At 63.1% G+C, this 324,171-nt stretch carries 318 protein-coding genes, 2 tRNA genes, 1 other RNA gene, 3 pseudogenes and 2 riboswitches (2 of these 326 only partly in view); of the genes and pseudogenes, 145 read left to right on the top strand and 179 right to left on the bottom strand.

The genetic code is table 11. The features are described from left to right. Positions 1–1,104 carry the 3' portion of a M23 family metallopeptidase gene (locus RBH77_RS08445; RefSeq protein WP_311031685.1) on the top strand. It extends 843 nt beyond the left edge of the window, so the window shows 1,104 of its 1,947 coding nt (coding positions 844–1,947); the start codon falls outside the window, past its left edge; it ends in the stop codon at positions 1,102–1,104. Between the two features lie 292 nt (positions 1,105–1,396). Here the strand turns inward: RBH77_RS08445 and RBH77_RS08440 are convergent, their stop codons facing one another. From RBH77_RS08440 to RBH77_RS08395, 10 genes are all read right to left on the bottom strand, one after another. After that, positions 1,397–2,911, bottom strand: coding sequence for a L,D-transpeptidase family protein (locus RBH77_RS08440; RefSeq protein ID WP_311031684.1), 1,515 nt, complete (start codon positions 2,909–2,911; stop codon positions 1,397–1,399). A gap of 191 nt (positions 2,912–3,102) precedes the next feature. After that, a complete protein-coding gene (gene clpB, locus RBH77_RS08435; RefSeq protein WP_311031683.1) occupies positions 3,103–5,733 on the bottom strand; it encodes an ATP-dependent chaperone ClpB in 2,631 nt (876 codons plus the stop codon). 304 nt (positions 5,734–6,037) lie between these two features. Further along, positions 6,038–6,751, bottom strand: a complete 714-nt coding sequence (locus RBH77_RS08430; protein WP_311032472.1) for a DUF4167 domain-containing protein — start codon at positions 6,749–6,751, stop codon at positions 6,038–6,040. A gap of 339 nt (positions 6,752–7,090) precedes the next feature. Beyond that, positions 7,091–7,948 carry a peptide chain release factor N(5)-glutamine methyltransferase gene (gene prmC / locus RBH77_RS08425; RefSeq protein ID WP_311031682.1) on the bottom strand — a complete coding sequence of 286 codons (858 nt, stop codon included), beginning with the start codon at positions 7,946–7,948 and terminating at the stop codon, positions 7,091–7,093. Positions 7,949–7,982: 34 nt separating this feature from the next. Beyond that, entirely contained in the window at positions 7,983–9,059 is a 1,077-nt protein-coding gene (gene prfA, locus RBH77_RS08420; protein WP_311031681.1) for a peptide chain release factor 1, read from the bottom strand. Beyond that, positions 9,056–11,326 (bottom strand): phosphoenolpyruvate--protein phosphotransferase, encoded by a 2,271-nt coding sequence (ptsP, locus tag RBH77_RS08415; protein WP_311032471.1) that lies wholly within the window; start codon positions 11,324–11,326, stop codon positions 9,056–9,058. The genes prfA and ptsP overlap by 4 nt, the downstream gene beginning before the upstream one ends. Before the next feature lie 194 nt (positions 11,327–11,520). After that, positions 11,521–12,795: an aspartate kinase gene (locus RBH77_RS08410; protein ID WP_311031680.1), complete on the bottom strand. Its 1,275-nt coding sequence runs from the start codon at positions 12,793–12,795 to the stop codon at positions 11,521–11,523. 152 nt (positions 12,796–12,947) lie between these two features. Further along, positions 12,948–14,051: an ABC transporter ATP-binding protein gene (locus tag RBH77_RS08405; protein WP_311031679.1), complete on the bottom strand. Its 1,104-nt coding sequence runs from the start codon at positions 14,049–14,051 to the stop codon at positions 12,948–12,950. A gap of 16 nt (positions 14,052–14,067) precedes the next feature. Next, complete coding sequence (locus RBH77_RS08400) at positions 14,068–16,275, bottom strand: ABC transporter permease (RefSeq protein ID WP_311031678.1); 2,208 nt, start codon at positions 16,273–16,275, stop codon at positions 14,068–14,070. A gap of 292 nt (positions 16,276–16,567) precedes the next feature. Further along, positions 16,568–17,623, bottom strand: coding sequence for an ABC transporter substrate-binding protein (locus tag RBH77_RS08395; protein WP_503623913.1), 1,056 nt, complete (start codon positions 17,621–17,623; stop codon positions 16,568–16,570). A gap of 211 nt (positions 17,624–17,834) precedes the next feature. Here RBH77_RS08395 and RBH77_RS08390 point away from each other — a divergent pair, with 211 nt between their 5' ends. The 4 genes from RBH77_RS08390 (at position 17,835) to ubiG (ending at position 21,437) form a co-directional block, all read left to right on the top strand. Beyond that, on the top strand, positions 17,835–18,701 hold the full coding sequence (locus RBH77_RS08390) for an ABC transporter ATP-binding protein (protein ID WP_311031676.1): 867 nt from the start codon (positions 17,835–17,837) through the stop codon (positions 18,699–18,701). Further along, positions 18,698–19,486, top strand: coding sequence for an ABC transporter permease (locus tag RBH77_RS08385; RefSeq protein ID WP_311031675.1), 789 nt, complete (start codon positions 18,698–18,700; stop codon positions 19,484–19,486). Before RBH77_RS08390 ends, RBH77_RS08385 begins: the two co-directional genes overlap by 4 nt. A 28-nt stretch (positions 19,487–19,514) precedes the next feature. Next, the gene (locus RBH77_RS08380; RefSeq protein ID WP_311031674.1) at positions 19,515–20,528 is read left to right on the top strand and encodes an ABC transporter substrate-binding protein; all 1,014 of its coding nucleotides are present in this window, start codon (positions 19,515–19,517) and stop codon (positions 20,526–20,528) included. 156 nt (positions 20,529–20,684) lie between these two features. Continuing rightward, positions 20,685–21,437 (top strand): bifunctional 2-polyprenyl-6-hydroxyphenol methylase/3-demethylubiquinol 3-O-methyltransferase UbiG, encoded by a 753-nt coding sequence (gene ubiG / locus RBH77_RS08375; protein WP_311031673.1) that lies wholly within the window; start codon positions 20,685–20,687, stop codon positions 21,435–21,437. Positions 21,438–21,439: 2 nt separating this feature from the next. On the opposite strand, the gene RBH77_RS08370 is transcribed toward ubiG, so the two are convergent. Genes RBH77_RS08370 through RBH77_RS08360 form a run of 3 tightly spaced genes read right to left on the bottom strand, consistent with a single transcriptional unit; the run spans position 21,440 to position 23,042 of the window. Next, positions 21,440–21,835, bottom strand: coding sequence for a type II toxin-antitoxin system VapC family toxin (locus RBH77_RS08370; protein ID WP_311031672.1), 396 nt, complete (start codon positions 21,833–21,835; stop codon positions 21,440–21,442). Further along, positions 21,835–22,143 carry a type II toxin-antitoxin system VapB family antitoxin gene (locus tag RBH77_RS08365; RefSeq protein WP_311031671.1) on the bottom strand — a complete coding sequence of 103 codons (309 nt, stop codon included), beginning with the start codon at positions 22,141–22,143 and terminating at the stop codon, positions 21,835–21,837. Before RBH77_RS08365 ends, RBH77_RS08370 begins: the two co-directional genes overlap by 1 nt. A gap of 8 nt (positions 22,144–22,151) precedes the next feature. Then, positions 22,152–23,042, bottom strand: a complete 891-nt coding sequence (locus tag RBH77_RS08360; RefSeq protein WP_311031670.1) for a DMT family transporter — start codon at positions 23,040–23,042, stop codon at positions 22,152–22,154. Between the two features lie 133 nt (positions 23,043–23,175). Between RBH77_RS08360 and RBH77_RS08355 the strand changes: the two genes are divergently transcribed. Continuing rightward, positions 23,176–23,661, top strand: coding sequence for a MarR family winged helix-turn-helix transcriptional regulator (locus RBH77_RS08355; protein ID WP_311031669.1), 486 nt, complete (start codon positions 23,176–23,178; stop codon positions 23,659–23,661). Between the two features lie 23 nt (positions 23,662–23,684). Here RBH77_RS08355 and RBH77_RS08350 read toward each other — a convergent pair whose 3' ends face one another. Further along, positions 23,685–24,485 carry a class I SAM-dependent methyltransferase gene (locus RBH77_RS08350; RefSeq protein WP_311031668.1) on the bottom strand — a complete coding sequence of 267 codons (801 nt, stop codon included), beginning with the start codon at positions 24,483–24,485 and terminating at the stop codon, positions 23,685–23,687. 121 nt (positions 24,486–24,606) lie between these two features. Between RBH77_RS08350 and RBH77_RS08345 the strand changes: the two genes are divergently transcribed. Further along, on the top strand, positions 24,607–25,524 hold the full coding sequence (locus RBH77_RS08345) for an NAD(P)-dependent oxidoreductase (RefSeq protein ID WP_311031667.1): 918 nt from the start codon (positions 24,607–24,609) through the stop codon (positions 25,522–25,524). Positions 25,525–25,552: 28 nt separating this feature from the next. Here RBH77_RS08345 and RBH77_RS08340 read toward each other — a convergent pair whose 3' ends face one another. From RBH77_RS08340 to RBH77_RS08325, 4 genes are read right to left on the bottom strand one after another with little or no spacing between them, the layout of a single operon-like run. Further along, positions 25,553–25,978, bottom strand: a complete 426-nt coding sequence (locus RBH77_RS08340; RefSeq protein WP_311031666.1) for a DUF1178 family protein — start codon at positions 25,976–25,978, stop codon at positions 25,553–25,555. Next, a complete protein-coding gene (locus RBH77_RS08335; RefSeq protein ID WP_311031665.1) occupies positions 25,975–26,838 on the bottom strand; it encodes a carbon-nitrogen hydrolase family protein in 864 nt (287 codons plus the stop codon). The genes RBH77_RS08340 and RBH77_RS08335 overlap by 4 nt, the downstream gene beginning before the upstream one ends. A 23-nt stretch (positions 26,839–26,861) precedes the next feature. After that, positions 26,862–27,128 (bottom strand): glutaredoxin 3, encoded by a 267-nt coding sequence (gene grxC / locus RBH77_RS08330; protein WP_311031664.1) that lies wholly within the window; start codon positions 27,126–27,128, stop codon positions 26,862–26,864. A 55-nt stretch (positions 27,129–27,183) separates the two neighbouring features. Then, the gene (locus RBH77_RS08325; RefSeq protein ID WP_311031663.1) at positions 27,184–27,978 is read right to left on the bottom strand and encodes a ComF family protein; all 795 of its coding nucleotides are present in this window, start codon (positions 27,976–27,978) and stop codon (positions 27,184–27,186) included. A 54-nt stretch (positions 27,979–28,032) separates the two neighbouring features. Here RBH77_RS08325 and RBH77_RS08320 point away from each other — a divergent pair, with 54 nt between their 5' ends. Beyond that, positions 28,033–28,911: a class I SAM-dependent methyltransferase gene (locus RBH77_RS08320; protein ID WP_311031662.1), complete on the top strand. Its 879-nt coding sequence runs from the start codon at positions 28,033–28,035 to the stop codon at positions 28,909–28,911. Positions 28,912–28,921: 10 nt separating this feature from the next. Here the strand turns inward: RBH77_RS08320 and RBH77_RS08315 are convergent, their stop codons facing one another. From RBH77_RS08315 to RBH77_RS08290, 6 genes are all read right to left on the bottom strand, one after another. Further along, positions 28,922–29,095: a Flp family type IVb pilin gene (locus tag RBH77_RS08315; RefSeq protein WP_311031661.1), complete on the bottom strand. Its 174-nt coding sequence runs from the start codon at positions 29,093–29,095 to the stop codon at positions 28,922–28,924. Positions 29,096–29,233: 138 nt separating this feature from the next. Continuing rightward, entirely contained in the window at positions 29,234–29,542 is a 309-nt protein-coding gene (locus RBH77_RS08310; protein WP_311031660.1) for a hypothetical protein, read from the bottom strand. 148 nt (positions 29,543–29,690) lie between these two features. After that, positions 29,691–30,104 carry an 8-oxo-dGTP diphosphatase MutT gene (mutT, locus tag RBH77_RS08305; protein WP_311031659.1) on the bottom strand — a complete coding sequence of 138 codons (414 nt, stop codon included), beginning with the start codon at positions 30,102–30,104 and terminating at the stop codon, positions 29,691–29,693. A gap of 3 nt (positions 30,105–30,107) precedes the next feature. Further along, positions 30,108–30,884 (bottom strand): GNAT family N-acetyltransferase, encoded by a 777-nt coding sequence (locus RBH77_RS08300; RefSeq protein WP_311031658.1) that lies wholly within the window; start codon positions 30,882–30,884, stop codon positions 30,108–30,110. A gap of 17 nt (positions 30,885–30,901) precedes the next feature. Beyond that, a complete protein-coding gene (argJ, locus tag RBH77_RS08295; RefSeq protein ID WP_311031657.1) occupies positions 30,902–32,143 on the bottom strand; it encodes a bifunctional glutamate N-acetyltransferase/amino-acid acetyltransferase ArgJ in 1,242 nt (413 codons plus the stop codon). A 99-nt stretch (positions 32,144–32,242) separates the two neighbouring features. Next, positions 32,243–32,680, bottom strand: a complete 438-nt coding sequence (locus RBH77_RS08290) for a MarR family winged helix-turn-helix transcriptional regulator (protein WP_311031656.1) — start codon at positions 32,678–32,680, stop codon at positions 32,243–32,245. A 188-nt stretch (positions 32,681–32,868) separates the two neighbouring features. On the opposite strand from RBH77_RS08290, the gene RBH77_RS08285 reads away from it, so the two are divergent. After that, positions 32,869–34,653 carry a chloride channel protein gene (locus tag RBH77_RS08285; protein WP_311032469.1) on the top strand — a complete coding sequence of 595 codons (1,785 nt, stop codon included), beginning with the start codon at positions 32,869–32,871 and terminating at the stop codon, positions 34,651–34,653. A 116-nt stretch (positions 34,654–34,769) separates the two neighbouring features. On the opposite strand, the gene RBH77_RS08280 is transcribed toward RBH77_RS08285, so the two are convergent. Beyond that, complete coding sequence (locus tag RBH77_RS08280) at positions 34,770–35,711, bottom strand: peptidylprolyl isomerase (RefSeq protein WP_311031655.1); 942 nt, start codon at positions 35,709–35,711, stop codon at positions 34,770–34,772. Between the two features lie 264 nt (positions 35,712–35,975). On the opposite strand from RBH77_RS08280, the gene secA reads away from it, so the two are divergent. Together secA and RBH77_RS08270 are read left to right on the top strand one after the other, a co-directional pair. Next, positions 35,976–38,705: a preprotein translocase subunit SecA gene (gene secA, locus RBH77_RS08275; RefSeq protein WP_311031654.1), complete on the top strand. Its 2,730-nt coding sequence runs from the start codon at positions 35,976–35,978 to the stop codon at positions 38,703–38,705. A 118-nt stretch (positions 38,706–38,823) separates the two neighbouring features. Beyond that, complete coding sequence (locus RBH77_RS08270; protein ID WP_311031653.1) at positions 38,824–39,105, top strand: hypothetical protein; 282 nt, start codon at positions 38,824–38,826, stop codon at positions 39,103–39,105. Positions 39,106–39,122: 17 nt separating this feature from the next. On the opposite strand, the gene RBH77_RS08265 is transcribed toward RBH77_RS08270, so the two are convergent. Then, positions 39,123–39,347 (bottom strand): cysteine rich repeat-containing protein, encoded by a 225-nt coding sequence (locus RBH77_RS08265; RefSeq protein WP_311031652.1) that lies wholly within the window; start codon positions 39,345–39,347, stop codon positions 39,123–39,125. A 183-nt stretch (positions 39,348–39,530) separates the two neighbouring features. Here RBH77_RS08265 and RBH77_RS08260 point away from each other — a divergent pair, with 183 nt between their 5' ends. After that, complete coding sequence (locus tag RBH77_RS08260) at positions 39,531–40,808, top strand: hypothetical protein (RefSeq protein WP_311031651.1); 1,278 nt, start codon at positions 39,531–39,533, stop codon at positions 40,806–40,808. Here the strand turns inward: RBH77_RS08260 and RBH77_RS08255 are convergent, their stop codons facing one another. Genes RBH77_RS08255 through RBH77_RS08245 form a run of 3 tightly spaced genes read right to left on the bottom strand, consistent with a single transcriptional unit; the run spans position 40,809 to position 42,562 of the window. Next, complete coding sequence (locus RBH77_RS08255) at positions 40,809–41,396, bottom strand: hypothetical protein (RefSeq protein ID WP_311031650.1); 588 nt, start codon at positions 41,394–41,396, stop codon at positions 40,809–40,811. 9 nt (positions 41,397–41,405) lie between these two features. Then, entirely contained in the window at positions 41,406–41,984 is a 579-nt protein-coding gene (locus tag RBH77_RS08250; RefSeq protein WP_311031649.1) for a hypothetical protein, read from the bottom strand. Beyond that, positions 41,981–42,562, bottom strand: a complete 582-nt coding sequence (locus RBH77_RS08245; RefSeq protein WP_311031648.1) for a hypothetical protein — start codon at positions 42,560–42,562, stop codon at positions 41,981–41,983. Before RBH77_RS08245 ends, RBH77_RS08250 begins: the two co-directional genes overlap by 4 nt. A 546-nt stretch (positions 42,563–43,108) precedes the next feature. Here RBH77_RS08245 and RBH77_RS08240 point away from each other — a divergent pair. Then, positions 43,109–43,468 carry a hypothetical protein gene (locus RBH77_RS08240; RefSeq protein WP_311031647.1) on the top strand — a complete coding sequence of 120 codons (360 nt, stop codon included), beginning with the start codon at positions 43,109–43,111 and terminating at the stop codon, positions 43,466–43,468. On the opposite strand, the gene RBH77_RS08235 is transcribed toward RBH77_RS08240, so the two are convergent. Beyond that, complete coding sequence (locus RBH77_RS08235; RefSeq protein WP_311031646.1) at positions 43,431–44,054, bottom strand: queuosine precursor transporter; 624 nt, start codon at positions 44,052–44,054, stop codon at positions 43,431–43,433. The two genes, RBH77_RS08240 and RBH77_RS08235, sit on opposite strands and share 38 nt — an antisense overlap. A gap of 61 nt (positions 44,055–44,115) precedes the next feature. Then, positions 44,116–44,415: a 50S ribosomal protein L28 gene (gene rpmB / locus RBH77_RS08230; protein WP_311031645.1), complete on the bottom strand. Its 300-nt coding sequence runs from the start codon at positions 44,413–44,415 to the stop codon at positions 44,116–44,118. A gap of 269 nt (positions 44,416–44,684) precedes the next feature. Here rpmB and RBH77_RS08225 point away from each other — a divergent pair, with 269 nt between their 5' ends. After that, entirely contained in the window at positions 44,685–45,497 is an 813-nt protein-coding gene (locus tag RBH77_RS08225) for a DUF3108 domain-containing protein (protein WP_311031644.1), read from the top strand. A gap of 69 nt (positions 45,498–45,566) precedes the next feature. After that, positions 45,567–46,445 (top strand): aromatic amino acid exporter YddG, encoded by an 879-nt coding sequence (gene yddG, locus RBH77_RS08220; protein ID WP_311031643.1) that lies wholly within the window; start codon positions 45,567–45,569, stop codon positions 46,443–46,445. Positions 46,446–46,455: 10 nt separating this feature from the next. Here yddG and gloB read toward each other — a convergent pair whose 3' ends face one another. Next, the gene (gene gloB, locus RBH77_RS08215) at positions 46,456–47,223 is read right to left on the bottom strand and encodes a hydroxyacylglutathione hydrolase (protein ID WP_311031642.1); all 768 of its coding nucleotides are present in this window, start codon (positions 47,221–47,223) and stop codon (positions 46,456–46,458) included. A gap of 116 nt (positions 47,224–47,339) precedes the next feature. Between gloB and RBH77_RS08210 the strand changes: the two genes are divergently transcribed. From RBH77_RS08210 to RBH77_RS08200, 3 genes are all read left to right on the top strand, one after another. Then, positions 47,340–48,098, top strand: coding sequence for a class I SAM-dependent methyltransferase (locus tag RBH77_RS08210; protein ID WP_311032468.1), 759 nt, complete (start codon positions 47,340–47,342; stop codon positions 48,096–48,098). Between the two features lie 109 nt (positions 48,099–48,207). Then, the gene (locus tag RBH77_RS08205; protein WP_311031641.1) at positions 48,208–50,037 is read left to right on the top strand and encodes an ABC transporter ATP-binding protein/permease; all 1,830 of its coding nucleotides are present in this window, start codon (positions 48,208–48,210) and stop codon (positions 50,035–50,037) included. Positions 50,038–50,181: 144 nt separating this feature from the next. Next, a complete protein-coding gene (locus RBH77_RS08200; protein ID WP_311031640.1) occupies positions 50,182–50,451 on the top strand; it encodes a hypothetical protein in 270 nt (89 codons plus the stop codon). A 61-nt stretch (positions 50,452–50,512) separates the two neighbouring features. On the opposite strand, the gene metA is transcribed toward RBH77_RS08200, so the two are convergent. Beyond that, complete coding sequence (metA, locus tag RBH77_RS08195) at positions 50,513–51,451, bottom strand: homoserine O-acetyltransferase MetA (RefSeq protein ID WP_311031639.1); 939 nt, start codon at positions 51,449–51,451, stop codon at positions 50,513–50,515. 53 nt (positions 51,452–51,504) lie between these two features. Next, a riboswitch (SAM riboswitch) is annotated at positions 51,505–51,582 on the bottom strand. Between the two features lie 76 nt (positions 51,583–51,658). On the opposite strand from metA, the gene hisC reads away from it, so the two are divergent. Beyond that, the gene (hisC, locus tag RBH77_RS08190) at positions 51,659–52,756 is read left to right on the top strand and encodes a histidinol-phosphate transaminase (RefSeq protein WP_311031638.1); all 1,098 of its coding nucleotides are present in this window, start codon (positions 51,659–51,661) and stop codon (positions 52,754–52,756) included. A 2-nt stretch (positions 52,757–52,758) separates the two neighbouring features. After that, the gene (locus tag RBH77_RS08185; protein ID WP_311031637.1) at positions 52,759–53,709 is read left to right on the top strand and encodes a prephenate/arogenate dehydrogenase family protein; all 951 of its coding nucleotides are present in this window, start codon (positions 52,759–52,761) and stop codon (positions 53,707–53,709) included. 8 nt (positions 53,710–53,717) lie between these two features. Here RBH77_RS08185 and RBH77_RS08180 read toward each other — a convergent pair whose 3' ends face one another. Then, the gene (locus RBH77_RS08180; protein WP_311031636.1) at positions 53,718–54,707 is read right to left on the bottom strand and encodes a DUF2125 domain-containing protein; all 990 of its coding nucleotides are present in this window, start codon (positions 54,705–54,707) and stop codon (positions 53,718–53,720) included. 56 nt (positions 54,708–54,763) lie between these two features. On the opposite strand from RBH77_RS08180, the gene RBH77_RS08175 reads away from it, so the two are divergent. Next, positions 54,764–55,285, top strand: coding sequence for a gamma-glutamylcyclotransferase (locus RBH77_RS08175; RefSeq protein WP_311031635.1), 522 nt, complete (start codon positions 54,764–54,766; stop codon positions 55,283–55,285). Here RBH77_RS08175 and RBH77_RS08170 read toward each other — a convergent pair. The 4 genes from RBH77_RS08170 to ftsE form a co-directional block, all read right to left on the bottom strand. Next, on the bottom strand, positions 55,282–56,088 hold the full coding sequence (locus RBH77_RS08170; RefSeq protein WP_311031634.1) for a lysophospholipid acyltransferase family protein: 807 nt from the start codon (positions 56,086–56,088) through the stop codon (positions 55,282–55,284). The genes RBH77_RS08175 and RBH77_RS08170 overlap by 4 nt on opposite strands. Positions 56,089–56,161: 73 nt before the next feature. Beyond that, entirely contained in the window at positions 56,162–56,878 is a 717-nt protein-coding gene (locus RBH77_RS08165) for a YdcF family protein (RefSeq protein WP_311031633.1), read from the bottom strand. Between the two features lie 106 nt (positions 56,879–56,984). Beyond that, positions 56,985–58,004: a cell division protein FtsX gene (locus tag RBH77_RS08160; RefSeq protein WP_311031632.1), complete on the bottom strand. Its 1,020-nt coding sequence runs from the start codon at positions 58,002–58,004 to the stop codon at positions 56,985–56,987. Then, positions 57,997–58,656 (bottom strand): cell division ATP-binding protein FtsE, encoded by a 660-nt coding sequence (ftsE, locus tag RBH77_RS08155; protein WP_311032467.1) that lies wholly within the window; start codon positions 58,654–58,656, stop codon positions 57,997–57,999. Before ftsE ends, RBH77_RS08160 begins: the two co-directional genes overlap by 8 nt. A gap of 182 nt (positions 58,657–58,838) precedes the next feature. Between ftsE and RBH77_RS08150 the strand changes: the two genes are divergently transcribed. The 5 genes from RBH77_RS08150 to RBH77_RS08130 are packed head-to-tail and all read left to right on the top strand — an operon-like array spanning position 58,839 to position 62,062. After that, positions 58,839–59,489 (top strand): hypothetical protein, encoded by a 651-nt coding sequence (locus RBH77_RS08150; RefSeq protein ID WP_311031631.1) that lies wholly within the window; start codon positions 58,839–58,841, stop codon positions 59,487–59,489. Between the two features lie 5 nt (positions 59,490–59,494). Beyond that, entirely contained in the window at positions 59,495–60,037 is a 543-nt protein-coding gene (hpt, locus tag RBH77_RS08145; RefSeq protein WP_311031630.1) for a hypoxanthine phosphoribosyltransferase, read from the top strand. Positions 60,038–60,073: 36 nt separating this feature from the next. After that, complete coding sequence (locus tag RBH77_RS08140; protein ID WP_371832850.1) at positions 60,074–60,808, top strand: SDR family oxidoreductase; 735 nt, start codon at positions 60,074–60,076, stop codon at positions 60,806–60,808. Between the two features lie 7 nt (positions 60,809–60,815). Beyond that, positions 60,816–61,424 (top strand): 2-hydroxychromene-2-carboxylate isomerase, encoded by a 609-nt coding sequence (locus tag RBH77_RS08135; protein ID WP_311031629.1) that lies wholly within the window; start codon positions 60,816–60,818, stop codon positions 61,422–61,424. Further along, entirely contained in the window at positions 61,421–62,062 is a 642-nt protein-coding gene (locus tag RBH77_RS08130) for a glutathione S-transferase family protein (protein ID WP_311031628.1), read from the top strand. The genes RBH77_RS08135 and RBH77_RS08130 overlap by 4 nt, the downstream gene beginning before the upstream one ends. Positions 62,063–62,097: 35 nt before the next feature. Here the strand turns inward: RBH77_RS08130 and RBH77_RS08125 are convergent, their stop codons facing one another. The 5 genes from RBH77_RS08125 to argH all read right to left on the bottom strand — a co-directional run bounded on the left by RBH77_RS08125 (position 62,098) and on the right by argH (position 68,896). Beyond that, positions 62,098–62,472, bottom strand: coding sequence for a glyoxalase superfamily protein (locus RBH77_RS08125; RefSeq protein ID WP_311031627.1), 375 nt, complete (start codon positions 62,470–62,472; stop codon positions 62,098–62,100). A 31-nt stretch (positions 62,473–62,503) separates the two neighbouring features. After that, the gene (locus tag RBH77_RS08120; protein WP_311031626.1) at positions 62,504–65,170 is read right to left on the bottom strand and encodes a TIGR02302 family protein; all 2,667 of its coding nucleotides are present in this window, start codon (positions 65,168–65,170) and stop codon (positions 62,504–62,506) included. A gap of 743 nt (positions 65,171–65,913) precedes the next feature. Then, a complete protein-coding gene (gene lysA, locus RBH77_RS08115) occupies positions 65,914–67,179 on the bottom strand; it encodes a diaminopimelate decarboxylase (RefSeq protein WP_311031625.1) in 1,266 nt (421 codons plus the stop codon). Between the two features lie 43 nt (positions 67,180–67,222). Then, complete coding sequence (locus RBH77_RS08110; protein WP_311031624.1) at positions 67,223–67,423, bottom strand: hypothetical protein; 201 nt, start codon at positions 67,421–67,423, stop codon at positions 67,223–67,225. A gap of 51 nt (positions 67,424–67,474) precedes the next feature. Continuing rightward, positions 67,475–68,896: an argininosuccinate lyase gene (gene argH, locus RBH77_RS08105; protein WP_311031623.1), complete on the bottom strand. Its 1,422-nt coding sequence runs from the start codon at positions 68,894–68,896 to the stop codon at positions 67,475–67,477. A 29-nt stretch (positions 68,897–68,925) separates the two neighbouring features. Between argH and tlpA the strand changes: the two genes are divergently transcribed. Beyond that, positions 68,926–69,603, top strand: a complete 678-nt coding sequence (gene tlpA, locus RBH77_RS08100) for a thiol:disulfide interchange protein TlpA (RefSeq protein WP_311031622.1) — start codon at positions 68,926–68,928, stop codon at positions 69,601–69,603. 19 nt (positions 69,604–69,622) lie between these two features. Here tlpA and RBH77_RS08095 read toward each other — a convergent pair. From RBH77_RS08095 to RBH77_RS08065, 7 genes and pseudogenes are all read right to left on the bottom strand, one after another. Next, a pseudogene (locus RBH77_RS08095) lies at positions 69,623–70,083 on the bottom strand (DUF1801 domain-containing protein). Between the two features lie 45 nt (positions 70,084–70,128). Next, positions 70,129–71,010 carry a 3-hydroxybutyryl-CoA dehydrogenase gene (locus tag RBH77_RS08090; protein WP_311031621.1) on the bottom strand — a complete coding sequence of 294 codons (882 nt, stop codon included), beginning with the start codon at positions 71,008–71,010 and terminating at the stop codon, positions 70,129–70,131. 113 nt (positions 71,011–71,123) lie between these two features. Beyond that, positions 71,124–72,053 carry an electron transfer flavoprotein subunit alpha/FixB family protein gene (locus RBH77_RS08085; RefSeq protein WP_311031620.1) on the bottom strand — a complete coding sequence of 310 codons (930 nt, stop codon included), beginning with the start codon at positions 72,051–72,053 and terminating at the stop codon, positions 71,124–71,126. A gap of 247 nt (positions 72,054–72,300) precedes the next feature. Continuing rightward, on the bottom strand, positions 72,301–73,050 hold the full coding sequence (locus tag RBH77_RS08080; RefSeq protein WP_311031619.1) for an electron transfer flavoprotein subunit beta/FixA family protein: 750 nt from the start codon (positions 73,048–73,050) through the stop codon (positions 72,301–72,303). Positions 73,051–73,203: 153 nt separating this feature from the next. Next, a complete protein-coding gene (locus tag RBH77_RS08075) occupies positions 73,204–73,779 on the bottom strand; it encodes a cob(I)yrinic acid a,c-diamide adenosyltransferase (RefSeq protein WP_311031618.1) in 576 nt (191 codons plus the stop codon). A 10-nt stretch (positions 73,780–73,789) separates the two neighbouring features. Continuing rightward, a complete protein-coding gene (locus RBH77_RS08070; RefSeq protein ID WP_311031617.1) occupies positions 73,790–73,978 on the bottom strand; it encodes a twin transmembrane helix small protein in 189 nt (62 codons plus the stop codon). A gap of 31 nt (positions 73,979–74,009) precedes the next feature. Beyond that, positions 74,010–74,843, bottom strand: coding sequence for an SDR family oxidoreductase (locus tag RBH77_RS08065; RefSeq protein WP_311031616.1), 834 nt, complete (start codon positions 74,841–74,843; stop codon positions 74,010–74,012). Between the two features lie 142 nt (positions 74,844–74,985). Here RBH77_RS08065 and RBH77_RS08060 point away from each other — a divergent pair, with 142 nt between their 5' ends. Further along, positions 74,986–75,861 (top strand): YihY/virulence factor BrkB family protein, encoded by an 876-nt coding sequence (locus tag RBH77_RS08060; protein ID WP_311031615.1) that lies wholly within the window; start codon positions 74,986–74,988, stop codon positions 75,859–75,861. Here the strand turns inward: RBH77_RS08060 and RBH77_RS08055 are convergent. Beyond that, the gene (locus RBH77_RS08055) at positions 75,828–76,730 is read right to left on the bottom strand and encodes a DMT family transporter (protein WP_311031614.1); all 903 of its coding nucleotides are present in this window, start codon (positions 76,728–76,730) and stop codon (positions 75,828–75,830) included. The two genes, RBH77_RS08060 and RBH77_RS08055, sit on opposite strands and share 34 nt — an antisense overlap. A 147-nt stretch (positions 76,731–76,877) precedes the next feature. On the opposite strand from RBH77_RS08055, the gene RBH77_RS08050 reads away from it, so the two are divergent. Then, positions 76,878–77,165, top strand: coding sequence for a hypothetical protein (locus RBH77_RS08050; protein WP_311031613.1), 288 nt, complete (start codon positions 76,878–76,880; stop codon positions 77,163–77,165). On the opposite strand, the gene gluQRS is transcribed toward RBH77_RS08050, so the two are convergent. Further along, entirely contained in the window at positions 77,162–78,040 is an 879-nt protein-coding gene (gene gluQRS, locus RBH77_RS08045; RefSeq protein ID WP_311031612.1) for a tRNA glutamyl-Q(34) synthetase GluQRS, read from the bottom strand. The two genes, RBH77_RS08050 and gluQRS, sit on opposite strands and share 4 nt — an antisense overlap. A gap of 87 nt (positions 78,041–78,127) precedes the next feature. Between gluQRS and RBH77_RS08040 the strand changes: the two genes are divergently transcribed. Together RBH77_RS08040 and RBH77_RS08035 are read left to right on the top strand one after the other, a co-directional pair. Further along, a complete protein-coding gene (locus RBH77_RS08040; protein WP_311032465.1) occupies positions 78,128–78,793 on the top strand; it encodes a DNA-3-methyladenine glycosylase family protein in 666 nt (221 codons plus the stop codon). A 122-nt stretch (positions 78,794–78,915) separates the two neighbouring features. After that, a complete protein-coding gene (locus tag RBH77_RS08035; protein WP_311031611.1) occupies positions 78,916–79,473 on the top strand; it encodes an HNH endonuclease in 558 nt (185 codons plus the stop codon). A gap of 19 nt (positions 79,474–79,492) precedes the next feature. Here the strand turns inward: RBH77_RS08035 and RBH77_RS08030 are convergent, their stop codons facing one another. Further along, positions 79,493–80,011 carry a disulfide bond formation protein B gene (locus RBH77_RS08030; protein ID WP_311031610.1) on the bottom strand — a complete coding sequence of 173 codons (519 nt, stop codon included), beginning with the start codon at positions 80,009–80,011 and terminating at the stop codon, positions 79,493–79,495. Between the two features lie 28 nt (positions 80,012–80,039). Further along, positions 80,040–80,627, bottom strand: coding sequence for a YqaA family protein (locus RBH77_RS08025; RefSeq protein ID WP_311031609.1), 588 nt, complete (start codon positions 80,625–80,627; stop codon positions 80,040–80,042). Between the two features lie 182 nt (positions 80,628–80,809). Between RBH77_RS08025 and RBH77_RS08020 the strand changes: the two genes are divergently transcribed. The 3 genes from RBH77_RS08020 (at position 80,810) to RBH77_RS08010 (ending at position 82,439) form a co-directional block, all read left to right on the top strand. Continuing rightward, a tRNA-Leu gene (locus RBH77_RS08020) sits at positions 80,810–80,896 on the top strand. 200 nt (positions 80,897–81,096) lie between these two features. Further along, positions 81,097–81,441: a twin-arginine translocation signal domain-containing protein gene (locus tag RBH77_RS08015; protein WP_311031608.1), complete on the top strand. Its 345-nt coding sequence runs from the start codon at positions 81,097–81,099 to the stop codon at positions 81,439–81,441. A gap of 110 nt (positions 81,442–81,551) precedes the next feature. Continuing rightward, on the top strand, positions 81,552–82,439 hold the full coding sequence (locus RBH77_RS08010) for a DMT family transporter (RefSeq protein ID WP_311031607.1): 888 nt from the start codon (positions 81,552–81,554) through the stop codon (positions 82,437–82,439). 96 nt (positions 82,440–82,535) lie between these two features. On the opposite strand, the gene RBH77_RS08005 is transcribed toward RBH77_RS08010, so the two are convergent. The 7 genes from RBH77_RS08005 to RBH77_RS07975 form a co-directional block, all read right to left on the bottom strand. Continuing rightward, positions 82,536–83,819, bottom strand: a complete 1,284-nt coding sequence (locus RBH77_RS08005) for a GNAT family N-acetyltransferase (RefSeq protein WP_311031606.1) — start codon at positions 83,817–83,819, stop codon at positions 82,536–82,538. A gap of 2 nt (positions 83,820–83,821) precedes the next feature. Next, positions 83,822–85,237: a lipopolysaccharide biosynthesis protein gene (locus RBH77_RS08000; protein WP_311031605.1), complete on the bottom strand. Its 1,416-nt coding sequence runs from the start codon at positions 85,235–85,237 to the stop codon at positions 83,822–83,824. Positions 85,238–85,339: 102 nt separating this feature from the next. After that, positions 85,340–86,314, bottom strand: coding sequence for an esterase-like activity of phytase family protein (locus RBH77_RS07995; RefSeq protein ID WP_311032464.1), 975 nt, complete (start codon positions 86,312–86,314; stop codon positions 85,340–85,342). 65 nt (positions 86,315–86,379) lie between these two features. Then, complete coding sequence (cobT, locus tag RBH77_RS07990) at positions 86,380–88,278, bottom strand: cobaltochelatase subunit CobT (protein ID WP_311031604.1); 1,899 nt, start codon at positions 88,276–88,278, stop codon at positions 86,380–86,382. A 15-nt stretch (positions 88,279–88,293) separates the two neighbouring features. Next, positions 88,294–88,641, bottom strand: coding sequence for a GFA family protein (locus RBH77_RS07985; protein WP_311031603.1), 348 nt, complete (start codon positions 88,639–88,641; stop codon positions 88,294–88,296). A gap of 10 nt (positions 88,642–88,651) precedes the next feature. Beyond that, complete coding sequence (gene cobS, locus RBH77_RS07980) at positions 88,652–89,638, bottom strand: cobaltochelatase subunit CobS (RefSeq protein WP_311031602.1); 987 nt, start codon at positions 89,636–89,638, stop codon at positions 88,652–88,654. A 104-nt stretch (positions 89,639–89,742) separates the two neighbouring features. Beyond that, a complete protein-coding gene (locus tag RBH77_RS07975) occupies positions 89,743–90,357 on the bottom strand; it encodes a J domain-containing protein (protein WP_311032463.1) in 615 nt (204 codons plus the stop codon). Between the two features lie 144 nt (positions 90,358–90,501). Between RBH77_RS07975 and RBH77_RS07970 the strand changes: the two genes are divergently transcribed. Beyond that, complete coding sequence (locus tag RBH77_RS07970) at positions 90,502–90,804, top strand: BolA family protein (protein ID WP_311031601.1); 303 nt, start codon at positions 90,502–90,504, stop codon at positions 90,802–90,804. Between the two features lie 7 nt (positions 90,805–90,811). Here the strand turns inward: RBH77_RS07970 and RBH77_RS07965 are convergent, their stop codons facing one another. Together RBH77_RS07965 and RBH77_RS07960 are read right to left on the bottom strand one after the other, a co-directional pair. Further along, on the bottom strand, positions 90,812–91,543 hold the full coding sequence (locus tag RBH77_RS07965) for an aspartate/glutamate racemase family protein (protein WP_311031600.1): 732 nt from the start codon (positions 91,541–91,543) through the stop codon (positions 90,812–90,814). Between the two features lie 7 nt (positions 91,544–91,550). Beyond that, entirely contained in the window at positions 91,551–92,456 is a 906-nt protein-coding gene (locus tag RBH77_RS07960; RefSeq protein ID WP_311031599.1) for a polysaccharide deacetylase family protein, read from the bottom strand. Between the two features lie 152 nt (positions 92,457–92,608). On the opposite strand from RBH77_RS07960, the gene RBH77_RS07955 reads away from it, so the two are divergent. Continuing rightward, complete coding sequence (locus RBH77_RS07955; protein WP_311031598.1) at positions 92,609–93,676, top strand: FCD domain-containing protein; 1,068 nt, start codon at positions 92,609–92,611, stop codon at positions 93,674–93,676. Between the two features lie 43 nt (positions 93,677–93,719). Here the strand turns inward: RBH77_RS07955 and RBH77_RS07950 are convergent, their stop codons facing one another. Next, entirely contained in the window at positions 93,720–95,048 is a 1,329-nt protein-coding gene (locus RBH77_RS07950; RefSeq protein WP_311031597.1) for an MFS transporter, read from the bottom strand. A gap of 453 nt (positions 95,049–95,501) precedes the next feature. Here RBH77_RS07950 and RBH77_RS07945 point away from each other — a divergent pair, with 453 nt between their 5' ends. Beyond that, on the top strand, positions 95,502–95,642 hold the full coding sequence (locus RBH77_RS07945; RefSeq protein ID WP_311031596.1) for a DUF1127 domain-containing protein: 141 nt from the start codon (positions 95,502–95,504) through the stop codon (positions 95,640–95,642). Between the two features lie 130 nt (positions 95,643–95,772). Here the strand turns inward: RBH77_RS07945 and RBH77_RS07940 are convergent, their stop codons facing one another. The 5 genes from RBH77_RS07940 to RBH77_RS07920 form a co-directional block, all read right to left on the bottom strand. After that, positions 95,773–96,861 (bottom strand): ABC transporter ATP-binding protein, encoded by a 1,089-nt coding sequence (locus tag RBH77_RS07940; RefSeq protein WP_311031595.1) that lies wholly within the window; start codon positions 96,859–96,861, stop codon positions 95,773–95,775. After that, complete coding sequence (locus RBH77_RS07935; protein ID WP_311031594.1) at positions 96,858–98,561, bottom strand: ABC transporter permease; 1,704 nt, start codon at positions 98,559–98,561, stop codon at positions 96,858–96,860. The genes RBH77_RS07940 and RBH77_RS07935 overlap by 4 nt, the downstream gene beginning before the upstream one ends. 3 nt (positions 98,562–98,564) lie before the next feature. After that, the gene (locus RBH77_RS07930; RefSeq protein ID WP_311031593.1) at positions 98,565–99,632 is read right to left on the bottom strand and encodes an ABC transporter substrate-binding protein; all 1,068 of its coding nucleotides are present in this window, start codon (positions 99,630–99,632) and stop codon (positions 98,565–98,567) included. Between the two features lie 121 nt (positions 99,633–99,753). Further along, on the bottom strand, positions 99,754–100,845 hold the full coding sequence (locus tag RBH77_RS07925; RefSeq protein ID WP_311031592.1) for an ROK family transcriptional regulator: 1,092 nt from the start codon (positions 100,843–100,845) through the stop codon (positions 99,754–99,756). A gap of 69 nt (positions 100,846–100,914) precedes the next feature. Then, the gene (locus RBH77_RS07920) at positions 100,915–101,556 is read right to left on the bottom strand and encodes an SGNH/GDSL hydrolase family protein (RefSeq protein ID WP_311031591.1); all 642 of its coding nucleotides are present in this window, start codon (positions 101,554–101,556) and stop codon (positions 100,915–100,917) included. Positions 101,557–101,927: 371 nt separating this feature from the next. On the opposite strand from RBH77_RS07920, the gene RBH77_RS07915 reads away from it, so the two are divergent. The 11 genes from RBH77_RS07915 (at position 101,928) to RBH77_RS07865 (ending at position 115,616) form a co-directional block, all read left to right on the top strand. Further along, positions 101,928–103,019 carry an ABC transporter substrate-binding protein gene (locus tag RBH77_RS07915; RefSeq protein ID WP_311031590.1) on the top strand — a complete coding sequence of 364 codons (1,092 nt, stop codon included), beginning with the start codon at positions 101,928–101,930 and terminating at the stop codon, positions 103,017–103,019. 84 nt (positions 103,020–103,103) lie between these two features. Next, positions 103,104–104,597, top strand: coding sequence for a sugar ABC transporter ATP-binding protein (locus RBH77_RS07910; RefSeq protein ID WP_311031589.1), 1,494 nt, complete (start codon positions 103,104–103,106; stop codon positions 104,595–104,597). 26 nt (positions 104,598–104,623) lie between these two features. Further along, on the top strand, positions 104,624–105,586 hold the full coding sequence (locus RBH77_RS07905; protein ID WP_311031588.1) for an ABC transporter permease: 963 nt from the start codon (positions 104,624–104,626) through the stop codon (positions 105,584–105,586). A 110-nt stretch (positions 105,587–105,696) separates the two neighbouring features. Then, complete coding sequence (locus tag RBH77_RS07900) at positions 105,697–106,545, top strand: ABC transporter permease (protein ID WP_311031587.1); 849 nt, start codon at positions 105,697–105,699, stop codon at positions 106,543–106,545. Positions 106,546–106,574: 29 nt separating this feature from the next. After that, positions 106,575–107,255 (top strand): SGNH/GDSL hydrolase family protein, encoded by a 681-nt coding sequence (locus RBH77_RS07895; RefSeq protein WP_311031586.1) that lies wholly within the window; start codon positions 106,575–106,577, stop codon positions 107,253–107,255. 378 nt (positions 107,256–107,633) lie between these two features. Beyond that, the gene (gene kdpF / locus RBH77_RS07890) at positions 107,634–107,723 is read left to right on the top strand and encodes a K(+)-transporting ATPase subunit F (RefSeq protein WP_311031585.1); all 90 of its coding nucleotides are present in this window, start codon (positions 107,634–107,636) and stop codon (positions 107,721–107,723) included. A 64-nt stretch (positions 107,724–107,787) separates the two neighbouring features. Continuing rightward, positions 107,788–109,491: a potassium-transporting ATPase subunit KdpA gene (kdpA, locus tag RBH77_RS07885; RefSeq protein WP_311031583.1), complete on the top strand. Its 1,704-nt coding sequence runs from the start codon at positions 107,788–107,790 to the stop codon at positions 109,489–109,491. Between the two features lie 10 nt (positions 109,492–109,501). Beyond that, complete coding sequence (gene kdpB / locus RBH77_RS07880) at positions 109,502–111,556, top strand: potassium-transporting ATPase subunit KdpB (RefSeq protein ID WP_311031582.1); 2,055 nt, start codon at positions 109,502–109,504, stop codon at positions 111,554–111,556. A 13-nt stretch (positions 111,557–111,569) separates the two neighbouring features. Next, on the top strand, positions 111,570–112,139 hold the full coding sequence (gene kdpC / locus RBH77_RS07875) for a potassium-transporting ATPase subunit KdpC (protein WP_311031581.1): 570 nt from the start codon (positions 111,570–111,572) through the stop codon (positions 112,137–112,139). 91 nt (positions 112,140–112,230) lie between these two features. Further along, positions 112,231–114,930, top strand: coding sequence for a DUF4118 domain-containing protein (locus RBH77_RS07870; RefSeq protein WP_311032462.1), 2,700 nt, complete (start codon positions 112,231–112,233; stop codon positions 114,928–114,930). Further along, on the top strand, positions 114,927–115,616 hold the full coding sequence (locus RBH77_RS07865; protein ID WP_311031580.1) for a response regulator: 690 nt from the start codon (positions 114,927–114,929) through the stop codon (positions 115,614–115,616). Before RBH77_RS07870 ends, RBH77_RS07865 begins: the two co-directional genes overlap by 4 nt. 77 nt (positions 115,617–115,693) lie before the next feature. Here the strand turns inward: RBH77_RS07865 and RBH77_RS07860 are convergent. Further along, positions 115,694–115,770, bottom strand: a tRNA-Arg gene (locus tag RBH77_RS07860). Positions 115,771–115,816: 46 nt separating this feature from the next. Next, positions 115,817–116,983, bottom strand: a complete 1,167-nt coding sequence (locus RBH77_RS07855; protein WP_311031579.1) for a M20 aminoacylase family protein — start codon at positions 116,981–116,983, stop codon at positions 115,817–115,819. 172 nt (positions 116,984–117,155) lie between these two features. On the opposite strand from RBH77_RS07855, the gene RBH77_RS07850 reads away from it, so the two are divergent. Next, the gene (locus tag RBH77_RS07850) at positions 117,156–118,310 is read left to right on the top strand and encodes a D-alanyl-D-alanine carboxypeptidase family protein (RefSeq protein ID WP_311031578.1); all 1,155 of its coding nucleotides are present in this window, start codon (positions 117,156–117,158) and stop codon (positions 118,308–118,310) included. Positions 118,311–118,318: 8 nt separating this feature from the next. After that, positions 118,319–119,410: a CobW family GTP-binding protein gene (locus tag RBH77_RS07845; RefSeq protein WP_311031577.1), complete on the top strand. Its 1,092-nt coding sequence runs from the start codon at positions 118,319–118,321 to the stop codon at positions 119,408–119,410. Between the two features lie 3 nt (positions 119,411–119,413). Here the strand turns inward: RBH77_RS07845 and RBH77_RS07840 are convergent, their stop codons facing one another. The 5 genes from RBH77_RS07840 to RBH77_RS07820 form a co-directional block, all read right to left on the bottom strand. Next, complete coding sequence (locus RBH77_RS07840; protein WP_311031576.1) at positions 119,414–119,647, bottom strand: sulfurtransferase TusA family protein; 234 nt, start codon at positions 119,645–119,647, stop codon at positions 119,414–119,416. After that, positions 119,644–120,954, bottom strand: a complete 1,311-nt coding sequence (locus RBH77_RS07835; RefSeq protein WP_311031575.1) for a murein L,D-transpeptidase family protein — start codon at positions 120,952–120,954, stop codon at positions 119,644–119,646. The genes RBH77_RS07840 and RBH77_RS07835 overlap by 4 nt, the downstream gene beginning before the upstream one ends. A gap of 217 nt (positions 120,955–121,171) precedes the next feature. Continuing rightward, a complete protein-coding gene (locus RBH77_RS07830) occupies positions 121,172–122,116 on the bottom strand; it encodes an acetyl-CoA carboxylase carboxyltransferase subunit alpha (RefSeq protein WP_311031574.1) in 945 nt (314 codons plus the stop codon). Positions 122,117–122,201: 85 nt separating this feature from the next. Continuing rightward, positions 122,202–123,137, bottom strand: a complete 936-nt coding sequence (xerD, locus tag RBH77_RS07825; protein WP_311031573.1) for a site-specific tyrosine recombinase XerD — start codon at positions 123,135–123,137, stop codon at positions 122,202–122,204. Continuing rightward, a complete protein-coding gene (locus RBH77_RS07820) occupies positions 123,134–123,313 on the bottom strand; it encodes a histidine kinase (protein WP_311031572.1) in 180 nt (59 codons plus the stop codon). The genes xerD and RBH77_RS07820 overlap by 4 nt, the downstream gene beginning before the upstream one ends. 408 nt (positions 123,314–123,721) lie before the next feature. Between RBH77_RS07820 and RBH77_RS07815 the strand changes: the two genes are divergently transcribed. The 4 genes from RBH77_RS07815 (at position 123,722) to RBH77_RS07800 (ending at position 128,079) form a co-directional block, all read left to right on the top strand. Then, positions 123,722–124,984 (top strand): FAD-dependent oxidoreductase, encoded by a 1,263-nt coding sequence (locus RBH77_RS07815; RefSeq protein ID WP_311031571.1) that lies wholly within the window; start codon positions 123,722–123,724, stop codon positions 124,982–124,984. A gap of 85 nt (positions 124,985–125,069) precedes the next feature. Then, positions 125,070–125,675 carry a shikimate kinase gene (locus tag RBH77_RS07810; RefSeq protein WP_311031570.1) on the top strand — a complete coding sequence of 202 codons (606 nt, stop codon included), beginning with the start codon at positions 125,070–125,072 and terminating at the stop codon, positions 125,673–125,675. Beyond that, positions 125,672–126,790, top strand: a complete 1,119-nt coding sequence (gene aroB / locus RBH77_RS07805; RefSeq protein WP_311031569.1) for a 3-dehydroquinate synthase — start codon at positions 125,672–125,674, stop codon at positions 126,788–126,790. Before RBH77_RS07810 ends, aroB begins: the two co-directional genes overlap by 4 nt. Next, on the top strand, positions 126,787–128,079 hold the full coding sequence (locus RBH77_RS07800; protein WP_311031568.1) for an HlyC/CorC family transporter: 1,293 nt from the start codon (positions 126,787–126,789) through the stop codon (positions 128,077–128,079). Before aroB ends, RBH77_RS07800 begins: the two co-directional genes overlap by 4 nt. Before the next feature lie 63 nt (positions 128,080–128,142). Here the strand turns inward: RBH77_RS07800 and RBH77_RS07795 are convergent, their stop codons facing one another. From RBH77_RS07795 to RBH77_RS07785, 3 genes are all read right to left on the bottom strand, one after another. Beyond that, positions 128,143–128,622: an SRPBCC family protein gene (locus RBH77_RS07795; protein WP_311031567.1), complete on the bottom strand. Its 480-nt coding sequence runs from the start codon at positions 128,620–128,622 to the stop codon at positions 128,143–128,145. A 7-nt stretch (positions 128,623–128,629) separates the two neighbouring features. Next, positions 128,630–128,962, bottom strand: a complete 333-nt coding sequence (locus tag RBH77_RS07790) for an ArsR/SmtB family transcription factor (protein WP_311031566.1) — start codon at positions 128,960–128,962, stop codon at positions 128,630–128,632. A 212-nt stretch (positions 128,963–129,174) separates the two neighbouring features. Beyond that, on the bottom strand, positions 129,175–130,191 hold the full coding sequence (locus tag RBH77_RS07785; protein ID WP_311031565.1) for an isopenicillin N synthase family dioxygenase: 1,017 nt from the start codon (positions 130,189–130,191) through the stop codon (positions 129,175–129,177). A gap of 190 nt (positions 130,192–130,381) precedes the next feature. On the opposite strand from RBH77_RS07785, the gene RBH77_RS07780 reads away from it, so the two are divergent. Then, the gene (locus RBH77_RS07780) at positions 130,382–131,860 is read left to right on the top strand and encodes an amidase (protein ID WP_311031564.1); all 1,479 of its coding nucleotides are present in this window, start codon (positions 130,382–130,384) and stop codon (positions 131,858–131,860) included. A gap of 251 nt (positions 131,861–132,111) precedes the next feature. Here the strand turns inward: RBH77_RS07780 and ftsH are convergent, their stop codons facing one another. The 18 genes from ftsH to RBH77_RS07690 all read right to left on the bottom strand — a co-directional run bounded on the left by ftsH (position 132,112) and on the right by RBH77_RS07690 (position 148,325). Then, the gene (gene ftsH, locus RBH77_RS07775) at positions 132,112–134,049 is read right to left on the bottom strand and encodes an ATP-dependent zinc metalloprotease FtsH (protein WP_311031563.1); all 1,938 of its coding nucleotides are present in this window, start codon (positions 134,047–134,049) and stop codon (positions 132,112–132,114) included. 123 nt (positions 134,050–134,172) lie between these two features. Further along, positions 134,173–135,504: a tRNA lysidine(34) synthetase TilS gene (gene tilS, locus RBH77_RS07770; protein WP_311031562.1), complete on the bottom strand. Its 1,332-nt coding sequence runs from the start codon at positions 135,502–135,504 to the stop codon at positions 134,173–134,175. Next, positions 135,498–136,538 (bottom strand): tol-pal system protein YbgF, encoded by a 1,041-nt coding sequence (ybgF, locus tag RBH77_RS07765; RefSeq protein WP_311031561.1) that lies wholly within the window; start codon positions 136,536–136,538, stop codon positions 135,498–135,500. Before ybgF ends, tilS begins: the two co-directional genes overlap by 7 nt. A 167-nt stretch (positions 136,539–136,705) precedes the next feature. After that, complete coding sequence (gene pal, locus RBH77_RS07760) at positions 136,706–137,206, bottom strand: peptidoglycan-associated lipoprotein Pal (RefSeq protein ID WP_311031560.1); 501 nt, start codon at positions 137,204–137,206, stop codon at positions 136,706–136,708. A 226-nt stretch (positions 137,207–137,432) separates the two neighbouring features. Beyond that, positions 137,433–138,755, bottom strand: a complete 1,323-nt coding sequence (gene tolB / locus RBH77_RS07755) for a Tol-Pal system beta propeller repeat protein TolB (RefSeq protein ID WP_311031559.1) — start codon at positions 138,753–138,755, stop codon at positions 137,433–137,435. 34 nt (positions 138,756–138,789) lie between these two features. Next, entirely contained in the window at positions 138,790–139,845 is a 1,056-nt protein-coding gene (tolA, locus tag RBH77_RS07750) for a cell envelope integrity protein TolA (protein WP_311031558.1), read from the bottom strand. 12 nt (positions 139,846–139,857) lie between these two features. Further along, positions 139,858–140,310 carry a protein TolR gene (gene tolR, locus RBH77_RS07745; RefSeq protein WP_311031557.1) on the bottom strand — a complete coding sequence of 151 codons (453 nt, stop codon included), beginning with the start codon at positions 140,308–140,310 and terminating at the stop codon, positions 139,858–139,860. Between the two features lie 38 nt (positions 140,311–140,348). After that, positions 140,349–141,065 carry a protein TolQ gene (gene tolQ / locus RBH77_RS07740; protein ID WP_311031556.1) on the bottom strand — a complete coding sequence of 239 codons (717 nt, stop codon included), beginning with the start codon at positions 141,063–141,065 and terminating at the stop codon, positions 140,349–140,351. 237 nt (positions 141,066–141,302) lie between these two features. Beyond that, positions 141,303–141,773 carry a tol-pal system-associated acyl-CoA thioesterase gene (ybgC, locus tag RBH77_RS07735; RefSeq protein WP_311031555.1) on the bottom strand — a complete coding sequence of 157 codons (471 nt, stop codon included), beginning with the start codon at positions 141,771–141,773 and terminating at the stop codon, positions 141,303–141,305. Between the two features lie 285 nt (positions 141,774–142,058). Next, complete coding sequence (ruvB, locus tag RBH77_RS07730; protein WP_311031554.1) at positions 142,059–143,099, bottom strand: Holliday junction branch migration DNA helicase RuvB; 1,041 nt, start codon at positions 143,097–143,099, stop codon at positions 142,059–142,061. Next, positions 143,096–143,488, bottom strand: coding sequence for a type II toxin-antitoxin system VapC family toxin (locus RBH77_RS07725; RefSeq protein ID WP_311031553.1), 393 nt, complete (start codon positions 143,486–143,488; stop codon positions 143,096–143,098). Before RBH77_RS07725 ends, ruvB begins: the two co-directional genes overlap by 4 nt. Then, positions 143,485–143,778, bottom strand: a complete 294-nt coding sequence (locus RBH77_RS07720; protein WP_311031552.1) for an AbrB/MazE/SpoVT family DNA-binding domain-containing protein — start codon at positions 143,776–143,778, stop codon at positions 143,485–143,487. Before RBH77_RS07720 ends, RBH77_RS07725 begins: the two co-directional genes overlap by 4 nt. A gap of 62 nt (positions 143,779–143,840) precedes the next feature. Further along, entirely contained in the window at positions 143,841–144,461 is a 621-nt protein-coding gene (gene ruvA, locus RBH77_RS07715) for a Holliday junction branch migration protein RuvA (protein WP_311031551.1), read from the bottom strand. A 13-nt stretch (positions 144,462–144,474) separates the two neighbouring features. Beyond that, positions 144,475–144,888, bottom strand: a complete 414-nt coding sequence (locus tag RBH77_RS07710; RefSeq protein ID WP_311031550.1) for a type II toxin-antitoxin system VapC family toxin — start codon at positions 144,886–144,888, stop codon at positions 144,475–144,477. A 1-nt stretch (position 144,889) separates the two neighbouring features. After that, positions 144,890–145,141 (bottom strand): AbrB/MazE/SpoVT family DNA-binding domain-containing protein, encoded by a 252-nt coding sequence (locus RBH77_RS07705; protein ID WP_311031549.1) that lies wholly within the window; start codon positions 145,139–145,141, stop codon positions 144,890–144,892. Positions 145,142–145,212: 71 nt separating this feature from the next. Continuing rightward, on the bottom strand, positions 145,213–145,725 hold the full coding sequence (gene ruvC / locus RBH77_RS07700) for a crossover junction endodeoxyribonuclease RuvC (RefSeq protein WP_311031548.1): 513 nt from the start codon (positions 145,723–145,725) through the stop codon (positions 145,213–145,215). 59 nt (positions 145,726–145,784) lie between these two features. Continuing rightward, on the bottom strand, positions 145,785–146,312 hold the full coding sequence (rcdA, locus tag RBH77_RS07695; protein ID WP_311031547.1) for a protease adaptor protein RcdA: 528 nt from the start codon (positions 146,310–146,312) through the stop codon (positions 145,785–145,787). 369 nt (positions 146,313–146,681) lie between these two features. Continuing rightward, entirely contained in the window at positions 146,682–148,325 is a 1,644-nt protein-coding gene (locus RBH77_RS07690; RefSeq protein ID WP_311031546.1) for an acyl-CoA synthetase, read from the bottom strand. A gap of 186 nt (positions 148,326–148,511) precedes the next feature. Here RBH77_RS07690 and RBH77_RS07685 point away from each other — a divergent pair, with 186 nt between their 5' ends. Beyond that, positions 148,512–149,402 carry an alpha/beta fold hydrolase gene (locus tag RBH77_RS07685; protein WP_311031545.1) on the top strand — a complete coding sequence of 297 codons (891 nt, stop codon included), beginning with the start codon at positions 148,512–148,514 and terminating at the stop codon, positions 149,400–149,402. 22 nt (positions 149,403–149,424) lie between these two features. Here RBH77_RS07685 and RBH77_RS07680 read toward each other — a convergent pair whose 3' ends face one another. Continuing rightward, on the bottom strand, positions 149,425–150,195 hold the full coding sequence (locus RBH77_RS07680; protein ID WP_311032461.1) for a sulfite exporter TauE/SafE family protein: 771 nt from the start codon (positions 150,193–150,195) through the stop codon (positions 149,425–149,427). 158 nt (positions 150,196–150,353) lie between these two features. Here RBH77_RS07680 and RBH77_RS07675 point away from each other — a divergent pair, with 158 nt between their 5' ends. The 4 genes from RBH77_RS07675 (at position 150,354) to RBH77_RS07660 (ending at position 153,574) form a co-directional block, all read left to right on the top strand. Next, positions 150,354–151,019 carry a thiamine phosphate synthase gene (locus tag RBH77_RS07675; protein ID WP_311031544.1) on the top strand — a complete coding sequence of 222 codons (666 nt, stop codon included), beginning with the start codon at positions 150,354–150,356 and terminating at the stop codon, positions 151,017–151,019. Further along, positions 151,016–151,984, top strand: a complete 969-nt coding sequence (locus RBH77_RS07670; protein ID WP_311031543.1) for a tetratricopeptide repeat protein — start codon at positions 151,016–151,018, stop codon at positions 151,982–151,984. Before RBH77_RS07675 ends, RBH77_RS07670 begins: the two co-directional genes overlap by 4 nt. 102 nt (positions 151,985–152,086) lie before the next feature. Next, a complete protein-coding gene (gene efp / locus RBH77_RS07665; RefSeq protein WP_311031542.1) occupies positions 152,087–152,653 on the top strand; it encodes an elongation factor P in 567 nt (188 codons plus the stop codon). A gap of 117 nt (positions 152,654–152,770) precedes the next feature. Beyond that, entirely contained in the window at positions 152,771–153,574 is an 804-nt protein-coding gene (locus RBH77_RS07660; RefSeq protein WP_311031541.1) for an inositol monophosphatase family protein, read from the top strand. A gap of 17 nt (positions 153,575–153,591) precedes the next feature. Here RBH77_RS07660 and RBH77_RS07655 read toward each other — a convergent pair whose 3' ends face one another. Further along, complete coding sequence (locus tag RBH77_RS07655) at positions 153,592–154,929, bottom strand: alpha/beta hydrolase (RefSeq protein WP_311031540.1); 1,338 nt, start codon at positions 154,927–154,929, stop codon at positions 153,592–153,594. Positions 154,930–155,301: 372 nt separating this feature from the next. On the opposite strand from RBH77_RS07655, the gene RBH77_RS07650 reads away from it, so the two are divergent. The 6 genes from RBH77_RS07650 (at position 155,302) to RBH77_RS07625 (ending at position 160,728) form a co-directional block, all read left to right on the top strand. Continuing rightward, positions 155,302–156,102 carry a transporter substrate-binding domain-containing protein gene (locus RBH77_RS07650; RefSeq protein ID WP_311031539.1) on the top strand — a complete coding sequence of 267 codons (801 nt, stop codon included), beginning with the start codon at positions 155,302–155,304 and terminating at the stop codon, positions 156,100–156,102. Between the two features lie 110 nt (positions 156,103–156,212). After that, a complete protein-coding gene (locus RBH77_RS07645) occupies positions 156,213–156,959 on the top strand; it encodes an amino acid ABC transporter permease (RefSeq protein WP_311032459.1) in 747 nt (248 codons plus the stop codon). Beyond that, on the top strand, positions 156,956–157,801 hold the full coding sequence (locus RBH77_RS07640) for an amino acid ABC transporter permease (RefSeq protein WP_311031538.1): 846 nt from the start codon (positions 156,956–156,958) through the stop codon (positions 157,799–157,801). Before RBH77_RS07645 ends, RBH77_RS07640 begins: the two co-directional genes overlap by 4 nt. 7 nt (positions 157,802–157,808) lie before the next feature. Next, positions 157,809–158,558 (top strand): amino acid ABC transporter ATP-binding protein, encoded by a 750-nt coding sequence (locus RBH77_RS07635; protein ID WP_311031537.1) that lies wholly within the window; start codon positions 157,809–157,811, stop codon positions 158,556–158,558. A 133-nt stretch (positions 158,559–158,691) separates the two neighbouring features. Beyond that, positions 158,692–159,699: a MotA/TolQ/ExbB proton channel family protein gene (locus RBH77_RS07630; protein WP_311031536.1), complete on the top strand. Its 1,008-nt coding sequence runs from the start codon at positions 158,692–158,694 to the stop codon at positions 159,697–159,699. Beyond that, positions 159,700–160,728, top strand: coding sequence for a peptidoglycan -binding protein (locus tag RBH77_RS07625; protein WP_311031535.1), 1,029 nt, complete (start codon positions 159,700–159,702; stop codon positions 160,726–160,728). Here the strand turns inward: RBH77_RS07625 and RBH77_RS07620 are convergent. From RBH77_RS07620 to RBH77_RS07600, 5 genes are all read right to left on the bottom strand, one after another. Next, positions 160,709–161,059 carry a DUF167 family protein gene (locus RBH77_RS07620; protein ID WP_311031534.1) on the bottom strand — a complete coding sequence of 117 codons (351 nt, stop codon included), beginning with the start codon at positions 161,057–161,059 and terminating at the stop codon, positions 160,709–160,711. The two genes, RBH77_RS07625 and RBH77_RS07620, sit on opposite strands and share 20 nt — an antisense overlap. Then, positions 161,056–161,409: a DUF1304 domain-containing protein gene (locus tag RBH77_RS07615; RefSeq protein ID WP_311031533.1), complete on the bottom strand. Its 354-nt coding sequence runs from the start codon at positions 161,407–161,409 to the stop codon at positions 161,056–161,058. The genes RBH77_RS07620 and RBH77_RS07615 overlap by 4 nt, the downstream gene beginning before the upstream one ends. A gap of 153 nt (positions 161,410–161,562) precedes the next feature. Next, positions 161,563–161,970, bottom strand: a complete 408-nt coding sequence (locus RBH77_RS07610) for a PIN domain-containing protein (protein WP_311031532.1) — start codon at positions 161,968–161,970, stop codon at positions 161,563–161,565. Then, positions 161,967–162,197 (bottom strand): AbrB/MazE/SpoVT family DNA-binding domain-containing protein, encoded by a 231-nt coding sequence (locus tag RBH77_RS07605; RefSeq protein ID WP_311031531.1) that lies wholly within the window; start codon positions 162,195–162,197, stop codon positions 161,967–161,969. The genes RBH77_RS07610 and RBH77_RS07605 overlap by 4 nt, the downstream gene beginning before the upstream one ends. Before the next feature lie 83 nt (positions 162,198–162,280). Beyond that, complete coding sequence (locus RBH77_RS07600; RefSeq protein ID WP_311031530.1) at positions 162,281–164,110, bottom strand: ABC transporter transmembrane domain-containing protein; 1,830 nt, start codon at positions 164,108–164,110, stop codon at positions 162,281–162,283. Positions 164,111–164,290: 180 nt separating this feature from the next. Here RBH77_RS07600 and rpmE point away from each other — a divergent pair, with 180 nt between their 5' ends. Together rpmE and RBH77_RS07590 are read left to right on the top strand one after the other, a co-directional pair. Beyond that, a complete protein-coding gene (gene rpmE / locus RBH77_RS07595; RefSeq protein WP_311031529.1) occupies positions 164,291–164,512 on the top strand; it encodes a 50S ribosomal protein L31 in 222 nt (73 codons plus the stop codon). 131 nt (positions 164,513–164,643) lie between these two features. After that, the gene (locus RBH77_RS07590) at positions 164,644–164,982 is read left to right on the top strand and encodes a hypothetical protein (RefSeq protein WP_311031528.1); all 339 of its coding nucleotides are present in this window, start codon (positions 164,644–164,646) and stop codon (positions 164,980–164,982) included. A gap of 228 nt (positions 164,983–165,210) precedes the next feature. Here the strand turns inward: RBH77_RS07590 and RBH77_RS07585 are convergent, their stop codons facing one another. The 5 genes from RBH77_RS07585 to ssrS all read right to left on the bottom strand — a co-directional run bounded on the left by RBH77_RS07585 (position 165,211) and on the right by ssrS (position 168,712). Further along, the gene (locus RBH77_RS07585) at positions 165,211–165,960 is read right to left on the bottom strand and encodes a YebC/PmpR family DNA-binding transcriptional regulator (protein ID WP_311031527.1); all 750 of its coding nucleotides are present in this window, start codon (positions 165,958–165,960) and stop codon (positions 165,211–165,213) included. A 152-nt stretch (positions 165,961–166,112) separates the two neighbouring features. Then, a complete protein-coding gene (locus tag RBH77_RS07580) occupies positions 166,113–166,868 on the bottom strand; it encodes a TerC family protein (protein ID WP_371832849.1) in 756 nt (251 codons plus the stop codon). Positions 166,869–166,979: 111 nt separating this feature from the next. Next, a complete protein-coding gene (locus RBH77_RS07575) occupies positions 166,980–167,804 on the bottom strand; it encodes a TIGR00282 family metallophosphoesterase (protein WP_311031526.1) in 825 nt (274 codons plus the stop codon). A 70-nt stretch (positions 167,805–167,874) separates the two neighbouring features. Next, positions 167,875–168,456 carry a 5-formyltetrahydrofolate cyclo-ligase gene (locus tag RBH77_RS07570; RefSeq protein WP_311031525.1) on the bottom strand — a complete coding sequence of 194 codons (582 nt, stop codon included), beginning with the start codon at positions 168,454–168,456 and terminating at the stop codon, positions 167,875–167,877. 100 nt (positions 168,457–168,556) lie between these two features. Then, positions 168,557–168,712, bottom strand: a non-coding RNA gene (gene ssrS / locus RBH77_RS07565) — 6S RNA. Between the two features lie 286 nt (positions 168,713–168,998). Here ssrS and RBH77_RS07560 point away from each other — a divergent pair. The 3 genes from RBH77_RS07560 to RBH77_RS07550 all read left to right on the top strand — a co-directional run bounded on the left by RBH77_RS07560 (position 168,999) and on the right by RBH77_RS07550 (position 171,038). Beyond that, a complete protein-coding gene (locus tag RBH77_RS07560) occupies positions 168,999–169,286 on the top strand; it encodes a hypothetical protein (RefSeq protein WP_311031524.1) in 288 nt (95 codons plus the stop codon). Positions 169,287–169,468: 182 nt separating this feature from the next. After that, entirely contained in the window at positions 169,469–170,308 is an 840-nt protein-coding gene (locus RBH77_RS07555; RefSeq protein WP_311031523.1) for an AAA family ATPase, read from the top strand. A 283-nt stretch (positions 170,309–170,591) separates the two neighbouring features. After that, positions 170,592–171,038, top strand: coding sequence for a GNAT family N-acetyltransferase (locus RBH77_RS07550; protein WP_311031522.1), 447 nt, complete (start codon positions 170,592–170,594; stop codon positions 171,036–171,038). A 411-nt stretch (positions 171,039–171,449) separates the two neighbouring features. Here the strand turns inward: RBH77_RS07550 and RBH77_RS07545 are convergent, their stop codons facing one another. The 5 genes from RBH77_RS07545 to RBH77_RS07525 all read right to left on the bottom strand — a co-directional run bounded on the left by RBH77_RS07545 (position 171,450) and on the right by RBH77_RS07525 (position 176,209). Further along, positions 171,450–172,418, bottom strand: coding sequence for a branched-chain amino acid ABC transporter permease (locus RBH77_RS07545; protein WP_311031521.1), 969 nt, complete (start codon positions 172,416–172,418; stop codon positions 171,450–171,452). Then, positions 172,418–173,311, bottom strand: a complete 894-nt coding sequence (locus tag RBH77_RS07540; protein ID WP_311032456.1) for a branched-chain amino acid ABC transporter permease — start codon at positions 173,309–173,311, stop codon at positions 172,418–172,420. Before RBH77_RS07540 ends, RBH77_RS07545 begins: the two co-directional genes overlap by 1 nt. 87 nt (positions 173,312–173,398) lie before the next feature. Next, positions 173,399–174,139: an ABC transporter ATP-binding protein gene (locus RBH77_RS07535; protein ID WP_311031520.1), complete on the bottom strand. Its 741-nt coding sequence runs from the start codon at positions 174,137–174,139 to the stop codon at positions 173,399–173,401. Beyond that, positions 174,132–174,896, bottom strand: a complete 765-nt coding sequence (locus RBH77_RS07530; RefSeq protein WP_311031519.1) for an ABC transporter ATP-binding protein — start codon at positions 174,894–174,896, stop codon at positions 174,132–174,134. Before RBH77_RS07530 ends, RBH77_RS07535 begins: the two co-directional genes overlap by 8 nt. A gap of 98 nt (positions 174,897–174,994) precedes the next feature. Further along, the gene (locus tag RBH77_RS07525) at positions 174,995–176,209 is read right to left on the bottom strand and encodes an ABC transporter substrate-binding protein (protein WP_311031518.1); all 1,215 of its coding nucleotides are present in this window, start codon (positions 176,207–176,209) and stop codon (positions 174,995–174,997) included. Between the two features lie 226 nt (positions 176,210–176,435). On the opposite strand from RBH77_RS07525, the gene RBH77_RS07520 reads away from it, so the two are divergent. The 6 genes from RBH77_RS07520 to RBH77_RS07495 all read left to right on the top strand — a co-directional run bounded on the left by RBH77_RS07520 (position 176,436) and on the right by RBH77_RS07495 (position 182,938). After that, complete coding sequence (locus tag RBH77_RS07520) at positions 176,436–177,626, top strand: vWA domain-containing protein (RefSeq protein ID WP_311032455.1); 1,191 nt, start codon at positions 176,436–176,438, stop codon at positions 177,624–177,626. 87 nt (positions 177,627–177,713) lie between these two features. Continuing rightward, positions 177,714–179,144, top strand: coding sequence for a sodium:proton antiporter (locus RBH77_RS07515; protein ID WP_311031517.1), 1,431 nt, complete (start codon positions 177,714–177,716; stop codon positions 179,142–179,144). A 119-nt stretch (positions 179,145–179,263) separates the two neighbouring features. Beyond that, positions 179,264–179,665 (top strand): peptide-methionine (R)-S-oxide reductase MsrB, encoded by a 402-nt coding sequence (gene msrB / locus RBH77_RS07510; protein WP_311031516.1) that lies wholly within the window; start codon positions 179,264–179,266, stop codon positions 179,663–179,665. 132 nt (positions 179,666–179,797) lie between these two features. Continuing rightward, the gene (locus RBH77_RS07505) at positions 179,798–180,775 is read left to right on the top strand and encodes a Bug family tripartite tricarboxylate transporter substrate binding protein (protein ID WP_311031515.1); all 978 of its coding nucleotides are present in this window, start codon (positions 179,798–179,800) and stop codon (positions 180,773–180,775) included. A 188-nt stretch (positions 180,776–180,963) separates the two neighbouring features. Beyond that, positions 180,964–181,431, top strand: a complete 468-nt coding sequence (locus RBH77_RS07500; protein ID WP_311031514.1) for a tripartite tricarboxylate transporter TctB family protein — start codon at positions 180,964–180,966, stop codon at positions 181,429–181,431. A gap of 1 nt (position 181,432) precedes the next feature. Then, positions 181,433–182,938 (top strand): tripartite tricarboxylate transporter permease, encoded by a 1,506-nt coding sequence (locus RBH77_RS07495; protein WP_311031513.1) that lies wholly within the window; start codon positions 181,433–181,435, stop codon positions 182,936–182,938. Between the two features lie 20 nt (positions 182,939–182,958). Here RBH77_RS07495 and RBH77_RS07490 read toward each other — a convergent pair whose 3' ends face one another. From RBH77_RS07490 to RBH77_RS07465, 6 genes and pseudogenes are all read right to left on the bottom strand, one after another. Beyond that, positions 182,959–184,038 carry a sulfate/molybdate ABC transporter ATP-binding protein gene (locus tag RBH77_RS07490; protein ID WP_311031512.1) on the bottom strand — a complete coding sequence of 360 codons (1,080 nt, stop codon included), beginning with the start codon at positions 184,036–184,038 and terminating at the stop codon, positions 182,959–182,961. A 66-nt stretch (positions 184,039–184,104) separates the two neighbouring features. Continuing rightward, a complete protein-coding gene (cysW, locus tag RBH77_RS07485; RefSeq protein WP_311032454.1) occupies positions 184,105–184,965 on the bottom strand; it encodes a sulfate ABC transporter permease subunit CysW in 861 nt (286 codons plus the stop codon). 16 nt (positions 184,966–184,981) lie between these two features. Next, on the bottom strand, positions 184,982–185,842 hold the full coding sequence (gene cysT / locus RBH77_RS07480; RefSeq protein WP_311031511.1) for a sulfate ABC transporter permease subunit CysT: 861 nt from the start codon (positions 185,840–185,842) through the stop codon (positions 184,982–184,984). Position 185,843: 1 nt separating this feature from the next. After that, the gene (locus RBH77_RS07475; RefSeq protein WP_311032453.1) at positions 185,844–186,818 is read right to left on the bottom strand and encodes a sulfate ABC transporter substrate-binding protein; all 975 of its coding nucleotides are present in this window, start codon (positions 186,816–186,818) and stop codon (positions 185,844–185,846) included. Between the two features lie 148 nt (positions 186,819–186,966). Continuing rightward, positions 186,967–187,413, bottom strand: a complete 447-nt coding sequence (locus tag RBH77_RS07470; protein ID WP_311031510.1) for an RrF2 family transcriptional regulator — start codon at positions 187,411–187,413, stop codon at positions 186,967–186,969. 148 nt (positions 187,414–187,561) lie between these two features. After that, a pseudogene (locus RBH77_RS07465) lies at positions 187,562–187,678 on the bottom strand (DUF2312 domain-containing protein); the annotation flags it as partial. Positions 187,679–188,000: 322 nt separating this feature from the next. Here RBH77_RS07465 and RBH77_RS07460 point away from each other — a divergent pair. After that, positions 188,001–190,382 carry a hypothetical protein gene (locus RBH77_RS07460; RefSeq protein WP_311031509.1) on the top strand — a complete coding sequence of 794 codons (2,382 nt, stop codon included), beginning with the start codon at positions 188,001–188,003 and terminating at the stop codon, positions 190,380–190,382. Positions 190,383–190,668: 286 nt separating this feature from the next. Here the strand turns inward: RBH77_RS07460 and RBH77_RS07455 are convergent, their stop codons facing one another. Beyond that, a complete protein-coding gene (locus tag RBH77_RS07455) occupies positions 190,669–190,950 on the bottom strand; it encodes a helix-turn-helix domain-containing protein (RefSeq protein ID WP_311031508.1) in 282 nt (93 codons plus the stop codon). Between the two features lie 506 nt (positions 190,951–191,456). Between RBH77_RS07455 and RBH77_RS07450 the strand changes: the two genes are divergently transcribed. Further along, positions 191,457–191,942, top strand: coding sequence for a hypothetical protein (locus RBH77_RS07450; RefSeq protein ID WP_311031507.1), 486 nt, complete (start codon positions 191,457–191,459; stop codon positions 191,940–191,942). Between the two features lie 73 nt (positions 191,943–192,015). Here the strand turns inward: RBH77_RS07450 and RBH77_RS23995 are convergent. Then, a pseudogene (locus RBH77_RS23995) lies at positions 192,016–192,291 on the bottom strand (hypothetical protein); the annotation flags it as partial. A 1,093-nt stretch (positions 192,292–193,384) separates the two neighbouring features. On the opposite strand from RBH77_RS23995, the gene RBH77_RS07440 reads away from it, so the two are divergent. The 3 genes from RBH77_RS07440 to RBH77_RS07430 are packed head-to-tail and all read left to right on the top strand — an operon-like array spanning position 193,385 to position 199,115. Then, positions 193,385–194,923: a hypothetical protein gene (locus RBH77_RS07440; protein WP_311031505.1), complete on the top strand. Its 1,539-nt coding sequence runs from the start codon at positions 193,385–193,387 to the stop codon at positions 194,921–194,923. Further along, entirely contained in the window at positions 194,917–198,348 is a 3,432-nt protein-coding gene (locus RBH77_RS07435; RefSeq protein WP_311031504.1) for a VPA1269 family protein, read from the top strand. The genes RBH77_RS07440 and RBH77_RS07435 overlap by 7 nt, the downstream gene beginning before the upstream one ends. Continuing rightward, on the top strand, positions 198,345–199,115 hold the full coding sequence (locus RBH77_RS07430; protein ID WP_311031503.1) for a hypothetical protein: 771 nt from the start codon (positions 198,345–198,347) through the stop codon (positions 199,113–199,115). The genes RBH77_RS07435 and RBH77_RS07430 overlap by 4 nt, the downstream gene beginning before the upstream one ends. An 81-nt stretch (positions 199,116–199,196) precedes the next feature. Here the strand turns inward: RBH77_RS07430 and RBH77_RS07425 are convergent, their stop codons facing one another. From RBH77_RS07425 to RBH77_RS07410, 4 genes are all read right to left on the bottom strand, one after another. Next, positions 199,197–199,457: a DUF2312 domain-containing protein gene (locus tag RBH77_RS07425; RefSeq protein ID WP_311031502.1), complete on the bottom strand. Its 261-nt coding sequence runs from the start codon at positions 199,455–199,457 to the stop codon at positions 199,197–199,199. 100 nt (positions 199,458–199,557) lie between these two features. After that, a complete protein-coding gene (locus tag RBH77_RS07420; RefSeq protein WP_371832848.1) occupies positions 199,558–199,710 on the bottom strand; it encodes a GapR family DNA-binding domain-containing protein in 153 nt (50 codons plus the stop codon). A 126-nt stretch (positions 199,711–199,836) separates the two neighbouring features. After that, positions 199,837–200,142 (bottom strand): DUF1244 domain-containing protein, encoded by a 306-nt coding sequence (locus RBH77_RS07415; RefSeq protein ID WP_311031501.1) that lies wholly within the window; start codon positions 200,140–200,142, stop codon positions 199,837–199,839. A 13-nt stretch (positions 200,143–200,155) separates the two neighbouring features. Beyond that, entirely contained in the window at positions 200,156–200,953 is a 798-nt protein-coding gene (locus RBH77_RS07410) for an N-formylglutamate amidohydrolase (protein ID WP_311031500.1), read from the bottom strand. 210 nt (positions 200,954–201,163) lie between these two features. Between RBH77_RS07410 and RBH77_RS07405 the strand changes: the two genes are divergently transcribed. Further along, positions 201,164–201,673, top strand: a complete 510-nt coding sequence (locus RBH77_RS07405; RefSeq protein WP_311031499.1) for a DUF1036 domain-containing protein — start codon at positions 201,164–201,166, stop codon at positions 201,671–201,673. Beyond that, on the top strand, positions 201,670–203,106 hold the full coding sequence (pyk, locus tag RBH77_RS07400) for a pyruvate kinase (protein WP_311031498.1): 1,437 nt from the start codon (positions 201,670–201,672) through the stop codon (positions 203,104–203,106). Before RBH77_RS07405 ends, pyk begins: the two co-directional genes overlap by 4 nt. Positions 203,107–203,169: 63 nt before the next feature. Here pyk and RBH77_RS07395 read toward each other — a convergent pair whose 3' ends face one another. The 6 genes from RBH77_RS07395 to RBH77_RS07370 form a co-directional block, all read right to left on the bottom strand. Further along, positions 203,170–203,805, bottom strand: coding sequence for a tetratricopeptide repeat protein (locus tag RBH77_RS07395; RefSeq protein ID WP_311031497.1), 636 nt, complete (start codon positions 203,803–203,805; stop codon positions 203,170–203,172). 70 nt (positions 203,806–203,875) lie between these two features. After that, positions 203,876–204,001, bottom strand: a complete 126-nt coding sequence (ykgO, locus tag RBH77_RS07390; protein WP_311031496.1) for a type B 50S ribosomal protein L36 — start codon at positions 203,999–204,001, stop codon at positions 203,876–203,878. Between the two features lie 131 nt (positions 204,002–204,132). Next, on the bottom strand, positions 204,133–205,215 hold the full coding sequence (locus RBH77_RS07385) for a 5-(carboxyamino)imidazole ribonucleotide synthase (protein WP_311031495.1): 1,083 nt from the start codon (positions 205,213–205,215) through the stop codon (positions 204,133–204,135). Continuing rightward, a complete protein-coding gene (gene purE / locus RBH77_RS07380) occupies positions 205,212–205,718 on the bottom strand; it encodes a 5-(carboxyamino)imidazole ribonucleotide mutase (RefSeq protein WP_311031494.1) in 507 nt (168 codons plus the stop codon). Before purE ends, RBH77_RS07385 begins: the two co-directional genes overlap by 4 nt. A 127-nt stretch (positions 205,719–205,845) precedes the next feature. Then, entirely contained in the window at positions 205,846–206,394 is a 549-nt protein-coding gene (locus tag RBH77_RS07375; protein WP_311032452.1) for an ATP-binding protein, read from the bottom strand. 105 nt (positions 206,395–206,499) lie between these two features. Continuing rightward, positions 206,500–206,703 (bottom strand): YdcH family protein, encoded by a 204-nt coding sequence (locus RBH77_RS07370; RefSeq protein ID WP_311032451.1) that lies wholly within the window; start codon positions 206,701–206,703, stop codon positions 206,500–206,502. 219 nt (positions 206,704–206,922) lie between these two features. Between RBH77_RS07370 and RBH77_RS07365 the strand changes: the two genes are divergently transcribed. Continuing rightward, positions 206,923–207,093, top strand: coding sequence for a YdcH family protein (locus tag RBH77_RS07365; RefSeq protein ID WP_311031493.1), 171 nt, complete (start codon positions 206,923–206,925; stop codon positions 207,091–207,093). A gap of 189 nt (positions 207,094–207,282) precedes the next feature. Here RBH77_RS07365 and RBH77_RS07360 read toward each other — a convergent pair whose 3' ends face one another. Then, entirely contained in the window at positions 207,283–207,546 is a 264-nt protein-coding gene (locus RBH77_RS07360; RefSeq protein WP_311031492.1) for an ArsR/SmtB family transcription factor, read from the bottom strand. Between the two features lie 144 nt (positions 207,547–207,690). On the opposite strand from RBH77_RS07360, the gene RBH77_RS07355 reads away from it, so the two are divergent. From RBH77_RS07355 to RBH77_RS07300, 12 genes are all read left to right on the top strand, one after another. Then, positions 207,691–208,602, top strand: a complete 912-nt coding sequence (locus tag RBH77_RS07355; RefSeq protein WP_311031491.1) for a dihydrodipicolinate synthase family protein — start codon at positions 207,691–207,693, stop codon at positions 208,600–208,602. 29 nt (positions 208,603–208,631) lie between these two features. Next, the gene (locus RBH77_RS07350; protein ID WP_311031490.1) at positions 208,632–209,879 is read left to right on the top strand and encodes an NAD(P)/FAD-dependent oxidoreductase; all 1,248 of its coding nucleotides are present in this window, start codon (positions 208,632–208,634) and stop codon (positions 209,877–209,879) included. A gap of 9 nt (positions 209,880–209,888) precedes the next feature. After that, on the top strand, positions 209,889–210,890 hold the full coding sequence (locus RBH77_RS07345) for a 4-hydroxyproline epimerase (RefSeq protein WP_311031489.1): 1,002 nt from the start codon (positions 209,889–209,891) through the stop codon (positions 210,888–210,890). A 330-nt stretch (positions 210,891–211,220) separates the two neighbouring features. Beyond that, positions 211,221–212,147 (top strand): ABC transporter permease subunit, encoded by a 927-nt coding sequence (locus RBH77_RS07340; protein ID WP_311031488.1) that lies wholly within the window; start codon positions 211,221–211,223, stop codon positions 212,145–212,147. Then, positions 212,147–213,604 carry a high-affinity branched-chain amino acid ABC transporter permease LivM gene (gene livM / locus RBH77_RS07335; RefSeq protein WP_311031487.1) on the top strand — a complete coding sequence of 486 codons (1,458 nt, stop codon included), beginning with the start codon at positions 212,147–212,149 and terminating at the stop codon, positions 213,602–213,604. The genes RBH77_RS07340 and livM overlap by 1 nt, the downstream gene beginning before the upstream one ends. Further along, positions 213,601–214,632, top strand: coding sequence for an ABC transporter ATP-binding protein (locus RBH77_RS07330; RefSeq protein ID WP_311031486.1), 1,032 nt, complete (start codon positions 213,601–213,603; stop codon positions 214,630–214,632). The genes livM and RBH77_RS07330 overlap by 4 nt, the downstream gene beginning before the upstream one ends. After that, positions 214,629–215,354, top strand: a complete 726-nt coding sequence (locus tag RBH77_RS07325; protein ID WP_311031485.1) for an ABC transporter ATP-binding protein — start codon at positions 214,629–214,631, stop codon at positions 215,352–215,354. The genes RBH77_RS07330 and RBH77_RS07325 overlap by 4 nt, the downstream gene beginning before the upstream one ends. Before the next feature lie 9 nt (positions 215,355–215,363). Next, positions 215,364–215,717: a DUF6867 family protein gene (locus RBH77_RS07320; RefSeq protein ID WP_311031484.1), complete on the top strand. Its 354-nt coding sequence runs from the start codon at positions 215,364–215,366 to the stop codon at positions 215,715–215,717. Between the two features lie 159 nt (positions 215,718–215,876). Continuing rightward, entirely contained in the window at positions 215,877–216,980 is a 1,104-nt protein-coding gene (locus RBH77_RS07315; protein ID WP_311031483.1) for a branched-chain amino acid ABC transporter substrate-binding protein, read from the top strand. Positions 216,981–217,163: 183 nt separating this feature from the next. Beyond that, complete coding sequence (gene pyc, locus RBH77_RS07310) at positions 217,164–220,622, top strand: pyruvate carboxylase (protein WP_311031482.1); 3,459 nt, start codon at positions 217,164–217,166, stop codon at positions 220,620–220,622. Positions 220,623–221,351: 729 nt separating this feature from the next. Next, positions 221,352–222,530, top strand: coding sequence for a M24 family metallopeptidase (locus RBH77_RS07305; protein WP_311031481.1), 1,179 nt, complete (start codon positions 221,352–221,354; stop codon positions 222,528–222,530). Between the two features lie 152 nt (positions 222,531–222,682). Next, positions 222,683–223,855 carry an MFS transporter gene (locus RBH77_RS07300; protein ID WP_311031480.1) on the top strand — a complete coding sequence of 391 codons (1,173 nt, stop codon included), beginning with the start codon at positions 222,683–222,685 and terminating at the stop codon, positions 223,853–223,855. Positions 223,856–224,068: 213 nt separating this feature from the next. Here RBH77_RS07300 and RBH77_RS07295 read toward each other — a convergent pair whose 3' ends face one another. Then, positions 224,069–224,959, bottom strand: coding sequence for a LysR family transcriptional regulator (locus tag RBH77_RS07295; RefSeq protein WP_311032450.1), 891 nt, complete (start codon positions 224,957–224,959; stop codon positions 224,069–224,071). A gap of 97 nt (positions 224,960–225,056) precedes the next feature. On the opposite strand from RBH77_RS07295, the gene RBH77_RS07290 reads away from it, so the two are divergent. Beyond that, complete coding sequence (locus tag RBH77_RS07290) at positions 225,057–226,013, top strand: NAD-dependent epimerase/dehydratase family protein (RefSeq protein WP_311031479.1); 957 nt, start codon at positions 225,057–225,059, stop codon at positions 226,011–226,013. A 72-nt stretch (positions 226,014–226,085) separates the two neighbouring features. On the opposite strand, the gene RBH77_RS07285 is transcribed toward RBH77_RS07290, so the two are convergent. From RBH77_RS07285 to RBH77_RS07275, 3 genes are all read right to left on the bottom strand, one after another. Next, positions 226,086–226,244, bottom strand: coding sequence for a DUF3309 family protein (locus RBH77_RS07285; protein WP_311031478.1), 159 nt, complete (start codon positions 226,242–226,244; stop codon positions 226,086–226,088). Positions 226,245–226,545: 301 nt separating this feature from the next. Beyond that, on the bottom strand, positions 226,546–229,722 hold the full coding sequence (locus tag RBH77_RS07280; protein ID WP_311031477.1) for an efflux RND transporter permease subunit: 3,177 nt from the start codon (positions 229,720–229,722) through the stop codon (positions 226,546–226,548). Between the two features lie 3 nt (positions 229,723–229,725). Then, positions 229,726–230,856, bottom strand: a complete 1,131-nt coding sequence (locus RBH77_RS07275) for an efflux RND transporter periplasmic adaptor subunit (protein WP_311031476.1) — start codon at positions 230,854–230,856, stop codon at positions 229,726–229,728. 385 nt (positions 230,857–231,241) lie between these two features. On the opposite strand from RBH77_RS07275, the gene RBH77_RS07270 reads away from it, so the two are divergent. Then, a complete protein-coding gene (locus RBH77_RS07270) occupies positions 231,242–231,838 on the top strand; it encodes a TetR/AcrR family transcriptional regulator (RefSeq protein WP_311031475.1) in 597 nt (198 codons plus the stop codon). Between the two features lie 13 nt (positions 231,839–231,851). Here the strand turns inward: RBH77_RS07270 and RBH77_RS07265 are convergent, their stop codons facing one another. Beyond that, on the bottom strand, positions 231,852–232,637 hold the full coding sequence (locus RBH77_RS07265; RefSeq protein WP_311031473.1) for a 3-hydroxybutyrate dehydrogenase: 786 nt from the start codon (positions 232,635–232,637) through the stop codon (positions 231,852–231,854). Positions 232,638–232,834: 197 nt separating this feature from the next. Here RBH77_RS07265 and ispG point away from each other — a divergent pair, with 197 nt between their 5' ends. Continuing rightward, entirely contained in the window at positions 232,835–234,088 is a 1,254-nt protein-coding gene (gene ispG / locus RBH77_RS07260; RefSeq protein ID WP_311031472.1) for a flavodoxin-dependent (E)-4-hydroxy-3-methylbut-2-enyl-diphosphate synthase, read from the top strand. Further along, positions 234,063–234,950: a lytic transglycosylase domain-containing protein gene (locus RBH77_RS07255; RefSeq protein WP_371832847.1), complete on the top strand. Its 888-nt coding sequence runs from the start codon at positions 234,063–234,065 to the stop codon at positions 234,948–234,950. Before ispG ends, RBH77_RS07255 begins: the two co-directional genes overlap by 26 nt. Positions 234,951–234,958: 8 nt before the next feature. Here RBH77_RS07255 and RBH77_RS07250 read toward each other — a convergent pair whose 3' ends face one another. After that, complete coding sequence (locus RBH77_RS07250) at positions 234,959–235,876, bottom strand: polyprenyl synthetase family protein (RefSeq protein ID WP_311031470.1); 918 nt, start codon at positions 235,874–235,876, stop codon at positions 234,959–234,961. Between the two features lie 144 nt (positions 235,877–236,020). Between RBH77_RS07250 and mtgA the strand changes: the two genes are divergently transcribed. The 4 genes from mtgA (at position 236,021) to RBH77_RS07230 (ending at position 239,243) form a co-directional block, all read left to right on the top strand. Next, entirely contained in the window at positions 236,021–236,761 is a 741-nt protein-coding gene (gene mtgA, locus RBH77_RS07245; RefSeq protein ID WP_311031469.1) for a monofunctional biosynthetic peptidoglycan transglycosylase, read from the top strand. Between the two features lie 150 nt (positions 236,762–236,911). Beyond that, positions 236,912–237,094: a 50S ribosomal protein L32 gene (gene rpmF / locus RBH77_RS07240; RefSeq protein WP_006203806.1), complete on the top strand. Its 183-nt coding sequence runs from the start codon at positions 236,912–236,914 to the stop codon at positions 237,092–237,094. A gap of 132 nt (positions 237,095–237,226) precedes the next feature. Beyond that, positions 237,227–237,628: a hypothetical protein gene (locus tag RBH77_RS07235; protein WP_311031466.1), complete on the top strand. Its 402-nt coding sequence runs from the start codon at positions 237,227–237,229 to the stop codon at positions 237,626–237,628. A gap of 31 nt (positions 237,629–237,659) precedes the next feature. Continuing rightward, on the top strand, positions 237,660–239,243 hold the full coding sequence (locus tag RBH77_RS07230; protein WP_311031465.1) for a gamma-glutamyltransferase family protein: 1,584 nt from the start codon (positions 237,660–237,662) through the stop codon (positions 239,241–239,243). 31 nt (positions 239,244–239,274) lie between these two features. Here the strand turns inward: RBH77_RS07230 and phaR are convergent, their stop codons facing one another. Then, positions 239,275–239,880: a polyhydroxyalkanoate synthesis repressor PhaR gene (phaR, locus tag RBH77_RS07225; protein WP_311031464.1), complete on the bottom strand. Its 606-nt coding sequence runs from the start codon at positions 239,878–239,880 to the stop codon at positions 239,275–239,277. Between the two features lie 275 nt (positions 239,881–240,155). Between phaR and RBH77_RS07220 the strand changes: the two genes are divergently transcribed. The 7 genes from RBH77_RS07220 to RBH77_RS07190 all read left to right on the top strand — a co-directional run bounded on the left by RBH77_RS07220 (position 240,156) and on the right by RBH77_RS07190 (position 249,286). Further along, a complete protein-coding gene (locus tag RBH77_RS07220; RefSeq protein WP_311031463.1) occupies positions 240,156–241,343 on the top strand; it encodes an acetyl-CoA C-acetyltransferase in 1,188 nt (395 codons plus the stop codon). A 101-nt stretch (positions 241,344–241,444) separates the two neighbouring features. Then, positions 241,445–242,167, top strand: a complete 723-nt coding sequence (locus RBH77_RS07215; protein WP_311031462.1) for a beta-ketoacyl-ACP reductase — start codon at positions 241,445–241,447, stop codon at positions 242,165–242,167. Positions 242,168–243,042: 875 nt separating this feature from the next. Further along, positions 243,043–246,354, top strand: coding sequence for a helicase-related protein (locus RBH77_RS07210; protein WP_371832846.1), 3,312 nt, complete (start codon positions 243,043–243,045; stop codon positions 246,352–246,354). A gap of 18 nt (positions 246,355–246,372) precedes the next feature. After that, positions 246,373–246,747 (top strand): RNA-binding S4 domain-containing protein, encoded by a 375-nt coding sequence (locus tag RBH77_RS07205; protein WP_311031460.1) that lies wholly within the window; start codon positions 246,373–246,375, stop codon positions 246,745–246,747. Positions 246,748–246,860: 113 nt separating this feature from the next. Next, positions 246,861–247,199 carry a ferredoxin FdxA gene (fdxA, locus tag RBH77_RS07200; protein WP_311031459.1) on the top strand — a complete coding sequence of 113 codons (339 nt, stop codon included), beginning with the start codon at positions 246,861–246,863 and terminating at the stop codon, positions 247,197–247,199. 357 nt (positions 247,200–247,556) lie between these two features. Beyond that, entirely contained in the window at positions 247,557–248,129 is a 573-nt protein-coding gene (locus tag RBH77_RS07195; protein ID WP_311031458.1) for a CarD family transcriptional regulator, read from the top strand. A gap of 296 nt (positions 248,130–248,425) precedes the next feature. After that, on the top strand, positions 248,426–249,286 hold the full coding sequence (locus RBH77_RS07190; RefSeq protein WP_311031457.1) for an RNA polymerase factor sigma-32: 861 nt from the start codon (positions 248,426–248,428) through the stop codon (positions 249,284–249,286). A 15-nt stretch (positions 249,287–249,301) separates the two neighbouring features. On the opposite strand, the gene RBH77_RS07185 is transcribed toward RBH77_RS07190, so the two are convergent. The 4 genes from RBH77_RS07185 to thiB form a co-directional block, all read right to left on the bottom strand. Further along, positions 249,302–250,690, bottom strand: a complete 1,389-nt coding sequence (locus tag RBH77_RS07185) for a M48 family metalloprotease (protein ID WP_311031456.1) — start codon at positions 250,688–250,690, stop codon at positions 249,302–249,304. A gap of 236 nt (positions 250,691–250,926) precedes the next feature. After that, the gene (thiQ, locus tag RBH77_RS07180; protein WP_311031455.1) at positions 250,927–251,682 is read right to left on the bottom strand and encodes a thiamine ABC transporter ATP-binding protein; all 756 of its coding nucleotides are present in this window, start codon (positions 251,680–251,682) and stop codon (positions 250,927–250,929) included. Next, positions 251,679–253,313: a thiamine/thiamine pyrophosphate ABC transporter permease gene (gene thiP, locus RBH77_RS07175; protein ID WP_311031454.1), complete on the bottom strand. Its 1,635-nt coding sequence runs from the start codon at positions 253,311–253,313 to the stop codon at positions 251,679–251,681. Before thiP ends, thiQ begins: the two co-directional genes overlap by 4 nt. Beyond that, positions 253,289–254,293 carry a thiamine ABC transporter substrate binding subunit gene (gene thiB / locus RBH77_RS07170; protein ID WP_311031453.1) on the bottom strand — a complete coding sequence of 335 codons (1,005 nt, stop codon included), beginning with the start codon at positions 254,291–254,293 and terminating at the stop codon, positions 253,289–253,291. The genes thiP and thiB overlap by 25 nt, the downstream gene beginning before the upstream one ends. Before the next feature lie 33 nt (positions 254,294–254,326). After that, positions 254,327–254,443, bottom strand: a riboswitch (TPP riboswitch). A 93-nt stretch (positions 254,444–254,536) separates the two neighbouring features. Between thiB and RBH77_RS07165 the strand changes: the two genes are divergently transcribed. Both RBH77_RS07165 and RBH77_RS07160 read left to right on the top strand, forming a co-directional pair. Beyond that, positions 254,537–255,172 (top strand): thiamine diphosphokinase, encoded by a 636-nt coding sequence (locus tag RBH77_RS07165; protein ID WP_311031452.1) that lies wholly within the window; start codon positions 254,537–254,539, stop codon positions 255,170–255,172. Between the two features lie 38 nt (positions 255,173–255,210). Further along, positions 255,211–257,025, top strand: a complete 1,815-nt coding sequence (locus RBH77_RS07160) for an ABC-F family ATP-binding cassette domain-containing protein (RefSeq protein ID WP_311031451.1) — start codon at positions 255,211–255,213, stop codon at positions 257,023–257,025. A gap of 207 nt (positions 257,026–257,232) precedes the next feature. Here RBH77_RS07160 and leuC read toward each other — a convergent pair whose 3' ends face one another. From leuC to rplS, 5 genes are all read right to left on the bottom strand, one after another. Beyond that, entirely contained in the window at positions 257,233–258,642 is a 1,410-nt protein-coding gene (gene leuC, locus RBH77_RS07155; protein ID WP_311031449.1) for a 3-isopropylmalate dehydratase large subunit, read from the bottom strand. 72 nt (positions 258,643–258,714) lie between these two features. Beyond that, the gene (locus tag RBH77_RS07150) at positions 258,715–258,843 is read right to left on the bottom strand and encodes a hypothetical protein (RefSeq protein WP_311032723.1); all 129 of its coding nucleotides are present in this window, start codon (positions 258,841–258,843) and stop codon (positions 258,715–258,717) included. 159 nt (positions 258,844–259,002) lie between these two features. Continuing rightward, the gene (locus tag RBH77_RS07145; protein WP_311031448.1) at positions 259,003–259,443 is read right to left on the bottom strand and encodes a lipid-binding SYLF domain-containing protein; all 441 of its coding nucleotides are present in this window, start codon (positions 259,441–259,443) and stop codon (positions 259,003–259,005) included. Between the two features lie 147 nt (positions 259,444–259,590). Further along, positions 259,591–260,241 carry a class I SAM-dependent DNA methyltransferase gene (locus RBH77_RS07140; protein ID WP_311031447.1) on the bottom strand — a complete coding sequence of 217 codons (651 nt, stop codon included), beginning with the start codon at positions 260,239–260,241 and terminating at the stop codon, positions 259,591–259,593. A gap of 145 nt (positions 260,242–260,386) precedes the next feature. Beyond that, a complete protein-coding gene (gene rplS, locus RBH77_RS07135; RefSeq protein ID WP_311031446.1) occupies positions 260,387–260,908 on the bottom strand; it encodes a 50S ribosomal protein L19 in 522 nt (173 codons plus the stop codon). Positions 260,909–261,193: 285 nt separating this feature from the next. Between rplS and RBH77_RS07130 the strand changes: the two genes are divergently transcribed. Further along, a complete protein-coding gene (locus RBH77_RS07130; protein ID WP_311031445.1) occupies positions 261,194–261,931 on the top strand; it encodes a sulfite exporter TauE/SafE family protein in 738 nt (245 codons plus the stop codon). A gap of 26 nt (positions 261,932–261,957) precedes the next feature. On the opposite strand, the gene trmD is transcribed toward RBH77_RS07130, so the two are convergent. Together trmD and rimM are read right to left on the bottom strand one after the other, a co-directional pair. Continuing rightward, positions 261,958–262,668: a tRNA (guanosine(37)-N1)-methyltransferase TrmD gene (gene trmD / locus RBH77_RS07125; protein ID WP_311031444.1), complete on the bottom strand. Its 711-nt coding sequence runs from the start codon at positions 262,666–262,668 to the stop codon at positions 261,958–261,960. Then, a complete protein-coding gene (gene rimM, locus RBH77_RS07120) occupies positions 262,665–263,237 on the bottom strand; it encodes a ribosome maturation factor RimM (RefSeq protein WP_311032449.1) in 573 nt (190 codons plus the stop codon). Before rimM ends, trmD begins: the two co-directional genes overlap by 4 nt. A 102-nt stretch (positions 263,238–263,339) precedes the next feature. On the opposite strand from rimM, the gene RBH77_RS07115 reads away from it, so the two are divergent. Continuing rightward, complete coding sequence (locus RBH77_RS07115; protein ID WP_311031443.1) at positions 263,340–264,278, top strand: tyrosine recombinase XerC; 939 nt, start codon at positions 263,340–263,342, stop codon at positions 264,276–264,278. 289 nt (positions 264,279–264,567) lie between these two features. Next, on the top strand, positions 264,568–264,801 hold the full coding sequence (locus RBH77_RS07110) for a hypothetical protein (RefSeq protein ID WP_311031442.1): 234 nt from the start codon (positions 264,568–264,570) through the stop codon (positions 264,799–264,801). A gap of 232 nt (positions 264,802–265,033) precedes the next feature. Here the strand turns inward: RBH77_RS07110 and lpdA are convergent, their stop codons facing one another. Continuing rightward, positions 265,034–266,440 carry a dihydrolipoyl dehydrogenase gene (gene lpdA, locus RBH77_RS07105; RefSeq protein ID WP_311031441.1) on the bottom strand — a complete coding sequence of 469 codons (1,407 nt, stop codon included), beginning with the start codon at positions 266,438–266,440 and terminating at the stop codon, positions 265,034–265,036. 211 nt (positions 266,441–266,651) lie between these two features. On the opposite strand from lpdA, the gene RBH77_RS07100 reads away from it, so the two are divergent. From RBH77_RS07100 to RBH77_RS07080, 5 genes are all read left to right on the top strand, one after another. Continuing rightward, a complete protein-coding gene (locus RBH77_RS07100; RefSeq protein WP_311031440.1) occupies positions 266,652–267,368 on the top strand; it encodes a hypothetical protein in 717 nt (238 codons plus the stop codon). A 93-nt stretch (positions 267,369–267,461) separates the two neighbouring features. Then, positions 267,462–267,869 carry a cytidine deaminase gene (locus RBH77_RS07095; protein ID WP_311031439.1) on the top strand — a complete coding sequence of 136 codons (408 nt, stop codon included), beginning with the start codon at positions 267,462–267,464 and terminating at the stop codon, positions 267,867–267,869. A 152-nt stretch (positions 267,870–268,021) separates the two neighbouring features. Further along, a complete protein-coding gene (locus RBH77_RS07090) occupies positions 268,022–268,966 on the top strand; it encodes an aldo/keto reductase (RefSeq protein WP_311031438.1) in 945 nt (314 codons plus the stop codon). Between the two features lie 354 nt (positions 268,967–269,320). Continuing rightward, entirely contained in the window at positions 269,321–270,100 is a 780-nt protein-coding gene (locus tag RBH77_RS07085) for a WecB/TagA/CpsF family glycosyltransferase (protein WP_311031437.1), read from the top strand. Next, complete coding sequence (locus RBH77_RS07080; protein WP_311031436.1) at positions 270,097–271,311, top strand: FAD-dependent oxidoreductase; 1,215 nt, start codon at positions 270,097–270,099, stop codon at positions 271,309–271,311. The genes RBH77_RS07085 and RBH77_RS07080 overlap by 4 nt, the downstream gene beginning before the upstream one ends. A 52-nt stretch (positions 271,312–271,363) precedes the next feature. On the opposite strand, the gene RBH77_RS07075 is transcribed toward RBH77_RS07080, so the two are convergent. Further along, the gene (locus RBH77_RS07075; protein ID WP_311031434.1) at positions 271,364–272,524 is read right to left on the bottom strand and encodes a GNAT family N-acetyltransferase; all 1,161 of its coding nucleotides are present in this window, start codon (positions 272,522–272,524) and stop codon (positions 271,364–271,366) included. Positions 272,525–272,734: 210 nt separating this feature from the next. On the opposite strand from RBH77_RS07075, the gene RBH77_RS07070 reads away from it, so the two are divergent. Further along, positions 272,735–274,222, top strand: coding sequence for a glucosamine inositolphosphorylceramide transferase family protein (locus RBH77_RS07070; protein ID WP_311031433.1), 1,488 nt, complete (start codon positions 272,735–272,737; stop codon positions 274,220–274,222). 12 nt (positions 274,223–274,234) lie between these two features. Here RBH77_RS07070 and RBH77_RS07065 read toward each other — a convergent pair whose 3' ends face one another. The 11 genes from RBH77_RS07065 to RBH77_RS07015 all read right to left on the bottom strand — a co-directional run bounded on the left by RBH77_RS07065 (position 274,235) and on the right by RBH77_RS07015 (position 285,095). Continuing rightward, positions 274,235–275,335, bottom strand: a complete 1,101-nt coding sequence (locus RBH77_RS07065; RefSeq protein ID WP_311031431.1) for a glycosyltransferase family 4 protein — start codon at positions 275,333–275,335, stop codon at positions 274,235–274,237. Positions 275,336–275,345: 10 nt separating this feature from the next. Then, positions 275,346–276,746 carry a lipopolysaccharide biosynthesis protein gene (locus tag RBH77_RS07060; protein ID WP_311031430.1) on the bottom strand — a complete coding sequence of 467 codons (1,401 nt, stop codon included), beginning with the start codon at positions 276,744–276,746 and terminating at the stop codon, positions 275,346–275,348. 188 nt (positions 276,747–276,934) lie between these two features. After that, complete coding sequence (locus RBH77_RS07055; RefSeq protein ID WP_311031429.1) at positions 276,935–277,261, bottom strand: hypothetical protein; 327 nt, start codon at positions 277,259–277,261, stop codon at positions 276,935–276,937. A gap of 21 nt (positions 277,262–277,282) precedes the next feature. Then, positions 277,283–277,975, bottom strand: coding sequence for an orotate phosphoribosyltransferase (locus tag RBH77_RS07050; protein ID WP_311031428.1), 693 nt, complete (start codon positions 277,973–277,975; stop codon positions 277,283–277,285). A 63-nt stretch (positions 277,976–278,038) separates the two neighbouring features. Continuing rightward, complete coding sequence (gene pyrC / locus RBH77_RS07045) at positions 278,039–279,088, bottom strand: dihydroorotase (RefSeq protein ID WP_311031427.1); 1,050 nt, start codon at positions 279,086–279,088, stop codon at positions 278,039–278,041. After that, complete coding sequence (locus tag RBH77_RS07040; RefSeq protein WP_311031426.1) at positions 279,085–280,386, bottom strand: Zn-dependent hydrolase; 1,302 nt, start codon at positions 280,384–280,386, stop codon at positions 279,085–279,087. The genes pyrC and RBH77_RS07040 overlap by 4 nt, the downstream gene beginning before the upstream one ends. Beyond that, the gene (locus tag RBH77_RS07035) at positions 280,383–281,327 is read right to left on the bottom strand and encodes a dihydroorotate dehydrogenase (protein WP_311031425.1); all 945 of its coding nucleotides are present in this window, start codon (positions 281,325–281,327) and stop codon (positions 280,383–280,385) included. Before RBH77_RS07035 ends, RBH77_RS07040 begins: the two co-directional genes overlap by 4 nt. Next, the gene (locus RBH77_RS07030) at positions 281,321–282,139 is read right to left on the bottom strand and encodes a dihydroorotate dehydrogenase electron transfer subunit (protein WP_311031424.1); all 819 of its coding nucleotides are present in this window, start codon (positions 282,137–282,139) and stop codon (positions 281,321–281,323) included. Before RBH77_RS07030 ends, RBH77_RS07035 begins: the two co-directional genes overlap by 7 nt. Before the next feature lie 38 nt (positions 282,140–282,177). Continuing rightward, complete coding sequence (locus tag RBH77_RS07025; RefSeq protein ID WP_311031423.1) at positions 282,178–283,464, bottom strand: TRAP transporter large permease; 1,287 nt, start codon at positions 283,462–283,464, stop codon at positions 282,178–282,180. Next, positions 283,464–283,964 (bottom strand): TRAP transporter small permease, encoded by a 501-nt coding sequence (locus RBH77_RS07020; protein ID WP_311031422.1) that lies wholly within the window; start codon positions 283,962–283,964, stop codon positions 283,464–283,466. The genes RBH77_RS07025 and RBH77_RS07020 overlap by 1 nt, the downstream gene beginning before the upstream one ends. A 111-nt stretch (positions 283,965–284,075) precedes the next feature. Then, positions 284,076–285,095, bottom strand: a complete 1,020-nt coding sequence (locus RBH77_RS07015) for a TRAP transporter substrate-binding protein (RefSeq protein ID WP_311031421.1) — start codon at positions 285,093–285,095, stop codon at positions 284,076–284,078. A 191-nt stretch (positions 285,096–285,286) separates the two neighbouring features. Here RBH77_RS07015 and RBH77_RS07010 point away from each other — a divergent pair, with 191 nt between their 5' ends. Together RBH77_RS07010 and RBH77_RS07005 are read left to right on the top strand one after the other, a co-directional pair. Then, on the top strand, positions 285,287–286,183 hold the full coding sequence (locus RBH77_RS07010) for a helix-turn-helix domain-containing protein (protein ID WP_311031420.1): 897 nt from the start codon (positions 285,287–285,289) through the stop codon (positions 286,181–286,183). Between the two features lie 306 nt (positions 286,184–286,489). Then, positions 286,490–287,341, top strand: coding sequence for a glycosyltransferase family 2 protein (locus RBH77_RS07005; protein ID WP_311031419.1), 852 nt, complete (start codon positions 286,490–286,492; stop codon positions 287,339–287,341). A gap of 234 nt (positions 287,342–287,575) precedes the next feature. Here RBH77_RS07005 and RBH77_RS07000 read toward each other — a convergent pair whose 3' ends face one another. Then, positions 287,576–288,118, bottom strand: a complete 543-nt coding sequence (locus RBH77_RS07000) for a phosphatase PAP2 family protein (RefSeq protein ID WP_311031418.1) — start codon at positions 288,116–288,118, stop codon at positions 287,576–287,578. 46 nt (positions 288,119–288,164) lie between these two features. On the opposite strand from RBH77_RS07000, the gene RBH77_RS06995 reads away from it, so the two are divergent. After that, positions 288,165–288,635 carry a DUF2127 domain-containing protein gene (locus RBH77_RS06995; RefSeq protein ID WP_311031417.1) on the top strand — a complete coding sequence of 157 codons (471 nt, stop codon included), beginning with the start codon at positions 288,165–288,167 and terminating at the stop codon, positions 288,633–288,635. A gap of 124 nt (positions 288,636–288,759) precedes the next feature. On the opposite strand, the gene RBH77_RS06990 is transcribed toward RBH77_RS06995, so the two are convergent. After that, on the bottom strand, positions 288,760–289,560 hold the full coding sequence (locus RBH77_RS06990) for a COG4705 family protein (RefSeq protein WP_311031416.1): 801 nt from the start codon (positions 289,558–289,560) through the stop codon (positions 288,760–288,762). A 223-nt stretch (positions 289,561–289,783) separates the two neighbouring features. Further along, a complete protein-coding gene (locus RBH77_RS06985; RefSeq protein ID WP_311031415.1) occupies positions 289,784–290,182 on the bottom strand; it encodes a hypothetical protein in 399 nt (132 codons plus the stop codon). A gap of 173 nt (positions 290,183–290,355) precedes the next feature. Between RBH77_RS06985 and RBH77_RS06980 the strand changes: the two genes are divergently transcribed. Then, positions 290,356–291,033: a winged helix-turn-helix domain-containing protein gene (locus RBH77_RS06980; protein ID WP_311031414.1), complete on the top strand. Its 678-nt coding sequence runs from the start codon at positions 290,356–290,358 to the stop codon at positions 291,031–291,033. Further along, complete coding sequence (locus RBH77_RS06975) at positions 291,020–292,372, top strand: sensor histidine kinase (protein ID WP_311031413.1); 1,353 nt, start codon at positions 291,020–291,022, stop codon at positions 292,370–292,372. Before RBH77_RS06980 ends, RBH77_RS06975 begins: the two co-directional genes overlap by 14 nt. A 59-nt stretch (positions 292,373–292,431) precedes the next feature. On the opposite strand, the gene RBH77_RS06970 is transcribed toward RBH77_RS06975, so the two are convergent. Continuing rightward, positions 292,432–293,637: a PHP domain-containing protein gene (locus RBH77_RS06970; protein ID WP_311031412.1), complete on the bottom strand. Its 1,206-nt coding sequence runs from the start codon at positions 293,635–293,637 to the stop codon at positions 292,432–292,434. 152 nt (positions 293,638–293,789) lie between these two features. After that, entirely contained in the window at positions 293,790–294,800 is a 1,011-nt protein-coding gene (locus RBH77_RS06965; protein ID WP_311031411.1) for a LacI family DNA-binding transcriptional regulator, read from the bottom strand. A gap of 166 nt (positions 294,801–294,966) precedes the next feature. Between RBH77_RS06965 and RBH77_RS06960 the strand changes: the two genes are divergently transcribed. Genes RBH77_RS06960 through RBH77_RS06930 form a run of 7 tightly spaced genes read left to right on the top strand, consistent with a single transcriptional unit; the run spans position 294,967 to position 302,667 of the window. Next, positions 294,967–295,725, top strand: coding sequence for an ABC transporter ATP-binding protein (locus tag RBH77_RS06960; RefSeq protein WP_311031410.1), 759 nt, complete (start codon positions 294,967–294,969; stop codon positions 295,723–295,725). Further along, the gene (locus RBH77_RS06955; protein ID WP_311031409.1) at positions 295,722–296,549 is read left to right on the top strand and encodes an ABC transporter permease; all 828 of its coding nucleotides are present in this window, start codon (positions 295,722–295,724) and stop codon (positions 296,547–296,549) included. Before RBH77_RS06960 ends, RBH77_RS06955 begins: the two co-directional genes overlap by 4 nt. A gap of 37 nt (positions 296,550–296,586) precedes the next feature. Beyond that, the gene (locus RBH77_RS06950; protein WP_311031408.1) at positions 296,587–297,579 is read left to right on the top strand and encodes an ABC transporter substrate-binding protein; all 993 of its coding nucleotides are present in this window, start codon (positions 296,587–296,589) and stop codon (positions 297,577–297,579) included. Continuing rightward, complete coding sequence (locus RBH77_RS06945; protein WP_311031407.1) at positions 297,576–299,225, top strand: phytoene desaturase family protein; 1,650 nt, start codon at positions 297,576–297,578, stop codon at positions 299,223–299,225. Before RBH77_RS06950 ends, RBH77_RS06945 begins: the two co-directional genes overlap by 4 nt. Before the next feature lie 41 nt (positions 299,226–299,266). Further along, positions 299,267–300,235: a dipeptidase gene (locus RBH77_RS06940; protein WP_311031406.1), complete on the top strand. Its 969-nt coding sequence runs from the start codon at positions 299,267–299,269 to the stop codon at positions 300,233–300,235. Between the two features lie 35 nt (positions 300,236–300,270). Continuing rightward, a complete protein-coding gene (locus RBH77_RS06935; RefSeq protein WP_311031404.1) occupies positions 300,271–301,698 on the top strand; it encodes an aldehyde dehydrogenase family protein in 1,428 nt (475 codons plus the stop codon). Between the two features lie 3 nt (positions 301,699–301,701). Continuing rightward, positions 301,702–302,667, top strand: coding sequence for an amidohydrolase family protein (locus RBH77_RS06930; protein WP_311031403.1), 966 nt, complete (start codon positions 301,702–301,704; stop codon positions 302,665–302,667). A gap of 109 nt (positions 302,668–302,776) precedes the next feature. Here the strand turns inward: RBH77_RS06930 and RBH77_RS06925 are convergent, their stop codons facing one another. From RBH77_RS06925 to RBH77_RS06885, 9 genes are read right to left on the bottom strand one after another with little or no spacing between them, the layout of a single operon-like run. Beyond that, a complete protein-coding gene (locus RBH77_RS06925; RefSeq protein ID WP_311031402.1) occupies positions 302,777–303,979 on the bottom strand; it encodes a CaiB/BaiF CoA transferase family protein in 1,203 nt (400 codons plus the stop codon). Next, positions 303,976–305,193, bottom strand: a complete 1,218-nt coding sequence (locus RBH77_RS06920) for a CaiB/BaiF CoA transferase family protein (RefSeq protein WP_311031401.1) — start codon at positions 305,191–305,193, stop codon at positions 303,976–303,978. Before RBH77_RS06920 ends, RBH77_RS06925 begins: the two co-directional genes overlap by 4 nt. A gap of 11 nt (positions 305,194–305,204) precedes the next feature. Continuing rightward, positions 305,205–306,371, bottom strand: coding sequence for an acyl-CoA dehydrogenase family protein (locus RBH77_RS06915; RefSeq protein WP_311031400.1), 1,167 nt, complete (start codon positions 306,369–306,371; stop codon positions 305,205–305,207). A 12-nt stretch (positions 306,372–306,383) separates the two neighbouring features. Next, positions 306,384–307,079 carry an ABC transporter ATP-binding protein gene (locus tag RBH77_RS06910; RefSeq protein ID WP_311031399.1) on the bottom strand — a complete coding sequence of 232 codons (696 nt, stop codon included), beginning with the start codon at positions 307,077–307,079 and terminating at the stop codon, positions 306,384–306,386. After that, the gene (locus RBH77_RS06905; protein ID WP_311031398.1) at positions 307,080–307,799 is read right to left on the bottom strand and encodes an ABC transporter ATP-binding protein; all 720 of its coding nucleotides are present in this window, start codon (positions 307,797–307,799) and stop codon (positions 307,080–307,082) included. Then, the gene (locus RBH77_RS06900; RefSeq protein WP_311031397.1) at positions 307,796–308,767 is read right to left on the bottom strand and encodes a branched-chain amino acid ABC transporter permease; all 972 of its coding nucleotides are present in this window, start codon (positions 308,765–308,767) and stop codon (positions 307,796–307,798) included. Before RBH77_RS06900 ends, RBH77_RS06905 begins: the two co-directional genes overlap by 4 nt. Continuing rightward, positions 308,767–309,648, bottom strand: coding sequence for a branched-chain amino acid ABC transporter permease (locus RBH77_RS06895; RefSeq protein WP_311031396.1), 882 nt, complete (start codon positions 309,646–309,648; stop codon positions 308,767–308,769). Before RBH77_RS06895 ends, RBH77_RS06900 begins: the two co-directional genes overlap by 1 nt. A 22-nt stretch (positions 309,649–309,670) precedes the next feature. Continuing rightward, positions 309,671–310,849, bottom strand: coding sequence for an ABC transporter substrate-binding protein (locus tag RBH77_RS06890; protein WP_311031394.1), 1,179 nt, complete (start codon positions 310,847–310,849; stop codon positions 309,671–309,673). Between the two features lie 50 nt (positions 310,850–310,899). Beyond that, entirely contained in the window at positions 310,900–311,787 is an 888-nt protein-coding gene (locus RBH77_RS06885) for an IclR family transcriptional regulator (RefSeq protein WP_311031393.1), read from the bottom strand. Positions 311,788–311,881: 94 nt separating this feature from the next. Between RBH77_RS06885 and RBH77_RS06880 the strand changes: the two genes are divergently transcribed. Further along, on the top strand, positions 311,882–313,444 hold the full coding sequence (locus RBH77_RS06880) for an acetate--CoA ligase (RefSeq protein ID WP_311031392.1): 1,563 nt from the start codon (positions 311,882–311,884) through the stop codon (positions 313,442–313,444). Positions 313,445–313,461: 17 nt separating this feature from the next. After that, positions 313,462–314,598, top strand: coding sequence for an FAS1-like dehydratase domain-containing protein (locus RBH77_RS06875; RefSeq protein WP_311031391.1), 1,137 nt, complete (start codon positions 313,462–313,464; stop codon positions 314,596–314,598). A gap of 80 nt (positions 314,599–314,678) precedes the next feature. Here the strand turns inward: RBH77_RS06875 and RBH77_RS06870 are convergent, their stop codons facing one another. After that, positions 314,679–315,512, bottom strand: a complete 834-nt coding sequence (locus tag RBH77_RS06870) for a MurR/RpiR family transcriptional regulator (RefSeq protein WP_311031390.1) — start codon at positions 315,510–315,512, stop codon at positions 314,679–314,681. Positions 315,513–315,660: 148 nt separating this feature from the next. On the opposite strand from RBH77_RS06870, the gene RBH77_RS06865 reads away from it, so the two are divergent. From RBH77_RS06865 to RBH77_RS06830, 8 genes are all read left to right on the top strand, one after another. Beyond that, positions 315,661–316,485 carry an N-formylglutamate amidohydrolase gene (locus RBH77_RS06865; protein ID WP_311031389.1) on the top strand — a complete coding sequence of 275 codons (825 nt, stop codon included), beginning with the start codon at positions 315,661–315,663 and terminating at the stop codon, positions 316,483–316,485. A 13-nt stretch (positions 316,486–316,498) separates the two neighbouring features. Continuing rightward, the gene (locus RBH77_RS06860; protein ID WP_311031388.1) at positions 316,499–317,869 is read left to right on the top strand and encodes a glutamine synthetase family protein; all 1,371 of its coding nucleotides are present in this window, start codon (positions 316,499–316,501) and stop codon (positions 317,867–317,869) included. A gap of 28 nt (positions 317,870–317,897) precedes the next feature. Continuing rightward, positions 317,898–319,286, top strand: coding sequence for an aldehyde dehydrogenase family protein (locus RBH77_RS06855; RefSeq protein ID WP_311031387.1), 1,389 nt, complete (start codon positions 317,898–317,900; stop codon positions 319,284–319,286). Between the two features lie 19 nt (positions 319,287–319,305). Further along, positions 319,306–320,478 carry an iron-containing alcohol dehydrogenase gene (locus RBH77_RS06850; protein WP_311031385.1) on the top strand — a complete coding sequence of 391 codons (1,173 nt, stop codon included), beginning with the start codon at positions 319,306–319,308 and terminating at the stop codon, positions 320,476–320,478. Between the two features lie 217 nt (positions 320,479–320,695). Continuing rightward, on the top strand, positions 320,696–321,811 hold the full coding sequence (locus RBH77_RS06845; protein WP_311031384.1) for an ABC transporter substrate-binding protein: 1,116 nt from the start codon (positions 320,696–320,698) through the stop codon (positions 321,809–321,811). 270 nt (positions 321,812–322,081) lie between these two features. Further along, on the top strand, positions 322,082–322,978 hold the full coding sequence (locus RBH77_RS06840) for an ABC transporter permease (RefSeq protein WP_371832845.1): 897 nt from the start codon (positions 322,082–322,084) through the stop codon (positions 322,976–322,978). Further along, the gene (locus tag RBH77_RS06835) at positions 322,975–323,763 is read left to right on the top strand and encodes an ABC transporter permease (RefSeq protein WP_311031382.1); all 789 of its coding nucleotides are present in this window, start codon (positions 322,975–322,977) and stop codon (positions 323,761–323,763) included. The genes RBH77_RS06840 and RBH77_RS06835 overlap by 4 nt, the downstream gene beginning before the upstream one ends. Further along, positions 323,764–324,171 carry the 5' end (the start) of an ABC transporter ATP-binding protein gene (locus tag RBH77_RS06830; RefSeq protein WP_311031381.1) on the top strand. The gene runs 669 nt beyond the window's last position, so the window shows 408 of its 1,077 coding nt (coding positions 1–408); the start codon lies at positions 323,764–323,766; its stop codon lies beyond the right edge, outside the window.

The following is a 324,171-nucleotide window of genomic DNA, read 5'->3' as shown; positions in this document are numbered from 1 at the left end:
CAGGCATTCGCCGATTCCGGCTATGCGGAAGAGGATGCAAGAGGCATGGCCGACGCCATCGCCAAGCTGCTCGACACTTCGACGCTTAAGGCCGGCAGCGTACTGCGCGTCGGCGTCGAAACCAAAGACGGCAGGAGCCGCATCGTCCGCACCAGCGTCTACGATCACACGCGGCATCTCCTGACGATAGCGCTCGACGACCGCCAGCAATATGTGCCGGCCGACGAACCGGAGCCCGACCCGGATATCGCCACCGCCTTCGACACATCGCCTCCCGTCAGCGTAAGGGGCGACCTTCCGACGATCTATGACGGCATCTACCGATCCGCCTACTCCTACGGCATGTCGGAAAGGATGACCAAGCAACTCATCAAGATCCTGGCGTCCGACGTCGACTTCCAGTCGCGGCTGTCGCCCGCCGACCGGATCACCGTGCTGTTCTCGCAACCGGATGAGGACGGCAAGGCTTCGGACGAATCCGAATTGCTCTACGCCAACGCCACCTTCGGCGGCACGGCTCACACCTATTATCGCTTCCAGATGAAGAACGGCTCGATCGACTATTTCGATCAGGACGGCAAGAGCGCCCGGCAGTTCCTGTTCAGGAACCCTGCTCCGGGCGCCCGCATTAGCCGCGGCTTCGGCATGGAGCGCCACCCGATCCTCGGCATCATGCGCATGCATACCGGCGTCGACTACGCCACCCGGCGCGGTACGCCGATCCTTGCCGCCGGTAACGGCGTTGTGGAGAAGGTCGGCTGGGCATCCGGCTACGGCAAGGAGACCGTCATCCGCCATGCCAACGGCTACGAGACGCTCTACGCACACCAGAGCGCCTTCGCTTCAGGGATCGAACCGGGTGACCATGTCCGCCAGGGTCAGGTGATCGGCTATGTCGGCTCGACCGGCCTGTCGACCGGCCCGCACGTCCACTTCGAGATCAGGATCAACGACCGCCCGGTCGATCCGCTTCGCGTGCGCCTGCCGGTCGGCCACTCGTTGAAGGAGAAGGAACTCGTTGCGTTCAAGAAGGAGCGCGACCGCATCGACGCGCTCCTGAAGGAAGAGGACAAGGGCACCATGAAGGTGGCAAGCCAGTCCTAAGCGCCCCGCTCGAGCGAATGCGTCGATCCGGCCAAGCAGGACTCGAACAAGAGAGCACCCCACTCCTTTCTCCCCACAGGCGACGGCCTACCGCCTACGGCAAAATGCCCCCACTCCGTCCCGCTACGCGGGCCACCTCTCCCCCACTTTCGTGGGGTAGAGGAAGGGCGCCAAGCGTTGCGTCCGGCGCTTCCTCTACCCCGTCGAACGAGGGAGAGGTAGTCGGCGCAGCCGATCGGAGTGGAGGTCGAACTTCGTATGCGGTTGGCCCTGGTCGACCACCCGGACAAGCTCAGTCGATAAACTGCACCCACACGCCGGGGCTCACCATTTTCGCCAGTTCCTGGGCATCCCAATTGGTCAGCCTGACGCAGCCATGCGAACTGGTCTTGCCGATCTTGTCGGGCTCGGGCGTACCGTGGATGCCGTATGTCGGCTTCGAGAGCGCGATCCACACCGAACCGACCGGCCCGTTCGGTCCCGGCGGAATGGTGAGGACCTTGTCGTTGTTGCCCTGCTTGAAGTTGATCTTCGGATTGTAGGTATAGGTCGGGTCGAGCGTGACACTCACGACCTTCACCGTGCCGGAGGGCGACGGCGTATCCGTTGAGCCGATCGTGGCGGGATAGGTTGCGATCAGCTTGCCGTCCTCGTCATAGGCGAAGACCTCTTCCAGCTTCTTGTTGGCGACGATGCGGGCGACCTTGCCGATCTTCGGCGCGCCAATATTCGCTACGCGGATCACCGTTCCGGGCCGGTTGAAATTGGCCGTCGGGTTGAGCTGCTTCAGATAATTCTCGTCCATGTGGAAACGCTCGGCGAGCATCTCCGACACCGATGCATAGCCCAGCCGGTCGAGCTTCGCCTTGGCGCTGTAATCCGACGGGACCGAAGCGATATAGGGGCCCGCCGCGTCCGCGTTGGTGATGGTGTAGTTCTGGAAGGCCGGTCCGCCGCTCGCGTCCAGCGCCTTCTTGATCGCCTGGCCATCCGCCGTATCAAGCTCGTGCCCCGTGATTTCCTTGTAGGCGGCGAGCGCCTTCCGCAAATTACCACCGAAGCGCCCGTCAATCACGCCCGGCGAAGCGCCGGCCCGATCGAGCACGATCTGGACGCGGGCGATCGATTCGGCCGAGATGATGGGGCTGAGCGCCGGAGCCTGCTGCACGAAAGGCTCATGGTTAGCCGGCGGCTGTGCCAAAGGCGGCGGCAGATCGCCGAAGCCGCGCCCGGTCGCGTTCGGATTGCCTTCCGGCGGCTCCTGCGACGCCATGCGCGAATCGGAACCGGTGCCTTCGTCCGGAGGCAGTGGTTCCGCATCGTTTCGACGCGAAGGCGCCAACTCATAGAGGCCCGGCCGGGTTTCCTCGAAGCGCGGCGCCGGGCGCGACGCCTCGATCGGCGGTGCCGGCTGCCTCCTTATCGGACGGTCATAGTCGGGCTGGGGCAATTGCCGCGGCGCATCGTCATAATAGCCGTCGTCATAGAAACCGTCGTCTTCATGCGCATAGACCCCGCGGTCGCCATAGCGACGCACGTCGCCTTCCACGATGGAGCGGCCATAACCGGCGCGTGGTCGCTGTCGTTCGGGCGGCAGCACGTCGATTACCTGCCCCGTATAGGCATCCACGACCACGCGACGCCCGGAATCGTCGGTATAGACATCGACCTCACGCGCCTGTGCCAATTGCACGCCGCTCGCCGGCCGCACCGTAACAGGAGCAGTGCTTCCGGCTTCACTGGACGCAAAGGCCGGGCCGGCGGCACCCGCCAGCACGAAAAGGCACAGGGCAAGAACAGGCTTCATCCGCTAAAAACTCCCAAGCCGACATCCGGTTGCACGACCGCTTCGCCGTGCCTCCGCCCGAACTACTACCTGCGCGATGAACCGGGCATGAAAATGACCGCGATGTGGCGGGATCCATGGGATCTCTTCAAAAGAAAACGCCCCTCGCGCGATATGCGGAGGGGCGTTCGATGGTGGAGGAGAGCGAACGCTTACGCTGCTTCTTCGGTCTCGACCGTTTCGGCTTTCTTGCCGGCGGGCGTCGCCTTCGCGCGGAAGTTCAGCCGATCGGAGCCCGCCGTGATAACCACGGTCGAACCGTCCTTGATCTCGCCGCCGAGGATCTTTTCAGCGAGCGGATCCTGCAGTTCCTTCTGCATGACACGTTTCAACGGCCGCGCGCCATAGGCCGGATCATAGCCCTTGTCGGCCAGCCACTTGATCGCCGTCTCGTCGAGATCGAGGGTGATCTTGCGGTCTACCAGGAGCTTCTCCAGCCGCTTGAGCTGGATCTCGACGATCTGGCCCATATCCTGCCGGCGCAACCGATGGAACAGGATAACCTCGTCCACACGGTTCAGGAACTCCGGCCGGAACGATGCCCGCACCACGGCCATCACTTCGTCGCGTACCTTGTCGACATCCTCGTTCTCGCCGAGATTGACGAGATATTCGGCGCCTAGGTTCGACGTCATGATGATCAGCGTATTGCGGAAGTCGACCGTGCGACCCTGCCCGTCTGTCAGGCGGCCGTCATCGAGCACCTGCAGGAGCACGTTGAACACATCCGGATGCGCCTTCTCGATCTCGTCGAAGAGCACGACCTGATAGGGCCGACGGCGGACGGCCTCGGTGAGCGCTCCGCCTTCCTCGTAGCCGACATAGCCGGGAGGCGCGCCGATCAGCCGCGCGACCGAATGCTTCTCCATGAACTCCGACATGTCGATGCGCACCATGGCGCTCTCGTCATCGAAGAGAAAGCTTGCCAGCGCCTTGGTGAGTTCGGTCTTGCCGACGCCGGTAGGGCCGAGGAACATGAATGAGCCGATCGGCCGGTTGGGGTCCTGCAAGCCTGCGCGGGCGCGCCGGACGGCTTTCGACACCGCCTGAACCGCTTCGCCCTGGCCGACGACGCGCCTGGCGATCTCGTCCTCCATGCGAAGCAGCTTCTCACGCTCGCCTTCCAGCATCTTGTCGACCGGAATACCGGTCCAGCGCGACACTATATGCGCGACGTGGTCGGGCGTCACGGTCTCTTCGACCATGGAACCCTTCTCGCCGTCATGCGCCTCGGCGTCCTGAAGCTTCTTTTCCAGTTCCGGGATCCTGCCATAGGCAAGTTCGCCGGCACGCTGGAATTCGCCCTTGCGCTGCGCGATGGCGAGTTCGTTCCTCGCCGCGTCCAGCTCCTTTTTCAGGTCCGCCGCTTCGCCGAGCTTGGCCTTTTCGGCCTGCCATTTGGCGGTCAGCGCATCGGACTCTTCCTCGAGGCCCGCGAGTTCCTTTTCGAGCCGCCCCAGCCGGTCCCTCGAAGCATCGTCCTTCTCGACCTTCAGCGCCTCGCGCTCAATCTTGAGCTGCATGATGCGCCGGTCGATCTCGTCCAGCGCCTCCGGCTTGGAATCGACCTGCATCCTGAGCCGCGACGCGGCTTCATCCACCAGGTCGATCGCCTTGTCCGGCAGGAAGCGGTCGGTGATGTAGCGATTGCCGAGCGTCGCCGCCGAGACGAGTGCCGAATCGGAGATGCGCACCTTGTGGTGCTGTTCGTATTTCTCCTTCAGCCCGCGCAGGATGGAGATCGTGTCCTCGACCGTCGGCTCGTCGACGAAGACCGGCTGGAAACGGCGGGCGAGCGCGGCGTCCTTCTCGATATATTTGCGGTATTCGTCGAGCGTGGTCGCGCCGACGCAGTGAAGCTCGCCGCGCGCCAGCGCCGGCTTCAGGAGGTTGGACGCATCCATCGCGCCGTCGGCCTTGCCCGCGCCGACCAGCGTGTGCATCTCGTCGATGAACAGGATGATCTCGCCATTGGCCGATGTGACCTCGTTGAGCACGGCCTTCAGCCGCTCCTCGAATTCGCCGCGATATTTCGCGCCCGCGATCAGCGCGCCCATGTCGAGCGCCATCAATTGCTTGTCTTTCAGGCTCTCGGGCACGTCGCCATTGACGATCCTGAGCGCCAGGCCTTCCGCGATCGCGGTCTTGCCGACGCCGGGCTCGCCGATCAGGACGGGATTGTTCTTGGTGCGCCGGGAAAGCACCTGGATCGTGCGGCGGATTTCGTCGTCGCGGCCGATGACCGGATCGAGCTTGCCCGCACGGGCATCCGCCGTCAGGTCGCGCGCATATTTCTTCAGCGCGTCATAGGCCTGTTCGGCCGAGGCCGAATCGGCGGTGCGCCCCTTGCGGATTTCATTGATGGCCTGGTTGAGGCCCTGCGGCGTCACGCCTGCCTTGGCGAGGATGTCGGCGGTCTTTGCCGACTTCTCCATGGCGAGCGCCTGCAAGAGCCGTTCGACTGTGACGAAACTGTCGCCGGCCTTCTTCGCCAGTTCCTCGGCGGTGGAAAAGACCTTGGCGAGCGGCTGCGCCATATAAAGCTGGCCGTTGCCGCCCTCGACCTTAGGCATCGCGTCAAGAGCGGCATCGACGCCCATTTCGACGTCGCGCGGCCGTCCGCCGGCGCGCTCGATCAGCGATGCCGCAAGGCCTTCGTCGTCGTCGATGAGAGCTTTGAGGACATGCTCGGGCGTGAATTGCTGGTGATCGCGATTGAGTGCGTATTGCTGCGCGGACTGGATGAACCCCCGGACGCGCTCGGAGTATTTCTCAATATTCATTCCTGTCTCCATTCCCCGAACGGCCCGCTTTGCGGCACCGACCGGTTTCCAGATGACGGACTCCCCCGTGCGATGAATCAAATGTCAAAGGATCGCGGGCTTTCAGGCTCCCGATCGAGGCAAGTCCATTATAGCGCAGATATGGGAAGGGAACGCCTACCCCTCAAGATAGGGCTGAGAGAAAACGCAGGCACGAGTTGGACCTGATCCACGGTTCCGCGCTTCCGTCCACAAGGCGGCCGATAGACAGAAACGGCGACCGATGGCCGCCGCTCCGTGAAATCCATTGCGAGAAGAGAAAATCCTATTCCGCCTGCTCTATCGCTCCACCGCTTTCGCCGGAGGGCTGCTCCGCCGAGCCGGCGGCTTCGGCTTCAGTGGGCTGGGCGCCATTGGTCCGGCCTTCCTCTTCGCCGCGGCCGTTGGTCCTGCGGCGCGGCCGGCGGGCACGGCGCGGAGCGCTTTCCTCTTCCGCCGGCGCGGCCTCGGCATGGCTGCTGCCGTTTATCCGCTCGCCCCGCGCATGGCCGTTGTCGGCGCCATTCGCGGCAGGCTGCGGCTGATCGCCCGCGCCGTTCTGGTGATTGTAGGCAATTTCGGCCGGGGTGCCCTCGATGACCGGCTGTGGGCCGCTGCCGTCATTGGCATAGTGCTGGCGATGCTCGCGCGAGCCGTTGGCGCCCACGCTGTCCCCACGCTGTCCATCGCCATGCTGATCGTCTTCGCCATCCTCGTCCGTCTCGTCGCGGATGTCGCGAGCCTGCTGGATAGCCAACTGCGCCTGCGCCGCCGCGATGATGCGGTTGTAATGCTCGGCGTGCTGCAGATAGTTCTCGGCCATGACCCGGTCGCCCGAACTCTGTGCGTCGCGGGCAAGGGTGGCGTATTTCTCGGCGATCTGCTGGGCGGAGCCGCGGATCTTCACATCGGGTCCGTTACTCTCGTAGCTGCGCGTGAGGGGATTGGGTCCCCTGCGGTTATTATTATTGTTATTATTATTGTTGTTGCGCCCACGCATGCGCCTGTTCTGCTGTCCTGGCCTCATACCATTCTCTTTTTTGAAAACTGTCCGGGCATCGGAGAACGCGGATCTCTTACCGTCCGTATCGCGTTGCGTTGTCGGCTTTCAACTGCGCCCAAAAGGCAGCCGCCACGTGCCAAATCCAAAAGTCGTTTCATGTCACTTTGCCGGACGATCCCCGCACGACGACAAGGCGTCTTTCACGCAAGAAGGCAGCTTGTTTCAACGGGAACCGAATCGCCTAGAGCACTGCCTGCTTCGTCTCATCCGGTTGCCGGAACCTAGCCGCATTCGCCATGAATGCCAAGCCTTTTTTCGCAGCCGCAAAAACCTCGATCAAAGCCGTGCGAACATCAGCGCCCGTTCGTTTCCGCCGAGATCCTTCGCACTTCCTTTCAGCGCAAATCCTCCGGCCTCGAAAATCCCGATCACGTCCTGCCGCTGATCGAAACCGATCTCGACCGCCACGCGGCCAGCCTCTTCCAGATGTCTCCCGGCTCCGGCCGCGATGCTGCGATAGGCATCGAGCCCATCCAATCCGCCATCGAGTGCCATCACCGGATCATGGTACCGGACTTCCGAAGCCAGCATTCCGATATCCCTCGTCGGGATATAGGGCGGATTCGACACGATGAGCGTAAAATTGCCGTCAACGGCCTCGAACCAGTTCGACACGATACCGCCGAAACGGCCCTTCATGCCGTTGATATCGGCATTGGATAGCGCCGTTTCAAGCGCTTCGGCCGAGATATCCGTGCAGAGTGCCGTCGTTTGAGGGATTTGCGAAAGAAACGCGAGCGCGATGGCGCCTGTACCCGTACCGAGATCGAGGATGCGACTAACACCACCGGCAGCCGCCCGTTCTCTCAGGAAAGGCAGGCAGAGATCGACCAGCGTTTCCGTATCGGGGCGGGGCTCCAGCGTTGCCGGAGAAAGCTTCAGATCGAGGCCGTAGAATTCCCGCCGGCCTAGGATGCGGTGGACCGGCTCACGCGCGATACGGCGGCGAAGCGCGTCGCGAACGGCAGTGGCAATTCCGGGATCGAGCGTTCGATCCGGAGCCCGGATCGCATCGACGCGCCGTGTAGCGGTGAAATGCTCGACAATCAGACGCGCGTCGAGCGCGGCGTTCTCGATGCCGGCTTCGGCGAGTCGATCCCTCGCTTCACGATGAAGGGCGCTAAGTGTGGTCATCGAAGCACCCTGAAGGGAACGCGGCGGAACAGGGTCACCCCTCCGATTCGGCCGCCATCAGCTTCGACTGGTGGTCGGCGATGAGCGCGTCGATGATCTCGTCGAGATCGCCTTCCAAGACCCGATCGAGCTTGTAGAGGGTAAGATTGATGCGATGGTCGGTCACTCGGCCCTGCGGGAAATTATAGGTACGGATGCGCTCCGAGCGGTCGCCCGAACCCACCTGCAACCGGCGCGCCTCCGAGCGTTCGTCATCCGCCTTCATGCGTTCCATGTCGTAGAGCCGTGCGCGCAGGATCTGCATGGCGCGTGCCCGGTTCTGGTGCTGCGACTTCTCCGCCTGCACCACCATGATGCCGGTCGGCAGATGTGTGATGCGTACGGCCGAATCTGTCGTGTTGACATGCTGGCCGCCCGAGCCCGAAGCCCGCATCGTGTCGATGCGGATTTCCTCTGGGCGTATCTCGATATCGACTTCCTCCGCCTCCGGCAGTACCGCCACCGTCGCCGCAGAGGTGTGGATGCGTCCACCCGCTTCCGTCTCAGGAACGCGCTGCACGCGATGCGCGCCCGATTCGAACTTCAGCCGCGCGAACACGCCCTTGCCGGAGACCGTAGCTATGATTTCCTTATAGCCGCCGACCTCGCTTTCGCTCGCCGACACGATCTCGATCCGCCAGCCATGGCCAGCGGCATAGCGTTCATACATGCGAAACAGATCGCCGGCGAAAAGCGCCGCTTCGTCGCCGCCCGTTCCGGCGCGTATCTCCAGGATGGCGTTCTTGTCGTCGGCGGCATCCCTGGGCAGCAGCAGGATGCGGATATCGCCCTTCAATCGCTCGATCTTCTCCTTGACCTCGTCGATCTCGGATGCCGCAAGCGCGCGCATCTCCCCATCCGATCCCTTGTCGTCGCGCATGGTTTCGAGGTCGGCAAGTTCTTTCTCGGCGGCGCGCAATTCGCGGATCTTCGTCGCCAATTCCTGAAGCTCGGCATATTCGGAGGCGAGTTTGACATAGGTCTCCGGATCGGAGCCGGCCGACATCCTCGCCTCGATCAGGTCGAAGCGTTTCAGCACCTGGTCCATCCGTTCGGCAGGTAGATCGATCATAGTGGAATGTCGTGTTTCCCTGCGAACTCTTCGAGCAGGCCGCGCACATTCGTTCCGCCATCCGGCCGGGCAAGGAGATCGGTCAGCATCGCCGCCAATTCCTCGGCAGGCAGTTCGGCCAGCATTGCCTTCACCGGCCCGATCGCCGCCGGCGACATGGAGATCGAGCGATAGCCGAGCCCGACCAGCGCCATCGCCGAAATCGGGCGGCCGGCAAGCTCGCCGCACAGCGTCACCGGCGTCTCGGATTTTCTTCCCGCATCGGCGATCCCTTTCAGGACTCTCAGGAACGGTACCGAAAGCGGATCGAAGCGGTCGGAAAGAAGGGTGTTGCCGCGGTCGGTGGCCATCACGAACTGGAAGAGATCGTTTGAGCCGACCGAGACGAAATCCACCGCCTTCATCAATTCGTCGAGTTGCCACATCAGCGCCGGCACTTCCAGCATCGCGCCGAGCTTCAGGCTTGTCGGAAGGTGATGGGCGAAGCGCGACAGATAGCGCACCTCGCGGTCGATCAGTTCGCGCGCCTGCCGGATTTCGCCGATCTCGGTCACCATCGGGAACATCACCTTGAGTTCCCGGCCGCCCGCCGCCTTCAACAGCGCACGGATCTGTGTCCTCAAGAGCGCCGGCCGGTCAAGCGTCAGCCGGATCGCGCGCCAGCCGAGCGCCGGATTCTCCTCCGGCTTGGCGCTCTTGAAATAGGGCAGCACCTTGTCGCCGCCAATGTCGATGGTGCGGAACGTCACCGGCTTGTCGCGCGCCACGTCCAGCACGTGCCGGTAAAGCTCCTCCTGCTGTTCGGCGCGCGGGAAGGTCGCCGCGACCATGAACTGGAGTTCCGTGCGGTAGAGCCCGATTCCCGCGGCACCCGATTCGGCCAGTTGCGGCAGGTCGACGGCAAGCCCGGCATTCATCATCAGGTCGACATGGACGCCGTCCCTGGTCACGGAAGGCCTGCCGCGCAATTCGCGATAAAGCTCCTGCCGCTTGGCGCGGAAGCGAACCTTTTCCGCGTAGGCGGCCTCGACATCCGATTGCGGCCTCAGATGCACACGCCCCGCGTCACCGTCGACGATAATCGCGTCGCCGTTTTCCGCCATGGAGACGGCGCCTGTCACCTGGCCGGCGACCGGTATCCCCACCGCGCGCGCCACGATGACGATGTGGCTGGTGATGGCGCCATCCTCAAGCACCAGCCCGCGCAGCCGCTCGCGCGGATAGTCGAGCAGTTCAGCCGCGCCCATGGAGCGCGCGACGATGATCGCATCCTTCGGCAATTGCTCGGCGAGCGCCTCGGGTCCGCGCCCCATCAGCTGCCGCAAAAGCCGATTGGCGAGATCGTCGAAATCGCTCATGCGCTCGCGCATGTAGGGGTCGGTCATGTGCATCATGCGCGCGCGCATGTCCGACTGCACCTTCTCGACCGCCGCTTCCGCCGTGAGGCCGTTGCGCACCGCCTCCTCGATGCGCCGGACCCAGCCCTGGTCGTGCGCGAACATCCGGTAGGCTTCGAGCACGGCGCGGTGCTCGCCCTCCGATGCCACTTCGCGGCGCGACAGCATGTCGTCGATGGAAAGCCTGAGCGAGCCGAGCGCGCTTTCCAGCCGTCTCACCTCCTCCTCGCTGTCCTCGTTGAAGAGGTTGGTTACAACGATGCGCGGTTCGTGCAGCACGACATGACCGAGTCCGATGCCCTCGTTGAAGGCGAGGCCGGTGAAGGCGACCGGCCGACTGAGGTCGAGATCGAGGCCGGGCCTGGACAGCCGCGCCAGATCGCCGGTGGCGATCATCTCGGCGATCACCATGGCCGTCGTCTCGAGCGCTTCCAGCTCGTCCTCGCGATAGTTGCGCTTGGTGCGGTTCTGGACCGTCAGCACGCCGAGCGTGCGGCCCGCGCGCAGAACCGGCACGCCGAGGAAGGAATTGTAGATCTCCTCTCCCGTCTCCGGCAGGTAGGCGAAGGCCGGATGCTTCTGCGCGTCGGTCAGGTTGAGGGAGCGGGCACTTGCGGCAATCGTGCCGACGAGGCCCTGCCCGATCTGCAATTGCGCCCGGTGGACGGCGGTCGGGTTCAAGCCTTCCGTCGCATAGAGTTCGAGGACCGAATCGGCGCGCAGCACATAGAGCGAGCAGACTTCCGCCACCATGTTTGAGGCGATTTCACGCACGATGCGGTCGAGCCGTTCCTGCGGCTCCAGCGGCTCCGCCATCAATTCGCGCAGCCGCCGCAAGAGCACGCGGGGACCGCCGCCAACCTCTCGCATCATGCATTTTCTCCAACGGGTCCGGAGCGGCGCCAGCTTGCCGCGGACACCGCCGGAATCGAAACGAATGGTTCGCCTGTTCTAGAGCAATTCCAGGAAAAGTGGGAACCGGTTTTCCGTCCGGAATTGCGTAAAACAAAACGATAGGGCGTTTCCGCGATTCGAAGAAAAGCGGAAATACTCTAGACGATGGATTAATGCTTATCGAGCCCGTAAACGGAATGCAAAGTGCGAACCGCAAGTTCCGTGTAGGGCCCGTCGATCAGGATGGATATCTTGATCTCGGACGTGGTGATGGCGCGGATGTTGATCGCCTTCTCGGCCAAGGCCTTGAAGGCGGTCGCCGCGACACCCGCATGGCTCCTCATGCCGATGCCGATGACCGACACTTTCGACATGCCGTCATCGTGCTGGACGGCATCGAAGCCGACCTTGTCGCGCACCGTTTCGAGCACGGCAAGCGCGCGGCCGACATCGGCCGAGGGAACGGTGAACGTCATGTCCGTGCGCGAACCGTCCTCGGAGATGTTCTGCACGATCATGTCGACATTGATGCCGGCATCGGCCAGCGGCCCGAATATGCCCGCCGAGACGCCGGGGCGGTCGGCGACGCGCCTCAGAGAAATCTGCGCTTCGTCCTTGGCGTAGGCGATACCGGTGACGACTTGCTGTTCCACGATTTCATCCTCATCGCAAATGAGCGTTCCGGGCGGGTTTACGGGGTCGCCCATTCCAGGCGCGTCCGGATCGTCGAAAGACGAACGCACGAAGGTCCGCACGCCATGCACCATGGCAAGCTCGACCGAGCGGACCTGCAATACCTTGGCCCCGAGCGAGGCCATTTCCAACATTTCCTCGAAGGAAATCTTCGAAAGGCGCCGCGCCTTGGGCTCGATGCGCGGGTCGGTGGTGTAGACTCCGTCCACATCCGTATAGATGTCGCAGCGGTCGGCCTTGACCGCCGCCGCGATCGCCACCGCGCTGGTATCGGAACCGCCGCGGCCGAGCGTCGAGATGCGGTTGTCAGGCGCCAGCCCCTGGAAGCCGGCGACCACCGCGACCTGCCCCTCACCGAAACGCTTGATCAGGAAGGAACCGTCGATCTCCTTGATTCGCGCGGCGCCATGTGCGTTGTCGGTCCGGATCGGGATCTGCCAGCCCTGCCAGGAACGCGCATGGACACCCATCGACTGCAACGCGATGGCGAGCAGGCCGGACGTGACCTGTTCGCCCGAGGCAACGATCGCGTCGTATTCGCGCGCGTCGAAAAAGGGGCTGTTCGCGCCGGTTGCCTTCGGCATGCCCTTGACCCAGCCGACGAGTTCGTTGGTCTTGCCCGACATGGCCGACACCACGACCGCCACGTCATGGCCGGCATCCACCTCGCGTTTGACATGCCGCGCCACATTATGGATGCGGTCAAGGTCGGCGACGGATGTCCCGCCGAACTTCATCACGATGCGCGCCATGGACGGAAGAACGCTTTCTTGGCAGCCTGCTTGGGCTTTTCTGGAGATTCGAAGGAAAGCACCCCGGCTCACCGAGGCGCGAAATTCGCCGGTTCCATAGCCAAATCGTCCGCGCTTCGCAAGCAATCCTGGCGTTGGTCAGCCAATCGATGTCAATCGTTCGCTACGAGCACCACGCTTTCCGGATCGAGATGCACGGACACGGTAGAACCGGTCGCGTGCGGCCTGTTCACGTCGGCGTCAGTGGCGAAAAGCTCCGCCTCGGGCGAAACGGTGGTGACGGTATATTCCATGTGGTCGCCGAGATAGGCGGCCTTGGTGACGCGCCCTTCGATCCCGCCCTTGTCCACCGGCCCTGCCGCCAGCCGCACCGAATGCGGGCGGACGGCGAGCGCCGCCGCGCCTGGGCCGATGCCGCGATGCGGAAGGTCGAGCGAAAGCGGCCCTACCTTCACCTCGGCCGCTCCGCCATGATGCTCGCCCACCATCGCTTCGAGCAGGTTGGCGTCGCCCATGAAATCGGCGACGAAGCGGCTGGCCGGCGCGTTGTAGAGTTCGCGCGGCGTACCGTCCTGGGCGACGCGCGCCGAGCGCATGACGATGATGCGGTCCGACACCGCCAGCGCCTCCTCCTGGTCGTGCGTGACATAGACCACGGTAAGCGCCAGATCCTGCTGCAACCCTCGGATCTCGTCGCGCACGTGGCGGCGGAGCTTGGCGTCGAGATTGGAAAGCGGCTCGTCGAAGAGCAGCACCTTCGGCTCCAGCACGATGGCGCGCGCCACGGCGACGCGCTGCTGCTGGCCGCCGGAAAGCTCGCTCGGCTGGCGTTTCTCGTAGCCGGAGAGGCCGACCAGCGACAACTTCTCCGCTGCGCGCGCCTCGGCCTCGGCCTTCTTCAGCCCCATGGCGCGCAGGCCATAGGAGACGTTCTCCATGACGTCCATGTGTGGAAAAAGCGCGTAGGACTGGAACACCATGGAGACGTCGCGTTCCGCCGCCGACAGCGCCGTCACGTCGGTACCGTCGATCAGGATGCGGCCGTCGGAGGCCTGTTCGAGCCCGGCGATCAGACGAAGGGTGGTCGTCTTGCCACAGCCGGAAGGCCCGAGCAGCGTCACCAGCGTGCCGGGCGCGATATCGAAGCCGACCTGATCGACGGCTACCACCTGGCCATAGCGCTTGGTCACGGCTTCGAACCGGACCGCCGGATGCGCGGCCGTCGCGCCAATCGATGCTGTGGAGCTGTGATTCATCCCGTCTCTCTCATCTTCAGGCCGCAATCGGCAGCGCTTCGGAGCCGGCTCGCCGCCGCCCGAGGCTGCGTTCGCCGACAAGCAACTGGATGCCGACCAGAATAACCATCATCAGGACGATCATAACGGCGGCATAGACGATCGCGATACCGTATTCGCCGACATCGGCGCGGCCGACGATATAGACGGTCGAGAGATTGAAACGGCCCGTCGCAAGGAAGATCACCGCGCTCACCGCCGTCATGGCGCGCACGAAGCTGTAGATCATCGCGGTTACGATCGCCGGCTTCATCAAGGGCAGCATGACGCGCCTCAGCGTGGCGAAGGAGCGCGCGCCCAGCGTCAGCGAAGCCTCGTCGAGGCTCCTGTCGATCTGGCCCAGATTGGCGAGCCCCGCGCGGATCGCGACCGGCATGTTTCGGAAGACGAACGAGATGATGATGATCAGCCCCGTGCCAGTCATCTGGATAGGCGGCACGTTGAAGGAGAGGATATAGCTGATGCCGACCACCGTGCCTGGGATGGCAAAGCTCATCATCGCCAGGAACTCGAACAGCGTGCGCCCGGCGAAGCGCTGCCGGTCGAGCAGGTAGGCGGTCAAAAGGCCGATCGCGGCGGTGAAGGGCATCGCGATCAGCGCCAAGGTCAGCGTCATCGTCAGCGACGGCCACGCCGAGCCCGAGAGGAACCAGCCGCCGACACCTTTCTCGATGGAAAAAGCGGTCAGGAAATATTCAAGTGTCGGCGTGTTGTCGCGTCCGATCTGATGAACGAAGCCGCCGACGAGGATGATGGCGTAGACGACGACGGTCAGCACCAGCCACGGTACCGCGATGCCGTAGGCGCCGAGCCTCAAGCCTCCAGGCAGCGGTGCCGGCATTCCACCATCACCCTTGCCGCCGACGGTGACATAGCTGCGCTTACCGATCCATTGCCGCTGGATGAGGAAGGCAGCGAGTGTGAAAACCAGTAGGACGATCGCCAGCACGGCCGCGCGGCCCTGGTCGTGCGCCGCTCCGACGACAGCGAAGAAGATATCCGTCGACAAGACGTTGAAATTACCGCCGATGACAAGCGGATTGGCGAAATCCGCCATACTCTCGATGAAGGAGATCAAGAACGCGCTGGCGAGCCCCGGCCGGATCAGCGGCCAGGTCACGGTGCGGAAGGTACGCCAGCGGCTGGCGCGCAAGGTCTGCGAGGCCTCCTCCATGCTCGGGCTGACGCCTTGCAACACCCCCACGAGAACGAGGAAGGCGATAGGGGTGAAGGCGAGCACCTGGGCGATGGTGATGCCGGCGACGCCGTAGATCCAGCGGCTGCGCGGGATGCCGAAATGGTGCGACAGGAATTCGGTCACGATGCCGGCGCGGCCGAATAGCAGGATCAGCGCGAGTCCGATGACGAAAGGCGGCGTGATGATGGGCAGGATGGAGAGCCCGCGCAGGAGCCATTTGGCGCGAATCTGGGTTCTAAGCGCGATCAGCGCTAAGGCTAGCCCGAGCACGGTCGAGAGCAGCCCGACCAGCACCGCCACGAAAAGCGTGTTCCATGCCACCCCGCAATTGCGTCCCCCCGCGAGACAGTCGAGGCTCCAGATATTGCCGTCGAAGAGCTTCTGGCGGAACATCGCCGGTGCGAAATTGCCGGAATTGTCACGGACGGCCGAAGACAGAATGGAAAGGAGCGGATAGGCGACGAAGATGACGAGCGTCGCGATGACGATGAGCAGCGAGCCGACGACGAAGCGGTCGCCTTTGCACCAGCCGCGACCGGCGAAATCCGCTGCGACCAGCATGAGCATGGAAAGGGCATAAACCACCGCTCCCCAGCCCAGACCCGCCTGCACCGGGCCTTTCGTCCCGGCAAGCTGGGCGAGCCAGGAAAAGCCCCAGCCCGAATGAACGATCGCAAGCCCCTCTATCGCCATCCAGGTGAGCGCAAGGCCGCCTGCTAGGGCAAGCCCCCGCGTCCGCCGCCGCCCCCACAGCCATGTGGCGGCGAGAAGCGGTAAGACGAGCGGCAGGAGCCACGGCGCGCCGTCCACTCCTTGCAGGACCGCCGGGCCGTGGGTCGCGAAATCCGCCAGCCATCCGAAGGAGAAGAAACCGCCCTCGACCAGGTACCAGGGCAGGATCAGGAACCCCACCCATGCGAGAAGCAGCCAGGCGCCGACATTGCGGGCCGGGAACGTGCTTTCGGGATGCGGTGTCGGCCGCGTCATACCGCGCCTGTTTGAAGGCGTTGCTTTGGGCGCAGCGCGATTGCGCATGAACGTCGTGCGTAATCGGGAAAGCTGATACCCCCACTCCTAACTCCTCCCCACAAGGGGGAGGGAGGCGCCGACATCGCCTCATCGGACATGAACGTCAGGTTTCGACGCCAAGCGTCGCCGCAGAATCCCCCTCCCCCTTGTGGGGAGGGGTTGGGGGTGGGGGTAAACCTCATACGCGATCGCCCTGCCGACAAGCGGGAAAGCACCACCGGCCACAAACGCGACCGGCGGATACGCTGGATCAGCCGCCGTTGCGGACTTCGTCGGTGAAGCGCTTCAGAAGCTTGGTGCGCACTTCCGAGGAGCCGTATTTGGCGAAATCATAGTCGATCAGCTTGATCTTATCGAGATCCGGCGCTTCGGGCGGGACCGGCGTCGCCTTGTTCGACGGGATCTGATAGCTGCCGTTCGGCGCGGCGAGTTTCTGTGCCGCCGGCGTCAGCGCCCAGTCGTAGAACTTCTTCGCCTCGTCGGGGTGCTTGGCGCCCTTGACGATGCTCATCGAACCGATCTCGAAGCCGGTGCCCTCGCAGGGCGATACGACCTTCACGGCCGGGTTCTGCTTGGCGGCGAAGATGATGTCGTGCTGGAAGGCGATGCCGACCATGGTCTCGCCCTTGGCGATCGCCTGTGCCGGCGCCGCGCCCGCCTTGGTGTATTCGGCCATGTTCTTGTCGAGTTGCTTGAAATAGTCGAAGGCCTTGTCCTCGCCCATCAACTGCACGATGGTGGCGAGCGCTGTCCACGCCGTGCCCGACGAATTCGGATCGGCCATCTCCACCTCACCCTGGAATTCAGGCTTGACGAGGTCGGCCCAGCATTCCGGCGCCTTGAGGTTGCGCTGCTTCAGATCCTCGGAATTGTAGCCGAAGCCGAGCGCGCCGAGATAGATGCCGACGGTGCGATACTTGGCGCGTTCCGCCTGCTTCTGCGCCCAATCGTAGAGTTGCGGCAATTCGGCCGACTTGTATTCCTCCGTCAAGCCTTCCTCGGCAGCCTGCAGATGCGGATCGCCCGTACCGCCCCACCATATGTCGGCCTGTGGATTGGCTTTTTCCGCGCGCAGTCTCGCATAGATCTCGCCGGCGCTCATGCGCGTCATGTCGACGTTGACGCCGGTCTCCTTCTGATAAGTGGTCGCCATTGCGCGGCACCAGGCCTCGTCCACCCCGCAATACATGGTGAGCTGGCGGTCGGCGGCGTGTGCGCTGGCGCAGAATCCGACGGCAGCCAGCACGGCGGTGAGCGCCAATCCCGGCAGATGGCGAAGGCCGGAGCGGCGCGGATCAGAGGGCATTTTGGTGATCATCAAGATTTCCTCCCTTGAAAAGAAGTGGCGGAGGCCATTGAAATAGCAAGCGCCGCCGTCGATTCCGATGGTTGCACACGCGTGCACCGTATTCAAGCCGGCTAACAAGCTAACAAGAAGTGGAATTGACCGTAACTGCACCTTGGCCTTACCAGCGCGACTGGCAAGGAAAGAGATCGCATAGGAACTCGGAGGAGCTATGTCGCAGAAAGCGGCAAACGAAGGGAAAGCGGCCGGATCGCGGCAGGCGGACGAGGCTCGCCCCGCTGTCCGCCTCGATCATGTGACGATCGAGTTCGATATTTCGGGCGGCCAACGGTTTCGCGCCGTCGAAAAGGCGGATATCGCCGTCGGCGCACGCGAATTCGTCGCCATCATCGGACCTACCGGCTGCGGCAAGTCGACTCTTCTCAATGCGTCGGCGGGATTGCTTACTCCGGCTGATGGCGGCGTGGAGATATTCGGCGATCCGCTTTCAGGTATCAACCGCAAGGCCGGCTATCTCTTCCAGCAGGATGCGCTGATGCCGTGGAAGACGGCGGTGGAAAATGTCGCGATCGGGTTGGAGGTCGCCGGCACGGCAAGAAGCGAGGCGAGGGAGCGCGCCCGCTCATGGCTGACGCGCGTCGGCCTCGCTTCCTTCGGTGAACGCTATCCGCACATGCTTTCCGGCGGCCAGCGCAAGCGCGTGGCGTTGGCGCAGGTCCTGATCCGCGATCCCGAGATCATCCTGATGGACGAGCCCTTCGGCCCTCTCGACGCACAGACGCGCCTGATCATGGGCGACCTGCTCCTGAAATTGTGGTCGGACGACCGCAAGGCGGTGCTGTTCGTGACCCACGACCTCGAAGAGGCGATCGCGCTTGCCGACCGTGTGGTCGTCATGTCGGCCGGCCCCTCGGCGCGCATCATCGGCGATTTTCCGATCACGCTGCCGAGGCCGCGCGACATTTCCGAGATCAAGGTGGAGCCCGCCTTCCAGGCGCTCCACCGCGACATATGGCACATGCTCAAAGGCGAAGTGCTGAAGGCCTACGGCACAAATGAGACGGGAAGCAAAACATGAGCAGGACCGGCCTTTTAGCCGCGCAGGTCGCCGTTGCCGCAATCATCGTCGTCGCGTGGCAGATCGCCTCGACCACGCATATCGTCGGCGATCCCAACAACATCTCCTTCTTCTTCTCGACGCCGTCTGCCGTCGTCAGCCAGATCTGGCTCTGGGTCGTCGGCGGTTCGATCTGGTATCATCTGTGGATCACGCTGCTCGAATCCATGCTCGCCTTCGTCATCGGCTCGGTGGCGGCGATCCTCATCGGCTTCTGGTTCGCTCGCAAGCCAACGCTGGCCGCAATCTTCGACCCTTATGTGAAGGCCGCCAATGCGCTGCCGCGCGTCGTGCTGGCACCGATCTTCACGCTCTGGTTCGGGCTCGGCATCTGGTCCAAGGTCGCGCTCGGCGTGACGCTGGTATTCTTCATCGTTTTCTTCAACGTCTACCAGGGTGTGAGGGAGGTGAACACGACGGTGCTGTCGAATGCCAGAATGCTCGGCATGAGCGAGCGGCAATTGCTGCGCCATGTCTACTGGCCGTCGGCGTTGTCGTGGATGTTCTCCTCACTGCACACTTCCGTTGGCTTCGCCGTGGTCGGTGCGGTCGTTGGTGAATATCTCGGCGCCGCCGCCGGCCTCGGCTATCTCATCCAGCAGGCCGAAGGCGTGTTCGATGTGGGCGGCGTCTTCGCCGGCATGTTCGTACTCGCCGCCTTCGTGCTCCTGATCGACTGGGCCGTGACGCTGGTGGAGCGGCGTCTCCTCGTCTGGCGCCCCGAGAACGCGAAAACCGGAAGATAGAAATCCAAGAATCATCAAGGAGGAAGAAATGAGAATTATCTCGAAACTAATCGCCGCCGGAGCGGCGCTTTTGATGACGGCCGGCGGCGCCATGGCCGCCGGCAAGGTGACGCTCGCCATCGGCGGCGCATCCTGCCTCTGCTACCTGCCGACCGTGCTCGCCAAGCAACTCGGCGAGTATGAGAAGGCCGGCGTCAACGTCGATCTGGTCGACTTCAAGGGCGGCTCGCAGTCGCTGACCGCCGTGCTCGGCGGCAGTGCCGATGTCGTCTCCGGCTATTTCGACCATACCGTCGAGCTCGCCGCCAAGAAGCAGCACCTGCAGGCTTTCGTCATTTATGACCAGTATCCAGGCCTCGTGCTCGTGGTGTCGCCAAAGCAGACCGGCAAGATCAAATCGGTCAAGGATCTCGACGGCAAGAAGGTCGGCGTCAGTGCACCCGGCTCCTCGACCGACTTCTTCCTCAAGTACCAGCTGGTCAAGGCCGGCCTGAAGAAGGATTCGGCGGCCGTGATCGGCGTCGGCCTCGGCGCCACCGCCGTCGCCGCCATGGAACAAGGCCAGATCGACGCGGCCGTGATGCTCGACCCCGCCGTCACCGTGCTGCAGACGAAATACAAGGATCTGACGATCCTTTCCGACACGCGCACGCAAAAGGACACCGAGGCGGTGTTCGGCGGTGACTATCCCGGCGGCGCCTTCTACACCCGTCCGGAATGGATGAAGGCGCATCCTCAGGAGACGCAGGCCATGACCAACGCCATGGTGGCGACGCTGAAATGGATCCACAGCCACAGCGCCGAGGAAATCGCGGCCAAGATGCCGGAAAACCTCGTCGGCCCGCACAAGGACGCCTATCTGGCGGCCCTCAAGAACACGATCCCGATGTATTCCACGACCGGCCTGATGGACCCGAAGGGCGCCGAGGCCGTGCTGGAGGTCTTCAAGATCGGCTCGCCGGACGTGGCCGGCGCCAATATCGACATCACGAAGACCTATACGAACGAATTCGTCGAGAAGGCGGATGCGACCGTCAAATAGGGAATGAAGGACCTGTTCCTCTCTGCCCGTCTTGCAGGCAGAGAGGAACGACGGATTCGAGTCCGGATCGGCGGCCGATCTTTTGGCTCCCGTATTGACATTCGCCCGCAGTCAACCGACTTCCTTGCGTTCGACGCGTCAGAGGAGCCGATCCCAATGGCCGAAGCCCGACGAACGACCATAGATCCCGGCGAGGTGGAGCGCTTTTCCGCGCTTTCCGCCGAATGGTGGAACCCGAACGGAAAATTCCGCCCGTTGCACAAATTCAATCCGGTGCGGCTTGCCTATATCCGCGACAATGTCGCCGCCCGTTTCGGCCGCGACCCGCGCGCCGCGCATCCCCTCAAGGGCCTCCGCTTTCTGGATATAGGCTGTGGCGGCGGGCTTCTGTGCGAGCCGATGGCGAGACTGGGCGCCGAAGTCGTCGGCGCCGACGCCTCCTCCACCAATATCGAAGTGGCGCGCCTGCACGCAGCCGAAAGCGGCGTCGAAATCGACTATCGCGCGACCACCGCAGAGGCGCTGGCCGAAGCCGGCGAGAAATTCGACGTCATCCTCAACATGGAAGTGGTCGAGCATGTAGCCGATATCGGGCTCTTCGTCGGCAAATGCGCCGAGATGGTAAAGCCGGACGGCATCATGTTCGTCGCCACCATCAACCGAACGCTGAAAGCGCTCGGGCTCGCCATCATCGGCGCGGAATACGTACTTCGCTGGCTCCCACGCGGCACGCACCAGTTCGGCAAGCTGGTACGCCCCGACGAACTGGAGCGCGCTCTTGCCGAGGCCGGCTTGCGCATCGCCGACCGCACCGGCGTCGTCTACAACCCGCTCGCCGACCGCTGGCAGAAATCCCGCGACATGGACGTCAACTACATGGTGCTGACGGAGCGCGTGCCGACGGTGTAGGTTCAGGCGGGCTCGATATCCGTCAGTGGGAAATCGCTTCCCTTGAAGAGAAGCGGCTCGCCAAGGTGCCGCGCGCAGGCATAGGCAAAACAGTCGCCCATATTGAGGCGCGCCGGATGCCGGCCCTTGCCGAACCGCTCGAATGCCTCAAGTGCGATCGCGGCTGCCTCTGGCGGCACGGCCGCGACGTGGATTTCAGCCTGATGGAGGTAGTCGACAACGACTTGCCTCGCGGCTGCTATCCGCACGCCACGTATACGAGCAACGGCAACCACCGTCTCCCAGGCGACAATTGGCGATATTGTGAGCGAACGGCCACGCTGCATCCGCCCGGCCAACTGCGAAGCATCCGCTTCGTCAGCAAGGATGGCCGTCAATGCCGAGGCATCGATGAACATCAGTCTTCGTACAAACTATCGATAAAGGCCTTGTCTGCCGGCATAGCCTTGGCTGGATCGCCCATCTCCCGCAGCTTCCGGGCAAATACGGCGCTGATCTCGACAAGCGAGGGCTTTCCTTGCTCGCGCTCCAGTTCGTTCTGAAGAGCGTCGTGAACGGCTTCGGTCAAGCCGACCTTCTTCAAAGCCGCGATCTTTCGCGCCAGCGCGTCCGTTTCAGGGTTCTTGATATGAAAGGCCATAACCGCCTCGGCTATCCGTACTGGTGTATCCGTATACATAAGAAAGAATACACCACGTACAAGCAACCGACAATCTACTGCCGCGCCTGCGCCTTGGTCGTCATGGCGACGCCGGCCATGATGATCGCAGCGCCCGCCCATGTCGCGAGTTGATAGCGCTCGCCAAGGAAGGCCGTGCCTGCAACCAGTCCGAGCGCCGCCGCCACATAGCCGATCTGGCTGAGATAGACCGGCCCGCCGACCGCCTGCAGGCGAAAGAAGAAGGCGAACATGGTGGCCGAGGCCGCTGCCTGCGCCAGCGTCATGAGCGGCACGGTCGCGAGCGGGCCGAACGGCACACCGCCGTTCAGTGCGAGGGAGATAATCACCAACATCGCCGCGGAGGCGAGATGGCTGCCGGCGGCAAGCTCGATCGGCCCGGCATTTTTCGGCCAGTCGAGCGTGCGGTAGATATTACCGCAGGCGAGGCTGAAGGGGATGGCAAGCCCGATGATGACCCAGATCGCTTCGGCCGGCCTTCCCGCCTCGCCGCGCGTGAGCGACACGATCAGCGCACCCGCGAACCCGACCACGATGCCCGCAATGCCGAGCGCGCTCGGCCGCTTCATGCCGAGCAGGACCGACAGCGTCAGCGTGATGATCGGCGAGAGCGTGAACATGATGCCGGTAAAGCCGGCGCCCAGATGCGGGATCGCCGACATGATGAGGAGGTTGGGGAAAGCGTAGGAGATCGCCGCGGTAACAGTAAAATAGCGCAACCGCGCAAGGTCCGGCCGCCGCGCCTCGCCTCGCATCAACAGCGCGGCGAGAAGCACGGCGCCGGCACCGAAGGAAATGACAAAGGCCCATATGACCGGCGCCACGCCCGCCGCCGCCGAAAGTTTGCCGAAGGGAAGCGAAAGACCGAGCAGCGTACCGGTGATGAAAAGCAGCCAGACGGCGGAATTCCAGATCGACGATCCCATTGCTTTTCCCGATCCTCGATCCCCATGGCCCCTGCTTGAACACCGGAGATCCGGCTTCCAAAGCCGTACATTCAATGTTAGTAGTAAGATATCAATAAGAATCTTTATGTCAAGATACTTTTCGGTGAGATAGATGGGGCGAGCATCGCGAGCGGTCGAACAATGGCGGAAGGAACGCCCGGACCTTGACGTCCGGCCGATGGCCGTGATCGGCCGGCTAAGCGAAGCTTCACAGGCGATCTCGCGCGACAGGCTTGTACCGCTCTTCGCCAGCTTCGGCCTGCAGCGGGGCGAGTTCGACGTGCTGGCGACCTTGCGCCGCTCCGGCGCACCCTATGCACTGACCCCGACCGCGCTCTACGAGGCGACGATGGTGACGTCGGGCGCCATGACCGCCAGGCTCGATCGGCTGGAGAAGGCCGGCCTCATCGCCCGCGCCCCGCATCCGGAAGACCGGCGTGGCGTGCTGGTGCGGCTGACCGACAAGGGCCGCGAACTGATCGACGAGGCGGTAACGGCGCATGTCGAGAATGAGCGCCGCATCCTCGCCGGTCTGACGGAAAAGGAGCAGGAGGTGTTGATCGAACTCCTGGAAAAGCTGATCATCGCTGCGAAGTGAGGAAGCAATGGATCAGTCGCGGGTCAGGGGACGACACCTCGGCATGCCCAGGCGACATTCGCGAAAGATCTCGGGCCGTCGGACCGTCCGGCTTCATAGGCGTCACGCACGGCGGCGCTGACGCGCTCCCTCTCCGCTTCGTCCAGCGTCGCCATATATTTGCCGAGCGGCCCCTCGCCCGCCGCGATCGGCGCCCAGTAGTCGTCGAAATCCCGATAGTTCATGCGGATCATCAACTCGGTTTCGGTAACCGCATCGAGCCCCCGCTCGACGAAGGTCCGCTTCATTTCACCGGGCTGCATCATCGGCTGGAAGCAATAGCGGCCGCGCAATTGGCGCCCTCCTTCGCTGAGCGCCGCCACCGTGTCGACCATCATACGCATGCCGGGCATGCCGCCAAGATGATCCCACACGACGGCTGCGACTATGCCGCCGGGCCGTACGACGCGGCGCATTTCCGATACGGCCTTGCCGGCATCCGGCACGAAGTGGAGTACGAGCAGCGCCAGTGCGCGATCGAATGCGCCGTCCTCGAATGGCAAGGCGCACGCATCCCCCTGCCGGATCGTGATGCGGGGGTTCGTATTGCGCCGCGCCGCCGCTTCTACGAAGACAGGCGAATAGTCGATGCCGGTGATCTCGCTAGGATCGGCGGCCTTGGCCAGCGCGAAAGTCAGGCTGCCCGTGCCGCAGCCGACATCGAGTATCCTTTCGCCATTGGCAATCCCCGCGAAGTCGATGAACAGGGGCGCGAGCTTTTGGCTCCAGCGACCCATGAGTTGCTCATAGCCGGCCGCGTCGTGCACGTTGAAGCTTGATGTCATCGAAGCCTCCATACGCTCCGCCGATGCTAGGCCACGATGGAATTGTTGCCAAGACGTGCGGCCCTACACCGTTGTTGGTATGGTACCGACAACGAGCAGACACGCACGGGAGAGGATTGCATTGCGCGCCGTATTTGTTGACGCCACCGAAACTTTGGCCGCCATCGCCGGGCAGCAATTGAAAGCAGGCGACCCGGCCGTCACGATAAACCGCCAGCCGGCGATTACGCCGCCCGAACTGCCCGGCGTTCTTGGCGATGCCGAGATCGCGATTATCGACCATACCCATCTGCCGATGGATATCGCGCTAGCCTGCAAGGCCTTGAAGCATGTCGTGTTTCTGGGAACAGGACCGCGCAGCTACATGGATGTCGACGCGCTCGCAGAGAGCGGCGTCACCGTCCATATCGTCAAGGGCTACGGCGATACGGCCGTCGCCGAATGCGCCTTCTCGCTGATGTGGGCCTCTGCCAAGAGCCTGGCAAAGATGGACCGCGCCATGCGCGCAGGAGAGTGGCAGCGCACCGACGGCATTCAGTTGACCGGCAAGACGCTCGGACTGATCGGCTTTGGCGGCATCGCCGCCGAGCTTGCTCGCATGGCGCTGGGATGCGGCATGAAGGTGATCGCCTGGAACCGCTCGCCGAAAAGCCGGCCGGGCGTGGAATTTGACGATCTCGATAGCGTTCTCGCGCATTCCGATGTCCTGTCGCTCCATCTCCTCCTTACCGACGAGACACGCGGGATGATCTCACGCCAGAAGATCGCGAAGATGAAGCCGGGCGTCATTCTGGTCAACACTGCGCGTGGAGCGTTGGTGAACGAGCACGCGATGGTCGAGGCCCTGCGGTCGGGACACATCCGGCATGCCGGCCTGGATGTCTACGCGGTTGAACCGCTACCCAAAGGCCATCTGCTGACAACGCTTGAAAACGTGACGCTTTCCGCACACTCGGCATTCCGCACGCCCGAAGCCAGCGAGAACCTGATCCGCAGCGCGCTCGGCCATTGCCGCCGCATCGCGGCGACCGGCCAGTAGAGACGACGGGTGAAATCGCCCGCCAGCCTCAGTTCCTGTCGTCCGGGAAAACCGGGATCGGCATGAACTCGACGCCATCTTCGGCGAGGCTTTTCGCTTCCTCCGGCGTCGCTTCGCCATAAATGCCGCGTGGATCCGTTTCGCCGAAATGTATCTTGCGCGCTTCCTCGGCAAATTTGTCGCCGACATAGTCGGCGTTCTCGCGCAGCTTTTCGGAAAGCGCTTTCAGTTGCGCCATCGCCTTCTTCTGCTCCGCGTTCATCGCCAGCGCCATCTTTTCGCGCTTGCGTCCGGTGGATACGGAGGGCGCCATCAGCGCCTTGCCCACTTTGTTCGAGCCACAATTCGGGCAGGCGATCAGCCCGCGCTTCTTCTGCTTCTCGAAATCCTCGGAATTGCGGAACCAGCCATCGAAGGAATGGTCATTCTGGCAGCCAAGCGAAAACCGGATCATGATGCCTTCCGCTGCTCGACCGGAACGGATCCGGCCGTGCGCACGGTGAATTCCCGCGCGTTCCTGAGATTCGGTATCTTCGCGCGCGCCTTGGCCGAAGCCGAAACGTCGATGTCGGCTACGATCACGCCGGGCTCGTCATGATCGGCTTCCGCGACGATACGTCCCCACGGATCGACCACCATCGAATGGCCGTACGTCTCGCGCCCGTCCTCGTGCCGCCCCCCTTGCGCGGCCGACACCAGCCAGGCGCCGTTTTCGATGGCGCGCGCGCGCAGCAACACATGCCAGTGCGCCTCGCCGGTCTGCCTTGTGAATGCCGCCGGCGCGGTCAGCACCTCGGCGCCGGCAAGCGCCTGAGCCCGGAAGAGCTGCGGGAACCGCAGGTCGTAGCAGACCGCGAGCCCCAGCCGCGCCTCCGGCAACTCCGCGATCACCGTTTCGCGACCCGGCTCGTAGGTATTCGATTCCCGCCAGCTCTCACCATTGTCGAGATCGACGTCGAACATGTGGATCTTGTCATAGGTGGTAACGAGATTACCCGCCGGGTCGAAGAGGAAGGCGCGGTTGGCCACCTTGCCATCCTCGCGCGCGATCGCGGTCGACCCGACATGGACATAGATGCCAAGCTCGCGCGCAAGCTTCTCCGCCGCGCCGACCACTATGTCACTCGCCTGCGGCCTGAGCGATGCGAAGAGCGATTTGCGGTCGCGTTGCAGCGCGCCCGTCATCTCCGGCGACTGCACATAGCGAGCGCCCTTCCCTGCCGCCTCGCGCACCAGTGCCTCGAAATCGGCGGCGTTCCTCGCCGTGTCTGTTCCCGAGCGCATCTGCAGCGCCGCTACCCTGAAGCCAGCCATCGCTCACTCCTTCCGTTCGGAATCTACGCCGCTTCGCCGGCAAGCATCGCGTCCAGCCTCCCGGCGGCGTCGAGCTCGTGCAACTCGTCCGAGCCCCCGACGGGGCGGCCGTCGATAAAAATCTGCGGGAAGGTCCTGCGGCCACCCGACCGCTCGACCATCTCCTGACGCAGTTCGGACGAAAAACTGGCGTCGTGCTCGGTATAGGCCACGCCCTTCTTGTCGAGCAGGCGCTTCGCGGCCATGCAGTAGCCGCACATCGCCCTGGTGTAGATCGTCACTTCGGCCATCGCCGTCCTTCAAACCCCGTTGGCAAACCCGTTGGCGCCTATCTCATTGTCCAGTCTATATAGTCGCTGGTTCATCCCGCCGGAAGTCCCCAGGGAGGATGCGCGCAAAGGTAAGCACGTCGACTGCCGCCGCCCCGCCGTGCTTCAACGCGCGCGCCGCCGCCGAGACGGTGGCGCCGGTCGTATAGACGTCGTCGACCAGGAGCACGCGCCGCCCGCGCACCTTGATGTCGGCCTCTGGCGGCACGCGGAAAGCACCGCTCACATTGTCGTGACGCTCGCTGACGCCGAGGCCGACCTGCTGGCGCGTCACCTTCACGCGGGCAAGCGCCGTCGGCTCGAACGGTTTGCCTGCACGGCGCGCCAGGGAACGCGCCAGTTCCGCCGACTGGTTGAAGCGCCGCCAAAGAAAACGCCTCCGGTGGAGCGGCACCGGCACGATCACCTCGGCATCGGCGAGCAGTTCCGCGCCAGCGCGCGCCATCCACCCGGCCATCCACGGCGCCAGATCGGTGCGGTCGCTGTATTTCAGCCCCTGCACCATGCGCCGCGCCACACCGTCATAGGAGACGGCGGCGCGCGCACGGGCGAAAGGCGGTGGATTGGCGATCGCCTCGGCTGAAAGGAAACCCTCGCCCATGTCATGGGAGAAAGGCGTTCCCATCACCTCGCACCACGGCCGTTCGAGGAAACGGATGTTGGGCCAGCATTCCCCGCATAGCGTGCCCGGTTCGGCGACGATACGGCGGCAGCCGGCGCAAAGCGGAGGGAAGAGCATGCGCACGCCGAAACCGCTCGCTTTCGTTGCGACCCCCTTGATATCCGTGATGCGATCCGTAAGTGCATTCATCGGACCGCACATAGCAGAATTTTCATCTCTTATCGATGCGGGCAGGCACCGCTTATGGAACAGGTCTTCGATACCGGCCTTCTGGTCGAGCGCAAGAAGCGCGCGCTTCGCGCAGGCACTGCCGACGCCGATTTCCTCATGCGTCGCGTGGCGGAGGACCTTGGCGAGCGGCTGTCGACGGTCGGCCGTGATTTCCCGGAGGCGGCGGCACTTTTCTGCCAGACGGCGACTGCCGGCGATGTGCTGAGGCAAAGCGGCAAGGTCGGCAACGTCCACCGTATCGAGGCGGATGCAGCCCTGCTCGGCGACAGGCAAGGGATGATCGCCACGCCCGAGACGGTTCCCCTGCCTGCGGAAAGCCTGGATCTCGCGGTTTCGCTCCTTTCGCTCCATTCGATGAACGACATTCCCGGCATGCTGATCCAGATCCGGCGCGCTCTGAGGCCCGACGGGCTCTTCCTCGGCGCACTCGCCGGGTCGGGCACGCTCGCCGAACTGCGGGAATCGCTCCTGCTTGCCGAGACGGAGCTTTCCGGCGGCGCCAGTCCGCGTGTCGCCCCTTTCGTGGACGTGCGCGACGCCGGCGGCCTGTTGCAGCGCGCCGGTTTCGCGCTTCCCGTCGCCGATACGGAGACGATCCGCGTGCGCTACCCCTCGATGTTCGAACTGATGCGCGATCTGCGCGCCATGGGCGAGACCAGCATTCTGACGGCACGCCCCCGCCGGCCCGTACCGCTTCGCTTGTTCACACGGGCGGCGGAGATATATGCGGAACGGCATGCCGAGGCGGATGGCCGTATCCCCGCGACATTCCAGATCGTGTGGCTGTCGGGCTGGGCGCCGCATGCCTCACAGCAACAGCCGCTCAGGCCCGGCAGCGCAACGGCGCGGCTGGCGGACGTTCTGGCATCGGGCGGCAAGAACGGAGGATAGAAGAGCGCCGTTAATTGGTGTTAAGCGCGTTGGCGAGCAGGCTGTGATCGTTGCCGAAGAGGTTCTGGAGGGCATTGGCCGCCGTCCCCACACCTGCGATGATCGCCAGCGACAGGACCGCGACGATCAGACCATACTCGATAAGCGTGGCGCCGTTTTCGTCTTCTACGAATCGCCGAAGCATTCCAGGCCTCGCTTCTTCCCTCATAGCGGTAAGCATAGGCCCCTCGCGTTAAAAAAGGTTAACGCGACTGGCTTAACCCGGATTTAACGGGAGCAAGCGATTTGCCGTCGCATTTCTCCGACCATGGCCTTCGTCGCTTCAGCAATCGCCCGTGCGCGCGCCATTGAAATGAATGACGCATACGGCGTTAGGCGAACTCTGCAGCACGCTGCGATGCAGCGTGTAGACGCCCTGGGTGGCAATCGAACCCGTGACGGTGCGGTCGATGCCGAGCGCATTTATACGCGCCACGCGTGTTTCCCTGTCGAGCACCGGCGTCAGGAGCAGAGCGATCGCGACCGCGACGGACCCGAACAGGAGCGCGATGCGGAGCGCACCGCTCTGCACCACCTCCAAGAGCGGACCCCGTTCCGAGAGGAATTTTTCCCATTCGCCATTGCCGAACATCGCTTGCCCCGTCCGTGCGACGCCAGTCCGCGCACCGTTTTCTAAACTTTTCATACCGGGCTAAAGGATTGATTAATGCTCGCCCCGACGCGAGCACCGGAGCGCAGTCGGGCGCCGTTGCAGGCCGGTGGGTTTCTCAAACGGTCTCTCAGAGCAGGTCCATGAGATGCGCGATAAGCGGCTCGTCGGCCGGCGGCATGGGATAGTTGCGCATGTCGTGCGGGCGCACCCATTTCAGCTTCTGCCCTTCGCGCGGCATGGGCGTGCCCCAGAAGCGGCGGCAGACATAAAGCGGCATCAGGAGATGAAACGTCTCGTAGGTGTGGCTGGCGAAAGTCAGCGGTGCGAGGCAGGCGATCTTCGTTTCGATCCCGAGTTCTTCTTCGAGTTCCCGTACCAGCGCTTGTTCCGGGGTCTCGCCCGGATCGACCTTGCCGCCGGGAAATTCCCACAGCCCTGCCAGCGTCTTGCCCTCCGGTCGCTGCGAAAGAAGCACGCGCCTATCCGTATCGACCAGCGCGCAAGCGACGACGAGGACGAGCGGCAGGGAAGTCGACCCCAAAATCTACTCCTCCGGCGGACGGCGGTAGTGATAGCGATAGGCTTCCCTGAAGCCGAGCGAGTGGTAGAGGCCGAGCGCGGCCGCATTGTCCGCCTCGACTTGCATCCACGCCTCGCGAGCACCGTGCGAGCGCGCCCATTTGAGCGCCGAGAGGATGGTACGCCGGCCATGTCCCTTGCCGCGCTCCGCCGCCGCCGTGGCGATCTTGAACAGGCCGGCGAGATCGCCATCCTGCACGCAGATGGCCGTGGTCACCGGTTTCCCGCCTTGCTCCAGCACGAACAGGCCGGTGCGGGGCTCGATCGAGCCGATGATCTCCGACAGGCCCGGTCTCAGCGTCGGATCGAGGTCCTCGGTGCGGATTGCCGCATTGATGAAGCGCGCCACGTCCTTCAGCGGGATCTGGTCGAGTGCGCGATCGATGGCGGCGCCGGCAAGCGGCATGCGCATGATGAGCGACTCGTCGAAGCGCGACCAGCCTTCTTCGTCGAGATAGCGCGAGAGGACAGCGCCGGAAAGCGGCGACATGCGGAAAGTCAGCGGCCTTCCATAAGCCTCGAAGCGCCGGGCGGCACGGGCGATACGATCGCGCAGGCTCCCGACATCGGACGGATCGAGCGGATTGATCGAATTGAGACGCTTGGCCGGGCTGCCCGCCGTCAGCCGGATCAGCCAGGTGCCGTCATAGTGCACGGAAGCCGCAGGCCATGACCGGAAGCCTGCCGCCTCGTAACGGCGAACGGTTGCCAGTTCGGATGGGGCGGGGCGTTCGGAATCCATCGGGACCGGACGCTCCATCAACTCCGGTAGTCGCCGTTGATGGCGACATATTCCTTGGTCAGGTCGCAGGTCCACACCGTCGCCCTGCCGGAACCCAGGCCGAGATCGACGCGGATGCGGACGGCGTCGCGTTTCATGTAGTCGGAAGCCTCCTGCTCCGAATAATCGGGGTCGCGCTCGCCTTCGTGCGCCACGCGGATATCCCCGAAGAAAACGGAAAGCCGGTCGCGGTCGGCAGGCTCGCCGGCCTTGCCCACGGCCATTACCACGCGGCCCCAATTGGCGTCCTCGCCGGCGACCGCGGTCTTCACCAGCGGTGAATTGGCGATGGCCAGCGCGATGCGCTTCGCCGAGCGCGACGATTTCGCGCCGGTGACGGAAACCTCGATTTCCTTGCGCGCCCCCTCGCCATCGCGCACGACCTGCAAGGCGAGGTTCCTGAGCAACCGATTCAGCGCACGCCGGAACGAAGCGAGCCGCGGATCGCGCGGATCGTCGATCTGCGGAGCGCCGCGCCCGGCGGCAGCGCCCGTGGCGAAGAGAAGAAGCGTGTCGCTGGTGGAAGTGTCGCTGTCGACGGTCACCGCATTGAAGCTCTTGCCGACGCCCTTGCGCAGCATTTCCTGCAGGACCGGGGCTGCGATCGCTGCATCGGTCGCCACGAAGGAGAGCATCGTCGCCATGTCGGGCGCGATCATGCCCGCGCCCTTGGCGATGCCGTTGATCGTCACTTCCGTATCGCCGAGCACCACCGTGGCGGTAGCATATTTCGGGTAGGTGTCGGTGGTCATGATCGCCTTGCCGGCCTCCACCCAGCCGCCGGCCTCCGCCTTCTCCACCAACCCGCCAAGAAGATGGGCGAAGCGGCCGGCATCGAGCGGCTCGCCGATGACGCCGGTCGAGGCGAGGAACACTTCTCCCGCCCCGCAGCCGGTGGCCTTCGCTGCCGCCTCGCCGGTAAGCCGCGTGGTCTCGCGGCCCTTCATGCCGGTGAAGGCATTGGCGTTGCCGGAATTCACGACCAACGCGCGCGCCGAACCGCCACCGAGGTTCTGACGGCAGAAATCGACCGGTGCGGACGGGCATTTCGAACGCGTGAACACGCCCGCTACCGTCGTGCCGGGATCGAAAGCCATCACCATCAGATCGGTGCGGCCCTTGTATTTTATGCCGGCCTCGGCCGTGGCGATGCGTACGCCGGCGATAGCCGGCATCTTGGGGAACCGTTTGGGAGCGAGAGGAGAGATGGTGGCGGACATGAGGCGACGACCTGCGGCGTGGAGAAGATTGGCTTCGTTTGCCCGAGAGTAGCCCGATGCGCAAGGCTCATTCGCTAAGGCCGGGGGCAGGATCCGAACCTATCCCTGCGGCTTGGTTTTCATCCCGCCGTGCTCTTCCACGAAGAACTGGCTAAGCAGCGGACCGATGCGCGAAAGCTCGTCGAGATGAGCACCGGAAAGTTCCTCGAGGCATTCGTTGGCGCGCTCGGTCATGCCGAGCAGCACGCGCCGCTGATCGTTCTCGTCTTGCAGGCGCACGACAAGCCCGCTTTCGACAAGCCGGTTCGTCAGTTCCACGGCGCTATGATGATGAATGATAAGGCGCTCGGCAAGGTCGCCGATCGAGATCGGATCGCCGCCGCGATATCCCTTGATGACAAGCAGCGCCTGATGCTGGCGGGGCGTCAAACCGGCCTTGCGAGCCGCCTTTTCGCTAAAATCGAGAAAGCGGCGCAGCACGTAGCGGAACTCGGCAAGCGCCGAATAATCGGACTGGGTCGGTCGGGACCGTGGCATGGCAACAAACTCCGCCCTCTTATTGCCCTTTGGCCATTCTCTTGCCTGTTGGAAAGACAGTCGTCCAGCCTGAAACAGCGCTTGAATTTTTATATCGTATTACGATAGAAGGCGGCGATTCTCGGCGCAACGTCCATAACGTCGCGCATGTTCCCGTCCGGAAAGAAACCATCGTGTCAAAGTCGATCATGCCGGAGCATCGCCGCCTCGGCGATTTCACCACGGATAGCCGTGTCCTTTTCATTGCCGCCGTGGCGGTCGTCGTGGCAACGGCGGGCGTGGCCGTAGGCTTCGTGCTTCTGAAGCTGATCTATCTGTGCACCAACATCGCCTATTTCGGCGAATTCAGCCTCGCCCACTTGCATATCGAAGATCACAAACTCGGCCTGTGGGCGGTGCTGGTCCCGGTCGCCGGCTCGCTTGTCGTCGGCCTGATGGCGCGCTTCGGCAGCGACAAGATCCGCGGACACGGCATTCCCGAAGCTATCGAGGCCATCCTGCTCGGTCGCTCGAAGCTCAGCCTGAAGGTCGCGATCCTGAAGCCGCTCTCTTCGGCGATCGCCATCGGTACCGGCGGCCCCTTCGGTGCGGAGGGACCGATCATCATGACCGGCGGCGCGGTCGGCTCGCTCCTTGCCCAGATCCTGCCGGTCACTGACAACGAGCGCAAGACGCTGCTGGTCGCGGGTGCCGCCGCCGGTATGACCACGGTCTTCGGAACGCCGATCGCAGCCATCATGCTGGCCGTGGAACTACTCCTGTTCGAATGGTCGCCACGAAGCTTCATTCCCGTCGCCGTCGCCGCGATCGTCGCAGATGTCGAGCGCACCGCGCTCGGCATGCCGTCGCCGCTTTTCCCGTTCGACGGCGCGGTCGACATAACCCTCACCGGCCTCGGTTGCTGGGTATTGATCGGCCTGGCCGGCGGCCTCCTGTCGGGACTGCTCACCCTTTTCGTCTATGCCTGCGAGGACGGCTTCGAGAAGCTGCCGATCCACTGGATGTGGTGGCCGATGCTCGGCGGCCTCGTCGTCGGCCTTGGCGGCCTGATCGAGCCAAGCGCGCTCGGCGTCGGCTACGACAACATCTCGCGCCTTTTGACCGGCCACACGATTGCGACCGCCGCGCTCCTGCTGCTCGCCGTCAAGGCGGTGATCTGGGCGGTGGCGCTGGGCTCCGGCACCTCCGGCGGCGTGCTCGCACCGCTGCTCATCATGGGCGGGGCGCTCGGTGCCGCGTTTTCCGGCTATCTGCCGGCCGCCGATGGCGGCTTCTGGCCCCTGCTCGCCATGGCCGCGACCATGGGCGGCACCATGCGCTCGCCGCTGACCGCCACGTTCTTCGCCGTGGAACTGACCGGCAACACGCATGTCCTCGTGCCGCTGATCACCGCCTGCTCCGCCGCGCATTTGATGACGGTGCTCCTGATGAAGCGCTCCGTCCTGACCGAGAAAATCGCCCGCCATGGCCACCACATCACCCGCGAATACCGCGTCGACCCGTTCCAGTTGACGCGCGTCGGCGAAGTCATGACGCGCGAGGTGGAATCCGTGCCGGCCTCCATGACCCTGTACCGGGCGGCGGCCTTCCTTACCTTGCCGACCACGCGGCATCCGAGCTTTCCCGTCGTGGACGAAGCGAGCCATGTGCTCGGCATTATCGATCCTCCCTCGGTGATCGCATGGCGGCGTGCCGGCCGTCACCGCAACACCACGCTCGGCGAACTGCTTGCCGGCTCGAAGATCACGCTCGCCTATCCGGACGAGTATCTGGAGGTTCTGGCGGAGAAGCTGATGAAGGCGAATGTGGCCCATCTGCCGGTCGTCTCCCGCGACGAGGAGAAGCTGACGGGTTATGTGGGCTGGAAGGACCTGATGCGCGTCAGGCTGAAGCAGCGCGCCGAGGAACGCGACCGCTCTTCTTCCCTGGAAGGCGCCTTTCGCAAGAAGGCAAAGGCGGAGACGAAGGCCTGATCCCCTCGTTGCACCGTCGCCACGACAGAAAGAACAAGGGCGCGCCCGGTACTGCCGGTCGCGCCCTTTTCCGTCGATCCCATGGCCTTGGAGGCCGTTTGAACTCCGCCGGTCTCTTACTGCGCGTTGTCCATCGCATCGATTTCCTTTTTCAGGTCCGGATCGCTGACATCGACCTTGGCGGCCGCGCGGATTTCCTTGACCATCGCGAAATATTTGTCACGCAGCACGACCTGGCGAAGCTGGCTCTTCACCTGATCGAAGGAAGGCGGCTGCTTGGTGCGCTTGTCCTCAACCTTGATCACGTGCCAGCCGAACTGCGTCTTTACCGGCTGCTCGGTATATTTGCCGACGGGGAGCGCAAATGCTGCCTTGGAGAATTCAGGCACCATCTGGTCCTCCGTGAAATAGCCCAGATCGCCTCCCTGCGGCGCGGCGCCGTCGGTCGACTTCTCCTTGGCGATTTTCTCGAAATCGCCGCCCGCGTCGAGTTCCTTGATGATCGCCTCGGCCTCCTCCTTGGTCTTCACCAGGATGTGGCGTGCATGGATTTCGTTCACCGGCGGCTGCTTGGCCATCTCTTCGTCGTAGCGTTTCTTGAGATCTGCGTCCGTGATCGCGCCGGCGACCTCCTTGTCGACCAGAGCGCTATGCAGCGCCCGCTCATGCAGGAGTTCCATGCGACGCTTGAACTCGGGGTCCTTGTCGATCCCGTCGGCGACGGCCTTGTCGGCCATCACCCGGATTTCGATCAGCGCCGAAAGTGCTGCCGCGCGCCGCTGCTCGGGCGGCAGCTTGGCGAATTGCGGGTCGAGATCCGTCTCGGCGAGTTCGACATCGGCCTCGGTGATCGCCTTGCCGTTGACGTGGGCGAGCACCGTGTCGGGAGACGGCGTCGGCTTCGCCGCCTCGGCGGCGGGTGCCTGAGTTGCGGGTGTCTGAGTTGCAGGCGCCGGCTGCGCGGCATCCTCCGCTGCGGCAGGGCCGGCAACGAAAAGCAGGGTTCCGACCGCCAGCCCGGCGGAAGCAAGCAGGGAGCGGCGTAGCGTGATCGGCATCAAGGGTCTCCAGCGACGGGTTATGGGATGATGGGTTGTCGGGTTGACGATGCACCCGTAAACCGGCCCGAATGTGGCGGAATTCCGCTTGCCGGAGAGCCTGGATGCAGCGTTGACATCGCTTGTGGCCCCTCTTATCTGTCCTTCATCTTTGCGTCCAGAAGCGATTTCCGGACGCCTTTCGGATTGTTCTCCGCTTTCAAGCCTCGGCAGCGGATCCCGTCGGCCCGAAGCCGGCGTCATCAGGATTGAAAGGCCTACTGGATGGTCAGAGTCGGCGTATTGGCCAAGAAGATATTCGGCTCGTCCAATGAAAGGCGGGTGAAGTCGCTCCGGCCCAGGGTCGAGGCGGTCAATGCCATGGAAAACGAGATGCGGGCGCTTTCCGACGAGGAACTGCGCGCCCGTACCGACCAGTTCCGCGCCGATCTGGCGAACGGCGCCAAGCTGGACGATATTCTGGTGCCCGCCTTCGCCACCGCGCGCGAGGCTTCCCGGCGCGTGCTCGGCATGCGGCCCTTCGACGTCCAGTTGATCGGCGGCATGGTCCTGAACCAGGGCGCCATCGCCGAAATGCGCACCGGCGAGGGCAAGACGCTGGTCGCCACGCTTCCCGTCTACCTGAACGCGCTCCTCGGCAAGGGCGTGCATGTCGTCACCGTCAACGACTATCTCGCCACCCGCGACGCCGAGTGGATGGGCCGCATCTACAAATTCCTCGGTCTCACCGTCGGCGTCATCGTCCATGGCCTCGACGACGACGAGCGCCGCGCCGCCTATGCCTGCGACGTCACTTACGGCACCAACAACGAACTCGGCTTCGACTATCTGCGCGACAATATGAAATACGACCGCGCGCAGATGGTCCAGCGCCCCCACCACTACGCCATCGTCGATGAGGTCGATTCGATCCTGATCGACGAGGCGCGTACGCCTCTCATCATCTCCGGTCCGCTCGAGGATCGCTCGGAGATGTACAATACCGTCGACACCTTCATGCTCGACCTCAAGCCGGAAGACTACGAGCTTGACGAGAAGCAACGTACCTCGACCTTCACCGAGGAAGGTACGGAGAAGATCGAGAACCGGCTCGAGGAAGCGGGGCTGCTCAAGGGCGAATCGCTCTACGACATCGAAAATGTCGGGATGGTCCACCACGTGAACAACGCGCTGAAGGCGCATCTCCTGTTCACGAAGGACAAGGACTACATCGTCAGGAACAACGAGATCGTCATCATCGACGAATTCACCGGCCGCATGATGCCCGGCCGCCGCTATTCGGAAGGCCTGCACCAGGCGCTGGAGGCAAAGGAGCATGTCACCATCCAGCCGGAGAACCAGACGCTCGCTTCCATCACCTTCCAGAACTATTTCCGCATGTACGAGAAGCTGGCCGGCATGACCGGCACCGCCGCGACCGAGGCGGAGGAATTCGGCAACATCTACGGTCTCGACGTGATCGAGATCCCGACCAACCTTCCCGTCGTCCGCAAGGACGAGGACGACGAGGTCTACCGTACGGTCGAGGAGAAATACCGCGCCATTGTCGACGAGATCCGCGCGGCGAACGAGAAGGGCCAGCCGATCCTCGTCGGCACCGCCTCCATCGAGAAGTCGGAATATCTCGCCGACCGCCTGCGCAAGGAGGGCTTCAAGGACTTCGAGGTGCTGAACGCCCGCCACCACGAGCGCGAGGCCTCCATCGTCGCGCAGGCCGGCAGGCCGGGTGCCGTCACCATCGCCACCAACATGGCCGGTCGCGGCACCGACATCCAGCTCGGCGGCAATGCCGACATGCGCATCGCCGAGGAACTGGCCGACATGCCCGAAGGGCCCGAGCGCGAAGCGGCGGAAGAGGCGATCCGTGCGGACATCGCGCGACTGAAGGAAAAGGCGCTCGCTTCCGGCGGCCTTTACGTTCTCGCCACCGAGCGTCACGAATCGCGGCGTATCGACAACCAGCTCAGAGGTCGTTCCGGCCGCCAGGGCGACCCCGGCCGCTCGAAATTCTACCTGTCGCTGCAGGACGATCTGATGCGCATCTTCGGCTCGGAGCGCATGGACGGGATGCTGAAGAAGCTCGGCCTCAAGGAGGGCGAGGCCATCATCCATCCCTGGATCAACAAGGCGCTGGAGAAGGCGCAGACCAAGGTCGAGGCGCGCAACTTCGATATCCGCAAGAACCTCCTGAAATATGACGACGTGATGAACGACCAGCGCAAGGTCGTTTTCGGCCAGCGGCTCGAACTGATGGACGGTGTCAATCTCGACGAGACCGTCACCGAAATGCGGCAGGAGGTGATCGAGGACCTCGTCGCCCGCCATATCCCCGAGCGCGCCTATGCCGAGCAATGGGACGCCACCGGCCTCAAGGAAGGCGTGCAGCAGTTCCTCAACCTCGATCTGCCGGTCGACGAATGGGTCAAGGAAGAGGGCATCGCCGAGGAGGAGATCAGGGAGCGCATCACCCACGCGGCCGACGAGGCGGCGGCCGCGCGCGCCGAGCGCTTCGGCCCCGACATCATGACCTATGTGCAGAAATCGGTGGTGCTGCAGACGCTCGACGCACTTTGGCGCGAGCATCTGGTCAATCTAGACCATCTGCGCTCGGTCATCGGATTCCGCGGCTACGGCCAGCGCGACCCGCTGAACGAATACAAATCCGAGACTTTCGAGCTTTTCCAGGCATTGCTCGGCAATCTTCGCCAGGCGGTGACGGGGCAATTGATGCGCGTCGAACTGGTGCAGGAACAGCCGCCCGAGGCCGAACCGGAACTGCCTCAGATGGTGGCCCGCCATCTGGACGCCACGACCGGCGAGGATGATTTCGCCGACGGCGATGTCATGACGCTCGCCCGCGAGACCCAGCGCGTCGTGCCGGCGGAAAAGCGCGACCCGAAAAACCCCGCGAGCTGGGGCAAGGTCGGCCGCAACGAGCCCTGCCCCTGCGGGTCGGGCAAGAAATACAAGCACTGCCACGGCGCGTTTGCCTGATCGAAGAGCGAAATGGTGGCCGTGCCATCACTCGCTTTCGTTCAATTTCGCTTGTTCGGCTGGCCGGACGGCGTCCGGCACCTTATCTTGATGGGATGAAGGACACGGAGCCGGACCCATGCCCCATAGTGGATTTGTCAGGTCGATCCTTGCCGGCGCGCTGGTCGCGACGGCGCTCGTGGTGCCGCAAGCCAATGCCGAGCAGAAGCGGGTCATCGTCGTGACGCCGCCGGCTCAACTGCAGATCGAGCGCGACCGTGCCCAGGCCCGGCAGTTCCAGTTGCGCCAGCAACTCGATCGGGAACAGGACCGGCGCATGAACTCACAGCCGCAGCCTACCCCGAACGTCCCGATGATGCGATCGACCTGCACGCCGACCAACGGAGTTCCCTGCAACTGAGCGCTTCGGGCGACCGCTTATTTCTTGTGAGCCGCGATCACCTTGGCACAGGACGGCGAAAGCTTGTCCTTGTGTTCGGCAAGGCAGGCGAACGGACGCCCGTCGCCCGGCTTGACGCCGGGGCAGAGCTTCTGGAAGTCGGCCTTGCACGCCAGCTTTTCGGCCATGGTCTGCGCCATCGCCGTCCCCGATCCGCAAAGCAGCAACGCGGAAATTAACACAGCACCCGTCGCCCATCGCATGGCGGTCCCCCCTCCGTTGATACGATGATGCCAATTGGCAGTTCCCGCTTCCCCCGTCAATCGCCCCGTCTGGCCGGCACGGACTGAAAACATCGGGCATCCACACGCAATCGGGCGTTCGGGGGAGACATTCTCTGAAGATTTGCTAAAAAGCGCGGCGTGGGGGCGTCGCAGGGGACAGGAATGTTCGCAGACGCCATACGCCCAGTCGGGCTGACCTTTTCTCTTCTCTTCCGCTTCTGGCCGCAGCTTGTCGCCCTCGTCCTCATCGGCATCTTCGCGGGTGACCTGCTGATGCAGCTTGCCGCGCAGGTCAGCATCCACAACCACTTCGCAGGGCTGGCGCTGTTGACTCTCGTGGCGCTCGCGCAGCTTATCGTCACGGTGGCGATGTTCCAGGTCCTGCGCCCCGGCCTGCCATCCATCCGCGCCGCTCAGGCATCCGCGGAAAGCGACGGACCCGCCGAAGCGGGGGCAGGTTCAGGCTTCGCCCGCATGGTCACCATCGCGCTCCTGCCCTTCTTCGCCTATTACGCGGCATGGGGATTCCTCGGCGATATCGTGCGCCAATATTCCCGCCTGTCGCTTGAACTCACGCCCTTCGGCGTAAGCAACAACGTTCTGGATGTGCTCGATTCGCGCTGGCTGCTGCTGTCGGTGGCGATCTCATGGGTTATCCGCCGATTCGCCAAGACCATGCAGAAACGGTCGGCCACTTCCTTGTGGGAGATCGTGGTGGTCGTCTGCGAGACGAACTGGATCTTCGTCGGCCTCTACGTCATCAGCCGCTGGAAGGACAGCGCCCTGCATTGGATCATGAGCAGGAACATATGGTCTTTCCTTCAGACGGCGGCCGATACGATAGCCGGGCCGGTCACGTCCGCTGCCGCCGCCACGCCACCGCCCGTGGAAATGACCTCGGTCAATACCACGACCACCGCGATCAACCTTTTCTTCTACATGCTACTGCCGATCATCTGGCTGGTCATGGCGGCGCTTATTTACGGCTACGACGTACGCGACGACCGCGAGTTGATCGGCGCCCACCGGCGCATCGGGCAGATCGGCGAACGTTACGCGCGCGTGCCGAAATTCCTGCGCGACTTCGTCGGGCATTTCATCAAGGGCTATCGCTCTCGCTATCTCCCGATCGCCAATGGCGTGCGCATCACGCTGAGTTCCGGCCTGCTCCTGATCGTGGTGCTGATCGTCGGCTACCGGCTGATCGACTGGGGCTCGGCCTGGCTCTGGCTCGGCGCGACGCGGCTGATCGGCGCTCACGATCTCGACACCTGGCAGGTCATCGCCCAGGGAGTCACCCTGCTGTTCGGCAGTCCCTTCCAGGATTCCTCGACCGGCATTCTGGTCGAGCCGTTGCGCATTTGCTTCCTCGCCGCAATCCTGGAAACCGCATTCGCGCTGCCGCGTCGCACCGCAACGGCGGTCGGGGCGGCCGCCTGATCAGGATTCCGGCCGCCGGAAGCGGAGATAATAGGGCCGCTCGCTCCCCACTCCGACGGCCGCCTGGATGGTCGCTATAGCATCCTTCGGCACCAGGAACGTCTCACGGACCTTCAGCTTGTCGCCTCTCTTTGCGCCGGAAAAAGCCGCCGACGCGCAGATCATGACATCGGCCGGCGCCCTCAACGAGATGGCCGCGGTCGGCGTCCATTGCCGCCCCGCCGCGTCGGTCAGGAATATCTTGCAGCCAACCCACAATTTCTGCATGTCGGGATCGCCGACCGTTACGGTGAAATCCGCGAGCACCGGAACGGCGTTGGCCGGCAGTCCCTCCATTCCGAGCGCCGTGCGCAGATCCGTCAGTTGCCAGTCGCTGCCGCCGAAATGCGCCGCGCTCCCCCAGGCGACGTCTCGGGCGATCAGATCCTTGTCCCCGAGGAATGTGCGCACGCTTCCATAGCTTGTCTCGACAATCACCGCGGGCAGCAGCACGACAAGCGCCCAGAGCGCCCGCCGCCGCCATTTCCGTTCCGTCCCGGAGTGGCCCTCCGCTATTCGACCGCGGCTCATCGTATCGACAGCTTGCATGCGGCCTCCTCAGATCGGCTGGTCCAGATCGAAAGTTTCGATCACGCCGGCCGGCAGGCTGTCCGCGCCCGTTTCCACGGTGCCGAGCGCAACGCGCGCCTCGGAATCGAGCGCCGAAAACCGCGCGCTCGACACCAGGAGCGTCGCATTCGCCGCCTGATCGGCGGGTATCTCGAAGACGAACCGGACCTTCCTCGGCAAGCCCGGCTCAAGAAAAAAGGGCGGTGCGCTCCGCACTACGCCGAGCCTCTCGGTCGTGTGGTAGCGCAAGCCTCCCGGCCCTCTCCACATGCCGCCCCATACCGATACCGATGCGTCCTTCGCCGCAAGCTCCGCCGTCACGATGGCCCAAAGGCCGCCGGTGGTCAGCATCTTCTCCTTGCCGAACGCATTGAGTTTGAGCGTGCGCGCGAATCCGATCTTCGCGACCTTGAGGGAGAAGCTGCGCGCTTCGATCGTATCCCCTATCCCCCCACGGACAGGTATCGGTCCGGTCAGTTGGGCATAATGCGGCGTTGAAGTCCGCATGCCGTAACAGAGCACCACCGCGACTACGAGAAGGACAACGTTCGCGACGCGGCGGATCACGCGCTACCCCCTTTGGCCTGCAAGGGAAGCGAGACCGTTCCGGCGGGATGCTTGTTGAACCAACCCGGCGTCCCGTAGAGATTATCGCGTGCCTTGTAGATTTGCGTATTGACGATGAAGGAAAGTGAGGCCGGAAGCGCACGGTCCTTCGGCAGTGTCCAGATATAGGCCATCCGTTCGGGCAGGCCCGGCTGAAGCTCCGGCGACATCGTCTGGTCGCGTGTCAGGACAATCAGCGGGCTTTCGGTGGTATCGGCGAAAGGCTCGGCGGGCTGGATGGCCGTGAAATAGTCCTTTGTGGATTCGGCCGTGCGATTGGTCAGTTCGACCTCGAGGATGACGGCCTTCTCGTCGGGTTTGACAGGAAGGCCGTAGACGCGCTCCTCCCCGACATGGAGGCGGAGCGGCTTGATCAGCCATTGCCCGGTCTCGATCGTGGTATCGGGAGCGAAGTGCTGCATCTCGGGCTTGGGAAGAGCGCCGAACGCGCCAAGAAGCCCAGCCACCAATATCGCCGCGATGGTTCCGGCGCCGGCGGTGATCCATGTCTTCAGCTTGCCGCCGAGGGTGCCGAACATACTTCAGATTCCGATTCGGCCGCCCGCCTCGTCGCAAGTTAGGAAAAAAGCCGCCCGGATGGAACCCTGCCCGGCGCCGACCGGCCATCGTACGCCGATGAAAAGGTGGCCGAGCGAAGCTCGGTCGGATGAGGGGTCCCGGCCGAACCGGACGTGGATAAACTTGCGCCTGTTTAGCTCCCAAACCCTTCACATTCCTGCATCGCCGAATTTTCTTCGCCTTTCTTTCTCCACGCCCTTCGGGACTCCCCCATAATCGCCGTCACCGCCCTCACGGGAACACGGGTCATGAACCGGATGAGCGTGGGGGGCGGCGGCGCCGGGCCGGTGGCGTTACGGTAACGCCGCTGGGTGATGAACCCCCAGGCCCGGGCCTCGATCCGGTCGGCGGCGGGAATGCCGCCCATGGATGAGGCAAGAACGCCGGCGGATGCAGGTTACCGCGCCGCACACAAAACATTGAGAAGGCGCGGTTCCTGCGTCCGCTTCCCGGCCTTGCGGGGTGCGGACAGGTTTCCGCACGCCTGCCGTTCGGAGGACATGCCGATGCAAGACAAAGCTTACTCGCCCGCCTCCTCGTCACCGGACCCTTCAGAGGACTTCGCCGGCGAGATGGCACGCATACCCGCCCTGAGGGATCTGATGGTCAAGGCCATGCGGTTCGCCGCCGATGTCGAGGGAATGCCGCAGCGCTGCCGCCGCAAGGATTGCCGGCGCGCCCGCTCTTGCCAGTTCGTCTTCGACCGAGAAGGCGGCGGCCATTGTGGTGCCGGTATCGACAGCCGGACGATCGATCGCGCCGCGTTGATGCTCGCCTTCCTTATCCGGCTGATACGGCGCCAGGCCCCTGTCGAAGTCGCCGATGGCGCTATCGCGCCAGCGCCGGCACGGGCTTCAGCACGTTGAGCAGCGCGCCGTATGGCACCAGCATCAGGAGACCCATGATGATTTTCACGGAAAGGTCGCCGAGCGCCAGCGTCATCCACAGCGGAGCCTGCCCGCCGAAGAGTTCGGACGGGAACGCGAGCGAGCCGTCGGCCAGCCCGAAGCCCGTGTCGAGGAAGGCGAAGGGTGCGGCAAAGGCGAGCGAAAAGAAGATCGCGGTATCGATGAGCGAGCCGCACATGGTCGCGGCAAGCGGTGCCCGCCACCACGCCTGCCTTCTCAGCCGGCCGAACACCGTGATGTCGAGAAGTTGGCCGATGAGGAACGCCGTGCCTGAGGCGATGGCGATGCGTGGCGTGGCGAGCCACACCGAGAAAAGCGCGCCGACGATGAAACCGGCCAGCACGACGCGACGCGCCGCAGGCTTGCCATAGCGCCGATTGGTCAGGTCGTTGACCAGAAAGGCGACAGGATAGGAGAAGGCGCCCCAGGTGAGGATTTCGCCGAGGCCCAAATGATCGAACGGATATTGGACGAGGATATTCGACGCCGTGACGACGGCGGCCATCGCCAGGGCGAAAGGCAGAAGTTCTCTGCGCAAGGTCATTTTTTTATCCTGGGTGATGGAACCAGTGACGCTGCGGGCAGCGAATTGCCGCCGCAAGCGGTCAGGCCGCGGCGGCCTCGCCGGCGATCTTCTTGGCGATCTGCTTCTTCAGGAGCCGCGCGCGCTGGGAAAGATCGTCGTTGCCGGCCTTCAGGAGAAAAGCGTCGAGCCCACCGCGATGCTCGACCGAACGAAGCGCGTTCGCCGAGATGCGCAGCCGGAAGCTCTGGTTCAGCGCCTCGGAGATCAGGGTGACGCTGACGAGGTTCGGCAGGAAGCGGCGCCGCGTCCTGTTGTTCGCATGGCTGACATTGTTGCCACTCATGACGGACTTGCCGGTCAGTTCACAGGTACGGGACATTTCGTTCGACCTTCGGTTATTCTGGGCCATGGACCAGTGCCGCACCGTTTGGCTTGGCGCGCGGGCAGGGTCAGGCGGCCGCATGGAAAAAGTTGGCGTTCCCATAGTGGCATTTAGCCGAACCGTCAAGCCGGAGAGCAGCGATCTTCAAGCACGATCTTCGCGACGGCCCGCGCGAAACCCGAAGCAGCGGCGCCATCCACAACTTCGCCGGAATCTCCACTATAAACCGGGCACGAGGGACACGCTTCGCAACTGGATCGCGCATAATGGCTGACCATCCGTCGCCGGCTACCTCCCTCTCGGTTGTTTCCGCCATGGCGGCCCTTATTGCGGTGATTTTCGCGGCAGCGCCACAGGCGGCTGTGGCTGCACCGAAAAAGTTCACAGCCGATTATACGGTCTCCATCTACGGCCTTACCCTCGCCCGTACCAGTTTCACCAGTATGCTCGACGGCGATGCGATCCGGATCGACGGCACCATCGCCACGGCCGGCCTCGCCCGCGTGATCGACGATACCAAGGGCACGACGAGCGTGCGCGGACACCTGTCGGGGGACGGCGTGGCGCCGGATTCCTTTGTGATCGCCTATAAATCCGGAAAGAAGAACAAGCGTACCGAGATCGATTACGCGGACGGCGCGGTCTCCCGCACGCTGAACATCCCACCTCTGAAGAAACGCAAGAAATGGGTGGCGCTCTCCGCCGCGGACCTCAAGGCGGCCACCGATCCCCTTTCGGGCATCATGGTGCGCGCCGAAAAGCCGGCCGACGTGTGCACGAAGACGTTCCGTTACTATGACGGCGAGCTTCGTGCCGACATACGCTTCAGCTACGCTGGCAAAAAGCCGTTCACGATCCCCGGCTATTCCGGCGAGGCGACCATATGTACGGCCCGCTTCACGCCGGTCGGCGGCTACAAGCCCGGCAGTTCCACCATCGAATATCTGAAAAAGACCGCTATGACCGTTGCCTTCGCGCCGATGGGCGCGACCGGCATGTTCGTGCCTGTCTCCGCCTCCGTGGGCACCAAGATCGGTACCGTCACCGTCCGGGCCGACAAGTTGGAGGCATCGCAATAGCTTCATGGCCCTTGCATCTCCCCTCCGCCCGTGCCAGCCCTCCGCAACCGGGCAAGATGGGAAACGGATATGGCGCGGGCGACGCTGATCGGCTTTTCGGCCGTGGTGATGTGGGCGCTCCTGGCGCTCCTCACCGCTGCCTCGGGCAGTGTGCCGCCCTTTCAGCTTGCGGCGATGGCCTTTGCGATCGGCACCGCCCTCGGCCTCGCCGCGCGTTTCCTTTCGCCTCCCGCCCAGAGGAAACCCATTCCGGCAAAAGTCTGGGTGATCGGCATCGCCGGCCTGTTCGGCTACCACTTCTTCTACTTCACCGCACTGCGCAACGCGCCTGCCGTGGAGGCAAGCCTGATTGCCTATCTGTGGCCGCTTCTGATCGTCGTCGGATCGGCGCTCCTGCCAGGCGAGCGGCTGCGCTGGCACCATCTGGCGGGCGCGATGCTTGGGCTCGCCGGCGCCTTTCTCATCGTGACGAAGGGCGGCCGTCTCGATTTCGACAGCCGCTATGCGACAGGCTACGCCGCGGCGGTCGTCTGCGCGCTTGTCTGGTCGAGCTATTCGCTTCTGTCGCGGCGCTTCCCCGCCGTGCCGACCGGCGTTGTCACCTGGTTCTGCGCGGCGACGGCGGTGCTTTCGCTGATCTGCCACATGCTTCTGGAACAGACCGTCTGGCCGGAAGGCTGGGGCCAGTGGCTCGCCGTCGCCGGGCTTGGCCTGATGCCGGTAGGCGCCGCCTTCTATGCCTGGGACCACGGCGTCAAGCACGGCAACATCCAGGTGCTCGGCGCGGCAAGCTACGCGGCCCCGCTTCTCTCGACGCTGGTGCTGATCGCGGCGGGTGCCGCGGAAGCGACGCCGCGTATCCTCACTGCCTGCGCCCTCATCACGGTCGGCGCCGTTCTGGCCGCGAAATCGATGCTCTTCCGCCGGGCGCGTTCCGTCGAAGCCTGACGAGTTTCGTTCAAAAGTTGTCCTTGCGCTTCCTTATCTCCGCAAACACCTCCGCGTCCGAGGCTTGCTGCATGCCGAGCGTATTGCGCACGCTCGCGTCGTGCCAGCGCAGGAACGGGTTGGTATCGAGTTCGCGCTCGATCGTGGTCGGCAGTGTCGGCTTGCCTTCCGCCCGAAGCTTGCGGATTTCCTCCGCGCGGGCGACGAGCGCGCTGTTCTCGGGATCGACCGTCAGCGCGAAGCGGACATTCGCCTCGGTATATTCGTGACCGCAATAAACTCGCGTCGTAACCGGAAGAACCGCGAGTTTCTTGAGCGAGGCGAACATCGTCTCCGGCGGACATTCGAAAAGGCGCCCGCAGCCGAGCGCGAAAAGCGTATCGGCGGTGAAGACGACGCCGCTTTGCGGGAAATGGTAGCTCACGTGGCCGGCCGTATGGCCGGGCGTCTCGATCACATGAACGGGCTCGCCGCCGAAATGCAGAATATCGCCCTCGGCGACCGTCTCGTCGATGCCCGGTATCTTCGAGGCTTCCGCCTTCGGCCCGACGATCTTCAGCCCGAACTTTTCCTTCAGCGCCAGATTGGCCTGCACATGGTCCGTATGGTGATGCGTAATGAAGATCGTAGAGGGCTTCCATCCGGTCTTCTCGATCGCCTTGAGGATCGGCCCTTCTTCGGGCGCATCGATAAGCGCGCTCTCTCCGCTTTCCCGGTCGTGGATCAGCACGCCGAAATTGTCGCTCAGGCACATGAACTGCTCGATCTCGATGGCCATTGATGTCTCCTTTCGTTGCCGCAGAGATAGAGAGCATCGGGCGCCCTGTCACCCCGGCGACTGTCGGCAGGACGCCAATCTTGCCGTTGTCCGCCGGCGCGGCTACCGTCCCGGCCATGCACAGCGATATCGTCGATCTGCGCTCCTTCTACGCCTCGACGCTGGGCCGGCTGGCCGAGCGTTCGATAGCGATGGCGCTTGCTTCGATCTGGGCGACGCTCGGCAATGAGCGGCTGGTCGGCCTCGGCTACGCCGTGCCCTGGCTGGAGCGCTTCGGCACGGAAGCCGAGCGCGTCTTCGCCTTCATGCCAGCGGCGCAGGGAGCGGTGAACTGGCCGCCGACCGGCCCGTCTTCGACGGCGCTCGTTTTCGACGAGGATCTGCCCCTGGTCGATTCCTCGATAGACCGCGTGCTGATGGTCCATTCGCTCGAACACGCCGAGAATCCGCGCGAGACGCTGATGGAGGTCTGGCGGGTGCTGGCGCCGGGCGGCCGCCTCGTCATCGTCGTGCCGAACCGCCGCGGCGTGTGGGCGCGCTTCGAGCACACGCCCTTCGGCACCGGCCGACCCTATTCGCGCGGCCAGTTGACCGCGCTTCTTCGCGAGACCAATTTCACACCCGGCGCCTATGCCGAGGCACTTTTCTTTCCGCCGAGCGTCCACCGTGCCACCCTTCGCCTCCACCAGCTCTTCGAACGCGCGGGGCGGCGCTTGGGCCCGATGTTCGCCGGCGTCCTCGTGGTGGAGGCGCAGAAGCGCCTCTATCAAGGCCTGCCGGTCGCGGCGCGCGCCTCGCGCCGCGTCTTCGTGCCGGTGCTGACGCCTCAGGGCGCGGGACGGCTGCGGCCCGTCGCACGCAGCAGGAAACCATGATGGGCTGACGTCGCCGTTTTTCGTACCATATCCGGTCTCGGAATGATGCCGGGCGGAAGCGAGAGCCGCCGCCCGATTCATACCCCGCCGCCACAGGAAGATTTTTCCCATGCCTGACAAGAAGCCGGAACCCGAAAAGGCATCGCCACCGCCGCAACAAGCCGACTATAGCCTGCGCGAGCAAATGGCGATGATGACGCGCGCCTTCATGGCATCACCGCTACGCAATACGATCTTCTGGCTTTCGGGCGGCATGTTCACCATGATCCTAGCGAATGCCGGCGGCCAGATCATCCTCAACCGTTGGTACCGCCCTTTCTACGACGCCATCGAACGCCGCGACGTTCCCGACTTCTTCCATCAGCTTGTGATCTTCTTCCTGATCGCCGGCGGACTGCTCGTCCTCGGCGTCTTCCAGACATGGCTGAGCCAGATGCTCAAGCTCAGGCTGCGCGAAGGCCTCACCCTCGACCTGATTGGCGAATGGCTGAAGGGAAGGCGCGCCTTCCGGCTGGCGAACGCGGGCGCGATTGGCGTCAACCCCGACCAGCGCATGCACGAGGATTCCGGTCATCTGACCGACCTCTCCACATCGCTGGCGATCGGGCTCGTGCAGTCGACGGTGCTGCTCGTCTCCTTCGTCGGTGTACTCTGGTCGCTTTCGTCGGGTTTCACCTTCCACGTATCGGGCCACAGCTTCCAGATACCCGGCTACATGGTCTGGGCGGCGATCATCTACGCCGCCTCGGCCTCATGGCTGAGCTGGCTGGTCGGGCGGCCCCTGATCGGCCTGACCGGCGAACGCTACGCCCGCGAGGCAGATTTGCGTTACTCACTGGTGCGCGTAAACGAGCATGTCGATGCCGTCACGCTCGCCGGCGGCCAGGCGGACGAGCAGCGCCGGCTGGAGCGCGACCTTGGCACCTTGGTCGGTGTCCTGCGTCGCCTTGTCACCGCGAACGTTCGCCTCGACTGGGTCACCGACGCCTATGGATGGGTGACGATCGTGGCTCCGATCATCATAGCAGCGCCCGTCTATTTCGCCGGCGATATGAGTTTCGGTGGGCTGATGATGGCTGTCGGCGCCTTCAACCACGTCCACTCCTCGCTGCGCTGGTTCGTGGCCAATATCAACACGATCACCGATTGGCGCGCGACGCTCTTGCGTATCGCCGCCTTCCGCTTTGCGCTGACCCGTACGGACGAGTTGCACGCTGTGGAGAAGCAGATCGATTTCCAGCACACGAGCGGGGACGGGATAACCTTGCGGGATGTCGAGATCGCCTCGCCGAGCGGCTGTACGAGGCTCAAGGAAAAGCGCGTCACCATCGCCACCGGCAAGAAGGTGCTGGTCACCGGCGATCCCGGAACCGGCAAGACGCTGTTCTTCCGGGCACTCGCCGGGTTATGGCCATGGGGCAGCGGTCATATCGGCATGCCGGAAAACGAGGCGATCACCTTCGTCCCGCGCACGCCCTATTTCCCGCCGGGCGCGCTGCGACAGGCCATGTCCTATCCTTTGGGAGAGGATTCTTTCGAGGAGAGCGAATTCGCTGGCGCTCTCAAGCGGGCCGGTCTCGAGCGCCTCGTCGCCTCTCTCGACCGAAACTCGCGCTGGGAGCGCGAGCTGAGCGACGAGGAGCAGCATCAACTCGCCTTTGCCCGGCTCGACCTGCACCGGCCGGACTGGGTCATCATCGACGAGGCGCTGGATATGCTGGAGGGCGACGCGCGCAAGCGGGCGGCCGCAGTGCTGACGAAGAGGCTGAAGGACGCGACGATCCTCTATATCGGCCGTGCCGGATTTGCCGACAAGATATTCTCGCGCACGCTCCATCTCGAAAAGGACCCGGGCGGCCGATCACTCAAGCCGATGCACGTGCCTTCGCCACCGGAAAAGGAAAAGCCGCCAGCCGAAGCGGGGCAGGAGACGAACTGAAAATTTACCTTTGTCGCGATAGCGCGCGCGAAAATGTCATCGGAACGTTCCACTTTCGTCGTACGGGTGACATGATTCTTCCCTAACGTCATGGCCACGAACAAAGGCGGACTACACGCCTGACCGGACGGAAAGGAACGCAAGATGAAGTCGATCCATGTCGTATTCGGCGCGGCCGAAACGGAGACGATGATCCGCGCGCACAACCTTGCCGTCAGCGAGCGCGACGCGTTCGTTCACGAGCTCGAGACGAGCGAGGATATCCGCCTGGTGATGGCCAGCCAGTATGACCGTTGCATTGCCACACTCCGCGCGGCGAGCGAGGAGATGGCTCGCGACCGGATACTGGAAATGGTGACCGCCTCTCAGGCCCGGCCTTGCGATATGACCTTCGAGGCGGCGGCACGGCGATAGACCCGGTACATTTTTCCGGCACGTCGATAGACAGCCTGCCGTGGCGGTGTCCTGCGCACCGTCACGCCACGAGCGGCTGCGGTTTCTTGCCGATATTCCCGATGTCGTAGGCCGTGGTTTGGTAGACCTGGTTGATCCAGTTGCCGAACAACAGGTGCGCGTGCGAGCGCCAGCGGTTGAGCGGCTGGCGCGTCGGATCGTCATCCGGATAATATCCGTGCGGCACCCCGATCGAGGTCCCGGCAGCCACGTCCCGATCGTATTCCTCCTTGAGAGAAGTGGAATCGTACTCGATGTGGTTGAACATGTAGAGCCGGTTGCCAGCCGTCTCGGTGGCGAGACAAGGGCCGGTCGCATCCGATTCCACCAGCAGTTCAAGCGGCGCGCCGGCGTGGATATCGTCTGCGCGCACCTCCGTCCAGCGTGAGACCGGAATGGAGAAATCGTCGGAAAATCCCGCCAGATAGGGCGAGGCCGGCGAATTGTTGCGGTGGCGGAAAACGCCGAAGGCCTTCTTCTCCAACGTATGCTTCTGAATGCCATGGAAGTGCCAGGCGGCGGCCATCGCCCCCCAGCAGATGAAGAAGGAGGAATGGACGTTGGTCGTCGTCCAGTCGAGGATGCGCTTCAACTCCTCCCAATAGGTCACCTCCTCGAAAGGCAGCAACTCGATGGGCGCGCCGGTGATGATGAAACCGTCGAACTTGCGCGCCTTTACCTCCGCCCATGTCTGGTAGAAGGCGATGAGATGCTCCTCGGGCGTATTCTTGGCCTTGTGGTTGCCGATGCGTACCAGCGTCAGTTCCACCTGAAGCGGCGTCGTGCCCATCAGCCGCGCGAACTGCGTCTCCGTGCGGATCTTGTTCGGCATCAGGTTCAGGAGCCCGATCTGCAGCGGGCGGATGTCCTGGCGCAGCGCCGTCCTCTCGTCCATGATGGCGACGCCCTCGCGTGCGAGTATCTCGCGGGCGGGAAGTTGGTCGGGGATCTTGATCGGCATCGGATATGCTCCAGACAAAAAAGCCGGCGGCGAAATCGCGACCGGCCCATCGGATTTTGTCCTGAACGGTCCTTTAGCGACTTCTTTAACGTGGCTGCAAGCCGACCGGCCAAATCACCACGGAATGTGAGGGTTTTAGGACCGGCCGGCCTTTGCGTCAACGGAAAAGCTTTGCTAGAGCAAACCGCCCTTCGACTGGAACCTCCCATGAACGAGATAAAGCGCCCTCTCCCGCGGCCCGGCATAATGGATATTGCCGCCTATGTTCCCGGCGGCGGCCATGCGCCGGGAGCGGCGAAGGTGCACAAGCTTTCCGCCAACGAGACGCCGCTCGGAGCCAGCCCGGCGGCCATGGAAGCGCTGCGCGAGGTCGGCAACCATCTCGAACTCTATCCGGACGGTCAAGCTGTCGCGCTGCGCCAGGCGATCGCGGAGGTGCATGGTCTCAATCCGGCGAACATCGTCTGCGGCAATGGCTCCGACGATCTCCTGGCGCTGCTCACCCGTGCCTATCTCGGCCCCGGCGACGAGGGTATTTTCAGCGAGCACGGCTTCCTCGTCTACAGGATACAGATCCTGTCGGTTGGCGCCGTTCCCGTCTCCGCGCCGGAGAAGGACGAGCGCGCCGATGTCGACGCCATCCTCGCCGCCGTCACGTCGAAGACCCGCATGGTCTTCCTCGCCAACCCCAACAACCCGACCGGCACCTACATTCCCTTCGAGGAGGTACGACGGCTGCACGCGGGCCTTCCGGCCAACGTGCTCCTCGTGCTCGATGCGGCCTATGCCGAATATGTGCGCCGCAACGACTACGAGGCCGGCATCGAGCTTGTCTCGTCGGCCCGCAACGTCGTCATGACGCGCACCTTCTCCAAGATCTATGGTCTCGCCGGGCTGCGCATCGGCTGGATGTACGCGCCTTCCGAAGTGGTCGATGTCGTCAACCGCATCCGCGATCCCTTCAATGTCAGCGCTGCGGCGATCGCAGCCGGCGCCGCCGCCATGCGCGACCGCGCCCATGTCGCCCAGGCGGCGGAGCACAACGAGGTCTGGCGCGACTGGCTGACGAAGGAACTGGCGGCGCTCGGCCTGCGCGTCACGCCAAGCGTCGGCAATTTCATCCTCGTCCATCTTCCAGGGGGCAAGCGCACCGCCGAGGCGGCGGACGCGTTCCTGGTCAAGCACGGCTTCATCCTGCGCCGCGTATCGGCCTACGGCTTTCCGAACGCGCTTCGCATGAGCATAGGCTCGGAGGAAGCCAATCGTGGCGTCGTGTCGGCGCTTGCCGAATTTCTTAGGTCGTGACCATGTCCGAACCGCTTTTCGACAAAATCGCTCTCATCGGCATCGGCCTGATCGGCTCTTCGCTGGCGCGCGTCATCCGCCGCAAGGGCCTCGCCGGCCATGTCTCGATCTCCACCCGCAGTGCCGTCACGCTGGCGCGCGCCGAGGAACTCGGCCTCGGCGATTCCTATTCGGCCGATCCCGCAATTGCCGTGGCCGATGCCGACCTCGTCGTCGTCTCGGTGCCGGTCGGCGCTTCCGGTGAGGTCGCGGAGGCGATCGCACCGGCGCTGAAACCCGGCGCCATCGTCACCGACGTCGGCTCGACCAAAGGCTCTGTGATCGCGCAGATGCGCCCGAAATTGCCGGAGAGTGTCCATTTCATTCCCGGCCACCCGCTCGCCGGCACCGAGAAATCCGGCCCGGACGCCGGCTTCGCGGAACTGTTCGAGAACCGCTGGTGCGTGTTCACGCCGCTGCCCGGAACCGATCCCGTCGCACTGGAGAAACTGTCGGAATTCTGGCGCCGCTGCGGCTCCAACGTCGACACGATGGATCCCGACCATCACGACATGGTGCTCGCCATTGTCTCGCACCTGCCGCACATCATCGCCTACAACATCGTCGGCACGGCGGACGATCTGCAGACCGTGACCAAGTCGGAAGTCATCAAATATTCCGCCTCGGGCTTTCGTGACTTCACCCGCCTGGCCGCTTCCGACCCGACCATGTGGCGCGACGTCTGCCTGCACAACAAGGACGCGATCCTGGAGATGCTGGCACGCTTCTCGGAGGACCTCGCTTCGCTGCAGCGGGCTATCCGCTGGGGCGACGGGGAGAAGCTCTTCGATCTTTTCACCCGCACCCGCGCCATCCGCCGCTCGATCATCGAGGCCGGGCAGGAAGTGGACGTGCCGGATTTCGGCCGCCAGGTGGCCGCGCACCCGGAGAAGGGCGCCGCCTCGAAGACCTGACCAGTCGGCTATCGCAGCGGCGGGATACGGCCGAGCGGAATAAAGCCGACGGTCACCTTGCCCTTGTGGATGGTGACCGGCACCAGAGGATCGCTGCCCAGCACGGCCACCATGGCGGCGGCGTTGTCGATCTCCCTGGCGGCTTCGGGAAAAGCGAGCTTGAGCGCCGCCGCCAATTCATCCGGATTACGCAGCCGAACCTTGAGGTCGGCGTCGAGCCGTCCCTCATCGTCCACCGAAGCGCGGCCTTTCACGGTAATGCTGGCGTCGTCGCTCGGCGAAAGCGTCAGTTCCCTGATTGTCGCCGAATGCCCGCGAAAGCTCCGCGCATCCGCAAAGGCGAGCGCGGCGCCATCGGCGACGGTCACGTCGGCTTTCCCCGAAAGAGGCGGCAAGGCGCCGAGATCGGGCCATGAAGGCCCGAATTCCAGCCCTTCGAAACGCGCGTCGAGATAAGCATCCTTGTCAATCGCTCGCGCGGTGCCGTTCATCGAAGCAATGGTCAGCATTGGCTCGGCTTGCGCACGCTCGGCGACCAGCGCCTCGCCTTCGACCGATATCGCCGCATCGCCACCGAGCGGCGGAAAGAGTTCTCCATCCATCTTGCGCCAGTGGACCACGAGTTGGCCGACGGCGGGCGCCTTGACAAGCGCCGGCTGGGCAATCCGGATACGGATGCGCCGCGGATCGAAGATATCGGCCGAGGCACGCATAGACGCCGTCGAGACCTCTGACAGGCCAGCCGGGTCGGCATAGCGGATCGATTCACACTCGAGGATGAAGTGCAGCGGGAAGCCGCGGACCTCATGATTGGCGCAGTCGGCGGTCGCACCCGTCGCGCGCAGGGCCGTAAGCGTCCCCTCCACGCGCGAACGCACTACGTCCGCCAGACGCATCCAGGCGAATGTGTAGACGACCCCGATCAGGACCAAGAGCGCCACAAACCAAAGGAGAAGCACGGAACGCCGGCGGCGTTGCGGCAGGTTACTTGACGTCATGCTGTCGGTCTCGTTAGGCCCAGCGAACGAATCGGCAGGAGATCGAGGCAGGCCATATGGGCGATTTTTGGGTTTTCGGCTACGGCTCGCTGATCTGGCGGCCGGGTTTTGCTCATGTCGAGGCGCGCCGCGCCCATCTGCATGGTTTCCGCCGGTCGCTCTGCATCTATTCCTGGGTGCATCGAGGGACGGAAACGCGCCCCGGCCTCGTGCTTGGGCTCGACCGTGGCGGCTCCTGCGTCGGGCTTGCCTTCCGCGTGCCAGGCGCGCTCAGGGATGAAGTGACGGCATATCTCCGCGAGCGCGAGCTTGTGACCAACGTCTACCTGGAACGTCTCCTGACGGTGCGCCTCGAAGGCGGCGATACCGTCGAGGCGCTGTCCTTCGTCGTCGACCGTACGCACCGCCAGTATGCCGGCAGCCTCGACATCGAACGCGCCGTCTCCGTCGTCCGCGGCGCCACCGGGCAGTCGGGCCGCAACGAGGATTATGTCTTCAATACCGTTCATCATCTCGAAGCGCTCGGCATACATGATCATTGGCTTGAAAGCGTCGCCGCCAGACTGCCGCGCGACTAGGCCTCGATGGCGTTCTCGGAGACTGGCACTCCGAGTTGTTTGAGCCGTTCGACCGCCGTCGGTGGCAGCGGCGGTGGATTTTCGGACTGTGCGGCCTCGATCAGCAACGCGTCACAGGCCTTCTCGGTTGCCTCGATCAGCCGCGCCATGAACTCGGTGCGGGAAAGGCCGGGTGGGATCGGCGGCAGGAATCGCGCTCTGATGACGCCCGGATAGCGCAGGAAGCGACGGCGCGGCCAATAGAGCCCCGCCACATGTGCCACAGGCACCACCGGGATGCCGAGCCTCGAATAAATCTCCGCGATGCCGTGCTTGTAGGCCGGCTCCGCCCCCGGCGGCCGCCGCGTCCCCTCGGGGTAGATGATGATCTGGCGGCCCTGCTCGGCGCGTTTCCGTGCCTCGACCACGACCTTCCTGAGCGCCTTGGCCGGGCTGCCGCGATCGATCGGGATCATGTTCATCTTGCCCAGATACCAGCCGAAGACCGGGATCCACATCAGCTCGCGCTTGAGGATATAGACGGCGTCCGGAATATGCGGCACCAGCGCGAACGTATCCCAGAAGGACTGGTGCTTGGGCGCCAGTATGAAGGCGCCTTCGGGAAGGTTCTCCTGCCCCGTGACCTCGCTTTTGGTGCCGGCCAGTACCTTTTGCAGCCACAAATTGGAGCGCGCCCAGAATTTCGGCGCCCACCACGCCTTCTTGCGCTCTGCCAGGAAATAGAACGGCGTGAAGACGATCATCTCGACGATCGTGATGACGTAGAGCGCCAGATTGAACGCCAGCGATCGCAGGAAGATCATGAAATGTCCCAGAGGCCGTGATGTCCGCGGAAGCTGTTCGATACAGGCGACCGTGGGAAAAGGCAACGAACCGCTATTCGATCGCAGCGCTGACGATTGCCGGCTGTTCGGCGGGCACGTTTGTCGGCAGGACGCTGCGCGCAAGTGCGGCCAGATATTTCACATATTCCGTGGCGAGCACACGAAGCGCGTCGGGTTTCGTCAGCCAGCTTCCGTCGTCAAGCTTCGAATTGACCACCGGATAGGGCTCGACGCTCGCCTGCGGCAGCAACCTGTGCATCTCCAGCAGGCTGCGCGGCATATGGTAGTTGTTGGTGACCAGGATGACGCGTCCGTAATCGTGCGCGGCAACCCATTTGGCACTCTGTTCGGCATTCCCCACCGTATCGAGCGCGACATGATCGATGTCGACGCAACAGGTGAAGAGCTGCTTGTCGCTACCCGTGACCTCGCGCAGTGCCCGGCGGCCTGCATGGGGGTTGACGCCGCTGATGAGCAGCCGCTTCCCCTTTCCCGCCTTCAGCAGATCGAGCGCGGCGCTCAAGCGCGACTGCCCGCCGGTGAGCACGATGATGCCGTCGGCAGTGCGCATCTCTGTCGGTTGCGTCAAAAGGCTGATATGCTCGGCGAAAGCCCCGAAGCCGACCGCCAGCGCGACAACAAGACCCGCCCCGCCCCATAAGGCGATGCGCACGCGCTGCCAAATGCGGCTCGGCGATGAAACGTGCGTGGACTTCTCCCCGTCCCAACCGCCGACCTGCTGCCGCTCCGTCGATTCCCGAGCGTCCATTTTATCAGCAATAACCGTCAATTACGGCGCTTGAAAGCCGAAAGGTAACCATGCTCCCACAATGTATTTCGTGACGTTTCAAAACGTGACCAAGAGGCATGACCGCTCACTGCTCCGGCTGGCGCGTTTCGATATCGGCAAGATAGCGCACTACCGTGAAATGCGAGGTTGCGGCGGTGAGGCCGGCGATCAGAAGCACGATCAGGCCGACGCCGGCATAGCCGCTCGCATCGATGGCGAAATTGCCAAAGAGCGCCGCCGCCTGGTCGGCCTGGGGGGTTGCCATGTTGCGGGCCGAGATCCAGGCGAAAACAAGAAAGACGATGATCGCGCCGATGCCGCCCGCTGCCGCCCCCTTGAGCCCCATCAAAAGGAAATGACCCCGGAATTCCGCAGCGATAAAGCGGGCATCCGCTCCGACGAAATGCAGGACCTCGATGATGTGGCCGTTGCCGGCCATGGCCCCACGCGTGGCGAAGACGATGGAAAGCACCGTCGCCGAAAGCATCAGCACCAGAACGGCAACGCCGATGGTGACCGTCATACGCGCCATGGCGATCAGCCGGTCGACCCAACTGCGGTGATCGTCAAGGCTGGCGCTCGGGATTTCCGACTTCACGAGGTCGCGCATGGAAGCGAAGTCCGGCGGATGCGCGGTGTCGATGGTGACGACAACGAGACGCGGGACCGGCAGTTCGTCGATATCCAGCCCCTTGCCGAGCCATGGTTCGAGCAGCCGTGCCGTCGCTTCGCGGCCGACGATCGAGGCGCCGGTGACGCCCTTGAACCGCGCGGCGATCGCTTGTGCCTTTTCAAGTGCCGCCTCCATGTCGAGCCCGTCGACCGGCTTGATCTGGATGGTGGCCTCGCGCGAAATCTGCCCCTCCCACGTGGAGGCAGCGCCGCGCACCAGCGTCACCGCGCCGAGCGTCAGGCAGGAGAGGAATGTCATGATGGCGATGACGAAGATCAGCGCTCGCCCGGCGATGTTCTGGCTGGGCACGATCGGCGCCATCGGGCGCTGTGCCTGCCGCGGGCGCGCGACATCCGGCGCGTAGGTCGCCGTTCCCTCGTCGGGCGATACGCCGGTTTCGGCGAAGGTGTCGCTGCCCGCCGGTTCAGTCATAGATATCCAGCCTTCCGCTGGAGAGGATCATGCGCCGCGCGTCGACCTGTTCCATCAGCGTCACGTCATGCGTGGCGATGACGACCGCCGTCCCAAGCCGGTTGAGTTCGATAAAGAGCCTGAGCAGGCGGCGCGCCAGCGGGGGATCGACATTGCCGGTCGGCTCGTCGGCGAGCAGGATTTCCGGCTGCTCGATCAGCGCCCGGGCGATCGCCGCACGCTGCTTCTCGCCGCCCGAAAGGACGGGCGGCAGGACGTGCATCCGCTCGCCGAGACCGACCCATTTCAATAGCTCGATCACGTCGCCGCGATAGCTCGCCTCCTCGCGTCCGCGCACGCGCAGCGGCAGCGCCACGTTCTCATAGGTCGTCATGTGGTCGAGCAAGCGGAAATCCTGGAAGACCACACCTATGCGCCGGCGCAGCATCGGCAGTTCACGCCGCATGATGCGCGAGCGATCCTTGCCGAAAACGGTGATGAGCCCGCGCGTGGGTTTGAGCGAGAGGAAAAGCAGGCGCAAAAGCGTCGTCTTGCCCGCGCCCGACGGGCCGCTCAGAAACTGGAACGAACGCGCGGGTATGTGGAGCGAGATATCCCGCAGGATCTCCGGCCCCATCCCGTAGCGCAGCCCGACATTTTCGAAGCGGAACACCTTGACGCTGCCCTCGTAACCCTCCCGTCTCACCGGGGAACACCTCCCCGACCATGGTTTTCGTATGGTTAACAGCCGGTTAAATCACGGCGTTCCGGCGATCACATTCGGACCCCGGTGGCGAAGCATTAACCATTTTTGGTCTACCGATCGTCCAAACGCGCAAAGAACGGCCGGCCCGCATGAACGAGGCTTCGAAAGCGCGCCCGGTTTCGGGCGAAATCATGACGGACGCGGCGGCTCCGGGCGCCGGCGTTTCCGGGCGCCCGGCGGGCGATGTCATCGATGCCGAGTTCGAGACGGTTGTGCTTGGCGCAGCCGCCTCTCCGGCTCCCGAACGTCTCTCGGCACGCTTCTCTACCCAGGCACCCGAGATAGCCGGACTGGACGTGCTGAAACGCGCGGAAGCACCGCCGCGACGGCCGCGCGGCCAGCCCGGCGGGTCGGCCTTCTGGCTTTTCGGGATTTGCCTTGCCGCTCTCGCTTTCTGGGTTTCAGGCGGCCATGCGCTGCTCCCATCGATCCACCTGCCGGCTTTCCTCGCAGGCGCTCCGACGCTCAAGATCGCTTCCGTCCACACGCGTATCGAGAAAATCGACGGCCATTCCATCCTCTTCGTCGACGGCAGCGCCGCCAACGAGACGGGATGGGCGATCGAGGTGCCGCCGCTTGCCATCAGCGTCGAAGGCGAAGACGGCAGGACCACCCGCTTTTTCCTGGGGACAAGGGATCGCGAGGTCGCCGCAGGCGAGATCTTCGCCTTTTCCAGCCGCCTTGAGGTGCCTAAAGACGGAGTGAAATCCGTATCGGTGTCCTTCGACAGACAGGATTGAGCCTCATGCCCGTCGTCCGTGGCAAGGACATAGAAATCCTCTTCAGCGCCTCCGCGATCGCGCGCCGCAACCTCGAACTCGCCAAGGAGATCGCCGGGCGCGATTACAACGACCTTCTGGTGATCTCGATCCTGAAAGGCTCCTTCATCTTCGCCGCCGACCTGATCCGCGCCATGTACGACGCAGGCATTTCGCCGGAGGTAGAGTTCATCTTCATATCGAGCTACGGTGCAGGCACAACGGCAGGCGAGATCAGGGTGCTGCGCGATATCGACAACGACGTGACCGGCCGCGACATCCTCCTGATCGACGACATACTGGAATCGGGCAATACGCTGAAATACACGCGCGACCTGATGCTCTCGCGCGGCGCAAGGAATGTCGACATCGCGGTGCTGCTCGACAAGCGCATGCGCCGCAAGGCCGATATCGACCCCGACTTCGTCGGCTTCGACTGCCCCGACCATTTCGTCGTCGGCTACGGCATGGACGTAGCGCACGCCTTCCGCGAACTGCCTTTTGTGGGTATCGTCAAGGGCGACGCCTGAGGATCGGATCCCGGGCAAGAGGCCCGGGAGATTTCGATGTCCGATGCTGGTGTGTGCGTGGTCATCGGTGCCGGCGCCGATACCGGCGCCGCGATCGCCAGGGCCTTCGCGCGCGAAGGGCTTGTCGCCTGTATCGTCCGTCGGCCACGTCATCTCGACAAGTTGGAAGCGCTCGCCGCTGAGATTCGCGCCGAGGGTCACGCTGCCCACGCCTTCGGCGTCGATGCACGCGACGAGAGCGCCATGGTGTCGCTCTTCGAATCCATCGAGGACGAGATCGGTCCGATCGAAGTAGCGGTCTTCAACATCGGCGCCAATGTCCGCTTTCCCATCGTCGAGACGACCGCCCGCGTCTATCGCAAGGTGTGGGAAATGGCGGCCTTCGCCGGCTTCCTGACCGGCCGCGAGGCCGCCCGCCACATGCTGCCGCGCGAGCGCGGCACGATCCTCTTCACCGGTGCGACGGCGAGCGTTCGCGGCGGCAACGGTTTTTCCGCCTTCGCCGGGGCCAAGCATGCGCTGCGTGCGCTGGCACAATCGATGGCGCGCGAACTCGGTCCGAAGAACATCCACGTCGCGCATGTCGTCATCGACGGCGCCATCGACGCCAACTTCATCCGCGGCATGCGGCCGGACGCGGACGAAATGCGCGAGAGGGACGCCATCCTGTCGCCAGACGCTATAGCCGCCGCCTATGTCATGCTGCATCGCCAGCACCGCAGCGCCTGGACGCACGAGATGGATCTGCGTCCATGGGTCGAAAAATGGTGAGAAGCGCATGAAAACCGTAGAGTTCATCTTCGATTTCGGCAGCCCGAACGCTTACCTGGCACACCGGATCATTCCGGAGATCGAGGCACGAACCGGCGCGACATTCGTCTATAATCCCTGCCTGCTCGGCGGCATCTTCAAGGCGGCGGGCAACCGATCGCCCTTCGAGCAGTTCGCCGGCGTCAGGGGCAAGCTCGACTACGAGCGGCTGGAGATCAAACGCTTCGTCGAACGTCACCATGTCGACGCCTTCCGCATGAATCCGCATTTCCCGGTGAACACGCTTCTCATGATGCGCGGCGCCGTTGTTGCGGAAGACGAAGGAAAACTCGCACCCTTTGCGGAGACATGTTTTCGCGCCGTGTGGGAAGACGGGGAGAAAATGGACGACCCGGCCGTGGTAGGTGCGGTCCTCGATGCCGCCGGTTTCGACGGACGCGCCATCCTCGAACGCACCCGGGAACAGGCGGTCAAGGACAGGCTGATCGCCAATACTGAAGGTGCGGTCGTTCGCGGCGTCTTCGGCATGCCGACCTTCTTCGTCGGCAAGGAGATGTTCTTCGGCAAGGACCGTCTGGGCCAGGTCGAAGAAGAAATCATGCGCGCCAACGCATGAGCATAACCCTCCACGGTTACCGCTACAGCGTCTATCTGCGCATCGCGCGCATGGCGTTCTTCGAAAAGGGCGTGTCCGTCGGCCATGCCGAAATCGACCCGTTCGCGGATGACGTTCCGGCGAGCTATCTGGAAATGAACCCGTTCGGCCGCGTGCCGACCCTGGTCCATGACGGCTTCGTTCTCTACGAGACGATCGCCATCACGCGCTATGCCGATGAGGCCTTCGACGGGCCTCCGCTCCAACCCGACGACCCTCGCCGGCGCGCGAGGATGAATCAGATCGTCGCCATCCTCGACAGCTACGGTTACCAGCCGATGGTGCGGCAGGTGTTTTCGCAGCGTGTGTTCAACGCGCGTCTCGGCCGATTGCCGGACGAAGCCGTCGTCGAACGCGGAATGGTCGCATCCAATCTCGTCCTGCGGGCCTTGGAGAAGCTTTGCGTGGATAGCGGTGATCTGTTGGACGGGAATATCACTCTTGCCGATCTGCATCTTGCCGGAATGATGGCGTATTTCACGGCAGCTAAAGAAGGCGCCGCCGCACTTTCACATTATACCGGCCTTTCGTGGTGGTGGGATAAAATCCAGGAGCGCGACGTACTGGCGGCGACCGACCCCGGCCTTCCTGTGGCGTAAGCCTTGCTTAACTCCCTGCCTCCGCAGATGAGCGTCTACCCGGCTTCTATTTCCTCATGGAAGTGCAGCCTATTCCCGAAGGGATCGATGACCGAAACCTCGCGCGTTCCCCATGGCTTTTCCTGAAGTCCCGGTTTGGCACGGCGATAATCCTTTGCCATCAATTCCGTATGGAAATCGGCAATATCGGCGACATGGATGCGCAACGCGCTGCCCGGGATGGCGTCGCCATGGTGCTCGGAGAGATGCAGCACGCATTCGCCCCGCGCGATTTCCATGTAGAGCGGGAAATTATCGCCGTAGCGGTGCTCCCATCGCACCTCGAAGCCGAGAAACCCTTCATAGAATTCACGCGCCTTGGCGATGTCGAAGATGCGCAGGATGGGGATGATCCGGCCGAGGGCAGGCATACGGCGATCCTTTATCGGGTAAGGGTGTTGCCTACTTGAACTGTAGCAGCCGCTCGAGATAGCTGCGCTCGACCTCGGGGCTGAGCGCGTTTCCGAGACGCTTGCGGATGGCATCGAGGATGCGCCGCGCCCGCTGCACGTCGATCTCGTCCGGCACCTTCACCGAATCGCCGAAATCCGGACCGGTGGTGGCACGCGGTCGGCCGAGCGGATCGCGGTCGGCGTTCTGCTGACGGCCCCCCGTCTGCGTCCCTCCGTCCTCGCCCTGCTGGGCCTGCTGCATCTGTTGCATCATGTCGCGGGCCCCGCGCCTTAGCGCCTCCAGCGCCTGGCTCTCCTGGCCGAGCGCCTGTTCGCCCTCGCCCTTGCCGAGCGATTCGCCAGCCTCACCCATCGATTTGTCGGCATCGCCAAACCCCTCGCCGGGCTTGATGCCGAGTTCGTCGAGCTTCTTGGTCAGGTCGCCCAGATCGCCACGGAGCTTCCCCTGCCCCTGTTGCAATTGCTTCAGGGCTTGCGCCAGCTCGTCCGGCGTCATTCCGCCGGAGCCGTCCTGTTCGCCTTGCTGCCGCCCCTGACCTTGCTGGCTCTCCTGGCCTTGCTGGCCCAGACCTTGTTCGCCAAACGGGTCCTGGCCCTCGCCCATCTCGCCCTGCTCACCCTCGCCGCGCTGGCCCTGCTGCCCCTGCTGGAAGCGGAAGGTCTTGTTCATCAGTTCCTGCTGGCGCCGCATCAGCTCGCCGAGCTTGTCCATCTGCTGGCGCATCTCTCCCTGCTGCTGGCCGCCCTGCTGACCGGGCCGGCCGGCCTGGAGGTTGTTCATCATGTTCTGGAGCTGCGAGAGCATTTCCTGTGCCTTGTCGCGCGCGCCCGATTTGGCGAGGTTCTCGATCTGGTCGAGCATGCGCTGCAAATCGCTCTGTCTGATCTCGCGGCCGTTCTGCGGCGCCTGCTGGGCGAGGTTCGGATTCTTCTGCATGCGCTCGGCAAACTCGCGCAGATAGTCCTGCATCGCCTGCCGAAGCTCCTTCATCAGCTTCTCGATCTCCTGGTCGGATGCGCCGTTCTTCAACGCCTGCTGAAGTGCCTGTTCGGCCTGGCGCAGCCGCTTCTCTGCGGCGGAAAGGTTGCCTTCTTCGATGCCGAGCGCGATCGCCCAGAGATAGGCGACGACGTCACGCAACTGGTCGTCGGTCCTCGCCATACGAAGCCGCGTCTCCGCGCTCGTGATCGCGAGGTAATGTCCCATATTCGTGAACGTGTCCTCGGGCCTCAGCGTGATCGCGTCCATCATGTCGAGCACGCGGCGCTTCTGGTTGGCGTCGAGCGCAAGGATACGCCGCTGTTCAACCAGCGCACGCGCCAGCGGATTGGTGAACGGCCGCTCGGGCAGTTCCAGGAGCTTCGCCTCGCTCGACGCCTCGTGTCCGGCGTCGTCGCTTGCCTTCAGCGTCAACCGAACCGTCGTGCCGGCCCAGGGATGATCGGTCAGATCCTTTGTCGTCCTGGCGGCATGGTTTTTCGCATCGCCGCGCGGCAGGGTCAGCGGCATGTCCGGCGCCGAATAAAGCGGATGCGCGCCCGGCGCCGGCTTGTCGGCCGGTTCGAAAACGGCCTTGGCGGAAGCCGGACCGTAATCGTCCTCGATGGAATAGGAAAGTTCCAGCGCACCGTTGACCGCATGCCTCGGCTCGGCCGTGAAATGGATCACGGGCGGATGATCGGGAATGACGTCGAACGTCCAGCGGCGCATCTCGTCGCCGTCCGATTTCAGGCTTACGGAACCGTTCTTCGTCAGCGCCACGGCGAACCTGGAGATCTTCGCGGCCGGCGCGCCCGACGTATCGGACCGGGCGGCCTTCTCCTCGCCTTCCGCCTTCTCGGCAGGAACGGCACGCGCATTGCCTTCGGCATCGATGAGATCGAGCGTCTCCTCGCCGCTGCCGCCGGTGACGCGAAGCGCAAGCTGGCTGTTTTCAGGCACCTGGAGACGCTTTACTCCATCCTCGTTCCCGTCGGCTCCATTCGGGCCAGCCTCGTTGCCGCCGGTCAGGAAGATCGGCGCACGACCGGTATAGGTGGGCGGCGTCACCCAGGCATCGATCCTGGGTGGCACCGTCTGGCGCATGGCGGCCGTGCGGAACGCGTCGGTGACGCTGCCGCTGTAAGGGCTTGCGGTGAAGGCAAGCGCCACCACGAAGACCAGCGCCACGGCCGCGCGGACAGCCCAGGGGTCACGCTCGGGGATATTGGGGCGCGGCGCATCGGCCGACACGCCGGCAAGCTTCTCGGCCATGCGGCGCTGGTGCTCGCGCCATAGCGCATCGGAGAAATCGTCCGGATTGCCGCCGGGCCGGTCGGTCTGCACGAGGACAGGCGTATGCTGGAGCCCGTTCGCCGCTTCGATCCGACGGTCGATCTCCGCATCCGAAGGGACGCGGAAGAGCCGCAAGGGCAGGAGCGCACCGAGCGCCGCCAGCGCGAACAGCCCCGCCAGCCCAAGCCGCAGCCAATCGGGCACGATACGGAACAGACCGAACCAGGAAAGGCTGAGGAACAGTCCGACGACGAGCAGGATCGGCAGGACAAGCGGCCACGCACGCTCCACGACCATGACGGCGCGCGTCATGAAGCGCGTGCGGGCAAGCCGCGAAATGATGCCGGTATCGAAGCCGGCGTCGGCGGGCGTTTCGGCCATCGATCCTTTCCAGGGTGTCATCAGGCCATGTCGAGCCTGTCACCTGTTGCGATAATCGCAACATCTCAAGGATAGCAGCAATCTCGGCAAAGGCGAGGCAGCGGCACGAAAACGTGAAAGCGGCCGGGCATCATGAGCACGACGCCCAGTCGGGCTTTTGGGATGTGCCTTTGCTTGGGTCGTCGTTCCTGTGGGCATATTTCATCCTTCGCCACGCTGCCTGTCGGCCCTGGCCATTGTTCAGTCGGGAAGCGGGGCGCGAGGCCGTGCCTTCCGAATTGACATAGGTGGCACGAACCTCGCGCCCCGCCGGCGATTTCTGTTCCCGCCTGTTCCGCTGCTCCCCGAGCCTCACCCTGAACCTGCCGAAGGGTAGTCACTCCAAACAGGTTCAGCGTTCGTCCCGGGGTCTGTGTGCCTTCTACCGGCACGCAGGGGTCATAGTGCCCCCAGGGGAACCTCCAGACGGGACCTCCCCGGCCATGATGCCACGTCAGCATCACGGCGGAGGCGCCGGCTCCTCCCCACGCAATCACCGTCATGATCGGTGTTCCCGATGGGAGGGACTGACAGGGAGTATGGAGGAAGAAGAAAGGGCGTGGAGAAAGGGAGGATAATAAAAATGCGAAGGGCCGCTGGTTCAGAGAGTTACGAGAGCTGCCTGCACGATCCTGTCCACGTTTTCGCCGGCCAACCTAACGCGCGCGATGGTGGCTGCCCCATTCGCCCTTCGGCCACTCCCCTCACAACCACTCGGGCAACGAATCCAGCCCGATCAGTTCCTCATAGCTGCCGCGCGGCCTGACCACATGGTAGCGGTCTCCATCGACCAGCACTTCGGGCACGAGAAGCCGCGTGTTGTAGGTGCCGGCCTGTACCGCGCCATAGGCGCCGGCGGTTCCGACTGCGATCAGGTCGCCCGATTCCAGTGCCGGCAGGTCGCGCTCGAGCGCCAGGTAATCGCCCGTCTCGCAGACCGGCCCGACCACGTCGACCACTCCGTGCACGGCGTCCGGCGCCGGCTCGACGACGGAGCGGATGTCATGCCACGCATCATAAAGCGTCGGACGCACGAGGTCGTTCATGGCCGCGTCGACAATCAGGAAATCCTTGCCGTCGCCATGCTTCATGTAGATGACTTCCGAGACCAGTATCCCCGCATTGCCGACGATCAGCCGCCCCGGTTCGAACATCACCTTCAGCCCGAGCGGCGCGATGTTCCTGCGCACGATAGCCGCATAGGCGTCGGGCAGCGGTGGCGGATCGTTGTCTATCCGGTAGGGGATGCCGAGCCCGCCGCCGACATCGACATGGCGGATATCGTGCCCATCGGCTTTCAACGCCGTGGCGAGTTCCGCCAGAAGCCTGAAAGCGTCGTCGAAGGGCTGCAATTCGGTGATCTGGCTGCCGATATGCATGTCGACGCCGGCCACTTCGATGCCCGGCAGCGCTGCGGCGCGCCGATAGATGTCCCGTGCCCGCCGCAAGGGGATACCGAACTTGTTTTCGGCCTTGCCAGTGGCGATCTTGCGGTGCGTGCGCGCATCGACATCGGGATTGATGCGGAGCGATATGGGCGCGGTCCTGCCCATCGCGACGGCACGCGCCGACAGAAGGTCGAGTTCCGGCTCCGATTCCACGTTGAAGCAATGGATGCCGACGGAGAGCGCGAAATCCATTTCGCGCGCAGTCTTGCCGACGCCTGAGAAGAGTATTTTTTCAGGTGGTACGGAGGCGGCCAGTGCGCGGCGCAATTCGCCTTCCGAGACGACATCGGCGCCGGCGCCGAGCTTCGCCAGCGTCTTGATCACCGCCTGGTTGGAATTCGCCTTGAGCGCGTAGCAGACGAGTGTGTCCAGGCCGGCGAAAGCACCGGCGAAAACCGTGTAATGCCGCGTGAGCGTCGCGGTGGAATAGCAATAAAACGGCGTGCCCACGGCAGCCGCGATCGCGGGCACCGGCACATCCTCGGCGTGGAGCACGCCGTCGCGGTAGTGGAAATGATTCACGAAAGCCCCCATGGCGGAATTAGCGGGGTAATTTGTGGGGAAGTCAGTCGATCAAACCGTCGAGGAAGAAGCGCTTGTCCTTCTCCGGTTTCTTCGGCTCGGGCGGCAGCGGCACCTTCTTTTGGTCTTTCGCCTCCTTGCGCGCGTCCACGGCCGCCTCGTAGGGCGTGTCGAGTTCGGTCGGCCGCCTGCCGCAGGCGGTCGCCAGGAGCGCGGTGGCGCCGAAAAGTGCGAAAGAAGCCATCAGCCTGCGCCGGTTCATGGGCCTGTCCGTTTGCGAATTCGTTGAAGCTGTTTAGCGGACTTTGCCCGGGCGCGCACCCTGTTTCAACCGCTTGCGCCAATAGCGGATCTGCCGGCGTACCTCGCTCGGCGCGGTGCCGCCGAACGAGGTGCGGCTCCTGACCGAATTCCGCACCGAGAGCACCGAATAGACGTCATCCGTGATGGCCGGGTGGATCGCCTGCAGCTCCGCCAGCGGCAGCTTCTCCAGCCCGCATCTTTTGTCCTCGGCAAGCGCCACAGCGCGGCCGGTGACATGGTGCGCCTCGCGGAAGGGCAGCCCCGCCTCGCGCACCAGCCAATCGGCAAGGTCGGTCGCGGTGGAATAGCCGGCACCCGCCGCCTTCTTCATGGCGGCTTCGTTGACGACGAGGTCGCCGATCATGCCGGTCATCGCGGCCAGCATCAGGTCGAGCGTCTCGGCCGCGTCGAAGACCGCCTCCTTGTCTTCTTGCATGTCCTTGGAATAGGCGAGCGGCAGCCCCTTCATCACCGTCAGCAGCGCGACCAGATGGCCGTTCAGCCGGCCGGTCTTGGCGCGCACCAGTTCGGCGGCGTCCGGGTTCTTCTTCTGCGGCATGATCGAGGAGCCGGTGGAGAAAGAGTCGGACAGACGGACGAAGCCGAATTGCGGCGTCGACCAGATGACGATCTCCTCCGCCATGCGCGACAGATGCACGCCGGCGATCGAAGCGAGCGCCAGGAATTCCAGCGCGAAATCGCGGTCGGAGACCGAATCGATGGAGTTGCGCGTCGGTTCGCGGAAGCCGAGTTCCTTCGCCGTCATGTGCCGGTCGATCGGGAAGCCCGTGCCGGCGAGCGCGGCGGCTCCGAGCGGGCTCTCGTCCATGCGCTCGATCGCATCGCGTACCCGCCAGAGGTCGCGACCGAACATCTCCACATAGGCCATCAGATGATGGCCGAAGGTGACGGGCTGCGCGGATTGCAGATGGGTGAAGCCGGGCATGACGGTCTGGGCATGTTCCTCGGCACGGTCGAGCAGCACGGCGATGAGCGCTTGCAAGGCCGCCGCCACCCGCTGCGTCTCCTCCTTGACCCAAAGCCGGAAATCGACCGCGACCTGGTCGTTGCGCGAGCGCGCCGTGTGCAGCCGCCCGGCCGCCGGTCCGATCAGTTCGGCAAGCGCGGCCTCGATGTTCATGTGTATGTCCTCGAGCCGCTTCGAGAACTCGAACCTGCCTTCGTCCATCTTTGACGAAATCGTGTTGAGCCCGCGCGCGATCTTCTCGCTATCCTCGGCCGACAGGATGCCGGTCTTCGCCAGCATCGCCGCATGCGCCAGCGAGCCGCGAATGTCCTCGGCGTAGAGCTTCCTGTCGAAACCGATCGAGGCATTGATCGCCTCCATGACCGCCGAAGGACCCGAGGCAAATCGTCCGCCCCACATCTGATTGCTGGCCTTTTTTTCACTCATCATGTTTACCGGTCGGAAGGAGATTGGAAATGTCGGACGGAACGAAATCCTGGCCGGCGGCGCGCATCGTGGCGACCCTGATCGCCCTTTGCATCGTCGTGGCCGGATTTGCCCTATACGTGACGGAACGGCCCTCTGGCAACAATCCGGCCGAGACCGTGAGCACTAAAGCTTCGGCTCCGGACGGCTGCGCGGTGAAGGCGGACAAAGCGAAGAAACTCGCTGCCGCCGCAACCGGCAGCGTGGCGGCGATGTCCGCGTCGGGCCCGCCGGTGAGCCTCGCCGGGCTCTCCTTCAACGGCCCCGACGGCAAGCCGCTCAAACTCGCCGATTTCAAGGGCAAGACCGTGCTCATGAACCTCTGGGCGACATGGTGTGCGCCCTGCCGCGCCGAGATGCCCGAACTTGACGCTCTGCAGAAGGAAAAGGGCGGGTCCGGCTTCCAGGTGGTCGCGGTCAATGCCGACACCGGCGGCGACGACAAGCCGAAGAAATTCCTGGCCGAGACCGGCGCCACCACGCTCGCCTATTACAGCGACCACACGATGGCGCTCTTCAACGAACTGAAGGATCGCGGCCTGGCACTCGGCCTGCCGGTGACACTCCTGATCGACAAGGATGGCTGTCTCATGACCCACATGAACGGGCCGGCCGCATGGGCGAGCACCGAGGCGAAAAGCTTCATCGACACCGCCGCGGGCGGCTGAGGGCAAGGCAGCGACCGGCTTACATCCGCTCACCGGGAAGTTCGCTGGCCTGCTTCACCCAGTCAGCGAACCGCGCCTCGTCGAATTCCGCGTCCTCGCTTATATCGAAATGGCGCACATCCTTCATTTTGGAGGTTCCAGGCGGAAGCGGATCGAGCATCGCGCCACGAAAGAACGTCACCTTGATGTATTTCGTGAAGCAGTGAAGGCTCAGGAACCAGCCCTGGTCTTCCATCCCGTAGAAAGGCGAGTTCCATTTGACGCCTTCTGCACGCCGGGAACGGTGCGCTCGATCAGCGCGTCCAAGCGGCGGCCGACCGCGCTTTTCCAGCCGGGCATGGCCGCGATATAGGCTTGCACCGGGCCATCGCCGTAACCCTTCGCGATCTGGGGATTGCCGCCCGAGAGAAGGACCGGCACCGCAGGCCCGTCCTGTTTGGAAGCGGCTTTCGTCGATCTGGCGGTTTTTTCGTTGGCCATGGCATTCGCTCCATATGCCGACGCGGATACGATCGTTCGGCGGCCCTACCTTGTGGGGACCGGATGCTCGCCGCGATAGTCGTAGAAGCCGCGATCCGTCTTGCGGCCGAGCCAGCCGGCCTCGACATATTTCACCAGAAGCGGACAGGGCCGGTATTTGGAATCCGACAGCCCCTCATGCAGCACCTGCATGATCGAAAGGCAGGTGTCGAGGCCGATGAAATCGGCAAGCTGCAGCGGTCCCATCGGATGGTTGGCGCCGAGCCGCATGGCCGTGTCGATCGCCTCGACCGAGCCGACTCCCTCGTAAAGCGTATAGATCGCCTCGTTGATCATCGGCAGCAAGATGCGGTTGACGATAAAGGCGGGGAAGTCCTCGGCGACCGTCACGGTCTTGTCGAGGCTTTGCACGAAGCCCCTGGCCGCCTCGAATGTCTGGTCGGCGGTTGCGATGCCGCGCACCAGTTCCACCAGTTTCATCAGCGGCACCGGGTTCATGAAATGGATGCCGATGAAGCGCTCCGGCCGGTCGGTCTGGGAGGCGAGGCGCGTGATCGAGATGGAGGAGGTGTTGGTGGCGAGGATCGCCTCGGGATTGAGCAGCGGGCAAAGCTGGGCGTAGATCTTGCGTTTGACCGTTTCGTCCTCGGTCGCCGCCTCCACGACGAGGTCGGCGCTGCCGAGTTTGTCCATCTGGGACGTGGCCACTATACGGCTGATGGCCTTCTGCCGGACCTTTTCCTCGAGTTTGCCGGAGTGGACCTGACGCGCCATGTTGCCGTTGATGGTGGCGATGCCGTGCTCGATCCGCTCGGCCGACACATCGTGCAGCAATACGTCATAACCGGCGAGCGCGGCGACATGCGCGATGCCGCTCCCCATCTGGCCAGCACCAACAATACCTACCGTCGCGATCTTGCCGCTCATTACACCGATCCTGCCCTGGGCAGTCCGCCCGATTTTTGTGCAGCGCAAACTAAAAGGGCGGGGTGACTTCGTCTACCCCGCCCTTCGTATTTAATACTGAACGCCGAGACCCGTCAAAGCGCCTTCTGCAATTCGGGCAGGATGACGAAGAGATCGCCGACAAGGCCGTAATCGGCGACCTGGAAGATCGGCGCCTCCTCGTCCTTGTTGATAGCGACGATGACCTTCGAGTCCTTCATGCCGGCGAGATGCTGGATGGCCCCGGAGATACCGCAGGCGATGTAGAGATCGGGGGCGACCACCTTGCCGGTCTGTCCGACCTGCCAGTCGTTGGGCGCATAGCCTGCATCGACCGCCGCGCGGGAGGCGCCGACCGCCGCGCCGAGCTTGTCGGCGACCGGCAGGATCACCTCCTGGAACTTCTCCGCCGAGCCGAGCGCGCGTCCGCCCGAGATGATGATCTTCGCCGAGGTGAGTTCCGGCCGGTCGTTCTCCGACAGCCGGTTCTCAATGAAGGTGGAAAGACCGGGGTTTGCAGCCGGCTGAACCGTCTCGACGGAAGCGGAACCGCCCTCTCCTGCCGCCTGGAAGGCTGCGGTGCGCACGGTGATCACCTTCTTGGCGTCGCTCGTCTGCACCGTCTGGATGGCGTTGCCGGCATAGATCGGCCGCTTGAACGTATCGGGCGACACCACCTCGATGATCTCCGACACCTGCATCACGTCGAGCAGCGCGGCGACGCGCGGCATCACGTTCTTGCCCGTGGTGGTGGCCGGCGCGACGATCGTGTCATAGCCGCCGGCCAGCGAGACGATCAGCGCAGCCAGCGGTTCGGCGAGACGCTCGGCGAGTTCGTCCGCCTCGGCCAGCAGCACTTTGCGCACGCCCTTCAGCTTGGCGGCGGCGTCGGCGGCCGCCTTGGCACCCTTGCCGGCAACCAGCACGTCGACGTCCGAACCGATCTTCAGCGCCGCCGAGAGCGCCTTCGCGGTCTGGTCGGAGAGGTGGTCGTTGCCGTGTTCGGCGATCAAAAGAATGGCCATTTCCGCTTCCTTCTCTGGTGCCTTGGTGCGTCCTTCGAGGCTCGCCCGCCAAGGCTATATTCCTTAACTTCCAGTTCCTGCGGGCTCGCACCTCAGGATGAGGGAGGTGGGTGCCATTCCGGCTGCCATGCCCTGAACCGCTGTCAGGGCATCCTGCGGTCCTCATCCTGAGGTGCGAGCCCGCAGGGCAGTGCCCGAAGCGGCGCATCCTTCAAAGGGCGAGCCTCGAAGGACGCACCTGAAACTCCTACAATACTCCAGCTTCGTTCTTGAGCTTGTCGACCAGTTCCGCCACGTCCTTGACCTTGACGCCCGCCTTGCGGCCGCCCGGTTCCTCGGTCTTCAGGACCTTCAGCCTCGGCGCGACGTCGGCGCCGTAATCGGCGGCCGATTTCTCGTCGAGCGGCTTCTTCTTGGCCTTCATGATGTTGGGAAGCGAGGCGTAGCGCGGCTGGTTCAGCCTGAGGTCGGTCGTCACGATCGCCGGCATCTTCAGTTCGACCGTCTGCAAGCCGCCATCGACCTCGCGCGTCACCTTGGCCTTGCCGCCGTCGATCTCGACCTTGGAAGCGAAGGTACCCTGCGACCAACCGAGCAGGGCCGCCAGCATCTGTCCGGTCTGGCTGGCGTCGTCGTCGATCGCCTGCTTGCCGAGAATGACCAGTTCCGGTTTCTCGCTCTCGACCACGCCCTTCAGGATCTTGGCGACAGCCAACGGCTCCACCGGCCCGTCGACCTTGACCAGGATGCCGCGGTCCGCACCCATGGCAAGCGCGGTACGGATCGTCTCCGCCGCCTGCGCCGGGCCGATCGAAACCACGATGATCTCTTCCGCCTTGCCCGCTTCCTTCAGCCGGATCGCCTCTTCGACGCCGATCTCGTCGAACGGATTCATCGACATCTTGACGTTGGCGAGTTCGACGCCCGTGCCGTCCGACCTCACCCTGATCTTGACGTTGTAGTCGACAACCCGCTTCACCGGGACCAGAACTTTCATCCGCTTCAACCTCTCAGAAATCCTAGAACCTGTCGCCGCGCCGATAACACGGGTTTTCCGCCGTCGCTAGTCCGAGGCCGACATTCAATCGATAAAACGGCGTCACCGAAGCACAGCGGAGCGCCGTTTGCAGCCCGACCTCACCGGTTTTTCTCAGCGGTTTTTGCCGGGCACCCACAGTACATCGGCCTTGCCATCGTCATTGGCGATGCGGGCGGCGACGAAAAGGAAATCCGACACGCGATTGATATATTGCAGCGCCTCCTTGCTCACCGTTTCGCCGGGCTTGCCGGCGAGTTCGACGATGAGCCGTTCGGCGCGCCGCGCCACGGTGCGCGCAAGGTGCAGAGCGGCGGAGGCCGGCGAGCCGCCGGAGAGAACGAAGCTGCGCAGGCGGTCGAGCCTCTTGTTCAGCGTGTCGATGTCGGCCTCTACCCGCTTGACCTGAGAGGCGACGATCCTGAGCGGCTCGAAATCGAGCTTCTCGCCCGTATCCGGCCGTGCCAGATCGGCGCCAAGATCGAAGAGGTCGTTCTGCACACGGCCGAGCATCGGATCGAGTTCGGTGCCGGCCGTATGCACCCTGGCGGCACCGATGCAGGCATTGGCCTCGTCCACCGTGCCATAGGCCTCGACGCGCAGGTCGAATTTCGGCCGTCGTTCGCCGCTGCCCAGCGCGGTGGTGCCATCGTCGCCGGTCCGGGTATAGATCCTGTTGAGAACGACCATGATGTCTCCCTCAGCGCGTGAACCAGACCGCCAGAAGAACCAGCACGATGGCGATGAACTGCAGCAGCACGCGCATCTGCATCAGCTTGTTCGATTTCGAGGGAGGACCGCCCTGTGCCATGTTGAAGAGGCCGCGCACCAGGACGATCACGACGGCAGCGATGACGATGATGGCAAGAAACTTGAAGGCGGTGGACATATCCGGGTTAACTACCTTTTCTCGGCCGAAATCAACCCTGTCCCGCGACCATGCGATAGAATATCGCCGAGGGCAGGATACGCTTCAGAAAGAATCCGGCCCTTGCCGGCAGCGTGACCGGATAGTGCGGTTTGGGCCGCTCCGCCTCCAGTGCATGACGAAGCGCCCGGTAGACGGCATCGGGACCCAGTTTCAGCCTCGACCTGCCCTTGCCGGCCCGAAGGCGCTCGATCTGCGCCCGGTAGGCGTCGCGATGCACGGAAGCTTCGATATCGATGTGACCCTCGAAGATAGTCGCACCGGCGAGCGCGATCTTCGATTCGATCGGCCCGGGCTCGATCAGCGAAACATGGATGCCCGAGCCGGCAAGGTCCGCCCTGAGGCAGAGCATCAGCCCTTCCAGAGCATATTTCGACGCGCAATAGGCGCCGCGATAACGCAGCGGAACATGCCCTAGGATGGACGAGCAGTTCACAACACGGCCATGCCCCTGCGCCCGCATGACGGGAACGATACGGCGCGTCAGGTCGTGCCAGCCGAAGAAATTCGCCTCGAACTGGTCGCGCAGTGCCTCGACCGGAATATCCTCCACGGCCCCGGCAAGCGCGTAACCGCCATTGTTGAAGAGCGCATCGAGCCGGCCGCCGGTCCTTTCGAGCACCGCCGCGACAAGCTTCTCGATCGAGGATGGATCGCGGTAGTCGAGGTAAAAACCTTCCAGCCCGTCGCGGTCGAGCGCAGTGATGTCTTCCGGCCGCCGCGCGGTCGCCATCACCCGCCATCCCTCGCGGGCAAGCTGCCGGGCGCAGTAGGCGCCGATGCCGGAAGACGCGCCGGTGACGAGGATGATTCGCTTTTCTTCCATCCGGTTCTTTGGACTAGCGGGGCTTCGGCATGGCGGGAGGCACAACCTCGCAGATCGAGGCGTTTGCCCTAATCTATGCTATCGAAGTCCAATCCTTCCCATATTCGCGGCGGAGTAACAATCGAACGATGGCTTTTATGGAATGAGACGCCCCGGCGTGGAGATCCTGCGGCGGGTGGCCGCCCTGAAGCGCATTCTGGGCGACGCGCTCGGCCATTTCAACAATGATGACGGCTGGTCGATGGCGAGCCATCTCGCCATTACGGCACTGATGGCGCTTTTCCCCTTCCTGATCTTCGCCACCGCTCTGGCGAGCTTTCTGGGAGCGCATGCCTTTTCCGATACCGCCGTCCATATCGTCTTCGATACCTGGCCCGAACAGATCGCCGAGCCGATCTCGCGCCAGGTGCAGCGGGTGCTCACCGTGCAGCGCGGCGACTTCCTGACCTATGGCGTGCTCGCCGCCGCCTTCTTCGCATCGAACGGTATCGAGGCGCTGCGCGTGGCGCTGAACCGCGCCTACCGTGTCACCGAAACCCGCAGCTTTCTCTACCGCCGCACCCAGAGCCTCGTCTTCGTGCTGATCGCTACGCTCGGCTTTTTCGCCATCAGCGTTCTTCTGGTCGCCACGCCGATCGCGGTGCATATCGCCGCGCGCCGCCTCGACTGGATCGAACCCTATCTTGGCACGATCACGCTCTGGCGCTTCGTCATCGCGTCGATCGTCATCGTGCTCGGCCTGATCGCCGTGCATTTCTGGCTGCCCGCCGGCCGGCGTCGTTTCGTCGATATCGTGCCGGGCATATTGTTGACGCTGGTCGGTTGGGTCGCAGGCTCAACGATCTTCGCCGCCTATCTGGAACGCTTCTCATCCTATGTGGCGACCTATGCGGGTCTTGCCTCCATCATGATCGCCGTGGTTTTCCTCTATATCGTGTCGGCGATCTTCATCATGGGCGGCGAACTCAACGCCGCGATCCGCCGCTATCTGGAGGCGCGCGCCCGCGTGCCCGACTGAAGGGCCGTCCGGGCGCCGGTGGCGAGCGCCACGCCGAGGCAGGTGACGACCATTCCGCCGATCTGGAGCGGCGTCAGCCGCTCGTCGAAAAGCGCCCAGGTCATGATCGCGGTCACGGCCGGGACGAGGTAGAAAAGCGAGGCGACCTTGGCCACCTCGCCCTCGCGGATCATCAGCATCAAGAGCAGGATCGCGCCGACCGAGAGCACGAGCACGAGCCAGGCGAGCGCGAAGACGAACTCGCCGTTCACGACGACATGCCGGTCCTCGAACAAAAGCGCACCGGCGATCATCGGCACCAATCCGCCGAGATATTGCCAGGTCGTTCCGGTGATCAGGTCGCTCCCGCCATGGCGCTTCTGCCAGATCGTGCCGGCGCTCATGGCGATGACGGCGATCACGGAGGCGAGCAGCGTGGCTGCCGTCACGCCGCCCACCCCGCCTTGAAGGCTCGGCAGCACCACGATCACCACGCCGGCGAAGCCGATGGCGATGCCGGCCCAGTGCCGCGCGAGGATGCGGTCGCCAAGAAGAACACCGGCTAGGATCGCCGTGATGAGCGGCTGCAGCCCGGCGATCAGCGCGACGAGGCCCGCCGGCATGCCGCGATGGATCGCCCAGAACACACCGCCGAGATAGACACCCTGCATCAGGAAGCCCGCGATCATCGCGTTGAGGGCGTCGCGCCCGCCCTGCCATTTGGCGCCTAGCGCGAAGGCCAGGGCGACGAACAGAAGGAAGGCGAATGAAAAGCGCAGCGCCAGGAAGGTGAACGGCTCTGCCCACGGCATGGCGTAGCGCGCGCCAACGAAGCCGGTGGCCCAAAGGATGACGAAGAGGCCGGGTGCAAGTCTGGAGAGGACATTCATGCCGACACTTCAGGTTGGAATCGGGGAAACAGACGGAGCACGTGCCTCTAATGCCGATCATTCCGATAATCAAAACGAAACGATTGGGCCATATTCTTACCGGGAAGCGCGGAATGGGTGCGCCGGCGGTTCCCGAGAGGACGAACCATGCTGATGAACCTTGACCCCACCTGGCTGATGATGGCCTTCACGGTCGTCGCCATCCTTTCCTTCATTTTCGGCATGGCCCTCGACGGCCTGCTCGGCGCCGAGGGATTCGGGCCGATCGGCAACACAATCGTCGTGACGGCCGGCTTCTTCCTCGGCATTTTCGTGGCCAATCTCTACGGCATCCACTTCTACGATTTGAAGATGGCGGTCGCCACCGGGCTTGTCGGCGCCTTCGCCAGCCTCGGCATTCTTGCCGCGATCAAGGCCGGTCTGGCGCGGCTTTAGAGCCCAACCATCCGACGTACCTCCGCCGGTGTCCGGCCCTCCGCCCTGAGCGCGGCAAGCGCCGTGTTTCCTCGGCTTTTGGACAGCTTGCGCCCATCCTCGCCAAGAACGAGATCGTGGTGGAAGTAGCGCGGTCGAGGGAGGTCGAGCAATTCCTGCAACAGCCGGTGAATGGCGGTGGCGTGGAAAAGATCCCGGCCGCGCACCACATCGGTCACCCCTTGCAAGGCATCGTCCGTTACCACCGAAAGATGGTAACTGGTCGGCATCTCGCGGCGCGCCAGGATCACGTCGCCCCAGATGGCTGGGTCGGCAGGCACGGCGCCTGTCTCTCCCGTGGGCCCGCGCCCGCCCTCCTGCCATGAGAACGGCTTCGCGACATGCTGAAGCGCGCGCGCCATGTCGAGCCGCCACGCGAAGGGCGCGCCGCTTTCGATGCGCCGTTTCCGTTCGCGCGCCGACAAGAGGCGGTCCACGCCAGGATAGAGCGGCGCTCCATCCGGATCGGTCGGCCATGGCGCGCCGGAAGCCTGCGTGTCCGCGATATGAGCGCGGATGTCGCCGCGGCTCATGAAGGCCGGATAGACGAATTCCCCTGCGATCAGCCGGTCGAGATGGACGCGGTAGGCGTCCATATGTTCGGATTGCCGGCGCACCGGCTCTTCCCACCCGATCCCCAGCCAGGCGAGATCCTCGTATATGCCGCGCTCGAATTCCGCGGCGGATCGCACCTGGTCGATATCCTCGATCCGGAGGAGCAGCCATCCGTCGGCTTCATCCGCCAGCTTCCGGTTGAGAAGCGCGGAATAGGCATGTCCCAGATGCAGCCGCCCGTTCGGGCTGGGGGCAAAGCGGAAGACGCGCGGGCTGCTCATTTCATGCTGACAAAGCGGGTTGGACGGGTCACCAGCCGATTGCTACTTTGCCGCCCGGTCGAGGACAAGCAGATCGTAAACCCGCGAATGCAGCGCATCGAAACACTGGAACACGTATATCAGGGGCTGGATGCGCTCTGCGCAGCCGACGCACGGCTCGTCCGCGTGCGCGAGATGGCCGGCGAGGTGCCGCTCAGGCTCTCCGAGCCGGGCTTCCGCAGCCTCGCCTCCATCATCGTCTCGCAGCAGGTCTCGCGTGCCAGCGCCGACGCCATCTTCGGCCGGCTCATACGCCTCGTCGATCCGCTCGACGCTGAAGGCGTGCTTGCCGCCGGCGAGGATATCTTCCGCGAGGCCGGCCTGTCGCGGCCGAAGCAGCGCACGCTTCTGGCCGTGGCGGACGCGGTCGCGCATGAAGAACTCGACCTCCACCATCTTTGCCGCCTCGATCCCGCCGAAGCCATGCAGGCTCTCACCGCCGTCCATGGCATCGGCGCCTGGACGGCGGAGGTCTATCTGCTTTTCGCCGCCGGCCATCCCGACATCTTCCCCGCGCGCGATGTCGCGCTCCAGACCGCCGTGGGCCATGCGCTGGCCATCGATCCGCGGCCCGGTGAAAAGCCGCTCATCAAGCTCGCCGAATCATGGTCGCCCTGGCGCGGCGTCGCCGCGCGGCTCTTCTGGGCCTATTATCGCGAGACAAGGGGACGGGACGCCGCCCCGGTGACGGGGCTCCCGGCTAACCCTGCATAGATCAAGAGAAATCGCGCCGAATTGTACTTTCCGTGCGGCGTTTTCCTGCTTCACAAGACTGTCATCCCGGGCTTACATTATCCGCGCCGATCGGTTCGGGAATGATTCCAGGAGGTGAGTTTGTGACGATCGCCGTCTCTCCCGATGGCATGCCTGCTCTGGTGCTGAACGCGGATTACCGCCCGCTCAGCTACTACCCGTTGTCGCTCTGGTCCTGGCAGGACGCGATCAAGGCGGTGTTCCTGGAGCGCGTCAACATCGTCGCCGAATACGAACACTCCGTCTCCTCGCCCTCGTTTTCGATGAAGATACCGAGCGTGGTGAGCCTGAAGAGCTACGTGAAGCCGAGCCGGCACCCCGCCTTTACCCGATTCAACGTCTTCCTGCGCGATAGATTCCAGTGCCAGTATTGCGGGAGGCATGAAGACCTCACCTTCGACCACGTGATCCCACGTCGTTGCGGCGGCGCGACGACGTGGGAGAACGTGGTTGCCGCCTGCTCGCCCTGCAATCTGAAGAAGGGCGGCCACATGCCGGCGCAGGCAAAGATGTGGCCGAGGCAGAAGCCCTATCAGCCGACGGTACACGACCTGCACAACAACGGCCGGCTCTTCCCCCCGAACTACCTGCACGAAAGCTGGATGGACTATCTCTACTGGGATGTCGAGCTGGAAGCCTGACCCGGCTCCCACCCGATCCTCAATCGCATTTGCGCCGGAAGGCGCTCCACCACGCGACGCCCGCCAGGATCAGGCTGGCAACCGCGTTCCACCCCGCAAAGGAGAGGCCGAGGAAGCGGCCGGCCGCCTCGTCGCAGGCCGGCGGAACGAAGGTGTTGAGCGAATCGAGAATTCCCTTGCCGCCGGTCGAGGGCGCTTCCACCGCGCCGCAATCGGTCGGCCCCGGCCACCACTTCCATTCGACGCCGGAATGATAGACGGCCATATAGAGACTCCACACCATCAGCGCCCCACCGATGGCGAGCAGCACGCGCGTTACGACAGGTGGCCAGCGCAGCCCGGCCGAAATCGCCGCCAGCACCATGACCGGCACGCCGACATAATAGGGGATACGCTCTTCCAGGCAGAGCTTGCAGGGGATGAAGCCGCCCAGATACTGGAAGCCGAGCGCGCCCCCGACCGTCGCCGCCATGGCGAGCGCGAGAAAGATAGCGGCGCGGATCTGCGTCCGGTCAGTAGGAGCGGTGAGCGAAGCCATTTCGATTTTCCGTGGGCTGGTCGAAGGATCAGTGCAGATATTTGTAGAGGATATAAAGCAGAATAACGACAGCCGCCGCCACCCCCGCGATCATACCAAGGCGTTTCTCGATGAAATGGCGGATCGGCTCGCCATAGCGGCGAAGCAGCCAGGCGAGAAAATAGAAGCGCGCGCCGCGCGTCACCAGCGCCGCCACGATGAACAGCCAGATGTTCACATGCATGGCGCCCGACAGGATCGTCACCACCTTGATCGGCGGCAGATGCGCGAGCCCCGAAGTGATAAGCAAAAGCAGAATGGTCGAAGCGTCGGCCGAATCGCGCATCGCCTCGAAGGCATTGAGCTTGCCGTAGAATTCGAGGATTGGGCGGGCGACCGCCTCGAAAGCGAAATAGCCGAGATACCAGCCGGCGATACCACCGAGCACCGACGTAGCCGTTGCCACGAAGGCGTAGCGCCAGGCCCGCTCCGGCCGCGACAACGTCATCGGAATGAAGAGGATGTCGGCCGGGATGAAGAAGATCGAGCTTTCGACGAATGAGATCAGCGCCAACCAGGCCTCGGCGGCAGGCCGCGCGGCGAGCGACATGGTCCAGTCGTAAAGTCTGCGCAGCATGGGGCTCCCCGCAAAGGCAAGCTTGTCTAGAAAGATTTGACCGTGGACGCAATCGCGCGCGGGAGGGCATATCATCGCGGCAACGCCTCGCGGCCGGATCCGGAAAGCAGTGGAAACGGTTGACGGCGAACCGCTTCACCGTATAGTCCGCGTCCGTCCCGGGCGCTCGGCCCGGTCTCGACGCGGGTGTGGCGGAACTGGTAGACGCGCCGGACTCAAAATCCGGTTCTGGTGACAGAGTGTCGGTTCGATTCCGACCACCCGCACCATTTCTTCGATCTCACGCCGTTTCGCTCCGCTCACGGCTCCGATGGGCGGCCTGACCAGCCGGCGGGCAGCCGCCCTTGCGAACCCTGTGGGTTCGAGGTCCCGGAAACATGCCGATTTGCTCTCCCGGAGCCTGTTCAGGAACCGTTCAGCCATTGTCGCGATGATGACCCCGAGGGGCGCTTTTGGACTGGAGGTTTCGATGGATCGAAGAACATTCCTTACCGGCGTTCTGGGTCTTGCCGGCGCCGCCGTGGTTACGACGGTTGTTCGGCCGGTCGATGCCGTTGCCGGCGTGCCCAACACGGGCGGCATTCTGAATGATTTGGAAGCCTCGGCGACCGATGTCGCGGACGATGGCGGCGAGGCGAAGGTCGAACTGGTCGACCACCGCAGGCGCCACCACCGCCGCCACGACCGGCATCATCATCACCGTAGGCGGCACAGAAAGCGTGTCTGGCGACGTGTATGCCGCCGCTACCGGCGCCACGGCCGCTGGCACACACGCTGCTACCGCGAACGGGCCTGGGTCTGGTACTATCGGTAGTTCAAGTTGAGAGCCTCGGTGAAAGCCGGGGTTCTCATTTTCAGGTTCCCGATACGAATGGCCGCCGCCACGCTTGCCGAATGGCGTAGCGATGTGGTTTCGTCCCAGCCATGAAAGTCGTGATCCTGGTATCGGTCGCAATGCTTGCCTTCGCGGCCAATTCCATCCTGGCCAGGCTCGCGCTCTCCGAAAGCGACATCGATCCGCTCGCCTATACGGGCATCCGGCTCGTCGCGGGGGCAGTCGTACTGGCCGCGATCGCCCTTTTCCGTGCCGCTCCGCCGAAGACCATGCGCTCGGCGATAAAGGGAAGCTGGTCAGGCGCCATATGCCTGCTGCTTTATGCCCTGGCGTTCTCGGTCGCCTATGTCATGGTCGGCGCCGGGCCAGGCGCCCTCATCCTCTTCGCCAGCGTGCAGATCGGCATGCTCGCCTGGGCGATCGTCAAGGGAGACCGACCCGCGCCGCTCGAATGGCTGGGGATGGGCGTGGCGTTTGCCGCCCTCGTCTACCTCGTTTCCCCCGGCCTGGTGGCGCCGCCGCTGAAAGGAGCCCTGCTGATGGTCGTCGCTGGCTTGGCATGGGGTGCCTATTCGCTGATCGGCAGGGGATCACGCGCGCCGGTGGCCGACACTGCCGGGAACTTCGCCCGTTGCGCGCCGGTGGGGTTGCTGCTGATCGCAATCGGCGTGGCTTCCGTCCGGCCGAATGCGGAAGGGCTGGCCTATGCTGTCGCTTCCGGCGCGCTTGCCTCCGGCCTCGGCTACATCGTCTGGTATGGCGTGCTGCCGAGCCTTTCGCGGACCCAGGCCGCCTTCGTGCAACTGTCGGTTCCCGCCATCGCCGCCGCCGGAGGCATCGCCATCATCGGCGAACCGCTGACGGCGCGGCTTCTGATCGCAACCGCAGGGATTGTCGGTGGCATTGCGCTGGCACTCCTTGCAGCCGAGCGGCGAAGGCGGATGCCCAACGCCGGAGCATCTCGGCGCTCCGCCTGATCCCTTAGAGCGCACGGTCGAATTGTCGGCGCCAAAGCGATCCCAGCGAAGCGGGAACCGGTTTTGCGTGAATATTCCCAGAAAAACGGAAATGATCTAGCGCCGGCCGACGAGTTGCCTGACCCGCTCGCGCAGGAGGCGGGCCATGTTGCGCGTCTCCCGGTAGAGATGAAGCTGCTTGGCCGCCTGCCGCGCGGCGCGATCCGCCTGCGGCGTGATGCCGAGCACTAGCGTCCCCATCCGCCGCCGCTCGCTCCACAACCGGTCCATGACGATATGGTCGGGCGCGGCGCAGGAATCGGTCGCCTGTATGTTCGGATCGTCAAGATGCGTTTTCGTCGCCTCGATCATCAGGAGCGTACCGGGCGACCAGGCCGAATAGCTTTCGTCGTAGGCGGTCTTCCAGGTATAGGCGACGCCCTGCTCGATGAAGACGATCAGCGCCGCGATAATCCTTCCGTCGAGCGAAAGCGTATGGACCCGGCTCATGTCCCGTTCTGAAAGCAGATGTACCGCTTCGCGCGCGAACGCCGCCCGGTAACGGTCGCTCACCATCGCGGTACGCTCGCGTCCCTTCCAGCCGGCGGCCTCGAGTGTCAGGAACGCCTCGACGCCGCGGCGGATTTCCTCGGGCTGGCGCGCGATGCTGTATTCGAGCGCGCCCTTTTCACCCAGACGCCGTTTCAGCCGGCGGAACTCTCGATAATGATGTGTCCTGAGCGACGCCTTCAGATAGGCCTCACCGTCCAGTTCGCTTTCAAGGAATGCGCGCTCGACTTCCTCCGTGGCAACCAGAGTCAGGTCGCGGCTGGCGGCGAAGGATCGCAGCACGCCCGCGACGACGCCATCGAGATGCATGTCGGGCAGGACTAGCACTTTCGGCATCCTCAGATGCGGCCGCGCGATCATGGCAAGGAAGTCGTCCATCACCTGTCCGGGATTGTCGCTGTCGATCAGCGGCGTACCGAGCGGGCCGAAGGGATGCGACCAGCTCCGCATGACCGAAACGCCGAGCGGTATGGCCGGCCGTTCTATGGAGAACGGCAGGAGCAGCCTCAGCCGGCTCTTGTATTCGCTGCCGTCGCGGATGACAGCGAGGCGCACTTCCCGATCCTCCAGCCTTGGCATGGCCGGCGCCAGGAAGCGCGGGTTGAAGAAGACATTCGGCTCGAGCGCCCGCGCCGCCAGATGGTCGAGTTCATCGATGAGGTCGAAGCCGGCCGACGCCGGATATACGGCGAGCCTGCGTTCCGCGCGGCGGCCCGTCAGGAACTCGATGCGAGCGCGCTCCATCGGCCCTTCCGCCAGACCTGCAAGTTCGGAGATCATGGCGCCCGCCGGGCCGCCGGCCATCTCCTCCAGTACCGGAACCGCAGCCATCGTTACTCGACTACTCTTTCTAATTGCGCCGGCGGCAGGAAGATCGCCATGACGATGCCGAGCTTGCGCCGCACGGTGAGCGACAACGCGGCCGCTTCGAACACCATCGCCGCCGCGGTCGCGATCGCCGCCCCCCATAATCCCATGGCGGGAATGAACAGGACGTTGAGCCCGACATTTACCGCCAGCGTCAAGGCATAGACGGCGGCACAGATATTCTGGTGGCCGCTCATAGTGAGAAGACTTTCCGCCGGCCCGACCGCCGCCCGCGCCACGACCCCGATGACGAGCACGAACAGGAGCGGATAGCCGGCGCTGAATCCGGGGCCGAAAAGCGACAGCATCGGCTCGCCGATGGCGAGCACGAACAGTGCCATCGCCAGCGAAGGCCAGAAGGTCCAGGACACGGTCTCCCGCGCAAAGGCAGCGAGTTCGGCATGGCTGCCGCCATGGGTGAATTTGGAATAGCGCTGGGCGACGCCGGCCTTGACGGCGAAATAGACGAAATGGACGAGCGCCAGCGTCTTCACGGTGGCGAAATAGATAGCCACGTCGTCCGGCCGCATGAAATGGCCGACCATCAGCACGTCGGCATTGGTGAGGAGGAAGAAGAAACTTTCCACCAGGAAGATCGGCAGCGAGACGGTGAACCAGTGGCCAAAAAGGATGGTGCGCGGCCCCTTCGGCAACTTCGCATCCAGTCGGCGGGTGACGCCGACGAATTGCATGATCGTCGTTGTGTATGTGGCGGCAAGCGCCGCCAGGACCGCGATCGAAGCCGAGGCCGGGTATCCGGCCAGGAGCGCCGCCGCCATGAAGACCAGAATGAGGATAGGCCGCGTGATATAGATCGGCAGCAGCGCCGAGAAGACCCATGAATTCGCGCGTGCCGCCCCTTGCAGCGTATCGGACAGCGCAATCATCGGCAGGCACAACAGGCCGAGCAGGAAGGGCTGGAAATACACGCCTTCCATCTTGCCCGAGAACAGCCAAAGTCCGGCAATCCCAAGGGCAGTGAAGAAGGAGGCGGCGACGAGGACGAAGAGCCGGCTGGCGAGCAGTATGCCGCGCAGTTCGGCAAGCCGGCCGTTTGCGCGGTATTCGGGCACAAAGCGGACGACCGAGGTGTCGAAGCCGAGACAGGCGAGATTGCCGGCGATCACCATCGCCACCCAGACGAGCACGAAGATGCCGTATTCGAAACTGCCCATCCAGCGCGCCATCAGCACCTGGCTGAAAAAGGCGATGACGGCGCTGACGATGCGGATCGAGAAGGCCGCGAGCGACATGCGTCCCGCCTGCCCGCGCTCGCCGGTATCGAAAAGCACGGCGTCCACGCGCGCAAGCGACGGGCGCACCGCAAGCGCGAGGCGCTCCGGCAACAGCCGTTCGGCCGTCATAGCCGCGGAAAAGCGCACTCGATCACACTCCAGATGTCTTCTGCGCCAGCCGTCTTAAGGCAGGAGTCTTTAAGAAACGGTTGGGTGCGCCCGGTAAAGTAGCGTCGTTCCGGCGAAGCGCTACTCGTCGAGCTTGAATTCGAGGTAGAGATTACGCTGCAAAAGCGACTGGTTGTCGTCCGAGACAATGGACACTATCAGGGCCCCGTCGTCCCGCCGCCAGACGTCCAGCCCCTCCATATTGTCGATCTGGTAGCTCATGTCGGCCTGGAACAGCACCGGCCCGTCGGCGAGTTTTCCCTTGGCGATTGTCTTGCCGTCGATGCGGCGCAACTGCATGGCGACCCCGTCGGCGTAAGAAAAGGATCGCTCCAGCAACAGGAGATCGCCGTTCGGCAGGAAGGCGCCGTCGGTGATGTCGAACTTGCCGCTGCGCTTGACACTGAAGACGCCTTTCTCCGGCCCCTCGAGGATGGCGGCGAACTGATTGCCGTTTTCGTCCAGGCTCTTCTCGGAGACGATGACGCGCGCACCCTCGAGCGGGCCGTCCTCCGGCGCATAGGCGATCGTCTCGAAGCCTTTGTTCATGCGCAGCTCCTTGCGCGGAACCAGGAAATCGAGGTCACGGATCGGCGCCTTCATATCGGCCGGATCGATGCGGAACTCGGAGATGCGATGGCTGCGCTCGAAACCGGCGGTGGCGATGTCGCCCCTGATTCCCAGCCCCTCGGCGTCGGTCAGCCATTTCCTGCCGATGATATTGCCGTCCACATCGACCATGGCCTGCATGGTGAAGCGGCTGACGCCGGAAGGCCGGCCCGCCGCATCGTGCTCGATCCGTCCGAAGTACCAATAGCCGGTGTCGGCAACGCCGATGAAATCCGAGCCTGGCTTCCGGAAGCGGAAGGCCGACATGCTGCCGAAATCGCGAGCATCCGACGTCATCTCAAGCCCACCGACGAAGGTCAGCGGTCCGAAACGCGTTTCGTCGTGCCCGATATGGAACTGTGTGATAGGCCTCGCGGACACCTCCATCCGCTCCGGCGGCGCGGCCACGGCCGATGCCGGAATGAGCAGGCTGGCGGCGGCCAGCATGACGACGGCAAACCGGCCAAAGGCGGAAAATCTGTTCAAGGAGGGCTACCCGAGCAAGGCCGCCATCATCCCGCGCGCCTGAGCCCGCTGCCCGCACGTCGCGTCTCGCGCGTGCTCTCCTCGGCGAAGAGCGCGGCAAGCTGCTCGGTCATGGCGCCGGCGAGTTCCTCCGCATCGACGATTGTGACGGCGCGACGGTAGTAGCGCGTCACGTCGTGGCCGATCCCGATTGCCAGAAGTTCGACGGGCGAGCGCGTCTCGATCAGGTCGATCACCGCGCGCAGGTGCCGCTCCAGATAATTGCCTGGATTGACCGACAGCGTGGAATCGTCGACCGGTGCACCGTCCGAAATCATCATCAGAATCTTGCGCTGCTCGCGGCGCGCGATCAGTCGGCTATGCGCCCACAAAAGCGCCTCGCCGTCGATATTTTCCTTGAGCAGCCCCTCGCGCATCATCAGGCCGAGATTGCGCCGCGCCCGCCGCCACGGCGCGTCCGCCGATTTGTAGATGATGTGGCGAAGGTCGTTCAGCCGGCCGGGATTGGCGGGCTTCCCGTCCTTGAGCCATTTCTCGCGCGCCTGCCCGCCCTTCCACGCACGGGTGGTAAAGCCCAGAATTTCCACCGACACACCACAGCGCTCCAGAGTGCGCGCCAGAATGTCGGCGCAGGTGGCCGCGACCGTGATCGGCCGGCCGCGCATCGAGCCGGAATTGTCGAGAAGCAGCGTTACCACCGTGTCGCGGAACTTGGTGTCGCGTTCCTGCTTGAAGGAAAGCGGCTGCATCGGGTCGATGACGACGCGAACCAGGCGCGCCGGATCGAGCGTCCCTTCCTCCAGATCGAAATCCCAGGACCGGTTCTGCTGCGCCATCAGCCGGCGCTGCAGCCGGTTGGCGAGACGCCCGACGACGCCCGAAAGATTGGCGAGCTGCTTGTCGAGGAAGGCGCGCAGCCGGTCGAGTTCCTCTTCCTCGCAAAGCTCCTCCGCCCCGACCGTCTCATCGAAGGTGGTGGTGAAGACCTTGTAGTCGATCTCGCGCGGCAGGTTGGCGAAGGGATCGTCCCTGCGCCTGGTCTCGCCGGGTGTCTCGGCGTCGGCGTCCTCATCCTCGGAAACGTCGTCGGACGAAGCGTCGCTCGCCTCGGTCTCGCCCTGCTCCTGCTCTTCTGCGGAGGCCTCCGAATCCTGCGCCTCGGACTGGTCGGCGCCGGAATCATCCTCCTCGCCCTCTTCGCCCTGCTCCTCGCCTTCGGGCTGCTGGTCGTCGTCCTCGGCCTCCGACTGGTCCTCGTCGCCAAGCTCTTCGGCCATCTCCATCGAGGCCAGCATGTCGCGCACGACGCGTGCGAAGGCCTGCTGGTCGTCGAGTTTGTCGGCCAGCGCCTCGATGTCGCCACCCGCCTTGTCCTCGATCCAGTCGCGCCAGAGCTCGACCATCTTGCGGCCGCTTTTCGGCGCCGGCCGCCCGGTCAGCTTCTCGCGCACGACTAGCGCCACCGCTTCCTCGATCGGCGCTTCCGCCTTCTCGGAGACCTGGGCAAGGTTCGCCTTGGCGTATTTGTCCTCCAGCATCAGCGCGATATTGTCGGCGACGCCGCGCATGGCGCGCGATCCGATCGCTTCCACCCGCGCCTGCTCGACCGCATCATAGACGGCGCGCGCCTGCTTGCCCTCCGGCGCCAGCCTGGCATGGACGCGCGGATCGTGCCGCGCCCGCCTGAGCGCCATGGAATCGCCAAGGCCGCGGGTGATGCCGATATCGTTGCGCGTCGGCTTCTTCGGCAGATCGGGCAGCCGCGCATGCGTGCCGGCCAGAGCCGGCTTGTCCTTGGCGAAGGAGACCTCAAGGTCGTGGTCGCCGGCGATCGCACGCATGCAGACGCCGACGGCGCGCTTCAGCACGTCCGTCTCGCCGCCCGCCTTGGGCTTGGTGCGTATGTTGTCGCCTGCCGAGGCCATGGGGTCACATCACGATCAGCGCGATCTACCGTCGAACCTGGTGGGCTCGAGCGAATACGGATCGACGCCTTCCAGGCAGCGCACATTGATAGCAACCATCGGCGTCCCGTCCGGACCCTTCGCACGGGCAAAGGATTCCATTCCGCACACGGAGCAGAAGAGATGCTGAATATTCTTCGTGTTGAAGCGGTACTCGGTCAACTTGCCTTCGCCGCTCTGCAGCGAGAAGCTGGAGGCGGGCGCAAATGCCAGGATGCTGCCCCGACGCTGGCAGTAGGAACAATTGCAGGTGATCGGGTGCGCAAGGTCGACATCGACCTCGAAGCGCACTTCCTGGCAATGGCAGCTTCCCTGATAGCTCAAACCGTCTCTCCTACCCCAGCACCACGTTCACCGCACTCTCCGGCAATTCCTCGCCGAAGGCGCGCTGGTAGAACTCGGCCACGAGAGCGCGTTCCAGTTCGTCGCATTTGTTGAGGAAGGTGAGCCGGAACGCCATGCCGATCGAGCCGAAGATCTCGGCATTCTCCGCCCAGGTGATGACCGTGCGCGGGCTCATCACCGTCGAAAGGTCGCCGTTGACGAAGGCCGAACGCGTCATGTCGGCGACGCGCACCATCTTGTTGACGATCTCGCGGCCCTTGTCGTTGCGGTAATGCTTGGCCTTGGCCAGCACGATGGCGACCTCGTTGTCGTGCGGCAAATAGTTCAGCGTCGTGACGATCGACCAGCGGTCCATCTGCGCCTGGTTGATCTGCTGCGTGCCGTGGTAGAGGCCCGTCGTGTCGCCGAGGCCCACCGTGTTGGCGGTGGCGAAGAGGCGGAAGGCCGGGTGCGGCCGGATCACCCTCGACTGGTCGAGCAGCGTCAGCCGGCCGGAACTCTCCAGCACGCGCTGGATGACGAACATGACGTCCGGCCGGCCGGCGTCGTACTCGTCGAAGCAGAGCGCGACATTGTGCTGGTAGGCCCAGGGCAGGATGCCGTCGCGGAACTCGGTGACCTGCTTGCCTTCCTTCAGCACGATCGCGTCCTTGCCGACAAGGTCGATACGGCTGACATGACTGTCGAGGTTGACGCGCACGCAAGGCCAGTTGAGCCTTGCCGCCACCTGCTCGATATGGGTCGATTTACCCGTGCCATGATAACCGGAAACCATCACGCGCCGGTTGAAGGCGAAGCCCGAAAGGATAGCGAGCGTCGTCTGCTCGTCGAACAGATAGTCGGGATCGAAATCGGGCACATGCTCGTTGGTGGCCGAATAGGCCGGCACGACCATGCTGGATTCGAAGCCGAACGTTTCCTTCACCGACACGGTCGTGTCGGGCAGATTCGCGATATCGCGGTCGATCTTGTTCATCATGCCTCCAGCACGGAACCTCTCCCGCGCCGCTTTGTTTCCAATTTTCAGGGGGCCGTCTTAAGGCTTTTTCCTGTCGGATAGAAGCCGCTGAAACGAAGCGCTCAGCACAAGCCTGCCTGTCTGAGCAGCCGGTAGGCCTGGATCACCTCGCGGAACCGGTCTTCCGAACCCCTGTTGCCGCCATTCGCGTCGGGATGGTGGCGTTTCACCAGTTCCTTATAGCGCGCCTTGATGTCGGCGCCAGTCGCCTTTACGTCAAGTCCAAGCGTTTCCAGCGCCTTGGCCTCAAGCGGCCGCGCCTTGCGCTCCTGAGGAGGACGGTTGGCCTGCGCACCGAACAGGTTGAACGGATCGCGCGTGCGCCGGAAATAGCCGGCACCGCCGGAGCGCACCTGCGAGAAGTCGGCCGCCGCCTGCGGCCCCGGCGCCGCTCCCATCTTCCAGGTCGGCCGGTGGCCTGTCAGCGCCTCCTTCTGGAAGCGCGCGATCTCGGTATCGGCAAGTCCGGAAAAGTAATTGTAGCGCTTGTTGTATTCCCTCACATGCTCGAAGCAGAAATGGAAATACTCGCCTTCGCGCATGCGTCCGACCGGCGCCCTGTGGGTGCCGGCTTCCGTGCACCCGTCCCATTGGCAGCGCTGCGGATGCGTCTTCAGTTCCGCGCCGGGATCGGGCCGGATGCGGATGCGCTCGAAATATTTCGAATAAGGCTTCATGCTGCCGTCGATTATGGGCGCTTCGTCCGACGATACAAGAATTGACATTTCGGGGATGATCGGCCTACCGGCTGAATCGTCGGTTTACAAGACGATGGAGACGGTTCGCGACCTGCTCCGCCTATATGGTAAGGAACGACGGCAATGTCCATTCAATCCGATATGGAAGCGAAATTGAAAACCGCACTTTCGCCCGAAAGGCTGGAAGTCATAAACGAGAGCCACCTCCACGCCGGCCATCATCATCTCGAATCCGGCCACGAGGCCGTCTTCGACGGCGCTGGCGAGACGCATTTCCGTGTCCGCATCGTCGCGCCGTCCTTTGCCGGCATGAGCCGCGTCGAGCGCCACCGCGCCGTCAACGCCCTGCTGGCAGGCGAACTGAAAGCGGGCGTCCATGCCCTAGCGATCGAGCCTGCCGCGCCGGGCGAGAAGACGCGCTGGTAGCAGATGACTAGGCCGATCTCGCCAGGCCATCGATGACCGCAGCAAGGGGCGCCGACAGGCCCTTCGACCCCGCTGTCTGCCTCACTGCTGTTCCAGCGTGTGGCGCATCTGCCGCAAGGGCAGCAATTACCGCGGCCTCGATGCAGTCGATATACCGCGCTGGCGTATGGAGACGATGCTTCAAGCCTGCCAGCGCCCCTCCGCCCAGGATCAACGTGCAGGCACCGGCCGCGACGGCTTGTTCGGCCAAACCGTCGAGAGCACCCAGCACCGTCTCCGGCGAACGGACATAATCGAATCCGGCCCCGTCCACGGCAAAGACGCCTGCAAAGCCGCTTGCCGGCCTTGCCGCGGCCACGCATTCCTCGAGCATGCCGATCCATGGCAAGCCAACCGTTATGATCGCGAAGGTATCGGCGAACCGGTCCGCCGCTCGGATCGACGCCTCCGCCAGCCCCACCACCGGGCACGGAGCGAGTTCGCGCAGGGCCTCCAGTCCCGGGTCCCCGAAGCAGGACAACAGGACCACGTCGGGATCCGACTCGCGACGTGCATAGGCATCGAGGGCCGCATGGCTGGCCACCGCATAGGCAACGCGCGTCGCGACGCCCGGAAAGCCGAAGCTTCCCGTTACCGTCGTCAATTCCGCTTCCGGCGGCAGATGGGTGGCCGCCTGCGCCCGCATCGCCGCCGTCATGGCCTTGTTGGTGTTGGGATTGAGAAGGAGGATTCGTCGCATCGTTTCTTCAGCCCGCCTTGTCGAGTGCCAGCCAATGGCGGGCAATCTCGTCGCGCCGCGCGATCCATGCCCCGCCACGCTGCCGGATATGGCCGAGGATCGTCTCGAGCCCGCCGATCCGCGCGGGGCGGCCGATGACGCGGAGATGCAACCCGACAGACATCATACGCGGGCGGTCTGCGCCCTCCTGCCATAGGCGATCATAAGCCGCGATCGCGTAGTCGGCGAAGTCGCGGCCGCTGACGAAACGCTGATTGCCGAAGAAATTCATATCGTTGGTGTCGAAACTGTAGGGCAGCACGAGATGGCGCTTTCCTCCGACCGGCACGAAAAAGGGCAGGTCGTCGCAATAAGCGTCGCTGTCGTAGAGGAAACCGCCATGTTCGAGCAGCAGCCGCCGCGTATTGGCGGATGATGCGGAACGCGTGTGCCAGCCGACCGGTGTCACGCCGGACGCGGCGCGTATGGCGAGAACGGTACGTGCGATGGCCTTGCGCTCGGTCACCTCGTCCATGCCGGCGTGGCGCTCCCAGCGCCAGCCGTGACAGGAAATCTCATGGCCGCGCTCCACCGCGTCCCTGGCGATCCAGGGCGACCGCTCGATCGCCCGACCGCATGCGTTGAGCGTCACCGCCACGCCCGCGGCGGAAAGCGTTTCGATGATCCGCCAGTAGCCGGCCCTCGTCCCATACTCATAATGTGAATCCTGGCACGGGTCGACGGCGCCGTGGATTTCCTCGACCGCTTCGTAGACCCCCTCGTTCCGCTCGTCTCCGTCACGGATGGAAAGCTCCGCACCCTCCTCGATGTTGAGGACGAACGAAACGGCGACACGCGCCTTTCCCGGCCAGTTCGCGTTGGGCAAATTGGCGCCATATCCGATGAAGTCCCGGCCGGCTGGCATGTCAGTCATGGACGTTCCTCCCGACAATGGCAGGCGCGGTCGACCACCTCGAAATCGATATGAGGGTGGCAAATTGACCAAAATACCTCCGGCATGCCGGAGCAGTTGAACGGTACCCGGCAGTTGAATAAATGTGTACGTGCGGCATAAGGGTTCCTGGGATGGACAGAAATGAAAAGTTACTCTGGATCGAGGCCTATCGATTGAGCGGAAATGCCGGGAGGGTGTGTGCCGAGTTCGGTATTTCCCGCCCGACCTTGCGGAAATGGCTGCATCGCTACGATGAGTTCGGCGTCGCAGGGCTGGAACCGCAGAGCCGCAGGCCGACGCATTCGCCGAACCGCAAGGTCTTCGAGCGCGAGGAAGCCCTGATCCTCGATCTGCGCAGGACGCAAGGGCTGGGCATCCACAGGCTTCGGCAGGAATTGAAGGAATCTCACGGCATCGATCTTTCCTCCGACACGATACTGAAAGTGCTCCGGCGAGCGGGTGAGCTCACGGGAAATCCCGGGAAAGACCGGAAGCCGACCGATTCGTACGCGTCCACCGACGTCCTTGCAGATGTGCCTGGAAACGCCTTCCATGGCATCGCGTCGGACGACTACATCGCCAACGCCATTGCCAGCCTTATCACCCACGGACGCTACCGCCCGGGGCAGAAGCTCAGCGAACAGGCCCTCGCCGACCGCCTCGGCGTCGGCAGGACGCTCGTCAGGGAGGCGCTGCGCAGGCTCTCGGCGGGCGGGCTGGTCGTTCTGGAACGTAACCGCGGAGCATTCGTCGCCGATCCGTCGTTGACCGAGGTGCGCGAGGCATATGCGGCGCGGCGGCTCATCGAGGGTGCCATCGTCGCCGATGTCTGCCGCCATTGCACCGCCCACGACATCCGACTCCTTCGACGCCATCTCGAGCGGCAGATCAAGGCGAAGCAATCGGGCGACAGAGGCCGTTTCGTCCGCTTGCTCACGGAATTCCATATGCTCATCGCTTCCCTGGGCGACAACCGCATCCTCGAGGGCTTCGTCCAGAACCTTGCCGCCAAGACTTCTCTTGCCGTGCTCCTCTACGACAGCGGCGGCCCGCCGACTTGCGGCGTCGAGGAACACGCCCGCCTCATAGACCTCCTGGCCGCCGGGGACATAGAAGGAGCGACGGCGCTGATGCAGCGCCATCTTTCCGACAACCAGCACAGGCTGCCGGGATCGTCCGTACTCGACCATACCGGCTGAGCCGTTCGCTCCCGACATGCCCTGCGCCCTTCGTCGCCAGACCTCAATGCGATACGGACGCCAATTCCTGGCCCGGTCGGATCGGCCGTGCCGCGAGCAGGCAGGCCGCGGCGATCAGCGCGGCTACGGCACCCGAAGCGGCAGCGACGGTCGGGCTGGCGCCGGCCTGCTGCAGACTGCCGTAGATCAACGGCCCGAAAATGCCGCCGACGGGCCCCGCGACGTTGATATAGGCCGCTCCCGAGCCACGGATGCGTGTCGGATACGACTCGCCCACATAGGCGAAGAACGGCGCGGCGGCACCCTGTGCGAAGAACAGCACCAATGAGTAGAAAACCACTACTATCGCGAAGCCCTGCGCAACGAAAAGGAGGAGCGCCGTGCACACCGCAGCTAGCGTCTGCGCGATGATGACGGTCCCCCTTCGCCCGATGCGGTCTCCGAGCCAGCCGAAGAAAAGATAACCGATCAGCGCAACGGCATTGCCGATGAATACCGTCCATAAGGCGCCGGTAAGTTCGATCCCCTTCGCCTGCGACAGCACCGAAGTAGCCAGAACCGTCAATTGCGAATCGGCGATGATCTTGAAGAAGAACATGGCACCGAGCGCAATCGAATGGCGGCGGAGTGCCGGTGTGAACAGCTCCGCGTAGGTGTTGAGCCGGTCGCCCGTCATGTCGAGTTGCCACTTCCGGCCGAGCGCTTCGGCCTCAGCGGCGTTGCCCTTCCGCCGCAACTCGCGCAGTCGCTTCACCTTCAGGAAATAGGGAGATTCCTTGAGCCCGAAACGGCAGACGAGGATCACCGCCAGCGGAAAGGTAGCTATGACGAAAACACCGCGCCAGCCGACCGTCGGCGTCAATACGGCTGCGAGGCCCGCCGACAGCATGACACCAAGCGGCCAGCCGGCCTGGACGATGCCATAAAGGAAACCTTTCGCACGCGCGCCGAACACCTCATTGAGATAGGCTGAGTTGACCGCCTGCTCGGACATGCCGAAACCGGCGAGCGACCGCACGAGGATGAGCGAGACGGGGCCGACGGCAAGAGCAGCCAGTCCCGAACTGATGGCCGCGCCCCCCGTCGTCACCACCAGCGCGAAGCGACGGCCGACGAAATCGATCAGCGGCCCTACGGTAAGCGCGATAACCAGGGAGCCGAGACCGACGAAGGTCGCGACATAGGAGGCGGTCGCATTGCTCCATCCGAAGTCGGCCTGGATCAGCGGCAGGAGGTTGCCAAACGTGATCAGGTCGTAGACCGCGAAAGTCCACGCAAGCAGAGCCACAATCGCCGTGTAGCCGACCTGACCACGGGTCAGCGGCGGGAATTCGTCAGCGCCTTCCGCCAGGCGCGGCGCTTTGTCCGTCATACCAATAGTCATATTCCTACCCTCTCCCTTAGCGCAGATCGCGACGTCCCGTATCGCATGGCGCGCCTTATTGTATGATGTGAAAATATGTTGTCGTCAATATTTGATATTGTGGACAATATGGAATGCGCCTGCAGATTCTTTCGCTTTCCTTTCGCGGACTCTATGATTTGGCCGGCTTTGGAAATTATGTATACGTACTACCGCATGAGCCTGCTCGTCCGCTTGGACAGTCTGGCGGTGAGCGTATCCACAGGCCGAAACCCGACGCGGATGGGTTCGGGACCAGCGCGCCTCGAAGCGGACGCCGATCGCGAATTTCCGTCCTTGTGCGTCACTTTGCTGCAATGCACAAAATGCACCCCAGCCATGCATGGCCGTGCATTCAAATCAGGCCGATTGCCCATTATCTGAGCGGCATCGAACAACACCGCTTCAAGCGAGGGCAAGGAAATGAACGTGATCCGCAATTACCGCAACTGGCGCCGCTTCCGTAAGACCGTAAACGAGCTTAGCCGTCTGACCGACCGCGAGCTGGACGATATGGGCCTGCGCCGCGGCGACATCTACTCGGTCGCCAAGACGGCCATCTGACGAACAGCATACGGCGGGGTGCCTCCTCCCTCCCCGTCGAAAAGACCGGCGTCCCTCCCATTCGCCGGTCACCCAACGCAAAGCCCGCCGATCCTCCCCGGCGGGCTTTGTCGTATCCGGCGGTCGCCGTTCAGCCCCGCGCTGGCAGAAGCTGTACGCCTTCCCGGGGGAAGCGGATGCGCACTTCCCCTCCCACTTCGAACCTCTCCGCCTCGGGCGGATCGAAACGAACGATCTTGAGCGCGTCTTCGCCGACGACCACCGAATATTCGATCTTGTCGCCGAGATAGGTGCTGCTTGCGACCGTCGCGACCATTCCCTCGCCGGCCTTGCCGATGGAAATCGATTCGGGGCGCAGCACCGCGCATAGCCGGTCGCCCTTCGCCGCTTGCGCGGTGCTGCGGAAAGCGCTCCGCTGGCCGGCTGTCTCGAGCGTTATCGTATCCGTGGAACGGGCGACCACCGTGCCGGTCAGAAGATTTGCCCGGCCGATGAACTGGGCGATGAACGCCGATGCCGGACGCCGGTAAAGGTCCTCGGCCGTGCCGATCTGGCTGATCCGTCCGTCTTCCATGACGGCGATGCGGTCGGAGATCGCCATCGCCTCGTCCTGGTCATGCGTCACGTAGGCGGCAGTCGTGCCGAGCATCTTCTGCAGCTTGCGGATCTCGTCGCGCATCTGCAGCCGGAGCTTGGCGTCCAGATTGGAGAGCGGCTCGTCGAAAAGCAGCACGCGCGGCCGGATGACGATGGCGCGGGCGAGCGCGACCCTCTGCTGCTGGCCGCCCGAAAGCTCGCTGGGCAACCGCCCGCCGAAGCCGTCGAGGCCCACCATCGCCAGCACCTGCTCGACCGCCGGCGTCACCTCCGCCTGTTTCATCCTGCGCACGCGCAACCCATACGCGACGTTCTCGAACACGGACAGATGCGGGAACAGCGCGTAATTCTGGAAGACGAAGCCGATGTCGCGCCGGTTGGCGGCGACGCGGGTGACATCCTTGTCTCCGATATGGATGGTTCCCTCGCTTGGCTCCTGGAAGCCCGCGATCATCCTGAGCGTCGTCGTCTTGCCGCAGCCGGACGGTCCGAGCAGCGTCAGGAGTTCGCCCGGCCGGACATCGAGATCGATCTCGCGGACCGCCGTGACGAGGCCCCGATCGGGATGACGGAACGCCGCTGAAATCTTGTCGAGGCGGATGCCGACGGATGGATGGGTCATGCTGAATAGCCCGAAAGCGAACGGCGGAGTTCCGGAGAGGTCATCTGCCTGAGGATGAAGTTCAGGATGCCGGTCACGACCAGGACGGTGGCGATGACGAAAACCGAGAAGGCGGCGGCGATGCCGAGCGACAATTCGGTCATGTTTTCCAGGATGCGCACCGTCACCAGCGTCCAGTTGATCGAGATCAGGAAGATCGTGGCGCTGATCGCCGTCATAGAGCGGATGAACACCACGCCGAGCCCAGCGAAGAAGGCCGGCAGGATGAGCGGCAGCATCACGCGGCGGAAGGTGGTGAAACTTCCCGCACCGAGGCTGAAGGACGCCTCCTCGATGCTGCGGTCGATCTGCTGCAGGAGCGCGACCGTCGTGCGGATGCCGGACGGGCTGTAGCGGAAAATATAGCAGGCGATGATGATGAGCGCCGTGCCGGTGATCGCGAAAGGCTGTTTGTTGAAGGCGATCAGGTAGCCTATGCCGACGATGGTGCCTGGCAGCGCATAGTTGATCATGCTGACGATCTCCATCGCCTGCCGGCTCAGGAATTTGGTGCGGCAGACGAGATATCCGACGACCACCGCGTAAAGACCGCCGATCGGCATGCCGATCAGGGCGATGATGAGCGTGTCCTTGATGGCGGGCATGCCGTCCGTGAAGATGGCGCGATAGCTGGCCAGCGTGAACGTATCGTTCGCGCCGAAGGCGACCACGAAGGAGGCGTAGACGAGAAGCCCGTAGAGATAGACGATGAACAGGCAGGTGGATGCGCAACCCAGGATGAGCAGCGCGCGGGCGATCGGCGGAAGTGCCTGATGCCGGGTCTGCCCGCCCCCCTTGCCGGTGACGGTCACATAGCTCCTGCCGACGACGAGCCGTCGCTGCGCGAAATAGACGAGCGCCGCCGGAACGAGCAGCATCAGAGACAATATCGCGCCGGCGTTCAGGTCGAACATGCCGGTGATCTGGAGATAGGCCTCGGTCGGCAGCACCGGCAGGTCGTTGCCCGCAAGGATGAGCGGCGTGGCGAAATCGGCGAGCGATGCGGCGAAAAGCAGGAGGAACGCGTTGGCCAGACCGGGCACGGTCAGCGGCAAGGTGACGGTGCGGAAGACATGCCAGCGCGAACTTCCTAGGCTGAACGCCATCTCCTCGAGATTGCCGCCGATCGAGGCGATGATCGGCCGCAAGGCGAGATAGGCAAGCGGGAAATAGGTCAGCGCCTCGGCGACCAGCGTGCTGCGCAAGCCGTAGACATTCGCGTTCTGCATCCCGAGAATATCGTGGCTGATCAAGCCTTGCGGGCCGAAGGAAAAGACGAACGCGATCGACGTGGTGAACGGCGGCGAGATCAGCGGAAGAAGCGTGACGAGATCGAATATCTTCCGCCCGGTACGGCCCAGACCGGCGCGTTCGACCGTGTAGGCGAAAAGGAAGCCGGCCGCCGTGCCGAGGAGACCGACGAGAAACGCCAGGACGAGGCTGTTGCGGAATGCCTTGAGGTAATGGGCGTTGCCGAGCGCGGAAATCAGCGGCCCCAGCGAATAGCCCTCGCCACCGCTGAAGGCCGTGCCGAGCAGTTCGATCAAAGGATAGATGACGAAAAGCGCAAGCAGCAGCCACAGGACAATGATGACTGTCGCTTGCACCGGATCCTGCGCCGGCCGCCCGGATCGGCGGCGCGGCATGGCGGTCGCACTCATGGCCTAGCCGGCATTGAGCACTTCGGCGACCCATTTGTTGACAATGCGCTTGCGGTTCTCGCCCGCCCACTTATCGTCGATCTCGATGATGTTGGCGCCCTTGAGGACTTCGGCGAGCGCCGGATCGGTCTTTACTTTCGGGTTGGCGGGAATGAAGTTGATCTTGTTGGGCGCGAGCAGCGACTGCATGTCGGCACTCGTCGCCCAGTCGATCAGTTTCTTGCCGGCGTCGGGGTTCTTCGCACCCTTGATGAGCGCAATGCACTCGGCCGCCCCGCCGATCCCTTCCTTCGGAAAGCTGATCTGGACATCGTAGCCCTTCTGCCGGGTGAATAGCGCGTCGACGATGAAGAAGATGCCGCCACCGGCCTGTCCGAGTCCGGTGGGTAGCGTACCGCCGCCACCGCTCTTGGTATAGACCTGCACATTCTGGCGCAGTTTCTTCATATAGGCGAACGCCTCGTCCTCGTTGCGGTTGTGCACCTGCAGGATCGAGAAGATGCGCGTGACCGCCGTGCCGGAAGTGCGTGCATCAGCCATCTGAAGCATGCCCTTGTAGGCGGGGTTCAGAAAATCGTCCCAGGAAGCCGGCGCCTTGAGATTGTTCTTCTTGAGGAACTCCGTATTGGTCATGAAAACGAGCGGATCGTCGGCGATCGCGGTCCACATGCCGTTCGGATCCTTGAACCGGGCAGGCAGGTCGGCCGCCGCCGGTGGCGCATAGGCTTCGAACACGCCCTGGCCCTGGCCGGCCGTGAACGTCTCCACCGGGCCGCCGAAGAGGACGTCGATCTGTGGATTGTTCTTCTCGGCGGTCACCCTGGCAAGGGCCTCGCCGGACGAGAAGCGGACGAACTTGACCGGAATTCCGGACGCCTTCGTGAAGGCGTCCATCATCGGCTTGGCGTAATTTTCCGGCCAGATGGAATAGGCGTTGATGCCGTCGGCCGCGTAGGCCCTCCTGAGCACGAACGGCGTCGCGACCGCGGCCGTCAGAAAGCTGCGCCGGCTAAGGGACGACAGCGCGTTCCCCTTGGATTTCCGGCTTTCTCCAAATGTTGAGTGGTCCATTTTCCTCCCCTCGAATAAATGGACTTCCACTTAAGATGCACAGCTTTGCAAGAGTCAAGGAGTGACTTGGCCCGAACGAAAGACCAGCACGGGGGTAAATATTGAGGCAGATATTCCAGTGTCATTCGATCATGAACCTGGAACTCAAGGGCAGGCTTGCCGCACCTACGGCCTTGGGAGAAGGCCTCAGGTTTCCGTTGATCACGGCCAGGCCCGGCGCGGAGGATTCGAGCTTCCGGCAAATTCCTCGGCAGATGCTTTGCGGAACGTAAGAGGATAGGACCACCGCTTCGATCTCGACAAACTGCCTCACGCCGGCGAGCGATTGCCTCAACTGTTCGACCAGGCGATCTTCCCAGGCCTCGATCAGGTCCTGATAGACGGACCAGTCTCCCGAACGGTCCCATAGCGGCTCCAGGGATTTGCCGTACGCGGCCAGTTCCACTTCCAGCGCATCGATGCCTACGTCGAAGCTCAGGTCCGAATTCCCCTTGTATATCTGATGGTTCAAGACGAGCCGGCCATGCAGCTTCGCGTCGAGATAAAAGAACATGTAGTCTGTCAGCGGCTTGGCAACGCCGAACAGGCTTTCTCCGCTCGCCGCGGCCGTTACGTCGTTCTGGATAAAAAGAGAAATTCCGAGTTGCGCCTCGATCTCCTCCTGAAGGGCGCGGAAATACGCTTCCTCGTCCGGGCCGCCGGCTTCGCTGTGCGCCAATGCCAGCCCTACGCCCGCCAGCCGCTCGCGTGCGTTTTTGGGCAGCATCGCAATCGCGCCGCGGATCGTTTCCAGAAACTCCGAGTGATTGCTGTCCGGATCCATCCTGGGGTGGGCAAGGGTCGTGTGGAAGCGAACCTCGCCGACGAAATCGATCAGGACGAGATCGGTATGACGCCTGCCAACACTGATGCCAACCGAGAAGGCGCCCTCGGGATTGAGCAGGATGGGAACGGTCGGCGGGCCAATCCGCCCGCGTTGAGCCGGGCCCTTGGCCACGAGCCCTTCTTGCTCCAGCGACCGGACGAGCACGGACACGGTCTGGGCCGAGAGCCCCGTGCGCTCCCCGATCTCCAGGCGCGTCGTCGCCTCCTTCTGCAGCAGCAGAGAAAGGACCAGACGTTCGTTGTGGCTGCGCACGCTCACCGCGTTGAGGCCGGTGGCGCGGTCCGCTATGCGCAGCGGGTTGGGCGGCGCGAAACGCATGTCAGGCATGACCACCACTCCCGCGCGATGAATTGCCCGACACCGGCAAGGTGGAATATGGCCCGCTCGGAAGCACGATCATTTCCAGCCTATCGCTTCCACTTCGCGGGCCAGCGCCACACCAAGTTTTTCATGGGCCTCCGCATTGATATGAAAACCGTCGGACTGGTCGCATTGGACGACCAGGCCTGCGTCGAAGAAGTGGATTTCAAGAGAATCGGCGATTACCTCGAACTGCAGCGCGAGTTCCCGTGACTTCGGCTGCGCGTTCTTGAAGATCTGCTCCCATTCCTTGATGTCGTCGAGCATGGGCGGTGGTGCGACCACCATGATTTCTGGGGCGAGGCCGCCGGGGCCGGGCGCCAGTTCCCTGATATCGTGAACGAGGCACCCGATGCCCATCGCAACCTCGGATGCCGGCTGGTTGAAGCGGGCCTTCAGATCGTTCGTCCCCAACATGATTATGATGAGGTCGAGCGGCGCATGGCTCATGACGCAGGGGCGTAGATACGTCCGGCCGTTCTTGGCAGCGCCTTCGATAGGATCGTCGCGGACGGTCGTCCTGCCGCTAAGGCCCTCTTCGATGACATGCCATTTCGGACCCAGTTCTCGTTGAAGAACCCCCGGCCAACGCTGATCGTAACTATAGCGGTCGAGCGGAGAGCCGCCCGGCATCTGGCCATGGGTATTAGAGTCGCCGAAGCACAGCACGGCATGCATATGGTGCGCTCCCTCCCGTGAATGGCACATGGAAGCAGCCACTTAGCGGAATAGCTCGTTCAGGAATCGGGTAAGCATACATGGCATCGCTCTACCGCCAAAACAAGCGCATGAGATAATCATTCAATCTGAATAACTATTGACATGCAAGCCGGATCGTGGTTCTGGATGGATAAGGGAGGAGGTTCCCCGCCAATCCTGCGTGCGCCGTTTTACGAACCCAATGGTCCGTAAAGGAAACCGTTTTGCTTTCGGCTCGCCACAGGTCGGCGGCCATGCTTGGCCCGTACTCCATCGATGATTGCAGGGACCGTGTGCCTTGCCGGGATGGACGGGCGTCTATTCGAGCCTAAACCAAGGGAGGAAACTCAATGATTGCGAAAATACCCCTGGCCGTCGCAGGCTTGCTGACCGCGATGCTACTTGCGCCCGTCGCCTCGTCCTACGCCGCCGACGCAGTCGCAGGCAGCGACATCAAGCCCGGACTGACAGCCAGGACAGGGGACAATCCGGTAACCGAGGCGGGCAAATTCAAGAAGCCCTGCGGCTGGGTCATCGGCATGAGCGATTTCGGCGTGAACGCCAACACCTGGACAGTTCAGGTGGCGCATGAAGCGAAGGCCGCAGCGGACAGGGAGAAGTGCATCAAGAAGTTCGTCCTGCTCGATGCCAATCTCGACCAGAACAAGCAGGTGTCGGACATCGACGATCTGATCGCGCAGCATGTCGACGCGATCATCGTGCAGCCGGTCACGCCGACATCCGCGGACGCCGCGATGGAAAGAGCGGTTGCCGCGGGGATTCCGGTGATCCTGCACACCGGTCGCGTAAAGACGGACGCCTATACGACCGAGATCCAGGGCGGCGCCGAACATTTCGGCAAGGTCATGGGCGATTTCATCGTCAAGACGCTTGGCGGCAAGGGTAATATCTGGGTGCTGCGCGGCTATCCGGGACATCCCGAGGACATCAACCGTTACAACGGCCTCGTGCAGGCCCTCAAGGGCAGCGATATCAAGATCGCCGCCGAGGAATACGGCTATTGGCAATACGACAAGGCCAAGAAGGTTTGCGAGACGCTCTATCTGAGCAATCCCAACGTCGACGCCATATGGTCGTCCGGCGCGGACATGACCAGGGCATGCGTGGACGTGTTCAAGCAATTCGGCACGCCGATCCCGCCGATTTCAGGTGAGGGCAATAACGGATTCTTCGGACTGTGGATCAAGGAGGGGTTCAAGTCGATCGCACCTGAATATGGTCCCGATCAGGGCGCAGCCGGTATTGTCGCGGCCGTGGACCTCCTCGAGGGCAAGTCGCTCTACAAGCACTACGACTACAACCCGGACGGCTGGGATCTCGACAAGGCCAAGAAATACTATCGCGACGATCTGTCGGCGAATGTCTGGTGGCCCTCGCAGCTTTCCGAAGAGCAGCTGAAGCAGTTCTACGGCAAGAAGTAAGCGCCTCCCAAGGTCTACCCCGGTCGCCGGCTATTGTCCGGCGACCGGCATGAGGCTGGAATCGACCTGAACGGGCAGTTGGCGATGGCCGCTCTGATTGAACTATCGGATATCTCCAAATCATTCGGCGGCAGCCTCGCGCTGGATCGCGTTTCACTGGAGCTTCGCCCCGGCTCGGTCCACGCGCTGATGGGCGAGAACGGCGCGGGCAAATCGACGCTGATGAAGATACTGGCGGGCGTGCATCAGCCCGACGGCGGAGAAATCTACCAGAACGGCCGCAATATTTCCTTTGCCAATCCCAGGGAAGCGCTCGAAGCCGGCATCTCCACCGTATTCCAGGAACTTTCGCTGCTCCCGAACCTGACAATCGCGGAAAACCTGTTCCTGGGCCGGGAACCCCGTCGCCGCTTCGGCTCCATCGACTACCGCCGCATGAATGCTGAGACGAAAGGCGCGTTGGTTGACCTGGGCCTAAGCCTGGCGCCTGAAACGCTGGTCTCCGAACTCTCCATCGCCGAGCGGCAATTCGTGGAAATCGCCCATGGCATCAAGGCCGACGCCTCCGTCTTCATCCTCGATGAGCCCACCGCCGCCCTGAACGCCGCCGATGTCGAAATCCTGAACAAGCACATTCGACGCCTGCGCGATGCCGGCAAGGCCATCGTCTACATCTCGCACAGAATGAACGAGATATTCGAGATCTGCGATACGGTGACCGTACTCAAGGACGGGAAACTCGTCGGCACGCGGCCGTTGTCGGGAATGACCCCCGCCTCGCTCATCGCCATGATGGTCGGCCGTGAACTCCAGGACCTGTTTCCCGACCGCGCGCAGGCAACGGGAGATGCTCTTGTCGAGATCACGGACTTCAGGATCGGAGCAACGACGAAACCGTTCTCGCTGACGGTCCACAGAGGTGAGATCATCGGCATGGCGGGACTTGAAGGCCAGGGTCAACAGAAATTTGTCCGCTCCCTCTTCGGGCACTTCCAACCCTTCGGCGCCACCGTGACCATCAAGGGGAAAAAGCTGCCGCTGCCGGTGCCGCCTTCCTCGGGAATTCGTAAGCTCAGGTCCCTGGGCGTCGGGTTCGTGCCCGAGGATCGCAAGGAAGAAGGGCTGTTTCTGGCCCTGCCCATTTCCTACAACATCGCGATCGGGCTGGACGCCCAATGCAACGAATTCTCGGCCGCCAAGCTCTATCGCAGGATCATCGCCGAGACGATGACCAGGCTGAATGTTCGCGCGTCGGGCGCCTCGATGACCGTCAATTCGCTGTCGGGCGGCAATCAGCAGAAGGTGCTCCTTGGCAGGTATCTTGCCGCGGATCTGGAAATGCTGATCGTCGAGGAGCCGACGCGAGGTGTCGACGTTGGAGCCAAATCCGAAATCTACAAGCTCCTGCGTGATTTCGCCGCCCGCGGCGGCGCCGTCCTCGTCCTGTCGAGAGACACGGTGGAGATGATCGGCCTCTGCGATCGACTGTACGTCGTGCACGAGAATACGATCGTGGCGGAAATGCCGGCCGGCAGCGCCACCGAGCACAACATCCTAGACGCAGCCTTGAGCGCCTGAGGCTTGCCGATGTCGATGGCGCACCCATGAAGCAGGCTCTTTTCAACATCATGACAGGCCCTCAGAGCCGTCAGGGGCTCTGGGCCCTGCCGCTACTAATGGCATTGGCCATCATCCTCTTCCTGACCATCCGCACCGACCACATGCTGAGGCCGGACAATCTGTTCAATCTCCTGGCGCAGGCGATGCCTCTGATCATCACGGCGGTCGGGCAGATGTTTGTGGTGCTGGTCGGAGGGCTGGATCTGTCGGTCGGCTCGGTGATCAGCTTTACGACCGCGATCCTCGCGCTCGGCGGCCCCGCCTACATCCTGATCCCGGCCGTGTTCCTGCTCGCCGCATTGATCGGGTTCACGAACGGGATCGCGGTAGCACGCCTGAATGTGCATCCCATCATTGCCACGCTCGCCATGCAGTACATCATCCTCGGCGTCACGCTCGTCCTGAGGCCCGTGGCGGGCGGCTCCGTTCCTCGCATCGTCATCGATTCGGTAAGCGGAACCTTCCTGGGCGTCCCCATGCAGGTCTGTTGGGTTGTCGTCACTATCCTGATCGCCTGGAAACTCCTCTACAGATCCCGCTACGGCCTGCATCTGTTCGCCATCGGCGGCGGTGTCGCCTCCGGGATGGAAGACGCGGCGCGCAATGTGGGCATAAGGGTCAGGCGCAACGTGATCCTGGCCTACGTTGCCTCGGCGTGCTTCGCCGCGGCCGCGGGCATATTCCTGGCCGGCCGGATCGTCTCGGGCGATCCCGCGGTGGGCAACGGGTACGAACTCAATGCGATCACCGCGGTCGCCATTGGGGGAACCCAATTATCGGGTGGCATCGGCAGCCTGCATGGCACGGTGATCGGCGCATTCGTTCTGGCTCTTCTGTCGAACGGAATGACGCTTCTGAACGTGAGTCCGTTCGTCCAAACCGCGATCCAGGGCGGCATCCTGCTCCTCGTCGTCGCGGTGCAGACCCGCAGGAAGATGGGGCTGTAAGGATGACGGGCATCCTCAAATCCGGGGCCGTTCAGCGAGTTCTCAAGATACCGCCGTCTTACGTCGTGTTCGCGTTGCTGCTCATCATCTTGTGGTCCGCGCGACCAAACATGCTCAATGTCAACGTGATGGGGATATTCATCCGGCAGGTCGTCCCGCTGGGAATCCTCGTTCTCGGCCAGCTTCTCGTCATGAAGGTACGGAGCATCGACCTTTCGGGCGGCGGCGTTATCCTGCTGGTCAACTACTTCATTTCCTCCAGTACCTTTCCCGGCGCACATCTATCGTTCTTCGTGGTGCTGGCGATCGTGATCGGGACGCTGGTCGGTCTCTTCAATGGCTGGATGGTTGCCAAGCGACGCGTTTCGGCGGTGATCGTGACGCTTGCGGTCAGCATTATACTGATCGGCGTCGTGCAGTTCTTTGCCGGCGGCAGTCCGCCCGGCGACGTGCCGGCCTATTTCGGCGAAATCTACAACACGCGGTTAGGATCCGTCCCGACGCCGGTCGTCTTCTGGTTCGGCATAGCCCTGCTCATGTGGCTGTTTCTTTCCCGCGCGGTCTTCGGTCGCTTCGTGACCGCAGTCGGAGAGAATGCCGAGGCGGCCTATTTCTCCGGGGTCCCGGTCCAGCGTACCGTTATCCTGGCGCATACGATCGCAGGTCTGATCGCCGGCATTGCCGCGCTGGTCCAGACCGCTTCGATCTCGGTCGGCAGCGTTCGCGTGGGCCTCGATCTGCCGATCCTCGCCGTGGCAGCGACCATTCTTGGCGGGGTTACTTTCGGCCGAGGCGACGGGGGCGTGTGGGGACCGATATTCGGCGTCCTGTCCTTTGCGCTTCTTTTCGTGGTGATGACGGTCTTCGGAATTCCCGAACCGGGAAAGCAGATCGCGCAGGGTGTGATCATCCTGCTTGCGGCAGTCCTTTATGGCGTCAGGACGGCCAAGGCCGTCTGACCAATCGTATGATAGTCGAGGAGGAATCCATGTCGAAGCAAAAGTCCATTCTGTGTTACGGCGACTCGCTGACCTGGGGATGGATTCCCGTCAAGGAGGGGTCACCGACCCTTCGCTATCCTTTCGAACAGCGCTGGACAGGCGCCATGGCCGCCGTGCTGGGTGAAGGATACATTGTCGTTGAGGAGGGGCTGAGCGCCCGGACCACGAGCGCCGACGACCCCAACGATCCCCGCCTGAACGGTAGCCACTACCTACCCTCCGCGATCGCCAGCCATTTGCCGCTCGATCTGGTCATCATCATGCTGGGTACGAACGACACGAAACCCTATTACAACCGCACGCCCTATGACATCGCCTACGGAATGGCGAAGCTCGTGGGTCAGGTGCTGACCAGCGCCGGTGGTGTTGGCACGCCATATCCCGCGCCCGGATGCCTTGTTGTGGCTCCGCCGCCGCTTTCGCCGATGCCACATCCATATTTCCAGGGCATGTTCGGAGGGGGGCACGAAAAGTCGAAAGAGCTTGGCCGCCAATATCGCGACATGGCGGATTTTCTGAAGGTCGACTTCCTCGATGCCGGCGATTTCATCACGACGGACGGCTGCGACGGCATCCACTTCACGGGTGAGAACAATCTCGACCTGGGCCGGGCGATAGCCACCAAGGTCGAGGAGATTTTTGCCCGCGAAGAGGCTGCGGCAGCCTAACTCTGTAGGACAAGACCAAAGAAGCCTATCTCGGCTTCGCCGCGCCGGTCTCGAGGCGGGGCTACATTGCCGTAGGCCAGCTTACGGCTTTCCGGGTTTGAGGAGCCATTTCGGCAGCCTCATCCCGCCGACCCCGCGCCACTTCATATATGAGAAAACTATGATCGAGAGCCAAGCCTGCTCTCGAAAACCTATTCCATCCGGCCGAAATCTACCTCCTGAACACGGCCCGCGCCGCCAGCCATCATCGGCACGGCGTGCCGGGACCGATGGAGGACGGCTCAATGCTCGACATTCTCATGCTGGCGATCGGCCTCGGCGTCTTCGTCCTTCTGGCCCTCTACGGCATCGCCAGCGAACGCCTCTGAGGAGACAGCGATGATCCTCGATTACATGCTGGGCGGTTTCGCGGCCACGCTCATCCTTGTCTATCTCGTCTACGCGCTCCTGCGCCCCGAAAGGTTCTAAGCATGTCTCCCGAAAATGAAGGCCGGTTTCGGGGCAAAGACATGCGAAAAAAGAAAGATAAACCATGACCGTGGACGGCTGGCTCCAGATCGCGCTGTTCTGCGCTATCGTCATCGCGTTGGTGAAACCGCTAGGCTGGTACATGACGCGCGTCATGGCGGGCGAGCGCACATTCCTCTCGCCCGTCCTGCGCCCCGTCGAACGGCTGCTCTATGCCGGCGCCGGCATCGACGAGCGGCAGGAACAGCATTGGCTCACCTATATGGTGGCGATGCTGGCCTTCAACGCGGCCGGCTTCGTGCTTTTGTTCGGCCTGCAGCGCCTGCAAGGCCTTCTGCCGCTCAACCCGATGCACATGGCGGCGGTTTCGCCCGATTCAGCCTTCAACACCGCCGTCAGCTTCATAACCAACACCAACTGGCAGGGCTATGGCGGCGAAAGCACCATGGGCAATCTGGTCCAGATGGCCGGACTGACGGTACAGAACTTCGTCTCGGCCGCCACCGGCATCGCGATCGCCATGGCGCTGATCCGCGGCTTCTCGCGTGCCTCGGCGAAATCGGTCGGCAATTTCTGGACCGACCTGACACGCTCGACGCTCTATATATTGCTGCCGCTCTCGGTCCTCTGCGCGCTGTTCTATGTCAGCCAGGGCGTCACCCAGACGCTCGGCGCCTATGTCGACGCGACGACGCTGGAAGGCGCGAAGCAGACCATTGCCGTCGGCCCGACCGCCTCGCAACTGGCGATCAAGATGCTCGGCACCAATGGCGGCGGCTTCTTCAACGCCAACTCGGCGCATCCCTTCGAGAACCCGACAGCGCTGACAAATCTGGTCGAGATGGTGTCGATCTTCGCCATCGGCGCGGCGCTCACCAACGTCTTCGGCCGCATGGTCGGCGACGAGCGCCAGGGCTGGGCTCTCTTCGCAGCCATGGGCATTCTCTTCATCGCCGGCGTCGCCGTGACTTACTGGGCTGAAGCCAACGGCAATCCCGCCTTCGCCGCGCTCGGCATCGACGGCGGCAACATGGAAGGCAAGGAGGTGCGTTTCGGCATCGCCGCCTCCGCCCTGTTCGCGGTGGTGACGACGGCCGCCTCCTGCGGCGCGATCAACGCCATGCTGGACAGCTTCATGCCGCTCGGCGGCCTGATCCCGCTCATAAACATGCAGCTCGGTGAGGTCATCATCGGAGGCGTCGGGGCCGGCCTCTACGGCATCCTGCTCTTCGTCATCCTGGCGATCTTCATCGCCGGCCTTATGGTCGGCCGCACGCCCGAATATCTCGGCAAGAAGATCGAGGCGAAGGAGGTCAAGATGGCCATGCTCGCGGTTCTGTCGCTGCCGCTCGCCATCCTCGGCTTCACCGCTATCGCCGTTGTGCTGCCGGCCGGGCTTGCCTCGCTCGCCAATGCCGGGCCGCACGGCTATTCGGAAATCCTCTACGCCTACACCTCCGGCACCGCCAACAATGGCAGCGCGTTTGCCGGACTTTCCGCCAACACGCCCTGGTACAACCTCACCATTGGTTTTGCCATGCTGATGGGCCGCTTCCTCGTCATCGTGCCGGTGCTCGCCATCGCCGGTTCGCTGGCCGCCAAGAAGACCGTGCCGGCATCGGCAGGCACGTTCCCCACACATGACGCCTTGTTCGTTGGCTTGCTGGTCGGCGTGATTCTGATCGTCGGCGGTCTCACCTATTTCCCTGCACTCGCCGTCGGCCCGATCGTCGAGCATTTCGCCATGCTCGCCGGGCAGACTTTCTGAGGAACGTGTCATGAGCAAATTCGCCGAAATCAGCGTGTTCGATCCCGCCATCGTGGGACCGGCGGTCGGCTCGTCCTTCGCCAAGCTCGATCCGCGCGTGCAAATCCGCAACCCGGTGATGTTCGTGGTCGAGATTGTCGCGATCCTCACCACCCTGATCTTCGCCCGCGACCTCGCTTTCGGCGGAAGCCGGCTCGGCTTCTCCTTTCAGGTCATTCTCTGGCTGTGGTTCACGCTGCTGTTCGCCAATTTCGCCGAAGCGGTCGCCGAGGGGCGCGGCAAGGCGCAGGCCGACGCGCTGCGCCGGACGCGCACGCAGACGGATGCCAAGCGCCTCGCGGTCGATGGGTCGACCTACGAGGTCATGTCCGCGACCGAGCTGAAGGTCGGAGATGTCGTGGTCGTCGAAGCGGGCGAGATCATACCCTCCGATGGCGAGGTGATCGAAGGTATCGCCTCGGTCAACGAAGCGGCGATTACCGGCGAATCCGCGCCCGTCATCCGCGAATCCGGCGGCGACCGCTCGGCCGTCACCGGCGGCACGCAGGTGCTGTCCGACCAGATCAAGGTCAGGATCACCGCGGCCGCCGGCTCGACCTTCCTCGACCGCATGATTTCGCTGGTTGAGGGCGCGCAGCGCCAGAAGACGCCGAACGAGATCGCGCTCAACATCCTGCTCGCCGGCATGACTCTGATCTTCGTGTTCGCCGTCGTCACCATTCCAAGCTTCGCCGCCTATGCCGGCGGCGCGATCCCCGTTATCGCGCTGGTCGCCCTGTTCGTGACCCTGATCCCAACCACCATCGGCGCGCTGCTGTCGGCCATCGGCATTGCCGGCATGGATCGGCTTGTGCGGTTCAACGTGCTGGCCATGTCAGGCCGCGCAGTGGAGGCCGCCGGCGACGTCGACACGCTACTGCTCGACAAGACCGGCACCATCACGCTCGGCAACCGTCAAGCGACGGAGTTCTTGCCACTCTCGGGCGTCGGCGAACGTGAACTGGCCGACGCCGCGCAGCTTTCCTCGCTGGCCGACGAGACTCCGGAAGGCCGCTCCATCGTCGTGCTCGCCAAGGAAAAATACGGCATTCGCGGCCGCGAGATGGAAAAGCTGCACGCCCACTTCGTGCCCTTCACCGCGCAAACGCGCATGAGCGGCATCGACATGGACGGTAGCAGCATCCGCAAGGGGGCGGTCGATGCAATGCTCGCGAATGTCGAGGCCGGCCGTTCCGGTGGCGCAACGGAAGCCGCGCGTGAGTTACGGCAGGTTGCGGAGCAGGTGGCGAAGTCGGGTGGTACACCGCTTGCGGTCGCGCGCGACCGCAGGTTGCTCGGCGTCGTGCACCTGAAGGACATCGTCAAGGGCGGTATCCGCGAGCGCTTCGCGGCCTTGCGCCAGATGGGCATCCGCACCGTCATGATCACCGGCGACAACCCGATGACGGCGGCGGCCATAGCGGCCGAAGCCGGCGTCGACGATTTCCTCGCCCAGGCAACGCCGGAGAACAAGCTCGAGTTGATCCGCGCCGAGCAGGCCAAGGGCAAGCTCGTCGCCATGTGCGGTGACGGCACCAACGACGCACCGGCGCTGGCGCAGGCCGATGTCGGCGTGGCCATGAACACCGGCACGGTGGCCGCGCGCGAGGCCGGCAACATGGTGGATTTGGATTCCGACCCGACCAAGCTGATCGAGGTGGTCGAGATCGGCAAGCAGCTTTTGATGACGCGCGGTTCGCTGACAACTTTCTCCATCGCCAACGACGTGGCCAAATATTTCGCCATCATCCCGGCTATGTTCGTGGCCTTCTATCCACAGCTTCAGGCGCTCAACATCATGCGGCTCTCTTCGCCGGAAAGCGCCATCCTGTCGGCCATCATCTTCAACGCGCTCGTCATCATCGCGCTGATCCCGCTCGCCTTGAAAGGCGTGAAGTATCGCGCCATCGGAGCCGGCGCGCTGCTCAGGCGCAACCTCCTGATCTACGGCCTCGGCGGCGTGATCGTGCCGTTCCTCGGCATCAAGGCGATCGATGTCGTCATCACCGCAGCCGGCCTTGCCTGAAGGATATCCGAAAATGTACGCCCAGATCCGCCCGGCCCTGTTCATGATCGTGGCGCTCACCGCCCTCACCGGCCTTGTTTATCCTCTGGCTATCACCGGCATTGCGCAGGCGGTGTTTCCGTTGCAAGCCAATGGCAGCCTCATCGCGCGCGACGGCCATGTCGTCGGATCGGCTCTGATCGGCCAAGCCTTCACCGGCGACCGCTACTTCCATCCGCGCCCCTCCGCCGCCGGCAATGGCTATGACGCTTCCGCTTCAGGAGGTTCCAATCTCGGTCCGACCAGTAAAAAGCTGATCGCGCGCGTAACGTCGGACGCCGGGACGCTGGCGAAGCAGAATCCGGGCACACCGGTGCCGGTCGATCTCGTCACTACCTCGGGCAGCGGCCTCGACCCCGATATTTCGCCCGAAAGCGCCTATTTCCAGGTGCCGCGCATCGCCAAGGCGCGCAGGCTTTCGCAGGATGCAGTGCGCGCCATCGTTTCCTCTCATGTCGAGGGCCGCACCGGAGGCCTGCTGGGCGAACCGAGAGTGAACGTGCTCGAACTCAATCTGGCACTTGATGAGGCCAAATCGCAATGAGATGGGGCGGCTCTTGCGGAATTGCCGGTCGACGACGATGCTCCAGCGCCGCCGACGGCATGACTGAAAGGGCGGCTTGAGCACACGACCGATGCCGGACCAGAATGGTGACCCCAAGCGCCCCGACCCCGAGGCCCTTCTTCGCGAAGCGTCGACGGAGACGCGCGGCCACCTGAAAGTGTTCCTCGGTGCCGCTCCTGGCGTCGGCAAGACCTATGAGATGCTGTTGAGCGCAGCTGCTCAGCGCCGCGCCGGTATCGACGTCGTCATCGGCCTGATCGAGACGCACGGACGCGCCGAGACCGAGGCCCTCGTTCAGGGCTTCGAGATCGTCCCGCTCAGGCATGTCGACTACAACGGCCGGCATCTGCAGGAGATGGACCTCGACGCCATACTGGTGGCGCGCAAGCCGGCGCTCGTGCTGGTCGACGAGCTGGCGCACTCCAATGCGCCGGGAAGCCGTCATCCGAAGCGCTATCAGGATGTCGAGGACCTGCTGGCCGCCGGTATCGATGTCTACACCGCCGTCAACATCCAGCATCTGGAAAGCCTCAACGACATCGTCCAGCAGATCACCCGCATCCGCGTGCGGGAAACCGTGCCGGACGCCTTCCTCGATCGGGCGGATGAGATCGAGGTGATCGACCTCACCCCGGCCGACCTGATCCGACGGTTGAAGGAGGGCAAGGTCTATGTTCCAAAGACGGCCGAGCGCGCGCTGTCCCACTATTTCTCGCCGGGCAATTTGACGGCCCTGCGGGAGCTTGCACTGCGTCGCACGGCTCAACGCGTCGATCAGCAATTGCTCACCCACATGCAGGCGCATGCTATCTCCGGTCCATGGTCGGCCGGCGACCGCATACTCGTCGTCGTCAACGAACATCCCAAGGCAGCGGCGCTGGTGCGCTATGCGCGGCGCATGGCAGAAAGGCTGCGTGCACCCTGGACCGCGCTCTATGTCGAAACGCCACGCTCGCTCAGGCTCGGCGAGACAGCGCGCGACCGGATCGCCGAGGCATTGCGACGGGCCGAGCGGCTGGGCGGCGAGGCGGTGACGGTTCCCGGCCGTGAGCTTGCCGGGGAAATCCTCGACTATGCGGCAAAGAACAATTTCAGTCACATCGTCATCGGCCGCAGCGAACGCTCGCGACTCCATGAGTTGCTTTTCGGCTCGATAACCTACGAGATCGTAAAGCGTGCCGGAAACGTCGCCGTACATGTCGTGACCGGCGACGACCGGACCACACCTGCCGCAAGGGTTATCGTTACACGTCCAGCAACGGCGCCGTTCGACGTCAAGCCCTATCTGATGAGCATTGCGCTGGTCGCAATCGCGTTGGGTTGCGGCGAGGTCCTCGCCCGCTTCCTCAACGTGCAGAACGTCGCGCTCGTCTTCCTTACCGCCGTGCTGGTCAGTGCCGTAGCCTTTGGTTTGGGCGCCGCGCTGTTTACGAGCCTGCTCAGCGTGCTGGCCTTCAACCTGTTTTTCCTGCCGCCCTACTTCAGCATCACCATTGCCGACCCCGAGAATGTGGTGGCGCTGTTCTTCTTCCTGGTGGTGGCGCTGGTTGCCTCCAATCTGACGGCCAATGTGCGCGCGCAGGCCATGATGGCACGCAAGCGTGCCCGGACCACCGAAGACCTCTATCTGTTCAGCCGCAAGCTGGCCGGCATCGCCTCCCTGGACGACCTCCTATGGGCGATCTCCTCGCAGGTCGCCTCCATGCTGAAGGTCAGGGTCGTGCTCTTCCTTCCCGAGAACGGATCGCTCCAGCTCAAGACCGCCTGGCCCCCGGAGGACGTTGCCGAGGAGGCCGATCTGGCGGCAGCGAACTGGTCGTGGGAAAGCAACAGGCCGGCCGGTCGCGGTGCCGACACGCTGCCGGGTGCAAAGCGCCTGTTCCTGCCGATGCGAACGGGGCGCGGGCCGGTCGCGGTGATCGGCATCGACAGCGACAAGCAAGGCCCGATCCTGACGCCGGACGAACAGCGCCTGCTCGATGCGCTGTCGGATCAGGCGGCACTCGCGATCGAGCGCATCAACCTGTCGGAGGAATTCGACAAGGCACAGCGCGCGGTCGAGCGCGACCGGCTTCAGGCGGCGCTGCTCACCTCCATATCGCACGATCTGAGGACGCCGCTCGCCTCCATCCTTGGGGCCGCGGACGGGCTGGCGGGGCTGCCGGACCTGACGGCGGACGACCGCAAGGCGCTTCTTTCCACTATCCGGGACGAGGCGGAGCGGCTGAACCGCTTCATCGCCAATCTGCTCGACATGACCAAGCTGGAATCGGGCGCGCTGGTGCCCAATCTGGACTTCGTGGATATCGGCGAAGTGGTCGGCAGCACGTTGCGGCGAGCGAGGAAAATCCTGGACTGCCATCATGTTGAGACGGCGCTGGTATCGGACCTCCCCATGGTGAGGCTCGATCCCGTCCTGTTCGAACAGGTTCTGTTCAACCTTCTGGATAATGCAGCGAAATACGCTCCGGCCGGAACGGCGATCTCGATAGAGGGCCGGCGCGACGGCAACTCGGTCAGCCTCCGGGTGCTGGACGAAGGCCCAGGTATCCCACAGTCGGAACTGGAGCGCATCTTCGACAAGTTCTATCGTGTGCGCAAAGCCGACAGCCAGCGCGCCGGCACCGGCCTTGGCCTTGCCATTTGCCGTGGCTTCGTCGAAGCTATGGGCGGAACGATCGAAGCCGGCAACCGAGCGGGTGGGCGCGGCGCCGTCTTCACCATCACATTGCCGGTGCCGGACACCGCCAGACCGGAGGCCGCGCCGTGAATGCGAATGCCGCCACGATCCTGATCGTCGACGACGAACCGCCGATCCGGCGGCTGTTGCGCACCAGCCTGAACTCGCAAGGCTTTCAGGTAAGCGAAGCCGTCGACGGGCGTGGCGCGCTCGCCGAAATCGACCGATCCCGCCCCGATCTTGTCATTCTGGATCTCGGTCTGCCCGACATGGACGGGGCGGACGTGATCCGCACCTTGCGGGATGGCGGCAACGCCGTGCCGATCCTTGTCCTGTCGAGCCGCGTTGACGAGAAGGGCAAAGTCGAAGCACTCGACCTCGGCGCCGACGACTACGTGACAAAGCCGTTCGGCACGGCCGAACTTTTCGCCCGGATCCGCGCGGCGCTCAGGCACAGATTGCAGCAGCAGGGCGAGCAGCCGGTTTTCCGCAGCGGCGATCTGGAGGTCGATCTGATGCGCCGTATCGTGCGCGTGCGCGGCGGGGAAGTGAAGCTGACGCCCAAGGAGTACGACATATTGCGCATGCTGGTCGCCCATGCCGGCAAGGTGCTCACCCATCGCATGCTGATGAGCGAGGTCTGGGGCGGCGAGACGGATGTGCAGTATCTGCGCATCTATGTCCGCCAGCTTCGACAAAAGATCGAGGCCGATCCCGAGCGGCCGCAATACATACTGACGGAGACAGGTGTCGGCTACCGGCTCATGATGGAGTAGTCGATGAACTCAGGCCATGGCGATCATTCTTGCCTGCATCTCCGGTTCAGATACAGACCGCATCCGCTGGAACAAAATGGTGATCCCGACAGGATTCGAACCTGTGACCCTCAGATTAGGAATCTGATGCTCTATCCTGCTGAGCTACGGGACCACGCGAGGCTTACATAAACGCTTCGCGCGCCTTCGCCAACCCGGCTTCACCGTGCCGGCAGCGCGCTCTCCGCCAGCTTCACCCAATAGCTGACGCCGTGAGGAATGATCTCGTCGTTGAAATCATAGGCGGGGTGATGGAGGTTCGCCGAATCGCCGTTGCCGAGGAAGATGAAGGCCCCCGGTCGCGCCTCCAGCATGTAGGAAAAGTCCTCGCCGCCCATCAAGGGTGCTACCTCGCCCTCGACTTTCTGCTCGCCGGCGACCCCGCGCGCCACATCGGCGGCAAAGACGGTCTCGTCGGCATTGTTGACGGTCACCGGATAGTTCGGATCGTAGTCGAGTTCGACCTTCGCCCCGAAAGTCGTCGCCATGCCCTCGCAGATGGCGCGCATGCGCTCCTCGGCCTTCGCGGCGACGGCCTTGTCGAGCGTGCGGATCGTTCCGGCAAGTTCGGCCGTCTCCGGAATGATGTTGTAGGCGTCGCCCGCATGGAATTTGGTGACTGATACCACCACCGACTTCACCGGATCGACGGTACGCGAGGCGATGCTCTGGATGGCGCCGACCAACTGGCTGCCGATCACGACGGGGTCGATCGTGGTGTGGGGCATCGCCGCATGGCCGCCCTTGCCGGTGATCTTGATGGTGAACTCCGCCGTCGCCGCCATGATCGGACCGGGCCGGATGGCAAATTCGCCGACGGGGATGCCCGGCATATTGTGCATGCCGAAGACTTTGGCGATGCCGAAGCGTTCCATCATGCCGTCCTTCACCATCGCGTTGCCGCCGCCGCCCCCCTCCTCCGCCGGCTGGAAGATGACCGCGACGTTACCGGAGAAGTTGCGCGTTTCGGCAAGGTATTTCGCGGCGCCCAGCAGCATCGCGGTATGGCCGTCATGGCCGCAGGCGTGCATCTTGTTCGGAACGGTGGAGGCGTAGGGCTTGCCGGTGATTTCCTGGATCGGCAGCGCATCCATGTCGGCCCTGAGCCCGATTGTCGCGCCGGCGCCGAGCCGGCCCTTGATGACACCGACCACGCCGGTGCGGCCGATGCCGGTGACGATCTCGTCGACGCCGAATTCCTTCAGTCTCTCCGCCACGAAGGCCGCCGTTTTGTGGACATCGTACCCGAGTTCCGGCTCGCTGTGGATATGGCGGCGCCAACCGGCGATCTCGTCCTGCATTTCGGCGGCGCGGTTCAATATCGGCATGAGTAAGGCTTTCCTTCAAGAGTCGGATCGTAAAGTGGTCCCGGCGACTTTGCCATTTTGGCGACACATGCGCTAGATAGCAGGATACGCGCATCGGCGCGGGTCCGCTTCCTGGACGGCCGGCCGACGCTTAATCCCTGGCACACGGCATCAAGGCTCTCTCGAATTGACCATGCGGCGGCATCTTTCTTTCATATTCTCGCTCACCCTTCTGGCTGCGGCGACCCCGTCTCTCGCCGTCGCCGGGCCCTCCCTGCTTTTCGACGTGAACAACGGCCGGGTGCTGGAACACCGGGACGCTTTCGCGCGCTGGTACCCGGCCTCGCTCACCAAGCTCATGACCGCCTATGTCGCCTTCAGGGCGCTCGACAAAGGCGAAGTCACGCTCCTGTCGCCGGTTCGGATGACGAAGAATTCATCCTCGCAGCCTCCGTCGAAGATGGGCTTCAAACCCGGCTCCGTAATGACGCTCGACAACGCGTTGAAGATGATGATCACCCATTCGGCCAACGACATCGCCATGGCGGTCGGCGAGAATATCGGCGGCTCCCAGGAGGCCTTTGTCGATCGCATGAACGCGGAAGCGCTCCGACTCGGCATGAGCGGCACGCACTACGCCAACCCGAACGGACTGTTTTCGCCCGACAATTATACGACCGCGCGCGACCAGGCGCTCCTGGTGACGGCGATCCGCAAGGAATATCCGCAATATCTCAGCTATTTCGAAATCGAGGCGATCGGCGTCGGCAAGAAGGTGATCCCCAACATCAACGCGCTGATCGGCCGTTTCGACGGGGCGGACGGCATGAAGACCGGCTTCATCTGTGAATCCGGTTTCAATTTTATCGGCAGCGCGACCCGGCAGGGACGCACGCTTGCGGCCATCGTGCTCGGCGCGGATTCGATCACCGACCGCGCGGCGCAGACCGCCGCGTTGCTCACCCAGGGTTTCGCGGGGGACGAGCCGGCCGGTCCGACGCTGGCCGCGATGCCGGTCGAGGGCAGCGGCGTCGGCGAGGCTACCAACATGCGCGAGGCGCTCTGTTCCAAGGAGGCCCGTAAAAGGAAGAAGCAGAAGCTCGCGGACGCCGGCGGCGAGGACGATACCGGCCAGGCGCCGCTTGTGATGGGTTCGCCCTATCTCCACAAGCTCGACCATCCGCGCAATGTCGTCATGGTCAGCCTCGGCGGCGCGACGGGACCGGGCGGCTTGCCGGAGCCGGTGGAATATGCCGACGTGCCGATCCCGACGCCCAGACCGGACTACACCCCTCCCGCGAAGACGGCGAAGCCGGTCGCCAAGGCGCAATCGGCTACAATGCAATAGGCGGCGCTATGGCCGTGCCCGTTCCCGTCAGCCTGCTGACCGGCTTTCTCGGTTCCGGCAAGACGACGCTGCTCAACCGGCTTCTGAAGGAACCGGCGCTCGCCGACACCGCCGTCGTCATCAACGAATTCGGCGAGGTCGCCATCGATCATCTGCTGGTCGAGCGTGCCAGCGACGGTGTGATCGAACTCTCCGACGGGTGCGTCTGCTGCACTGTGCGCGGAGAGCTTGTCGATACGCTTCTCGACCTGGCCCGGCGCATGCCCGCTTTGAAACGCGTCATCGTCGAGACGACCGGTCTTGCCGATCCGGCGCCTGTGTTGCAGTCGCTGATGGCGCATCCGGGGTTGCTCGACCTCTTCCGCCTCGACGGGGTCATCGCCACCGTCGATGCGGTCAACGGCGACGCGACGCTCGACCGGCACGAGGAAGCCGTGCGGCAGGTTGCGATGGCCGATCGCATCGTTCTCACCAAATCCGATATCACCAAAGTGGACGGTTCGATCGAATCGTTACGCGGTAGGCTGAGGCAGCTCAATCCTGGCGCGCCCATTCTGGAAAGCGGCCCCGACCGCCCGCCAGCTTCGGAATTGCTGGATTGCGGGCTCTATGACCCGACAAGGAAAATTCCCGACGTCGAACGCTGGCTTCGCGCCGAGGCGGCGCCCGATCACCACAATCACCATCACGGCCATGCGCATCATGACCATGAAGGCCATCATCACGATAGCCGCATAAGGACGGTCTCCCTCATCCACGACCGACCGATCCCGTTCGGCGCGATCGAGGCGTTCCTCGACATCCTGCGCTCGGCGAACGGCGAACGCCTTCTGCGCATGAAGGGGATCGTGGAACTCGCCGAGGACCCGGAGCGGCCGCTCGTCCTGCACGGTGTCCAGAAGGTTCTGCATCCGCCCGCCCGCCTGCCGGCCTGGCCGGACAGCACGCGCGGCACGCGACTGGTCCTCATCACCATGGATATGGACGAGGATTATGTCCGCCGCCTCTTCGCCGCGATGACCGGCATGCCGGCCGCCGACATGCCGGATCGCGCCGCGATCGAGGACAACCCGCTCGCCATCGCCGGGGTAAAGCTGTAGCTTCTATTCCCCGCGCTCGACCAGGAAGCGGTGGCCCCCGTCGATGCCGATGCTTTCGATCAGGCGATGGCCGTTGTCCTTGCAGAAGGCGGGAATGTCGATCACGGCCAGCGGATCGGTGGTTTCGAGCCACAGGCGTGCTCCCGGCCGCATGCCTGCCAGCCGCTTGCGCGCCTTCAATACCGGCAATGGACAGTTGAGGCCCTTGAGGTCGTAGGTTTCGGCGTCGGCGCTCAACTGCCGAACATCTTGTTCCACATGCGTGTCAGCATGCGCGGACGTTTCGGCTCCGCCGCCAGCGCACTCGCTTCCGGCGCGGCGGCCGCATCCTCGTCCTGCTTTGACGCCTGGGCCACAGCCTTTTGCTTGGCCGCTTTGGCTTCGGCGATCTGCGCCTCCTTCGCGGCCTTGGCTTGCGCGATCTCGGCTTCTTTCGCCGCCTTGGCGGCCGCGATGGCTTGAGCCTTCTCCTGCGCGGCCTTTTCCTTGGCTGCCTTCTCCGCATCGAGCGCGGCCATCTTGCGGCCGACAGCCGAATCGATACGGCCCATTTCGGCGGTCTGGGTCACTTTACCCTTGCCATCGAGCGCCGGCGGCTGAAGCGACACGCGCTCGCCGCGTCCGCGCCTGCGCGACCAGTCAGCCACCAGGCTCGCTTCCTTCATGCCGTCGATCGTGGCGCTCGGCGGGGCGGCCTTCGTGCGCACCGCATCCGCGAAAGCGGCGTCGTATTTCTTGTCGTAGGCCGTCGTCGCCGCCGCCATTGCCGGAGAGCGCGCCATGGCCGGGCAGGCTCCATTCGGCGATGCCGGGAAGCTTTGGCCCTCGGCGGCAATCTCGTTGAAGACGTAGCGGCCTTCGCACACGTCCACCTTCGGCGGCAGATGCGCGACCTCGAACTGGTCGTAGCCTTGTTTCAGCATCTTCCAGAATTCGTAGTTCGGGTCGTTACGGTAGCGCGCCATGTTGGCCGCCGTCATTCGGAACGGAAACGCCTCGAGCTGGAACGCCTCCTGGCCGCCACGGAAGGCGTCGCGCGCGAAGGCGTAGATCTGCGACACCTGCGCGTCGTTCATCGAATAACAGCCCGACGAGGAGCAGGCGCCGTGCACCATCAAATTGGCCCCGGTCCGGTTGTGCGCGCGGTCATAGGCGTTCGGAAAGCCGATGTTGAAGGAGAGGTAGTATTTCGACTGCGGATTCATCTGGCTCGGGCGGACCGTGTAGAACCCTTCCGGCGCCTGGCGATCACCCTCGGTGAATTTCGGGCCGAGCTGTCCCGACCATTTGCAGATCGGATAGGTCGCGATCAGGCCGTAGCCGCCGTCGCCCTTCTGCTTCCAGACCTCGAACTGCCCCTCTTCCTTGAAGAGGCGCACCATGATCGGCGAGGAGGTCGACATGCCCTTCGATTTCATCGAATCGATGAGCTTCTGTGGCAATTCTTTGTTGGCCTTGGGCGCAATATCGTCGATCGAACCGTTGCAGCCTGCCAGAAGCAGGGCGGCAACCAGGAAACCAGCGCTTTTGATACGGGAACTCATCCGAATACTGTCTCGTTCGCAAAAGCCGGATCGCGGCCGGCCGAGATTCAAGCATGAGGCTACGCCGGTTAACCTTGAGAAATCATTACCATGGGATGTCCCGACATTCCCCTCATAGTTGCCCATTGAAGGCAGCGGAGCGGCGATTTTAAGGCATCGCGGCGATTCCACTAGCTTTCGCGCCCGATGAGGACCCACCTCGGACGCGAGGATGGTGCTATCTCCCGATAGACAGATATTTCTGGCGGCGGTGCTCACGATAGTCCCCGTTCACCGCCTTGAGCTCGTCGAAGGCGGCCGCGATCTGCCTGCCCGTCGCCTCTATCGCCCCCTTCGGCTCGCGATGCGCGCCTCCGACGGGCTCCGCGATGATACCGTCGATCACCTTGAGACCGAGAAGATCCTGCGCGGTGATCTTCATATTCGTGGCCGCGTCCCGCGCGCGTGTCGAATCGCGCCAGAGGATCGACGCAGCCCCCTCCGGCGAGATGACCGAATAGATGGAATGCTCCAGCATGTAGACGCGGTTCGCCGTGGCGAGCGCGATCGCACCGCCCGATCCGCCTTCGCCGATGACCACCGAAACCATCGGCACCTTGATGGACAGGCATTTTTCCGTCGAGCGGGCGATCGCCTCGGCCTGGCCGCGCTCCTCCGCGTCGATGCCCGGATAGGCGCCCGCCGTATCGACCAAGGTCACCACCGGCAGGTCGAAGCGGTCGGCAAGGTCCATCAGACGGATCGCCTTGCGGTAGCCTTCCGGCCGGGCCATGCCGAAATTGTGCCTCAGCCGGCTCTTGGTGTCGTTGCCCTTCTCCTGGCCGATCACCGCGACCGGCTCGCCCCGGAAGCGGGCGAAGCCGCCGACGATCGCCTCGTCGTCGCCGAAGGAGCGGTCACCGGCAAGGGCTGTGAAATCGGTGAACAGGCCCTGCACGTAGTCGAGGCAGTGCGGGCGGTCGGGATGGCGCGCGACCTGGGCTTTCTGCCAGGGGTTGAGCGCCTTGTAGGCGTCGCGCAAGGCGTCTCGCGAGCGCTTCTCCAGCCTGGCGATCTCGTCGGCGACATCGACGGCTTCGCCGGTCTCGCTGAGCTTCTTCAACTCGAGGATCTTGCCGTCGAGGTCGCGAACGGGGCCTTCGAAATCGAGATAATTATACATGACTCGCCGGAAACTGGGCCAAACTAGGGGTGTGATGGTCGGCGGGCGGCGTCGACGCCGCCGGAAATCTGCGCCTCAAATAACGTTACGAGCCCGGATCGGCAAGCGGATGATGCCGGCTCACCAGCTCGACCAGCCGCTTTTCGAGCACATGCGTATAGATTTGCGTCGTCGAGATGTCCGAATGGCCGAGCAATTGCTGCACCACGCGCAGATCGGCGCCGTTCTGCAACAGATGGCTGGCGAAGGCATGACGCAGCACATGCGGCGATATCTTCGCCGCCGAGATCCCGGCACGCGCGGCAAGCCCCTTCAGGTCGCGGGCGAAGACCTGGCGCGGCATGAAACCGCCTTCCGAAGCGGCCGGGAAAAGCCATGGGCTTTCGGCCATCGAAGGGTGTTCCTCCCGCTCCTGGAGCCAGGCCTTGAGCGCCTCGCGCGCCTTGCCGGAAAGAGGCACCATCCGTTCCTTGCCGCCCTTGCCGCGCACGATGAAGAAGCGCTCGTCTCGGCGCGCAACGGCGACGGGCAAGGAAACGAGTTCGGATACGCGCAGGCCCGTAGCGTAAAGCAGTTCGATCATCGCCTGCATGCGGATGGCGGAAAGGTGCGGTACCTTGCCAAGGCTTTCGTCGGCGGCCTCGCCGGCCGCACGCTCCAGAAGGCGGCTCACCTCTTCCTCGCCGAGCACCTTGGGCAGCGACTGGTCCTTGCGCGGATTGTCCACCGTCCCGCTCGGATCGTCGGGCCTCAGACCTTCCGAATAGAGGAAGCGATAGAACTGCCGAAGCGCGGAGAGGCGGCGCGCCTGCGAAGAGGCCGCGAAGCCGCGCCTGGCGATATCGTCCATATAGGCACGAAGATCAGCGGACGCGGCACCATCCAGCCCCTGCCCGTTCGCCGCCAGAAACTCCGCCGCGTCTTCGAGATCGCGACGATAGGAGAGAAGCGTATTCTCGGCAGCGCCGCGCTCCGCGCTCATCATTTCAAGGAAAGCCTCGATGCGGGCGCCACCCTTCATTGGCTGGCCTCGCTGGCGGTATCCGGCCCGCGCTTCAGATTGATCTTCTCGACCGGGATGCGGACGGTGATCTCGCCCTCGTTCGGCTTCACGTACCAGACAAGCGCGAACATCCCCGCGTAGAAAAGACCGACGAGAACGGCGATGACGGTGAGGAATCTGAAAAGGGTGGGCATAAACCGGTATCGCCTCCGCCGCTGAGGTCTAGAGCCGGGCCCGAATCCATCGCCTACGCCCTGTCCCCTTATGGGACGGCCGCCGGGCCAATTCAAGGCATCGAGCATAGCGCGAAGCGAAGCCGGTTGAAGGCTTTGCGGTTTGATGGACGTCACCCTTATGAACATGCTTCCCTGCCCTCCGCCCTTCGCACCCCCCTCTGTCCTGCCGGACAGAGGGGCGAAGACAAATGCGGAAAGCGCTGAAATCAGCGGTTTCCGGAGGCCGGCAGGCGCCAGTGTATCCACCTTTTTCCGGCCTTGGATGGTGACTTGAACCCTGCTTAGCGCTTTTTTCGTAGCCTCCGGGTTGTGTCGGCCTCGCTTTCAGCCGAAACCGACCCCGGATCATCAGGAAGGCTGCGGCAGGTGAAAAAGCGCACCGAGAAATACGATGTCGTGGTCGTCGGCGGCGGGGCCGGCGGGCTTGCGGCGGCGGTAGGCGCCGCGCGGAGCGGATGCCGCACACTGCTGGTCGAGCGCTACGGCTTCATGGGCGGCGCGGCAACGAACGCGCAGGTTCTTGCCTATTGCGGTTTCTTCCTTGCCGGACCGGCGCCCGTCCGAAGCGTCGCCGGCGTCGGGCAAGAGGTGCTGCAGGAACTCGGAACCATCGGCATGGACATTGCGCCGATCGTCTCGAAGAGCGGCTACTGGGTCGTGACGCTGGATCCCGAGGCGGTGAAACTGGCCTTCGATCGCGTGGCGCTTCGCTCCGGCGCCGACATCCGTCTCCACACCAGGCTCGTTTCGACGACCGTCGAGGCGGACCGGATCGTCTCGGTCGATCTCCTGGATCATGCAGGCATGACGACGGTCGAGGCATCGGCCTTCGTCGATGCCAGCGGCGAAGCGACACTTTCGGCAGCAGCGGGTGCGGCGCTCAGCCAGGAAGGCGGAGCGGAGGCACATCTCCAGCCGGCCTCCCTGCCGGTTCGCGTCGGCAGTGTCGCGGCCGACGCGACCTTCGACCGGGCTCTGATGGCGGAGATCATCCGCGAGCACAACGCCGCCACCGACAAGCCGATCCTCCGGGAAGACGGCGGCGTCATGGTGCGGCTCTCCGGGACGGAATACTGGTGGACGGCGATCGATCTTTCGACCGACGGCATCACCGGGGAAAGCCTGACCGAAGCCGAGATGTCCGCGCGCGAACTCGCGTGGCGGAATCTCGAGGTGCTGCGCCGCCATCCGGGGTTCGAGAAGGCCCATATCGTGGCTACGGGGCCGCAGATCGGCATTCGCGAGACACGCCGGCCTTTCTCCCGCCGCGACGTCACGGGGGAGGACGTGCTGGCCGGCCGCAGGCGCGACGACGCAATCGCACGGGCGAGTTGGCCGATGGAGGTGCATGAAGCGCCGGGCCGCGCGCGCTTCGTCAATGTCGGTGGAGAAGGCTTCTTCGACGTCCCGAACGGGGCGATCGAAGCGCGCGACATCGCCAATCTGCGCCTCGCCGGCAGGGTGGTCGGCAGTGACCGCCAGGCCTATGGATCCATTCGTGTCATGGGCACGGCCTTCGCGACCGGCCATGCGGCTGGAATATCCGCGGCGCTCGCTTGCGAGGGGGGAGCGGAAACCGAGATTCACCGCCTGCGCAAACTGCTGCTGGAACAGGAAGCGATCCTTTAGCCGAGCCGGGCGCGCTTGACGCAACAGTGCTTTTCATGTCGTTACGCGCCCGAAGGATAGTTAGCGCGCAGCCACGAAGACGACGATGACCGCCACCGCGACAACGGCACATGAGGATGCCGCCATGCTGCTTGACCGCCTTGGCGACCGGTCGATCGTTTTCGTCGGGCTGATGGGCGCGGGAAAGACCGCCATCGGCCGCAAGCTCTCGCAGATGCTCGGCCTGCCTTTCGTCGACAGCGACCATGAGATCGAGGCGGTCTCCCGCATGACGATCGCGGAACTCTTCGAGCAATACGGAGAGGCCGAATTCCGTGCGCTCGAGCAGCGGGTCATCGAGCGCCTCCTGAAGGGTGGTCCGCAGATATTCTCGACCGGCGGCGGCGCCTTCATGAACGAGCAGACCAGACTGGGCATCGCCGCGCGCGGCGTTTCCGTCTGGCTGAAGGCCGATCTCGACCTCCTGATGCAGCGGGTCGCCAAGAAGCCGAGCCGGCCGCTGCTACAGAACCCCGACCCACGCGCGGTGATGGCACGGCTGATGGAACAGCGTTATCCGGTCTATGCCGCCGCCGACATCACGATAAAGACCCGCGACGAGCGCCGGGAAGTGATCGCCGCCGAGGTCGTCGAAGCCTTGAAGGCGAAGCTCATCGCGTCTGAATATGCGTCGGAACGGAACCTTAGATGACGGAAATCACCAAGGTCGAGGTCGGGCTCGGCGAACGTGCCTATGACATCCTGATCGGTCCCGGCCTGGCGGGCCGCGCCGGCGCGGAGATCGCGGCAAGATTGCCCGGCATCCGCGCGGCCGTCGTCACCGACGCGAACGTGGCAGCCCATCACCTCGATACCTTCCTGTCGAGCCTCGGCGCCGCCGGTATCGAGGCCGTCGCGATCACGCTTCCGGCCGGCGAGAAGACCAAGAATTTCGATCATCTGCAGGAAGTCGTGGATTTCATCCTCGCCGCGCGGCTGGAGCGCGGCGACGCGGTGATCGCGCTCGGCGGCGGGGTCATCGGCGACCTTGCCGGCTTTGCTGCCGGTATCGCGCGGCGCGGCATGCGCTTCGTGCAGGTGCCGACCTCGCTTCTGGCGCAGGTGGACTCGTCCGTAGGCGGCAAGACCGGCATCAATACAGGCCGCGGCAAGAACCTCGTCGGCGTCTTCCACCAGCCAAGACTGGTGCTTGCCGATACCGGAATGCTCGATACGCTCCCGGAACGGGAGTTCCGCGCCGGCTATGCCGAGGTCGCCAAATACGGGCTCATCGACCGCCCCGATTTCTTCGCATGGCTCGAAAAGAACTGGCGCGAGGTCTTTTCCGGCGGACCGGCTCGCACCGAGGCCATCGCCGAATCCTGCCGTGCCAAGGCCGAAATGGTGGCCCGCGACGAGTTGGAGAGCGGCGACCGCGCGCTCCTCAATCTCGGCCACACTTTTGGCCACGCGCTGGAGGCCGCCACCGGCTATGACGGCGCCCGCCTCGTCCATGGCGAGGGCGTGGCGATCGGCACAGCGCTCGCGCACCGCTTCTCCACCCGGCTGAACCAGGCGAGCCCCGATGACGCTGCCCGCGTCGAAGCGCATCTGAAAGCGGTCGGCCTGCCGACCCGCATCGCCGACATCCCCGGCTCCCTTCCTGACGCGGCCGGGCTTTTCGACTATATAAAACAGGACAAGAAGGTGAGCCGTGGTGCGCTGACCTTCATCCTGACGCATGGCGTCGGCCAGGCCTTCATCGCACGCGACGTGCCGGCGTCGGAGGTCATGGCCTTTCTGGAGGAGGAAAACCGTCCCGGATGACGACCGCCTTCTGGATCATATGCGGGGCGATCCTGCTCTGCATCGTCATTTCGGGGTTTTTCGCCGGCTCGGAGACGGCGCTGACCGCCGCCTCGCGGGCGCGCATGCATTCGCTGGAGCAGAACGGTTCGGCGAAAGCGCGCATGGTCAACGCCCTTATCGATCATCGCGACCGGCTGATCGGCGCGCTCCTGATCGGCAACAATCTCGCCAACATCCTCGCTTCCTCGCTCGCCACTTCCATCTTCCTCGATCTTTTCGGCGCGCGCGGCGTCGCCTATTCGACGGCGGCGATGACGGTGCTGCTGGTCGTCTTCGCCGAGGTGTTGCCGAAATCCTGGGCGATCTCCGGTCCCGACCGCTTCGCGCTGGCCGTGGCGCCCCTCGTACGCGCCTTCGTTTTCGTCGTCGGCCCGCTCGCGACGCTGGTCAACCGCATCGTCCGCATCGTGCTGCGACTCTTCCGGATCGGCTTGAAGGAGCATCAATCGCTTCTGACGGCGCACGAGGAACTGCGCGGCACGGCGGAAGTGCTGCTGCGCGAGGGCGGCTTCATCAAGCAGGAGCGCGACCGGCTCGGCGGGCTGCTCGATCTCGTCGATCTCGAAGTCTCCGACGTGATGGTCCATCGCACGCGCATGCTGTCGGTCAACGCCGACGAGCCGCCCGACGCGATCGTGCGCGGTATCCTGCAAAGCCCCTATACCCGCGTGCCGATCTGGAAAGGCTCGATCGACAACATCGTCGGCGTCGTTCACGCCAAGGACATGCTCCGCGCGTTGAACGACGCCGGCAACGATCCGGAAAAGATCGACATATTGAAGGTCGCAAGCAGGCCGTGGTTCGTGCCCGACACGACTTCGCTTCAGGACCAGCTCAACGCCTTCCTGCGCCGCAAGTCGCATTTCGCCATCGTCGTCGACGAATATGGCGAGGTGGAAGGCATGGTGACGCTGGAGGACATCATCGAGGAGATCGTCGGCGAGATCGCCGACGAGCACGACATCGAGATGCAAGGCGTCAAGCAGGAAGCCGACGGCTCGGTCGTCGTCGAGGGTTCCGTTCCGATCCGCGACCTCAACCGCGCGCTCGACTGGCACCTGCCCGACGAGGAGGCGACGACCATCGCCGGGCTCGTCATCCACGAGACGCAGACCATCCCCGAGGAGAAGCAGGCCTTCACCTTCCACAACATGCGCTTCATCGTCATGAAGCGCGACAAGAACCGCATCACCAGGCTGAGGATCAAGCCGCTGGTAGAGGCGGCCGCGTCCGGACCCTTGAATTGAACTTGCGCCAGAGCAGTTCGCACCGTTGCCGACTGGCGCAACTGCCATTGACCGACCAAACGCTCAACTGTCCAGCCAGGCAGCGAGGCCATCCAGCGTCTGCAGCCCGTACGCCACAGCGCCGAAGCCGATGACCGCTTGACGCCGCTCGGGGCTGGGGTGGAGTTGGCGCATGGTCAGCACCGTCTTGCCGTCAGCCTGCTCATCGAAGGTCACCGTGACGCGGAAACGGTCGGGGTCGTTGGGGTCGGGCGTTCCATAGTCCATCACGATCCGCTCATTCGGCACGATCTCCAAAAAGCGGATGAGGTTCGGGAAGCGCTGCTCCCGGCCCTCGAATACGCCCACCATGTCGAAGCGCCACACTCCGCCCTCGCGGATATCGGCCTCGTGGTTCTCGATGCCAAGGCCGGCCGGGCCGTACCACTGGGTCAGTGCCTCAGGATCCATCCAGGCGGCAAAAACCTTGTCGCGTGGGTGGTCCAGGAGCTTGACCAGAACGATTTCGCGGTCGAGCGACCAGGTCTCAAACAGGTTCGCCATGTTCTTCCTAATCCTCTTCAATTTTGTCCAGGTAAACTTCCAGCCGATCCAACCGCTCGGCCCAGCGACGGCGCTCCGTTTCCATCCAGTCCGCCGCCTCGACGAAGCGCGCCCGAACCAGTCGGCACCAGCGGCTGCGTCCACGCCTCTCGCTGACGATCAGTCCGCAATCCTCCAGCACCTTGAGATGCTGGGCGAAGGAGGGCAACGCCATGTCGAAAGGCTCGGCCAGCACGCTGACGGGCACCTCGCCCTCAGCCAGCCGCGATACTACCGCGCGGCGGGTCGGATCGCTGAGAGCGTGAAAGGCGAGGTCGAGGGGTGCAGAATGGTAAGGCATATGCCTTACTATAACAAGCGTGGCCGCAGGTCAACAATACTAAGGCACGTACCTTTGTTTTAAGGCCGGTCAATGAGTCGGAAAGCCGGTTGCTCCCCAAAAGCACAAAGCCCCGCAGGCCTCCTTTGGGGTCGAAAAAATGTCCTGCTCGATGATCGGAACGGTCGGCGCGGACGTGTCGATGTATCAGTTCACGACCGGGCGGAAACCCGTCACGAAGCGACCCGCCGGCGCGGTTGCCGGAGATGCTTGACGCCGCGCAGTTCGACGAAATTGGTCGATACTTCCCAGACATGGTCGCCATAGAGGAACGGCTCGAACGGCGCCGCGCCCTCGATCGGCAGCGGCGCGATCTCGGCTTCCGCCGCAGGTTCGTAGAAGAACGGTATGGAGAACCTCTCCCGACCCGGCGAAACGACCCGGTGCAGCGTGGCCCGCACCTGTCCCCCTGTCCAGCGCTCCAGAAGCTTGCCGAAATTGACCGCAAGCGTCCCTTCGACCGGAGGCACGTCGATCCACTCGCCCGAATGTGCCTGCGCCTGCAATCCCTCGACGCCGTCCTGCGCCAGAAGCGTGACGAAGCCTGAATCGACATGCGCCCCGCCGACCAGCGCCCGGCGCTTGCCGGCATGGACGACGAAATGCTCCTCCGGACGCTCTGCCTCCACCTCCGGCAGGAAGGGATAGCGCGCGAGCCTGAGCGTCGAGACGCCACTCTTGAAAGCGGCGTCGAAAACGGTCTCCTTCAAGCCCAGCCCTCGCGCCAGCGAGCGCATGACGGCCGCCCCCGTCTCTTCCATGGCGCGATAATAGGCGGCTGCCAGGTCGCGCCAGCCGGGCACGGCTTCCTCCGGCGGCAGCGGTGTTTCCTCGGAAAGCGGATCGTCGGTGCGAATGCGCGCCGGCCCGTGCGCGAGGTCGGGGCCCATGTCGATGCCTTCCTTCTGCGACAGCGTCCCCTTCTGCAGGGGATACCATCCGCGATAGACGTTCGGCCGCGAATGGTCGAAATTCCAGCGCCACAATCTGTGCTTTTCCTCTTCCGGCAATGAGAAGATGGCGAGCAGCCGACGCCGGTTCTCCGGCGCCAGCATATCCGCCCCGCGAAAGCCGGTGATGGTCATGAAGCCGCTGGTCGAAGCGGCATCCATGACCGCGCGGTCGGCGGCATCCCGTGCGGCCGTCGGCGAGCCGAAGAGTGGAGCGATGTCAATACGCGGTATGATCATTTCCGGGATCCTCGTTCGCCTGATCCTGCATCCGTCCCGGCTTCCCGTGAAGGGCACAGAACCGCCGAGCCTGCGGGCCACGCACCGCGGCGTCGACATTCGGCGTTGACGCGACCGTCGTGGGAATGGTTTCTCTGACGGAAGAAAGATGGCTTGTCCGCAACAGCCGGGCCGCAAGGGAGACGACAGGATGGACCAGAACAGCGACGCGGCGATTTCGGCTACCTACAGCGGCCCGGAGCTTTGTCGTCTGGAGGCGCACGAGGCCGTGGCGCTCCTGAAAAAGGGCGAGGTGTCGCCGGAAGAATTGCTCGACGCAGCCTTCGCCCGCATCGCCGAGGTCGAGCCTACAATCAACGCCATGCCGACGCTCTGCGAGGAACACGCCCGCGCGGCGGTAAAGGAAGTGGCGGCAAACCGCAGCAGGAACGGAAACGAACCAGGCTGGCTCGGCGGCCTGCCGATCGGCATCAAGGATCTGACGCCGGTGAAGGGCGTGCGCACGACTTTCGGTACGCTCGGCTACAAGGATTTTATCCCCGACGCGAGCGACCCGCTGGTGGAAAAACTCGAAGCGCGCGGCGGCATCGTCGTCGGCAAGACCAACACGCCGGAGATGGGCGCCGGCGCCAACACCTTCAACGCCGTCTTCGGCATGACCCGCAACCCATGGGATAACAGCAAAAGCGTCGGCGGCTCGTCCGGCGGCGCGGCAGCGGCGCTTGCAATCGGCGAGACGTGGCTCAGCCACGGCTCCGACCTCGGCGGCTCGCTGCGCACGCCGGCTGCCTATTGCGGCATCGTCGGCCTGCGACCGACGCCGGGCCGCGCCGGCGGCGGCAGCCCGACCAACGCTTTCTCCATGGAAAGCGTGCAGGGACCGATGGCGCGCACGGTGATGGATGTGGCACTTTTCCTCGACGCCATGGCGGGCTTCGATCCGCGCCAGATGCTTTCATTGGAGGCGCCGCGCGAGCCCTTCCAGGAAGCGGTTCGCCGCGCCACGCCCAAGATACGTATCGCCTATGCGCCCGATCAGGGGGGCCTTGCCCCGGTCGAAAAGGAGATCGATGCGGTCATGCGCTCGGCGCTGGTAAAGGCCGGGAAGAACGGGGCTACGGTCGAGGAAGCATGTCCTGACCTTTCCGGCCTCTACGAAACCTATGTGACGCTGCGCGCCATGGTGTGGGGCGCCGGGACGGGCCGCTCGCCCGAACATGTGCGCAAGCATTTCAAGCGCACGCTCGCCGAGAATATCGGCCTCGGTGAGACGCTGACGCCGTCGCGCATCTACGACGCGCAGATCCACCGCTCGGTACTCTACGACAGGATGCGGGCCTTCCTCGAAACCTACGACGTACTCGCCTGCGCCGTCGTCGGACTGGAGCCGACGCTTGTCGAGCAGGAATATCCGAGCGAGGTCGCCGGAAAGCCGGTCGCGGACTATGTCGACTGGCTGCGCTTTTCCTTCCTCGCCACCACGACCGCGCTGCCGGCGCTGTCGCTGCCTGCCGGCTTCACCCGCTCCGGCATGCCGGTCGGGATCCAGTTGATCGGCCCGCCGCGCGGCGAGGCGAAGCTTCTCGCGGTGGCGAAGGCGATCGAGGATGCAGTGGGCTTCCGAGGCAGGGTGCCGATCGATCCGAAGCCGGCGGGGCAGCGCGGATGAGCACAGATGTGCTTCCTTCGATAGCAGGGCAACAGCGCACGCGAGGTTCGACCCCCACTCCGTCCGCTTCGCGGCCACCTCTCCCCCGCTCGACGGGGTAGAGGAAGCGCCGGCCGCACAGCTTGGCTCCTTTCCTCTACCCATGAATATGGGGGAGAGGTGGCCGCGGAGCGGACGGAGTGGGGGAACATCTAGTCAAACAAAAACGCCGCCGAAAATCCTCGGCGGCGCTTTTCGTACGATAAGGAAAATCACCCCTGCGGCTGCGGCTCCATGCCGGGTTCCTCGCCGCCCTTCTTCTTGGACTCCCGGCGGGCGCCGGCCTTGGGAACCGCCGAGCCGCGCGAGGTCGGCGTATCGTCGCCCTGGTCGCGCGAGGGCTTCTGGCCGGCGAGCAATTGCTTGATCTCCTCGCCCGAAAGCGTCTCGTATTCGAGCAGCCCCTCGGCGAGCGCGATCCAGTCCTTCTTCTTCTTCGTCAGGATGGAGCGGGCAGTCTGGTATGCTTCCTCGATCAGCCGACGCACTTCCGCATCGATGATTTCGGCGGTCTCTTCCGAGATGTTCTGCGTGCGCGCCACCGAATGGCCGAGGAACACCTCGTCCTGGTTTTCGCCGTAAGCCACCTGGCCAAGCTTGTCGGAGAAACCCCAGCGAGTCACCATCGCGCGCGCCAGCTTGGTCGCCTGGTCGATGTCGGAGGCGGCGCCCGACGTGATGTTCTCCTTGCCGAACTTGATCTCCTCGGCAACGCGCCCGCCCATCATGATCGCAAGCCGCGAGATCATGTATTTGTAGCTCATCGAGTAGCGGTCGCCCTCAGGCAACTGCATGACCATGCCGAGCGCGCGGCCGCGCGGGATGATGGTCGCCTTGTGCAGCGGGTCCGCCGACGGCACGTTGAGCGCCAGGATGGCGTGGCCGGCCTCGTGATAGGCGGTCAGTTCCTTCTCGGCCTGCGTCATGGCGGTGGAGCGGCGCTCCGCGCCCATCATGACCTTGTCCTTGGCGTCCTCGAACTCGGCCATGGTGACGAGACGCTTGTTGCGCCGCGCAGCCATCAGCGCCGCCTCGTTGACGAGGTTGGCGAGATCGGCGCCGGAGAAACCCGGCGTGCCGCGCGCGATGACCTTGAGATCGACATTCGGCGCCAGCGGCACGTTGCGCACATGCACCTTCAGGATCTTCTCGCGGCCGATGATGTCCGGATTGGGCACCACGACCTGACGGTCGAAGCGGCCGGGACGCAAGAGCGCCGGATCGAGCACGTCGGGCCGGTTGGTCGCGGCGATCAGGATGATGCCCTCGTTCGCCTCGAAGCCGTCCATCTCCACCAGCAACTGGTTCAGCGTCTGCTCGCGCTCGTCATTGCCACCGCCCAAGCCGGCGCCGCGATGGCGGCCGACCGCGTCGATCTCGTCGATGAAGATGATGCAGGGCGCATTCTTCTTCGCCTGGTCGAACATGTCGCGCACGCGGCTTGCGCCGACGCCCACGAACATCTCGACGAAGTCCGAGCCGGAAATGGTGAAGAAGGGCACATTCGCCTCGCCCGCCACCGAGCGCGCGAGAAGCGTCTTGCCGGTGCCGGGAGGGCCGACGAGCAGCACGCCGCGCGGGATCTTGCCGCCGAGCCGCTGGAATTTCTGCGGATCGCGCAGGAACTCGACGATTTCCTCAAGGTCCTCCTTGGCTTCGTCGACGCCCGCGACGTCCTGGAAAGTGATGCGGCCATGCGCCTCGGTGAGCAGCTTGGCCTTGGACTTGCCGAAGCCCATGGCGCGGCCGGAGCCGGACTGCATCTGGCGCATGAAGAATATCCATACGCCCAGGATGAGGATCATCGGCAGCCAGGAGAGCAGGATGGAGAAGAGCGAGGACGAACCGTCGGATTCGGGGCGCGCATGGATGGTGACGCCCTTGTCTTCCAGTTTCTGCACCAGGGCCGAATCGCCCGGAGGTGCGTAGGTCTGGAAGGTCTGGCTGTTATCGGCATAGGTGCCGCTGATGCGCTGGCCGGCGATGGTCACCGACTTGACGTGACCGCCTGAAACGTCGTGCAGGAAGTCCGAATAGGCAACCTGGTTCGACGCGCCGCGCTGCTGCGGCGTCTGGAAGAGGTTGAAGAGCGCGATAAGAAGGACGGCGATGATCGCCCAAAGCGCCAGGTTACGATAGTTCGGATTCATATTGGGTCCCGTGGGTGTCTTGGGAGGAAGCACCCATCCATCCAGAGTGTGCCTCTAACATAGGGATATGGCGATACAATGCCAAGCACATCCCTTCGTTCCCGTTAAGGCTTTCAGTACTCCTCATTGGGCCAGTTCCGAAGTCACCGGCACGGCCGGAAGCGGGGCGCCGCCGGTGAGTTCCGCCACCGCGATGGCAGGGGCCAGATCGAAGCAGGGAAGAAATCGCGCCCAAGGCCCCGCGACCGGCGTTGCCGGTGCATGGCCGAGGCATTCGGCTCCGTGCAACAGGGCCGGTTCGGCGGCAAGCGCGGCGCGAAAAAGAGCGGGCTTGTCGCCATCGTCCGAAGGAGCCCACGCCTCGGCGGCTTCCTTGCCGAAGGGGGCGATCTCGACGTCCTGCGCCATCCCGGCCCCGATACGGTAACGGCCGTCCCAGATTTCGCCGGACCTTGCCACGCCGGCAGGCGGGAGGCCGCGCAATTCACGACGCAGGTAGAGCCCGTCCTCCCGCGCTTCGATGACGCTGCGCGACAAAGTGGCGCGCGCGTTCGGCGTCGAGAGAAGCTGGAGGAGGGCTGCCGTACGCGGCGCATCCGGCAATTGCGGCCGTCCGCCGACGACGGCCAGCAGGATGCGCAGCGCATAGACGGCGGCATCCCTTTCCCCGACGTCTGCGAATCCACGATCCAGCCGATAGAGGCCGGACGAAACCCTCCGCGCATGCAGCCGGATCAACGCCGCCGCGTCCATCCCCACCCTGATGCGCTCCGCCGCCGCATGACGGATTTCATCGATCGATCTTTCATGGGCGCCGGGATTGGACCGATCGGCGAGAAGCGAGCGCACACGAGCCCGCTCGTATTTCGGATCCTTGTTCGAGGGATCCTCGTGCCAGGCAACGCCTCTCGCCCGCAGAAAGGAGCGCAATTCCTCCCGCCGCACGTCGAGCAGGGGACGCGCGATCCACAAGCGGCCGTCATAGAGCGTCGCCGGCGCAATACCGGCAAGGCCGCGGCCGTCGCCACGCCGTTTGCGCATGGCAAATGTTTCGAGTTGATCGTCCAGCGTGTGGCCGGTGAGGATAAGGCCGGCCCCGGCTTCCCTTGCGGCCTCCGCCAGGAGCGCGTAGCGCGCTTCGCGCGCCGCTTGCTGCATCCCGGCCGTGGGCTTTTCCCCCTCCCAGCGCATTGTCCGATGGGAAACGCCGATATCCCCGCAAAGTGCAGCAACCGCGCACGCCTCCGCCGCCGCCTCGGGCCGGATGCCGTGATCGACCGTCACCGCGACAGGCTCGATCCCCGGTTCGTGCCGGGCGAGATGTTCCTTGAGCAGAAACAGAAGCGCAAGCGAGTCGCCTCCGCCGGAAACGGCGGCAACTACCGTACGGCAACCGGAAAAATCGATCCTCGAGAACGAGGCCGCGCGAGCCGCCCTGCCCGGACTGTCTAGCACCCCGCGAGCGCCTCTTCCTGCTTGACGCGGTCCTTGAGCGCTGCCGAAGCGCGCGGATAACGCTCTCCGATCGAGTGATAGGTGCCGCAGGCGACCTCGCGCTGGTTCATCGCGGAAAGCGAAACGCCGAGCTTGAGCAGCATGTCGGGTGCCTTCTTGGATTTCGGGTAGGCCTTGTTGGCGTCGAGGAACACCTGCGCGGCGTCACGATACCTGTCCTGTCCAAGCAACGCCTCGCCAAGCCAGAAATGCGCGTCGGCCGCCCTCTGGTCGTTGGGATAGCGCTTGATGTGCTCGCGGAAGCCTGTTTCCGCCGCCTTGTAGTCTCCCGAAAGGATCAACTGATAGGAGTTGCGATAGAGTTCCTCGGGATCGTCGGTAGCGGGAAGCGCGGCCACCACCGTGCCGTCCCGGCTAGCGCTGCCGGGCGAGGCCGCGCCCGGCGCGATCGTCTCGCCTACGGGATTGCCCTTGGCGTCGAACTTGATCGTGCCGAAATTCCTGGGCGGCGCACCGAGCTTTTCATCATCCGGATTGCCGCTCGCCACGGAACCGCCGGATGTGTCGCCGGACGCATCGATGATGCTTTTGACGTCCCCGCTGGAAGACCCAGCGTCCCGCCCGACGCGGCCGGCATTGGCGCCCGTATCGGAACGGGCGACATCGGTGCCGGCATCCGCGCCGGCGTCCGTGCGCTTCTTCTCGAGCTGCTCGAAGCGGAACTCGTTGTCCTGCTGCTGCTTGCGCATCTGGTCCTGCATCTGGATGATCTGGAAGTTGAGTTCCTCGACCTTCCCGTTCAACTTCCTGACCTGCTCCTGCAGATCGTTGACCTGGGGCTCCACCGCCTGTGCCAGCGTAACGGTGTTTCGTGGGGCCGCGCGCCGAGCCGTCTCCAGTCCCGGAACGTTGAACGCCAGAAGCGTTGACGGCATCTCGGCCGCCGTCCGGCCGGCATTTTCCTGGGCAAGAAGGGGGCTGGCATAGGTCAGCGGCACCAGCACCGCGCAGCCGATTATTGTCTTAAGGTGCATCTGTCTCTCATTGCGCTGTTGCGCGGACGTTCCCCCGCCCGCCATAGGCCCTTATCATGGCCTCCAGTTCGGCCAAAATTTGATAATGCCCGGCCAAACGGAAAAAAGCGGCGCATGGCCGCTTTTTCCCTCGACGAGTGTGGCTTTTTTGCCTCGGATGGGGCGAATCAGCTTCCGGCGCCGTTCAGCACCGTCACCGCGCGGCGATTCTGGTTCCAGCAGGACGGCGCGTCACAGGTCGCGACCGGCCGCTCCTTGCCGTAGGAGATCGTCTTGATGCGGTTGGCACCGACACCGCGCGCTATGAGGAAGTCGCGCGTAGCGGCGGCGCGACGGGCGCCGAGCGCCAGATTGTACTCACGCGTGCCGCGCTCGTCGGCATGGCCCTCGACCGTGATGGCATAGTTGCCGTAGCGGTTCAGCCATTGGGCCTGCTTGGTGAGCGTCGCCTGGGCATCGGCGCGGATCGAGGATGAATCCGTATCGAAGAAGATGCGGTCGCCGACATTCACGGTGAAGTCCTGGCTCGATCCCGGAGTAGCGTTGCCGGCAAGGCCGAGGTCGGCGGCGCTGTTCGGCACCTTCTTGGACGCGCAACCGGCAACCAACAGCGTGGCCACCAGCGCGATTGCGATCGGGTTGAGAATCTGGGCTGCGATACGGCGCATGACCGCCACTCCTTCGCATTTGCGGGGTTTCATTGAGCAATCAGTAACCAAATCGCGGTTAACCGGCGTTCAAGAAACAGGGTTAATCTTTCGTTTCGACCAGATTTTTCAGGCAAGAAGGTTTTTCGGGCACGACCGTCCCGCTGCCGGTCTGGCTGCAACCTATGCGAAAATGCGGCGGAAACGCGGCCATGCATGGATCGTACCCGAAATCCTTCCATCCCTTCTATTCGAGGAGCGGCGACCAGGCGGGGTCCGACGCGAAGTTCGGCGTGGGGACCTCCTGCTCGTTGCGACCCGTCAGGTCGATCGTGTGCAGTTTGGGGCCGGCTGCGCCTGCCGCCGCGCTGAAGAACATCAGGACACGTCCGTTCGGCGCCCAGGTCGGTCCCTCCTCCTGGAAGGCGGAGGACAGGATACGCTCGCCCGAGCCGTCCGCTCGCATGACGCCGATCTGGAATTCGCCGCCGGTCTGCTTGGTGAAGGCGATCAAATCCCCGCGCGGCGACCACACCGGCGTTGAATAGCTGCCGTTACCGAAGGAAATGCGATGCTGGTTGGAGCCGTCGGCGCCCATGACGTAGATCTGCGAGTGCCCCGTGCCGCCGCCACGATCCGAGGTGAAGGTGATCTGGGTTCCGTCGGGCGAATAGGAGGGCGACGTATCGATCGCATCCGCCGTGGTCAGCCGCGTCGTGTTGCGGCTCCTCAGATCCAGGGTGAAGATGTTGGAATTGCCGTCGTCGCGCAACAGGCTCATGATGACTTTCTGGCCGTCGGGCGAGAAGCGCGGGGCGAATGTCATGCCGGGGAAATTGCCGACGAGTTCGCGCTGGCCGGTCTCGATCTGCAGGAGATAGACCCTCGGCTGCCCGCTTTCGTAGGACATGTAGGTGATTTCCTGGCGGTTCGGCGAGAAGCGGGGCGTGATCGCCAGCGCCTTGCCGCTCGACAGGTAGCGCTGGTTGGCGCCGTCCTGGTCCATGATCGCCAGCCGCTTGACGCGATTGTTCTTGGGTCCGGATTCGTCGATATAGACGATGCGCGTATCGAAATAGCCCTTCTCGCCGGTGAGGCGCTCATAGATGGCGTCGGCGATGATGTGGGCGACGCGCCGGACATTGCCCTTGTTGGCGAAATATTGCTGGCCGACGAGTTGCTGCCCGGCGAACACGTCCCAGAGCCGGAACTCGGCCTTCACCCTTCCGTCGACCTCCTGCGTGACCCGGCCCGTCACCAGCGCCTGGGCATTGATGACCTTCCAGTCCTCGAAGCGCGGCGCGGCGTCGGGATTGGAGACCTTCTCGATGAAGGCGGAATGATCGATCGGCGCGAACAGGCCAGAACGCTGCAGATCGGCAGAGACGATATCCGATATCTGCTTGCCCATCGCGTCACCCGACAGGAAGTCGGTGATCGCGATCGGCAGAGGCGCGACATTGCCTTTGTTGACGTCGATCTCGACCAGCGCCCACGCCGGTACCGTTGCCCCGGCAAGGCCGGTTGCGAACGCGATGGCGAGCAGGATGGTCTTGAGAAGATGCTTCATGGATTTCGCCTCTTTGATCTCGATGGCGGAAGGGTCAGAACATATCGCTGGGATCGAAGTGAACGACGACGTTTGCCCAGGTCTGGTATTTGTCGGAAGGCAGGTTGAAACCGCGCTGGTTGCAGATATTGACGGCTCTCAGCGCGCTTTCGTCGGCCTGCCGGCTGCCGGCGCTCTGGACGACCCGCGGCGCGCCTTCCAGATGTCCGTCCGGCGACAGGCTGAACTCGACCGTTACCTTGAGCTGATCGGCGTCCTCGACGCCGGCCGGAATGGTCCAGCATCCGGCGAGTTGGCTGCGCAACGCATCCATCTCGCTTTGAGAAAGCTTATCGCCGCCGGTCGTATGGTCCGCGCCGAGGGAGGCTTCGTCGGTCGAGCGCTTGGCGCCGCCGCCCGACGCCTTTTCCTTGTTGAGCAGCGCCGCCACCTTGTCGAGGCTGAAATCCTTGTCCTCGGACTTCTGGCGCGACGCTTCCTTGACCGCCGGCTTGTCGGAGACCTTGCGGTCCGGCGCCTTGGCCGTCTGCGCCTGCGGCGGTTGCGGGCGCGCCTCGGGAGAGGGCGCCGTTTCCGGCAGTTTCATGGCTTCGGCGTCCGGGTTCTCCGCCACGATCGCCTGCTGCACAGGATCGGGCTTTACCTCCTGCTTCGGCTGCGCTTGGGGCGTGCGCTCGGTCGCCGGCACAGGCTCGGGCTTGGCCTCTGCCTGTTTCGGCGGCTGCTCGACCGGCTTCTCTGCCGGCTTGACCACCGGTTCGGGCGCCGGCGGCGGCTCAGCCGTCTTTTCGACGGGCTTGGGCTTCACCTCAGGCGTCGGCGGATTCTTCATGTCCTGGTTGTTCTCGCCGACCTTCTGGGCATCCTTGACGGGCTCGGGCCGGATGGTCGGCTTCGGCGCGGATTTCTCTTTCTTCGGCGCCTTCTTGTCGCCTTCCTGCACCTGCGTGATCGACTGCACCGGCACGATGTCGACCGGCAGCGCCTCGACATCGCCGACCTCATAGGGCTTCGGCGCCGACAGGGTGAAAAGCCCGAAGGTCAGCACCGCGGCGTGGAGAATGACCGATGTGGTTATCCCCGTCTTCATCGCTTGAGGCCGCTACTTGTCCTGTTCCTGCAGCGTCACCAGCCCGAGATTGCGGTAGCCAGCGGAGGAAATGCGCGCCATGACCTTCATGACCGTGCCGTAGTCTGCATCCTTGTCGCCACGCACATAGATGCGCTCGTCATAACCGGTCTTGGAGATCGCCTCGAGTTTCGCCACGATCTCGTCGACGGGGATTTCGGTCTCCTGCAGGAAAACCTGTCCCTTGTTGTTGATGGAAACGGTGATCGGCTGCGTCTCGGAGTTGAGCGCCTTGGCCTGCGTTTCCGGCAGGTCGATCGGCACGCCGACCGTCAAGAGCGGCGCAGCGACCATGAAGATGATGAGCAGCACCAGCATCACGTCCACAAAGGGAGTGACGTTGATCTCCGCGATCAGGCCGTGATGCCTGCCGCGCCGCCGGTGGCCGCGCCCGCCGCGTCCCTGTGTACCGACTGCCATTCCCATCGATCGATCCTTTGTCGTGCGCCCACGGGGTCTGTTGCCTAGGCGGCGCGCTGGTGCGCCACCTTCTCATCGATCTGTCGCGAGAGTATGGCGGAGAACTCGTCGGAGAAGCCTTCCATGCGCACGCCGAGCTTGGCGGCATCGGAGGAAAGTTTGTTGTAGGCGATGACAGCCGGGATGGCGGCGAGCAGGCCGAACGCCGTCGCGAGCAGCGCCTCGGCGATGCCCGGCGCGACGACCGCGAGGTTGGTGGATTTCGATCCGGCGATCGCCTGGAACGACGTCATGATGCCGACCACCGTGCCGAACAGCCCGATAAAGGGCGCCGAAGAGCCGATCGTGGCGAGGAAGCCGAGCCGGCCTTCCAGATGCTCCATCTCGCGCGTCAGCGCCAGATCCATCGCCTTGTCGATGCGCGATTGCAGCGCGAGCGGCGACTTGGCGCCCTTCTCGAAGCTCTTTTTCCATTCACGCATCGCTGCGATGAAGATCGCGCCCATGCCTGTGGTCTTGCGTTCCGAAAGCGTGCGGTAGAGGTCTTCCAGCGATTGACCCGACCAGAAGATCTGCTCGAAGCGGTTCAGAGAGGCGCGCAGCCGCGTATAGGTGATGACCTTGTCGACGATGATCGCCCAGGTCCAGATCGAGGCGCATAGGAGCCCGATCATGACCAGCTTGACGACCCATCCGGCATGCCAGAACAGGGCCCAGACCGAAACCTCCGTTACGGGCGCGGCAAGCGTAAGGGTGTCCATGTGCAACTCGTCCTTAACGATCGTTCGGCGACACCCTCTCCCATGCGCCGCCCCGAAACAGTTCGCGTCTCGAAAGAATAATGGCGCCTATCCCCGGTCAGCGCCGTGCAACGCCTTCTCCTGGGCAAATTTGGTCAAAGGAAGGCGAGCCGATTCCTTCGTATTTTAACCATACTGTTCATGAAGGCTTATGGTTAAGGATGCGTTAGGACTGAAGCGCAAAGCGTATCCGCGTCTTCAGGACGCAGGCCCTTGCGGCATGAAGGCGTCCACCCATTCCTTGGGGAAGCGGCGCGGCCGGCCGCTCTCGCCGATGATGGCGGCCTCGACCTTGGCGTCGACCAGCGCCGTCTCGCCGCGTCTTATGCGCTGTTCCATGAAGATGCGCGCACCGGAAACATTCGCGGTCTTGGTGTCGATAGTGAGGATGTCGTCGATCCGCGCCGGGGCGTGGAAGACGAGTTCCATCCGCCGCACCACCCAGACCATCTTCTCGCCATGCTTGCCGTCGGCAAGTTCGGTGTGATGGACACCGGCAAGCCGCAGGAAATCCGAGCGCCCCCGTTCGAAGAATTCGAGATAGCGGGCGTGATAGACGACGCCGGAGAAATCCGTGTCGGCGAAATAGACCCGCGCGAGCAGCCGATGGCCGGTCGGCGTCAGTTCGCCCGTGAGGCCGGCGGCCAGCGCTTCGTCCTCATCGGCCATGATCGTTCCTTTCCGCATTCCATTCTGCACCGAACTCGGAGAACACCCCCACTCCGTCCCGCTTCGCGGGCCACCTCTCCCCCTCAAAAGGGGAGAGGAAGGGAACCGGGCCTTGCGGCCGGCGCTTCCTCTCCCCCGTCGATCGGGGGAGAGGTGGCCCGCGAAGCGGGACGGAGTGGGGGCAACGCTATCGCATTATCCTGAGTCGAAATCCCGCTCGGCACGCCCAGGGCTTGCCACCATTGCCGGCGATGTTCAAGAACATGGTAATCCGTGCGCGCCGGATCAGTTCTCTTCCTGGAACAGGTTGATCTGCTGCTGGGCAAGATCCCGCGGCGCCTCCAGCCCCAGATGCCGCCAGGCGTTGCCGGTGAGCATCCGTCCGCGCGGCGTGCGCTGGATAAAGCCCTGCTGGATGAGATAGGGCTCGATGATGTCCTCGATCGCATCCCGGGGTTCGGAAAGCCCGGCGGCGATGGTCTCGACACCTACCGGGCCGCCGCCATAGTTGCGTGCGATCATGGAAAGATAGCGCCGGTCTAGCTGGTCGAGACCCTGCGCGTCGACCTCGAGCCGCGACAGCGCCTCATCGGCAACCGTGCGCGTCACCTGGCTGGCCTCGGCGACAGCGGCGAAATCGCGCACGCGCCGCAAGAGCCGGCCGGCAATGCGCGGTGTACCCCGCGCCCGCCTTGCGATCTCCAGCGCTCCGTCCTCGGCAAGCGGCAGGCCGAGGATGCGTGCGCCTCGGCGTACGATCTCGTTGAGTTCGTCGATCGTATAGAAGTTCAGCCGGATCGGGATGCCGAAACGGTCGCGCAGCGGATTGGTGATAAGCCCCGCGCGCGTCGTTGCGGCGACCAGCGTGAAGGGCGCGAGATCGATCTTGACCGAGCGCGCCGCCGGCCCCTCGCCGATGATGAGGTCGAGCTGGTAGTCCTCCATCGCCGGATAGAGAATTTCCTCGACCGCAGGGTTGAGCCGGTGGATCTCGTCGATGAAGAGCACGTCGCGCTCTTCCAGATTGGTGAGCAGCGCCGCAAGATCGCCCGCCTTAGCGATGACAGGGCCGGAAGTGGAGCGGAAATTGACGCCCATCTCGCGCGCCATGATCTGCGCCAGCGTCGTCTTGCCGAGGCCGGGCGGCCCGACGAAAAGCACGTGGTCGAGCGCCTCGCCCCTGCCCTTCGCCGCCTCAACGAAGACCTTGAGATTGGCGCGCGCCGCCGTCTGGCCGATGAACTCGTCGAGCGTCTGCGGCCGCAGCGAGGCTTCCGCATCCTCACCGCGCTTGTCGGCCGATACGAGACGGGGGGCGAGGGTCAACTGAGAAGTTCCATGGAGGGGATGCTGCTCGCCGCGACCTTGTCGAAAGTGACAGTCGAGGAACACCCGGCCCTTGTAGCACAATGCGCAATCAGATGGCCCGCGATATCCCCTTTCGGGAAACTCGCCAGCAAAGCAGAGAGATATTCCTCGTCCTCAAAGACCACTTCGGCGGCTTCCATCAGAGCCATTATCGCTGTCCGGATGTCTTCGCGTGGATAGCGATATTGCCGGCGCAGCACCCAGATCAATTCCACGGCGACAATCAGGCTGACAAACACCGGATCCGCGGCTGTCCGCGCGCCAAGAAACATCGCGGCTGTATCGAATTGCCGCTGATCGTCGCGAACGATATAACGCAGCAGCACATTCGTATCGACGGCCTTCATTTGCGCTTCCCGCGCATCTCGTTCCATTCTCGAACGATCCGTTCGTCTTCTTCCGCAACGGCTCTGCCGATTGCCTCGTCGAAATCCTCAAGCGTGGCACCTGCCCCTGCGGGCGGCTTGCCCAGCAATCCGGCAAGATCGGCGAGACGTTTGTTTTTCGGCATCGCCACGACTTCGCCGTCGCGAACAGTGACGTAGAAGCGAGTTCCTGCCGCCAGTCCGAGTTGCTCACGGACATCCTTGGGAATCGTCAACTGGCCTTTCGAGGTCATCTTCGTGAAGGCGCCCATTTCCTACCGCGCTCCAGATTTCTTACGATCCTAGGATAGTAAGAAAGCCGTCTGCAAACAACTCACCGCGCCAGTTCCTTCAGCCCTAGCCGGATGAGCTTGGCCGAATCCGCTCCCTCGCCGGCAGCCTTCAACGCCGCCGCCACCGCATTCGCCGCGACGTCGCGCGAATAGCCGAGATTGGCGAGTGCCGAGACGGCGTCGGCTATCGGCGCAGGCGCGACGCCCTCTCCCAGTTCCTGCTTCAGACCGATCGTGCCCGACGCGGCGCCCGCATAGGCCGGCGCCTTGTTCTTCAATTCGGTGACGATGCGCTCGGCGACCTTCTTGCCGACACCAGGCGCGCGGGAGACCGTCGCCACATCGCGCAGCGCAATCGCGTTGGCGAGGTCCGCCGGTGACAGCGTCGAGAGCACGGCCAGCGCCACCTTGGCGCCGACGCCTTGAACGTTGTTCATCAAGAGGCGGAACCATTCGCGCTCCAGCGCCGAGCCGAAGCCGTAGAGCCGGATCACATCCTCGCGCACATAGGTCTCGATGAAGAGTTCCACCGCCTCACCCGCGCCGGACAAGGCGGACAAGGTCCGCAAGGGGCAAAAGGCGACATAGCCGACGCCATGCACGTCGATGACGCAATGATCCTCGCCGATCTCGTCGACGACCCCCTTCAGCTTGCCGATCATCCCGGGAACCCGTTCATGGATGCGTATCCGGCGCGATGAGGGGAACCGTAGGAAAATAGCGCCGGTAACCCGACGGATCCCTGGTCAACAATGCATAGCCCCTGATCGCGGCATGCGCGCCTATGAGAAAATCGGGCAGAACCTTCTCGCGTTTCCCGCCGGCGCGCCGATAAAGGGAAAAGGCACGTGACGCGGCAAACGCTGCGGCCCAAGGAAGGCCCTCCCGGCGAAACTCATCGGCGGGAATAAGCTGGTCCACCTCCTCCGGCGCCTCATAACGGACGGCGAATTCCGAATAAATGATCTGATTGATCAGCATGACGCCCGTGCGACGCGCCCGTTCCAGTTCCCGCCGCGACCACGCAAGCCAGTCAGGATCACGTACGGCCACGTCGATGAGGACATTGGTATCGATCAGGGTCGCCACCTCAGCGATCCCGCGTCATCGCCATGACCGCATCGGCATCGAGCGATGGATCACCCGTGCCTTCAAGTCGATCGAGCACCGAAAGAAACCGCTTCAGGCGCATTTCGTCCGCGGCGGCCCGGCGGCCATCTTTCGGCATGATCGTGACCTTGCCATCCTCGATCCCGAACAGCACCTCGCTGTTTGGCTCGATCCCCGCGATCTCGCGCAAGTCGCGCGGAATGGTAACCTGACCCTTGCTGCTGACCCGCATGATGTGAACTCCTATGGGAAGTAAAGAATATCCCTACATGCGGAACAAGTCAAGAACAAGCGCTGCAACAGCTATCGTCCCGCCATCGCCAGCCTGGCCGCCGCGCTCTGCCGGTGATGCGCGTGGCAGATGGCGATGGCGAGCGCGTCCGCCGCGTCGTCGGTATCGAAACTGGCGCGCGGCATGAGCACCTTCACCATCACGTGGATCTGCTTCTTGTCGCCGTGTCCGACACCGATCACCGTTTTCTTCACGGCGTTCGGCGCATATTCCGCCACCCCGAGCCCGGCCAGCGCCGGCACCAGCATGGCTACGCCGCGCGCCTGCCCGAGTTTCAAGGTCGCCACGGCGTCCTTGTTGACGAAGGTCGCCTCGACCGCCGCCTCGTGCGGCACATGTTCATGGAGCACCGCGACGAGCCCGTCATGCAATTGCTTCAGCCGTACCGCGAGCGCTGCCTTGTCGTCGGAGCGCACCGTACCGGACGCCACGAAGCGCAACGAATTGCCGAGCGTCTCCACGACGCCCCAACCGGTGCGGCGAAGCCCGGGATCGATGCCGATGATGCGAATCGCTGCCGCCATGACGCCACTTTAGCGCCATCCGCGCCGCATGCGACCGGTAACGTTGGGAGCGATACGGCTCAGCCGCGGGCGAACACTGTGTTGAGAAGCGTAATCTGGGCCGAAACGGGGTTACCCACCGCGCGTCGGCTAGGCTCCGCCTCTCCGCCGCCGTAGATTTCGTCGTCCATGCGCCGCACGACCGCCTGCAGGCTGAGCGAGCGGGAGACGATGTCCTTGAAGGCGTCCGGCAATTCCGGCCAGCCCGGCGCGTTCTCGTGGGCGGACGCGGTATCGAGCCTGACCTTCGCCTTTTCGGCGGCGACCTGCTCACGGGTCATCTCGCCGGAATTGGCGGCGCGCTGCAGCAGCAGCCAGGAAGCGACCTGCATCAGCCGTGTGGTAAGGCGCATCGATTCGGCGGCATAGAGGGTGGCGGCTACGCGCGACATCTTCTTCGCCTCCGCGCGGCCTTCCCTGTCGAGATATTCGGCGGCGCGCTCGACGAGGCCCATGCCCTCGTCGTAGAGCGGCTTGAAGCGCTGCGAGAATACGCGTCGCTCGGCGAGATTGATCGTCTTGGCGCTTTCCTTTTCAGGTTCGCCCATTTCATGCCGTCCTTCGCCTGATTCCCTGTCGCGGACCGGCGCCGAATGCCGCCCGATTCCGATTGCCCCAGCATGCTGCCCAGGGCCCGCCAACGCAAGACCATGTTTAACAAAGGGTTAATATGCCGCCGGGCCCAGCGGAGTCGGGCCGAAAGGGGCAAAAAAAGAGCCGCGGATGAGCGGCTCTCAGGAGTTTAACAGGGAGGCGTCAAACAAAGTGGCTCCAACCACTCGGTAAGAATCCAGATCACTGGATGGCGAGAGTAAACGCCCGTAAAGCTTAATGAAGGGTTAACGAACCATCGGGTTCTTACCGAAAATTGAAATTTTTCATGCCTTGCGGCCAGTTAACGCTGCAACGCCTGCGCTTCATCCACCCCTTGCCATCTCTCTCAGCCGGAATTTCTGGATCTTGCCGGTCGAGGTCTTGGGGATCTCGGTAAAGACGATCGTCTTCGGACACTTGAAGCGCGCGAGGAGCGCACGGCAATGAGCGATGAGTTCCGCCTCGGTAGCCGATCTGCCAGGCTTCAGTTCGACATAGGCCACCGGCGTCTCGCCCCATTTCTCGTCCGGCTGCCCGACGACGCCGCAGGCTGCCACGGCGGGATGCTTGTAGAGCGCCTCCTCCACCTCGATCGAGGAGATGTTCTCGCCGCCGGAGATGATGATGTCCTTTGAGCGGTCCTTGAGCTGGATGTAGCCGTCGGCGTGCATCACGCCCAGATCGCCGGAATGGAACCAGCCTCCGGCGAACGCCTCGTCCGACGCCGCCTTGTTCTTCAGATAGCCCTTCATGACGATGTTGCCGCGAAACATCACCTCGCCGATCGTCTCTCCATCCGGCGGCGTCTTCTCCATCGTCTTCGGGTCCATCACCGTCAGATCCTCGAGCGCCGAATAGCGCACGCCCTGCCGCGCCTTGCGCCCGGCCCGGCCAGCCTTGTCGAGCCCGTCCCATTCCGTATGCCACTCATTGACGACCGCCGGACCGTAGGTCTCGGTCAATCCGTAGAGATGGGTCACCGCGAAACCGGCGTCGGCCATGCCGGCCAGCACGGACTCCGGTGGCGGCGCGGCGGCGGTGTTGAAGGTAACCGTCTGCGGGAAATCACGTTTGTCGCCGTCGGCGGCGTTGATCAGCGTCGCCATGACGATCGGCGCGCCGCAGAGATGCGTGACGCCATGGTCGGCGATCGCATCGTACATCGCCCTCGCACGGACCCAGCGCAGACAGACATGCGTTCCCGCCTGCACGGCGAGCGTCCACGGGAAGCACCAGCCGTTGCAATGGAACATCGGCAGCGTCCACAGATAGACGCAATGCTTGCCCATGCCGGCGTGGACCGTGTTGGCATAGGCCATCAGCGCCGCGCCGCGATGATGATAGACGACGCCTTTCGGATTGCCGGTCGTGCCGGATGTGTAGTTCAGCGATATGGCGTCCCACTCGTCGTCCGGCATCGACCAGGCGAAACCCGGGTCGCCCTCGGCAAGAAACGCCTCATAGTCGAGCGAGCCGATGCGTGCGCCCTTCGGATAGGGGGCGTCGGCGGCGTATTGCGGATCGTCGAAATCGACCACCAGCGGCTTGACCTTCGCCAGCTTCAGCGCCTCGGCCATAACGCCGGAGAATTCCGTGTCGACGATCACGATCTTCGATCCGGCATGGTCGAGTTGGAAGGCGATGACCGCTGCATCCAGCCTCGTATTCAGCGAATGCAGCACCGCCTTCGTCATCGGTACGCCGAAATGCGCTTCGAGCATGGGCGGGGTATTGGCAAGCATGACGGTGACGGTGTCACCCTTGCCGATGCCTCGTTTGGAAAGCGCCGAAGCGAGCCGCCGCGAACGCGCATAGAAATCGCGATAGCTGGTCCGCAAATTGCCATGAACGATGGCTGTTACGTCCGGATAGACCTTGGCGGCGCGTTCCAGGAAGGAAAGCGGCGTCAGCGGCTGGTAGTTGGCGGCATTCTTGTCGAGGTCGTTCTCGTAGGGGTTGGCGGACATGAACATTCTCTCCGGGCGTTGCCGCCTTTAAGCACAGCCGCAAGGCGCCGTCATTGGAAGAATGGCGAACTATTCTGCTCATTCCTTGTCAGGAGCGATGCTGGCCGCTCTTTGCACCTGATCCTCCTCAAGCTTATGGTTCGGAAAACCGCCACCCTGCTAAATTACAAGTTACGGAAGATCGGCATGACCTTGACCATCCACGCCGGCGTCCTGAATGTGGCGTATGAGCAGTATGGTCCCGCGGACGGCTGGCCGTGCATCATGGGGCACGGCTTCCCCTATGACGCACACGCTTATGCCGAAACGGCGCCGTTGCTTGCTGAAGCCGGCGCGAGGGTCGTCGTCCCCTATCTGAGGGGCTACGGACCGACCCGCTTTCTCTCCGGCGAGACGCTGCGCTCCGGCGAGCAGGCGGCCCTCGGTGCCGATCTGAAAGCGCTGATGGATGCGCTCGGGTTCGAACGTGCCGTGCTCGGCGGCTATGATTGGGGCGGCCGCGCCGCCTGCGTCGTCGCCGCGCTCTGGCCGGAACGCGTCGAGGCGTTGGTCTCGGCCAATTCCTACAACATCCAGGACATCGCCCACTCCTTGGAGCCCGCATCGGCCGCCGAGGAAGCGACGTTCTGGTATCAGTATTATTTCCACTCAGAGCGCGGCCGGCGTGGCCTCGCCCGCGACAGGCGCGGCGTCGCGCGCCAACTCTGGCGCATGTGGTCGCCGAATTGGGCATTTGACGACCCGACATTCGAACGCACGGCCGCGGCCTTCGACAATCCGGATTTCGTCGAGGTCGTGATCCATTCCTATCGGCACCGCTTCGGGCTTGTATCGGGAGATCCGGCCTATGCGCTCATCGAAACCCGGTTGAGCGCGCAGCCGTCGATCGACGTTCCGACAATCACGATAGATGGCGATGCGGACGGGGTGAATTCCGGTACCTCGCACCATGCCGGGAAGTTCGGCGGTATGCATGAGCACAGGGTATTTCGCGCGGCCGGTCATAATCTGCCGCAGGAGCGGCCCGAGGATTGGGCGCGCGCCGTCCTCGATGCCAGGACGATTGCAAACGGCTGACCGCCGCTTTACGTGGCGGGCCTTACCAGACCGCCAGCGCTCCATCCCAGATCAGCTTCAGCGACAGCAGGAATATCAGTGCGTAGACGATCGGATAGAAGACTTCCGCCCGCATGCGCTTGATCATGGCGGCGCCGGCGACCGTAGCGACGGCGGCAACCGGCATCAGGATCGCGGCGGCGGTCAGGTTGCTCGTGTCGAGTTCGCCGAGCGCGAAATAGGGAACCAGTTTCACCGCATTCACCACGGCAAAGAAGACAACACTCGTCGCGGTGTAAAGCTTTGGATCCTGGCGGAGCGGCAGCGTATAGACTTGGTAGGGCGGTCCGCCGGCATGGGCGACGAAGCTGGTGAAGCCCGAAACCACGCCCCAAAATGAGCCGACGAGAACATTGTGGTCTCGCGGATGATCGCTTCCCGCATGTCTCTGCCAGAACCATCGGACCACGAAGCCGAAGGCGATGAGGCCGACGATGAGCTTGACCGCCGCCTCGGTGACCACGGCCGCCGTCAGCCAGCCGATACCGATGCCGACGATGGCGCCGGGAATAAGGATGCGGAAGGTCCGCCAGTCGCGGCTGACGCCGCGCCATGCCCACAAGGCCGCAATATCCATCAAGATGAGTATCGGAAGCAGGATCGCCGCCGCCTGCACGGGCGGCATGGCCAGCGCCATCAGGGGCACGCCGACGACACCGAGCGCCCCGCCGAAGCCGCCTTTCGACAGGCCGATGAGCACGACCGCCGGCACGGCCACGGCATAGAAGAGTGGATTTTGCAGGAGGTCGGTCATCGGCGGGCACGGTTGATCGCGAAACGCATAACGGCTTCCGGCTCGTTTGGCGAGGCCGATCGGTCTGTTCAAGACGCTCGTCCATGTTGTATGCCGCATTGCGACCAAGATCGCTTCGCATAGGCCAGGGTCAGCATCGAGGCTCGAAAAAGGGCGCCATGACGGCAACAGAAGAATTGAACCGCTGCCGCATCGTCCTGATCGCGCCGCGGATCGACGATCCGGCAAAGCTGAAATCTCTCGTCGCCGCCGCGACCGAGGGCGGCGACGTGGCCTCACTTATCCTGCCGGCCTATGGCGATGGTGAAGCGGTGTTCCAGCGCCGCGCCGAAGCCCTCGTTCCGATAGCGCAGGCGCACGGCATCGCCGTCATGATCGAGGGTGACACGCGCGTTGCGGGCCGCGTTGGGGCCGACGGCATCCATTTCGAGGGACGCAAGGACGGATTGGCGGAACTGATCGAAAAATTCCAGGACCGCATGATGATCGGCGCGGGCGGCGCGAAGAGCCGCGACGATGCGCTCGAACTCGGCGAGGCCCGACCCGATTACATGTTTTTCGGCCGCTTCGGCTACGACAATACGCCGGCGCCGCATCCCCGCAATCTTTCGCTCGGAGGCTGGTGGGCCGAGATGATCGAACTGCCCTGCATCGTCATGGCCGGCAACGAGGTCGCGTCGGTCGAGGCCGTGGCGGCGACGGGCGCCGAGTTCGTGGCGGTTTCAAGCGCCGTTTTCGGCGAGGAGGCGGACCCTGCCGGGCAAGTGACCGCCGCCAATGCCCTGCTCGATGAGCGCGCGCCGCGTTTCGAGGCCGGCAAATGAAGCGCGCCGCCGAGATCGCCGGTGCAGCCATGCTGCTCTTGACGCTCGTGCCGGGGAATGCCGCCGCCACCGACGACAGCCGCGGCGGCCGGGTGGTCAACCCGACCACGGACGTCAACCCGAAGCGCTACGGCTCGCAGCCGGCGGACCCGGCTTTCGGCGCGTATCAGCGCGGTCTTTACATAACCGCTCTCGACCTCGCCTTGCCGCGCGCCGAGAAAGGCGACGCCGCCGCGCAGACCCTGGCCGCCGAGATATACGCGCGCGGCCTCGGCGTGCAGCGCGACGAGAAGAAGGCGGCGGAGCTTTACGGCAAGGCGGCCGCGCAGGGCGTGGCGGCCGCTGAGTTCCAGTACGCGCTCTATCTGATGGAGGGCAGTGTCGTCCCGAAGGACGAAAAGCGCGCCGCCGAACTGATGAAGGCGGCGGCCGACGCCGGCAATCGTCTCGCCGCCTTCAACTACGCGCAGATGCTCGTCGAGAAGGATGACAGCGTCGACGGCATGGAAAAGGCCTACGACTATTACGAGAAGGCAGCCGCCGCCGGCCTCGCCGACGCCCAATATGCGATGTCGCAGGCCTTCGCGAACGGCATCGGCGGCAAGGTCAGGAACGACGAGGAAGCGCGCCGCTGGCTCTTGCTCGCCGCACACCAGAACTACGATACGGCGGAACTCGAGCTCGGCACATGGCTGGTGGAGGGGCGCGGCGGTCCCGCCGACCTCGAAGGCGGCTTCCGCTGGCTGAAGCGGGCGGCCGACGGCGGGAACGTCGCCGCCGAGAACCGCCTAGCCAAGCTTTATCTCAACGGCATCGGCATCAAGGCCGACAAGGTGGAGGCCGGCGCCTGGTACGTGCTTGCCCGTCGCGCCGGCCTGAGCGATCCGCAGATGGACATGTTCTTCTCCAGCCTTTCCACCGACGAGCAGAAGCGAGCGATCGAACGCGCCAACAAGCTGCGCTAGCGAACGCCCGCTCTTGCCTCTTTTCGCGTTTTATGGTCTTGGACGTGCCGAAAATCGCCCCTCGCGGCGATCCGGGATCAAACCTCATCCGAAAGCACCGACATGGCCAAGATCAACGGCAATGAAATCCGTCCGGGTAACGTCATCGAGCACAATGGCGGCCTGTGGGTCGCCGTGAAGACGAACGCCGTCAAGCCCGGCAAGGGCGGCGCCTACAACCAGGTCGAATTGAAGAATTTGATCGATGGCACCAAGCTCAACGAGCGCTTCCGCTCCGCCGAAACGGTGGAGAAAGTGCGGCTCGAGCAGAAGGATTTCACTTTTCTCTACGAGCAGGACCAAGCGCTTGTCTTCATGGACTCCGAGAGCTACGAGCAGCTTGAACTGCAGAAGGATTTCGTCGGCGACCGTGCCGCTTTCCTGCAAGACGGCATGACGGTAACCGTCGAACTCTACGAGGAAAAGCCGATCGGCATCTCGCTTCCCGATCAGGTAACGCTGGAGATCACCGAGGCAGACCCGGTCGTCAAAGGCCAGACTGCGGCGTCTTCCTACAAGCCCGCAGTGCTTGAAAACGGGGTGCGCGTTCTGGTGCCGCCCTTCATCTCGGCCGGCGAAAGGATCGTGGTCGACACGAACGAGATCACCTATCTGCGCCGGGCGGATTGATAAGGAAAGCGGCAGTCGGGAAGACCCGTTCCAGCGACACCGGACCGACTTCCTACTGCCGCCTGTCGACTGCGGCTATACGATCGCCGACGGCCAACTGACGAAAGACGCTCCCCCATGCCCCGTTCCGCGCTGCTCAACGTCATGGTCCAGGCGGCCACAAAGGCCGGTCGCTCCCTGGCGCGTGATTTCGGCGAGGTGCAGAACCTTCAGGTTTCGATGAAGGGGCCTGGCGACTATGTCAGCCAGGCCGACCGCAAGGCGGAAGAAATCATCTATAACGAACTGTCGAAGGCGCGGCCCGGCTATTCCTTCCTTATGGAGGAAAGCGGCACGGTCAAAGGCTCCGACGACCAGCACCGCTGGATCATCGACCCGCTCGACGGCACCACGAACTTTCTTCATGGCATTCCGATCTTTGCCGTCTCGATCGCGCTGGAGCGTCAGGGCGTGCTCGTCGCCGGGCTGATCTACAACCCGGCCATGGACGAGCTCTACACCGCCGAGCGCGGCGGCGGCGCCTTCCTCAACGACCGGCGCCTGCGGGTCGCGGCACGCCGCAATCTGAACGACGCGGTGATCGGCACCGGCATCCCGCATCTCGGCCGCGGCGACCACGGCCGCTATCTGGTCGAGCAGCGCAACGTTATGGGTGAAGTCTCCGGCATCCGCCGCATGGGTGCGGCCGCTCTCGACCTTGCCTATGTCGCGGCGGGCAGGCTCGACGGCTTCTGGGAAGATGCGTTGCATCCGTGGGACATGGCTGCCGGCATGCTCATCATCCGCGAGGCAGGCGGCTTCGTTACCGACAAGGCGGGCGGGCAGGACATCTTCGATACCGGCGGCATCGTCGCCGGCAACGAGGCGATCCACGCAGCACTCCTCAAGACGCTTAAGAAGCCGATCAAGGCCGCCGGCTGAGCAGGCTCACGCCTCGCCTATCTTGCATCCTTCGCCTTCATGGTTGGATCGGCGTCGGAGGATTCCCGGGATCTGCCGTTGAGTCCGGTTGCCGCATCGAGTTGTCCGGCAAAATCGTCAGCCTGGCTACCGAGATTGCGGCGCGTCGTCGGATCGATCACCGAAAGGGGCGTGCTGACCAGAAGGCCCGCTCCCGTCCCAACCGCCTTGGCCGTGCCGGCGGCAAGGATGGTGATGCTGTCGCCAAGCCCGATCTGTGATTCCGAAAGCGACTGCCCGTTGACCAGCCTTGTGCCGATGGCGCGAACGATCAGCGGGCTGGCGGCGAATTTGTCGTGATTCAGGTCGGCGCCGGGTGCTTTCAGCCGGGTGAGGTCGATGAAGGTGATGCCGTCTTTCTGCGCTTCCGAACGGTAGGGTTCGGCCTCGGGATCGATCTGTCCGAGCCGGTTCACATTACCCGCGACGAATCGCGACACGGCCAGCGCCCGATCGTCCTGCGAAACGAAGACGGTGAACTTCGGGTGGCGGCTGCCAAGATCGTGGAACTGGCGCCCGAAAACATCCACGTCGATATCGGGCGACGCCAGAATGACGTTCGCGATCTTCGGCGCGACATGACCGTCGCGGATCGCCATCTGTCGAAGGGATTCCATGGTGAGCCATGTGCCCATCGAATGGGCAAGCACGGTGACCTCGGAGACCTGCGGATCCTCCGCGAGAAGCCGCAACACGGTCTCCAGCCCGTCGCGCGAGTAGATGGTGCTTTCCCGGTCGTAATTGTAGTCGAACAGCTTGCCGGCCGAAGGCCAGGTGAAAAGGATAGGCGCGGCATCGGCATTCGAATCGTGTACGATCTGCGCGAAACGGTAGACGGCATCCTCGTAGCGGTTGTTGAAGCCGTGGACGAAGACGAGGACCTTCCGGTTCTTCGGCAAATTGCGACGCAGCCAGGCCCTGCCGGCGGCGGCTTCCGGCGGCAGTCGCTTCACCGCCACCGTCGTGAAATCCTTCTCGGGATTGGGCGGCAGACGGCGCGGCCATTGCACCTCGCCGACTTTTCGGGCCGAATCCGGCGGTATTGAAACGGAAATCTCGTCGACGGAATAGTTCTTGTCTCGCAGCCCCGTATAGAGAAGGCCGGGGTCCTTCGACGGCGAGCGCGTCGTTACGACAAGCATGTCCACCCGCGACGTACCAGGCGCGGTAACCGGTACAGGCTTCAAGACGCCCACCACATGACCACAGCCGGCCAAACCCAGAAACAGAAATCCGACGATCAAGGCAACGGCCGATCGTTTCGTGGAAAAAGGCGCCGATCCACCGGGCAGTTGGGCATCCTTGCGGCGTAGCATCCTGGTGGTCCCCTCGACCGAAATGAATGCCGTGCGCCCTAACGGCGACACGCTGCCCTCTGCGCTGCCCCGATACCCATAGCGGGCGCGGGGACCGCCGCCAAGCCACTCCGATGACCCGACAAGGGTTCTCACGCGTCCGATGCCTGAAGCGTGCGCTCGCAAGGAGCCGTCCAGCGGTCCACGGCCCGCCTCAGAAATCGGAAGATTCGGGCGTCCAGGCGCCGTCGCGGTTGGTTGACAGCAAGACAGCGCCTGCACTAGCTTCGCAGCTTTCCCGGGTATCATACCCGCTGCCGCGATCCAGATCGCCGGCCTTTCGATCATTGCAGGCGGTCCGCATCATGCGGCACCCATGGAGGAGAATAGAATATGCTGAAAACTGCTTTGCTGGCCTTGTGCGCCATCACCTTGGCTGCGGGGCCCGCTTCCGCCGGCGACCTCAAGGATGTCAAGAGCCGCGGTACACTGATCGTGGGCTCCAAGGCGGACTACAAACCGTTCGGCTTCCGTGATCCGTCCGGCGCGATCGTCGGCATCGAGCCGGATCTTGCGGCGGACATCGCCAAGCAGCTCGGCGTGAAGTTGGAAATTGTTCCGGTGGTCGCGGCCAACCGCATGGAATTCCTGAAGCAGGGCAAGATCGATCTCCTGATCGCCACCATGTCCGACAAACCCGAGCGTCGCAAAGTGGTTGAGGCGATCGATCCGCCCTACTATTCGGACTCGGTCAACGTGCTGATGTCGAACCGCGCCAAGGTGACATCCTGGGAAGAGCTGAAGGACAAACCGGTCTGCGCCACGATCGGCTCCTTCTACAACAAGTCCGTCGCCGAGAAGTATGGCGCCAAGATTGTCGGCTTCGATGGCTCCGACAAGCCGCTTTTCGCGCTCAAACAGGGCAATTGCATCGGCTATCTCTACGATCAGACCTTCATCCAGGGCAAACTGCTCGATCCGGCCTGGAGCAAGGAATATTCGATGCCGCTGAAAGGCATCATGGAAACGCCGTGGATCATGGCGGTCGCTCCCGGTGACGACGCGCTCAGGGATTTCGTATCCAAGGCGACCATCCAGTGGATGAAGGACGGCACCATCATCAAGGAAGAGACGAAGTGGGGCATCAAGCCTACCGACTACTCGCAGCGCATGCACGACAAGTATAAGGGCTGACCCTGGACGGACCGAGAAATGCGGCCGCCGAAGGGACCGGCCGTCGATTTGGACGCGGTGCGGAGTTGATCCGCGCCGCGAGCCGTATCTGATAGGGGACGGGCCGCTTGCTGCAATGGATCGCCGAATGGTTCCGTAACCTCTACGAGACCACAGGGCTCAACTTCACTATCTTCTACGATGCCTACGATGCGCAGCAATTCATCGCGGGCATCGGCATGACGATCTACCTGAGCGTCGTATCGATCCTGATCAGCATTGTCATCGGCGTCATCGGCGCCTGGTTTCAGATGTCGCGGTTCAAGCTTATACGCGGCGTCATCGAGGTGTTCGTCGTCATCTTCCGCAACACGCCTCCGCTGGTCCAGATCTTCTTCTTTTATTTCGGGCTGGGCGCGCTGCTGCCCTCGTCCTACAACGACATTGGCCTGCGCGAACCTTTCCTCACCAATGTGCAGTGGGCGATCGTTTCGCTTTCGCTGTTCGCCGGCGCCTTCAACATCGAGATTTTCCGCTCCGGTATCCAGGCCGTGCCGCGCACCACTATCGAGGCGGCCGAGGCGCTCGGCTATACCCAGCTTGGCACCTATCGCTACGTCGTCCTGCCGCTTGCGCTGCGCGTCTGCCTTCCGGCGCTGAACAACAACCTTGTCAATCTCCTGAAGACCACGACGCTCGCTTACGCCATCGCCGTGCCGGAGACGCTTTACGCCTCCGCGCAGATCTGGGCGCAATCGCAGAACGTCACGGAGATGATGTGCGTACTGTTGGCCGTGTTCGTTCTCCTCGTCGGTGTGCTCGTCTGGATCATGCACCGATGGGAGCGCGCGCTGCGCATTCCCGGGTTCGGCCGATGAAGACGGGTACGCCGGGAAAGACGACGGACCTGCCGGTCCTGCTCGATATCGTGCCGACGGCACCGGTCTTGCGGCTGCGCCTGTGGCACGGCGTTGCGCTTTTCGGCGCCGTCCTCCTGTTTTCGTCCATAGCCGGCGCACAGACGGGTTCCACTGAAGCCTCTCCGATCGCCGTGATCATCAAATGGATGCCGCTGCTCCTGAGCGGCTTTCTGTTCAACCTCCTGCTGTCGGTGCTTTCGATGGCGCTTGGCACCCTCCTGGGCCTGCCGCTCGGCCTGATGCAGCTTAGCCATCTACGCCCGCTGCGCGCCTGTGCCTGGGCTTTCACCCAGTTCTTCCGGAACGCGCCATGGCTGGTCCTGCTTTTCTTCGCCATGTACCTCGTTCCCTACCAGTTCCAATTTGGCGAGATGACGATTCCGTTCCCGGATTGGATCAAGGCCGTGATCGGCTTCGCGCTGCCGGTCATGGCGAATGTCGCCGAGATCGTGCGCGGCGCGGTGCAGTCACTGCCCGGCGGACAGTGGGAAGCGGCCGAATCGCTCGCCTTCACCAGGCGCCAGACCATGTGGATGATCATCCTGCCGCAATGTCTGCAGCGAATGCTGCCCCCATGGATGAACGTCTACTCGATCATCACCATGTCGACCGTGCTCGCCTCGATCGTCGGCATCAACGAGATGCTGACTCTCACCGCGCAGGTGCATAACGCCGAAGGCGGGAGGCCGGATCTTCTTGCGCCGCTCTACGGCTTCGCGCTTCTGTGCTTCTTCATCTACTGTTACCCGATCAATCTGTGGACCGTGCGTCTCGAAAGACGCTTCCACGTCAAGAGCTGAGGTCGTCATGCCCGCATGGACCCCCGACCAGCCAATGGTGCGCCTGTCGGACGTGCACAAATCCTTCGGCGAGTTCGAAGTGCTGAAGGGCGTGAGCTTCGATGTGAGGAAGGGCGAGGTGATCTGCATCATCGGCCCTTCCGGTTCGGGCAAATCGACCCTGATCCGCTGCATCAATGCCCTCGTGCCGATCAATTCGGGCTCGATCCTGGTCGAAGGCCTGGAGGTCAACGATCCGGCGCTGGACAAGCTGGCGCTTCGCCGCAAGGTCGGCATGGTCTTCCAGCAGTATAATCTGTTTCCACACAAGAACGCGCTGCAGAACATCATGATGGCGCCGCTGCACGTCCTCAAGCAGGATCGCGGCGAGGTCGAGGCCCGGGCGCATACGCTGCTCAAGAAGGTACGGCTGGAAGGTAAGGCGGACGCCTATCCCGGCGAGCTTTCCGGCGGCCAGCAGCAGCGCGTCGCGATCGCGCGTTCGCTCGCCATGCGGCCCGACCTGATGCTGTTCGACGAGGTGACGGCGGCGCTCGACCCCGAAACGGTCAAGGAAGTGCTGGTTACGATACGCGAGCTGGCGCAGGAGGGCATGACCTGCATCCTGGTCACCCACGAGATGGGCTTCGCGCGCGAGATCGCCGACCATATCTACTTCACCGATCACGGCATCATCGTCGAGCACGGACCGCCGGCCGAGCTTCTGGACAATCCACGCGAGGAGCGCACTCGCGCCTTCCTCGAGCAGGTGCTCTGACGAAGCGCGGCAGACAGCGGCCGACGGACGCGAGGCACTCTGTTCATCCGATCGCGCTCCCACCTTTCATTTTGGTCACAATTCCGATTAGAGTCTCGGCCACTTTTCGGCGGCGGTTTTCGAGGCAAGGCGCATGGCATTTTTCGGCAAAGCAGGCGAGGACGACGAATACGACCCCTACAGGCTTTCGAGCCCGCAGGTCTTCGTGCTCACCATGCTGATTTTCCTGGCGATCTCGGGATTTGTCGCCGCGATCCTCTATCGCCAGGTGTCTCATGCCTTCAACGCCAATCCCGGCCTGAACGGCCTGATCGTCGGCGTGCTGGCAGTCGGCGTCCTGCTCGCCTTCGCGCAGGTGGTCCGCCTCTTCCGCGAGGTGCGCTGGGTGAACTCCTTCCGCGCCGGCTCCGAGGCGGGTAATCCGGTGCTGCTGGCGCCGATGAAGGCGCTTCTGTCGCGCTCCTCCTCGATGGCGCTTTCAACCTCTTCGCTTCGCTCCATCCTCGATTCGCTTGCCACCCGCCTCGACGAGAGCCGCGACATCGCCCGCTACCTGATCGGCCTGCTCGTTTTCCTCGGACTGCTCGGCACCTTCTGGGGCCTATTGCAGACCATCGCCTCGATCGGCACCACCATCCAGTCGCTCGATCCCAGTTCCGGTAACACGAACGACGTGCTGGAAGCGCTCAAGGCCGGGCTGTCCGCGCCGCTTTCGGGCATGGGCACGGCCTTCTCCTCCTCGCTGCTCGGCCTTTCAGGCTCGCTCATCCTCGGCTTCCTCGACCTGCAGGCGAGCCGCGCCCAGAACCGCTTCTATACCGAGCTCGAGAACTGGCTCTCCTCGGTCACCGATCTCGGTTCGGACCTCGCCGTCGCCCATGCCGGCAAGAGCGGATCGGCCGAGGAGATCCGCGCCCTTTCCGAGCGCCTGCGTGCGGTGCAGGAGACGGGCGGTTCCAATCAGCGGGTCGCCGCGGCGATGGCCAATCTAGCCGACGGCATCTCCGGACTGGTCAAGAACATGCGCTCCGAGCAGCAGATGATGCGCGATTGGGTGGAGGCGCAGTCCGACGAGCAGAAGGAAGTGCGCGCGACGCTGGAAAAGCTCGCCGAGGCCATCCGCAAGCGGGAGATCGGCTAGATGGCGCTGGCGCGCGGACGCACGACCCGCACGATCGACTATTGGCCGGGCTTCGTCGATGCGCTGTCGACGCTGCTTCTGGCCATCATGTTCCTGCTCACCGTCTTCGTGCTGGCGCAGTTCCTCCTGAGCCGCGAGATCAGCGGCAAGGACGAGGCGCTCAACCGTCTGAACTCGCAGATCAACGAGTTGACGCAGTTGCTGGCGCTGGAGAAATCCAACACCCAGGACGCCCAGGACCAGATCAGCAATCTGCAGGCGTCCCTTTCCGCCGCCCAGGCCGATAAGTCACGTCTCGAACAATTGCTGGCGCGCGGCTCCGGCTCGGCGGACGCCGCCAATGCGAAGATCGGCAACCTGTCCAACGAACTCGACAATCAAAAACAGCTCAGCCAGCGCGCCATGTCGCAGGTGGAATTGCTCAACCAGCAGATCGCAGCACTCAGAACGCAGATCGCCGCGCTGGAAGACGCGCTCGATGCCTCGGAAAAGAAGGACCAGGAATCGAACACCAAGATCGCCGATCTCGGCCGCAGGCTGAACGTCGCGCTCGCCCGTCGGGTACAGGAACTGAACCGCTACCGCTCCGACTTCTTCGGAAGGCTGCGTGAGATCCTCGCCGACCGCAAGAACATCCGTATCGTCGGCGACCGCTTCGTTTTCCAATCGGAAGTGTTGTTCCCCTCGGGCTCCGACCAGATCAATGAGGCCGGGCAGGGAGAGATGAAGAAGCTCGCCGACGCGATCATCGAATTGCAGAAGGAGATCCCGCCGGAGATCAACTGGGTGCTGCGCGTCGACGGCCATACCGACGACGTGCCGCTTTCCGGCAGCGGTCGCTTCCACGACAATTGGGAACTATCGAGCGCGCGCGCCATCGCGGTGGTCAAGTTCCTGATCGCCAACGGCGTGCCGGCCGATCGCCTCGTCGCCGCCGGCTTCGGCCAATTCCAGCCGCTTGACCCGCAGGACACGGATGAGGCGCGCGCCAAGAACCGCCGCATCGAGCTCAAGCTGACGGAGCGCTGACCAGAAGGCCACGCAGCTTTTCCGCCAGTTCCTTCGCATCCCCGCACACGAGCACGATCTTGCCGCGTGAAGTCGCGCCGGAAAGGATGGAAACATCCCGGCGCGGCACGCCGATCCATTTGGCCAAGAGCCTGGTAAGCGCCTCATTGGCTGCGCCTTCGGACGGCAGCGCACGGACACGGGCCTTCACATGGGACCGGCCGTCCGCCCCAACCTCGATGCACTCGATCGCATCCCGGCTCGATTTCGGCGTCAGCCGAACGGCAAGCGTCACGCCTTGCGGATGCGCCGCGAACGGCTCGCCGGCGACTGTTTGGGCGCTGTTGTTCAAACTCTGAACCAGGTCGCGGCAAGCGCCAGAAGCCCCGGCAGACCTTGAATGAGGAAGATACGTCCGTTCACCGTCAGCCCGCCGAATATCCCGGCGATAGAAACGAAGCCGAGAAAGATCAAACGCGTCAACTCGCCGACCGGGCCGAAGCTCAGCCCCCACAGCAGTCCGATCACGATGAAGAGGTTGTAGAGGCCTTGACTGGCGGCAAACGCCCGCGTCTGCCTCGCGAATTCCTCGGATATACCGAACGCCCGGCGACCGGCGGCGGTGTTCCACAAGAACATCTCCAGGACCACGATATAGACGTGGATCAGGATGACCAGCACCACCAGTATCTTCGCGATCATGAACCCGCCTCGCTATGCGCCTCTGAAAACTATGTCGTGCTTGGTAACCGAATTGTGCAAGCGGATGAACCGGGCGGCCCTCGCGCGCTTGTCACCTTTGGTTGATGGGTGCGAGTTTCAGAAACAATAGACTGCCAGAAGGATGCCGGGCCCTTACCGAAACGGATTCCGTATCCGGAGCTTTCCTTCAATCACCAATCCGTCCTGCATGTCTTCCGACCAAAGCACCCCACAGCCGGCCGTAAGGCCCACGGCAACCATGAGCGCATCGAAGAAGGAAAGCCGGTATCGTTCCGCAATCGCGATTGCTTTCGCATGCGCTTCGACTTCAAGCGGGATCACCGGCCTGCAAAGCGTCTGGATGATGCTTACGGCCTCGCGTATCTCACCCCACGGCATTCCCATTTTCCGACGCGCGACATTCGTGAATTCGTTCAACGCCTGAACGCTTATCACGCACCCTTTCCTGAGCAGCCCATCGGCTGTGTCGGCGCGAGGGTCTGTGCTGAACGCATAGATCAGCACATTGCTGTCCAGCATTTCCAGCGCGGAAGCGCTCATCGCGAATTGGCTTCGTCGCGATCGAACTTCCATCCAATAGGCAGTGGTCTGCGCATCGACCGTATCCGCTCAAGAGCCCGCTCCCGCGTCCGATCCCGTTCAATATCGAACGCCCGTTCGCCTGCGACACGAATGTCGATCTCGTCCCCTTCTTTCAGGTCGAGCGCCTCGACGACCGCCGCAGGCAGCCGGATGGCAAGACTGTTACCCCACTTGGAGATCTGCATGTCCGATCCTCATAGATATACATTATGAATGTATATCTATGCCGTCGGTTCGTCAAACCAACGTTTTGCAGGATGCTGTAGATCTACTCCGCTGCGCGTCGAAAGGCGTCGATACCGCTGTCGAATTGCAGCCTGGCGAGGCGCGCATAGATGCCGCCCTTGCGCACGAGGCTCTGGTGCGTGCCTTCCTCGACGATCCGGCCCTGATCCATCACGAGGATGCGGTCGGCCTTCAGCACCGTCGCTAGTCGGTGCGCGATGACCAGCGTCGTGCGGCCCTGCATGAGACGCTCCAGCGCCGTCTGCACCAGCGTCTCGCTTTCCGCGTCGAGCGCCGAGGTCGCTTCATCAAGGAGCAGGATCGGCGCGTTGCGCAGGATGGCCCGCGCGATGGCGATACGCTGCCGCTGCCCACCGGACAGCGTCACGCCGCGCTCGCCCGCCATCGTGTCGTAACCCTTTTCCATGCGACGGATGAATTCGTCTGCGAGCGCGTCTTTCGCCGCCCGCTCGATTTCCACTTCCGACGCGTCTGGGCGGCCGAAGGCGATATTGTCGCGGATGCTTGCCGCGAAGACGGTCACTTCCTGTGGTACGATGGCGACACGCGAACGGGCCTCGCGAGGATCGGCGTCGCGAAGGTCGACGCCATCGATGCGCACGACGCCGGTATCCGGATCGTAGAAGCGCAGGATCAGCGAGAAAAGCGTGCTCTTGCCAGCGCCGGACGGACCGACGATCGCGACTGTCTCGCCGGGCCTCGTCGTAAACGATATGCCGGAGATCGCCGCCTGCGCCGTGCGCGTCGGATAGGTGAAGGAGACGTCCGCGAATTCCACCACGCCGGAGGCATTGGCCGGCATCGGAGCGGGCTTCGCGGGGGCTGAGATGGAAGGCGTCTCGGCAAGAAGTTCCGACAACCTTTCCGCCGCGCCTGCGGCGATCGAGAGGTCCCCCCACGCTTCCGAAAGCGAGCCGAGCGCGCTTGCCGCGAGCACGGAATAGATGAGGAACTGGCTGAGCGTGCCGGCGGTCATCGCGCCTGAAAGCACGTCGGCCGACCCGAACCAGAGCACCGCCACGACCGAAGAGAAGATCATGAAGATGGCGAGGAAGGTGAGGAAGGCGCGCGCGAAGATGGAGGATTGCGCGGCGCGGAAGGCGGCTTCCACCGCCTTGCCGAAGCGGCCCGCCGCTATTTGCTCGTTGGTGAAGGCCTGAAGCGTACGCATCGCGCCGATCTGCTCGCTCGCGAAGGCCGTCGCCCCGGCAAGCGTGTCCTGCGCGAGCCTAGACTTGCGCCGTACCGAGCGGCCGAAGGCGATCAGCGGCACCACGATGACGGGGATGGCGGCGATCACCAGACCGGAGAGCTTGGGGCTCGTATAGATCATCATCGCAAGCGCGCCGAGGCTGAGGATGATGTTGCGCAGCGCCACAGACGCGGTCGGGCCGACGGCCGCCTTGATCTGCGTGGTGTCCGCCGTCAGCCGCGAGACGATCTCACCCGATTGCGCCTGGTCGAAGAAGGATGCCGAAAGCCGCGTCACATGGGCGAAAACGTCGCGCCTCAGGTCGGCGACCACGCGCTCGCCGAGCGTGATGACGAAATAGTACCGACCCGCCGAGGCCAGCGCGAGCAGCGCCGCGATTGCGATAAGCGCGGCAAAATAGTCGGCGATAAAGGTCGAGTCCGCATGCGTGAAGCCCTGGTCGATCATGCGACGAACGGCAATCGGCAGGGAAAGCGTCGTCACCGCCGCAAGCACCAGGAAGAACAGAGCGCCGGCGACCTTGCCCCTGTAGTGGGCGAGATAGGGTGCCAGCCGTGCCAACGGCTTCAGCGATTTGCGGCGGCGTTCCTGAGCGTCGGCTTGTGCATCGGCCAGCAAACCGGATTTAGGGTTCGCCATATCTCTTTCGGCTCCCGTCTTTGCGTCCTAAACGTGCGGGGCGCTTGTGCCTGGAGGCCGGCTGATGTATAGGCGGCGCCGACCGTCATAAAGCCGTAGCCTCCAATGGGCGCGGCTTCAAGTTTCGACAGTGGGCGACATCGCCGCAGGCATGCCGCCCCTATAGCCCGGACAGACACGATGAAAGCCGATACCCATCCCGATTATCACACGATCAAGGTCGTCATGACCGACGGCACAGAATACGAGACCCGTTCGACCTGGGGCGCCGAAGGCGACACGCTGCGCCTCGACATCGACCCGACCACGCATCCGGCCTGGACCGGCGGGCAGCAGACGCTGCTCGATCGCGGCGGTCGCCTGTCGAAGTTCAAGAAGCGCTACGAGGGCCTCGGCATCTGAGCCGTTTTCCTTATTTCGCAAAGAACCCGCCCGTGTGGCGGGTTTTTTGTTGGCCGCACCAGCTCGCGGAACCAAAACCGGACTGGACCATTGGCCTGCCGAAGGGAGCAAGCTGCGAAGGAGACGCTCCTATGAGGCTCAATACCATTTCCACGCTGGCCGGCTTTACCGGCGCCTTGGCTGTGGTCTCGGCACTAGCTGTCGCTCCGGCATCGGCGGCGGGCCCGGCAGACCCTTCCGGCGGTGGACAGGCTCAGGACCAGTCGTCGCGGGAGAACTGCCAGGCCAAGCCGGACACCAAAAAGGACGATCGGGCCGGATCGGCTACCAGGAAACTCGGCAAATGCGGCGGCGTGCTGCAGCCGCCCGAAATCAACGATCCGGGGCTGGTCAAGCCGGCGCCCGATGCAGGCGAGATGCCGGTCATCAAGCCGGGCGAGGTGCCCGAACAGGCGCCGAAGCAGAAATAGAGCCTGCTGTTGCCGGGATGCGTCCTTCGAGGCTCGTTCCGCTCGCACCTCAGGATGAGGACGGTTTGTGCCTGCCTGCCAGTACTAAATTCTGAAGGGCCAAAGGCGTGATAGGCAGGCGACGGTCACAGCCCTCCCTCATCCTGAGGTGCGAGCGGAACGAGCCTCGAAGGACGCGCGCGGAGCAATCGCTTGGCACAGCGTGCAGCAGGAAGGCACCATGCCTGCTTAAGCAGCGCTGAGCTTCGCCAGCGTTTCGTCGTCGACCTCGAAATTGGCGTAGACGTTCTGCACGTCGTCGTCGTCTTCTAGCACGGAGACGAGCCTGAGGAGCGACTGCGCGCGCTCCTCGTCGACGGGAACGTTGTTCTGCGGTTTCCAGATGGTCTTGACCGATTCCGCCTCGCCAAGCGTCGCTTCGAGTGCCTTGGAGACGTCGCCGATATTCTCGAAGGCGCAGAGGATGGTATGCCCCTCCTCGTCCGACTGGACATCGTCGGCGCCGGCCTCGATGGCGGCGTCCATCACCTTCTCCGCGTCGCCCGCGCTCGCCGGGTAGACGATCTCGCCGACCCGGTCCCACATGAAGGAGACCGAATTGGTCTCGCCGAGCGCACCGCCGGCCTTGGTGAAGGCGGCGCGCACGTTGGAGGCCGTGCGGTTGCGATTGTCGGTCAGCGCCTCCACGATGACGGCGACGCCGCCCGGCCCGTAGCCCTCGTAGCGGACCTCGTCATAGTTCTCGGTATCGCCGCCGGCAGCCTTGTTGATGGCGCGCTGGATGTTGTCCTTGGGCATGGATTGCGCCTTGGCGGCAAGAACGGCGAGCCTGAGCCTCGGGTTCATGTCCACGTCTGGGGTGCCCATCTTCGCCGCGACGGTGATTTCGCGCGCCAGCTTGGAAAACATCTTCGCCTTGACCGCGTCCTGACGGCCCTTGCGGTGCATGATGTTCTTGAATTGTGAATGGCCGGCCATGGAGCCCCTTGTCTGCCTGCTGATATGGAATGGAACGGCGCGCCTTATAGCGGGCCGAGCGGAAATCGGCAATCCGGCAATAAGCAATCGGCAATAGGGGACGATAATCCGGATTCAGTGCAAGCGGGAGCCTTCGGAATCTATTCGACTGCCTACTGCCGCCTCCTTTTCCTTGCCAGCATGTTCAGCGCCTCGACCAGCGCCGAGAAGGCCATGGCCGCGTAGATGTAGCCCTTCGGCACGTGATAGCCGAAGCCGTCGGCGATCAGCGTCATGCCGATCATCAACAGGAAGCCGAGCGCCAGCATGACGATGGTGGGATTGGCCGCGATGAATTTGGACAGCGGCTCGGCCGCGATGAGCATCGCCACCACGGCGCAGATCACCGCAATGAACATGATGGCGATATGGTCGGTCATGCCGACGGCGGTGATGATGGAATCGATCGAAAAGACGATGTCCAGCAGCAGGATCTGGAAGATCGCCGCGCCCATCGTCATCGACACCTTGCCGGTGATATCGCTGCCTTTCGCTTCGGGAGCGTCGAGATCAACGGCATGATGAATCTCGCGCGTGGCCTTCCAGACGAGGAAAAGGCCGCCGGCAATGAGGATGATGTCACGCCAGGAGAAGCCGTGTCCGAACGCCGTGAAAATCGGCGTGGTGAGTTGGACGATGATGGAGATGGTGAAAAGCAGCGCCAGCCGCAGGATCAGCGCCAGGCTGATGCCGAGCCGCCTGGCTCGCTTCTGGTGCTCGGCGGGCAGCTTGTTGGTCAGGATGGAGATGAAGATGAGGTTGTCGATCCCCAGCACGATCTCCATGACCACCAGCGTGGCCAGAGCCGCCCAAGCGCTCGGATCGGAGATGAAGGAGAGATGGGGCGTAAGCTGGTCCAACAGGGCCATGGGCCGGCAGGTCTCCGCAATATGACCGGGCACAGGTAGGGAGGCGCGGACGCGGCGTCAACCGTGAAAAGGCAGTCGGGGTTGCGACCGCCGATTGCCGACTGCCCGTTTCTACTTCCAGAATGCAGGCACCGTCTCTTCCAGCCTCGGCCCGAGCCTGAGCGGTGCAATCTTTTCGGCGAGCCCGGTGCGATCGGATATCTCGATGCCGAGGCCGCAGATGGTGGCCGGTCCGGCCGCCGCCTCGAAGCGGCCCTTCGGCACTTTGGAGAGGAAACGGTTGAGCGGCTCGTCCCAGACCATGCCGATCGAGGAATCGTAGTCGCCGCACATGCCGGAATCCGACATGAAGCCGGTACCGCCGGTCAGGATCTGGTGATCCGCCGTCGGCTGGTGCGTATGCGTGCCGACAACCAGGCTGGCCCGGCCGTCGACGAAATGGGCGAAGCACAGTTTTTCAGAAGTGGCCTCCGCATGGAAGTCGATGACGACCGCGTCCGCCTGTACCCCAAGCGGGCAGGCCTCGAGTTCCGTCTCGGCGGCCTGGAACGGATCGTCGAGGTCCGGCTGCATGAAGAGCCGCCCCATGATGTTCGAGACCATCACGCGCGCGCCATTCTTCGCCATATAGACGCCGGAGCCGCGGCCTGGCGTGCCCTTCGGGAAATTGACCGGCCTCAGGAAGCGTTCCTCGCGCGGCGCGAACTCAAGCGCCTCGCGCTGGTTCCAGACATGGTTTCCGGTCGTCACTACATCGGCGCCCGCGTCCAGCGTCGCCCGGAACATTTCCTCGGTGATGCCGAAGCCCCCGGCGGCGTTCTCGCCATTGACAATGACGAAGTCGAGATTGAGGTCGGAGCGCAGACCGGGAAGCTGTTCATAGACCGCGGTACGGCCCGCCCTGCCAACCATATCGCCGAGAAAGAGAAGTCGCATTTGTCCTGCCGGGGAAGGAGAATGGCCGGGGCGCGAGAGCGCTACGGACCGGAATGGATATCCTTCTCTATCAGCCGGCTTCGAAACGGCGCAAGCCGCTTTCCGTGAGGATGGCGTCCAGCCTCACATCATGCTCCTCGTTCGGCACCGCCGGCACTTCCTGGCAATCGAAGGCGATGCCGACGAGGCGCGGCCGCATCCCCTTGTCGTGCAGGCGTGAGATTGCGCGGTCGTAATGGCCGGCGCCGTAGCCGATACGATGCCCGCGCGCGTCGAAAGCGGCGAGCGGCATCAGCATCAGCGCCGGATCGAGGACTTCCGCCTCTTCCCCCGGACCGGCCGTGCCGAAACCCATCTGGACAAGCGGTGCGCCGCGAACGAGTTCGCGGAAGACGATGGTCTCGCGGTCGAGGATCGCCGGCAGCGCCAGCCGCGCTCCCTGGTCACGTAGCGCGAACATGATCGGCCTGACATCGACTTCCGAGCGGATCGGCCAGAAGCCGGAGACAATGCCGCCCGGCTCGATGTCGATCTCGTCCGCATGCTGGGCCATACCGAGCGCGGCCTCGATGCGCCACGCCACCGCAAGCGCGTCGCGCCGGTCGAGCGCCTCGGTGCGCAGATGTTTCTTCAGTTCTTTCAAAGAAGTCATGCGCGGCAGATTAGACGCGAGGGGTGGGAACGAAGCCGCGAAAGCGACATTGCCGGACAAATCCGGCGCAGCGGATTCCTGAATATGCACTTATAAAACGTGGCGATCCGCGACGTCCGGTGGAGAGGTCGATCCCGGGTGCCTACAATGTAGGTGGGCGCCGTGTGTCCGAACCCACGGGTCCGGCCAGGGACAGCTCCCTTGGGATCAATAAGGCCCCGGGGAATGTTACTCCTGTCGAGAAGCGCAGAACGCCGTCGGCAGATATAGTGCCGATTGCCGAATTTGACTACTGCCCTGCCGCCATCTCTGCAACGCATCGAACAATCGCCAAAACCGGGCTTGGAAACCCGATCTTCCGGTCGTGTCCTCACAAACCCGGGATCGAGTGGTGAACGCCAGTCGCATCGAGTTGTTTTGAAGGAACCCGGCTCAACTCCATGTCCTTCTATGCCGCTCGACAGGACGATGGGCTGTCTGGCGGTGATTTCAAGCCGGACCTGTCTCCCCGGGAGGAGTTCCGGTCGAAGAGGACAAAGACCATGAGACACCTACTCATCGCCTCCGTGGCACTGCTCGGACTAGCGGGAGCCGCTTTCGCTCAGAGTGCGACGCCCACCGTGAAACATGTCGATCCGGCCACCACCGCATCGACACAGTCCAACTACTGTTCGGCAAGCGCCGATTTCAGCGACAATTGCACTAATGAGCCCGATCAGGCCAATGCTGGCATGCATTCCCGATCGGTTGTCAACCACCGGGCGCCATCGACGACGGAGATGCCGTCTAACGGCTGCGCTGCGACTGCTGATTTCAGCGACAACTGCTAGCAATCCGCACCCATACAGGTACCTGCAATCCAGACTAAGGAGGCAGAAAAGATCGATCCCGATCCTGCCTCCCTTTTTGCGGCGGCATGTCATCAGGCCCATCCCGGTTTCGGCGATCACGCTTGCGCATTCGGCGCCCTCTCCTTAGTAGCATCCAGGCGAACGAATGAAGGTGCCTGCTGATGCGTTTTGAAGGAACCTCGGCCTATATCGCCGACAAGGACCTGATGGTGGCCGTCAACGCCGCGATCGCGCTGGAGCGTCCGCTGCTGGTCAAGGGCGAGCCCGGCACCGGCAAGACAGAGCTTGCCCGGCAGGTCGCCGCCGCGCTCGGCCTCGACCTCATCGAATGGCACATAAAGTCCACCACCAAGGCGCAGCAGGGTCTTTACGAATACGACGCCGTCTCGCGCCTCCGCGACAGCCAACTCGGCGACGACCGCTTCAACGAGATCAGGAACTACATCAAGCGCGGCAAGCTTTGGGACGCCTTCTCCGCCGACCGCAAGGTCGTGCTCCTGATCGACGAGATCGACAAGGCCGACATCGAGTTCCCGAACGATCTGTTGCAGGAACTCGACCGCATGGAGTTCTTCGTCTACGAGACCGGCGAGACGATCCGCGCCGCGCACCGGCCGATCGTCATCATCACTTCCAACAATGAAAAGGAACTGCCGGACGCCTTCCTGCGCCGCTGCTTCTTCCACTATATCCGCTTCCCGGATGTGGAAACGCTGCACAGGATCGTCGATGTGCACTATCCGGGCATCAAGCAGAACCTCGTCCGCGCCGCGCTGACGCAATTCTACGAAATCCGCGACGTGCCCGGCCTGAAGAAGAAGCCCTCGACCTCCGAGGCCCTCGACTGGATAAGGCTGCTGGTCTCCGATGACATTTCGCCGGAGGATCTGCGCGGCGATCCGAAGAACGCATTGCCCAGGCTCCACGGCGCGCTCCTCAAGAACGAGCAGGACGTGCACCTCTTCGAGCGCCTGGCGTTTATGGCGCGACGGCAGGGATAAGCTGTCTTCCTCGCCTCCACGAGTGCGGCGATCATCGCATATGGAATTTGCGGCCCTTTACCCCCACCCCTGTCCCCTCCCAACAAGGGGGAGGGAGACGCCGTCACCGCGTCCCAGCTAAAATCATTGAAATTTGCGCCCAAGAAGCTGGGCCGAGATTCCCCTCCCCCTTGTGGGGAGGGGTTAGGGGTGGGGGGTATCGCGGCCAACGGAACTCCCGTTTCTGTCCCATCGCGCCATGGCTCGATCCCCGTTATGGCTGGCGGATCAAGGAGGAGCCGCTATGTCCGCCGTCACGATCCGTCCGCTGCAGCAATCCGACCACGCCGAATGGCGCCGGCTGTGGACGGCCTATCTCGCCTTCTACAAGACGTCCGTGCCGGAAGAGGTCTACGCCACGACCTGGAAACGGCTCTTCACGGAAGGCGAGTACGAGCCGAACGGCTTCATCGCGTTGATCGACGGCAAGCCGGTCGGCCTCGTCCATTACATGTACCACCGCACGTGCTGGACAGTGGCGAACAATTGCTATCTGCAAGATCTGTTCGCCGATCCGGATGTGCGCGGCAAGGGCGTCGGGCGACAGCTGATCGAAGCGGTCAGGCAGGCAGCGGCGAAGGACGGCGTCACCAACGTCTATTGGCTGACGCAAGAAACCAACGCAACGGCACGCCGGCTCTACGACCGCGTGGCGAAGTTCATGGGTTTCATCAAGTACAGCCTGCAATAGCCGATACGGCGACGGTCCGATGCGGCGAAAGCGTGGACAGGACTGCAGGCATTACCCTCGTAACCTGCTGACTTGATTGTGCTTCTTAACTTTTTTGCCCCTCTTTCTCCACGCCCCTTTTCCTTGATCCATAATCCCCGTCAGTTCCTTCCATCGGGAACACCGATCATGACGGTGGTTTGGTGGGGAGGAACCGGTGCCTCCGGCGGTGGGTTGACGTGACCCGGGCTCAGAGGGAGGCGGCTGCCGTCCTTCTCGATAAGAAGGCGGCACTCGAAAAGAGAGCCGGCGGGCGCGGTATGTTGCCGTGCCAGTCAAATAACATTGAGAGGCATGGCCTCGCGCCCGCTTCCCAGTTCTTTGACAATGGCCAGGGCCGAAGGGCAGCGTGGTGAGAATGAAGCGCGCCGATTACATGGACGACGTCTTCAGGAGCCTCGCCAGTTCGCCGATGACGCCGCGGCGGAACACGAGCACGCAGACGATGAAAATCAGCCCTATCACCACCTGAACCCATGAGCCGAGCGAACTCAGTTCGTGCTGGAGCGAAACGACTGTCACCGCGCCGACGACCGGCCCGAAGATCGTGCCGAGCCCGCCGAGCAGTGTCATCAGGATGACCTCGCCGGAAGTCTGCCAGTGCAGGTCGGTGAGCGAGGCGAACTGGAAAACCACCGATTTGGTGGCGCCGGCAAGCCCCGAAAGCGCCGCCGAGATGATGAAGGCAATCAGCTTGAAGCGGTTGACGTTGTAACCGAGCGAGAGCGCCCTCGGCTCGTTCTCGCGGATAGATTTCAGCACCTGCCCGAAGGGCGAATGGATGGTGCGGTAGATGATGAAGAAGCCGACCAGGAAGACCGCGGCGACGAAATAATACATCACCAGCGGGCTGTTGAGATCGAGGAAGCCGAAGAGGTGGCCGCGCGGGATGCCCTGCAACCCGTTCTCCCCGCCGGTGAAGGGCAATTGCAACCCAAGGAAATAGATGATCTGCGCCAGGGCCAGCGTGATCATGGCGAAATAGATGCCCTGACGGCGGATCGCCAGCCAGCCGATCACATAGCCGAGCACCGCCGCGACCGCCGTACCGAAAAGAATGCCCGCAAGCGGCGGCAGGCCCCAGATCTTGATGGCGTGGCCGGCGAGATAGGCGCCGGCTCCGAAGAAGGCCGCATGGCCGAAGGAAAGCAGGCCGGTGAAGCCGAGCAGCAGGTTGAAGGCGCAGGCGAAAAGCGCGAAGCACAGAAGCTGCATGGCGAAGACGGTGTAGATGTAGGCCGGCGCCGTAAGCACGAACAGGATCAGGATCGCCCACAGGACGAGATTGATGCCGTTTCCGCGCGTGTCGGGCCGGCCGATGGTCTGGTCGCTCGTCGCCATCAGTTCTGCCGCCCGAAAAGGCCCGCCGGCCGGATCAGGAGCACAACCACCATCAGGAAGAAGATGACCGTGTTGGCCGCGGGTGCGTAGAAGACCTTGGTGATGCCCTCGATCAGGCCGAGAGCAAGGCCGGCCGTGATGGCGCCGAGGATGGAGCCCATCCCGCCGATCACCACCACGGCGAAGACGATGATGATGATGTCGGCGCCCATCAGCGGGCTGACCGAATAGATCGGGGCGGCGAGCACGCCGGCGAGCCCGGCAAGCCCCGTGCCGAAGCCGAAGGTCAGCGTGATCATGCGCGGCACGTTGATGCCGAAGGCCTGCACCAGTTCAGGGTTCTCGACGCCGGCGCGCAGCGTCGCCCCCAGCCGTGTCCGCTCGATGACGTACCAGGTGAGGAAGCAGACCACGATGGAGAACAGGATGGCGAAGAGCCGGTATTTCGGGAACACCATGAAGCCGAGATGGATGACGCCGCGCAGCGATTCCGGTTGCGCCGGATAGGGCGTGCCGGCGCTGTTGAAGTAATTGGAGAACAGCCCCTGCAGTACCAGCGCGATGCCGAAGGTGAGAAGCAGCCCGTAAATCGGGTCGAACTTGTAAAGCCAGCGCAACATGGTTCGCTCGATCAGCATCCCAAAGCAGCCGACCACGATCGGCGTGATGATGAGCGCCGGCCAGAAGCCGATGTGAAGCGCGTCGAGTCCGATCCATGGTCCGAGATAGGACGACAGGATCAGCGCCACGAAGGCGCCGAGCATATAGAGTGCGCCATGCGCGAAATTGACGACGTTGAGCATGCCGAAGATGACGGCGAGCCCGAGGCTGAGCATGGCGTAGAAGACGCCGTTGTTGAGGCCGAGCATGCCTTGGGCCAGGATCAGCCGCATCATCACATCCATGGCCGTGTCCTTCCGGCGGCTGCCGCCGTCCTTTGCCCGCTACTCATTCCTGCCGGTCCCTCACAGTCCGCTTCCTCATACGCTGAGATAGCGGTTCAGCCGCTCCATGTTCTTTTCCAGATCCGCGCCGTCAATGCGGTCGATCACCTTGCCGTGCTCAATGACATAGTGCCGGTCGGCGAGCCGCGAGGCGAAGCGGAAATTCTGCTCTACCAGGATGATGGTGAAGCCGCGCTGCTTGAGGTCGCCGATCATCCGCCCGAGCGTCTTGACGATCACCGGCGCAAGGCCCTCGGTGATCTCATCGAGAAGCAGCAGCCGTGCGCCCGTGCGCAGGATGCGTGCAATCGCCAGCATCTGCTGTTCGCCGCCGGAGATGCGCATGCCCGTGCGACGGCGGACTTCCTCCAGGTTTGGGAACATCCGGTAGATTTCTTCGACGCTCATGCCGCCCTCGCCGAGCGTCGGCGGCAGCATCAGGTTTTCCTCGACGCTGAGCGAGGCGAAGATGCCGCGCTCCTCCGGGCAGTAGCCGAGAAGCCCGAGATGGGCGATGCGGTGGGTCGGCAGGTTGATGATCTCATGCCCCCTCACCTTGACCGAGCCGCTGCGCCGATCGACCAGCCCGAGCATAGCCCGCAACGTCGTCGTCCGCCCGGCGCCGTTGCGGCCAAGCAGCGTCACCACTTCGCCTTCGCGAAGATCGAAATCGATGCCGTGAAGCACGTGCGACTCGCCATAGAAGGCGTTCAACCCGCGCACGCTCAGAAGCGGTTCGCTCGTTTTTGCGCTCGTCGCCGCCGCGGGCTCAGCCATCGCTCTCCTCCGCGCTGATGCCCATATAGGCTTCCATTACCTGCGGATCGCGCGACACCGTCTCGTACGGGCCTTCAGCCAGGATGCGCCCGCGGTTGAGCACGGTGATCGTGTCGGCCAGCCGCGACACCACGCCAAGATTGTGTTCGACCATCAGGATGGTGCGGCCCGCCGAGACTTCCTTGATGAGGTCGGTGACGCGCCCGACATCCTCCGCGCCCATGCCCTGCGTCGGTTCGTCGAGCAGCATCAGCGTCGGATCGAGCGCCAGCGTCGTGGCGATCTCCAGCGCCCGCTTGCGCCCATAGGAAAGGAGTACGGCCGGCTGGTCGGCGAAATCCGCAAGCCCGACAGAGGCGAGCTTTTCCATCGCCTCGTGATGCAGTCCGTCCAGCACATGCTTGGAGCGCCAGAATTGATAGGACATGCCGAGCCGCCGCTGCAGCGCGACACGGACATTCTCGAGAGCGGTCATGTGTGGAAACACCGCCGAAATCTGGAACGAGCGGACGATACCGAGATTGGCGATATCGGCCGGCTTCAGGCTGGTGATGTCGCGCCCCTCGAACACGATATCGCCCCGCGTCGGCGGCAGGAATTTGGTGAGCAGGTTGAAGACGGTCGTCTTGCCCGCGCCGTTCGGTCCGATCAGGGCATGGATCGTACCACGCCGAATCGACAGATCGACGTCGCGCACGGCGGCAAAGCCCCCGAACTCCTTCACAAGGCCCCGCGCCTCAAGGATGAGATCGCTCATTTCACAATCCAGCTCGGCGGACGCGCTGATGACCGGAGGGGGCCGGCCTTGCAGCCGACCCCCATGGACGAAATGCGCTCACGCCTGTCAGCGCACAGTCACTTGGCGTCAAGCGAGCAGCCCGAATCGGCCTCGGCGACATAGGCGTCCTTGCCGGGGATCGTCGCCGTGACGTTGGCCACGTCCCACTTGCTCTCGCCGCCCTGTTTGACCGTCAAGAGATACATATCGTGGATGAGCAGCCCGTCCTTGCGGATCTGGCCGCCCTTGGCGAAGAAATCGTCGATCTTCATCTTGCCGAGCTCTTCGCGCACCGCGTCGGCGTTGTCCGTACCGGCAGCCTTGATGGCGTTCAGATAGGCGATGGTCAGCGAATAGTCCGCCGCGCGAACGAAGGTCGGGGCGGCGTTGTCGGAGACTTCGGCATAACGCTTCGCCCATTCCTTCGACTTGTCATCGGTGTTCCAGTACCAGCCGCTGGTGAAGCTCAGCCCCTTGGCGACGTCGGTGCCGATGCTCTGGACATCGGAGATCGTCACCAGCAGGCCCGCGAGTTGCTGGCCGCCGTCGGTGATGCCGAACTCATGCGCCTGCTTGATCGAGTTCACGGTATCGCCGCCGGCATTGGCGAGGCCAATGACCTTGGCGCCGGAATTCTGCGCCTGCAGCAGATAGGAGGAGAAATCCGCCGTCGCGGTCGGCGCCATGGAGTTGCCGAGCACCTTGCCGCCCAGTTTCTCGACGACATCGGAAGTATCCTTCAAGAGCGCATGGCCGAACGCGTAGTCGGCTGTGATGAAATACCAGCTTGTACCGCCGGCCTTCACGACCGCGGTGCCAGTGCCGACGGCCAGCGCATGGGTGTCGTAGCCATAGTGGATGCCGTATTTCGTGCAGGCCTTGCCGGTGAGATCGGAAGTGCCCGGCCCGGTCGCCATGGTGATGGTGTGCTTGTCGGAGGCGAGCTTCTGCACTGCCAGCGCCACGGCCGAATTGGTCAGGTCGGTGATCATGTCGACCTTCTGCTCGTCGATCCATTGACGCGCCGTCGCCGAAGCGATGTCGGGTTTGTTCTGGTGATCGGCGGAGATCACTTCGATCGGCTTGCCGAGAACGGTCCCGCCGAAATCCTTCACCGCCATCTTGACGGCAGCGATGGCCCCATCGCCGCTGAAGCTCGACTTGTAGACGCCGGACATGTCGCCCAGCACGCCGATCTTCACCACGCCGTCGGAGATGCCGTCGGCCGAAGCCGCGCTTGCGCCGAGCAGAAGTGCGGCCGCGCAAACGCCGGCCAGATGAATGCCTTTCATTTTGTAGTCTCCCATAAGGTCGTTTTCTATTGTGATCGCCGGCTCGACCATGCCGGTTGAACGAATGGCCGGCAATGTACCATGGCTTCTTCTTCCGGCAAGCGGCCTCGCCCCGTTCCGGGCAGGCATACGACCAATTGTTTAGAAATGCACGTTGCTCGGATTCCGACTGGTGGCCGACAGTATGAGCCTTGCAAGCGCCGCGCTCCACGTCCACAAGGAGACCATGTTCGTTCCCTTCTTCCTTGAACTGAAGGCCGCCGGCGTGCCGGTCTCGCTGCGCGAGTATCTCGGGCTGCTGGAGGGCATGGACGCGCATCTCGTCGATTACGACGTAGAGGCCTTCTACTATCTCGCCCGCTCCGCGTTGGTGAAGGACGAGCGCTTCATCGATCGCTTCGACCAGGTCTTCGGCCATGTCTTCAAGGGACTGGAAGCGCTTTCAGGAGCGGACGGCATCGAGGTCGCGAACCTGCCCGAGGAATGGCTACGGCGGCTCGCCGAAAAGCATCTGACGGACGAAGAGAAGAAGCTTGTCGAAGCGCTCGGCGGCTTCGACAAGTTGATGGAGACGCTGAAGAAGCGGCTGGAAGAGCAGAAGGGCCGGCATGAGGGCGGCTCGAAATGGATCGGCACCGCCGGCACCTCGCCCTTCGGCGCCTATGGCTACAATCCCGAAGGCATCCGGATCGGCCAGCACGAGAGCCGACACCGGCGCGCCGTAAAGGTGTGGGACAAGCGCGAGTTCCGCAATTTCGACGACGGCGTCGAACTCGGCACCCGCAACATCAAGATCGCACTGAAGCGCCTGCGCCGCTGGGTGCGCGAAGGGGCGGCAGAGGAATTCGACCTGCCGGGCACCATTCACGCCACCGCCGAGCACGGCTATCTCGACGTCAGGGTACGCCCCGAACGGCGCAACGCGGTCAAGCTCTTGATGTTCTTCGACGTCGGCGGCTCGATGGACGACCATATCCGCGTCGTCGAGGAGCTTTTCTCGGCGGCGCGCGCCGAATTCCGCCAACTCGAATTCTTCTATTTCCACAACTGCCTCTATGAGAGCGTATGGAAGGACAATCGCCGCCGCCATTCCGAGACAATGCCGACCTGGGATGTGCTCAACAAATACGGCCACGACTACAAGGTGATCTTCGTCGGCGACGCGGCGATGAGCCCCTACGAGATCGCCCATCCCGGCGGCTCGGTCGAGCACTGGAACGAGGAAGCCGGCATCGTCTGGCTGAAACGCGCGCTCGACCAATGGCCGAACGCCACATGGATCAACCCGATCAAGGAGAAGCACTGGAGCTATACGCACTCCATCGGCATGATCCGCGATATCTTCTCCGAACGCATGTATCCGCTGACGCTCTCCGGACTGGAAACCGCGACCCGCGAGCTTTCGCGAAGGCATTGAGTGATCCGTCTCGCTGCGGCGACGGACCGCTCTTTTCCTGAAGGAAACATCATGGTCTAAGGGTGCCCCGATAATGGGGGACGATCGATGCGGTTTTCACGATACGGCGCCTCGTGCGCCGCACTTGTCTTTCTCTGCGCGGGCGTCTCGCCGTCCTTCGCCTCTCCTGCCGGCGAACTGCCGGGCGAAAGTATGTCGCTATTGTGGGCGCTGCCGTTTGCCGGCCTGCTGCTTTCGATCGCCACCGGCCCAGTCCTCTACCCGCATTTCTGGGAGCATCACTACGGCAAGTTCTCCGCCTTCTGGGGAGCGCTTGCCATAGTCCCGCTTTTTTTCTGGGCAGGCCCGTCGCTCGCGACCACGGCGGCGCTGCACACGATCATCCTCGAATACATCCCCTTCATCATCCTGATCTTCGCGCTCTTCACCATTGCCGGCGGCATGCTGGTTGCCGGCAATATCCACGGCACGCCCCTGATGAACGCCGCGCTTCTCGTGATCGGCGCGATCCTCGCCTCCTTCGTCGGCACTACCGGCGCCTCCATGATCATGATCCGGCCGCTTATCCGCGCCAACGACAACCGGCCCTTCAACGCCCATGTCGTCATCTTCTTCATCTTCCTCGTCTCCAATATCGGCGGTTCGCTGACGCCGCTCGGCGATCCGCCGCTTTTCGTCGGCTTCCTGCGCGGGGTCGATTTCTTCTGGACGACGCAGCACTTGCTGGAGGAGACGGCAGTCGTTCTTGCCATCGTGCTCGCCGTCTTCTTCGCCATCGACTGGTATTTCCACGTCCGCGAGGAAGGCATGCCGAAGATCAAGGACCCGACGCCGGACAAGAAAGTCCGCTTGCGCGGTCTCGTAAACCTGCCGCTGCTCGCCGGCGTCATCGGTGCCATCCTGCTCTCGGCATGGTGGCATCCCGGCATCTCGTTCTCGCTGCACGGTGTCGAGATCGAGCTTCAGGACCTGGCGCGCGACGTCATCATGGTCGCCATGGCGCTGCTGTCGCTGGCGCTCAGCCGCAAGGAGTATCGCCGCGCCAACGATTTCGCCTGGGGGCCGATCGTCGAGGTGGCGAAGCTCTTCGCCGCCATCTTCGTCTGCCTCATTCCGGTAACGGCCATGCTGCATGCCGGCTCGCAAGGCGCGCTTGCGCCGCTGGTGGCATTTGTGACCAATGCTGACGGCAGCGCCAATCCGCTCGCTTATTTCTGGCTGACCGGCGTGCTTTCCTCCTTCCTCGATAACGCGCCGACCTATCTGGTCTTCTTCGATCTCGCCGGCGGCGACCCGCATACGCTGATGACGGAGGGCGCGGCCGTCCTCGCCGCGATCTCGTCTGGCGCGGTCTTCATGGGCGCCAATTCCTATATCGGCAACGCTCCGAACTTCATGGTCTATGCCATCGCCCGGCACCAGGGCGTGCGCATGCCGCATTTCTTCGCCTACATGTTGTGGTCCGGATGCGTTTTGATTCCGACTTTCCTCTTCGCCGGCTGGCTGTTCTTCACATGACACGGATGTGAGCAACGGACAGGGCACCGGCCCTTTCGCTCGGGCACGCGCGGGCCTACATTAAGGAGGAATTGGCCTGCTCCTTGGGGCACCCTTTGGGCGGGCCGGAAGGAGCGGATATGGACCAGCAGAGCTTTCCCTTCACCCTGACCGACGCCGAATGGCGCGCGCGGCTCACGCCGGAGCAATATCACATCATGCGCGAGCACGGGACGGAACGCCCCGGGAGTTGCGCGCTGCTCCACGAGAAGCGCGCCGGCGCCTTCACCTGCGCCGCCTGTGGCCAGAAACTGTTCGAATCGACACTGAAGTTCGAGAGCGGCACCGGCTGGCCAAGCTTCAACGATCCGATTGAGGGCTCGGTCGGGACCTCGACCGACCGAAGCTGGGGCATGACGCGCACCGAGGTTCATTGTGCCAATTGCGGTAGCCATCTGGGCCACGTCTTCGAGGACGGGCCACCGCCGACCGGCCTGCGCTATTGCGTCAACGGCGTAGCGCTCGACTTCTACGCCGCCTGAGCGCCGAACCCACAGAATAGATCGATCCCCCTCGCGGCTAATTCCGCCCCGCGCGCAATTGACGCATCTCCGTGCATCTGCCTACTCTAGGTTGGGGACGGAAGATTTATTGCGAAGTGGAGGAGAGGATTGATGAATTTTGGACGCATTCTGCGCGGGCTCGCCGCGGGCGCTATCGCTGTGCTCGTTCTGCCGGTCACTATGGCCATGGCGGATTATCCCGACCGGCCGATCACCCTGATCGTACCATGGGGCGCTGGTGGTGGAACGGACGCGACAGCGCGTATCATCGCCTCGATCCTTCAGGAGAATCTCGGCCAGCCGGTGAATGTGGTGAACCGCACCGGTGGCTCGGGCGTCGTCGGCCACAGCGCCATCGCAGAGGCCGACCCTGACGGCTACACGATCGGCATGGCCACCGTCGAGATCGGCATGATGCACTGGCAGGGCCTCACCAAGCTCGATTATTCCGCCTATACGCCCCTTGCGCTGGTGAACGAGGACCCGGGCGCCGTTCAGGTCAGCGCGGATTCGCCATGGAAGGACCTGCCCTCGCTGATCGAGGCCATCAAGGCCGATCCCGGCAAGTACAAGGCTTCCGGCACAGGCCAGGGGGGCATCTGGCATCTCGCCATAGCAGGTCTGCTTTCCAAGCTCGACATCGACCCGTCTTCGGTGCCATGGGTACCGAGCAACGGCGCGGCGCCGGGCCTGCAGGATCTGGTCGCCGGCGGCGTCTCCATCGTTCCCTGCTCCATCCCCGAGGCACGCTCGCTGCTCGAAGCCGGGCGCGTACGCTCGCTGGCCGTCATGTCCGAAACGCGCAACCAGGCCTTCCCGGACGTGCCGACGACGAAGGAAGCGGTCGGCGTGAGCTGGACGATCGGCGCCTGGCGAGGCATCGTCGCACCGAAGGGCATCTCGGAAGAACAGGCCAAGACGCTGATCGCGGCGCTCAAGAAGGCCTATGACAGCGACGAATACAAAACCTTCATGTCGAAGCAGGGCTTCGGTGTACGCTGGGCGTCGGGAGCGGATTTCGGCGCCTTCATGAAGGAGAGCAACGAGACGCTCGGCGAGGTCATGAAGAAGGTCGGCCTGACCAAGTGACCCGTTCCGGCTCCTGCCGATAGAGCAATTCCAGGAAAAGTGGAAACCGGTTTTCCGTCCGGGATTGCGTAAAAACAAGACGATAGAGCGTTTCTGCGATTCGAAGAAAAGCAGAAACGCTCTAGCAGAAAGGCCGCCCGCCAACGCAGCGGCGGGCGGCAACCCCGACACCGAACCGGAGGGAAACGATGCGCTTCAACGACGCGGTGCTCGGAGGCGCCCTGCTCGTCTTTTCGATTGTGATCGGGCTCTGGTCGCAAAGTTTTCCGGCGATCCCCGGCCAGCAATACGGCGCGGCCGTCTTCCCTACCACGGTTGCAATCGGCATGGGTCTCTGCTCGCTCGTGCTCATTGTCTCGGGTCTTCGACAGAAAGGCGCGGTGCTTGCCCTTGGGGACTGGGCACAGGACCGGCGTGGCTTCGTCCGCATCCTCGTCGTGATCCTCTCCGTCGTCTTCTATATCGTCGCGGCCAAGCCGCTTGGCTTCATCCCGACTATGACGCTTGTCCTGCTCGTCAACCTGAAGCAGCTCAGCGTCGGTTGGCTGCAGGCGATCATCGTTGCGATCGCCATTTCGCTTCTCATCCAATGGTCTTTCGGCGACCTGCTTCATGTCCCGCTGCCCTGGGGCGTTCTTTCGGCATACAGGTTCTGACATGAGCACGCTTGAAGCCGCTTTCGGACTCATCCTCCACTGGGACGTCATGACGACGATCACCATCGCGGCGATCTTTGGTCTTTTCGTCGGCGCCATCCCCGGCCTGACTGCAACCATGGCGATCGCACTGCTCGTGCCGACAACCTTCTTCATGGACCCCGTGCCGGCGATCGGGGCCATGATCACCTGCTCGGCCATGGCGATCTTCGCCGGCGACATCCCCGGCACGATGCTGCGCATTCCCGGCACCCCGGCCTCGGCCGCCTATGCGGACGAGGCATTCCGCATGACGCAGAAGGGCGAGGCGGAAACCGCGCTCGGCGCAAACCTGCTTTTCTCCGCCGTGGGCGGGCTCTTCGGCACAGCCGTCCTGATGCTCACGGCGCCGTGGCTGGCCGAGGTCGCGCTCAAATTCTCTTCATTCGAATATTTCTGGATGGCCCTTCTTGGGCTGACCTGCGCCACCTTCATCGGCACCGGCTCCCCGATCAAGGGACTGATCAGCCTCTTTATCGGCCTCCTCGTAGCGACCGTCGGGTTGAACAATCCTGCCGGGGTGCCGCGCTTCACCTTCGGCGACGTCAATCTGATGGGCGGCATCGACTTCATCTCTGCGATGATCGGCCTGTTCGCCGTATCGGAGGTGCTGAGGGTGGCGGCAAGTGGCGCGCGCAACCTGCCGACGCCGCAGACGTCCGTCGGCAATCTCTTCAAGGGCTGGGGCAGGCTTTTCGTGCGCTACTGGCCGCAGCAATTGCGCGGCAACATTCTCGGTACGGCAATCGGTGCTCTGCCCGGGTCAGGCGCCGACATCGCCGCCTGGGTCTCCTATGCGGTCAGCAAGAAATTCTCCCGTACGCCGGAGAAATTCGGTACCGGACATCTCGAAGGCATCGTCGAATCGACCTCGGCCAACAATGCCGCGCTCGGCGGCGCCTGGGTGCCGGCGCTCGTCTTCGGCATTCCCGGAGACTCCATCACCGCGATTGTCATCGGCGTTCTCTACGTCAAAGGCGTCAATCCCGGCCCGACGCTGTTCCTCACCAATCCGCAGACGATCTACGCGATCTTCCTCATCTTCATTCTCGCCAATCTGGTCATGATTCCGTTCGGCTGGGGCGCGATCAAGCTTGCCAAGCAGATATTGCGCGTGCCGCCCAAAATCCTGATGCCGGTCATTCTCTCGTTCTGCATCGTCGGCGCCTACGCCACCAACAACGCTTCCTTCGACGTTTCCGTCATGCTGGTTTTCGGCGTGCTCGGCTTTATCATGGAGGAGAACGGCGTCCCGATCGCCCCATGCATCCTGGGCATCGTGCTCGGACCGTTATTGGAACAGAGCTTCGTCACCTCCATGATCAAGGCCGACGGCAGCTTCCTGGCCTTCTTCGAGCGACCCATCGCCGCCGGGCTCGGCCTGTTCACGCTGTTCGTCTGGGGCGCGTCTTTCGTGTCGTCCTATCTTGCCCAGCGCCGCGCGGCGGCCGATCCCTCGCCCACCTGAGCGAATGGCCTGGCGTCTGCCTATGCCGCGCGGGCAACCGTTCCCGAAGGGGCCGCCTCGCCCGAAGGGCTGAACAGCCGCCATTTCTCCGGACGAAAGGCGATGCGTGATTTGGCGGCGGCCGGATGGCTGGCCGGCACCTCGATCTCGAGACGTTCCCTGTGGCCGCCGACCTCCAGTTCGAGGCGACGCGTACCTGCGACGCGACGGCTGGCGGCCACGGTTCCCGCGATACAGCCGCCGCAACCATCGAGCAGTTTTACCTCCTGCGGCCGGAAATAGAGGAGCGCCGGCCCATCCGCCGCATCGCCGGCGGGAACGCCGATCGGCCGATCCTCGAACCATAGCTGACCGGCTTCTACACGGACCGGAAGGCTGCTCGATTCGCCGATGAAACCGAAGACGAAGGGCGAATTCGGCTCGTCATAGACCTCGTCCGCCGTGCCGACCTGCTCGATCCTGCCCTGGCTCATCACCACAACGCGGTCGGCGAGTTCGAGCGCCTCGTCCTGGTCGTGGGTGACGAACAGGGTCGTGTGCCCGGTCGCGTCGTGGATTTCGCGCAGCCAGCTTCTGAGGTCGCGGCGCACCTTGGCGTCGAGCGCGCCGAAGGGCTCGTCGAGCAGGAGGACGCTCGGTTCGATCGCCATGGCGCGGGCAAGCGCCACGCGCTGACGCTGACCGCCCGAAAGCTGATGCGGGTAGCGCCGTTCGAGGCCGGAAAGCTGGACGAGGTCGAGAAGTTCCTTCGCGCGGCGCGCGATCTCGGCCTTGGCGATCCGTTTGGCACCTCGCCGCACACTCAGCCCGAAGCCGATATTGTCGAGCACGTTCATGTGGCGGAACAGTGCATAGCTCTGGAAGACGAAGCCGATATTGCGCTCCTGCACCGTCTTCAGCGAGGCATCCTCGCCGCCGAAGAGGATATTGCCTTCGGTCGGATGGTCGAGGCCGGCGATCAGCCTGAGCAGCGTCGTCTTGCCGGAACCGGACGGCCCGAGAAGCGCGATCAGTTCGCCGGAACGGATGTCGAGCGAGACATCCTCCAACGCAGCGAAACGGTCGAACTCCTTGCGGACGTTGCGGATCGAGAGGTCCATGGTTCTATCTCTTTATTTAAGCATGATCTTTTCGGAAAACCGGCATCCACTTTTCCGGATCATGCACTAATGTCCTGTCGAGCCGGAAAGGGCGTCGCCGTACCGGAATTCCAATATGGTCTTGATGATCAGCGTTACCAGGGCAAGCAGCGCGAGAAGCGAGGCCACGGCGAAAGCGCCGGCGAAATTATACTCGTTGTAGAGGATCTCGACCTGCAGCGGCATCGTGTTGGTCAGCCCGCGTATATGGCCAGAAACGACCGACACGGCGCCGAACTCGCCCATGGCGCGGGCGTTGCAGAGAAGGACGCCGTAGAGCAGGCCCCATTTGACGTTGGGCAGGGTCACGCGCCGGAAGGTCTGCCAACCGGTTGCGCCAAGCGACAGCGCTGCCTCCTCGTCCGCTGTGCCCTGGTCCTCCATCAGCGGGATCAGTTCGCGCGCGACGAATGGGAAAGTGACGAAGACGGTGGCGAGCACGATGCCCGGCACCGCGAACAATATCTGGACGCCATGCGCCGTCAGCCAGGGTCCGAGCAGGCTCTGCGAACCGAAGAGCAGCACGTAAACCAGCCCCGAGATCACCGGCGACACGGAAAAGGGCAGGTCGATCAATGTGGTCAGAAACGCCTTGCCCTTGAATTCGAACTTGGCGACTGCCCAGGCCGCGGCAACGCCGAAGACGAGGTTGAGCGGCACCGCGATCGCAGCGACAAGCAGGGTGAGCCGGATCGCGGCCAGTGCATCCGGCTCCCGAAGCGCGGCGAAATAGGCACCGACGCCATTGGTGAAGGCCTGCAGGAAGACGATGACCAGCGGCAACACAAGAAAGACCGCAAGGAAGAGAAGAGCAATCATCGTCAGGGCGACTCGGGTGGCATGCCTTTCGGTCACGGCCGAATGTGGCGCCAGCGCCCGTGCCGCCATAGCGGGTACAAGCTGGTCAACTGCCATATCCGTACCTCCTGCGGCCCCAAGCCTGGATCAGGTTGATGACGAAGAGCATGGCAAACGAGATCGCGAGCATCACAGCGGCAATGGCGGTGGCGGCTGCATAATTATACTCCTCCAGCCTTATGACGATAAGCAGCGGCGCGATCTCCGAGACGTACGGGATGTTGCCGGCAATGAAGATCACCGAGCCGTATTCTCCGACCGCCCGCGCAAAGGCGAGCGCGAAGCCGGTCAGGATGGCAGGCGCCAACCCGGGCAGGATGACCCGCCGCACGGTCTGGGCCCGTCTTGCGCCAAGCGTGGCGGCTACTTCCTCCACCTCGCGGTCGATCTCTTCCATGACCGGCTGGACGGTGCGCACGACGAAAGGCAAGCCGATGAAGACCATCGCCACGATAATGCCGAGCGGCGTATAGGATACCTTGATGCCGAGCGGCGCCAAAAGTCCGCCGATCCATCCGTTCGGCGCATAGAGTGTCGTCAGCGCGATGCCGGCGACCGCCGTCGGTAGCGCGAAGGGCAGGTCCACCATCGCGTCCACGATACGTTTTCCCGGGAAACGGTAGCGGACCAGAACCCAGGCGATCAGCGTGCCGAAGACGGTGTTGACCGCTGCTGCGGCAAGCGCCCCGCCGAAGCTCATCTTCAGCGCGCCGAGCGCGCGCGGATCGCTGGCGATGCGCCAGAATTCCGGCCAGCCGAGCGAGGCGGAGCGCCATACCACGCCGGCAAGCGGGATCAGCACGATCAGCGACAGGTAGACGATCGAGAAGCCGAACGTCAGCCCGAAGCCCGGAATGACGCTCGGCCGCCTGAACCGCCACCCCGCATGCGCAAGGGCGGTCGCCATATCATTGCCCCGGCTTGTAGATCTGATCGAAGATGCCGCCGTCGCCGAAATAGGCCGGCTGCGCCTTCTTCCAGCCGCCGAACGCATCGATCGTGACCAGCTTTACATCGGGAAAGCGCTTCAAATCCGCAGGGTCGGCAGCCTCCGGCTTGTAGGGTCGGTAATAGTGCTTGGCAGCGATCTTCTGGCCGATATCGGAATAGAGATATTCGAGATAGGCCTCGGCCACCTTGCGCGTTCCCTTGGCGTCGACATTGCCGTCGACCAACGCCACCGGCGGCTCGGCCTTGATCGAGATCGACGGCATGACGATGTCGAACTTGTCCGGGCCGAGTTCGTCGAGCGCGAGGAAAGCCTCATTCTCCCAGGCAAGCAGGACATCGCCGATATCGCGTTGCACGAAGGTCGTGGTGGCGCCGCGGGCACCGGTGTCGAGCACCGGAACGTGCTTGTAGAGTTGGGCCACGAAATCCCCGGCCTTCTTGTCGTCGCCGCCATATTGGCTGCGCGCCCAGGCCCAGGCGGCCAGGAAGTTCCAGCGCGCCCCGCCGGAAGTCTTCGGGTTGGGCGTGATCACCTGGACGCCGTCCTTGACGAGATCACCCCAGTCCTTGATGCCCTTCGGATTGCCCTTGCGCACGAGGAACACGATCGTGGACGTATAGGGCGCATTGTTGTTGGGCAGCTTGCCGCGCCAGTCGGCCGGGATCTTGCCGGTCTTTTCGGCGATAGCGTCGATGTCGGCCTCAAGCGCGAGTGTCACCACGTCGGCGGGCAACCCGTCGATGACGGAACGCGCCTGCGCGCCCGACCCGCCGTGCGAGGTCCTGATCGTGACGGTTTCGCCAGTCTCCTTCTTCCAATTGGCGGCGAATGCTGAATCGAACTCCTTGTAGAGTTCGCGGGTCGGATCATAGGACACGTTGAGAAGGGTGGTATCGGCGAAGGCGAAGGCCAGTCCGCCGAATTGTACCATTGCCGCCAGCGCGGCCGTGAAGAGTAGCGACTTTCCGTTGCGAGTCATTGCTGCCTCCTATGTTGGCAGTTAAAACTCTATCGGTTTGGTCGTGTATAGAAATTCCCGGAATAACCTTTCGGAGGCCTTATACGGAAAGATTTTGTCCTTATTCGGCCGGCTCGGGCAAAGCCATTGCTTGTTCCGCCGCAGCGAGGCTATCGGCGAGCGTGGTACGGTCGAGCACGGCACGGCTGGCCTCGGCGACGCGCGCGAACACCCGTCGCACTTCGCAGTTTTCTTCCCCGTTGCAATCGGCGCAGCGCTGATAAGCGCTCCGGCTAAGGCAGGGCAGCGGCGCGATCGGGCCATCCACCAGCCGCAGGATTTCTCCATAAGTGACCTGTTCCGGCCGCCGGACCAGCATGTAGCCTCCTATTTTGCCACGGCGGCTGGCAAGAATGCCTTCATGCTTCAATTCGAGGAGGATCTGTTCCAGGAACTTCTTGGGGATACGCTGGCGCCGGGCGATCTCGGAAATCACAAGGCTGCCCCCTTCGGCCTGCGCAAGAGCGACAAGGGCGCGTAAGGCATATTTGGCTTTGCGGGATATCATCGCGGCGCAGGCACTCGGACTTCGGATGTAGAGGCAGAAGAGATTGCGGTGAAGGCCGTAAAGGTCTGAGCCGACAACAACTTAAGCCGATCCGCCATTCTGTCGGCCAGCGCGCCCGATTTCAAGGCCGCCATTCGCCTTCGAGGCGTTATGCCATCCCGAGCGCGGCCTTGTAGAGATCGAGCATCGCTTCCTCTTCCTGCCGCTCGGCCTGATCCTTCTTGCGCAGGCGTACGATCGTGCGCACCGCCTTTGTATCGAAGCCTAATCTCCATGCCCGAAATCATTACCCATAGACGACCTGTCGTACAGCGAGCACCGCCAGCTGTCGGGGGCGGCGCGCCCTCAACAGCGCTGTAGCCGTCCCCGACAGCGACTAGGTGGCAGGACGCTGATTGGCTAGCGGGTACCGTCTATGCAAAGCGCCCGGACCCTGGCCGCAGGCCAGGCCTTGAGAGCGGCCGTTCGGCGGCAGCTTTTCCACAGGCACATCCGTCGTCCATTTTAGCCGGTGACGCCAAGGTCATTGCCGGCTAGGGATGCTGGCCGGCAGCGGCACAGGGTCGTTGTTTCCAGACGAGATAACAATGACCAAGAGTGCCGGGCGGGCATCGTTTCCCCGCATGATCGATCAGTTTCTCCGCCAGCGGGTCGCCGAGACGCTTCCCCCGCGGGAACTCGAACGACTTCGGATATATCTCCACTCGCTGATCGCCGACCGCCAGTCACCTCCGAAGTGCGGTAGTCGGCCGGACTGGTCGGAAATCGGACAGGAATGCCGCATTCCCGTTGAGACCCTGGAGCGTGTGGATGGCGTTCTTTCACCTGCTATCGATGCGATAACCCGCTTCGTTGGACCTCAAACCGCAAAACGCAAGCAAAGCCGCTGGCGAGGTAACGAGCGGAACCATAAGACGAAGCTGAACCCGGGACGACATCGTTCAGTGTCTGGACAATCAAGGTTGTCAGCGACACCTGAGATTCTTTCAGCGCACGCAGCCAAGCCAACGGATACGGCTGCCGACCCGGCCAGCGCTGTGCCGCGTCGCAAGCGGGGCATGACGCCGAAACCGATCATCGAATTTCCGGAGCCGCTCTGGACCATATGGGAGGAACCGGAAAGCTTCACGGATGCGCTGAAGCTCCATATGGAGCGTCATGGCGACACATGCTGGCATCTGTATCGAGCGGTCGCTCGCTCTGACGAGAATTTCGACCGCAGGACTTTACTCACCTGGCTCCAGGGGACGAAAGGCCCGCGGTCCGTTTCCAGCTTCGAGATTCTTGGCCGCATAGAGAGTAGGTATCGGCTGCCAGAAGGCTACTTCAAGGCGAAGTTAGCTCACCCTGCGCGGGCCACCACCGGACACCAACCGACTGACATAACGCCTTCGCAGCGCCGCCGCTTCGCCTGGCATCTACCCGATGACTTCGACCGCCGCCCTCCCAAGGAACGTGAAGAAATCCTGGAATGGGTCCAGCGTATCATTATATCTGGCGGGACGGATTACCGCCGTTTCCAAGCGTTGGCGCTCCGAAACCGTTATGCCGTTCGCTTCCCCGGAATTTTGGATGGATCGAGTTTCCAGGAGATCACTCGGTTCCATGAAGTCATCGATGTCTATGAAGACGACTTCGTCGGCGCGACCAATACCGCTATCGATGCACCGGAACGGCTGTGGAAAGAGATGGCCCAGCTTCTCGATTTCAAGACCGCGACGCTGACCACCTTCGGATACCAACGTGTCGGGGTCTGGGGAGAGGAAACCGCCGCCCAGAAGGTCGAACACTTCGGTCTCCTCTTTGGTGCGCTCGCGGCTCCGCCGAAGAGCGCGATCGGAGGCCTCGGAATACCAGTAACTTCGCTCACCTTCGCCATGCTGGTGTTTCCGTCGGTGTGGGACTGGTATCTGCTGTGGCGCGAGAGGCGTCGCGGGTTCTACACCGCTTGGGAAGTAGACATGCTGCGAATCGCGTTGGCGTTGACCCGCGTGGAAACAGGTTGGCTCCGGCAGCACCCGGAGCTCGCCGAACACCTCGCCCCGGTTCCCGGCCTTGTTTCTGAGGATCAGATTGCCGCGGCCCGGACCAACTGGAACGAAGCCTGCGATATCTGTCACAAACATTGCACGGGTCGTGTGAAAGAAATCCAGCGGGTGGTCAAGGTGCATCGCGACCCGTTCGAGCCGATCATGCCCATCCTTGAGGCGGAAAGCCCGGTCGGCGAATACCGGAAGATCGCCGATGAGATCATTCGAACGATGCCGGACGAACGACGCTATTCCTCGGCAGCGGCCGAAGCCGTACGTTCATTCCTCCTCATCCGGTTCGGTCTCCACACCGGGCTGCGACAGAAGAATCTGAGGCAACTGCTCATTTGTCCGCGAGGGAAGCTGCCAACCTCCGAGCGGCAGTTGGCGGACATGAAGGTAGGGGAGCTACGGTGGAGCGAACGCGATCACGGTTGGGAGGTTTTCATACCATCGGTCGCCTTCAAGAACGCGAACTCCTCCTATTTCGGCGACAAGCCGTTCCGGCTGGTGTTGCCTAATGTCGGCGACCTCTACCGATATATCGATGCATACGTGGAACACCACCGCGCCAGGCTGCTCAAGGGTACCCCCGATCCAGGGACCTTCTTCGTCAAGACCGTAAAAGTCACCAGCACTTCGGCAGCCTACTGCCAGAACACGTTCTTCGAGGCTTGGCGACTGATTATCCAGCGCTATGGCATCTACAATCCCTACACCGGACGCGGGGTCATCGAAGGCCTTCTGCCACATGGACCGCACAATATCCGCGACGTGCTGGCCACCCATATCCTGAAGAAGACCGGTTCCTACGAGCAGGCTAGCTATGCAATCCAGGACACACCGGAAATGGTCGCCAAGCACTACGGTCGGTTCCTGCCGCAGGACAAGGCGGCCCTGGCGGCACGGATTCTCAATCAGGTTTGGGAGGCAGCTTGAACCTTCTCTTGTGCAGCCGCCTACCCTGCGAGGCAGCCAGTAAACAGGTGCTCCCGCCAATAACAGCAGCTGAACAATGGCCGGCGCAAAGCTTACTCAGCTTTAGAAGGGAATTTTCTCTTTCCTTTCCGCAGAGCAATCGCAGGCCCATGGGTAGCTGTTGCCGGAAAGAATTCGACGCCTTCTCTTTCCCGTGTGTTTTAGTTCTTCTCGATAGCCTCGAACGGAATTCCTGCGGCTGCATTCATAGGCGCGACCATCACTGAACTCGGTCGTTTGGCGAGTTCTAGAAGCGCAAATCGTCCCGCTTGATTTGCTCTAAAGGAATCCGAAGCCCTGGTCCGTGACCAGATTCACTCGCGAGAAATTCGACACCTTGGCCTTCCAAAGCCGCACGCAATCGTTGGAGCGTCCGGATAGCGACACGCTCATTGCGTTCCACCCGCAGGATCGTTCTCTCTCCGACTCCCGACAACTCAGCGAGTTCAGCTTGGCTCATGCCCAACGCCGACCGTGCTGCCCGCAAGATTTCGTTGGGAACGATCACCGCCGCTTCCTTGGATTGCATGGCAATCCACCACAGAATTGTTGACATAACAAACTGGCGGTTTTACAGCCAGTAATTGGCGTGCTATACGCCAAAATGATTACATCATATGAGTCGCTCATGGATTCGTACGAATCACCAATGGATCGAATCCTTGAGGGTAATGGAGATGGTGGCGATGATCTTGTTCAGCCAAAACGGAGGGGTGGAAGAGTTGCTCACCACAGAGGCGCGACGGATTAGATCGCTCCTTGCGGATATAGAACGAATCCTTGGCGGACATCCACCTGAGACGATCGCGAATGATGACGCGCCAATTCTCGATCATTGGAATCTTATTAATCGCCCCGCTCCGTGTCTTGTTGGATTCTCGACCGGGCATCCGAAGCTTCCTGGGGCAAACCGCGAGATCGTCACCTCGGACGTCTGGCTGATGTACGATATAACTTGGGCGAGGACACTTTCCCGGTGGTATCGCCTAGGTCGCCCCGCCTTCAAACCCGCAGACGCGTGAAACGGTGAGCGACATGTCCTTGAAGGATTCGCGCTCCCGTAGAGACCGACACTTCGAACGTCGCCTGGAAGCGGCAAAAGCTGGACGGCATTTGCCAACTGAAATCGAATTGTTGCGCGGAATGCCTTTCCTGTCGGATGACATGGCGGCCGATCTCCGCGAATTCGCTGAACGGCTATCACGACGCTTGCGACACAATCCCAAATTTGAATCCGCGCTGTTGATCGCCACGTTGGACGATCTCGCGGTCGACCAAAGCCAGGAAGCGATCCATTGTGTCGATGCGGCTTTGGATGAGACTCCAGCATTCAACAATGACGCCGCTCGGGCCGCAAGGCTGCGCATCCAGTACTATCTCGCTTCGTGTGGCGATCCGGCAGCGGCCGAGGTAGTCGCCGGGGAAGACATTGCGGCTTTCCGTGCAGGGCTGACGCCGGCAACGGAGAAAAGAAGGTCGGGATTTCCGAAGCAAGCTCGGGAAGGTCGATTGCGAAAGTGAGAACTTCCTTCCTTGTCCGGCAAGGCCGACGGATGATGTTTTCGCGGACTGAGCGATAAAGGTTGTCCGCATTCTTCCCGACCCGCGACAGAGCGGTTCTCAGTCTGTCATGGAAGACGTCTTCCATGATCGATCCCTCACCGCCGATTTCAGCGAGATCGATGCACTCGGCGGTCGGCGTGCCGTAACCTTCATCCACAAGGACGGCGTTCCGTTCATCGCATTGCGCGAAGGATGACGGTCCCCATTCGCGGACAGGCTTCGTTGCCAGCTCCGTGAAATCGTTTACCTGGCTTGCGATGTCTGAAGGATAGCCGTCCCGCAATGCTAATGCTGAAACGAGAGCCATGCCGCGGCGCAGCACGAGAGACATTTCCGGACCCTGGGAGAGAACGGAGCCGCTGGTCAGCGACGCATGATGCGTGTCGACTAATCCTCTTGCGGTTAAGCGAACCGCTACACTTGCCTCTGTCATTCCCCGATCACCGAATCGATGACGCCACCCCTTTTTAGACTCGCGGCTAAACCCACCAAGTCAACAGATCATCGTCGCACGTGGCAATGATGAACTGAAACGGCGCTACAGAATCCGGCGCAGACCGAAAAATGCACGGTATTCGAACGTTCACCGAAGCGTGTGCTCTCTTCCCATCATTAGCTCTCCGATTTCAGTTCTGGTCCGAACAAACCAATCTGCGAGCGATCGGCAGCTATCAGCATCGGCGGCCGACTGAGCGAGACAGCACCATCACGCGCACCGGCCGCAGGCCACTGGTACATGGACCGCTTCAGACGGAAGCGTTCGAGTTCCTTTTTGGCTGGCTTATGTCGGAAGGGATGCAGATCGAAATTGGTTGTGAGGAAACGCGTCGTTTCTCACTCTTGATACCGTCACTGGTTTGAGATCGGCAGGCACGGCAAGGCTAATCCTTGACGGATGCCCATATTCTAATTCGAATCCTTCCTAGAAGAACTCGATAACTCGTCATGAGACGAAATCCTTCGGACGGTTGAAAAACTCAACGGTTAACTAGGCTAAACTAGCGGCAGCTCCAAATCAGAGTCTTCCGGAATTGCTTCAATTGAGGTCGAGAAAGGATTCCGTCTCCGCCCCCCTCTGTAGCCTTCCGCACTCAGTCCTTTGCAAATTAGAGAGACGCGATTTTTTTTAAAATCCCTCAGGCTAAAGGCTTCGTTTCGAGAATAAATGAGAAATTAGAATAATTTTCTAAATCGAATCCTTGTAGTGAACCAAAGTATAAAACAGATAAAAATCTAAATCTTGTAAACAGAAATTTTTACTACAAGTCTTAAATGAACAAATATAACATAGCTTTGATTCGAAATCACATATACAGAAAATCAACCTAGAAATATTGCTAATTTGCCAGACTACACGAATCTGCTCTGATCTCACGAGCGTTCACGAGTGAGAGGGCTAAATGTCAGACCGTTCAGACCCTGCTGACCTGATGGGCAGGCTTCGTGACGGCAACCCCGACGAAGGCCTCCCAGATGCAATATTGAAACTGACGCCAGGGGGCGACGCGGGCGCATTCTGCGTCCTTTCTATTCCTCTCATTTATTCATCCCCCCGCCTAGCCCGCCGGCCACCGCACGACACTCGGCGAAGGTACCAAACGGAGTGTCGGCAGACGCCGATACTCCTACTTCGCGCCCAAGAGGACCTTTTCGTTCCACCGGAGACCATCGAGTGGGCCATCTCCCTCCAGCGTACTCAATACATTGAACTGGCCAAGGCAATCAGAGCGATCGGGCTTTTATATCAATATGGGGTTCGCGTCTTCGGTGAGATCTCCGGTCAAGATGACTTCGAACTGCTCCTCTGGAATTTTCTGGCCTATCGGATGAAAGTCGAACCGGTAATCAAGGCGGAAGCAGAGGCATTACCCGCTTGGAGGCGTGTATCACTGGCCGCCGCGCATTTCGATTTCACTGCAATACGAGAGTTCGGCATCTTCTGCGCAAAAAGGGGAAAAAATCTACCATGGATGGGCTTTGGCTTCGGAAAGGCCGGGCTCTTTAACCAGAGAAATCGGCGCATTCTCAGATCGAGAGAGACGTTACTCGACCATCTTCTCCCCTATCGCGACGCCTTTCTGGATCTTGTCGACGACAGAGTGCAATTCCCACGAAGCCTCGCGCGATCTGCCAGCTACTCGACTCCGTATAAACCAGATCTTCTGACGCGCGACTGGATCGCCCGGCTGATCAGATACGAGCCGAACCTCACTTACAAGGCATTGTGGATATTGCTCGCGTTCGGGGGCTGTCGACTCTCGGAAGCGCTAAATATCTGGGCAACCGACGTGCGCTCCGGCTACGAGAGCACTGCCTTTGGCTGCTACGACATGACTGGCATGCCGTTCGTCCTTCTGGCTCATCCGTCGAGATCGCGTTTCATCGACAGCCCAAGGATAAATCTAAACATAGCCATCACCCGCGAGGAATATCTCCTGAGTAGATACGGATCAGCGGCGCGAAACCTGCTCCCCAAATCAGACAAAATGCGAGCTGGATGGAAAGGCGTTCAACCGGCGAACGGTTTGCTGGACCTAGCTTGGATCTACTGGATTGACCCAGCAATGTCGGTCGCCTTCGGAGAACTCGCAGGCGAACTACGATGGTTCCGCCAACGTTCTGGTGCGGTTGACCGATCACCTTACCTTTTCGTCAATACAGCGTCGATGCAGTATCTTGGCAACCCAACTCGGATCGCCTCGGTCGAGCAAGCATTGAAGCGCGCATCAGACAGAATTGGCGGGCTAGAGTCGGGGCGTACGCCCACACCACACTGGTTGAGATACTTTTATAAAAACACGGCTAGGGCCGAGCTGAAGCTCGGTCCGCAACAGATTCAATTAATGATGCATCATGCGAGCATAGAAAGCCAAGAGGATTACACGAAAGTAATCGCGGGTATCCGAGACGCAATGCAGGAACGATATTCAAAATGTTGACACTACGCTTCATCGACAATTGTGACGATGCGCTTTTGATAAGCGCAGCCGGAATAATGGCGAACACAAGCGATGAGATCGTAGTTGTAACGACTATGCCCACAACCGCTGAGCTTCGAGCGGCCGTCGAGAAATTTGAAGTCGAGATTCGTTCTGAATTTCGGCGTTTGTTTGAAAGAGAGTACTCCGATATCAAGAAAAGCTTTGGCTCTCTACGGCTTCTTGAGAAAAATTCTTCGGGGAGGGAAGGAGAATTATATGGATTAACCCTTCAAAACAAAAGGAACCCACCGCGGTTCTCTCATCTTACAAATAAATCTGTCCTTCAAGGGTTAATTCGCTTGGGTATCTTGAGTGAACATAGCTCAAAAGGGCAACCCCGCACCCGATTAGACAGGGGTTCTGGTCATATTGCTGATCTGGTCGGCGCTCTTTCGCAGGAAATGAAGTTGCGTCTGATCACAGAAGTATTGAGCGGAGATCTTGACGAAGCCCTGTTGGTAGACCAGTCCGCTGAGGTCGGGTTTGAAAAGCTGAAGCAGATAGTTCGCGGAAGCGATGATCCAGTCGAGATACTTGAACATCTCTTGCGGGCTGCAAGTGATTTCTTCCTTGAGCAGAAATTGCGAACGGCGGGCACGCCGGCCGGAAAGGGTACCGGCCGCGTATACGCGCCTGCCTGGTTTGCTCAGTATCTAGCCAAGATCGGCGTTTGGCTCTGGCCCTTCAGGCTTGAATCCAGCCTCTTCGGATTCTATCCAACTCGATGGCTACCGATAGCCTTCCGGCTCTCGGTGCCATCAAGTATGAGATCGTTCGCTGAGCATTGTCTCTCCGCTGCAGCGCCCAACGTCACCCGCGGAACTTCCAAGGAGAGAATCGGATGGGTCTTCCTAGCATCCGCTCTCGCGTCCAATACGTGGCATGGCGGCTCACTGGCAACTGACGCGCTCGTACGATTTAAGGAGCAGTGTCAGACTGAGGGCAGGCTATTAGCCTCCTCATCGCTAAACCACCTGCTATTTGAGGCAGCGCGCCACTTCGACGTGCGCATCCCGGAACTTGATAATTTCGAGGCATTCACCAAGAACAAGCGACTGGCGCAAGGCAGTCTGTTTCGGTTCCGCTGGTGCGAAAAGCCGTCCCCCACAAACACGAGGCTTGTCTCTCGTATTCTCGGCCGTGAGATCACCACAGTGCCAGATTTCGTGCGGGATTGGGCCGCTGACCTTGCGCGCGCAATTGAGTTGATGACCTGCGACGTCGGCACCGCAGAAGCCGTGCTCAACTGCTGGCTCGCCTACATACTACATCTCGGGCAGAGCGCACCAAGATCATTCCGGGAGGTCAAACGCTTAATCCACGTCAACGACTCTGAGGGAACAGAACAAGCTTCTGAATCCTGCTTCGTCGGTTTCATGAAGGCGAGATTGCACTTGATCGGCAGGGCCAATGCCCCCCGTGCAATATCCATGCTTGTTACCGCATGGCATAAACTGCGCGCCGCCCAGCGGTGGTCGGAGCCCACATCCTGCCCATTTGATCTGAAACTCGATCGGATTGCGAAGTTTCCTCAAAAGAAAACGAGAACCTCAAGAAATGCGATCGATGAGGCAGTACTTGAGATCATAAGTTTGGAGAACAGAAGAGACGACTTTATATTTGCACGAAACTACGGAAAAGCAAGTTTTATGTACAATCTCCGTAATGTATATACTGATAAGTATGAGGACGTATTTTGGCCGGCCGTTCCTATCTGTGTCGAGATAATTATCAACTCGGGCGCGCGCAATTCTGCGGCTCGTTGGGCCGATAGCGGTGAAGGTGACGAATTTGTGTTTGAGCAGATCAGTGGAAAGAAGCTACCAAATGATCTCCCGACCATGCAAAAATGTAGACGTGAATCTTTTCTGCAAAAATTATTTGTACCGAGTGACGATACACACGCATCCACGATGCATTTCTGCGTCGACAAGATCAAGAACGAACACGATATACCTTGGTGCCCTCCTCACATAGAAGATCTGTACTGGAGAATGTGTGGGCTTCAAAAAAAATTCAACCCGATCAGAGCTCCGATACCAGCTATCGATTCAAATTCGAAAAAACGACGCAAGAATGATACCGTGAAACACGTCTTCCCGTTATTCCGGATGCCGGACGTCGCTGTTGCCCTTCCCTTCGCGGACTATACCCTGCTCCAGTATTGGTATGCACTTCTAGTCCACTGCCAGCCGATCGTCGACGAGCGGCTAGGCTATCACTACCCACTGTTGGACGCGTCCGGAAAGCCGATTTACGACATCCATTCCTTGCGGGTAACGTTGGCGACGCATCTAAGCAATCAGGGCGCGACGCTGGGTACGATGCGCGATATCCTCGGACACTCCAGCATAGCAATGGCTGCCCACTACGATGCCTCTGGGCCAGAAACGATCGGGAGTCAGCTTCGCCATCTTTATGCTATCCGGCAGGACGCAGCCCGGAAGGCAATAGCGCGTGATCCTGAGATGCTGGCGGTACTGGCGCGGGAAGCCGTTCGACCTAGTTGGGTCGAGGATCACGTTGGCATTGAACTTCTCTTAGAGCATAAGAGCTCAAGATCTGCATCTTTCGACGCATTTTTTCACGGGATATGTCCCGGTGGTCGATGCAAAGAGGGCGGAAAGCGCATCTCGCCAGGTAAATATGAGCCCGTTTGGCGGGATAGAGCTTGCGGCGAATGTCGCTTCCGCGTCATCGGGCCACGATTCCTACCTGGCATGCGCGATCGTGCGGACCTCTTAATGATCGAATTCAAGATGTCACAGGAAGGAGAGAACTCGCTGAACCTCTTGCAAGAAAAGGAAAATGATCAGCTGGCTAAACATCAACGTCAGGCCGAAATTCGTGAAGAGCAGATTCTGCAAACAAACCTTTACCGTGAGTGGCAGACGGAAAATTCTATGATTCAGCTCTGCCGCACCGTGAATAGCGTCGGTAACCAACCGAATGAGGTGAAAAACGACCTTTTGATTTCCAGATCGTCAGTATCTCCTGAGAAATTTAGGTTTATTCCAACTGAAACCCACAGTCTTGTCGCCGTGCAGCGGATTATCAAGCAATCACGGGAAGATCCGGCGCTCGCATTTCAACTACCCGTCGGAACTGAGGAATATCGCAACAAGATGCTTCGTAAGTTTATGGTTGCTACTGACATATCCAGCTTATTTTATCGCATCCCTGAATCTGAACAACAAAATGCGATGGATGCCATTGGAGATATGGTCGTTAATGCAGCGGCCGATTCAAACGATCTACAGGAAATTCTGGAGGGCGATTACCAAGAAAAAAGAGAATTGTTGGTAGCAGAAATATCTTCTGTGTTGGCGAAGATTGGACTGGTAAACTTGACAAATGAGCTTACTCATAAGAGTAACTCGTGACCTTAGTTGTACCCCAATCGAAAATCATTATTGATCGAATGCGTATGGAGGCAGGAGCGAAAGGCCGATACGCAAGCGTCCGCTTGGGCACCATTGGCAGACTGGAGCGAGCCTGTAACGACATCCTATCGGGCAAGGCCTACCAAATGGCCGAGTCACAGGGATATGCGCGAAACGATTTTCCCAACGCCCGTCCAAAGCTAACCTATAGCCTGATCGACAGATACGTGAAGCTGCGTCAGCGATCAGCTTCCCCTGATTGTGCGGAATGGACGGGACCGACGGCGGCAGTGATCAGTCGCGACAAGGATTTGAAAGCGTATGTCGATGCGCGAAGAGTTGAGGCCTTCGCAACACAAAACCGACGAGCACGAAGCAATACGGCAAGAACGCTTGAGGAGATAATTGCAAAGCTTCCTATCGATGATCGTTACATCATTCGTGCCGAAATCGAAAAAGGACGATCTTGGAAGAATGAACTTGATTTAGCTCGCGAATTCTCCAAGCGTATGCAGCCCGTCCGACTTGACGACTTAAACCCACTGCCAAATGTAGGCCAAAGAGCGTCTTCATCGGAGATGTTCGGTTCAGACGAAGCCGAGCTTTTGCGGCGGCTGCTCGTCCGGCTGAAGAATGTTCAATACTTGGAGCCGTTTGGGCTCAACTATTCAAACGGATCACTCAAGATGAGCTTCTCTCCCGGCCGAATATTGATTGCTGGCGACGAGTTAGCCGTAATAGCCGGTCTGGCGGGAGTGCCGCTTTAGGAACACGAAATCCGCGCCGGCTTAAGGGAGGTTCCGATCATGTGGGACCGACAAGGGTAGCAGAGCGCTGCGCTATCTTTCCTATTCCATTCCGAGCGCGGCCTTGTACAGGTCAAGAATTGCCTCTTCCTCTTGCCTTTCGGCTGCATCTTTTTTGCGCAGACGCACCAATGTACGGACGGCCTTCGGCTCGAAGCCGGTCCCCTTAAGTTCTGCGTACACTTCGCGGATGTCTTCCGATATCGTCTTCTTCTCTTCCTCGAGACGCTCGATGCGTTCGATGAAAGCACGAAGTTGGCCCGCCGCGACCGTCTGAGCGGAATCTGAATTTTCAACGTCCATGTAATTGTCCTCGATCATGTGAAGGGCTAGTTTCAATCAGGTGCGCTTCAACCTATCCAAGTAGCTGATCTAGCTTATAGATCATCTAAATTGCGGGGGATTAGAACCCGGTGCCCTTCATTTCGGCATAGACGTCTTTGATATCGTCGGCCAGCGACTGCTTCTCCTCTTCGAGGCGCTCGATGCGTTCGATGAACGCCCTCAACTGGCCGGCGGCGACGGTTTGTGAGGAATCGGTGACTTCGTCGGCCATGAGCATCTCCAAGGAAATTGCGCCGCGACTCAGAAACACCTTCGCGGCAAGGAAAACGGCGGCTTCGATGCCCGACCCCGTCGGAGGGGTCAAGGAGAAAACGGCCCAATGCGAATTGAGGAAAGCCTATTCCTTCGGGCGGCTGGCTTCGAACGCGACCTTCTTGGCCTCGCTCGCCTCAGCCTGGTGTTTAGCCCGCCATTCGTCATAGGACATACCGTAGATGATCTCGCGCGATTCTTCCTTCGTGAGTGCGACCCCCGCGGCCTCGGCCGCCTCGCGATACCAGTTCGACAAACAGTTGCGGCAGAAGCCGGCGAGGTTCATCAGATCGATATTCTGGACATCGGAACGCTCCCGCAGGTGATCGACGAGGGTGCGGAAGGCTGCCGCCTCGAAATCGCGCTTTTGTTCCTTGCTGAGTTCGGTCATGGCTGGCGTCCTTTTAGAGCGGTCCCGTACGCGAACCGAACTGCTTCACCTCATGGATATCGGGTCGGGCATCGATCGCTTCAAGCAACGGCGCCAGCCGCTCCGCCCATTGCCGCTGCCCGTCCTCCTCGCGGATCAGATCCTGACGGATTTCGATCAGGGCATGGGCGAAACCGTTGACAATGGCGTGCTTGAACATCGTGTCGCCGCGCAGCGCGCCGTCATATGGTTCGTTGTCGCCCACGACGAGGCCCTTCTCGACCCTTAATGCGGCGAGCATCGGATCGACCGCGCGATTGTCGCTGTCCCACAATATGCCGACATGCCAAGGCCGCTCGAAGCCCTGCATACGAGGAGTGAAGGAATGGACGGAAAAAATGAACGGCGCCCTGCCCGATTCCTCGGCCACCGAGGCGACAAGCGCGGCGACGGCGTCGTGGTAGGGCCGGTAGAAGCGGTCGAGCCGACGTTCCCGCTCTTCCGTCGACATCGGATAGTTTCCCGGAACCACCGTACCGTCATAGAGCTGCCGGATCAGCGTCGGGTCGTCCTCTCCCCTGTTCGGGTCGATGAGGAGCCGCGAGAAGCGCGCCATCACCGCCGGCGCGCCGGTCAGCGCCGCAAGCCGCCGCGTCACTCCCTCTACGCCGATATCATAGGCAATGTGGCGATCGAATTCGGTCTCGGGCAAGCCGAGGCTGCCATATTCGTCCGGCAGGTCGCGTCCGGCATGGTCGGCGAGAATGAGCATGCCGTCGCTCCGGTCGCCGTCGATGAACTCAAAGGGGGAGAATTGGGACAGACGCGTCATTCACCTGGCCGTGGGCTTCGCAAGCTGGCCCGGTCATTTCACGAAGCCGACCCAGGCGCAATGCCGTTGTTTCGACAATCTTTCCGCCGAACCCGTGTGAGCGGAAATAGGCGGGGACCGTTTGACGAACGGCCTCCGGCGCGTTGACACGGACCGGGCTATCTTCGAAAAGGGGCATCTTGGAAAATGGGGCTGTTACAGGCAAGCGGCATGGAATCGGTTTGCGCAACGGCAAGGCGGAGGGGTCGCAAGGCGGCTCTTGCCGGTGCTGCCGTGGTCTGCGCCGGCGCGGCGGGGTTGTTTTCAACGCCTGCCCTCGCTGATTTCCGCGTCTGCAACGCGACCCAGAATCTGGTCGGCGTCGCCATCGGCTACCGCGCCAAGGCGGGCTGGGTAACGGAAGGCTGGTGGCACATCGAAGGATCGACCTGCAAGACCCTCATCGAAGGCCCTCTCTCCTCGCGCTATTATTATCTTTACGCGGAAGATGCCGATCATGGCGGGCGCTGGGACGGGCCGGTCAACATGTGCGTCGCCGATAAGGAATTCAAGATCGCCGGCGTCAACGATTGCTTCGCGCGCGGTTTCCAGCGCGCCGGCTTCAAGGAATACGATACGGGCAAGCAATCGAATTGGATGGTGCAATTGACCGATCAGCCCGCGATGAACGGTGCCGCCGCTGTTACCGGATCGGGTAATCCCGGATCGGACAGTCAATGAGACGCAGCCGCAAGGTCAAGATCCTCGCCACCCTCGGCCCTGCCTCCTCCGACGAGGCGATGATCCAGAAACTCTTCGAGGCCGGCGCGGACGCTTTCCGCATCAATATGAGCCATACCGACCATGAGACGATGCGCACACTCGTCGCGCGCATCCGCGCCGTCGAGGGAAAGGTCGGCCGGCCAATCGGCATCCTGGCCGACCTGCAGGGGCCGAAGCTCAGGGTCGGCACGTTCGCCAACGGCAAGGCGGAACTGAAGCCCGGCCAGAGTTTCACGCTCGACGACAATCCCGAACCGGGCGACACCACCCGCGTCTTTCTCCCACACCCTGAAATCCTGCAATCCATCCAGCCTGGCGACCGCCTGCTGATCGACGACGGCCGACTGACGCTGGTGGCGGAGGAAACGAATAGCCGTTCGGTCCGCTGCCGCGTCGTCTCCGGCACCGCGATCTCCGACCGGAAGGGCGTCAGCGTCCCCGACACGACGCTTCCGGTGGGCGCGTTGACCGACAAGGATCGCAAGGATCTGGACGCCGTGCTGACAACCGGCGTGGACTGGGTCGCGCTCTCCTTCATCCAGAGGCCGGAGGATTTGGCCGAAGTGCGCAAGGTGGCGCGCGGCCGCGCCGCGCTGCTGTCCAAGATCGAGAAGCCACAGGCCGTGGCGCGGCTTGCCGAGATCATCGAGCTTTCCGATGCGCTGATGGTCGCGCGCGGCGATCTCGGCGTCGAGATGCCGGTCGAATCCGTTCCGGGCATCCAGAAGCAGATCACCCGCGCCGCCCGGCGCGCCGGCAAACCGGTGGTGGTGGCCACCCAAATGCTGGAATCGATGATCGCCGCACCCGTACCGACCCGCGCCGAGGTCTCCGACGTCGCCACGGCCGTCTACGAGGGCGCCGACGCCATCATGCTGTCGGCCGAATCCGCCGCCGGAAAATACCCGGTCGAGGCAGTTTCGATGATGAACGCGATTTCCGTCGAGGTGGAGCGCGACCCGACCTATCCCGGCATCATCAATGCCCAGCGCTCGCCGCCGGAGGCGACCGGCGCCGACGCGATTTCAGCCGCGGCGAGGCAGATCGCCGAGACGCTCAACCTGTCGGCCATCATCACCTATACGGCCTCCGGAACCACCGGCCTGCGCGCCGCGCGCGAGCGCCCGCAGGTGCCGATCATCGCGCTGTCACCCGTCGTGGCGACGGCGCGGCGCCTCTCGCTCGTATGGGGCACGCATTGCGTGGTGACCGAGGACGCGACCGACCTCGACGACATGGTCGACCGGGCCTGCCGCATCACCTTCGAGGAGCATTTCGGCCGGCCTGGCGACCGGGTGATCGTCACCGCCGGCGTACCGCTCAGGACGCCCGGCGCCACCAACATGCTTCGCATCGCCTATATCGGCTCGGACGGATTGGGCGGCATATAACTCGAGCGCCGGAGCACAGCGAGGCACCGGTTGCGGCACGGCCTCGGGTCCCTCGGGAATCGGTCAGATATCCTGGCCGGCCAGATCCTGGGTAAGTGTTTCAACCGCGCTCTGGGCGCTGCGCATCATCGGATAGACCTGAAGCGCCCGCTCATAGGCCTTGAGCGCCAGCTCCTTGCGGCCGGTATCCTTGAGGATCTCCGCCATGCCTGCGAGCGCCCCGAAGTGACGCGGTTCGAGTTGCAGCGTCTTGTCGATGTCGGCCATCGACATGGTGTAGTCGCCCATCATGTAGTGGACGGTCGCACGCCGGTTCCAGCCTTCCGCGTAAGAGGGATCGAGCGCGATGATCTGGTCGAGGAAATCGAGAGCGACAGGATATTTCTTCGTCTGGATGGCGTCGTTCGCCCATTGCATCAGAAGATCGACCGTGGCGCTGCCGGAATCGAGCCATTGTTGCCAGATCTGCCGCGAGATGCGATCCGCCACATGCTCGTTACGCTCCCGCTTCAATTCGGAGAAGAGCTTGTCGAGCCGCTTGGCGTGCGCCGATTCGAGCGGGTTGCCTGCCTTCGGAGCAGCGACGGGCGTTGTCGGCAGTTGTTTCACTGAAGGTGTCGGCTCGGTAACCGCATTGTCGGCGGCCACGGCCGGGGCCGCGAATAGCGTCAGGGAGAGTAAAACAAAGAGACCGCGCATGCCGGAAATCTAATCCCGCGCGGCCCAATATCAAATCAAAAAGACGGATCAGAAAAGGCTGGCGTCACGCTCAGCCCTGGCGCGCCTTGAAGCGCGGCGCGGTCTTGTTGATTACATAGATACGGCCCTTGCGACGGACCAGGCGGTTATCGCGGTGGCGGGCTTTCAGTGCCTTGAGCGAGTTCTTGATCTTCATTTTCCGAGCCGTTCAGCTTGGCCCGTTGGGCCTGAAATCAAAGACGCGCCAGAAGGCGCGCCGCAATCGGCCTGCTCATAAACGACGAGCGGCGCGTCTGTCAACCTCGCGTCCACGCGCCGGCAGGCTGGCTATACTCCCGAAGACAGCCGCGTGAAATGCCCCATCTTGCGGCCGGGGCGGGTTTCCGCCTTGCCATAGAGATGCAGCAGCAGGTTTGGCTCGGCAAGCAGCGCCGGCACGCGATCCATATCATCGCCGATCAGATTTTCCATGACGCAGTCGGAATGCCGGCCGGGCTCCCCGAGCGGCAGGCCGGCGATGGCCCTTATGTGCTGCTCGAACTGGGAGACGACGCAGGCCGCCTCGGTCCAGTGGCCGGAATTGTGGACGCGCGGCGCGAACTCGTTGGCAAGCACGCGGCCGTCGGCCGCTACGAAGAATTCGACGCCGATGACGCCCACATAGTCGAGCGCTTCGAGCAGCCTGAAGCTCGCCCGCCGCGCCTCCCCCGCGATCTCCTCCGGAACACCGGCCGGCACGGTCGAGCTGCGCAATATGCCTTCACGGTGGACATTACGGGCGGGATCGAATGCTGCGACCGAGCCGTCGCTGCCGCGCGCGGCGATCATCGATATCTCGCATTCAAAGGATACAAGTTCTTCGATAATCAGCGGGACGTTGCCCATTGCCACGAACGTACCTTCGAGGCTCCTCACCTCGCCTGAGCGGAGGACCCTCTGACCCTTGCCGTCATAGCCGAGCCGGCGCGTCTTGAGCACGCCGCTGCCGTCGAACGCGTCGAGCGCAGCCGCGATATCCCCGTCATTATCCACCGCCCGGAACGCGGCTGTGGATATTCCGTTAGCGTTGAGAAATGTCTTTTCGGCCAGGCGATCCTGCGACACTTCGAGCGCACGCGGCGGCGGAAAGACCGGCACGCTGAGCGCCAGGCGGTTCGCCGCTTCCACCGGAACGTTCTCGAATTCATAGGTGACGACCGAGGCTTGCCGGGCAAGCGCGTCGAGTGCTGCCGGATCGTCATAGGCGGAGACGATCTGATGGTTGGCAAGCTGGGCCGCGGGACAATCGGCCTGCGGCTCCAGCACGACCGTGCGGTAGCCGAGCCGGGCAGCAGCCATCGCCAGCATGCGGCCGAGCTGGCCGCCGCCGATGATGCCAATCGCGGCGCCCGGCGCGAGCGGCTTGCTCATGCGTCGCCCCTTGGTTCCTCATCCCCCGGGATATCAGCCACCGCCTCGGTCTGCCGGGCGCGGTAGGCGTCGAGCCGCCCGGCAAGCGCGGGGTCGGAAAGCGCCAGCACGGCAGCGGCCAAGAGCGCCGCGTTAACGGCGCCGGAGCGTCCGATCGCCAGCGTTCCGACTGGGATGCCTGCCGGCATCTGCACGATCGACAACAGGGAATCCTGGCCCGAAAGCGCTTTCGACTCGACGGGAACACCGAGCACCGGAAGTGGCGTCAGCGCCGCCGCCATGCCGGGCAGGTGCGCCGCACCGCCCGCACCGGCAATGATGACCTTGAAGCCGGCATCCCTGGCGCCGCGCGCGAATTCGTAGAGCCGTTCCGGCGTGCGGTGCGCCGAGACGATACGCTTCTCGAAGCCGACGCCGAGCGCGGCTAGCGTCTCGGCGGCATGGCGCATGGTCGGCCAGTCCGACTGGCTGCCCATGATGATGGCGACATCGGCGCGCGACATGTCTTGCCCCTTCATGTTTCGAGACCGCCGCATAGAGGAAACGGTCGGGCGCCGCAAGAAATTGACTGCGCTGGTTCCAATTCCAGCCATGACCTGAAAGGCGGTATCCGGCCTCTTCGGGCACCGGTCACCGGCGCGGTGGTTTTGTCAGCAGAAACGCGCCGCCGCGCACGGCATCGGATACCGCACCTACCGTTTCCTCGCGCGTCTGACCCTCGGTCAGCAAGACGTGCCGCTCAAGCGGACCGAGCGAACCGAATTGCTGATGAAGCGCGGTTATGGGCGCCGGATCGGTCAGCGTATCGCCGCCGCGTTCCCGGCAGCGCCGGATAGCCACATCGAGCGGCGGCCGCAGGACGACATAGTGGATCGGCGCCGCAACTTGCCCGAACGCCTGCAGGAACCATGGCCCAAGAATGCCGTCGAGGACGACGAAATAGCCGCCCCTGGCATAGCCGGCCGCAACCCCTGCCAGAACGTCGATGACTATGGCGTTCTGCCTATGGGCTTCGGGCAGATAGGGCGGGATCGCTCCATTCTTGATAAAATGCCAGAACTCATCCGAATGAAGATGCACTTTCGCGGAGCCTGGTTGTTTGGCGAGCATCCGCGCCGCCGTGGTTTTCCCCGAGCCCGGCGCCCCGGTCAGAATCAGAATTTCCCCGGCATGGTCCATCATGCTGATTAACATGAAACCGCGCCCGCGAGCGACGACTCGACGCTGTCATCTTCCCCCGCCAGCGTCTTCTTCGCCAGATCGATCCTCGGGCGCGAATCGCACTCAGGCGATGATATCGGGGATAACCTTGTCCTCGAGGTCCTTGAGCCGGTCCTTGATGGCCAGCTTCTTCTTTTTCATCCGTTGAATCTGCAGGGCGTCGCAACCCATGGCGATCATGGCGTTGATGGCTGCGTCGAAATCGGCATGCTCCTGCTTCAGGCGCGCGAATTCGAGACGAATTCCGGCCTGTTCCTGTTCCGACATGAATCCAGATTCCCCGGCGCCTTCCCGGCGGAAGCCGGCCACGCAATGCGCTGCAGTATTGATTCATAGCACATTACGACAACACCGGAAATGCTACTACCGCGCATTCGACTTCGCCATATTCCGGTGGCACACTGTCATCCGGCCGTCACATGCAATGTCCGGCGACAGATGTCCATGTACCGGCCTGACGAGGAAAACGGAACAGGAGAAGAAATCATGGCTCTCGCTTCCCATCTTGAGGAATTGCAGAGAAAGCATGGCGACATAGAGCGCGAGATTGACGAAGCCCTGACCCATCCCTCAACCGACGAACTCGAAATAACCGCCCTTAAGAGACGAAAACTGGCACTTAAAGACGAAATCGAAAAGCTGAAGACAAGGCACTAAGGCGCGCCGCGACCCTTTAGGTTCGCTGTATACGCTTCAGGTTCCTGATTTTTCGCATGCCTTTATCCCGAAACCGGTGTCCGCTTTCGGGAAGGGTGTTTTTAGGCTCCATCGCTCCGGGGCGGCAATGACAAGGAGCCTGTCGATGGCGGACCTGACCATCGGCCTATAGGGTTTTGGCGTAGTCCTTCAGCCTTTCCAGAACTGGTCGAGCCAGATGTTGAGGCGGATGAACCCCGCATCGTTCGTCGCGTAGATGCGTTTCGTGCCAGACACCTCCACGGTGACGAGCCTTGCATCGAGCAGGATTTTCAGGTGCTGGGAAACGGCGGGACGCGAAATCGGCAGCCCCGCAGCGAGAGCGTTGACGGTGCTGGGGTTCCGTCTCAGTTCTTCCAGAATGTGACGCCGCGTGGCATCGCTGATCGCGTGGAACGGGTCGGATGCGGTCATCACACCTGAGTAAGCCATTGCTTACGTAAAAGCAAGTTTATGAGAAAATCAGCGGCGCACCGCCGTTTCCGCATAGAGCGGAATTCGCTTGACAAGCGCCCGCGATAGCAAATATATCACAGATATATCAGAGGAGATAAGGCCATGTGGTCAGGTGTCATGCCCGCCGTTACGACGAAGTTCACGGACGGCGACGAGTTGGATCATGCGGAAATGGAGCGCTGCTTCGCGCTTTTGATGGATGCCGGCTGCGACGGGCTGATCGCTTGCGGTTCGCTCGGCGAAGGCCCGATGCTCTCGCATGACGAAAAACTTGAGGTTTTCAACACGATGAAGGGCGTGGCGGGACGCAAGCCTGCGCTCCTCACCATCAACGAAGCGGCGACACGCGACGCGGTCTCGCTGGCCAAACGCGCCGCAAAGGCAGGCGCCGACGGGCTGATGATCGTGCCGAGCCCGATCTACCACACCAATCCCAGTGAGACGGTCACCACGCTGAAGGCCGTCGCGGCTGCCGGCGGCCTGCCGGTGATGATCTATTCCAACCGCATCGCCTATCGGGTCGACGTCACGCTCGACATCATGGCGGAACTGGCGAACGACGATCATTTCGTCGCCATCAAGGAATCCTCGGACGAGATCCGCCGCTCGATCGACATCGTCAACCGGTTCGGCGACCGCTTCGACCTGTTCACCGGCGTCGACAATCTGGCCTTCGAGGCGCTTTCGGTCGGCGCGGTAGGCTGGATCGCCGGCCTTGTGACCGCCTTCCCTGCCGAAACCGTCGCGGTCTACCAGCTCATGAAGGCCGGCCGCACGGCGGAAGCGCTTACGATCTACCGCTGGTTCCGTCCGCTGCTCGATCTCGACGTCTCGACCAATCTGGTCCAGAACATCAAGCTCGCGGAGGTTCACGCGATCGGCTCGAACGAGAGGGTACGCATGCCACGCCAGCCGCTTGCAGGTGCCGAGCGCGTGCGCGTCGAGAAGATCATCAAGGATGCGCTGGCAACACGGCCGGTCCTGCCGAAGCTTTCGATCGACAAGGCTGCCTGATATCCGGGCACAAGGCGCGGAGGGTGCCGATGCACGGCGATAGCAGATCGGATATCGCCGTCATCGGTGCCGGCATCGTCGGTATCTGCGCCGCCGCATATCTTGCCGAGGCAGGCTGCGCGGTGACGGTCATCGACCGCACCGGCATCTGCGAGGAAACGAGTTCCGGCAACGCCGCCGCCTTCGCCTTCTCAGACGTGCTGCCGCTTGCGCAGAAGGGTATGCTGCGCAATCTGCCGCGCTGGCTGCTCGACCCGCTCGGGCCGCTCGCCATCCCGCCTTCCTATCTGCCGCATCTCCTCCCCTGGCTCTATCGCTTCTGGCGCGCCGGCCATGGCGGTTATGAAGGCGCGCTAACTGCGCAGGCTTCTTTGATGCGGCTTACCCAATCCGAATGGATGGCGCTGATGGAGCGCTCCGGCACACGCTCCATGCTGCGCGAGGACGGCTCGCTGGAACTCTATGAATCCGAGGTCGAGTTCAACGCCTCGCTGCCCGGTTGGGCGGCGCGCGAACGCCACGGCATCGCCTTCCGGCATGTCGCCGGCGCGGAAATCGGCGAACTGCAGCCTGGCCTTTCGCCTCAATTCGTCAAAGGCGCCTTCGTTCCCGGCTGGAAAACCGTCTCCGACCCGATGCTGCTTGGCAAGGCCATCTGGAAATATGCGGAGAGCAAGAGCGCGGTTTTCCTCAAAGGCCGTGTCGTCGAAGCGGCGCTGGGCGACGACGGAACGTCGATCCGCCTCGAAGACGGTCGCACACTCAGATCGGATAAGCTGATCGTCGCCGCCGGGGCTTGGTCGCATCTGTGGGCCCGCCGCTTCGGCGACACCATCCCGCTCGAAACCGAGCGCGGCTACAACACGACGCTTCCCGTCCATGCCTTCGACCTGAAGCGGCAATTGATCTTCTCCGGCCATGGCTTCGTCGTTACGCCGTTGGAAACCGGGCTTCGCGTCGGCGGCGCCGTCGAACTCGCCGGGCTCGACCGGCCGCCCAATTTCGCCCGCTCGAAAGCAATGCTGGAGAAAGCTCGTCTTTTCCTCCCGGGATTGAGGACGGAGGGGGGCCGCGAATGGATGGGCTTCCGCCCCTCGCTTCCAGATTCGCTCCCTATCATCGGCCACTCCCGTTCCGCCGCGAACGTCCATTATGCCTTCGGGCACGGTCATCTCGGCCTGACCCAAGCCGCGGCGACGGGACGCTTGATCCGCGACCTCGTTTCGGGCGAGGCTCCTCCGATCGACCTTTCTCCTTTCCGCCCAACGCGTTTCTAGAGGCATATCGTGGCACGCCACTCCTTCTTCTGCATCGACGGTCACACCTGCGGCAATCCGGTCCGGCTCGTCGCCGGCGGCGGTCCGCAACTCCAGGGCTCCACCATGCTGGAGCGGCGCGCGCATTTCCTCGCCGAATATGACTGGATCCGCACCGGCCTCATGTTCGAACCGCGCGGCCACGACATCATGTCGGGCTCGATCCTCTATCCGCCGACGCGCGAGGATTGCGACATCGCGATCCTCTTCATCGAGACCTCCGGCTGCCTGCCGATGTGCGGCCACGGCACTATCGGCACGGTAACGATGGCGATCGAGAACGGACTGGTGAAGCCGAAGACACCTGGCGTGTTGCGACTCGACACTCCGGCGGGCCTGGTGGTCGCCGAATACCGCCAGGAAAGCCAATATGTGGAGGAAGTGCGCATCACCAACGTGCCGGCCTTCCTCTACGCCGAACAGCTTGCGGTGGAGTGTCCGGTCCTCGGGCCGCTGAAGGTCGACGTCGCCTATGGCGGCAATTTCTACGCCATCATCGAGCCGCAGGAGAACTACCGCGACATGGCCGATCATTCGGCGGGCGACCTCATCGCCTGGAGCCCGGTGCTGCGCCAGCGGCTGAACGAGAGCTACAGCTTCGCCCATCCGGAGCACCCGGAGATCAACAGGCTCTCGCACATATTATGGACAGGAAAACCGACAAACAGCGAGGCCGATGCGCGCAACGCCGTGTTCTACGGAGACAAGGCGATCGACCGCTCGCCCTGCGGCACCGGCACGTCGGCGCGCATGGCGCAGCTTCACGCCAAGGGCAGGCTGAAGGCCGGCGACAGCTTCGTCCATGAATCGATCATCGGCTCGCTCTTCAAGGGCCGCGTCGAGGCCGAGACCACGGTGGCGAACAAGCCTGCCATCGTCCCTTCGATCGGCGGCTGGGCCCGCATGACGGGACTGAATACCATCTTCATCGACGATCGCGATCCGTTCGCGCATGGCTTCGTCGTCACCTGATCCGCCGGGCACGGATTGGGACGCCGTTTCCAGATTTTTCCGACACGCAAGGAAACACTAAAAATTGATAGCATGGCCGAATTGGCTTCGGTGAAAGCTGTGAGAAACCGGATTCGACGCAAGGACATTGCGCTATGCCAATGCTAGCTTCCGGCTGGTCCAGAGGACGGACGGGACAAAGATAAATGATCGCCGACTCTGAACCGGCATCGTAAAAATGCGGCTGGGGGTGCGAAAAAGCCGGTTGCAATCCGGAAGCGAGAAGCTACGACTAGGGGAACGACAAAAGGAGCGCGCCGCCATGCGACGCTCCAGGGGAGCCGATAACATATGCACTATTTCGTCCAGCAGCTTATCAACGGGCTGACACTGGGATCGATCTACGGGCTGATCGCGATCGGCTATACGATGGTCTATGGCATCATCGGCATGATCAACTTCGCCCATGGCGACATCTTCATGGTCGGTTCGTTCGTAGCACTTGCCACTTTCCTGATCCTGACCACCGTATTCGGCTTCGCCTTCTTGCCCGTGGTGCTCCTGATCGTCGTGATCGTGGCGATGCTTTTCACCGCCGCATGGGGCTGGACGGTTGAGCGCCTCGCCTACCGACCGTTGCGTGGCTCCTTCCGGCTGGCGCCGTTGATCACCGCGATCGGCATGTCGATCACGTTGCAGAACTTCGTGCAGGTCACGCAGGGCGCCCGCGTCAAGCCGCTGCCGCCTCAGATCACGGGCGGCATCAAGATATTCAGCGCCAGCCCGACCGACGGCATCAATGTGCAATTGTCCTACATGCAGATCATCATCGTCGGGACAACTCTTATCCTTATGGGTGTGTTCACGCTGTTCATCATCAAGACGCCGCTGGGACGCGCGCAGCGCGCCTGCGAGCAGGATACCAAGATGGCGGCGCTGCTGGGCGTCAATGTCGACAGGACGATCTCCCTTACCTTCGTGCTGGGCGCCGCGCTTGCCGCGGTGGCGGGTCTGATGTTCCTGCTTCTCTACGGCGTCATCGACTTCTATATCGGCTTCCTCGCCGGCGTTAAGGCGTTCACGGCAGCCGTGCTCGGCGGTATCGGTTCGCTGCCCGGCGCCATGCTAGGCGGCTTGGCGATCGGTTTGATCGAAGTGTTCTGGTCCGCCTATTTCACCGTCGAATACAAGGACGTGGCGGCGTTTTCGATCCTCGCCATCGTCCTCATCTTCCTGCCGTCCGGCTTGCTCGGCCGACCCGAGGTGGAGAAGGTCTGATGGCTCCCGGCAACCAGGACATGCCCGCCTCGGAAATCAATCCGGAGGGCGCGCAAGCGCTCGGCGAAGATCGGGCCAGCGCCTTCCAGGCTCCGCCACCGGAACATGCGGCAAGCTTCTACGATTCGCTCAAGGATGCGGGGCTGACAGCGCTACTTGCCGGCGTGCTCGGCTTCTTCTTCATTGGCCTGCGCACCGAATTGGCGCCAGGCGGCCTCGACATAACGACACGCTGGCGCACCTGGATCATCTCGATCCTGATCGTGTTTGGCGCCAGGCTCCTTCTCAATATCTTCTTCTTCAAGGCCAACCGGCCAGCGAAACGAAAGGCTCGCGCCGAGCCAGGCAAGATTGCAGCACTCCTCCCGACAATAGGCAAAGCAGCAACCTGGATACTTTTCGCCTTCGCGGTCGTCCTGCCCTTCTTCTTCACCACCTTCATGCCGCAGCGCGAGCGGCAGTTCATCGACATGGCCATCCTGATCATGACCTACATCATGCTCGGATGGGGCTTGAACATCGTGGTCGGCCTCGCCGGCCTACTCGATCTCGGCTACGTCGCCTTCTACGCGGTCGGCGCCTACTCCTTCGCGCTTCTGGCGCACTATTTCCATTTCGGCTTCTGGATGGCCTTGCCGCTCGCCGGCATTCTCGCTGCGACCTGGGGCATCATCCTCGGCTTCCCGGTGTTGCGCCTGCGCGGAGACTATCTGGCGATCGTCACGCTTGCCTTCGGCGAAATCGTCCGCGTGGTGCTCCTCAACTGGTACAGTTTCACCAACGGCCCGGACGGCATCTCGGGCATTCCCAAGCCGACCGTCTTCGGTTTGGAACTCGGCCGCGGCGACGATACGATCAACGCAGTTCTCGGCATTCCCTACGAGCCGATCCAGCGCTTTATCTTCCTCTATTACATCATCTTCGTTCTAGCGCTGATCACCAATTTCATCACGATACGACTGCGCAGGCTGCCGATCGGCCGCGCATGGGAGGCGCTGCGCGAAGACGAGATCGCCTGCCGTTCGCTTGGCATCAACACCCGCAACACGAAGCTCACCGCCTTCGCCATCGGCGCCATGTTCGGCGGCTTCGCCGGTTCCTTCTTCGCCACTCGGCAAGGGTTCGTGTCGCCCGAAAGTTTTACCTTCCTTGAATCGGCGATCATCCTGTCGATCGTCGTCCTCGGCGGCCTCGGCTCCCAGCTCGGTGTGGTTCTTGCCGCGATCGTCATGATCGGCGGCACCGAGATGCTGCGCAATCTCGACTTCCTCAAGTCCATCTTCGGAGACGGGTTTGATCCGGTCCAGTACCGCATGCTGATCTTCGGCCTCGCCATGGTCATCATCATGGTCTGGAAGCCGCGCGGGCTGATCGCGACAAGGACGCCGTCCGCCATCTACAAGGAGAAAAAGAAGATCAACGCCGATCTGGTCGCACAAGGCGAGGGGCACGGATGACCGCCGCGCAAGACATTTCCGGCGTGCCTTCCGCGCGCCGATGGGAGAGCGACCCGATTCTGACCGTCGAGCACCTGTCGATGCGTTTCGGCGGGCTCGTGGCCGTCGGCGACCTCTCCTTCAATGTGGGACGCGGTGACATCACCGCCCTCATCGGCCCGAACGGCGCCGGCAAGACGACCGTCTTCAACTGCGTCACCGGCTTTTACAAGCCGACCGAGGGCCGTATCGCCATGCGCCACGGCGAAGGCCGGCTAGAGAAAGAAGTCGAGGAGCTGACGGCGAGCAGCGCGCGCTTCAAGGAGATGGCCGGCAATTCCGTCTTTCTCCTGGAGCGCATGCCCGACCACGAAATTTCCGCCAAGGCGAAGGTGGCGCGCACCTTCCAGAACATCCGTCTCTTCAGCGGCATGACGGTTCTCGAAAACCTGCTCGTCGCGCAGCACAATCCGCTGATGCTCGCATCGGGCTACTCGATCGGCGGCATTTTCGGCCTGCCCGCCTACAGGAGAGCGCAGGCGGCTTCGATGGAAAGGGCCATTTACTGGCTCGACCAGATCGGCCTTGTCGACCGCGCCGACGATCCGGCCGGCGACCTCCCTTACGGCGCCCAGCGGCGCCTCGAAATCGTTCGCGCCATGTGCACCGGGCCGAAACTCCTGTGCTTCGACGAGCCGGCGGCGGGGCTCAATCCGCGTGAATCGGCGGAACTCAACCAACTCTTGAAATTCATCCGTGACGAGCACGACACGTCGATCCTTCTCATCGAGCACGACATGGGCGTGGTCATGGAGATTTCCGACCATATCGTCGTGCTCGACTATGGCGTGAAGATTTCGGACGGCGACCCCGCCTTCGTGCGAACCGACCCGAATGTCATCGCTGCGTATCTGGGCGTTGACGACGAGGAGGAGATCGACATCGCGGAAGTCAAGCAGGATGTCGCCGCGGAAGCGAAGGGAGCTATCGGTTCGATGCCTGACGCACCGGTCGCTTCCGGCTCCGACAACGGAGCAGGCAAGCCATGAGCGAAAACCTTCTTTCGGTACGTGGCGTCAAAACCTACTACGGTCAGATCATGGCGCTGCGCGGCGTCGATGTCGATGTCAATCGTGGCGAGATCGTCACCATGATCGGGGCCAACGGCGCCGGCAAATCGACCTTGATGATGACGATCTGCGGCGATCCCCGTGCCCGTTTCGGTCAGATCACCTTTGACGGACAAGACATCACCGATATGCCGACGCACGAGATCATGCGGCTCGGCATCGCCCAGTCGCCCGAGGGGCGGCGGATATTCTCGCGCATGACCGTGATGGAGAACCTCCAGATGGGCGCCACATTTGTGCCGCCGGAGAATCTCGATGAGGATCTGCGGCGCGTTTTCACGCTGTTCCCGCGCCTGAAGGAACGCGCCAGCCAGCGCGGCGGCACGCTTTCGGGCGGGGAGCAGCAGATGCTCGCCATCGGCCGCGCCTTGATGAGCCGGCCCAAGCTGCTTCTCCTGGATGAACCCTCGCTCGGGCTTGCGCCACTGGTGGTGAAGCAGATTTTCGAGGCGATCCGCGAACTCAACCAGCAGGAAGGGCTCACCGTTTTCCTCGTCGAGCAGAATGCATTTCATGCGCTCAAGCTTGCGCATCGGGGCCACGTCATGGTGAACGGCACCATCACCATGAGCGGCACCGGCAAGGAGCTTCTGAAGCGCGAGGAAGTCCGCGCTGCCTATCTTGAAGGCGGCAGGCACTGAGAGGACGGAATGGTCAAGGAAAATGCCCTGCTGTGGGAAGTGACGTTCTGGGAGTTCTTCTGGATCACCATCGTGCTGGCGGGCGGCGCGGCCTATCTCACAGGCCGCGCGGTGGCGCGTTCCTGGAGTAGCGGCATCCAATTGGCGGTCTACATGATCATGCTGACGGCTGCGTGCCGGTTCATCCACTTCGCCCTGTTTCACGGCACGCTTCTTTCGATTCAATACTATATCGTCGATCTGATTGTTCTTCTCATCTTCGCTTTCATCGGTCGCCAGGTGACGCGTGCAAAGCAGATGACCACGCAATACAGCTTTGATTACCAGCGCAGCGGAGCTGCCGGCTGGGCGCGCAAAACCTGAACCATTCACTATTAATCGGTGTGGAGCCTTTATTTCGGTGCTGAATTGGGCTTTCATGCCGGTCAAGCGGGACGAAAGACCCGCGCCAGCCGACCGGAAACACCGGACACCTTTTCCGGGCGGCGCTAGGAACCTCTGGGGTGTTACAAGGGAGTCAACATGAAAAAGGTACTTTTTGCGGGCGTCGCCCTCACCTTTGCGATGATGAGCGGCTCGGCCTGGGCCGACATCACCATCGCGACGGCGGGACCGATGACCGGCCAGTATGCCGCCTTCGGCGCGCAGATGAAGGGCGGCGCTGAACAGGCCGTCGACGACATCAACAAGAAGGGTGGCGTTCTCGGCCAGAAGCTCAAGCTCGAGGTCGGCGACGATGCGTGCGACCCGAAGCAGGCTGTCGCGGTCGCCAACCAGTTCGCCGGTGAAGGCGTCGTCTTCGTCGCCGGGCACTTCTGCTCCGGCTCGTCGATCCCCGCTTCGGCGGTCTATGCGGATGAGAACATCATCCAGATTTCGCCGGCTTCGACCAACCCGAAATTCACCGATGAGCGTCCGGGACCGGGCATCTTCCGCGTCTGCGGCCGTGACGACCAGCAGGGCGTTGTCGCCGCGAAGTTCCTGATGGATCACTTCAAGGACAAGAAGATCGCCTTCATCAACGACAAGACCGCCTACGGCAAGGGTCTCGCCGACGCCACCCAGCAGAACTACGAGAAGCTCGGCGGCAAGCCCGCGCTCGTCGAATCCTACACGGCAGGTGAGAAGGACTACACCGCGCTCGTCTCCAAGCTGAAGCAGAACAACGTCGACGTTCTGTATGTCGGCGGCTATCACACCGAAGCCGGCCTTATCAAACGCCAGATGGTTCAGCAGGGCATGAAGACGGTTCTGGTATCCGGCGACGCGCTCGTGACCGACGAGTATTGGGCGATCACCGGCGATGCCGGCGAAGGCACGCTGATGACCTTCTCGCCCGATCCGCGCAAGAACCCGGAAGCGAAGCCCGTCGTGGACGAGTTGCTGGCTGCCGGCAAGAGCACGGAAGGTTATGCGCTCTACACGTATGCCGCGATCCAGATCTGGGCGCAGGCGGTCAATACGGCCGGCAAGACGGATTTCGATCCGGTCGTGAAGGCGCTCAACAGCGGCGATTTCAAGACCGTGCTCGGCGAGCTGAAATTCAACGATCACGGCGACGTCACCCTGCCGGGCTATGTCATGTACAAGTGGCATGACGGCAAGTACGACTACTACACCGACTGATCGGTCTGTTGGTCGACGCGCAGTCGGCTGATCGATCGTCTTCGCGGCCCGGTATGTTCGCATACCGGGCCGTTTTCTTTGCAGATGGGCAAGCCGGCATTGTTGCGCTGCAATATCGCACGCGCTAACCATTGTCCCAGCCCATGACGACCGCCCAATGATGACCACTGGGGAGCCCGCCTCGTGCCGATCGCCAAAATCCTCGTCGCCAACCGCTCCGAGATCGCCATCCGCGTGTTTCGGGCGGCCAACGAACTCGGCCTGAAGACGGTCGCGATCTGGGCGGAGGAGGACAAATATTCGCTGCATCGCTTCAAGGCCGACGAGAGCTACCAGGTTGGGCGCGGGCCGCATCTGACAGCCGATCTCGGGCCCATCGAAAGCTATCTGTCGATCCCCGAAATCATGCGCGTGGCGAAACTGTCGAGTGCGGACGCCGTCCATCCCGGCTACGGGCTCCTTTCGGAAAGCCCCGAATTCGCCGAGGCCTGCGCCGAAAACGGTCTCGTCTTCATCGGTCCGAAGCCCCAGACCATGCGACGCCTCGGCAACAAGGTCGCTGCGCGCAACCTGGCAATGGAGGTCGGCGTCCCGGTGATACCGGCGACCGAGCCCCTGCCGGACGACCCTTCGGAAATCGCGCGGATGGCCGAAGCGATCGGCTATCCCATGATGCTGAAGGCCTCCTGGGGCGGCGGCGGGCGCGGCATGCGCGTCATCCGGTCCGAAGCCGATCTTTCCCGCGAGGTCATGGAAGGCAAGCGCGAGGCGAAGGCTGCCTTCGGCAAGGACGAGGTCTATCTGGAAAAGCTGGTCGAGCGCGCCCGCCATGTCGAGGTCCAGATCCTCGGCGACACGCACGGTAACATCGTCCATCTCTTCGAGCGCGACTGCTCCATCCAGCGCCGCAACCAGAAGGTCGTCGAGCGCGCGCCGGCGCCCTACCTGAACGACGCCGAGCGCCAGGAACTCTCCGGCCACGCGCTGAAGATCGCCGGGGCGACGAGCTATATCGGCGCCGGCACGGTCGAGTTCCTCATGGATGCCGACACCGGCAAGTGCTATTTCATCGAGGTCAATCCGCGCATCCAGGTCGAGCACACGGTGACCGAGGAAGTGACCGGTATCGACATCGTCAAGGCGCAGATCCGCATCCTCGACGGCTTCGCCATCGGCACGCCCGAATCCGGCGTGCCGCCGCAGGGCGAGATCAGGTTGAACGGCAACGCGTTGCAGTGCCGTATCACGACCGAGGACCCGGAGCAGAACTTCATCCCCGATTACGGCCGCATCACCGCTTACCGCGGCGCGACCGGCTTCGGCATAAGGCTTGACGGCGGCACCGCCTATTCGGGCGCCGTCATCACGCGCTACTATGACCCGCTGCTCGAAAAGGTGACCGCATGGGCGCCGACCGCGCGCGAGGCGATCTCGCGTATGCACCGGGCGCTCCGCGAGTTCCGCATCCGCGGCGTCGCCACCAACCTGACCTTCCTCGAAGCGATCATCACCCACCCGAAATTCCGCGCGAACGACTATACGACGCGCTTCATCGACGAGACGCCGGAACTTTTCACGCGGGTGAAGCGGCAGGACCGCGCCACCAAGCTGTTGAATTATCTCGCCGACGTGACCGTGAACGGCCATCCCGAGACGCGCGGTCGCCCCAAGCCCAAGGCGGACGCCGCGCCACCAATCATCCCCTGGTTCACCGGACCAATCCCGGACGGCACGAAGCAGAAGCTCGACGCGCTCGGCCCTGAAAAATTCGCCGCCTGGCTGCGCGAGCAGAAGCAGGCTCTGGTCACCGACACCACCATGCGCGACGGCCACCAGTCGCTTCTGGCGACGAGGGTGCGCACCTACGACATAGCCCGCATCGCCGGCACCTATGCCCGCGCCCTGCCCGAGCTCCTGTCGCTCGAATGCTGGGGAGGCGCCACCTTCGACGTCGCCATGCGCTTCCTGACCGAAGACCCGTGGGAACGGCTGGCGCTGATCCGCGAGAAGGCGCCCAACATCCTGCTGCAGATGCTTTTGCGCGGGGCCAATGGCGTCGGCTACACCAACTATCCCGACAATGTCGTGAAGCATTTCGTGCAGCAGGCGGCTGCCGGCGGCATCGATCTCTTCCGCGTCTTCGACTGCCTGAACTGGGTCGAGAACATGCGCGTCGCCATGGACGCCGTCGGCGCCGAGGGCAAGTTGATCGAGGCGGCGATGTGCTACACCGGCGACATCCTCGATCCGGAGCGCGCCAAATATGATCTGAAATACTATGTCGGGCTGACCAAGGAACTGGAGGCCGCCGGCGCCCACATCATCGCGGTGAAGGACATGGCAGGGCTGTTGAAGCCTGCGGCCGCGCGCGTCCTTTTCAAGGCGCTGCGCGAGGAAACCGATCTTCCCATCCACTTCCATACACATGACACGTCCGGCATCGCCGGCGCTACCGTGCTCGCGGCGGTAGAGGCGGGCGTCGACGCGATCGATGCCGCGATGGATGCGCTCTCGGGCAATACCTCCCAGCCCTGCCTCGGCTCGATCGTCGAGGCGCTGAAGGGGAGCGAACGCGACCCCGGCCTTGATATGAACTGGGTGCGCCGCATCTCCTTCTACTGGGAGGCCGTGCGCAACCAATACGCCGCCTTCGAGAACGACCTGAAGGGGCCGGCCTCGGAAGTCTATCTGCACGAGATGCCCGGCGGCCAGTTCACCAATCTGAAGGAGCAGGCGCGCGCGCTCGGCCTGGAGACGCGCTGGCACGAGGTCGCAAAGGCGTATCAGGACGTGAACCTTATGTTCGGCGACATCGTCAAGGTGACGCCCTCCTCCAAGGTCGTGGGCGACATGGCGCTGATGATGGTGAGCCAGGATCTGACCGTCGCCGATGTCGAGAACCCGGAGCGCGACATCGCCTTCCCGGATTCGGTCGTCGCCATGCTGCGCGGCGATCTCGGCCAGCCGCCCGGCGGGTGGCCGAAGGCACTGCAGAAGAAGGTCCTGAAGGGTGCCGAACCGAATACCGCGCGCCCCGGCTCGCTTCTTGCCGAAGCCGACCTTTCCGCCAAGCGCACCGAGGCGGAGGAGAAGGTCGGCCGCGAGCTCAGCGAAGCCGAGTTCGCCTCCTGGCTGATGTACCCGAAGGTCTTCTCCGATTTCGCCGCCGCGATAGCGGAATACGGTCCGGTCTCCGTGCTGCCCACGCCCGTCTATTTCTACGGCATGGCGCCGGAGGACGAGATCTTCGTCGATATCGAGAGGGGCAAGACGCTGGTCATCCGCTGCCTCGCGCTCGGCGACGTCGACGACAAGGGCATGGGCACCGTCTTCTTCGAGTTGAACGGCCAGCCCCGCCGCGTCAAGGTGCCGGACCGCATCCGTGGCGCGTCCGCCGCGCGCGAGCGGCGCAAGGCCGAACCCGGCAACGAAACGCATGTCGGCGCGCCGATGCCGGGCGTCGTCTCCGCGCTCGCCGTGGTCGCCGGGCAGAAGGTGGCGGCCGGCGACGTGCTGCTCTCCATCGAAGCCATGAAGATGGAAACCGCCCTCCACGCCGAGCGCGACGGCGCGATCGCCGAAGTGTTGGTCAAGTCTGGCGACCAGATCGACGCCAAGGATCTGCTGATCGTCTACGGGTGAATACGCGGAGCCATGCCGGTCGTTACCACGCCCGCCGAAACGCCTGGTCATTGTCAAAGAACCGGGAAGCGGGACGCGAGGCCGTGCCTTCCGAATATAAATACGTGGCGCGACAATCGCGCCCCGCCGGCGATTTCTGTTCCCGCCTGTTCCGCTGCTCCCCGAGCCTCACCCTGAACCTGCCGGAGGGTAGTCACTCCAAACAGATTCAGCGCTCGTCCCGGGGTCTGTGTGCCTCTTTCCGATACGCAGGGGTCATAGTGCCCCCAGGGGAACCTCCAGACGGGACCTCCCCGGCCATGATGCCACGTCAGCATCACAGCGGAGGCGCCGGCTCCTCCCCACGCAATCACCGTCATGATCGGTGTTCCCGATGGGAGGAACTGACAGGGAGTATGGAGGAAGCGCGGAAGGCGTGGATAAAAGGAGAGAAGAAAAATGCGGAAAGCGCGGAGATCAGCGGCTTCCGCAGGCTGACGGGTGCCAGTCTATCCACGTTTAGCGACCAGGCCCGCCCCCCTTCCTCCGATATGGATTCCAGGGTCTCCGCGACGGCCTTCGGCCTGCTCCGCTCTGGAATGACGAGAGTGGAGAGGGCCGCTTCGCTCCTGCCCCGCTCGTGGACAACGAAGGCAAGCACATATCTTTTCCGATTCTTGGCATCTATCTTCCGCCGGCAGCACGCAATACGCATCATCACGCCCGTCGACAGAACAGGACTAGCCTAGCATGATCCCATTGCCCTTCGAACGCGGTGAGTACCGCCGCAGGCTTCAGGCCATCCGCGAAGAGATGGCGCGTCGTGGTCTCGACCTCCTGATCGTCAACGACGTCGCCAACCAGCATTACATTACCGGCTACGACGGATGGTCCTTCTATACGCCGCAGATGGCCCTGGTGCCGCTTGCCGACGAGGAGCCCGTCTGGATAGGCCGCGCCATGGACGCCGCCGGCGGGGTGCTGACGGCATGGATGAAACCGGAAAACGTCGTCGGCTTCCCGGAAGACCATGTCCAGCAACCCGACCGACATCCGATGGACTGGATCGCCGGCTGGATCGGGAAGAAAGGCTGGGGGCGCGGCAATATCGGCATCGAGATGGAAGCCTATTACTATTCGGCGAAGGCCCATGAGCGACTGACGGCCGGCCTGCCCAACGCCACTTTCCACGACGCCAGCCTCATCGTGAACTGGGTTCGCGCCGTCAAGTCGGATGCCGAGATCGCCTATCTGCGCAAGGCCGCGCGGCTCGCCGAGGGGGCTGTCAGCGCCGCCTACGAGATAATCGAGCCGGGCGTGCGCGAATGCGACGCCATCGCGGGCATACAGGCGGCGCAGATCGCCGGCTCGCCGGATTTCGCCGGCGACATCACCGCCCTGCCGCCGACCATACTTGGCGGCGAGAACGCATCCGCGCCGCACATCATGTGGAGCGACCGCCGCTTCGGCGCGAACGAGACCGTCGCGCTGGAACTGGCCGGCGCCGTACGCCGATACACGGCGGGCCTCGCGCGCACGCTTCAGCTCGGCCCCACGCCGGCAAAGGTCGCGGAGACGGGCAAGGCGGTTATCGAAGGAATGGACGCCGTGCTCGGGACCATCCGGCCGGGTGCAGCGGCGGAGGAGGTCGAGGCCGCGTGGCGCAAGGTCATCCAGCGCTACGGCCTGAAAAAGGAATCGCGCATCGGCTACTCGATCGGCGTCGCCTATCCCCCGGACTGGGGCGAGCACACGATCAGCCTGCGGCCGGGCGACAGGACGATCCTCGAGTCGGGCAACGTCCTGCATTCCATCCTCGGCATGTGGATGGATGGCTGGGGGATCGAAGTGAGCGAGACGATCCTCGTCACCGCCGACGGATGTGAAACGCTGACCAAATTCCCGCGCAAGATCCATGTCAAATCCTGACGCCGCCATTGGCGGATGGACACCGAACCGGAGCGTCGGAGGGCGTTTGCGTCATGGCGTCACTTTGGTCCAACACGAAATTGCCCTTTGCCCTTGATCCGGGATTAAACCGATTTAGATTGCCGTTGAAAATCAATTCAGCGGAACATTGAATGGATGCTCCCAACTCGACCGCCCTGGCTGTCCGTGGCCGCTGGTCAGTCGCCGCGGTCTTTCTGGTCAACGGCTTTTTGGTCGGGAGCTGGGCGCCCCAGATTCCGGGGTTCCTCGCGCGTCTCCAGATCACCGAATTCACGCTCGGCCTTCTGATCCTCCTGTTCGGGCTCGGAGCGCTCACCGCCATGCCCTGGTGCGGCACGCTGATCGGCCGTTTCGGCTCGCGCCGCGTCATCGAGATATTCGGCGCGGTCGCCGTCTTCGGCCTGCTTCTGATTGTGCTCGCACCGGACGTTCCGCTTGCTGCGCCGGCGCTCTTCCTCTTCGGGGCGACGGTCGGCGGCATGGATGTCGCCATGAACGCCAACGCCGTCGAGGTCGAGCGGAGGTTGCGGCGCGCGGTAATGTCGTCCTCGCACGGTTTCTGGAGCCTCGGCGGCTTTGCCGGCGGCGGGCTGGGCGGCCTTCTCATCAAGGATGGCGGCGCGCTGCCGCACGCCATCATCGTCACGGTTCTTGCGATTATCGTGTTCATCTTCGCCACACGCGGCCTTGTCACGGAAACGAAGCCCACCATCCGCCAGAGATTCCGCTTTTCCCCGCCCAAAAACCCCGCCGTCTATCTCATCGGCATCATGGCGCTCTTCTCCATGATCCCGGAGGGTGCGGTGCTCGACTGGGCAGCACTCTACCTGAAGCAGGAACTCGGCGCCGGCATAGCGACCGCCGGCCTCGCCTTTGCCGCCTTCTCCGGCACGATGGCGCTGATGCGTTTCGCGGGGGACGCAGTACGCAACCGCTTCGGCGCGGTGGCGACCTTGCGTGTCTCGGCGCTGATCGCGGCGACCGGCATGCTCGTCGGCGGCTTCGCGCCTAGCGCGTGGGTCGCCGTGTTTGCCTTTGCCTTCTCCGGCTTCGGCATCGCCAATATGGTGCCGATCGCCTTTTCAGCGGCCGGCAACCAGCCCGGCCTGTCGCCCGGCGTGGGGCTCAGCACGGTTACCGTGATGGGCTATTCCGGCATCCTGCTCGCGCCGTCGATCATCGGCTTCATCGGCCAGCATGTCGGCTTCTCGCCGGCCTTCATCGGCGTCTCGGTGCTGCTGATCGTCGTCTTCCTCATGGCCGGGCTTGCCCGCGCCGCCGATATGCCGGCGGTGTCGGTCTGAGCGGTTTTTATGGTGCGTCCTTCGAGGCTCGCTACGCTCGCACCTCAGGATGAGGGAGGTGAGTGCCAACCTCGCGATATCAAGTTCTGAAAGGTTTGAAAGTTGTGAGACGCTGCAGCACATCAGGATTTTGGGATGGCGACCACAAACCTCCCTCATCCTGAGGTGCTCCGCGAAGCGGAGCCTCGAAGGACGCACGGACGTATAGCGGCTTCAAATATCCGTGTAGCGCTTCAGTTCGGCGAAAAGGAAATCCACGACACGCCTTATGCGCGCGGATGTTCGCACATCCCGATGCATGGCGAGCCAGACCGGCAGGGCCGGCAAAGACATGTCGGGCAGGATCACCTCCACTTGCGGGTCCCTCACGGCAAGCGGAAGCTGGCCGAAGCCGATGCCGTTGCCGGCGCGCACCGCCTCCCAGCCGACGATCTGGTTGTCGGCGCGGAAACGGAAGGCGTGCCGGTCGAGCCTGATGCCGAGCGCGCCGAACGCGTCGATGACGATGGAACTGCGATCGAAGCCGATCAGATCGTACGAGGGCAGTTCCTCGACGGATCTCGGCCGGCCGCGCCGATCAAGATAGGAAATCGCCGCGCAGGCGCAAAGCGGAATGTCCGTCACCCTGCGTGCAATTAGGTCCTGCTGCGCCGGCTCGACCATGCGGATGGCGATATCGGCATCGCGGCGGAGCAGGTTCTCGACCTGGTTGCTGGCGACGATCTCGATCTCGATCGACGGTTCCGCCTCGCCGAGCCGCGCGATCATCGGCGGCAGCACATAGGCGGAAACCACCTCGCTCGCCGCGATACGCACCGTGCCGGATACCGCTTCCGTCGAGGCGCCGAGCGCCGTCCGCATGAAAGCGTTCGCCCGGTCCGACACCTCTTCCGCCCGCGCCAGCAGCGCCAGCCCGTCATCGGTCAGTTCGTAGCCCGCGCGGCCGCGCCGGAAGAGCTTGAGCCCGGTCGCCCGCTCCAGTTCCGCGACGTGACGTCCAAGCGTCGGCTGGCTTCCGCCCAATTGCCGTGCGGCCGCCGACAGGCTGCCGGTCTGCGCGACGGCGACAAAGCTTCGGATTAGGTTCCAGTCGAGTTCCTGCATATTCAAGAATGAATATCAGGCCATCGTGTATAGTCAATTTCCAGACATTTATGGATGGGCGATATTCCATGCATCAACACGAGCACGGAGATATCCAATGACCAAGATCGCTGTTCTAGGTGCACGCGGCCGGATCGGCCGGGCCGTCGCCAAGGCCTTCATCGATGCCGGCTACGAAGTCCGCGGCGTTACGCGCGACGGAAAATTGCCGGAAGAACTCGCCGGCGCCATCGGCGTCGCCGCCGACGCGCTCGATCGCAATTCGCTCATCGCGGCCACCGAAGGCGTCGACATCGTCTTCAACGGGCTCTCCCCGGTATATTCGGACTGGAGCACCTGCCTGCCCATGGCGGAAAACGTCATGGGCGCCTGTGCGGAGAACGGTGCGCTGCATCTTTTTCCAGGCACGGTCTATAATTTCGGCTCGCCGATCCCGGCGATCATCACGGAAGACACGCCCCAGAACCCGACGACCGAAAAGGGCCGTATCCGTGTCGCCATGGAGGAACTGTTCCGCCGTGAGGCCGAGGCCGACCGCGTCCACACCGCTATCCTCCGCGCCGGAGATTTCTTCGGCGGCAAGGGCACCGGCGCGTGGTTCGACCTGGTTGTGGCGTCGAAGTTCGGGAAGGGCGTCTATACCGCGCCCGGTAAGGTAGACCTCGTCCATGAATGGGCCTATCTCCCCGATCTCGCCGCCGCCTTCGTCGCGCTCGCCGACAATCGCGACAAACTCGGCGCGTTCGAGTGCTTCAATTTCGCCGATCATGCCGTGACCGACCTTGCGATGAAGGCGGCGGCGCAGAGTGCGCTCGGCGAATGTCTCGAACTGGCCTCGATGCCCTGGTGGGTTCTGAGGCTCGGCAGCCCCTTCAATCCGATGTGGAAGGCTATCGTCTCGATGTCCTATCTGCGCTTCGAGCCGCACCGGCTCGCGCCGGGAAGGCTCGCCGATATCGTCGGCCACGTCCCGCACACCTCGCTTGAAAAGGCGGTTGCGGGAGCGATAGCCGATCTGGGGATCGTCCCTGAAAAGAGAAGGCTCGCCGCCTGAACGGCGACGAACCGCTTCAAGCATGAACTTCGCCGCCCCCGAGTTTCACGGACCTGGGGCGGCGAGGCCGCGTCATATCCTGCCGAGCAGGACCAGGATGATGAGAATGACCAGGATGATGCCGACGATACCCGACGGCCCGTAGCCCCAGCCGCGGGAATAAGGCCAGCTCGGCACCGCGCCGAGCAGGATGAGGATAAGGATGATGATCAGTATTGTGCCGAGTGTCATCGGGAATCCCCTTTTGAAAACAAGCTCACGGCACAACAATGCGCGACAGCCCGTCGCAGTTCCCAAACCTTCAGCGCGACGTCCAACGAGGCACGGGGAATACGCCCACCCCTAACCCCTCCCCACAAGGGGAAGGGAGACGCTGGCATATCGTCCCGGCCTAACATCATCGAAGTTTGCGCTAGGCAACTCCGGGCAAAGTTCCCTCCCCCTTGCGGGAAAGGGTTAGGGGTGGGGGTGAGCAGCCGTTCAAGCCTGAATTCTGATGGAACAACGGCTCCCGTCAGGCTCCGGCAGTCCTCTACTCCGCCGCCTTCGGGAAGGCCGTCACGTGGTCGTCGCCGGTGACCGGCACCGGGTTGGCGTCGGGCGTGGCTTCCGCCTTTCCGCGCCGGAAGAGCCGCGCGAACAGGCCGCGACGCCCCTTCTCGCGCGGTTTGCCGCGGGTGAAGACCATTAGCGCCGACGGCGTGACGATCAGGGTCAGCACCGTGGAGAAGGCGAGGCCGAAAACGATGGCGCTCGACAGCGATATCCACCATTGCGTGGAAGGCGCGCCAAAGGTCGTCTCGTGGTTCAGAAGCTCCAGATTGACGCCAAACGCGATCGGCAAGACGCCGAGGATGGCGGTCACGGCCGTGAGCACCACCGGCCGCGCGCGCTCGCGGCAGGTCTGCAGCACCGCGTCAAGCTTCTCCCAGCCTTCGAGCCGCAGCCGGTCATAGGTGTCGATGAGAACGATATTGTTGTTCACCACCACCCCGGCGAGCGCAATGACGCCGATACCCGTCATCACCACGCCGAAGGGCTGACCCATGATGATGAGGCCGAGGAACACCCCGATCGTGGACATCACCACAGCCGACAACACCAGCCACACGCTGGTGAAATTGTTGAACTGGGCGAGCAGCACGATGAAGATCAGGAACATCGCCGCGCCGAAGGCCTTGCTCAGGAAGGCGCTCGCTTTGTCGCGCTCCTCGTCGGAGCCGGCCAGCTTCCAGTGCGTGTTGCCGAGATCCATCTTCGCCAGGTTCTGCGTCACCTTCTGCTGGATCTCGGCGACCTGAACACCCTCGCGCACATTGGCCTGCACGGTCACCGTCCGCTGCCCGTCGATCCGGTTCAGGATGCCGATCTTCCGTGCGGCGTCACGCGTGACGAAGTTCGAGATCGGCACCGAACCTTCGGCCGTCTGGATGCGCAATTCGTCGAGCGTGGCGAGCGTACGCCGGTTCTCCGGCAGCCTCAGCCTGATATCGACGGAATCGTCCGCGTCCGCCGGCCGGTATTCGGAAAGCTTGAGACCGTCGGTGACGAGTTGCACCACGCTGCCGACCGTCGCCGGGCTGACGCCGTACTGTGCCGCCTTGCCGCGGTCGACATTGATCTCCCAGTCGATGCCGGGCGGCGACAGGCCGTTGTCGATATCGACCACGTCGGGGATGGTCGCAAGCATGGCCGCGACCTTCTTCGCCTGGTCATTGAGTCCGGCGGGATCCTGCGCGGAGAGCCTGACCTGGATCGCCTTGCCGGTCGGCGGACCGGCTTGCGGGACCTGCACCTCGACTTCGGCACCCGGAATGCCCTTCATCGCGGTGCGCAGATCGGCGAGGATATCGTTGGCCGGTTTGCGCTCGCGCCAGTCGATGAACTCGTACTGGATGACGCCGATCACGTCCTCGGCTACGTCGCTGGCGCTGCCGGTTGCCTTGCCGACGCGCGTATAGACCGTCTTGATGCCCGGCCAGCCGAGGATGCGCTTTTCCGCCTTGGTGACGATCGCGTCCTTCTCGGCGAGCGATAGATTGCCTCGCGCATGAACGTAGAGCAGGCCGTAATCGGGCTCGACATTCGGGAAGAACTCGACGCCCTTGCCCTCGCGGAAATATGCGACCGGCACCGCGATCAGCAGCGCCAGGCCAAGCGCCAGCACGGTTTTCGGATGCTTAACCGCGCGCCTGACCAGCGCCATGTACCAGCCGTCGCCCTGATGCCCGCTTTCAGGATGCGGTTTGCCGAACATGGCGCCCAGCGTCGGCGTGAAGACGAGTGCGTAGAGCATCGAGGCGCCGAGTGTGACGATCAGCGTGATCGGCATGTATTTCATGAACTCGCCGACGATGCCCGGCCAGAAAAGGAGCGGTGAGAAGGCCGCGATGCGCGTCATTGTCGCCGCGATCACCGGCCCGGCCATGCGCTTGGCGGCGAGCGCATAGGCATCTTCCTTGTTCATGCCTTCCGCCATGCGCCTCTCGGCGAACTCGGTGACGATGATGGCATCGTCCACCAGCATGCCGACAGCGAGGATCAGACTGAACAGCACGACGATGTTGACCGTCAGCCCGAACAGCGAAAGCAGCAATATGCCGAGCAGGAAGGAAGACGGGATCGCCATGCCGATCAACAGCGAGGCACGGCCCGACAATGCGTATAAGATGACGATGAAGACCAGCACCACCGCCGTCAGCACGCTGTTCTGCAGGTCGCTCAGCAACTGGCGGATGGTGGTCGACTTGTCCTGGCTGAACGAGACCACCGCACCCTTGGGCAGCGATTGGCCGAACTCGTTCGCAACCTTCTTCACCGCGTCGATCGTCTCGATCAGATTGGCGCCGGTACGCTTGGAGACCTCGACGGCGATGGCCGGCTTGCCGTTCAGCCGCGTGATGGTCTCGGCGTCCTTGTAGGTCGAGCGGATCGTGGCGAGGTCCCGCGCCTTGACGATGGCGTTCGGCCCGGCGACGACCGGCAGGTTCGCCACATCCTCGGCCGTCTCGATCAGCGAAGGCACCTTGACGGCATAGCTGCCCTCGTCGCCGGAGAGCGCTCCCGCCGCGACTAGGCTGTTGCTGGAATGGACCGCCGAAATCAACTGGTCGAGGCGGATATCGTAGGAAGCGAGCTTGACCGGATCGACGATGACCTCGACGAGGTCGTCGCGCGCGCCCTGAAGGTTCGCATCGAGCACGCCCGGCACATTTTCCTTGATCCGGTCACGCAATTCGCGCGCCGCCGCCGTCATCACGCGCTCGGGGATGTCGCCCGAAAGCGTCACCACCAGCACAGGGAATTCCGACAGGTTCACCTCGGAGATGATCGGCTCGTCGGCATCTTGCGGAATGTCGGCCTTGGCGTTCTGCACCTTGGCGCGCACATCTTCGAGCGAGATCGAGATATCGGTTCCCGGCTGGAATTCGGCGAGCACATAGCCGCCGCCCTGATAGGCCGACGCGCGCAGTTCCTTGAGGTTCTTCAGGTTCTTCATCTGCGTCTCGAGCGGACGCAGGATCAGCCGTTCGGCGTCTTCCGGCGAAATCCCCTGATAGGGGACGTTCACATAGATGATCGGAATCTGGACGTCGGGCTCCGCCTCCTTCGGGATCGACTGGTAGGCGAGCGCGCCAGCCACGATGAAGAAGAACAGGATGGAAAGCGTCAGTCGCGCATTCCGTATGGCTATGCCTACGATATCCATGCGCTACTCGGTCCCGACGGCCTGGGCTGTGAGGTTCTTTATGGTCGCTTCATCCGCCTCGACGGCATGGACCTTCTCGCCTTCCTTCACCAGGTCCTGGCCGGCGACGATGACACGCGCGTCCTTCGGAATGCCGCCGAGCGCCAGCGCATGCGCCATGTCATCGACGATGTCGATCGGGTAAAAAGCGACGATGCCGTCCGGACCGACCGCGCGGATGCCTAGATCGCCCTTGGCGCTCAGCGTCACGACCGAACGCGGCAGGATGGTCGCGCTGACCGGCTCCCCACGCAGCGTGACCTCGGCCGTCATGCCGGCCGGAATCTTGAAATCGGGATTGGAAATGGCGACCTCGACGCGGAAAGTGCGCGTGGCGGTGGCTGCCTCGCGGCTGATATAGCGGATCGTACCCTTCACCGAACGGCCATCGATCAGCCTGATATCCGCCTCGTCGCCGAGCCTTATATGATCGAGATCGCGTTCGCTCACCTCGCCGGCGGCGATGACGGGATCGAGCGCGAGGATCGTCGCCACCTCGGCCCCGACCTGCACCGAACTGCCCTTCTCGACCGGCACCTTGTCGATGAGCCCGTCGAAAGGCGCACGCACTTCGGTCTTGTCTTCCTCCGCCTTCGCCGCTTCGAGCTGCGAGCGTGCGGTCGAGAGTGCCGAGCGGGCGCTGTCGAGCGTCAGCTTGGCCATGTTGCCCGTCTTGGCCAGCCTTTCGGCCGCCGCCATCTCCGCTTCCCGCTGCGCAACGACCTGCCTGGCCATATCGACGGCGGCGATCTTGTCGGCGTTGTCGAGCGAGAGGATCAGATCGCCCTCTTTCACCCGCTGCCCTTCCTTGACGGGAAGCTTCGTGATGACACCGATGGCACGCGTGCCGAGCACCGCGCGCTTGTCCGCCTCGGTGTGGCCGGCGATGCGGATGGCGCGCGCATGCATTTCCCTCGGCGCGTCGATGACGCCGACCGTGCGAACGGGAGCCGGCTTTTCCGCCGTCGTCTCCGACGTCTTCGCCGCTTCTTGCGAGGCGCTGCCGACCGAGGCCATCTCTCCGGTCAGCACCCATGCCGCGGCGATCGCGAACACGACGAAGGCCGCCAGCTTGTGGAAGGGTATCTTTGGCATGAATGGTTTCCGTGTGCCGATCCGTCCCGATCGTTCCGCTACACGCGGCAGGCGGCGGATATGGGTGGCCCGGGCAGGGCGTTCAATGCTCTCAGCGCTCAAATCGCCGGGGCAAGCCTCATACTCCAAAGCCTGGTTTCAAAAAAGCCGCCGGCATGACACTCCTGCCAGTTACCGTCAGCCCTGCTTCGCGCTCTGTCGGCGAATCATCCGCTTCTTTCGGACGACCCTCCAGACCTGCAACACAACGACACTGGCTGCATCCTCGCCAATGCGTGGAGCTGCCTCGTGCCGAACATGTCGGCTACCCTTACGGCATCCGACCTTCGGACAGATTGACAAATTCTGTCATTTTGTCAACTCTACCAAAAAGCGGGATTGAAAATTGAACGAAATTCTGGAGCTCGTTGCCGATCGCAAGCGCGCCCGCATCATGGAGGCGGCGCTGAAGCTGGCGCTCGCCTACGGTTATTCACGCACGACGATGGACGACATCGCGCGTGCCGCCGAGATGTCCCGTCCGGCGCTCTACCTGCTTTTCAGGAACAAGACCGAAATCTATCGCGAGATCGCCGCGCTCACCATGCAAGGCTGTATCGAAACCACGCGAAGGGCGCTGATGGCGGGCGGAAGCTTTCGCGAGAAGCTCGAACGGGCGATCAACGAGGCGATGTTCGAATGCCTGCGTCCCTTTACCGAATCTCCGCACGGCGTCGAACTCCTCGACCTCAAGAACAGCCTGGCGGCGGATCTTGTCGAGAACTTTCGTTGCAAAACCTGCGCCCTCTTCGCGCAAACCGTACGCGAGGAGGCTGACGCAAACCGGGTCGACCTCGCAGCATGCGATCTTTCGCCGGAGAAGATCGCCGCCATGCTGATGGACGCCCTGGAGGGTATGCGGCTGCGGCTGCCCGACGTCGCCGGAAGGCAGGAAGCGGCCACCGCGCTGGTCAAAATCATCTCGCGCGCCTTGCGGGCCTAGAGAACCGCGGCGTCTACGCCGCCGTCCAGCCGCCGTCGACCGAGATGGTCGTGCCGGTCACCTGCGCCGCCGCATCCGAGCAGAGATAAAGCACCGCACCGGCGATCTGTTCCACCGTGGCGAACTGTTTGGACGGCTGCTTTTCCAGGATGATGTCGCGCACCACCGCCTCGCGATCCATGCCCGGATGTTCCTTCATCCGGTCCTTGATCTGGATCTCCACTAGCGGCGTATGCACAAAGCCGGGGCAGACCGCGTTCGAGGTGACGCCGCTGCCCGCCATCTCCAGCGCCACCGTCTTGGTGAACCCGACGACGCCGTGCTTGGCCGCCACATAGGCGCTCTTGTTGGGCGAAGCGCGCAGCCCGTGCGCCGAGGCGATATTGACGATCCGCCCCCAGCCCGCCTTCTTCATCAGCGGCACCGCGACCGCCGTGGTGTGGAAAGCGGAAGAAAGATTGATCGCGATGATCGCGTCCCATTTGTCGATCGGGAAACTCTCCACAGGCGAGACATGCTGGATACCGGCATTGTTGACGAGAATATCGACCGAGCCGAACTTCGCTACGGCCTGCGCGACCAGGTCGCGGCATTCCGCCGGCTTCGCCATGTCGGCCTTGATGTAGGCGCATTCCACCGAATGCTTTTTCGCCAGATCGGCCGCGAGCTTGTGATCTACCTCGCTGTCTGTGAAGGAATTGAGCACGACGTTGCAGCCGCTGCCGGCCAGCGCCTCGGCGATCGCCAGCCCGATACCGGAATTGGAGCCGGTGACGATGGCGGTCTTTCTGGAACTCATGGCGCGATCCTCCGTGGCACGAAATTTTGCATTGCAGCAAAGATGGAATAGGCCCGCCGTCACCGCGCCGTCAACATGGCGCTCAATCGGGGTGCGACGCCGCGAGAGTTGACAGAAAGCCCGCCCTGCGTCACGTCAAGGCCGGCTGCAGCATTGTGAAGGCATTCCGAAGGGGTGCCGGAAACCTGGAACCCGAAATGACAGCCTATCTCGCTTCTCCCCTTGCGCGCAGGGCGTCGGTCGCCGTCGATGTCGGCGGCGTCAAGGTCGGCGGCGACGCACCCGTCGTCGTCCAGTCGATGACCAATACCGACACGGCCGATGTCGATTCCACCGTCGCGCAGGTGGCGGCACTCCACCGCGCCGGTTCGGAACTGGTGCGCATCACGGTCGATCGTCCCGAGAGTGCCGACGCCGTGCCGCGCATCCGCGACCGGCTGGCGAGGCTCGGCATAAACGTTCCGCTCATCGGCGACTTCCACTATATCGGCCACAAGCTTCTCGCCGACTATCCGGCCTGTGCCGAAGCGCTTGCCAAATACCGCATCAATCCGGGAAATGTCGGCTTCCGCGAAAAGCGCGACCGCCAGTTCGGCGCCATCGTCGAAACGGCGATCCGCTACGGCAAGCCGGTCAGGATCGGCGTCAATTGGGGCTCGCTCGACCAGGAACTCCTGACCCGCCTGATGGACGAGAACCAGAAGAAGGGCTCGCCCATGACAGCGCAGGAAGTGACGCGCGAGGCGATCGTACAGTCCGCGCTGCTTTCGGCCGAGCTTGCCGAGGAGATAGGGCTTCCTCGCAATCGCATCATCCTCTCGGCCAAGGTCAGCCAGGTGCAGGACCTCATCGCGGTCTATGCCGAGCTTGCCCGCCGCTCGAACCACGCGCTGCATCTTGGCCTCACCGAAGCCGGCATGGGCTCGAAGGGCATCGTCGCCTCTTCCGCGGCGATGGGCATTCTCCTGCAGCAAGGCATAGGCGACACGATCCGCATTTCACTGACGCCGGAGCCTGGCGGCGACCGCACGCGCGAGGTGCAGGTGGCGCAGGAGCTTCTCCAGACCATGGGCTTTCGACAGTTCGTGCCGGTCGTCGCGGCCTGCCCCGGCTGCGGACGCACCACCTCGACCGTCTTCCAGGAACTGGCGAAGAAGATCGAGGACGATTTGCGCATCAACATGCCGGTATGGCGTGAGCGCTATCCGGGCGTAGAGGAACTGAAGGTCGCGGTGATGGGCTGCATCGTCAACGGACCCGGCGAATCCAAGCATGCCGATATCGGCATCTCGCTTCCCGGCACCGGCGAGACGCCCTCCGCACCCGTCTTCATCGACGGCCGCAAGGCCGCGACGCTGCGCGGCCCCGGCATTGCCGAGGAATTCCAGAAAATGGTGGCCGACTATGTCGAACAGCGGTTCGGACATGGCCGCACCGAGGCAGCGGAGTAGGCCCCGTCCTACCGCCGGGATTACAGCCTGCGCGCTTGCCCTGCTGGCATTGGTGAGCGTTGCACGGGCGGGACCGGAAACGCCGAAGAAACCGGCGGACAACGGCATCGATCGCGTCTGCGCGCTGATCGCGACACAGGCGGACGTACATGCCCTGCCGCGCGACTTCCTGGCGCGGCTGATCTGGAAGGAAAGCCGCTTCAATGCGGACGCCGTCAGCCCCGCCGGCGCGGAGGGCATCGCCCAGTTCATGCCCGGCACCGCCAAGCTGCGCGGCCTCGAAGACTCCTTCGATATCGGCCAGGCAATCCCCGCATCCGCCGCCTACCTGGCCGACCTCAGACGCGCCTACGGCAATCTCGGCCTCGCGGCAGCCGCCTATAATGCCGGCGAAAACCGTGTTTCGCGCTGGCTTGCCTCGGGCGGTTTCCTGCCGATCGAGACGGAGGACTACGTCATCGATATTCTGGGCGAGCCGGTCGACAATTTCACGGACCGCTCCCATCAGGCGACGAACCGGCCGCTCGAACCGGGGAAAGACTTCGAACAGGCCTGCCGCGACCTGCCCGTCATCCTGCGCACGACCGTGCCGATGTCGTCGGTCAATTTGAAGCCGTGGGGCATCCAGGTCGCCGGTAATTTCCGTCGCTCCGCCGCCATAAGGCATTGGCAGCGCGTCCGCGACCGCTTCCCGAAGCTCCTCGCCGGCTACGACATCGTCGTCAGCCGCGTCCGCACCCCCATCGGAAGGCGCGGCATCTACGCCGTCCGCATCGGCGCGGACGATCGCAGGACGGCGAACGAAATCTGCACGAAATTGCGCAGTGTCGGTGGCGCCTGCGTGGTTCTGAGAAACCGGTAGGAAGCTCCTCAGCTCTGACGTTCCGCGACGAACCGTGCGGCGGCGCGCAACGTCTCCGCCGCCTCGCCATAGGGTTCGAGAAGATCGTTCGCCTGGGCGACCAATCCCGCAAGCTGCCGGCGTGTCCATTCCTCGCCGTGGAGCGCTGCAAGCGTCGCCTTGCCCCGGCCCTCGTCCTTGCCTGTCGCCTTGCCCATCGTTTCCGCATCCGAGGTCAGGTCGAGCAGATCGTCCGCAAGCTGGAAGGCGAGCCCGATCGCCGAACCGAAACTTGAAAGCCGCTCGCGGTCGTCGGCCGAGGCGCCGGCGATGATCGCGCCCGATTCCGCCGCGAAGCGGATCAGCGCGCCGGTCTTCATCGCCTGCAGCGTGACGATGCCCTCTTCGTCCGGCGCATCGCACTCGGCTTCGAGGTCGAGCGCCTGCCCGCCCGCCATTCCGCCTGCTCCGGCGGCGGCGGCAAGGGCCGCGACCAGCGCGATTTTGCGTTCGGGCGGCAGATCCGTCTCCACATCCGCGAGGATGGCAAAGGCTTCGGTCAGGAGACTGTCGCCGGCGAGGATGGCAGTGGCCTCGTCGAACGCCTTGTGGACGGTCGGCAGACCGCGCCTCAGATCGTCGTCGTCCATCGCCGGCAGATCGTCATGGATCAGCGAATAGCAATGGACGCATTCGAGCGCCGCGGCGACACGGAGCGCCGCCTCCCCGTCTACCGAGAAAAGCGCCGCGCTTTCCATGACCAGAAATGGCCTGAGCCTCTTGCCGCCGCTGAGCGCACCATGCCGGATCGCCTGCATGAGGCGCCGCGGCCGCGCGATCTCGCCGTTGCGTGTCCGCCCGTCCAGGAGCCGCTCCATGAGCGTCTCGACCTCGGCGGCGCGCGCCGCCAGCACCATCTCGAACGGGATTCTGGAATTCGTCTTCATGGGACGAGCGATGGCGGCAATTGTCGGCGCGGTCAAGTAAGAGCCGACGGCCAGCCGTTGCGCGTCCCGCGATTGGCCTTTATGTCGGATGCGGGAGCACCGGGAATTCCACCGAGCCAATCGAAGCGGGAAGCGAAGCCGGGCATGGCAGCCTATCGGATAGGAACGCGCCGCCGGCGGGGGCAGGCCTTAGGGGGGCGAGCATCGAGCGGCCTGCGGAAATGGCTGCGGCGGCTCGTCATCGCGGTCGTCGTCATCGCGGCAATCCCCGCCTGCCTGACATTCGTCTATGCCATTCCCGGCGTGCACCCCATCTCGACGCTGATGCTGAAGGATCTGGTGACGGGCAAGGGCTACGACCGGCGCTGGGTGTCGCTCGACGCCATCTCGCCGCATCTTGCCTATGCGGTCATCATGTCGGAGGACGGGCAGTTCTGCCGGCATGACGGCATCGACTGGGGCGAACTGAACGCCGTGATCGACGACGCACTCGCCGGCGAGGAGACGCGCGGCGCCTCCACCATCACGATGCAATCGGTGAAGAACCTCTTCCTGTGGCAGGGACGGTCCTTCATCCGCAAGGCCCTTGAGGCGCCGCTGGCGCTCTATTTCGACGCCATCCTCTCCAAGCGGCGCATCATGGAAATCTATCTCAACATCGTCGAATGGGGGCCGGGCATCTATGGCGCGGAGGCGGCGGCGCAATATCATTTCAAGCGTTCGGCCCTCAGCCTGACCCCGCGGCAAGGGGCGCTGTTGGCCGTTACGCTTCCCAATCCGCTCCACCGGCATCCCGCTCATCCCGATCTCGGGCTGCGTCGTCTGGCTTCCCTCATCCTGAGGCGGACCACCCGCTCCGGCGACTATGTCAAGTGCCTGCAGTGAACCGACGGCGGCGGACCACTTTTTTTGCCCCGGATACTGGCCAAAACGACGGAGGCCGTGTATAGGCACGCGACTTTCATTTTAAGGCCACGCTTCCAGCGCCCTTCGGCAAGGGCGCGGGCGGGGCTTTTACGATAAGCGGAGAGCATTATGGCCGTACCGAAACGAAAGACTTCCCCGTCGAAGCGCGGCATGCGCCGCTCGGCGGACGCGCTCAAGGCGCCGACCTATGTCGAGGACAAGAATTCGGGCGAAATGCGTCGCCCGCACCATATCGACCTCAAGACCGGCATGTATCGCGGCCGGCAGGTGCTGGAGCCCAAGGAAAGCTGATCGATCCTCGATCGGTCCCCGCGATGATTGAAAGGCCGGCCTCGCGCCGGTCTTTTTGTTTTCGGCGTCAAAATACTTGACGCCGATAGCCATTGGTTTTCTACAGGTCCTGACCATTGGCCGGAGGCCGCCGTGTTGCGACAGATACCCCTCCTGATCGTTCCCTTCATCCTCTACAACCTCGCGCTGATCGGGGTGTTCGGCAGCGCCGGCGATCCGTGGCGCGATGAGATCTTCTCCGCCACGATGCTGTCCGGCGGCGTCTGGACCATGACGCTCGGCGACATTCTGGTCGTCATCGCGCTGGCCTTGCTTTTCGTCGAGATCGTCAAATCGACCGGCACCTCCAGCGCATCGATCGTCGATCACATCCTCTCCACCGCGCTCTTCGTCGCGTTCCTGATCGAATTCCTTCTCGTTCCCGGCGCCGAGCACTCCGTCTTCTTCACCATCATGGTGATTGCGCTGGTCGATGTGCTGGCTGGCTTCACCGTCTCGATCCGTTCCGCCGGCCGCGACGTCAATCTGCATTAGGCCCATAGGGTCTGGCATCTGGAGAAAAGCCGTGCGCGCATTCGATCTGCCCGGCCGCTCGCCGGTCTATGCCGAGAACGGCATGGCGGCGACATCGCATCCGCTGGCTACGATGACGGCCCTTTCCGTCCTGAAGGAAGGCGGCAACGCCGTCGATGCGGCGATAGCGGCTTCCGCAACGCTTTGCGTGGTCGAGCCACACATGACCGGCATCGGCGGAGACTGCTTCGTCATCCTCGCCGAGCCGGACGGCTCGCTCCATGGCCTGAACGGCTCTGGCCGGGCGCCCGCGGCCGTGACCGGCGAATGGTATCGCGCCCGTTTCAAGAAAGTCCCCCTGACGGGCGTGCATTCAGTCACCACACCCGGCGCGATCCGGGCATGGGAGACCCTTCTGGAACGTTTCGGCACGTTCGGCTTCGGCCGCCTCTTCGCCGATGCGATCCGCTATGCGGAAGATGGCTTCGCCATCCATCCGCGCGTGGCGCACGACTGGGCGCTCTATGCCGCCGAACTGGCCAAGGACGAAGGCGCAAGCCTGCATTGCCTGGTCGACGGCAAGGCGCCGCTCGTCGGGACGCGGCATCGCTCGCCCGCGCTCGGAGCAACGCTGCGGAAACTTGCCGATGGCGGCGCAAAAGCCTTCTACGAAGGCGAGATTGCGCACGAGATCGCGGATACGGTGCAGGCGAAGGGCGGCTTCCTTTCCGAGGAAGACCTTGCCGCCGTGACGGCGGACTGGATCAAGCCCATTTCGACCAGCTATGCCGGCCACGAAGTCTTCGAACTGCCACCGAACGGTCAGGGCGTGACCGCGCTGATCCTGCTCAACCTTCTTTCCGAACTGGACTTCGCCTCACTGCCGCCCGACAGCCCCGAGCGCTGGCACATGGAGGTCGAAGCCGGCCGGCTCGCCTATGCCGTGCGTGACCGCTACGTCGCCGATCCGGCGCTGAAGGCGGTCGAGATCGAGCGGCTCCTCTCACCGCAATTCACGCGTTCCCTGGCGAGACAAGTCGATCGCGCCCATCGCAATCCCGCCGTGACGCTCCCGGAAACGGCCGACGCCGACACCGTCTATCTCACCGTGGTCGATCGCGACCGGCGCGCCGTCTCCTTCATCAACTCCCTCTATCACGCCTTCGGATCGAAGGTGGTGACGCCGCATTCGGGCATCGCGCTGCAAAATCGTGGCGCCTGCTTCACGCTGGAGGAAGGCCACCCTAACGAAATCGGCCCTTCCAAGCGTCCTCTTCACACGATCATCCCGGCCATGGCCTACAGGGACGGCATGCCATCGGTTTCCTTCGGGGTCATGGGTGGCGCCTACCAGCCGCTCGGCCACGCCCACGTCTTCTCCAACCTTGTCGATCACGGCATGGACCCGCAGGCCGCGATCGACGACGCACGCCTGTTCTGGGGTGCCGACGGCACGGTTGAGGTGGAAGCCGGGATCGACGCCGCCTCGCGCGAGGCGCTGCGAGCAAGAGGCCATTCCGTGCGGCCGGTCGCCCTGCCGCTCGGCGGCGGCCAGATGATCGTCATCGACCGGAAGACGGGATTCCTCGTCGGGGGCTCCGATCCGCGCAAGGACGGGCTTGCGCTGGGATGGTAGCTTAAGCCCCGGAACAGTAAGGAGAAAGGACCTAGTCGCCGATCTGATCGAGCTTCTTCTGCATGGCGGCGATCTGCTCTTTTAATTCCTTCAGATCCTTGTCCTTGTCGGACTTTTCCTTCTTCGCCTCGGAACCACCTGACGCCGCGCCCGACGTAACCGGGAACGGTGTGAACATGCGCATGGCATTCTGGAACATCTCGACGTTCCGCCGCGTCTGCTCCTCGAAGGCCTTCATCGTCGAAGGCATCTTCATCATGTCCATCGGCGACTGGCCGAGCGTCGACTTCATCTGCTCGCGGAAGCGTTCCTGCTCCTTCGCGAAGGCGGCCATCGACTGCTCGAGGAAGCTCGGCACGATCATCTGCATCTGGTCGCCGTAGAACGAGATGAGCTGGCGCAGGAAGGAAACGGGCAGCATGTTCTGCCCGTCCTTGTTCTCCAGTTCGAAGATGATCTGCGTCAGGACGGGATGGGTGATGTCCTCACCGGTCTTGGCGTCCTGGACGGCGAACTCCTCGCCGCGTTTCACCATTTCGGCCAGATCTTCGAGCGTCACATAGGTGCTGGTGCCCGTGTTGTAGAGCCGCCGGTTCGCGTATTTCTTGATGACTACCGGTTCGTCCTTTGCGGGCATCCCGCTCCTCCCTGCCGATCACGCTTGGTAAGCGTCGAGTTACAATGGCCTCCGGCTAGAGGATATGCGCAAATGCTGCGCGAAAGAAAGCTTTTTGTGCAGTGCAGAAGGCAAGGTCGGCGTGAAATCCGCTCCATGGCCCTCAAATCCATCCCGAAGACGCGCCCTCACGATCCTCCATCATACTTGTTTCTCGTTTGACTCAGCCGTTGGAAACGGCAAGATCGACGGCAATCGGATAAATTGAATCCTGAAAAACTGCCCGGAGACGAATAATGAGTGCTTCCCCCTCCATCGTCGTCGCGAGTGCCGCCCGCACCCCCGTCGGTTCCTTCAACGGCGCTTTCGCCAATATCCTCGCGCATGAACTGGGCGCGACCGTCATCAAGGGCGCGCTGGAGCGCGCCGGCGTCGAGGCGGGCGAAGTGGACGAAGTGATCTTCGGCCAGGTGCTGACCGCGGGCGAGGGCCAGAATCCGGCGCGCCAGGCGTCGATCGCGGCCGGCCTGCCCAAGGAGACCACCGCCTGGGTGTTGAACCAGGTCTGCGGTTCGGGGCTGAGGACGATCGCGGTCGGCATGCAGCAGATCGCCACCGGTGATGCCAAGATCATCGTCGCCGGCGGTCAGGAATCCATGTCCATGTCGCCGCATTGTGCGCATCTGCGCCAGGGCGTGAAGATGGGCGACTACAAGATGATCGACACCATGATCAAGGACGGGCTGTGGGACGCCTTCAACGGCTACCATATGGGCATCACGGCCGAGAACGTAGCGCGCCAGTTCCAGATCACCCGCGACGACCAGGACCAGTTCGCGCTCGCCTCGCAGAACAAGGCGGAGGCCGCGCAGAAGGCGGGCAGGTTCAAGGACGAGATCGTCCCGGTCACGGTGAAATCGCGCAAGGGCGACATCGTCGTCGACCAGGACGAATATATCCGCCACGGCGCGACGATAGAGGCCATGCAAAAGCTGCGCCCCGCCTTCGACAAGGAAGGCACGGTGACGGCCGCCAACGCTTCCGGCATCAACGACGGCGCCGCCGCAGTCGTGCTGATGAGCGAGGAAGAGGCGAAGCGCCGCGGCGTCACCCCGCTCGTGCGCATCGTTTCCTGGGCGACCGCCGGCGTCGACCCGAAGATCATGGGCACCGGCCCCATCCCCTCCTCGCGCAAGGCGTTGGAGAAGGCCGGATGGAAGGCTGACGATCTTGATCTGGTCGAGGCCAACGAGGCTTTCGCCGCCCAGGCCTGCGCGGTCAACAAGGACCTCGGCTGGAACACCGACATCGTCAACGTCAACGGCGGCGCCATCGCCATCGGTCACCCGATCGGCGCGTCGGGCGCGCGCATCTTCAACACGCTCGTCTTCGAAATGCGCCGTCGCGGCGCCAAGAAGGGCCTCGCCACGCTTTGCATCGGCGGCGGCATGGGCGTGGCCATGTGCGTGGAAGCGATGAACTAAGGCAGTAGGGCAATAGGCAGGTAGGGCAATAAAAAGAGCGGACTACATACCGCCTGATTGTCCTAATGCCTTACTGCCCTGAACCAGGGAGGAGGAACCAAATGGCAAGGACAGCACTCGTCACCGGTGGCTCGCGCGGCATCGGCGCGGCGATCGCCCTCGCACTGAAAGACGCCGGCTATAAAGTCGCCGCCAACTATGCCGGCAATGACGAGGCGGCCCAGAAATTCAAATCCGAGACCGGCATCCCGGTCTATAAATGGTCGGTCGCCGACTACGACGCCTGCGCGGCGGGCATCGGCAAGGTCGAGGCCGATCTCGGCCCGGTCGACGTGCTCGTCAACAATGCCGGCATCACCCGCGATGCGCCCTTCCACAAGATGACGCGCGAGCAGTGGAACGAGGTGATCGGCACCAACCTGAACGGCGTCTTCAACATGACGCATCCGGTGTGGAACGGCATGCGCGAGCGCAAGTTCGGCCGTGTCATCACCATTTCCTCGATCAACGGCCAGAAAGGCCAGTTCGCCCAGGCCAACTACTCGGCCTCCAAGGCCGGCGACCTCGGTTTCACCAAAGCCCTGGCCCAGGAGGGCGCTCGCGCGGGCATCACCGTCAACGCCATCTGTCCCGGCTACATCGCTACCGACATGGTCATGGCGGTGCCCGAGAAGGTGCGCGAATCCATCATCGCGCAGATCCCGGCCGGCCGGCTGGGCGAAGCGGCCGAGATCGCGCGCTGCGTGGTCTTCCTCGCCTCCGACGAGGCAGGCTTCATCACCGGATCCACCATCACGGCCAATGGCGGGCAGTATTTCTGCTGACCGCATGACCGCCGCCTGAAGGCAAGCCCGGATCGAGGGATAGGGCCTTGGGATAGGCCGAATCCCCCCATTCCGTCGCGCTTCGCGCGCCACCTCTCCCCCACCTTCGTGGGGGCGAGGAAAGGAGACCAAGCCTTGCGGCCGGCGCTTCCCCTCCCCCGTCGGTCGGGGGAGAGGTGGTTTGCGAAGCAAATCGGAGTGGGGGTCGAGTCAGACGTGATCGGTCTGCGCCGATGTGCCGAACCTTTCCGCCATTCAATCTCGCCAGCCGACCTGTCCCGCCACGACACGCAAAGGTTAACGGCTTGCGCGCGCGTGTGGACAAGCCTGTGAATATCCTGTGGATGATTGGTGGGCTGGCGGTGGAAGACACAACATCTAGCCGTGAACATAACAGAAACATGTCGCCATCAGTGATTCGTCGCCGCTTTGTTCCGCCTATGGCCCGTTCGTTAACGCGATTTCGCCCTCGGGCATGTGCTGCGGTAGGAATTCGTCAATTTTCATGAAGAAATTCTTGCACTTGGCCCGAAAGAGCCCGTGCGGAAGACAGCGCGAATCCGCGCCGTTAACCTTTGCAGCGGAGTCGGCCCGGAGTTCAAAACCCGCCGATTCAGCATATGCCCGTTAAAGGCCCCCGCCACGCTAGATATAGGGGTGAACAAACACCGAATTGACGTGAGTCACTGATTCGTCGCCGATTCGTTCCAGACTCGTTCCAGTCGTTAATTCGCGCGTTTGCCGTTTTGCACCGGCGGCGATTTCCTATATGTGGATAGCATGCCCGGAAGGCCTTCCACCGGGGATAGCATTGCAACTTCCGCAGCGAAGGCGCTGCCAGGGGAAGGCCATTTCCCAGAGCTTTCAAAGTCGAGATGAATCTCCAGACCATGCCTGACATCCAGTCCGTGCCCTCGGGGCGCGACGTGACCGCCATACTTGGCCCGACCAATACCGGCAAGACGCATCTCGCCATCGAGAGGATGGTGGCGCATGAGAGCGGAGTGATCGGGCTGCCGCTCCGCCTGCTCGCGCGCGAGGTCTATGGGCGCGTGGTCGAAAAGGTTGGTGCCGCCAACGTCGCGCTGCACACGGGTGAGGAGAAGATCATGCCGCCCGGCGCGCGCTTCTCCGTCTGCACGGTAGAGGCGATGCCGCGCGAGACGGATGCGGCCTTCGTCGCGATCGACGAGGTCCAGCTTGCCGGTGACCTCGAACGCGGCCACATCTTCACCGACCGCATCCTCAATCTGCGCGGCCGGCAGGAAACGCTGCTGCTCGGCGCCGCCACCATGCGCGGCATTCTCGAGCGGCTCTTGAAGGGCGTCTCCACCGTCACGCGGCCGCGCATGTCGCACCTCGCCTATGCCGGCCAGAAGAAGATCACGCGGCTGCCGCGCCGCTCCGCGATCGTCGCCTTCTCGGCGGACGAGGTCTATGCGATCGGTGAATTGATCCGCCGCCAGCGCGGCGGCGTGGCCGTGGTCATGGGCGCGCTCAGCCCGCGCACGCGCAACGCGCAGGTGGCGCTCTACCAGTCCGGCGACGTCGATTATCTCGTCGCCACCGACGCCATCGGCATGGGCCTCAACCTCGACGTCGACCATGTCGCCTTCGCCCAGAACCGCAAGTTCGACGGCTTCCAGTATCGCGACCTGACGGCGGCCGAACTCGGCCAGATCGCCGGGCGCGCCGGCCGGCATCTTCGCGACGGCACCTTCGGCGTCACCGGTCAGGTCGATCCGCTCGCCGACGACCTCATCGAGAAGATCGAGGGCCACGATTTCGAGCCCGTGAAGGTGCTGCAATGGCGCACCGCCTCCTTCGATTTCTCCAGTCTCGACGCGCTGAAGCGCTCGATCGAGACGACGCCCGGCTTCGAAGGCCTGACCAAGGCGCTGCCGGCGGTGGACCAGCGCGCGCTGGAGCATCTGTCGAAGGAGCCCGGCATCCGTGACCTCGCCGCCTCCCGCGAGCGCGTCACGACGCTGTGGGATGCCTGCGCCCTTCCCGACTATCGAAAGATCGCTCCCGCACAGCACGCCGACCTGATCGCCTCGATCTATCTCGACCTCGTGCGCAAGGGCCAGGTGGACGAAGACTATCTCGCCAATCAGGTCGAGCGCTCCTCCTCGACCGAAGGCGATATCGATACGCTTTCCGCCCGCATCGCCCAGATCAGGACCTGGACCTTCGTGTCCAACCGTCCGGGCTGGCTTGCTGATCCGACACACTGGCAGGAGAAAACGCGCGAGATCGAGGATCGCCTGTCCGATGCGCTGCATGAGCGATTGACGAAACGCTTCGTAGACCGCAGGACTTCCGTCCTCATGAAGCGCCTGCGGGAAAACAGCATGCCGGAAGCAGAGATAGGTTCGTCGGGCGCCGTCCTGGTGGAAGGCCACCATGTCGGCGAATTGCAGGGTTTTCGCTTCACGGCCGATCAGAGCGCCGAGGGCGAGGACGCGAAGGCAGTCAAGGCCGCGGCGCAGAAAGCGTTGGCCCAGGAATTCGAGGAACGCGCCGAGCGCTTTTCCGCCTGCGCCAATGGCGACCTGGCGCTGGCCTCGGATGGCACCGTGCGCTGGATCGGCGCGCCGGTGGCAACGCTGACTGCCAGCGACGACGCGTTGAAGCCGCGCGTCATCCTGCTGGCCGACGAGCAGCTCACCGGCCCCGCACGCGATAAGGTCGCCGCCCGTGCCGAGCGCTTCGTCAACTATCAGGTCGAGAGCCTGCTGAAGCCGCTGAACGATCTTTCCACCGCCGAGCAGCTTTCCGGCATGGCGCGCGGCATCGCCTTCCGCCTTGTCGAGAATTTCGGCCTCCTGAACCGTCGCGACGTCGCTGCCGACGTGAAGGCGCTCGACCAGGACGCGCGCGCTGCACTGCGCCGTCTCGGCGTTCGTTTCGGCGCCTACCACATCTTCGTGCCGGCACTGGTCAAGCCGGGTCCCGCCGGCCTCCTGACCCTGCTCTGGGCCTTGAAGAACGACGCCAAGGACAGGCCGGGCTTCGGCGATGTCGTGCAGCTGCTCGCCGCCGGCCGCACCTCGGTCGTTACCGATCCGGCATTCGATCCGGCATTCTACCGGCTGGCCGGCTTCCGCGTGCTCGGCCGACGGGCCGTGCGCGTCGATATCCTCGAACGTCTTGCCGACCTTATCCGTCCCGCACTTGCCTGGAAGGCCGGAACCGGCGTGCGGCCGGAGGGCGCCTTCGACGGCAACGCCTTCACCGTCACGCCGGCAATGATGTCGATCCTCGGCGCCAAGGCCGAGGACATGGAGGAAATTCTGAAGGGCCTCGGCTATCGCGCCGAGGCGAAGCCTGCTGCCGAGGTGACGGCGCGGCTGGAAGCACTCGACTGCGCAGCTCAAGAGGCAGCGGAAGCCGCGGCAGCGGCAAAAGCGGCAGCCGAAGCCGCGCAGTCGACTGCACCCGTTGTTGAAGCGGAAGTGCAAGTCGCGATGGAAGGAACCCAGCCGGAGACGTCCGGGAGTAGCGAAGCGGCAGCCTCCAGCCCTACCGCCGAAGCCGAGCCGGTTACCGGCGCCGAGCCCACCGAAAGCCAGCAAGTGGTGGAAGCCGCCCCACCGCACACCGGCGAGGCCGCGCAACCGGTGACCGACGAAACGGGCGCGCAAGGCGTCGATGCCCCTGCCTCTCCCGAACCCGAGGAGGCCCCGGCGCAAGCCGAGGCGAACGACGCCTCCGAGGCGGCAGCACCGGCTACCGAAAAGGCTGGAGACGACATTCGCCCGAGCGAAGAAGGCGCGCCAACCATTGCCGCCGCGACGGAGCCCGCCGCGACTGAAGAGGGCGTGGAGGCCGAGGCGCCGAAGCCGATCCTTCTGTGGCGGCCGGCGCGGTTCGAGCGCGGCCCGCGACACGAACATCAGCGGGGTCATGGCAAGGGCAGGCATCAGGGCGGTGGGGCGAATGCCAACGTCCGTCGCGACGAACGCGATGCCGGCCACCGCCGCGCGGGGCAGCAGGAAAAGCCCGGCCGGCCCGATGGCGACGGCAAGGGCCGCAACCGCCATCGCAAGGGAGCGCCTGGAGAGGCCCGCAACGGCAATGGCAAGCCCGCTTTCCAGAAGCCGCGCGAAGAGCGGCCCGCCCGCTTCGATCCGGACTCGCCCTTCGCCAAGCTCGCCGCGCTCCGCGACCAGTTGAAGAAATAGGGTGCACGCATCCGTCTGATGGCCATCGGGGAACGCCAGCGCATCGACAAATGGCTGTTCTTCGCCCGCGTGGCGAAATCGCGCTCTCTTGCCGCGAAGCTCGTCCTCGCCGGCCGTATTCGCGTCAATCGCGAGAAGGTGGAGCAGACATCGTATCCGGTGAAGCCCGGCGACGTCCTCACGATCACGCTCGACCGGAAGGTTCTGGTCTACAGGATTCTCTCATCTGGCGTCAGGCGTGGCCCGGCCACCGAGGCGCGAACGCTCTATGAGGACCTCACGCCTCCGGCGGAACAAGCGCCTGCCGCTTCGCCTGCCCGCGAGCCCGGCGCCGGCAGGCCGACCAAGAAGGAGCGCCGCGCGATCGACCGCCTGAATGGAGACTCCGGCTAGGATCGGCAGTTCCGACGGCAGCCCACGGCACAAAAAAGCCGCCCTTGCAAGCGCCCGTCAAAGCGGATACCTCACCGGCGAAAACGCCTGACATCGGAGGCCGGAGCCGCCAGATGACCTATGTCGTCACCGACAATTGCATCAAGTGCAAATACATGGACTGCGTGGAAGTCTGTCCGGTCGATTGCTTCTACGAAGGCGATAACATGCTGGTCATCCATCCCGACGAATGCATCGATTGCGGCGTGTGCGAGCCCGAATGCCCCGCCGACGCCATCAAGCCGGATACGGAGCCGGGCCTGGAGAAATGGCTCGAAGTGAACAGTGAATATGCCGACAAATGGCCGAACATCACGGCCAAGAAAGAGCCGCCTTCCGACGCCAAGGAATTCGACGGCATGGAAGGCAAATTCGAGAAGTATTTCTCCTCCGAGCCGGGCGAAGGTGACTGACCGCGCGCAGTCCTTGCCGGTTAGCCGGCTTTTCCGCTACTTTCGTCTAAATTTGTATACATTCCGCACTGCATTCGCTTCGCGCTTGCGGCAAATTGTTGATTCTTTCACATTTTTATGTTACATATGAGAAAAGATGCCGGGTGCCGCCCGGTTGCGATGTTGATCCAAGGCGAAGCCGCAGCAATCATCGACAGATGAATGACGATATCCGGGTCAGGGCAATCTGGGCCGGTTATTCCATGCTGTATTTGGTCATCGGCTGGTCCGTGGCCAAACGACCCCGCCCTCTCCGACAACATCGCGATAATCCGGAACGGCCCAGGCAGCCGGCCGCAGGACAGGAGTAGCAGGCGTATGGCAACCCAGCAGAAGAAATCCGCGCAGCGTCATGGTTTCAAGACCGGCGAATACATCGTCTATCCGGCGCACGGCGTCGGCCAGATTTCGTCGATCGACGAGCAGGAGGTTGCCGGGCACAAGCTGGAGCTTTTCGTGATCGATTTCCAGAAGGACAAGATGCGGCTCAAGGTGCCGGTCGCGAAGGCGACCTCCATCGGCATGCGCAAGCTGTCCGAAACCGACTATGTCGACCGCGCGCTGAAGGTCGTTCAGGGCCGGGCGCGCGTCAAGCGCACCATGTGGTCGCGCCGGGCCCAGGAATACGATGCGAAGATCAATTCGGGCGATCTGATCTCGATCTCGGAGGTCGTGCGCGACCTCTACCGTGCCGAGAACCAGCCGGAGCAGTCCTATTCCGAGCGGCAGCTCTACGAGGCGGCGCTCGACCGCATGGCCCGCGAGATCGCGGCCGTGAACCGCATGTCGGAGACCGAGGCCGTCCGCCTCATCGAGGTCAACCTCAACAAGGGCCCGCGCCGCGGCGCCAAGGCCGATAACGAGGAAACCGAGCAGGAGGAAGCGGCCTGATCCGCTTCCGGCCAAGCTCGGCCGAATAGACTTGATAGAACGAAAAACCCGGCCAAGCGCCGGGTTTTTGTTGCCCCGGAAGCGCCCTCACACCTTTGTCGTGCGCAGGGGTACCGCGCTCTCGACCATCATAAACTTTTTGTAATGGAACGACTCGCGCGCCGGCGCGTTGGGTCCACTGTCCCTTGCCCGGTGACGCGCTCGCGCGCCGGCGTATCACCGCAGGGAACACCGGCCACTCTTGCCGGCTTGTCGATGTACCTATGGCGCGCGACGACAAGGTCAAGGAGCGCGCGATGAACGAAGACTCGGCCAGGCGAAGCATGATCCAGGCAGCAATGCGGGCTCCTTACCTCGAGCGGGGCGAGGAGCACGATCTTGCCGTACGCTGGAAGGAGGAGCACGACCAGGAAGCGCTCCACCGCATCACCACCGCGCACATGCGGCTGGTCATCTCCATGGCATCCAAATTCCGCCATTTCGGCCTGTCGATGAGCGATCTCATCCAGGAAGGGCATGTCGGCCTGCTCGAAGCCGCTGCGCGTTTCGAACCGGAGCGCGACGTGCGCTTCTCCACCTATGCGACGTGGTGGATCCGCGCCTCGATCCAGGACTATATCCTGCGCAACTGGTCGATCGTCCGTGGCGGCACGAGCTCCGCCCAGAAGGCGCTTTTTTTCAATCTGCGCCGCCTGAGGGCGCGCCTCGCCCAGGGGTCGGAGACGCTTTCCAGCGCCGAGGTATACAGGGAAATCGCCGCCGCGCTCGGCGTCCCCGTGGCGGACGTCGCCATGATGGATTCGCGCCTGTCCGGCCCCGACGCCTCGCTCAACGCGCCGCTGGCAGATGAAGGCGGCAACACTTCCGACCGGCAGGACTTCCTCGTTTCGGACGCGCCGCTTCCCGACGAGGTCGTCGGCGAAACCATCGATCTCGAGCGCCGCTCGGGCTGGCTCAACACCGCGCTCGGTGCGCTCAACGAGCGCGAATTGAGGATCATCCGCGAGCGCCGCCTGCGTGAGGAAGGCGCGACGCTCGAGGCCCTCGGCGAACGCCTCGGCATCTCCAAGGAGCGTGTACGCCAGATCGAAAACCGCGCCCTGGAAAAGCTCCGCACCGCACTTGTCAGGGAAAACCCCGAACTCGCTTCACTGTGAAGATGTTCAACCGGCCTATTTGTCGGTGACGATCTTGACCTTGTCGCCGACGGAGACGTCGGCGCCGGGGCCCATTCCGTTCAGCACGCGGAAAAGCTCGAGTTTCCGGTCCACGCCGCGCATCATCGCCGCCATGCTTGCGATATTCTGCCCGGCCTCCACCGTGGCGATCGCTATCTTCAGCGGCTTGAGCGCATCCTTCTCCGCCGGTGTCAGCAGGCGGAAGCTTCCCGAGACCCCTCGCGCCACCTTTTCGAGGTCGTGGCTGGCGAGCGGCGCGGCCGTCAAGAGCCGATAGACCTGGCCGCCGGCGCGGATCACCGTCACGTCGAACTGCCAACCCTCCGACGCGGCGCGTGCGATGGCCGCCTCGTTCCCATTGATCGTCGCCGGATGGACCGAGGATGGATCGAGCCCCGTCACCCAGCCGCTGCGGATATAGTCATCGAGACGCGTGTTCCGGTTGACCGATACGCCGTCGAAGCGGATCGCTATATCTCCTGGTCCCGCCGCCGTCACCGCCTGGGCCGAATTGTCGATCACGAAGCCCTGCGGCACGGTGAAGGTGATGCCGAGCTTCGGGTGCAGGAAAGTATTGCCGCGAACATAGCCTTCGTCCGGCTTGTCGCCGAACAGCATGCCGTCGATGCCGTTCAGGTAAGCGTCGCGGTCACGCTCTCCCGTTCCCGGCGGGCCGAAAGCCCTTGCCTTCTCGACCGCCAGCGCGACACGTTGCGGCGTATTGGGATGCGTAGCAAGGAAATCGAGGCTGGTGTCATTGGCGCCCGAGACGCTGCGGAAATCGGTATAGGCCTGCATGGCGCGCAGGAAACGTGCCGCGGCATAAGGGTCGAACCCGGCCTTGCCGACCGAATTGATACCGATCGCATCCGCCGCCAGTTCCTGGTTGCGCGAAAACTGTGCCAGCTTGAGCTTGCCGCGGATGAGCGCGGTCTTGGCCTCCCTGTCATTCCCGAGCAGGTCGGCGACGACATTCGAGGTCAGCGCCTCCTCCGCTTCAAGTTGCTGGCGCTGCAGGCCGTGATTGGCCGTCACATGGCCCATCTCGTGGGCGATGACGGCGGCCAGTTCCGCCGAATCGCTGGCCAGAGCCAGCAGCCCGCGCGTGATGTAGAGATAGCCGCCCGGCAGCGCGAAAGCGTTGACGCTCGGCGAATTGAGGATGGTGATGCGGTAGATCTGGCTCGGATTGTCCGAGACCAGCGTCAGGCGGCCGACGACCTTGGCGACCATCCGCTCCAGCTTCGGATTTGAATACTCACCGCCATAGGTGTGGAGAATGCGTGGATGCTGCTGGCGCGCAAGCTGCACCAGCTTGTTGTCGCGCGTCACGTTGGCGGCTGTGACCGGATCCGATGACGGCTTCAGTGCATCGTCGTACATGCCACCATTGAGGCTCTGGCAGGCCGAAAGCAAAAGCGCGAGCGCAAGTGTCGCCCCGGCCTTCCCGATCGGGATTCTCCTTTTTTGCCTCGCGGCCTCGGTTCTTGTGGCGCGGCTATCCAGAACAACTTCCTTCCAGGGAAAATCGATAATTCGCCGGAATCGGGGAACACTGTTACGCGTCGCCGCCGCCATGGCAAAGCGGCATTTGGTCGGGACGCGCATTTGCTTGCCAATTATGACGACTTGCGGGCAACCGAACCATATTTCTCGCCATCTTTTCCATTTGTTGGCCGGTCCGGAAAAGCGCCGCCGCGCGGCATGTCTTCCACCCTGCCGAAAGCGGCGACATGGCCGTCCTCGATCCGCAGAACCCGATCCCCGATCCGCCTCGCATCCTCCGCGTCATGAGTGACCATCAGGATCGTCATATGGGTACGGGAATGGAGTTCACCCACCAGCCCGGTCATTTCCCGGCGAAGCGAAGCATCGAGAGAAGCGAAAGGCTCGTCGAGTAGGAGCACGGGACGGTCCCGCACGAGAACGCGCGCCAGCGCCACACGCTGGCGCTCGCCTCCGGAAAGTTCGGACGGCAGCCGCCTTTCCTTGCCGGAGAGCCCGGTGCGGACGAGCGCATCCGCCACCGCCGTGCGATCCTCATCGGAAAGCTTCAACGACGGAGATCGCCCGAGGCCGACATTCGCCGCGACGTCGAGATGCGAGAACAGATTGTTTTCCTGGAAGACCATGGAGACAGGACGGGCGGACGGCGGCAACCTCGTCACATCTTCGTCGCCGATCAGGATACGGCCGCCGGCGGGCATCTCGAAGCCGGCGACGAGATCGAGCAGCGTCGATTTTCCCGCCCCGCTCGGCCCCATGATCGCCGTGACCGACGCGGCCGGAAAGGAAAGGTCGAAGCCCATCTCCATCTCCGCGTAGCGGAACGCGATTTTGTCCAGAGCGATTTCGAGGCCGCCGCGCCCGGTCATGCCGCATTCCTTCCAAGACGATCGGAAATCATCATCAGCCCGAGGCAAAGAGCGCCGAGCAGAAGCGCTATGCCCGCCGCATCCTCCGTGCGGTAGCTGCCCATGCGCTGCATCAGGAGGTAGGGCAGCGTCTGGACACGGTCGCTGCCGAAGAGCGCGATGACGCCGAGATCGCCGAGCGACAGCGCCATGGCGAAGGCGAACGCGGTACCGAGTGGGCGGCTGAGTACCGGCCCGTCGATCAGGCGCAAACGGTTCCAGCCGGCAATGCCGAGCGCGCCGCAGAGCCTTTCGTTACGCGCGCTCGCCGCGTCATAGGCGGGCTGCACGACGCGCACGGCGAACGGGATCGCCATAAGCGCATTCACCGCGATCACCATCGCCGGCGCGGCGGCATAGACGTCGCCGAGACGAAGCAGGATGATGAACCATCCGGCGCCGATGACGGTCGGCGGCAGCACAAGGATAAGACTCGCACCGCTGCCGGACGCCCATTCCAGCCATGACGCGCGCCGCTGCCTCCGCCCGTATTCGAGCGCGCGGCGGCAGGCGACCAGCGCCAGCGACAGGCCGGCGGAAAGGAACGCCGCCGGTGCCGCGAGAGCGAGACTGGTGAAACAGGCACACCGCACCGCCTCATCCGCCGCAAGCCTGCCGAGATCTGCGCCAAGGCCGGCGATCACGACAGCCGCCATCGGACCCGCCACGAAAAGGGTGGCGACGGCGATAACGAGCAGGTCGAAAGACTTCTCCCCTTTCCCGTCCATTGCGTAGCGGCGCCTCGTCACCGACAGGTTCGCCATCGCCGTATAATTTCCGCCAAGGCGCGTGATGGCGATGAAGATCACCAGCGCCAAGACGATCTGCATCACCGTCAGCGCCACCGCCCGCGCCGGATCAAAATCGAAGCGCAGCGCCTGATAGATCGCGACCTCCAGCGTCGTCGCGCGCGGCCCGCCGCCGAGCATCAGGACAATGGTGAAGGAGGTTACGCAGAGCATGAAGACGAGCCCGGCGATGCCCGGCAGGCTCGCCCGCATCGCCGGCCATTCGAGGAAACGGAAGGCCGGGCGCGCGCCCATGCCGAGTTGCGCGGCAAGCCGCCATTGATCGTCCGGTACTGTGTCGAGCGCCTGCAAAAAAAGCCTTGTCGCCAGCGGCAGGTTGAAGAAGACGTGTGCGATCAGGATGCCGGAGAGCCCGTAGACGCCCGACCAGTCGCCGCCGGCGAGCTTCGCAAGCGCGCCGGAGAAGATACCCGCCCTGCCATAAAGGGCCAGCACGCCGAGCGCCGCGACGATCGCCGGCAATGCCAGCGGCACGGCGAACAGCCTGAGCATCAGCGCACGGCCCGGAAACTTCGGATGTCTGGAAAAGGCCCGGGCCACGACCACCGCCGGCGCCACCGAGAGCACAGTCGAGAGCACAGCCTGGAAAAGCGTGAACCGCGCCACGCGCAAAAGATAGAGGTCGAAAGCCGCGAACGCGCCGCTCCAATCGCTGCCCGCCTGAAAGACGAGCCCGGCAAGCGCACCGCCGGCGACAAGCGCCACCGCCGCCAGCGCCACTGCGCCGGCGGCTACTCGACCGTCCAGTGGAGCCACGCCTATCTGCTCATCACCGAGAGCCATTCGTCGACCCAGGCCTTGCGGTTCTTGGCAACTTCGTCGCTTGAATAGATCAGGGATTTCGCCGGTTTGACCAGCTGGCCGAAGGCCGGATCGAGCGGCTTGTCGGTCCGACCAGCCGGATACATCCAGTTCGTCTCCGGAATCGCATCCTGGAATTTCGAGCCGGTCATGAAATCGAGGAATTTTCCGGCGAGCGGATTTTCCGCGCCTTTCTTCGTCATGCCCGCGACCTCGATCTGCATGTAATGCCCCTCCGCGAAGGAAGCCGCTTTATACCGGTCGGTCTTCTCCTCGATCATGTGATAGGCGGGCGAGGTCGTGTAGGAAAGCACCATCGGCGCCTCGCCCTTGGTCAGAAGTCCGTAGGCCTCGCTCCATCCCGGCGTGACTGTGAGCACACGGCCTTTCAGCTTCGCCCAGGCATCGGTGGCCTTGTCGCCGTAGATTTTCCTGATCCAGAGTACGAGACCAAGTCCGGGGGTGGAGGTGCGCGGGTCCTCGATCGCGATCTTTTCACTTGGATCGCCGTCCACCAATTCGGCCATGCTCTTCGGCGGATCCTTCAGCTTCTCGCTGTCATAGACCACGGCGAAATAGCCGTAATCATAGGGCACGAAAATATCGTCGCTCCACCCACCGGGAACATCGACCTCGTTCGTGAGATCGCCGTGCGGCGTGAAAAGACCAGTCGCCTTGGCATCGGTCGTCAGGTTGGTGTCCAGGCCGAGCACGATATCGGCCTTGGTCGATTGGCCTTCTAACTTTAGCCGGTTGAGCAGCGCAACGCCGTCGGTGACGGAAACAAAGCGGACGTTGCACGAGCACTCCGCCTCGAATGCCTTCTGGACGATCGGACCCGGCCCCCAGTCGGCGGTGAAGCTCTCATAGGTGTAGATCGTAAGCGAACCTTCGGCCACAGCCGCGCCAGCGGAAAACGGCGCGAACAGCGCTGCCAGGAGGAGGGAGATCGTTCCGCGCATCGGTCTCTCCTTTTATGCGGGGAGGGAGGCGCCGGAACCGAAGCGTCTAATCCCTCCGCCGGTACGAGCCGGATCAGGTTCGACGGGTTGGCCGATCGCCGGCCTCTCAGCCGGTCCGCATGACACGTCCCGGCACCCCGTTAGAGCGACAGGAGACATAGAGCGGCGGATGATGCGTTGCAAGCCGGCGCCATACGGGTCCAGGCGCTTCCTGTGCGCCAAAGGGCGTGATATGGCGCGGCCATGAGCCGTTTCACCATCCTTCTCGGTGGCGATTTGACCGTCACGCCCCGTCTCCTTGGACAGATCGCGGACACCCATGTCGTCGCGGCGGATTCGGGGTTGCTCCATGCCGATCCGCTGAAGATCGTTCCGGAATTGTGGGTGGGCGATTTCGATTCGACCGAACCCGATTGGCTGGATGCCTATGACGGCATCGAGCGCATGGTCTACTCCCCCGATAAGGATCACACGGATGGCGAGATCGCCGTCGGCGAGGCGCTTTCGCGCGGTGCCACCTCGCTGGTGCTGGCCGGTGCCTTCGGGGGCCCGCGTGCCGATCATGCCTTCCTGCATATGGCGCTCGGCGTCCAGCTTGCCGAACGCGGCGTATCCGTGCTTTTGACCAGCGGAGCGCAGGAAGGAAGCGTACTGCCTCACGCCCGGGCGGGCTACGACTATCCCCCAGGGACGATGTTCAGCATCCTCGGCTTCTCCGAGCTTCGCGGGCTGACGGTCGAAGGCGCGAAATGGCCGCTCGACGATGTCGTCGTACCGTTCGGCTCGTCCCTGACGATCTCCAATGTCGTCAAGGACGGGCTTGTCGTCCGGCTTCGGGAGGGGCGGGCCTTGCTTGTCGCCACTCTGGCAGCCACATGACGGCCTGACCGCACCGCCCTCTCGCTCCCCAAGAGTTCATGGCCCCTCCGCTCCTTCATCTCGACGGCATAAGGCTGACCTTCGGCGGTACGCCGCTGCTCGACGGCGCCTCGCTCTCGGCGATGCCCGGCGAACGCATCGCGCTCGTCGGCCGCAACGGCTCCGGCAAATCGACACTGCTGAAGATCGCCGCCGGCTTCATCGAGCCCCAGGACGGGGAGGTCTTCCGCCAGCCGTCGGCGACCATACGCTACCTGCCGCAGACGCCGGACATGGAAGGCTTCGACACGGTACGCGCCTATGTCGAGGCCGGTCTCGGCCCCGCCGACGATCCGCACCGCGTCACCTACCTGCTCGATCATCTGGGGCTAACCGGCGAGGAACATCCGTCGAGCCTTTCGGGTGGCGAAGCCCGGCGTGCCTCGCTGGCGCGCGTGCTGGCGCCCCGGCCCGACATCCTGCTCCTCGACGAACCGACCAACCATCTCGATCTCTCCACCATCGAGTGGCTGGAGGAAGAGCTTGCCCGCTCGCCTTCGGCCATCGTGCTCATCTCGCACGACCGCCGTTTTCTGGAACGCGTCAGCCGCGCCACGGTGTGGCTCGACCGTGGCCGCACGCTTCGCCTCGACAAGGGGTTCGCGCATTTCGAGGAATGGCGCGACCAGGTGCTCGAGGAGGAGGAGCGCGAGCAGCACAAACTTGGCCGCCAGATCGTGCGCGAGGAACACTGGCTGCGTTACGGCGTGACCGCGAGGCGCAAGCGCAACATGCGCCGGCTCGGCGAATTGCAGGCCATGCGGCAGGATTTTCGCACGCACCGCCGCGCCGAGGGCCTCGCCAACATGGCGGCCAGCGACGCCGCCGAATCCGGCAAGTTGGTTATCGAGGCGAAGGATATCGCCAAATCCTACGGCGAGCGGCCGATCGTCCGCAGCTTCTCCACCCGCATCAACCGCGGCGACCGCATCGGCCTCGTCGGGGCGAACGGCGCCGGCAAGACGACGCTCCTGAAGCTTCTGACCGGCGAACTTGCGCCCGACACCGGCACGGTGCGGCTCGGCGTCAATCTGGAGATCGCCACACTCGACCAGAAGCGCGAGGCGGTCGATCCGCGCGAGACGCTGGCGCACTACCTTACCGACGGGCGCGGCGAGACGGTCATCGTCAATGGCGAGGAGAAGCACGTCGTCTCCTGGATGAAGGATTTTCTGTTCAAGGCCGAGCAGGCGCGCACGCCGGTGCGCGAGCTTTCGGGCGGCGAGCGCGCAAGGCTGATCCTCGCTCGGGTGCTCTCCCGCCCGTCCAACCTCCTGGTGCTGGACGAGCCGACCAACGACCTCGATATGGAGACGCTCGACCTGTTGCAGGAGCTTGTCGCGAGCTTCGCCGGCACGGTGATCCTGGTCAGCCACGACCGCGATTTCCTCGACCGCACGGTGACCAGCACCGTCGCACCGAACGGCGACGGCACCTGGACCGAATATGCCGGCGGCTACACCGACATGCTGGCGCAGCGCGGCGGCAGGAAGCTCGACGATCGCCGGGCGGCGGCGCGCACCGCGCCGGCGGCTAAGTCCGTCGCGGAGCCGAGGGGCCAGCCCCGGCAGCCCGCAAGAAAACTTTCCTACAAGCAGAAATTCGCGTTGGAAACGCTGCCGAAGCGCATGGAGGAAGCTGTCGCCCGGATCGGCGTCGTCGAGCAGCAACTCGCCGATCCCGGTCTCTACCGCCGTGATCCGAACGCGTTCGCCGATGCTACCGCCTTACTCGACAAGGCACGCGCCGAACTCGCCGCCATGGAGGACGAATGGCTGGAACTCGAAATGCTGAGGGAGGAAGTGGAGGGATAGCAAGGGCGTCGCATGTAAAAATTGCATGGGCTCACCTGGCCGGTTACCCCCACCCCTAACCCCTTCCCATAAGGGGGACCTTGTAGCAGCACCAGAAGGAGCCAATTTCAGCACGGAAGGTGGTGACGGCGTTTCCCTCCCCCCTTGTGGGGAGGGATTAAAGGTGGGGGTAGTCCCGCCACGCCATTCGCGGCGGCAGGAAGCGACTTATCGCCACTCCCTGATATCGACGAAATGCCCGGCGATCGCCGCCGCGGCCGCCATGGCCGGTGACACGAGGTGCGTGCGGCCGCGGTAACCCTGCCTGCCCTCGAAATTCCGGTTCGAGGTCGAGGCGCAACGCTCCTCCGGCCGTAGCCGGTCCTCGTTCATGGCGAGGCACATCGAGCAGCCCGGTTCGCGCCAGTCGAAGCCGGCGGCGCGGAAGATACTGTCGAGCCCTTCGGCCTCCGCCTGTTCCTTCACCAGCCCCGAGCCCGGCACGATCATGGCGTTGACGCGGCTTGCGACCTTGCGGCCCTCCACCACCTTCGCCACCTGCCGCAGATCCTCTATGCGGCCGTTCGTGCACGAACCGATGAAGACGCGATCGAGCGCGATGTCGGTGATCTTCGTGCCTGCCGTCAGCCCCATATATTCGAGCGCCCGCTTCTTCGAGGCGCGCTTGTTCTCGTCCTCGATCGTATCGGGGTCCGGCACGAAACCGGTGACGGAGGCGACGTCCTCCGGCGAGGAACCCCAGGTGACGATCGGCGGCAGGTTGGCGCCGTCGAGCTTCACCACGCGGTCGAAATGCGCGCCCTCGTCCGAGCGAAGCGTCTTCCAATAGGCGAGCGCCTGGTCCCAGGCCGCGCCCTTCGGCGCGCGCGGCTTGTCCTTCACATAGGCGAACGTCGTCTCGTCGGGCGCGATCAGGCCAGCGCGCGCGCCGCCTTCGATCGACATGTTGCAGACCGTCATGCGCCCTTCCATGGAGAGCGAACGGATCGCCTCGCCGGCATATTCGATGACATAGCCGGTGCCGCCTGCCGTGCCGATCTCGCCGATGATCGAGAGGATGATGTCCTTGGCGGTGACGCCGGGCGGAAGCTGGCCGTCCACCTGGACGAGCATGTTCTTCGCCTTCTTCTGGATCAGAGTCTGCGTGGCGAGTACATGCTCGACCTCCGACGTGCCGATGCCATGCGCGAGCGCGCCGAAAGCTCCGTGGGTGGAGGTGTGGCTGTCGCCGCAGACGATCGTCATGCCCGGCAGCGTGAAGCCCTGTTCGGGGCCGATGATGTGGACGATGCCCTGGCGCCGGTCGACCTCGTTGAAATATTCGATGCCGAAATCCCTGGCGTTCTTCGCCAGCGCCTCGACCTGGATACGGCTTTCCTCGTTCTTGATGCCGTTCTTGCGGTCGGGCGAGGTAGAGACGTTATGGTCGACGACGGCGAGCGTCTTCTCGGGATGGCGCACCTTGCGGCCGCCCATCCTCAGCCCCTCGAAGGCCTGCGGGCTGGTCACCTCATGCACGAGGTGGCGATCGATATAGAGCAGGCAGGTGCCGTCGTCCTGACGGTCGACCACATGGTCTTCGAATATCTTGTCGTAGAGGGTGCGCGCTGCGCTCATGGTCCTATTCCGTAACTGAGTGGAAGATCTGGCCGATCCGGCTGTCGTGCCGGCCGCTCGCGGTAGTCGATCTCAGGCTAGGCGCGTCGTAAGCGCACCGGAAATCCGCGCGGCAAAGCGGCTCGGCAGGCGCTTATGGTCCTGCAGAACGAAGCCCTTATAAGCCGGATCGCCGAAAAGCTCTTCCATGCTCCGGCTCATACCAACCTTTTCCCTTTTGGGCAATTGAAAGGGAGGGGGTCTGTTTTCGCTCACGCCCGAACGCCGCTTGCGCGGCTGGTCTCCGAAGCGAAGCCGAACCGTTGGGCGAACTTGGTGGGGGTAACCACCGAGGATGACGAGACGGATCGGCCGCCGCCCTTACTTCACCGTGATGCTCAGCCCGCTCAGATCGGCGTTGATCTGCAGGCCCCTTTGGTCGCCGGTGAGTTCCAGGACGGCGCCTTTTTCGTTCTGCATGACGATCGCCTGAGCACCCCTGCCGATCGCGCCGCCGCCGCCGGCTGCGCCATAGATGCCGGTGACATCGCTGGCGCGGCGGATATGGCGAACGGTGCCGCGGTAATAGGTCTTCGACGCTCCGAAGACGAGGCCGGCCGAAACGCCGCCGATCGAGACGCGATACTTGCGGCCGCGGAAAGTCAACGTGCCCTCGCCGCCGCTACCACCAACGAAGAAGCCGGCCTTGTAGACCGCGAAGCGGATGGTGCCGCTGTCGGCGTGGGCGGCGGAAACAAAACCCAGGCTGGCAAGAGCCATAAGCGCGATGGCGATTGAACGAAAGCGAGGCAGGATCTGCATGACGGAAGGCTCCTCCGATATCGCCGCTTAGCCAGCCGGCCGGGCACGACTCAAGGTCGTTCGGGATTTATAGCCGAAGAGGTTTCGCGCCGCATCAGTTCACGCGGCCGCGCATGCTGTCCCAGACTGGCGGGTTTGAGCGACCTTCTACAGCACCTCGAATACGAAGGCCTGCACCTGCACTTCGGGCTCGCCGACGGTGAAGGCGCGGAAGGGCGGGCTTTCCTCGATCGGGCGCCAGCGGCGCGCCTTCTCCAGACGGTCGAACATGGCGCGGAAGCCGCCCGTTTCCAGCACCGTGTCGCGCACGGTGAAGATGGCGTGGCCGCCCTTCCTCGTGATGCGGGTGAGCTCTTCCAGGCTGGAGGCCGGCGCATGGCCTTCGGTGAATACCCCGGTCGACAGGAAGGCGCTGAAATGCCCGTCCGCCCAGGGCAATCGACCGCCGAGCCCGGCTTCTTTCAACGCTTCGTAGACGTTGCGGGCCGCAGCGATCCTCAGCATGTCGGCCGACATGTCGAGCCCTTCGATATGATCGTAGCCGAGCGCCTTGAGATAGGGCCCTGAAAGGCCTGTGCCGCAGCCGGCGTCGAGGATCGGCCCATTTCCGCGCGTCACATAGCGCGCCACCCAGGCGCCGATCAGGAAGGGCAGCCCATAGCCGAGTACCGCCGTCTCGCGGTCGTATTCGTTCGCCCAGGCAGAATAGGCGTCGCTGAGCTCACCTGGCGTCCGGGCGGAATAGACGAGATCCAGCGCCCGGCGCTTTTCCGGCGTCATGCGTATCGTTCCGGGCATGTCCCACCTGCCTCCGTTCTTTACAGGGGAACCCTACCACCGAACCCTTAAACGATCGTGGAAAACATGGCAGATAGCCGCGGGCGGAAACAAAAAAGGCGCGGAAGCGAGCCGCGCCTTTCGATGACCCGTGTTGGACGACGGCCTATTCCGCCGCGGCGTTCTCGGCCTGCGCGGCCTTTTCCTTGGCTTCCTCGGCAGCCTTTTCGACAGCGAGCGCCTCGGCGGCGGCGACCTTCTCGGCCTCGATCCGCGCGCGCTCGGCGTTCAGCGCGTCGCGCTCGGCATCGTTGAGCTTGCGGGCGCGCACGCCGGTGTTCTCGGAAATACGCGCCGACTTCCCGCGGCGGTCGCGCAGGTAATAGAGCTTGGCGCGGCGCACCTTGCCGCGGCGAACGATCTCGACCGCCTCGACCAGCGGCGAATAGACCGGGAAGACACGCTCCACGCCCTCGCCGTAGGAAATCTTGCGGACGGTGAAATTCTCCTGGAAGCCCGAGCCGGAGCGGGCGATGCAGACGCCTTCATAAGCCTGCACGCGGGTGCGCGAACCTTCGGTGACACGCACCTGCACGCGGACGGTATCGCCCGCCTGGAATTCCGGAAGCGTGCGCTTCTCGGCGATCTTCTGTGCCTGCTCGGCCTCGAGCTGACGAATGATATCCATAGTTACAGCCTCAATTTGTTTCATGCCGGACACGCCGGTCATGGCCGCCTAGACGGTCAGGTTATTCTGAGGAAATCGCGGGCGACATACACAAAATGCACGGCCGTGTCGAGGCTTCGCCGGCAACTTTTTCGTGCAGGCCGTACCGGTGGATCGAGGCGCGATCGTTTCCGTCGACCGGAAAAGCATTTCCCCTTTGCGCCGCTCTACGCTACACGGATCGGGTAACGCCCGCCAGACCACTTTCTTCTCCCCTTGGCTTCCCCCTTTTGGCTTCTCCCTGAAATGACGCTTCTTTCAGCCCTCATGCTTTTCGTGTCCGGCTTCGTCGCCGGTTCCATTAACGCGGTCGCCGGCGGCGGCACCTTCATCACTTTCGGCGCGATGACGCTGATCGGCATACCGCCGATCTCGGCGAACGCGACCTCCTCCATCTCCCAGTTCCCCGGCTACATCACCTCGACACTCGCCTACTGGACCGACATAAAGCGCATGTGGCGCGGCGGGCTCCTGCTCGCTTTCGTCTCCATCGTCGGCGCGCTCGCCGGCTCGCTGATCCTGCTGGCACTCGACAATCCCTCGTTCCGCGCCATCGTGCCGTGGCTTCTGCTCGGCGCTACCGCGCTGTTCGCCGTCGGGCCCTGGCTGAAGCCGAAGGGAGAGGCCCACAGGGAACGGCCTCTCGTCGGCGCCGTCATCCAGTTCATCACCGCCGTCTATGGCGGCTTCTTCGGCGCAGGCATGGGCATCATGATGCTGGCCACCCTCGGCCTCACCGAGACCGGCGACTACCACAAGCTGAACGCGCTGAAGAACATGCTCTCCATCGTCGTGGCCGCAGTCGCCATCATCGTCTTCGCCTCCGGCGGCGTCGTGACGTGGCTGGCGGCCGTCATCATGGTGCCGGCGGTGGCGCTCGGCGGTTATTTCGGCGTATGGAGCGCAAAACGCGTGCCGCAGCTTGCCGTACGCATCTTCGTCATCGCCGTCGGCCTGTTCCTCACGGTCTATTATTTCTTCTGAAAGAGGCCGGGTCCGGCTCGTTTCCTTCAGCGCTTGCCCTGTCCATCCTCCGGACGTTCCTCCAGCAGATCGGGCCGCCGTGCGGCGGTAAGCCTTTCCGCTTCCTCGCGCCGCCATGCCGCGATTTTCGCATGATTGCCGGAGAGGAGCACGTTGGGGATGGGCCGGCCCTCCCATTCCTGCGGCCGTGTATAGTGCGGATGCTCGAGCATCCCCTTCTCGAAGCTTTCCTCCTCGCCGGATGCCTCGTTGCCCATGACGCCGGGCAGAAGCCGAACGACGGCGTCGAGAAGCGCGATCGCCGCCGGCTCGCCGCCGGAGAGAATGTAGTCGCCGAGCGACACTTCCTCCATCCCGCGCGCCTCGATGACCCGCTGGTCCACCCCTTCGAAGCGGCCGCATACGATGAGAGCGCCCGGCCCGCCGGCAAGCTGCCGGACGCGCTTCTGGGTGAGCGGCATGCCGCGCGGGCTCATGAGCAGGCGCGGCCTTGAGTCGTCCGCCGGCGAAGCATGATCGATGGCACGAGCCAGCACGTCGGCCCGCATAACCATGCCGGCCCCACCGCCGGCCGGCGTGTCGTCCACCGTGTGGTGCCGGTCGGTGGCGAAATCGCGGATCTGCACAGTCTGAAGCGACCAGGCCCCGGCGCCGAGCGCCTTGCCGGCAAGCGAGACACCGAGCGGGCCGGGGAACATCTCCGGATAGAGGGTCAGGACGGTGGCGCGGAAGCTCATCGCCGTTCCATCCTGTCCCTGCCCCGCGCACCGGCATTTTCACGCCGCTCTTCTTCCTCCACCAGACCCGCCGCCAGACTGTCGATGCCGACGAAGCCTTTCGCGGGCGCGACTTCGGGCACGGCGGCGCGGGTGAAGGGGATCATCGCCGATGGTCCATTCTTCCGCGCGACTTCGAGAATGTCGCCGGCACCGAAATCGTGGATACCGGCGACCGTGCCGATTTCCGTGCCCTTCTCGTCACGGACGGCGAGGCCGATCAGGTCGGAGTGATAGAACTCCTCCTCTTCCAGATCGGCCGGCAACGCCGAGCGGTCGACGAAAAGCACGGTGCCGTTCAGCGCCTCGGCTGCCTCGCGCGTTGCAATGTCCTTGAAGCGGACGATGGAAACCTCCTTTGCCGGCCGCACGGAGACCACCTCGAAAGCCCGGCCGGCCTCGTCCTGAAGCGGGCCGTAATCGCCGAGTGCTGCCGGATTGCCTGTAAAGCTCCTGACCCGCACCTCGCCCTTTATGCCGTGCGCGGCGCCGATCACGGCCATCTGGACGGGTTTCTCGAGCTTCGTCACCTTGCCTCTCGTCATGCCCATTCACCCGCCGCTAACCGGCCGGGCGCATTGTTCCCCGATCTAGAAGAGGATCGCCAATCTAGAAAAGGATTACTTGGCGGAATGCAAGAATTCCTGATTGCCGCAAAGCCCGATTTGCAGGAGGCGCGCGAGGCGTGGCTGAAATCGCTTGCCCGCGAACGCCGGCTTTCCGCGCTGACCGTCGAGGCCTATGAGCGCGACACGCGGCAGTTCCTGCACTTCCTGACCGGCCATCTCGGCGGCGCGCCCGGCCTTGCCGATGTGAAGGCGCTGAGGCCGGCCGATCTGCGCGCCTTCCTCGCCTATCGCCGTACTGGCGGAGCGGGCGCACGCACGCTCGGCCGCGGGCTCGCCGGCGTGCGCTCACTGCTGCGCCATCTCGAACGGAACGGGCTGGCAAGTGCAGCCGGCGCCACGGCCCTTCGCGCGCCGAAGCAGCCCAAATCACTGCCGAAGCCACTCACCGCCGCCGATGCAAGGCGCGTGGTCGATGTGGGCGAGCAACTTGCCGAGAAGCCATGGATCGCGGCACGCAACGCCGCGGTGCTGGCACTCCTCTACGGTTCGGGCCTGCGCATCTCCGAGGCGCTTGGCCTCATCGGAGCAAACCTCGTAGCCACCTCAGACTCGGCTCTGCGCGTCACCGGCAAGGGCGGCAAGACGCGGCTCGTGCCTGTGCTGCCTGTCGTGGTCGAGGCCATTACCGAATATAAGCGGCTCTGCCCCTACCATCTCGACGCCGAGGGTCCGCTTTTCCGCGGCGCCAAGGGCGGGCCGCTCAACCCCGCGATCATCCAGCGCGAGATGCGGAGGCTGCGCTCTGCGCTGAACTTGCCGGATACGGCGACGCCGCATGCGCTGCGTCACTCCTTCGCCACGCATCTTCTGGGGCGGGGCGGCGATCTCAGGACCATCCAGGAACTGCTCGGCCACGCCAGTCTGTCGACGACGCAAATCTATACCGGCGTCGATACGGCGCGCCTGCTCGAAGTCTACGAGGCCGCGCACCCACGCGCCTGAAGCGGAGGGTAGCGCGAATCTTCGTGGTGCCGTTAACGGTTTCGCTGCTTTTTGCGCCTAGCCTCGGCTGCATGGAAAAAGCCGTCGCCATAGCCGATCGCACCAGCGCCATCGCCCTCCATGCGATGATCGCCGCCAACGCGCTGTTCCTGCTGTCGTTTCTCGCCGTCGCGATCTACAGCGCCGTATAAGTCGGGCGCCTGCTCCGCCTGCTTCACAAAAAGCGTGATTTGGCCGCACCTGGCCGCTCTGCTATCCTTCACCTCTCTCAAGAACGAGGACGGAGCGCATGAGAACCCTTCTTATCGTCGCCGCAAGCCTTGGTTTCTCGATTGTGGCAGCCAGCGCCTGCGATTTCCACAACACGTCAACCTCGGCGAAGGCAGACACGCCTGACCCGATGACGGTCGCGAGCATCAATTCGCCCGCGCCAATGTCGAAGGCGACCGGCGAGGCCGCGAAAAAGCTCGCCAATCCGGACGGCAAGGCGCCGGCCACCAAGCCCGCCGAAGCCACCGAATAAATCCCACCCGCTCCAGAGGAAAAGGCCCGGCGTTACGTCTGGCCTTTTGTTTTTGGGGATGCAAAGCGCATTCGGGCCTAGCCTCCACCTCCTCTCCGTCGCGCTGCGCCCGCCACCTCTCCCCTAAAGGTGGGAGGAAAAGGGCGCCGCAAGCTTGGCTCCCTTCCTCGCCCCCACGAAGTAGGAGAGAAGTGCCGAGCGAAGCGAGGCGGAGAGGGGGACTGACTTGCCGCTAGATATGGATCGGCTTGAAGAAAGTGGCGAGCGCCGCTTCCTTCACTGCTTCCGACATGGTCGGATGCGCGTGGCAGGTGCGCGCAAGATCCTCCGATGCGCCGCCAAATTCCATCAGCACGGCTGCCTCGTGGATCATCTCGCCGGCGCCGAAACCGACGATATGGACGCCGAGCACGCGGTCCGTCGCCTTGTCGGCAAGGATCTTCACGAAGCCGTCCGTATGCAGCATGGCGCGCGCGCGGCCGTTTGCGGTGAAGGGGAACTTGCCGACCTTGTAATCGACGCCGGCCTTCTTCAGTTCCTCCTCGGTCTTGCCGACGGAGGCCACTTCCGGGCTCGTATAGACGACACTCGGGATGACGTCGTAGTTCACATGCCCCGCCTGCCCGGCCAGCATCTCGGCGAGCGCCACGCCTTCGTCCTCGCCCTTGTGCGCCAGCATCGGCCCGGCGATCACGTCGCCGATGGCGTAGATGCCCGGCACGTTCGTCTGGTAATGCTTGTCGACCGCGACGCGTCCGCGCTCGTCGAGCGCCACGCCGGCTTCCTTCAGCCCGAGGCGATCGGAATAGGCGCGGCGGCCCGTCGCGACCAGCACGACATCGGCGTCGATCGTTTCCGCGTTGCCGCCCTTCACCGGCTCGAAGGTGACGCTCGCGCCCTTTTTCACCTTGTTCACGGCCGTGACCTTGGCGCCGAGTCTGAACTCCAGTCCCTGCTTGGCGAGCATGCGCTGGAACTGCCGCGCCACCTCGCCGTCCATGCCGCCGAGGATCGTGTCGAGGAATTCGACCACTGTCACCTTGGCGCCAAGCCGCGCCCAGACCGAGCCGAGTTCGAGCCCGATGACGCCGCCGCCGACCACGACCATCGTCGCCGGCACCTTGGAGAAACTCAGCGCGCCGGTGGACGATACGATCACCTTCTCATCGAACTTGACCTCGACGCCGGGAATGCCGGCGACATCCGAGCCGGTGGCGATGACAATCGACTTCGCCTCGACCTCGGTCTCCTTGCCGTCTTCGCCCGTCACGGCCACCTTGCCGGCCGAAACGATACGGCCGGTGCCGCGGAACGTGTCGATCTTGTTCTTCTTGAAGAGGAATTCGACGCCCTTGACGTTGGCGTCCACGGTCGTGTCCTTGTGCGCCATCATCGCCTTCAGATCGAGCTTGGGCTTGCCGACATTGACACCGAGCGCCGGTAGCGCGTGCTCCGCCTCGGCGAACATCTCGGAGGCGTAAAGCAGCGCCTTGGAAGGAATGCAGCCGATATTGAGGCAGGTACCGCCGAACGTCTCCTCCTTCTCGACGACCGCTGTCTTGAGGCCGAGTTGGGCGCATTTGATGGCGCACACATAGCCCGCCGGTCCGGTTCCGATGATGACGACGTCATAGCTCATGGAGAAATCCCGCCGGCAGGAAGCGCCGGTTCCCTTTTGAAGTCAGATAGGTTCACGCGCAGCGCCCTTCCATCGCCAATGCTGAGCAACATGGCAAGTCTGCAATGCAAAAAGATAAGGGAAGCGGGGGCTTCCGATGCCTCAGGCGAACTGGATCGGCCGACGGAATTGCGTTACCCCTATGGTGGGGCACGCGCGGCGGAGAGGCCATTTGCGCAACATCGACTTCAGTTCGTGGCACAGCCTGCTGGCGACCCTGATCGGGCTGGCGCTCTTCACCCTCATCAGCATCGGCATCCGGCTCCTGATGATGGTCACCATCCAGCAGCGCCGCGAACGCGCCAACCGGCAGATCAACGAGCGCCTGCGCACCCTGATCGCGGCCTACAAGACGCTGGGCGGCTCCTTTACCGGCGATCTGGCGGTCGATCCGGCGCATCTGCGCGACCTGCGCCGGCCGGTTCCGCCGACTGAAGGCGAGGCGGCCGCGGCGGTGGACCTGACGTCCCGGTCCGGGGAAGGATCGGACCGTCGCCGCCGCATCCGCGATGCGGTCGAAGCGGCACTGTCGGACATCATCCTCCTCGGCACCGAGGAGCAGGTGCGGCTGGCCGAACGCGCCGTGCGCGAACTGATCGCCGGACGCCCCGTCCATATGCATGAACTCGTCGTCTCGCTCCGCAATTTCATCCGCGGCGCGCTCGACCTCGCACCGATCCCGCCCGATATCGACATCCCGATGCAAGGCCCGGCACGACCCTCCGGATCGCGCAGCGGCGGCAAGGGCGGACAGGAAGGCGCAGGACGCGGCGGAAGAGGCGGAGGTGGCGGAATGGGTGGCGGCGGAATGGGAATGGGCGGTATGGGCGCTGGCCTCGGGGCAGCCGGCAATGCCGACGATCCGTCTTCTTCCGGCCATTCGACATAGACGTTGCCGGTTTCACGACATGGATCGAACGCAAGAACGGAAAGCTTTCGTCCCACTTTCTCGGTGCGCTCGCCTGGCGCATAGTGTTGCGCCATGCTGAGTGATTCTGACGAAGAACTGATCGAAGCCGCCCGCGCCGTGCTGAAGGCGCGCTTCAAACCGGGCCGGCATGCCGTCGGCAGCGCCGTTCGCACGCGTTCGGGCCGTATCCATGTGGGTCTCAATGTAGAATGCTACGTCACCCGCATCTCCGTCTGTGCGGAAGCGGTCGCCATCGGACGGGTGTCTGTAGAGGGCGAAGCCGACGAGATCGAGACCGTCGTCGCCGTCCGCCAGGCCTCGGCGGACGACCCGAAGGCGAGGGTCGTGTCGCCCTGCGGCATGTGCCGCGAGATGATCAGCGACTACGCGCCCGGCGCCCGCGTGATCGTCCCGGAGGGGAGCGACTCGGAGGTCGTGCCGATTTCCAGCCTGCTCCCCAATAAATATGTGCGTCCCTGAAAAGGACCGACTGGGACATTGATGGCCGGCGACACCGGCCGACCGATGACAAGTCGCGACCTCCTGGCCCGAAACTTTTTCGGAAACGGCTGTTTATTAGCCGCCGCCTCTCCCCTAGCTTTGTCCCTGACCTGAAAATCACGGAGAAGACAATGGCCAACCGCCGCCTCGGCCGCACCGATATCGAGATCGCGCCGCTCGTGCTTGGAACCAATGTCGTCGGCTGGACCGCCGACGAGAAGACCTCCTTCGAAGTGCTGGACGCCTTCGTCGCCGAAGGGTTCACGGCCATCGATACGGCCGATTCCTATTCGCGCTGGGTGCCCGGCAACGACAGCGAGAGTGAGAAGATCATCGGACGCTGGATGAAGGCGCGCGGCAACCGCTCGAAGGTGCACATCTTCACCAAGGTCGGCTCCGACATGGGCCAGGGCAAGAAGGACCTCTCGGCGAAATGGATACTGGAAGAGGTGGAGGCGTCGTTGAAGCGCCTCCAGACCGACTATATCGACCTCTACCAGAGCCACTGGCCGGACCCGACGGTCAAACAGGAAGAAACGCTGTCGGCCTATGACAAGCTCATCAGCGAAGGCAAGGTCCGCCATATCGGCGCCTCGAACTACGACGCCCCCTTGCTCGCCGAAGCGTTGAAGCTCTCGCAAGAGAAAGGCCTGCCGCGCTACCAGACGCTGCAGAACGAATTCAATCTCTACACACGCGACAAATATGAAGGCGCGGTGCAGGATCTCGTCGTGAAGGAAGGGCTGAGCTGCATCTGCTATTATTCGCTTGCCGCCGGCTTCCTCACCGGCAAGTACCGTTCGGAAAAGGATCTCGGCAAGAGCCCGCGCGGCAAGGGCGCGGCGAAATATCTCGACGAGAAAGGCAAGCGTATCCTTGCCGCGCTCGACAAGGTCGCCGGGAGCACCGGCGCCGCCCATGCCGAGATCGCGCTTGCATGGATCAACGCGCAGCCGGGCATCGCCGCGCCGATTGCTTCGGCAACCTCCGTCAGGCAGTTGAAGAGCCTGGTGCGCGGCGCAAGGCTGACCTTGAGCGAAGAAGACGAGAAGCTCCTGACCGACGCCGGCCGCTGACGGCTCCGACGCTCCCGCGAGGACCGCACACGACCTCCGCGAAGGCGGTATTGCGCTGCTTTCGCAGGTTAAGCAAAGTGTTTATGGTAATATTTTAATAAATATTTATCAGTTAACTAATGTTTAAGAATACCTCTTAGCCCGGCACTCGAATCCCGCTAGATATGCTTGGCAGAAGCGGGGTGGAGTACACCGGACGGGCGGCGGCAAGCCGTCCGGGATCGGCGCGCCGAAGCGCCGACGAATATCGGTCCTTCCCGCGATGCATGGCGCCTTTCCGGCGCCTTACAGGATCATTTTTCGCCGCGCCCCCACAGGTCGCAGCGACCCTGGGGTTTGTTGCGCCAAATGCTGATGGATCGCTCATTCGGGAATCTTTTGAACGAGGCTCCGACCGTCCGCGTCGGCGGCATGCCGATCAGCGTGCTGGACCGTCCTGGCGCCGCGGAACTGATGGTCCGCGTGGCGATGACACGCAAGCGCGGCGGCCGGCCGCTCTATTTCACCTCCGTCAACGGCGAGGCGATCGCGCGCGCGAGCCGCGATCCGAAACTCGCCGCCCTCTTCCTCGCCGCCGATCAGATCCTGGCCGACGGGCAGCCACTGGTGATCGCTTCCCGCTTTCTGTGCCGCATCCCGCTACCCGAGCGCGTCGCGACGACCGACCTCGTTCACGACGTGGCCCGGATCGCCGAACGAACCGGCGCGACTTTCTATCTCCTGGGCTCGGAAGAGGAAGAGAATGCGCGTGCGGCCGCGGCGCTCCGCGAGGCCTATCCCGACCTGCGAATCGTCGGCCGCTGCCACGGTTTCCTGAAAGGCGAGGCGCTCATGGCCAAGCTCAAAGAGATTGATGACCTGGCGCCCGACATCATATGGCTCGGGCTCGGCGTGCCGATCGAGCAGCAATTCGTGCTCGATTATGCGCATCTCCTACCGAATGTCGGGGTCATCAAGACATCGGGTGGGCTCTTCAACCACATTTCGGGCAGGAACCCGCGCGCGCCGCTTTGGATGCAGCGCTTGGGCTTCGAATGGCTGTGGCGCACGATGATGGAGCCGCGCCGGCTTTTCTGGCGCTATCTGACCACCAATCCCCTCGCCGTCTATGCCTTGCTGAGGTATTCGAAATGACACGCCCCGCCGATGAAGCCGCTCCGGGCTTCACGATCGAAACCGAGATCGCCGTCATCGGCGGCGGCCTCTCCGGCACGCTGGCGGCGGTCACACTGGCGCGCGCCGGCTACGATATCACGCTGATCGACCGCCACGCGGTCTATCCGCCCGACTTCCGTGTGGAGAAGATCGGCGGCGAACAGGTCTCCATCCTGAAAAGGCTGGATCTGCTCGGCGCGCTGGAGGCGAGCGCCGTCGAATTCGACGAGATCGTCAATGCCCGCAGGGGCCGCATCCTCGACCGTACCCGGACGCGGCACTACGGATTCCTCTACGAAGACCTGGTCGCGACGATGAGGGCGCAGCTTCCCGCCACCGTGCGGTTCGTCGTCGGGCGCGTGGACGATCTCAAGACCGGCGTCGATCGCCAGACTGTCTCGGTCCTCAACCAGGGTACGGTGAACGCCAGGCTGATCGTGCTGGCGACAGGAATGGGCGATCTGCTCCGCCGCACGCTCGGCATCAAGCGCCGCTTCATCCATCAGCGGCAGTCTCTGACCTTCGGCTTCGGCGTCAAGCCGGCTAGCGGCGCGAACTTCCGCTACCCCGCCCTCACCTACTACGGCGAAAAGGTCTCGGACGGCATCGACTATCTGAGCTTCTTTCCGGTCGAAGGCGGTACTCGGGCGAACCTCTTCACCTTCCGCGACCATCGCGACCCCTGGGTGAAGGAGCTCCGCCAGTCCCCGAAGGAGACGCTGCTCGCCACGCTGCCCGGCCTGCCGAAGGTGCTCGGCGACTTCGAGATCGTCGACCGGGTGCAGAATTGGCTGATGGACATCGCGGTCGCCGAAGATTGCCGCAAGCCCGGCGTCGTCCTCATCGGCGACGCCTACCAGACCTCCTGTCCGGCAGCCGGCACCGGCGTCAGCCGCCTCCTGACCGACGTGGAAAGGCTTTGCACCGTCCACGTGCCGCAATGGCTGAAGACATCCGGCATGCCGGCCTCCAAGATCGCGACCTTCTACGACGACGCCCGGAAGCAGGCAGCGGACGCGAGCGCGCTTCGGCTGGCGGAATATCGCCGCAGCCTCACCGTCGCGACGGATTTACGTTGGCGTACCCGCCGGCTCATGCTTCTTTCGCGTCGCCGCCTGGTCGACAGCATCGACCGCCACGCACCGGCCGTTGGCGCCACGATCCGCCTGCTGCGCAGCCAGGCTGCGTAAGGCATTCCCGTCCGTCAGAGGCATTGGCGGCGGCTTTCCACCCGTTGCCTTTTCAGGAAACCGCCTGTCCTTCCGAAGTGGAAGTGCTCGCCGCGACCGGGTGCGGAAGCTTGCGCGCGTCGCGCGAGCCGTTGAACCAGCGACGCGCCAGGGCTTTCGCCGCCGGCATCCGGCCGACCAGCGCTCCTGCCGCATGACCGAGCGGGCTGCCGGCGCGCGATATACGCCACATCGGTGACGGGCGGGCGCCGAAGGTGAGCTTGTAGGGCTCGTCGCCGATGGTGAAATCGAGTCCACGCCCGCCACGCTCGATCGTGTCGCGCGCGATCTGTTCGAACAGGAGACTCCCCAGCGACTGGTTCTTGAAGCCGTCATAGTCGAAGCCGCTCAGGACGACCAGGACGGAGCCGTTCCGACCGATCAGTCCGAGTGCCGCGGCTACCACCTTTCCATCCACCGTGATCGCATAGGTGCGGATGTGGTGGTTGCGCCCCTCGACCGCAACACTCCGATAAAAATCGTAATAGGCCGGCACCTGCAGAAGGTCGCCCGTACCATCCTCGCCACTGCCGAAGCGCAATCCCCGATAGGTCCTGAGCGCCTCGAACGTTCGCCCTATCCGTTCCTCGTCCTCGACGCATTCGAAGCGGACCGTTCCGCGCCGGTGCAATTGCCGCGACTTCTTGTCGAGTTCCTTGCGATAAGAGCGCGGAAGTTGCTCGCGCCATAGATCGTAGCTTTCGGCCAGCGGCGCCTCGTAGGCGCTCATACCCATCGCCTCGCGCCGGCGGACGCCGAACAGGTGCTCGAGCGCGAGCGCGTCGTCGGCAAGCTTGCCGATACGCAGGAGATCGTAGGGACGCGTGAGCGTCCGGATGCGCGCGACGCAATCGCCATCGGCGAGAACAGAGGCGAAGGTCGCGGCGTCCGTCACCGGCGAGACGTAGTCGGAGGCCCTGAGATCGGCGAATTCGACAACCCGGAGCATCGAATAGCGGCGGCGCAGGAGCGGCAGTACCATGGCGAGGCTGCCGTCGCCTTTGCGCCGCACGACAAGGATCAGCGGGCTGGCGGAATTATGGGCAAGCAGCCTGCCATAGAGCGCCGCGAGCCAGACCGGGCTCTGGAAAGGGGTCGCCGCCGATCTCTCGAAGAGATCGACATATTCCCGGGACTGGAAGTCGAAGGAATTCTCAACCGAAACGTCGAACATGAAGGACGAAACCGGGTTCTGGAGAAAAGCGGTTGCTCGTCATGGTCTCGGCCAAGGGTCCGACGGAGTCAAATGAATGTTGGCAAATTGGTTTACGGGTTCGGGGTAACGTTGCGGCATACCTTCGCGTCCAATCGCGCCTGAAACTCTGCATGGGGGTTACGCGCCACGGATTGGCTCGCGATGAAACCACGGATCGGGAAAACGCCATTGCCTGCCATCGAAATCCTCGTTCCGAAGGCTGGTGCCCGACTGTGGCAGAAGATTGTGATCGAAAGGCTGCGCGCCGCGGGCCATGATGTCGGCGTCGCGCATGCGCTTGGCAACGGCGGATGGCCGCTTTCCATGCGGACGGCGTCGGCGTTCGAGAGACGGCTGTTCCGCCGCGCCGGTCCCGGCCTGGTGGACCTCGCCGACATCGCCGAAGCGCCGGCGACCGCACCGCCGGCGCTGCGGTTCGACCTCGCGGGGACAGCATCGGGTGGGAACGTGCCGACGCTCAGGCTCGCCTTCGACGGCTCTTTCTCCGACACCGCCGTGCTGGCCGCCACCGCGGCAGGACGATTGCCCGACATCGAAGCCGTTCTTGACGGCGAAATCGTCGCCCGCGCCGCGCCGATGATCGACAAGCGCGAGGCCGCGATACTGGCCGCCGACGACGTGCTGGCCCGCGCCATTACTCTTGCCGTGTCGCTTGTTGGACGTATGGCGGAAGGCATGCCGGAGGCACCTCCCTCACTCCTTGGGGAAGGAGGTCGAGACGCGGTCAGGCATGCCCATCAACCGTTCCTGCGCCCTTACGTCTTTTCTGCCCTTCCGAGGCTCGGGCGCGAGGCGCTCAGGCGCGCACGCTTCCGCCATGCCCATTGGCGCGTCGGCTACCGCTTCACCGAAGGGCCAGGCGTCATGGAAACCGGCAAACTCGGAACAGGCTGGCGGCAGGTGCCGGACGATGGAACTCACTTCTATGCCGATCCCTTTCCGTTCGAATGGCAGGGCCGCTCATTCATCTTCGTCGAGGACTATCCGCACGCAACCGGCAAGGCGCTGATCTCGGCCGTCGAGGTCGATGAAACGAGCACGGCCTCAACGCCGACGCCGGTCCTGGAAGAGCCGTTCCACCTGTCCTATCCGCAGGTGTTCGAGCGCGAGGGCTCGATCTGGATGCTGCCCGAAGCGAGCGCCAGCAATCGCCTCACGCTATACCGCGCGGAGCGCTTCCCCGACCGCTGGACGCCCGAGGCAGTCCTTCTCGACGGGATGGCGGTTTCCGACGCCACCCTTCTCGAACATGACGGCCGGCTCTGGCTCTTCGCCACCGACCGCGACGGCTATGGCAGCACATCCGACACGCTCGTCGTCTTCCACGCGCCGGCACTCAAGGGACCATGGGCGCCGCACCGGCGAAACCCGATCCTCATCGACCGCCGGAAGGCGCGGCCCGGCGGCGCGTTCCAGCGCATCGGCGGCCGGATCCTGCTGCCCGTACAGGACGGGACGCAGGGCTATGGCGGCGGCCTCGGCCTCTCCAAACTCCTGCAACTCGACGAGAGCGATGTGCAGCTTTCGGACCCTACTCCGATTGGGCCCGCCCCTGTCGGGCCGGAGGGCGACTGGCCCTATCCGCAAATCCACACGCTGAACCGCGTTCGCCGCCTGGAGGTGATCGACGGCATCGCCGCCGTGCGGAAGCGATAAGGCTTTGCCTATTTAGGAGCGGATGAGCAGGCGCTCGTAGCCGACGCACATCGCCGAGGGCGAATAGCGTATGGCAAGCCCGCGCCCGAGATCGGCAAGCCGACCCGCGAGATCGGGTTTCCGCATCAAATCGGCGAGCGCCCGCGCGATATCCGCCGGGTCGGCGCCTTCGGCAAACAACGCCGCCGGTTCGCCCGCCTCGGTAGAGAGCACCTCGCGCAGCACGGGCAGCCCGTTGGCCACGACCGGCAGCCCCGCGATCGCGGCTTCGGCGACGGCCAATCCGAAGGTTTCGTTCATGGAGGGAAACACGTAGGCGTCGCCAGCCGCGAGGAATTCGTAGATGCGCGAGGGCGGCACCTCGCCGGCGAAATGCAGCCGGTCGGAGACGCCATGCTCTTTGGCAAAGGCGGCAAGCGGCTCGCGCTCCGGCCCGACCCCGGCAAGCGCGACATGGAGGTCGGGCAGTTTCGTCAACGCCCCGACCAGCGCGATATGGTTCTTGACCTGCGTCAGCCGCCCCGAGGAAAGCGCCAGCCACGCATCGCCCGGCAATCCGAACGCCGCCCGCGCCGCCGCCTTGTCGTAATGTCGGTCAGGCGCCTCTACACCGTGGTCGATGCGGTGGATGCGCCGCCTGTAGACCGACGGGTAATCCGCGAACTGCGCCTCCGTCCATGCCGAGTTGACGACGTTCGCCTGATAAAGACCGAGCGTCCCCATGAGCTTGTCGACCCTCGTCAGGAGCCCCATCAAACCATGCTTGTGGGGTGCCCCGCTCTGGTTGGCGATGATGTGCCGCGCGCCGGCGAACCGGCCGCCGATCGTGCCGAAGATATTGCCGTAATGCTGATAGGAGATCACCGCGTCCGGGCGCGCTCGGCGCAGATAGGCCATCAGCCCGGCCGAGGCGCGGATCTGGCCGGCGAGCCCGCGCGGCGGCTCGCTCAGTACGAAATCGGCGAAGGGATCGTCGTCATAGGCCGCGGTCTTGCGGTACATGAAGACGGTGCGCACCTCGTGCCCGCGCTCGCGCAAGCCCGAGCCGACCATGTCGGAGACACGCTGCGCGCCGGCCGCTTCCGCCTGTGTCTGGACTTGCACGACCTTCATGGGATGTTCTTCATAGGACGCCGCGCGGGACGAAGCTTTGCCGACCGGATCGCCTGTCTGCAAGAAGCCCGAGAACGGACGGATTGATGCCGATGGAACGCGTGGCGATGATAACGCCGATGATGTTCCACGTCGCTACCGTCGCCGCCGTCCCGAGCGCCGCGCCGACCGGACCGAACAGCCAGGTGACCAGTGCGGTGACCGCCAGCCCGAAGACATTGACGACAACGAGCAGCTTGAGCAGCGAATGCTGCAACCCGGTGAGTTGGAGCAGGAGTTCCATCGGCCCGCAGGCGGCAGCCACGGTGGCGCCAATGCCGAAGATCATGAGGACGGCGTGCATGGTCGGCGTCCCGTAGGCCGGTTCGAAAATGCACAGGATGAAGGTTCCGAAGAACCAGAACACGGTGAGGATCACCAGGGCCACCACGCATGCGCCGAGCGCCGTGAAACTGGTCGTGCGCTGCACGTGGGCCTTGTCGCCGGAATAGAAGGCACCCGAAATCTCCGGTGCAAGCGCCTGGTTGATGCCAGTGAGCGCCAGCACGACCAGCCGCGTCGTGCGGTCGGCGACGAAGACGGCGCCCGCGATCTCCGGCCCGAGGATGCCGGCAACCAGAAGCGTGCTCACCTGTCCGAGCGCCGGCGGCAGCGACGTCGCGCCCCACAGGCCGAGCGTCACCGATTTGAACTCGTCCTTCTGCGCCTTCGACAGCGGGCCGCGTTCGGCGCGATATGTGTCGGCGAGCAGCATGACCGTCTGCGGCAGGACGGCCGCGAGAAGTACGCCGGCCGTGAGCAGCGTCGCGGCGACGGCGCTGACCACCACGCCGAAGAAATGCATTCCAAGCACCAGGGCAATCACGCCAGCGCGCCAGACGACATCGCGTGGCAAGAGCCCGGAGACCAGCGCACCCTTGGCGCGGAAGGCGCCGGAGGCGAATTCCGACCAGCCGAGCGCGAAGGAAAGGATCGCCGCCGAAAGGCAAAGCGGCGTCCATTCCGGCGTGCCCGCGCCGACATAGGGAGAAAGGCCGAGCGCCACTACGAGCAGGCTCGTGGCGGCAACGCCGGCGAAGGCGACCGCTATGGCACAGCCCATCAGCCCGTGCGCCGAGCGCAGATCGTTGCCTTCGGCATATTGCGGCCAGAAGCGCAGCACCGTGCTCTGCTGGCCGACGCTGGCGAAAAAGGAAACGAGGCTGGCGCCGGCATAAGTGGCGCTGTAGAGGCCGAACTGGCGTTCGTCCATGACCAGCGCGACGACGACGAACATGAGAAAGGAGAGACCGGCGCTCGCCAGCTTGATAACGCCCGCGACCGCGCCGCTCCGCGCCAGGCCGGCAATCGACATGCGCACGACCGTTTCGGGTCCACGCTGGTGCCGAACGCGATTGTCGTGGTCTTCCATTGCGTCAAGCCGAATGAGACACGGGCCAGGGTCTGTTGAGTATCCGCATAAGAACAACGCGCTCCGGCCCGTGGGCGCGGGAGCGCGATCAACAGATAGTCCAAAGCCGGGCGAGCGGCCACCGGGAATGCCCGCCATGGTTACCGGCGGCTATTACCCCGATAACTGCCTTCAAACTCGGGACGGATTCAGCTCGGCAACCCGGAGGCGAGCATGGCGGCGACCTTATTCAGGGCCGCAACCCTGGCCTCGGCGGAACCGGCCGAATAGCCCTTGTCGAGCGCCCCGACGATCTCGCTGAAATAATCGAACTCCTTGGCGGCCATCTCGACTGTCAGCGGCTGGTCGTCATAGGCGTCGACGAAATGCTGCGCCGCATAAGCGATCAGCAGCAGGGCCGCGGCGTTTTCCGGTTCGCCGGCAATGCGCGCACGCGCTTCGCGGGCGCATTTGTCATAGGCGCGTACGCTGCCGCCCTGCTGGCTGAGACCCGTCAAAAACTCGGTAAACAACATGGTTCTGTCCTTTGGCGATTGTCACGGCAGTTCGGAGATGCCGCCATGGGCGGAGGACCAGGCGATGGGGGCTTTGAGGAAGCGCTCCACCTCGCCCAGCGTCGCGGCGTCGAAGCGCTGTTCCTCGCGGCACACCTTGAGCACGTCCCACCAGGTGGCGAGGTAATGCAGCCGCATGCCGGCGGCTTCGAGCCTGGCTGGCGTCTCCGGGAAAATGTCGTAGTAGAAGACCGCGAACGTGTCGGAGACCTTCGCCCCGGCATGGCCGATCGCCTCGGCGAATTTCAGCTTGGAGCCGCCGTCGGTGGTCAGGTCCTCGACCAGCAGCACGCGCGCCCCCTCGCTGAGGCTGCCCTCGATCTGGGCGTTGCGGCCGAACCCCTTCGGCTTCTTGCGCACATAGACCATCGGCAGGCCCATCTTGTCCGACAGCCAGGCGGCGAAGGGAATGCCCGCCGTCTCGCCGCCGGCCACCACGTCGAACTGCTCGAAGCCGACCGAGCGGAACACAAGCGAGGCGGCGAAGTCCATCAGCGCGGAGCGCACGCGCGGATAGGAGATCAGCTTGCGGCAGTCGATATAGACCGGGCTCGCCAGCCCCGAGGTGAAGGTATAGGGCTGGTCGGCGCGGAAATGCACCGCCTCGATCTCGATCAGCATGCGGGCGACGGTCCGCGCGATCAATTCGCGGTCGGGAAAACTATTGGAGAACATGGATTTCGCCCCGGTTCGTTCTGTTTATCTGGACGAAACCCCCGCTACCAGCTTCCATCACCCCTAGATAGCCTCCTCACACACATTCCAGTGGATGGGATGCATCGGGTCGAAAATCGTCACCGGGCCGGCGCGCATGACGAGCGATTTCGGATAGGCGACCGGCTCCTCCTGCCGCTTCAACGTGATACGCGCCTCGTTCGGCGGCAGCCGGTAGAAGGCCGGGCCGTTCAACGAAATGAAAGCTTCCAGCCGGTCGAGCGCGTTTTCCTCCTCGAACACATGCGCCAGGCAGGAAAGCGTGTTCGGCGCGCAGAAAACTCCGGCACAGCCGCAGGCGCATTCCTTGAGCGGGTCGAGGTGCGGGGCAGAATCGGTTCCGAGAAAGAAACGCTTGTCGCCGGAGGTCGCAGCCTCGCGCAGCGCCAGCCGGTGCACCTCGCGCTTGGCGACCGGCAGACAGTAGTAATGCGGGCGGATGCCGCCGGCGAGAATGGCGTTGCGGTTGATGATGAGGTGATGCGTGGTGATGGTGGCGCCGAGATTGCCGCCGCCCGATCGCGCGTAGGCGACCCCCTCCTTCGTGGTGATATGCTCCATGACGACGCGCAATTCCGGAATGCTGCGGCGTAACGGTTCGAGCACGCGTTCGATGAAGACGGCCTCGCGGTCGAAAATGTCGATCGCCGGATCGGTGACCTCGCCATGCACGCAAAGCGGCATGCCGATCGCCGCCATCCGCTCCAGCACGGGTTGGACCTTGGTGATGTCGCGAACGCCGCTTTGCGAGTTCGTCGTCGCGCCGGCCGGATAGAGCTTCACCGCCGTGACGACGCCGTCACGGAACCCGGCCTCTACATCGTCTGCGCGGGTGGCCTCGGTCAGATAGAGCGTCATGAGTGGCGTGAAATCGTGCCCCCGCGGCACCGCCTTCAGGATCCTGTCCCGATAGGCTCGCGCGTCTGCCGTGGTGACCACAGGCGGCACAAGGTTGGGCATGACGATGGCGCGGGCGAAATGCGTTGAAGTCGCCGGCAGCACCGCCTCCAGCATCGCGCCGTCGCGCAGATGCAGGTGCCAGTCGTCCGGCCGCCGGATCGTAAGCGTCTTCACCTTTTCTCTCCCATCAGGAACTCGTAGACGATGTCGGCCGCGCGCAGGAAATCGTCAAGCTCCATTGCCTCAGCCGGATTGTGCGAGCCGTTCTGGTTGCGCACGAACACCATGCCCGCCGGCACGCCGGCACCGGCGAAGACGGCGGCATCGTGCCCGCCGCCGCTCGCCATGACGAACGGCTCCTGCCCGGCGCGCTCCATCGCCGCCTTGAGGCCATCGACGATGCGAGGATCGCACAGCGCAGGCTCCACGCGCAGCTCAGGATCGACCTCGAAACGCACCTTCCGCTCCCGCTCCACTTGCCGCATCTCGGCCTTCAGGAGCCGGCGCATATCGTCCAGCGTCTCCGCGCTTTGCGAGCGGATGTCGAGGCTGAAGCGCACGCTGTCGGGAATGCGCGACATGGCGTGCTTTTCGGGGTCGGTCGCGACGATGCCGCTGGTGACAACCAGGTCGTCGCCCTTGTTGAGGATCGTCGTCCAGCTCTCGTCGAGCCGCACCAGAAGATCGGCGAGCGCCAGCACCGGGTCGCGGCGATAGGCCTTCGGCACCGCGCCGGAATGGCCCGCCTCACCGACGCATACGATCTCGCGATGGCGGAAATTGCCGCGGATGCCCGACACCACGGCGGCCGGTATGTTCCGGCCGATCAGGAGCGGGCCCTGCTCGATATGAAGCTCGATATAGGTTTCGATGCGGGAGAGATCGGCGAGTGGCGCGCCATTGCGGATATCCTCCATCGGCAGCCCGATTTCGGCCATGTGCTCGCCGAGCGGGCGCCCGTCGCCGCGATGCCGGGCGGCGAGTTCGGCGGAGCTGAGCGTTCCCGTCAGCGCCTTGGAGCCGAGATAGCAGGGGCCGAACCAGGCGCTTTCCTCGCCCCGCATGGCAAGCACATGCACCGGCGTGGAGAAGCGGTGGCCGCTGCGTTGGGCACGCAGCAGGCAAAGAAGCCCCGAGACGACGCCCGCAAGGCCGTCATAGTTTCCGCCGAAGGGAACGCTGTCGACATGCGAGGCGACGAGGGTGAAACGTTCCGCCTCGCGGTCGCCGGGAAGAGCGAAATTGGCGTTCAGGCCGGCATCATACCAGACCTCCAGCCCCTCCTTCCGCGCAAAGGCTTCGAGATATTCGAGCGTCCGCGTTTCGATCGTCGAGAAGGCCGGGCGGCTGACGCCTTCGGTATCCGGCGTCATCGCCGCGATCTCGCCGAACAGCCTGCCGACAATCTCAAGCTCCGCCGCATGATCGAGCGGCTGCTCAACCGCATGCCCGATAGGGGCGACAGCCGTCATGGCGCCGCCTCCATGAAGACGACGTTCTCACCCTGCTCCTCATCAATTACGGTGCCGATGAGTTCGCGCACCGAGGAGAGTCCCTCTGCCTCGAGATAGGCGGCAAGCCCGTCGATGATGCCAAGCATGGCGGTCGGATTGATGAAGGTCGCGGTGCCGACCTGCACGGCGCTCGCGCCCGCGATCAGGTATTCGAGCACGTCCTCGACCGTCGATATGCCGCCGCAGCCGATCACCGGGATACGGGTCGCGCGCGCGCATTGATAGGCCATCCTGAGCGCGATCGGCTTCAGCGACGGGCCGGAGAGCCCGCCCATGAGATTGCCGAGCTTCGGCCGCCGGGTGCGGATGTCGATCGCCATCGCCAGGATGGTGTTGGCGACGACCAACGCGTCGGCGCCGCCCTCCTCCGCAGCGCGCGCCACATCGGGCGTCTCGCCCGTGTTCGGCGTCAGCTTCGCCCACAGCGGCAGGCTGGTCGCCTTGCGCAGCCTGCGCATGACCTCGTAGGTCGAGGAAGGCCGGATGGCGAAGGCCTTGCCGTCTTCCTCGATATTCGGGCAGGAGATGTTGACCTCGATCGCGGCAACGCCGTCCACGCTCACTTCCGAGCACAGCGTCGCGAACTCGTCCGCCGTGTTGCCCGAAATGCTGACGACAAGCGGTGTCCGATAGACGCGGTAGAACGGGATCACATTCTGAACGAAATAGCCGACGCCCTTGCTCGGAATGCCGATGGAATTCAGCATGGAACCGCCGACCTCGCATACGCGCGGCGTCGGGTTGCCGTCGCGCCAGCCGCGCGTAATCGTCTTGGTGACGTGGGCGCCGAGTCGCTCCAGGTCGAAGATATCGGCAAGTTCCTCTGAGAAGGTACCCGAGGCCGGCATGATCGGGTTCTTCAGCCGCATACCGGCGATATCGACGGCGAGGTTTACCATGCCGTCGCCTCCTGGAGGTCGAAGACCGGACCTTCGCGGCAGACGCGCAGATTGACCGTGCGTCCCGCCTTGCGGAACGGACGCACACAGCAATGGCACATGCCGAGCCCGCAGGCCATCTGCTGCTCGAGCGCGATCTGGCCGGGAATGCCGTGCCGCGCGCCGAGGCGCTGGAGAAGCTTGAGCATGCGGTTCGAGCCGCAGGTGTAGAAGGCGTCGACGCCCTCCCTCGCGATCAGGTCCTCCAGCACCTTTTCCAGATTTTCCATCGCCGACGAGCCGTCGGAATCGGTCGCCGCGATAACCTCGGCGCCGAGGTTGCGGAAATAGTCGAGCGACATCAGGAGTTCCGGCGAACGCGCGCTGCAGATGGCGGTGAGCTTGCGGCCAAGCCGCCGCGCCTCGAGCGCGAGCGGAGCAAGCGTCGCAAGCCCGACGCCGCGCGCCAGCAATACCAGATGCCGCCATTCGGGCGCGATCTCGAAGGGTCGGCCGAGCGGCCCGACCACGTTCAGGCGATCACCCGTATCGAGCGCGGCGAGCGAGCGCGTGCCCGCACCCGTCACCTTGTAGAGGAATTCCAGTTCGCCCCTTTCCTCGTCGAAGCCATAGATGCTCATCGGCCGGCGCAGATAGGGCGTCTCGCCCGCTATTTGAGGACAGAGGATGTGGAAGAACTGGCCGGCACGGCAGCGCGAGACGAGATCGGCCGGCGCGGCCAGCACGAGCTTCATATATTCGCCGTTCACCGGCAGATTGCCGACGACCGGAAGCGCGCGCTCGAAGGCGACGGGCGGCTGCGGGAACCGCATGCCGCCGCCGTCTTTCGGTGCCCTGTCGACGGACGTACTCATCCGAAGACGAGGCGGGGCAGTATGGTCGAGATCCCCGGCACGTAGGTGATGACCAGAAGTGCTGCGATATTGGCCAGCACGAAGGGCACGATCCCCGCGACGATGGTCGCCACCGGCTTTTGCAGGGTCGAGGAGGCGACGAAAAGATCGAGCCCGAAGGGCGGCGTGATCATGCCGATCGAGATGTTCAGCGTGACGATCATGCCGAAATGCACGGGATCGATGCCAAGCGCGGTCGCGACCGGGAAAAGCGGCGGCACCAGGATCAGGAGCGCCGAATTCGGATCGATGAACATGCCGGCGATGAAGAAGCAGACATTGACGATCAGCAGGAAGACGACCGGTCCGGCATGGATGAAGTCGAGGAAATGGGTGATGGCGGTCGGCACCTGCGCCAGCGTGATGAAGTAGGAAAGCAGCCCGCCCAGCGCCAACAGGACGAAGACGATCGCCGTGGAAATGGCGGCCTGTTCGGTAAGCTTGAAGAGCTTGGAGAACGGCAGGTCGCGGAAGATCACGCTCTCCACGAAGATCGCGTAGACGACGCTGACCGCGGCGGCTTCTGTCGGCGTGAAGAAGCCGGCATAGATGCCGCCGAGGATGATGACTGGCATGCCGAGCGCCCAGCCGGCATGCGATATGGCCTTCAGCCGCTCGGGCCATGCGCTGGGCACGCCCCGCTTGATGCCGCTCCTGTGCGCCTCCCAAGCGACCAGCACGGCAAAGGCGAGGCCAAGCACGAAGCCGGGCGCGATGCCCGCGACGAAAAGCTTGGCGACCGACGTTCCCGTCATCCAGCCATAGATGATGAAGGTGATCGAAGGCGGAATGAGGAGCGCGGTCTCCGCGCTCGAAGCAATCAGGCCGAGGCTGAACTTGTCGCTGAAGCCGTTCGACCTGAGTTCGGGATAGACCATCCGTCCCATGGCCGCGACAGTGGCCGGAGCCGAGCCCGAAACCGCTCCGAACGCCATGGACGCGCCGATCGTGGTGTAGCCGATGCCGCCGCGCGTATGGCCGCAAAAGGCCTGGACGAGGCCGGTCAGCCGCTTGGCGATCTGGCCACCGCCCATCAACTCCGCCGCCAGGATGAAGAAGGGGATGGCGAGAAGCGTCGAATGGTTGATGCCGCCGACGATCTTCTGCACCAGGACCGGGTCGGGCAGCCTGCCGTAGAAGAACTCCTTGACCATCAGCGCGGGAACGCCGAGCACGAGGAACATCTCGAAGCCGAAAACGAGCATCACCACGGCGACGATGACGACAAGCGCGAGGAGAAACATCAGTATTCCTCCGCTGTCTCGTCGGAATAGCGGTCGATAGCGCCGATCAGGCTGAGGAAATACCGGAGCGCCAAAAGCCCGAAACCGATGGCCGGCGCGAGATAGATCCAGAAGATGGGGATATCGAGCGTCGCGCTCTTCTGCCCCATCGAGTAGACGAATTCCGTCATGCGCCAGCCGAGCCAGAGGAGATAGAGGCTGAAAAGGAAGCCGACGGCGTCGATGAGCTTGCGCACGGGCAAGCCCGTGGAGGCCGCGATACGATCCCGCCAGGTATGAACGCCGACATGCCGCCCATATTCGAGCGCCAGGCCGATCGCGAGAAAGACCAGGAACAGGTTGAGCGTCCTGACCGCTTCCTCCACCCAGGCGAAATCGGACGCGAAGGTCCCGCCGAACTGGCGCGCCACTACGTTGAGAAAATAGAGAACGACCATGAGGAGGAAGATCGTGACGATCGACGCCCGCTCTATGGTCCGCAGTACGGATAGCGCCTTCAAGGTGAAGTCTCCGTTCATTGGTCCGGTGGAAAAGGAACCGCGAGCCGCATCGGATGCGGCGCCGCGATCAAACGACGGCGGCGAGCATTGCCGGTGCCCGGCGCCGCGGCGTTACTTGGTTGCCGCGTCGTATTCCTTTTCGTAGACCTCGATCAGCTTCTTGCCTTCGTCGCCGGCGCGCTCGACATAGGCGGCGCGTGCGGCCGGATACATCTTCTCGCGGAAGGCCTTCTTTTCCTCCGGGCTAAGCTTGTGAATCTTGATGCCGGAAGCCTTGATCTCGTCGAGGGCGGCCTGGACGGACGCCTCCTTGTGCTTGATCAGGTCCGGGATCACTTCCTTGAAGGTGTCGGAGATGATCTTGCGGTATTCCTCCGGCATGCTGTTCCAGAACGCGGGATTGAACAGGATGACGTCTTCCATCGCACCGTGGTTCGACAGGACGAGATACTTCTGCACCTCGTAGAATTTCATGCGCTGGATCGTGTCGAGCGGATTCTCCTCGCCGTCGACGACACCGGTCTGGAGTGCCGTGTAAAGCTCGCCAAAGGGCAGCGACACGGCCGAGGCGCCAAGGGCGTTGAACTGCTGGATCAGGATGTTGGAATCCATGACACGGAATTTCTGGCCGGCGAAGTCGGCAAGGTCGTCGAGCGGCTTGGAAGAGGTGAAGTTCTTCTTTCCGTTCGGCCAAAGCCCGATGCATTTGACACCGCGCGAGGCAAAGGAATCGCAGACCGCGTCGCCGAAGGCACCGCCGCGGATCTTCTGCGCGGTGGCGTCGTCGTCCGGCAGCAGGAAGGGGATATCGAGGATCGAAACCGCGGGATTGAAGCCACCCAGGAACGCGGCCGGAGCGACGGTCGCTTCGAGCGAGCCGAGCTGCACGGCCTCCGTCATCTCGCGCTGCTGGCCGAGCTGGCCCTGCGGGAAGATCTGGAACTCTACGGCGCCTTTGGTCCGTTCCGAGACCAGTTTGGCGACCTTCTCCAGAAAGACGTTACGCGATTGCTGCGCCGATTCCAGATGGCCGATCTTGGCCACGAACTCCGCCGCAAGCGCGCCCGAGACCAGCGTGACGCTCAGTGCGGCCGCCGCCGTCGCCGCGGCCAGTTTACGAAATATGTTCATTGTACCCCTCCCGTTCGATAAAACCGAGTGAAGCGGAGAGCCTAAGCAGCCCTCGCTATGCCTGTCAACGAATTTTATCAAAAATGAGACTAACGGTTATTCCGTCGCATAATTGATAATATTTTCAGCCGAGTTGACAAAAATACGTGCCGGACGTTAACCAGTACAGCATCCGGGCTGTCGGCGCGATCATGGAAAACCTGATACGATTCAGCGATATAGGTGCACGCCTCAGGGCATATCGCATCGGCAAGGGCATCGCGCCGGAACTTCTGGCGACAAGGCTGGGCATTTCCCGCGCCGCGCTTTACCGCGCCGAAAAGGGCCAGATTCGCAAAATTGAGATGCTGACCAGCATCGCCGACGAACTCGATGTCTCTCTGCCGAGCCTGATGGGCGTCGGCGTAGAATATGTCAGCACGGCCACGGCCTTCTTCGAGCGCATGCGGCAACTGGAGGAGCAGTGCCGCCAGGTGATCGGCCTGTTCAGCCCCGTTTCCTACCTGCTCACCTCCGATGCCTATGACGAGGTGCTTTCGGAGGTGCTGAGGGAGGCGATCCCGGACGGCGCGGACGCCGACGGCTCCTCCTCGCGCGCCATCGACGCGCTGCTCGACATATTGAAAGCACGCAAAGAGAGCTTTCGCGAGCGCAATCCCCTGATCGTCAGCCTCATAGCGTCGGCCGATTTCGAACGCTTCCTGCTGCACGGCCTCGTCGGTCGCCACGACCTCTCCCGAGAGATCACCGACCGTCGCCGGCTGAGCGCGCGGCAGGAGACGGAGCACATCGTCCGCATGCTGCGCGAGCAGCCGATGGGCATCCAGATCGGCGTCGTGCGTGAACCGGTCCCGGCGACCAGCTTCCAGATATTCCGCCAGGTCGACCGTTCGATCCTGGCGATCAGCCCCTTCCGGCTCGGCGAACAGCCGAACGTCCGCCTCGGCGTCGCCCTCATCACCTCCGCGCCCGAGGCGATGACGCTGCACGAGGACATCGCCGCCAGGCTCTGGCGCGATGCCTTGAAGGGGATGGAGGCGGCCGAATACCTGGAATCGATGATCGAGAAATACGCGATCGCGCGATAGGAACGCGACGGACTGCGTATATGGCTGCTGACGCCGCAGGAGAAACGGCCAAGCCGAGCCCAGCTTCGCGTCCGGGGCACGCCCTTCACATGGCGATCCGCCGACCTCGTTTTCCGGGCTGAAGACTTCAGGATAAGCGATCTCGAGTTCGTGCGGTAGCCGAGGCGAAGCGGCTCGGTATCCCGCCGGTCAATTTGGAGATGTGGGCGGATCGGAAGCACGAGATCTAGATCCCTGCCTTCGTTTCTTACAGATTTGTATATTTTGCGCGACACCTGCGTAATATGTATAGATCAAATCTATTATATGGATGACGCTCTTTTCGATACGAGATACCGCCTTAGGAAAACGAACTTACCTATATCGGTATTTATTATATGCAAGGACGAAGAACGTTATATTGAGAGGTGTATTCGCAGCGTATCGATGTGCTCAGAGATCATTCTGGTAGATTGCGGCTCCACCGATTGCACGCAGCAGATTGTTGAGAGGCTTCAAAGGGAAGGCTTCCCTCTTCGGTTCATCTTCGAGCCATGGCGGGGATACGGGGGTCAAAAACAATTCGCGCTGGAACAATGCTCACAGGAATGGTGCCTGAGTATCGACTGTGATGAACGGTTAAGCCCCGATCTCATCAATGCGTTGCCAGACCTTATTTCGCAACGCGATATTGCCGCCTGGAAGATCACTAGATACGACTATCTCCCGGGCTTTGGTTTTGTGCCGCCACGCGCGCATGAACGTTTTCACGTCAGGCTTTTCCAACGGGGTCTTGGAGCTTTCAACCCCGAAGATCGCGTCCATGAGGGCCTCAAGGTAAAAGGCCGCGTCGAAAAAGCAGGACGGGGCGGGCTGTTGCACTTCCGTCCTCTTCCTCTATCCGAGCAGATACTTAAAGAGAACAATTACTCGACGCTCAAGGCGACTATGAAGGCCGAGAGAGGGATGTCTCCGCGGCCATTCAAAATGATCGTGAGCCCGCCAATATTCTTTCTGCGCTGGTATTTTCGATATGGGCTTTGGAAATGCGGCTGGCCGGGGTTCATCCGCGCGGCGAACGGGGCGATATATTCCTATCTGACCGAAGCCAAGCGTTATGAATTTGAGGCCTTACGGAAGGTGCCCCCAGTCGAACCTGAAAATCCGCTCGGCTACTGAGAGGTAGCCGACGGCCAGTGCTGATCATTTAGATATTTCGATCATCCAACCACAGTTGCCCGCCACATTCTCAGGCGTCGTCGACCTCCGCAGGAGTTCCGGCTTGCATACGGCTGAAGCCCGCACCGAGAAGCAGCACGAGCCCCGTGATTCCGCCCAAGGCGACCGGCGACCAGGGACTCCGTTTGCATCCACGATTTTTCCATTTGTCGAAATCAACTCGCATGGCCGCCGTCAAAATATGCCGGTGGCAAAGCGGTCGAGTTTCGTGCCTTCTCGATAGACAAGCCGGATAATGATTGCGGCGGTGGCGCCGGTAAAGGCGCCGCCCATGACATCGGTGACATAATGGGTGCCGACATAGACCCGTGACCAGCAGATCATTGCCGCCAGCAACAGAAGGCCCAGCGTCCGGCGCGGCAGGCGTTGCATGGCGAACGACGCGACGACTGATATGGCGGCGGTTGCGTGATCGGAAGGAAAAGACCAGTCGGTGCTACGTGCAATGATCAGATGGGACACCCCTGCGTCATAGGGCCGGACACGATGCACGATCAGGATGATGGCCTGATTGATCGCCAGGCCGAGCAGGAACGACAGGCCCGAAGCGAGCGCGGCATGACGGACGTGAGCCCGATCGTTTCCATCCCACCACATAAGGGCCACCAGAATAACGATCAGCGGGACACCGAATTGCGTCGCCCCGATGAAGACGGCATCCCAGAAAGGGTGCGCACCAGCCGGAGCGTTCATCCATCGCGTAACCGCAATATCCATCATCTTATCCGTGGTTTGCCTGACAGGAAGGAAAGCGTCTCCTCCGATGAACGAGCAGCATATTCATCGAATTTTTCAGGTCGGCATTATCTTGAAGGGACTGCATGCGCTCATCGAATGCGCCGGCGGCGTCGCGCTCTATTTCATATCCACGGAATCCATTGTTCATTGGGTCGATCTGTTGACCCAGGAGGAATTGATCGAGGATCCGGACGATTTTGTCGCGACCCATCTTCTCATGGTTGCCCAACATCTCTCCGTTGGAACCGAGACGTTCTACGCCTTCTATCTCCTGAGCCACGGCTTGGTGAACGTCGCGCTTGTCATTGGCCTTCTCAGGGGCAGGCTTTGGGCCTATCCAGTCTCGCTTGCAGTGCTCGTCGCCTTCATCGCCTATCAAGGCTACCGGTATTCCTACACGCACTCGATCGGGTTGATGGTGCTGACCGCGTTCGATATCGTGATCATCTGGCTCATCTGGCACGAATGGCGGCTGCTCAGGCTTCGTCGCGCCTGAAGCCCAATCCGCATCGCTCGTCGGCTGCGCTGTTTCCACGTATATCGCTTCCGTAATAGCTGCTGGCACACCCATGCCCGACAAGGCCTGAGGCTTCGTCCAGAACACCCCTTTACTCACCCGGTCATTCAGCCGCCGCAGCCGCACCGGGGTGGATTCCCGCGCGCTGCGGCAGGATCAGGATGAGAACCATGATGATGGCGGCCATCACCGCTGAAGCCACGGGACGGCTGAGATCAAGTCCTCCGTGGGCAATCGGCTTGTCGAGGAAATCGCCGACGGTTGCGCCGAGCGGTCGCGTCAGGATGAAGGCGAGCCAGAACAGATAGACGCGGGATGCGTTCGTTAAGTAGTAGAGAGCCGCGAGCGCCGCCAGGCCACCAGCAAAGATAAGCGCCCCGCCCGCATAGCCCGTTCCGGCTGAATCCGCCATCCAGTCGCCAAGCGCCGTACCGAGCGTCTGGGAGAATGTGATCGTGACCCAATAGAATAGTTCGACCCCGGGCGTGGCAACGGTCTGGACATCGATCGAACCAAGCGTCAGACGCCATATTGCGAGGGAGAGGACGACGCAGGTTACCAGTATGGTGACGCCGCCCGGATAGCCGATGCCGAGCGCGCGATCGACATAATCGGCCAACGCGGTGCCGACCGTAGTGGACGCCACGATCGCCGCCCAATAAGCCCATGGATTGAACTTCTCCATCACGATCTGGATGATGACCGCGGCGACGAAAATGGCGGCAAATATCGCAGTACCTGCCAGATAGCCCCCGTTATGGGCGTTCTGGTCCGCATGCAACCACGTCATCGTCACAGAGTCGCCGCCAGTCTCTCCAAGCGTTGTGGCAAGAACCTTGATGATCCAGAAGCCAAGCGTTACCGCCGGTACCTTTGCGAGAGTCCCAAGGATTTCTTTGTTCATTTCGGCCTCGACGAATGTGAAACTACTCAAATCTGAGCCGTTGCTACGGGCCTTGGTTCGCCTGATCCTCACAAGCGCCTTACGATTTCGTAAGCTTCGCCGACCCTCTTCGCCGAACCACGAGAACCGGATACTGTGCGACGAAAGACGCGCATTTGCCGCTCGCGTAGCGCTCGTCCAGGGACCTTTCCGCCTTCTGCACTTCTCCGCGAGCGGATGACTTTTAGCGGGCCGGATTGTTGTCGTAGGTGAGGTTGACGTGCGTTCCAGGAGGCAGATGGCGGCCGGTGTGGACCGTGAAATAGGCTTCGGCGCCGAATTTCCTCGGCCTTGGGCGAGGAATGACCTTGATGTTTCTGATCTCGAACGGTCGGCCGTTGGGCGGATCGATCCGTGCATCCACGCCACCGGTAAACCCGAAAGCTCTGGAAGTCATCGGCAAGGCAGCCTCGCCATCGATAACGGTCTCTTCAGGCGTGTCGCGCGCCGCCGCGACCGACACATAAGCGGGCGCAGACGGCGAGACGGTGACCTTGACATCATCCGCTCGCGCCCCGGTCGACACGCACCCCGCAAGCCCCAGCGCTGCAAATGTAATAAGAGGAACAACAACCTTGTACATCGCTTGTCTCGCCGGAAGCCCTGTCTCGCTGGAAAAATCTGTTGGCGCGGCATAGAACCGGTTTGTTGCCGGCGACGTGTGGAGAACTTACCGATCCGTAAGATTGGAGAAGGAAAGCGGTGAGATTGGTCCGGCAAGTCTGGATGACGGTCCAACGGCAGTGATCAACAAAGATGCGGCTCCTCCTGATTGAAGATGACGCCAAGACGGCGAATTTCGTTTCCCACGGCCTTTCGGAGGAAGGTCACGTCTGTGATATTCTCAACAACGGCCAGGATGGCCTCTTCCACACGCTGCGAGAGCAATACGACGTCGTCATAGTCGATCGTATGGTTCCGGATCTCGACGGCTTGTCGCTGGTAAAAGCCCTTCGCTCGGCCGGCAACAGGACTCCGGTCCTCTTCCTGACCGCCGTCGGTGGTATCGACGACCGTGTCGAAGGACTGGAGGCTGGAGGCGATGACTACCTGGTCAAGCCGTTCGCCTTCGCCGAACTGCTTGCCCGCGTGAACGCCCTTTCTCGCCGCCCGCCGGCCATTGCGGAGCGTACCCTGCTTCAGGTAGCGGATTTATCGATGGATCTCATCCGCCGGCGTGTCACCCGCGGCGGCAAGACCCTTGACCTGCAACCACGCGAACTTGCCTTGCTTGAAGTGCTCATGCGCGCGGACGGACGCGTCCTGACGAGGACAATGTTGCTGGACAGGGTATGGGGAATCAATTTCGATCCCGGAACAAGCGTCGTCGAGTCGCACATCAGCCGTCTCCGCGCAAAGATCGACAAGCCCTTCCGCACGCCACTCCTGCATACGATACGAAATACCGGCTATGCCCTTCATGCGCCGAGGTGACCTGGCGCGAAGCACGCCGTTTCGCCTTGCGCTGACCTTCGGTGCTCTCTTCCTTGGTGCGTTTGTTCTCACCGGCGTCGTGGTCTATCAACTCATCAAGCTGGACATGTATCGACGGCATGACGATGCAGTTCGCCAGACCTTCCTGTCTCTGGCAGGAACATATGAGGACGACCGGACCGATTTCCTCGATGCGGTTCGCGTCGACATGCAGGCGACGCGGCATCGCAATGAAGTCTATTTGGCGATCGGGGACGACGGGTCCAAGCTGGCAGGAAACGTACCCCTTGTTGATGTGCCAAATGGATGGTCCACTCTGCCGGCCGCATCGCTTGGACTGAGATCGGATTTCGAGTATCGCGTCTTTGCCGGTCCGGTCCGCGACACGCGGCTCGTCGTCGGCGAAAGCTACCGCGACATCGAGAATCTCGAAGACCTCACGCTTGGCAGTCTCGCCTGGACTTCCATTCTCGTCCTTATCCTGTCCGTGGCTGGAGGGGCTCTGATCGCCACCCGTGCCGAGCGCCGCTTCCAGGCCGTTCGCGAAACGATGGACAGGGTCGCTCACGGAGACCTGGCTGCCAGAATTCCACTCCATGGCAAGGGCGACGATATTGCCCTGCTTTCCCAGGACATAAACCTTGCGCTGGGCCGTCTGCAAAGCAATGTCGAGGGCATGCGACAGGTCAGCACGGACATCGCGCACGACCTGAAGACGCCTCTGAACCGGCTCGGGATCAGCCTGGAGGAGGCGCGTCGAAAGCTGGCCCGCGGCCAGCCGGTTGAAGACGAAATCGACGCCGCCGATGCCGAGGTCCAGCAGATCAACGGCACTTTCGACGCACTGCTCAGGATTACGCAGATCGAATCGGGCGCGCGTCGGGTACGGTTCGGGCCTGTGGATGTAAAGGAGGTTCTTGAGGCGGTGGCCGAGTTGTTCAGCGGAGCGCTTGAGGATGCCGGAATGTCGATCGAGACCACGTTGCCTGTCGGTCCGTGCACAATGGAAGGCGACCGCCAGTTGCTTATGCAGCTCTATTCAAACCTGGTGGAAAATGTGCTCCGGCACTGTCCGAAAGGTACGCATGTGCACCTTTCCGCCAGGGTGACCGACAATGAGATCACAAGCAGGGTTGAAGATAACGGCCCGGGAATTCCTTCCGATGAGCACGAGAACGTGTTCCGGCGCCTTTATCGTCTCGAACGAAGCCGCACCTCTCCCGGAACGGGACTTGGGCTGAGCCTGGTCCGGGCAATAGCGGATATCCACGAGGCCCACCTGATACTTGAGGACGCCAACCCGGGACTATCGGTAAAGGTGACGTTCCCTCGCGTCTAAAGCGGTCAAAACTCGAGAGAGGACCGTATACCAGCAAGGCGGCCACCGGCTGACCATATTCATGGCCTCAGATATATCGGATTCGAATATATCCACGGCGCCATTCTGCCTCGCCCGAAAAAGGTTGGCACCCTGGTTAGCACTTCAACACGGTACGCTCCTGCCTGAGTGGCTCGAAATGTCAATTCCCGGCCTCTCTCACGAAGGAATTCGACGCCGTTTCGATAGATCACGATCTCAAACTGCGAATTGTCTTCGATCCTCGGAAGCCGGATTGAAAAGACTGTTTCAACATCAGCAGGAAGGGTCTCCCCCATGACCGCGCTGCTGTCCTCCTGGCGTGCGGAGAACCGAAAACCGCTGCTGTCGCCCAGTATGTCTAGCGCGAAGAAGAGGTTGCCGTTCCTTATTGCCGTATAGACAACGCGCTTATCGGATTGGAAATCTCCAGTGAGCGGTTCGCGCGAAAGGATGTGGTTGCTGGCCAACGGCATCACCGCGTCCGCGGGCGGAAATTTCGGCTCCCACCCAAGGATCCTGACGTTCTGGTGCATGTTGGGTCCATAGAACCCCACGACAGGCCGCGCTGACGCTTCCCTGTCCCATCGGGCAAGGGTTTCCGCAGGCCTGTGATAGACTCGCAAGCACGCGAGCGCACGATTTGCCGGATAAAATAGAAACGCATTCAGCTTGGCGAGAACGGAACAATCGTAGAGCTGATCGGCATAGTCCAGTATTTCAAGGCCATCTATGGCCGAATCCAGCTCACCTTTCCAGGCTCTACGGCAATTTCCCGCGTGTATGACAAGACCGAAACCTCCTTGCCGGAGATATTCTTGTAAAGCCTCGCGCGTACTTGAAATGCTTTCATGAATATAACTCTCGATATCGACAAAAAGCATGTACCCTTCGCACCGCCCGCTCTCGACCCCTGTAAGTAAAAGTACTCCGTTTCTCCAGCCCTGTTCGCCAGCAGCAATGGCATCGACGTTGTTGTGGTCTGTTATTACCAGGAAGGCCAAACCATGGCGGTGCGCGGCGCGGGATAATTCGTCATATGAACCGCGGGCATCGTGAGAGTAATCGCTGTGAACGTGGATCAGTCCGCGATACTCGAACAGAGCATCTTGATCCGGAGGCTGACCCTTTGAGGTCACGATCGGGCGTTTCGACTTGGCGGTACTGACACGCAAATAGAATGCGGCCGTGTACGCGACGTACAGCGCGCCGAGGACGCGGCCAGAGATCCACACGGAAGGAAACATAGGTATCCGCCAGTTAGGCAAGCTGACGCCTACTGCGGACCATTGATTGGCGGGACCTGTCGGAGAACTTACAATTCGGTAAGATCGGCCGTCCGGTTGCCGCTGTCATACGGGCCTTCGGATCGAAGTATCGCTCCTGAGCGACCCGTATCCTATGCCGAAGCGCGGCGGATAAAGGGCCGGGACAACGTGATGACCTCGCCGGCAATTCCATTGGACTGCCATTCCTTCAGGCGTTCCGCGACGAGCCTTGCAATAGCTTCCGGCGCTGCTCCATGCGTCGTGAGCGATGGGCTGGAATAGGCTGCGGACTCGATATTGCCGATGCCGACAATGGCAACGTCTTCGGGTATGCGCAGGCCACGCGCATTGAGTGCGGCCATGGCTCCTAGCGCCAATTCGTCACTGCCCGCCTGTATGGCTCGGAACGCTAATCCCATGTCGAGAGCCCGCTCGACGCTGTCGTGTCCTGCCCGGTAGCGGAACGCGGCGTCCCAAACCAGCCTCTGGTCGATCTGGATTCCATGAGCGGCAAGGGCCGCTTTGTACCCGCTGAATCGTTTTGTGCCGGAGGCCGACCCGCCAATTCTTCCAAGATATGCGATCCCTGGGCCACGCGTCGCAATCAGATGGGTTACCGAACGCGTCACGGCCTCGCTGTCGTCATACACGATCGAGGGGACCCCCTGCTCGTGCAGCGACAGCCCGATAGCCAGAATGGGGAAGTGCTGTTCTGCGGCCTTTCGCGACAACACGGCCAGATTGTCCTCGCTGAACGTGTCGCTTGCCGCAATGATGATTCCATGCAGTTGCAGGCTGTCCGATCGAGCCAGGATATTTTTCAGGCGATCGTGGCTGTGGCCCAGATTGTACAGGAGCAGGTCGAGACCGAGCGTCTCCAGCGCGGCCTGGATCTCCTTGGTCAGGGACGCATACACCCCTTGTTCGATATCGCCGACCAGCAGGCCTACCGTCGTGCTTCGCCCACGTCTTAACCCCTGGGCCATCTGGTTTGGATGGAAGCCGAGATCGGCGGCGGCCGCCAGAACCCTTGCCTTCATATTGTCGCTGACCGCCGGATGGCCGCTCAGCGCGCGCGAGACGCTGGCCGACGAAACGCCAGCCTGACGGGCGACTTCGAGAATCCCTGATTTCTTTCTCATTCGGCTTGACACATAAAACCAAAAATCCTTAGCTGTGGAAAAATGTAAACGTTTTCATCTGACTTGAAAACCTTTACATACGCATATTCACAACGGGTATCTCCAATTGGCAGCCTCCGTTCAGCCGTCCGTTTCAAGCCATGCGAATGCATCGGGCGACAAGATAGTGCTCAGCAAGGTCCGCAAGGTCTATGGCGGTGCCGCGGGGCCTGTCGAGGCGATCAGTTCTGTCGATCTATCGCTCATGGAGGGCCAATCGGTCAGTGTCGTGGGGCCGAGCGGTTGCGGCAAGAGCACACTCATGCGTCTCATCGCAGGGCTGGAGGCGCCCTCGTCGGGAGCCATCACCGTCGACGGCCGTGCCGTCGGCGGACCGCTCTCCGACATGAGCATCGTATTCCAGCGCGACCTCTTGCTCGACTGGCGTAACGTTCTCGACAATGTGCTTTTGCCCGCCGAGATCAAGGGGCTGAACGGGTTGCAATCACGCCAGCGTGCTGACGAGTTGCTCAGGCAATTCGGAGTCGGCGATTTCTCGCGGCACTTTCCCTGGCAACTGTCCGGCGGCATGCGCCAGCGCGTCGCCATCGCACGAAGCCTGCTTCCGTCTCCCAGCCTGATCCTGATGGATGAGCCCTTCAGCGCGCTCGACGCCATGACGCGCGACAAGATGAACGTCCTGCTGCAGGAAGTTCAGTCGGCGAACCGTGTCACCACGCTGCTGATCACCCACAGCATTCTGGAAGCAGTCTTCGTTGCCGATCGCGTGCTCGTCATGTCCGGCCGTCCCGGCAGGATCATCGACGATATCGCCGTCGAATTCCCTCGCCCCAGGCGCTTGAGCCTGCGCGAAACCCCCGAATTCACCGCCATCGTGGGCCGTATCCGGGAACAATTCGAGAAGACGGGAGACCTGACCGAATGAAGGTCGCATCACTTCCGCACGACGATGCAGGCATCACGGATCCGCTGGATCAGGCGGGCGGGCGGGGCAAATCTCTTACCGATATCCTCCCTCCCCTGCTAAGCGCCGTGATCGGCTTCGGCCTGTGGGAAGGCCTGGTGCGCTATTACGCCGTCCCGCCATACGTGTTGCCTGCACCCTCTCTGGTCTTTGTCGAACTCATTCGCAACGCGCAATATCTCTTCACCCAGCTTGGATGGACGGTGCTGGCGGCGGCATCCGGCGTCGTGCTCGCAATCGTGCTGGGCGTCCTGGCGGGGGCGCTTGTCGGGCTCTCGTCGACCGCCGACCGCATGCTTACCCCATGGCTGGTGGTGGTGCATGCGGTGCCAAAGGTCGTGATAGCACCGCTCTTTCTCATCTGGTTCGGGTTCGGGGTCCAAAGCGAGATCTTTTTCGTCGTCACCTTCACCTTCTTTCCGATCGTGGTGGCCACCATAACGGGCCTTAAATCGGCGGATCCCGACGTCCTGCAGATGGTACGCTCCATGGGCGCCTCGCGGACGCAGGTGCTACGCAAGATCATGTTCCCGGCAGCGCTGCCGATAATCCTGTCCGGCATCAAACTTTCGATCTCGCTGGCGCCGGTCGGCGCGGTGATCGGTGAATTCGTCGCCTCCAATCAGGGGCTGGGCCATCTTCTGATCAGGGCGGTGGGCGACATGGACACGGCGCTCGCCTTCGCGGCCGTCACGCTCTTTTCGATCTTCGGCGTTCTGTTGTGGCGGGCGGCCGAATTCGTGGAAGGCAAGCTTCTCCCCTGGCATCCGAGCCAGCGTGGGTAATGCAAGCCAAGGGAACGTTCTTGAAGTGGAGGAAACTATGAACTGGTTGAGATCGAAAGCCGCAAATGCGGTCCTTGGGCTGCTTGCCGGTGTGATGATGAGCGTCAGCGGCGCTCATGCGGAAACCAACAAGATCCGGTTACTGCTGGATTGGGCGTGGCTGCCTTATCATTCGCCCTTCCTGATCGCACAGCAAAAGAATTACTACCGCGACGCCGGACTGGACGTCACCTTGGAGCAAGGACGCGGCTCCGCCAGCACCGCGCTCCTGCTTTCGCAAGGGCAGTTCGACATCGCCCATCTCAACATCACCAATGCCGCGCAGATGATCGGCAAGGGCGGCCCCATCAAGGTGGTCAGCATTTACCAGCACAAATCTGGCGCTTCCTTCGTCGGCATCAAGGGCAAGGTCAAACTCGATGACCCGAAATCGCTGATCGGGCTGAGGATCGGCAGCACCCCCGGTGGCTCGGACGGCCTCAGCTTGAAGATATTCGGCAAGACATCCGGGATCGACGCTTCGAAGCTCAACATCATTTCGCTGGATGCGAACGCCAAGACCGCCGCCCTCTTCGGCGGCAAGATCGACGTGGTGAGCGGCGATGCGCCTGCCTTCAATTCCTACGTCCGCGCAACGGGCCAGGAACCGGAAACGCTGCTTTTGTCGGACTACGGGCTCCCCCTCATCGGCTTCGGCTTCGCGGTCAACGACGATTTTCTGGCAAAGAACCCGGAGACGGTGAAAAAATTCCTCGCCGCCACCAAGAAGGCATTCCAGGACGAAGAGAAGGACACCGCGGCAGCTTGTGCCCTCATGGCAAAGGAAGTGCATCTCGCCGGTGATCAGAAGCGGTGTGTGGACTATTCGAAGGGCATCTTTGCGCTTTCCACGCCACCAAGCGCCAGCGACTGGGGCATGCAGACCGAGGAGGAGTGGAAGAAGCTTACCGACACCCTGCGCAGTGTAGGCGAACTCGAATCCGACAAGCCGCTTTCCGACTACTACACCAACGATTTTGTGGCCAAATGAACGTCAGCATCAACGATGCCGGCGCGCGTGAGCGCGTCGACGTCATCATTGTCGGCGGCGGCCATAACGGTCTGGTCGCCGCCTGCTATCTCGCCAATGCCGGCCAGAAGGTTCTCGTTCTGGAGGCTGCCGATCGCCTGGGCGGACCGGTCGCGACGGTCGAATTCATGCCCGGATATTTTTCCACGATCAGCAATTCGCCGGGCTCACTCGAGCCCAAGATCGTTCATGATCTGAGGCTGGAAAAACACGGCCTGCGTTTCGTGCGTCCCGATCCGACTCTCGTACAGCCGCTCGACGGCTTCGGGCTTTATGTCGGATGGCGCGATCCAGCCCGCAACAATGCCCAGATCGAGGCCTTCGCGCCCGGTGAAGCCGCACGATACGCGCGCTTCTTCAAATATTTCCAGGATTTTGCCGATCGCCTGGGCATCTCGCTTTTCGAGCCGCCTCCTTCCCTGCAGCATCTGGTGCGCAATCTGACGCGACTGGAGGATCAGGAAGCGTTCAGCCGGATCCTGTTCGGTAGCGTACGCGATCTGATGAACGAATTCGAATTGGCGCCGCAGACGCAGGCGCTCATCGCACCGTTGGCGGTCGTCGGCGGGCAGGTGAGCCCCGCCAGCCCCGGGTCGCCCTTCAACCTCCTGACGCGGCCGCTGTCGCTTGCGTCCATTCGCAGCGATTCCGAGCACGATCCGAGACGCATGCCATTGCGTGGATCGACGGGGCTGCCCGTGGGCGGCATGGGCGCCATCATCGCCGCGATGCGAGCCGGGCTGGAGAAGAATGGCGGCCGGGTGCGCCTGGAGGAACGGGTCGACCTCTTCCGTGTCCGCAACAACCGTATTTCCGGCGTCGTGACGACGAACGGCGAGGAAATCGATGCGCCGATCGTGATCTCCGCGATCAATCCACGAACGACCGTGTCTCTGCTGGAAGACACCGCCGAGTGGGGCGAGTTGCGCGGCAAACTGGAGCGAAAGCCGATGCGCGGGCGCGCCTTCAAAGTGGTGCTGGCGCTCGACGGCATGCCGCGCTACGCGCTGGCAAAGGACACCGAGGAAGCCAAGCTGCTGGCTTCGGCCCAATTCCGTATCGCGCCCAGCCTCGATTACATCGAGGAGGCGCATTCCGACATGCTTGTCGGTCGTCTTTCGGAAAAGCCCGTGCTCTGGGGCTTGTGCCCGTCGATGACGTCACCCGAATTGGCGCCCACGGGAAAGCACGTTCTCAGTATCAATATTGGAAACGCTCCCTATCTCCTGCGCCAGGGCAGTTGGAGCACCCAGCGCGACATCTTCGCCAAGCGGGCAATCGCCACTTTGGCCGAATGGATGCCGGGTCTGCCCGATCTCATCTCCGACTACCGATGCATCGATCCGACCGAGTTCGAACAGCGTTACGGGTTGGTCGAAGCCAACATCACCCATGGTGACACGCTTCCCTGGAACAGCTTCTGGATGCGGCCGATGGCCGGACTGCACGCCTATCGTACGCCCACAGAGGGGCTTTATCTTTCCGGCAACGGTACGTGGCCAGGCAATTACGTTTCGGGGATCGCCGGCCACAACACCGCGCAGGCGGTGCTTCAAGATCTGGCATCCGTTCGGCCTTCGGCGCGGGCTTACCAAACCGTGACCTAGCCGGGCTGCATGCTGACATTTTCACGAGGACATGAAGAAAAATGATGATCGACGGGCTGCAATGCGGCCATTTTAACCGCGAAAGTTTTATGGAGCTCAAGCGTGGCGACATCGGCTGCGTGACCGTGACATGCGGCTTTTGGGAAGGGACGGTGGAGTCGCTGGATTCCCTGGGCAAGTGGCGTGACCTGGTAAGGGAAAACGACGATCTCGTCCGTATCGCGACCTCTCGCAGCGAGATCGACGCGATCATCGCTGGCGGCCGCACGGCGCTGATCATGGGTTTTCAGAATTCGAACCTTCTGGAAGGCCGTATACGGTTTGTGGAATTGTTCGCCGAACTTGGCGTGCGGGTCCTTCAACTCACCTACAACAATCAGAACGAACTTGCCGGAAGCTGCTACGAAACGGAAGATTCCGGTCTCGCCCGGTTCGGCCGCGAGGTCATCCACGAAATGAACCGTGTGGGCATCCTCGTCGACCTTTCCCATGTCGGCAATCGTTCGACGCTCGATGCGATCAAGCATTCGAGGAAGCCGGTCGCCATCACGCATGCCAACGCGGATTCACTGTTTCCCCACAAGCGCAACAAGACCGACGACGTCATCCGCGCGCTTGTGGACAATGGCGGCGTCATCGGCTGCGCCGCGTATCGCAATATCACAGGCGATTATTTCTGCCGTACCGTCGACAATTGGGTCGAAATGGTGGCCCGTACGATCGAGATCGCTGGCATCGATCATGTCGCCATAGGAACCGATCGCAGTCACAACCACGAAGTCGCCGACTACGATTGGATGCGCAAAGGCCGCTGGACGCGCGGCGTGGATTATGGTGCCGGCTCGGCCGCACGCCCCGGCAAGGTCGCGCCGCCGGACTGGTTCGGGTCCTTTTCGGATTTGAAGCTCGTTGCACCCGCTATGCAGCGCGCGGGCTTTTCGGCGGCGGATATCGACAAGGTCACCTACGGAAACTGGCTGCGCGTCTATCGCGACGTTTTCCCGGCGTGACCGCCGGCGACAATCCTGACGGATCGGACAAAACAATGCATCTAGGTGAATTCTACATGGACGGTCGATGGGTGAAGCCCACCGAACCCTCGTTCATCGATGTGATCAACCCTGCGACGGAAGAGGCCATCTGCCAGATCGCGCTTGGCGGAGCGGCCGATGTCGATGCGGCTGTCGCGGCAGCGAGAAAGGCCTTCCGCACCTTCTCGACGACGACCCGCGAGGAGCGGATCGCCCTTCTTTCCCGGATCAAGGATGGCTTCGAAGCGCGAAGCGGCGATCTGGCGAGAGCGGTCAGCGAGGAGATGGGCGCCCCGATGAAGTTCGCCCTTTCGTCACAGGTAGCGAGCGGCCCCAATCAACTTGGTGAAATGATCCGGGTGCTCGAGACCTTCGCGTTCGAAAGGCCGCACGGCAGCACCAGGATCATGCATGAGGCGATAGGAGTCTGCGGCCTGATCACGCCGTGGAACTGGCCGATCAATCAACTGATCTGCAAGGTGGCGCCGGCGCTTGCGGCGGGGTGCACGATGGTCCTGAAGCCAAGCGAGCTGTCGCCGCTCAGCGCTCTGATCATCGCCGAGATCATGCACGACGCCGATGTGCCCGCCGGGGTGTTCAACCTCGTCAACGGAGACGGGCCGACTGTCGGCCAGCGCATCGCTTCGCATCCCGACGTGGACATGGTTTCCTTCACCGGCTCGACCCGCGCCGGCGTTCTCGTCGCCCAGGCCGCCGCACCCACCGTAAAACGTGTCGCGCAGGAACTTGGCGGCAAATCGCCCAACATCCTTTTGCCGGATACCGATTTCGAACGTTCCGTGACGCTCGGCATCGCGCGGTGCTTCGGCAATAGCGGCCAGTCCTGCAGTGCCGCGACCAGGATGCTGGTTCCGCGGGATCGGCATGATGAGGTCATCGAAATCGCCGCACGGGTCACCAAGACCTACAAGACGGGATCTCCCGAGGCTGGGGACACCATGCTCGGCCCACTCGTCAGCCAGACCCAATTCGACAAGGTGCAGGCGCTTATCAGGGCAGGCGTCGACGAAGGCGCGATCCTGGTCGCCGGTGGTCCCGGCCGGCCCGACGGTCTGAACCGCGGCTACTATGTCCGTCCGACGGTTTTCGCGGGCGTGGAAAACTCGATGCGTATTGCGCGAGAGGAAATCTTCGGACCCGTGCTTGCCGTCCTGCCCTACGAAAGCATCGAGCAGGCGATCGAGATCGCCAACGACACCCCCTACGGCCTCAACGCCTATGTGCAGGGCGCAGACATCGCGCGTGCCCGGCAGGTTGCCGCGGCACTGCGCGCGGGTAGCGTGCATATCAACTACCCGCCCGTCGATCGGAGCGCCCCTTTCGGTGGCTACAAGCAATCCGGGAATGGCCGCGAATGGGGCGAGTATGGCCTTCTCGAATTTCTCGAGACCAAGGCCATCGTCGGCTTCGGAGAAGCCTGAGCCATGACCGAAAAGATCGCGCTCGACATTCATTGCCACCTCGTCCCGCTGACGCAAGACCACACCAACGGTATCGAAGGCGTCGAATGGAAACAGGGGACTTTGTCGATTGACGGCTACGTCCTGGCGACGCCATCCGTTTACGACGTCGATGCGCTTCTTCGCTGGATGGACGACAATGGCGTCGAGCGCGCCTGGATCTCGGTCCCGCCACCGCTCTATCGGCTTGATCTTTCCGAGGGGGAGGCACGGGGCTGGACGTCGCGCCTCAATGAAGCGCTCGCAGACACGGCGAGGCGCCATGCGTCGCGCTTCAAGGCCATGTTGCATCTTCCGCTGCAGCATCCAGCACTCGCCAGCACGGTCGCGAAGGAGTGGACGGCCAAGGGCCAGACGATCTTTGCCATGCCGGCAGGATCGGCCAGCCACGGCATATTCCTGTCCGATTCCGCCTACGAGCCGTTATGGACAGCCTTGGACGAAGCGGAGGCATTCCTGTTTTTGCATCCCTGCAAGGGGTGCGACCCGCGATACGATCATTTCTATCTTCACAATCTGCTCGGCAGTCCGGTCGAAACGGCGCTCGCCGCTGCGCATCTGGCGCTTTCAGGGATACTTGACCGCCATACGAAGATGAAAATTTGCCTCGCACATGGCGGCGGAGCGACCGCTGCGGTAGCTGGGCGTCTTGAACGCGGTCAATTGACCGGACGCCCGGGCGCCGACACGGGAGCGAGGCCGCCCAGGGAAGTCTTCCGTGGTGTCTGCGTCGATTGCATCTGCCACGACCCCGCCGCCTTGCGACTGGCGGCCGCGGCCCACGGCGAAGAGAACGTATTTTTCGGCTCCGACTGGCCGTTTTCCATGGGCCTGCCCAACCCGCACGAACAACTGGCCGGCGTCGAACCGGCCTTGCGCCGGAAGATAATCTGCGACAACGCGCAGGTGCTTCTGGAAAGATATCGCTAATTCGGCATCATTGGGTAGAGGCTGCAAACAAACGTCTATTTGAGTGACGAGGCCGCTGCAGGCGATATTGCTCTTTGCAGGTCTCGGTGCGGATGGATAGGATCCGGTATCATCCGGCCCCTTCGGTGTGGATCACTTGATCTGCGAGAAGCGCCGCGACCTCGGGTTTCGAGAAGCCGTAAGAGGCAAGTACCTCCGCCGAATGCTGGCCTAACCGGGGCGCCAGCGACCCGATCCCGGGCTGCGACGCCGACCATGTCTGGGGAATATCCATCATGCGGATACGTCCCTCGGTCGGATGATCGACAGTCTTGAAAAAATCGATCGCGGCCATGTGTTCGTCTTCGAGCAACTCGTCGGGCGTAGTCAGCCGCATGGCCGGGATGTCGTTCTCCCGGAAGAAGGCCAGCCATTCTTCCGTCGTCCGCGTCATGAGCGTTTCAGCAAGGAAGTCGTACAGGAAACCGATGTTTTCGGTGCGGCCCGCGATCGTCACGTAGCGAGGATCGCGGGCCATGTCATCGCGTCCAACAGCGGTAAAGAAGCGCTTCCAGTGCTTGTCGTTGTAGACGAGCACGCCGACATGGCCATCGCTGGTTCGATACGGCTTCCGGTTCTTGTCCATCATCCGCACATAGCCCGTCGGGCCGAGCGGAGGATCGAACGTCTTGCCGTAAAGATGATCGCCCATGACGAATTCCGCCATGCTTTCGAACATCGGCACTTCGACCGCCTGCCCCTTGCCCGTCCGTTCGCGATAGTAGAGCGCCATCCCGATCGCCGACGCGCCCATCATGCCGACGGCGCGGTCGGCAATTGCCAATGCGATATAGGTCGGCTCGCCAAGGCCGCGCGCCTGCAGCACCGGTATGCCGATCGCGGTCTGGATGAGGTCGTCATAGGCCGGCTTGTCCGCATAGGGACCAGACTGTCCGTAGCCGAAAGTGCCGCAGTAGATGATGCGCGGGTTGAGCGCCGCGACCTCGGCATAGGAGAGGCCGAGCCGCTCCATCGCCTTGGGGCGGAAACTGTAAAGCAGCACATCGGCCTGCCGAAGCAGGCGTCGCAGCACGGCTGAGCCCTGCTCCTTCTTGAGATCGAGAGCGAGGCTGCGCTTGTTACGATTGAGATTTATGAAATAAGGGCCCATGCCCCTGCTGCGCGAAGGTCCCACGCCGCGCAGCGTATCGCCTTCCGGCGGCTCGACCTTGCAGACGTCCGCGCCCATGTCGCCCAGTATCTGCGCCGCATAGGGTCCCATCACGTTCATCGTCATATCGACGACGCGTACGCCTTCAAGTGGCCCGCTCATAACGCTTCCTTCTTCAATTCCGGCACCGCCCGCGGAGCGACCACCCCAAGGGTTTCCAGTTCCGCGATTTCCGTCGGGTCGAACCCGACTTCTTCCAGCATTTGCCGCGAATGCTCTCCGGCTTCAGGAGCCGTCCAACGAAGAGCGGCGCCACGTTCACCGTCGGCCAGCACCGGGAATGGGATATGCCGTTCGCCGTCCATGGCCATGACCATCGCCCGGCCGGATATCTGCCGGCTCTGGCTGGCTTCGAACGGCGTAAGGCTGAGCTGCGCCGGAACGTCGTGCTGCTCGAAGAGCCGAAGCCAGTCGCCGGCATCGCGCATGCGCATGATTTCGCGCATCCGCATCGACAGGTCGTCCCCCCGCGCGCGGCGGCCTTTCTCCGAGGCGAGGCCCGGGTCGTCCAGATCCGGGGCGATGTCACGCGCCGCCGCGACGAAGTTGCGCCAGAACTGCTCCTCGACAATGCCAAGCGCGATATGCCGCCCATCGCCGGTTTCGAACAGATCGTTGGTCGGCCAGAGGTGGTCCTGCGATGCTCCGTCAAGGTCGAGCCCATGCCGGATCGAGGCGAACGACATAGCCGCTTCGCTGAGGCTCAGATCGAGCACACGCCCCCTCCCCGTCGAAACCCTTTCGTGCAATGCCGCTAAAATGGCGATGGCCGCGTAAGTGCCGCCGGCGAGATCGGCCATCGGAATGGCCGAACGGCGCGGCTTTTCACCCCAATGGCCCGACAAGGCCATGGCGCCTGCGGCACACAGATAGTTGAGGTCATGACCCGGAATTCCGCTCCACGGGCCGGATCGGCCGTAACCGGAAAGGGAGCAGTAGATCAGGCGCGGATTGCTCTTTTGCAAAGCGTCGGCGCCGATGCCGAGCCTGTCGGCCACGCCCGGCCGGAAGCCCTCGAGCGCGACATCGGCCCATCGCGCAAGCCTGCTGACGACCCTGCCCGCCTCGACATGTTTCAGATCGAGCCTCATACTGCGCTTGTTCCGGTTCGCCATGCGGAACAGGGAAGACGGCATGCGCCGCGCGAAGTCGCCGGCCGGCGGCTCGACCTTCAGCACGTCAGCGCCCAGATCCGCCAGGGCAACCGTGCAGAACGGACCGGGAAGCAGAAGGGAGAAGTCGAGGACCCGCACCCCCTCGAGCGGCTGCCAGCCAATGCGCGGTTGCTCGGATTCGGGAACTGAGCCGTTCATCATCTGCGTGCCCCTCAATAGGATTTCGGCAGCCCGAGCACACGCTCGGCGATGAAGCTCAGGATCATCTGAGGGCTAACCGGCGCGATGCGCGGAATGAGGACCTCGCGCAGATAGCGCTCGACGTGGAACTCCTTGGAATAACCCATCCCGCCATGCGTCATGACAGCCGTTTCGCAGGCGCGGAAGCCGGCTTCGCCGCCGAGATATTTCGCGGCGTTCGCCTCGGCGCCGCATTCGATGCCCTTATCGTAAAGGGTCGCAGCCTTCAGCATCATGAGATTGGCGGCCTCGAGCTCGACCCAGGCGCGCGCCAGCGGATGCTGGATGCTTTGGTTCTGGCCGATAGGCCTGTGGAAGACCACCCTTTCGCCGGCATAGCGGGCCGCGCGCCGGATGGCGGCACGGCCGATCCCGATCGCCTCCGCCGCGATCAGAATCCGCTCCGGGTTCATGCCATGCAGGATGGACCTGAAGCCCTCGCCTTCGGCGCCGATCCGGTCCTCTTCCGGCACGGTCATCCGGTCGAAGAAAAGCTGGTTGGAATCGACAGCGTGGCGACCCATCTTGCCAATCTCGCGCACCTCCACGCGGTCCCGATCAAGATCGGTGTAGAAAAGCGTCAGCCCCTCGGTCTTCTTCTTCACCCGATCCAGCGGCGTGGTGCGCGCAAGGAGCAATATCTTGTTGGCAACCTGCGCCGTCGATATCCAGATCTTCTGACCGGTTATCTCATAGCGGTCGCCCTTTTTCTCTGCCCGGGTTTTCAACTCGGTCGTGTTGAGGCCCGCATCCGGTTCGGTGACGGCGAAACAGGCCTTGTCCTCACCGGCGATCAAAGGCGGAAGCATTCGCTTCTTCTGTTCCTCCGTGCCGAAGACGACAACCGGATTGAGCCCGAAAATGTTCATATGGACGGCGGATGCGCCGCTCATCGCCGCACCCGATTCCGCCACCGCCTGCATCATGATCGCGGCCTCGGTGATGCCCAGGCCAGCGCCCCCGTATGCTTCCGGCATGGCGATGCCGAGCCAGCCTCCCGTCGCCATCGCGGCATGGAATTTACGGGGGAACTTTCCGTCGCGGTCACGCTCCAGCCAGTAATCGTCTCCGAATGCCCGGCACAATTCGGAAACGGCGGAACGGATCTGCTCCTGGTCGGCGTTCAGGGCGAAGTCCATACGATCCTCGTTCTATCCGACATAGTTTTCCAGCACCCGGGCGTCCCGTGCCACGCTCGACGCGGGACCATGAAAGGCGATCTGCCCGCCCGCCATGACATAGGCATGTTCGGCATGCTTCAGGACCTCGTGCGTGTTCTGCTCCACCTGAAGGATCGTCATGCCTTCGGCGTGGAGCTTCTTCAGTTGGGCAAAAACCTGGGTCACCAACAGCGGCATCAGCCCCCAGGAAATCTCGTCGATCAGCAGCAATCGCGGTGCGCCGACGAGGGCGCGGCCGAGCGCAAGCATCTGCTGCTCGCCGCCGGACAGGGTGGACGCGGTCTGCCTGCGCCTTTCGGCCAGCCGGGGGAAGAGCCCATAGGCATGGTCGATACCTTGTCGCAGCGCCGCGGGCTCGCGATTGTAGCCGCCGACGCGCAGGTTCTCCTCGACCGTCATGTCGCCAAAGAGCTGCCGCCCCTCGGGTACGAAGCCCAGTCCGAGCCGTTGCCGTTCCCAGGCCGGCACGGAATTAAGATCGGTGCCGTCAAGCATGATCCGGCCGCCATAGCGCGCAAGACCCATGACGGCGCGCATCAACGAGGATTTGCCAGCGCCATTGGAACCGATGAGCGTGGTCCAGTTCCCCTTGGCAACGTGGAGTGCCGCCCCGGAGACCGCCACCGCTTTTCCGTACCGCACCTCCAGGGCTTCGACAGCGAGCATTCAGACGGCCCCCTCGCCCAGATAGGCGCGCACGACCTGCGGATCGACCCGGACCTCCTCGGGCAAGCCGCTAGCGATCACCGTTCCCGCATCCATCACCATCGCCCTGTCGCAGACCGGCAGCGACTGCCGCACATTGTGCTCGACCATCACGATCGCCGTCGACGGTTTCAGCGTAACGATGAAGTCGAGAAGCTCCGCGGACTCGCGGCCGCTCAACCCCGCAAGCGGCTCGTCCAGGAGGAGCAGCCGCGGCTCGAGTGCCAGGACGCGGGCAACCTCCAGCCGCTTCAGCATGCCGAGCGTGAGTTGGGAGGCGACATCGCCTGCTCGCTCTCCCAAGCCGACGCGCTGCAGCAATTCGCAGGCTGCGTCTTCGTCATGCGCACGAGCCGCCCCCCTGCGCGGCACTCCGGCAAGAACGTTTTCGAGAACAGTGAGATCACGGAAAGGGCGCGTGACCTGGAACGTGCGGCCGAGGCCGAGCCGGACGCGGCGCCATGCAGGCAGCCGCGTCACGTCCTGCCCGTCGAGCAGGATGACACCGTCGTCCGGACGCTGTTCGCCGGCAACAAGATTGAAAAGCGTCGTCTTGCCGGCCCCGTTGGGTCCGAAAAGGCCAAGGAGTTCTCCGGTGTCGACCTTAATATCGGTCGCACGGACCGCCCGGACACCGCCGAAGGACTTGTGCAGCGCCTTTGCGTCGAGAACGGCCGTCATTGCACGAGTTCCCGTGGATTGGCCGCCGATGCCTCAAACCTGCGCCGGTCGCGAAATCGCGACAGGATAAACGGCACGAGCCCCGACGGCATGAAAAGGATCACGGCAAGAAGCAGTGCGCCTACGACGACAAGATGCAATCCGGGGGCGAATATCTGCAATATCTCTCCGACGCCGACGAAAAGGACCGCGCCGGCCACCGGACCGAATGCGGTCGCAACCCCGCCTACGAGCGGTACCGCCAGAGCCGTGATGGACGTGTCGAAGGAAAAGACGACATCCGGATAGAGCGATGCCGTAAAAAGGCCGTGAACGGCGCCAACGAGGCCGGCAATCGCCGCGCTGGCGCAAAATAGCATTATCTTCAGCCGCGCGGACGCGATGCCGAGCGACAAGGCGGCGGTTTCGTCGCCTTTGATGGCAAGCAGCCTGACCCCTGTCCTGCTCCTGCGGATGATCACCATCGCGATCGTCGCCAGCACCGCAAGAACGATCATCATTATCTGAGGCAGCCAGATCGGCAGGATTTCCTGCAGGGGCAGTCCACCGGGGCCGCCGGTCGCCGGCAGCTTGCGTACCGCGAGGAGAGTCAGAGCCTGGAAGAAAAGCGTGGCGAAGGTAAAGGCGATGCCGCGCAGCCGCAAACTGGTGATCCCGATGACCAGCGAAGCCAGAATGGCGGCCGCGGCGCCGGCAAGAACGGCTAGCCACAGCGGAACGCCGGCATTCATTCCGATGATCGTCGCATATGCGCCGATGCCGGCAAGCGCGCCGTGGGCGAAGGAGACATACCCGGTCATCCCGGACATCAGGTTCCAGGATTGGCCCAGCGCCAGATTATAGGCCACGTAGTAAACCAGCATCTGCTGGTAGCGCGAGGCGCCGAACAGCGGGAGTGCCGCGGCAGCCACGCCAACGGCCACCGTGACGATGAGAGCGGCGGCGCTGGAACGGGAGACCGCCGCCATCATCCCATCTCCGTTGCCCGGCCGAGCAGGCCCTGCGGGCGTATGAGCAAGGTCATATAGAGTATGAGATAGGTGATGATTTTTGCCCAGGAATCGTCGAACACATAGCCGAATACGCTCTGGACCAGGCCGATCAGAAGGGCGGCGACAAGGGCGCCGGGGATGCTGCCCATGCCGCCGACCACAACGACGACGAAACCCTCGAGTACCCAGTCATTGCCCACGGTCGGTGTCGTTGTGCCGACCAGACTGATGAGCGAACCCGCGACAGCGGCAAGGCCGACCGCGAGACCGAAGGCGAGGCGCTCGATAAAGCGGATGTTGATGCCCGAGCTCGCGGCCGCGTCGCGGTTTTGCGCGAGAGCGCGGAAGGCAAGCCCCAGCCGGGCGGAGCGCAACAGCAAGATGGCGGCAGCGGCAAGAAAAAGACAGACCAGGAGCACGCTCAGGCTGCGCACGCCGACGGTGATCGCCCCTAGATGCAAGTCTCCGCTCGGACCTTCCGAATAGCTGCGGAAATCACCACCGAAGAAGAACGAGAAGAGCCCGAGCCCGAGGATCGAAAGCGAATAGGTGACCATCAGGGCGTCAAGCGGCGGCCGCTCCATCACCCGGCTGATCAGCAGCGCCTGAATGATCCATCCAAGCACCGCTCCCGTAAGAAAAGCTGCCGGGATGCCTATAAAAGGCGACAGGCCAACCCCGCCGGCGATCAGCCAGGTGATGTAGGCGCCAAGCGTGATGAATTCGCCATGCGCGAAATTGACCACGCGCATGACGCCGAAGATCAGCGCCAGGCCGAGCGCGACGAGACCGAGCAGCCCGCCGACAACAAGACCGTTGGCGACGAGCTGGAGGGCAAGGGTGGCGCTTGCCGTCATCTGGGACGTCCTACCGGCTCAATTATTTCCAAGCCGGCTTGGGCCACTCGGCGGCCGCGCCGGACTCGCCCCCCACAACTTTCGACGTGCCGCCCTGCCACTGGGTGGAAAGATAGCGGTAACCGACCTGCTGGCCCTTCTCGTTGACCTTGAAATTGCCCAGTACCGTTTCGACGTCGCTCGACGCGATATAGTCGCGGATAGCCTCCGGTTCGGCGCCTTTGGCCTTTATCGCGGCTTCGAGAACCTGCCCGGCCGCATAAGCCGCCGCCGAATGATAGGACGGGGTTCGGCTGTATTTCTTTCCGTATGCGCCGACAAACGCATCATTGGCCGCACTCTTCACCGACGCTTCCCAGGCAGACCGCCCGAAGATACCTTCGACATTGGCCCCAAGCGCGTCCTTGGTCACGCCATCGGCAGCCTGGATGAAATGATATCCATCGGGGTTGAACCCGCGTTCGATCATCTGTCGGGTCAGGGCGATACTCGGCTGATAGTATCCCCCCATCGAAACGGCGTGCGCGCCAAAGCTGACGATCTTTTCGATAATCGATCGGAAGTCCTGGCCGCCGGGAGCATATCCATACGTTTCCACGGTGAAACCCATTTTCTCGGCGAACGGAACCGCCCAGTCCTTTGCTGCGATCGAGAAAGGGTTCTCCTCGAAGATAATGGCAAGCTTCTTCTGATCGCCGGCCTTTTCGCCCAGCACCTTGATGAAGCCTTCATGGTCGTAGTCGGACGAGGGAAACGCCTGAAAGCTCCATTTCAGTTTGCGGCGCGTCCAGATGCTGCTGTCGGATGCGATCGTACCGACCAGAGGAATCTGGCTCCGTTCGACGACGACCGCCGCCGCATCGGTGATGGGGCTCGAATAGGGGCCAAGGATTGCTACCGCGCCGTCCCGGTCGATGAGGCGCTGGGTCAGAACGCGCCCGGTATCGGGGTTGCTCTCGTCATCGTAGATAGTGATCTTGATCTTGCTTCCTTTGATGCCGCCGGCGGCATTGATTTGCTCCTCCCAGAGCCGATAGCCTTCCTCGACATACTTTGCCGAATCCGAGAACCGCCCGGTAAGGGACAGGGATGCGCCGATACTGATCGTGTCTGCGGCTTGCGCAAAACGACCTCCCGTGACACCCAACGCGCCAACGGCTGCGGCACTTCCTAAAAAGGTACGTCTCGATATCGAATTCATTGGCCTTATCTCCTCCTGATTAGCCTTTGCGTGGCATTTCCAATCGTCTTTCAGGGCGCTCCTGTGCTGCGGTCCTCCACCGCCTTCGCCTCTCGGATTCCTCCCATCTGTGCCGACAGTTCGTCGGCACGTCGTTTCAATTCCTCTCCAACGCTTGCATAACCGAACCTGCGGAGTCGTTCGCTGACCCCGACGATCACCAGGGCATTTCGTAGCCCCGTCGCCGAAAAAACCGGCGCCGCGATCGTGGTCACGCCAAAGATGTAATTGCCGTCATCGACGGCGTAGCCGACCTTACGGACCTGCTCGACCTCGCGCCGCCAGATCTCCCATTGCGGCGGGTTGTCCCAGCGCAATTGACCGAAGCGCATCTCGATCTCATCGGAAGGATAAGAGCCGAAGGCAGCGATGCAGCGACCCGTCGCACTGATGAGCGCCGGAAATCGGCTGCCGATATCCGTACGAAGCCGCAGACCCTGCTCCATCCGGGAGATGGCAACCACCACCATGTGTTTCAGGCCGACCGCTTCGACCCCTATCGCCGTCGAAGCCCATTTTGCCGAAAGCCCATCAAGAACTGGCTGTGCCAGGTCACTGAAACTGCTCCGCCGCAGCACGCCGCCGGCAATCGACAGGATTCCCGCCGACAATTCGTACCGCTTCGTAGCGGCGTCGAAAGTCACCAGTTCTTCGGCCACCAGCACCCGCAGAATATGCAGACAGGTCGAAGGAATAAGGCCGAGCGCGTTGGCGACCGCGTGTACGCCCATCGGCACGTCGCTTCTACCCAACAACCGCAGGATGGCGATGACGCGGGACGCGGCAGGCACCGGTCGGGTAACGACCGCACGCTGCTTGCCGGCCTGGCTTTCCGGCGTGCCGACGTTTCGTACCGGCCGGCTCGCTATCTTGTTCGTAGTCGAGCGTTTCCTATCCATCGTTGTCTACCTACAACGAACATAGCGTATTGACAACACGATTTTTCGATGGCGTTACTCTTCGGGAATTTTGACTGCCGCGGCAGAAAGGGCGATGACGAAGCTCACCGAGATAACGCGCTACGACGACTCGCAGCGCCTGTTTTCGACGCAGAAGCTGTGGGCTCTGTTCGACGGTGATCGCCGCCGTTTCAACATTGCGCACGAGTGCATCGACCGCCATGCAGTGCCAGGCCGGATCGCGGTCCGGATCGCTCATGCGGACGGACGTGACGAAGAGATCAGCTTCGTGACAATTGCCGAACTCTCTTCCCGTTTTGCCCACTGGCTGGAGCGGCAGGGCGTAATGGCAGGCGATCGCGTGGCGATCATGCTCGAACCCTCGCTTGCGTTTTATGTCGCTTTGTTCGGCGCGATGAAGAGAGGCGCGATCGCGGTTCCGCTTTTCACGCTCTTCGGCCCGGATGGCGTTCGGCTTCGCGTGGAGGATTGCCGGCCCAAACTCCTCGTGACCAGCACGGAGAAGTCGGCCGCCGCGACCGGGATTGCCGGCCTCGAAGTGGTGATCGCCGATGCCGCCTTTCTCGAAGCGTTGACGAAATTTTCGGCTGAGTACGCGCCCGAGACGGCGCCGGACGACATGGCCGTCTACCAGTATACTTCCGGCACGACACGGGAACTTCCCGCTGCGGTGAAGCATACGCACCGGTCCATAGTGACGCTGATGATAGCCGCGCTCTACGGCACCGGCATACGGCCCGGCGACCAATATTTCTGCCCTTCTTCTCCCGCCTGGGGGCATGGGCTCTGGCACGGGACGCTGGCGCCGCTTGCAATGGGAGTGACGACGGGTGTCTATGCGGGCAGGTTCGACGCCGTACGCCTGCTGAAGGCATTGCAGGATTTCGCGATAACGAACCTTTCGGCGGCCTCTACCCACTACCGGATGATGAAGGCGTCGGGGCGCGCCAACGACTTCCAGACAGCCATCCGGAAACTTTCCTATACGGGTGAGCCGATCGACACGGCGACGCTGGAATTCGTCGAGGAACGCTTCGGCGTACCGGTATGCAGCATATACGGTACGACCGAAGTGGGCGTCATCCTGGTAAACTTTCCCGCGGCAGAGGATTTCACGGTCAAGCCAGGCTCGCTCGGAAAGGCTCCTCCCGGCGTGCGCGTGGAGGTGCAGGACGCCAACGGTCGCCCATGCGCTCCCGGCGAAACAGGCGAAATAAAGGTCTGGCGGCGCGAGGAATGGTTTCCGACGAAGGATCTCGGGCGCATCGACGCGGACGGTTATTTCTACCACGCCGGACGTGCCGACGACGTCATCATCTCGGCCGGCTGGACGATGAGCGCGGTCGAGATCGAAGACGTGCTGCTGAAGCACCGCGATGTCCGAGAAGCGGCCGTCATCGGCGTACCGGACAAGGTCCGTGGGCTGGTCGTCAAGGCGTTCATCGTTAGCGATCGGACGGCAAGCGACGGGTTCACCTTGGAGATCCAGGACTTCGTCCGCCAGCATCTGAGCCAACACGAATACCCCAGGCAGGTCGCCTTTGTCCGCGAGTTGCCGAAGACGCCGGCCGGGAAGGTCAATCGGAAAGTCCTGCGCGAACGGGAAGCCGCGCGCGAAACGGCCCAACAACAGTGAATCCAGGAGGAACGCAGATGACGATGATGGCGCGCAACTTTCCCAAGATCACAGAACAGGGGCTCGATGAATTGCGGGCACGCAAAGGCATCGAGATCGAGGATACGCTCGAGCCCTGGTGCCACGAGGCGACACGCGACAATATCCGCCATTACGCGCACGGTATCGGCGACGACAATCCGCTCTGGTGCGATCCGGACTATGCCGAAAAGAGTTCCCTTGGCGGCATCGTCGCCCTGCCGAGCTTCCTGTTTTCGACAAGCCGCATCATTTCCGGATATGTCGGCGGATTGTCCGGTGTGCATGCGATGTGGGCCGGCGCCGACTGGACCTGGCATCGATGGGTACGGCGCAACGAAGAGATCGCCACCGAAGCCTGGCTGGCCGACCTGATCGAACACAAGACACAGTTCGCCGGCCGCGCATTCCAGCAGGTCTATCATGTGAATTTCTTCGGCAAGGACGGAGATCTGGTCGCCGAGGCGGATAGCTGGTGCTTCCGCACCGATCGCGACATCGCCCGCGAGGAAGGAACAAAATACACCGCCCTCAAAGGCAAGCCACGAAAAGTCTACACGGCGGATGAGCTCGAGGAGTTCTACAAGCTCTACGCCGAAGAAGAAATCCGCGGTGCCGACAAGCGCTATTTCGAGGATGTCGCCGTCGGTGACAAATTGCCGACGATGCCCAAGGGACCCATGACGGTGACGGGCTTTATCGCCTTCGCGCAAGGTTGGGGCGGCCTCTATATTCGCGCCAACAAGCTGAACTGGAAGCAATTCAGCCGTCACAAGGGACTGGGAATCCCCAACCGGTTCGGCATCCCCGACTGCCCCGAGCGCGTGCATTGGGAACATGACATGGCCGCCATGGTGGGGGCTCCGGGCGTCTATGATTACGGCCCGGAACGCTGCTCGTGGCTCACCCACCACATGACCAACTGGATGGGTGACGCCGGCTTTCTCGTCAACGCCAAGAGCAAGATCCGCCGCCACAATCCCGAAGGCGATCTGCTTTTCATCAACGGCGTAGTGAAGGAAAAGCGGGTAGAGGGGACCCGTCACCTCGTGACTATCGAACAGGAAGCCCGCAATCAGGACGGCGAACTCTCTGTTCTGGGCTCCGCTGTAATCGACCTGCCAAGCCGGCGCTGAAGGTCGCGACTTAGGAGGCGCCGGCAAGTCCTCGCGGACTGCGTGGTCCGTTTCCGATGCAAGCCATTTCCGGGCATTACTCACCCGCCGCGCAGATCCTCCATTTCACGGATACGCCGGGCGCTCTCCGCCTCTAGACGGCGGGTGACTTCCGCGATCAGCGTCTCGGCGACGACAAAGAGGGCTGTCGAGGAATCCCATGCCGACGGCACCGCCGTCCGGCCGGCCACCACATGCCGGGCGAAGCGCGCTATCGGCGAAAGCCACTGGTCGGTGAAAAGGATGGTGTGCACACCCCGGCGGTCCGCCTTCTCGGAGAAACGGATCAGGCTCTCCTGATACCGGCGGATGTCGAAGATCAAGAGCACGTCGCGCTTGCCCATGTCGATCAGCCGGTCGCGCCAGTTGCTTTCCTGGCCGGTGAGGTGAAATACGTTCGGCCGGATGATCGTCAGATGCGCCGCCATATAGCGCGCCAACGGATCGGTGAAGCGGCCGCCGACAAGCGTGATCCGGGCACGCGGGTTGGCAAGCAGGCTCACCATCTCGGTGACTTGCTGATCCGAAACATGGCGGAAGGTCTCCCGGATATTCTCAACGGTGGCATCGACGATTGGCGAGACGCCGCCCTTTCTCGACGGACCCGGCGTCGCGGAACGCACCAGCGGTGACTGTAGTTGCGCCGCCAATTCCTCCTGGAGATGCGCCTGGAAATCCGGATAATTCTGGTAGCCGAGGCGTGAAACGAAGCGAAGAATGGTCGGGGCGCTCACCCCTGCCTTGGCGGCGAAATCGGCGACTGTCTTGAGGCCGATCAGTGGATAGTTCGCAACCAGTACCTGCGCCGCCCGGCGCTCCCCGGGTGGCATGGTCTCTATCCTGTCCGTGATCAATTCGACGATGCTTGTTGCCATTTCTCTCTCCCGGCAACGCGCAGATCTGGCGTCCGGCGACCCTCAAAACGCATTTGACAAACCTCGAGAAGACGTATGAAATCATACATGGAAAAGCAACCTAGCATTATACGTAACAGTTGTTACGATGCTGACAGGGGCATCACGAATGGGAGAAGCGCATGACGCGGACGATGGGGCGGCGCCCGTCCGGGTCAGGAATCGGGCCGGCAAGAGCGCGTTTGTTATCCTTTGCGATCATGCCTCCCGCTACATTCCGGCGAAATATGGGACGCTCGATCTGGGGACGGCGGAACGGACCAGTCACATCGCCTGGGATCCCGGCGCCCTGCCGGTCGCGCAGCGGATCGCCGAAACGCTCGATGCCGCACTCGTTGAATCGTGCGTCTCCCGCCTCATCGCTGACTGCAACCGCTCCCTCGACGCGCCGGACCTGGTACCGGAGGTCAGCGAGCGGACAGAGATACCGGGCAATCGCGGGCTGACGTCCGTGGAGCGGAAGCAACGTATCGCTACGGCACACGCGCCTTACCATGCCTGCATAGAAGGCTTGATCGAGGAACGGATCGCGGCAGGAAGGGAAACCCTTCTCCTTGCCCTTCATTCCTTCACGCCCGTCTACAAAGACATCCCTCGTCCATGGCAGATCGGCGTCATCCACGACCAGGATATGCGCCTTGCGGGTCCACTCTTGGAGAGGCTGCGGGCACTGGACAGGGTCGTGGTCGGAGACAATCAGCCCTACTCTCCCGCCGATCGTGTCTACTACACGCTCGAGTGCCACGCGCGCTCGCGCGGCCTTCCTTGCGTGATGATCGAAATCCGTAACGATGAGATTCACGACGAGCGCGGGCAGCGCGACTGGGCCGATCTTCTGACCGGGATTCTGATGACGATGAAGCCGGAGAGCGATGCATCCATGCTTACAGGTTCGCGACGAAGCGCGACCGAAGAAGTTGGCTGCCGGAAATAGCGGGACGGGGCGCATGGCCGGAAATCTCACCTTCGACCAGTTGAAAGAGGCCGTCGCCTCCGGCGAGATCGATACGGTTCTCGCTTGCGCGACCGACATGCAGGGCCGGCTGTTCGGAAAGCGTTTCCTCGGGCGGTATTTTGTGGAATCGGGGCACGAGGAGACGCATGGCTGTGACTACCTCCTCGCCAACGATATCGATATGGAGCCGGTGCCCGGCTACAAGGCGGCGGGCTGGTCGCGAGGCTATGGCGATTTCGTCATGAAGCCCGACATGGCGACGCTGAGGACGATCCCATGGCTGGAAAAGACCGCGCTCGTGCTTTGCGACGTGCTCGACCACCATCATCATGAAGATTTGCCGCATTCGCCGCGCGGGCTGCTCAAGCGTCAGGTCGCGCGGCTGAAGGAACGCGGCTATCTCGCCTATTTCGCCTCGGAGCTCGAGTTCTATCTCTTCGACGAGACCTTCCGCAGCGCGCGGGAGAAGCGCTGGCAGGGGCTCGATACCGCTTCGCCCTACATCCAGGACTATCTGATCCAGCTCACGACCAAGGAAGAGGGCGTGATGCGCGCCATCCGCAACGGCATCGAGGCCGCGGGCATTCCGGTCGAGTGTTCCAAGGGTGAATGGGGCCCCGGCCAGGAGGAGATCAACGTCCGCTACGCCGAGGTGCTCGAGATGGCGGACCGGCACGTCGTCTTGAAGAACGGCTGCAAGGAGATCGCCACCCAGCACGGCAAGGCCGTGACCTTCATGGCGAAATACGATTACGCGCTGGCGGGAAGTTCCAGCCACATCCACAATTCACTGTGGAGCGCGGACGGCAAGACGCCGCTCTTTTATGACAAGAAAGCCGATTTAACGCTGAGCGAACTCGGCCGGCAATGGGCGGCCGGGCAGCTCAAATATGCCCGCGACTTCACCTGGTTCCTGGCGCCCTACATCAATTCCTACAAGCGCTTCCAGGCCGGCACTTTCGCGCCGACCAAGATCATGTGGAGCGACGACAACCGCACGGCCGGCTTCCGCCTCTGCGGTACGGGCACGAAGGGCGTGCGTATGGAGTGCCGCATCGGCGGCGCCGACCTCAATCCCTATCTCGCTTTCGCCGCGCTGATCGCGGCCGGCCTTGCCGGTATCGACGAGAAGCTCGAACTGCAAAAGCCGTTCGTCGGCGACGCCTACCATGCATCGCGCCTGCCCGAGATACCCAAGACCCTGCGAGACGCGACGGAGGCGTTGGCAAAATCGAAGATGCTGAAGGCGGCTTTCGGCGTCGATGCCGTGGAGCATTACGTCCATACCGCGCGCTGGGAACAGCTCGAATACGACCGCCGTATCACCGACTGGGAACTGCACCGGGGTTTCGAGCGGTATTGATCTGAAAAGCGTGAATGCAGAAACGAAAATGACAGAGACCGTAAAACTGAAATCTCCCATCGACGGCTCGATCTATGCCGAGCGTCCGCTGGCAAGCGATGCGACGATCAATGCCGCCGTCGAGCGGGCGCGGGCTGCACAGGTTGAGTGGGCGGCGACGCCGATTGCCGAGCGCGGAAAATATCTGCTCGCCATGCTCGAAGAGCTCATCGGCATGAACGACGAGATCGTCACCGAGCTTGCGTGGCAGATGGGACGGCCGGTGCGTTTCGGCGGCGAGAAGGGCGGCGTCGAAGAGCGCACGCGGTTCATGGTGGAGATCGCCGGGGCGGCGCTGAAGCCCGTGCCGGCATCCAACCCGAAGGACGGGTTCCGCCGCTATATCAAGCGCGACCCGCTCGGCGTGGTGCTGGTCATCGCGCCGTGGAACTATCCCTACCTGACGGCAGTCAACACCATCGTTCCCGGCCTGATGGCGGGTAACGCAGTGATCCTCAAGCACGCGGCGCAGACGCTTCTTGTCGGCGAGCGCTTCCAGGCAGCTTTCGACAAGGCCGCGCTGCCGAAAGGGCTTTTCCAGAACATCGTCATGAACCACGCTCAGACGGAAAAGCTGCTCGGCTCGGGCCGCATCGACCACGTCAATTTCACCGGCTCGGTCGCGGGCGGCCGCGCCATCGAGAAGGCCGCCGCCGGCACCTTCATGACGGTCAGCCTCGAACTCGGCGGCAAGGACCCGGCCTATGTGCTGCCGGATGCGAAGATGGATCATGCCGTCGCCAACATCGTCGATGGCGCCTTCTACAATTCCGGCCAGTGCTGCTGCGGCATCGAGCGCGTCTATGTGCACGAGAAGGTCTATGACGAATTCGTCGACGGCTTCATCGACCTGACCAAGCAATATGTCGTCGGCAGTCCGCTCGATCAGGCAACGACCATGGGGCCGATGGCGCAAAGCCGCTTCGCCGACCTCGTGCGCGAGCAGAAGGCGGAAGCCCTGCGCAAGGGTGCGACCGCCCATATCGGCATGAAGGTGGAAGGCGACAGGGCCGGCTCGCCCTATCTGGGCCCGGAGGTTCTGACCGGTGTCAACCACCAGATGAGCGTCATGCGAGAGGAGAATTTCGGCCCGATCGTCGGCATCATGAAAGTGCGCGACGACGACGAGGCGGTGCAACTGATGAACGACAGCCCCTACGGGCTGACGGCTTCGATCTGGACAACGGATACCGACCGCGCCGCCGCCATCGGCGACCGCATCGAGACGGGTACCGTCTTCATGAACCGCTGCGACTATATCGACCCGGCGCTGGTGTGGACCGGCGTCAAGGATACCGGCAAGGGCGGCTCCATGTCCGCCGTAGGCTACGAGAACCTCACCCGGCCGAAATCCTTCCATCTGCGTGAAGCGATCTGAATTTTCGAAAGCGTATTCGATGAGCAAATTCTTTTCCAAATGGAACTACCCCACTACCGTCCGCTTCGGCCCCGGCCGGATTGGTGAACTGCCGGAGATACTCGCCGCCGCCGGCATCCGGCGCCCGCTTTTCGTCACCGATCCGGGACTTGCCAGACTGCCGGTCGTGGCGAAGACGCTGAAACTGCTCGACGCGGCAAAAGTGCCCTATGACGTCTTTTCCGAGGTCAAACCGAATCCGGTCGAATCCAACCTCACCGCCGGCATCGCCGCCTTCAAAAAAGGCAAGCATGACGGCGTCATCGCCTTCGGCGGCGGCTCGGCGCTCGACCTCGGCAAGCTGATCGCCTTCCAAGCCGGGCAGAAGCGTCCGGTCTGGGATTTCGAGGATGTCGACGACTGGTGGACGCGCGCCGATGCGGAGGCGATCGTGCCGGTCATCGCCGTGCCGACGACCGCTGGCACGGGCTCGGAAGTCGGACGTGCGGCCGTTATCACCAACGAGGCGACCCATACCAAGAAGGTCATCTTCCACCCGAAGATGCTGCCGGTGACGGTGATCGCCGACCCGGAACTGACGGTCGGAATGCCGCCCTTCATCACCGCCGGCACTGGCATGGATGCGCTGGCGCACTGCCTCGAAGCCTATTGTGCGCCGGGCTACCATCCGATGGCCGACGGCGTCGCTGTGGAAGGCATCCGGCTCGTTCTGGAAAACCTGCCAACCGCTTATGCCAATGGCAAGGACATAGCGGCGCGCGCCAACATGATGGCGGCGGCTGCGATGGGCGCGACCGCCTTCCAGAAGGGACTCGGCGCCATCCATTCGCTCTCGCATCCGATCGGCGCGCTCTACGACACGCATCACGGCATGACCAACGCCGTCTTCATGCCCTATGTGCTCGCCTTCAACCGCGACGCGATCGAGGAGCGCATCGTCCGGCTTGCCGCCTATTGCGGTGTCAGGGGCGGCTATGACGGTTTCTTCAAGACGATCCTCAGACTGCGCAAGGAACTGAAGACGCCGCACGCGCTGCCAGGGCTGATCAAGGGCCTCGACATGGATCGGAAGCGGAAGACACTCATCGCCGAGATGGCGGTCGTCGATCCGACAGCCGGTGGAAATCCCGTGAAACTGACGAAAAAGGCGGCGCTTGGCCTCCTGGAGGCGGCGCTTGCCGGAGAAGTCTGATCGGCAATAAGATGGGAGGAAGGGAACACGACGGACCAGAAAACAATAAGCCGGTATCGTGGCCGAAAGGCTCTTCGTCACGATGGTAGCGGCAAAGCACAAGCAGCATTTTTCGGGCGCGGGAGCGTCCGCGCATCGCGAACTTCATCTGGCTGTCATCTGACGGCACTACCCGCGTGAGACGCGCCGGACGGCGCATGTTTATGGGAGAGACGCAATGTTTAAATCAACCGGGTTCAAATCAACTGGACGGATACTCGCCTTCACGGCAGCCGCGCTGCTGTCGGGCACGGTTTTCGCATCGGCCGGCACGATGGACGATCTGGTCGCCGCGGCCAAGAAGGAAGGAACGTTCTCGCCGATCGCCTTGCCGCATGACTGGTGCGGATGGGGCGGCACTTTCGAGGCTTTCAAGGCGAAATATCCCTGGATGAAGATCAACGAACTCAATCCCGACGCCGGCTCGGCGGACGAGATCCAGGCGATCAAGGCCAACAAGGGCAATACGGGCCCGCAGGCGCCCGACATGGTCGATGTCGGTCTTTCGTTCGGCCCGAAGGCGACCGAGGAAGGGCTGTTCCTGCCCTATAAGGTCGCCACCTTCGACGACTTCAAAGTCAAGGATCCAGAAGGGCACTGGTATGGCGGCTATTACGGCGTGCTTTCCTTCGAGGTAAACAAGGACCTGGTCAAGAACGTGCCACAGGACTGGTCCGACCTCCTGAAGCCGGAATACGCCAACAGCGTCGCGCTCGCAGGCGATCCGCGTTCGTCCAACCAGGCCATTCTCGCCGTCTATGCCGCCGGGCTCTCAGCTACCAACGGCGATGCCGCCAAGGCGCCCAAGGCCGGGCTCGAATTCTTCAAGGAACTCAACGCGAAGGGCAATTTCGTGCCGGTCATCGGCAAGGCCTCCTCGGTGGCGCAGGGCACGACGCCGATCGTCATCCGCTGGGATTATAACGCGCTCGCCGACCGCGACACGTTGAAGGGCAATCCGCCGATCGAGGTGGTGGTGCCGAAGAGCGGCGTCGTCGCCGGCGTCTATGCCCAGGCAATCAGCGCCTTTGGACCGCATCCGAACGCCACCAAGCTGTGGATGGAATACCTCTATTCCGACGAAGGACAGGTCGGCTTCCTGAAGGGCTATTGCCATCCCGCGCGGTTCAACAAGCTCGTCGACGAGAAGAAGATCCCGCAGGAGTTGCTCGACAAGCTGCCGCCGGCCGAGCACTACGCCAAGGCCGTCTTCCCGACTCTTGACGAGCAGGAAGCAAACACCAAGGAAGTGACCGGCAACTGGGACAGCGTCGTCGGCGCCAACGTCCAGTAGGACCGTCGCAGGAACGCGGCTTCGGGCAGGGGTAGGGTAATTGCACATGCGTCATGACCCCCGCTCCGCCGCGCTTCGCGCGCCACCTCTCCCCCTCAAAAGGGGAGAGGAAGGGAGCTTGGGATTGCGGCAGGCGCTTCCTCTCCCCCGTCGGGCGGGGGAGAGGTGGTTCGCGCAGCGAACCGGAGTGGGGGTCGCAATTCATATGCGATTATTCCACAGCCAACGGGCGGGCGCCGATCGCCCGAGCAAGGAGGGCTACCTATCCCGATGACCGACGCGATCGTAGCCGCGCCAGCCAGCCAGCCGCCCCTGTCGGGCGGGCGCATGTCGTTCGCGTGGCTGGGCGTCGTGCCGTTCCTGCTTTTCGCGTTGCTCGCTCTCATCCTGCCGACGCTGGAGATCGTGATCGGCAGTTTTACCGATCAGGCCGGCAGCTTCACGCTCGCCAATATCGCCAATCTCTTCCAGCCTTCCATCCTCGCGGCCTACTGGATTTCGATCCGTATAAGCCTCGCCTCGGCTTTTCTCGGCTGTCTTTTCGGCTTCCTCATCGCGGTTGCGGTCGGGCTCGGCGGTCTGCCGCCCTGGATGCGTTCTCCCATCCTGACTTTTTCCGGCGTCGCGTCCAATTTTGCCGGCATCCCGCTCGCCTTCGCTTTCCTTGCGACGCTGGGCCGGCTTGGTCTGGTCACCGTGATCCTCAGGGACTGGTTCGGCGTGAACATCTATGCGCTCGGCTTCAACCTGCTTTCCTTCTCGGGCCTCACCATCACCTATCTGTTTTTCCAGATTCCGCTGATGGTGCTGATCGTCATGCCGGCGGTGGACGGGCTCAGGCGCGAATGGCGCGAGGCCGCCGATATCCTTGGTGCTTCCTCCTTCCAGTACTGGCGCATGGTGGCGATCCCGATCCTGTGGCCGTCGCTACTCGGCACCTTCGCGCTTCTCTTTGCCAATTCCTTCGGCGCAGTCGCCACCGCCTATGCGCTTACCGGAAGTTCCCTTTCCATCGTTCCGATCCTGCTCTTCGCCCAGATCCGGGGCGACGTTTTGCAGGATCCGCATCTCGGCTACGCGCTCGCCTTCGGCATGATCGTGGTGACCGGCATCGCCAACGGTATCTATATCTGGCTGCGCATACGCAGCGAGCGGTGGCTGAAATGAAGCGCAACAGCCTCTGGTCCTGGATCGTGCTGGTGCTGGCGGTGCTTTATTTTGCGCTGCCGCTGATCGGCACGTTCGAATTCTCTCTGAAGATGCGGCGCGGCGTCTACAGTTTCGATGCCTATCGCGTCGTGCTGAGCGACCCGCGGTTCCAGAGCACGTTCCTCTATTCGGTGACGATGGCGCTTTGCACCATCGTGCTCGGCATCATCATCGTGGTGCCGACTGCCTACTGGGTGCGGCTGAAACTGCCACGCTGGCGACCGATCATCGAGTTCATCACACTCCTGCCGCTGGTCATCCCTCCGATCGTCGTGGTCTTCGGGTACATCCGGCTCTACAATACTTCTTCCTGGCTGCCGCTCACCGGATCGGCATGGGGCACCAACGTCCTGCTCGCATTCGGCTACGCGACACTGTCGTTGCCCTATATGTACCGCGCGGTCGACACCGGCCTGCGTGCCATCGACGTCGCCACGCTGACGGAGGCCGCCCAGAGCCTCGGCGCAAGCTGGCTCACCATCATGGGGCGCGTGATCCTGCCTAATGTATCGGTCGCGGTGCTTTCGGGCGCCTTCCTGACCTTCGCGATCGTCATCGGTGAGTTCGTCATGGCCGCGCTCCTAAGCCGCCCGGCCTTCGGTCCCTACATGCAACTCCTCGGCGCCAACCGCGCTTACGAGCCGGCAGCGCTGGCCGTCATCGCCTTTGCGATCACCTGGCTGTGCATGGGGCTGATCCAGCTCGTTTCCCGTTTTTCCAAGGCCGCACCGGCGAGAATCTGAATGGCTTTTCTAGAGATCAGGAACATCCAGAAGAGTTTCGGCGCCACCCAGGTGGTCCGCGACTTCAACCTCGATGTCGAGAGCGGTGAGTTCGTTTCCTTCCTCGGCCCATCCGGCTGTGGCAAGACGACGGTACTGCGCATGGTGGCGGGCTTCGAGGAGCCTTCGTCGGGGAACATCGCCATCGGCGGCCGCGACGTGACGAGGCTGAAGCCCAACCAGCGCGATATCGGAATGGTGTTTCAGGCCTATGCGCTATTCCCCAACATGACGGTCGCGCAAAACATCGCTTTCGGGCTGAAGGTCGCGCGCGCACCGCAAGCCGAGATCAGCGAACGCGTCAAGGCGATGCTGGCACTGATCAAGCTGCCGGAACTCAGCGACCGCTATCCCTACCAGCTATCGGGC

It is taken from the genome of Mesorhizobium koreense (assembly GCF_031656215.1).
Taxonomy (GTDB): domain Bacteria; phylum Pseudomonadota; class Alphaproteobacteria; order Rhizobiales; family Rhizobiaceae; genus Mesorhizobium_L; species Mesorhizobium_L koreense.
Note: the sequence above shows the minus strand (reverse complement) of the source record. Positions and strands in the feature narration are given on the sequence as shown.

Coding starts and splice junctions, on each gene's coding strand:
- RBH77_RS08440 (WP_311031684.1), bottom strand. CDS start 2,911: ATGAAGCCTGTTCTTGCCCTGTGCCTTTTCGTGCTGGCGGGTGCCGCC.
- clpB (WP_311031683.1), bottom strand. CDS start 5,733: ATGAATATTGAGAAATACTCCGAGCGCGTCCGGGGGTTCATCCAGTCC.
- RBH77_RS08430 (WP_311032472.1), bottom strand. CDS start 6,751: ATGCGTGGGCGCAACAACAATAATAATAACAATAATAATAACCGCAGG.
- prmC (WP_311031682.1), bottom strand. CDS start 7,948: ATGACCACACTTAGCGCCCTTCATCGTGAAGCGAGGGATCGACTCGCC.
- prfA (WP_311031681.1), bottom strand. CDS start 9,059: ATGATCGATCTACCTGCCGAACGGATGGACCAGGTGCTGAAACGCTTC.
- ptsP (WP_311032471.1), bottom strand. CDS start 11,326: ATGCGAGAGGTTGGCGGCGGTCCCCGCGTGCTCTTGCGGCGGCTGCGC.
- RBH77_RS08410 (WP_311031680.1), bottom strand. CDS start 12,795: ATGGCGCGCATCGTGATGAAGTTCGGCGGGACATCCGTCGCCGACCTT.
- RBH77_RS08405 (WP_311031679.1), bottom strand. CDS start 14,051: ATGAATCACAGCTCCACAGCATCGATTGGCGCGACGGCCGCGCATCCG.
- RBH77_RS08400 (WP_311031678.1), bottom strand. CDS start 16,275: ATGACGCGGCCGACACCGCATCCCGAAAGCACGTTCCCGGCCCGCAAT.
- RBH77_RS08395 (WP_503623913.1), bottom strand. CDS start 17,623: ATGCCCTCTGATCCGCGCCGCTCCGGCCTTCGCCATCTGCCGGGATTG.
- RBH77_RS08390 (WP_311031676.1), top strand. CDS start 17,835: ATGTCGCAGAAAGCGGCAAACGAAGGGAAAGCGGCCGGATCGCGGCAG.
- RBH77_RS08385 (WP_311031675.1), top strand. CDS start 18,698: ATGAGCAGGACCGGCCTTTTAGCCGCGCAGGTCGCCGTTGCCGCAATC.
- RBH77_RS08380 (WP_311031674.1), top strand. CDS start 19,515: ATGAGAATTATCTCGAAACTAATCGCCGCCGGAGCGGCGCTTTTGATG.
- ubiG (WP_311031673.1), top strand. CDS start 20,685: ATGGCCGAAGCCCGACGAACGACCATAGATCCCGGCGAGGTGGAGCGC.
- RBH77_RS08370 (WP_311031672.1), bottom strand. CDS start 21,835: ATGTTCATCGATGCCTCGGCATTGACGGCCATCCTTGCTGACGAAGCG.
- RBH77_RS08360 (WP_311031670.1), bottom strand. CDS start 23,042: ATGGGATCGTCGATCTGGAATTCCGCCGTCTGGCTGCTTTTCATCACC.
- RBH77_RS08355 (WP_311031669.1), top strand. CDS start 23,176: ATGGGGCGAGCATCGCGAGCGGTCGAACAATGGCGGAAGGAACGCCCG.
- RBH77_RS08350 (WP_311031668.1), bottom strand. CDS start 24,485: ATGACATCAAGCTTCAACGTGCACGACGCGGCCGGCTATGAGCAACTC.
- RBH77_RS08340 (WP_311031666.1), bottom strand. CDS start 25,978: ATGATCCGGTTTTCGCTTGGCTGCCAGAATGACCATTCCTTCGATGGC.
- RBH77_RS08335 (WP_311031665.1), bottom strand. CDS start 26,838: ATGGCTGGCTTCAGGGTAGCGGCGCTGCAGATGCGCTCGGGAACAGAC.
- grxC (WP_311031664.1), bottom strand. CDS start 27,128: ATGGCCGAAGTGACGATCTACACCAGGGCGATGTGCGGCTACTGCATG.
- RBH77_RS08325 (WP_311031663.1), bottom strand. CDS start 27,978: ATGAATGCACTTACGGATCGCATCACGGATATCAAGGGGGTCGCAACG.
- RBH77_RS08320 (WP_311031662.1), top strand. CDS start 28,033: ATGGAACAGGTCTTCGATACCGGCCTTCTGGTCGAGCGCAAGAAGCGC.
- RBH77_RS08315 (WP_311031661.1), bottom strand. CDS start 29,095: ATGCTTCGGCGATTCGTAGAAGACGAAAACGGCGCCACGCTTATCGAG.
- RBH77_RS08310 (WP_311031660.1), bottom strand. CDS start 29,542: ATGTTCGGCAATGGCGAATGGGAAAAATTCCTCTCGGAACGGGGTCCG.
- RBH77_RS08300 (WP_311031658.1), bottom strand. CDS start 30,884: ATGGATTCCGAACGCCCCGCCCCATCCGAACTGGCAACCGTTCGCCGT.
- argJ (WP_311031657.1), bottom strand. CDS start 32,143: ATGTCCGCCACCATCTCTCCTCTCGCTCCCAAACGGTTCCCCAAGATG.
- RBH77_RS08290 (WP_311031656.1), bottom strand. CDS start 32,680: ATGCCACGGTCCCGACCGACCCAGTCCGATTATTCGGCGCTTGCCGAG.
- RBH77_RS08285 (WP_311032469.1), top strand. CDS start 32,869: ATGCCGGAGCATCGCCGCCTCGGCGATTTCACCACGGATAGCCGTGTC.
- RBH77_RS08280 (WP_311031655.1), bottom strand. CDS start 35,711: ATGCCGATCACGCTACGCCGCTCCCTGCTTGCTTCCGCCGGGCTGGCG.
- secA (WP_311031654.1), top strand. CDS start 35,976: ATGGTCAGAGTCGGCGTATTGGCCAAGAAGATATTCGGCTCGTCCAAT.
- RBH77_RS08270 (WP_311031653.1), top strand. CDS start 38,824: ATGCCCCATAGTGGATTTGTCAGGTCGATCCTTGCCGGCGCGCTGGTC.
- RBH77_RS08265 (WP_311031652.1), bottom strand. CDS start 39,347: ATGCGATGGGCGACGGGTGCTGTGTTAATTTCCGCGTTGCTGCTTTGC.
- RBH77_RS08260 (WP_311031651.1), top strand. CDS start 39,531: ATGTTCGCAGACGCCATACGCCCAGTCGGGCTGACCTTTTCTCTTCTC.
- RBH77_RS08255 (WP_311031650.1), bottom strand. CDS start 41,396: ATGCAAGCTGTCGATACGATGAGCCGCGGTCGAATAGCGGAGGGCCAC.
- RBH77_RS08245 (WP_311031648.1), bottom strand. CDS start 42,562: ATGTTCGGCACCCTCGGCGGCAAGCTGAAGACATGGATCACCGCCGGC.
- RBH77_RS08240 (WP_311031647.1), top strand. CDS start 43,109: ATGCAAGACAAAGCTTACTCGCCCGCCTCCTCGTCACCGGACCCTTCA.
- RBH77_RS08235 (WP_311031646.1), bottom strand. CDS start 44,054: ATGACCTTGCGCAGAGAACTTCTGCCTTTCGCCCTGGCGATGGCCGCC.
- rpmB (WP_311031645.1), bottom strand. CDS start 44,415: ATGTCCCGTACCTGTGAACTGACCGGCAAGTCCGTCATGAGTGGCAAC.
- RBH77_RS08225 (WP_311031644.1), top strand. CDS start 44,685: ATGGCTGACCATCCGTCGCCGGCTACCTCCCTCTCGGTTGTTTCCGCC.
- yddG (WP_311031643.1), top strand. CDS start 45,567: ATGGCGCGGGCGACGCTGATCGGCTTTTCGGCCGTGGTGATGTGGGCG.
- gloB (WP_311031642.1), bottom strand. CDS start 47,223: ATGGCCATCGAGATCGAGCAGTTCATGTGCCTGAGCGACAATTTCGGC.
- RBH77_RS08210 (WP_311032468.1), top strand. CDS start 47,340: ATGCACAGCGATATCGTCGATCTGCGCTCCTTCTACGCCTCGACGCTG.
- RBH77_RS08205 (WP_311031641.1), top strand. CDS start 48,208: ATGCCTGACAAGAAGCCGGAACCCGAAAAGGCATCGCCACCGCCGCAA.
- RBH77_RS08200 (WP_311031640.1), top strand. CDS start 50,182: ATGAAGTCGATCCATGTCGTATTCGGCGCGGCCGAAACGGAGACGATG.
- metA (WP_311031639.1), bottom strand. CDS start 51,451: ATGCCGATCAAGATCCCCGACCAACTTCCCGCCCGCGAGATACTCGCA.
- hisC (WP_311031638.1), top strand. CDS start 51,659: ATGAACGAGATAAAGCGCCCTCTCCCGCGGCCCGGCATAATGGATATT.
- RBH77_RS08185 (WP_311031637.1), top strand. CDS start 52,759: ATGTCCGAACCGCTTTTCGACAAAATCGCTCTCATCGGCATCGGCCTG.
- RBH77_RS08180 (WP_311031636.1), bottom strand. CDS start 54,707: ATGACGTCAAGTAACCTGCCGCAACGCCGCCGGCGTTCCGTGCTTCTC.
- RBH77_RS08175 (WP_311031635.1), top strand. CDS start 54,764: ATGGGCGATTTTTGGGTTTTCGGCTACGGCTCGCTGATCTGGCGGCCG.
- RBH77_RS08170 (WP_311031634.1), bottom strand. CDS start 56,088: ATGATCTTCCTGCGATCGCTGGCGTTCAATCTGGCGCTCTACGTCATC.
- RBH77_RS08165 (WP_311031633.1), bottom strand. CDS start 56,878: ATGGACGCTCGGGAATCGACGGAGCGGCAGCAGGTCGGCGGTTGGGAC.
- RBH77_RS08160 (WP_311031632.1), bottom strand. CDS start 58,004: ATGACTGAACCGGCGGGCAGCGACACCTTCGCCGAAACCGGCGTATCG.
- RBH77_RS08150 (WP_311031631.1), top strand. CDS start 58,839: ATGAACGAGGCTTCGAAAGCGCGCCCGGTTTCGGGCGAAATCATGACG.
- hpt (WP_311031630.1), top strand. CDS start 59,495: ATGCCCGTCGTCCGTGGCAAGGACATAGAAATCCTCTTCAGCGCCTCC.
- RBH77_RS08140 (WP_371832850.1), top strand. CDS start 60,074: ATGTCCGATGCTGGTGTGTGCGTGGTCATCGGTGCCGGCGCCGATACC.
- RBH77_RS08135 (WP_311031629.1), top strand. CDS start 60,816: ATGAAAACCGTAGAGTTCATCTTCGATTTCGGCAGCCCGAACGCTTAC.
- RBH77_RS08130 (WP_311031628.1), top strand. CDS start 61,421: ATGAGCATAACCCTCCACGGTTACCGCTACAGCGTCTATCTGCGCATC.
- RBH77_RS08125 (WP_311031627.1), bottom strand. CDS start 62,472: ATGCCTGCCCTCGGCCGGATCATCCCCATCCTGCGCATCTTCGACATC.
- RBH77_RS08120 (WP_311031626.1), bottom strand. CDS start 65,170: ATGGCCGAAACGCCCGCCGACGCCGGCTTCGATACCGGCATCATTTCG.
- RBH77_RS08110 (WP_311031624.1), bottom strand. CDS start 67,423: ATGGCTTCTTTCGCACTTTTCGGCGCCACCGCGCTCCTGGCGACCGCC.
- argH (WP_311031623.1), bottom strand. CDS start 68,896: ATGAGTGAAAAAAAGGCCAGCAATCAGATGTGGGGCGGACGATTTGCC.
- tlpA (WP_311031622.1), top strand. CDS start 68,926: ATGTCGGACGGAACGAAATCCTGGCCGGCGGCGCGCATCGTGGCGACC.
- RBH77_RS08090 (WP_311031621.1), bottom strand. CDS start 71,010: ATGAGCGGCAAGATCGCGACGGTAGGTATTGTTGGTGCTGGCCAGATG.
- RBH77_RS08085 (WP_311031620.1), bottom strand. CDS start 72,053: ATGGCCATTCTTTTGATCGCCGAACACGGCAACGACCACCTCTCCGAC.
- RBH77_RS08080 (WP_311031619.1), bottom strand. CDS start 73,050: ATGAAAGTTCTGGTCCCGGTGAAGCGGGTTGTCGACTACAACGTCAAG.
- RBH77_RS08075 (WP_311031618.1), bottom strand. CDS start 73,779: ATGGTCGTTCTCAACAGGATCTATACCCGGACCGGCGACGATGGCACC.
- RBH77_RS08070 (WP_311031617.1), bottom strand. CDS start 73,978: ATGTCCACCGCCTTCAAGTTTCTTGCCATCATCGTCATCGCTGCCGTC.
- RBH77_RS08065 (WP_311031616.1), bottom strand. CDS start 74,843: ATGGAAGAAAAGCGAATCATCCTCGTCACCGGCGCGTCTTCCGGCATC.
- RBH77_RS08060 (WP_311031615.1), top strand. CDS start 74,986: ATGAGACGCCCCGGCGTGGAGATCCTGCGGCGGGTGGCCGCCCTGAAG.
- RBH77_RS08055 (WP_311031614.1), bottom strand. CDS start 76,730: ATGAATGTCCTCTCCAGACTTGCACCCGGCCTCTTCGTCATCCTTTGG.
- RBH77_RS08050 (WP_311031613.1), top strand. CDS start 76,878: ATGCTGATGAACCTTGACCCCACCTGGCTGATGATGGCCTTCACGGTC.
- gluQRS (WP_311031612.1), bottom strand. CDS start 78,040: ATGAGCAGCCCGCGCGTCTTCCGCTTTGCCCCCAGCCCGAACGGGCGG.
- RBH77_RS08040 (WP_311032465.1), top strand. CDS start 78,128: ATGCAGCGCATCGAAACACTGGAACACGTATATCAGGGGCTGGATGCG.
- RBH77_RS08030 (WP_311031610.1), bottom strand. CDS start 80,011: ATGGCTTCGCTCACCGCTCCTACTGACCGGACGCAGATCCGCGCCGCT.
- RBH77_RS08025 (WP_311031609.1), bottom strand. CDS start 80,627: ATGCTGCGCAGACTTTACGACTGGACCATGTCGCTCGCCGCGCGGCCT.
- RBH77_RS08015 (WP_311031608.1), top strand. CDS start 81,097: ATGGATCGAAGAACATTCCTTACCGGCGTTCTGGGTCTTGCCGGCGCC.
- RBH77_RS08010 (WP_311031607.1), top strand. CDS start 81,552: ATGAAAGTCGTGATCCTGGTATCGGTCGCAATGCTTGCCTTCGCGGCC.
- RBH77_RS08005 (WP_311031606.1), bottom strand. CDS start 83,819: ATGGCTGCGGTTCCGGTACTGGAGGAGATGGCCGGCGGCCCGGCGGGC.
- RBH77_RS07995 (WP_311032464.1), bottom strand. CDS start 86,314: ATGCTGGCCGCCGCCAGCCTGCTCATTCCGGCATCGGCCGTGGCCGCG.
- cobT (WP_311031604.1), bottom strand. CDS start 88,278: ATGGCCTCGGCAGGCGACAACATACGCACCAAGCCCAAGGCGGGCGGC.
- cobS (WP_311031602.1), bottom strand. CDS start 89,638: ATGAACAAGATCGACCGCGATATCGCGAATCTGCCCGACACGACCGTG.
- RBH77_RS07975 (WP_311032463.1), bottom strand. CDS start 90,357: ATGAAGCCTTATTCGAAATATTTCGAGCGCATCCGCATCCGGCCCGAT.
- RBH77_RS07970 (WP_311031601.1), top strand. CDS start 90,502: ATGTCCATTCAATCCGATATGGAAGCGAAATTGAAAACCGCACTTTCG.
- RBH77_RS07965 (WP_311031600.1), bottom strand. CDS start 91,543: ATGCGACGAATCCTCCTTCTCAATCCCAACACCAACAAGGCCATGACG.
- RBH77_RS07960 (WP_311031599.1), bottom strand. CDS start 92,456: ATGACTGACATGCCAGCCGGCCGGGACTTCATCGGATATGGCGCCAAT.
- RBH77_RS07955 (WP_311031598.1), top strand. CDS start 92,609: ATGGACAGAAATGAAAAGTTACTCTGGATCGAGGCCTATCGATTGAGC.
- RBH77_RS07950 (WP_311031597.1), bottom strand. CDS start 95,048: ATGACGGACAAAGCGCCGCGCCTGGCGGAAGGCGCTGACGAATTCCCG.
- RBH77_RS07945 (WP_311031596.1), top strand. CDS start 95,502: ATGAACGTGATCCGCAATTACCGCAACTGGCGCCGCTTCCGTAAGACC.
- RBH77_RS07940 (WP_311031595.1), bottom strand. CDS start 96,861: ATGACCCATCCATCCGTCGGCATCCGCCTCGACAAGATTTCAGCGGCG.
- RBH77_RS07935 (WP_311031594.1), bottom strand. CDS start 98,561: ATGAGTGCGACCGCCATGCCGCGCCGCCGATCCGGGCGGCCGGCGCAG.
- RBH77_RS07930 (WP_311031593.1), bottom strand. CDS start 99,632: ATGGACCACTCAACATTTGGAGAAAGCCGGAAATCCAAGGGGAACGCG.
- RBH77_RS07925 (WP_311031592.1), bottom strand. CDS start 100,845: ATGCCTGACATGCGTTTCGCGCCGCCCAACCCGCTGCGCATAGCGGAC.
- RBH77_RS07920 (WP_311031591.1), bottom strand. CDS start 101,556: ATGCATGCCGTGCTGTGCTTCGGCGACTCTAATACCCATGGCCAGATG.
- RBH77_RS07915 (WP_311031590.1), top strand. CDS start 101,928: ATGATTGCGAAAATACCCCTGGCCGTCGCAGGCTTGCTGACCGCGATG.
- RBH77_RS07910 (WP_311031589.1), top strand. CDS start 103,104: ATGGCCGCTCTGATTGAACTATCGGATATCTCCAAATCATTCGGCGGC.
- RBH77_RS07905 (WP_311031588.1), top strand. CDS start 104,624: ATGAAGCAGGCTCTTTTCAACATCATGACAGGCCCTCAGAGCCGTCAG.
- RBH77_RS07900 (WP_311031587.1), top strand. CDS start 105,697: ATGCTCAATGTCAACGTGATGGGGATATTCATCCGGCAGGTCGTCCCG.
- RBH77_RS07895 (WP_311031586.1), top strand. CDS start 106,575: ATGTCGAAGCAAAAGTCCATTCTGTGTTACGGCGACTCGCTGACCTGG.
- kdpF (WP_311031585.1), top strand. CDS start 107,634: ATGATCCTCGATTACATGCTGGGCGGTTTCGCGGCCACGCTCATCCTT.
- kdpA (WP_311031583.1), top strand. CDS start 107,788: ATGACCGTGGACGGCTGGCTCCAGATCGCGCTGTTCTGCGCTATCGTC.
- kdpB (WP_311031582.1), top strand. CDS start 109,502: ATGAGCAAATTCGCCGAAATCAGCGTGTTCGATCCCGCCATCGTGGGA.
- kdpC (WP_311031581.1), top strand. CDS start 111,570: ATGTACGCCCAGATCCGCCCGGCCCTGTTCATGATCGTGGCGCTCACC.
- RBH77_RS07870 (WP_311032462.1), top strand. CDS start 112,231: ATGCCGGACCAGAATGGTGACCCCAAGCGCCCCGACCCCGAGGCCCTT.
- RBH77_RS07855 (WP_311031579.1), bottom strand. CDS start 116,983: ATGCCGATATTGAACCGCGCCGCCGAAATGCAGGACGAGATCGCCGGT.
- RBH77_RS07850 (WP_311031578.1), top strand. CDS start 117,156: ATGCGGCGGCATCTTTCTTTCATATTCTCGCTCACCCTTCTGGCTGCG.
- RBH77_RS07845 (WP_311031577.1), top strand. CDS start 118,319: ATGGCCGTGCCCGTTCCCGTCAGCCTGCTGACCGGCTTTCTCGGTTCC.
- RBH77_RS07835 (WP_311031575.1), bottom strand. CDS start 120,954: ATGAGTTCCCGTATCAAAAGCGCTGGTTTCCTGGTTGCCGCCCTGCTT.
- RBH77_RS07830 (WP_311031574.1), bottom strand. CDS start 122,116: ATGTATAATTATCTCGATTTCGAAGGCCCCGTTCGCGACCTCGACGGC.
- xerD (WP_311031573.1), bottom strand. CDS start 123,137: ATGAAGGGTGGCGCCCGCATCGAGGCTTTCCTTGAAATGATGAGCGCG.
- RBH77_RS07820 (WP_311031572.1), bottom strand. CDS start 123,313: ATGCCCACCCTTTTCAGATTCCTCACCGTCATCGCCGTTCTCGTCGGT.
- RBH77_RS07810 (WP_311031570.1), top strand. CDS start 125,070: ATGACCGCCACCGCGACAACGGCACATGAGGATGCCGCCATGCTGCTT.
- aroB (WP_311031569.1), top strand. CDS start 125,672: ATGACGGAAATCACCAAGGTCGAGGTCGGGCTCGGCGAACGTGCCTAT.
- RBH77_RS07800 (WP_311031568.1), top strand. CDS start 126,787: ATGACGACCGCCTTCTGGATCATATGCGGGGCGATCCTGCTCTGCATC.
- RBH77_RS07795 (WP_311031567.1), bottom strand. CDS start 128,622: ATGGCGAACCTGTTTGAGACCTGGTCGCTCGACCGCGAAATCGTTCTG.
- RBH77_RS07790 (WP_311031566.1), bottom strand. CDS start 128,962: ATGCCTTACCATTCTGCACCCCTCGACCTCGCCTTTCACGCTCTCAGC.
- RBH77_RS07785 (WP_311031565.1), bottom strand. CDS start 130,191: ATGATCATACCGCGTATTGACATCGCTCCACTCTTCGGCTCGCCGACG.
- RBH77_RS07780 (WP_311031564.1), top strand. CDS start 130,382: ATGGACCAGAACAGCGACGCGGCGATTTCGGCTACCTACAGCGGCCCG.
- ftsH (WP_311031563.1), bottom strand. CDS start 134,049: ATGAATCCGAACTATCGTAACCTGGCGCTTTGGGCGATCATCGCCGTC.
- ybgF (WP_311031561.1), bottom strand. CDS start 136,538: ATGCACCTTAAGACAATAATCGGCTGCGCGGTGCTGGTGCCGCTGACC.
- pal (WP_311031560.1), bottom strand. CDS start 137,206: ATGCGCCGTATCGCAGCCCAGATTCTCAACCCGATCGCAATCGCGCTG.
- tolB (WP_311031559.1), bottom strand. CDS start 138,755: ATGAAGCATCTTCTCAAGACCATCCTGCTCGCCATCGCGTTCGCAACC.
- tolA (WP_311031558.1), bottom strand. CDS start 139,845: ATGAAGACGGGGATAACCACATCGGTCATTCTCCACGCCGCGGTGCTG.
- tolR (WP_311031557.1), bottom strand. CDS start 140,310: ATGGGAATGGCAGTCGGTACACAGGGACGCGGCGGGCGCGGCCACCGG.
- tolQ (WP_311031556.1), bottom strand. CDS start 141,065: ATGGACACCCTTACGCTTGCCGCGCCCGTAACGGAGGTTTCGGTCTGG.
- ybgC (WP_311031555.1), bottom strand. CDS start 141,773: ATGGCCGATGAGGACGAAGCGCTGGCCGCCGGCCTCACGGGCGAACTG.
- RBH77_RS07725 (WP_311031553.1), bottom strand. CDS start 143,488: ATGAAGGCCGTCGATACGAATGTGCTGCTGCGTTATATCGTTCGCGAC.
- RBH77_RS07720 (WP_311031552.1), bottom strand. CDS start 143,778: ATGGGCGCCTTCACGAAGATGACCTCGAAAGGCCAGTTGACGATTCCC.
- ruvA (WP_311031551.1), bottom strand. CDS start 144,461: ATGATCGGCAAGCTGAAGGGGGTCGTCGACGAGATCGGCGAGGATCAT.
- RBH77_RS07705 (WP_311031549.1), bottom strand. CDS start 145,141: ATGCGGGTCAGCAGCAAGGGTCAGGTTACCATTCCGCGCGACTTGCGC.
- ruvC (WP_311031548.1), bottom strand. CDS start 145,725: ATGGCGGCAGCGATTCGCATCATCGGCATCGATCCCGGGCTTCGCCGC.
- rcdA (WP_311031547.1), bottom strand. CDS start 146,312: ATGGGCGAACCTGAAAAGGAAAGCGCCAAGACGATCAATCTCGCCGAG.
- RBH77_RS07690 (WP_311031546.1), bottom strand. CDS start 148,325: ATGTCCGCCAACCCCTACGAGAACGACCTCGACAAGAATGCCGCCAAC.
- RBH77_RS07685 (WP_311031545.1), top strand. CDS start 148,512: ATGACCTTGACCATCCACGCCGGCGTCCTGAATGTGGCGTATGAGCAG.
- RBH77_RS07680 (WP_311032461.1), bottom strand. CDS start 150,195: ATGACCGACCTCCTGCAAAATCCACTCTTCTATGCCGTGGCCGTGCCG.
- RBH77_RS07675 (WP_311031544.1), top strand. CDS start 150,354: ATGACGGCAACAGAAGAATTGAACCGCTGCCGCATCGTCCTGATCGCG.
- RBH77_RS07670 (WP_311031543.1), top strand. CDS start 151,016: ATGAAGCGCGCCGCCGAGATCGCCGGTGCAGCCATGCTGCTCTTGACG.
- efp (WP_311031542.1), top strand. CDS start 152,087: ATGGCCAAGATCAACGGCAATGAAATCCGTCCGGGTAACGTCATCGAG.
- RBH77_RS07660 (WP_311031541.1), top strand. CDS start 152,771: ATGCCCCGTTCCGCGCTGCTCAACGTCATGGTCCAGGCGGCCACAAAG.
- RBH77_RS07655 (WP_311031540.1), bottom strand. CDS start 154,929: ATGCTACGCCGCAAGGATGCCCAACTGCCCGGTGGATCGGCGCCTTTT.
- RBH77_RS07650 (WP_311031539.1), top strand. CDS start 155,302: ATGCTGAAAACTGCTTTGCTGGCCTTGTGCGCCATCACCTTGGCTGCG.
- RBH77_RS07640 (WP_311031538.1), top strand. CDS start 156,956: ATGAAGACGGGTACGCCGGGAAAGACGACGGACCTGCCGGTCCTGCTC.
- RBH77_RS07635 (WP_311031537.1), top strand. CDS start 157,809: ATGCCCGCATGGACCCCCGACCAGCCAATGGTGCGCCTGTCGGACGTG.
- RBH77_RS07630 (WP_311031536.1), top strand. CDS start 158,692: ATGGCATTTTTCGGCAAAGCAGGCGAGGACGACGAATACGACCCCTAC.
- RBH77_RS07625 (WP_311031535.1), top strand. CDS start 159,700: ATGGCGCTGGCGCGCGGACGCACGACCCGCACGATCGACTATTGGCCG.
- RBH77_RS07615 (WP_311031533.1), bottom strand. CDS start 161,409: ATGATCGCGAAGATACTGGTGGTGCTGGTCATCCTGATCCACGTCTAT.
- RBH77_RS07610 (WP_311031532.1), bottom strand. CDS start 161,970: ATGAGCGCTTCCGCGCTGGAAATGCTGGACAGCAATGTGCTGATCTAT.
- RBH77_RS07605 (WP_311031531.1), bottom strand. CDS start 162,197: ATGCAGATCTCCAAGTGGGGTAACAGTCTTGCCATCCGGCTGCCTGCG.
- RBH77_RS07600 (WP_311031530.1), bottom strand. CDS start 164,110: ATGGCGAACCCTAAATCCGGTTTGCTGGCCGATGCACAAGCCGACGCT.
- rpmE (WP_311031529.1), top strand. CDS start 164,291: ATGAAAGCCGATACCCATCCCGATTATCACACGATCAAGGTCGTCATG.
- RBH77_RS07590 (WP_311031528.1), top strand. CDS start 164,644: ATGAGGCTCAATACCATTTCCACGCTGGCCGGCTTTACCGGCGCCTTG.
- RBH77_RS07585 (WP_311031527.1), bottom strand. CDS start 165,960: ATGGCCGGCCATTCACAATTCAAGAACATCATGCACCGCAAGGGCCGT.
- RBH77_RS07580 (WP_371832849.1), bottom strand. CDS start 166,868: ATGGCCCTGTTGGACCAGCTTACGCCCCATCTCTCCTTCATCTCCGAT.
- RBH77_RS07575 (WP_311031526.1), bottom strand. CDS start 167,804: ATGCGACTTCTCTTTCTCGGCGATATGGTTGGCAGGGCGGGCCGTACC.
- RBH77_RS07570 (WP_311031525.1), bottom strand. CDS start 168,456: ATGACTTCTTTGAAAGAACTGAAGAAACATCTGCGCACCGAGGCGCTC.
- RBH77_RS07560 (WP_311031524.1), top strand. CDS start 168,999: ATGAGACACCTACTCATCGCCTCCGTGGCACTGCTCGGACTAGCGGGA.
- RBH77_RS07555 (WP_311031523.1), top strand. CDS start 169,469: ATGCGTTTTGAAGGAACCTCGGCCTATATCGCCGACAAGGACCTGATG.
- RBH77_RS07550 (WP_311031522.1), top strand. CDS start 170,592: ATGTCCGCCGTCACGATCCGTCCGCTGCAGCAATCCGACCACGCCGAA.
- RBH77_RS07545 (WP_311031521.1), bottom strand. CDS start 172,418: ATGGCGACGAGCGACCAGACCATCGGCCGGCCCGACACGCGCGGAAAC.
- RBH77_RS07540 (WP_311032456.1), bottom strand. CDS start 173,311: ATGCGGCTGATCCTGGCCCAAGGCATGCTCGGCCTCAACAACGGCGTC.
- RBH77_RS07535 (WP_311031520.1), bottom strand. CDS start 174,139: ATGGCTGAGCCCGCGGCGGCGACGAGCGCAAAAACGAGCGAACCGCTT.
- RBH77_RS07530 (WP_311031519.1), bottom strand. CDS start 174,896: ATGAGCGATCTCATCCTTGAGGCGCGGGGCCTTGTGAAGGAGTTCGGG.
- RBH77_RS07525 (WP_311031518.1), bottom strand. CDS start 176,209: ATGAAAGGCATTCATCTGGCCGGCGTTTGCGCGGCCGCACTTCTGCTC.
- RBH77_RS07520 (WP_311032455.1), top strand. CDS start 176,436: ATGTTCGTTCCCTTCTTCCTTGAACTGAAGGCCGCCGGCGTGCCGGTC.
- RBH77_RS07515 (WP_311031517.1), top strand. CDS start 177,714: ATGCGGTTTTCACGATACGGCGCCTCGTGCGCCGCACTTGTCTTTCTC.
- msrB (WP_311031516.1), top strand. CDS start 179,264: ATGGACCAGCAGAGCTTTCCCTTCACCCTGACCGACGCCGAATGGCGC.
- RBH77_RS07505 (WP_311031515.1), top strand. CDS start 179,798: ATGAATTTTGGACGCATTCTGCGCGGGCTCGCCGCGGGCGCTATCGCT.
- RBH77_RS07500 (WP_311031514.1), top strand. CDS start 180,964: ATGCGCTTCAACGACGCGGTGCTCGGAGGCGCCCTGCTCGTCTTTTCG.
- RBH77_RS07495 (WP_311031513.1), top strand. CDS start 181,433: ATGAGCACGCTTGAAGCCGCTTTCGGACTCATCCTCCACTGGGACGTC.
- RBH77_RS07490 (WP_311031512.1), bottom strand. CDS start 184,038: ATGGACCTCTCGATCCGCAACGTCCGCAAGGAGTTCGACCGTTTCGCT.
- cysW (WP_311032454.1), bottom strand. CDS start 184,965: ATGGCGGCACGGGCGCTGGCGCCACATTCGGCCGTGACCGAAAGGCAT.
- cysT (WP_311031511.1), bottom strand. CDS start 185,842: ATGGCGACCGCCCTTGCGCATGCGGGGTGGCGGTTCAGGCGGCCGAGC.
- RBH77_RS07475 (WP_311032453.1), bottom strand. CDS start 186,818: ATGGTACAATTCGGCGGACTGGCCTTCGCCTTCGCCGATACCACCCTT.
- RBH77_RS07470 (WP_311031510.1), bottom strand. CDS start 187,413: ATGATATCCCGCAAAGCCAAATATGCCTTACGCGCCCTTGTCGCTCTT.
- RBH77_RS07460 (WP_311031509.1), top strand. CDS start 188,001: ATGACCAAGAGTGCCGGGCGGGCATCGTTTCCCCGCATGATCGATCAG.
- RBH77_RS07455 (WP_311031508.1), bottom strand. CDS start 190,950: ATGCAATCCAAGGAAGCGGCGGTGATCGTTCCCAACGAAATCTTGCGG.
- RBH77_RS07450 (WP_311031507.1), top strand. CDS start 191,457: ATGTCCTTGAAGGATTCGCGCTCCCGTAGAGACCGACACTTCGAACGT.
- RBH77_RS07440 (WP_311031505.1), top strand. CDS start 193,385: ATGTCAGACCGTTCAGACCCTGCTGACCTGATGGGCAGGCTTCGTGAC.
- RBH77_RS07435 (WP_311031504.1), top strand. CDS start 194,917: ATGTTGACACTACGCTTCATCGACAATTGTGACGATGCGCTTTTGATA.
- RBH77_RS07425 (WP_311031502.1), bottom strand. CDS start 199,457: ATGGACGTTGAAAATTCAGATTCCGCTCAGACGGTCGCGGCGGGCCAA.
- RBH77_RS07420 (WP_371832848.1), bottom strand. CDS start 199,710: ATGGCCGACGAAGTCACCGATTCCTCACAAACCGTCGCCGCCGGCCAG.
- RBH77_RS07415 (WP_311031501.1), bottom strand. CDS start 200,142: ATGACCGAACTCAGCAAGGAACAAAAGCGCGATTTCGAGGCGGCAGCC.
- RBH77_RS07410 (WP_311031500.1), bottom strand. CDS start 200,953: ATGACGCGTCTGTCCCAATTCTCCCCCTTTGAGTTCATCGACGGCGAC.
- RBH77_RS07405 (WP_311031499.1), top strand. CDS start 201,164: ATGGAATCGGTTTGCGCAACGGCAAGGCGGAGGGGTCGCAAGGCGGCT.
- pyk (WP_311031498.1), top strand. CDS start 201,670: ATGAGACGCAGCCGCAAGGTCAAGATCCTCGCCACCCTCGGCCCTGCC.
- RBH77_RS07395 (WP_311031497.1), bottom strand. CDS start 203,805: ATGCGCGGTCTCTTTGTTTTACTCTCCCTGACGCTATTCGCGGCCCCG.
- ykgO (WP_311031496.1), bottom strand. CDS start 204,001: ATGAAGATCAAGAACTCGCTCAAGGCACTGAAAGCCCGCCACCGCGAT.
- RBH77_RS07385 (WP_311031495.1), bottom strand. CDS start 205,215: ATGAGCAAGCCGCTCGCGCCGGGCGCCGCGATTGGCATCATCGGCGGC.
- purE (WP_311031494.1), bottom strand. CDS start 205,718: ATGTCGCGCGCCGATGTCGCCATCATCATGGGCAGCCAGTCGGACTGG.
- RBH77_RS07375 (WP_311032452.1), bottom strand. CDS start 206,394: ATGGACCATGCCGGGGAAATTCTGATTCTGACCGGGGCGCCGGGCTCG.
- RBH77_RS07370 (WP_311032451.1), bottom strand. CDS start 206,703: ATGTCGGAACAGGAACAGGCCGGAATTCGTCTCGAATTCGCGCGCCTG.
- RBH77_RS07365 (WP_311031493.1), top strand. CDS start 206,923: ATGGCTCTCGCTTCCCATCTTGAGGAATTGCAGAGAAAGCATGGCGAC.
- RBH77_RS07360 (WP_311031492.1), bottom strand. CDS start 207,546: ATGACCGCATCCGACCCGTTCCACGCGATCAGCGATGCCACGCGGCGT.
- RBH77_RS07355 (WP_311031491.1), top strand. CDS start 207,691: ATGTGGTCAGGTGTCATGCCCGCCGTTACGACGAAGTTCACGGACGGC.
- RBH77_RS07350 (WP_311031490.1), top strand. CDS start 208,632: ATGCACGGCGATAGCAGATCGGATATCGCCGTCATCGGTGCCGGCATC.
- RBH77_RS07340 (WP_311031488.1), top strand. CDS start 211,221: ATGCACTATTTCGTCCAGCAGCTTATCAACGGGCTGACACTGGGATCG.
- livM (WP_311031487.1), top strand. CDS start 212,147: ATGGCTCCCGGCAACCAGGACATGCCCGCCTCGGAAATCAATCCGGAG.
- RBH77_RS07330 (WP_311031486.1), top strand. CDS start 213,601: ATGACCGCCGCGCAAGACATTTCCGGCGTGCCTTCCGCGCGCCGATGG.
- RBH77_RS07325 (WP_311031485.1), top strand. CDS start 214,629: ATGAGCGAAAACCTTCTTTCGGTACGTGGCGTCAAAACCTACTACGGT.
- RBH77_RS07320 (WP_311031484.1), top strand. CDS start 215,364: ATGGTCAAGGAAAATGCCCTGCTGTGGGAAGTGACGTTCTGGGAGTTC.
- RBH77_RS07315 (WP_311031483.1), top strand. CDS start 215,877: ATGAAAAAGGTACTTTTTGCGGGCGTCGCCCTCACCTTTGCGATGATG.
- RBH77_RS07305 (WP_311031481.1), top strand. CDS start 221,352: ATGATCCCATTGCCCTTCGAACGCGGTGAGTACCGCCGCAGGCTTCAG.
- RBH77_RS07300 (WP_311031480.1), top strand. CDS start 222,683: ATGGATGCTCCCAACTCGACCGCCCTGGCTGTCCGTGGCCGCTGGTCA.
- RBH77_RS07295 (WP_311032450.1), bottom strand. CDS start 224,959: ATGCAGGAACTCGACTGGAACCTAATCCGAAGCTTTGTCGCCGTCGCG.
- RBH77_RS07290 (WP_311031479.1), top strand. CDS start 225,057: ATGACCAAGATCGCTGTTCTAGGTGCACGCGGCCGGATCGGCCGGGCC.
- RBH77_RS07285 (WP_311031478.1), bottom strand. CDS start 226,244: ATGACACTCGGCACAATACTGATCATCATCCTTATCCTCATCCTGCTC.
- RBH77_RS07280 (WP_311031477.1), bottom strand. CDS start 229,722: ATGGATATCGTAGGCATAGCCATACGGAATGCGCGACTGACGCTTTCC.
- RBH77_RS07275 (WP_311031476.1), bottom strand. CDS start 230,856: ATGCCAAAGATACCCTTCCACAAGCTGGCGGCCTTCGTCGTGTTCGCG.
- RBH77_RS07265 (WP_311031473.1), bottom strand. CDS start 232,637: ATGAGTTCCAGAAAGACCGCCATCGTCACCGGCTCCAATTCCGGTATC.
- ispG (WP_311031472.1), top strand. CDS start 232,835: ATGACAGCCTATCTCGCTTCTCCCCTTGCGCGCAGGGCGTCGGTCGCC.
- RBH77_RS07255 (WP_371832847.1), top strand. CDS start 234,063: ATGGCCGCACCGAGGCAGCGGAGTAGGCCCCGTCCTACCGCCGGGATT.
- RBH77_RS07250 (WP_311031470.1), bottom strand. CDS start 235,876: ATGAAGACGAATTCCAGAATCCCGTTCGAGATGGTGCTGGCGGCGCGC.
- mtgA (WP_311031469.1), top strand. CDS start 236,021: ATGGCAGCCTATCGGATAGGAACGCGCCGCCGGCGGGGGCAGGCCTTA.
- rpmF (WP_006203806.1), top strand. CDS start 236,912: ATGGCCGTACCGAAACGAAAGACTTCCCCGTCGAAGCGCGGCATGCGC.
- phaR (WP_311031464.1), bottom strand. CDS start 239,880: ATGCCCGCAAAGGACGAACCGGTAGTCATCAAGAAATACGCGAACCGG.
- RBH77_RS07220 (WP_311031463.1), top strand. CDS start 240,156: ATGAGTGCTTCCCCCTCCATCGTCGTCGCGAGTGCCGCCCGCACCCCC.
- RBH77_RS07215 (WP_311031462.1), top strand. CDS start 241,445: ATGGCAAGGACAGCACTCGTCACCGGTGGCTCGCGCGGCATCGGCGCG.
- RBH77_RS07210 (WP_371832846.1), top strand. CDS start 243,043: ATGAATCTCCAGACCATGCCTGACATCCAGTCCGTGCCCTCGGGGCGC.
- RBH77_RS07205 (WP_311031460.1), top strand. CDS start 246,373: ATGGCCATCGGGGAACGCCAGCGCATCGACAAATGGCTGTTCTTCGCC.
- fdxA (WP_311031459.1), top strand. CDS start 246,861: ATGACCTATGTCGTCACCGACAATTGCATCAAGTGCAAATACATGGAC.
- RBH77_RS07195 (WP_311031458.1), top strand. CDS start 247,557: ATGGCAACCCAGCAGAAGAAATCCGCGCAGCGTCATGGTTTCAAGACC.
- RBH77_RS07190 (WP_311031457.1), top strand. CDS start 248,426: ATGAACGAAGACTCGGCCAGGCGAAGCATGATCCAGGCAGCAATGCGG.
- RBH77_RS07185 (WP_311031456.1), bottom strand. CDS start 250,690: ATGTACGACGATGCACTGAAGCCGTCATCGGATCCGGTCACAGCCGCC.
- thiQ (WP_311031455.1), bottom strand. CDS start 251,682: ATGACCGGGCGCGGCGGCCTCGAAATCGCTCTGGACAAAATCGCGTTC.
- thiP (WP_311031454.1), bottom strand. CDS start 253,313: ATGGCTCTCGGTGATGAGCAGATAGGCGTGGCTCCACTGGACGGTCGA.
- thiB (WP_311031453.1), bottom strand. CDS start 254,293: ATGCGCGGAACGATCTCCCTCCTCCTGGCAGCGCTGTTCGCGCCGTTT.
- RBH77_RS07165 (WP_311031452.1), top strand. CDS start 254,537: ATGAGCCGTTTCACCATCCTTCTCGGTGGCGATTTGACCGTCACGCCC.
- RBH77_RS07160 (WP_311031451.1), top strand. CDS start 255,211: ATGGCCCCTCCGCTCCTTCATCTCGACGGCATAAGGCTGACCTTCGGC.
- leuC (WP_311031449.1), bottom strand. CDS start 258,642: ATGAGCGCAGCGCGCACCCTCTACGACAAGATATTCGAAGACCATGTG.
- RBH77_RS07150 (WP_311032723.1), bottom strand. CDS start 258,843: ATGAGCCGGAGCATGGAAGAGCTTTTCGGCGATCCGGCTTATAAGGGC.
- RBH77_RS07145 (WP_311031448.1), bottom strand. CDS start 259,443: ATGCAGATCCTGCCTCGCTTTCGTTCAATCGCCATCGCGCTTATGGCT.
- RBH77_RS07140 (WP_311031447.1), bottom strand. CDS start 260,241: ATGCCCGGAACGATACGCATGACGCCGGAAAAGCGCCGGGCGCTGGAT.
- rplS (WP_311031446.1), bottom strand. CDS start 260,908: ATGGATATCATTCGTCAGCTCGAGGCCGAGCAGGCACAGAAGATCGCC.
- RBH77_RS07130 (WP_311031445.1), top strand. CDS start 261,194: ATGACGCTTCTTTCAGCCCTCATGCTTTTCGTGTCCGGCTTCGTCGCC.
- trmD (WP_311031444.1), bottom strand. CDS start 262,668: ATGAGCTTCCGCGCCACCGTCCTGACCCTCTATCCGGAGATGTTCCCC.
- RBH77_RS07115 (WP_311031443.1), top strand. CDS start 263,340: ATGCAAGAATTCCTGATTGCCGCAAAGCCCGATTTGCAGGAGGCGCGC.
- RBH77_RS07110 (WP_311031442.1), top strand. CDS start 264,568: ATGAGAACCCTTCTTATCGTCGCCGCAAGCCTTGGTTTCTCGATTGTG.
- lpdA (WP_311031441.1), bottom strand. CDS start 266,440: ATGAGCTATGACGTCGTCATCATCGGAACCGGACCGGCGGGCTATGTG.
- RBH77_RS07095 (WP_311031439.1), top strand. CDS start 267,462: ATGCTGAGTGATTCTGACGAAGAACTGATCGAAGCCGCCCGCGCCGTG.
- RBH77_RS07090 (WP_311031438.1), top strand. CDS start 268,022: ATGGCCAACCGCCGCCTCGGCCGCACCGATATCGAGATCGCGCCGCTC.
- RBH77_RS07085 (WP_311031437.1), top strand. CDS start 269,321: ATGGATCGCTCATTCGGGAATCTTTTGAACGAGGCTCCGACCGTCCGC.
- RBH77_RS07080 (WP_311031436.1), top strand. CDS start 270,097: ATGACACGCCCCGCCGATGAAGCCGCTCCGGGCTTCACGATCGAAACC.
- RBH77_RS07075 (WP_311031434.1), bottom strand. CDS start 272,524: ATGTTCGACGTTTCGGTTGAGAATTCCTTCGACTTCCAGTCCCGGGAA.
- RBH77_RS07065 (WP_311031431.1), bottom strand. CDS start 275,335: ATGAAGGTCGTGCAAGTCCAGACACAGGCGGAAGCGGCCGGCGCGCAG.
- RBH77_RS07060 (WP_311031430.1), bottom strand. CDS start 276,746: ATGGAAGACCACGACAATCGCGTTCGGCACCAGCGTGGACCCGAAACG.
- RBH77_RS07055 (WP_311031429.1), bottom strand. CDS start 277,261: ATGTTGTTTACCGAGTTTTTGACGGGTCTCAGCCAGCAGGGCGGCAGC.
- RBH77_RS07050 (WP_311031428.1), bottom strand. CDS start 277,975: ATGTTCTCCAATAGTTTTCCCGACCGCGAATTGATCGCGCGGACCGTC.
- RBH77_RS07040 (WP_311031426.1), bottom strand. CDS start 280,386: ATGACGGCTGTCGCCCCTATCGGGCATGCGGTTGAGCAGCCGCTCGAT.
- RBH77_RS07035 (WP_311031425.1), bottom strand. CDS start 281,327: ATGGTAAACCTCGCCGTCGATATCGCCGGTATGCGGCTGAAGAACCCG.
- RBH77_RS07030 (WP_311031424.1), bottom strand. CDS start 282,139: ATGCGGTTCCCGCAGCCGCCCGTCGCCTTCGAGCGCGCGCTTCCGGTC.
- RBH77_RS07025 (WP_311031423.1), bottom strand. CDS start 283,464: ATGTTTCTCCTCGCGCTTGTCGTCATCGTCGCCGTGGTGATGCTCGTT.
- RBH77_RS07015 (WP_311031421.1), bottom strand. CDS start 285,095: ATGAACATATTTCGTAAACTGGCCGCGGCGACGGCGGCGGCCGCACTG.
- RBH77_RS07010 (WP_311031420.1), top strand. CDS start 285,287: ATGGAAAACCTGATACGATTCAGCGATATAGGTGCACGCCTCAGGGCA.
- RBH77_RS07005 (WP_311031419.1), top strand. CDS start 286,490: ATGGATGACGCTCTTTTCGATACGAGATACCGCCTTAGGAAAACGAAC.
- RBH77_RS07000 (WP_311031418.1), bottom strand. CDS start 288,118: ATGGATATTGCGGTTACGCGATGGATGAACGCTCCGGCTGGTGCGCAC.
- RBH77_RS06995 (WP_311031417.1), top strand. CDS start 288,165: ATGAACGAGCAGCATATTCATCGAATTTTTCAGGTCGGCATTATCTTG.
- RBH77_RS06990 (WP_311031416.1), bottom strand. CDS start 289,560: ATGAACAAAGAAATCCTTGGGACTCTCGCAAAGGTACCGGCGGTAACG.
- RBH77_RS06985 (WP_311031415.1), bottom strand. CDS start 290,182: ATGTACAAGGTTGTTGTTCCTCTTATTACATTTGCAGCGCTGGGGCTT.
- RBH77_RS06980 (WP_311031414.1), top strand. CDS start 290,356: ATGCGGCTCCTCCTGATTGAAGATGACGCCAAGACGGCGAATTTCGTT.
- RBH77_RS06975 (WP_311031413.1), top strand. CDS start 291,020: ATGCGCCGAGGTGACCTGGCGCGAAGCACGCCGTTTCGCCTTGCGCTG.
- RBH77_RS06970 (WP_311031412.1), bottom strand. CDS start 293,637: ATGTTTCCTTCCGTGTGGATCTCTGGCCGCGTCCTCGGCGCGCTGTAC.
- RBH77_RS06965 (WP_311031411.1), bottom strand. CDS start 294,800: ATGAGAAAGAAATCAGGGATTCTCGAAGTCGCCCGTCAGGCTGGCGTT.
- RBH77_RS06955 (WP_311031409.1), top strand. CDS start 295,722: ATGAAGGTCGCATCACTTCCGCACGACGATGCAGGCATCACGGATCCG.
- RBH77_RS06950 (WP_311031408.1), top strand. CDS start 296,587: ATGAACTGGTTGAGATCGAAAGCCGCAAATGCGGTCCTTGGGCTGCTT.
- RBH77_RS06945 (WP_311031407.1), top strand. CDS start 297,576: ATGAACGTCAGCATCAACGATGCCGGCGCGCGTGAGCGCGTCGACGTC.
- RBH77_RS06940 (WP_311031406.1), top strand. CDS start 299,267: ATGATGATCGACGGGCTGCAATGCGGCCATTTTAACCGCGAAAGTTTT.
- RBH77_RS06935 (WP_311031404.1), top strand. CDS start 300,271: ATGCATCTAGGTGAATTCTACATGGACGGTCGATGGGTGAAGCCCACC.
- RBH77_RS06930 (WP_311031403.1), top strand. CDS start 301,702: ATGACCGAAAAGATCGCGCTCGACATTCATTGCCACCTCGTCCCGCTG.
- RBH77_RS06925 (WP_311031402.1), bottom strand. CDS start 303,979: ATGAGCGGGCCACTTGAAGGCGTACGCGTCGTCGATATGACGATGAAC.
- RBH77_RS06920 (WP_311031401.1), bottom strand. CDS start 305,193: ATGATGAACGGCTCAGTTCCCGAATCCGAGCAACCGCGCATTGGCTGG.
- RBH77_RS06915 (WP_311031400.1), bottom strand. CDS start 306,371: ATGGACTTCGCCCTGAACGCCGACCAGGAGCAGATCCGTTCCGCCGTT.
- RBH77_RS06910 (WP_311031399.1), bottom strand. CDS start 307,079: ATGCTCGCTGTCGAAGCCCTGGAGGTGCGGTACGGAAAAGCGGTGGCG.
- RBH77_RS06905 (WP_311031398.1), bottom strand. CDS start 307,799: ATGACGGCCGTTCTCGACGCAAAGGCGCTGCACAAGTCCTTCGGCGGT.
- RBH77_RS06900 (WP_311031397.1), bottom strand. CDS start 308,767: ATGGCGGCGGTCTCCCGTTCCAGCGCCGCCGCTCTCATCGTCACGGTG.
- RBH77_RS06895 (WP_311031396.1), bottom strand. CDS start 309,648: ATGACGGCAAGCGCCACCCTTGCCCTCCAGCTCGTCGCCAACGGTCTT.
- RBH77_RS06890 (WP_311031394.1), bottom strand. CDS start 310,849: ATGAATTCGATATCGAGACGTACCTTTTTAGGAAGTGCCGCAGCCGTT.
- RBH77_RS06885 (WP_311031393.1), bottom strand. CDS start 311,787: ATGGATAGGAAACGCTCGACTACGAACAAGATAGCGAGCCGGCCGGTA.
- RBH77_RS06880 (WP_311031392.1), top strand. CDS start 311,882: ATGACGAAGCTCACCGAGATAACGCGCTACGACGACTCGCAGCGCCTG.
- RBH77_RS06875 (WP_311031391.1), top strand. CDS start 313,462: ATGACGATGATGGCGCGCAACTTTCCCAAGATCACAGAACAGGGGCTC.
- RBH77_RS06870 (WP_311031390.1), bottom strand. CDS start 315,512: ATGGCAACAAGCATCGTCGAATTGATCACGGACAGGATAGAGACCATG.
- RBH77_RS06865 (WP_311031389.1), top strand. CDS start 315,661: ATGGGAGAAGCGCATGACGCGGACGATGGGGCGGCGCCCGTCCGGGTC.
- RBH77_RS06860 (WP_311031388.1), top strand. CDS start 316,499: ATGGCCGGAAATCTCACCTTCGACCAGTTGAAAGAGGCCGTCGCCTCC.
- RBH77_RS06855 (WP_311031387.1), top strand. CDS start 317,898: ATGACAGAGACCGTAAAACTGAAATCTCCCATCGACGGCTCGATCTAT.
- RBH77_RS06850 (WP_311031385.1), top strand. CDS start 319,306: ATGAGCAAATTCTTTTCCAAATGGAACTACCCCACTACCGTCCGCTTC.
- RBH77_RS06845 (WP_311031384.1), top strand. CDS start 320,696: ATGTTTAAATCAACCGGGTTCAAATCAACTGGACGGATACTCGCCTTC.
- RBH77_RS06840 (WP_371832845.1), top strand. CDS start 322,082: ATGACCGACGCGATCGTAGCCGCGCCAGCCAGCCAGCCGCCCCTGTCG.
- RBH77_RS06835 (WP_311031382.1), top strand. CDS start 322,975: ATGAAGCGCAACAGCCTCTGGTCCTGGATCGTGCTGGTGCTGGCGGTG.